The following is a 461,373-nucleotide window of genomic DNA, read 5'->3' as shown; positions in this document are numbered from 1 at the left end:
GATCGTCTAGATTGGTTTTGGTTACCCTTATTAGTATTGTTCTTTGTACTACTTGAGCGTCTAGTATTTGAGTTCCTTGAATTACGAGAACTTTGCTGTTTCTTTTTTGGTGGAGTACTTGGTGCATTAGGGTCTGGTTCAAACCCTTCAACAATCTCCACAGGAATTTTTAAGCCAACTAACTTTTCAATATCGCGCAAATAACCACGCTCCTCTCCACTAACTAAGGACACAGCTTCACCACTAGCTCCTGCTCTACCTGTTCTTCCAATTCTGTGTACATAGTCTTCCGAAATATTAGGCAGTTCAAAATTCACCACATGTGGTAACAACGGTATATCCAAACCACGTGCAGCAATATCAGTAGCTACTAAAACACGTACCTTATTGCTTTTAAATCCAGCCAATGCTCTAGTTCGTGCTCCTTGGGTTTTATTTCCATGAATTGCTGCTGCTGAAATACCAGCACTAATCATTTTTTTACAAAGCTTGTTAGCTCCATGTTTGGTTCTTGTAAATACTAATACTTGCTTCCAATCTCCTTTAGAAATTAGCTTAATAATCAATCCTGTTTTTAAACCTTTTGCAACACGATACACTTTTTGTTCTATTGTATCAACAGTAGAATTTTCAGGTGTAGCTTCTACCAATACTGGATGGTGCAAAAAGTTGTTTGCCAAGTTTTTTATCTCTTTAGAGAATGTGGCAGAAAACAAAAGGTTCTGTCTTCTTGTTGGCATCAAACCAATAATTTTTTTAATATCTCTTAGAAATCCCATGTCTAGCATTCTATCTGCTTCATCTAAAACCAAAATTTCAATTTTAGCAAGCGATAATAACCCTTGACTTTGCAAATCTATAAGGCGTCCTGGAGTGGCAATGAGGATATCAACACCATTCCTAATGGTGGCTACTTGTGGTCGTTGGTTCACACCTCCAAAAATAACAGCCGAACGAATATCTAAAAACTCACTATACGCTTTTACATTGTTATGTACTTGTGCGGCCAATTCTCGTGTTGGTGTTAATACCAATGCACGAATTGGACGTTTACGCATTTGCTGTCCTTGAGACAACTTTTGAAGCATAGGCAAGGTAAAGCCTGCTGTTTTACCAGTTCCTGTTTGTGCAGATGCCAACACATCTTTACCTTCTAAAATTAAAGGAATTGCTTTTTGTTGGATTGGTGATGGTGTTGTATAGTCTTGTTTACTAACGGCTTTTAATAAGGCATCCGATAAGCCTAGGGAGTTAAATGACATATAAGTTGTTGTGCAAATGACATTCTTATTTATAGCGTCATTTTTTTATTAAAGTGCAAAGTTAATCTAATTTATGCCAACACCTTGATTTTGTGTAAAAATTAGTCGAACTTCGTCTAGAAGCAATGTTTAACAAAAGCTGTGGCAATAATTTAATTAAAATACCTTTTATGAAGAATTACCTAAAATTTTTAATAATTGTACTATTTATTAGTTGTAAAAATGATAAAAAAGACACTTCAAGCTTAGTTGAAGTTGACACAACTACTCTTGGGAATCATATTGAACAACTCGCTTCTGATGATTTTCTAGGAAGAAAACCTTTTACCCAAGGTGAAGTTAAAACAGTTAACTATTTAAAAGAGGAATTTGAAAAACTAGGGCTTTTACCAGGAAATGGCGAGAGCTTTTTTCAAGATGTCCCATTAGTAGAAATTACAGGAACGCCTTCTAAAACTATGGTGATTTCAGGAAAAAATACAAATATCAATTTAAATGCTTTAAAAGATTTTGTGGCTACCACGAATAAACCAGTGGAAAAAGTGAGCCTTGAAAATTCTGAGTTGGTTTTTGCAGGTTATGGTGTAGTAGCACCAGAATATGGTTGGAATGACTACGAAGGTGTTGACTGGAAAGGAAAAACTGCAGTCGTGTTAATAAATGATCCTGGGTTTAAATCTGCCGATTCTACCTTATTTAAAGGTAACGAAATGACGTATTATGGTCGTTGGACGTATAAATATGAAGAGGCTGCAAGACAAGGCGCTGATGGACTTATTATTATTCACGATACAGAACCCGCTTCATATGGCTGGAATGTTGTAGAGTCTGGTTGGAGTGGTGCTCGCTTAACTATTGAAAGTGATTTACCTCTGTTAAATGTAGAATCTTGGATTAGTGGTGAAAGTGCTCAAAAAATGTTTGATGCATCTACTATAAAAGGACAAGATTATAAAACTTTGGCTAGAAATAAAGATTTTAAACCTGTACCTCTGGGCTTAAATGTGTCGGTAAGTATTGAAAATAACATTAAAAAAGATATGTCTAAAAACGTCGTTGCCTTGATTCCTGGAACCGATAGAAAAGACGAAGTTATTATATACTCTGCACATTGGGATCATTTTGGTATTGGCAAAGCTATTGAAGGCGACTCTATTTATAATGGTGCTGTTGATAATGCTTCTGGAACTGCAGGTTTATTAGCCATTGCCGAAACTTTTAAAAAAGATAACCCTACAAAACGCTCTATTGCTTTTATTGCCGTAACTGCCGAAGAACAAGGCTTATTAGGCTCTGCGTTTTATGCCGAAAATCCTATTTTTGAACCTAAGAAAACTGTTGCTAATATTAATATTGATGCACTTGATAGTCCAGGAAAAATGAAGGATTTAACCATTACAGGTTATGGTCAATCTGAAATGGATGAGTATGCTGAAAAAGCTGCAACTGAACAAAACAGATATATTATTCCAGATCCTGAAGCCGAAAAAGGATATTTCTTTAGATCAGACCATTTTAATTTTGCCAAAATTGGTATTCCTGCCTTATATGCAAGTGGTGCCTATGAAGGCTTTGATAAAAGTATTGAAGACATAAAAAAGTACAATGACGACTATCGTGCTATTAAGTACCATCAACCTTCAGATGAATACAACGCTGAAACAACTAATTTAAGTGGTGTGCAATTAGATTTACAGTTATTTTTTAATGTAGGATTAAAACTCGCAAATGAAGATTATTTTCCTAAATGGTATGATGGCAGTGAGTTTAAAGCAGCTAGGAACTAGTTTAGGTGAATCTGTCTAATTTTTTCAGAAAGAAAATACGATAAGCCTATCGTGAATTTTTAATAGCTCTATACTATTAAACCAATTGTTTTAGAGTTTTTTCTTTTAAGAAATTAATTCGGATATTTTTATCCATTATTAATTTAAAACTTTATATCTTTGTATAAAATTAAGATTTAATTCATGTTTTCAAAAGCTTGTGAATACGGAATCAGAGCAACAATACATATTAGCCATCAGTCGCATAATGGCAATAGAGTATCATTAAAAGATATTGCAAAGGCCATAGATTCCCCAGTAGCATTTACAGCAAAAATACTTCAGTCGCTTGCTAAAAATAATGTTGTCACATCAACTAAAGGCTCAACTGGAGGCTATGAAATAATTGAAAATAATCTTAACAAAATTACATTACTTCATGTTGTAAAAGCTATTGATGGAGATAAAATATATAGTGGTTGTGGTTTGGGATTAAATACCTGTAACGCACATAAACCTTGCCCTATGCATGACCAGTTTAAAGCTATTAGAGATGAGTTAAAAATGATGCTAGAAACAACAAGCATAAAAGAATTAACCAATGGGTTACCGCAAGGCATGAGCTTTTTAAAGAGATAAAAATTTAATATAAAATCGGATAATTTTGTCCAATAAAAAATTTAAGCATTATGAATATTCAAAGACATCAAATAATTGGCGAATTAGTAGCACAAGATTATCGCGCAGCATCAGTATTTAAAAAGCATGAAATAGACTTTTGTTGCCATGGTAATAGAACCATTGACGATGCTTGTAAAAAGAAAAACATTGAGTCGCAACATGTTATTAATGACTTAAACAAAGCCGTTCAAACTACAAGCAATGAATCTATTGATTTTGCTTCTTGGCCTTTAGATTTATTAGTAGATTATATTGAAAAGAAACACCATCGTTACGTTGAAGAAAAAACGATAGAAATAAAACCTTACTTAGACAAAATATGTAGAGTTCATGGCAATCGTCATCCAGAGTTATTAAAAATTAATGAAGCATTTACAACGTCGGTTGGCGAATTAGCAAAGCACATGAAAAAAGAAGAATTAATTCTATTTCCTTTTGTAAGAAAGATGGTGAAATCAAATAGCAACAGTGCAGAGTTAAATATGCCTCATTTTGGCACAGTAGAAAATCCAATTAACATGATGATGGATGAGCATTCCACTGAAGGCGAACGTTTTAGAGAAATAGCCAAATTAAGCAACGATTACACACCCCCAATTGACGCTTGCAACACATATAAAGTAACATTTGCCCTTTTAGAGGAGTTTGAAAAAGATTTGCATTTACACATACACTTAGAAAATAATATTCTATTTCCAAAGGCAATTGCTAAAGAAAGAGAGTTTAGTTATGTATAAACCAATTAAGAGACACAAAGCATTGCAACCAGTAAGCCGAGAGCATCATTTTGGCTTACTCTTGTCTTGGAAAATACGACAAGGTTTTAAGTTAAATATTGAGGTAAAAAGAATAAAAGCCTATACTGATTGGTTTTGGACACATCATTTAGTACCTCATTTTAATTTTGAAGAACAATATATGTTCCCAATTTTAAGGAATAACCATAACCTTATTAAAAGAGCTATTAAAGAACATAATAGATTGCAACGTTTATTTACAGCTATAGATAAGATAGAACGAAACTTATGGTTAATCGAAGAAGAACTAGTAGCTCATATTAGATTTGAAGAAAGAATCTTGTTTAAAGAAATTCAAGGCAATGCTACAAAACAACAGTTAGAAATTATTGAACAAGAACATGAAAAAGTTATAACTGAAGAATGGCAAGACCAATTTTGGTTAAAAAACCTAAAACATCTTAACCAATAGACTTATCTCGCTTTTCTTGCTCATAAATCAACCATTTTAAGGCCTCTTCTCTATCTGAAAATATTTTTAAATTCCATTTTTCTTTTCTTGGTAATTTATCTAGCATCTGTGTTGTCATACTTGTTACTTTATTGTAAGCAACAACAGCCATAGCAGCTATTTCGTTAATAGTCGCTAAGTTTTTTTGCGCATTAAAATCGTAAGAATAAGAATGTTTTTTATTTACAAGTAAAGAAAAAGGTGCTTCTAAATTAAATCTTAAAACATCATGATAGTGGTCTATCATAACCTCATCCATTACAACACCTTCATTAATAATGACTTCGGCTATACTCTTTTGTAAAATTATTATTTTACCATACGGAAACTCTAATATTCTCATACCTGATTCTCAATAATAGAAATCCCTCTCTATGCATAAATATCTAAAAAAAACATTCTTAATCCAACTTAATAATTAAAAAAAATCAAATTAATTTATAAAAACCTCTTGTTCAAACATTAAAAGAAATGGGGCTTTTTGTAATTTTTAAAATTCAAATTTCAGTATCTTTGAAAGTAGTCCAATTTTTCTTACAGGCTCATTAAACTAATTATATAATGTAAAAATGAATAGAAAAGCAACTTACACAAATATTTCAGAGTATTTTCAAATTGCACTTGGTATTTTACTAGCAAGTGTGGGTTTAAAAGCATTTTTATTACCTAACGATTTTTTGGATGGAGGCGTTACTGGAACTGCTATTTTAGTTAATTCTCAATTTGAGAATTTAAATATTTCTACACTACTTGTATTAATTAACATTCCTTTTTTAATTCTTGCATATTATACCTTGTCTAAACGAATATTAATAAAGTCTGTTTTCAGTATCATTGGCTTAGCATTAGTTATTCATTTTGTTGAATTTAATACCATTACAGAAGATAAATTGCTTATCTCGATATTTGGAGGCTTGTTTGTTGGTTCTGGTATTGGTTTAACCGTTAAAAATGGTGCTGTGTTAGATGGCTCTGAAATTCTTGGTGTATTTTTAAATGATCGTTTTGGGTTTAGTATTGGTCAAATAATATTATACTTTAACATTATACTTTTTAGTATTACTGCTTTTGTGCTTTCGGTTGAAATTGCTATGTACTCTATTCTCACCTATATTGTTACTGCAAAAGTTATTGATTTGCTTATTGAAGGGTTTGAAGATTTTATTGGTGTTATGATTGTATCTAAACATCATAAAGAAATTAAATCGGCAATTATTAACGAACTAGGTGCTGGAATGACCATTTATAAAGGCGAAAAAGGGTATGGTAGCAGTGGTGAAATGTTAGAGTTTGACATCATCCATACCGTTATAAACAGAATAGATATTAGAAAAATGCATCGTGTTATTGATAAAGTAGATCCTAATGCTTTCTCAATAGAGTTTGACATCAACCATATAAAAGGTGGCGTTTTACGTCGTTATTTGGCAAAAAATAAAGGCAAACAACTCCCTAAAGAAATTCTTAATTACAATAAGAACAAACAATAATTGTAACATTTATACAATTAGTGGTACATATAATCATCAATCAAAAACCAATCAAATGCAATTTAAATCAACCTTTTTGTTATTAGTATTATGTTTACTATTCACTAATTGTAAAGAACAAAGTAATACTCAACCCGAAATTAAAGAAGACCAGGTTCATGGTCGTTTAGAAGTTTCAAATCATAATTCAGAAAAAAATGATCTTTATTATCTCTTGAAAGAAAAAGACAGTTTAATGTTCGAGCTGTCTTACAATCAGTTAAATACTAGTATTCTTGAAGAACTGGCAACCGATGATATTGAGTTTTACCATGACCAAGGAGGTGCTACTTATACAAAACAAGATTTTATTCATGGTATGAAAGGGCTTGGAAATTTATCATATAAAGCAAGAAGAGAATTAGTTAAAGGAAGTACTGAGGTATTTCCTATGTATAAAAATGGTGAGATTTATGCTGCCATTTTAAAAGGAGAACATGCATTTTATGCTAAAGAACCTAATGAAAAACCCGAATATTTAACTAGCACTGCTAAATACACTACACTTTGGATTTTAGTAAATGGTGAATGGAAAATGAGTCGAATTTACAGCTACGACCATCAAGCTCCAAACAATTAATATTCTTACAATTACCACGACATCAACAAGTTATTTTAATTGATTATATTAGTAAAGTACTTACTAATAAATCCCTCAAAAAGTGTTGTCAAAAAAAAGAACACTTAAAATAATTCTTTGGTCTGCAAGAATACTAGGCGCTTTAGTCATTATTTTTTTACTAATGATGACTATTGGCGAATTGTTTACAGACTCAAATATTACAGCTATAAGCACATCAGATGCTATAGCATTATTACTATTCCCTGGAACTATTATATTAGGTTTATTATTAGCTTTTAAGTGGAAAGGTCTTGGTGGATTAATAACAGTTGGAGGCATGATTTGCCTACACATAATAAGACCAGATTTAGCATCGAGTGTTTTAATAAGCGCCTTTGCAATTCCTGGGTTGCTATATATTATCTATTCGGTTTGGTCTAAAAACTAAAAAAACTCTCGATACTGTAACACTCTAAAGTCAAACGTATTAAAATTAGGGCTTTTTGCTTTTTGTGTTTTATACTGAGGTAACCTGCTAATAGAGATATTGGCTGCACCAGATCCTGACGTTAGTGATACTGTTTTTATAATGCGATTAGATTCTGAATCAAGTTCAGAATGACATAGTGAAAACTGATGAACTCTTGGAACTTCATTTGAAACCAACTCTAGTTTTAATCCATAAGTTTTTAAGTGCTTCCTAAAAAAATATTCAGGTCCGTTTTTGCTATTTCCTCCAGTAAACAATAGTGTGTCAATACTTTGATATTGTTTTAAGTAGCCAATAACATCTCTAAGTACAATGTTTTTCATACCTAAATCTGATGCGTCAATTTTGTCTCGTTCTGCGCTCTCAACAATATCACAAACACCTATTTGGTGCTGTATTAAAAATTGCTTTCGTTCCTCAATAGCTTCTTGTGAATTATCAAAACGTAATCCAAGATTATGGATTTTATCAATGAACAACCATAAGGAATTATAATAACTTCCGTAGCAAAAATCGACATCCTTCTCTAATAGAGCTCCTGTTGAAAAACGTGGAGGCGGCAAGGTGCCAACAATTAATTTAGTTGTATCTTGCTGAATAAAAGGTTGATATGGATGCTTATGAAAAAACATAATGTTTTGAATTCGGCATTAAAAATAGTATTTTTAAAGAACTAACATTAAACAGTTACTCATGGGAAAAGGCGATAAGAAATCTAAACGTGGAAAAATAGCAAGAGGAACTTATGGTGTAAGGCGTCCTCGTAAAAAAACAAAAGCTTACAAAGCAGTAGAAGTTAAAGAAAAAAAAGAAACAACCAAAAAAGCAACTACTAAACCAAAAGCAGAACCAAAGAGTAAAGCTGCTACTAAAAAGAAAGCTGCAACTAAAAGAGATGATAAAAAATAAGCGAGAGAAATCTCGCTTTTTTATTTACCTGATAAAAATTAACTCAGTATCTGTGGACATTGCTTCACTATATCCATAACCTTCGTAGTTAAAGCCTTTAATATCGTCAATGGTATTTGCATTTGTATCAATAATATAACGTGTCATATAACCTCTTGCTAACTTTGCAAACGTCATGATTGTTTTGTACTCACCTTTTTTTAAATCTTTAAAATTAGCTGTTATTACAGGTACTTTTAACACCTTTGTATCAATTGCTTTAAAATACTCATTGCTTGCTAAGTTTAAAAATAATTCGCCATCTTCAAGTTCATCATTTAAAGTTTTAGTAATTTTTTGTTTCCAAAACTCATACAAGTTTTTGTTCTTACCTACTGGAAATTTCGTTCCCATTTCTAAACGATAAGGCTGCATTAAATCTAGAGGTTTTAATAAACCATAAAGCCCAGATATGATTCTGATAGTATCTTGTACTTTTTCTAATTTATCTTTAGGTATTGAATAAGCGTCTAACCCACGATACACATCGCCTGAAAATGCATACACTGCTTGTCTAGCATTGTCTTGGTTAAATGGTAATTGCCATTCTTGATTACGTTCATAATTTAACTGTCCTAAATTATCAGAAATTTTCATAAGCTTTGATAAACTCTTAGCAGACTTCTTTTTAAGCAGTTTATTTAATCGTTCTGCTTCTTTTAAAAAGCAATTTTCTGATGCTTTATTAGTTGGTAATTTGCTTTCAAAATTTAATGATTTTGCAGGAGAAAGAACTAATTTCATTGTCTATGGTTTTAGTTTCTCAAATTTAAGAGTAACTAAAATGAAATGAAATAAATTTTAGAAGTAATTATATATAGAATTATAAATTATCTTGATGCTTTGCATAAGATTGCCACTTTTCAATGCATTGTTGCATGTCTTCTGGCATTTCAGTTGTAAAACTCATCCATTTTCCAGTTTCTGGATGTTCAAACCCAAGTGTTTTTGCGTGTAGCGCTTGCCTTGGCAACACTTTAAAACAATTATCTACAAACTGTTTGTATTTAGTAAACGTTGTTCCTTTTAATATTTTTTCGCCACCGTAACGTTCGTCATTAAACAAGGTATGTCCTATATGCTTCATATGTACACGTATTTGATGCGTACGTCCAGTTTCTAATTTACAAGATACTAAGGTAACATAGCCAAAACGCTCTAATACTTTGTAATGGGTTACAGCTGGTTTTCCTTTATCTTCATCATCATCTAAAAAAACGGTGTTTTGCAATCTGTTTTTAGGATGACGACCAATATTACCTTCAATAGTACCTTCGTCCTCTTCAACATTTCCCCAAACCAAAGCAATGTATTCTCTTTCACTTGTTTTTTCAGCAAACTGATTTGACAAGTGGTTCATAGCATTTTCCGTTTTTGCTACTACTAGAAGTCCGCTAGTATCTTTATCAATTCTATGCACCAATCCTGGTCTATCGCTAGAGTTATTAGGCAAATTATCAAAATGAAACGTCAATGCATTAATTAAGGTGCCTGAATAATTTCCATGTCCAGGATGCACAACCATTCCTGCTGGTTTATTTACTACTAGAAGGTGCTCGTCTTCATATACAATATCTATTGGTATATCTTCAGGAACTAATAAGTTCTCATAAGGTGGATGCTCAAAAAGCACTTTTATTTCATCAAAGGGCTTTACCTTATAGTTAGATTTTACAGGCACTCCATTAACACGAATACTACCATCTTTAGCAGCTGCCTGCACCTTATTTCTGGTAGCGTTTTCAATAAAGTTCATTAAATATTTATCGATTCGTAGAGGTTGTTGTCCTTTTTCAACCGTAAATGAATAATGCTCGTAAAGTTCAGGGTTTTCTTCTGGGAAATTATTGGGTTCCATGGAGGTATTATTGTTTTCCATTTCCTAGTACCAAGTCAATTTTTGTAGTCTTTTCAAGCATGGTTCCAGGATTTATTTTTTCACCATTATACCTAATTTCAATTACTTGATCTAAACCAATATCATTAACTCTAGTAATTTTTCCTACCTCAAAACCTAACGCTTCTAATGCAGGTTTTGCTTGTCTAAACGTACGTCTAATAATATTAGGCACACCAACTTTTTTATATCCTGATGGGTTTAACGTTAAGTAAATTTTTCGATTTTCTTTCACTAACGAACCTGCAGCTGGTTGTTGATCAATAACCGAGTATTTAGGGTAATTAGGGTTGTAATTAGCAGAATCTTGAACAACCATGTCTAGATCGTTATCGTCAATTTCTATCTTAACAACATCTAAAGTTTTTCCTTTTAATTCAGGCACTTCAACAAAATCACCATGATTCGTTGAATATTTTAAATACCTAAGTGTAAAAAAACCAATAACAATTATAGCAATAATTGCTAATCCTAATTGCTTTAAAAATTCTTTACTAGACAAAAATTTAATAATGCTCATATTGCTCAAAAATATTTAGCAAAACTACACAATTTTATAGTTCTACAGTGTAAGGGATAAACTTTTAGTTGTTAGATATACGTATATTAAAACAAAAAGGTTTTACGTTACATGAATAAATGATATTTTTACAAACGGTCAAAATAACAATTTATTGAACCCTAATACTTTTATTTAATGAGAAAACATATTGCGATTATTATGGGAGGGTATTCAAGCGAATATGAAATCTCATTAAAAAGTGGAAATGTTGTTTATGAAACGCTAGATAGTGAAAAGTACAACCTATATCGCATTCATATTTTTAAACATAAATGGGTTTATGTAGATGATAATGATGCCGAGTTTCAAGTAAACAAACATGATTTTTCTATTATAAAAGACAAAAAAAAAGTTACTTTCGACTGTGTCTTTAATGCCATACATGGTTCTCCAGGTGAAGATGGCTTTATGCAAGCCTATTTTGAGTTATTGGGTATTCCACAAACCAGTTGTAATATGTATCAAGCTGCTTTAACATTTAACAAACGTGATTGTTTAAGTGTGCTGAAACCCTATGGTATTAAAACTGCTGAATCGTATTACGTTAATCTTGGTGATGCTATAGATGAAGATGCTATTATTAATAAAGTTGGCTTACCATGTTTTGTAAAAGCCAATAAAGCTGGAAGTAGTTTTGGAATTACCAAAGTGTACAAAAGACAAGACTTACAAAATGCCATTGATGTAGCCTTTGCTGAAGATGATGAAATTATTATTGAGTCGTTTTTAGACGGTGTCGAAGTTTCGGTTGGTGTTATTAAATATAAAGGAGAAGTAACAGTGTTGCCCATTACCGAAATAGTAAGCAACAATGATTTTTTTGATTACAAAGCCAAATACTTAGGCGAATCTCAAGAAATAACGCCTGCTAGAATTAGCGATGAAATGACTAAAAAAGTGCAAACTGTTGCAAAGCAAGTATATAACATTTTAAAAATGAATGGTTTTACCAGAAGTGAATACATTTTTAAAGATGGTGAGCCACATTTACTAGAAGTAAACACAGTGCCTGGATTAACCAGAGCAAGTATTTTACCTCAGCAAGCAAATGCGGCTCATATTTCATTGGAAATGTTATTTGATAATGCAATTCAGGAAGCTTTGAAATAGTACTTATTCCTATTATTCTTATATTTGATAAAATATATGATTATATACTATGCTGTATAACATCAAAATTTAAGAAAATGAAAGTTAAAACCCCAGATTTTAAGTTTTTCATCTTTAACCTAATCCTTGTATTAATTCTTAATGCATGTAATAAAGAGGTGAAATCGCTGTCTTTAAATTATTTAAATAATCCAAAGATAGGTGATGTATATTTTGTTGATTATGGAGAAAACAATTTTTCTTCTATAAAGATTACTACTATCAATAATGATAGTATTTCATTTGTTCATAGTGAAAGCATTATTAATCCCGCTCGTTTTGTGGATGAATCTGTTTCATATATGAAGAATATAAGAGTAAAAGAAACTAATAATTCACGTTTTTACAAAGATTCTATTGTTAAATATTCAAGAAAAGACATTTTACAGCAATTTGATAATCAGAAAATTTACAACGTAGTAAGAGTATTGTCTGAGAACTAAAACTATGAAACGAGCCATTTTTCCAGGATCTTTTGATCCAATAACCTTAGGACATTATGATATCATAAAAAGAGGTATTACGCTGTTTGATGAAATTATAGTCGCTATTGGAGTCAATGCTAATAAAAAGTATATGTTTTCTCTTGAAGAACGCAAAAAATTTATAGAAGACACCTTTGCAGATGAACCAAGAGTAAAAGTAATGACTTACAAAGGCCTAACTGTTGATTTTTGTAAGGAAATAGGTGTTGAATTTATTTTAAGAGGCTTACGCAATCCTGCCGATTTTGAGTTTGAAAAAGCCATTGCGCACACCAACAGAGATTTAGCTCCTATTGAAACTGTATTTTTACTGACTTCGGCTGACACCTCATACATAGCATCTTCTATTGTTAGAGATGTAATAAGAAATAATGGTGATTACACCAAACTTGTCCCAGATAGTGTACGTGTAAAATAAAAAGATTATGTATATAAAAATGACGAGTTTACCAGTAAGCGATCCAATTAAAGCACATAATTTCTATACTGAAATTATAGGCCTTAAGTCACATACATTTATGCCTGAAGCTCAGTTGGCTATTGTAACATCTAATGATTGCAAAACAACCATTCTTTTAGAACCCAAAGGCGATGGTTTTTATCACACTTTTCAGAAAACAGCTTATGATCAAGGACTTCCAATTGTTATTTTAGGGAGTGAAAATGTTCAGGCAGATTATGAAAGATTAATTGATTTGGGTGTTAATTTTAAACAAAAGCCTACAAAAACAGATTGGGGTATTGTGGCAATGTTTGAAGATACTTTCGGAAATTATATTCAAATTCATCAAGATTAAATGCATTCTTTTAACATTAACTTTTTAGACCATGTTGCTATTCGTGTCAAAGACATGGAGCTGTCCATTAAATGGTACTCAAGAGTTTTAGGTTTAAAAAAATATCAATTAGAAAAATGGGGTGAGTTTCCTGTATTTATGCTTTCGGGAAAAAGTGGCATTGCAATATTTCCAGCCAATTTAGAACACGAAAAATTAAATCTAGAATCTAGACATGTGAAGATAGACCATTTTGCATTTAATGTGTCTAATGAAGATTTTACTAAAGCACAAAAGCATTTTAAGTCGTTAGGTGAAACATATGATTTTCAGGACCATATATATTTTCATTCTATTTACCTTAAAGACCCTGATAATCATACAGTAGAATTAACAACGCTGCTAGTTGATGAAGATAGCTTCTATAAATAATTTACAAATTATATTCTCCTAAGCCTTTGGTAAACGATTCAGGATTTTCGGCTAAATGATAACGAGGATCATCAATAGCTTCAACAATTACATCTCTAAACAAGGGACTCGATTTATAAAGCAACACTTTACAATCTTCACTAAGATGTTTTAGTTTAATTGATTTACCAGCATCTTTATATTTATTCACCAAATTAAAAATGGCTTCAATAGCTGAATGATCACTAACACGCGATTCTACAAAGTCTATTTCAACCTTATCTGGATCATTTTTAACATCAAATTTTTCATTGAATGCAGTAATGCTTCCAAAGAATAATGGACCCCAAATTTCGTAAACTTTAGTACCATCATCTTTCATACGCTTACGCGCACGAATACGTTTAGCGTTTTCCCATGAGAACACTAATGCACTTACAATAACGCCAGAAATAACAGCGATAGCCAAGTCGAAAACAACGGTTAAACCAGAGACTAGAATCAGTACAAACAAATCTGTTCGAGGTATTTTATTCATAATTCTAAAACTTGACCATGCAAACGTGCCTATAACTACCATAAACATCACTCCAACTAATGCTGCAATTGGTACTTGTTCAATCAATCCTGAAGCAAATAATATAAAGGCTAATAAAGCTAACGCTGCAACAATACCAGATAAGCGTCCACGACCTCCTCCTTTAATATTAATAATAGATTGACCAATCATAGCACAACCTCCCATTCCGCCAAAGAAACCAGTAACGATATTAGCACCTCCTTGGGCTAAACATTCTCTATTTGAGTTTCCTCTTGTTTCTGTTAAGTCATCTATTAAATTGAGTGTCATTAAAGACTCTATTAAACCTATAGCTGCAAGAATTAGAGCGTAAGGACCAATAAATTTAATGGTCTCCCAAGTAAATGGTACTTTGCTGAAAATATCTGTTTGAAACTGTGGTAAACCACCTTTTAAACCTTCTCCTCCTCCATCACGAATAAAACTTCCAACAGTAGCTACATCTAAATTTCCAAAAATAACAATAGCAGATACTACTAAAATAGCGATTAATGCTTCAGGTAGTTTTTTGGTTAGCTTTGGTAGGCCAAACATTATAAACATAGTTACACCTATTAACCCAAACATTATCCAAAATGAAATATTTGTTGATAAACTATTAAACAATTCGCTAAACCAGCCAATTATATTTCCCCAAAATGGGGTTTCTTGAGATACTAGTCTTGGGAACATTTTTAATTGTGCTAGAAAAATCACAATAGCTAATCCATTAACAAATCCCATCATTACAGGATGCGGAATTAACCTCACAAACTTCCCTAGCTTAAAAACACCTGCTAACATTTGTATAATACCCATTAAAATAACAGTAGCGAATAAATAGTATAAACCTAATTGTTCTCCTTCGGCTCCCATAGCGTTTCCTTTTGCCACTAAGGTTACCATAACTACTGCTAATGCACCAGTTGCACCACTAATCATTCCTGGTCGTCCTCCAAAAATTGACGTAATTAAACCAATCATAAACGCTGCATACAAACCAACAAGAGGATCTACACCAGCAACAAAGGCAAATGCTACAGCTTCAGGCACCAAAGCCAAAGCCACAGTTAATCCACTTAAAATATCATTCTTTGCATTGGCTGTACGTTTTCTAATAAACTCAGTCATAATGGGTTGTTTTTAAGAAGCGGCAAAAATACGGTTAATATTAGTTCTTGCAAGTTTGTTGAGCTAATAAAATATTTTTATAACTATATAAAAAATCAAATTAATAACCATATTATAGATGGTTCTACAAATTGCTTTTGTAAGAAAAAGCTACTAACTTTGCTTAACTTCTAATATTAAACAATTAAAATAGTTTATATTATTATTTTGTACACATTTATGAAAAACATCCAGATATTGCTTATAATAATTTTGTCTTCTAATTTAGCTGAAGCACAATTTATAAAGGAAAAATCAATTAATGCCCAAATTGGATATGGAATAAGTTCACCATACTATAGTGTCGGTGAAATTGTTGATGGTGGTCTTTTTTTACAAGGTGAATACGTCTTAAGAATTTCTTCTTGGTTTGAACTTAAACCATATGCTGGTTTAATTTTGACAAGTTCTAATGGAAAAGATCTTAATGACAATCCAACAGATGAAAAAGCCGAATCTAATGCTTTGCTAATAGGTGGAAAAATAAGAGTTAGAGCACCTATTCGTTGGGCTGCACCTTATGTTGAAATTGGGATAGGAGCATCAATAGGAAAGTTTGAGACTTTTACTGCCTTCACTAATATCAATAAAAGTGGATTTATTTATCATATCCCTTTCTCTTTTGGATTGGAATTAGGACGTAACAATAATGTTGATTTGGGTTTTGCCTATTACTTTCAACATACAGTTGATCAGTATGTTGGAGCTCTTGCTGTTGGAATTTCTATACCCTTAAAAAATTAAATAAGAGTTCAACTCAGTCTGTGCTAATATAAAAAACAACATCTCTTACATCAATTCCCTAATATTAGCATAGCTATTTTCCAGTGCTTTAGTTTGCTTCTTTTTACCTAGCCACTTTACTTTGGTAATACCTTCTTTTGTTTCTGGTGTTAGTTTTCCATCATAAGAAGTTTTCATTTCAAACCAATGTGTAATTTTTATTTTATAACGTCCATTGCGCTTAAAAATATGATAGGTTATCTCTAAGGGCTTTGTTATAGTAAGGCCTTTTACTCCTGTTTCTTCTTCGACTTCACGAATAGCACCTTCTCCAATAGATTCTTTGTTTTCTACTCGTCCTTTAGGTAAATCCCATTTATTATTTCTATAAATAAATAGTACTTTTCCTTTATCATTAATTACTTTACCTCCTCCAGCTATAACATTAGGAAACTTTTTAAGAAACTTTTGTAAAAGCTTGTCTTTATTTTTGTGATATAAATAAACGCCTTTATTGTTTCCTCTTTTAAGGTCTCTAACCACCTTAGGTAAATCTACATACTTTAAAGGGTAAGTTTTGTAAAGCTTATCCTCTGATATTTCAGACGTTAAAATGATTGGTTTGTCGTTGACAAAAACTTTATACATTGTGTATATAAGGTTAGGTTGGTAAAAATATTAATTTTTAATTCAAAGTACAGCTTCATCAAAAAAATATTTTTATTCAATATATTTTCATTCCTTAGAATTAAATTAATGTGTAGTTTTGTAGCTATGATTGCTAATAAAAATACTGCTAAAAAAACCGCTGAAGTTTTACTGCAAATTAACGCTATTAAACTTAGTCCAAACAAGCCTTTTACTTGGGCTTCAGGTTGGAAATCGCCAATTTATTGTGATAACAGAATAGTACTGTCATATCCGCCTATTAGAAATTATATTCGTGAAAAAATGGCGAAACATATAGAAAAACAATACGGAAGACCAGATGTAATTGCTGGTGTAGCTACTGGAGCTATTGGTATTGGCGCCTTAGTTGCCGAATATTTAGGGCTACCTTTTGTATATGTGCGTCCTGAAGCAAAAAAGCATGGTCGCCAAAACCAAATTGAGGGTTATATTGAAAAAGGACAAAATGTTGTTGTGGTTGAGGACTTAATTAGTACTGGAAAAAGTAGCTTAAATGCTGTGAAGGCACTAAAAGATGCCGAAGTTATCGTAAAAGGAATGGTTGCAATTTTTTCGTATGGATTTGATATTGCAAATGAAAATTTTGAAAAAGAACATGTAACACTTCACACACTTAGTAATTACGAAAACTTATTAGAACAAGCTCTTGACACAAATTATATTAATAAGAAAGAATTAGAAACTTTGTCACGCTGGAATGCAAATCCTAGTGAATGGAACGCTAATTGATATATTCTTATAAAACACCTTATGAATTTAGAATCACCTAAAGTAACTGTAAATAAATCGGCTCAAGACGTATTTGATTTTTTGATAAACGTTGAAAATTTTGAAAAACTAATGCCTGAAAACATCAGCAAGTTTGAAGTTTTAGACGAAGGCAAATTTTTGTTTGCTTTAAAAGGCATGCCTGAAATTGTTTTAAAACAAAAGGAAGCCATTTCCCCAAATAAAATTGTTTTAGGAGCTGCTGGTGGTAAATTAGATTTTTCGTTAGTTGGCGATATAAATGAAACTTCGGGTGAGCAGAGCGAAATTCAATTAAGCTTCACTGGAGATTTTAATCCAATGATGGCTATGATGATTAAAGGTCCTATCACAAAATTCATTGAAACTTTAGCAACAAACATTCCAAACGCTATTTAATACAAGAGTTGTATTTCCTTTAACTTGAATTCTTTTATAATATTATCTTCAAGTAGTATTTGCAAAGCTCCATTGGTATTTACTCCTTGAATAAATCCTGAAAAAAGGTTTCCTTCTATATCTTTAAAAGTAGATGGCTTAAGTCTCCTAAAAAGTAATGACTCGTAGGCTCTTTTTATAAAATCATGCTTACCTTGTTCTAGCTTTTCAAAGTAATATTTTAAATGTTCAACAATACGTACTAGCAACTCTTCAACATCAAACAAAGTACCTGTTAAATTTTTTAATGATGATGCCATTGGCAAATTTTTAAATTGTGTTTGATTAACATTGAGTCCAATACCAATGATAGTTCCCTCAATATCTTGGTGTTTTATGACATTTTCTATTAAAATACCACATATTTTTTTTTGTTCTGACAAAATGTCGTTAGGCCATTTAACCGCCAATTTTGGTACCTGAAATAATTGTAGAGTCTTTATAATCGCTAACGAAGTTACCATACTTATGTAAAACTGATCATCAATAGAAACACAGCAATTACGTTTAAAAACACTACAAGTAAGGTTTTTTCCTTTTTCAGAATTCCAAACCGAGCCTATTTGGCCACGACCTTTTACTTGATGTTTAGCAATAGCAACAGTAAAATCCTCTAAAACTTTTTTAGAGGCTAATTCGCGTAAATACGAATTTGTAGAGTCAATGGCACTAAGTTTGATTATATGCATTTTAACTAGAAAATTTAAATTATAATTTTCTTAAGATTTTTAGGGTTATAAAGACCTAAAAAAATAATAACTTTGCACAAATTAAAACAAATTAATGACGAAAGAAAATAGTAATGCAGACCAATTAATATCTGTTATATTAAATGGCATTGAAGATGTAAAAGGACAAAACATTAATATTTTAGATTTAAGAGATATAGAAAACACCGTTTGCGATTATTTTATTATTTGCGAAGGATCTTCAAACACACAAGTTAACGCCATCGTTAACTCCGTTCAAAAAAAGGTTAGTAAAGAAACAAAAGATAAACCTTGGCACATCGAAGGTAGCGATAATGCCGAATGGGTTTTAATGGATTATGTAAATGTGGTTGTACATGTTTTTCAAAAGCACATTAGAGAATATTACGATATAGAAAGCCTTTGGGGAGACGCAAAAACAACCAAAATAGAAACTAGTTACTAAAAAAATACACATGTCAAAAGATAATAAGTTAAATAATAAAAAGCCTAAATTCAGTCCTTATTGGATTTATGGAATCATTATAGTAATATTCCTTGGAATTCAAGTATTATCAGGTGGAATGGGTTCTGCATCAGGTACAGCTACAACACAAGATAAATTTTTTGAATATTTAGAAAATGGTGATGTTGAAAAGCTTGTGATTATAAATAGAATTCAAGCTAGAGTATATTTAACTGCCGAAGCTGCTGCTAGTACTGAGCATAAAAAAACTGTAAAACCACAGTTGTTACCAATTTCAGAAAAAGCACCTAATTACCAATTTCAATTGGGAGATCTTCAAAATTTTGAAGATAAAATTGACGAAATTAAAGCTGAAAACGCTGAATTCAATACAGTAATAGACTATAAAATTGAGGAAAACCTTTGGGGAGATTTCCTTCTTACATTATTACCATTTATTCTTATTATTGGTGTTTGGATTTTCATTATGCGTCGTATGTCATCTGGTGGCGGCGGCGGTGCTGGAGGTCAAATTTTTAATATCGGAAAATCTAAAGCTAAATTATTCGATCAGAACACCGAAGTAAAAACTTCCTTTAAAGATGTTGCAGGTTTAGAAGGTGCAAAAGAAGAAGTTCAAGAAATTGTAGATTTCCTAAAAAATCCAGAAAAATACACCTCTTTAGGGGGAAAAATACCAAAAGGCGCCTTGTTAGTAGGACCTCCAGGAACTGGTAAAACCTTATTAGCAAAAGCCGTAGCTGGAGAAGCTAAAGTACCTTTCTTTTCACTTTCTGGATCAGATTTTGTAGAGATGTTTGTTGGTGTTGGAGCTTCTAGAGTTCGTGATTTATTTAAACAAGCCAAAGAGAAATCTCCTGCCATTATTTTTATTGATGAAATAGATGCTATTGGTCGTGCAAGAGGGAAAGCTAATTTTTCAGGTTCTAATGATGAGCGTGAAAACACACTTAATCAATTACTAACCGAAATGGATGGTTTTGGCACAAATACCAATGTTATTGTATTAGCTGCAACTAACAGAGCCGATGTCTTAGACAAAGCTTTAATGCGTGCTGGACGTTTTGATAGACAAATTTTTGTGGATCTTCCTGATGTTCGCGAACGTAAAGAAATTTTTGAAGTACACTTAAAGCCTCTTAAAAAAGCAAAAGATTTAAATACAGATTTCTTGTCAAAACAAACTCCTGGATTCTCTGGAGCAGATATTGCCAATGTATGTAATGAAGCTGCTTTAATTGCCGCAAGAAAAGGCAAAAAACATGTTGAAAAACAAGACTTTTTAGATGCTGTTGATAGAATTGTTGGTGGACTAGAAAAGAAAAACAAAATTATCACTCCTGAAGAGAAAAAAGCAGTTGCATATCACGAAGCTGGTCATGCAACGATTAGTTGGTTATTAGAGCATGCTGCACCTTTAGTAAAGGTTACAATAGTACCTAGAGGACGTTCGTTAGGAGCTGCTTGGTACTTACCTGAAGAAAGATTAATTGTTCGTCCAGAACAAATGTTAGACGAAATGTGTGCTGCACTTGGTGGTAGAGCTGCGGAGAAAGTTGTTTTCGATAAAATTTCAACTGGTGCTTTAAGTGATCTTGAAAAAGTAACAAAGCAAGCCAGAGCTATGGTAACTATTTACGGCTTAAGTGACAAAGTTGGAAATATTACGTACTATGATTCTTCTGGTCAAAACGAATATGGTTTTACAAAACCATACAGTGAGCAAACTGCTGAGTTAATTGACAAAGAAATATCTGATATTATTGAAGAACAATACCAACGTGCTATTAAAATACTAGAAGAAAATAAAGATAAATTAACGCTATTAGCAGAAGAGCTCTTGGAAAAAGAAGTTATTTTTAAAGATAATCTTGAACTTATTTTTGGAAAAAGCCCATTTGTTAAACACGATGAAGATATTACCGAGGAGGAATAGAATAGTTACAAAAAACTTAAATAACCAAATGTTTGCTTTAGATTTTATATATTTGATAAAACTAGGACTTAACTGGTTAATAGCAAAAAACCCTAAATGAGCCTATTTCGAAAAATCTTCGGCCCTAAATCTAGCGACTCTCAAGAAAGCATTCAAAATGATGAGAGAAGCAAGTATATGCCTGATATTAAACTTCCTATAGACGAACGCTTTACCATTAATTTTAAAGCCAATGGAGGTAAATTTCTATACTGTGAAGATTTTGATGAAGTAGATAATAATTTAGCACTCATTTTAGAAGAAAATAACTGGAAAGATGAAAAAGTTATGCTAATCGATGAAAGGTTAGCAGATAAATTTGAAAAATTCAATTTAAAAATCAGCAAAAATGCTGCCGATTGTGCTTACTTTTTAACCACATGCGAGTATTTAATTTCTAACGATGGCTCACTATTAATTTCATCAAATCAAATAGCGGAAAAGAAACTAAAAGAGTTACCATCAAACTTTGTTATTTTTGCAACTACAAGTCAATTTGTAGAAACTATTAGTGAAGGTTTAAGAGGTATTAAAGACAAGAATCGTAAAAAAATACCTACCAATATTACCACTATCAAACATTTTAAAGCTAGTGAAGATAACAACTTTTTAAGCTATGGTAGTAGTTCAAAAAACTTATATTTGCTCCTATTAGAAGATTTATAATTTTTCATTGTGAAAGAACTAATTGTTAGAGCAATTTCAGGCGTTTTATATGCAGCACTTTTTTTAGCTTCACTACAATCACAACACTTTTTAATTGGTTTGTTTTTTGTGTTTGGACTTATTTGCATTGCCGAATTCAATAAGCTTATTAACCAAAAAGGGATTAGCTCTTATGTGATTTTTATTATTTCTTATTTAGCTTTTTCTTATTGGCAGTTGGTATTAGATAGTAACGAAGGCTTCAATGAAGCCATTCAGATTCTACATGTCCTTACCATATTTGTAATGTTGTTTTTAATAAAAGATTTGTTTTCAAAAAAAACATTGCCACTTTTTATTACCAACAAGTATATCAATACCACATTTTACTTATCTAGTGCCTTTATTTTTATTATTTTAATTGGTAATTACTATGATAATTTTAATCCCAACATATTATTAGGAGCCTTTATTTTAGTTTGGGTAAACGATTCGTTTGCTTATTTGGTTGGTAAAAACTTTGGTAAGCAAAAGCTATTTTCTAGTATTTCACCTAAAAAAACAGTTGAGGGTTTTTTAGGAGGTTTACTTTTTGCGTGTATAAGTAGTTATTTTATTGCAAAATACACCAACACATTAGGTTCTACCGAATGGTTAATATTAGCTATAATTGTAAGTGTTTTTGGAACTTTAGGAGATTTAATAGAGTCAAAATACAAACGACAAGCAGGTGTAAAAGATAGTGGCGTGATAATGCCAGGACACGGCGGATTGCTAGATCGTTTAGATAGTATTATTTTTGCAGCACCATTTATTTATTTATTCTTAAGAATTCTAACATATGTTTCATAAAGAAGGCCATAAAATCATCATTATTACTACAGCAATTATTGTAACTGCAACGATACTAGCTGATGAGTTTATAACTATTTTGTGGTTACGAATGTTATTGCAAATAGCTTTTTTAATATGTTTCGTTCTCATTTTACAATTTTTTAGAAACCCAAAACGTCAAACACAATTAAATGACAATAATGTAGTGTCTCCAGTTGATGGTAAAGTAGTTGTAATTGAAGAAGTTGAAGAACCTGAATTTTTTAAAGACAAACGCATACAAGTAAGTGTGTTTATGTCTCCAATAAATGTGCATGTAACACGTTATCCAATTGGTGGTAAAGTTGTATATAGTAAATATCATCCTGGGAAATATTTGGTAGCATGGCACCCCAAATCTAGTACCGAAAACGAACGAACAACCGTAGTGGTAGAAAATAAAGTTTTTGGAAATGTATTGTTTAGGCAAATTGCTGGAGCATTAGCAAAACGCATTGTAAACTATGCAAATAAAAACGACAAAGTTACCCAAGGTAAAGATCAAGGATTCATTAAATTTGGATCTAGAGTTGATGTATTTTTACCTTTAGATGCAAATATTAAAGTGAAACTTAACCAAAAAGTTCGCGGAGGCGAAAGTATAATTGCACATAAGTAATGACTTCGGAAGAGTTAGACATAAAATTTAGAGAAGCTGTTGATAGAATCAATGCGCATAAAGAACCTTTCCCTGCAGATACTTTACTTAAACTTTATGCTTATTACAAAAAAGCAACTAATGATTATGGCAGACCTAAAAGCCGTGAACCATTAATTAATGCCTTTAAAACCAATGCATTATTTCAAGCTGAAGACATAAGCCAAGATACAGCCAAACAGCATTATATCGAGTTAGTTAATAACTATTTTTTATATCGAAAGTAACTTATGGCGTACAATGTAAAATCTATACGAGCATTTATTGGCGCGAAAAACTATAACGAATCAAGGAATTTCTATTTAGATTTAGGTTTTGAAGAAATAAAATAATAACCTCACCTAAAATGTCTTACTTTAAACTAGGTAATTTTGGGTTTTATTTACAAAACGCTTATGTAAAAGATTGGGTTGATAACTCCATGTTATTTTTAGAAGTTGGTAACTTACAACAACATTTAGATATGATAATAAGCTTACATCTTGATAAAAAACAAAAAAATGTAAGAGTAACCAATATACATTACAACGATTGGGGAAATGAATTTTTTATGCATGATCTCCCTCAGGTGGGCTATGACATATTGGTAAGTTTAAGAAGTAAGCTTCCTTGATCTCATAAGAAAAAAAACCGAACTTCGTTTAACGACAGATATAATTAATTAAAACAAAACATTATACAACATTTGAAAATGACAAAAAAGTTACTAATAATAATTTTGGGAATTCTCTTTCATTCTTGTCAAGAGAGAGAAAAATCGAATTCGGTTGCTCAAACAGCTGAAAAAAAGAAATGGGATGTTGAAAAATTAAACAATAGAGCTATTCAACATCTTGATACTAATAAATGGGACATAAAGCTATTTAATCAAGACATTGAAACATATAATAAGTATTCTGAAATTTTCCAGAGTTATCCTTTAAACAAATCACCTTTTCCAGTAGCTGAATATGACTACTCTGTATCCAGTATTCCGTTTTCAATTGAAATGGACTCAACAGTTTTTAAAGGTGTTAGAATTGGAGAATATGAAAACCCTGAAAGCGAAAAAATAATCAATAAACTAACCTTACTGATTTTAACAAATGACAAGGGTGCAGAAGAAACTACATTGGTTGATTCTCGAAATTATCCCTATTTGACAGCACAAGGAATATTTAAAGTAATAAATAATGAATTTGATTGGGTATTTTCTGCAAGTCCAGATGGATTTTCTACTTTGCTTCTTAATATGAAACTTTTTGATTTAAGATTTGGAGAAACTATCATAATTTATCCCCAAACAGACAAATCGTTCCTATATGAACAAATAAAAGATTCACCGAATAATTATGGGGATTTTAAAGACTTCAAGAAATCAATAATGAATAATCCAAAAGTGAAGAAACAACTGATGTCCGAAAAAAATATTAAATAAAAACGTTGTACAACAATGGCTAGTTCTCGCTTATAAAATCCTAATTCTCTAATCTGTCATTCCGCACTTTTAACACCCAATTCACTAAATTAAACAATAAGATTTATTTAAAAGATTGCCACGTCATAAACTCCTCGCAATGACAAGATTAATTCAAACTAGCTAAACTCGCTTTAATCGTTTCAATTTTTGCCAAAGCATCTGCCTCTTTTTTCTTTTCGCTAGCTACTACTTGCTCTGGTGCATTGTTTACAAAACGCTCGTTAGCTAGTTTCTTTTGTACCGATTTCAAAAAGCCTTCAGTGTAGTTTAACTCTTCTGTGAGCTTTGCTATTTCAGCTTCCACATCAATACTCCCTTGCATTGGCACAAAATACTCGTTAGATTTTACTCTAAAAGTTAAAGCTCCATCAATAGCAGTATCAGTATAATTTAAGTTAGAGACATTACCTAGTTTTTTAATAACTACATCAAATCCATTAGGAGCATTTTCGTTATTTAAAACCGATAATTCAATAGCATCTTTAAAGACAATATTTTTTTGCTTTCTAATGGTACGAATTCCTGAAATAACTTCCGATGCAAAATCAAATGCTTTAATAATAGTTTTATCTATTTTTCTACTTTCAGGCCATTTAGCAACTATTAAAGCTTCTTCAGGTGAACGTTTAGCAATATGTTGCCAAATCTCTTCCGTTAGGAAAGGCATAAATGGATGTAATATTTTTAAGTTATTTTCTAAAATAGTAATTACAGCATCAAACGTTGTTTTATCTATTGGTTGCTGATAAGCTGGCTTAACCATCTCTAACAACCACGAACAGAAGTCGTTCCAGATAAGCTTATAAGTTTCCATCAACGCATCACTTAAGCGGTATTTGCTAAAATGATCTTCAATAACTGCTAAGGTTTCTTGGAATTTATTTTCGTACCAATCAATAGCTATTTTAGCATATTCTGGTTGCTCGATGTTGGCTACTTCCCAACCATTTATTAATCTAAAGGCATTCCATATTTTGTTAGCAAAGGCTTTTCCTTGCTGACATTTTTCTTCATCAAATAACAAATCGTTTCCAGCACCTGAACTTAATAATAGCATTCCTGCCCTTACACCATCGGCTCCGTAAGTTTCTATTAACTTTAAGGCATCTGGCGAGTTTCCTAACTGCTTAGACATTTTTCGTCCTTGCTTGTCACGTACTATTCCTGTAAAATATACATTATTGAAAGGCTTTTCATTTTTATACTCATAGCCAGAAATAATCATACGTGCTACCCAAAAGAAAATAATGTCTGGTCCAGTAACCAAATCGTTTGTTGGATAATAGTATGCTATATCTTTATTCTCTGGATGTCTAATACCATCAAACACACTTATTGGCCATAACCAAGATGAGAACCATGTATCAACCACATCTGATTCTTGAGTTAAATCACCAACAGTTAACGCTGTGCTTTGAGTTTTTTCTTTTGCTTTTGTAAGTGCCTCATCAATTGATTTCGCTACAACAAAATCTTCAATACCATCGCCATAATAATACGCTGGAATTTGTTGTCCCCAAAGTAATTGACGAGAAATATTCCAATCACGAATATTGGTCATCCAATGTCTGTAGGTGTTTTCTATTTTCTTTGGAAAAAACTTAATATCTCCTGTTTCTAAAACAGCTGAAATTGCAGGTTTTACTAAATCTTCCATTTTTAAAAACCATTGGTCGCTTAAACGTGGTTCTATAATGGCTTTTGTACGCTCAGAAATACCTACTCTATTATTATAATCTTCAACTTTAGTTAAGCAACCTAAGATTTCTAGTTCTTTAACAATCTCCTTTCTTGCTTCAAAACGGTTTTTCCCCTCATAATGTAATCCAAAGCTATTAAGCGTCGCATCGTCATTAAAAATATCTATAACATCTAGGTTGTGCTTATCACCTATCTCTTTATCATTTACATCATGCGCTGGCGTAATTTTTAAACAACCAGTACCAAACTCCATATCTACATAATCGTCTTCAATTATTGGAATTTCTCTATTACAAATAGGTACAATTACCTTTTTACCTTTTAAGTGTATATATCTTTCATCATTTGGATTGATACAAATTGCTGTATCACCTAAAATAGTCTCAGGACGTGTCGTTGCAATAGTGACAACCTCGTTAGAGTCTTTTATTTTATATGCAACGTGGTATAATTTTCCTTGTTTATCGATATACTCAACTTCTTCGTCAGATAGGGTTGTTTTAGCTTCAGGATCCCAGTTTACCATTCGGTAACCACGATAAATTAAGCCTTTGTTATATAAGTCCACAAAAACATTAATAACCGCTTCGCTCATATCCTCATCCATCGTAAACTTTGTACGACCCCAATCACAAGAACATCCCAACTTTTTAAGCTGCTCTAAAATTACACCTCCATACTCGTGTGTCCAGTCCCAGGCATGTTTTAAAAATTCGTCTCGAGACAAATCATTTTTATCTATTCCTTGCTCCTTAAGTTTTGCAACAACCTTTGCTTCAGTAGCAATAGATGCGTGGTCTGTTCCAGGAACCCAACATGCATTTTTTCCTAACAAGCGTGCACGACGAATTAATACATCTTGCAACGTATTATTTAGCATATGTCCCATATGCAATACGCCTGTAACATTAGGTGGAGGAATGACTATAGTATATGGTTCTCTTTCATCTGGTTCTGAATGAAAATAGTTGTGTTTCATCCAGTAATCGTACCACTTGTTTTCTACATTATTTGCATCATATTGTGATGGAATAGACATACTTTGGAATAGTTTTTGAATAATAATGTGCAAAAGTAGGTATATTTTGTTTTCTGCGAAATTAATTGACTTAATAATATCCTTAACTATGTGTTGAATGCATAATCAAGAATGTATTACGTCTAATATTTTTGTAGATTGCTAAAAATGTATGTATGTTTACAATGATTTAAAAACTAAAATGATGAAAAAATTAGTAATCTTATTATTCGTTGGAATGATTGGTTTTGCAGTATCTGCTCAAGATAAAGTTGCAAAAATCAAGTTTAAAACTGAAACTATTGACTACGGTACAATTGAAAAAGGTGCTAATGGTGTTCGCGTATTTGAATTTACAAATACTGGTGAAGCTCCCTTAATTATAACTAAAGTTAAATCTAGCTGTGGTTGTACTGTTCCTTCTTGGCCAAAAGAACCTATTATGGCTGGACAAACTGGTGAAATTACAGTAAAGTATGACACTAATAGAGTAATGCCTATTAGAAAAACCATTACTGTTACATCTAACGCTGAGACTCCTACAGTTGCTTTAAAAATTAAAGGAAATGTAATAGACCCAAAGTAAAAGCAGTGTCTTAGAAAAGAACAGTAAAAGTGTTTTAGAACAATAAGAACGTTATACCCAACATACAAAAATCCTCCAATAGGAGGATTTTTTTTTAGAACATACTTTCTAACTGAAAACTAAACTTCATTTGCACTCCATTTCTATCTATTATCATCCTTACTCGTTTACCATCTGGACCGTAAAATAATTGTATAACTTCTTGGATAGAATACAAATGAACATCTTTATTATTAACACTTAATATAATATCATCAAGTCTTAATCCTGCTTTTTCAGCTGGAGAACCTTTTCTTAACTCTACAATAGCCAATGAAGGCGCTAGTACATATTTGTATGATTTAGAAAGATTAATAATATTTCCTCCTGCACTATTATTAGTTGTTCCATAAGGCATTTTAGCTTGTTTTTTATCTAATTCTTTAACAACTCTCATACCACTATGTTCAAGAGAAATACCACTTTTATTATAATAAAACGGTTCTTTAAAGCTGCTGTTTTTTCGTAAAGTAATTTTCTTATTAGAGTAATCAAAAATCACATTAAAGCGTTTTAAAATTTCGCCTCCTAAGCTTCCATTTCTTTCTTTGAATTTTTTTGCAAAAGCAATTGAAGTAGAATCAGGAAAAGCAGTATTCACAGACTCAAGAGTAAAACTTCCAATTGAAAATCTACTAATTTTTGAGCGTTTACCATAAACACTACCACTTAATCCTCTACCTAAGAAGTCATCAAAATACCTTGTAGGCACATTAATATTGTGTTCTTTATCTTTAAACAACCAAAGTGCATCACTTCCACCACTATCTATTAAAAGCTTTACAGGTACACTTTTTTCATTATCTCTTATAGCAACACTTCCATTTATAAATGGTTTTTTTGTGGAAAAATCTAGATTGAAAGTCTCACATTTTTTACATTTTTTGGGTTGATAAAAATCAGGATCGTGCAATACTATTTGCTTTTTTGAGTAGTTTATTTCTACTACAAAGTCTTTTAATAAATCATATCCAATGATGCCATGAATAGGTATTCCTAACTGAGGTGTAAAATTTAAAGAAGGATCAAAAATTGTAAAAACATCCTGCTCAATATTTACAGCATCTCCTATTTTAAATATGTTATCACTAGATTTAAGAGCTTGAACTGTATCTCCCTCACCTAAGCCTCTTAAAAAAAATTCCTCAGTACGGTTAATTTTAAGCTCATCTGAAACATTCACAAAATTGAAAATTATGGCTTTACTAACTCCAGTATCTAAAAGGAATGATAATGGCACACCATTAACTTCAACAGGAATAACAATTAAATTATTTATTAATTTAAAACTAATTTTATCCTTCTCACTATTTTGTAAAGTATATTTACTTTGTGTGTAAGCAGACAAACTCAATACAAATAGTATTAAAAAAACTAAACATCTCTTTTTCATGCAATTAATTATAGACTATTTCAATTTACAAATCTTTTTTAGAAATGCTATCTAAAGCTTTACTTTTTAAATAAACTTTAAGATTATTTTTTGCAACTTTGCAGTTCTATTAAAAATTACAAGATGCCAAATATATCAAACAAAGGAAAAGCGATGCCACAATCACCAATAAGAAAATTGGTGCCATTTGCTGAAAACGCATATAAACAAGGAAAAACAGTTTACCACTTAAATATTGGTCAACCAGATATAAAAACACCTCAAATAGCCTTAGATGCTGTTAAAGTACATTCATTAGATATTTTGGCATACACGCGCTCTGAAGGATCTGAAGGCTACAGAACCAAAATAGCAGATTATTATGCTAAAAATGATATACATGTAAAACATGATGACATTATAGTAACTACTGGAGGCAGCGAGGCTTTACTATTTGCTTTTGGAAGCATTATGGATACTGATGATGAAATCATAATCCCTGAGCCTTTTTATGCCAATTACAATGGTTTTTCAATAGCTTCGGGAGTAAATGTAGTTCCTGTAATTTCAAAAATTGAAGATAATTTTGCTTTACCTCCAATTGAAGAATTTGAAAAACTCATTACACCAAAAACCAAAGCCATATTAATTTGCAACCCTGGAAACCCAACAGGTTATTTATACTCAAAAGAGGAAATTAAAAAACTGGCTACTATAGTTAAAAAGCATGATTTATTCTTAATAGCTGATGAAGTTTATCGAGAATTTGCCTATGATGGTGCAACGCACTACTCTATTATGCAGGAAGATGGTTTAGAACAACATGCCATTATGATTGACTCCGTTTCTAAAAGGTACAGTATGTGTGGCGCTAGAATAGGCTGCTTAGTATCAAAAAACAAAGACGTTATTCAAACAGCATTAAAATTTGCACAAGCTCGATTATCTCCTCCTACTTTAGCACAAATTGCCAGTGAGGCTGCTTTACAAACACCTCAAAGTTATTTTGATGAAGTCATTGACGAATATGTTGATAGACGAAATACTCTTATTGAAGAGCTACAAAAAATTGAAGGCGTAAAAGTTGCCAAACCTAAAGGTGCTTTTTACTGCATTGCAGAATTACCAATTAATGATGCCGATGTATTTGCACAATGGCTTTTAGAAAAGTTTGATATTAATGATGAAACAGTTATGGTTGCTCCAGCTGCTGGGTTTTATTCTACTCCAGGAGTTGGTTTAAATCAAATAAGAATCGCTTACGTTTTAAATAAAGAAAGTTTAATTAAAGCTGTAAATATTATTAAAGAAGCCTTAAAAGTGTATAAAGACTAGTGAATATTCAACAAAACATATCACTAAAATCTTACAATACTTTTGGAATAGATGTTTCGGCAAAGCATTTTGCATCAGTTAATACTATAAATGAACTCCAGAATATTTTAAAACTAAAAGGCTATCCCAATAAATTTATTTTAGGCGGAGGAAGCAATATGCTGCTCACCAAAAATATAGAGTCGCTAGTGCTTCATATAAACCTAAAAGGAATTAAAACAGTCTCTAAAACTGACTCAACCGTTTCTGTAGAAGCTAATGCTGGAGAAAATTGGCATAAATTTGTCCTTTGGTGTATTGATAATAATTATGGTGGTGTAGAAAACTTGTCTTTAATACCTGGAAATGTTGGCACTGCTCCCATACAAAACATTGGTGCTTACGGTGTAGAGCTTAAAGATGTTTTTCAATCATGTGAGGTGCTAGATATACATTCTGGGGAAATAAGAACATTTACAAAAGAAGATTGTCAATTTGATTATAGAAATTCTGTTTTTAAAAACGATCTTAAAGGGCAATATATAATTTTAAGTGTAACCTTTAAACTTTCTACTCAACATCATAACATTAAAACTGAATACGGTGCTATAAAAAATGAATTAGAACGTAATAATATCACTAAACCAACTATTAAAGATGTTTCTAATGCTGTTATTGCGATTAGATCATCAAAGCTTCCTGACCCTAGTAAAATTGGAAATAGTGGTAGCTTTTTTAAAAATCCAATCATTTCAAAAAAACAGTTCGATTTATTAAAGCAAAACTTCCCTAACATACCAAATTATAATGTTTCAAATAAATTGGTTAAAGTGCCAGCTGGATGGCTAATTGAACATGCTGGGTTTAAAGGAAAAACATTTGATAATTATGGTGTACATAAAAATCAAGCTTTGGTTTTGGTAAACTACGGTAATGCTAAAGGGACAGATATTTTAAATTTATCTAAACTAATACAAAAGACCATAAAACGTATTTTTAATATTAATTTAGAAGCTGAAGTAAATATTTTTTAACATTTTACGTTACACTAATTAGAAATTTTAAACCTCTTTAACACCAAAATTTAAAACAAATACTAACTATCTTGATTTTTATTAAATTTATAGTTAGGTATTATGACCTAACAAAACATTTTAATTTCATGTAAAAAATATACACCTAACTTGGTTTCATTAATAGAGCAACATATTGTTAGCCTTCTTAAAGAAGGAGATAAAAGAGCCATTCCGATAATTTACGAGAATTATTCTGGAGCGTTACTAGGTGTCATCCAAAAAATAATAAAGGATGAGGCTATGGCTCAAGATGTTCTACAAGAAACATTTATTAAAGTTTGGAGATATTCACAAAAATATGACGAAAAAAAAGCCAAATTATTTACTTGGTTATATCGCATTGCACGAAATACAGCAATCGACAAATTACGAAGTCATAATTTAAAATTTGAAAAGGAAATCCAAATTGCCGATTCAAACGTATATAAAATATCAACAGCTGAGTTAAATCAAGACACATTAGATTTACAAAAGCATGTTGCAACATTGGACGAGAAGTACCAAGAAGTGTTAAAAGCCTTGTTTTTTGAAGGCATGACACAACAGGAAGCTAGCGATGAATTAGACATTCCTCTTGGAACGATAAAGTCCAGATTAAAAATTGGATTAAGAGAATTAAAAAAAATCTATAATCCATAAAAATTACAGTCATGGATAAAAAAGTACAAAAGTTTTTAGATTCTGGTTTACTAGACAAGTACTTAATTGGAGCTACTACAGCTTCAGAAACTGTAGCAGTTGAGTCATTTATGCTAAAACATCCAGAGGTACAAGAGGAGTATAATTTGTTGCAAGACCAGCTAGAATTAGCTGCAAAAGCTCAAGTTGTTAGACCTCCTTCTTATACACTAGATGTTATTTTAGATGCCATAAACGAAAAACCTGTAATACACTTACAGTCTAAACGAAAAATATCATATTGGTGGAGTATTGCAGCAAGCATTATAGCTTTAGTTTTTGCTGGAACATCTTATACACTTTATACTAATAACCAGAAACTTGCTAACGAAAACAACACTATTGTTGAAGAAATTTTCGATTTAAGAGACGATATTCAACAAAACAATAGTAAGCTTGATGATGTTATGAGACAATTCATGAGATTAAATAATCCTGAAACAGAAAAGTATGTTTTAAGAGGAAATAATAGAGCCAAAGACCTAAAAACTGTAGCATATATTAATCCAATTGAAAAATCTTCGTTGATCGATGTTGTATCTCTTCCTGAAATATCTGAAGAGCAATCTTACCAATTATGGGCGCAAATGCAAGACAAAATGGTAAATTTAGGAATACTCGATATAGAAAATAGAAAACTTAAATCGGTTCCGTATATTGAAGACGCCTTAAGTTTAAACATTACAATCGAACCAAAAGGTGGCAATAATAATGCTTCTTTAGAAAATTCGGTTGCCGAAATTTCTTTAAAAAAGAAAGACAAATAACACAGCACGCTTAGTTATAAAAAAGAGCCTTTAAATTTAAAGTCTCTTTTTTTATTTAATTATTTTCAGTTGCTATCGCATACTTCCATGCTAGAGTACCAATAATGGCTCCAACTATTGGAGCTACAATAAATAGCCAAAGTTGTTGTAAAGCCATTCCTCCTGCAAAAATTGCTGGGCCCAAACTTCTCGCTGGATTAACTGAAGTCCCTGTTATTGGAATAGCAACCATATGTATTAAAACCAAAGTTAAACCTATGGCTAATCCAGCCATAGTAACGTTGCCTAATTTAGACGTAACCGCATGAATTACTATTAAGAAAATAGCTGTAAAAACAAGTTCAGCTATAAATGCTGCTTGCATAGAATAGTTTCCAAGATATCCTTCTCCCCAACCGTTAGAACCATAAGCCCATTCTCCTGCAACAAATCCTGATTGTCCGTTTAGCAACGTTGATAATACTAAAATAGCTAACACTGCTCCAATACTTTGTCCAATAACATAACCTACTGTATCCTTAACTGATAATTTACCAGCTGCTAACATACCTATTGAAATTGCAGGATTGATATGACAACCAGATATAGGACCGATAGTATAAGCCATAACAACCACAGCCAAACCAAAAGCTAGTGAAATTCCCAATAGCCCAAGTCCAGATACAGCACCAACTGTTCCTCCTGCAATTGCTGCGGCACCACAGCCAAATAGTGTAAGGCAAAACGTTCCAAATAATTCTGAAATATTTTTTTTCATAATAGTTTATTTAATTAGTTAGACATTAATAAATATAAGCAATTAATAATAAGGTGTTTATATTTTTAATCTATGATACACAAATACTAAAACACGGTTTACTATAATAATTTACTAGAATGAATTATCTTTGCATAAATTTTTAGTATATGAAACTTCTTATTATCACATTAGTCTTATTAGCTGTAGCTGTAGCTGGAATTGCCATTAAACTATGGGCAAAAAAGGATGGGGAATTTGCTGGAACTTGTGCTAGCCAAAATCCTATGTTAAACAAAGATGGGCAAGCTTGTGGTTTTTGTGGAAAAACCCCAGATCAATTTAAAAGCTGTAATGAACCTCAGCACTCATAAGCTCTAATGATTGTATTAAATGCATTATTTTACACATTTATTACAGTTGTAATTATTCAACTACTTTATTACAGTATTTTTTCACAGTTTATTCTTCTAAATCATTATCCACAAAAACAAAAAAACATAGCCGTTTCTGTACTTGTTTGTGCAAAAAATGAGGCAAAAAACTTAAAAGAATTTATTCCGCTAATATTAGATCAAGATTATCCATCGTTTGAATTGGTTTTAATTAACGATTGCTCTAATGACGAAACCTTAGCGGTCATGAAATCGTTTCAAGCTACAAATAATAACATTAAGATTGTAGATGTAAAGCCTATTGAAGCCTTTTGGGGAAATAAAAAATATGCCTTAACACTTGGTATAAAGGCATCATCAAACAATTTTCTCCTTTTTACAGATGCCGACTGTAAACCACTATCTAAAAACTGGATTAAAGAAATGAGTAGTCATTTTACCAACAAAAAAAGAATCGTGTTGGGTTATGGTGCTTATAGAAAAGGTAAAGGTTTTTTAAATAAACTCATTCGCTTCGAAACACTTCTAACTGCTATTCAATGCTTCTCCTATGCAAAAATTGGAATGCCATATATGGCTGTTGGCAGAAATCTAGCATACAGAAAAGAAACCTTTTTTGAAGCTCGTGGCTTTATGAATCATATGAATGTTCGCTCTGGTGACGATGATTTGTTTGTAAACCAAATTGCAGATGCAACAAACACAACTATATGTATTTCTAAAGACAGCTTTACTGAATCTATTCCTAAACATTCATTATCGGAATGGATTACCCAAAAAAAACGACATGTTTCTACTGCCAAATATTACAAACTAAAACACAAACTAATTTTAGGATTGTTTTATGTCTCCCAAATTCTCTTTTGGATTTTAAGCTTAATCCTTCTTATGGCTTTATTTAACTGGAAAATTGTTTTAGGATTAATTCTTGTACGATTTATTGTACAATATATTATTATAGGAATGTCTGCTAAAAAACTAAACGAAAAAGATCTTTTAATTTTCCTTCCTGTTGTTGAATTGTTTTTAATTGTCTCACAAATGGCTATCTTTATATCTAATAATACTTCAAAACACAATCGTTGGAAATAAAAGATGCCATTAAAAAAGCAAAAGAAAACAATCAAATAGCTTTCAATTTTCTGTTAGACACCTTTTGGAATGATGTTTACGGTTTTTTACTTAAACGAACTCAAAACGAAAATGATGCTGAAGATATTACCATACAAACCTTCTCTAGAGCTTTTGACAAAATAGACACTTATAAAGAAAAATATAAGTTTAAAACATGGCTTATCACTATCGCAAAAAATATTCATGTTGATTTTTTAAGAGTGAAAAAGAAATCTATTTCAAATGAAAGAAGTGATGACCACGACGAACGTGTTAAAGGCATTGTTGACGAAACACCAACCATAGAAGACACTATTATTACAGAGCAAAATTTAGCAAAATTATTACGCGATATAAAAAAGTTAAAACCTCATTATCAAGAAGTAATAAACTTACGTTACTTTCAAGAACTTAGTTATTTAGAAATCTCTAACATTCTTAATGAACCAATGAGTAATGTTAAAGTTAAGCTACTAAGAGCAAAAAAGCTCCTTGCAGAAATTATTCTAAAAAAGAAATGACAATTAATCTTAAAAAGCTTGGTCCAGGTTTGTTGTTTGCAGGTGCAGCCATTGGTGTATCACATTTGGTACAATCAACAAGAGCTGGAGCCGACTTTGGATTAGGCTTGCTTTGGGCTTTATTATTAGTAAATCTTTTTAAATATCCTTTCTTTCAATTCGGTCCAAGATATGCATCAGCTACTGGCGAAAGCTTATTAGATGGTTACAAAAAAATGGGCAATGGTATCTTAATAACCTACTATGTATTAACTTTTGGAACAATGTTCGCTATTCAAACAGCTGTAACTATTGTTTCAGCAGGTTTAGCATCGTCGTTATTTGGAAATTTGGGTTTCAATGCCGAATTAGCTGTTAAAATTTGGACAGTCATTATTTTAGCAATATGTCTTGTGCTTCTAATAATAGGTAAATACAAACTACTTGACGGTTTAATAAAAATTATAATAATCACGCTATCAATTAGTACCATTGCTGCAGTAGTAGTTGCTCTAGTTAGTAACGATACTCCTATTTCAATGGCCCAAGTGTTACCAAAAGAAACTTTAGAAATAGGCTTTTTAATTGCTTTTATGGGCTGGATGCCAGCACCTTTAGATATTTCGATATGGCACTCATTATGGGCTGTTGAAAAAAGAAAGGAAGACAAAGAATTTAATGCTAAATCTGCTTTATTTGACTTTAACGTTGGGTATATTAGCACTATAATTTTAGGAATCGGATTTGTCCTTTTAGGATGCTTAGTAATGTTTAATAGTGGCGAAACATTTAGTGGTGCTGCTAGCGAATTTTCTAATCAATTAATAGAAATGTACACAACTAGCTTAGGTAATTGGGCTTACATTATTATTGGTATTGCTGCATTTACCACCATGTTTAGTACTACACTTACAACACTAGACGCTTCACCAAGAGCTATGCATAGAACTACGCAGTTACTATTTAATAAAACATTTAAAAATGGATTTTTATATTGGATTTTCACCTTAGCCATTGGTACCATAATTATATTTTTTGCTTTCGCTTCCGAAATGGGGTTGCTTGTAAAAATAGCTACGGTTCTTTCGTTTTTAACAGCACCATTCTATGCTATTATAAACTATAAGTTAATTAGTAGTAAGCATACTCCTGAAAAGGCAAGACCATCTTTAAAAATGCATATTTTAAGCTGGTTAGGAATAATTTTTTTAATAGGATTTAGCATTTATTATCTAACCACTTTATAGCCTATTTTTAATTCTATACTTTGTATCTTTGCAGTCATTATTATAAAACGTATGAGTACCGAATCAATTACAACCAAGCGTGAACCAAAACCTAAATGGCTTAGAGTTAAACTGCCTACAGGTAAAAAATATACCGAGTTAAGAGGACTGGTTGATAAATATAAGCTAAATACTATTTGCACCTCTGGAAGTTGCCCAAACATGGGCGAATGTTGGGGAGAAGGAACCGCAACCTTTATGATTCTTGGTAACATTTGCACACGTTCGTGTGGCTTTTGTGGTGTAAAAACTGGAAGACCTGAATCAGTAGATTGGGACGAACCAGAAAAAGTAGCACGTTCTATAAAAATAATGAATATCAAACATGCGGTTTTAACGAGTGTTGATAGAGACGATTTAAAAGACATGGGAAGCATAATGTGGGCTGAAACCGTAAAAGCAGTAAGACGTATGAATCCTGAAACCACAATGGAAACTTTAATTCCTGATTTTCAAGGTATTGAACAGCATTTAGATAGAGTTTTAGAAGTCGCTCCCGAAGTTATTTCTCATAACATGGAAACTGTACGTCGTTTAACAAGAGAGGTTCGTATTCAAGCAAAATACGACAGAAGCTTGGAAGTTTTAAAATATTTAAAAGACAACGGTCAACGCAGAACTAAAACTGGTATCATGCTTGGTTTAGGTGAAGAACGAGAAGAAGTTATTGAAACGCTTCACGAACTTAAAGACGCTAAGGTAGATGTGGTTACCATTGGGCAATATTTACAGCCAAGTAAAAAGCACTTACCTGTACAACGCTTTGTTACACCAGACCAATTCCAAGAATATAAGGAAATTGGACTTAATCTTGGATTTCGTCATGTGGAAAGCAGCGCTTTAGTAAGATCTTCATATAAAGCTCAAAAACATATTAATTAAATATGATTAATGTTGCCATAAACGGATTTGGTAGAATTGGCAGACGTGTATTTAGACTTCTACTTAATAATCCAAACATTAGAGTTGTTGCTATAAACGATTTAGCAGATAGTAAAACTCTTAGCCATCTGTTAAAGTATGATAGTATTCATGGTGTTTTATCAAATACCATTTCGTTTGATGACAAGCATATAATTATAGATAGCTATAAAGTAAACATCCAAAATAAAAAGCATCCAAAATCAATTAACTGGAAACCGTACAATGTAGATGTTGTTATTGAAGCTTCAGGAAAATTTAAAACTACTGAAGATTTAATGCACCATATTCATAATGGTGCATCAAAAGTAATACTATCTGTACCTCCAACTGATGACTCTATAAATACAATTGTTTTAGGAGTAAACGATTATATAATAAACAAAAAAGATGTAATAGTTTCTAATGCTTCATGTACAACTAATAATGCCGCACCTATGATAGATATTATCAATAATCTATGTGGTATAAAACAAGCATACATAACTACCATTCACTCCTACACCACCGATCAGAGTTTACACGATCAACCCCATCGCGATTTAAGGCGCGCTAGAGCTGCAGGTCAATCTATTGTACCAACCACTACTGGAGCTGCCAAAGCATTAACTAAAATATTTCCTGAATTATCTGATGTTATAGGAGGTTGTGGCATTAGAGTTCCTGTTGCAAATGGTTCACTCACAGATATTACTTTTAATGTAAAACAAAATGTAACCGTAAACGAAGTAAATAACGCTTTTAAAGAAGCTTCCAAAAATAAGTACAAAGGTATTTTAGAATATACCAACGATCCTATTGTATCAATTGATATTGTAGGAAATACACATTCTTGTATTTTCGACTCTCAAATGACTTCCGTTATAGGGAATATGGTTAAAATTATTGGCTGGTACGATAACGAAACAGGTTATTCGAGTAGAATTATTGATTTAATTTCTAAATTAGAAGAAATATAATTTATCGACCAAATGCACATTTTTTAAAAAAAAATGCATTTTATCGAATAAAATGTTATATTTGTCGATAAAACGATCTAAAAATGTCCCAAATCAAATATTACATATTTGTTTTTTTAGTCTTACTAACCACTAATTTTTACCCTCAAGATTCCATTGAGAACGATGTTGCTTTAGACAAAAATAAAATCGACTTTTTTATTAGTGAAGCAGATAAAGAAACACAACTTTCTAATTACTATAATGCAGTTACTACACTTGAAAAAGCATTATTAATTGCTGAGAAAATAGAAAGTGACAAGGATCAAGGTATTATACTCTCTAAAATTGCAAACCTACAGTACAACCTAGAGAAATACCAAGAAGCAAATTACACGATTATTAAAGCAATGAATATTCAAAGCAGGATAGACGATAGAGTTAATCTTGCTGTATCTCGATATACCTGTGGTATTATTTATTTAGCACAAGAAGATTTTACTAACGCTTTAGATTATTTAAAATCTGCAAAAGCTATTTTTGAGGAAGAAGGCATTAACGAACTTGTAGCAAAAGTAACCTTAAATGAAGCTAAAGCCTATATAGCTCAAAATAACTTAACTGAAGCCAATGCATTAGTAGATAAGGCAATTATCTTATCTAAAAAATACAATTTACCTGTAACCCAAAGTTCTGCGCTTATTAAAAGTGCTATTATAGCCTGTAAAGAACAAAAATATAATCGCGCATTAAATCAAGCAAAAGAAGGTGTAAACATTGCAAAAAGCAGCGAAAACATCGATGTTATAAATGAAGGATACAAAGTATTAAGTACTATTTACGAAGAAACTGGCAACTACCAATTAGCTAATCAAAATTTAAATCTATATATAAAACTAAGCGACTCTATAGCAAACATTAAAAAAGAGCACTTAATTGCCGAAAAAGAAATTATTGATGCAGATAAAGATACTTTAATTCAAACACAAGCCGAAGAGATTAAAGCAAAAAACGAATCGGATAGTTTAAATAGATTAACTACAATTTTAAGCGTTGGTTTAATAACCATACTCTCTTTACTTACACTATCCTTATACAAGAACAACAATATTAGATTAAAAACTAATAACATGTTGTATCGAAAAAATGAAGAATTATTAACCGAAAAAGAAAGAGCAGAAATTGCTGCAAAAACAAAAACAAACTTCCTGTCAACAGTAACACATGAGTTAAGAACACCGCTGTATGCAGTTACTGGTTTAACAAACATGTTACTAGAGGAAGACCCAAAACCAGAGCAATTACAACACTTAAAATCACTAAAATTCTCTGGAGATTACTTACTAACCTTTATTAATGATATTCTCCAGATAAATAAAATTGAAGCCAATAAAGTAGAACTTGATCCTGAAATTTTCAACCTTAAAAATAAAGTTGAAAACGTCATCGCTGCATTAAATAATTCTGCTTTAGATAATAATGTGTATATACATTTTGAGTATGATAAAAAGCTTCCAGAAATATTTAATGGCGATCAACTAAAAATATCTCAAATACTTATTAACCTCATTGGTAATTCTATAAAATTCACTAAAGATGGCGACATATGGGTGCGAGTTACTCAATTAAGTTTAAAAAATAAAAAACACACCATCCGACTTGAAGTTGAAGACAACGGAATTGGGATTACAAAAGAAAAGCAAGAAAGTATGTTTGAAAGCTTCTCACAAGGCTCTGTTCAAATTAATAGAAAATATGGCGGAACTGGTTTAGGGCTTTCAATTGTAAAAGGTTTAGTTAAAATTTTAAAAGGTAAAATTTATTTAAAAAGTGAATTGGGGAAAGGAACTAGCTTTTTTGTAGAACTACCTTTAAAAGAAAGTCAAGAAGTGACTGAAGTAAATAAAAAAGATTACGCAAATGATTTAAATAACTTAGATTTAGAAAACGTGAGAATTTTAGTAGTAGAAGACAACAAAATTAACCAAATGATCACTAAAAAAATCTTAAATAAGATGAACTTAACTTGTGATTTGGTGGACAACGGTGAAGATGCTGTTGAAAAAGTAAAAGAAGTGGAATACGATGTCGTATTAATGGACATACATATGCCTGGAATTAGTGGTTTAGAAGCTACTAAACAAATACGTGCTTTCGACAAAGAGCTTACAATTTTTGCACTTACAGCGGTAACGCTTGAAGATAAAATGCATGAGTTTGAAGAAGCTGGATTTGACGATATTATCTCGAAACCTTTTAAACAAGAAGACTTTGAGAAAAAACTATATGATGCGCTAAAAGAAAATCAAACATCAACTACAACTTAATTACTACTAATCAAATAATTTAAAATTAAACTATTAAATTTTTCGCTTTCAAAAACTTGCGCTTCTATAGGTAAATAATAAAGCTTGTGCATATCTATCTTACCTGACAATCTTGTAAAATCTTTTTCGGTAGTTAAAATAAGTTGCTTCTTTTTTAAATCTTTAATTTCTGCATCAGTAAACATATGATGATCTTTAAAATTAAGATGCTCAAATCTATAGCCTTCTTCTTCTAAGAAATTTACAAGTGGTGTCGCATTGGCAATCCCTGTAACAAGTGTAAAGGCTGTAGCTTTTAACTCACTTAAATTAACTTTCTTTTTATTTGAGAAAATATATTCAGAATAATTAATAGTACTAAAAAATACCTCTTGATAAGATTTAGGGTTTAATCGATTTTTAATTCTATTTCGTTCTTCTAAAGAAATACCTTTATCACATTTAGTAACCACAATAATATCTGCTCTTTTAGCTCCACTAATTGGTTCACGCAAATCGCCTGTTGGCAAAGTTATATCGTCAACATATAATTTATTACAAGGTGTCAATAATACATTTAAACCTGCTTTAACTTTTCTATGTTGAAATGCATCATCTAGCAAAATAACATCAGGCTTTTTTAAACTTTGTAGTTTTAAAACACCTTGTTGTCTGTTAGCATCAACAGCTATAGTAACCTCCTTAAATTTATGATGAAGTTGGTATGGCTCATCTCCTATAGTTTGCGCAGTAGATAAATTATTTGCAATTTGAAAACCCTTAGTAGAACGCTTATAACCTCTGCTTAAAGTAGCAATACTATATTCTCTTTTTAACAATCGTATTAAATATTCAATCATTGGTGTTTTGCCTGTACCACCAACACTTAAATTACCTACACAAATAATTGGAAAATTGTAACTTTTAGATTTAAAAACACCTTTATTGTAAAAAATATTACGCAACCAAGTTATTCCATAATAAATTGGAACAATGGGAAATAATATTTTTCTTAAGATTTTCACAGTAAAAAAATCGAAAATAGTTATAAAGTATGCCAAGATAGCAATTATATCATTTAAGATTGCACAAGACCTTTTTAAAAACAATAGAACTCTACTTGTGAATGTAATTATTTATCTTTGAATCTAAACATAATTTTTTATGATTGTACAAGACGTTATTAATCACTTAGAAGAGTTAGCACCATTATCATATGCTGAAGATTTTGACAATGTTGGTTTATTAGTTGGCAATAAAAACAATAAAGTTTCTGGTGTGCTGGTAACATTAGATACTCTTGAAGCTGTTGTAGATGAAGCTATCGAAAAAAAATGTAACCTAATTGTTAGCTTTCATCCTATTATTTTTAAAGGGTTAAAAACATTTACAGGCAAATCGTACGTTGAAAGAGTTGTAATGAAAGCCATTAAACATGATATTTCAATTTTTGCAATCCATACAGCGCTTGATAATGCCTTACAAGGTGTAAACGATAAAATTTGTGAACAACTAGAACTTGTAAATAGAGAGATACTAATTCCACAAGTAGGTACCATAAAAAAATTAACCACCTACATTCCTATCGAAAAATCTAAAAAACTAAGAGAAGCTTTGTTTAGTGCAGGAGCTGGAGCCATAGGTAACTATAACAATTGTAGTTTTAATGTTAATGGTACTGGAACTTTTAACGGAAATGAACACTCAAATCCTACTATTGGTACAAAAGGAGTAACTCAATATGAGAAAGAGGTTAAACTCACGGTTACTTTTCAAAAACACTTAGAGTCAAAAATATTACAAGCCTTATTTAAAAATCATCCTTACGAAGAAGTAGCATACGAGGTAACAACCCTCGAAAATAAAAATCAACATATTGGCATAGGAATGATTGGTGAATTAAAAAAAGAGATGGGTGAAACTTCCTTTTTAGAACATTTAAAATCTAAAATGCAAACAAAATGCATACGTCACTCTGCTTTATTAGATAAGCCTATTAAAAAAGTAGCTGTTTTAGGTGGTTCAGGAAGTTTTGCTATTAATGCAGCCAAAGCCTCTGGTGCTGATGCTTTTGTAACAGCCGATTTAAAGTATCACGATTTTTTTACTGCCGAAAACGGCATATTATTAACAGATATTGGGCACTATGAAAGCGAACAATACACAAAAAATCTTTTAGTAGCGTATCTTACAAAAAAAATCCCTAATTTTGCAATCATTTTATCAAACACAAATACCAATCCTGTAAAGTATTTATAAGCATGGCTAAAAAGAAAGAAGTTACTGTAGAAGAACGATTAAGAGCACTATATGATTTACAATTAATTGATTCTCGCGTTGACGAAATTAGAAATGTTAGAGGAGAACTTCCGTTAGAAGTACGTGATTTAGAAGACGAAGTTGAAGGATTAAAAACAAGACTTCAAAAATTAGACGATAGTCTTGTAGATTTAGATGAACAAATTAAGTCTAAAAAGAACTTAATTGAAGAAGCTAAAGCACTTATTAAAAAGTACTCTGAACAACAAAAAAATGTTAGAAATAACAGAGAATACAACTCTTTAACTAAAGAAACTGAATTTCAAGAATTAGAAATTCAATTAGCTGAAAAGCATATTAAAGAATTTAACGCTCAAATTGAGCAGAAAAAAGAAGTTATAGACGAAACTAAATCTCGTTTAAAAGAAAGAGAAACTCATTTAAAACACAAAAAAGGTGAATTAAATGCCATTCTTTCTGAAACTGAAAAAGAAGAACAAGCTTTATTAAAGAAAAGTGAAGAGTACAAAACTTCAATTGAAGAAAGATTAGTAAATGCCTATTCTAGAATTCGAAAAAATGTAAAAAACGGATTAGCTGTTGTGCCAATTGAAAGAGGTGCTTCAGGTGGTTCTTTCTTTACCATTCCACCTCAAGTGCAAGCCGAAATTGCTTCTCGTAAAAAAATTATTACCGACGAGCATAGCGGTCGTATTTTAGTAGATGAAGCTTTAGCTAATGAGCAAAAAGAAAAAATGGAAAAACTATTTGCTAAGCTATAATTTTAGTGTAAAATATTCTTAAAAGCCTTTAACAAATTGTTAAAGGCTTTTTATTTTGTAATAATTTTGTTTGCTTCACGACACATTAAAGAAAATATATAGATGAGAACCTTATTATTACTCTCCATTGCTTTACTATTTAGCTGCCAAAACAATAATGCACAACAAAAAACAGTAAAAAAATCCAATAAAAGTAAAATTGAACAAGGATTAATGACAGCCAATCCTGTTGAAGTACCAATGGAGAATGGACTTGCTAGAGCGTACTTTGCCAGTGGTTGCTTTTGGTGTGTTGAAGCCATTTATGAAAGTGTAAAAGGTGTAAAAGAATCTATTTCTGGTTATTCAGGCGGTCACACACTTAACCCAACATATGAGCTTAGCAATACAGGCAGAACTGGTCATGCTGAAGCTGTAGAGGTTATTTATAATCCAAAAGTTGTAAGTTTTGCTACCTTAGTAGATGTTTATTTTGGTTCACAAAATGTTACTCAAGTAAATGGACAAGGTCCAGATATTGGTTCACAGTATCGCTCTATTATTTTCTACCAAAATGAAAAACAAAAGCAAATAATATTAAAGAAAAAAGAGGCCTTATCAAAAAAACTCAATAAACGAATAGCTGCCGAAATCATGCCATTTCAAAAATTTTGGATTGGTGAAGATTATCATCAAGATTATGAGCGACTAAATCCAGATAGTCCATACATACGACGCATTTCAATTCCGAGGTTAAATCGTTTTAAACAAAAATTCCCTCACTTACTAAAAGAAAATCATTAATATTGGCTTTCTTCTAAAAAACGATAAGATAACGTAACGAACTTCAAAAAAATCACAACAAATCTTCTAATGCTGGCTGCAAATGGTGATAGGTAAACTGAAATCCTAAGTTTTCAATTTTTTGAGAGCTTACGCGTTGACTTTCTAACACTATAGCACTCATATCTCCTAATAACAATTTTAAAACGAAACTTGGTACTTTAGGCAATACTATAGGTCTTTTAATAGTCTTCCCAATAACCTTTACAAGCTCTCGTTGCTTTACAGGGTTAGGTGCTACACCGTTAAAAACACCTTGTAAATTGTGCTCTACAACATATAAAAATAGATGTGCAAGGTCTTTAATATGTATCCATGATTGCCACTGACTTCCTTTTCCTAGAGCAGTTCCAACAAAGTTTTTTATTGGCCTAACTAATTTTGGAAGCGCGCCACCATCATTTGAAAGTACAATGCCAATTCTAATAAGTGATGTATTAATATTTAGGTTTTCGAATTGCAAAGCAGCTGCTTCCCATTGAGTGGTTACCTCGGTTAAAAACCCTGTTCCAAAGTCATTAAAAGTTTCTTCATAGTAATTGATATTAGAATCAGGGTAAATACCAATAGCACTTGCAGATACCAATTGCTTTACAGGAAATTGGTGCTCTTGGATGGTACTATATAATAGGTTTAATGATTTTAAACGACTGCTTAAAATTTCCTTTTTATAACTCTCAGTCCAACGTTTAGCAATATACGCACCAGCTAGGTTTATAATGACTTCAACACCTTCAAAGCAAGAAATATCAATTTCATTATTTTCAGGATTCCAGTAAAACCCTTTGTAATTAAGCTTGCTCTGTAGCTTGTTCTTACTCGTAGAAAGATAATTAATAGCAATATTTTTTGCTTGACATTGCTTTACAATTTCTTGTCCAACCAATCCTGTAGCTCCTGTAATTAAAACCCTCTTCATGTTACAAAGTTAAACAATAGAAAGGGCAACAGGGTTGTTATTAAGGCAGGTTTAACAGTCTATAAGAAACATTTAGTAAATTATTTGGTTGCTCTTAACATATGACGCTTGCCTGGAGGTCCATCTAATCGTTCAACTGTAAAGCCTAATTTTTTCATGTCGCGTTTTACTTGTCCTATAGATGCATACGTTACTAAAACACCTTTTGGTTTTAAAGCATTATACATTTTTTGAAACATCGCTTTTGTCCAAAGTTCTGGTTGTACGCGTGCACCAAAAGCATCAAAATATATCAAGTCAAACTGTTCCACATCATTAATATCCGAGAAGAATTGTTGCCTTTTAGTTAATCGAAATGTATTAGTAATAGCACTAGGCACCTCCCAATCAACTGCATGTAGTTTTGCAAATAAATCACTTTTGCTTTTATCTATTTCTTGAACATAATTTAGCTGCAAAATTTCGGTATCAGCTACAGGATAGGCTTCTACACCTAAATAATCAATATGTATGTTTAAACGTTCTGCTTGAATTACAGTAAGAAACGCATTAAGCCCTGTACCAAACCCAATCTCAAGAATAGATAAATTAGTAACTTTAGGATATAACTGAAAAAAATGAAGCAAACCACTTTTTATAAATACGTGGTTTGCTTCGTTTATTGCACCATGTTTAGAATGGTATTGTTCGTTCCAATCTTCAATCTGGATGGTTTTAGAGCCATCTGAAGTTGTGATTATTTTACGTTTCAATTTACTTAATTAATAACTTCTTAATTCTTGGTATTGGTCCAACACACTTCACTTCGTGGCAGGAAATACATGCATTAATGGCTTTGTTATAATTAGTGGTTAAATCAGCATTTGAAGATTCAAAAACAGCTTTTTGAGCTTCCAAAAATAGTTTTGAAAAAGATTCGAAACTGCCATCTCTATCACTTGGGTCGGTTAACACCGCTGAGTGAATGTTCATGAATTTTTTTGGAAAACTATTATTAAACTTTCCATCAATAATTTGCTGTTTAATACTTTCGTTATAGGCATACATTTCATTCATAAGCTGTGCCATTTCGGAAGTTTCAACCATTACCAATTCTTTCTTTTCTTCAGGTTCTTCAGGAGGCTTTTTACATCCAAAAGCAACTAAAACAAAGAGGTATAGTATATTTTTAAAACGCATACTTATTGCTTCAATAGAACACCATCTGCTTCAAAAGCATAAGTTACTTCAGGCTCAGTAATTGCTTCTACCTCTTCTTTGCTTTTACCAGCATCTTCTGCATAATGGCGTAGTTCTTCAACAGAAGTTTCAGTAACATAAGCTTTACCATTAATAACAACATCGCCTTCAGCATTTAAAGGCATAAAGAAACCATAGTCTTTAAAACGTACCATAATTTCATCGTCATTACCAAGGTCTAACTTCATCCAGCAACCCTTTTTAGAACAAACTTCATTAATAGATGCAGATACTTTAGTTTGAATTGTATCTCCAACTTTTAACGTTTTGTATTTTTCTGCCATTTGTTGTGCAGAAATAGCATCATCAGCTTTTATTTCATCACCAAATGACGCATAAGCTATATCTTCAGTTTCAGTTTCTGTTTCCGTTGCAGTCATAGTTTCTGATGACTTTTCGTTTTTACAAGAAAAAACTAAAGAAATCATCAATAAAAGAGCAAAATATTTTTTCATAATTGTAGGGTTTGGTATAGTTTTTAATGAAGGCAAATATACTATATTTAAGTGAATTATGTGTTTTTTGTAAGAATGAATTTGTTTACTTTTGCACCCAAATATGTAACACAAATGTCTGATCAATTAAATTATAATATGGAAGTAATCAAAGTTGAAAAAAGCAGAATTAACGATGTAGATTTTAACAATTTAAGTTTTGGAAAGATTTTTTCGGATCACATGTTGATTTGCACATACAAAAATGGTGCTTGGAATGCTCCAAAAATTGTGCCTTATCAGTCACTTACTTTAGACCCTTCCACTAAAATATTTCACTATGGTCAAGCCATTTTTGAAGGCTTAAAAGCATATAAAGATTCTAATAATGATGTGTTTTTATTTAGACCTGATGAAAACTGTAAACGTTTAAATATTTCGGCTAAACGTATGGCAATCCCTGAATTGCCTGAAGCTTATTTTATGGATGGCTTAAAAGCGTTATTACAAGTTGATAAAGACTGGATACCAACCCAAGATGGAAGTTCGTTGTATGTTAGACCATTTATTTTTGCCTCAGGAAGAGGATTTCATGCATCACCTTCAGATGAATATACATTCATTATTGCCACTGCACCTTCTGGACCATATTTTTCAGGAAAAGTAACCGTTTTAATTGAAGAGCATTATTCTCGTTCTGCAAATGGTGGTGTTGGATATGCTAAAGCTGCTGGAAATTATGCTGGACAATTTTACCCAACGCAATTAGCTGTTGAAAAAGGATATAATCAAGTTATTTGGACAGACGACAATACACATGAGTATATTGAAGAAGCTGGAGCAATGAACATCTTTATAAGAATTAATGACACATTAATTACAAGCCCAACAAGCGATAGAATTTTAGATGGTGTAACCAGAAAAAGTATTATAGATATTGCTAAAAGTGAAGGCATTCCTGTGGACGTTAGAAAAATAACTGTTAGCGAGGTAATTGAAGCTGCCAATAATGGCACTCTAAAAGAAATATTTGGTGCAGGAACTGCTGCAGTTGTATCGCCAATTTCTGGTTTTGGTTTTAAAAACAAAGACTATATATTGCCAGAGCTTGAAAATCCTTACGCGAATAAATTAAAAAAACGCATTACAGATATACAAACCAATAAAGCTGAAGATGCTTTTGGCTGGAGAGTTAAAGTTTAAAAAAAAGAGAAGCAATTGCTTCTCTTTTTTTTATTTCTCTAATATCTCTTTAATGTTAGGCTTAAAGTAATTTGGTCCTTTTAATACTTTTCCATCTTCCCTGTAAATTGGCTCACCATCTTCACCCAATTTGCTCATGTTACTACGTTGAATTTCGTTAAAAACTTCCTCTATTTTATGTTGCATTCCATGTTCTATAATAGTACCACACAAAATATACAACATATCGCCAAGTGCATCTGCCACCTCAACCAAATCATTATCATTTGCTGCGTCTAAATATTCTTCATTTTCTTCTCTCATTAACTTATAACGCAGCATATTTTTTTCTTGTCCAAGGTCTGCTTTTGGCGTTTCCAAATAACCAATTTTAAAAGCTTTATGAAAGTCTTTTACCGCTTCAATTTTATTCTTCATCAAAATTTAATTTTAATTTCCGCTAAAGCGGAAAACTCATCCTTATTATTTTCTTAATTTCGCATAAAAATATAAAAATATGTTCAGCAAAGGACAGATCATTTTCGGAATATTATTCGCCATTACATTTATTATTGTGCTTGTTTATGCTTACCGAAAAGATATTAAATTACATAAGCGCTACTTTAAAGGTAGCTCATGGGTTTTATTAGCATTTATTGCTTTTTTATTGATGATTGTAGCTATTAAATTTTTATTTACTGATTGATTTATTTAGTTAATGATTTAATTAATTGCATTTTTAAAAATCAGTATCTTTACGTAATCTACTAAAGCAAGAATCATGAAAACAGCAAAAATCACCTTCATCATTTTATTGATTTTTATTATAGGTTCTTGCGGTTATATTGCAGTACAGCCAAATTCTTACGACATACAAAGGTCAAGAGTTATTAAAGCGCCTGCCGAATTACTATTTAATCAAATAAATGATTTTAAAAATTGGGAACCTTGGTCTCCTTGGATTGAAAAAGAACCTGATTTACAAATAACGTATCCACAACAAACCACTGGTGTTGGAGGCTCGTATTCGTGGATTGGAAAAGATGGTCCAGGCGCTATGAAAACTTTAGCGGTTAATGAATACGACTCGATTTCTCAAGAAATGCAGTTTGGTAGTTTTCCTCCTTCAAATGTATATTGGAAATTTGACAAGGTAGATGAAGGCACCAAAGTAACTTGGGGAATGAAAGCGGACGAAGTTCCTTTTATTTTAAAATTCTTTGCTGTTATAAATGGTGGTATGGATAAAATGATAGGTCCAGATTACGATCGAGGTTTAGAAAAACTTGATAGTTTAACTATAGACAATATGAGCAAATTTGAAGTCACTATTAATGGTATTAAAGAATATGGAGGTGGTTTCTATTTATACAAAACTACAAATGCTAATAACAATAATATTAGTGCTACCATGGCGCAACAATATGGTAGTATTGGTGTGTTTATGGCAAAAAACAACATTGTCATGAATGGGATGCCACTTACGGTTTATCAAGATATGAATATAAAAGATGGCACAGTTATTATGAGCAATGGGATTCCTGTTAGCGAAAAAATAAACATTACAGATAATAGTGGAGTGCTTTGTGGATATATTCCAAAAACAAAAGTTCTAAAAACGACTTTAAAAGGAAACTACACCAACTTATCTAAAGCTTGGGCAGAAAGCATGAAATATCTTGACGAAACCAATTTAGAGCAAAGCGATATTAAACCTTTTGAAATTTACACCAACGACCCTGGAGATTTTCCAAATCCTGCCGATTGGATTACCGAAATTTACATTCCAATAAAAGAATAAATGAAACAACTCTTACTCGTATTTATTGGTGGTGGATTTGGTAGCACATTACGCTACATTATTGGAAAGTATATGAATTCTACCGAAACAGGAATTCCTTGGGGAACTTTTACCGCAAACATACTAGGAAGTTTACTTATTGGAATTATTCTTGGTTTGGCTGCTAAAAATGATGCTTTGTCTTCAAATCAAACATTACTCTTAGCTACTGGCTTTTGTGGTGGATTTACCACATTTTCAACGTTTGCCTATGAAAATCATGTGTTTTTAAAAGCTGGTGATTTTACAAGTTTTGCATTTTACACAATTGGAAGTTTCGTTGTTGGTTTTTTAGCGGTTTTCTTAGGGTTGTTTCTCGTGAAAAGCTTTTAATCTTTCGCATAGTTTTTTACGCCTGCTTCAATTTTTATTGGTAAATAATTGACGCGTGGTACTATTGGACAAGAATACTTTTCATTGTAAACACAATAAGGATTATAGGCTGAATTAAAATCAATTTCTATACTATCGCTTTCAGGAATTCGTAAATCTATATAGCGTCCTCCTCCATAAGTACTTTCTCCATTGGTTGCATCTAAAAAAGGCAAAAATAAATAATCTTCAAAACCTTCAGTTTGCATATTTTCTTCACCTTGATATATGTTTAGGCTGTATGTTTTATCACTTATTTTAAAAGTAACTATCCCATAAACACGCTCTTTCGACACACGATCTGTAGTCGTTTTCATATTAAAAAATTTAGTGTCTGGTGTTCGCTTTAATTCTGCCTTAACTAAAAACGTAGAATCATACTTAAAAAAATCTAAACTTTCAAAGTTCTCTCTATCTCTATCAGAAAGAGGAGAGGTTGAGGCGTCTTTAAACAATGCGTTTTGCTCTTTTTGAAACTTTGTTTCTCCAAGTATAGGTTTTTTTTGTTGCGAACAACCAACTATTATTACTACTATCAACAACCAACTAAATCTTTTCATGTTTAATTTTTCTGTTGTAAAAATACAACTTAAGAATATTTTACATAGTTTTGAAGAACTAAAAACAAAAACATGAGAGTCATTGTTAATATTTATCTTCAGAAAACCACTTATTTAGTTAGTGGTCGGACGTTATATATATTGCAATGATATAAATATAAAATATTACAATGTATAAAAGTCCGACTTCGCAGTCGGACTTTTTACTTTTAACAATCAATCATAATATGAAAACATTATTCAACAATTATTTAAATACGTTTAGAGGACTTTCTCGAGAAGTTTGGTGGTTAGCTTTAATTACGCTTATTAATAGAGCTGGAACCATGGTAGTTCCTTTTTTGTCGCTATATCTAAACAAAGATCTTGGTTTTAGTTTGGTAAACATAGGTTGGATATTAAGTATTTATGGGTTAGGTGCTACAGTTGGTTCTTTGATTGGTGGAAAACTAGCTGATAAAATCGGTTTTTACCGCGTTATGGTTTTTAGTTTGTTTGGGACAGGAATCATGTTTATTCTCCTACAATACTTAACTACATTACTAACTTTTAGTTTAGGAATTTTTGTAGTAATGGTTGTTGCTGATTCCTTTAGACCAGCAATGTTTGTTGCTATGAGTGCTTATAGTAAACCAGAAAATAAAACTAGAAGTGTAACGCTTATTCGGTTAGCAATTAATCTTGGTTTTTCGGCAGGACCTGCGGTTGGAGGCATAATAATTACTACTATTGGCTATTCAGGTTTGTTTTGGATTGATGGTATTACTTGTATTTTGGCTACTCTACTATTGATTAATGTTTTACATCCTAAAAAAGCCAAACAATTAGATAATGTTACAAACGAAAACCCAAAGAGCATCTTGAAAGATAAACCTTTTTGGTTATTCTTTATTGCTATGACTCTTTTTGGTATCATATTTCTGCAATATTTTTCAACAATGCCATTATACTATAAGGACATTCACTTTCTAAGCGAACTTGAAATTGGTTTACTGCTGGGAATGAATGGTCTTATTATATTTATTTTAGAAATGCCATTAATTAAATGGTTGGAAAATGCTACTTACTCAAAAGTAGCACTCATGGTGTTTGGATCTCTATTAGTTGGAGGAAGCTTCATAGTATTAATTATAACTAATTGGGTAGGTGTTCTAATTCTTGGAATGTTACTTATGACAATTGGCGAAATGATAGTCTTTCCGTTTTCAAATGCCTTCGTAATGGAACGAGGAAAACGCGGGAAACTAGGTGAGTATATGGCATTATATACGGTTTCATTTTCTATTTCTCATGTATTTGGTCATAATGCTGGAATGAGAATGGTTGATAAATTAGGATATGATTTTACATGGATTATCATCTCTATACTCTCTATTATTTGTGTTATCACCTTAGTATTTTTAAAAAAGTCGTTAATCTCTGAAAAACTAAAAAAATGAACTTAAACCAAATAACCATTCCATCTTTAGATGTAGAAAAAGCAACATCCTTTTATAAAACTCTAGGATTAAAGCTTATTGTTAATGCCTTACCACGTTATGTCCGATTTGAATGTCCTGATGGAGATAGTACATTTTCAATTCATAAAGTCAACTCATTACCTAAAGAAAATGGCATCACTATTTATTTTGAAGATAAAAATTTAGATGAACTTGTTTCTAATTTAAAACAAAAAGGAATTACCTTTATAAGCGCTCCAGAATATAAAACTTGGCTATGGCGTGAAGCGCATTTAAGCGACCCTGATGGCAACCATATCATTTTATATCATGCTGGCAAAAACAGAAAAAATCCACCTTGGAGAATTAATTAATTTTCAATACAAAATTGCTTTGCAATTTCACTCGAACTGACAAACCATTAGAATGTCACATCGATTGATTTTAAAAAGAAAATTTTATTGAGATGTTATATAACTATTATTAAATGAAAAGTATCTTTTTTATTATCTCTATTACAATTGTAATGTTTAGTTGCAAGAATGAACCCAAACAACCAGAAGAAAAAACAGAAATAAAAAAAACAAAAGTACTTCCTAAACTTGAACCCAACAGGTACAATGTTGCTTTTTTAATAATGGATGGTACTTACAACACAGAACTTACAGCGCCTTTTGATATTTTTCAACACACTATTTTTAGAGAAGGTATTAAAGCTATGAATGTATTTACTGTAGCTAATACAGATGAGGCTATTACGACTTTTGAAGGCATGAGAATTCTTCCAGATTTTAACTATTTAATCGATGAATTACCATTGATTGATATATTGGTTGTACCAAGTGCCGAAAACCATTTAGGCAAAGATCTTGAAGACCAAGCCATGATTAACTTTGTAAAGCAAGTAGATAAAGAAGCAAAATTTATCACGTCGCATTGCGACGGTGCTTTTGTGTTGGCAAAAGCTGGATTATTAAATAACAAAGTTTCTACAACCTTCCCAAGCGATATTGATAAAATGCGAGACATGTTTCCAAATCTAGACATTCGTAAAGAGGTGCTTTTTGTACATGACGGAAAATATATTACGTCGGCTGGAGGTGCTAAAAGCTTTGAAGCTGCTTTGTACTTATGCGAATTTCTTTATGGAAAAAAAGTCGCTCAACAACTAGCTGGAGGATTAGTAATTGATTGGAATGTAGATAATGTTCCGCATTTAGTTATCGATCAACCTTAAATGTGTTAAAAATTTTATCTAATTGTAAAAGAAACCCATAATTCCTTATTTTTAGATTTCATTTTCAAACCAACCAAATGAAACAAACAAAATTCGTTTTTGCCATAATGTTTGCTATACTTATGGTAAGTCCTACATTAGCTCAAGATTACTTTTTTAAAGACAAAGCTCCTTTTGATGCTTCAATCCCAACACCTGAAGAATTTTTGGGTTACCCAATTGGAAAACAACATACACGACACGATCAAATTGTGGCTTATTTCTACAAACTAGCCGAAGTATCCAATCGTGCCAAAATAGAAGTTTATGGATACACGCATGAAAGACGTAAGCTAGTTATGTTACATGTTTCTACTCCTGAAAACCTTAACAACTTAGAATCAATAAAATCTGAACACTTAAAATTTGTTGACCCTAATCAGTCGCCAACAAATTATAATGATGTTCCTGTGTTTATTCAGTTAGGTTATAACGTTCATGGCAATGAGCCTTCAAGTTCTGAAGCTGCTTTACTTACTGCTTATACTTTAGTGGCTTCAAATAATCCTGAAATAACCAATTACTTAAATAATTCTGTCATTTTTATCGACCCAACTATTAATCCAGATGGAAGAGATAGACATACACAATGGGCGAATCAATTTCAAGCAAAACAATTAGTGTCTGATGGTACAGATGCTGAGCATAACGAAGCATGGCCAAGAGGAAGAACCAACCATTATTGGTTTGATTTAAACAGAGACTGGCTATTGGCTGTGCATCCAGAAAGTCAAGGGAAACTAAAATGGTATCATCAATGGTATCCGAATGTAGTGACCGATTTCCATGAAATGGGAACCAATAGCAATCACTTTTTTGAGCCTATGAAACCTATTGGCTCTCAAGACCCAATCATGCCAAAAGAAAATTATGAAGACCTAAACAATATGTTCGCACCTTATTTTGCTAGTGCCTTAGATGAAATAGGGTCATTTTACTACACTAAAGAATCTTTTGATGGCACATATCCAGGCTATGGAAGTTCGTATCCAGATTTACAAGGTGGATTAGCATTATTATTTGAACAAGCAAGTTCTAGAGGTCATGTGCAAGATACCGATTATGGAAAAATGACCTTTGCTTTCACTATTAGAAACCAATATGTTTCTGGCTTTGCAACCATAAAAGCAGCAGTCGAAAATAAAGCGTATTTGAGAGAATATCAGCAAAAATTCTTTAAATCTGCAATGACAAAAAAAGCACCAACAGGATTTGCAGTATATGAGTTTGGTGATGCTTATGATATGAATAGAAATAAAGCGTTCGTTGATTATTTATTAAAGCATAAAATCAAGGTTTATAAAAATGGAGATAAATACACCGTGCCATTAAAACAACCTCAACACAGAATGGTACAAACCATGTTTGAAACTTACAACAAATACAGAGACAGCGTTTTTTATGATGCTTCAGCTTGGAGTGTTGCCAACTTTTACAACATGAAATACCGTGGGTTGAAAAACGTTAATTTGGGCACTGAAGTAACCCCAGAAAACAACACAGTAACAGTTGCTAAAGTACAACCAGCTGATTACGCTTACATTATTGATTATGATGATTACAATGCGCCTGCTGCTTTATATTATATGCAATCTAAAGGGTTAACAGTCGCTTCAGCATTCAAACCTTTTTCAATTAAAACCAATAATGGGAACAAAAGTTTCAATTACGGAACACTTTTAGTTCCTGTAAGTAAACAAAAGAAATCCGGTCAGGAAGTGTATAAAATTATTTCTGAAGCACAATCAAAATATAATGTACCAATGTACACAACCAACAGTGGTTATAGTTTAACTGGAATTGATTTAGGGAGCAACAATTTTAGAGCTCTTAAAAAACCAAAAGCTGCCATATTAATTGGTGATGGCGTTAGTAGCTATGAAGCTGGAGAAGTTTGGCATTTGCTAGACACACGTGTACATATGCCAATAACTAAAATTCAAATGAGAAGTTTTAGAGGTGCAAATCTAGATAAGTACAATACCTTAGTTATGGTATCTGGAAGTTATAGCGCATTAGATTCTATTCAAAGGCAAAAACTAAAAGATTGGACATCTAAAGGAAATACACTTGTTACCATTGCTGGAGGCTCGAAATGGGTGATTGATAAGAAACTGGTAAAAGAAGAACTCACCAAAAAACCTAAACCAAAAAAAGATGAAAAACCAAAAGCAGTTGAAAGAAAACCTTATGTTGATGCAGGAGAAAATATTGGTAGAGAACGATTAGGTGGTGCTATTTTTGAAGTTGATTTAGACCTTACACATCCTTTAGGGTTTGGTTATAGAAACAATAAACTTCCTGTGTACAAAAACAACAATGTGTTTATTGCACCTAGTAAAAGCCAATACAGCACTGTCGCCAAATACACAAAAAATCCACATATAGATGGGTATATTTCTGATACTAACTTAAACACCTACTTAAAACCTTCTGCGTCATTAATTGTTAGTCCATTAGGACGTGGACGCGTGGTAATGTTTGCCGACAACCCTAATTTTAGAGGCGCTTGGTATGGCACTAATAAATTATTTTTAAACGCATTATTCCTTGGTAATAGAATATCTGTTCCAACTGAAAGAAATTAATACATAAAACATGAAGAAATTAATCATTTTACTAGCTTTAACCTTCTTTTTTCAAGGATTCGCTCAAGACAACTATAAAGGTGAAGGTCCTTTTTCGCAACTCATAATTAGAGGTGTCATGCTTATTAATGGTGATGGTTCACCACCTCGTGGTCCAATGGATATTGTTGTCGAAAACAATAAAATTGTAAATATGCAAATTGTTGGGTATCCAGGAGTTGAAATTAACGAAGCTGGAAGACCTAAACTAAAAAACGGTGGAAAAGAATTAGATGCCAATGGTATGTATTTACTACCTGGTTTTGTAGATATGCATGGCCATATTGGTGGTGGTGCTCAAGGCGCTAATCCTGAATACGTCTTTAAGCTTTGGATGGCTCACGGTATCACAACAGTTAGACAACCTAGTGGACGTAATGCTATTGAACTAAAGCGCCAAAGTGCTGCCAACGAAATTGTAGCGCCTAGAATTTTCGAATATAGAGGCTTTGGCTCAGGAAGTAAAAAACCAATAAGCACACCTGAAATGGCTAGAGAATGGGTACGTCAAAATGCAAAAAATGGTGCTGATGGCATCAAATTTTTTGGTGCAGAACCAGATATCATGGCTGCTGCCATTGAGGAAAATAAAAAATTAGGGTTACGCTCTACTGCACATCATGCACAACTAAGTGTTGCTAGATGGAACGTATTGCATTCTGCTAGAGCTGGAATGACATCAATGGAGCATTGGTATGGTTTACCGGAAGCATTATTTAATGATAGAACTGTGCAAAATTATCCTTTGGATTATAATTATCAAAACGAACAACATCGTTTTGAAGAAGCTGGAAAATTATGGCAACAAGCCGCTGAACCATATTCTGAACACTGGAATAATGTCATGAATGAATTGTTAGAATTAGATTTTACTCTTGATCCAACATTCAACATCTATGAAGCCAGTAGAGACTTACAACGTGCTCGTCGAGCTGAATGGCATGAAACTTATACTTTACCCTCACTTTGGAAGTTTTATGAACCTAGCAAAATAAGTCACGGTAGTTATTGGCATTATTGGGGAACAGAGCAAGAAGTTACGTGGAAAAAGAACTACCAATTATGGATGACCTTTGTAAATGAATACAAAAACAGAGGTGGACGTGTCACCGTTGGTACAGACTCTGGTTTTATTTATCAATTGTATGGTTTTGCTTATCCTCGTGAATTAGAACTATTGCGCGAAGCAGGTTTTCATCCTTTAGAAGTGATAAGAGCAGCAACATTAAATGGTGCTGAGGCTTTAGGCTGGGACGATAAAATTGGTTCTGTTCAAATTGGTAAACTTGCTGACTTTGTAATTATTGAAGAAAATCCGTTAGTAAACCTAAAAGTCCTTTACGGTACTGGAGCAATAAAACTTACTGAAGATAATGAGGTTGTTAGAGTTGGTGGTGTAAAATACACTATAAAAGATGGTATTATTTATGACGCTAAAAGACTTTTATTTGATGTAAAAGCTATGGTTGATGCTGAAAAAGCGAAAATAGGTTGGACATTAAAGCAACCTGGTGTTAAAAATTAATAGGTCGTTTTATTGGGTTATTTTCAATCACATCAGATAAAACTATTTGCGTTTTTGTTTCACCATAAGTTATAAGTTGATCTATAAATTGTTCTAAATGTTGTTGGTTTCGCAAAACAACCTCTAAAACAATATTTTCGTTACCAGTAATTCTAAAACAATTAACAACTTCATCAAACGATTTTACCTTTTCTAGAAATGGTTTTAGGCGTCCCATAAAAGCTCTTAAAGTGATGATGGCTTTTAGTTGGTGTCCAGTTTCTTTATATGATAATTTAGCATAATAACCGTTTATAACACCTGCATCTTCCATTTTCCTGATTCGCTCTGCTACAGCTGGCGATGAAACACCTACTTTTTTAGCAATATCAGTATTAGACTGTCGGGAATTTTCTTGCAAACACTTTAATATGTTCCAATTAAGCAAATCTAACTTCATTTTTTAAATTTTATATCATAAATATATTAATATTTAAAGTAAAATCAATATTTTACCTTAACTTTTAAATACAACATATTTACTTTTCAAAGTAATTTTGAGTAATTGCTAAGAAAATGACATACACTACACCATCACATTTATCTAATTCGCCTATTTACACTAAGGCATTGGAAATCTTTTCGTTAACACGAAAAATATCTAATTATTTAAATTATGATTTATCTAATTTAAAAACTGATGGTACCGAAAATGAACATGTTTATTTTTCTGGTGATATTGTTCAGCAATCTGAGTTATTAGGTCCTGAAATAATTAAAGCTGAAATTGAACATTACAGAGATAGAAAACAAAAACATGCCGAAAGCGTTGAGCGTTTAACCAAAATGCTCTATAAAAACTGTAAGCGCTTAGAAAAATGTAATAGTAATGGAAAAGATTTCCTACCTATACTAAGAAGAGAATTGAAAATGTTCAGGAAGCTTCAACGTAATTGGATGTTGACGCTTTAATTAACTGCAAACTTTACAATCTTCTTTATCTTTTACTTCACCAACTAAATGTCCTTTTTGATTCATTTTAAAATCGCAGCATTCCATATATCCTTGTGCAACTAATTTTCTAGCGCGTTGAATTCTAGATTTAGCAGTAGGTATTGGTAATTTTAATTGACTGGCTACCTCAGCTTGCTTCTTACCTTTAACATCTGCTAGAAATAAAGGGTCACGATACTTTTTAGGAAGTCGTTTTATGATGCCATACAAACAATCTGTTTCGTCATGCATTTGAAGCTTTTCCTCAATTTGAATACTATATTCTTTAAGTTCTGTGCTTAACTTATTGGTTTTAAAGTAGTCCAACATGGTATTTCTAGCTATTGTAAAAACCCAAGATTTAAGCTTTTTATCATCTTTAAGGGAATCTATTTTTGTATGGATTTTAATAAACGTATCCTGCAAAACATCATTAACTACTTCTTCATTTTTTATCCTTGATAAAAGAAATAGTTTAATATCTTGATGATATGTTTCCCAAACTTGATTCGTATTCATAAGTTAAGATGAGCGCTGATAAAACTACCAACGCTCATATAAATTAAGATTTAACAATTACAACCACTACAGTTACAAGATTCGCACGTACAGTTTTTACATTCTCCGTTAGTGCAGCTATCGCAAGTACAAGTACATTCGCTATTTTTCATGACTATTGTTTTTATATTACACCTATAAGACGACGTATTAATAAAAAAGATGCATTTAATAGTAACTTTTTTAATGAGATTCCAAAGCAAGTTCGGAATAAGAGATTCACTGAGATGCTTCGACTTCGCTCTGCATAAGCGATTCACACACTTTTTGAAAAGACAAAAAGCGGTTCTCTGCTTACATATTTCTACGATACTGTCCTCCTACTTCAAACAGTGCATTGGTTATTTGACCAAGAGAACACACTTTACAAACTTCCATTAATGATTCAAATATATTCTCATTGTTGATTGCCTTTACTTGCAACTCCTTAAGAAGCTCCTTTGTATCATTTGTTTTATGCAAATTCTCAAGTGTTTTTATTTGAAATTGCTTCTCTTCTTCTGTAGCTCTAATAACTTCAGCTGGCAATACCGTTGGAGATCCTTTTGAACTTAAAAACGTATTGACACCAATAATTGGAAAATCGCCATTATGCTTTAAAGTTTCATAATACAAACTTTCTTCTTGTATTTTACTACGTTGATACATAGTCTCCATAGCTCCAAGAACACCTCCTCTTTCAGTTATTCTATCGAACTCCGATAAAACAGCTTCCTCAACCAAATCGGTTAATTCTTCAATAATGAATGATCCTTGAATTGGGTTTTCATTTTTGGCTAATCCTAATTCTTTATTAATGATTAATTGAATTGCCATGGCACGACGAACACTTTCTTCAGTCGGTGTAGTAATGGCTTCATCATAAGCATTGGTATGCAACGAATTACAATTATCGTAAATAGCATATAAGGCTTGTAATGTGGTACGAATATCATTAAAGTCAATTTCTTGAGCATGTAAGCTACGTCCAGATGTTTGAATATGATACTTAAGCATTTGAGCTCTCGCATTTGCTCCATATTTATGCTTCATGGCTTTAGCCCAAATTTTTCGTGCTACACGGCCAATAACTGCATATTCTGGGTCGATACCATTAGAGAAAAAGAACGATAGGTTTGGACCAAATTTATTGATATCCATGCCTCTTGACAGATAATACTCCACATAAGTAAATCCATTAGATAGTGTTAATGCCAATTGCGTAATAGGATTCGCTCCAGCTTCAGCAATATGATACCCAGAAATAGATACTGAATAGAAGTTACGTACATTATTTTCAATAAAATACTCTTGTACATCTCCCATTAATCGCAATGCAAATTCTGTTGAAAAAATACACGTGTTTTGTGCTTGATCTTCTTTTAAAATATCTGCCTGAACCGTTCCTCTAACTTGAGAAATCGTTTTTACTTTAATCCTTTGATATACCTCATCAGGCAGCACTTGGTCACCAGTGACACCTAACAACATCAAACCTAATCCGTTGTTCCCTTCTGGTAAGTCCCCATTATATTTTGGACGTTCTTTCCCTTTATAAATCTTAGCAATTTTTGCTTCTACTTCTTTATCTAAACCATGTTCTTTAATATAGAGCTCACATTGCTGGTCGATGGCTGCATTCATAAAAAAGCCTAATAACATTGGAGCTGGACCATTAATGGTCATACTCACAGAGGTCATAACATCTGCTAAGTTAAAGCCAGAATATAGTTTTTTAGCATCATCTAAACAACAAATAGAAACTCCTGCATTTCCAATTTTACCGTAAATATCAGGACGTAAATCGGGGTCGTTTCCGTATAATGTCACACTATCAAAAGCTGTGGATAAACGCTTTGCTGGTAAACCTGCGCTCACGTAATGGAAACGTCTGTTGGTACGCTCTGGACCACCTTCTCCAGCAAACATTCTAGCAGGGTCTTCTCCTGTTCTTTTAAAAGGATACAATCCTGATGCATATGGAAATTCTCCTGGTACATTTTCTTGCAAACACCATCTTAAAATATCTCCCCAAGCTTGGTATTTTGGCAATGCTACTTTAGGTATTTGAGTGTGTGATAAAGACTCTGTATGGGTTTTAATTTTTATTTCTTTATCTCTTACTTTAAAAGAGTAAATAGGGTTTTTGTATTTATTTACTTTATCATCCCAACCAGTTATCACTTCCCAATTATAAGGGTCTAAATTTAGTTTTACTCGGTCGAATTCTCCAACCAACATTTTAATAAAATCTTTGTTCTCGACTGCGCTCGAACTGACAGATTTACTATCGATTCCTGATTTATCTAATTCAGGTTTACTTCCAATAACAGATTCAATAGTCTTATAAATTCCGTAGAGTTTTTGAGCAACTTCAACTTGCTCTGTTGCTCTACTATCATAAGCACGATTATTCTCTGCTATTTCTGATAAATAACGTGTTCTATTTGGTGGAATAACAAATATCTTTTCACTCATTTCTTTTGAAATCTCAAACGTTGAGTTCAAATCTGCTCCAGCTTTTTCAACCAATTTATCCATAACCGCTTTGTAAAGCGTGTTCATTCCTGGGTCATTGAACTGTGAAGCAATCGTACCAAATACTGGCAACTCTTCTTGAGGAATATCCCAAAGATTATTGTTGCGCATATATTGCTTCTTAACGTCTCGTAAGGCATCTAAAGAGCCTCGCTTATCAAATTTGTTAATTGCCACTAAATCTGCAAAGTCAAGCATATCAATTTTTTCCAATTGTGTTGCTGCTCCAAATTCAGGCGTCATTACATATAATGATACATCAGAATGTTCAATAATTTCAGTATCAGATTGTCCGATTCCTGAGGTTTCAAGGATTATCAAATCATATTCAGCAGTTTTTAAAACTTCAACTGCTTCATTAACATGTTTTGATAATGCTAAATTAGATTGACGTGTAGCCAAACTTCGCATATATACTCTAGGAGAATTAATAGAGTTCATGCGAATTCTATCTCCTAAAAGTGCGCCTCCTGTTTTACGTTTTGAAGGATCAACTGAGATTAAGCCTACTGTTTTCTCAGGAAAATCAATTAAAAAACGACGTACCAATTCATCTACTAACGATGATTTTCCTGCGCCTCCCGTTCCAGTAATTCCTAAAACAGAAGCCTCTTTTCCCGTTTTCTCCAAAGGAGAAAAGCTTTCTTCGAAAACCTCATGCTTATTCTCAGCGAAAGAAATTAATCTAGCAATTGTATTTACATCTTTATCTTTTAGAGATTCTTTAATTCCCTTCCCTTTGGGAAGGGTTAGGGATGGGCTTTCGTAATCAGATTGTTTAACCAAATCATTAATCATACCCTGAAGTCCAAGTTCTCTACCATCATCTGGTGAGTAAATACGAGTAATACCATAATCCATCAAGTCTTTAATCTCTGAAGGCAGTATCACTCCACCACCACCTCCAAAAATCTTGATGTGCTCTGCTCCTCTTTCTTTAAGCAAATCATACATATACTTAAAGTATTCATTGTGTCCTCCTTGATACGATGTCATAGCAATGGCATTTGCATCTTCTTGGATAGCAGTGTTAACCACTTCCTCCACACTTCTGTCATGTCCTAAATGAATCACTTCAACGCCTGTTGCTTGAATAATTCTTCGCATGATATTGATAGATGCATCGTGACCATCAAACAAGGATGCTGCTGTTACTATTCGTACTTTATGTTTTGGTTTATAAGGTGCTATTTGTTGCATTCGTAATTATGTCTTTTTTCGAGTTGCAAATTTACGGAATATTGAAAAAATTCTCACTAATATTAAGAATATTATAAGTTTCTATAAATCATAGATATCACCTCGTTTCGCAAATTTAAATCCAAGATTCATAATACTATCTTTTAATCGATGTGAATCTTTTATCGTTGGATTTGAATGATTAAAGTGAATAAAATGAATCTTGTTTTTCGTTTCTAAATCTTCATTTTCAAACAAGGTTGTCGTTTGAGTGGTAAAAGGATGCGGAATTTTACTCATATCTCTGTCTAACTCTCCATCTCTAAAAAATGACGCATCAACAAAAGCATAATCTACTTTTTTTACCTCTTCAATAATATTGCGTTCCCATTTTTCCCATTTGTCTATGTCTGGAATAAACAATGCTTTTTTGTGTTGCCCTTCAATGATATAACCAACCGTTTCAGAGTATTCATCACGATGTGGTACTAAAAAAGGTGTCACTTTTAAATTATTGTTTAATGATACCACCGAATCATGCTGAATAGGTTTTATATCAATATTTTTAAAAGCTAATAACTGGCTCCAAGGACCACTTGTCTCTAAATATTGTTTCATTCTTGGCATGGCATATACTGGCACTTTGTTGGCTCCTAAGGCTTCAAAACCTAAATACATTAGTCCAGTATAATGACCTATATGTGCATGTGTTAAAAACACGCCATCGATAATATTACTATTATCTAAATGGTCGGTTTTAAGAATTTGTGTTTGCTGCGTGAAATCAGGTGTGGCATCAAAAATATACTTTTTGTTATCGTTTAAATCAACCAAACCCAAGCATGATACGAGTTTTTTAGACTCTGCTCCATCATAAAACGATTTGCAACAATCGTTGTCACAATTAATATGAGGATAGCCTGCATCTTGTGCTATACCAAGTACAGTAATATACTGCTTAGGTTTTTTAATTTCAATGACTGTCTCAGTAATCACTTTAGTTTCTTTCTTAGAATTACAATTGAATAATCCCAAAAAACATATTAGGCATAAAATTTGAATAGTTCTCATCTGTAAAATTTATCTTTGTTAAAGATAGAAAACCTTAAACTATGTTGAAACGAATAATTGCCCTAATCCTAATTTTAAATGTAACTGCTTGTGCTGAATTACAACAAGTCGTCAACCAAATGCCACAAGGAGGTTTGGGGAATGCTGAAATTGCTTCTGGTTTGCGTCAAGCTCTTGACTTTGGAATTGACAAACAAGTAAGTAAACTAACAGCTGAGGATGGCTTTTTTAAAAATGAATTGGTAAAGATTTTACTTCCAGAAGAATTACAAAAAGTTGATAAAGCATTACGTGATATTGGTTTAAGCAACCTAGCAGACGAAGGTTTAAAAATACTAAACAGGGCTGCTGAAGATGCTGTAAAAGAAGCCACACCTATTTTTGTAAGTGCCGTTAAAGAGATCACCTTTGCTGATGCCAAAAACATATTACTTGGTGCAGATAATGCAGCTACACAATATTTAACCGAAAAAACCAAAACTGCTTTATATGATAAATTTAACCCTGTAATTAAAAACTCGTTTAGTAAAGTTGGTGCTGACCAAATTTGGGAGAATTTAATTAACAAATATAACTCCATTCCGTTTACTAATAATGTAAATCCTGATTTAACCGATTATGTTACTGGTGAAGCTTTAAAAGGCGTTTATACTATGATTGCTGTTGAAGAAAAAGAAATACGCAATAAAGTATCATCAAGAACAACCGATTTATTGAAACGTGTGTTTGCTTTGCAGGATTAGGTGTTAGGTGTTAGGTGTTAGGTGTTAGGTGTTAGGAAGCTACTGCTTTTTGTATAGTCCATCAAAAGCAACTGTAATATCTTTGTCGTTGGTAATGGTTTCCCAATATTGTCGTACGGTTCCATCGTCGTTTTTGGTCCAAGTTACGCGATGGAAAAACGATTCTCCGTTTTGGTTTTTGGCAACATCGGTTTTTAAAATCATTTGGTTCCCAACTCTATTTCCTTTTAAATGCAAGCTTCCGCCTTGATTATCAATCCATATTTGCTCCCATTGCTGTTTTGCTGCATTGTAGAAATTATTACTTGTCCCTGTAAAACCTGCTGTAGCACTAGTCCAATTTTCACGTAATACACAGTTGTCTTGAACTTTTTCAATAACATTAGTTCCTGCTGCAGTTCCGTTAGGGTTAGTAACCGTCCAACTACCAACCCAAAAGTCAAATTCGGCATGTTTGTCGGTACAACAATTACAACTATTATTATTGGTTTGAGAGTTTACAGTTATTGTCATGAAACAGATAACTAATAATGTGAACAAGGGTTTCATTTGATTAAGTCTATTGATTGCCTTTTAAAGATATTAAATCATAATTAATCTAAATCTAATATTAACATAACATTAGAAGCCTTAGAAAGATGCATCTTTGCTTTAAGTAACTTTATAAAGTTATCTTCACTCATAAATTAGTTAGTTAGTATTTTATTTGTAAGAAACCGATTTCTTTAAAAGGAATCGGTTTAGTCTTTTAAATAAAGCCTTTAACACTCCTTTTCTTTTTAAGAAAAATACTGTATATTTAGTTACTTGATTTTTAACACAATGAATAGAAACAACATTCTTAAAGATCATCAAAAAAAACTTAGCAAGCGTTACAAACAACTTGTTGAGCAAGCTTATAATTTACGCCAAACAGACTCTGCTTTGAGTGATATTTCAGAATATAAAGCGCTCAAGCTTTTAAATAAACTAAATCGGTTAAAATACCTTTCTAGAGAACAAGCTGAAACAACAATTTAAATGAGTTCAGCCATTTGCTGTTGCAATTCTAAGGCTTTATTGGCTGCTGCTTTAGCAAAATTGTTATCATTTGATGCATAAATAATTCCTCGAGACGAATTAATTAATAACCCAATATTTTTATTCATTCCATATTTACAAACCTCTTGTAAATTTCCACCTTGTGCTCCAACTCCAGGAACTAATAAAAAACTATTTGGAATAATTTGTCTAATATCAGCTAAATATTCTGCTTTTGTAGCACCAACTACGTACATTAAATTCTCAGAATTTTGCCAAGACTTAGAAGTTTTTAAAACTTGTTTGTATAATTCTATTCCATCTACAGTTTTTGTCTGAAAATCAAAAGCACCTTGATTAGAGGTCAATGCTAATAAAATGGTATGCTTATCCTCAAAAGTCAAAAAAGGTTCTACGGAATCTTTTCCCATATAAGGTGCTACAGTCACACTATCAAAGCCTAAATCCTCAAAAAATGCTTTGGCATACATAGTACTTGTATTACCAATATCACCACGCTTCGCATCAGCAATGGTAAAAATTTCTGGATGATTTTTATTTAGATACTTTATTGTTTTCTCTAATGCTTGCCAACCTTTAATTCCGTAAGCTTCATAAAACGCAGTATTAGGTTTGTAAGCTACACATAAGTGATGTGTGGCATCAATAATAGCTTTATTAAAAGCAAAAATTGGGTCGTCTTCTTTTAATAAATACTGAGGAATTTTATTTAAATCAACATCTAATCCTATACAGAGAAAGGATTTCTTTTTTTTGATTTCAGCAATTAGTTGTTCTGTAGTCATGTTATTAAAAAAGCCTCAAAAAGAGGCTTGAAATTTATATCACATCATCACTAGCCTTCAACATCTCAGTGTTTTCAGCTAACATTAATTCGTCTATTATTTTTTGAATGTCACCATTAATGATATTGGACAAATCATACAAGGTTAACCCTATTCTATGGTCGGTCACTCGTCCTTGCGGATAATTATAGGTTCTAATTTTTGCACTTCTATCACCTGATGACACCATACTCTTTCGCTTCTCGGAATCTGCCGCTTGCTTCTTAGCCAATTCCATTTCATATAAACGTGAACGTAAAACTTTTAAAGCTTTCTCAAGATTTTTGTGTGATGATTTTTGGTCTTGACAACTCACGATCATTCCTGTTGGTTCGTGATGTAATTTAATTGCCGAATACGTTGTATTAACAGATTGTCCTCCAGGACCTGTTGATGTAGTACGCTCAATTCGCACTTCGCTCATGTCTAATTCCACATCAAATTCTTCGGCTTCTGGAAGCACCATTACAGTAGCGGCAGAGGTATGCACCCTACCTTGAGTCTCTGTTTGAGGCACACGTTGTACACGATGTACACCAGCTTCAAACTTCATAGTTCCATAGACATCTTCACCAGACACTTCAAAGATTATCTCCTTAAACCCTCCTGAAGTTCCTTCGCTTAAACTTACAACATCTACCTTCCACCCTTTATCGCTACAGTATTTTGAGTACATTCTATATAAATCTCCAGCAAAAATACTAGCCTCGTCTCCTCCAGTTCCAGCGCGTACCTCAACGACTACGTTTTTGGCATCATCTGGATCTTTTGGAATTAGTAAAAATTTAATTTCTTCTTCTAAAGCAGGTAATTCAGCTTTTGCTTCTTCTAATTGCATTTTAGCCATTTCAACCATTTCGGCATCACTACCATCAGCAATTATTTCTTCAGCTTCGGCAATATTATCTGTTAAAGATTTATAAACTTCTCCTTTATCAACAATCTTCTTAAGGTCTTTATATTCTTTATTTAGCTTTATATATCGTTTCTGATCTGAAATAATATCTGGTTGGATAATTAAATCACTTACTTCATCAAAACGCTGTTTTACTATTTGAATCTTTTCTAACATCTACTCTCTTAAATTGTGTCGCAAAAATACGATAATTTATGAATTCTCAATGAAGTAAAATCTTCATAGTAAACACGAAATATTTATTTGCATTAGTCGTTTATTAAAGTATATGCAGCAGTTAATGTCCATAATGGCTTTTTATAGATCGTATGTTTTATGGTCTTTTTTTATTAATATTATTATTACAGCTGTTAATCCTGATATATTTGCTGCTATAGTCACAAAATTACTGTTAACTTTTTTTCTATGGTATCTTGTAAATGAAACTTCTACTAAGCGTAAACTAATATTTTACAAAAACCTTGGAATATCTACATTCAAACTATTTTCAGTATTATTTTTTGTTGATGTTTTAATAACCATTACCTTTCTACTCCTTATTAAAGAATTTATATGATTCTTGAAATAGATAATGTAGAGCTTAACTACAATTCTAAACGTATTTTAAATGGTATATACTTAAAAGCTGAAACTGGTAAAGTTGTTGGTATTCTTGGCAGTAATGGCTGTGGTAAAACATCATTACTTAATATTATTTTTGGGAATATTCAACCAAAATACAAGTTAGTAAGAATTGACAATAAACCCATTTTAAAACCACTTTACTTAACAAAACTTGTAAAGTACTTACCCCAACATTTATTCTTACCCAAATTAAAACTCATCAACATTTTTAAACTTTTTTATGTGAGCTGGCAAGACTTTATACTAGAATTTCCGGCTTTTGAAAAATATAAAAAAACTAAAGTCAATAAATTATCTGGTGGTGAACAACGTATTGTTGAAATATACCTAGTTTTAAAAAGTAATAGTAACATTGTATTATTAGACGAACCTTTTTCACATTTGGCACCTTTACAAGTTGACAGCATTAAGAAAATTATTATACATGAAAAAAGATATAAAGCTATCATTATAACAGACCACATGTACTCTCATATTATCGAAACCTCTGATGATATTTACTTAATAAAAAATGGTTGTTCAAAAAAAATAAATAACATAAATGAGCTTAAAGACTATGAATATTTAAGCCAAGGTAGCTTAACTTAATTCTTAACCAAGAAAATTGTATTTTGCTACTACATAACTAACTAATGCGAAACAAAACATTAAAACAGTTCGGACTTATTTTAGGTCCTTTGTTATTTACTTTTACATTGCTTTTCTTTAAACCTGAAGATTTATCTCCAGAAGGCATAGCTGTTTTAGCCACTACGCTTTGGGTTGCTGTTTGGTGGATTCTAGAAGTGGTACCAATTGCAGTTACAGCAATGCTTCCTATTATTTTATTTCCAATAACTGGAGCTATGGAGTTAAGCACAACAACTGCTGCCTTTGGACATAAATATGTGTTTCTCTACATTGGTGGTTTTACACTTGCCATTGCCATTGAAAAATGGAATTTACACAAGCGTATTGCTCTTACAGTTATAAATCTTATAGGCACAAGTGTGAGTAAAATCATTCTCGGTTTTATGGTCGCAACAGCGTTTTTAAGTATGTGGATATCTAACACAGCAACATCGGTTATGATGTTACCTATTGGAATGGCAATAATACTACAGTTAAAAGATAAACCTGACACCAAAGAAGATGAAAACAAAGTTTTTGGAAAAGCTTTAATGCTTGCTATTGCTTATAGTGCTTCCATTGGTGGCATTGCAACTTTAATTGGAACACCTCCAAATTTGATTTTTGCAGGAATATTAGAAGAACAATACAACATTGAAATGACTTTCTCCAAATGGATTGTTTATGGTTTGCCAATTTCTATAATACTACTATTTATTTGCTGGAAGTACCTAACAAATATTGCCTTTACATTTGCACAAAAAGATTTTCCTGGAGGTAAAGCTGAAATAAGAAGACTACTCAATAACTTAGGGAAAATTAGTTATGAAGAGAAAACTGTTTTGGTTGTTTTTGGAGCTACTGCTTTTTTATGGATTACTCGCTCATTTCTCATTTCAAAACTTATTCCTGCCATTGATGACACCATTATTGCTATGGTAAGTGCAACTATTTTGTTTGTGCTTCCAACTAAAAATAGGAAAGAGAAAAAGATTATTAATTGGGAAAGTGCTGTAAAATTACCTTGGGGAATTTTATTGCTTTTTGGTGGTGGACTAGCATTAGCCGAAGGTTTTAAAACAAGCGGATTAGCCCAATGGATTGGAGCACAAATAACCCAATTTGATAACTTACCATTATTTGCATTGTTATTTGTATTAGTTCTAGCAGTTAACTTCCTAACAGAAATTACCTCTAACTTAGCAACCACAGCTATGTTGCTTCCAGTAATTGCACCAATTGCCTTAGTTTTAGATGTCCATCCTTTTACATTGATGGTCGGAATAACTGTTGCAGCTTCTTGTGCGTTTATGTTGCCAGTAGCCACACCTCCAAATGCAATTGTATTTGGCTCTGGCTATTTAAAAATTCCAGATATGATGAGAACAGGCATATTAATGAACGTAATAAGCGTGGTATTAATCACGCTTATTACGTATTACTTATTGCCTTTGCTTTGGGATTTTGATCCTAATGTATTTCCTGAAGCTCTAAAGAAAAGTTAGACCTATCCACATTTAGAGGAACCACAATCTTTACAAGTCAAACAACCTTCTTGGTAAATTAAGCTAGTAGAATTGCAATTGGTACAGGTTTGCCCTTTAGCTTGTGTACCATCTTCCACATAACGTTTTAAAGCTCTAACCACACCATTTTTCCATGTGTTGATAGATTCGCTATCTAGCTGTAAACTATTGATTAAATCTACAATCTTATCAATTGGCATTCCATGACGCAAGGTACTTGAGATCAGTTTGGCATAGTTCCAATATTCTGGATTGAATTTATGCGACAAGCCTTCAATAGTGGTTTTGTAACCTCTTTTATTTTGATATTGAAAATCGTAACGCGATGTTCCGTCTTCGTTTCTGTTTTTAATAATCAAGCCACTGTTTGCCCAACGCGGTATTAAAATGCCATCTTCATCATCAGCCAAACCAGTAAATACTTCGTAAGGTTTTCCATCAATCAACCCAATAAAGGCTATCCACTTTTCTTTATTATTTTGAAAACGAACTACATCTGCCTCCAACACTTGCGGACGTTTGGTTGGAAATGCTGTTAGCATTTCCTGAGCATCATCTTCTGATTTTTTTTCATCGTTAGAAATTAATACACCTGAACGTGAACCATCTCTATAAACAGTAACTCCTTTACAACCAGCTTCCCAAGCTTCTAAATACAATTTACCTACTAATTCTTCAGTAGCATTGTTAGGTAAATTAATAGTAACACTAATGGAATGATCTACCCATTTTTGTACAGCACCTTGCATACTAACTTTGCTCATCCAATCTACATCATTGGAAGTTGCTTTGTAGTATGGTGATTTTTTTACTATTTTATCGAGTTCTTCCTGAGTGTAATTCTTATCGGTAGCTATGCCGTTTACTTCCATCCATTGCTTGAATCTGTGATGAAACACCACATATTCTTCCCAAGAATCTCCAACCTCATCTACAAAATCCACACGTACATTTTTATCGTTAGGATTAACTTTTCTTCTACGCTTGTAAACTGGCATAAATACAGGCTCAATTCCAGAAGACGTTTGCGTCATTAAACTGGTTGTTCCTGTTGGTGCAATCGTTAACAAAGCAATGTTTCTACGACCATGTTCCAACATTTCGTAATACAACTTATCATCAGCCTCTTTTAAACGCTGGATAAACGGATTGTTTTTTTCGCGTTCTGCATCAAATATAGCGAAAGCACCTCTATCTTTTGCTGTGTAAACAGACGCTCTATATGCTTCAATTCCTAAAGTTTTATGCACTTCAACAGAAAAATCATTACCTTCTTTGCTTCCGTATTTTATTCCTAAAGCAGCCAGCATATCACCTTCAGCAGTAATACCAATTCCTGTTCTGCGTCCTTCGTTGGCTTTGGTTTTAATATTTAGCCACAGATTTCTTTCAGTAGCTTTAACTTCTTTTAATTCTGGGTCAGCATCTATTTTAGCAATAATAGCATCAATTTTTTCCAACTCTAAATCGATAATATCATCCATGATGCGTTGCGCTACATGAATATGTTTTTTAAACAACTCGAAATTAAATGTGGCTTTGTCTGTAAAAGGATTTTCAACATAAGAAAATAAATTCATCGCCAATAAACGACAAGAATCGTAAGGACATAACGGAATTTCGCCACATGGATTGGTTGATACTGTTTTGTAACCTAAATCTGCATAACAATCTGGAACAGATTCGTTAATAATGGTATCCCAAAATAGAATTCCAGGTTCGGCTGATTTCCATGCATTATGAACAATTTTTTTCCAAAGTTTATTGGCTTCAATCGTTTTTGAAAACTTAGGATTACTACTGAAAATTGGATATTTCTGTGTGTATGTTGAGCTGGTTTTTACAGCTTTCATAAATTCATCATCAATTCTAACAGACACATTGGCTCCTGTGACTTTACCTTGCTCTAGTTTAGCATCTATAAAATCTTCAGAATCTGGATGGTTAATAGACACCGATAACATAAGCGCTCCTCGACGACCATCTTGCGCCACTTCACGCGTAGAGTTTGAATAGCGTTCCATAAAAGGAACTATTCCTGTAGATGTTAAAGCAGAGTTTTTAACTGGAGAACCTTTTGGACGAATGTGTGATAAATCGTGACCAACACCTCCACGACGTTTCATAAGTTGTACCTGTTCTTGGTCAATCTTCATGATACCTCCATAAGAATCGGAATTACCTTCATTACCAATTACAAAACAGTTTGAAAGTGATGCTATTTGATAAGGGTTGCCAATACCTGCCATCGGACTTCCTTGTGGTACAATGTATTTAAAATCCTTGATTAAGTCGAAAATAGCATCTTCAGATAAGGGATTTGGGTAACGCAACTCAATTCTTGCAATTTCTTTTGCAATACGCCTGTGCATATCGTTAGGAGTGAGTTCGTATAAATTGCCTTCAGAATCTTTTAAGGCATACTTATTTATCCAAACACGAGCAGCTAAATCATCGCCATTAAAATATTTAACAGAAGCTTCAAAAGCATCTTCTTGGGAATAAGTTTTAGGTTTTACAATAGGTTGGGTTTGTATTTGCATGTTGTTGGATTAATTTAAATGTTTTACATTCTATCTTGATAGTTGTAAAGAACGTAAAAAATTTAAACTTGAAACATGATTTAAATCATAAAGTTTACAGGTTTTTTTGATAAGAAATTGAAAATCAGGTATTTAAAATTTATCAACAAAAAAAAGTTAACAAATATTAATAATATTATTATGAGTTAAAAATTTACTAAAACACCTATACCTAACAGTTGTTTCCACTGAACTTTAGCTCCTTTTTCGATGGTTTCCTCTGGCATATCTTCATCAACTACCGCTGTTTTTACATCGTTATCATACTTAAGATGTGAACCCATTGTAGCACGAACATGGTCGTTTACTTTAAACTTAAAATTAATCTCCCAATCAACATCTACATTTCCAAAGTCATTAAGGTAATCGGTGTATAAGCTCACTAAGTTTCTAACTGAAATATTATTCATTAAAATATTCTCATAAGAGCTCGTCATTAAGATTCCAACTTCTTTTCTAGAGTTTTCACCATCCGTCAATTTATTCCCCAAGGCATCATATGTTGCAGGTGTAACACCAAAAGAACCTGCATCGGCTAAATTTTGATCTAAAACGAAAGTAGATTTTAAAGTTAAAGGTGATAAATATGCATTAAACTCTTCTATATGCTCCCCATAAACCGTTCCCACGCCCAAAAACATATAAGCAGGTGCCATAAATTTTGAAATTGGACTTGAATCACTATTCGAATAATTGTACCCATTAGTAAATTGCGTAGCAAAACTAAAATTGGCTGAATAATACCAATTTGATTTTGTGTCCTGCCTAAATCCAAAACGTGATTTTAACTCAAGAATATCATCCGTTTTTCTTAAACTTTGATTTTGCTGCTTGTTAACACCATAGCGCACTACAGCTCTATTTTCCCAAACCAAATGATCTTTCTTGTAATTTCTTTGCGCTTCTAAACCAAGCAAACCAGAGATTGAATTAGAACCACCCGAATTCCAATTAACAAAAGCCACTTCACTTATATCTAGGCTAGCTGTATTTACCTCTTTCCAATGAGTCGTTACAAAATCTTCTGGATAGAGCGTTAAATCTAAATTTTGCTGAGCTTTTAAAAAAGTTACACAAAAAAATATTGCAATTGTGGTGAATTGAAATTTTAAAATTTTAGTCATTTTTAGAAGTCGTTTTATTAGCTATAGTTAAAAACGCCAAATTCGCTTTTTATTGTAAGTTTTTTTGAATTACTCTCTTCAACCCTTCCAATTAGCTGAGCATTAACATTAAACGATTTAGAAATAGCAATTATATCGTTAGCTATTTCAGGAGATACATACAACTCCATTCGGTGGCCACAGTTAAAAACTTGATACATCTCCTTCCAATCTGTTTTAGATTGCTCTTGAATTAATTTGAACAATGGAGGAATAGAAAACATGTTATCCTTTATAATATGAAGATTTTCAACAAAATGCAGAATTTTAGTTTGTGCTCCACCACTACAATGCACCATTCCATGCACACTATTACTATTATATTTAGATAAAATAGATTTTATAATTGGAGCATAAGTTCTTGTTGGTGATAACACTAACTTTCCAGCATCAATAGGTGCGTCCACAACATCATCGGTTAGCTTAACATTACCAGAATATACTAGCTCTTTTGGTACTGAAGCATCAAAACTTTCAGGGTATTTTTTTGCTAGATAATTATGAAACACATCATGTCGTGCAGATGTTAACCCATTACTTCCCATACCTCCATTATACTCTTTTTCGTATGTAGCTTGACCAAAGCTTTCTAAGCCAATAATTACATCACCTGCTTTAATATTTGCATTATCGATAACATCTTTACGTCTCATTCTAGCTGTTACAGTTGAGTCAACAATAATAGTTCTTACTAAATCACCAACATCAGCAGTTTCACCTCCTGTAGAATGAATAGTGACTCCAAATTCCTTTAATTCGGTTATCAACTCTTCTGTTCCATTAATGATTGCTGAGATAACTTCACCAGGAATAAGGTTTTTGTTTCGTCCTATTGTTGATGATAACATTATATTATCAGCAGCTCCAACACATAAAAGATCATCAATATTCATAATTAATGCATCTTGAGCTATACCTTTCCAAACAGAAACATCGCCTGTTTCCTTCCAATACATATAAGCTAAAGAGCTTTTTGTTCCTGCACCATCTGCATGCATTATTAAACAGTAATCATCGTCGTTTGTTAAATAATCAGGAACTATTTTACAAAAAGCTTTAGGAAACAAACCTTTATCAATATTCTTAATAGCATTATGCACATCCTCTTTGGAAGCAGAAACACCTCTTTGCGCATACCTTTTACTAACCTCGTTACTCATTTTGGAATGTTGTTTTTTGATGCTGCAAAAATAGCAAAGTATTTAGTTTTTTGAGTGAATTATTGGGTTAGAATTAATTACAGTTGGTTCGTTTTTATTAACATTTCTTCTTTTACCACGTTTTCCGAAATAAAAATTTAAACCAATTGCAGCTCTCCAGAAAGCATCATCTGATGCTCCATATATCCTGCCATCTAGTTCATCGGTAAACATCATATTATATTCTGCGAATAGTTTTACTCCAACAGATGGACTTATAAGTACTTCAAATCCCGCACCTCCTTGAGTTTTTGTATCGGTAGTTACAAAATAATTTGACGCATTAACACCTCCTCCAGCATATACAAAGGGTGAAAATATATTCTTTGAAAAAGGGATAATTTCTAAGTTTACATCAAAAGACATAAAGCCTTCATTAAACACATCTTTAAAAGCTAAGTTATATTTATTGTAACCAATATTAATATTTACATATGGTCCCAAAAAACGTTTATAAGCAACATGCATATTCACTTCAAAGAGCGCTTCTGGATAATCTGCATTAGCTATTGCTGCACCAAAAGCTACTGATAATGCATTAGTTCCTCTAACTTCAGAATTATATCCTTTATTTAAAGTTTTTATTTTAGTGCTTTTTGCTTTTTCTTGTCCATAGCTGATATTATAGAAAAATAATAAAGAAAGAAAGAGACAAAAAACGCTAAACAAATTAGTTTTCGTTATCACTTAAGCAATCGCTTTAAAAAGTAAGTTACTTCAAAATGTAACATTTAAGGCAACGCAATATAATAAAAGCTTACTAACTAAAGTAGTAAAAGTGAATATTGGATATATAACAAAAAAAGCTTTAATTAATACCAATGGTATTAATTAAAGCTTTTAAACACTCTTAATTAAAGCAAGACTATGATGATAAATTTCTATCGTCAACCAACACAACAGAACTATCCTGAGATACTTTTTCTTTAGTGTCAACTTTGTCGTCTTGAGAAAACAAGAGGGTTGCGACCATAAGCGCCGCAACACTTAGTAGTAACTTCTTCATTTTAAAAATAATAGATTAATAGCAATACAAATTTAATGAAAATAAGCCACTCTTTTTAAGCTGTTGAAACACAAACGTAGGAATACTCTGTTAATTTCGATAAATTGTAGAATAATTAGCTGAACTACTCAATATTAATATAAAAAACTAAAAAAGTACGTAATTATACGTAGTCAATAATTTTTATGTTTTCAACATATTGTAATAAAAAAGCCTCAATTATGAGGCTTTTTTATCTATTAGCAAAATGGAGATTACTTTGTAAAAAGCAACTCTCTATACTTTGTTAATGGCCAAAGCTCGTCGTCTATTAACAACTCTAGCTTATCAGAGTGATAACGTATTTCGTCAAAACAAGGCTTCACTTTAGTACAGTATGTTTCTGCTCTTTTTTCTGAATCTTCAATAACATTTGCTTTTTTACGTTCATTAGTCATTTTTGTTACACCAGAGTTGATAGCTTCAATACGTGTAGAAATATCTTGTATTAACTCTAACTGCTCTTTAGCATACTTTTTAAAGTCTTTGCCATATATCTCTTTAAGACCTCTAACGTTTTCAATTAAAATGTTTTGATATCTAACAGCTGTTGGTATAACATGGTTTCTGGCAATATCACCTAAAACCCGACCTTCGATTTGAATTCTTAAAGCATATTCTTCAACTTCAATTTCGTAACGCGCTTCAATCTCAGTTTTATTCATCACATTCATTCCTTCAAATAAACTAATTGCTTTTTTAGATATTTTAGCTTTTAAAGCTTCTGGTGTTGTTTTATTATTACTTAACCCTCTTTTCTCAGCCTCTTTTTGCCACTCATCACTATAACCATTTCCTTCAAAAAGAATGTTTTTAGAAGTCTTTATATATTCACGCAATACATTAAAAATGGCATCATCTTTTTTCATGTCCTTTTTATCAATCAAAGCATCAACTTCTGCTTTAAAATCTATTAATTGCTTTGCCATGATTGTATTTAAAACTGTCATAGGGTTTGCACAGTTTGCAGTAGAGCCGACAGCTCTAAACTCAAACTTATTACCTGTAAAAGCGAAAGGAGATGTTCTATTTCTATCTGTATTATCTAAAAGAATTTCAGGGATTTTACCAACTACATTTAATTTTAAATCTGTTTTTTCCTCTGGTGAAAGCTTTCCTTTTGTAACTCCTTCTAGATCATTCAGAACTTTAGTTAATTGTTCTCCTATAAATACCGAAATGATTGCAGGAGGCGCTTCGTTTGCACCTAAACGATGATCATTACTAGCACTCGCAATTGAAGCCCTTATTAATTCCTCATATTCATGAACAGCTTTAATAGTGTTTACAAAAAATGTTAAGAATTGTAAGTTGCTCATTGGTGTTTTTCCAGGACTTAATAAGTTAACACCAGTATCTGTACTTAAACTCCAGTTATTATGTTTTCCAGAACCATTAACTCCTGCAAATGGTTTTTCATGAAATAATACTTTAAAATTATGGCGTTCAGCAATTTTATCCATAACATCCATAAGCAATGAGTTATGATCTACCGCTAAATTAGCTTCGTCATAAATTGGCGCTAATTCAAATTGATTAGGAGCTACCTCGTTATGTCTTGTTTTAACAGGAATTCCCAACAGCATACATTCAGTTTCAAGATCACGCATAAACGACATAGCACGGTTTGGAATAGTTCCAAAATAATGATCGTCTAACTGCTGTCCTTTTGCTGGAGAGTGTCCTAATAATGTTCTTCCTGTTAATGTTATATCTGGTCTAGAAACCGCTAAAGCACTATCTATTAAAAAGTACTCTTGTTCCCAACCTAAAGATGCATTAACCTTTTTTACATTTTTATCGAAATATTTTGCCACTGAAACAGCTGCATTATCCACAGCTTGTAATGCTCTTAACAAAGGCGTCTTATAATCTAACGCTTCACCTGTATAAGACACAAATACTGTAGGAATACACAGTGTTGTTTCATAAATAAATGCTGGTGATGTTGGATCCCAAGCTGTATAACCACGTGCCTCAAAAGTATTTCTTATACCTCCATGTGGAAATGAAGACGCATCAGGTTCTTGTTGCACCAACTGTCCACCACCAAATTTCTCAATAGCTAAACCATTACCAATAGTCTCAAAAAAGGCATCATGTTTTTCGGCAGTTGCCCCTGTTAAAGGTTGAAACCAGTGTGTATAGTGCGTTACTCCTTTAGAGATTGCCCATTCTTTCATTCCTGTTGAAATATGGTCTGCCACTCCTCTGTCTATTTTAGAGCCGTTTTGCACAGCATCCATAACACTTTTATAAGCTTCTTTTGTAAGGTACTGTCGCATTGTAGCCTCATTAAAAACATTAGAACCAAAAATTGATGAACGACGTTCTTTTTCTTCAATCTTCAAGGGCTTTCTAGTAAGGGTTTCTTTTACTGCGTGAAATCTTAGCGTTGACATTTTAATTATTTTGTATGAATTAGTTAAAATTAAAGGGCAAATTTATAAAAAAAGAACAAGACAAGACAGCATACCCTCAAAAAATTAGGGCTAATTATGAACAATAACTATTGTTTTGGTTAATAACCCCTAAAATTATTGGGTAAATACTAGAAAAATAAACATTCCGTAACCTAAAAGGAGTACAAATCCGTTAGACCTACTAATTTGGTGTTGTTTTGGAATTAAGATTAGTGGAATTAAAACAGCAGAGAATGCTATCATCCAAAAAATATCTCTGGTAAGAATTTGTGGCTCTGTAATTGGAATTGTTTTTATCATAGATGTAAGCCCAAGTACTGAACCTATATTAAAAATATTAGAGCCAATTAAATTCCCCAAAGAAATTGCCTTTTCTTTTTTAGCAGCTGCAATAACCGAAGCAGCTAACTCTGGCACACTTGTTCCAATTGCAATTACCGACACAGATATAACAGCTTCACTTACACCAAAAATACTCGCCATATTTATTGCTCCATCTACCAACCACTCGGAGCCAAAATATAGAGCAGCTCCACCAATGAGCAACCAAAGCGTGATTTTAAAATAAGAGACGATTGCTAAAGTTTCATCAACCTCCTCAACTGCAGTATCCTTTTTTGCTTGTCTTAATAAAATATACAAGAATGCTATAAGAGCAAAAAACAATAGTAATCCTTCCCAAAAAATTAATTGATTGTCATTATATAAGCAATAGTACAATGCAATAGAGAACAACATCATGGATGGCCAATTCAACTTGTAGAATGTTTTATCTACCGCTATACTACCTACAATAGCTGTAATACCTAAAACTAAGCCAATATTTGCTATATTGGAACCAACCACATTATTAATAGCTATAGCTGGCGATCCAGACAGTGCTGCATTAAGACTCACTAGCAGTTCAGGTGCTGACGTTGCAAACGATACAACCGTCATACCAATAACAAACTTAGATATACTTAGTTTAAACGAAAGTGCTACAGATGCTCTAACCAGAAACTCACCTCCAATGACAAGCAACATAAACCCAAGAATAACCCAAACAAAGCTCATTAACAAAATTTTTGCGAAGATAATAAGATTTCTTTCTTAGTAGTATTTTCTTCTATTTTTCTTAAAACATCACAATAAAAACTAAATTTTTCGTTAAATAACTATAATTACAGTTGTATAACTATAAAAATAGTTATATGTTTGAATCAAATAAAAGGAAAATTTCTAAATAATGCAGAAACTCACAAACAAAGAAGAAGAAATTATGCAGGTACTTTGGAAGCTTGAAAAAGCTTTTGTAAAAGATATTCTTGCAGAAATAACTAACGACAAACCTCATTACAACACCTTATCAACCATTGTTAGAAATTTAGAAGACAAAGGTTATGTTGATCATATTGCTTATGGTAAAACGCATCAATATTTTCCCATCATTAAAAAGGAGGATTACAGAAAACGTTTCTTTAACACTGCTATTGATAACTATTTTAATAGTTCTTATAAGAATGTTGTTTCCTTTTTTGCTAAAGAAGAAAAAATAAGTGTGGAGGAGCTAAAAGAGATTATTAATTTGATAGAAAACAAGAAGTAATTATGGAATATCTTATAAAAGTAAGTGCTATTTTAATAGTATTCTATGCATGCTATAAACTACTATTAAATCGCGAGACATTTTTTGAGTCAAATAGATCCTTCTTATTGTTAGGCTTAATAACTGCTTTCATTTTGCCTTTAATAACAATATCTAAATACATTATGGTAGAGCCTGTAATAATTAAAAGTAACAATGTTTACAACGAATTAATATCGGAAGCTACAACGACAGAAAATACAATACCAATAACAACGATACTATCGTATTTATATTTAGCTGGAGTCACATTTTTTTTAGGAAGATTTCTTTTACAATTTAGTTCATTAATAATACTCTTATTAAAAAGCACAAAACAGCGTGTTGCTTCTTACATTTATGTAATAACCAAAAACGCCATATCTCCTTTTTCATTTTTTAATTGGATTGTTTTTAACCCTAATCAATTTGATAATACTGAGTTAAAACAAATTATTACACATGAAAAGGTACACGCCAAACAGCTACATTCTATAGATATTTTATTATCAGAATTAACAGGGATTATTCTTTGGTTCAACCCTTTGGTTTGGCTTTACAAGAAGGATTTAAAACAAAATTTAGAGTTTATTGCAGACAAAAATGCGCAAGCAAACACCAATTGTAAAAAAAGCTATCAACATTTATTACTTAAAACAAGCGTGCCAAACTACCAAGTGGCACTTACAAATAATTTTTATAATTCATCAATCAAAAAACGAATTGTTATGTTACACAAAAACAAATCACACAAAAGAAACCAGTTAAAATTTTTATTAGTACTACCAGCTTTGGTTTTATTTTTAATGAGTTTTAATACTAAAGAAATTTATATTCAAGCTGAAACGCAAGAAAAAGAACCTTCAGCAATATCACAAAAGGCAGAAACTATTGCATCCACAAGTAGCAATACAAAAACTTTAATGACTAACAACAAACCTGTAGCTACAAAAACCACTAATAAAATAGTAAAAACTAATTCGCTAATAACCCAAGACATTGTTGCTTATTTTATTGAAAGTACATTTACTGATGCTGATTTAGACAACTTAGTAACAAAGCTTAAAAAGCATGGTGTTACATTAAAAATAAAAGGCGTAAATCGAGATAGCGACAACAAAATTACTTCTATAAAAATTGAAGCTAAATCTGATAATTCTAATGCTAATTTTTCAATAAGTAATGATTCAGCTATAAAAACAGTTAAAATTACCTACAACGCAAATGACGATTCCATTTCTATAGGAAATTCTTATAACTTACTACATAGCGACAACCATACGTTTACTAAAATAAAGAAAACTGGAAAAGGAAGTAATACTTTTGCATATAGTGTTCATGATGAACATGAGAGTAAACACGAAATAATTGAAAGCGATAATACAATTATTATTAAAAATGGAAATAAAGTAAGTGAATTAAAAAAAGGTAATAAAGACGAAAATGTTTTTGTAATCTCAGGAAGTAAAGGAAAAAAATATGAAATTATTCATGCCGATACAGTTAAGTCAAGTAGAGGTTCTTATAAGTTAAAAGGAAATGTTATTATTGAATCTAAAGGTAAAGGAGAAGGTAAAAGCATATTTGTTACATCTGGAAATGATAATAAAATAATTGAATTAAAAGAAAAAAAGGGTGACAACGGAGATGTTATGTTCATTAAAAAAGAGGAAGACGGTAATATCATCAAAGAAAGGATGAAAATAGAAAGTAAAAACATCTCATTTAAATCTGACGATGGAAAAGTTTATAAGATACAATCTACTGGAAATGGCAATAGTAATATTTGGATAAACAAAGGCGATAGTAAAGGCAAAACAATTACCAAAATAGGAAAAAATGGAGGTACGATGTTTTTTACTAGTGATAGTAAGAAAAAGCCTTTAGTAGTTGTTGACGATAAAGTTGTTAAATACAAAATACTGGAAGATATTGATCCAGACTCAATAGAATCCATGACTGTATTAAAAGGCAGTTCTGCCAAAGAAAAATACGGTAAAAAAGGTAAAGACGGTGTTATAGAAATAACATTAAAGAAAAGTAAAAACTAACTTTTTAGTCAAAGTTTTGAATAAAAAAGGTGCTCAATTAATGAGCACCTTTTTTGTTAGTAGATACCTCAAAAAAAAGACGAAAGTGTAAAAAAAGGGCATATTTAGACTTTTTTTTGCCTACAGATTTTAAAAAGCTCTCAAAAAGCTTCTTCAAATATTACATATTAAAACAATTGCAACTTATTATAACTACATATCATAACTATCATCAAGACAATAGTAGTAATAATGCAATAGTAATCATAAATATACTTACTAATTTAAAGTTAATTATATCATTTTTTAATCATCTGTTTGGCAATACGATTAGCAAACTTTTATATTCGAAAAACAAAAGAAAAACGAGTTAGAATTTTAATCAATCATCAAAACAAAAAAAACATGATAACACTTGCTAAATTTATAATTGCAATCGTCATTGCAATTATCTACTAAAAAAAGAAGCAACAAAAGTAGAACTTAGTCTAGAATAAGTTTTACTACTTTTGCTTTAGATTCTTAAAAAATGAAAAAGCAAGTTTTTAAAATTTTAGCCAAAATAAACAAGGTAGTATTACCAAGTTTTACTAAAAAACAATTAGATATTTCGAAAGCAAGTAAATTACAACTTGCAATCATTGGTTGGAGAGCGTTTATAACTTTAAGAGCATTAGATTAATACTCTAAAACCGATTTTACATTGTATTCTTTTAATTTGTCTTTACCTTTTAAAAAGCTAAGCTGCATAATAAAATTACATTGCACTATCTTGCCTCCCAATTTTTCAACCAATTTACAAACAGCTTGAGCTGTTCCGCCAGTTGCAAGCACGTCATCGTGAATAAGAATTCTTTCGTCTTTTTTAATAGCGTCTATATGTATTTCAACTGCATCTTCTCCATATTCTAATGCATAGGATTGTGACAATGTTTTATATGGCAATTTACCAGGTTTTCTAACAGGAATAAAACCAGCATCAAGCTTTTGAGCGAGTAACGTTGCAAAGAAAAAGCCTCGAGATTCTATACCAATTACTTTATCAATTTTTTGATCTCCAATTAGTTTTAGCAACTCTTCTAGACACATCTCTACACCTCTTGGGCTTTGCAATAATGGTGCAATGTCTTTAAACAAAATTCCATCTTTTGGAAAATTAGGAATATCTCTAATAAAGTCTTCAATTCTATTCATAGGTGAAAAGTAATTAAATTTATACTTAATTTTGTGATTGTAACAAAATAAAATATATTTGCACCCACAAAAATGGCCTCGTAGCATAACTGAATAGTGCACTTGATTACGGCTCAAGAGGTTGCAGGTTTGAATCCTGCCGAGGTCACAACAATAAAAAAGCTTTCAAGAAATTGAAAGCTTTTTTATTGTTGCATTTGCACCTTTTAATAAATTTAGAGCTTTATATATCTTACTTTTTCAAAACCAGTTCTAGTATCAAAACCCATCTAATTAAATATACTCTTTAGAGAGCCTCTATAAACAGACTACACCTTTTAAGACTCAAAATTTTCAAGAACAATGTTCTTAACTTTCTTACTTAGCGATGCTATAGCATTATAGCTTGTATGCTCAAGAACAATAACCACTAAATCATCTTCTGGGTATTGGGTAAGACCAGTACTAAATCCATTCCATTTCCCATGGTGATAGATGGATTTTTCATCGTTAGTATTTATTCTAAACCCAAAACCGTAAGGAACTTCTCGTCCGTGAATTGTTTCTCCTTTAGAATACATTAAATCTAAAGACGCTTTAGAAAGTAATTTTCCATTATTTAGACCATATGTCCATTTAAATAAATCTTCACTAGTAGCATATACGTTTTTATCTCCAACAATGGCGTCATTTACTGTACCACCAATTTTTAGATGCCTCCAACCTCTATACAATCTATATCCTATTAATTGATTTTCTTTGACATTATCATTCTCAAAACTATATACAAACGAGTCTTTCATTTCGAGCGGATCGAAAATATTCTTTTTTACAAAATCACTAAAACTAACACCAGAAACCTCCTCAACAATTGATGCTAACACCATGTAGCCAGTATTAGAATAATCAAAATTTCTCCCTGGCTTAAAATACCTCAATACATCACTATTTTCTAACAATGTCATCATCTCACTATTGGTAGGAGCTTTATCTTTTTTCCATTTATGTTCTGCAACCCAAAAATATTTTGGCAATCCAGCTGTATGATTTAATAGGTTTTTAATGGTCACGCCTTGATAAGGGAAATTTGGAAAATAACAGTTTACAGTATCAGTAAGCTTAATTTGATTTCGCTCTTGCAATAACATAATTGCTGCTGCTGTAAATTGTTTACTTACTGAAGCCAATTGAAAAACCGAAGTTTTATTTAACATCTTTTTCTTTCTAAAATCCGCGTAACCAATTTGATTATCATACAGAATTTTTCCGTTTTTTGCCACTAGTAATGCTCCGTGAAAATCGTGCCTCTTGTTGATGTGCTTTAAAAGCGAATCTAATTTATTGGTGACCTTTTTAGTATCAACTGCATCGTGATACTCAACTAAAATAGAGGTATTATTTTTGACTAGTTTTTTGTTTTCTACAGCTTCTGGTTCTTTATTCTTAGGAGCATTAGATTTTATACTTAACATAAAAGCACTCACAATAACTAATAGAAATAGGGCTATTTTACTACTATATTTTTTCAAAAGTTATGCTAGGTTTTAAAAACGCAAATTAGCAATCAAACTTAAATTTTCAAAATACTTAGCTTTTATTAACTTTATTTTTAGATTTAATAAAACTATTATTCTAGGTAACAATTATTACCACCTATAATGATATATAGCTGTATCTTTGCATAAACACACAATTATAATAATGAAGGTTACTTTAAATATACAAAACTTAAAATGCGGTGGTTGTGCAAACACCATTACAACTAGATTAAGTACACTTGATACTATTGACAATGTATTAGTAAGTAATGAAAACGACACTGTTACTTTTAATTATAAAGAAGATAAAGATTTAACTAAAGCTACAGATTTACTTTCTAAACTAGGCTACCCAATTGCAGGCGAAAATAATCCGTTGACAAAAAAAGCGAAATCGTTTGTAAGCTGTGCTGTTGGCAGAATGAATAACTAAACTATTTCGGCACTTAAACCTGCATTAAGCAGCATTGAGCAACGTGGTTCCAAATCATCATATTCACCAGTTCTTACTGTACATTTACCTTTATAATGAACAATGATTGCGCATTGTTCTGCTTGTTCAGGCGTGTGTTCACAAACATCAACAAGCGTATCTATTACATGGTCGAAGGTATTAACATCATCATTAAATAATACGATCTCATTTTGTTTAGCTTCTTCTTCTTTTATTGAAGTTTTTTCTAATATTTTTTCTTTTATACTCATCGAGTAATTTTTATACTAATTTATAAATTTTAGTGATACCCAATTATTTCTTTCTAAACTTTCTTCAAGTTTTAGCCCATATTTAGAACACTCTTCTTCAATTATTGGAATATCATGCTTGTAAAATCCACTTAAAAATAATTGTCCGTTTTTATGCAAACAAGTTGCGTAAACATGCATGTCGGCTAATAATATATTTCTATTAATATTAGCTATTATCACATCGTAGGTTTTGTTTTTTAAAAGGCTTGCATCGCCTTCAAACACCGAAATATGTTTACTATTATTTCGTTCAATATTTTCTAAACTATTTAAGTAACACCAGTTATCGATATCGATGGCATCAATTTTTGTAGCTCCTTTCATTTCGGCTAAAATCGCTAAAACGCCTGTACCACAACCCATATCTAACACAGATTTATTGGTGAAATCATTTTTTAGAATATGCTGAATCATCATATGTGTAGTTTCGTGATGCCCAGTTCCAAAACTCATCTTAGGTTCTATGACGATATCATACTTCGTTTTTGGATTATCATGAAAAGGTGCTCTTACTGTGCACACATCATCAACAACTATTGGTTTAAAATTCTTTTCCCATTCTTCATTCCAATTGGTTTGTTCTATGTCTTCGAATGTGTAACTAATTTTAAACTCATGGGATTTTAAAATATAAACGTTATCTAAAATCGCCTCGTTCCAATCGTCTTTTTGAATATAGGCTGTAACGCCTTTTTCAGTTTCCACAAAACTCTCAAAACCTGCGTAGCCTAATTCGGCAATCAAAATTTCTACACCTTGATTTGTAGGCTCTACAGTAAAATAATAACCTATATAAATTGTGTTAGACATATTAAAAAGCATTGACAATTTTAAAGAAATCTTCAGCATTAAGCGATGCGCCTCCAATTAAACCACCATCTACATCTGGTTTGGAGAATATGTCTTTGGCATTGTTAGGTTTTACACTTCCGCCATATAAAATAGACACATTGTTTGCTATGTCGATTCCATATGCATCTTCTTCTATAGTCTTTCTTATAAAAGCGTGCATTTCTTGAGCCTGTTCAGGTGTGGCAGTTTCACCTGTACCTATTGCCCAAACGGGTTCGTAAGCTAACACTATACTTTTCCAAGCATCATCAGGAAGATGAAACAAAGCGTTTTTAATTTGTGTTTCAACCACTTTTTTATGGTTATGAGATTTTCTATCTGCTAGTTCTTCTCCAAAACAAAAAATGACTCTCATATTGTTTTTTAGAGCAGTATCCACTTTTTTAGCAAGATCTTCATCTGTTTCGTTAAAATATGCACGACGCTCGCTATGTCCTAAAATAACTGTTTTTACACCAACACTCTCCAGCATACTAGCACTTACTTCTCCAGTAAAAGCTCCATTGTCTGCAAAATGCATGTTTTGTGCTATGACTTCAATATCAAATCCTCTTAGTGCTTCATAAGCATGGTATAAATTAACAAATGTTGGTGCGACCATTACCTCTGCATGCGACGTTTTTGTTTGCCTCTTTAAATTGGATATTAGTGCTTCTGTTTCTGGTAAATCATTGTTCATTTTCCAATTTCCTGCTACTATTTGAGTTCTCATTTTCTTGTATTTTTGTTACTGCAATTTAACTTTTGGGTCTAACCACGTATAAATTATATCTACCAAAATATTTATTACAATAAACATTAAGGCAATTATTAGTACCGAACCCATAATTACTGGTAAATCCAGAGTATTTAATGAATTTACAATTTCTTTCCCCAAGCCATTCCAGCCAAAAATATACTCTACAAAAACAGCTCCTGCCAACATGGATGCAAACCATCCTGAAATAGCTGTTACCACTGGATTTAATGCGTTTTTAATAGCATGGTTTTTAATAACTTGAAATTCACTTAATCCTTTTGATCTCGCTGTACGAATATAATCTTGGTTCATTACCTCTAGTAGTGAATTCCTCATTAATTGTATGACTACTGCTAATGGACGAATACCTAATACAATAGCTGGAAGGATTAAGTTTTTCCATTGGATGGTATTTTTTTCTCCAAAATCATCTAATTCATAGAGACTTCCTGTCATTTCTAAATTGGTATATTCATGCAATAAAAACCCAAAGAACCATGCAAATAATATGGCACTAAAAAACGAAGGCACACTCATACCTAAGGTACTTGCTATTTGAATACATTTATCTAACCAAGTGTCTTTAAACTGAGCTGAAACCACTCCTAATAGCAATCCTAAAATCATGGCTATTATAATAGCTGAAACTGCTAACACAAACGTATTAGGAAGTGTTTCACCTAGCACTTGACTTACTTTTTTTCCTTGTTTGGTAAACGATTCTCTTAAATAAGGGTACTTTAAAACAGTTGTTGTATTACCAATTGTAAATAGTTTGCTAACCGAGTATTTATTATCTCTTAAATACGTGTAATCGTCTTCGTTATTTGAATGAAAAGAAACAGGAGACAGATCGTTTAAATAATATAAATACTGAGTCGCAATGGGTTTATCAAAACCATACTTAGCCTTTACAATGGCCAACTGTTCACTATCTTCATTTTGACCCAACATCATTTGGGCTGGATCTCCTGGAAGCACATTAAATAAAAAGAAAATAACCGTGACTACTCCAAATAGTGTAAGTAAGGCGTAAAATGCTTTATTTAAAAAATAATTTAGCAAATATTAAAGTTTAAGGTCATCTATATCGTTCCAATGTACTTTTTGCAAAACCGTACCTTTGCTTAATTCAAGTACACCAGGGTTAGCACGAACTACTGTTTTTAATGCTTTTTCGTCACATAAATAAAAATCGAAATCATAATTATAATCGGCTTTTATTCGTTCTTTAGCTTCTGGTCCTGAAGCTGTTAACCCTATTACTTTATAACCTTTACTAGCAGCTTCTTTAGCTTTGTCCATAATAGCTGCAAGCCCTTCTTTTTCAGCTGAGTCTAAGCTGTAAGATACAATCATGATAAGCTTATCTTCGGCCAACATTTCTTGAGTCACATCTTCACTATCGGTTTCTATAGAAAAGTCTAAGATTGGTGGTTGATAGCCTTCTTTAATAATCTTAGTTTCAACTCCAACATATTCACCATCAACACTTGGGTACGATCCATTTGTTACAAACTCCTTTTCTTCGCCATTGACATTAAATGTCCATGTAAATTCCTGAATAGCTTTTGGTGCATCTTCAGGCATCGTCATGTTTTCAATAAGGTTATCACCTATTTTATAAGCTCTAAAATCTACCGAAGGTAAATGCATTAATACATGATATCCAAACCATAAACACCAAATAAAACTTACTAAAGCAATAACAGTAGTTGGCAATTTTGTAAACACAGGTTTTACATGTTTTACCCCAAAGAAAAGTATCAGTATGAACACCAATAAAATAACATCTTTAGTAAAACTTTCCCAAGGTGTTAATTTTAAAGCATCACCAAAACAACCACAGTCTTTTACCTTATCAAAATAAGCTGAATAAAAAGTTAAGAACGTAAAGAACACTATCATTCCAAATAAACTCCAGACTGTGAATTTAGGCTTATAACCTATGAGTAAAAACACACCTAGCACTACCTCAAAAACAACTACAATAACTGAAATTCCCAAAGCATAAGGCTCTAAAAAAGGAATGTTTAACACATCTGTACTAAAGTATTCCTGTAATTTATATGAAAATCCTAAAGGATCATTTAGTTTAATTAATCCTGAAATAATGAATAAAACGCCAACTAGAATTCTAGATATTGCAACTAATATTTTCATAGGTCATAGTTTTTAATGGGTAAATCACTTTTGTTCGGAAATATGAATTAAGGCAAAAATAGCATAGTTTATCATATCTTGATAATTAGCATCAATACCTTCACTCACAATGGTTTTTCCTGAGTTATCTTCTATTTGTTTTACTCTTAATAATTTTTGTAAAATTAAATCGGTTAACGAGCTTACACGCATATCTCTCCAAGCTTCACCATAATCGTGGTTTTTATCTTGCATGAGTTGTTTAGTTATAGCTACTTGCTTGTCATAAAGTTTTGTAGCTTCATCTACAGATAAATCTGGCTGTTCTACTACACCTTTTTCCAACTGTATTAAAGCCATAATACAATAGTTAATAATTCCAATAAACTCGCTTACTTCACCTTCATCTACCTTTTGAACGTCATTTTGCTGCAACCCTCTAATGCGTTGTGCTTTAATAAATATTTGATCGGTTAAAGAAGGAAGTCTTAAAATCCTCCAAGCACTTCCGTAATCTTTCATTTTATTCACAAACAGCTCTCTACAAGTAGATATCACCTCGTCATATTGTTTTGAAGTATTTTGCATAAAGTCAATTGAATTTTGCGTAAATTTCGCTTAAATTTAGAACTATTCAAAGTTTATTTTAAAACTGTAAATCCAAAACCCAGAATACTCGATAAATGACCATTAATTGCAGAGGAACACTTATTGATTTATCAACACCAAAGGTCATGGGGATTTTAAATGTCACACCAGATTCTTTTTACGATGGTGGACGCCACAAAAATGATGCTTCTATTTTAAATCAAGTAGAATCAATGCTAAATGATGGTGCAACCTTTATTGATGTTGGCGCATATAGTTCTCGTCCTGGAGCAGATCATGTTAGTGAAACTGAAGAATTAAAGCGCATTATTCCAATAGTTAAATTACTTGTTGCAAAATTCCCAGACATCAACCTATCGATTGATACTTTTAGAAGTCAAATTGCTAAAGAGTGCATAGAAACTGGAGCAGCTATTATTAATGACATTTCTGCTGGGAAACTAGACCATAAAATGATTGAAACTGTTGGCGAATTAGGAGTTCCATATATCATGATGCACATGAAAGGCGCACCACAAACCATGCAACAGCATACGGATTATAACGACTTAATTAAAGACATTATTTATTATTTTTCTGAAAGAATTGCCGAAGCGAGAGCTTATAAAATACATGATATTATTATAGATCCTGGATTTGGTTTTTCTAAAACATTAGAGCAAAATTATGCGTTATTAAATAAACTCGAATTACTAAACATGTTAGAGCAACCAATACTTGTTGGTGTGAGTAGAAAATCCATGATTTATAAATTATTAAACACCAATCCAAACGAAGCCTTAAATGGTACAACATCGTTAAACACTATAGCCTTACTAAAAGGTGCAAATATATTACGTGTACACGATGTTAAAGAAGCTGTGGAATGTGTAAAGCTTACAAATCAATTTAATTAATACAGACTTATTACTATAATAAATGAAAAAAATAATAACTCTAGTTTTTGCATTTTGTTTATTCACTTCATGCAATAAGCGTGTTGTGCAACTACCAGAAACCACCAATAAAGACATCACTGAAGTTGTTGACGTATCTCCTGTATATATGTTCTATGATGAAGAAACAGATAGTGTAGAGTTTAACCGAAGAAACATGATTAGTGCTACTAATTGGTTGGTAAATATTGATAAACGCTTAACACTCAAACAAATTTTACCTCACTTACAGTACTTACAAGAAAAACGACAAGGCGATAAAAAGCATAGTTTTCAAAACTACTTTACATGCAACAATACAGACTTGAAAAACCTGTCTTTTATTGAGTTTACGGATGTTAATTATTTTAAAAGTCTAAATACTAAAATTAACAATGATTCTGAAATTTATATAAGAGTATATGAAAATGGAATAATCAGTCCTTTTCATGACATGCGTAAGGGATACGATTCTATAGCTTCTTTAAATGATTATTTTGAAACACATTCTGAAAAAAAACTAGTATTAACCTTTGATGAAAATCTTACAATTCAAGGATACATTAATATAAAATCTCAAATACTTTCATTAGATCAATTACCCATTGTTATATCTAATGATGAATTCATCTACAATTAAGTATATTTATTAAAATTTAAAACACCACCTAAATTTGGAAATATTTGACGATTTATTAAAATTCACTGTTCTAGATGTTATCGATATTATATTAGTAGCACTCCTACTCTACTATGTTTACAAGCTCATTAAAGGAACCGTTGCCATTAATATATTTGTTGGCATTGTTATTATTTACCTCATCTTTTTATTGGTTGATGCACTGCAAATGAAAATGCTTACCAAAATTCTTGGTGGCTTTATGAGTGTAGGTTTAATTGCTTTAATTGTGGTATTTCAACCAGAAATAAGGAAATTTTTACTTATGATTGGCTCAACCAATATTGGCTCAAAAAGTGGTTTAACAAAACGTTTAAATTTTTTAAGAACTCAAGTTATTCATGAAACAGAAGCAGAAACTGTTGTAGCAGCTTGTGTGAAAATGGGAAGCTCAAAAACTGGTGCTTTAATTGTTTTAGAACGCAACAATAATCTTGACTTTTTAGTATCAACAGGTGACGAAATGAATATTAAAGTGACACAGCCTATTTTAGAAAGCATCTTCTTTAAAAATAGCCCTTTACACGATGGCGCCATTATTATTGCGAATAATATTATTAAAGCCACACGTGTGATCCTTCCTGTAAATAACGAAAAAAACATTCCTGAACGTTTTGGTTTAAGGCATCGTGCTGCTATTGGTATTACCGAAAAAACAGATGCACTTGCAGTTGTAGTTTCGGAAGAAACTGGACAAATATCTTATATAAAAAATGGAGAGTTTATCATGTATAAGAATTCTGAAGAATTGATTGATAAAATTAAGGAAGATTTATCCTAATTTAAATTATCTTTTTTAGGCCACTTCCTCTTGCAAAAACTGCACTTCGTATAAGTTGCGGTAATAACCATCTTGCTTTTTCAAAAGTTCATCATGCGTGCCTTGTTCTACAATTTCACCTGCATCTAATACAATAATATTATTTGCTTTTTTAACGGTTGCTAAACGGTGAGCAATTACAATAGAGGTTCTGCCTTCAGTAACTTTATCGGTCGCTTCTTGCATTAATTGTTCGGAATACGAATCGACAGACGATGTAGCTTCATCTAAAATTAAAATACTCGGATTAGCAACATATGCTCTTAAAAAAGAAATTAATTGTCGTTGACCAGAAGACAGCATCACACCACGTTCCTTTACATTGTAATGATACCCATTTGGCAAACTCATAATAAAATCGTGGATCCCGATTTGTTTAGCAGCTTGTACAACATCTTTTTCAGTAATACTTGGGTCATTAAGAGTAATATTACTTAATATAGTATTAGCAAATAAGAATACATCTTGCAATACAACAGCTACTTGCTTTCTTAGAGAATTTAAGGTTACATTCTTTATGTTAGTCCCATCAATTAAAATATCTCCAGAATTAATTTTATAAAAACGATTTAGCAAATTAATGATTGTTGATTTTCCAGCACCAGTAGCTCCAACTATTGCCACCATATCTCCTGCTTTTACATCAAATGAAATACCTTTGAGGACTTCTTCGTTTTCAACATAAGAGAAGTGTACCTCTTTAAACGCAATATCTCCTTTAAAATGTGAGACAACAATGTCTCCTGAATCGTCAATATTAGAGGTTGTATCCAATACTTTAAAAACTCTGTCGGCCGCCACCATTCCCATTTGTAGGGTGTTAAACTTATTTGCTATTTGGTTTAAAGGACGAAACATCATAGGAATCATCATAATAAACGCAGTTAAATCTCCCAAAGATGTTGTTTGTTGCAGCACCACATTTAAGCCACCAAACCAAACCACTAAACCTAATGTGAGAGATGACAATAATTCGGCTATTGGAAAGAAAATAGAGTTATACCAAACTGTTTTTAACCAGCCTTTTTTATGTCGCTCATTTATAAGCTTAAAGTTTTTATATTCAATATCTTCGCGTGCAAATAATTGCAAAATTTTCATTCCAGTGACACGTTCTTGTACAAACGAGTTTAAATTAGATACTTCGTTACGCACTTCTTCAAAGGCCTTTTTCATATACTTCTGAAAAATTTTGGTAGCAATTAACACAAATGGTAACGTACAAAATACAATAATACTTAAACGCCAATTCATCATAGCCATCATTACACCTACAAACAGCATTTTTAAAATATCGCTAAAAATCATAAAAAGTCCTTGTCCAAAAATATCGGCGATACGCTCCATATCAGTTACTGCTCTAGTAATTAAAACACCAACTGAAGAGTTATCGTAATATTTCATTTTAAAGTTTAAAATATGCTTAAAAAGCTTTACACGAACATCTCTAACCACCGATTGCCCTAGCCAACCTGCATAATAAATAAACAGTAAATTACACGATACTTCCAAAATAAGAAGTACCAACATAGTTATGATATAAGGTAAAAATCCTTCCAATTGTTGACTTGTAATGTTTTCATCTATGGCTAATTGTAGCACTTTTGGTCGTAAAGCACCAAAAACAGCTAATCCAATAACCGTTAGTAAAGACAATACAAATACCCAACGATAAGGTTTTATATAAAACAACAACCTCTTAAAGAGTTTAGTATCAAAAACGTTTTCTTTCTTTTTTGTCATTTGTTTTTTAAAATATGATTTGGGTACTCAATATTAGTTAAATATAAAGCATGTCCTGGAACTGATGCTCCTGCTTTAGTTCTATCTTTTGATTTAATGATATCATGAAATTGTGCTATGTTAATTTTGCCTAAGCCAACATCAATCATAGTTCCTGCAATGGCTCTTACCATATTTCGTAAAAACCTATTGGCTGTAATAGAAAAAGTAAGCGTATTATTATTCTCTTCCCATTTTGCTTCCATAATATCGCAATTGTATGTTTTAACATCTGTATTACTTCTCGAAAAGCATTTAAAGTTTTCGTATTCTAATAACACTTTACAAGCTTCATTCATGGCTTCAATGTCCAAAGGAAGGTTAAAATTATAAGAATAATTATAATCAAATACATTTTTAGTCAACGAGATTCTATAAATATAGCTTCTACTTAAAGCATCAAATCGCGCATGAGCTTCTTTTGGAACCTCGAAAATGGTATGAATAGCAATGTCTTTAGGTAAAAAGGAATTCAGCTTATACATAAAATTTTCTTGCGAAAAACCACTATTAGTGTCAAAATGCGCAAACATTTGTTTAGCATGTACTCCAGCATCTGTTCGTCCAGCTCCAACAATATTAATAGGCTCTCTTAATAAAGTTGATAATGCTTTTTCTAATACCTCTTGAACTGACACAGCATTGGGTTGATTTTGCCAACCATGGTAAGCTTTTCCGTTATAAGAAAGTTCTATAAAATACCTCAATCTATTTTGATACTTTTGTTAACAAGAAACAAAGATAGTTAGATTTGTGACTTAAGTTTTATGATTAACATTTTATAATGAAATAAGCCAATAATCAATACCTATACATGAAGAAAATTCTTTTACTCTCAGATACGCATAGTTATATTGGAGATGACATATTAAAACACGTTATAAATGTTGATGAAGTTTGGCATGCTGGTGATATTGGTGATTTAAAGGTTACTGATGCCATAAAAAAGCTAAAACCCTTACGTGCTGTATATGGCAACATTGACAGTCATGACCTTAGAACTGAATTTCCAGAAAACAATAGGTTTAATTGTGAGGGCTTAGATGTATGGATAACGCACATTGGAGGTTATCCAAAAAGATACTGTCCTAGAATAAAAGATGAAATAACTTCTAACACTCCAGACTTATTCATTTGTGGCCACTCGCATATTTTAAAAGTGATACCTGATAAAAAATTAAATTTATTACATATGAATCCAGGCGCTATAGGCAAACACGGTTTTCATAACGTAAGAACCATGTTGCGATTTGAAATCGACAACAAAAAAATTCAAAACCTAGAAGTGATAGAATATAAGCGGTAAAAAAAAGAATCCAGACAATGTTTAACTTGTCTGGATTCACGCACTAATACTACTAAGATGATAGGTTTATCTTAACCGATCTACAGATTTTACAAGCTCTTCATCCTTTTTAATGGCTTTATTGGCTAAAACCAAAAATACGATAGAAAAAATTGGTAGAAGAATCCCAATACCTTTCTCAGAAACCATAGCTTCTCCAGATAAATTTAGTGATCGATACACAAATAATCCTAGTAAAATAAAGTTTAATATGATGTTAAGTCGCCCCATAACAAATTGAGACTTCCTATTTTTAAACATAAATATGGCAATTAAAGATAACAAGGCCGAACCACAAAACAAACCTAAGTATAGCATATCATCTTTTGCAAAAAATGATACATCATTGTTAGTTGTCCACAAATCAAACACAAAAATCAATCCCACCGAAATTCCAGCAGCAATTAAAAGATATATCGTTTGAATTCGTTGAAGCATTATTTTCAAAAATTGAAGCACAAAAATAGTAGTTTCTTTTTAAAACAAATACAAATTATTAAAAATAAAGTTGTATAATTGCAATATAATTGCGCAACATACTGTACTGCACAATATTAAATCTTCAAAAAATTCATACAAATTTTTCCCTCGATTTCTTAACGAAAACCCTGGAACAATTTAATTTCTAAAAAAACAATTTATTTAATTCAACAATGTTTGAAATTTCACAATTAAAAGAAAAAAAGCTTCCTGAGTTACAGGAAATAGCTAAGACTTTGAACATCTCTAAGTATCGTTCATTAAAAAAACTTGATTTAGTATATCAAATTTTAGATCATCAAGCTGCAAACCCTATTCCTGCTCCAACACAACCAAAAGGTGACAAAGAGCAGCAAAAACCTCAAAGAAAAAAAAGAGAGCGCGTGCAACGTAAAAACGACAACTCTCAAAAACAAATGGATTTTTCTGATAAAAAATCAGATAACCCTAAAGACAATCAAAAAAAGGAAGACACTACTAAAAAAGAAGAAGCTCCTAAAAAAACTGATTCATCAAATAAAGAATCTCAAAAAAGAGGACACCAAAACCGTCCTCAAAGAGATTTAAAAGATCAAAATAAGAATCAAAATAGAAATCAGAACAAAGGGCACCAACAAAATAAACCTAGCCAAAATCAAGGAAATAACGGAAACAAAGACAACCGTAATCGTTATCGCGAACCTGATTTTGAATTTGATGCTATTATTGAAAGTGAAGGCGTATTAGATGTAATGCAAGATGGATATGGTTTCTTACGTTCATCAGACTATAATTATTTATCATCTCCAGATGATATTTATGTATCGCAATCGCAAATACGTTTATTCGGTTTAAAAAAAGGAGATACCGTTTTAGGAAATGTTAGACCTCCAAAAGAAGGCGAAAAATACTTCCCTTTAATCAAGGTCAATAAAATTAATGGACTCGATCCTCAAGTTGTAAGAGATCGCGTATCTTTTGAGCATCTTACACCACTTTTTCCACAAGAAAAATTTAACATAGCTGAAAAACAAAGTACTATTTCTACTAGAATAATGGATTTGTTCTCACCAATTGGAAAAGGACAACGTGGTATGATTGTATCTCAACCTAAAACTGGTAAAACCATGTTGCTTAAAGATGTAGCCAATGCCATTGCTGCAAACCACCCAGAAGTTTATCAAATGATTTTATTAATTGATGAAAGACCTGAAGAAGTAACAGACATGCAACGTAATGTAAGAGGTGAAGTAATAGCCTCTACTTTTGATAAAGAAGCTAATGAGCACGTTAAAATTGCAAATATTGTACTAGAAAAAGCTAAAAGATTAGTGGAATGTGGTTATGATGTTGTTGTTCTATTAGATTCTATTACACGTTTAGCAAGAGCTTACAATACAGTACAACCTGCTTCTGGAAAAATATTAAGTGGTGGTGTTGATGCTAATGCACTACACAAACCAAAACGTTTCTTTGGTGCTGCTCGTAATATTGAAAATGGAGGCTCACTTACCATTATTGCTACAGCCTTAACTGAAACTGGATCTAAAATGGACGAAGTGATTTTTGAAGAATTTAAAGGAACTGGTAACATGGAATTACAATTAGATAGAAAAATATCTAATAGACGTATTTTCCCAGCAATTGACTTAACATCTTCAAGCACGCGTAGAGACGATTTACTACTAGACGACAACACCATTCAAAGAATGTGGGTAATGCGTAAATACCTTGCAGATATGAACCCTGTTGAAGCAATGGAGTTTATAAACGATCGTTTTAAGCAAACAAGAAACAATGAAGAATTTTTAATTTCTATGAATAGTTAGAGATTAATAATTTAGTCTTTATTATTAATACAATAAGCCTTAGTTTTAAACTAAGGCTTATTTATTATTTTTTGAAAATAAAAAAGCTTCTCAAATTGAGAAGCTTTTTTAATATATATCTAATAGTTTTTTTTTCTATAAAGAAGCTACATGCTTAGCTAATCCAGATTTTAAATTAGCAGCTTTATTATTATGAATAATATTTCTTTTTGCTAATCTATCAATCATAGATACTACTGTAGGAAACAACTTCTCAGCATCCTTCTTCTTATCCATATCACGTAACTTCTTAATAGCATTACGTGTGGTTTTATGCTGATACTTATTTCTTAAGCGTTTCGCTTCGTTACTTCTAATTCTTTTTAACGCTGACTTATGATTTGCCATTTTGCTTTTTTTTTAAATCGTTGTAGCCCGTAGGGGAATCGAACCCCTCTTACCAGGATGAAAACCTGGCGTCCTAGCCGATAGACGAACGGGCCATTTAATTTGAGTTTAAATTAACTCTAAATTGTTTTCAAATAACATACAATGTTTCCATTGCGGATGCAAAAATACAACTATTTTTAAATGTTGCAACTACTTACTAATTTTTTTTAAAAAAAAATTACTTAATAGGCTTTTGCAAATAAAACTCTTTGTTTTGATGGGTTTCCTGAGTAAACACATTTACCTTCCTCTACTGTGTTGTCAATAGGAATACATCTAATAGTTGCTTTGGTTAATTCTTTAATCTTATTTTCAGTTTCTGAAGTACCATCCCAATGTGCCAAAATAAATCCTGCTTTGTTTTCTAAAACAGTTTTAAACTCATCAAAAGTATCTACTTTAGTAATATGAGCATCTCTAAAGTCTAATGCTTTTTTAAAGAGAGTTTCTTGAATTTCAGTCATCAGTTGTTCTACAGTGTCTGTTAATGTATCCAACGATACAATTTCTTTTGTAAGTGTATCTCTTCTAGCCAATTCAACAGTACCATTCTCTAAATCTTTAGGCCCAATGGCTATTCTTAAAGGCACACCTTGTAATTCATGCTGAGCAAATTTAGCTCCTGGTCTAAAAGTAGTTCTATTATCAAATTTAACAGAAACACCTTTTCCTCTTAAGTCTGACATTATCGTATTTGCAACATGAGTGATTTTTTCTAATTGCTCATCATTTCTATATATTGGAACAATTACCACCTGGTTAGGCGCTAAGCTCGGAGGCAGCACCAAACCTTTATCATCACTATGTGTCATAATTAAAGCTCCCACTAAACGGGTTGAAACTCCCCAAGATGTTGCCCAAACGTAATCTTGTTTACCTTCCTTGTTGGTGAATTTCACATCAAAAGCTTTAGCAAAATTTTGCCCCAAAAAATGCGATGTTCCAGCCTGTAAAGCTTTTCCGTCCTGCATTAATGCTTCAATACACATGGTTTCTTCAGCTCCAGCAAAACGCTCACTCTCTGTCTTTAACCCCTGAATTACTGGAATTGCCATGAAATTTTCAGCGAAATTAGCATAGACGTTGTTTATTAATTTCGTTTCTTCCCAAGCTTCTGCTTTAGTTGCGTGAGCTGTATGACCTTCTTGCCATAAAAACTCCGCAGTTCTTAAAAATAGTCGTGTACGCATTTCCCAACGCACCACATTTGCCCATTGGTTTACTAAAATAGGTAAATCTCTATATGATTGAATCCATCCTTTATAAGTATTCCAAATAATAGCTTCACTTGTAGGTCTTACAACTAGTTCTTCTTCAAGTTTTGCTTCTGGATCTACTCTAAGTTTACCCTCATTATCAGGATCATTTTGCAATCTATAATGTGTAACGACTGCACATTCTTTAGCAAACCCTTCGGCATTTTTCTCTTCGGCTTCAAACAAGCTTTTAGGCACAAAAAGTGGGAAATAAGCATTTTGATGTCCTGTTTCTTTGAACATTCTATCTAATTCTGCTTGCATTTTTTCCCAAATTGCATAACCATATGGCTTTATTACCATACATCCTCTAACTGCCGAGTTTTCAGCTAAATCGGCTTTTACAACCAATTCGTTATACCATTTTGAATAGTCTTCACTCCTATTCGTGAGATTTTTACTCATATATCTTAATTTGGCACAAAAATTGTGACTATGTTAAATAAAAAAATAGTTCGACAAAACTAACTATTTTTGTTATGTTCAACAATTTAATTTAAAGAGATATGAAATTATATAACTACTTAAATTCGAAATTACCCATAATTGGAGCATTTAGCTTATTAGTTGGACTAACTTCCTGTGGATCTTACCAATATGCAAGTTATGATGCAGATGGTATTTATGGCGAACCCGAACAACATGTTGAACATACAGTTGAATACCAAGACAATAAAGTTGAAACAAATACCGATAATTCAGCTTATTATAAAAACTACTTCAAGGAAAAAGCAGCTGAGTTAGACAATATGAATGACGATATAATCTTCACAGATATTGATGCTTATCAAGGTTCATACAATGTTGAAAACGACTCCTTAGAATATCAAGAAAATTACGCTGGTTGGGGTTACAGTGACAATATAACTGTAAATATCTACAACAGAGCTCCTTTATATAGTTCTTTTTGGTATTCTAACTACGGAGGTTGGTACAACAATTGGGATTTTGGCTTTAGTTATTATGATTATTGGTACTCACCATTTTATGTAGGCTGGAACAGACCTTACTGGCACTCTTATTACGGTTACTATGGCTATCCTTACTACTATGGTTACCCATATGGCTACAACAATTATTATTACGGAAATAGAAGCAGAAGAACTTACGCATACAATGCTAGCAGAAGAGGCTCCGTTTATTCAAACAATAATGTTAGCGGTATTACTAGACGTAGTGCCATTACAAATAGACGTAGCTCTATAAACAGCAGAGCCACAAACTTAAGAAATAATGCTACTAGAAGTAGTAGTTCTAGAGTAAACACAACAAGATCAAGTAGATCTAGAGTCAATTCACAATCAAGACCTACAAGAAGTTCTCGTGTTGGAAATAGCTCAAGTACAAGATCAAGGTCAGCAACAACTAGATCTAGCAGGTCTTCTACTTCAAGATCATCTAATAACAGCACTAGAAGATCTAATAATGTTAGCAGTAGCACTAGATCCTCTAATAGGAGTTCCACAAGAAGTAGTGGAAGAAGCAATTCATCTAGAAGAAATAATTAATAAAGATTGAAAAAGAAAAATATTAGTATGAAAAAGTTATTATTACTATTCATAGGTGTACTACCTATGTCTGCTATTTACGCTCAAGACATTTCGGATGCTGTTCGATATTCGTCTGATAATATTGAAGGAACTGCGAGATTTAAAGCCATGAGCGGTGCGTTTGGCGCTTTAGGAGGCGATATGTCTGCTGTAAGTTTAAACCCTGCTGGTTCAGCTATTTTTAATTTTAGCCACACTTCACTATCAGTTTCAAGCTATAATGGTGAAAATGCAACGACTTATTTTAATGGCGCGAACACTAATTCAACATCCGATTTCGATTTTAATCAAGCAGGTGCTGCTTTTGTATTTAATAATCGAAACAATAATAATCCTTGGAGAAAATTTGTTTTAGGATTTGCTTATGAAAAGACAAACAGTTTTGATGATGACTTTTTTGCTTCTGGAACAAGCTCTACATCTATTGATAGCTACTTTTTAGCAAATGCCCAAGGTATTAGATTAGATGAAATAGTTGCTTTGCCTGGAGAAACCATTTCTGAAGCATACAGTGATTTAGGAGCTACTTATGGTTTTGCAAATCAACAAGCTTTTTTAGGTTATGAAGCCTATATATTAGAACCAGATACAGATGATGACGATAACACACTTTACTTTTCTAATATTGCTCCAGGAAGTTTTAATCAAGAATATTCTTATGCAGCAGCTGGATATAATGGAAAATTTAGCATAAATATCGCAGCTCAGTATGATGACAATATATATTTAGGTTTAAACCTCAACTCACATTTTATAAATTACGACCGTTCTACTTTCCTATTTGAAGAAAACTCTAATGTTGGATCGTTGGTTACTGAAGTTGATTTTGAAAATAACCTTTCTACCATTGGTAACGGATTTTCTTTTCAATTAGGTGGCATTGCAAAACTTTCTAACGATGTTAGAGTAGGTCTTTCTTACGATTCTCCTACATGGTACACAATAAGTGAAGAAACTACGCAATATGTAGCTTCTGTTAGAGATGATGGAGGACCAACAACTGCCATTATAGACCCTCAAGTTATTAATGTATATCCAGATTACAAACTGCAAACACCAGCAAAAATCACAGGTAGTATTGCTCTAATTTTAAATAAACAAGGACTTATAAGCTTTGATTATTCAAGAAAAGATTATGGAAGCACAAAATTTAAACCTGAATCTGATACGTATTTTGCTTCACAGAACGCAAGTATTTCAAACAACTTAAAAGCAGCTAATACTTATAGAATTGGCGGTGAATTAAGGGAAGATAATTTTAGCTTTAGAGCTGGTTATAGATTAGAACAAAGTCCTTACAATGACACTTCTTTCTATGGAGATTTAAAAGGTTATTCACTAGGTATTGGTTATAATTTTGGAGGCACCAAATTAGATTTGGCCTACGAAAATTCTAAAAGAGACATCAATTATCAATTATATAGTGTTGGATTGACAAATGCTGCGAGAATTAATAGAGAAAATTCAAACTTTACGTTATCGTTAAGCATGAATCTATAGTACAATTATTTTAACAATTAAAGGCGCCATAGATATTATTTTATGGCGTTTTTTTATCTCTTAAGTGAAAAATGCGCACTATATTCCTTTTCAGCACCACTACTTGGCTCAATGTATTTTACTGTAAACCAATAATCTGCCGCTGGAAGATTATAACCTTTAAACGTACCATTCCAACCATTACCATTAGGACTTAATTGCTTGAGAAGTTTACCATACCTATCAAAAATAAATATTTGTGCATTTAGTTGTGCATCAATTCCAGTAATATTCCAAGTATCGTTATAACCATCACCATTAGGTGTAAAGAATTTTGGATAATCCATAACTGTTACAGTATCACTGGCAAATCCACAGCCGTTTTTGTCTCTAACAGTTATTAAATGTTCTCCTAAAGATACATTTTCAAAAATATTATCGTCTTGCCATAGACCGTTGTCCAAACTATATTCATAATTTCCATTTCCTAAAGCCTCTACCTCAATAATATGATTATTAGCAAATGCTTGAGACGTTACCGTTGTGGTTATAACTGGTGGTTCGCTTTCAAAAACTATTGTATTGGCAATACGTTGGCAATTTGTAGTTGTGTTAGTTACTGTAACACTATAATCCCCTGATTGAGCTGCTAAATAACTTGAATTAATAGCTCCTGGTATAATTGCATTGTTTAAACGCCATTCAAAAGAGTAATTTACAGTAGATAACCCTGTGTCTATTAATGGTAATCCTACAATTTCGGTTCCATTGGTATTTACACAAATCACATAACTATCATCTAACGTAAAATCAGAATTTGACAAAACATTCAAAGTTATGTCAGTCAAAGCAATACAGCCAGTATTAATATCGGTAACTTTAATAAATAAAAGTCTCGATTCACTCATATATGCGGTTGCTGGATCAATAGGGATATTATTGTTTACATCACCATCGGATTCAAAATATTGAACTACTAAGTTTGGATTACCTCCTTTAATCTCATCATCCTTAGATCTAAGATTAAAAAGGGCCTCCCCATTAAATACGCTACATTCAATTAAAGGTGTAGGTCGTACTACTATAACTTCTGGAAATACCTCAACACACACTTGTTCTGTATATTCACATCCAAAATCATCCACAACTCTATAAGTATAGCAATGAGTGCCAGCTGTTGTAGGTTGAACAGTAATTGTATTACCAACTGTATTTGTTATTGAAGGAGGGGCTGCATCCCAGCCCTGAGTTGGATAAGAAGGTGTAAATGCATAATCTGATGCTAACAACGATTCATCAAAATTTAAAGACCAACTAAAAATAGTGCCATCGTCAACAGCTATATGATCAATAATCTCTAAAGTCCACTGTCCATCTATAGGCGTTCCTACAAAGTTATTAAAATCTCCAACTGGCAAATAGGTCCCTGAATCTACAGTTAAAGCTGTAGTTGGCATACCTGATTGTACCAGTGGACCATTTTCTAATATAACTGCCCCAGACATTGAAAAACAATATTCCCATCCTTGTCCTGGTCCAGTACCATCTGTTACGATAGGGTTTCCTAGTTGCAAACCTATTTGACTTCCTCCTGCTTCACCGTACAACAACACTCTTTGCCCATTAGGGCTTATAGCTGTGATCTCCAAATCACCTATATAGGTATGCTCCATAACAATACAAATACTCTCTAATTGCGCAACATCTGTTAAATTTTGAGATTGAAAACAATTTAAGTCCAAGGTTGATGTAAAGGTCACTCCTTGTACATCTCCAAGCGCTGTCTCTTCGCCACCATTAGCACAATCAGCTATTTGCGTCACTGGTGTTACCACACCGCTAATAGTTGTAGATTCCCCTAAACATAAAGTATCATCAGCAGCTTCAGTTCCGGTAAAATCTGGTGTTGATGACACATATACAAACATAGATTCTTTATTTGTACTTGTACAACCTTGCGGGTTAACATCTGTTATAACAAGGCTCACTTCAAAAATACCTTCATCGTTAAATGCATAATTAGTAGAAAAAGTATCATTTATTAAAGCACCTGTGAATGATGTTCCATCTCCTATAAATAATTCATATGATGCTCCTACTCCACTAACAGAAAACACACCGCTTCCATTAAACGTTACTTGATCTCCCTGGCATATTCTTACAATACCATCTGGATCTGGAGCTGGTACTGTAGCATCGATGCTTGCTGTTATTGTTTGACAGGGCTGAAAACATGATATTTCTGCTTCCCAACCTGCGCTTGTATTGATAGCATCACTAACAAATTCTATAGTTAAACAACCACTTGGATTAGGCATTGTAGATGCTATAGCAGCAGTTACTAATCCAGGGCTTGTTGCACTAAATGTTCCTATGACATCAAAAGTTGTATCAGGACCATTGTAAATGGTCATAAAATCGGCATTTGCTTCTAAATTAAAAGATGCAAAATTTAATTGTGCCTGTGATCCTACTACATCTGGGCAAATTGTATGCGTAATAGTTTCGTTATTTGCGTAGTTACCTGTACTACCTCCAGAATCGTAAAAAGTTCCTGAACATGTAACTGTAGTAATACCATCTGTCATGTCCACTACTTGAGCAAATACTGATAATGAACAAAAAATAGAACATAGAAAAAGTAACTTTTTCATCATGAGGGAAACTTAATTTTGGTGTTGGGACTTAATTATAATATAATAATTTGTGTTATCTACCCTAAATACTTGGGTTTGTTTTGCATAAAAATCAAAACTGTATTTAAGCGGGTTAAATGTGGCCTTATCAAATAACTCTCTTTTTAAAGAGCTGTTGTATTTATTAAATAATGGCACTTGCGATAACAACTTATAATCTTTTTTAAAACTAGATAAATCTACTATTTTAACTCTATTTCTAAGAATATTCTTAATACTTTTTAAACGCTGTGGGTTATCTAAAATATTCATTTTCAAATGCTCTCCGTAAACTTCAGTTAGCATGTCTTTCTCAGCTCCATTTAGAGGTGTTTTTATATTCTCATTAAAAACTATGGTTTTAGACCCTGACTGTGCATTAACGGTTAAAGTTAAACTAGATATAAATAAAATGTAGAAAAAAAGTAATGTTTTACGCATTTACTCGTCAATTTTAATAGATGATGAAAAAGTAAGCAATATTTGATAAATAAAACGTTCTAACCGTCGAAATTATTACATATTTCGTCCAGAATTAATACTTTGTTAATTCAATAGTTAAAATTTAGGAAATGCTTACCTTTGTGCCCTGTTTAATTTGTTTTAGATAACAGTAATTATGAAAATAGAAAGAGAAATTGAAGATTTTGATTCATTAGGAGATAATCATGTTGGAACCTCTTCAAACACACCTTTAAGAGCTGATGCTTTTAAATTAACGAAAGAAGAAAAAATTGATATCATCAAAGATGATGTTAGACACATTATGGAAACCCTTGGTCTTGACCTTACAGATGATAGCCTTCAAGGAACACCAAATCGTGTGGCAAAAATGTTTGTTTCAGAAATTTTTGGTGGTTTAGATCCCCAAAAAAAGCCTAATGCATCTACATTTGAAAATAAGTACAAATACGGCGAAATGCTTGTTGAAAAAAACATTACTGTCTATTCAACTTGTGAGCATCATCTATTACCTATAGTTGGTAAAGCTCATGTTGCCTATATTTCTAACGGAACCGTTGTTGGTTTATCTAAAATGAATAGAATTGTAGATTATTTTGCTAAGCGACCACAAGTACAGGAGCGTTTAACCATTCAAATAGTTGAAGAACTTCAAAAAGTATTAAATACTAAAGATGTAGCCTGTGTTATAGACGCAAAACATTTATGTGTAAACTCAAGAGGAATAAGAGACACTGAGAGTAGCACTGTTACAAGTGAATTTGGGGGTAAGTTTAAAGAGAAAGAAACCAAAAGAGAATTTCTAGATTATATTAAGTTAGACACTCAGTTTTAATATCGCTCAAGATCAACCAAATCCTATCTAATCAACATGCAGCTTTATAAAAATCAAGAATTAAAAATTTATAACTCATTAACGAGTAAAAAAGAAGTTTTCAACCCCATAAACGAAGGACACGTAGGCATGTATGTATGTGGCCCAACGGTATATAGCAACGTGCATTTAGGAAATGTACGAACCTTTATGTCGTTTGATATGATATTCCGCTATTTAAAGCATTTAGGATATAAAGTTCGCTATGTTAGAAATATTACTGATGCAGGTCACCTTACTGATGATGCAGATTCTGGTGAAGATAAAATTGCAAAAAAAGCACGTTTAGAACAAATAGAACCAATGGAAGTAGTACAAATGTACACCATCGATTTTCATAATATTCTAAACAAATTTAATTTTCTACCTCCAAGTATTGAACCCACAGCTACAGGACATATTATTGAGCAAATTGAGATTATAAAAGAAATTCTTGATAAAGGTTTTGCGTATGAAGTTAATGGGTCAGTATATTTTGATGTACATAAGTTTAACGAAAGTCATGAATACGGTAAATTAAGTGGTCGTAATCTTGAAGACTTAGTACATAACAGTAGAGCACTTGATGGACAATCTGACAAAAAAAATCCGCAAGACTTTGCTCTCTGGAAAAAAGCAGAACCACAACACATAATGCGTTGGCCTTCACCTTGGAGTGATGGTTTCCCAGGTTGGCATCTTGAATGTACAGCCATGAGTACTAAATATTTAGGCGAACAATTTGATATTCATGGAGGTGGTATGGATTTAAAATTCCCTCACCACGAATGTGAAATTGCTCAAGCAGAAGCTTGCAACAACCAAAGTCCAGTAAATGTTTGGATGCATGCCAATATGCTAAAAATGAATGGACAAAAAATGGCTAAAAGTACAGGAAACTCAATTAACCCTGGTGAATTACTTTCTGGAGATAATGACATTTTAAGTAAAGCATACAGCCCAAGTGCAATTCGTTTTTTTATGATGCAATCCTCTTACAGAAGTATTCTTGACTTAACTGATGATGGATTGTTAGCAGCTGAAAAAGCCTACAGAAAGCTTATGGAAGCTATAAATTCACTTCCAAATTTAAAAGTATCAAACAACAGTACAACCGATTTTGATGTTGCATCATGGAAACAGCAATGTTATGATGCTATGAACGATGATTTTAACACACCTATTTTAATAGCTGAGCTTTTTAGCGCAATAAAATTTATTAATCAGATAAAAGATGGAAAAGCTACTATTTCTCAAGAAGATTTTAATACTTTAACCAATACATTACATGTTTTTGTATTTGATGTTCTTGGGTTACTCAATATTACTGAAAACAATGATAGTGGTTCCGATAAATTATCAGACACCGTTCAACTTCTTATAAACATGAGAGCTGAAGCTAGAGCTAATAAAGATTTTGCTTTATCAGATAAAATTAGAGATGAATTAGCAGCAATAGGTATTCAATTAAAAGATGGTAAAGACGGAACAACGTTTTCGACTAATTAATCATGCTAAAAAAAATCCTCATTGTGCCGTTTGTTTTTTTAGTTAGAATCTATCAAACTGTAATATCCCCTTTAACCCCAGCCACTTGTAGATATCAACCTACTTGCTCGCATTACACAGTTGAAGCCTTAAAAAAACATGGATTGTTTTATGGAGGTAAATTAGCCATTAAAAGAATTTTTAGTTGTCATCCTTGGGGAGGAAGCGGTTATGACCCTGTTCCTGAAAAGGATGACAATTAAAAATTGCCCACGCACCAGCTCGCATATTCACTAAAATGTACACCGTACATTTTCTCTTTCGCTCTGTAGCCTTGGGAAGGAAGCGGTTACGACCCTGTTCCTGAGAAAGTTGATAAAAAAATAATATCTACACTTTATTACGCATTAAATATTTCATTTCATTTGCATATATTTACCTATCAAACTTTGATTAATATATGCACGCACTACAGATTGTCTGGGATCCTGCCTCAGAAGGTATAAATATATTTGGTGATTTTAAAATACATTATTATAGTTTAATGTGGATGGCAGCCTTTATTTTAGGCTGGTACATCATGAAAAAAATCTACAAACACGAAAACCAAACTGAAGAGAAATTAGACTCCCTTTTCATCTATTCTGTATTAGGGATTATGATTGGTGCACGTGTTGGTCATGTGGTATTCTATCAATCTGAACTTATTTTTGAAGATCCTTTAAGTATCTTTTTACCGTTTAAATTTGCTGGAGGATTTGAGTTTACTGGGTTTCGTGGCTTAGCAAGTCATGGTGCTGCAATTGGTATGATTATATCCATGTACTTGTATAATAAAAAAATACTTAAAAAGTCTGTTATCTGGATATTAGACCGTGTAGTTGTTCCTGTTGCGTTAGGAGCTATTTTTGTAAGAGTTGGAAATTTTTTTAATTCTGAAATGATTGGAAAACCTGCTGATGAAACCCTTCCTTGGGCCATTGTGTTTAAAAAATTAGACAATGTCGCTAGACACCCAGGACAGCTTTATGAAGCTTTTGGATATATATTTGTATTTCTAACTTTATGGATATTCTACTGGAAAACGAAAAAAAGCAACCAAACAGGCTTTCTTTTTGGCTTATTCCTAGTAATGCTTTGGACGGTACGTATTATCGTTGAATATTTTAAAGAACCACAAAGCGGCGAAGATTTAGCAGCTTTCTTTGGAAATGTACTAAATAACGGTCAACTATTAAGTATTCCTTTTATACTAATTGGGCTATATTTTATGTTTTTATATAAACCTAAAGTAAATAAAGCATGAAGTTAAATAAGTTAACTAAATCCTTAATTGTATTAGCATTAAGCTCCTTATTATTACTAATCGTCTCATGTAAAGAAGACAAAAAAATAATTACACCTACCAAAGTGACCTTTAAAAAAGAAGGTGAATTAAGTTTAATTAAAGCCGAAAACGATTCGGTAATTGCAATGTTTGATATTGAAATTGCAGATAATGAATATGAAACTCAAACTGGTTTAATGAATCGTAAATCGATGAAAGATAGCAACGCAATGCTATTTATTTTTCCAGATATGCAAATGCGAGCTTTTTACATGAAAAACACATTAATCCCCTTAGATATTATTTACCTAGATAACAATAAAACTATTGTAAGTATTCAGGAAAATGCAAAACCACTAGATGAATCTTCATTACCTTCTGGCTCTCCTGCTCAATATGTCCTTGAAATTAATGGTGGTTTATCACAAAAATTAAATATTCAAGTTGGTGATAAAATGACCTTTTTGAAATTAGATTAAAATCTAACTCATATAAACTAAAAAGCCTTTCTATTACAAAAGGCTTTTTAGTTATATTATATAATACTAAAAGAAATTATTTCTTCTCTTTATTTTCTTTTTTTATAGTGTCAAACATCACTGGAGTTGCAATAAATACCGATGAATAAGTACCAACAATAACACCAACCATTAAAGCAAATAATAAGTCCCTTAAAGACTCAGCCCCAAAAACAAACATTGCTAATAATACGACTAAGGTAGTTAAAGAGGTATTTAACGTTCTACTCAATGTACTATTTAATGACGTATTAACAGTTTTTTCAAAATCCCAGCTTGTATGCTCATTTAAGAATTCTCTAATTCTATCAAACACTACCACAGTATCATTTAACGAATACCCTATTACTGTTAAGATGGCGGCAATAAACGCTTGGTCAATTTCCATACTAAATGGCATAAAACGCCAAGTAATAGAATAAATTCCTAGTACAATTAACACGTCATGGAATACAGCAGCTACTGCTCCTAAAGAGAATTGCCATTTTTTGAAACGTAACAAGATATATAAGAATACTACTATTAACGAGCCTAGAATAGCCCAAATAGATGATTTTTTGATATCATCAGCAATGGTTGGACTAACTTTCCCAGAATACATAATACCAACATTATTATCACTATCAGCAAAATCGTTATAATTAAGTCCATCAGGTAAGAAAGACACTAATGACTCGTATAATTTACTTTTTACTTCTGCATCAACTTCTGTTGAGTTTTCGTTAATTTTATATTTTGTAGAAATTTTTAATTGATTAGCACTTCCAATAGTTTTCACCTCTGCACTACCAAATGTAGCAACCACAGCATCTTTTACTTCTTCAGTATTTACATCTTGTGCAAAACGAACCGTATAGGTTCTTCCTCCAACAAAATCAATACCTTCATCTAATCCTGTAGTGAATAAGGATGCTAAGCCAGCAATAATAATAACCCCAGAAATAACATATGACATTTTACGTTTCTTTAAGAAATTAATATTAATGTTTCTAAATAATCCTTTAGTAAGTTTTGTAGAAAAATCTAATTTTCCTCCTTTATTTACATACCAATCAATTAATAATCTAGTAATAAATATGGCTGTAAATAAAGACGTAACAATACCTATTAATAATGTAGTAGCAAAGCCTTTAATAGGTCCCGTACCAAATACAAATAAGATTAATGCTGTTAAACCTGTTGTAATGTTGGCATCTAAAATTGATGATAAAGCATTACTAAATCCATCTTTAATAGCTTCTTTTTGCCCCTTACCTTTAACAAGTTCTTCTCTTACACGCTCGTAAATAAGTACGTTTGCATCTACTGCAATACCTATAGTTAATACGATACCCGCAATTCCTGGAAGCGTTAATACAGCTCCTAGACCAGCTAAAATACCAAACACTAAAACAATATTTAGTAATAACGCAATATCTGAAAAGATACCTGACTTACCATAATAGAAAATCATCCAGATTAACACTAATGCTAAAGCAATCATAAACGATTTCATTCCACTATCAATAGCTTCTTGACCTAATGATGGCCCTACAGTTTCAGCTTGAACAATCTCAGCTGAAGCTGGTAGTTTACCTGCTCTTAAAACATTTGCTAAATCGATCGCTTCATTTAAAGTAAATGACCCTGAAATTTCAGAGTTTCCACCAGAAATTGGTCCTGTCGTAACTCCAGGAGCAGAATACACAATGTTATCTAAAACAATAGCTATCTGGCTTCTTTGGTTAAACGCTCTTCCTGTCATTTCTTCCCAAGTCTTAGATCCACTCGCATTCATTTGCATGCTTACAGTAGGCTGACCTGTTGGTGAATAAGATTGACGAGCATCTACAACAACAGCTCCACTTAATTCAGGTGCATTTTCTCTATTTCCTTTTAAAGCATAAAGCTCTACAAACTCACTATTTTTAGGCTGTATTCCCCAAACAAACTCTGCATAACGTTGTTCAACAGGCAATAATGCTCTAACTTCTCTTTTATTTAAATATTCTAATACTGTTTCTTTGTCTTTAGCTTCAAACATAGCTAATACAGGCAAACCTGTTTGACCTGGTGCTCTAATTAAATCAAATAATGGCCCTAAGGTTGCAACTTCTGTAGAATCTGTAGAAGTTTCTCCTAATAAATCATCAATTGTACTTTCTTCTTCATCTTGCGATTCAACTTCATCTGTTTGGGGCTTCGCATCAACTAAATCTTTTAAGACTTCGTTTGCTTGATTTAAAAATCCTCCCAATTCTTCAGCTTTATAAACATCCCAGAATTCTAATTGTGCTGTCGTTGTAATTAACTCAGTAGCACGTTCTTTATCTTTAACTCCTGGTAATTCTACCAAAATACGTCCAGAATTTCCTAAACGTTGAATGTTTGGTTGTGTTACACCAAATTGGTCGATACGTTTACGTAATACCTCAAATGCTGATACAATAGATTCATCAACCTTGTTTCTTAATATAGGTTTCACTTCATCGTCTGTCATGTTAAACGTGATTTCGTCACTTAAATCACGGTTTGCAAAAATATCTGGAGATGCTAATTTAGTATCGCCTTTAATTGCATCAAACGCCACAAAGAAGTCTTCTAAATAAGTATTCTGGCTATTTTTTTGTAGTTCTTCAGCATCATTTAATGCTTTATTAAATACAGGATCTTTACTCTTGTTTGCAAGTCCTTTTAAGATGTCGTCAACTTGAATTTGAAGAATAACACTTATACCTCCTTTAAGGTCTAAACCAAGGTTCATTGCTTTTTCTTTAACCTCGGTATAAGTATATTGTGCAACACCAATGTTAAATACTTCTAAGTTATTTAGCGAATCTAAATACCTTGTTTCTTCTAAACTTCTTTTAGCATCGTATTCAACTTCTGTTTCAGCAATCTTACTTATTGCTGCTTCCTTTGCATTGCTTTCAATTTGGTTGGCTTTAAAAGTAAATGATAACTGATAAATACTTACCAAACCAAATAAAAGTGCAAATAATTTTACTAATCCTTTGTTTTGCATTATTAAATTGTTTTTTGGTCAAACTATTCCTGATTTTCAGAAGGAGCAAATATAATTTTTACTCGTAATTTGACAATTAATATTTGGGTTTATATTGTTTATTAAAAAAAGCTTTCCGATCATATACAAAAAGCATGTATTATTTGTGCAATTAAAAATTTCGAACTCAATAATTGACTTTAAATCTTGAAGTGACAGGAAATACTTAGTCTAAATTAATGTATTATCCTAAAATATAAGGTCCAGCCCTAACCTCTGGAATTTTATGAGAGTTACAACTAAATACAAATCTATTTTGGTTATAGAACTTGTAGGTTGTTGTTTCATTTTGTTTATGATAGGCGAAAGTACTCGATACTTTGTTAGCAAAAGAATTGGTTTCTAAATTTTGCTTATAATCTCCCTTAGAAGATGATGAAGTACCAATACCTCGAATATTCAAATCATTATCAGAAACTGTTTCAATTTCATATACATCAAAATTAAACGAAGTCTTAGACTCTTCTGTAGGTACTCGTGAAGAATGTTCTTCATTAAGAGAAATCTTACCAGAATTCAATAAAATTTGCTCTATGTCTGAAACTTTAGAAATACTGTGATAAGTAATATTAAACCCATCATTATCAAACCTGGTAACTTTAATATTAGAAACACCTACTGCTTCCAACTGACTTTTTATACCTGAAATAGCGTCTTCTACCTCATCGTAATTTATAGTATTGTTTGTAAAGTACAATACTATTTCCTGATTAGGCTTAGATATATGTTGTTGAGTTACAACTCCGCTTAAAAAAGCCAGAATTACAACAAAACCAATTATATACCATTTTTTATTCATGCGCCAAATATATGATTTACCTAAAGATTTGACAATATAATTGAGATTTTTATACAAAAAAAAAGAATGTTACCGATGGAAATAAAAATATGTCCGACGAAATAAAAATTCTAAGAATCTAATCGAAAATTTTTATCATTTTAACTATTTTTATTGCTGCTTACTTTTTACAAAGTAAAATTTAAGCGACCTAATGCTTATTAACTGTAAATTAATTACATTGAACCTCTTTTAAAATTAAACTAACAACCTATGGCGCATTTAACAGATATTGAAATCGCTCAAGCAAACGATATTAATCACATTAAAAACATTGCAAAAAAATTAGATATTTCGGAAGATGACTTAGACCTTTATGGCAAGTATAAAGCGAAACTTCCTTTACATCTTATTGACGAGAATAAAATTAAAACCAATAATTTAGTATTGGTTACAGCAATTACACCAACTCCTGCTGGAGAAGGAAAAACAACAGTTTCTATTGGCTTAACAGAAGGGTTAAATAAAGTAGGAAAGCAAGCTACTGTTGTTTTGCGCGAACCCTCACTTGGTCCTGTTTTTGGAATAAAAGGAGGTGCTGCTGGTGGTGGTTACTCGCAAGTAGTGCCAATGGAAGATATAAATTTGCATTTTACTGGAGATTTTAATGCCGTTGAAAAAGCTAATAATTTGTTATCTGCTTTAATTGATAATAATATACAAAGTAAAACGCAAAACTTAAACATCGACCCTCGTACTATTTTGTGGAAACGCGTTATAGATATGAACGATCGTGCATTACGCCAAATTACTATTGGCCTTGGGGGAACGGCGAATGGTATCCCTCGTGAAGATGGGTTTAACATTACACCTGCATCAGAAGTTATGGCAATTTTATGTATGGCTACCGATTTTGAAGACTTAAAGAAACGTTTAGGAGATATTTTTATTGGATTTACCTTTGACAGAAAACCAATCTTTGCCAGAGATTTAAAAGCCGAAAATGCGATGGCAATTTTACTAAAAGAAGCTATTAAACCTAACTTAGTTCAAACCTTAGAAGAAAACCCTGCGATTATTCATGGTGGCCCTTTTGCCAATATTGCACAAGGAACCAATACAATTATTGCGACTAAAATGGGATTATCACTATCTAATTATGTAGTGACCGAAGCTGGTTTTGGAGCAGATTTAGGTGCAGAAAAATTCTTAAACATTAAATCGGCTTACGCTGGTTTAAACCCAAAGTGTGTTGTTTTAGTTGCTACTGTTAGAGCATTGCGTCATCATGGAGGAGCACAAAAAGAAGATTATAATACGCCTAACCTAGATGCTGTAAAAGACGGATTCAAAAATCTAGAAAAACATATTGAAAATATTAGAAAATATAATATTGAGCCAGTAGTTGCTATCAATGCTTTTGTATCAGACTCGGAAAAAGAAATTGATTACATTAAAACAACTTGTGAAAGTTTAGGTGTTCAAGCTGTATTATCTGAAGGTTGGGAAAAAGGAGGCGAAGGAACAAAAGACCTTGCCAATGCAGTGATAAATGTAGTTGAAAATAAAGCCACACAGTATAAGCCTTTATACGACTGGAAAAGCCCAGTAAAGGAAAAAATTGAAACTATAGCTAAAGAAATATATGGCGCTGATGGCGTGATTTATGATAAAAAAGCCGAATTAAACCTACGCAGAATTGATCGTTTAGGCTTTAATGATTTTGCAATTTGTATGGCAAAAACCCAGAAATCTTTTTCAGACGACGATAAGCTTATTGGAAGGCCAACTGGCTTTAAAGTAACCGTTCGCGAAATAGAAATTGCTGCTGGTGCACAATTTATTATTCCTATTCTTGGTAAAATGATGCGTATGCCTGGGTTACCAGCTATTCCTGCATCTGAAGGCATGACCATTGACAAAGAAGGTGTAATTTCAGGACTATCATAAAATGCACAAAATAAGAGAAGCTAAACCAGAGGAATATTCTCAATTGGGAAAATTAATGGTATTAGTTTACTCACAATTAAAAGGGTTTCCAAAACAAGATGAAATTCCTAGTTACTATCATGTACTTAAAAATGTAGGTGAGTTTACAAAACAACCAAAAGTTAAACTGTTTGTTGCAATTTCTAAGCAAGGGAAGGTTGATGGAGGTTTAGTGTATTTTGGTGACATAAGTTATTATGGCGCTGGAGGAAAAGCAACCGCTAACCAAAAAGCTGCAGCTTTTAGATTATTAGCCATAAATCCGGAAACAAGAGGAAAAGGCTTAGGTAAATTACTAATTAATACTTGTATCAATCAAGCAAAAAAAGAAGGTCACAAACATCTTGTTATACACTCAACCAAATCCATGATGCTAGCTTGGAAAATGTATGAACGTATGGGGTTTAGTCGATTCTCAGAAATAGATTTTGAGCAAGACAATGTTTCTGTTTATGGGTCTAGATTTGAAATATAAATAAAAAACCAGCCAAAAGGCTGGTTTTTTATTAAAGTAATTTCTTTTTAGTTTTTAATTTCAGGTTGCGTCATTTCTTCGTAACCTTCTGGTACAACCATACTAAATTTATCAGCAGCAACTGCATTTTTATTGATTTTAGTTACTTCACTTGTAATAGTTATATTCATGCCCATTTGCGACATATTAACCGTTAAATACATAGGAAATCCTTTAAGTTCTTTACTAAAAGCAGATGTTTGTTGAGAATATGCATTGATAGCTTCAGTGGTATATAGTTCCATTTCCATTGTTTGTCCTTGTACTTCGGCTGTTAAAAAGTATTGCTGACACTTATATCCTAATATTGTCTTGGTTTTATCTCCTTTTTTTACAGTAACTTTACTTGGATCTACTTGCGAATCATTAACAGAGCCTTTCATATATTTTTTCCCCAACATTGGGTTATCCATATATGTAATCATTTCTCCTGATTCACCATCTGCAACAACTACAACATCACCTGTCATTGAGCTAGAAACTTCTGTTCTAGATTTTTCGCCTTTAAAATAGGTAGTTGTTTTAGTATCACCCATCATTGAAATCTGTGCATTCATTTGCTCATTATCACTTGTCATTTTTTGAGTTATCACAAGCATTCCTTCATTTATTTTACTTTGAGAAAACCCTGCAAAACTTAATGTAAGTGCAACTACTAATACTAGTATTTTTTTCATATTTAATTTTTTATTAATAAAAAAGATTGTTTCACAAATGTATGAAACAATCTTTTCAATATTCTACTTTTAATATACTATTATATGTCTAACAAGCTGTTAGTCTTTTTAACACCTTCTGCACTTTCTTGCATATGCTCTTTTTCAGCGTCGCTTAAATCTATTTCGACGATTTTTTCAATACCGTTTTTTCCTAAAATTACTGGCACACCTATACATAAATCACTTAATCCATATTCACCATCTAACAATGTTGAGCAAGGAAACATTTTTTGTTGGTCACAAGCGATGGCTTGTACTAAACCAGACACTGCAGCTCCTGGTGCATACCAAGCAGATGTTCCTAATAATTTGGTAAGTGTTGCGCCTCCAACTTTAGTATCTTCTTTTACTTGATCTAAACGTTCGGCAGATAAGAATTCTGTTACTTTTACGCTATTTCTAGTTGCGTGAGCGGTTAATGGCACCATACCTTTATCGCTATGACCTCCAATTACCATTCCGTCAACATCGCTAATAGGAGCTCCTAATGCTTCAGCTAATCTATATTTAAAACGAGCTGAGTCTAAAGCACCTCCCATTCCAATAATTCTATGTTTTGGTAAGCCAGTTGCTTTATGAGCTAAATATGTCATTGTATCCATTGGGTTGCTCACAACTATTAAAATAGTGTTTGGAGAATGCTCAATTAAACTAGAAGCTACTGTTTTTACAATACCTGCGTTAATACCTATTAATTCTTCGCGAGTCATTCCTGGTTTACGAGGAATGCCTGAAGTAATTACACAAATATCACTATTGGCTGTTTTTGAATAATCTCCTGTAGTTCCTGTTATTTTTGTATCGAACCCATTTAATGAAGCTGTTTGCATTAAGTCCATTGCTTTTCCTTCGGCATACCCTTCTTTAATGTCTAATAAAACGACTTCTGATGCAAAATTTTTAATAGCTATATATTCGGCACAACTAGCACCTACAGCTCCTGCTCCTACTACTGTTACTTTCATTTTTTCTTTTCTTAATTTTAAGTTTGTATTGTGTTGTTTTAAAGACTGCAAAATTACGAATAAATATGCTGTAAATAAAAAAGCACCCAAATTAAATAAGGTGCCTTTAAAATAAAAAAACTTTTTTTAGAACGAAAAGTTGATTCCTAATGAGGCACTGTCAAACTCAGCAAAAGTATAATCGGCATTTAGTGCAAAGAAGCCTAACTTCAAATTAGCTCCTAAGCTTGTTCTTACACCTTTTACATCTTGCTTAATTGAAAAAGGGTCTACTATTTCATCAGCAAACACAACTCCATTGGAAACTCTATAAGTTCCTAACAAGTTGGTTGTCGATTTTCCGCTTACATATCCTAAACCTCCATAAAAATTTATCATCTTTAACTTAGTTCCTACAACTAGCTGATATAGCATCGTGTTTACAATAGTTTCTATTTGTTGATTTTCACCATCTACAATTCCTGTGTCTGTAAAATCGTAACTCCCGTTTAAACGCGTATAAGCTACCACTCCTGAAACAGCTACTGGAAAAACTTTTTCAGCTGGTAACCACCTAGTAAACTCCTGTTGTATGCCTACACCATATAAACCAATATTAGCATCTTCGATATTTACTTTAGGAAAAAATCTTCCTTTAATTTCTGTTCCTTTAAAAGGTGAAAAACTAGCTTGTAAATATGCCGTTGGTATTAAGCTTATATTTGTAGCTCCAATACCTGTTGGCAAAGTAACTTCTACTTCTTGCTCTCCAAAAATAGGATCGTTATACGTTACAAATACCGAAACATCTGGGTCGTTATGACCTAAAGATGTTGCTACTGTTTTTGAAGGACTATTATCTGAAAACCTTATGTTTTCATAGTCTGACACATTCATTGTAAATGATTTCTTTTCATCTTTAATAAATGAGCCATTTGCAAGTATTGAAAATTCTAATTTAAAACGTTTGGATGTGGTTGCTTTATTAAACCACCCATTGTTAATCCCGAAAGCTAATCCTTCGGAAGATGGAGCGATATAATAGGTTGTAAATGTTTTAGCGTCTTTAACACCAGCTGCTAAAAGCTCATCTATATTTTCTTGTGCATTTAATAAAAACATTGTCATAAATAACAATGCAAAAAGTGATAGGTTTTTCATAATTATAATACATTTGGGTTTCTAAAATTTCACTCTTAAACTTACATTAGGAGTTATTTTTAATGATAGGTTATCTATTTGAATTGTTTTATTAGAGTTATTTGGATCTACTTTGTAATACCTATTAATAGTATTTTTTTGATTTGTAAGATTAATAATTCCAGCTCTTAATATTGCAGGTGTTTTAGTGGATATATTAAAGTTATAGCTTAACGATACATCCAATCTCTTGAAACTTTCAAGGTTCTCATTATTAGGTGTATCGTAATTAACAAAGGTGTTATTTCTATCTTGTACTGTTTCATTACCCTCAACAGGCCTAGTAAAAGGTTGTCCTGAACGCCAAATACCACCGATTGATAGCTTTAAATTTTCTAACACGTTATAGTTTACTGCCATAGAAACGGAGTGTCTTATATCGGCATTATTTGGGAATACCATTGGTGTAAAGTTTTCAAACTTATAATCATTAATACTGTACGTATAACTTACCCATGCACTATAATTGTTAGTTGTTTTATTAGCTAAAAACTCAATGCCCTTTACTTTATAATTTCCTGTAGCACTTAGGTATTGAAAATTATTGTAAAAACCTTGATTACTTGCTGTAATACCTTCTACCTTTTTATAAAATCCTGTAACATCAATATTCAAATTATTTTCACTGTACTCTACTCCAAAAGACCCTTGTTTACTAGTTGAAATTGGTATGCTTTGCTCGTTAGCTAAAATCCAGCGTCTATTTTCTACGCCTAAAAAGTCATCTTGAAAATCTACTATTTGCGTAGCAGACTGATTTTTAAATTCACCTTCTAATTTTAAAGCCAAACCTTTCCCTACTTTTTGTCTAATATTAATTCTAGGCTCTACTATAAGCTTACTGAATTTTTGAAAGTAATTAAGGCGTACTCCCACTCTAGCATAAGTGCTTCCTTTATGATATTCAGCTTCAGTATATAAAGCATGGTTTAACAATACATCTTTCTTAGTTCTTTCATATGAAGGTGCTGTTACAGTTGTTTCATTTAAAATACCAGTTTCATTAAATTGATAGCCATTTAGCAAGGTTAAATAATTATTTACTTTATAAAATGAGTTTAGTTTTAATCCTGTTTCCAATACTTCATTTGCTTGAGTTAAAAGCTGATCAGTTTCAACTCTAAAATCGGATGCATCAACATTATATTGCGAGTAATAACTAACTAAATTAGTTGAAAAATTATTAGACCATTGTGCATTCCAATTACCTCCAAACCCTAAGTTATCTTGAGACAAACTACTTTCTTTTGTGTTGGTTTTGTTAAAATTATCTGTAATACTTTCAGAATAATCTAATTCATTTTTTATACCAATAAAATTTGCTCTAAAGGAATGCTTATCGTTTAAATCAAATAACAACTTAGCTGTATAATCGTAAAACACAAAATTGGAAGAAGTATCACTGTTTTCAATAGTTTCTGAATTAGTATTAATATCGCTATCTTGAAAACTTCTATCAAAATAGTTTTCATATGTTAGGGTACTAAATGCATCAGTAAAAGATCGCCTACCAGAAACATGCAACTCTAATTGCTTTGTAATAGGGATTTCCAAAAAAGCGTCGCCACTTATTAAATTTATACCTGCGCCTCCAGAAAATTTCTTCGTCAAATTATCATTGGTAAACATGCTTATTGTACTTGATACGCCATCGCTATACTGACTACTAGTACCATTTTTAGTAACAATAACTTTGCTTGTTACATTCGGATTATAGGCTGAAATTAACCCAAAAAAATGTCCTGAGTGATACATTTTTATATGATCCCATAACATTAAATTTTGATCATTTGTTCCTCCTCTTACATTAATATTTGCTATACTCTCATTAGTACTTTCGATGCCTGGTAATGCTTGTATGGATTGTAACACATCTGGTTCGGTAAGCCCTGGAAGAATCCCAAATTTTTTAGTATTCAACACAGTACTTCCATCAATATTTTTTTGTAATCCGGTTGTTAAAAACTTGGTTATTAATATTTGGTTTAACTCTAAGTTAGCTTCTTCCAACAGAATTGTACTACATGAATTATCTTTTGCAAATAAGTCTTTCGCGGAGAATTCTTGAGATTTATATCCCAAATAAGAAATTAGAATACGTGCATTAGCTGAAACATTTTCTAAATTAAAACTGCCATTTTCGTTAGCAATTGTTCCTTTGTCTGTGTTTAATACAACTATTGAAGCTCCAAAAAGTGCATCGTTATTTGAATTTCCAGTTACAATACCACAAATAGAAATTGTTTTATTTAATATAGATACCGTAATGTATCTATCATTTAAGAGTTCAAAATTTAATAGCGTATTCTTATTTAGGTAACTTATAATTTCGGTAATGGTTAGTGAATTGCTTGGTGCTTCAATGAAAATATTTTTCACATCATTAACTGAGTAAGAAAACTTAACATTATAGTTTTTCTCAACAATGTTCATGATTTGAGATAAGGCTTTTTTTTCTTGAATTTGTCCGTAACCCAAAAAGCTAGTTAATAACAATACATAAATTACAAGCCTACTTTGTTCCATCATAATTATAAAACGTCACGTTATTTCTATCTATTTCATAACTCAATTTTAATGGTACTGTTACAGATTGTAATGCTATATTTTTATCGTTGTGTGTAAATGTTCCTGTGAAAAGTTTAGCAGTATCTACATCATTATCTATCGTTATTTTTATTTGATATTGTCTTTCAAGCTCTTGAATAACTTGAGACAAAGGCACTTCGGTAAAACTAGACTCAGAATCTATCCACGAAGGTGATAATTTGTTAAAATCTTCAATCTCTTTTATGTCTCCATTAATTATTCTAAACGTTTTTCCTTTTGAAAGCTTCACCTTAGTGTTATTATAAGTTACACCAACTAAACCTTCGTAACATTGTACCTCAAAATAATTATCTCTCTCTTTTACATTAAATTGTGTTCCTAACACTTGTACCGAACCAACATCGGTATGTACTGTAAATTTTTGTCCTTTACTCACTTTAAAAAAGGCTTCACCATCAAGCTCTAAATCTCGAGAAGTTTTCCATTTCTTTTTATTGTAATGTAATGTTGAAGCTGCATTTAAAATGACTTCAGATTCATCAGGAAGACTAAATGTTTTTGTTTGTGCTAAATCTGTATTAATTGATACATTATTATTGAAAAATACAAAATAAGATACACTCAGCATAAGTATAACTATTGCAGCTACTCTATAAATAGTTTGAAAGTTTAGTTTTCTAACTTTTACTTCTTTTTTAACAGCATGTTTGTTCTTAAAATCTAGTAATGCTTGTTCTACATCAATTTTAGGTGCTTGCATAAACGAGCTATAGTGAGCTATTTTTTTTAGTGTATCAAAGTCTTCAGATTGTTTTAAATCTTCAACTTCCTTCTCAGAAAGCTCGTTATTAAACCATTTTAATATGTTTTTTTCTTCTTTCATTTTTAACACGTACAACTTTAAGACAACTATATTTTAATTTACCCTACCTTGTTATATATTTTCTATTTTTTCTCTTAATATTTTTAAGGCTCCTGACATTCTTTTCTCTACTGCTTTCTGTGAAATATCAAGCATTTCAGCAATTTCTCTATATTTTTTTCCTTCAATCCTATTTAACAAAAAAACTTCACGCTGCACATCAGTTAATATAGAAATAGCTTTTTGCAACTTTTGTTTAAACTCCTCTTCTTCAAGTAAATATTCTGGATTTTGGTTATTAGTATCTACATAAGGAACAGTTTTAGCATACTCCATAACAACCTTATTATGCTTAACTGTATTTAAAAATAAATTATTAACTGTAGTGAATAAATATGTTTTTGCTTTATTGAAATCTATCTTAGAGCAATTTTCCCATATCTTAGTGAATGCTTCTTGTACTAAATCTAAAGCACTCATTTTATCACCGCATTTATAAAAAGCAAAATTGCTGGCAGATTGGGCGTGTTCTAAATAAAAAGCATTAAAGTATGTTTCTTTACATAATTTTGGTTTCTCTTCATTCATAAGTTATAGTTCATTTAAAAACACATAATTTCCACACAAAAGTAGGGTAATTTAATTTTCTGTTGTCATATATCTGTACAAAGTAAAATTATTAGTTTAATTAAAAAAAACAAACTTAGGTAGGGTAAATTTAAACGAAGGTGTCTTACTTATACAAAGGCGAAAAATCGCTATGAAAAAGAAAAAAGCAAATTTCTAAACATTAAAAAGATTATGAAAAATTTAAAACTTATCACCGCTATTATGTTAACCTCATTATTATCTTTTACATCTTGCCAAGATGAAATAGATAATGAGAATGGACAAAACCCAAATACCAACAGTGCCAACTCAAGAACTGCTAAAAATTTAGAGCGTTCTTCAATGCACGATGGTTCTTTTGATGATTTCTTAGATGGCGTTTCTTGCTCATCTGTATTGCTTCCAGTAACAGCAACTGTTAATGGAACTCAAGTTACTATACTAAATCAAATAGATTATCAACAAGTCTTAAATATTTTTGGAGAGTTTAATGACGATGATGATACAGTTGTTTTTCAATTTCCAATTACAGTACAATTAAGTAACTATACTACAATAGTTGTGTCTAATCAAACTGAGTATAACGCATTAATTGATGCTTGTGAAGAAGCCGAAAACGAAGCTGAAGACGCTATTTCGTGCTTAGATATTAATTTCCCAATCACCATTTTGACATATAGTTTAAATTTCGAACAAACAGGAAGTATAGTACTTGAAAGCGAGCAAGAATTATATACTTATATGGATAATTTTGAAAGCGGAGAACTATTTGCTGTTAGCTATCCAATTACTGCAACATTAAGTGATGACACTGAAATAACTATTAATAGTGATATTGACTTACAATCCAGCATTAATGATTGTTTAGATCAAGAAGAATTAGAAGAAGAAGCTGAAGAAGAGGCTGAAGCTTTAGAAGATTTCTTAGTGGAAACAAACTTTAAAGTACAATCTTTCATAAACTCTGGAGTTGAAACCGCAAACGATTATGTAGAATACACCATAGACTTCGCAAACGATTTAACAGTTGAAGCAACAAATGTTGTTAATGTAGCGATAGAAAATGTTGAAGGTACTTACCAAGTAACCTCAGAAACTGAAGTGTTTTTAAACCTAACCTTTACAGGCAACACAACTTTTAACTTGTTAAACCACACATGGAAAGTTACCAGCTTTAACAGCACTAGTGTTTCATTAAAAAGCACAACTGATGCTGCTGTTATATTAATTCTTAACAAAATTTAATATACATAACACTATAACTTAGTTAATTTGGTTTAATTAATTTTTAATAATGCTGCTGTTAATATTAACAGCAGCTCATTTACAAAAAATATAGAATGAAAAAAATAGCACATATCTTTTTTTCAGGTTTAATAATGATTATCCTCTCTTGTTCTAGTGAGGGCGTAAATCAAGAAAACCCTGTAAATAATACAATAGAAAATAAAAAAACCACTGGCAGTTCTTCAAACGACTTATTGTCTGATGATACTTTTACAAGTATAATTATCGAGCTTGTTTATGTGGAAAATTATAAACCAACGCAAAGTGCTATAAATAATTTTAGATCTTTTTTAGAAGCAAGAATTAATAAACCAAATGGTATAACTATTGAAATAAGAGCAATTTCATCTCATGGAACTGCTCCTTATTCAATCGAAGACATTATTAACATTGAAGACGAAAACAGAACAAAATTTAACACCAATAACCAAATTGCTGTATGGGTATTTTTTGCTGATGGTTCTTCAGCAAGCAATACAAATAATGGAGTTGTTTTAGGTACTGCCTATAGAAATACATCGTTTGTAATTTATGAGGAAACTATTCAAGATTTAAGTGGTAACGCATTACAACCTAGTACAAGTATATTAGAAGCCACAGTCATTACACACGAGTTTGGGCACATACTAGGATTAACAAATCTTGGAGCTACACTACAAAGCAACCATGAAGATACTCAACATCCAAAACACTGTAATGTAGAAAGTTGCTTAATGTATTGGTCTGCAGAAACAGATAGTGGTTTAAGCAATTTAATTGGAGTAAGCAGTGCACCTGAATTAGATGCTCAATGTATTGCTGATTTACAAGCAAATGGAGGAAAGTAATAATTAAAAACATGAGAAAGATGAAAACAGAATTTATAACATTAACACTTTTATTAGGTGTCCTATTTACAATAAATGCACAAAGCGACAGAAACAATACTGGTTTAAAATTAGGATATAACTTGGCTGCTGTTAGTCTAGATGGCGAATCAGAAACAGGTCAAAGGCATGCGTTTCACTTAGGTTTTTACACCGAAACTTTTGCTAGTGAAGATTTCTCTATTCAACTAGAGTTATTATACTCTCAACAAGGTTATGAGATAAATGATAATGGCGGGACTTTCACTCAAAAGTTAGATTATATAAACCTACCTATAATGCTTAAGCTATATCCAAACACAAATTTCTTTTTCGAAGCAGGACCTCAAATAGGTTTAGCTGTTTCACACAATGAAACATTTGATGATAGCTTTAATTTATTTGATACTTCAAAAGAGCTTAACCCAAGTAATTTTGATTGGGGAGTTAATTTTGGAGGTGGCTTTAAAACAGATTCAGGAGTTTCCCTTGGAGTCAGGTATCATTTAGGTCTTGGAGACGTATATGACGAAGGGAAACCAAAAAATAGAATATGGCATTTCTCTATTGGATTTGATTTTTAATTTATTTTTTGCCCCAAATATTGAAAGCGTAAGATATTATCTCACGCTTTCTTCTTGTTTATAATATTGGTTATTATGTTATATTATCTAAAACTAAAAGCTATTCCAGCAGATAGTGTGTTATATTGTTGTAAAGTATAATCAGCAAATATTTTAAAAAATGCTAAATTTAATCTAGCTCCTAATGTTCCTCTAACACCGGTTGATTCAAAATTTAAATTTATTGGGTTGGTCACCGAGTCATTATATGTCCCAACAACATTACCACTTCCATCTTCTACATCATATTCTAAATCGTAAGTTCCTTTTAATTTTATAGATGATTTTCCACCATTATATCCAAGACTTCCATAAAGGGTTATTATTTTAAAGTCTAAAGATCCTATAGCTTGAACTGTCCAGGTTTTCATTTCGAAAGCAGCTTCTCCATTGGTAACGGTAACATCATCTGAAGGATCTTCGTCTTCAATAGCATATGATACATCCATGTTTGTAAATGCTCCAAGTATAGACAAACTTAAAGGCAATTTATCTATTGGTCCTAAATATTGCGTGATATCATGCTGTAATCCTAAACCTATTAAATTAGCTTCAACCGAATCATCAAAATTAAGTTTTGGAACGTAACGTAGTTTTAAGTCTGTTTTAGTAGGGAGTCCTATTCCTAATTGCACCATAGGTGCTGGCACTGCATTTATTGGTAAATCTTTGGTAATTCCTCCTGGCATTTCAAAACTCGCAACATTATAGGTGCCATCACCATTATCTATCTCAACATCTACAGTTGTTTCATAATCATTATCACTCATTATAGTTGGAAGGGATGTTTCTCCATTAGGCAATGTTAAATAATTATAATCACTAGGTATAAAGGCAAATAGCTTATCTGCATCTGGCACATATGAAGCATTTGCACTAATCGTTAAATCGAATCCTAGGGTTTTATGAACTTTACCTGTAGTAGCCCAACTACCATTCATGCTATACATTAATCCTTTCATAACTGGATTTATATAGCTTTCGGTTAGTTTACTAGCATCTTCAGAGGCTAATAGTAAGCTCTCAAGCTCTTGTGAATGTACTGATTGCATCGCTACAAAAAGCGACAATAAGAGGGTTAACTTTTTCATAGTATGATAAATTTGGGTTAAGTAAGTTTTTAAAAACTTATTTTATTATACATCTTTATTATTTATATCTATTTCTTTAATACTTTTAATACAGTTGTTTTCTTATCAGCTGTTATTTTAGTAAAATAAAATCCTCTTCTTAACTTTTCAAAATTTAGCTTGATTTCTTTAGAATTTTGAATTTGTTCACTACTAATTAGCTGTCCATTAACATTTATTATATCAACATTAACTAAAGAATATTCTTTCTTGAAATCAACCAAAAAATCTCCATTGGTTGGATTGGGATAACCAATAATGCTATTTTCAAACTCATTTTTGATAATTGACAAAGGAGCTGTGGATTGCACCAAACTATTAAGCATATTACCAACTAATTCAGGAGACTTGTCAAGGCGCAACCAATCTTGATCACTAGTTGTAATCACATCTCCATTAGAAGAAGAATCATCGTGATAACTAAAACCCACGAACATTCCTGAATATTCAAGAAATTTTTCAATTTTAGTTGAAGTAGTTGCCCCAACAGATCCATATGAAAATCCATTAAAAGAAGTCACACTATTAGGTGTGGTAGATAGCTCACCCGAAACAATAACTGTAACAGAATTAAAAATTGATGATGTCCATGAAAAATCTTCACCAATATGATCCATTATTGACTCAAAATTGACTGAACCTGCTATAGTTGGTAAATATTCTGCTTGAATATATACTGGTCCTCCAGCTGATATAAAATCTTTTACTGTCTGTAATTGTGTTGCACTTAATGTTTGCGTCCCTGAAGCTACAATAAGAACATCCGTAGCACTCAAATTAGATAAAGCATTTAAAGTATTTTGAGGGACAATCGTTGGACTATAACCCATCCCAACTGCTTTATCATACCATACTTGATCCATAGTATGGGCAACAGATTCCTGACTATTAATAATTGTAATATTTTGCGCTTCTATATTAAATGATAAGGATATAAACACTGCAATAAAAACTAAACAAACTTTTTTCATAAAAAGGCTTTTTAGGTTATTAATGAACAACAAACATAAGTAATATATTTCAAAAAACAACACTTAATCGTAAAAAAATAACACTTAATCGATTTACTTGTGTTTTTTTTACATAAAAAAAGCAGCAATACTATTTTAATTAATAGTATTGCTGCTTTTAAAAAACATGCTGAATTTCTATGCGTCTATATTAGCATAAATAGCATTCTTTTCAATAAATTCTCTACGTGGCGGTACATCATCTCCCATTAACATAGAGAAAATACGGTCTGCTTCAATACCATTATCAATTTGTACTAAACGCATCGTTCTAAATTCAGGATTCATAGTTGTATCCCAAAGTTGTTCAGCGTTCATTTCTCCAAGACCTTTGTAACGTTGAATTTTTGAGTTTTCGCCAAATTCAGCAACAATATCATCACGCTCTTTATCACTCCAAGCATATTGCTTTTTTGCTCCTTTTTTAACTAAATATAAAGGTGGTGTTGCAATATATATATGACCATTTTCAATTAACTCCTTCATATAACGGAAGAAGAACGTTAAAATTAATGTGGCAATATGGCTACCATCAATATCGGCATCACACATAATTACTATTTTATGGTAACGCAATTTTGAAAGATTAAGGGCTTTACTGTCTTCTTCTGTTCCAATTGTAACACCAAGTGCTGTAAATATATTTTTAATCTCTTCGTTTTCAAAAACTTTATGCGACATGGCTTTTTCAACATTCAAAATCTTACCACGTAATGGTAAAATAGCCTGAAACGCTCTATCACGACCTTGTTTTGCCGTTCCACCTGCCGAATCTCCCTCAACAAGGAACACTTCACATTTTGCAGGGTCTTGTTCTGAACAATCACTTAATTTTCCTGGTAAACCACCAATACTCATGACTGTTTTACGCTGTACCATTTCACGTGCTTTTTGAGCAGCGTGACGTGCTTGAGCAGCAAGAATTACTTTTTGAACAATAATTTTAGCATCATCTGGGTGTTCTTCTAGATAATCGGTCAGCATTTCAGAAACTGCTTGACTCACTGAAGCAGAAACCTCTCTGTTACCTAACTTGGTTTTTGTTTGCCCTTCAAATTGTGGCTCTTGAACTTTAACAGACACAATTGCTGTTAAGCCTTCACGGAAATCGTCTCCAGAAATATCAAACTTTAACTTATCTAGCATTCCTGATTCATCAGCATACTTCTTTAGAGTATGAGTCAAACCACGTCTAAATCCAGTTAAATGGGTACCTCCTTCGTGTGTATTAATATTATTTACATACGAATGTAAATTCTCTGCATAAGACGTATTATACACCATGGCTACCTCAACAGGAACTCCGTTTTTTTCTCCTTCAAAAGCAATAACATCTTTCATTAAAGGCTCACGATTACTATCTAGAAACTTAATAAATTCTTTTAGTCCTTCTTCAGAATGAAATGTTTCTCCTTCAAATTCCCCATCTTCCTTTTTTGTACGTTTATCAACTAGATGAATCGTAATCCCTTTATTTAAATACGCTAATTCTCGTAATCTGCTTGCAAGCGTATCATAGCTATACTCGAGTGTCTGAGTAAAAATTTGAGGATCTGGTTTAAATGTAACTATAGTACCGCGTTTATCAGTATCACCAATCGGTTTTACAGGATATAATGCTTTACCACGCTCGTATTCTTGTTCATATACTTTACCACCTCTATGGACAGTCGCCTTTAGATGTTCAGACAAAGCGTTAACACAACTTACACCCACACCATGCAGACCACCAGATACTTTATAAGAATCTTTATCAAACTTACCTCCAGCTCCAATCTTAGTCATTACTACTTCAAGTGCAGAAACACCTTCCTTTTTATGAAGATCAACTGGAATACCACGACCATCATCTTCAGTCGTTATAGAATTATCTTCGTTGATGATTACCGTAATGTTATTACAGTGACCAGCTAATGCCTCATCAATAGAGTTATCTACAACTTCGTAAACTAAGTGATGTAAACCTCTTGTCCCTACATCGCCAATATACATGGATGGACGCATACGCACATGCTCCATTCCTTCCAGGGCCTGAATACTATCAGCTGAATAATTGTGTTTATTAAACTCTTCTTTTTCTTGACTCATATTATAATTTAATATTGTTAATTACGTTTATTTGTTCCGAAAAAAAGGACACTAAAAAGCATCCTTCTGAATACATACAAATATACAATTATTAAACCTCATTTTTAGGGTTTTTATTGCATTTATCATATAATTATTAACATTTGTTAATTACACAAAAGTGTCTTAAATCGACTAAAAAGCATCTTAAAATGGATTGGTGTGATTTTTAGACCTATGAACAAAAAGAAAAAATATAATCGTCGCTCTAAACTGGTTTTTTCACTTTTACAAATTATATTTAAAGTGAAATTTTAGCTAATTTCAGGATACTTAAAGCAGACTTATACCTGAGCCTTTTTCTTCAGGAAATATTATTTTTCCGAAGTCCAGTTTTACACCTTTTGCTGTATCGTTTTTTAATAACATTGCTCCATCGGCATCTATATAATCTAAAAGTGGTGCAATTTGAGCTAGATTAGAGATGCCAACAGTAGATTCTGCCATACAACCAGCCATCACTTTTAAATTAAGTGCTCTGGCTTTCTCAATCATTTTTAATGCTGGTGTTATGCCTCCACATTTCATAAGCTTTATGTTAATACCATGAAATCCTTCGGCACATTGTTCTACGTCTTCTAAACGTTGGCAACTTTCATCTGCCATTAAAGGCAAAATACAATCTCTTTTCAAGCGTTTCATGCCTTCCCAATCTTCTGCTTTTAGTGGCTGTTCTATGAATTCTACACCTAGTTTCTTTAGCTGAATAGCATTAAACAAGGTTTCTTCCACAGTCCAAGCACAGTTAGCATCAATTCTAAATACAGCATCAGTTATTTTTCTAAGTTCTGAGACAATTTCCACATCATGCTCAGTCCCAAGTTTAATTTTATAAATTGGCCATGGTGTTTCTAAAATTTTTTGTTTCATTACCTCAATAGAATCAATTCCAATGGTGTAATCGCTTAATGGCGCTGTCTTAGTATCATCACAAAAATAGCTTCTTGTGGTTTTGTCTTGAGATTTAGCGTAATAATCCCAATAAGCACAATTAATAGCGCATAACGTAAAATAATCGTCTTTTAAATTTGGTTCAAGATATTCCCATAAATCGTTTGGATGCATCCCAAAAGCATTTTCAATAACAGCTCTTGATTTTACGACAGATTGCTCTATCATTTTAAGTGTTATATTATAAAAAGCGTATGGAATAGCTTCGCCATAACCTGTTGTTACACCATCAGACACAGATACAATAACTGTGTCTTGATGAGTTCTTGTAAACCTAGAAATTGTGAATGGATGCTTTAAAAAAAGCTTATACAGTTGTGATTGAAGGGTTAGTTTCATGACATCAAATATAATTTATTTAAGCAAAAAGAGGTTGGCAAAATTTGCCAACCTCTTTAAATAACTAATTAACCAACCAAATTAGTTATTCTAATATGCGTCGTCATGCACTTTTGCCACTGCTCTACCAGATGGGTCGTTCATGTTTTTAAATGCTTCGTCCCATTCTAATGCAATTTTTGTGCTACAAGCGACGCTTGGTTCTTGCGGTACACTTAATGCTGCTGCATCACTTGGAAAATGTGATTCAAAAATAGTGCGATAATAGTACTCTTCTTTGCTTTGTGGTGTTTGTATTGGAAATCTAAAATGTGCGTTTTCCAATTGCTCATCTGTTACTTCTTGCTCTACTACTTCTTTTAAAGTATCAATCCAACTGTAACCAACACCATCGCTAAACTGTTCTTTTTGTCTCCAGGCTACAGATTCTGGCAACATATCTTCAAATGCTTTTCTAATGACCCATTTTTCCATACGTTCACCATTTATAATTTTATCTTGGGGGTTAATGCGCATAGCAACATCTATAAATTCTTTATCTAAAAATGGTACACGTCCTTCAATTCCCCAGGCCGCCAAACTCTTATTTGCTCTAAGACAATCGTACATATGCAGCTTACTCAATTTTCTAACGGTTTCTTCATGAAATTCTTTAGCGTTTGGTGCCTTATGAAAGTAAAGATAACCTCCAAATAATTCGTCTGCTCCTTCACCTGATAATACCATTTTTATTCCCATAGATTTAATAACTCTTGCCATTAAATACATTGGCGTACTCGCTCTTACAGTAGTAATATCATAGGTTTCTAATTGATAGATTACATCTTTAATAGCATCTAAACCTTCTTGTATAGTAAACTTTATTTCATGATGAACTGTTCCAATATGGTCTGCCACTTTTTTGGCTGCTTTTAAATCTGGTGAACCTTTCAATCCTACCGAAAAACTATGCAATTGTGGCCACCAAGCTTGCTCTTTATCATCTGCTTCTATACGTCGCTCAGCATATTTTTTTGCAATAGCTGAAGTAATTGAAGAATCTAATCCTCCAGACAATAACACCCCATAAGGCACATCACTCATTAACTGCCTATGTACTGCATCTTCTAGCGCTTGACGCACTTCTGCTATTTCTGTTTTATTGTCTTTTACCGCATCATAATCTTCCCAATCGCGTTTGTACCATTGTACAAACTCACCATCTTTACTACTCATATAATGACCTGGAGGAAACAGTTCAATTTTTGTACATACACCCTCTAAGGCTTTCAGCTCAGATGCGACATAAAAAGTTCCTTGCTTGTCCCAACCAATGTACAAAGGAATAATTCCCATATGGTCTCGTGCTATGAAATATTCATCTCTTTTAACATCATAAATGGCGAATCCAAAAATGCCGTTCATTTCGTCAATAAAATCGAAACCTTTTTCTTTATATAAAGCTAAAATAACTTCACAATCACTTTCAGTTTGAAAGCTATAGTCCGGAAACTGCTTACGTAGTTGACGATGATTATATATTTCACCATTGGCAGCAAGAACGAGTTTTTTATCCTCACTAAACAAAGGTTGCTTTCCTGAAGCTGGATCCACAATTGCCAAACGTTCATGAGCTAAAATAGCTTTATCATCACTGTAAATACCACTCCAATCTGGTCCACGGTGACGAATGGTCTTAGCCATTTCTAGAATTTGAGGTCTTAATTTTTCTGATTTTTTTTTTAAGTCGAAGGCACATACAATACCACACATAATTCAATCCTTTAATTATTATAGTACAAATGTGCAAATAACATATTAAATTATAAACATATTTACAAATAATAATTACAATATGAAACTTATTTCTATAAATTTATACATTATTAAAACCATAATCAGTAAAATTTACACTTTAGATTTATGATTTGTAAAGTTTTAACAAAACCTTGCAAATTTTATATTTTGTATTCAATATTTTGAAAATTCAAAAACATTAAAAATTTAATATGAAAAAATTAAGGATTACACTCGTATTATTAGTAGTAGCAACTGTTACATTTGCTCAACAAAGCCCAAGAAAACAAGCAACAGGAAATATTGGCGCTGTAGCTGTTGAGGTCGATTATGGTGCGCCAAGCGTTAGAGACAGAGTAATTTGGGGAGAATTAGTTCCTTACGGAAAAGTATGGAGAGCGGGAGCAAATGAAAATACTACAATTTCATTTGACAAGGACGTAACTGTTGGTGATCAAAAAGTTCCAGCTGGCAAGTATGGATTGTTCTTTATTCCAAATGAAGGAGAACAATGGATTATTGTATTTAGCAAGAAGAACGATGCATGGGGATCTAACGGATACAGCAAAGAAAATGATTTAATCCGTTTAAAGGTTAACCCTAAGAAAGGTGATAAAAGTGTTGAACAAATGGCTTTTCATGTCGGTAAAAAAGGAGTACAATTTGCTTGGGAAAAAGTAACCATTTTTATTCCTATTAATTAATATTTAGTTTTTAAATAATTTATTAAAGCCTCAACGTTATGAGGTTTTTTTATAAAAATCTTTGCTGACTTGTTAAGTTTAACAAAACCTTTCGACTCATAAACAATAAATTCAATATTTTTAAATCACTAATTAAACAAAACTAATCATGAAAAAATCATCATTAATCACAACTATTGCTTTTGCATTTATTATGTTATTAACAACAAATATAAATGCTCAAAAATTTCCTGATCTAGATAAAAGCCCTATGGATGCGGCTTCACATCCTAACGATTACAAAGTATCAAATAAAGTTGCTAAAATTGTTTACGGTCGCCCACAGTTAAATGGTCGTTCACTAGATAAACTTGCTCCTAACGGAAAACAATGGCGTTTAGGTGCTAACGAAGCTGCAGAAATATCTTTTTATAAGGATGTAACCTTCGGAGGTCAAAAAATTAAAGCTGGAACTTATACTATGTCTGCAATTCCAGGTAAAACAGAATGGACATTAATTTTAAGTTCAGACCTTAATGTTTGGGGAAGTTATTTTTACAACGAAGCAAATGACGTTGCAAGAATTAAAGCTAAAGCTACTATGGCTGACGAATCGCTAGAAGCTTTCTCTATTGTATTTGACAAAGATGGAACAATGCACATGGGATGGGACAAGGTTAGAGTATCTGTTCCTATGATGTAGAAACATTACATAAATAACACTAAAAAACCCAGACATTTAATCTGGGTTTTTTATTATGGTATATTTAAGTATTTATGTGTTTGTAATGACACTTTCCACTTTGGGTGTTTCATTACATAATCTACAATTAAAGGAATAACCTTATCACGCTTACTCCATTCTGGCTGTAAATACAATATACAGTCTTCATTTACTTTTGCAGCCTGCTCTTCGGCAAATCTAAAATCGTCTTTGTTATAAACAATTACTTTAAGTTCATTTGCTTTTTCATACACCTCTTTGGTTGGAAGTTTCATCTTTTTTGGTGACAAGCAAATCCAATCCCACGTTCCTGTTAACTCATAAGCTCCAGAAGTTTCAATATGCACCATTGCACCTTTAGCTTTTAAGCCTTCAGTTAAATTGGTCATATTCCAAGTTAGTGGTTCGCCTCCTGTAACCACCACAGTATCACTATATTTGGTAGCGTTTTCAATAATACTAGCTGTTTTTGTTGGAGGGTGTAAATTGGCATTCCAGCTTTCTTTTACATCGCACCAATGGCAACCAACATCACAGCCACCAATTCTAACAAAATAAGCAGCAGTACCTTTGTGATATCCTTCTCCCTGAATCGTGTAAAACTCTTCCATTAACGGAAGCATTTCACCTTTACTTACAAGTTCTAAAATTTCTTTGTTCATCGTGCGCAAAGATAGTTTAGAGTTTCTAGTTTAGACCCAAAACTTAAAAGTTTTTTTATTTTGGTTTGACTAAGATTACTTATTTTTATGAAAATTTTACAGACCATGACTCGAAAAGAAGAATTCTTTAATCATATAGCTGAAGGTAACACGTTTAAAGGTGATTACATCACACTTGGTTCGGCAATATTGGATGAAGAAACTATAAAAAATGCTTATGTAAAAGTTCCTTTAAAAACTATGAACAGACATGGGTTAATTGCTGGAGCTACAGGAACTGGTAAAACAAAAACGTTGCAAGTATTGGCTGAGAATTTAAGTGAGAAAGGAATTCCTGTATTACTAATGGATATCAAAGGCGACCTTAGTGGATTAGCACAACCTAGTCCTGGACATCCAAAAATTGACGAGCGTCACGAAAAAATAGGCTTGCCCTTTGAGCCTAAGTCCTTCCCTGTTGAAATCATGTCGTTATCAGAACAAGATGGTGTGCGCTTAAGAGCTACTGTAAGTGAGTTTGGACCTGTGTTAATCTCAAGAATTTTAGACGTTTCTGAAACTCAAGCTGGAATTATTTCGGTGATTTTTAAATACTGTGATGATAATAAACTCCCTCTACTAGATTTAAAAGATTTTAAGAAAATACTTCAGTACGCCACTAACGAAGGCAAAAAAGAATTTGAAGAAGCCTACGGACGAATTTCAACAGCTTCAACTGGTGCTATTCTACGCCGTATTGTCGAGTTAGAACAACAAGGTGGCGATTTATTTTTTGGTGAAAAAAGCTTTGAGGTTGAAGACCTTGTAAGAACCACTAGAGATGGTCGTGGCTATATTAATATTATTCGATTAACAGATATTCAAGATAGACCTAAGTTGTTTTCAACATTCATGTTAAGCTTACTTGCTGAAATTTATGAAACGTTTCCTGAGCAAGGTGATTCTGGAAGACCAGAACTTATTATGTTTATTGACGAAGCCCATTTAATTTTTAATGAAGCTTCAAAAGCCTTACTTAACCAAATAGAAAGCATTGTAAAGCTTATTAGAAGTAAAGGTATTGGCTTATATTTTGTAACTCAAAATCCAACAGATGTCCCTGAAGCAGTATTGAGTCAACTAGGATTGAAAGTACAACATGCATTACGTGCCTTTACTGCTAAAGACAGAAAAGCCATAAAACTCACTGCACAAAATTACCCAGACACCGACTATTATGATACTGCAGAAGTATTAACATCTCTAGGTATTGGTGAAGCGTTAGTGTCTGCTCTAGATGAAAAAGGTCGCCCAACACCTTTGGCAGCAACAATGATGCGAGCTCCAATGAGCAGAATGGATATTTTAACTCAAAAAGAGTTAAACCAATTACTGGATGAATCTAAACTTGCTTTGAAGTATAATGAAGAAATAGATCGTGAAAGCGCTTATGAGTTACTAAACGAAAAAATAAAGAAAGCTCAAGAATTAAAGAAAAAAGAAGAAGAACGTTTAGCATTAGAAGAAGAACGTGAAAAACTTGAAAAAGAAAAAGAATCTAAATCCAGAAGACGTTCGTCCTCTAGATACCAACGCCAGAATCCTGTCGTTAAAGTATTAACTAGTGCTACATTTATACGTGCAGTATTTGGAGTACTTAAAAAAGCAATGAAATAAGCTCTTTATGAGCATGCACTAATTTTTATTGACTTAAAATAATTTAAAACCACCTATACAATAACATATGAAATACTCAATTTTAGCCTTAATCCTATCAATTACCTTATTAACATCTTGTAACAAAGAGCAAGACCCTTTCAAAGTTTCACCTAATAATATTGGCAACCTCAACGACTCAACACATGTTAAAGATTTAAAAATGGTGTTTTCAAACGACTCTATTGTTACCGCAGATACTAATAGTGAGTTTAGTGGTAACACCAACGATATTCATATTTATGAAAAAGGAGGCAAACAGTTATTAGTGTTATCTCCAGCCAAATCAAAAGATTCTACCTCTACAATAAAAACGATTAGAATTATAGATGAACGCTACAAAACTTCTAAAGGTTTAAACATTAATAGTACTTTTAAATCGATTAGAGATAATTATAAAATTTCCAGTATTCAAAACACTTTAATGGATGTTATTGTTTCAGTAAATGGCATTAATGCATATTTTACTATTGATAAGAGAGAGTTGCCACCCGAAATGCGATTAGACATGAATTTAGAGATTGAAGCCATTCATATTCCTGACGATGCAAAAATTAAGAACTTTTTTATTCAGTGGTTTTAAAATGAAAAAATACACCCTACAAAAATCACCTTTTATTGTTCCTACTGATGATGGTAAACTTATCGAGGAACATTTTGGAAATGCAATAAACAATAACCCAGAATTAAGTATTGCACACATGGTCGCTCCTGCTGGCTGGAGCGAACCTTTTCAAACACCTGAATTTGATGAATACACCTATATCATTAAAGGCAAAAAGCAATTTATTATTGATGGTGAAACCATTGTATTAGAAGCTGGACAATCCATAAAGATTAATAAAAATGTTCGTGTACAGTATTCAAACCCATTTACTGAACCATGTGAGTATCTGGCAATCTGCTCACCTGCATTTTCTATAGACAAGGTTAATAGAGAAGGCTAAGTTTAATTTTTATGGAAAAATATATCATAAAACTTGTTGGTACTTATCTTAACATTTTAAGTTATGTGTCACCAGATTATGCGGCCAATAAAGCACTCCATTTATTTTCAAAACCACGTAAAGGAAAGTTAACATCAAAACACGATGCTTTTTTAAATACTGCAAAAAAAGAGTTTTTACGGTATGACGATTTAAGAATTGCCACCTACCATTGGAAAGGAGATAAAGCAACCATTCTCTTAGTGCATGGCTGGGAAAGTAATTCTGCTCGCTGGAAACGAAAAATAGACACTTTTGTAGAAGAAGGCTTTAATGTCATTGCCTTAGATGCGCCAGCTCATGGTGCTTCAGGTAGCAAGTTTTTTAATGCACTGCTCTATGCTGAGTTTATTAATGTTGTCTCAAAAAAACACCAACCTCAAATCGTTATTGGACATTCTGTTGGTGGTATGGCTTTGGTGTTTTATCAACAAAAATATCAATTAGATTCCATTCAAAAAATGGTGTTGCTTGGAGCGCCTTCAGAATTTGAAGGCGTCTTAAAAAATTACATCAACCTTTTGGGTTATAATAAAAACATTGAAAAAGGTTTAAACAGGGTAATCATCAATCGTTTTGGAGCAGCTCCTACAGAATTTTCTACATCCAAATTTGCTAAAGACATAAGTGCTAAAGGACTTATTATTCATGACATGAAAGATCCTATTATTCCTTTTTCTGATGCAAAACTTATCAAATTAAACCTTAGAAATAGCAGGTTAATTTCCACAAAAGGCTTAGGACATTCACTTAATAACACCAAGGTTACCAAAAGCATTGTTGACTTTATAAAAAGCTAATAATTATACTATTTTTGCCTTATGGAAGAAAAACTAACACGACTCAACAAGTATTTAAGTGAAGCTGGCTATTGCTCTCGTAGAGCAGCCGATAAACTTATTGAAGAAGGACGTGTAACTATTAATGGTACTGTTCCTGAAATGGGAACTAAAGTTTCCGAAAATGACGTGGTGGCTGTTGATGGTGAAATCGTTAAAAACAAAGAAGTTAAGCGCACCTATTTAGCTTTTAACAAACCTGTTGGCATTGTTTGTACAACAGATACAAGCGTTGAAAAAGATAATATCATTGACTATATTAATTATCACAAACGTATTTTTCCAATTGGACGGTTAGATAAACCAAGTGAAGGATTAATTCTGTTAACTGATGATGGAGACATTGTCAATAAAATTCTAAGGGCTAGCAACAATCACGAAAAGGAATATGTAGTGACTGTTGACAAACCCATCTCACAAACTTTTGTAAAAAGAATGTCTGGTGGCATTTATTTGGAAGATTTAGATCAAACCACAAAAAAGTGTAAGGTCAAGAAAATCAATTCACATACGTTCAGCATTATTTTAACCCAAGGATTAAATAGACAAATACGTAGAATGTGCGAATATTTAAATTATGAAGTTACCAAATTACAGCGCACAAGAATTATGAATATTCCTTTAGACGTTCCTGTTGGAAGCTACAGAGAGTTAACATCAAACGAATTAAAAACGCTTAACGAATTACTAAGTGATTCAACAAAAATTCACAAATCTCACATACAAAACACGAATAAATTTTCTTCAAATCGAAGGAATCGTAAGCACTAGAATAACTAATAGAACTATTTATCTATTGTGAACATAAATTGTATGCAACAAAAAATGTAAATTTACGCTATAAACGAAATCAATGATACAAATTTCACCTTTTCACTTGGCAATCCCTGTATGGAATTTAGACACTTGCAGAACATTTTACAGAGATACGCTTGGTTGCGTTGAAGGACGCAGTAGCGACCATTGGGTAGATTTTGATTTTTTTGGACATCAGCTGGTGATTCATTACAAAGAAAAATTTACAGATGATCTACACACCAATCCTGTAGATGGAAAGAATGTTCCCGTACCTCATTTTGGGGTGGTACTTCCTTGGGATACGTTTCAAACCTTTGCTGAATCATTAAAAACTAAAGGCATCGAATTTATTATTGAACCTTATATTAGGTTTGAAGGTCTAGTTGGTGAACAAGCCACTATGTTTTTTTTAGATCCTTCAGGAAATGCTTTAGAGTTTAAAGCCTTTAAAGACATGAGTCAACTATTTGCTAAATAATTAATCCTTACCATGAAAAAAATCATCTTCCTTTTAGTCGCTTTTTGTTTCAGTTTTACTTCTTATAGTCAACGTGTTTACACAGATTATGGTGCTATTGATATTCAAAAATATGAGTTTCATATTTCTGTAAATGACAATAATAATGACATGCAAGGAGCATCTAAAGTCAACCTCATCGCTACCTCAAATTTAGAGCGCTTTAAATTAGACTTAGAAAATACCGATGAGACAGATAAAGGAATGATGGTAACCTCAGTTTCTGAAAATGGAAATCCTGTAAAATTTGAACATCAAAACAACGTACTTACCATTTTTAGCAATGTAACTTCTGGTGAGCAAAAAACATTCACTATTACATATCATGGAGTTCCAAAAGATGGCTTGGTAATTTCTAAAAACAAATATGGCGACCGTACTTTTTTTGGCGATAATTGGCCAAATAGAGCACATCAATGGCTACCAACAGTCGATCATCCTTCAGACAAGGCTTTGGTAGAATGGCATGTAACAGCTCCTTCACATTATCAAGTTGTTGGAAATGGAACCCAAGTTGAAGAAACCGATTTAGATAATCAAAACACCTATTATGTTTGGAAAACAGATGTACCCATTCCTACCAAAGTAATGGTAATTGGTATTGCGCGTTTTGCAGTACAGCATATAGGCGAAACCAATAATATTCCTATTTCTTCTTGGGTATATCCACAAAATAAGGACGCTGGTTTCTACGATTATGCTATGGGAAAAGACATTCTAAACTTCTTTATAGAACATGTTGGTCCTTATCCTTATTCAAAATTGGCGAACGTACAGTCTAAAACACGTTTTGGTGGTATGGAAAATGCGAGTAATATTTTCTATTTTGAAAACTCGGTGAGTGGTGAGCGTAAAATTGAAAACCTCATCGCACATGAAATTGCACACCAATGGTTTGGAAATTCAGCATCAGAAAGCGATTGGACTCATGTTTGGTTAAGTGAAGGATTTGCAACTTATTTTACCAACTTATATGTTGAAAAAATGAAAGGCAGAGATGCTTTTTTAGAATTAGTTCATGAAAATCGTGATGCAATTATTAAGTTTTCCAAGACACAATTAACACCTGTGTTAGATTCCAATACAAAAAGTTTAATGCGACTGCTCAATACCAACTCCTATCAAAAAGGTGGCTGGATACTACATATGTTACGTAAAAAAGTAGGTGATGTTCCTTTTTGGAATAGCATAAGAGCTTACTACAAAAAGTATGCTTTAAAAAATGCATCGAGTGACGATTTAAAAAATGTGTTTGAAGACGTTACCAAACAAGAATTAGACGCCTTTTTTGAGCAATGGTTAGAACAACCTGGACACCCAATTTTAAAAACTTCTTGGAAATCGAACAACAAAACACTAACATTTAACATTGAGCAAACCCAAAAAACTGATGTAGTCTTTGCGTTTCCAATAGAGTTAAAACTTGTGTATGAAGACGACTCTTCGGAAGTAGTGACTTTATCTGTAAAAGATAAAAAGGCTACAGCCAAATTAGATGTAAAAGGAAAAGTTAAAGAGGTGGTTATTGACCCAAATTCTTGGTTGTTGTTTGAAAGTGAAAACTAAAGTTTTTGTTTTTTTAGTTCCCTATTATTTATTGTAACAATTGAGTGTCCACTTGCACGATACCAATGATAATGCCCTTTTGGAAGAGTTTCAAGCAAATCGGCAAAACCTTGATTTATATCAATATGCTCATATAGAATTGTTATTAGTTTTTGTACTTTAAACCGTAATTCTATTTTTTCTTTATTATCTTCTTTTAATGGATAAATTTCATCAAATTGATACTCTCTTTCACTATTAGAAAGTTTAATTCTAAAAGCAACTGCTCCACTGTCTAAAAATCTATAATTATCACACTCTTTATCATCACTACATTTCTTAATAGTTTCTATTCCATTTTCTTTTAGTCTAGACATTACTTTTTCTACAACTTTTTCATCTAGTGGTGTTTTACCCATAATTTCTTTAGACTCAACTCTCCATAAACTTCTCCATGTTCTGTTTAGCCAACTTGTTCGATTTTTTCCTTTCGTTATCTTAGTTATGATATTTCCAGAATATTCACCACTTTCATATTCAATAAGTTCTATAATTTGAGGATAATTTATAACCGAAATCTCATAAACCCTTTTTATCTTTTCTTGACTATACACAAAAAAGGGAATTATTAATAAAAGTAATAGAAAAAGACGATTCTTCATTTTTTAGATTATTTCTTACAAATTTAAAACCATCTTACTTAGTTAAAAACACAAAATGAGCAAACAAGTATTCTCAATTAGGAAAAGATATTTTTACTTATACCTCCAACTCGTTAAATCGGCTCCAGCTGGCGCACTTTCAGCAATACGCTTCATAATTTTAGGAACGTACATACCATTATAACGCAATCTAGATATGGCATTAGGATTTTCATGATCACCATTCCAACAGTGTTCTGCTCTGTCGCCATAATCTACTTCTCCAGCATAATAAGGGTCTGTAGTGCTTTCAAGAAAGTCTTCCATTAAATACACGGCATTGTTAAGATAATAGTTATCCATATCACCACAGTAAATATGTATTTTCCCTTTAAGCTTCTCTCCTACTTTATCCCAATCGCGTTCTAAAATATGTCGTAAATCGTAATTCTCTTTCCAGTATTCGGCAACTTCATGGTTAATGTCGCCTGTGACCTTATCCCAGAGTCTTACAGGATACCCATCGTCACCTTGAGGTGAATAGGTAGCTTCCCAAATATCGTATTGTCCACCAGAACGTGTTTTATCTCCCAACACCAATTCCAGATGATTTGACTCTCTAACCGTAGAACTTATATTTCCTAAATAATCTCTACTTCCTGGAACCTCTACTTTTTTATGTTTACCACCAACAAAATACGCATTTTCATCCTCATAAATATTAGTCAAGCAATAGGCTGCAAAATCAATTGGGTCAGGACATGCTGCAAAACATCCGTTATACTCATCAGGGTATTTTACTTGAACTGCTAAGGCTTCCCAACCTCCTGTAGAACCTCCATACAAAAATCGCGACCAACCTTCACCTTGACCTCTAAACATTTTCTCAATATATGGGATTAACTCATACGTCAATGCATCCCCATAAGGTCCTTGGTTAGCAGAATTCACTGCATACGAATCATCATAATATGGTGTTGGATGCTGAATTTCAATAATCAAGAAACGTGGAAAATCTGGTTCGTTCCAACGCTTATAAAAATCGTAAGCTTCCTGCTGCTGAATAATATTATAACCTTCTACTCCAAATCTTTCAGAATATACAGGTTCTAGGTTTTCATCAGGTGGCGTGGTTCTAAATCCTCCAAAATCTGATGGGAAATGACCTTGAAATACCATAAGCGGATACTTGGCTTCAGGATGTTCATCAAACCCTTTTGGCAATAACACATGAGCTCCTAAATACATATCGCGTCCCCAAAACTCGGATAGTAAGTCTGATTTCATGGTAATATGCTTAATCCATTCGGTATCTTCTGGAGGTACAATTTCTGGAATGACATTATCCATAATTATTTCAAAGTCTTTAAGTCCATTTTCAGTAACCTCAACCTGAATTGGTGTGCTATATAAATTTCCTGGTGAGCGATTCCACTGTTGTCCTTCGCCATTATCCATTGGTAATTTTACAGTATGTCCTGTGGATAAATTAAACGTTTCATATGTATGTAACACTGCCTGCGCATAATAGGTTCCAGGTGCCATATCGCCTAAACTTTGATATGGAAACCCTGAAATAGTTTCGTCAAACACTACTTTTTCGTTAGGTGCTAAACCATCTACATTCATTCCAAAAATGGGCTGCGCATTAAGCCCTTCACTTACTTGAAAACGCGGTTCACGTTCATTATTATCAGCAAACACTAAGAGTAATCTCCCATCGAGAGGTTGATTGTTAGCATCGTTAGAAAACGACACACTTACTGCTACAGAGTTGGTTTTTTTAGTAGTTGATTCACAATTGAAAACAAGAAAACATAATGATAGGGACAGGATTTTAAATAGTCTCATAGGAACACCTTTTTAATTTGTAAAAAAGGTACTCATTTTTTTGATAGAAAAAAATACTGAACAGACTTTTCAACTGCACTCAGGGTGATAGTTACTTTTTACTACGCATTTCTCTTGCTAGCAAGGTGTTTTTAAGAAGCATTGCAATAGTCATTGGTCCAACACCTCCAGGAACTGGTGTAATGTAACTTGCTTTTTTGCTCACACTTTCAAAATCTACATCACCTGCAAGTCTGTAACCTCTTTTTTTCATGTCGTCTGGAACACGTGTAATACCTACATCAATGATAACCACACCATCTTTAACCATATCTCCTGTTAAAAACTCTGAAATACCAATGGCAGCCACAATAATATCAGCACCACGAGTAAAATCAGCAAGATTTTGTGTACGACTGTGTACAACAGTAACTGTTGCATTTCCAGCTTTACGCTTTTGGCTCATTAAAATACTCATAGGGCGACCAACAATGTGGCTACGTCCCATAACAACCACGTTCTTTCCAGAGGTTTCAACATTGTAACGCTCCAGTAATTCTAAAACCCCAAATGGTGTTGCTGGTAAAAAAGATGGTAAATCTAAAGTCATTCTACCTACGTTTGTTGGATGAAATCCATCAACATCTTTATCTGGGTCAACAGCCATTAATACTTTTTGCTCGTCAATATGTTTTGGCAAAGGTAATTGTACAATGAATCCATCAATGTCATCATTGTTATTTAAATTATCGATATGATTTAATAATTCTTCCTCGGTAGTTTCTTCTGGCAAATCAATTAATGTAGAATCGAATCCTATACGCTCACAAGCTTTAACTTTAGCTCCAACATAAGTCATACTAGCACCATCAGTTCCAACTAACACAGCTGCAAGATGTGGTACTTTTTCGCCATTAGATTTCATTGCTGCTACTTGTTCAGCGATTTCATCTTTAATATCGTTACTAACTTTTCTTCCGTCTAGAATTGTCATGTTGTGCTATTTTAAGTTAAATATTATCTTGGCATATTTTTCATCATTTGCATCATTTTTCTTCCGCCACCACCTTGCATCATTTTCATCATCTTACTCATTTGGTTGAATTGCTTTAACAACTGATTTACTTCTTGTACTGATGTTCCAGAACCTTTAGCAACACGTTTTTTTCTACTAGCATTTAAAATGGATGGTGTAGAACGCTCTTCTGGTGTCATTGAATGTATAATAGCTTCAATACCCTTAAAGGCATCATCCTCAATATCAACATCTTTCATCATTTTTCCAGCACCAGGAATCATTCCCATTAAATCCTTCATGCTTCCCATTTTCTTTACTTGCTGGATTTGCTTTAGGAAATCATCAAAACCAAATTGGTTCTTGGCTATTTTCTTTTGAAGTTTACGCGCTTCTTCTTCATCGAATTGTTCTTGTGCACGCTCTACTAACGATACCACGTCTCCCATTCCAAGAATACGCTCCGCCATACGAGAAGGATAGAATACATCAATAGCATCCATCTTCTCTCCTGTCCCAATAAACTTGATAGGTTTATTTACAACCGACTTGATTGATATAGCAGCTCCACCACGTGTATCACCATCAAGTTTTGTTAAGATAACACCTTCAAAATTTAATACATCGTTAAAGGCTTTTGCTGTATTTACAGCATCCTGACCTGTCATTGAATCTACAACAAAAAGAGTTTCCTGAGGTTGTACAGCTTTATGAATGTTAGAGATTTCGGTCATCATAGCCTCATCTACAGCTAAACGACCAGCGGTATCTATAATTACTACGTTAAACCCGTTAGCCTTTGCATGGGCTACACCAGCTTGAGCAATAGCTACAGGATTATTATTACCTCTATCGCTAAAAACCTCAACATTAATTTGCTCACCAACAACATGCAATTGATCGATTGCTGCTGGACGATATACATCACACGCTACCAATAACGGACGTTTCGTTTTTTTGTTCTTTAAGTAGTTAGCAAGCTTTCCTGAAAATGTTGTTTTACCAGAACCCTGTAAACCAGACATTAAAATCACTGAAGGTGTTCCTGAAAGATTAATCCCTGCGGCATCGCCACCCATTAATTCGGTTAGCTCGTCCTTAACGATTTTAACCATTAATTGCCCTGGCTGTAATGTTGTTAATACATTTTGACCTAAAGCTTTTTCTTTTACCCTATTGGTAAACTCTTTAGCAATTTTAAAGTTAACATCGGCATCTAAAAGCGCTCTTCTTACTTCTTTTAAAGTTTCAGCTACATTTACTTCGGTGATACTTCCATGACCTTTTAAGACGTGGAGTGCTTTATCTAACTTATCGCTTAAATTATTAAACATATTCTACTTCTAATTTTGAGAAATGCAAATTTAATAATTTGAAGCGTATAATAGAAGTTATAACATCATAAAAAAGGGTTGCAATTAAATTGCAACCCTTTTTGTTTAACCAATAACTAAAAACAACTAAAGCTTTTTTGAAAGCTCGTATATTATTATGTCTTTACAGACATTCTCTTTCTATAATTAATTCTACATTATCATTAACAAGTACCATACGTTCTGCACCACATTCAACAACCACCCAATCTTTGTTGAAAGGCTCGAAAGGACTTGCTATTTGACTAATGCTTATTACTACACCTGTTCCTGTTCCTGCACTAGTTGACCATGTACCAACAGTTTCATTTCCTGAGGCATCTTTGATAACTAAGTTTTGATTTGCGTTGAAATAGAAATCGTAACCATTAAAATCGTTACTACTATTAATTGTAACTGGTATCCAATGACAATTCTCTTCTACTAAATATGAATCTACCATCTCTTCTGTACAGTCATCACTACAATCCTCTACATAAAGTACAGCGAAGAAAATTTCGTATCTATTTGTTCCTGCCAAAGTCACTCTAACCCAAATAGGTTGTTGATTGTTTGTGTTTGTATATTCTGATGGTAAAGCATTTACATTATCGTGCGCATCTGCTTCACTTAAATGGAATGTAATTTCTACATCATCATTTGGACATTCATCATAAACATCATTTAAATTAAATGTTGCTATTCCGTCAAACTCAACACTATCATCACAAATAACTACATCTTTATTCTCGAAACAGTCAAATGGACTATCGCATTCTTTTTCAAAGACTATATAATAATCATCACGAATTACTTTAATTCTATCATCATCACATTCATAAATTTTCCAATAACCAGATAAGTCATTATATGGTACAGGTAATTCTAAAATTAATTTAATACCATAATCTGTTAGAGCTACTTCCCAAGTCCCTGAAACTTCAATATTGTTTTCTCTATCTACTACCATTACACTACCGTCGTCACTAAACATAAAGTTAGGATATTGTGTATTACTAAATACATTTGTACCAGCAAACCATGAGCAGTCTATTAAATTTCTTTTTATTTCTTGTGCAGTACAATCTGGTTCATCTTCGCAACGTTGCTTTAATACCATTGTAGTATCATTTGCGCCAGCTGTATCTCCTTCTCTTAAAAGTTCAAATCTATCATCGTCACATTCTTTTATTAACCACTCGCCGCTTAAATCTTCATCAAAAGCATTTAATTCTGTAATATTTAGAACAACGCCATTGTCTGTTTCTCTAGTATTCCATTCTCCATACACAGTCATTGATCCATCTGGATTAAGAATTTTTAAAGAATTATTTTCCATAAAAACAAGGTGGTAAGGTCTTAAATGATCGTCGCTATTATATGTAAATATTTTCCAATAACATTCCATTAAATCTTCATCTACTTCTTCCTTATCACAATCTTCATATTCATTACACATATCATCTGCCTCATTTATAATGTTTCCTAACTCTTCATTATTAAAAACTTCGACTATTTCACCATTAGCAAAAATCATTTTCACAGGAAAGTTTAAGCTTGCCAAAATAGCTTCATCTGCATCGTCTATTCTTTCCATGAATTGATATAATTCTCTATCATTCTCTATAACAACAGTTTCAATCACTTGAAAATCTGTATTGTAAATCGAGAATGAAATTGGATATTTAAAGTCCACACATTCAATAACCTCTTCTGTATCGCATCTATCTATAAAGTCTTCTAGCTGATCCATATTCTCAATAACCACTTCTGTATGGTCATTTAAAATAATCGTAATTGGAAAGATAAATTCTAAAGTGTCATCATCATCATTAAATTCATCAAAAACATCCTCAATATAATCTAGGTCTTCTTCAGTTTCAATAGTAATTGTTATACCGTTCACGACAATAGTCACTGGTAAATTCACCGACAAGCAATTAGCATTGTCCATAATATCGTCAGTAGTTCCATTATTAGAAGATGTAGATTTCATTAATCCAGCCAAGGTAGATTGTGGAGCTATAACTTGGTCTTCGTTAGGTTGCGTAATCTGGATTACTTCTTCTTGACACGAAGAAAAAGTTAAAAGGGCAAAAAAGGCTAATAATAGCGTGTAGTTTAGTTTCGTTTTCATAATGTAGGTTTTCGTTTTATACATTTTTCTTATAAAACAACTAAACTTTAAAAACTCCTACCCTCATATTTCTTTTTTTTTATTTTTACCACACCAAGATATTTTAATGAGTAAAGATATAAGTGACAATATTTGCAACGAACGATTGTTTTCAAGCCTTTTTGAAAAGCATTCAAAAAACCTACACGATTTTTTGTACTATAAATTTGGTGAGCATTTTAATCCGAAAGACAAAGTACAAGAAGCCTTTATTAAATTATGGGAACATTGTGGTAAAGTAACTCCTAGCAAAGCTAAGTCCTTTTTATTTACGGTTGCCAATAATTTAATGCTTAATGAAGCTTCACATCAAAAAGTAGTTTTAAAGTATCAAAAAACAAAGCCTAAAACGCATACCAATGAAACTCCCGAATTTATTTTAGAAGGAAATGAGTACATGGATAAACTGCAAAAGGCAATTGCAAATTTAAGTGAAGCCCAACGAACTGCTTTTTTACTTAATAGAATTGAAGGCAAAAAACATAGAGAAATTGCTGTGCTTTTAGATATTTCTCAAAAGGCTGTTGAAAAACGAATTTATGGTGCACTAAAAAAATTAAGAGAAGATATTAAAGAAATTTAAAAAGAGGTAGGAGTTTTTTAAAGTAGATTGTTATATAGGTGTAATTAATATTATGGAACGCGAAGAATTAATAAAGAAATGGTTAAATAATGAGTTAAATCCTCAGGAACTTGAAGCTTTTAAAAAGCTTAAAGATTATAAGGAATTGACAACTCTTTCAAACAATCTAACTCGATTTAAAGCTCCTGAATACAATGTTCAGGAAGGGCTTAATACTGTCTTGCAAAATATTAACACCTCTAAAAAAGAATCCAAAACACATTGGTTACGTCCAGTTTTAAGAATTGCTGCGATATTTGCAATTTCTTTCTCTGTGTATTATTACACAACAACTTTAGACACCAATATTAACACGCTTGCAGCTCAAAAAACTACTATTGAATTGCCAGATGCCTCGAATGTTTCACTAAACGCTAAATCTCATTTAGTCTATAATAAGAGTCGTTGGGATAAACATCGTGATGTGACTTTAGAAGGTGAAGCATTTTTTAAAGTGGCCAAAGGATCTACTTTTAATGTAAAAACAAAACACGGTATCGTTACCGTTTTAGGAACAGAATTTAACGTTAAGCAACGCGACGATTATTTTGAAGTAATTTGTTACGAAGGTTCCGTTAAAGTAACTCATAATAGTGACATTGTAATACTTAAACCTGGAAATAGCTTTTTAAAAATTGATGGGAAATTAATTGCTAAAGAAAAAGAAACATCGTTATATCCTTCGTGGATTAATAATGAAAGCTACTTTAAAAGTATGCCTTTCGAGTACGTAATTCGTGAATTCGAAAGGCAATACAATGTGTCTATAAACCCTCAAAACATAGATTTAAAACAATTATTTACTGGAAGTTTTAGCCATAACAATTTAGAAGTGGCATTAAAAGAAATAACGCTACCTTTAGATGTAACTTATAATTTTAAAAACAAATCCACCATAGAATTAACACGTGACTAGAACAACATTACGTTTTCTATACATTGTTTTACTTTTCTTTAGTTTTTTGACGGTTTCTGCTCAAACAAATAAAGAAACAATTCCTCTTATTGATTTTTTAAAGCAAATTGAAAAACAACATAATGTTTCTTTTACATATGCTGATGCCAATGTAAAAAATACAACAATAGCAAAACTATCTACAGAATTATCACTTAAAGATCTTTTAAATTATATTTCTAAACATACAAATCTATACTTTGAAACTTTAAATGATAAAATTCTAATTATTAAAAAAGAAGAAGATAAAAAGGAGTTAAAATCATTTAAAACACAATACTTAGAACAAGTTGTAATAAGTAACTACTTAACTAAAGGCATCTCTCTGAGCAACGATGGTTCTACGAACATTAAACCAGAATCATTTGGGATATTACCAGGACTTATCGAACCAGATGTGTTACAGACGGTACAGTCACTTCCTGGAGTTATTAGCGTAGATGAACGGGTTTCCAACGTTAATATTCGTGGAGGCACTCATGACCAAAATTTAATGCTTTGGGATGGTATTAAAATGTATCAATCTGGTCACTTTTTTGGTTTAATTTCTGCATTTAATCCTTATTTAACAGAAACTGTTAGTGTCTCAAAAAATGGTACAAGTGCTATGTATGGTGATGGTGTATCTAGCGTTATTGATATGCAATCGTCTAACACCATTAGTGAAAAATCAATTGGTGGTGGAGGTTTTAACTTTATAAATGGTGATGCTTATGCAAAAGTACCGTTGAGTAAAAAAATGGAGATACAACTTTCGGCAAGACGCTCTCTTACAGATTTAATTGCTACACCAACTTATGATCAATACTTTAAACGTATTTTTCAAGATACAGACCTTACCAACAATCAAAACAACAATTCTGTATCAAAAGATGAACGTTTTTATTTTTATGATGCTACTGTAAAATTTTTGTACGATCTCTCTAAAAAGGACAAGATAAGAGCTAACTTTTTAAACGTCTTCAATAACCTTAACTACAACGAGCAATCTAGAGTAAATAATGTAGATGAAGAGTTAAACAGCAGTATTACACAAAGTAATATTGCAGCTTCAGTTGATTATACTAGAGACTGGAACTCTCAATTTACTACTTCTATTCAAGCCTATGCTTCAAAATATAATTTAGATGCCACCAATTTTGATGTCTTAAATAACCAACGACTCATACAAGAAAATCAAGTATATGATAATGGCATTAAAACACAAATAAATTATCAGTTTAATGATAATTTGAAATTGAAAAGTGGTTATCAATTTTCAGAGGTTGGTGTTAGTAATTTAGAAGATGTTAATAACCCTGTTTTTAGAAGCTATATTAAAGAAGTTATTCGAACGCATTCAATATTTAGTGAGCTGGATTTTTCATCAAATTCTAAAGGCACATTGTTGAAATTTGGAGTTAGAGGCAACTATTTTGAAAAATTCTCTAAAACACGTTTTGAACCTCGATTTAGTTTTAATCAACGGTTTTTAAGCAACTTTAGATTTGAACTTCTTGGAGAATTAAAAAGTCAAACAACATCACAAATTATTGACTTACAAAATGATTTTTTAGGTATCGAAAAAAGACGTTGGGTACTAGCAAACAACAATGATATTCCAATAATTGAAAGCAAGCAAATTTCTACTGGAGTAAGGTTTAATAAAGACAGATGGTTATTAAGTGTTGATGCCTTTATTAAAAAAGTAGATGGCATTAATACAAGAAGTCAAGGGTTTCAAAATCAATTTCAATTTGTAAATACTATAGGAAATTATCAAATTAAAGGTTTAGATTTTTTAATTAACAAACAATTTGATAGAACTAGTATTTGGTTTAGTTATTCGTATAGTAAAAATGACTATATGTTTAAAGACCTTAACCTTGGCAATACATTTCCAAATAATGTAGATATAACACACGCATTAACTTTTGCAGGCACATACAGCACAAACAAATTTAAGTTTGCTTTAGGCTTTAATTGGAGAACAGGCAAGCCTTATACTATACCAGACACTACAAACCCAAATACCAACAATACTATAAACTATGCGTCTCCAAATAGCAGTAATATTGAGGACTATTTAAGAACTGATTTTTCAACAACTTATACCTTTAAGGTTGCTAATAATACTAATGCGATTGCTGGTTTTTCAATATGGAACCTACTCAACAAAGAAAACATTATCAATACCTACTATATCATTGATAGTGACGACAATATATCAAAAATAGAAAATTCATCACTTGGCATCACTCCAAACTTTAGTTTTAGGATACACTTTTTGTAATTTGAAAATCATTTAAAATAAACTACCTTAGCTTAGCCTTCTAATTTATTCTATTTAACTACTGCTTTTAATTAATTTAATAAAAGTCTCTTGGCATGAATTCTAAAACCAACACACTTAAGCACCAGTTTTTAATCATTTTTATTTCTTTTATTTTTTCTTCAACCTCTGTCTTTTCCCAAGGGTTTGAAGGATACTATCGCACACCAACTATACATGAAAACACTGTTATATTTGCAGCTGAAGGCGATTTATGGAGCGTTCCATTAAACGGCGGACTTGCTCAAAGACTAACCACTCATGCCGAAGAAGAATTTAACCCAGCCATTTCTCCTGACGGAAAAACCATTGCGTTCTCTGCTAGTTATGAAGGCCCCGTTGAAGTATATACCATGCCAATTACAGGTGGATTACCAATGCGATGGACTTACGAAAGTGATGCTTCCCTTGTTAATATGTGGACACCAAATGGCGAAATTGTTTACGACACAAGAGCTTTTGCTACCTTACCAGACAGACAGTTGGTAACTATTAATACACAAACCAAAGAGAAACAAAGAGTACCTTTACATCAAGCTAGTGAAGCAACTTATAATCCATCAGGAAATACGGTGTTTTTTGTTCGTCCTTCATATCATGGTAATGTAACTAAGCGTTATAAAGGTGGAACTGCAAGACAAATATGGAAATTTACCAATGGAAGTAAAGAAGCTATAAAATTAACCACCGATTATACTGGTGGAAGTCATCATCCAATGTGGTATAACAATCGTGTCTATTTTATTACAGATAGAGATGGTACCATGAATATTTGGTCCATGGACGAAAATGGTAGCGACTTAAAACAACACACTAGGCATGAAGGTTTTGATGTCCGCTATGCTAAACAACACAATGGCAATATTGTTTACCAATTAGGCGCAGATATTTGGCACTATAATGTTGCTTCTAATGCAACCAAAAAAGTTAATATTAGACTTCAATCAGATCTTGATCAACTTCACGAAAAATGGGTTGAAAATCCATCTAGTTACATTACCTCTGTTTTTCCTGATAAGAAAGGAGAACGTATTGTTATTACTGCTAGAGGTCGTGCTTTTATTGCTCCAGTAAAATCAGGTAGATTTGTAGAATTTACACATCAAAAAGATGTACGTTACCGAGACGCTATATTTTCTTCCGATAGTAAAAACATCTACACCTTATCGGATGAAAGTGGTGAATTTGAGTTTATAAAAATAGATGCGCATGGAAAAGATAAACCGCAACACATTACAAAAGATGGCAACGTATTAAGATTTGCAGGAATGCCTTCTCCAGACGGCAAATGGATGGCTTATAATGATTTAGAAAATAACCTGTTTATACTAAATCTTGCCAATGGTAGAAGTAAAAAAATATCAACAAATGAAGAAGGTATTTACGATTTCTCTTGGTCACCAGATAGTAAATGGTTAGCATTTACACAATCTGCCAATAATACTATGGCACAAATTTTAGTACATGGTTTAGATGCCAATGACACTTTCCCAATAACAACAGACAGAGCTAATAGTTTAAACCCTAAATGGAGTCTAGATGGAAAGTTTATTTACTTTATTTCTGATAGAAATTTTAGAACACTAGTTGGATCACCTTGGGGACCACGACAACCAGAACCTTATTTTGATATTAGTGAGAAAATATATCATATTGCTTTACAAAAAGGCACTCGATCACCTTTTAGAGAGCATGATGAGTTAATTTTGGAATCATCAAAAGAAGAAGAATCTAAAGAACCTGTGTCTATTAAAATTGATAAAAATGGTATTATACAACGCATTGAAGAAGTTCCAGTTCCTCCAGGGAACTATAGAAATTTGGAAGTAAACAACAAGGCCTTATACTTTTTATCAAGCTCAACTGGTGCCAATTCACAAACAAATTTAGCAGTGGTAAAAATTGGAAACGACAATGTAAAAGTTAATACCATAACAGAACGTATAAGAAACTATCAATTAACAGGAAATGGGAAAAAATTGCTCATTAGAAAAGGAAGTAGCTTCTATATGGTAAATGCTGGCACTGAAAAAATAGGAGATTTAAATAGTGGTAAGATTGATTTAAGTGGTTGGAAATTTGCCATTACGCCTTTAGAAGATTGGAAGCAAATTTTTACTGATGCGTGGCGTATGGAGCGTGATTATTTTTACGATAAAAATATGCATGGCGTTGATTGGAAAAAAATGCATGACAAGTACTACCCTTTAATAAATCGTGTTACTACTAGAAATGAATTATCAGATCTTATTGGTCGCTTTGTTGGGGAACTTTCTGCTTTACACACAAGTGTTAGAGGTGGAGATACTCGAAACGATAGCTCGAATATTCCTGTAGCAAATTTAGGCGCTCGCTTTAGTAGAAACACTGATGGATATCGTATCGATTATATTTATAAGGCCGATCCAGATTATCCAGACACAAAATCTCCACTAGATGATCCTTATTTAGATGTAAGAGTTGGAGATATTATTACACATATTAATGGTAAACCATCATTAGAATCGATAGACATTGGTGAACTCATTAGAAATCAAATTGGCAAACAAGTAAAGCTTAGTATCAGAAGAGAAAACAATAGTAAGGATGTAATTGTGAAGCCTATTGGAAGCATGTACAGTTTACGCTATAAAGATTGGGAGTACTCTAGGCGATTAATTACTGAAAAAGAAAGCAATAACAACATTGGTTATGTGCATTTACAAGCCATGGGAAGTAACGATATTAATCAATGGTATAGAGAGTTTTATCCTGTTTTTGACAGACCAGGATTAATTATTGATGTTCGCCATAATAGAGGTGGAAATATAGAAAGTTTTATACTTGAAAAACTATTACGTAAAGCTTGGATGTATTGGAAATCTCGTTCAGGAAAGCCTTACTGGAATATGCAATATGCCTTTAGAGGTCACATTGTTATTTTGGTAGATGAAAACACCGCATCAGATGGCGAAGCTTTTGCTGACGGATTTAAAAAACTCGGATTGGGAACAGCAATAGGCATGCGTACTTGGGGAGGCGAAATTTGGTTAAGTAGTGTTAATAGATTAACTGATAATGGATTAGCAAGAGCACCTATGATGGGGGTTTATGGTGACAATGGAGAGTGGTTAATTGAAGGACATGGCTTTGTCCCAGATATTGAAGTAGATAATCTACCTCACGCTACTTTTAATGGTAAAGATGCGCAATTAGAAGCAGCAATAAAGCACCTAAAAGAATTGATTGCTAAAGACCCGAGAGAGGTACCTCCGGTTCCTCCTTATCCTAATAAATCTTTTAAAAATGATTAGTTAAAAAAAGTAAAATAAACATACTAGTAACTCATAAAATTTGTACATTTATTTTATGTTTTTTACAAAACGTATCACATCTCTTTTTTTAAGTTTTTCACTTATAGCTTGTTGTATTACCTTTCAAGCTAACACTGTATTTACAAAAGCAAATACTGTAAATACTTCTTGGGTAATTACTAACCTTAAGCAATCTTTAAGTGAGAATACCTATCGAATCAACTTAAAAGAAGTTCATGGAATTTTTAAAAACAATTTCTCTATTTTCAATTTTAAATGTTGTTTGAAGCATCATGATATGTTATGTGATGTTGAATATAAAAAAACCACATATTTACACTTACCATTACAACTAAAATCCATTAAAATTTTACAAAAACAATCCAATCTAAAGGCAGATACTTTCATAGGTTAATTACACTTTAACTTTATTCAATCTACACCAAATTCTTGGAGGTAGATATTATATCATCTTATAAAATAACCTATGCAAAAATTTAAACGTTTTTTGCGCTTATTCCTATTTTTACTTCTAATTGGAATGGCTTCAATATTACCTATACCAATAGTTTACTACGGCAAAGACAATTTACCAAAAAACTTGACTGAGCTAGTCGAAAAAAACACAGATGACGATGATAACGAAGATATTAAGAAACTTTTTTAGAAGGCATCATTCTTTGGCTTTACAAGAAAAAACTGCTACTTTCGTTTACCTATACTGAAATTTTATGGCAAAGAAAAAAACTAAGCAAGTTTTTAAAATAGTATTAATAACCGCATCCATATCCTCACTATTCTTTGTTCCATGGTTATTAGTAAAAGCATGGATACTACCGCTACCAGATACAGTTCAAGAACAATTAGATCAAGCTATTGGTTATGGATTTGAAGGAATGATTGTTTATGTAGATCAAGCTGACCAACCTCCTCAATACTTTGCTTCAGGTTGGCATAATAGAGAATCTAAAATACCTGCAAAACCTAAAGCACTATTTAAGATTGCAAGTATTAGTAAATTATATGATGCTATAGCGGTTACCAAATTGGTAAATGATGGACGCCTATCTCTAGATAAAACAATTGCTGATTATTTACCAGAACTTACAGGAAGAATCGAAAACGCTGAAAAAATTACTTTAAGGTTGATGATACAGCATAGAAGTGGTATTCCTAATTTTACCGATGCTCCTAATTTTTGGGCAGCACCAACAGAAACCTATGAAGAAGGTCTTGCTTTGATTCTGGATAAGCCTGCTAATTTTGAACCTAATGAAGATTATGAATATTGCAACACGAATTATCTTTTAATTAATAAGATAATGGATGATGTACTGGGTTATGACAATTTTAAATTCATTCAAAACGAGATTTTAAAACCGTTACATCTTAACAATACCTTTGGTTCGCTTAATGAAGTGAATATTGATGATGTAATGAGTGGTTATCATGTAGGGCATCCCTCTGATTTAAAAACTGACGAACATGGTATGCTAGCCACAGCGGAAGACGTGGGTACTTTTTTAAGAGCTTTAAACGATGGATCCCTATTCAAACCTGGAGAACAAGAAATATACAATTCCATTTACGAGTACGAGCATGCAGGTTGGGTTCCAGGATACCAAAGTTTTGCTAAATATTATAAGGATCTTGATGCTGTTATTATTGCGTTTTATAATACAACTGACCCTAAACTGTACAATTGGAATTTATCAGAAATTATTAATAATAGAATTGCTAAAATTCTGAAAAGGCAAAAAAGTTTATAAAACCCTTTTTTACAACATAAAACTACATACGTTCAGGCACATTAATACCAAGTAAAGCAAACGCATTTTTAATGGTATTGGCTACCGTTTTAGATAATTGTACCCTAAACACTTTCTCGCTTTGATTCTCAGTACCTAAAATTGATACATTTTGGTAAAACGAATTGAACTCCTTAACCAAATCGTACGTATAATTAGCAATTAATGCAGGACTATGGTTTTGAGCTGCATTCTCTATAACCTCTGGAAATAACTGTAACTGTTTAACAAGTTCTTTTTCTTTTTCATGGAGCAACATATCTTCTGCTCTAAAAGTGGCATTTGTATCAAAGTCCGCTTTACGTAATATAGCTTGTATTCTAGCATAGGTGTATTGAATAAAAGGTCCTGTATTTCCTTGAAAATCTACCGATTCTTTTGGGTCAAACAAAATGCGTTTTTTAGGATCTACCTTTAAAATAAAATACTTTAAAGCACCTAGGCCTATAGTATTGTAAATATCTTGTTTTTCTTCTTCAGTGTAACCATCGAGCTTTCCTAAATCCTGAGATAATTCTTTGGCTGTATTAGCCATTTCAACAATTAAATCGTCAGCATCAACAACGGTACCTTCTCTACTCTTCATTTTACCGCTTGGTAAATCTACCATACCATAGCTTAAATGATACAGGTTTTTAGCCCAATCAAACCCAAGTTTTTTAAGTATTAAAAACAAGACTTTAAAGTGATAATCTTGCTCATTACCAACAGTATAAACCATGCCTCCAACATCTGGATAATCCTTAATACGTTGTATAGCTGTACCTATATCCTGTGTCATATATACTGCCGTACCATCTGCTCTCAATACTATTTTTTCATCTAAACCATCTTCGGTTAAATCACACCAAACAGAGCCATCTTCTTTTTTATAAAATACACCACTTTTTAATCCTTCGGCAATGAATTCTTTACCTAATAAATAAGTGTCGCTCTCGTAATAATAACAGTCAAAATCTACACCTAAGTTTTTGTATGTTTCTTCAAAACCATCATACACCCAACCATTCATCATTTTCCATAAAGCAACAACCTCTTCATCTCCTGCTTCCCATTGACGTAGCATGTCTTGTGCTTCTAACAAAATTGGTGCTTCTTTCTTTGCAGTCTCTTCCGTTTTTCCTTCTGAAATTAAATTGGATATCTCTTTTTTATATTCTTGGTCAAACTTCACATAATAATTCCCAACTAGCTTATCTCCTTTTAACTCTGTACTCTCAGGTGTTTCACCTTTACCGTAACGCTTCCAGGCCAACATACTTTTACAAATATGTATCCCTCTATCGTTAATAATTTGGGTTTTATATACTTTATGTCCAGCGGCTTTTAAAACTTCGGCAACACTATATCCTAATAAGTTATTTCTAATATGTCCTAAGTGTAAAGGCTTGTTTGTATTAGGCGAAGAATACTCAACCATAATAGACTCTTTGGTTTGAGGCTTATATCCATAGGTAGAATTATCCTTTATGTTGTTAAAAAAATTCAAATAAAACACATCATCAATAACAAGATTCAAAAAGCCTTTTACTACATTAAACGTCTTTACCTCAGCTACATTTTCTACTAAATAATTACCAAGGTCTTCTCCTAATTGGACTGGATTCATCTTAACGATACGCAACATTGGAAAAGTCACTATCGTTATATCACCTTCAAAATCTTTTCGGGTGGCCTGAAATTCAACGGTTTCTATGTTAGCATGATATAAAGATTGGAATGCCTCTTTAATATGATGAGATAAAGTCTCTTGAATTGTCATTATTACTAAATTTTAAGCTACAAAGATAAAACTTTTACTAAGCTATATAGTATATTTTAAAGTTTTATGCTGAGTGCAAAAACCCTAAAGTAATTATCAAAACTTACTCTATATGTGATTTTAAAAATAAGCGTAACATGCTAATTCATAATATTTTACGCTTTATCGAAAAAATGATAATTAAATAAATGCATTTCATCGATAAGAGTGTAGTTTTTCCAATTTTTTTACCGTTGGTCGATAGCAACTTTTTTTTCAAAAAAATATTGTTCCTTTTATCTAATTTATTTGCTTTAAAACGCAGAAATTAGGGTTTTCTATCTGTTTTGTCAACTTTTGTTAAGCTATTAATTTCGGTCCCCAACGATGATAACAACTACTTTTAGTTATAAAGCAAATAGTTTGCTTACTAGTATATACTTAATTTTCCTTTCCCTCAAGGTGAGTTTAGGTAATACATTAGTTGTTTCACCTAAAACCTTTTATAGTTTATGAAACAGTTAATTACCTTAACTGCATTTTTATTTACTATATTCTCTAGTTTATCTCAAACTAAAGAACAGGATAGTCTTGTCATGCAATTTGCATTTCAAAAGTTAGACTCTACTAAGGTTGATACTTCTATAGAGTTAATAAAGTCTTTCTACAACTCTAACGATTATCAAAAAGCATTAGGATATATTGCGCAAACCGAAAAATTATCAACATCGTTGCAATATCATAAAGCAACAGCCGAAATTAAATACTATAAAGCACTTATTTACTCTCAAAAAGACGACTACTACAATGCGCTCGATAATTACAATGCATCGTTACGTTTGTTTAATCAATTACAAGATTCACTTGGTATTGCTAAGGTGAATAACAGCTTAGGGCTTATTGAAATTAAAAGAGGAAATTATGGCAAAGGGTTACGTTACTCATTATCTGCTATCGATATTTTTGAAAGCAAGAACTTAAGACGCGAGTTAAGTTCGGCTTATAACAATTTATCTGAAGCTTATTTTAATACCAATCAGGTAGATAAATCATTGGAATTTAACATTAAAGCTTTAGAGATTAGAGAACAACTTCGTGATAGTTCTGGTATAAAGGCATCAACTAAAAACATAGCCATATTATATTCTATGCGCAAGGAGCATAGAAAAGCCATTGAGTATTACGAAAAATTATTAGGCTATTTAGATCCATTGAATGAAAACGACCAAGCCATACGAGGTGATGTGTTACCAAGAATTGGTGATCAATATTTACAATTTAATGATTTTCAAAAAGCAGCCTCATATCTATTAGAAGGTTTAAAACTAAACCGAAATGAAAACAATAAAGCAGGAATTTTAAAATCGCTAAACAGTTTAGCTAACTTAAACTTTAAACAAGGAAAAACAAGATTAGCCGAAATACAGTTAAACGAAGCCTACTCACTTACTAGACAAGTAAATGATAATGAAGAGCTTTTAAAAAACTATAAGTTAAGAGTAGCAATAGATTCAACAAACGGTAATTTTAGAAGTGCTTTTAAATGGCAAGCCGATTACCACAATTTAAAAAATAAGCTTGACGAAGAAAAAGCCACACCTTTTGTTTTTGAAGAAGAACCAATAGGTATTAATCAACCTACAAATACAACTATTGATGACGAATCCATTTATCCTGTTGACACTAAAAAAACTAAGCAGTTAAAACTAATAGCATATGCTTTAGGTGGTGCTTTTCTTTTAGTATTAATTGCATTAATAGTAATGTTTTTAAACAGTCGAAGCAAAAAAGCTGAGTTAGTAGAGTTAGAACAGACTAACAAACAATATAAACTTCAAAACGATTCTATTTTAGAGCAAACACGCCATCTTGAAGAAATGAATCAGGTAAAAGACCGATTGTTTTCTATAGTATCACATGATTTAAAAGATTCTATTACAGGTGTTAAAGCCTTTTTAGACTTATTAAAAGAAGACAGTATAAGTCAGGAAGAGTTTGATGAGTTAATTCCTGAGTTAAGTGAAAATGCCGATAATGCCTCAGCCCTATTAATGAATTTATTAAACTGGTCGAAATCGCAAATGCAAAATTTGGAGCCTAAGCCAGAGCTTTTTAACATACAAGAAGTGTTTGCAGATAAAATGAATTTAATAGAGAAAAAAGTAGAACAAAAACAAATTATTTTACTTGACGAGTCTATAAAAGATTTTGTCTATGCTGACAGAAGTATGATAGAGATTGTAATACAAAACTTATTGGCTAATGCGGTTAAGTTTTCAAGAGTTGGTGATGTAATTACTGTTTCTAACAGAGAACGCAACGGTAATGTACTTATTTGTATTGAAGATACAGGTGTTGGAATCTCAAAAGAAAACCAAGAAAAGTTATTTAAAAATAGTGGTTTCACAACACGTGGAACTGGCCATGAAAAAGGTACAGGTTTAGGGCTATCTATTTGTAAGCAAATGGTTGAATTAAACTATGGTAAAATTTGGGTTGAAAGTGAGCCAAACCTTGGAAGTAAGTTCTTTGTAGAGTTACCAAAAGCCAAACCTATTTCTTAGAATTTATTCGTTTTTCTTTTTCCCATACATTTTAAAGTAAAGAAATGCTGCTATTCCTCCAACAAAAGAGAACAGTGCCAACATCCAAAACACATGTTGATGTCCTTTAATTCCTGGAGAATTATCTAAAAGGTAGCCATATGTTGGACCAGCAAAAATATCTGGAGTAAAGCCAATAAGTGATATTATACCTACAGCTGTTCCTGTAAGCACTAATGGAATTTTTCCTCTTTGCATAACGGCAAAATAAAGTGAGCGAATACCATACACACCAGCTGCCACAATAAATATTGAAACAAAAAATAAGGTGCTTACAGATTCTTGCACATAACCAAAGGCAAACATTAATGAACCAAAGAAAGCTATTATAAAGCTCAATAAGAGTAATAGCGTTATTTTAGATCTATCTGCTACAATTCCTATCAAAACGCCAACAACTGGGCGAATGTAAAGTAAAAACGTGCCTACTTGAGCAGATTCTACTGGGTTATACATCATAACATCTGTGGCATATTGCGAGAATACATCTGTAATTTTATATCCTACATAACCACACATAATAATAATCATTAGTAACCACACTGATGGTAAGCGTAATACTTCTTTAACTTGTTTCCATTTTATTTGATCTAAAACTATTTTCTTTTCTGTGTCTTTATCTAGTCTTAAGAAAAACCACACCAAAATCCCAACAAGAATTACAATGCTCGAACTAACAATTATGACCTGTTTAAAAGCCACTCTACTTTCAATTAATGTTGCTTTTGCAATTTCTGAAGTAAGAAATAAAGAAAAAATAATTACCCCTAAAGTTCCAAATAAAGCACCCACTAATCCGCGGCCTCCATCCAAAAAACCAAAAGCTTTCCCTTGAGAATTTGTCCCTCCCCAAACCCTTGTGGCTTTAATCATTGGCGCCCAGAACAAAAATATGGTCGTAAAACCCCAATAACCATAAAGAATCTTTAACACATTATAACTTGGAAAAGTAGCATAAACAAATCCTCCTAAAGCTGTCATCCACAATGCAATCGCTATTAATTTTCTAGGTTGAAATTTATCTGCCAAAGGTCCTCCAAATGGATAGGATAACATAGCAACAATACCATATACAGAATAACAAAGACCAAGTTCTAAATTACTTAATTCGAAAACTTCAAGTACGGTTGGTCTAAAAACACGTGCTAGTACAAAAGGAAGGATAAATACCGATTCTCCTGCTAAAATAATAAGTAAAAGATAATACCAAGGTGCTTTTGTTTGACTCATTAAACTACTCGTTTTTGCTTTAGTAGTTCAATATACTGCTTTAATTAATAAACTTGACAATTAATACGCTTTTGGCAAGAACACCTCTGCCATCATACAGCGCGCACTTCCACCACCACAAGCTTCAATAATACTAAGTGAGCTTGATAAAATTTCGATGTGTGTTTCTAATCTTGCTACTTGAGAGGTTGTTAATATATCGTAAGCTGCTTGACTCATAATTAGGTAGCGCTTATTATTTTGCCCTCTAACTTCTAACATGTTTCCTGCAAAATTAGCAACCTGCGCTTCCGTAATATCTATAATTTCTTTACCATCTTCTTTTAAGTGTTTAATTACATTTTTACGTTCTTTAGCATCATCAATACTTGATAAACAAATTACAGCAAAGGTTTCTCCCAAACACATCATAACGTTTGTATGGTAAATAGGTGTTCGTTTACCATTAACGGTTTGGTTAGCTGTAAAAATTATTGGTGTAAACTCGAAGTCTTCACAAAATTCAATAAATAGCTCTTCACTGGCGCGTTGTGATAAAGCACAATATGCCTTTCTATTCACTCGATCTAACAATAAAGCACCTGTGCCTTCTAGAAATAAGTCTTCATCTTCAGCTGCTCTATAATCCATTATATGATTTATAAGAAAGCCTTCATCTTCCAACTTAAACAACACGTCTTCCCTACGTTCTGCTCGTCTGTTTTCTGCAAACATAGGATACAACCCAACTACACCATTTTCGTGAAACGAAACCCAGTTATTTGGAAAATGTGCATCAGGAGTGTCTAATCCATCATTAGCCTCAAATACAATAACATTTATACCCACATTTCGTAACTTTTCAACAAACGTATCAAATTCTTTTTCAGCTTTTAGTTGCAAAACTAACTGTGTAACATCATGTATCTCTTTTTGATAATGATTGTTAATAGCTGTTTGCTCGTTAGCCCTAATGTTTGTAGGACGTACCATTAAAATAGTATTGGTTATTTGTTGCATTTATCTATTTTTAGAGTATTAAAATCATACTTTTAATTTAATTTTTTGAACTTACTTCAAAATTAAATACTTAAAATCAACACTTTGAGAATAAATATTTTTTTGCAAAAAGCCTACCTTTTTTGTAGGAAAAACATTATTATTGCAAATATTAAAATAACTTTAAAAACCAAATTTAATGAAAAAAAAGAATCTACTTTTTATTTGCATGTTATTAGTGTCCTTATCATTTACAAGCTGTGGTGTAATGTTTGGAGGAAGCAAATACAATGCTAAAATTGTTGCAAAAGATTTACCTAATGCATCTATTTATGTTAATGGGGAAAAAGTTGGAAATGGCGTTGTAACTAATTCGTATTACAGAAACAGGCCTTTAGAGGTTGAAATACAACAAGAAGGCTGTGAAGATTACAAAAAAACATACCATAAAACTTTTAGAACAGGGAACTTTATTTTAAGTGCCATTAGTTGGGGAATTATTGGTATAGGTGTTGACCTAGGAACTGGAGCATCATATAAACCAGATCATAAAGGGGAAGCTTCTATTACTAAAGAAAGTGATAAAAATTATACATTTACAATAGAACACCCAAAGTGTACCAAAGAGTAAAAGATAAATTTAAAAGCCGCTTTTTATTTAAAGCGGCTTTTTTACTAATAACAACAAAATTAAAAAATCCCTAACCTCACTCTTGGAGTCCCTATTTTAATTCTTGTGTTAATAGCATTACGTCTTGGATAACTATTGTAATAGTGATTATTATTGTAGCCATAATAATAAAATGACACATGGTGGTGATAATAATCGCTATGGTGGCAATGTGTGCCGCAATGTGCATAATGTTCGGCATAAGCATCTCTTTTTCCTTTTATATAAGCTCTGTAAGCTTTTCTATCTCGTTTTTTTAAATCTTCTTCATATTGTTTTTGATTTTCCCAAAATTCAGCTGATTCTTTTTCGGTTTTAGCTTTAAGTTCCTGTTCAAACTTTGCATCTTCTTTTGCACGTTGTTCATAATACGATAGTTTTTCTTCCTTGGTTTGCTTGTCTCTTTCTTGAGCAAATGAGCTACCTAAGCTACACATTGCTACTAACATTAATATTTTAAACTTTCTCATAATTTCAATTCTAATTAATTAAATATATTTTTGTTTACATACTTAAGACAATTAAAAACTAAATTACCCTACTTTTTAATTAATAGGGCTAAATAATGCTATCAAAATATTGCTCTTAATCGTGTTAATTATCACTCAATCTTGCAGCGATGATGATTGTAACGAATTATGCTTTTCTTCACTCGCAACTTTTGATTTTTAATTAGTAGATAAAATAACAGGTAACAATTTGTTTACTAACGGTAACATTTTATTCAAATTTCAACTGAAGAAATCTTTCAGCTATTTGTAAATGCTAAAAGATTACATAAAAACTACTGTGCATATATCGAGTATAAAGAAACACGTATTGAAACCACCGAATATAAATGGAACAAAAACAGTGGTGTCTGTAAACTTATTATTGAATAAAAAGCTATTTAAATTAACATTGATGTTATTACTTCTGATTAATTAACCTATAAATTAGGATTGCTGTACGCTTTGTTAAGTCTTCAATAGTATTCAAATTAACCGTTTCCTGTGGTGTATGTGCACCATTTCCCATAGTACCTAAACCATCTAAACAATCTACATACTTCGCAACAAACGATACATCGGCAGCACCTCGACGTCCTGGATCATAGGCTTCTACTTCTCCCTGTCCTAAATCGATACTCACCTCGTTAAAAATATCTAAAAGCTTATGATTTCCTTCAGTTGGTCCCATTGCAGGATAACTATCAATAAACGTAATCTCAGCAGATGTTTGCGGTAAATTGTTGTTCACTATCTCATTCATTTTAGCTCGAGCGTTTTCTTTTTGTTCTTCCGAAATAAAACGTAATCCTCCTTCAACCACAGCAGTTTGAGCAACTACATTGGTTTTTCCAAAAATATTTCCTTTACTCTGTTCGCTATCAAATTCCATTAACGTTCCTCCTAAAAGAATTCCTGGATTAAAGGTTAAATACTCTTCGCCTTTAACTTTATTATAAAACTCATTAAGAATTCGAGACATTTCAAAAACAGCACCAGCACCAACATTTTCTCTAAAAATACCAGAAGAATGTGCACGCTTGCCTTTAACCTCAACCTTCCAGCCTGAGGAACCACGTCTTGCTACAGTAGCATAATTAAATCCAGTTGAAGTTTCAAAACCTAAGGCTATATCACTGCGTTTTGCTGCTTCAATTAAATGATGTCTGCTAATGCTTATGGGCTTTCCAGAAGCTTCTTCATCACCTGTAAAAGCCGCTATAATTTGAGCATTATTTAACAATTCGTTTTCGTGTAATGCTTTTAATGCATAAAGTATAATAACATCTCCACCTTTCATATCGTTACCTCCTGGAGCATGTGCAATACTATCGTTAACCATTTTAAATTCTTGGAAAGGACTATTCTCCTCAAAAACGGTATCTAAATGACCAATGAGTAATAATTTCTTTCCTTTGTTTCCAGATGTTTCAGCAAACAAATGCCCTGAACGATTAACCTCAGACATATCGTACCAAGAACTTTTAAATCCAATTTCCTCAAATGCCTCTCCAAATACTTCACCAACCTTTTTTACGCCTTTGTGATTCATGGTGCCACTATTAATATTTACTATATCTTTTAAAAACGCAATAGCTTCAGTATTGTTAGCTTCAATTGTTTTTAAAATCTTTTTTTCCTTTCTAGAAAGTTTTTGTGCAAAGGAAACTTGTGTGCTTACTAAAAATATTAGCACCAAGTATTTAAAGAAGGTTTTCATTGGTTACGTTTTTTATTATTTATTCTTTAAAATTTTAGTTAATGTATTAGTAACTGCATCTAAAACCACAAAAGCTGTTTCACCCATTTTGTTTCCTTTATTATCTAGTAAAGGGTTTACTTCTACAAACTCCATACAAATTACTTTCTTGCTTTCAATAATTTTATTTATAATTTTAATAATTTCAAATTCATCAAAACCTTTAGAAACTGGTGTTCCTGTGCCATAAGAAATAAGGTCACAATCCATACTATCTACATCAAATGATATATAAATCATATCACAATCTTTCAACTTGTCTAAAGCCTCATCTACACATACTTCTAAACCTCTATGCCTCACTTCATGAACCATATAATTTCTTAGGCTAAGCTTTTTTATTTGGTTATCTTCGGGTTCTTCGGTATCTCTGACTCCAAAATACACAAGGTCTTCCGGTTTAAGTTTTGGACCTTTAATTCCCATATTTTTCATATTATCCCAATAATGGATAGAGCTTTCGGATACTTTATTAATTCTGCTTTCAAAATTATCTTCTCCTATTGCAGCTGCTAATGGCATACCGTGAATATTACCAGAAGGCGATGTATAAGGTGAGTGCATATCTGCATGAGCGTCAATCCAAACAACTCCAAGTCTTTTATTAGGAAATGCTTTTTTAATACCACTAATAGTTCCTAAAGCAGACGAGTGATCACCAGAGATTACTAGAGGAAACGATTGCTCATTTAAGCTATTGCTTACTGCAGTACATACCCTCTCACATTGATAAGACACATGTTCTATTCGTTTGGAATATGCATTCTTTACTTTGTTGTAAATAGATTCGTTTTCGGTTTCAACATCTACAAAATCGTATTTAGTAAAATAATCATTATTAGCATTAATCGCTGCTATTTCAATGGCATCAATCCCCATATCTGAACCTCGTGTTCCTGCTCCAATATCTGATCTGTTTTTTATTATTTTTATTTGATTCATCAGTTTAATTTATTCCTTAATTACACAAATATAAAAAACCTCATAGAGAGTTCTATGAGGTTTTTAGTTGTTTATTTTTATTAAAATTTTAGCGTTTGCTCATTGGCACAAACGATCTGTGAGTTTCACCAATATATAATTGTCTTGGTCGTCCAATTGGTTCCTTACGTAAACGCATTTCGCGCCATTGAGCAATCCAACCTGGTAAACGTCCTAATGCAAACATTACTGTAAACATATCGGTAGGTATCCCCATTGCTCTATAAATAATACCTGAATAGAAATCTACATTAGGATAAAGTTTTCTATCTACAAAGTACGAATCTTCTAAGGCTTCTTTTTCCAAACCTTTAGCAATATCAAGAATTGGGTCTTCAACACCAAGATCTCCCAAAACTTCATCTGCCGATGTCTTAATTATCTTTGCTCGAGGGTCAAAGTTCTTGTAAACTCTATGACCAAAGCCCATTAAACGAAACGAATCATTTTTATCTTTGGCCTTTGCCATATATTTTTTAGTATCGCCACCATCTTCTTTTATAGCCTCTAACATTTCAAGAACTGCTTGATTAGCTCCTCCATGAAGTGGTCCCCATAAAGCAGATATACCAGCTGATAATGAAGCAAATAATCCTGCGTGTGATGAACCAACGATTCTTACTGTTGATGTGGAGCAGTTTTGCTCGTGATCGGCATGTAGTATTAATAACTTATCTAAAGCATCAACAATAACTTTATTTTGAACATACTCTTGGTTAGGCTGCTTAAACATCATTTTTAAGACATTTTCAACATAACCTAAATTATTATCTCCGTAATCTAAAGGAAGTCCATGCTTTTTACGTAATGTCCATGCTACTAGTACAGGAAACTTTCCTAGGATTTTAACAACAGAATTATACATGTCCTCTTCAGAATCTACATTTACAGAAGAAGGGTTAAATGCCGTTAAAGCACTAGTAAGTGATGATAATACTCCCATTGGATGGGCAGATTTTGGAAAGGCATCTACAATTTTACGCACATCATCATCTACAACAGACTGTTTCTTTATATCTGCGTGAAACTTATCATGTTGCTCTTTTGTTGGTAATTCTCCAAAAATTAAAAGATAAGCGACTTCTAAAAAGTCTGCTTTCTCTGCAAGTTCTTCAATAGAATAGCCTCTATATCTTAAAATTCCTTTTTCTCCATCTAAGAAGGTGATACCACTTTCACACGATCCTGTGTTTTTATATCCAGGGTCTATGGTAATAACCCCTCCTGTTGAGCTCCTTAATGCTTTTACATCTATTGCAACTTCATTTTCAGTTCCTGTAACTATTGGGAATTCGTATTTTTGACCGTTAACCTCTAACGTAGCATTATTTGACATATTTCTTTTAAAATTTTATTATGATTTCTTTGTTTAAAACAGTTCTACGAAAATACGAAATATATCAGGATTTTTAAAGTACAAAGACTATAGAATTATTGATAACGGTATCAGAAAAATTAATAAAAAAAAGTCCATTATTTATGTAAACAATGGACTTAAAAAGCGTCTATTATAGTTTAGTTTTTATTTAACTTTAAATGCACCTTCTCCAGGAAAAAAGGCTGTGCTGCCTAATGCCTCTTCAATTCTAAGTAATTGATTATATTTTGCCATTCGGTCACTTCTAGATGCAGACCCCGTTTTTATTTGCCCTGTATTTAACGCTACTGCTAAATCGGCAATTGTATTATCTTCTGTTTCACCAGAACGATGAGACATTACAGACGTATAGCCAGCATTGTGCGCCATATTAACTGCTGCAATAGTTTCGGTTAAGGTACCTATTTGATTAACTTTTATTAAAATAGAGTTTGCTATTCCATTGGAAATTCCTTTTGATAAACGATCGACATTTGTTACAAATAAATCATCACCAACCAACTGTACTTTGTCACCAACTTTTTCGGTTAATGTTTTCCATCCATCCCAATCGTTTTCATCCATTCCATCTTCTATTGATATAATTGGATATCTATTACATAACTCTTCTAAGTACTCAGCTTGTTCTTGTGATGTTCTAACGACACCTTTATCGCCTTCAAATATTGTGTAATCGTATTTACCATCTTTATAAAATTCGGCTGCAGCACAATCTAGAGCAATCATAATATCATTTCCTAAATTGTATCCTGCATTTTCAACAGCTTTTGCAATAGTTTCAATAGCATCTTCTGTGCCATCTAAAGTAGGAGCAAAACCTCCTTCATCACCAACGGCTGTGCTTAAATTTCTATCATGCAACACCTTTTTTAAGTGGTGAAAAATCTCAGATCCCATTTGCAATGCTTCAGAAAAATTTTTAGCTTTTACAGGCATAATCATAAACTCTTGAAAAGCAATTGGAGCATCACTATGCGAACCTCCATTAATAATGTTCATCATTGGCACTGGAAGTGTATTTGCTGAAACTCCACCAATATAACGGTATAATGGCATTCCCAATTCATTAGCGGCTGCTTTTGCCACAGCTAATGACACTCCTAAAATAGCATTTGCGCCTAATTTTGCTTTGTTTGGTGTACCATCTAAATCGTTCATGGTTTGATCGATTAGATTTTGTTCAAACACTGAAGTCCCTAATAGCTCTTGCCCAATTACAGTATTAACATTTTCAACAGCTTTTAAAACTCCTTTTCCCATATAATCTTTACCTCCATCACGAAGTTCGACAGCTTCATGTTCTCCTGTTGATGCCCCTGAAGGCACTGCTGCTCTTCCTTGAATACCATTTTCGGTAATTACATCTACTTCAACTGTTGGGTTTCCTCTTGAATCAAAAATTTGTCGTGCGTGAATATCAATTATTATACTCATTATATTTTATTTATGTTGCTTTAATTAGGTTTCAAATTTACAAAATTGTAGTGTTAAACATTTAGTTAAACACGCATAATTGTCACTATTTTAACTGTACTTTTTGGTAAATAAAAGAGGCAATGTTTTCACATTGCCTTACAATTATTTAGATTTTATATTATTGATAAACTGATCGAATAAGTACATAGAATCGTGTGGTCCTGGACTTGCTTCAGGATGGTATTGTACTGAAAAACAATTTTTATTTTTCATAGCCAAACCTGCAACCGTATTATCATTTAAATGTACATGGGTTACTTTTAAATCTGCATTAGCTTCTGCTTCTTCTCTATTGACAGCAAAACCATGATTTTGAGATGTGATTTCACCTTTTCCTGTTTCAAGGTTCTTTACTGGATGATTTATTCCTCTATGACCATTATGCATTTTATATGTAGAAATACCATTGGCTAATGCAATTACTTGGTGTCCTAGACAAATACCAAATAGTGGTAGGTCTCTCTTAATAATTTCTTTAGCTAAGTTTTGCGCTTCAAACAATGGCTCAGGATCACCTGGTCCATTACTTAAAAAATAACCATCCGGTTTAAATGCTTCTAATTCTTCAAAAGTTGCATTATATGGGAACACCTTTATATAAGCATCTCTTTTAGCAAAGTTTCGTAAAATGTTCTTTTTAATTCCAATGTCAAGTGCTGCAATTTTATAAGTGGCATTTTCATCACCAAAATAATAAGGTTCTTTAGTTGAAACTTTTGAGGCTAACTCTAATCCTTCCATATCTGGTTGCTCTGCAAGTTGTTTCTTTAAACCTTCAATATTGTCTATATCAGTTGAGATTACCGCATTCATTGCGCCATTATCTCTAATATAGCTTACTAATGCTCTTGTATCTACATCAGAAATAGCAAACAAATTATTTTCATCGAAGAACGCTTCTAAAGAACCACTAGAATCATCACGTGAATACACATAGCTGAAATTTTTACAAATTAAACCAGCTATTTTTATCGAGTTTGATTCTACTTCATCATCATTTACACCATAATTACCAATATGTGCATTGGTGGTTACCATTAATTGCCCAAAATATGAAGGATCTGTAAAGATTTCTTGATACCCTGTCATTCCAGTATTGAAGCAAACTTCTCCAAAGGCAGTACCTTCTTTATTTGCTACAGATTTACCATGAAATATGGTGCCATCTGCTAATAAAATAATTGCTTTTCTAAGTTTATTGTATTTCATATATAATTAAAAAAAGGTTTCGCAAAATTGTATAAAAAAAGGATAAACTAAAAAAGTTTATCCTCTATTTTATTAAAGCTTATTAACATTTATTCTTCTTCGTTAGTTGCTTTAGTTTCTTCGACAGCTGGAGCAGAAGCTACGGCTTTTTTACCACCTCTTCTACTACGTCTTGTTGTCTTTTTCTTTTCTTTACCTGCATTATAAATTTCGTTATAATCTACAAGTTCAATCATTGCCATATCAGCATTATCACCTAAACGATTACCAAGTTTAATAATTCTTGTGTATCCTCCTGGACGATCACCAACTTTAGCAGCTACTTCTCTAAACAATTCAGCTACAGCTTCTTTTTGTCTTAAGCGTGACATAACAATACGTCTGTTATGTGTTGTATCTTCCTTTGATTTTGTAATCATTGGTTCAACAAACTGCTTTAAAGCTTTTGCTTTAGCTACTGTTGTGTTAATGCGCTTGTGCTCTATTAAAGAACAAGCCATATTTGCCAACATTGCTTTTCTATGCGCTGTTTGCCTTCCTAAGTGATTGAATTTTTTTCCGTGTCTCATGACATTTGTTTTATCATCTTGCTACCGAATCCAGACAGTAATACGGCTGGAGAGCAAAATATGATTAATTAATCTTTATCTAGTTTATATTTGCTTAAATCCATTCCGAAGCTAAGTCCTTTAACGTTAACAAGCTCTTCAAGCTCTGTTAAAGATTTCTTACCAAAATTACGGAATTTCATTAGGTCATTTTTATTGAATGATACTAAGTCTCCTAATGTATCAACTTCTGCAGCTTTTAAACAGTTAAGTGCACGTACAGATAAATCCATATCGATTAACTTAGTTTTAAGTAACTGTCTCATGTGAAGAGATTCTTCATCATAAGTTTCAGTCTGTGCAATTTCATCAGCTTCTAATGTAATACGCTCATCAGAGAATAACATGAAGTGGTGAATTAATATTTTAGCTGCTTCTGTTAAAGCATCTTGTGGGTTTATTGAACCATCTGTATCGATTTCGAAAACTAATTTTTCGTAATCTGTTTTTTGTTCTACACGAAAGTTCTCAACACTATACTTAACATTTTTTATTGGAGTATAAATAGAATCTGTAAAGATGGTTCCCATTGGCGCTGTAGCTTTTTTGTTTTCTTCAGCTGGTACATATCCTCTCCCTTTTTCTATAGTAATTTCCATATTGATGCTTACTTTAGGGTCTAAGTTACAGATTACTAAATCTGAATTTAATACTTGGAATCCTGAGATAAACTTTTGGAAATCACCTGCAGTTATTTGTTCTTGTCCTGAGATTGAAATTGATACTGATTCGTTATCGATTTCATCTATTTGACGCTTAAAACGTACTTGTTTTAAGTTAAGAATCATTTCTGTTACATCTTCTACTACACCTGCAATTGTAGAGAACTCATGCTCTACGCCTTCTATTCTAACCGATGTAATTGCAAATCCTTCTAAAGAAGATAATAATACTCTTCTTAAAGCATTTCCTACTGTTAATCCATAACCAGGTTCTAAAGGTCTAAATTCGAATTTACCTTCAGAATCGGTTGAATCGATCATGATTACTTTATCGGGCTTTTGAAAATTTAATATTGCCATTTTTTTTCTTCGTTTTAATTGTTATTTGGTTGCGCGGTCTAAAAGTTTGAAGAAGTACTTATAAACCCTTTGGCCAAATACCAATATGATTAATTTATTATTTAGAATATAATTCGACGATGAATTGCTCGTTGATGTTTTCTGGAATTTGAATTCTCTCTGGAACTGAAACAAATGTTCCTGATTTAGTATCGTTATTCCATGTAATCCATTCGTAAACACTTGATGATGCATTTAATGCATTATCAATAGCTTCTAAAGATTTAGATTTTTCTCTAACAGCTACTACATCTCCAGCTTTTAATTGATAAGAAGGAATGTTTACGATATTACCATTTACAGTAACGTGTCTATGAGAAACCAATTGTCTTGCTCCTCTTCTAGAACGAGATAATCCCATTCTAAACACTACGTTATCTAATCTAGATTCACATAACTGTAACAATACCTCACCTGTAATTCCAGGAGCTGCTGTTGCCTTTTTAAACATGTTTCTAAATTGACGCTCTAAAATACCGTAAGTGTATTTTGCTTTTTGCTTCTCCATTAATTGGATTGCATATTCAGATTTTTTTCCACGTCTTCTATTGTTTCCGTGTTGACCTGGAGGGTAATTTCTTTTTTCAAAAGATTTATCTTCTCCAAAAATAGCTTCTCCGAATTTACGTGCTATTTTAGTTTTAGGACCAGTATATCTTGCCATTTTTAATTTGTTATGAGAGTGATTATGAATTAAGGTCTTAATCTTATCCTTCGATAATCGTAGATCTCTCCGTTGATACTTGTTTTTTTAATTTCTATTTTAAAGAATCTGAAATAATCAGATTAAACTCTTCTACGCTTTGGAGGTCTGCATCCATTGTGAGGTGTTGGAGTAACATCGATAATTTCGGTTACTTCAATACCACCATTATGAATAGATCTAATAGCAGATTCTCTACCATTACCTGGACCTTTAACATACACCTTTACTTTCTTTAAACCAGCTTCTTTAGCTACGTTTAAAGCATCTTCAGCTGCTAATTGTGCAGCATAAGGAGTATTTTTTTTAGATCCTCTAAATCCCATTTTACCAGCTGATGACCATGCAATAACGTCACCTTTTTTGTTGGTAAGAGAAATGATAATGTTGTTAAAAGAAGCCGTAATATGTGCTTCTCCAGTAGCTTCTACTATAACTTTACGTTTTTTAGTGCTTGACTTTGCCATTTCCTACTTATTATTTAGTTACTTTTTTCTTGTTAGCAACTGTTTTTCTTCTACCTTTTCTTGTTCTAGAGTTGTTCTTAGTGCGTTGCCCTCTTAAAGGAAGACCAGCTCTATGACGAATACCTCTGTAACATCCAATATCCATTAATCGCTTAATGTTTAATTGCGTTTCAGAACGTAACTCTCCTTCAATTTTAAAAGTCCCAACAGCCTCACGAATGTTACTGATTTCATCGTCAGTCCAATCTGATACTTTTGTACTTTCATCTACTTTAGCAGTAGCTAATATTTCTTTTGCTCTACTTCTACCTACTCCGTAGATATAAGTTAAAGAGATTACACCTCTTTTGTGTTTTGGTATGTCTACACCTGCAATTCTAGCCATAATTAACCTTGTCTTTGTTTGAATCTAGGATTCTTTTTGTTGATTACGTAAAGTCTTCCTTTTCTGCGTACGATTTTACAATCTGCGCTTCTTTTTTTAACTGATGCTCTTACTTTCATCGTATTAGTATCTATAAGTTATGCGAGCCTTAGTTAAATCGTAAGGGCTCATTTCTAATTTCACTTTGTCTCCTGGTAATAGTTTTATATAATGCATACGCATTTTACCAGAAATATGTGCTGTCACAATGTGACCGTTTTCTAATTCCACACGAAACATAGCATTTGATAATGCTTCTATTATTGTTCCGTCTTGCTCTATTGCTGCTTGTTTTGCCATTGTTATATATTAAGCTGTCGCTTTTCTATTTTTACCTGTCTTCATCAAGCCATCATAGTGTTTATTCAACAAGTATGAATTAACTTGTTGCATCGTATCGATTGCAACTCCAACCATAATTAATAGTGATGTTCCACCAAAAAATAATGCCCATCCTTGTTGTACATTCATTAGCTTTACAATAAATGCAGGGAACACCGCAATTAATGCTAAGAATATAGAACCTGGTAATGTTATTTGCGACATTATTTTGTCTAGGTATTCTGATGTTTCAGTTCCTGGACGAATTCCTGGAATAAAACCACCACTACGTTTTAAATCATCAGCCATTTTATTTGTTGGTACTGTAATTGCCGTATAGAAATACGTAAATATGATAATTAATAATGCAAATACAATATTGTACCATAATCCAAAAATATCTGAGAACTGTGCTTGTAACCATTGTCCAACATTAGAATCTTTCATAAAATCCATTCCTCCAATTAATCCAGGTACAAACATAATGGCTTGCGCAAAAATAATTGGCATTACTCCTGATGCATTTAATTTTAACGGAATATATTGTCTAGATCCAAATACGTTTTTCTCATAACCACCAGATTGCGTGCGTCTAGCATATTGAACAGCAATTTTACGTACTGCCATCACCAACATAACCGATGCTAAAATTATTACAAACCAAATTACTAATTCAATAAGAATCATAATTAATCCTCCATTAGATTCAGTAACTCTTGCTGCATATTCTTGAATGAATGATTGAGGTAATGTAGCAATAATACCTACCATAATTAATATTGAGATACCGTTACCAATTCCCTTATCAGTAATTTTTTCACCTAGCCACATTGCAAAAATACAACCTGTTACTAAAATTACTATTGATGAGAAATAGAATAATCCTCCTTGACCTAATAAAAATGCTTCTTGTGGAATTCCTAATGATGGTAAACTTACTAAATAACCAGGTGCTTGAACCATACATATTGCAATGGTTAACCAACGCGTTATTTGCGTAATTTTCTTTTGACCACTAGCACCTTCTTTTTGTAGTTTTTGTAAATAAGGAATTGCTATTCCCATTAACTGTACAACAATAGAAGCTGAGATATAAGGCATAATACCTAAAGCAAAAACTGATGCGTTTGCAAAAGCACCACCTGTAAAGGCATTAAGTAAACCTAAAAGTCCACTATCTGTGTTATCACCTAAAACACCTAACTTACTAGCGTCAATACCAGGAAGAACAACTTGTGCTCCAAAACGATAAACTAAAAGCATTCCTATAGTAAGAATGATTCTGTCTTTTAGTTCCGTTATTTTCCAAACATTTTTTAAAGTCTCTATTAATTTCATTGTTGTTGGGTCTTATTATAAAGTTACAGCTTCTCCTCCAGCAGCTTCAATAGCAGCTTTTGCTGAAGCAGTAAATTTATGAGCAGATACTTTTAATTTAGCTTTTAGTTCGCCTCTTCCTAAAATTTTAACTAGGTCGTTTTTACCAGCTAAACGGAATGCCAATATTGTATCTAAATCTACTGTATCTTTTATTTTCTTATCGTCAACCATTTGTTGTAAAGTATCTAGGTTGATACCTTGATATTCTTTACGATTAATGTTAGTAAAACCAAACTTTGGTACACGTCTTTGAAGTGGCATTTGCCCACCTTCAAAACCTAATTTTCTAGAATAACCAGAACGAGATTTTGCTCCTTTATGACCTCTTGTTGCTGTGCCACCTTTTCCAGAACCTTGACCGCGACCAACGCGTTTAGCATTATTGTTAACTGAACCTTCTGCAGGTTTTAAATTACTTAAATCCATTTCAGTTTATATTTTTAAGCTTCTTCTACAGAAACTAAATGTTTAACTTTATTAACCATACCAAGGATATTTGGTGTGGCATCGTGTTCTACAGTTTGACCAATCTTTTTAAGACCTAAAGCTTCTAATGTTAACTTTTGTCTTTTAGTACGATTGATCGCACTTTTTTGTTTTGTTACTTTAATTTTTGCCATGATATCCTTAATTATCCGTTAAAAACTTTTTCTAAAGAAATTCCTCTATTCTTAGCAATAGTTCTAGCATCTCTTAATTGTAATAAAGCATCAAATGTTGCTTTTACTACATTATGAGGGTTTGAAGAACCTTGAGATTTAGATAATACATCATGAACTCCTACTGCTTCTAAAACTGTACGTACAGCTCCACCAGCAATAACTCCAGTACCAGGTGCTGCAGGAATAATATTTACTCTTGCTCCACCAAATTTACCTTTTTGTTCGTGAGGTAATGTTCCTTTAATAATAGGAATTCTAACTAAGTTTTTCTTAGCATCTTCAACGGCTTTTGCAATTGCACTAGCAACGTCTTTAGATTTTCCTAAACCGTGTCCTACAACACCTGCTTCGTCACCAACTACTACGATTGCTGAAAAACCAAATGCTCTACCACCTTTAGTTACTTTTGTAACTCTTTGTACACCAACTAAACGATCTTTAAGATCTAATCCACTTGGTTTTACTAACTCTGCGCTTTTGTATTTCTGATACATAATTTCTTAGAATTTAAGTCCTGCTTCTCTAGCTCCTTCGGCTAATGATTTTACTCTACCATGGTATAAATACCCACCTCTATCAAAAGAGATTGTTTCTACACCAGCTTTTAAAGCTTTTTCAGCAATACTTTTACCTACTAAAGCAGCACGTTCTGTTTTTGTTCCTTTTGCAGAACTAATATCTTTATCTCTTGAAGATGCAGCTGCAACAGTTTTACCAGTTACGTCATCAACTATTTGAGCATAAATTTCTTTATTACTTCTAAAAACAGATAATCTTGGTCTAGCTTCTGTACCAGAAACAACCTTACGGATTCTGTTTTTTATTCTTTGTCTTCTATCTTTTTTTGATAATGCCATAACTAATTTTTTAAGCTGATTTACCTGCTTTTCTTCTTAATTCTTCACCAACAAACTTGATACCTTTTCCTTTGTAAGGTTCTGGCTTTCTAAATCCGCGAATTTTCGCAGCTACTTGTCCAACTAGTTGTTTATCGTGAGATGTTAATTTAACGATAGGGTTTTTCCCTTTTTCTGAAATTGTTTCAACCTTGATCTCTGGAGCAACGTCTAATACAATGTTATGAGAAAAACCTAAAGCTAAATCTAGTTTTTGACCTTGATTACTTGCTCTATATCCTACTCCAACTAACTCTAATTCTTTAGTCCATCCTTTAGATACACCTTCAATCATATTATGCATTAATGATCTGTATAGACCATGTTTTGCTTTTTGATCTTTAGAATCAGAAGAACGTGTTACTAACACATTTCCATCTTCAACTTTAATTCCAACAGAATCAAAATTTTGAGTTAATTCTCCTAATTTACCTTTAACAGTCACGACATTTTCTTTAATATCAACTGTTACGCCTTCTGGAATGGCTACTGGATTATTTCCTATTCTTGACATTTCTTTTCGGCTTTTAAATTAGTATACGTAACAAAGTACTTCTCCACCAACGTTTTCTCTTTGTGCTTGTTTACCTGTCATTACTCCATGAGAAGTAGAAACAATGGCAATTCCAAGACCATTAAGAATACGTGGCAACTCTTTTGAGCTTGCGTACTTACGTAAACCTGGTTTACTTATTCTTTGGATTTTCTTAATTACAGGTTCTTTTGTATCCTTTGTGTACTTAAGGGCTATTTTAATAGTGCCTTGTACAGTAGAATCGTCGAACTTATAACTTAAAATGTATCCTTGATCGAATAATATTTTAGTCATTTCTTTTTTCAAATTAGATGCTGGTATTTCTACCACTCTGTGGTTGGCAGCTACCGCATTTCTAATTCTTGTTAAATAATCCGCTACTGGATCTGTATACATAATTTATTAATTTGCGATTATGGTTTTTAACTTTAGTTAAACCTTTAATCAATTTATAATTTTACCAACTTGCTTTTTTAACTCCTGGAATTAACCCTTTGTTAGCCATTTCTCTAAACATAACACGAGAAATTCCAAATGTTCTCATATAACCTTTAGGTCTTCCTGTTAATTTACATCTGTTATGCATGCGAATTGGAGATGCATTTTTTGGTAACTTTTGTAATGCTTCATAATCTCCAGCTTCTTTTAAAGCTTTGCGTTTAGCTGCATATTTAGCTACTGTTTTTGCTCTTTTTACCTCGCGGGCTTTCATTGATTCTTTAGCCATAACTTAGTTCTTTTTAAAAGGTAATCCTAGTTCTGTTAATAATGATTTTGCTTCTTTATCGGTTTCAGCAGTTGTTACAAATGTAATATCCATACCTGAAATTTTGTTTACCTTATCGATATCTATTTCAGGGAATATAATTTGTTCGGTAATTCCTAAATTGTAATTACCTCTACCATCAAATCCGTTAGCTTTTATACCGTTAAAGTCTCTTACACGTGGTAATGATGACGTTACTAAACGGTCTAAAAACTCATACATTTGCTCACCTCTTAAAGTAACTTTTACACCAATTGGCATACCTTTACGTAGCTTGAATGATGCAACATCCTTTTTAGAAATGGTTGCTACTGCTTTTTGTCCAGATATTTTTGTAATTTCATCAATAGCATAATCTATTAACTTTTTATCTGCAACTGCTCCACCAACTCCTCTAGATATAACTATCTTAGTTAGCTTAGGCACTTGCATTACATTTTTATACCCGAATTCTTCTGTAAGAGCAGACATTACTTTGTCTTTGTACTCTTGTTTTAATCTTGGAATATAAGCCATAACCATTAAATTACTTCATTAGATTTTTTAGCAAATCTTACTTTCTTATCGCCTTCCATTCTGTATCCAACTCTTGTTGCTTCACCATTAGATGTTAATAATGATAGGTTAGATATTTGAATAGATGCTTCTTTTTCTACGATTCCTCCTTGAGGATTTTGAGCATTAGGTTTCATATGCTTTTTAATCATATTTACACCTTCTACTATCGCTTTATTCTTATCGGTTAATACCTTAAGTACTTTCCCTTCTGATCCTTTATGATCTCCAGCAATTACTTTTACTGTATCTCCTGATTTTATTTTAAGCTTTCCCATTGTAATATTTTACATTAAAGCACCTCTGGTGCTAATGATACAATTTTCATGAATTGTTTATCACGAAGTTCTCTTGCAACTGGTCCAAAAACACGTGTTCCTCTCATTTCTCCCGTAGGATTTAAAAGGACACATGCATTATCGTCGAAACGAATGTATGAGCCATCTGGTCTTCTAACTTCTTTTACAGTACGCACAACAACTGCTGTTGACACTGCTCCTTTCTTAATGTTTCCATTAGGAGTAGCATCTTTAACAGTAACAACTATTTTGTCACCAACAGAAGCGTATCTTCTTTTTGTACCACCTAGAACACGTATTGTTAATACTTCTTTTGCCCCAGTGTTATCAGCTACTTTTAATCTTGATTCTTGTTGTACCATAATTACTTCGCTCTTTCAATTATTTCTACTAATCTCCAACACTTAGATTTACTTAAAGGTCTTGTTTCCATGATCCTTACCGTATCTCCTTCGTTACAGTCGTTTTGTTCGTCGTGTGCAACGTATTTTTTCGTTTTCAATACGAACTTTCCATACATAGGGTGTTTTACTTTTTTAACTTCAGAAACCACGATTGATTTCATCATTTTGTTACTAGTAACAACTCCTATACGTTCTTTTCTTAAATTTCTTTTTTCCATCTTTAAGCCGAATACAATTATTGTACTTCTCTTTTAGTTAACTCTGTTGCCAATCTTGCTACGTTACGTCTTACTGTACGCAATTGGATTGGGTTTTCAAGAGGAGATATAGCATGAGCCAATTTTAGGTCAGTATAACTCTTTTTAGTTTCACTAAGTTTTTCTTGTAACTCAGCAGTAGATAGTTCTTTAATTTCTGATTGTTTCATAATATCAATAAATTAAGCTTCGTAATCTCTAGCGATAATAAACTTAGTTTTAACTGGAAGTTTTTGTGCTGCTAAACGTAATGCTTCTTTTGCAACGTCTAATGGCACACCTCCAACTTCAAATAAAACTCTTCCTGGTTTAACAACAGCTGCCCAATATTCAACGGCACCTTTACCTTTACCCATACGTACTTCAAGAGGCTTCTTTGTAATAGGCTTGTCTGGAAATATTTTAATCCATAACTGCCCTTCTCTTTTCATGTAACGTGTAGCGGCAATACGTGCTGCTTCAATTTGACGAGAAGTAATAAACTTCGAGTCTAACGATTTTATACCAAACATTCCGTATGAAAGCATATGACCTCTTCCAGAGTTTCCTTTCATGCGGCCTTTTTGCTGCTTACGAAATTTTGTTCTTTTTGGTTGTAACATTTTTCTTTAGTTTAAAAAATTACTTTCTACGACGTTGATTTCCTTTGTTTCCACCACGTCCACCTTTTCCTTGCTTCTTAGATAAACCAACAAGCGGAGAAAGTTCTCTTTTACCATATACTTCGCCTTTCATGATCCATACTTTAATACCCAATCTACCATAAGTAGTATGAGCTTCTACTAAAGCATAATCTATATCGGCTCTAAATGTTGATAAAGGAATTCTTCCATCTTTGTAGTGTTCACTACGTGCCATTTCGGCACCATTTAAACGACCGCTAATTTGAATTTTAATGCCTTCAGCGTTCATACGCATTGCAGCAGCGATAGCCATTTTTATTGCACGTTTGTATGAAATACGGTTTTCAATTTGACGAGCAACACTTGACGCTACTAAATAAGCATCTAATTCTGGACGTTTAATTTCAAAGATGTTCAATTGAACTTCTTTACCTGTAATCTTTTTAAGTTCTTCTTTTAACTTGTCTACCTCTTGTCCGCCTTTACCGATAATAATACCTGGTCTAGCAGTAGTGATAGTAACGGTTACAAGTTTAAGAGTTCTTTCGATGATTACTCTCGACACACTAGCTTTTGATAAACGCGCATAAACATACTTTCTGATTTTATCATCTTCAGCAAGTTTATCTCCGTAATCATTTCCTCCATACCAGTTAGATTCCCATCCTCTGATAATTCCAAGGCGATTTCCTATTGGATTTGTCTTTTGTCCCATTTATTAATTGCTTTGTGTGTTATTATTAGCTCCAAGCACGAGTGTTACGTGGTTAGATCTTTTTCTAATTCTGTGTGCACGACCTTGAGGTGCTGGACGCAATCTTTTTAACATAGATCCCCCATCAACTCTAATCTCTTTTACAAATAATTCAGCTTCTTCAACATCAGCATCTTCGTTTTTAGCTTGCCAGTTTGCAACTGCAGACAATAACAATTTTTCTAAACGTCTTGATGCTTCTTTTTGACTGAATCTTAAAATATTAAGTGCTTTTTCAACCTTTTCACCTCTTACTAAATCGGCTACTAAGCGCATTTTTCTTGGTGACGTAGGACAGTTATTAAGCTTTGCAAAAGCAACTTGCTTTTTCTCAGCTTTAATAGCGTCTGCCATTTGTTTTTTACGACTTCCCATAGCTCTTATTTTTTACCTTTATTTTTAGCACCTGCATGACCTCTAAATGATCTTGTTGGTGAAAATTCTCCTAATTTATGACCTACCATGTTTTCAGTAACATATACTGGAACAAATTGTTTGCCATTGTGCACTGCAATTGTTTGTCCAACAAAATCTGGAGTAATCATACTTGCTCTTGACCAAGTTTTGATAACCGATTTTTTGTTAGCTTCAATATTTGCAGCTACTTTCTTTTCTAATTTATAATGAACGTAAGGTCCTTTTTTTAATGATCTTGCCATGTCTTATTATTTCTTTCTACGTTCTACAATATATTTATTACTCGCTTTTGTTTTAGAACGTGTTCTATAACCTTTAGCCGGAATACCGTTTCTAGAACGTGGATGACCACCAGAAGACTTACCTTCACCACCACCCATTGGATGATCAACAGGGTTCATTACTACTGGTCTTGTTCTTGGACGACGTCCTAACCATCTAGATCTACCTGCTTTACCAGATACTAGTAATTGATGATCTGAATTAGATACAACACCAATCGTTGCCATACAGTTTGCAAGAATTAACCTTGTTTCTCCTGATGGTAACTTTACTGTTGCAAATTTTCCATCTCTTGCCATTAATTGAGCAAAAGCTCCAGCACTACGAGCCATAACAGCTCCTTGACCTGGACGTAACTCTATACATGAAATGATTGTTCCTAAAGGTATTTCTCTTAATGGCATTGCGTTTCCAATTTCTGGAGCAACTCCACTTTCACCAGACACAATGTTTTGCCCTACTTGAAGTCCGTTTTGAGCAATAACATAACGTTTTTCACCATCTTGATAATTCAATAATGCGATAAACGCAGTTCTGTTTGGATCGTATTCAATAGACGCAACCTGTGCTGGAATCCCTGCTTTGTTACGTTTAAAATCGATAATACGATACCTTTTCTTATGACCTCCACCTTTGTAGCGCATGGTCATTTTTCCTTGACTGTTTCTACCACCTGAACGTTTTTTCGGAGCTAATAAACTTTTCTCCGGCTTATCAGTAGTAATGGCGTCAAATCCATTTACCACTCTAAATCGCTGTCCTGGTGTGATTGGTTTTAATTTTCTTACTGACATTTTTTTTGTCTAATTACATATTAGCGTATAAATCAATCGTCTCACCTTCCGCCAGTTGTACAATTGCTTTTTTAACAGCATTTGTTTTACCATGTTGAACACCAGTTTTTGTGAACTTAGTTTTTCTATCTGGACGGACATTTATAGTACGAACTTTTTCAACAGAAACACCATAAACAGCTTCCACTGCTTTTTTGATTTCTACCTTGTTCGCCTTTTTGTTCACTTGAAAAGTGTAGCGGTTATTTAATTCGCTATCGTTTGTTGCCTTTTCTGTGATTATCGGTTTAATTAAGATACTCATGGTTTTCTTATTTACTTAAATTCGATTCAATTCCTTCTAAAGAGCTTTCTAAAAGCACTACTTGACTTGCATTTAAAATCTTGTAAGTACTTAATTCTGAGCTATTTATAACTTCAGACCCTTTTAAATTGCGTGACGACAAATATACATTATTATTTGACGCACCCAACACAAACAAAGATTTTTTGTTTTCTAGGTCTAAAGCCTTTAATACTGCTGTGAAGTTTTTAGTTTTAGGAGCATCAAAATTGAAGTCTTCTAAAACTGTAATTGCTTTCTCTCCAGCTTTAATTGATAAGGCTGATTTACGAGCTAAACGCTTCACATTTTTGTTTAATTTGAAACTATAGTTTCTTGGTCTTGGACCAAACATACGTCCACCACCTTTAAAAATACCAGACTTGATACTACCAGCTCTTGCTGTACCTGTACCTTTCTGCTTTTTAATTTTACGTGTACTTCCAGTGATTTCTGCTCTTTCTTTTGCCTTATGTGTTCCTTGACGTTGGTTTGCAAGATATTGCTTAACATCTAAGTAAACAGCATGATTATTAGGCTCTATAGCAAACACATTTTTTGAAAGGTCAACCTTTCTTCCTGTGTCTTTTCCGTTTATATCTAAAACTGCTACCTTCATTACTTCTGAATTGTTACATAAGCGTTTTTGTGTCCAGGAACGCATCCTTTTACAACAAGTAGATTTTTATCTGCAACTACTTTTAAAACTCTTAAATTTTGAACTTTAACTTTCTCTCCTCCCATTCGTCCTGCCATTTTCATTCCTTTGAAAACGCGTGCAGGATATGAAGCAGCTCCAATAGACCCTGGTGCTCTTAAACGGTTATGTTGACCGTGAGTAGCTTGACCTACACCACCAAAACCGTGTCTTTTAACAACACCTTGAAATCCTTTTCCTTTTGATGTTCCAGCAACATCAACAAATTCGCCTTCAGCGAAGTGCTCTACAGTGATTGTATCACCTAATTTGTACTCCTCATCAAAACCTTGAAATTCCGCGACTTTTCTTTTAACAGAAGCACCAGCTTTTTTAGCATGACCTAATTCAGCTTTAGTAGCACTTTTCTCTGTCTTGTCATCGAAACCAAGTTGAAGGGCTTCATAGCCGTCAACTTCCTCAGTTCTGACTTGGGTAACAACGCATGGTCCAGCTTCGATTACTGTACAAGGAATATTCTTCCCGTTTTCATCAAAGATGCTGGTCATTCCGATTTTTTTTCCAATTAACCCAGACATATTTATTAATTTAATTATTACTATTTGTTATTTAAAATTCAAGGCCGAAAATACATTCGACCTTGAATTGTATTTTTACCGTTTTTCCTTTGCTCGCAGCTCAGGACATGTATTGAAAGCAAAGCTTTCAATGTATTATCACACTTTGATCTCTACTTCAACTCCACTTGGCAATTCAAGTTTCATTAAGGCATCAATTGTTTTTGAAGACGAGCTATAGATATCTAATAATCTCTTGTAAGAGCTTAATTGAAATTGCTCTCTCGACTTCTTGTTCACGTGAGGTGAACGCAATACAGTGAAAATCTTTTTATGAGTTGGCAATGGAATTGGTCCCGTTACTACAGCTCCAGTACTTTTTACTGTTTTAACAATCTTATCAGCAGATTTATCTACTAAATTGTGATCGTATGATTTTAATTTTATTCTAATTTTTTGACTCATTTTCTTAAAATTTAAGCTTCAACTCCTTTTGCTGCTTTAATCACTTCTTCAGATATGTTCGAAGGTGTTTCAGCGTAATGTGAAAATTCCATAGTAGATGTTGCTCTACCAGACGATAGTGTACGTAACGATGTTACATAACCAAACATTTCTGATAATGGCACATTTGCCTTAACAACTTTAGATCCTGCTCTATCACCCATGTCATTAACTTGACCACGACGACGGTTAAGGTCTCCTACAATATCTCCCATGTTTTCTTCAGGAGTTAACACTTCTAATTTCATGATTGGCTCCATAATTACAGCTCCAGCAGCTTTTGCAGCAGCTTTAAACCCTAACTTAGCAGCTAATTCGAACGATAATTGATCCGAATCCACATCGTGATAAGAACCATCCTTTAAAGTCACCTTTAAAGCATCTATTTCGTATCCAGCTAATGGACCATTAATCATTGCTTGTTTAAATCCTTTTTCTACTGAAGGGATAAATTCTTTAGGAACGTTACCGCCTTTAATTACAGATTCAAACTCTAATCCTGATTTACCTTCTTCAGCTGGCTCAATTGTAAACACAATATCTGCGAATTTACCACGACCACCTGATTGTTTCTTGTAAACCTCTCTATGATCTGCTGATCTTGTAATAGCTTCTTTATACTCAACTTGAGGTTGACCCTCGTTAACTTCAACTTTGAATTCACGCTTTAAACGATCAACAATAATATCTAAGTGAAGCTCTCCCATTCCAGAAATAATTGTCTGTCCTGATGCTTCATCTGTTCTAACTGTAAATGTTGGATCTTCTTCAGCTAATTTACCTAAAGCCATACCTAATTTATCTACATCAGCTTTAGTTTTAGGCTCTACTGCGATACCAATTACTGGATCTGGGAAGTCCATAGATTCTAAAACAATTGGGTGCTTTTCATCAGAAAGTGTATCACCTGTTTTAATATCTTTAAATCCTACAGCTGCTCCAATATCTCCTGCTTCGATATAATCGATAGCATTTTGTTTGTTAGAGTGCATTTGATAGATACGAGAAATACGTTCTTTTTTACCTGAACGATTGTTCAACACGTACGATCCTGCATCTAAGCGACCAGAATAAGCACGGAAAAATGCTAAACGACCTACAAAAGGATCGGTTGCAATTTTAAATGCTAATGCAGCAAATGGTGCCTTAGCATCTGGCTTACGTGTTTCTTCTTCGCCTGAATCAGGGTTTGTACCTACAATATTATCTCTATCTAAAGGTGATGGCAAATATCGACATACAGCATCTAACAAGAACTGTACCCCTTTATTTTTAAATGCAGAACCGCACACCATTGGGATAATTGCCATATCCATTACAGCTGCTCTAAGTGCTGCATGCACTTCTTCTTCTGTAATAGAATCTTCATCTTCCATGAACTTTTCTAATAAGTTCTCATCATACGTAGCTACCTCTTCTATTAATAATGCTCTATATTTTTTAGCTTCTTCTTTTAATTCTTCAGGAATTTCAACAACATCAAAAGTAGATCCGTAGTTATCTTCATGCCATATGATAGCTCTGTTCTTAACTAAATCTACAATACCTTTAAAGTCTGCTTCATCACCAATATTCAATACAATTGGCACTGCGTTAGACTTTAACATATCTTTTACTTGTTGACAAACACCTAAAAAGTTAGATCCTTGACGATCCATTTTGTTAACAAAACCAATACGTGGCACTTTATAATTATCAGCTAACCTCCAGTTAGTTTCAGATTGTGGCTCTACACCATCAACTGCACTAAACAAGAACACTAAACCATCTAATACTCGTAACGAACGATTTACTTCAACCGTAAAGTCAACGTGACCTGGAGTATCAATAATATTGAAGTGATATCCTTTTGTTTCTGGAGTTGGTTCAGAGTTTTCTAGTGGAAAATTCCAAGTACAAGTAGTTGCAGCCGAAGTAATTGTAATACCTCTTTCTGCTTCTTGTTCCATCCAGTCCATTGTTGAAGCTCCATCATGAACTTCTCCAATTTTATGAGATACTCCTGTATAAAAAAGAACACGCTCTGTTGTAGTAGTTTTTCCTGCATCAATATGCGCAGCAATACCTATATTTCTTGTATATTTTAAATCTCTTGCCATGTCTTAAAATCTAAAGTGTGAGAATGCTTTATTTGCTTCTGCCATTTTATGAGTATCAACTCTTTTCTTAACGGCTGCTCCTTCTTCTTTAGCTGCAGCTAAAATTTCTGCTGCTAATTTTTGAGCCATAGATTTTTCGTTTCTCTTTCTAGAAAAGCTAATTAGCCATTTCATAGCTGTAGAAACCTTTCTGTCTGGACGAATTTGCATAGGAATTTGAAATGTTGCTCCACCAACTCTACGACTACGTACTTCTACGTGAGGCATAACGTTTGATAATGCGTCTTTCCAAGTTTCTAAGGCAGTTTTCTCTTCGTCTGTTTTCTTTTCTTCTACGATATCGATTGCATCGTAGAAAATTTTAAAAGCTACTGACTTTTTACCGTCCCACATCATCATGTTAACAAAACGTGTTACTAACTGATCGTTAAAACGCGGATCTGGTAAAATAGGTCTTTTTTTCGCTGCTCTTTTTCTCATGTCTTCTTCTTAAAGTTTAAATTACTTTTTAGGGCGTTTAGCTCCATACTTAGATCTACGTTGCGTTCTACCTTCTACACCTGCTGTGTCTAAAGCACCACGTACAATGTGATATCTAACTCCTGGTAAATCTTTTACCCTTCCACCTCTAACTAATACTATCGAGTGCTCTTGTAAATTGTGTCCTTCTCCTGGAATGTATGCATTTACCTCATTACCATTTGTTAACCTTACCCTTGCAACTTTACGCATTGCTGAGTTAGGTTTTTTTGGTGTTGTTGTGTAAACACGCGTACAAACTCCACGTCTTTGAGGACAAGAATTTAAAGCAGCCGATTTACTCTTCTTAGTTATTTTGGCTCTTCCTTTTCTTACTAATTGTGAAATTGTTGGCATATATTTCTATATAAATTTATTAAACCCTCTCTTTAGAGGGCTGCAAAGGTAGAAATTAATATGAATAATTCAAATCTTAAATAATTAATTTTCAATCTTCAGTAAAAATAAATTTTAGCTTCACATTATTTGAAAGTAATTTCCGTTAGTTTTATACACAAATTTTAAGTTTGAAAAAAACACGACTCTTTATTATATATTTAATTTATAGTGCGTTTCCAGTTTATAGCCTGCAATCGCAAAACCTTAACTTGGTTGTTCATGGAAGCTCTAATAACGAAACCAAAACCATAGACTCTCTTGGTTATAAAAAATTATTCCAAAATTTTATTTTGTTAGAAAGCGAAGTTACCTTATTAAAAAGCAAGCTTGAGGAAATTGGATATATTGATATTAAACAAATTGAAATAAAAAAAGCAAACGACTCTACCTACAATACTAAGTTGCGTTTAGGCAACAAATACAACACCATATATATATATTACGATGAAGCTATTATTTCTAAAGATGTTTTAGAGCTCTTAACAGAAACTATTTTCGAATCTTATTTTACAGTAAATATTAAAAATGTTAGGTCTATTTTATCAAACATTAATTTACAATTAACAGATAAAGGCTATCCGTTTTCTAGTGTAATGCTAAGTGCACTAAAAAAAAGAGCAGACAACAGAAGCTTGGAAGCCAATTTGATTGTCAACCTAAATACTGAAAGAACTATTGATAAAATAATAGTTAAAGGTTATGAAAATTTTCCTAAATCTTATTTAAAGCATTACCTAAAGCTCAATTCTAAAAAAATCTTAAACATCAACTCTTTAAGAAAGAAGACTAATGCGTTAAGTTCTTTGTCTTTTGCTAATTTAACTAGAGAACCCGAAGTATTGTTTACACAAGATTCTTCATCAGTTTACTTATATATTGAAAAAAGAAAAAGCAACACTTTTGATGGCTTTCTAGGTTTTGGAACAAACAAAACTAATAGCAAACTGGAATTTGACGGTTATTTAAATTTATCGCTTAATAACAATTTAAATTACGGCGAATCTTTTAACCTAATTTACAAAAGCGATGAAAACGAACAAAAAACTTTTAATGCTAATGTTAATGCCCCGTATATATTTAATACACCTATTGGTGTCGAGCTGGATCTTAATATTTTTAAAAAAGACTCAACATTTACAACAATTAACCAATCAGGTAGTTTATTTTACCAAATAAACAATCAACAAACAATATATGCTGGAATAGAGTCAGTGAAATCTAATAACTTAACCCAAGCCAATACATCTCTAAACATAGACGATTATAATTCTACTTTTTACAACGTACGCTACCAACTACTCAAGCCCTTTTACAATAATTTAATGTTTACAAGTAGCTTTAATTTAGATATTAAATTAGGTTTTGGCAATAGAAACCATAAAGAAATCAACGTTAAGCAAACACAATACCAAGTAAACACTTACAAACTTTTTAAGCTTAATAGTAAAAATTATATTTTTTTTAGGATTAATTTAAGAGGTATTGATTCCGACAATTACTTTACAAATGAGCTACTACGCTTTGGAGGGATTAATAGTATTAGAGGCTTTGAAGAAAACAGCCTTCTTGCAACATTATATAGCTTTGCCAACTTTGAATATAGATACCATTTAAGTCAATCCATATATGTACACACAATAACTGATGGTGCGTATCTTAGAAATAATCAAGAAAACACAACTAATTCTCTATATGGATTTGGATTTGGAATTGGCCTTTTAACAAAAGCCGGATTATTGAAATTAAACTACGCAAACGGAAAAACTAAAGGTCAAAAAGCTAGTTTTTCAAACTCAAAAATTCACATTAGTCTAAGTGCTAAATTCTAACTTAATCGCATTTTTCTTAATTTTTTAACAAATTAAATTGAAATTTTAGTACATAATAATTGTTTTATTAACTTTTTATTATGATTTTTGGCAATGACTAATTCAAATAAATTATAAAATGAAAACAAAGTTTAGTGGAATTTTAACGCTATTTCTAGCGTTTGTTGTGCAAATATCCTTTGCACAAGAAAAAACAATTTCGGGAACGGTTTCGGATGAATCTGGAATGCCTCTTCCTGGGGTTAACATTATTGTAAAAGGCACAACTAATGGAACACAAACAGATTTTGATGGTAACTATACCATTAATGCCAGTGCTGGTGATGTTCTAACCTTTACCTATGTAGGTCTTAAAACTGTTGAGCAAACAGTAGGATCTTCAAACACCATAAATGTAACAATGCAGGAAGATGCTGCATTATTAGATGAGGTGGTTGTTACAGCCTTAGGTATTAAAAGAGAGAAGAAATCTCTTGGTTATGCACAACAATCTGTAAAAGGGGAAGACCTTGTTAAAGGTAAAGATACTAATGTTGCCAATGCCTTAGCTGGTAAAATTGCTGGTGTGCAAATTATTGGTAACAACAGTACAACATTTGGAGCTTCTTATATTCGTTTAAGAGGTGAGGATGACTTACTATATGTTGTTAACGGTGTACCTGTATATGCTATTAGTGATATTAACCCAGAGGACATTGCAGATATTTCTGTACTTAAAGGTGGTTCTGCAACAGCATTATACGGACCTCCTGGTAGAAATGGTGCTGTAGTTATTACATTAAAAACAGCAGAAGCTGGTGCAGCTACATTTACAATTGACCAATCGGTTACTGTAAACCAAGTAACTAACATGCCAGAATATCAAAACGAATATGGTGGTGGTTATAGCCAAACATTCAACACGTTTACTTATGATCCAGCTCAAGACCCTGTTGAATGGGCTGCTTTTGATGGACAACCTTATCCAGATTTTTGGGCAGATGAAAGTTGGGGACCTAAATTAGATGGTACTTTAGTTCGCCACTGGGATAGTTGGATTCCTGGAACACCAGAATTTGGTGAGTTAAGAGCTTGGTCGCCTTCTAAAAACGATGTAAAAACATTCTTTGAAGACGCCATTACAACTAATACAACCTTGTCTTTTGCAAAGGCTGGGGATGATTACAATATAAGATCATCAATTGCTTATGTTGAAAATAACGGTCTTGTACCTAACTCATTCAATAAGCAGGTTCGTTTTTCATCAAATGCTTCGTATAAACTATCTGAGAAGTTCGAGTTTTTTGCTAACGTAAATATTGAAGACAGAAACATGCTTAACAATCCTGATCAAGGATATGGTAACTTAGGATCTAACTTTAACCAATGGTGGCAAAGACAATTGGACTTTAAACGTTTAAGACGTTATGAGCGTAATGGACAAGTTGCTTCTTGGAACATTCGTGGTCCTAGAGATGCGCGTCCTTTATACTGGGATATGCCATATTTTCAATCTTATGAAAATGATAAAAACTATGCAAAAAATGCTTACTTTGGTAAGGCTGGAGGTACTTATTCGTTTAATGACAATTTTAGCCTAACAGCTGAAATTAGAAAAACATTTAACCAATATAGACAAGACGATCGTGGAACTACAAAAAGTTTGTTAGACCCTGCATTTTATAACGAACAATTTTGGCAAAACGAAAGAACAGATTATTTTGCGATGGCAGCGTATCAAGATACTTTTATGAATGGAGACTTAGATGTTACTGCTAATATTGGTGCAGAAAAAGTAATTATAGACTATAGAAGGTTATTTGCTAGTACAGCTGGGAATATAACCATTCCTGAGTTTTATAATCTAGCAGCTTCTCGTGATCCACTTACTGCTTCTGCAACTACTTCCTCGCAAAAAAGAGATGGAATTTTTGCTAAAGGATCTGCTGGGTACAAAAAAATGCTATATTTAGACGCATCTTATAGAATAGACTGGAATTCTAAAGCAGCAGCAAACGATAACAGAGTAGAAACTTTTGGAGCTTCTTTAAGTTTCTTAGCTCATGAATCTTTAATCCCTAAAAATGATGTGTTAACATTTGCTAAATTTAGAGCAGGGTATGCTGAAGCACCTTTCTTTCCGGATTTACCATACCAAACGTCATCAGTATATACTACTGGTACATTATACCAAGGTTATGGACGTTTAAATGTTGACTCTAATGAAGCTAACCCAAACCTTAGAGGTGGTGTAAGAGAAGAATTAGAATTTGGTGCTGAATTAAGGTTTTTTAACAACAAATTAAATGTTAACTTATCTTATTTTGATAGAAAAGACAAAGATTTACCTGTACCAATCGCTTTAGATGGAGCTACTGGCTATACAACAACAAGAGTTAATTCAGGTAAACAATCAGCTAATGGTTTTGAAATAGACCTAAGTGGTAATGTGATTGAGAATGACCAATTTACATGGAACTTGGCATTGAACTTTGCTACGCTTAATAGATATGTTGACTTTATCTACGATGGCATCACTACAAGAGAATTGAGCACCTATACCTCAAACATGAAACTTATGGAAATTGTTGGCGAAGAATGGGGTACTTTAATTGGTAGAGGTTTTGCTACTGGTCCTAATGGTGAAATACTATATTCAGCTGCAAGTGGTGGACGTTATTTCTACAGTCGTAAAACAAACAAAAACTTAGGAAATGTATTACCTGACTTTACTGGTGGTTTAACATCTACTCTAAGTTATAAAAACTTTGACTTAAGTTTAGGCTTTGACTTCCAAAAAGGTGGTAAGTACTATTCTAGAACAGAACGTTATATGGATCACTCAGGTTTATCAGCAAAAACAGCTGGTCTTAACGACAAAGGCAACCCAAAAAGAGATCCTGTAGCTAATGGTGGTGGTGTGCATATCGTTGGTTTACTAGAAACAGGAACAGATGCTAATGGGGATCCTATCTCAGACGGTACTGTAGTTGATACTTATGTTGAAGCACAAGATTTATATAACTTAGGCAACTTAGGTAACATTTACGAAAACAACCTTCATGATGCTACCTATATTAAACTAAGAACCGTAAGATTGAACTATAACTTTGATAAAGATTTTGTAAGTAAATTTGGTTTATCTGCAGCATCTTTTAGTGTATTTGGAAATAATGTCTGGTTGATTGATTCTGATATGAATTGGGTAGATCCTTCAGAGCTTGAAAAAAGAGGAGGTTATAACTGGGCAGAAGCTGGAACTCTTCCACAGACAAGATCTATTGGAGCGAACCTTAAATTAACATTCTAAAAAATTGAAAAATGAATAAATTAATTAAAAATATTGCATTATTACTATGCATTTCCGTATTCATTAGTTCATGTGAAACTATTGATTATGATGATACAAACCAAAACCCTAACGGACCGACATCGCCTGTAACATCACAGCTATTTACGTCTGCATTAACATGGGTGCCTGTTATTACTATAGATGAAGTGTCTATCTTGTATATGCAACATATTACTCAAGGTCAATATCCTGGGTCATCAAGATATGAAACGCTTACATCAAGCTATGATGGTTGGTACACAGGACCAATAATGAACTTAAATGAGGTTATTAAAATTAACGAAGGCCCTGATGCAGGTGCTGCTTTAACATATGGTGCTACAGAAAACCAATTAGCATCGGCTAAAATTTTAAGAGCATACTATTTACAGTATATGACTGACAGTTGGGGATACTTACCTTGGTCTGAGGCATTCCAAGGGGTTGCTAACTCAAGAGTTGCTTTCGATTCTCAAGAAACTTTATACAATTATATGTTTGCTGAAGTTGATGCGGCCTTAGCCATGATTTCTAATGCCGCTGGTCCAACTGGAGACTTTATGTTTGGAGGAGATATGGACAAGTGGGCTGCTCTTGGTAATAACTTAAAAGCAACCATGGCATTAAGAATTTCTGATGTTAACCCTTCATTAGCTAAAACGAAGTTTGAACAAGCTGCGGCTTCTGGAATGTTAATTTTGGATAACGCAGATAACTTAGAGTATAACTATGGAACTGATGCTACAAGTAACAGTCCTTGGTATGATAACTTTGAAACGCGTGAAGATTACATCCTTTCGGTAACAATGGTGGAGAACCTAAGGTCTAACCTAGATCCGAGATTGTTTGAAATGGCTGAAGAAGCTAGAGATAGTGTTCACCCTTCACCAAATTTCCCTGGTGGTATTGATGCTGGATATGTTGGTGCTCCTAATGGAGCCGTAAATGGTAATGTTCCAGACTATTCGTTTATCACAAGTGATATTATTTATGAACACGATTTCCCATCTCCAATATATACTGCCGCTCAAATGAGATTTGCTTTATCTGAAGCTGCTCTTAAAGGTTGGACAGTTACAGGAGATGCAGCAACTCATTATGCTGCAGGAATTCAGGCATCCATGGACTATTGGGGTGTTGATCCTGCTGACGCTACAGCTTATATTGCTGCACATCCTTACACAGGAATTGCAGATATTGCTTATGAAAAGTGGGTGGCACTTTACTTAAATGGACCTGAAGCATGGGCTGAATGGAGAAGATTAGATGCGCCTTATTTGCCACCATCTCCTTTTGCTGCTGTTCAAGAAATTCCAAAAAGAGATGCGTATGATCCTTCTGTAGAAGACAATAATGCTGCTAACTATGCCGCAATGGTTGCTGCACAAGGACCAGATAACATTTACACAAAACTTTGGTGGGATGTAAACTAGTTTAACAAAACAACTTACTTTGTTTTATATAAAAAGGCTCAACTTTAAAGTTGAGCCTTTTCTATTTAATTAAAATACAAAACAAATAATAGTTGTTAAGCATTGCAAAAAGCATATGTTAAGCTTAGGATTTTTAACTACAGAACGTTAAAATGCTAAAATAAACTTAATAATAATTGCTTTTTTAACTTTTTATTGTGATTTTTGGCATAGACTAATTCAAATAAAATTTAAAATGAAAACAAAGTTTAGTGGAATTTTAACGCTATTGCTGGCGTTTGTTGTGCAATTAACTTTTGCACAAGGAAAAACGATTTCAGGAACAGTTTCGGATCAATCTGGAATGCCTCTTCCTGGAGTTAACATTATTGTAAAAAACACTACCAATGGTACTCAAACAGATTTTGATGGTAATTATAGCATTACCGCAAATGTTGGAGACATATTAGTTTTTTCCTACGTAGGCTTAAAAACTCTTGAGCGTACTGTGGGAACTTCTAATACAATCAATGTTACTATGGAAGAAGATGCTTCAGTACTAGAAGAAGTTGTTGTTGTTGGTTACAGCACTTTTAGAAAATCTGAAGTAACTGGATCCACTGTAAAATTAGGAAGTGAAAAGTTAACTGATGTAGTTGTAGCACCTAGTGTTGATCAAGCTCTACAAGGTAAAGTTGCAGGTCTTACTGTAAGCAGTAATTCAGGAACACCTGGTTCAACATCACAAATAAGAATTCGTGGTATTAGTTCTATTACTGCCGGTAACGAACCTTTATATGTAATAGATGGAGTGCCTATGTCTAACGGAAATATTAATACTTCGGGAGCTACATCATTCTTTTCAAATTTAGCTGCCTTTGACAGTAACAATATTGAATCTATAACCGTATTAAAGGATGCATCTGCTACTGCTCAATATGGAGCTAGGGGTTCAAATGGTGTAATACTTATTACAACAAAAAGCGGTAAACAAGGAAAAACAAAATTTACTTTTAGTTCTTCTTATGGTGTTCAAAATGATGCCGTAGATGGTCCAGAACCATTAACAGCAGCGCATCGTTTAGAACTAGCATCAGAAGCATACTTCAACGATGGTTTCTTTGCTACTAAAGCTGATGCAGAAGCCTACCTTTTAGGTACAAGTACATATTCGTCATGGGATGCAGCAGGAAGACCTGAAGGAAATTGGAAAGAAGTAATTAAAAACAAAGATGCTGTAGTAGAAAATTATAGTCTTTCAGCATCAGGTGGTAATGAAAACAGTTCTTTTTATACTCAACTAGGGTATACAAGTCAAGAAGGTACTGTAATAGGTTCTTCATTTGAACGTATAAATGGTGCTATAAATTTTTCTACAAATCTAACAGATAATTTAAAGTTAACATCTAATAATCAAGCTGCTTATACTTATCAAGATGCTTTCTTAGAGAGAAGTGCATACTTTGAAGGCGCTAGATCTGCTCCATTTTTCTTATCTCCTTTATATCAACCATACAACGATGATGGCACATTTAATGAGTTTGGAGGGTCTTTACCAAACCCATTATATATTACAAAATATAATATAAATGATAATAGATTAGCTCGTATCGTATCAGACAGTCAATTATCTTGGGATTTAGGAAATGGATTATCTTTAAGTTCAAAGTTTAATGTAAACTATCAAGTATATAACAGTCGTTCATATTCTAATAGAAATTATGGATATGGTGCTGCAACTAGTGGTGATGCGGGACAGTACACTAGAAATACAGTAGATTACACATTCCAAAACCAGTTAAATTATTCATTTGATCTTGGTGAAAATCATTCATTTGATGCCATGCTTTTACAAGAATACTCTTCTAACAGGAGATATTTTCTTGGAGCTTATGGAGAAAATTTTGCAGATGATGGCTTATTTAATTTAGATTCAACTGGTAACCCTATTTCTATAAATTCAAACTATACAGACTTCTATCTGGGAGCTTATTTAGGAACGCTTCACTATAGTGGGTTTGATGGAAAATATGTTTTAGACCTAAGTTATAGATACGAAGGTAACTCAAGATTCCATCCAGATGAAAGATGGGGTAGTTTCTGGTCTGTAGGTGGTGCATGGAATTTACACAAAGAAAACTTTATTAGTGACGTAAATTGGATTAACAACTTAAAATTTAGAGCGTCATATGGAGTTACAGGTAATGCCAATATAGGTCTTAACCAATACCAGTCATTATTCTCTTACGGAGTTGACTATAATGGGCAAGGAGCACAGGTTGTAAATACTTTTGGAAACAACAAATTAACCTGGGAAAAGTCTAATACCCTTGATTTAGGTATCGATTTTGGTCTCCTTGACGGTTCTATTTCTGGTTCTGTTAGTTATTTTAACAGAAAGTCTTCAGATTTATTATTAAATGTTCCGCTATCCCTCACCACTGGTTTTTCTAGTCAAGTACAAAACATTGGAGAGCTAACCAACAAAGGTTTTGAAGTTGAATTAAACGTTGATGTAGTAAGATCTGAAAATTTCAACCTATCTATTGGAGGAAACATTGGTACTGTTGATAATGAAGTGACTAAATTACCTTTAGATCCTAACGGAATTGAAAGAACGATAACTACAACCATAACAAGAATAGAAACAGGTCATTCAGTAAGAGCTTGGTACATGCCAACTTGGGCGGGCGTTAATCCAACCACTGGTTTAGAAGAGTATTATATTAATGGTGTTGATGGTGCGACAACAACTGACTTTAATCAAGCAGAAGCTGCTTGGCAAGGAGATAACGCAGTACCAACATTAACAGCTGGTCTAAATCTCCATGTTGACTATAAAGGCTTCTATTTAGATGCAAATGGTTATTACGCTGGAGGACATAAAATATATGAAGGGTGGCATAGATACACTAATCAAACAAATGCATATCCAATTTTTGCATTTCAAGGATTACAATCTTTATTAGATAGATGGCAACAACCAGGAGACATTGCTAGAAATGGAAAATTTACTAGTGCTTTTACTCCTTGGCAAAGACACTCAAAATATTTATACGATGGAGAGTTTATGAGATTAAGAAGTCTTACTATTGGATATGACTTTAAAGACAAGTTAGAATCTATAGGGCTTACAAATGCTCAAGTTTACTTAAGAGGAAACAACTTACTTACTTGGGTAAAGGATGACAATTTAAAATATGACCCTGAAGTAGATCTTGGAGGTCAAACGGGGTTAGAAACGCCTCCAATCAAATCAATCTCATTTGGATTAACTTTAAACTTTTAAGCTATGAATAAAGTATTTAAACTTACAACTATAATGGCATTAAGCATTCTTTTGTTTAATAGCTGTGGAACAGACGATATAGAGCCTACTCTGGCTCAAGACAAACCTGTTGAAGGAAGTATTACTAGTGTTGGAAACCTTTTTAGTATATTAAAAGGAGCCCACAGTCAATTAACATCAGGAGGATATTATGGTCAAGCAATGATTATAACAAATGAAGTAAGATCAGATAATTGCTTCTCCAATGGTTATTCAGGAAGGTATTCAACGCAAGCTGAGTATGCGTATAATGAAAATACTGGGTATATATGGGATAATGCGTATCAAGTTATCGCTAATGCTAACATTATCATAAATCAGCCTTTGGATGGTTTATCTGGAGATCTTGATCATGGAGAACATATACAAGGTCAAGCTTTAGGTTTGAGAGCTTTAGGTCATTTTGATTTATTAAGAAGCTTTGGGCAACAACATACAACTGGTGGTAATTTAGGTGTTCCTATTATTACAGAATTTAAAGATGAAAGTAATTTATTCCCGGCAAGAAATACCGTTGATGAAGTTAAAGCAGCAATTTATGCTGATTTAGAAGCAGCATATTCAATGATGGACACATCTTATGATAGTAAATTATATTTTTCAAAGTATGCAGCAAAAGCTTTAGAATCTAGAGTTGCAATTTATTTTGGAGATTGGATTAGAGCTAGAGATGCAGCCAAAGAAGTTATAGACTCAAACATATACACTATTGCTAGTGCTGGTAGTTTTGTTTCAAATTGGACTATAGATCAAGCTCCAAACTCAATTTTTGAACTTGAAAATAGTGCATCGGATAATGCTGGAATAGGCGGTTTAGCTTATATTTATCGTTGGCCTACTTTTCCTGCAACTGGATACGGTGATGTACAAGTAGTTGATGATGTTTATGCTTTTTTTGAAGCTGGAGATGTACGTAGAGATATATTAGGTTACCAACTTGAAGCTACTGGAGCAACTCCTAGCCTTCGTAACATGGGGAAATATCCTGATACTGTTACATATACAGACAACATCCCTTTAATTAGAATTGAAGAAGTTGTTTTAAACTATGCTGAAGCTTTATTTGAAATTAACAATGCAGATCCTGAAGCTTTAACACAACTAAATTCTATAACTTCAAATCGAGGGGCTACTCCACATGTGTCAGTAACCAAGCAAATTATTCTTGATGAAAGAAGAAAAGAATTAATGTTTGAAGGATTTAGATTTGATGACTTAGTAAGAACAGGACAAAGTATTGATGTATTAGGATCTAATCAGAACTTAATACAAACATTAACTTATCCAAACAATTTGTTTGCATATCCTGTTCCTAAGGCTGAAATAGATGCTAACTCTAATATGGTTCAAAACACAGGGTACTAATAATACAAAAGCATTAATTATTTATTTATTTAAATAAAAAATAAGACCGCTACAAATGTAGCGGTCTTATTTTTTATTTTAACTACTTTTGTCTTTATGGAAAAACAAACCAAAATTTTTGGAATAAGAGCCGTAATAGAAGCTATACATTCTGGCGAAACTATAGATAAAGTATTTGTTCAAAAAGGGTTAAAAGGAGAACTGTTTTTAGAATTAGATAAACTACTTAGAAAGCATGATGCTATTAACACCTCTTATGTCCCAGTTGAAAAGCTAAATAGACTTTCTAATAAAAACCATCAAGGGGTTGTTGCACATATATCTCCTATTGAATTTCACGATTTAGAAAACTTAGTTCTTGATACAATTGAATCTGGAAAAACACCTTTATTCTTACTATTAGATCAAATTAGTGATGTTAGAAATTTTGGTGCCATTATTAGAACTGCAGAGTGTACTGGAGTAAACGGAATAATTATTCAAAAAAAAGGTGGAGCTCCAGTAAATGGCGACACTATTAAAACTAGTGCAGGGGCTGTTTTTAAAGTTCCTATTTGTAAAGTAGATCACATTAAAGATGCTATGTTTTTTTTGCAAGCATCAGGTATTAAAGTGATAGCAGCAACTGAAAAAACAGACAATACGCTTTACGATCTATCTTTTAAAGAACCTTGTGCTTTAATTATGGGGTCTGAAGGAAGAGGCATAAATCCTTCTGTTCTTAAACTAGCTGATGATAGAGCTAAATTACCAATGTATGGCGATATAGGCTCACTTAATGTATCGGTTGCTTGTGGTGCTTTTTTGTATGAAATTGTAAGACAACGTCTTTAATCATCATTGTTTCTTCTACGTCTAATATGATAGGTTATTTTTAACCTAGGTCTCTCCTGCTCTACTACTTCAGATTCTTCTGGTAAATTTTCAATAAAGTTACCATTTTCATCAAAATGTTTTAAAAAAGGATCATCATCTTCATTGTAATGAGGTTCTTCCCAAGCATATTTTTGAGGTTTAGCAATAGATTTTCTAAAAAACAAAGAAAAAAACAAGCCCACTACTAATCCTGAAAGATGACCTTCCCACGACATTTGCTCTTTTATTGGAAACACATACCATATCATAGAACCATACAGAAATACAACTAATAATGACAATGCAATGAGTCTAAAATGTTTTGCAAAAATACCTTTAAAGAGAATAAAACTCATTAATACATATATTAATCCGCTTGCTCCAATATGATACGATGGTCTCGCAATACTCCAAGTTAGTAAGCCAGAAAATATAATGCCATAACCAATAACTTTCCAAGAAATTTCTCTGTAGAAATAAAACAATGCCATAGACAACACAAAAAGCGGAATCGTGTTATGGTATAAATGTTCCATACTTCCGTGAATAAAAGGACTAAATACAACACCTTTTAAACCGCTTAATGTTCTTGGGTACACTCCAAAATCATTAAATCTAAAACCAAATCTAACCTCAGCCCAAAAAACTAACCAAATAAACATAACAAAGGCTATTGGGTAACCAATAACTCCTGTGGTATATTTAAATTGCTCTTGATTGTTCATGGTTTATTTTAGTCGTATATAATCAAATAACTAACCAAAGCTGCTTATTATGAAACTTTGTCATTAAAATAATAAATAATTGGTTTAATTTTACAATATGAATGAACCATTAGCAGAACGATTACGACCAAAAACCTTAGAAGATTATATTAGCCAATCTCATTTAATTGGTCCTAATGGCTCATTAACAACTTCTATAAAACAGGGTGTTATTCCTTCAATTATACTTTGGGGCCCTCCTGGAATTGGTAAAACTACACTAGCACATATTATCGCCAATGAATCAAAGCGCCCTTTTTACACCTTAAGTGCAATAAACTCGGGTGTTAAAGATGTACGTGAAGTTATCGATAAAGCAAAGCAAAGCGGAGGGTTATTCACTACTAAAAATCCGATTTTATTTATTGATGAAATACACCGTTTTAGTAAATCACAACAAGATTCATTATTACAAGCAGTAGAAAAAGGCTGGGTGACCTTAATTGGTGCAACGACTGAAAACCCAAGTTTTGAAGTTATTCCTGCTCTATTATCACGCTGTCAAGTATATATTTTAAATTCTTTCGACAAAAACGATTTAGAAACACTTTTAAAGCGTGCTATAGAAAAAGATGACATTCTATCCCAAAAGAACATAATTCTCGACGAAACGGATGCCTTATTACGTCTTTCAGGAGGAGATGCAAGAAAATTACTAAACATTTTCGAATTGATTGTTAGTTCTTATGACTCGGAAGAGATTATCATTACGAATGATGCTGTTTTAAACAAAGTACAAAGCAACACTGTTAGATATGACAAAACTGGTGAACAACATTACGATATTATTTCTGCCTTTATAAAATCTATTCGTGGTAGTGACCCTAATGCTGCTGTATATTGGTTAGCGAGAATGATTGAAGGTGGTGAAGACGTGAAGTTTATCGCAAGACGTTTATTGATTCTCGCAAGTGAAGATATTGGTAATGCCAACCCAACTGCTTTAGTTATTGCCAATAGTACATTTCAAGCAGTATCAACAATTGGCTATCCTGAATCGAGAATTATTTTAAGTCAGTGTGCTACGTATTTAGCTTGTTCAGCCAAAAGTAATGCGTCTTATAAAGCAATTAATGATGCACAGCAATTAGTAAGAAGTACTGGAGACTTAAGTGTCCCTCTTTCTATTAGAAATGCACCAACTAAACTTATGAAAGAGTTAGGATATGGTGATGATTACCAATATGCTCATAACCATGACAAAAATTTTGCCCTTCATGAATTTTTACCTGATGATATATCTGGCACTAAACTTTATGATCCTGGAAACAATGCCCGAGAAAATGGTTTACGTGAGTTTTTAAAATCTCGTTGGAAAGATAAATACGGTTATTAAAATTTAATATTTAGTGTTTCTAAAGTAGGTTTGCTTCCATCATTTTTAGATAAATACCAAAACCCACCTTCTTTATAAACCAAAGCATTCGTATCCTTAACTAAAAACACATCAGTTTTACTGGTTTCAAGTAGAATCATTACAACTTTAGGCGTTTTATCTACCAATTGATAACCATAACTAACTTTTTGAGCATATAATACGTTCTCATCTGATTTTTCAGTAACCTTTTTTACATCATTTTTATTTTCAATTGGCTGTTCAACGACCTCTTCTTTAAGCTTTTCTATTACTGCTGATTCTTTTTTTTCCTTCAAGGTGTTAATCTCTTCTTTAAGCTTTTCTATTTCTTCAATTGAAGATTCATGAGTTCCATTGGTCGTTGCTCTAGATAAGATAGTTTCATTAGGTTTGTATGAGTATTTTACACTTTCAAAATCTTCAAAAGCACCACGAAGTGCTAAGGTATAAGCCGTTTTATATTGTTTTTCTCTAGTTGAGCCAATTTTTGTGGTAAAAATAATATCACCGTCACAATTTTTTAATTGTACTTTAAGCTTTGTAACAAACATTCCTTTTTCTTTAAGCACATCACTTCTTAGACCTAGACATCTATTTTTAATTAAATCTTCTGGAAAATCACCATCTTCCATAATAGCTTCGAAACCATATTTATTAAATAAAAATTTTGATAACGAGTTAAGTTGGTACTTATCTTTTTCATTTACAAAATCGTATTTATAAGGTACTATTACATACTTATAGTCGTTAAGATTTTTTTGCGCTATTGTTGAAGTAATACAGCTTAAAATTAAAGCTATAGCTAATATTTTTTTCATCTCTATTTTGATTAATCAATTGCGTAAAGATACATTTTGTAATTATAAAAACTGTTTAAGCTCTATAAGGTTATCAATATGTTTTATCGTTCCATTTAGTTTTTCTTTATGGTAGTTAAAACAAATAGCCTCTAACCCAACGTCTAGTGCTCCTTGTACATCTGCCTCAAGGTTATCTCCAATCATGATGCTATTACTAGTACTAGCTTTTGCAATGTTTAATGCATGATTAAAAATTTTAGGGTTCGGCTTTTTTACGCCTACCATTTCAGAATTAGTAACGGTTTTAAAATAGTGATCAATATTTGCATTATTTAGCTTACCATGTTGCACCTCTTTAAACCCATTGGTAATAATATGTAATTGGTATTTTGATTTTAGATATTCTAGTATTTCAATAGCATCGTCAAATAGGTGATTAAATGTGCATAAATGTGTAATATAATCTTCAGACAGTTTGTAAATCATACTTGGTTTTACTGTAATATTTAATTCTGTAAATGCATCATGTAATCTTCCGAAGCGTAATTTTGACTTTTCAATTTTTTCTTCTCTATATAGCTTCCAATAATGAAAGTTTATTGGTTCATAAACTTCTAAAAACTCTTTTAAATTAGTATCTATACCATTTATTTGAAAAATTTTTTTAAAAGTTAAACCTGAGTTTTTATCAAAATCCCAAAGGGTATGATCTAAATCAAAAAAGACATGTGAGATATTATTAATTTTCATTTTCTGAGTTTAAAACCATTGCAAATAATTCTTTAAATCCGTTCCATCTTGGATCATCACTAAAAGAATAATTATGAAATATTGGCGTAAAGGTACCATTCACTTTTTTAATTTCATGCATTACCTTTTCTAAGGCTTGTTTTTTATCTAAAAAAGAGATGTGCTTTAAAAGCACAAAGTCCATTAAATGAAATGGATGCACCATTAAAGGCGTTTGTATTTCGTAATCTAAATCGTAAAACAAAAAAGGTGTACAAGATCCAGCTCTAAAACCAACATTGTTTATGTAGCCCATAGTGTAGTCTTCCTTTATTTCTAACTCAATTAAATTACGATATGCAGTAGGTAAATTTAGTTTAGAAAAAGAATTTCTAGAAGCCTTCAATGACGTATTTATTGTGGACTCCATGTTTTCTTTTTCTGTTTTTAATATGTCGAAATCTTCTAAAGCAAAATATGAGGCTTTTAGTCCAACCTCACAATAATCTGCAACCGATTTAATTAAAGAGACAAACTGTTTTTTATTAATACTAATATTTTTATCGTAGGTAGTATAATCACCAATTAAAAAGAATACTAAAAACTTACTTGTACTATGCTTTTGCATGTTTGTAATCCATTTAAACGTATTATATGGATCTCTTTTAAAGCGCAATAAAACCAAATAACGCTGATATAATTGCCTAAATTTAAGTCTAAAAATATCATTTAATGTTCCTCCAATGGTTCGCATTAAGCCTTTTTGCTTAAAATAATAAGCCATTGGTACATCTATAACTGGCTTTACTTTATATTTTCTATTTTTAAATTGGTAATCAGGAAATCTTTCTTGAAGTGCCTCTTTAAATTTGTAAGCCCAAATATCTACTACAGGCTGATGTAAAAAATCATGCTTTAACGCTAAACTATCTTTAGCTGTAAAACGTCCATACTCATCTTTTACATGTGGCAAATATTCTTCATAACGACTTAATAAATAAAATGATGCTGCAAAAATATCGAATGGCATATCGCTTTTATCACCATTGTAAAAAAAACATTTAGTGTTTTCCCAATCATGTATATGGATGTCAATATCAGAAAGTCCTTGCTCAAATAATATTTGATTGCTTTTAATATAAAACTCATTACCAAGCTGTTGCTGAGAATACGACAACTTTAAACTATCATGCGCAATAAACTCTTCAATTGTTGTCGTGAACGACACAGGAATACCTAAAATGCGTGTACATATTTGTTTAAATATATAATTTAATCTTGGCGTTATTTTATGAGTGTAAACTAATAGCATTACAAGATATTTTCATCTGCAAAGCTAAAGTATGCTTTTTCAGTTATAATTAAATGGTCTAAGACTTTAATATCTAAGCTTTTTGAAGCTGTACTCAATTTTGCTGTTAACTGCTTGTCTGCTGCACTTGGTTTTAACGTTCCAGAAGGATGATTATGTGCCAGAATAATGCCAGTAGCTCCAACTTCTAAAGCTATTTTTAGTGCTAGCCTAACATCAACCAAGGTTCCTGTAATTCCTCCTTTACTCAACTGATTTTTTTGAATCACTTTGTTGGAATTGTTTAAATACACAATCCAGAATTCTTCATGTGGCAACTCTCCAATAATGGGTTGCATTAATTCAAAAACCGAAACGCTTGAGGTGATTTTTTTCTTGTTTAGTGCCTCCTCGCCTCTTCGTCGCCTTCCTAATTCTAAAGCAGCCACAATAGTTATGGCCTTAGCTTCACCAATGCCTTTAAACTCCATAAGCTGCTTAATAGATAGCTTTCCTAATTCGCTTAAGTTATTATCGACACTTGATAAAATTCGCTGACATAATTTAACGGCACTTTCTTCTCTGTTTCCAGAACCTATTAAAATAGCAACCAATTCTGCATCACTTAAAGCAGCTTTGCCTTTATCGCGAAGTTTTTCTCTTGGTTGGTCATCTTGACTCCAGTTTTTAATAGAAAAAGAAGATGTTTTTTCTGGCATTCAGTAAATATAAATATTGTAAATTTCAGAAGCAATAAAATCTTATTACATGAAATCTTTATTTGATACTGAAACTTACCAAGAAATTATTGATAGAATTGAAAAATTAAACGAAAATTCTACACCTAATTGGGGAGAGATGTCTGTTGGACAAATGCTTACACACTGCCAAAAACCTTTAGAAGTTGCTAACGGAACATTACAATTAAATACTAAAATTGGCTTTTTTAAAAAGTTAGTGATGAAATTCTTTAAACCACTAATGTATAATGATAAAAGTTGGCAAAAAAACTTAGGAACTGTTCAAGAATTTAAAATTACAGAGCCTAAAACATTTCAAGAAGAAAAAGAAAAGTTGATTAAGATCATTACTGCATTTTCAAATAAAAAAGACACAAATAACTGGCCTGAGCACCCCTTTTTTGGAACTTTTAATACCGAACAATGGGGTAAAATGCAGTACAAGCATCTTAATCATCATCTAACTCAATTTGGTGTATAACTTATGAGCAAATACCCCCCACCACATCATTTAGATCATGATAAAAACAACATGATTGAAGTTATTAAAGCTTATCCTTTGGCAACTGTAATTTCTGTACACAATAATGAGCCTTTAGTAACTCACATGCCTTTAATATATAGAGATATAGATGGTAAACTAATTGGACATATTGATATTTACAATCCACAAACTAAATTAATGCGTGATGATAACGAGGTTACTATTATATTTTCTGGTCCGCAATGTTATATTTCACCAAGTATTTACACTACAACACAATTACCGACTTGGAACTACATAAAATTGCATTTAAAAGGAAGTGTAAAAGCCATTGAAAGTAAAGATGCTTTAAAGGAATCACTCATCATTATGACTGAATTTTTGGAGCAACCAGACCAAAACTATGTGCTTGATGCTGATAATCCAAGAATGGATGCAAATTTAGATTATATAAAAATGTTTGAAATTACTATTACCAATTGGGAAGGTAAGTTTAAACTATCTCAAGACAAAAATAAGCGAGATATTGAAGCTGCAAAGCAAGAATTAATTAGAGCCAATCAACATAATATAGAACCTTTTTTAAACAAGGTATTTTAAAAATCGTAAAAGACAAAGTATGAAACTAGGAGCATTTTCGGTGAGTTTAACCGTTAAAGATATAAAATTATCAAAGTTGTTTTATGAGCAACTTGGGTTTAAAGAATTTGGAGGAGACATTGAACAAAACTGGATTATTATGAAAAATGATACTACAACTATAGGGTTATTTGAAGGTATGTTTGACCAAAATATACTAACCTTTAATCCAGGATGGGATGGTAATGCCAACCCGTTAAAATCATTTACAGATGTTAGAGATATACAAAAAGAGCTTAAAAGTAAAGGTTTTACTATGATTACAGAAGCTGATGAAACAACAACTGGACCAGCCAGTTTTGTTATTGTAGATCCAGATGGCAACCCTATTTTGGTGGATCAGCATGTTTGATTATTTTGTTGTTTAAATAAAACCCTTACAGCTTAATGAATTTGAAAGTTTACATTAGTATCAAAGTAAGATTAATTAATTAACTAAATATTTCTAAAAAAACAACTAAATTGTACCTCATAGACATTTGTATAAAAGCGTTACTAAAGCTCTAATACGTTGTAATTAATATATCCTAATGATGAAATTTTCAGTCTTCCATTTATTTTTTTTGATTACTTTCATAAACTCTTGTTCTCAATCAACTGAACAAAAAACTCTTAATGGTAGTGTTGCTTCAGCACATCCTTTAGCAACTCAAGCTGGTTTAGATGTTTTAGAAAATGGAGGCAACGCTTTTGACGCAGCCATTGCAGTAGCTTCAACATTGAACGTTGTTGAGCCTATGATGTCTGGAATTGGTGGATATGGTACTATCTTGATTTATGATTCAGACAATAAAATAATAAGATATTTAAATCCAAGTGGTAGATTTCCAGCAAAGACTAATACAGATTTAATGCGAGAACCCACTCCAAATTATATGCAAAATAGAACTGGACCTAAAGCTATTTCCACTCCAGGAAATTTAAATGCTTGGGCAGATATGCATAAAAAATATGGTGTTTTGGAATGGAATAAATTGTTTAACTCGGCCATTAATTATGCTGACAATGGTTTTAAAATAAGTTCAAATACAGCTAGATGGATTAAGCTCTCCTATCCTGACTTTAAAGACTATCCAAAATCATTTTATGGTAAAAATGGACATCCACTTAAAAAAGGAGAAGTACTTATTCAATCAGACTTGGCCAATACTTTTAAATTAATTTCAAGAGAAGGAACAACACCGTTTTATCATGGCGATATTGCTAAAGCCATAGATGAACAAATGAATAAAGCTGGTAGCTTTCTTTCTATTGAAGACTTAAATAGTAATGAAGCCGAGTGGTGGGAACCTCTAAAATACAATTATAGAGGTTATGATGTTTACACTGCATCATTACCTGCAAACTCTTTTCCTGCTTTATTTAACTTGGGAGTAATGGAGCAATTCTCTTCAAAAGATTTAAAACACAACTCTGTTGATTATCTTCATCGCTTTGCTGAAATAACCAAAGAATCGTACAAAGCACGATTAAAATATTCGTTTGATCCTGAAGTCAAGAAAGCACCTATTGACAGTCTTCTTTCTAAAAGTTTTTTAAAAAATATAGCAGAATCAATAAATATGGAGAACGCAAAAGACTTTGTTGCACCTTTTTCAAATGAAAGCAAAAACACAACGCATTTTGTTGTTACAGATAAATGGGGAAATATTGTTAGTGCAACACAAACTTTGGGGAATCTATTTGGCAGTCGTATTATGGTTGAAGGAACAGGAATATGGTTAAATAATTCTATGGCTTATTCAACTTTTGAACCCAAAGGAAATCCTATGGATGCTTTTCCAGGAAGGCATAAATTATCAGGAGATGCGCCAGTAATCATACTTAAAGATGGAAAACCTTATGCTGCCTTGGGTTCTCCTGGAGGACATACTATAACTCAAAATGTTCCACAAATAGTTTTTAACCTTATTGATTTTAAAATGTCTATGCAAGAAGCTATTGATGCTCCAAAAGCTGCTTTTATTGAGCCAAATTCTATAAGAGTCGATAATGGTATTCTTGATTCTGTTATTAATACTTTAAAAAATAGAGGGCATGAAATAAAAAAAGGAAGCATTGGTAATGCCACTGGAATTAAACTCATTTATGATGAAGAAGGAAATATTGTATCGTTTGATGTAGGCATAGATAGTCGTGGTGAAGGCAGAAAAGCTATTGTTGACCACTAACCTATCAAGGCTTTCACTTCCTCAAAATCCAATCCTCCATAATTTCCAGAACTCATTAAAAGCAGTGCTTTGTTATCGAAGTTTTGTGAGAATAGGAATTGCTTAAAATTATCAGGAGTGGTGTAAATAATTAAGTCGTCTCGCTGAAAAGCATTAGCAATTTGCTTTTGTTTTACAGCTTTTAGCTTTTTTATTTCAACAGCATGAGGCGAATAAAACACCACAGCGACATCTGCAGTATCTAAAGTACCTTTGTACTCTTTTAAAAATTCAGCATTCAAACTGCTATAGGTATGCAATTCCAAACAAGCAACCACTACTCTATCTTGATATTGCTCTTTAACTGCCTTAGTAGTCGCTTTTACTTTACTTGGCGAATGGGCAAAATCTTTAAAAACAACACTATTATTACTTTCAGCTATCTTTTCTAAACGCTTACTCGCTCCTTTAAACGTAGCAATAGCTTCGTAAAAATCGTCTTCATCAATTCCCATGTGCTGGCAAATCCATTTTGCTCCAGCAAGATTATTCAAATTATGCTTTCCAAATACTTCAATTGGCAAAGATCCTTCTGGAGTTTCTAATAATGTTTCTCCGTTGTCAACTATATATTCTGGTGTGTGATAAGGCAATTTTCTTATCGTGTTGTTAGAAGCTTCAACTACTAGCTTTACTTCTGCATCTTCAGCATTATAATTAATACTTCCTCCTTTTATAATACTATCTACAAAAATACTGAACTGCTCTACATAATTTTCATACGTTGGAAACACATTTATATGATCCCAAGCAATTCCGCTTAATAATGCAATATTTGGCTTGTATAAATGAAATTTTGGTCGTCTATCTATTGGTGAGCTCAAATACTCATCACCTTCCAGTACAATAAAATCGTTGTCTTCAGTCAATTTTACCATGACATCAAAACCTTCTAATTGTGCGCCAACCATATAATCAACATCTCGATCATGATAATGCATTACGTGCAAAATCATGGATGTAATAGTAGTTTTGCCATGACTCCCACCAATGACTACACGGGTTTTGTTTTTAGATTGCTCGTACAAAAACTCAGGATAACTATAAATTTTTAATTGTAACTCTTGAGCTTTTAATAGCTCAGGATTATCTGCTTTAGCATGCATTCCTAAAACGATAGCGTCTAAATTTTGAGTGATTTTTTCTGGAAACCAACCAAATTGTTCTGGTAATAGCCCTTTAGCTTCTAATCGCGATTTTGAAGGGTCATGAATTGTATCATCGCTACCTGTAATGTTGTAGCCTTTATTGTGAAGCGCTATAGCTAAATTGTGCATTGCAGCTCCACCAATAGCAATAAAATGTACGTTCATAATGTGTTATTCAACAGCAACAAATGTCACTAATAGAAACCCAAATTCCAAATTCTAAAGAGAAAGTATTTTCTCTTTCTCTTCTATAGCTTGCTTAAAATCTGATCTAATTTCGAGAGCCTTATTAACCCACTTTAAAGCGTCAGTTTTATTGTTTTTATTTTTATGAATTTGAGCTAATCTAAAATATGCCCATTCTATTGGCACACCATCTTTGGCTGTATAATTTTCAATGTATTTTTTTAAGCAACGTGCTCCTTTATCCAATTCAATATTATAATCGGCACTTACTTTTCCTATTTGGTAATGCAAATGATTTTTATTGTGTTTTTCGTAAGCTTCTTCAATAGTTGCAATTACTTTAGCTGGTTTCTTTTCGGTTTCATATAAGTTAGTTAGTTTCTCGTAACACGTTAATGAACCTCCTATTTCAATAGCCTTTCTATAATAAGTTTCTGCAAGTTTTGGCTCGTCATCATATTCATAAATATAACCCTTTGCCAAATAGCCATCTACTTTCGAGAGCTGTTCTAACTCTTCAGCGTATTTAAGAGACTTTTTTTTACTCCCTCCAATTATACCAGGTAATTGCATATATAATTCAACCAGAGCCCAACGTGCATCAATATGTTCTGGATCTAATTCGGCCGCTCGTAAAAAAGCAGCTTTCACATCACCAATAATTCCTAAAGCTTTAAATTTATTAACTTCAAGAGCTTTCATGCCCAAAGCACCTCCATATTTATACTGATAATTTGCGTTGTCATCTTTGGTTTCAACCAGTTTCTTGTATTGTACAATAGCATCATCCCATTTTTTTTGATGACCATAAGCATCACCCAAAAGTTCAATGGCTTTTAAATTACTAGGGTTTTTATCTACAAAAGCACTGGCAAGTTGTTCAGCCTTTATAAACTGCTTTTGTTTAAATAGCTGATTAATCTCAATGACAGTCGCTTGTGAGAAACCAAATAATGGAAATAATAAAAACAAAAACTTTTTCATCTATATATTTGTCGATAAAGCAAAAATAAACTTTCCCTCTGAATTGAAAAAAGGTAACTTTACTCACTCAACGAAGTATTTTACTCATTTCGTATTTTTTGGAACACATTTTGAATGTAACATTGTGAAAAATCAATAACATGAATAAGACTATTGCCATCATTATAATTTTACTATTTGCTAACCTTAGCCATTCACAAAACAACTATGATGACTTATGGAAAGAGGTTGAGAAATATGAAGTGGAAGGTTTACCAAAATCTGCCCTGAAAGTCGTTGAAACCATAAGCAATAAAACAGACAAAGAGGATAATAATGTTCAACGCATTAAAGCACTTTTGTTTAAAAGTAAGTTTATACTTATTCTTGAAGAAGATGCACAATTAAGCATTATCAACGATTTTAAAGCTCAGATTTCTAAAAGTGAGTTTTCAACAAAAAACATCTTAGAAAGTTTATTAGCTAATCTCTATTGGCAGTATTTTCAGCAAAACAGATGGCAATTTTATAACAGAACAAAAACTTCTAAAAAAGCAAGTCCAGAAGACTTTAGAACTTGGGATTTACAAACCTTATTTGATGAGATTAGCTTGCATTACCAAAATTCATTAGAGCAACAATTATTGTTGCAGCTAGAAGATTTAAAAAACTATGATAAGCTATTAATTCTTCAAGAAGATTCAAAAACCTACAGACCAACACTCTTTGACTTTTTGGCTCATAATGCTTTGGAGTTTTATACCACTCACGAAAATAGCATCACCAAACCTGCTTACAAGTTTGAAATTGACAACGAGCAATTTTTAAATGATGCTAAAAGTTTTTCACTATTGAGCATCACCTCTAAAGATAGTACGTCTTTACAGTTACAAGCCTTAAAATTGTATCAGAAACTAACTAAGTTTCATTTAAAAGACGAGTCGCCTTACGCATTGGCTGATGTTGACATCAATCGTTTATTGTATGTGAAGCAACATGCTACTTTTAGTGATATTGATTCTAAATTGTTAGAAACCTTAAAAGCTGAAAGTAACCGCTTAAAATCACATGAAATGTCTGCTTTATATGATTTTGAAATAGCTTCAATCTATTTTGAACAAGGCAATACGTATGAGCCAACAACAAATGAAACACATCGTTGGAAACTCAAAAAAGCAATTGAAATAGGTGATGCTGTCATCAATAAATTCCCTAAAAGCAAAGGTGCTGAAAAGTGCCAAATTTTAAAGCAGCAAATTCTACAAAAGTCATTACAAATTACTGCTGAAAGTCATTTACCAATTAACAAAAACTCTAGATTACTAATTCGCTATAAGAATCATGACCATTTAAATTTTAAAGTCTATGGTATTAGCAAAAATCAGCTTGAAAAATTAAATAGAACTTATAGAAAAGAAGAACAACTCGCATTCATTAAAAAACTAAAGGTCAATAAAAAATGGCAAAGTAGGTTAAAAAACGAAGGTGATTACCAAACACACACCACCGAAGTTGTTTTACCAGACCTCAACAATGGTTATTATGTAGTGTTTGCATCACCTGAAAGTGACAAAGAGAATACATTCGCATTTGCTAGTGTACAAGTAACTAATTTGGCTATTGTTGATAAAAGTGATGCGAATCATCATATCTACCAAGTCATTAATAGAAATAACGGTCAACCTATTGCCAATGCCAAAATGACGCTAACCTATCGTAGAGGCAATAATACAGAACAAACCGAACATAAAACGACTAACTCCAAAGGAGAAATTAACATCACAAAAGTTAAAAACCGTTATTGGCAATTAGACATTGCTGTTAGCACAAAAAATGACAAAGCCTATTTCGACAATTTTTATGTAAATAATCGTGGGAATATTAGTGAAAAAGAAGCAGAATTTAGAGCTTTTTTATTTACTGACAGAAGTATTTACAGACCTGGACAAACCGTCTATTTTAAAGGTATTGCCATGAAAACCGAGGATCACAAATCTGAAGTTTTAGAAAAGGAAGCTGTCATTGCAACGCTTTTTGATGTTAATAACGAAATCATATCACAACACAAACTAACAACAAATGAATTTGGTTCAGTATCTGGAGAATTTATATTGCCTAATAATGGTTTAAATGGTCAGTTTAGAATTGAATTATACTCAGTTGAAAAAAACAGATTTAGAAATAACACATACATATCTGTCGAAGAATACAAACGTCCTAAATTTGAAACTACTTTCAATCCAGTTACTGAAACTTTTAAAATAAACGATTCTGTCACTGTAAAAGGAAATGCATTAGCTTATGCTGGAAGCAACATTACTGATGCTAAAGTGGTGTATCGTGTGCATAGAAAAGTACAGTATCCACGATGGTATTTTTGGTATCGTCCTTGGTTTAATAGCGAACCTCAGGAAATTGCTCATGGCGAAAGTCTCACCAATGAGAAAGGCGAATTTGAAATCACCTTTAAAGCATTACCAGACCAAAGCGTTGATGCATCTAGCTTGCCAATTTTCAATTATGAAATCACTGCTGACGTCACCGATTTAAATGGCGAAACCAGAAGCGCAACTACGATTGTTAATGTTGGTTATCATGCCTTGACAGCCAATGTTTCGGTTGATGCTAAACTGGACAAAATTCAAAAAGACCACAAACTAACCATTGACACCAAAAACCTTAATGGTGAATTTATTCCTGCAAAGGGAGTTATAAAAATATTCAAATTAATTCCTGCCAAATCGCCCTTGAGGGCGCGTCCATGGAAGGCTCCAGACTACCAAATGCTCTCTGAAAGTGAGTTCAAACAACTGTTTCCTCATGATGCTTATGCCAATGAAGATGATAGCAACCAATGGAAAAAAGGCAAGCTTGTTTTTGAAAAACCGTTTGACACCAAACAATCTAAAGAACTCGCTTTAGGCAATATTAAAAAGTGGGAATCTGGACAATATATTATTGTTTTGGAAACCAAAGACAAATTTGGTCAAGAAGTGAAAGACCAGATTAAAACAACCTTATATAGTGGTAAAGACAAACAAGTTGCAGACAACCATCTATTTACTGTTACTACAGACAAAACAAACTATAATATTGGTGACACAGCAGAATTAACCTTTGGGTCTGCTGCAAACATTACAATAACGGTTGACATTGAAAAAGATCATAAAGTTATTAAGACAGAAGTTATTCGCATTAACAAAAATAAAAAAAGCATTTGTATTCCTGTCGATAAAAATGATGTAGGTGGTTTTGTAGTGCATTATAGTTTTGCTGCTTTTAACAGTTTTAAAAGTGGCATGGTAAACATTAGTGTGCCTTATCCTAAAACCGATTTGGATATTGAAACGCTAACCTTTAGAGACAAGCTACAACCAGGAACTGATGAAACTTGGAGTTTTAAAATTAAAGGCCCTAAAGGCGATAAAGTCGCTGCCGAATTATTAGCAAGTATGTATGATGCCTCTTTAGATAAATTTAGACAACATCAATGGAACTTTAATCCTATTCAAAATCCAATATATAGAAGTTTCTCCAATAGAAATGCTAGACAAGGTTTTGGAAACGTAAACTTTAGAATACAGCAAGACAGAACTGCTTATCATCAATTTAAAACGCAACAATATGACCAATTAAATTGGTTTGGGTTTTCTTTTGGTCATAATAATTTAGTTAGAGCTTTAAGTAGGAAAGTAACAGGAGTTCAAGTTTTAGAAGAAGAAATTGAAGAAGTTGCTTTCATGAAAGTAAATGATGATAATGAAAAATTAGATGAGGTTGTAGTTTCAAGCGGAGAAAAATTAATGAAAAAAGTTGAGCCTAACTCTAATTATCCTAAACCACCAAGTCTAGAAACTTTAAAAGATAAATCTGATTTTGGAACCATTAAAATCCGAACAAACCTTCAAGAAACTGCCTTTTTCTTTCCGCATTTACAAACAGATGCTGAAGGCAATGTCACCTTTAGTTTTACCACACCAGAAGCCTTAACCAAATGGAAATTGCAACTAGTGGCACATACCAAAACGTTAGAAAGTGCAGTCACACAACTAGAAACAGTAACACAAAAAGAATTAATGGTCATACCTAATGCACCACGCTTTTTACGTGAAGGCGACCAAATTACTATTAGTACTAAAATTGCAAATCTTACTGAGAAACAACTAACTGGACAGGCTAAGTTGGAATTGACAGACGCCATTTCTGGTAAAGATATTACAAACAAATTGGTGTCTGAGGCTCTCGAAGACACCAATATTACACAAAGCTTTTCTATTGACGCCAAAGGCAACTCACAAGTCTCTTGGCAATTGGACATTCCATACACAGTACAAGCAGTGCAATACAAAGTCATAGCAAAAGCTGGTGATTTTAGTGATGGTGAACAAAATGCACTTCCAGTGTTAAGTAACAGACTATTAGTGACTGAAACCTTACCAATGTGGATTAGAAGTAACGAAATCAGAACATTCTCTCTAGATAAGCTAAAAACCAACATCTCAACAACTTTAAAGCACCATAAGTTAACGCTTGAAATGACAAGCAATCCTGCTTGGTACGCTGTACAAGCCTTGCCTTACCTAATGGAATATCCTTATGAGTGTAATGAGCAAACATTCTCGCGCTATTATGCCAATGCTCTAGCAAGTCATATTGCGAATAGCAATCCGAGAATTCAGGAGGTATTTAATCAATGGGCATCTCAAGATGCATTAATTAGTAATCTTGAAAAGAATGAAGAACTTAAATCTATTTTAATTCAAGAAACGCCTTGGTTACGTGATGCTCAAAGCGAAACCGAACAGAAAAAACGTATTGCTCTGCTATTCGACCTCAACAAAATGAATAACAAATTGCAATCGGCTTTACGAAAGTTGCAAAATAATCAAATGGCTTCTGGTGCTTGGGCTTGGTTTAATGGTGGTTATGAAAACAGATATATCACGCAGCACATCATTTCTGGTTTTGGGCACTTAAAACAACTAAATGTCATTCTGAACGAAAGTGAAGAATCTAACATGATTCAAAAAGCAATCCAATATTTAGATTCAGAATTCGTAAAAGAATACAAAGACATCACCAAATACAATAAAGATGTCGATCTCAGCAAAGACCATTTAAGTTATACACAATTGCATTATTTGTATATGCGAAGTTTCTTTAGTGATATTGAGAAATCAAAAGAAGTGGAAGACATCACAGCGTATTACCATTCTCAAATAAAGAAATATTGGTTATCGCGTTCATTGTATGCAAAAGGACTGATGGCCTTAGTGGTCAATAGAATGGATGATAACAAGACTTCAGCAAAAATTTTAAAATCCTTAAAAGAAAACAGCCTCACTTCAAACGAATTAGGCATGTATTGGAAAGAAAACACCAATTCATGGTATTGGTATCAAGCGCCAATTGAAACGCAAGCACTAATGATTGAAGTATTCTCCGAAGTTGGTAATGTCATTCAGAGCGAAGCGAAGAATCTTGAAACCATTGACAACCTAAAAATCTGGCTCCTTAAAAACAAACAAACCAACCAATGGAAAACCACCAAAGCTACTACCGAAGCGGTTTATGCCTTATTGCTTCAAGGAAGCGATTGGTTAAGCGTTACAGATATGGTTGATGTGGTTTTGGGTGGACAAAACATTAATCCATCAAAGCTTGAAAATGTAAAAGTAGAAGCTGGAACAGGTTATTATAAAGCATCTTGGAATGGTAATGAAGTGACACCAAAAATGGCAGACGTAAAACTTACCAAAAAAGGTGATGGTATTGCTTGGGGAAGTTTGTATTGGCAGTATTTTGAGGATTTAGATAAGATTACTTCAGCTGAAACGCCTTTAAAATTGAATAAAAAACTCTTCCTAAAAACCAATACAGACAAAGGTGAAGAAATTACCGAAATAACGTCTGACACGAAATTACAAGTTGGAGATTTGGTAAGGGTTCGTATTGAGTTACGAAGCGACAGAAACATGGAGTTCATTCACATGAAAGATATGCGAGCTTCAGGATTGGAACCTATAAATGTGCTGTCTCAATACAAATGGCAAGATGGATTGGGTTATTATGAAAGTACCAAAGATGCAAGCACTAATTTCTTTTTTGACTATTTACCAAAAGGCGTGTATGTATTTGAATATGATTTACGCGTGAACAATGCTGGAAACATGAGTAATGGTATTACAACCATACAAAGTATGTATGCTCCAGAATTTAGTAGTCATAGTGAAGGTGTGAGGATTTCAGTGGGCAGTAATCAGTAATCAGTTAGTAGTATTTTAAGTTTGTCACTTTGAGTGATTCCGAAAAAATGAGGAATTGTATCGAGAAGTGAAGCAATCTGTTAGTTATTATTAATAGTAGATTACCACGTCACTACGTTCCTCGTAATGACAAAACACAACCTCTCTTACCTATTAAACGGACGTTCGTTAATCCAATTAAAACCACGATTAGTAAGGATAAAGTTGTCTTTGGTTAGTATTCTTCCGCTACCTTTTATAGAATCATTTTTAAATACAGTTTCAAAACTAAACTTATTGTTTTCCTTTGTATAAGTAATAATAAATGAATCGGTTGAATCTGAATAACTCGTAAATTTCAGTTCTGATGCCAGCGTATCAATCTCTGATTTAAAAAACAGTCTCGACTTATCAATATTATAAATTTGAGCACTTCCTTTTCTTTCTAAAATTATATATCGCCATCGCTCATAATTATTCACATCTGTTGAAATTGTATCTCCATTTTTTTCAAAATGGGTAATCTTTATTAAGCCATATAGATCCGGTTTTTGGGCTTTAGAGCCATACATTTTTTGTGATTTTGTTAAGTTAATAAAACCAAATATTGTAACATAACCTAAAACCAGTCCTTTTATAATTCTTGAAACTAATCGTAAGGATTTATTACCTTCTTTTGCAGGTTGTTTTATCACAGATAAACTAACCGGATTGCTAGTAAAAAAGAAAGTACATAGCTTTTTAAAATCTTTTAACAACAAAAATAAGGTCATTAAAACCAAGTGGGTTGATAATAGCTTCACTGGAACATCATAAAAGTAATTTACTGCCATCACATTAGCAGTTGTCATTAAAGTGATAATCAATCCAAAGGTTAAAGTTCTTCTAAACAATAATAGCACAGCAGCAACTTCGGCGATTCCCATAAATAAATTATAGCCTTTCGAAAACCCTAAAAATGTCCAAGCTAATCCCATTGGAGACGAGTCACCATAAGGTTCTATAAGTCTGTAAAATGCTGGTTCTGGAAATTGTAGTTTAATTACTTTTACCAATCCGTAATTTATTAGCATTAATCCTACATAAAAACGCATTGCCACTGTAAGCCAATAATACAGTTTAGTATAATTAATACGATTTCTATCTAATAGAGACCATATAATTGTACCAAAAATAGCAGTTATAAATATGGTAAAAACTAATACATAATCATAAGTTGTATCTCCGCTTCCATTAGTAAAAGTGGTTATCTCGTAAGATAGATTTAATATGTTTTTCCCAACCCAAGGAATGAACTTATGTAATAGTTGAGTTGGATATTTCATTAAAACGCCCCAAAATGGATAGGCTCCATTATTTTGAAAAACAATATAAAGTATAAAATAAAGAAAGCTGAATCTAAAGCCTAAACGTTCTAGTACAGACCATTTAGAAGTACTTACTGAAATGTTACTCATGGTTAATTAGTTAGTTTACTAGCTCAAGATACTAGAAACTACAAAAATAAAAAACTGTTTAACAGCTAGTTAACAAGAAGCATATTATTGTTTAGGAGGAAATCCTTTCAATACTTTTTCGACAATAGCCTTGATACGAGCCTCTTTTTGTTCAGGAGATGCATTTGGGTTGTATCCCGACTCGCTTACAGCTTGCCAAAACAAACCAATACCATTTTCATCATGAAAATCGAACACTATTTGTCTGCTCAATTTAGGTTGTCCAATCGGTAAGCCAATAGAAATACCTCCACCAACATTACGTCCAGACCCACCAACTCCAACACCTACAGAGTTTCTTTGATTATTCTGAAATTCGGAACTTGTGATATCTATAAAGAAGTCTGGGTTATCAGATAGTGTCAAGCCTTTAAGTAGTAAAGTTTCATCTAAAGCATCCAATAATCGTTTGGTATCAAACTCCGTTAATCCTGTATCGATATCAGAATAGTAGTTATACGTTTTGTATTTAGTGAAATCTGTTTGCTTTTCATAATCGTAATTCACATAAATGGATGCACAAGATGTAACAACAATTAAAGTAAGTAGGGCTAATATCTTTTTCATCAACTAAAATTTTACTAAAGTTAATCAAAAATTATTCCTTTTTATCAACCGAACGTGTTAAAGCTGATGAAATAATTCCTGTTGGAATTGCCACAATACCCAAACCTATCATTAATATGAAAAACGTAAACACTTTGCCTCCAACGGTAATTGGATACACATCACCATAACCAACTGTTGTCAATGTAATTATTGCCCACCATAAACTATCAAAAATTGACGTGAAATGCTCTGGTTGCGCTTCGTTTTCGAAATAGTAAATACCTACTGCCGAAAAGTAAATAAGCATTAATGTGATAAATATAAATAGCAATATTTCTTCTTTTGCAGATTTTATAGCTCTTACAAAATGGTTCATTGCCCTGTTATAGCGAACCAATTTTAAAATTCTAAATAATCGTAAAAAACGTAAGGCTCTTAAGGAACGTAAATCAACTCCAAACGATAAGTAAAAAGGTAAAATAGCAATAAGATCAATGAGTCCAAAAAAGCTAAAAATAAACCTTGGCTTACTATCTGCGACATAAATTCTTAAAACATATTCTATAGTAAAAACGACAACACAGAAAATTTCTATAACTCTTAGAACTGCTTGTGTTTGAGGTTGTAAATTTGGTAAAGTTTCAACCGAAAAAGTAATTAATGAGAGTAAAATAAGTGCTTGAATGAAAAAAGCAAACCATCTGCTTAGTTTATTGTCATTAAATTCTACAAAACTCTTTATGAATGCTCTCATAGCAACAAATTTAAGAATTTAACATTTGCCACAATTTGTCTTTAAGTTGTGTTATTCCTTCCTGTGCTACAGGAGAAATAAACATATAATCTATTGGTAAATTATTGTCTAACTCTTGTTTTAATTCAGCTTTTAACTCCTCGTCTAGCATATCGCTTTTAGAAATGGCAATAAAGCGTTCTTTATCTAACATTTCTGGGTTGTAACGTCGTAATTCATCAAGTAAAATATCGTATTGCTTATGTATATCGTCAGCATCAGCTGGAATCATAAACAACAAAATGGAATTACGCTCAATATGCCTTAAAAAGTAATGTCCAAGACCTTTTCCTTCGGCAGCACCTTCGATAATTCCTGGAATATCTGCCATCACAAAACTCTGATAATCTCTATATTCAACAATACCTAAATTTGGTTTTAGCGTTGTAAACTCGTAATCAGCAATTTTTGGTTTTGCAGAAGTAATCACTGAAAGTAAGGTAGATTTTCCAGCATTAGGAAATCCAACCAAACCAACATCAGCTAAAAGCTTTAACTCAATAGTAACACGTTTTTCTTCTAATGGAATTCCAGGTTGGGCATATCGTGGTGTTTGGTTTGTTGAGCTTTTAAAATGCCAATTACCTCGTCCGCCCATACCTCCTTCACATAAAATTTTTTCTTCGTTATGCTCCGTTATTTCAAAAAGAATATCATTGGTTTCGGTATCTCTTACAACCGTTCCTAGTGGTACATCTACAAACACATCTTCTCCATCGGCTCCTGTACTTCTACTTTTACTCCCATGACCTCCATGTCCTGCTTTAAAGTGCTTTTTAAATTTTAGGTGATATAAGGTCCATAGGTTTTCGTTTCCTCTAATAATAACATGACCACCACGTCCTCCGTCACCACCATCAGGCCCTCCTTTTGTAATATATTTTTCGCGATGAAGATGCACAGAACCTTTGCCTCCGTTTCCGGAAGAAGCAAAGATTTTTACATAATCAACAAAATTGCCCTCTGTCATGTCTTTATATTAAGATTCCTGCATTAGCAGGAATCAAATTAATTAATTTTATTAAAAAAGTGAAACCCTATTTACAGTGCATCCACCACTTTGTTTAAACGCTCTGTTATTTCTTGAATGCTTCCTACACCATCTACTCCAAAGTATTTATTTTGAGCAGAATAATAGTTTTTTAAAACTGCTGTTTTACTATAATATTCTGCAATTCTGTTTCTAATAATACTTTCGTCAGCATCATCTGCTCTACCACTTGTTTTACCTCTTTCTAACAGTCTTTTTACTAATACCTCATCATCAACCTCTAAAGCTATCATGGCATTAATGTTAGAGTCTTTATCTTCCATTAACTCATCAAGTGCTTTTGCTTGTGCTTCTGTACGTGGAAACCCATCAAAAATAAAACCGTTAGCATCCGAGTTCTTCTCTACTTCGGCATTTAGCATTTTAATAGTGACCTCGTCTGGGACTAATTGTCCTTTATCCATATACGATTTAGCTAGAGTTCCTAATGCAGTTTCGTTTTTAATATTGTATCTAAAAACATCTCCTGTTGAAATGTGAACTAAATTATATGTTTCTTTTAAAAATTCAGCTTGGGTACCTTTTCCTGCGCCTGGAGGCCCAAATAATACTAGGTTTGTCATGTGTTGCGTGGTCTTTATTTGGTAAACTTCTGGTATATCTCTACCTAGTCCATCGTAGTCTAATCCGTATCCTACTATGAATTTATTAGGAATTTCTATACCTATATAATGTAATTTATAATCTTTTTTATAAGCTTCTGGTTTGTAAAACAATGTAGCGATTAACAATGATTTTACATTTTCATTTTTAAAAATTCTGTGGACTTCCTCAAGCGTGTTTCCTGTATCAATAATATCTTCAAGAATTACTACAGTTCGACCTGTTAAGTCTTGTGTTAATCCAATAAGGCGCTGAATGTCTTCGGTAGATTTTACGCCTTCATAGGACGCTAATTTTATAAAAGTAACTTCACAAGGTTTTGGATACTTTTTTACAAAATCACTCACAAACATAAACGAGCCATTTAAAATCCCTACAAACACAGGAATCTCATCACCTAAATCTGCTAAAACTTCGTCTACCATTTTTGAAACTGCTTCATCAATTTCTTGTTCAGAAATAAATGGTTTGAAGTATTTGTTATGAAGCTTTATCACCTTAATAAATTTTGAAAGAGGCAAAGATAATCAATTGATTAAGTTTAAACGATATTTTGATTTATGTTTTTAGAAAATGGTTCAATATTAAAATGTATTTTTGCAATGCTAAATGCAAAAACAAGGCAATAGTTTAAAATGAATTATTTTTCTTCTCAATTTAAATTAGGTATTTTAGGTGGTGGCCAACTTGGTAAAATGCTACTTAACGATACTCGAAAATTCGATATTCATACTTGTGTTTTAGACCCTAGTAATGAAGCTCCTTGTAAAATTGCTTGTAACGAATTTGTACAAGGCGATTTAATGGATTTTGATACTGTGTATCAATTTGGAAAGAATGTAGATGTACTAACTATTGAAATTGAAAATGTTAACGTTAATGCACTCGAAAAATTAGAAAAAGAAGGTATTAAAGTATATCCTACGTCTAAAACCTTACGAACTATTCAAAACAAGGCAAAACAAAAACTATTTTATGTAGATAATAACTTGCCCACTGCTCCTTTTTCAAGATTTGCCTATAAAGACGAAATACTAACAGCTATCGAGCACCAAACCCTCGAGTTCCCTTTTGTTTGGAAAAGTGCACAGTTTGGATATGATGGTAAAGGCGTAAAAGTAGTGAAATCCCATTCTGATCTTGAAGAATTGCCAAATGTAGAATGCATTACAGAAACATTAATTCCTTTTAAAAACGAACTCTCTGTCATTGTTGCAAGAAATGCTGATGGAAAGGTAAAAATATATCCAGTAGTTGAAATGGAATTTCATCCAGAGGCTAACCAAGTAGAATATGTTATTTGTCCTGCAAGAATTTCAAAAGAAGTGGCTTTAAAAGCAGAATTGATTGCTTTAAAAGCTTCAGCAGCTTTTAAGCACGTAGGTTTATTGGCCGTAGAAATGTTTCAAACTGAAGACGATGACATTTTAATAAACGAAGTAGCTCCTAGGCCTCATAATTCAGGACACCATACTATTGAAGCTAGTTATACCTCGCAATTTGAACAACACATAAGAGCTGTATTAAATCTACCTCTAGGAAAAACCGACAGTAAAGTTGGAGGCATTATGGTAAACTTAGTTGGAGCAGAAGATTATACTGGAAATGTTGTCTATAAAAATATTGAGTCTATCATGGCTATGGATGGCGTAACACCTCATATTTATGGCAAAAAACAGACGCGTCCATTTAGAAAAATGGGTCATGTAACCATTGTACATGAAAACATAAATGAAGCACGAAGAATAGCTGAAGAAGTTAAAAAGAAAATAAAAGTAATAAGCGAATAATATGGCACAAGTAGGAATAATTATGGGAAGCAATAGCGACCTTCCTGTTATGCAAGAGGCGATCGATGTTTTAAAAGGATTTGATATTGAGGTTGAAGTTGATATTGTTTCAGCACATCGTACGCCTGAAAAAATGTTTGATTATGGTAAAAATGCCCACACTAGAGGCATAAAAGTAATTATTGCGGGTGCGGGTGGTGCTGCTCACTTACCTGGAATGATTGCGTCATTATCACCATTACCTGTTATTGGTGTTCCTGTAAAATCTCGAAATTCTATAGATGGCTGGGATTCTGTACTATCAATTTTACAAATGCCTGGAGGCGTTCCTGTAGCAACAGTAGCACTAGATGGCGCTAAAAATGCTGGTATTTTAGCTGCTCAAATTATTGGTACTTCGGATACATGTGTACTAGACAAAGTAATTGTTTTTAAGGAAGGTTTAAAAGCCAAAGTAATAGAAGCAGCAAAGTCTATAAAATAGTAAAACCCCGAGGGAATCGAGGTTTTACAATTGCTATTAATCAACTATTTTTTAAGAGCCTAAAAATAGACTCTATGAAAAAATATCGGCGAAAGTAACATTTTTCTAAAATATGGCTAATTAAAAACTGTTAATATTAGTTAAATCAATAGTTCATAGAGAAAAGTATTACCTTTAATGATTGCCTTTTTTGAATAAATCACAACTATTATAAATAATTCCTTACAATAAAAAATGAACGTTTTAAATCAACCATTTAACACTCCATATAATACAGCTCCTTTCTCAAAAATTAAGGTTGAAGATTTTCTACCTGCTTTTAAAATTGCCATTGAAAAAGCCAGAAAAGAAATTGACGCAATTGTAAAAAATGCAAAACATCCTACTTTCAAAAACACCATTGAGGCTTTAGAATTTTCAGGTCAAGAATTAGATAGGATTTCGAGTATTTTTTTCAACTTAAATTCTGCTGAAACTAATGATGAGATTCAAAAAATCGCACAAGAAGTATCACCATTATTATCTGAATTTAGTAACGATATCACGTTAAATGAAAATCTATTTAAGCGCATAAAAACCGTTTACGACTCTAAACCAGAAAACCTAACCCAAGAACAAAAAACACTTCTTGATAAACGCTATAAAAGTTTTTCTAGAAATGGCGCCAATCTTCCTGATGACAAAAAAGAACAATTAAGAGCTATTGATAAAGAATTAAGTCAATTAAAATTAAAGTTTGGTGAAAATGTATTAGCAGAAACTAATAAGTTTGAAATGCTTCTTACTAATAAAAATGATTTATCTGGACTACCTGAAGGTGCTAAAGAAGCAGCAAAACAACTAGCCGAAAGTAAAGACAAAGAAGGTTGGTTAATCACGTTAGATTATCCAAGTTACATACCTTTTATGACGTATGCCGATAATAGAGAATTACGCAAAAAACTATCATTGGCTTTTGGCAGTAAAGGGTTTAAAAATGATGAATTTGACAATCAAGACATCGTAATTAAAATTGCTAATCTTAGGTTTAAACGTGCACAACTATTAGGCTACAAAACTCATGCGCATTTTGTATTGGAAGAACGTATGGCTAAAACACCAGAAAAAGTTAAGAGTTTTTTAAACGAATTATTGGAAAAAGCCAAACCTGCAGCAGAGCGCGAATTTAAAAACCTAGAAAATTTTGCAAAAGATTTAGATAATATTGACCAACTCCATAAATGGGATTCAGCATACTATTCTGAAAAACTGAAGCAAAAACTGTTTGATTTAGATGATGAAAAACTAAAACCCTATTTCAAATTAGAAAATGTGATTGAAGGAGCATTTAAGGTTGCAGAAAAATTATTTGGATTAAGATTTGAAGAAATTAATGACAAAGATGCAATAGATTATATTGACAAATATCATGAAGATGTTTTAACTTATAAAGTTACTGATGATGGAGGACTAACAGCCATTTTTTATGCCGATTTTTTTCCAAGATCAGGAAAGCGCAATGGTGCGTGGATGACATCATACAAACCTCAATATGTCCAAAATAGTCATAATCATCGTCCACATGTGTCTATTGTTTGCAACTTTACAAAACCAACAAAGAGTAAACCATCACTCCTGACCTTTAATGAAGTGACAACCTTGTTTCACGAGTTTGGTCATGCACTTCATGGTATGCTAGCCAATACAACCTACCCGAGTTTATCAGGAACATCGGTGTATTGGGATTTTGTAGAATTACCAAGTCAGGTCATGGAAAATTGGTGTTACGAAAAAGAAGCTCTAGAGTTGTTTGCAAAGCATTACGAAACCAATGAAGTAATTCCAATGGAATTGGTAAACAAAATAAAAGAATCGGCAACCTTTCATGAAGGCATGCAAACACTTCGTCAAATAAGCTTTGGCTTATTAGACATGAGTTGGCACGGACAAGATCCTTCGAATATAAAAGATGTGAAAGCACAAGAAATAAAAGCATTTGGAGACACACAGTTGTATCCTAATGTACCAGAAAATTGTATGAGTACTGCTTTTGCACATATTTTTCAAGGTGGCTACTCATCAGGATATTACAGTTATAAATGGGCTGAAGTGTTGGATGCTGATGCCTTTGAGTATTTTAAAGAAAAAGGCATTTTCAACAAAACAGTTGCTAACAAATTTAAAGAGTTTGTATTATCTCAAGGCGGCACCGAAGACCCAATGGTATTATATAAACGTTTTCGTGGACAAGAACCAAAACCAGAAGCCTTATTAAAACGTGCTGGGTTGTTGAAATAAAGATCGTAATAAATCAAATCTATAACCAATAACCTTAAACTTATCATAAATCTATTACAAGTCAACATTTTCTTTTATTTTTGAACTAGAAAATTAATAGCCTTTTATGTCAGGTCACGAAATAAATCCAAATAAGTGGATAGATTTATATTCCGATTATCTTTTTAACTACACCATTACAAGAGTAAAGGATAGAGAAACTGCACAAGATTTAGTTCAAGAAACCTTTTTTGCAGGCTTAAAATCTATGAAAAACTTTAAAGGTGAAGCCAGTGAACGTACTTGGTTAATTTCTATTTTAAAGCGAAAAATAATTGATTACTATAGAAAAATAAACTCTAAAAAAGGAAAAGCCGAAGTACGAATGAATCTAAATTTTGATGCTGAAGATGATGGTGATTGGCTTGAGCAACGCGTTGCAGATCCTTTTGACAAAACAGCAGAAAACAATTTAGAAAATACCGAACTTGGTTTGGCTATTCACAATTGCATTGGTAAATTGCCATCAAAACAAGCCGAAGTTTTTAAAATGAAAACATTATTAGATTATGACACCGAAACTATTTGTAATGAACTTGGAATTACTGCGTCTAATCTTTGGGTAATAATACATAGAGCTAGAACATCTTTAGCCTCTTGTATGGAAAAAAATTGGTTTTAATATAAAGAAATGAGTAAAGGTTTTAAATTATTTATGTCATGTAAAGAAGCGGTTAATACTTGCGACAAAGCACAGTATGGAGAAGTTACGCTATTGGACAAGATAAAACATACTATTCATCTTTTTTATTGTAAAACTTGTCAAAAATATTCGGCAAACAATAAAAAACTAACCGAATTGGTTAACAAGCCCGAAGTAGATTGCTTGAAAAAATCTGAAAAAGAGCAGCTTCAATATAATTTTAAAAAAGAGCTAGAAAATCATCAGTAATTAATTGTCGTTAAAATAGCCCAAAGTATTGGGATACCTTCTACCCAAAAACCACTATAATATTTCTTTTGATTTATACTACTAAATACTAAATACAGTAGCAATAACACACTTATTTTTCCAAGAATAATTGTTTTATTAACGTAAAACTCATCTTTAAAAAATTCAATTAAAAACATTATAACTATTAATAATACACCAATTATTTTAGTTCTTGCTACGCCAATTCGTTGCGGAATAGTTGATAATTTAATACTGTCATACCTCATGTCTCTAATTTCAAAAGGCAACATAGCAATAATAACATATAAATAACGCTGAATGGATTCAATCAACATATCATTGTTATATACATAGTTTTCATTTAACAAAGGAATAATAACGGTTGTAGCCATCCATACAAATGCAATGACGTAAATTTTCAATCCACTTATTGCACGTAAATTTCCAGCTTCGACCAAAAATTTCTTAGGTAGAAAAGGAATAGCATACAAAAATGTAATAACACCCAATCCCAAAAAGTAAAAGATAGTTTCAGCTTTTAATTTGAAGGTATAATAAATTAAACCTATAAAACACAAAAATGAAAAAACCTGAATCACCTTTAACCAACTTGCTAAACTTCTATGATGAAACTTTGCTAGTCCAAAATACTTCACAAAATTATAGCCAGTAATGGTCGCAAAAAAAACAAAATATACAAAGTCTAAATCGGCTCCTACATTAAAATTTAAAAGTGTTACCCAAACTAATCCACATACTGCCAAAGCCACGTGAATACTACTATTAATGTAAAAATCTAAAAAACGTTTTAACACTTGCATAATACAAATTTAGGTAAACTGTTAATAATGCCTTAAAATGGTTAAAAACTTTCAATATTAGCGTGTTAAAACCACATTTATTTCCTTAATTTTGCCCTTCTAAACTCAACCTTATTTAGTATGAATACAGATTTATTTGCACTACGCCATATTGGCCCTAGAGCTAGTGATTATGAAGCTATGCTTAACATTATTGGAGCATCATCAATAGACCAACTTATATCTGAGACGCTTCCAGATAATATAAAGCTTCAAAAACCTCTTAGTTTAGATCCTGCAATGAGTGAACAGGAATATTTGCAGCACATACACGATATGGCTTCAAAAAACAACGTGTTTAAATCATATATTGGTTTAGGATATAATCCTTCAAACTTACCAGCTGTAATTCAACGCAACATCCTTGAAAATCCAGGATGGTACACAGCTTATACACCTTATCAAGCTGAAATTGCACAAGGTCGTTTAGAAGCGCTTTTAAATTTCCAAACTATGGTGACTGATCTTACTGGAATGGAAATAGCAAATGCATCGCTTTTAGACGAAAGCACTGCCGCAGCAGAAGCTATGGCATTGCTATTTGCAGTAAGGGAACGTCAACAAAAAAAAGATAATATTGTTAAGTTTTTTGTAGATGATCAAATTTTACCACAAACATTATCCTTGTTGCAAACACGTTCAAATCCTCTAGGAATTGAGTTGGTTGTAGGGAACGTAAATGAGTTTGATTATTCAACAAATTATTTTGCTGCCATTATTCAATATCCCGGAAAAGATGGACAAATACACAATATCAAATCGTTTATAGCAAAAGCTAACGATTCAAACATAAAAGTAGCAGTAGCTGCTGATATTTTAAGCTTAGTTAAATTAGAAGCACCTGGGAAATTTGGAGCAGATGTGGTTGTTGGAACCACCCAACGTTTTGGAATCCCAATGGGTTATGGAGGTCCTCATGCTGCTTATTTTGCTACTAAAGAAGACTATAAACGTAACATTCCTGGAAGAATTATTGGTGTTACTAAAGACACCAATGGAAATCGTGCGCTTCGAATGGCTCTTCAAACACGTGAACAACACATAAAACGTGATAAAGCAACATCTAACATTTGTACAGCTCAAGTATTATTAGCTGTCATGGCTGGAATGTACGCAGTCTATCATGGTCCAAAAGGACTACAATATATTGCTAATAAAGTTCATAATACTACATGTAACCTTGACAAGGCTCTACAAAACTTAGGGTTTGTTCAAGAAAATTCTGCATATTTTGATACTCTAAAAATAAAAGCTAATGCTGATAAGGTAAAAGCTATTGCTGAAGCTAAAGGTGTAAACTTTTATTATGCTGATGCTGATACTATAACCATTTCATTAAATGAAACTACAACGCTTTCAGACGTCAACACCATTATTTCAATTTTTGCTGAAGTTGCAGGTAAATTAACTGATGGATTAGTATCTATTGCTGAATCAAATAACATATTACAACCCGTAAAAAGAACCTCAGAATTTTTAGAAAATGAAGTATTCAATACCTATCATTCTGAAACTGATTTAATGCGTTATATTAAATCACTAGAGCGCAAAGACTTATCTTTAAATCACTCTATGATTTCGTTAGGCTCATGTACAATGAAGCTTAATGCAGCTGCTGAAATGCTGCCTTTAAGTTGGTCTAATTGGGGAAATATTCATCCTTTTGCACCTCTAAATCAAGTTGAAGGATATTTAACGGTTCTTAAAAAACTAGAAGATCAGTTAACCGAAATAACTGGTTTTGCAGCAACCTCTTTACAACCAAATTCTGGAGCTCAAGGTGAATATGCTGGACTAATGGTTATTAAAGCATATCATGAATCTAGAGGTGACCATCATAGAAATATTTGCTTAATTCCATCATCTGCTCATGGTACAAATCCTGCAAGTGCAGTTATGGCTGGAATGAAAGTAGTTGTAACCAAATCAACTGAAGAAGGAAATATAGACGTTGATGATTTACGTGAAAAAGCTGAATTACATAAAGATAATTTATCAGCATTAATGGTAACCTATCCTTCTACACATGGTGTATATGAATCTGCTATTAAAGAAATCACTCAAATAATTCATGACAATGGTGGTCAAGTGTATATGGATGGTGCTAACATGAACGCGCAAGTCGGCTTAACCAATCCAGGAAATATTGGAGCAGACGTGTGTCATTTAAACCTTCACAAAACCTTTGCTATTCCACATGGTGGTGGTGGCCCAGGAGTTGGCCCTATTTGCGTTGCTGAACAATTGGTACCATTTTTACCAGGAAATCCTGTGATAAAAGTTGGAGGAGAAAATGCTATTACAGCTATTTCTGCAGCACCATATGGTTCTGCATTAGCGTGCTTAATTTCTTATGGTTATATATGCATGTTAGGCGCTGAAGGACTTACTGAATCGACAAAGATTGCCATTTTAAATGCAAACTACCTAAAACAACGATTAGAAGGTCATTTTGACACCTTATACTCTGGTGAAAAAGGACGTGCAGCACATGAAATGATTGTTGATTGTCGCGCTTTTAAAGCTCACGGAATTGAAGTTAGTGATATTGCAAAACGTTTAATGGATTATGGGTTCCATGCACCAACTGTATCGTTTCCAGTAGCAGGAACGTTGATGATTGAGCCAACTGAGAGTGAAAGTAAAGAAGAAATAGATCGTTTTTGTGATGCCATGATTTCTATTAGAAAAGAGATTGAAAATGCAGAAAAAGACAATGCTAATAATGTGCTAAAGAATGCACCTCATACTATGGAAATGCTAACTGCTGATACTTGGGATTTACCTTATAGCAGAACAGAAGCAGCGTTTCCATTGGATTATGTAAAAGACAATAAATTCTGGCCAAGTGTAAGACGTGTTGACGATGCTTATGGTGATAGAAATTTAATCTGTACATGTGCTCCAATTGAAGAGTTTATGGAAGCATAAGCTCTGTTGAACATCGTAAAATAAATTAAAACCTTTTTTGCCTTTAAGTTATTGCTATTATATTCGTTATTTTAGCAGTATTAAAGGCAAAACTTTTTATATATGAATATTAAAATTACTGGTGTTGGGAGCTATATTCCTCAAATAGTTGAAAAAAATACAGACTTTCACCAACACGAATTCCTTAATATAGATGGCTCTACAATCGAGCATCCAAATGAAGTTATTGTAGAAAAATTTAAAGACATAACAGGCATTGTTGAACGTCGTTATGCAAAAGACCATTTAACATCTTCGGATCTTGGTTTTTTTGCAGCCGAAAAAGCTATTGAAGATGCTAATATAGATAGAGAAGAACTTGATTATATTATTGTTGCACATAATTTTGGCGATGTTAAAGCTAACGCTATACAAAGTGATATTTTACCTTGTTTAGCTTCTCGAGTAAAACATAGCTTGCGTATTAAAAACCCTAAATGTGTTGCATACGACATTTTATTTGGTTGTCCAGGTTGGATTGAGGGAGTTATTCAAGCCCAAGCTTTTATAAAAGCTGGAATGGCAAAAAAATGTTTAGTTATTGGTTCTGAAACTCTATCAAGAGTGGTTGACAAGCACGATAGAGACTCTATGATTTATTCTGATGGCGCTGGAGCTACTATTATTGAAGCCACAAATGATGAGGGTGGTATTCTTTCACATGAAACAGCATCATTTACTTATGATGAGGCTTATTATTTATTTTTTGGCAGCTCAAACAAACAAGATCTTTGTAGAGACACTAGATATATAAAAATGCATGGTCGTAAGATTTACGAATTTGCACTAAACAATGTACCACAAGCTATGAAAACTTGTTTAGATAAAAGTGGTGTTAATATTAAAGATGTAAAAAAAGTGCTTATCCACCAAGCCAACGAAAAAATGGATGAAGCTATAATCAAACGCTTCTACAGACTTTATAAAACACCTGTTCCAGAGGGCATTATGCCAATGAGCATACATAAACTAGGCAATAGCTCGGTAGCCACTGTACCTACATTATATGATTTAATTGTTAAGAATAAATTAGATAATCACCAGATAAACAAAGGCGATGTTATTATATTTGCAAGTGTTGGTGCAGGAATGCACATCAACGCAATTGTATATAAATATTAATAATGTACGAAGGTAAGTTTCCTCATAAGAGATACAAACACACGCTAGATTTTTTAAAGGAACATGTTCCTACGTCCTCAAGCATACTTGACCTTGGTGTAGAAAATCCGTTTACAAAAGTAATGCTGGATCATGGTTACAAGGTTCAAAACACCAAAGGAGAAGATATTGATATTGACAATACAAATATTGAAAACTCAACTGCCGAAGTGGTAACTGCGTTTGAAATTTTTGAACATTTATTATCTCCCTTTACTGTTTTAAAAAGCGTTAAAGCAAATAAACTAGTAGCAAGTGTCCCTTTAAAATTATGGTTTGCTTCAGCATATAGAAGTAAAACCGATAAATGGGACAGACATTATCACGAATTTGAAGATTGGCAATTTGATTGGTTATTAGAAAAAGCTGGGTGGGAAATTAAAGATAGAAAGAAATGGACTAATCCAACAAAAAAGATTGGTTTTCGCCCAATTTTAAGATGGTTTACGCCTCGTTATTATATTGTATATGCCGAAAGAAAATAATGGATTTCTACATTATAATACCTGCTCACAATGAAGAGAACACCATTGGTCTTACTCTAGAATCATTAGTTAACCAAACCTTATTACCTAAACATTTAGTTGTTGTTAATGACAATTCATCAGACAATACAAATAATATCATATCAGCGTTTACAGAAAAGTATAATTGGATTTCCTTAATTAATATAACATCCTCAAATGAACATATTCCAGGAGCCAAAGTAATTAATGCCTTTTACAAAGGTTTAGAAATTCTCGATGAGAATTATGATGTTATTTGTAAATATGACGCAGATATCATTTTTCCAAAAAACTATTTAGAGTCCATAGCTAAACTGTTTAAAAGGAATACCAAAATTGGAATTGCTGGAGGTATTCCATTTGTTAATAAAAAAAATACATGGGTTTTTGAAACTGTGGCCTCAAAAAATCATGTTAGAGGACCAATTAAGTCCTATAGAAAAAAATGTTTTATTGATATTGGAGGTTTAAAAAAATCTGTTGGTTGGGACTCAATAGATGTATTACTAGCTCAATATTATGGTTGGAAAGTTAAAACCAATAAAGATTTACATGTAAAACATTTAAAACCAACTGGCAAAACTTACTCCAAACACACAAAGTACTTAAGAGGCGAAGCTTTATATAAAATGCGTTTTGGATTTATTTTAACCTTAATAGCATCAATTAAAAGTGCACTTAAAAAAAGAAGTTTTTCTTATTTTTTTAATTCAATGATTGGATTTTTTAAAGCTAAAAAAGAAAATCAATCTTTCATTGTTAACGAAGATCAAGGTAGATTTATAAGACATTTACATTGGACGAATATTCGAAAAAAAGTTTTTTAAAATATTTGCAAATATTATTTTCAAGATTATATTTGCTCCCAGTTACGCCGATATAGCTCAGCTGGCTAGAGCAGCTGATTTGTAATCAGCAGGTCGTGGGTTCGAGTCCCTCTATCGGCTCAAAAAAAGACACTTTTTTAAGTGTCTTTTTTATTTAATCGTTTTTATATACCATGCCATCTTTCATTACAAATGTAACATTTCGCATTGCCTTAATATTTTTTGTTGGGCTACCATCAACAGCTATAATATCAGCTAAAAATTCTTTTTTAAGCTGCCCTAAACCATCCAAATGGAATACCCTGGCATTTAATGACGTTGCAGATTGTAACACCTTAATTGGAGACATTCCGTATTGAACCATCAACTCTAGTTCTCGATAATTTTCTCCATGTGTGAAGACACCAACATCACCACCAAAAACAATATCAATCCCTGAGTCTAATGCTAATTTGAATGATTTTCTCTTTTGAACTATTCTAGCTGGTTCTGGGTCATGTCCTTTTCTCCATCCATTATATTGCATAATTGCATCTCCTGCCGCTATTGTTGGGCAAAAACCTACATTATATTCTTTCATGAGTTTAAAAATTTCAAACGTACCTCCATCTCCATGCTCAATAGTTTCCACACCACCAAGTATTGCTCTACGCATACCCTCAGGTGTACTAGCATGAGCTACCACATAACTTCCAGCGCTTTCAGCAACTTCAACCATCATTTTAATTTCATCTAAAGTAAATGTTGGTTGTGAAACCGCTCCTAGTTTCCACCTATAATCAGCGTAGATTTTTATGAAGTCAGCACCATTACCTAATTGCCTACGCACAGTTCTTATTACATCATTTCCGTTAGCTTCTTCAGCTCCAAGAGGCACTTTTACACCATCGTGAAATCCTTTAGGACCATAAGCCCCTGTTGCAACAATAGCTGGACCAGCAACCAAAAGTCTTGGGCCAATAATAATACCTTCATCTATTGCTTTTTTTATATAAACATCACTATAACCAGCTCCTTCAGCTCCTAAATCTCGCATTGTAGTTATTCCAGCCAATAACGAATTTTTTACATGGTTGACTGCTCTAATAGATCTCTCAACTGGTGACTCCTTTAAAACTTGATCATTCCAAGTTGTTTCATTATATGGATGTAATAAGACATGTGAGTGACCTTCAATTAATCCAGGCATTAAGGTTTTTCCTTTTAGGTTAATTTCTTTAGTGCCCTTTGGAATTTTAAGGTTATTCAAAGTTCCTACTTGAGTAATTTTATTTCCATCTACCAAGACAGCCCAATCTTCATGAATTTGATAACCATCAAAAACTCGATCTGGCTTCAATAATGTTTGAGAAATTGTTATGGATGTTATGAATATAAAAAATATTGTAATTAATGTTCTCATAGTTAATTTATTTTACTTTAAACAATCAGAGCAGCCGATTTCTTGTGCAATAATCTCAGGGTTATAAACTTCATTGCCTTTAATAACAAAATTGATATTCCTTGTATTCTTTATATCCTCTAAAGGATTGCTATTAAGCAACACTAAATCTGATATTTTACCAATTTCAATAGTTCCATAATCTGATTCTTTTTTTAGAAAGTGAGCTCCATTATAGGCTGAGTTTTGCAATGTTTCTAAATTAGAAATACCTGTACTGACCATCCCTTCCAATTCTTTATGCAATGAAATTCCTGGATATGTGTAAGAATTAAAAGCACCACTATCTGAACCAGTAAGTAATTTCACATTAGCATCACTCAACGATTTTGCTAAAGATTTGAAGAACGTATTTAACTCTTTTCGGTTTTGTCGAGCTTCTTCTGATGAGTTTAGTGCACCTTTAATCCTGCCTTGATACGTTTCAATGATACCAGGTGGCATTAGCTTTAAATAGGCATCGTTTTCATGATTAACCTCATCTAAATAACTTAACACATTGCCTATATGCAATGTTGGAACCACATATGTGTTGTTGTTTTTTAAAGCATCGAATGTGTTTTTAGCAGTAGAATCTTGATAGGTTTCTATTAATTTCCCCATAGACGACCAAAATCCATACTCTCTATTTTTAATAGCTTCGGTTATTTGTACTTCCTCAGAAGAACATCCTTTTAAAACATAGTATAAATGCTCAATAGCACCAATTCCTGAGTCTAAAGTTTCATCTAATGTCACCGTAAAAGGCATGTGACCTGAAGTAATCATTCCTCTTTTGGTAGCTTCTTGAATTGTTTTCAAATAGAGTTCACCAGAAATTCTACTATCGTAAAGTTTTACGAAATCGACATTCAATGCTTGCAATGAATCTAATGCAACTGAAATATCTTTTTCTGTATCAACAACCAAAGAACCAGCCCAAGTTGCATTGTTACCATCAATTTTTGGTCCAGCAGAAAAGATTGTTGGTCCAACAAGTTGCTTATCTTGAATTTGTTGTTTCCATTCCATTACTGAAGATGTTAAATCTCCTCCAGCATCTCTAACGGTTGTAATCCCATTCATAATAAAGAGTTTTAAAAAATCTTTATTGGCCTGAATCAAACTATCTCCTCCTCTAAAATGTACATGGTTATCCCAAAATCCTGGAAGAATATACTTATCAGTTGCATCTATAATAATTTCAGACTTATACGATATATTTTCTTCTGGTTTTGAAAGATTTACAATCCTTTCATCATTGATAAAAATAGTTTGTTTGCTAATGTTACCAGTAACAATATCAATAACATTCCCATTTTCAATTACTAGATCATAAGCTATCTGTTCTTCTTTCTTACAGCTAAAGAACAAGATTAATAAGAATATAGTTCCAACAAATTTTTTCATCTTATTTAAGTTTTAAAAAGAATTAACAACCAATACACCTTTATTTTGAAATTTATTCATGTTTGGCAAAGTTATAGTTGCTTCTTCTAAGGTAATGGTTTTTTCAATTAGCTTTTCAGGGTGTAATTTACCTTCTACAATCATCTTTAGCATTTCAGGATATTTATGAGCTTGCATTCCGTGACTCCCAATTATTTCCAATTCATCTGCTAAAACTCTATCCATTGGAATGTTTGGATGTTTATGATTTCCCGTCATTAACCCAACTTGAATATGCCTTCCTCTTTTTTTAAGTGACGCAATAGAATTTAAACATGTAATCTCACTACCTAAAGCATCCACAGACACTTGAGCACCTCCTTTGGTAATGTCTTTTATAGCTTCTACAACATTATTGTTGGTGGCATTCACGATAGATTGCGCTCCAAGTTGCTTTGCTAACGCTAAAGTTTTGTTGTTAATATCAATCGCTGTGACTTGCGCTCCAAGTGCATTGGCTATCATAATTGCAGATAAGCCAACACCTCCACAACCATGAATGGCTACATGCTGTCCTTCGGATACTTTTCCTTGAGCAACAATGGCTCTAAAAGCTGTAATAAATCGGCAACCTAAAGTTGCAGCAGTCACATCGTTTATGTCTTCAGGAAGTTTTACCAAATTAGTATCAGCATAATCTAAAGCCACAAACTCAGCAAACGAGCCATGATGTGTAAAACCAGGTTGAGATTGATGGTCACATACTTGCTGATTTCCAGATTTGCATTCACCACAAGTGCCACAACCAGCCACAAATGGTATAGTAACTCTATCTCCTATTTTAAAATTCTTGATATCTTTCCCAACTTCAACGATTGTTCCAGCTAATTCATGTCCTGGAACATGAGGTAACACAATATCTTGATCATGTCCCATCCAACCATGCCAATCACTTCTACACAATCCTGTAGCATTTACTTTTACAACCACGCCATCAACTTTTGGAGTTGGGTCAGGTATATTTTGAATAGTTATTGGTCCTTGAAATTTTTCAAAAACAGCTGCTCTCATAGTTTACAACAATAGAACAACTAAGGTAATAAAGTTTAATAGTTTAGCAACGTTTTAATTTTTACTTTTACTTTTTCTGTAGAAGGAATCATGGTCTGTTCCAACATAGAATTTAAAGGAATTGCAGGCATGTTCTCGCTACCAATGGTCATTACAGGAGCATCTAAATATTGAAAACATTGTTCTTGAATTTTTCCAGCCAAGGCCAATGCAAAACTGTTATTACTTGGTTCTTCAGTGACCACTAAACATTTTCCAGTTTTTTTAACTGAATTCATGATTGTATTTTCATCTAATGGAAATAACGTACGTAAATCAATAATTTCAATTTGGTGTCTCATATCTAATTCACCAGACGCATTATAAGCCCAATGCACTCCCATTCCGTAAGTGACAATAGTTAAAGTTTCTACATCTTCTTGTTTCCAAATTTCTTGCAACACCCAAGCTTTACCTAGTGGTAAAACATAGTCTTCGCTTGGCTCAACAGACGTTGCGGTTAAGGTTCCTGGAACTTTTGACCAATACAAGCCTTTGTGCTCTAAAATCACTACAGGATTTGGGTCATAGTAAGCGGCTTTCATCAAGCCTTTTAAATCGGCTCCATTGCTTGGATACACGATTTTGATACCTCGTATGTTGGTAATAACACTTTCCACCGAACTTGAATGATAAGGCCCTCCACTTCCATAAGCTCCAATTGGCACACGTAGAATCATACTCACTGGCCATTTACCATTTGAGAGGTAACAACTTCTGCTTACTTCTGTAAATAATTGATTGAGTCCAGGCCAAATATAGTCAGCAAATTGTACCTCAACAATTGGCTTTAAACCAACAGCACTCATGCCCACGGTGGAGCCAACAATAAAGGCTTCTTGAATAGGTGTATTAAACACTCTGTCATCTCCAAATTTTTGTGCTAATGTTGCGGCCTCACGAAATACGCCTCCAAGTCTTCCACCTACATCTTGACCATATAACAAGCACTCTTTGTGTTTTCGCATGAGTTCTTCTACGGCAAACAAGGCACAATCAACCATGACTACTTTGTCTGCGCCTTCTGGTTCGCGTATTCCTACTTCTTCAGTGATTGGTGTTGGCACAAAATCATTAGTGAATAAATCTTCTGGTTTTGGGTCTTCGGCCTTTATAGCTCTCTTAAAATCTTCTTCTACTTTCGCTTTCGCTGAACTTTCTATTTCTTCTATGTCATCTGAAGAAAATCCATTATCTAATAATTGTTGTTTTAATACTGGATAAGGGTCACGTGAACGTGCTTCGTCTAAATCGTCTCGATACCATTCCATTCTAACTCCTGACGTATGATGATTCAACAACGGAACTTTAGCATGCACTAAAAATGGCCTACGTTCTTCACGTATAGTTTTGATTACTTTTTTAAGAACTTCATAACTTTCTATAAAGTTAGCACCATCAATAGAAATAGCATCTAAACCATGAAAGCCTTGAGCATATTCAAACGCATTTTGTGATCTAGTTTCAACGGCATTTGCAGAAATATCCCAACCGTTATCTTGTACTAAATATAAAATTGGCATTTGCTTTAAAGCTGCCATTTGGAAAGCTTCTGCTATTTCGCCTTCAGTAACTGAGGCGTCACCGAGACTACAAACAGTTATTGGATTTTCATTAGATTCTTCACTAGCGTTCAGAATGGCATTTTTCAAGTTTTGTTTTTCAAGATACTGCATTCCCATAGCAACTCCAGTTGCTGGAATGGCTTGCATACCAGTTGCAGACGATTGATGCGGAATTTTAGGTTTGTCTGCATCTTTTAAACTTGGATGACAGTAGTAACTTCTACCTCCTGAAAAAGGATCATCGCGCTTAGCCATTAACTGCAACATCAAATCGTAAGGTTGCATTCCAAACGATAATAACATGGCATCATCTCTATAGTAAGGAAACGCATAATCTTGTGGTAATAACTGCAATCCTAGTGCAATTTGTATGGCTTCGTGTCCACGAGAAGTTGCATGCACATATTTTGAAACTTGCTTAAAATTTTCTTCATACAATTCAGTCATTGACTTGGCTGTACAAAACTTTGAAAATGCTTTTTTTAATATTTTTTTATTCATATCTATTTTACACGAAAGTGGAAATCTTTTTAAAACTTTTAAGCTTCAATGTGGATTCCGCATCACACTTCGACTGCGCTCAGTGGGACAATGCGGAATGACAAAATACATTAAGCCAATTCTTTTTCAATTTTAACCATCCAGTTAAAAGTATCCTTAATCTTTCCTGTTTTAATTCCGTTTAAAGTTTCATTTACATCCAAGCCAACAGGACTTTCATCTGACACATGAATCGTTTCATCACCAAATCCAATTTCTTGTATATAAGCAATACCAACTGCAGTTCCAGTTCCAAAGGACTCTTCAAGTGTGCCTTTTTTAGATGCCTCACTTATTTCATCAATTGTGATGGGTCTTTCTATTACTTCATATCCTTTATCTCTTAACAAGTCAATGACACTCATTCTGGTGATACCATCTAAAATTGCTCCATCACGTTTAGGTGTTATAAATTTTCCATCAATTTTGAAGAAAATATTCATGGTTCCAACTTCCTGAATATATTTATGCTCCGCTGCATCTAACCATAATACTTGATCGTAACCTTTTGCTTTTGCTAATTCTGTTGGACGAATCGCAGCTGCATAATTTCCTGCAGCCTTGGCTTCTCCTGTACCTCCTTCTGCGGCACGAATGTATTTTGTTTCGGCATATAGCTTTATTCTTTTAGTAAAGAATGGCCCTGAAGGTGATGCAATGATGATAAATTTAAAACTTGTTGCTGCTCGCATGCCAATAAAAGGTTCGTCTGCATACATGAATGGTCTTAAATATAAAGCACTTCCTTCTTGTGGTGGAATCCAAGATTGCTCAACAGCCACTAATTGCTTTAATCCTTCCACGAACAAATCTTCTGGAAAGTGTGGCATTCCCATTCTATCTGCACTTAAGTTTAGTCTTTTTGCATTTTTTTGTGGTCTAAACAACATAGGTATCCCTTCAGAATCAACTGTTGCTTTCATACCTTCAAAAATGGCTTGACCATAATGTAATGCCATAGCTGCTGGATGGGTTGGGATTAAATGCAATGGTTCTACTCTTGGGTTATTCCATTGTCCATTTTCATAATCACAAATAAACATATGATCGGTAAAGGTTCTTCCTAATGGAATATTATTAAAATCTAATTCTTCAACTTTTGATTTTTCTACTCTTTTTATTGGAATGTTGTGTTTCATGTTTATATCTTTTTGTTAGTTCGAGTGAAATCGCTTTTTGCAATTTTGTATCGAGAACTTTTTTAAATGGCTTCTCGATACAATTTGTTCATACTTCACAAATCACTCGAAGTGACAATTACTATATTTTTCTGTTTATATCAAATTGTTCTAAATAATCGGCTACACGACGTACAAAACTTCCTCCTAAATAACCATCGACCACTCTATGGTCAAACGACAAGGACAAATACATCATGCTTCTAATAGCTATTTCGTCACCTTTTTCGGTTTCTATAACTTCTGGTCGCTTTTTAATAATTCCCATCGCTAAAATGGCCACTTCTGGTTGATTTATTATAGGTGTTCCCATAACGCTACCAAAGGTTCCAACATTTGAAATAGTGAATGTACTTCCTTTAATATCTTCTGGATCTAACTTATTATCCCTTGCTTTTGCTGATAATTTATTAACATTAGCTGCCAGATCTTTTAAACTTTTTTTGTCAGCATCTTTAACCACTGGAACAATTAAATTTCCGCTTGGTAATGCTGTAGCCATTCCTATATTGATATGTTCTTTCACAATGATATTTTCACCATCAACAGATACATTAATCATTGGAAAATCTTTAACTGCTTTTGCAACAGCCTCAACAAATAATGGTGTGAACGTTAACTTACAATTATACTTTTCCTGGAAGGCTGTTTTATTTGCATTTCGCCATTGAACCAAATCTGTTAAATCGCCTTCAACATAAGCCGTTACGTGAGGTGATGTGTGTTTTGAATACACCATTCTGTCCGCAATCATTTGGCGCATCCTATCCATTTTCACAATCTTTCCTGTGCCTTTATCTAAGTTAAGTTGAGGAATACGATACGCCGTTAGGTCTTGTGCTACACTTGGTTGCACAAATTTATATGGTCGACCATCTTTTATATATTGAAAGACATCGCTTTTTCGTAAACGCCCATCGTTTCCAGTTGCTGGAATTCGCGCCAATTCTTCAAAACTAATATGATGTTCTTTGGCTATTGAAATAATTAATGGCGAAAAGAAGGTATTGTTGTTTTGTGTTGCAGCTACTAATTGTTTTGGTTTCTTAGCTGCAGATTTAGCTACCTGTTTCTCAACTTTTGATTCTACTTTCTTATCAGTTATTTTAGGCTGTATTGCTTTTCCATCTGTTTTAATGATAGCAATGGTATCACCTATTTTTATAACCTCATTAGCTTTGAATAAAATTTCTTCAACTACACCTGACACTGTTGAAGGTACTTCAGAATCAACTTTATCTGTAGCGACCTCTAAAAGCATTTCATCTTGTTCAATGGCATCACCAACATTTTTGAACCAAGTTATAATGGCTGCTTCGGTGATACTTTCTCCCAGTTTGGGCATTTTAAATTCAAATCTTGACATTATATGAACTAATGTTTGTTAGTTTTTAAAACTTATTTCTTCATGAAATCTCTAAGAGTGTCATAAACACCTTCTTGTATTTTCATGTTCTCAGGAACTTCACGTAAGGGCTCAACTTCTTTTAGACTTTCATGACATTCCTGTGGTAATTGCTGATACAATGTTGTGCCTTTGGTTTTCCAGTCAATCATTTCGTCTGTCACTTGCTTTACAACTTTTGCTGGATTTCCAACCACTAAACTTCGCTTCGGAATAATGGTTTCTGCTTTAACAAATGCCATGGCTCCAACAATACATTCGTCACCAATTACGGCATCATCCATAATCACAGTATTCATTCCTACCAAAACATTTCTACCAATATTAGCTCCATGAATAATGGCTCCATGACCTATATGAGCACTTTCTTTAAGTGTGATAGACTTACCAGGAAACATATGTACAGTGCAATTTTCTTGTACGTTCACTCCATCTTCTATAATGATTTGTCCCCAATCTCCACGAATGGCAGCTCCAGGACCTATGTAACAGTTTTTGCCAATAATGACATTGCCAGTAACGGCAGCCAAAGGATGCACGAAACTACTTTTGTGAACTACTGGGATATATCCTTTAAATTCGTAAATCATTTTTTTTCTTTCTGTCATTGCGAGGAATGAAATGACGTGGCAATCTCATTCAACAGATTCCTTCACTCCGTTCGGAATAACACTTTCATTTATATTTTTTCAATGTTTCTTTAGTAAAATCACTTAATACTAATCGGCCACTAATCTTTGCACGTTGAATTAGCAATTGACCCCAATCTTCAGTGCCTCGCCAAAACATAGTTTTCATATCACTCATAGCTTTTGGGTTATAATTGCAAAGGTTTTCAGCAAAAATTGTTACTGCTTCGTCCAATTCATCAGTAGTTTCAAATACTTGTGTATATAATCCTTTTTCTTTCGCCCAATGCGCTGAGTAAAAACTATTTGCATCAATAGCAATTTGTGACATTGCACTTAACCCTAACTTTCGTTGCACAGCTGGACCAACTACAAAGGGACCAATGCCAACATTTAATTCACTTAATTTTATAGCAGCAAACTTTGTTGCCATACAATAGTCAGTAGCAGAAGCTAAACCTACTCCTCCTCCAACAGTTTTACCTTGAATGCGTCCAACTATAAACTTTGAGCATTTTCGCATAGCGTTAATCACATTAGCAAAACCTGAGAAAAACTCTTTTCCGGTATCTTCATCATTAATAGCTACTAATTCTTCAAAACTTGCACCAGCACAAAAAGTTCTGTCTCCTCCACTTTTTAAAACAATAACCTTGATGTTACTGTCTTCTCCAGCTGTTTTTATAGTCCTAGCTAATTCTGCCAATAGGCTTGAAGGCAAGGAGTTATGTGAAGGATGAAAAAATTCAATGTATCCTACTCCGTTTTTTATATGTTGTTTTACGTATGGTTCGTTCATATTTTATCTAATCTTTATTATTCTATATTAAATTAATCCGAACTGTTCAAAGTGATGGTTCAAATGTTTTCTTTCTAATAAATACCATTCGTATCTATTCATATCTCCAAAAACCATATTTTTTAATACAGCTTCTGGGTTCTCTTTAAAAAAAGTTTTATAAGCCTCTCTTGCCTCAGTAAACCTTAGCTTTGCCTTTTCCAAGTTATCATATCTTAACTTTTCTAATGTATCCTTTTCTAATAATGGGAAGTTTGTATTATGAGGGAACTTATCATAATTATATAAGCTTGCATGTACCTTTTCTAGAATTTTCTCTGGAGTTGACACCTCAAAATCTTGAATCTCTCCAGAAGCAATTCTATACGTATATTCCAAATGTTCTATCATATGTTGTGGTGTCATGATTCCCCATTTTGGTTTCGCATCTTCAGTTAACTTTGAGAGACATTCTTGGATTTTATCATCAGTCATCTCCACAAAAACATCTTGTTTCTTCTGAACCATTGTTAGTACAGTTGCCACAGCTACTAATTCATCATCAGCATCAAAAACCTCAGCAAACCACTTTACAATTCCGCTTGGATGTTCAGCGCCATTCACATCTCTATCAATTTTCTGCTTACACGTTAATCGCACATAAATAGTGTCATTATGATAAAGTGGTCTAAGGAATCTACATTCTTCCAATCCATAATTAGCAGACACAGGACCTTTGTTAGGATATACAAACAATCCAGCTGCAGCTGCTAGAATGAAATAGCCATGAGCAGTTCGTTTTTCAAATATACTTCCATCTAACGATGTAATATCTGTATGTGCATAAAAGTGATCCCAAGTAAGATTTGAGAAATTTATTATATCTGAATCTGTTAATGTACGCTTATGAGTTTTCATTGACATTCCAAGTTGAATGTCTTCCCAATGATATTTAAAAGGATGTTGTTCTGCTTCTTTATAAGCACCTCCTGGCTGATAAATACCTGTGATTTCAGTCAAGGTTGTCGGGCTTCCTTGAATAGCTGTACGTTGTAAATAGTGTTTTACACCTCGCATGCCACCCATTTCTTCACCACCTCCAGCTCGTCCAGGACCACCATGAACCAAATTTGGCAAAGGCGAACCATGACCTGTACTCTCTTTAGCGTTTTCTCTGTTCAGAACTAAAATACGACCATGATGACTTGCTGCATTGACAACATACTCTTTAGCAATGTTATCGTTATTCGTAATGATTGAAGACACCAAAGAACCTTTTCCCATTTGAGATAAGGCAACAGCTTCTTCTAGTGTTTTATAAGGCATTATAGTACTTACTGGACCAAAGGCTTCACGTTCGTGAACCGCTAAATTATCAAATGGATGATCTTCTCTTAATAAAATAGGACTGATAAACGCTCCTTTTTCAGCATCTGCTCCAATAGTTTCAATCTTATCGAGATTTCCATAGACGATTTTAGCCTTTTTGGCAATATCAGAAACACTATTACGAACTTCCTCAACTTGTTCTTTACTAATTAATGAACCCATTCTAACTTCTTTGAGTCTTGGGTCGCCAATAGTAACTTTATCAAGTGCTTTACCCAGTTCAATCTGAACATCTTCAACCAAGTTCTCAGGAACAATGATACGACGAATCGCAGTACACTTTTGTCCTGCTTTGACTGTCATTTCTTTTCTAACTTCTTTAATAAAAATATCGAATTCAGGTGTTCCAGGGACGGCATCTTCACCCAAAATAGACGCATTTAAAGAATCGGCTTCCATAGTAAAAGGCACAGCCTCTTGAATGATTCTAGGATGCGCTTTTAATAATCTTCCTGTTGCTGCTGAGCCAGTAAATGTTACAACATCTTGAGACTCTACTGTATCTAAAATTGTTTTAACTGTTCCGTTGATAATTTGTAAAGCGCCTTCTGGTAAAATTCCTGAAACGATGATTTCTCTAGCTACAGCTTCCGCTAAATATGACGATGAAGGTGCAGGTAATACGACAGCAGGAACACCAGCCATCCAATTAACAGCACATTTTTCTAACATTCCCCAAACTGGGAAATTGAAAGCGTTAATATGTACAGCAACTCCTTTTTTAGGCACCATAATATGATGCGCCATAAAGCGTCCACCACGAGATAAATCTATTGGATCACCCTCTACATGATACGACTGATTCGGAAATAATTTTCGTAAGGATGCATTAGCAAACAAGTTTCCAAAACCACCTTCAATATCTATCCAACTATCTACTTTGGTCGCTCCTGTTCTATAACTTAACTCGTAAAAGGTATCTTTCTTTTTAGTAAGGTACAATGCTAATTTTTTAATCATATTGCCGCGCTCCTGAAAGGTCATTTTACGCAAAGCTTCACCTTTATCTCTACCATATTGTAGAGCATCAGCCACGTTTAGGCCTTCAACAGCAGAATTTGCAATAAGTTCTCCAGTAATTGCATCGAATACAGGAATCCCTTTATCTATTCCTTCTAACCATTGTCCTGTAATGTAATGTTGTATTTTTTTCATATTTAAAGTTGAGACCTCTCGACTGTGCTCGAGGTGACATTAATTATAAGTTTACATTTTCAATGATACAAGCATAACCTTGACCTACACCAATACACATGGTTACTAAAGCATATTGTTTTTGTTGCTCATGAAGCTCTAAAGCTGCTGAATATGCTATTCTTGTTCCTGTAACTCCTAGAGGATGACCTATCGCAATGGATCCACCATTTGGATTTAATCTAGGATCATCATCTGCTAAACCCCAAGCTCTTGTGCAAGCTAAAGTTTGAGCAGCAAAAGCTTCGTTCAATTCAATAATGTCCATATCATTCATGGTTAAGCCAACTTTTGCTAAGGCTTTGTTTGAGGCTTCTACTGGACCTATTCCCATTATTCTTGGTTCAACACCAACTACAGCTGAACTTACAATTCGCGCTAACGGTTTTAGATTATATTTTTTTACAGCATCTGCTGATGCAATGATTGTTGCTGCTGCTCCATCATTCAATCCAGATGAATTTCCAGCTGTGACACTTCCTCCTTCTGCTTTAAAAGCACCTCTTAATTTTGCTAAAACTTCCAAACTAGTATTAGGCTTTACAAACTCATCCTTTGAAAATAGGATTGGATCTTTTTTACGTTGTGGAATTTCAACCTTTACAATTTCTTTAGCTAAACGATCATTTTCTTGTGCTTTCGAAGCCTTTATTTGGCTCCAATAGGCAAATTTATCTTGGTCTTCACGAGAGATGTTATATTTCTCTACCAAATTTTCAGCTGTATTTCCCATAGCATCTGTTCCATACATTTTTTGCATTTTTGGATTGATAAATCGCCATCCAAAACTGGAATCATACATTTTAGAATCGTTACCAAATGCACTCGATGGTTTTGCAATTACGTAAGGACCACGTGTCATATTCTCTACTCCTCCTGCTATAAACACATCTCCATCGCCCGCTTTAATTGCACGATTGGCATGAATAATTGCAGACAAACCTGAACTACATAAGCGATTGACTGTTTCACCTGGAACTGTAAAAGGCAAACCTGCTAATAAAGATGCCATTCTCGCAACGTTACGATTGTCTTCTCCTGCTTGATTAGCACAACCCATGATAACATCATCATAAGCTTCTTTTGGAATGTTAGGATTTCGTTTTACAACTTCTTTAATCACTAATGCTGCTAAATCGTCTGTGCGAACAGCAGATAATGTTCCTTTATAATTTCCTATTGGTGTTCTAATTCCGTCTATTATATATGCTTGTTTCATATTTTAACCCTTCCGTTCTTCGGACACCTTCCCTTTTTAAGGGAAGGAATTATTTTGTTAATATTTTTATTCTTCAGTCCATTCTTTTTGAGTGCGATAGACAACACCTTTAAAAAGAGCTACTAGTTCATCGCCTCGTTTGACTTCAATTATATTAAAGCCTAATTTATTATTTACTTTTTCTATTACTGATTCTGCTACCAAATAATCACCTTCATTTAATGCTTCAATATGATTAATACTCGTTTCTATTGACACAGCATATTTACCATGCGTATTTGCCGCAAAACCAAAAGCGGTATCTGCCAAAGCGTAACTAATTGCACCATGTGCTTTATACATACTGTTGAGCATTTCTTTCCTAACTGTCATTGCTACTTTACAACGACCTATTTCACATTCTAAAACCTCAATTCCTATCCATTGACTGAATGCATCTTGTGACAACATTTTATGTGGAATTTGTTCTCCTTTCATATTCTAATTATTTGTCACTTCGAGTGGTTTTTGATAAAAAATTGTATCGAGAAGTGTTCGCTTGTTCTCGATACGCTTCGCACTCGAACTGACGCTAAAAAAACGTTCTTTGTTCTCTATTCATTTTACGTAATAATGGACTGCAACGATATCTATCTTCATGATATTCGTCGTACAACTCATCCATTGTTGACACACACCAATCAATTCCTTTGTCATCTGCCCAAGCCAATAATCCTTTTGGATAATTAACTCCTTTAGTCATTGCGTTATCTATATCTTCCGCTGATGCAATATTTAAAAATAGTGCGTCTGCTGCTTCGTTAATGAGCATGACTAGTACTCTATTGAAAATTTGTTCTTTTAGAGACTCTTCGACTGCGCTCAGAGTGACATCTGAGTTTTCAATTTTCTTTCCATTTTCATCATAATAATAATAACCTTTACCTGATTTTCGACCTAAATAGCCTGCCTCTGCAAAACGTTTTTGTGTAAAAGCTGGCTTATATCTTGGGTCGAAATAGAAAGCAGTAAATACGGTTTCAGTGACTGTGTAATTGACATCGTTTCCAATAAAATCCATCAACTCAAATGGTCCCATTCTGAATCCACCTAAAGTTTTCAAACTCCAATCAATAGTTGCAAAATCGGCAATCCCTTCTTCATAAATTCTCAACGATTCTCCATAAAATGGTCGTGCCACGCGATTGACTATAAATCCAGGCGTATCCTTAGCTACAGCAACAACCTTCTTCCAATCTGAAATGATTTGAACAGATTTCTCTAGCGTTTCTTTCGATGTTTGAATTGCTGGAATCACCTCAACTAATTTCATTAATGGTGCTGGATTGAAAAAATGAATTCCAATGCATCGCTCTGGGTTTTTCAATGAGGATGCAATGGATGCTATTGATAAACTTGATGTATTAGATGCAATGATACAATCGTTAGACACATAAGTTTCTAATTCTGAAAATACTTTTTTCTTAATGTCAAGATTTTCAACAATGGCTTCGATTGTTAAGTCAGCATCAGATAAGTCTTTCAAACTATCTACATATTCAATATTACTTTGAATTCTGCTTTTCTCGGTTTCATCAATTCGTCCTTTTTCAATCAGTCTATTTAATATTTTATCTAATGCAACTTTAGCTTTGTCCAATGCCGCTTGATTTGTATCGTATAATTTCACCTTACAACCAGAAGTTGCAGCAACTTGTGCGATACCACTTCCCATTGTTCCAGAACCAATAATTCCTACATTCATATTTTTTTATTTTGATGAGACCCTTCGACTGCGCTCAGGGTGACATTCAATTAAAATGGTAGATTGCTTACATCTACATTTCCGCCAGAAATAATTATTCCGACGTCTTTATTTTTAAACTGTTCTTTTTCTTTTAATAGTGCTGCAAATGCAACTGCACTTGAAGGCTCAATAATTATTTTCATGCGTTCCCAAATCAATTTCATCGCTTCAATAATTTCTTCTTCTTCTACCAAAATAATGCGCTCTACATCATTCATGATAATTGGGAAATTTCTATCGCCTAAAAACGTGCGTAAACCATCTGCAATCGTATTGGTGGTTTTATTAAATTCTATCTTACCACTTTTCATAGAACGATAGGCATCATCAGCATTTTTTGGTTCGCCTCCAATAACTTTACATTTATCAGAAAAGTATTTTGCGGCTAAAGCAGTTCCAGCAATGAGTCCGCCACCACCAACAGGAGTAAAAATATAATCTAATTGTGGTCGCTCTTCCAATAATTCAATAGTAGCAGTTCCTTGACCATGAATCACATCATCGTCATTTGAAGGATGAATAAAGGTTGCTCCTGTTTCTTGCTTTACTTTTTCAGCCATTTGCTCACGTGCAATTGGTGTGGATTCACTTTCAATAATATGCCCTTTATAACCTTTTACAGCATTCTTTTTTACTTGAGGTGCATTTTCAGGCATTACTATGTAAGCCTCAATACCAATTTTATTTGCTGCCAATGACAAAGCTTGAGCGAAATTACCAGAGGAATGAGTGACGACACCTTTGTTTCTGTCTTCTTCAGACAAATTTAAAATGGCATTTGCTGCTCCACGCATTTTAAAAGCTCCCATTTTTTGAAAATTCTCGCACTTAAAAAATACATTACATCCTGCTATCTCATTTATTAATTGTGACGATAAGACAGCTGTTTTGTGAATGTATGGTTTCACGCGGTTGTGTACTTGTATGAGGAATTCTTTGTTCATTTTACAGACCCTTTGACTGCGCTCAGGGTGACATTTGATTTATTTTCCTTTAAAATTTGGCGTTCTCTTTTCTATAAATGCTGCTACTCCTTCTGCATAATCTTCAGTTCCAGCAGCTTCAATTTGATGTTTTGATTCTAGTGCTAATTGCTCTTCTAAAGAATTAGTCAACGATTGATTAAACGTTTTCTTAATTAACCCTAATGCCTTGGTTGGCATATTGGCTAATTTCAGAGCAATTCTATGCGTGGTTTCTTCAAACTCTTCGGAAGGAACAAACTTATAAATCATACCTAAGCGTTCAGCTTCTTCAGCACTTATTTTGTTTCCTAACATAGCTAAGGCTGTGGCTTTTTGAAATCCAATTAATCGTGGTAAAAAGAATGTCCCAGCACTATCTGGAATTAATCCTATAAGGCTAAAGGCTTGTATGAAATGTGCTTTTTGATTTGCCACTACTATATCGCAGGCCAAAGCTATATTGGCTCCAGCTCCAGCAGCAACACCATTAACAGCTGCTATGATTGGTTTTTCAATATTTCGAATTCTTAAAATGATTGGATTGTAGTGCTCTTCTAAGATTTTTTTAAAGCCAGGATTCAATTCTGGTGACGTTACTTCCTTTAAGTCTTGCCCAGCACAAAATGCTTTTCCACTTCCAGTTAAAACAATTGCTCTCACCTCATCATCTTTTTCACAAACCTCCAAGGTGTCTTGGAGTGTCAATGCCATTTCACGGTTGAAACTATTAAACACTTCTGGTCTGTTGAGTGTTATAAATGCTATTTTGTTTTCAATTTTTAATAGAATTGAATTGTTGCTCATACCTTATTTAACTTTCTTTTATATGTTCTCGATACAAAATTCTTTTGTTGAAGAATTTCACTCGAACTGACATACAGTTTCTAATCTTAACTCTTGATGAGATTCTGAAACAAGTTCAGAATGACAACAAGTTGTCATTTTAAACATTTAAAATAATCAAAAGGTTCATGACAGTCTTCACATTGAAACAATGCTTTACAGGCTGTTGAACCAAATTGACTTACTAATTTTGTGTTTTGTGAACCACAATTGGTACACTTCACTATTTTTTTATTTCCTAGTAATGCTTCTTTGTCAGCATCCGCTTCCAAAGGTGGCGCAATACCATATTCTTCCAATGCATTTCTGCCTTCTTCAGAAATCCAGTCGGTTGTCCAAGCTGGGGTTAATACCAAATCAATATTTACGTTGTAGCCTTCTTTTTGAAAGGCTGCTGTAATATCATCAGCAATTACATCCATGGCAGGACAGCCACTATATGTTGGCGTTATTTTAATCAACACTATATCATCAACAAGCTTTGCATAACGAACCACTCCCATATCTAAAATCGTTAGCACAGGTATTTCTGGATCAGATACTTTATCTAGAATAGGAATTAATTCGGTATCAATGTCAGCATGTTCAATCATTAGCTTATTCATTTATTACCAAGACATATTTGGATATGCTCTTTGCATATATTGTAATTCGGTTAAAATATATCCCATATGTTCTGTATGCACACCCTGTTTTCCTCCTTTTTGGAAATATTTTAAGTCAGGAACTTCTAGAGTTGCTTCATTCAACACCTCAGATATATGCTTATAATATTGCTCTTTAAGTTTAGATGTGTCAACTCCAACACCTTCATTAATCATTTCTTTATCTGCTTCTGTTTGATGGAACAATTCATCTGTATATGTCCAAAGATCGTTTATGGCATTTTGAATACGAGCATGACTTTCTTCTGTTCCATCTCCTAGACGTTTAATCCAATCAGAAGAAAAACGTACATGATACGACACTTCTTTTATGGATTTTTTAGCAATTGCTGCTAATGTTTCATCTTTACTGTTTTGTAGCTCAGTCAAGAACATATAATGATAGACATCAAACAAAAACTGACGTGCTATAACATATCCAAAATCTGTATTAGGTTGCTCTACTAATAATACACTAACATACTCTCGTTCTGGTCGCATCATTGCTATGGTATCTTCATCGCGATTATCTCCAGCAACTTTTGCAGCATATTGATAATAGCTTCTAACTTGCCCAAATAAATCCAAAGAAATATTAGTCAAAGCGATATCTGTTTCCAATGAAGGTCCATGACCACATAACTCACCTAGACGCTGTCCAAGTATTAAACTATTGTCTGCAATCCCTAATAAGTAATTATATAAATTAGTATTCATAATTTACATGTGTTTAATTTCGTCTGGTAAATCGTAAAATGTTGGGTGACGATATACTTTATCTTGAGCTGGCTCGAATAATTCGGCATTATGCTCAGGATTTGAAGCCGTTATATTTTTAGATTCGACTACCCAAATACTTACACCTTCGTTTCTTCTTGTATAAACATCACGTGCATTTTCCAAAGCCATTTCAGCATCTGCTGCATGAAGACTTCCAAAATGACGATGTTCTAATCCGTTTTTACTTCTTACGAAGACTTCCCAAAGAGGCCATTCTTTTTTCATATCTAAACTGCCTTATTTAATTTTTTATCTTGTTGTTTTTCAGCATAAACAATTGCTGCATCACGAACCCATTCTCCATTTTCCCAAGCAGATACTCTTGCTTTCATTCGTTCTTTATTACAAGGACCATGGCCTTTTACTACTTGCCAAAACTCATCCCAATCTATTTCTCCAAAATCGTATCCTTGTTTTTCTTCATTCCATTTTAACTCTGGATCTGGAATTGTTAATCCAATTAACTCAGCTTGAGGCACCGTTTGATCCACAAACTGCTGTCGTAACTCATCATTTGTTTTTCGTTTAAGCTTCCATTTCATTGATTGCGCTGTATTAGGTGATTCATCATCTTTTGGTCCAAACATCATTAAAGATGGCCACCACCAACGATTTAACGCATCTTGTGCCATTGCCTTTTGTTCTGGTGTTCCTTGAGCTAATTTTAAAGTAATTTCGTAACCCTGACGTTGATGAAAACTTTCTTCTTTACAAATACGAACCATAGCTCTAGCATAAGGACCAAACGATGTTCCGCAAAGTGCTACTTGATTTATAATAGCTGCACCATCAACCAACCAACCAATTGCTCCAATATCTGCCCAAGTCACTGCTGGATAATTAAAAATGCTTGAGTATTTTGCTTTACCAGAATGCAATTGTTGAAACATTTCATCTCTTGTGATCCCTAATGTTTCTGTTGCGCTATATAGGTATAAACCATGACCACCTTCATCTTGTACTTTAGCTAACAAAGCTACTTTACGACGTAATGATGGCGCTCTTGATATCCAATTTCCTTCTGGTAGCATTCCAACAATTTCGGAATGAGCATGCTGAGACATTTGTCTAATATGTGTTTTACGATACTTTTCAGGCATCCAATCTTTAGGTTCAATTTTTTCGTCACGTGCAATACGTGCTTCAAATTCTTCCTCTAAACTTTTAATTTGTGCTTCGCTCATAATTTATACATCAAAATCTACGACTACTTTTTCTGTTACAGGCACTGCTTGACAACTCAATACAAAGTTCTGTGCCACTTCTTTTTCTTCAAGTGCATAATTCACTTTCATTTTTACTTCACCTTCCAACACTTTACATTTACACGTACTACAAACACCACCCTTACAAGCAAATGGTAAATCTGCTCCAGCTGAGAGTGCCCCATCTAGAATGTTATCAAAATCGTCATCCATTACAAAATGGAATTCTTTACCACCATCAATGATGGTTACTTTAGTACCATCAGCTTTTTCATCAAGCACTTCAGCAATGTGCTTGTTTTCTTCTTCTGAACTTCCCGAAAAGAATAGTTCATAATGAATTTTTTCCTTATCCAGTCCAGCTGCTTGTAATTCGTCTCTAATCAAGAAAATCATATCCTGAGGCCCACATATAAATACATGATTAGTATCTGGAATATCAATAAATGTTTTTGTTAAAACTGCTAGTTTTTCTTTATCAAAACGACCATTTAAAAATGGAATATCTCGTTTTTCTTTGGTTAAAAAATAAAATACTTGAAAACGTCCAAAAAACTGATTCTTAAGCTGCTCTAACTCTTCCTTAAAGATAATTGATTTTACCATTCGATTCAAGTAGAATAACTTGAACGTACTTTTTGGTTCTAATAGTAAATGTGTTTTTATGATAGAGAGCATTGGTGTAATACCACTTCCTGCTGCAAATGCTACATAATTATTTGACGCCTGTTTATTTACTTCAACATAAAACTCGCCATGTGGAGGCATTACTTGAAGTTCATCTCCTTTTTTTAATTCATTGAAAGCATAATTAGAAAACACACCATTGCGAATGGTTTTAACTGCTACTTTCCATTGATTATCTATTGGACTTGTGTACAACGAATAATTGCGACGAATATCCTCGCCATTAATTTCTTTTCGAAGTGTTAAATGTTGACCTTGTTTAAACTTAAACTTTTCTTTTAAGCTTTCAGGAATATCAAAAGTTATAACAACTGTATCCTTTGTTTCCTTGTATATATCTGCAACTTTTATATTATAAAAATCTGCCATATTGTAATTAAATATTAAACTAACACTTGTTAGTTTTAGTTACAAATTTACAAAATAAAATGATAACTATTTGTTAATTCCGTTAATGAGAACCAAACTTAATTCGGTTGTAAATTTTCCAATATCCAAGTCTTCTTTTTTTGGCAACCAAATATAAAGTGAACGTAAGGTAGAAAGCATTGAAAATAGCATTACTTCAGGGTTACCATTAATTAGCTCATTATCTTGAATACCCTTTTCTATAATACTCCTAAAATCATTCTCATAATTTTTTCGAAGTTTTAAGTAATACTCTAATTCTGCTTCCAGATGCATCCAATCACTATTTAAAGATGACATCTCAAATTGATTTTTAGACGTTATATTGACATGTAAAGCTACAATTTGCTTCAATTTATCTATACTGCTATCATTTGAGTTTTTTATAATCTTCATTTGCTCGGTAAATTGTTCCGCTAGAGAAATTATAATCTCTGAAAGGATTTCTTGTTTAGATTTAATATGGTTGTATAAGCTTGCAGCTTTAATTCCCATTGCTTTAGCAATGTCGCGCATTGTTACAGCACTAAATCCTTTTTTTTGGAATAATATTGCTGATGTTTGAATGATTTGGTCTTTACGTGTGTCGTACTTCAAAAGTTATAATTTTGTAAAATAAATTATGATGGAATATACTGAAAAACTGTAACACAAGTTACATGTTAGTCTTTTAAAAATTCTGTTATTTGCAAAAAATATTACTCATGGGAATTTTTGACTTTTTATTTAAAAACAAAAGAAAGATGATTGAAGAATTTATGTCGAAAGACGCAATAGTATTAGATGTTAGAACAAACGCAGAATATTCTATAGGTGCAATACCAAATTCAAAGAATATACCATTACAAACTCTTAATAATCATATAGCAAATATTAAAAAGCTTAATAAACCTGTTATTACTTGTTGTGCAAGTGGTATGAGATCAGGAACTGCAGCTAACATTTTGAACCGAAACGGTATCGAAGCTATTAATGGAGGTGGTTGGCAAAGGTTGAGTCAGATTTTGTGAACTAACTTATAAATGAGTAACTTAGCTAGCAACCTTCAATATTTATTCAAATGGAACTTAATAGAAGAGAATGGCTAAGAACTACTGCTTTAGCTGGTGGATTTACACTTTTAAATGGTTTTACATCACTAAAACCATTAACAGAAGAAGAAAAACTAAAATTCAACCCTCGTAAACTTAGCAACCCTATTAGATTAAGTTCTAATGAAAATCCTTATGGCCCATCACAACGTGTTAGGAATGCTGTAAAGAATGCTTTTAATGATGGTTGTAGATATCCATACGAATACGCTGATGAGTTAGCAGAAATGCTAGCTATTAAACATAGAGTAAGTAGGGATTCTATTATTATTACTGGAGGCTCTACTGAAGGATTAAAAATTGCAGGCATTACATTTACTATTAATGGAGGTGAAATCATTGCAGCTAAGCCTACTTTTTTGGCTATGATGCAATATGCCGAAATGTGGGGAGCCAATATTAATTGGGTTCCAGTTGATAAGAATATGGGTTATGATCTTCAAGAAATTGAAAAACGGATTACCAATAAAACCAAAATGGTGTTTCTATGTAATCCGAATAATCCAACCTCAACGTTATTACCAGCTGATGCGCTTGTAGATTTTTTGCATCACAGTAAGCAAGAAAACCATAGTGTTTAGTGATGAGGCTTATTATGAATATATAGACAACCCTAATTACCCTTCTATGGTTGATTTGGTAAACAAAGGTGAAAACGTTGTGGTTTCGAAAACATTTTCTAAAGTTTTCGGAATGGCTGGAATGCGTATTGGCTACTTAATAGCCAAACCAGAATTAGCCCAAACTATTAGACGCAATGTCGTTGCCATGAGCAATGTGTATGCTATTGAAGGTGCTAAAGAAGCTTTAAAAGACGATGAGTTTTTTAAATTTTCTTTAGAAAAAACTAGAGAAGCAAAACAACTTATATATTCTACCTTGGATCATTTGGAGTTGCCTTATGTAAAATCTAGTACAAACTTTATCTTCTTTAAGTCAGGAAGACATATAAATACCCTAGGTAAACAAATGTTGGATAAAGGTGTTATGATTGGTCGCGCATTTCCTCCTTTTTATGATTGGTGTAGAATAAGCACTGGAACTTTGGAAGAAGTAAACACATTTAACAATGCTCTTATTTCGGTGTATTCTTAAACAAAAAGAAGCATTAGATCTTTTCGTAAACGAATGTCAACTAATGCTTCAAATATTTGATTAATAGCAGTGTAAATGTAACCTTATTAGCACAACATGGTTATGTTTTTCGACTATTTTAATAGAATACTAGACGAACGGAAATAATATGCATATTTTTTCGATTAAATCACTAAAACAGTAAGAAAACGAATAAGAGGTTACAGATTTTATCTAATCAACATATTATTCTTTAAAACAAAAGAAACGCTACATCTTCTTGCAAGCAAGCCTCAGTAGCGTTTCAAATATATTGATTAATAGCAGTGTAAATGTAGTTTTTAAAATGGAACAAAAAAGTGTTTTTCGACTAGTGTAAGATTAAACTAGATTAACTGAAAACTTGCGCCTATTTTTTCGATTAAGTAAAAATCCTAATTACATAGCACAAAAAAAAGCATCAGTTAAATTTTGTATAAACAAAACTCCCTGACGCCTTTTAAAAATTGATTAATAGCATATCGAATATATAGCTTTTAATTAATTGAATTTATTTTTTTCGATAAGAAGTAGTTAAAAAAGATGAAGAGTCTTGAGGTATTGTGTTTAAAAATAGTGCAAAATATATTTAAACAACTTAACTGTCTCAGCTAATGATAATTATATTAAATAAACCAAAATTTATATGACAATGCCCTTTATATAAAGCTGCGCCTTTTTCTCTTCTAAGTTTTTTAGGAACTTAAGATGCTCTTGAGATTTTGGATTGAAGGGTTTATGTTGTAAGCCTTTTTGAACAAATTCAACTTCCTCCATAGTTATTGAAGCATCTTTTGAAATCCAGACTCCTTGAAATCTATCCCAAATATAATTTACAGCCATATTGTTTGGATGTATCATATCTTCAGCATAAAAACGATAATCGCGCAACTCATCCATCATAATTTCATACGAAGGAAAATAATGCACGTTATTTCTTGGTTTAACCACTTGATGAATAGCCGCAATTAAATGTGCTTTACTTTGCGTATTTTCAATAAAACCATCTTTTAAGTGACGTACTGGAGATAATGTAAACAGAATAGATGCTTTCTTATTGACACTTCTGATAAGTGTGATAATTGATTGTAACGATTCTGTAATTTTGACAATGGAAAGTAATTCTTTTAAGAATTTTTTTTGTGGCACTTTATGGCAATTAGCCACGATAGCATCTGTTTCAATATGTCTATACACCCAAGCTGTTCCTAAAGTTACAATAATGTGCGTTGACTTGTTTACTTGATTATGTGTTAACTTAATTTGTTTATTTAAACTAGCCTGTAATTCTTCTTTTGAATACGAACTTAATTTAGAATGTGCATCATAGCAGTGCCATTGCTCGTTATGAAAAAAGATATCGCTTTCAGTATATTCTTTGTCGTTTATTGCATTAGTGATTAGCCTTTCTATTGCTAAAGGCTGAAATAAAATACCGAATGGATTTTGAAAATTTTGAAACTTAAAATAATCTAACTTTTTCCCAATATTTTCTACAAAACACGAACCCAATAACAACACGTTAGAGTTATAATCTATTTGATTATGTTGCTGTGGTTTTAGAGGTATTGTTGTTTGTAGCTTCATTGTGGATTTTCTGCATCACACTTCGACTGCACTCAGTAGGACAGTGCGGAATGAAAGTTTTATTCAATATAATTTTCTGATTTTTCTAAAGCTTCTTTAATTCCATCAGGATTCTTCCCTCCTGCAGTTGCAAAGAAAGGCTGCCCTCCTCCTCCTCCTTGAATGTATTTACCAAGTTCTCTTACTACTTGTCCAGCATTAAGGTTTTTCTCAGCAACTAGCTCTTTTGAGATATAGCAAGACAACAATGCTTTTCCATCATTTTCAGCAGCGAATAGCAAAAATAAGTTATTGTATTCGCTTCCTAATTCAAAACACAAATCTTTCATTCCTGAGGCATCTAAATCCAATTGTTTCGCTAAAAATTGAATTCCATTAATCTCAGTCATTTCATTTTTTAAATCACCTTTTATGTTTTTTGCCTTGTCTTTTAATAAGGTTTCAATTTGCTTTTTTAATTCGTTGTTCTCGTCTTTTAAATCAGCAACAGCTTTCACAGGGTCTTTAGCATTATTAAGCAAATCTCTAATTTCAAAATAAGCTCTGTTTGTATCAAAATAAAAGTCTTTCACTGCATCGCTTGTAATAGCTTCAATACGCCTAATCCCTGATGCAATAGCACTTTCTGATCTAATTTTGAAATGCCAAATATCTGCTGTGTTTTTTACATGTGTACCACCGCACAACTCCATTGATTGTCCAAAGCGAATGGTACGAACAGTATCACCATATTTTTCACCAAATAAAGCCATTGCGCCATTTGCAATTGCTTGTTCCATAGGTACATTTCTGTTTTCCTCTAGAGGTAATTTTCCATCTATACGTGCATTTACAAAATTTTCAACATCTCGTAATTGCTCCGTAGTCAATTTAGAAAAATGTGAAAAATCAAATCGTAAATACTTAGAATGCACTGCACTACCTTTTTGCTCTACATGATCTCCTAAAACTTCTCTTAAAGCTTGGTGTAATAAGTGTGTAGCAGTATGATTAGCCTCAGTTCTTTGGCGTTGTTTTGCATCGACTACAGCTTTAAAGGTTTCAGTTAAATGGTCTGGTAAGTTTTTAGCAAAATGAATAATTACATTGTTTTCCTTTTTGGTGTCTAAAATATAAACCACGTCTCCATGTGTATCTTTTAAATAGCCTTTATCACCTACTTGACCTCCTCCTTCAGCATAAAAAGGTGTTAAATTGAAGACCAGCTGATACATGTCGCCATCTTTTTTAGAGGTCACTTTTCGGTATCGTGTAATTTTCACATTTGCTTCTAAGGCATCATAACCTATAAATTCCTGCTCAGCATCATCTACTAGAATCGTCCAATCGTCTGTTGACATCTCGCTAGCAGCACGTGATCTATTTTTTTGTTTTTGTAGTTCTGCGTTAAACCCTTCTTCATCCAATTTCAATCCCTTTTCAGAAAGAATTAGAGCTGTTAAGTCTATTGGAAAACCATAAGTATCATACAATTCAAAAGCTTTTTCGCCTGAAACTGTATCACCTTTAGTTTGCTCAACAATTCCGTTCAATAATACTAAGCCCTGATCTAATGTTCTTAAAAACGATGCTTCTTCTTCCTTTATCACATTTTCGATAAGTTGCTTTTGAGATTTTAATTCTGGAAATGCTTTTCCCATTTTTTTACTTAACACATCAACTAATCTGTAAATAAATGGTTCTTTTTTATTTAAAAATGTAAATCCGTAACGTACTGCACGTCGTAAAATGCGTCTTATTACATAACCTGCTCCAGTATTACTAGGTAATTGACCATCTGCAATAGAAAAAGCTACTGCGCGAACATGATCTGAAATAACACGAATTGCTATATCTACTTCATTATTTTTTCCGTAGTTTTTATCTGTAATGGTTTCAATTTCACGAATTATAGGTGTAAATACATCTGTATCGTAATTAGATTTTACATCTTGTAATACCATACACAAGCGTTCAAATCCCATTCCTGTATCGATATGTTTTGCAGGTAAGTTTTCAAGAGATCCGTTAGCTTTTCGGTTATACTGCATAAATACCAAGTTCCAAATCTCCACAACTTGGGGATGGTCCATATTTACTAAAGACTTCCCTTCTACCTTTGCTTTTTCTTCATCCGTACGAATATCTACATGTATTTCGCTACAAGGACCACAAGGACCTTGTTCTCCCATTTCCCAGAAATTATCTTTCTTATTTCCCATTAAGATGCGATCTTCTGGAATAATTTCTTTCCAAAAATTATATGCTTCTTGATCCATTGGAATGCCATCTTCATCATTGCCTTCGAAAACGGTTACATATAGAATATCTTTGTTAACACCATAAACTTCTGTTAAAAGCTCCCAAGCCCAAGCAATAGCTTCTTTTTTAAAATAATCTCCAAAACTCCAGTTTCCAAGCATTTCAAAAAGTGTGTGATGATAGGTATCGTAACCCACTTCTTCTAAATCATTATGTTTCCCAGAAACTCGCAAACATTTTTGCGTATCAGCTATTCGGTTATTTTTTGGTTGTGCATTTCCTAAAAAATATTCTTTAAAAGGCGCCATTCCAGAGTTAACAAACATAAGCGTAGGATCGTTTTTTACAACCATTGGTGCAGAAGGCACGATACTATGTTTTTTGCTTTCAAAAAAATCTAAAAATTTCTGGCGTATGTCTTGAGACTTCATATCTAGTTGTTAATAACCTGTTCTATGTAAATTGCTGTAACTATGAAACAATTTTTATATTTGTTGTTCGTTCTATTTAATCCTGCAAAAATAGAATATTTTAAGATATGTCTAAAGTAAAATATTATTACGATTCTGAAACGCTTTCCTATAGGAAAGTAGTACGAAAAAAACGTACTACTGTTAAGTACGTTTTTATGTTCTTGTTAGCTTCTGCGCTTTTTGGTTTTATGTTTGTGTTTTTTGCTAGCTATTATTTTGAATCGCCTAAAGAAAAAGCACTTGCAAGGGAGCTTCAAAACATGCAGTTACAGTACGAATTATTGAACAAGAAAATGGATGAAGCTGAATCTGTTTTAGCTAATGTTGAAGAGCGCGACAATGCCATTTATAGACTTTATTTTGAAGCCAACCCAATACCAAATGAACAAAGGCGACAAGGTTTTGGTGGAATTAATAGATATAAACAATTTGAAGGTTTTGACAATTCTAAACTAATAATTGAAGCCAATAAACGATTAGATATTATTCAAAAACAAATTGTAGTACAATCAAAATCTTTAGATGAAATTGCTGTTTTAGCAGAGGATAAAGAAAAGTTTTTAGCTACAATTCCTGCTATTCAACCTGTAAATAATGAAGAATTAACCAGAATGGCTTCGGGTTATGGCTATAGAACCGATCCTTTTACTAAGGTTAGAAAATTTCATTATGGAATGGATTTCACAGCACCAAGAGGCACACCTATTTATGCTTCAGGTGATGGTGTAATTATACGTGCTGATGCTGGAGCCACAGGATATGGCAAACATATTAGAATTGACCATGGCTTTGGTTATGAAAGTTTATATGCACATCTTTACAAGTACAACGTTAAGAGAAATCAAAAAGTGAAGCGTGGCGACCTTATTGGTTTTGTTGGTAGTACTGGACGCTCGGAAGCACCACATTTACATTACGAAATTTTTAAGGATGGAGTGAGAATAAATCCAATAAATTTCTATTATGGTAATTTATCGGCAAAAGAATTTAGTGAGTTATTAGCAAAAGCATCTCTAGAAAATCAATCTCTCGACTAATGCATATAGAGCTACCAGAAAAACGATATTATGGTATTGGCGAAGTCGCCAAGGCTTTTGGTGTTAACACCTCACTAATTCGTTTTTGGGAAAAAGAATTCGATATTCTAAAGCCTAAAAAAAATGCGAAAGGCAATAGGAAATTCACACCTGAAGACATTAAAAACCTTAAGTTTATTTATCACTTAGTTAAGGAACGTGGTTTCACTCTTGAAGGCGCCAAAATTCACTTAAAAGAAGAAAAAAAGCAGTCTTTAAATAATTTTGAGATTATCAACAAATTAGAAGCTATAAAAAGCCAGCTTATCAAATTAAAAAACAATCTATAACATTTTTAGTGTTTATGTTTAGTGCATCATCATTCTAAAACTTCCTCTGCGACCTCCTTGTTTAGCTTGTGGTCCCATGCTATTAAATTTCCAACTAAAGCTTAACATAAAATAGCGTTTTAATACTGTACTTTGTGAATCTTGTATATAGTTGGCTGTTGCTATACGACGCGCATTGGTATTTTGATTTAACAAATCGTATGCCTTTAAAGTAATGGCTCCTTGGTCTTTTAATATTGAATATGCCAAGGTAGCATTCCAAAACCATGCACTTTTTTGAAAACCAGGAGCTACATTAGGATTGTAATTATACCTAATATCGTTTCGCCACTCTAGCTTTTTGGGAACCATAGTTGCTGTACGTATTCCAATGGAGTGCTGAAGAAAATCTTCATCATCAAACGCTACTAAATCAAACTTTCTTCTTGTAAATGACAAGTTATAGCTTGGTATAAATTGCATAACGTTCTTCCAATCGAAAGTAAGCTCTAATGATGGTGTTAATGCGTTAATTTTTGAAGCATACTGCTCACCGTTATTGAAGTTAATATTTTTATTCGTGTTTGCTGATAAAGCTACTCTGTACTTAAACGTTTTAACAGTATCAATTTTTACAGATTTACTATAACTTACTCTAGAATTAAGATTATAACCTCCATTAACATTTGCAAAGGTTGTACTTCTTACAAAGTTATCATCGATAGTTGTTTTAGAAACTACTTCGTTATTTCTAAAATTAGCACTTATGTTTCCAAAGACCCCTGTTCCCTTTTGAAAATCAAAAGAATTAAAGCTTGCATATACGCGATGATTATTTGTAGGTTCTAATTCTGGGTTACCCTCTACCTTATTCAAAGGATCTGATACATCCTCGAATGGCTGTAACTGTGTTAAATTTGGTGGATTATTACTCAAATTATATCCAAAATGCACAGACGATTTTCTGCTAAATCGATATCGAAAATTAGAACGAATTTCTAAAGCTTCAAAATCACGTGACAATTTTGGAAGACTTGGTCTTAAAAAATCTTCATTCTCTAGCTTTCTAAAAACATAACGTGCCTCTAAGCTTGTAAATAGCTTATCCTTTCTGTGGCTAACTCTTACAGAAGGTGTGTTTGCATTGTCTTTATATTCAAAATCAGTACTTAAAGCAGTATTTAAAATGGTGTAATCTTGATCTATATCATCAAAATCGTAAGTACTTATTTTGTTTTCGCGTTTATTGTTATTTATTCTATATCCAATATCAGCATACCATTCTTTACCTCTTAACGGCAACCTATAGTTAACACTTGCCGAAAGTCCTGTTGTGGTTCTATCGCCTTCAGCAAATTGATTTCTTATGGTCTCCGATGGGTTTGTGCCATATGTATTTAAAACAGAATTTAAATAATCATCTGTTTCGGTAGTATTATAATCGTTATCTAAACTCAATCTTAAAAAAGCACCATTACTACCAAACTTTTTTGTTATATCGAGTTCATTACTAAAATCTTTCCCAACCGTTTCTATAAATGATGAAGAGCTAGACTCGTTTATTAATACATTAGCCTCATCATGCGAGGATTCATCTTGTGAAAACTCCCTTTTGTTTCTAGTAGCATTAAAAGACGGTTCTATATCTATTCTTAAAGTAGAATCAACTTCAATTTCAAACTCTAAATTAGCACTATGACTGTTCCCTTCATTATAAGATCTTGAGTTGGAGCTTGTAAAATATCTTCTATCTGGTAGGATGTTTTCTCTGTCGGTAGTCGTTTCATTTTCCGAATTACTCCCAGAATAAAAATAATCGGCAGATATGTCTAACTTATCGCTAACCTCATCAGCATAATTGATACCATAATTTTGTGATGTAGTAATGCCTTGACCTCCACCAAAGCCACGACCACCAATGTTAAAACTTCCTCCGCTATTAAAAGAAACGTTGCCTCCGCTACCAAACATTCTGTAAATTTCGCCAAAACTAAACCCTGGCGAATTAGTATTATTACCTCCTGCCAATGCGCTGATACGCTGCTCGTTATCAAACACATTAAGCATACCAGCAAATTCATAACGTTTATCAGTTCCTGCTCCGCCAGATACTCTACCAAAAACACCCTTGTTTTTATCTTCTTTAATGGTTAGGTTAATGGTTTTGTTTTCACCATCAGCTTCTTCTCCAGTAAATGCTTGTGCTTTTGATTTAGTATCTGTGATTTGAACTTTGCTTATAAGTTCTTTGGTTAAATTTCGTGTGGTAATTGTTGGGTCGTTACCAAAAAAAGGTTTACCATTAACTAAAATTTTATTTACTTCTTTACCATTTACTGTAATCTTTCCAGCTTCGTCAACTTCAACTCCAGGTAGTTGCTTTAATAAATCTTCAACATTAGCATCCTTTTTTGTTTTAAAAGAATTTACATTAAACTCTAAAGTATCCTTTTTAACAGTAATAGGTGCACGAGAGGTAATTACGACTTCATCTAACGCATTGGAGTCTGTCTGTAATTTTATTGTTTCTAAATTTATTTCATCTTTACCTAATACAACAGCTTGCTTATGTGTTTGATAGCCAACATAAGAAATAAGTAGATTAATATTTTTATCGAAAGCTTTTCCTTCTAATGTAAATTTACCATTCTTATCACTAATAGTATAAGTTACTAAGGTACTGTCTTTAATTCTCTCTAAATAAACTGTTGCGGATTCTAAAGGTGTGTTTTCGGATTCTGTAACAACAGCCCCAGAGATTTTAAACTCTATAGATTGTGAATAAGATGTAAAAGCGCAAAAAATGGCTAGTACAAAAAATAATTGCTTCATGAGTAATAAAGTTGGTAATTGGTTTTATCAAACTAAAGTATATTAATTAACGTATGAATTTTCTTAAAGAAACTATAATTTTATCTTAAAGTTTATTTCTTACGCATATATACACTTACAGGAACTCCGTGAAAATCAAAATGTTCTCTTAACTTATTTTCAAGAAAACGCTTGTAAGGCTCTTTTACGTATTGTGGTAAATTACAGAAAAATGCAAATTGTGGTTGTGGTGTAGGCAACTGCATTATATACTTGATTTTTACAAATTTGCCTTTATAAGCTGGTGGAGGATAGTTCTCTATTATTGGCAATAACACATCATTTAACACACTAGTTTTAATGCGTTTAGTTCTGTTTTTATAAACCTCAACAGCCGTTTCTATAGCTTTATAAATACGTTGTTTTGTTAAGGCCGAAATAAACACGATTGGCACATCGGTAAATGGCTCTATTTGTTGACGAATGTATTTCTCAAAATCTTTAGTGGTTTTGTTATCTTTTTCAACTAAATCCCATTTATTAACTAATATTACGATTCCTTTTCTGTTACGCTCTGCTAACCAAAAAATATTTTGCACTTGACCATCAAAACCTCTTGTGGCATCAAAAACTAATAAACAAACATCTGCATGTTCAATAGCTCTAACACTTCGCATAACCGAGTAGAATTCTAAATCTTCTTTTACTTTAGATTTTTTTCTAATTCCAGCGGTATCAACTAGATTAAACTCAAATCCAAATCGGTTGTATTTAGTATCGATTGAATCTCTTGTGGTTCCTGCAATATCTGTTACAATGTATCTATCTTCACCAATTAAGGCATTAATGAATGATGACTTTCCAGCATTAGGGCGACCAACAACGGCAAAACGCGGCAATTCGTTTTCTTGTACTTCTTCTTGCTCTGGCAAAGCTTCTACTAAAGCATCTAATAAATCTCCTGTACCACTACCATTAATACTTGCTATAGTAAAATAATCCCCAAGACCTAACGAATAAAACTCTACTGCATCTTCAGCTCGTTTAGCATTATCAACTTTATTTACCACTAAAAAAACTGGTTTTTCAACTTTTCGTAACAAGGTTGCAACATCTTCGTCCATTCCTGTAACACCAGACTCTACATCTACCATAAAAATGATAGCATCGGCTTCATCAATTGCTAACTCAACTTGTTTATCGATTTCTGCTTCAAAAATATCGTCACTACCTTTTACATAGCCACCTGTGTCTATTAATGAAAACTCTTTTCCATTCCAGTCACTTTTACCATAATGCCTATCTCTTGTCACGCCACTTACTGCATCAACAATAGCTTCTCGTCGTTGTATTAAACGATTAAAGAAAGTTGACTTCCCAACATTTGGACGTCCTACAATTGCAACTATATTTCCCATATTTTAAAATATTGTGCAAAGGTAGTGTTTCCTTATTTAAGAAAAAACTGTAAATTCAGCAGATAATTTAAATAGCAATGTCTATAAACAATGACATAGTTTTACGTCCAAGGTTTAAAATTGAACTTAGTAAGAACAATCAAGAGGTATTAAAAGCTTTTGAAGAAGCAAAAAACACTCAAAAGAATTTTATTATATCGAGAGTTGATGACCATGTATTTATAAAAATTCCGAAGGCTGACCAGCATTTCTGGTCGCCACAATTGCATCTAGAAATTATGGGAGTTGACAAAAACTCATGTCAGTTATTTGGTTTGTTTGGTCCAAATCCAACTGTTTGGACAATGTTTATGTTTTTTCATTTTATAGTTGCAGGCTTATTTCTTGGTTTTGGTATATGGGCTTACACCAACTGGACGTTAAAAACCGATTTTGCTATACAGTTGTTTGTTGCTATTTTTATGATAGTATTATGGATTGCTTTATACTTTGTAGGACGTTTGGGTAAAGCTACTGGACGAGACCAAATGGTATTACTACATAACTTTATGAATGGTTTACTCTACGGAAAATAAGTTTATTGTTGAAACGTGAAATCAGTAAAAAAATCTTCAAAAGCCCACCATGCAGCAACGTATGCGTATTTTGGTTTTCCTAGTGTATTACCATTAGTTCCAAGACCTAGTACATTGTACTTAACACCATTGAGGTCTTGAAGCACGTAAGGAAACTCACTTTCGTCTAATATTTGATAAGTATTAAAATCATCTACTTCAAAAGCACTAATAACTTTAAGAGTTTCGTTTCCGTAAACAATGTAGTTATGTTGCCTAAGTGTAATATCGTATCTGCTTTGGTTGGCAAAATCCTGATACTGAAAGATGTTAACGTTATCATCTTCATCTAAAACACCATATACAAACTCTCTATCGTCAGGCAAATTGGTATTCCTTAAACTATTTTTACTAGCTTTTGAAGTAGTGCTTATTCGACCATTGGAAGGCACTATGGTTTTTAATACCTTTGCGTCGGGGAAATAATTTTTCACTGTTTCCCATTTAGTTTCAACTACAGCTAAAGTATTTAATCGCTGATTAATACGTTTTCCTTTAATACCTCTTATTAGCATTTGAGACCAAAGGGTTTCAGTTTCTTCATCCCAAGGTACCATGTTGTTCTTGTATAGATAACCAGAGGCTCGAAGTGTTTTTGTTCTTGTATAGGCTATAGCACTTTTAGTTAATGGGCAATAGGTAAAAGCATATTTTTGAGATTGGTAGGTATCATTAATAATTTCGGTAGCAAAGGTATGTGGATATGGATATACTCTCACCTCATCTCCAAAACTCATCACGCCTACACGTTCATTATCTAGTAAGTTGGTATTTGCAACAGTGGTATATTCTGGATTATCACCTAAAGGATACATTGCAAACGACCCTGAAATATCATCCTTATTAACTAACCATTCATTTTCTTCAGCAATTTGCTCAACATTAGTATTGTCCTTTGAGCAAGCCATAACTACTATAAAAATTAAGAATAGGGTTAGTTTTTTCATAGACACACTTTAGAATGTAGTCGTTACAATAAAAGCAAACTTACATTAAATAAGTTTTTTACTTCTGATTATACCCAAAACGCTTTAACTGGTTTTGATTGCTACGCCAGTTTTTATTCACCTTTACGTATAATTCAAGATGTATTTTCTTATTGAAAAATTTCTCTAGATCTTTTCTAGCTTCTACACCAACGCGTTTTAAAGCAGAGCCTTTATGGCCAATAATAATGCCTTTTTGCGTTTCGCGTTCTACCATAATTACAGAGCGCATTCTAATAATGTCTTCTTCTTCGTGAAATTCTTCGGTATCAACCTCAACAGCATACGGAATTTCTTTTTTGTAATGCATTAGTATTTTCTCCCTGATTTTTTCGTTTACAAAAAATCGTTCTGGTTTATCAGTTAATTGATCTTTAGGATAAAATGGTGGAGATTCTGGTAACAGCTCAATAATTCTGTTAAACACTTCTTTTACATTAAATCCTTCTAAAGCTGAAATAGGAAAAAACTCAGCATTTGGCACTTTGCTCTGCCATAAAGCCGCTTGCTCCTCAAGTTGTTCTTGATTAGAGCTATCTATTTTATTCAATAGTAATAATACTGGAATTTTAGAATTGGTAATTTTATTAAAAAAGGCTTCATCTTTAAGCTCTTTCTCACCTATTTCGACCATATAAACCAACACATCGGCATCCTCAAAAGCTGACTTTACAAAACCCATCATCGATTCTTGCAGCTCGTATGCAGGTTTAATTATTCCTGGTGTATCAGATAATACCACTTGAAAATCATCACCATTCACAATTCCCAAAATACGATGCCTTGTAGTTTGCGCTTTTGAGGTGATAATAGATAACTTTTCACCAACAAAAGCGTTCATTAAGGTGGATTTTCCAACATTTGGATTTCCAATAATATTTACAAAACCTGCTTTATGCATACTATAAATTTAATTGCAAAGTTACAACCTTGAATTGTTTATTGCTTTCAATAACCAAAAATTTTAAACTATATTTGAAAAGAACATTTAAAAGCATCTTAAGCTTATTATAAAAATTTTAAATATTGTAATTTACAAACACTAAAACCAACCAACATGACATCACGATTTTCTCAGTTTCTTTTAATCGCAATCGCTCTTATTTTTTTTAGTTCTTGTTCTGACAAAAATAAAGAGTCTGCTACCATAATTATTCATGGTGGAACTATATACACCGTAGATTCAACTCAAGCAACTGTTGAAGCTGTAGCAGTCAAAGACAATAAAATACTATTTGCAGGAAGCCTAGAAGACGCGGAAGGTTTCAAAAGCGAACAAACTGAAATTATAGATCTAGAAGGAAAAACAATGACTCCAGGTTTGATTGAGGGTCATGGACATTTTATGGGATTAGGTTATAATGAGCTTGAGCTAGATCTTATGTATACCAATAGTTATCAAGAAATTATTGATGCGGTAGCCGAACGTGTTAAAACCGCAAAACCTGGTGAATGGATTACTGGAAGAGGTTGGCATCAAAGTAAATGGGATAGCATGCCAGAATACACTGTTAAAGGATTTCAAACGCACCACAGACTAAGTGAAGTGTCTCCTGATAATCCAGTGTATTTAAGACATGCTAGTGGTCATGCTGGCTTTGCTAATGAAAAAGCTATGGAAATTGCTGGGTTAATTGCATTATCTGCAGATGGTGTTAAAAACTATGAAATTGAAGGCGGTGAAGTTATTGTTGATCAAGCTGGTAGACCAACAGGGATTTTCAGTGAACGTGCAGGAGGTTTAATTGGTAAACACATCCCTGCTAACACACCAGAATCCAATAACCAAGCTTTTAATTTAGCTATTGAAGCTTGTTACAAAAATGGTATTACAGGTTTCCATGATGCTGGAATTGGAAGAGGTACTATAGCCCTATACGATCGTATGAAAGCTGAAGGCAATATGAACATTAGAATCTATGCAATGCTTACTGGTAATGATGAAGAACTTCTTAATGAATGGTATGAAAAAGGGCCACATATTGATCCTGATCATAGATTTACTATTCGATCCATAAAATTAAATTGTGATGGCGCATTAGGAAATCGAGGTGCTTGGCTATTAGAGTCTTATACAGATAGACCAGGTCATTTTGGACTTGAAACGCTTCCAATGGAAATGGTGGATAAAACAGCACGAAATGGGCTTCGAAATGGATTTCAGGTATGCTCACATGCCATAGGCGATCGTGCCAATAGAGAAATATTAGATCGTTATGAAGCAGCACTAACTGAATTATCTATGCTTGGTACAGATCACCGATTTAGAATAGAACACGCGCAACACTTGCATCCTGATGATATCCCAAGATTTGCAGAATTACAAGTAATTCCAGCAATGCAAGCAGTACATATGTCGTCTGACAGACCTTGGGCAATAGATCGTTTAGGGGAAAAACGTATTAAAGAAGGTGCTTATATGTGGCAAGATTTATTACAAAGCGGTATCCCAATTGTTAATGGTACAGATGTTCCTGTAGAGCCTTTAAATCCTATTGCTAGTTTTTATGCTAGTGTAAGTCGTAAAACACTAAAAGGCACTCCTGAAGGAGGTTACGAACCAGAGCAAAAAATGACCAGAGAACAAGCATTAAGGTCTTATACTTTAGATGCCGCTTATGGTGCTTTTGAAGAAGATATAAAAGGTTCTATTAGTGTTGGTAAGCTTGCCGATTTCACCATTTACAATCAGGATTTAATGACAGTAGATGAAGATAAAATTCTTAACACCGAAGTTGTTATGACCATTTTTGATGGTAAAGTGGTGTATGAAAAGGAGGATTAATTCATAAATCGATAAACTCAAAGTTTAATTAGATGGTAAAGTGGTTCATCTCTCATAAACCACTTTGCCATTTACAATGGTTTTTAAAATCTGACCATTTAATAGTTGGTTGGGATTTGTATTACCAATATTTAAAACATCTGTATCCATAAAGGTTAAGTCTGCCCATTTCCCTTTTTCAATGGTTCCTGTTAAATGTTCTTGTTTAGATGCATAGGCTGCCCAAATAGTGTAAGCTCTTAAGGTTTCCTCTGGTGTAAACGCTTGTTCTGGAAACCATTGTTTATCATCATCTCTTTTTTGTTTTGTGATAGCGCAATACGCACCATAAAAAAAGCTTGGATCTGTTCCTGAGTAGTCTGCGTTAAAAATAACTGTTGCATTATTTTTGCGTAATGTTCTCCATGCATAGCCTCCTTTTGCACGTTCTTCACCAACTCTATCAATTGCCCAAGGCATATCCTCGACAGCATGCCCAGGTTCCATAGAAGCTATGATGTTTAATTCACCAAATCGTTTAAAGTCATCTGGATGTACTATTTGTGCGTGCTCTATACGATGTCGCAACTCTTTTGATTTTGGATTATCTTTAAAGTAATTTTCATAAAAATCAAGAACATCTCTATTGCCTTTATCGCCTATAGCATGAATAGCTAACTGAAATCCAGCATCCATTGCTTGAGTGATTATATCTGAGTGAAACCCATAATCTGTACTACTCACTCCCTTATGTCCAGGCTTATCTGAATAATCTTCAATAAAATTAGCACCTCTCGAGCCTAAAGACCCATCGTAATAAGCCTTAAATGTTTTTACCTGTAAAAATGAGGCGTCATTATTTGTAGGCCCTTTTGCTATCCACTCATTTACCAAATCAATATTGTGCATTCTCGCTGCCACAAATGCTTGAATCCTGATTGGTAATTTGTTTTTTGAGTGTAAATCTTCATAAACCTCCATATGTTCACCTAACACGCCAGCGTGATGTGCAGTAGTAAATCCTAAACTTTGTAGCTCATCTAATCCATATTTCATAATACGAGATTTTTGCTCAAAAGTTCGCTCTGGAACTTTGTCATTTAATAAATTCTTAGCATGATTTAATAATACATACTTTAAATTGCCTTGATTATCTTTAAGAATTTCTCCACCGTCAGTTGCTTTAGTTTTTTTAGTGATTCCAGCTTTTTCAAAAGCCAATGCATTTCCCATTGCTCCAAACCCTCTTAAACCGTTTAACACTACTGGATGATTTGGCACTTTTTTACTCAGTTCATTCATATCTGGATATTCATTAGCAAAAATAGCTTCATCCCAACCAGAGCCAATAATCCATTCACCTTCGGGAACATCCTGAGAACGTTTGTAAATGGCGTCAATAATTTCTTGGGCAGATAAATCAATTAAATTTACATCTTCATTCTTTTCTCCTATTTCTTGCACATGACCGTGAGACTCTATAAGTCCAGGAACTATAAAAGCATTTTTAGCATCAATAACCTCAGTATTTTCTCCAATATAGTTTTGCACATCTTTGGTTGTTCCAACAAATTGAATTAATCCATTTTTTATAGCAATAGCTTCAGCGTCTGGTTGCCAAACACTATTTTTAATCGATGCATTTTGTGCAGGAGTTCCATCGAGTGAAGGATCATCCCAACTCAAAGTATAAACCCTTGCATTAGTGACAACAACATCTGCAATTTCTTTTTTATGATTAGAACTGCACGACACAATTAAAACAGTAATGATTATTAATATTCTTTTCATAATTACATTCTTATTAACTTCTAGATTTATGTAAGCCTCTATCGTACATCACAATACTTCCAGCAACAGATACATTTAGGCTTAACTCCGATTTAAACTTTACCAAATGATGTGATTTTTCAATAGCTTTCTTTGATAAACCATGATCTTCCGCTCCTAATAAATACACACAACGCCTTGGGTGATGAAAGCTTTCTAAGCTTACCGCTTCTTCAGTAAGTTCTACACCAACTAACCTAGCTCCTTTTGGCAAATGGTTGTAAAAATCTTCAAACGTGTCATAATGAAAATATGGCATTGCTTTTACAGCATTATGTGTATCGCAAGCTTGTTTTGCATACCTATTACCAATAGTAAAAATAAAACTAGCTCCTAAGTTTTGAGCAGACCTCCAAAGGACACCAAGATTTTCCGGTGTTTTACCATTTTGGATACCAATGCCAAAATATTCGTTTTCAAAATTATCTATCATAAGTTGACAAAAATAAAAATTATTTAACCTTATTAATGTATTTGTTATCTTCGATAATATTAAAGTTAAAACTAACCTATTACCAACCAATATAAAATGAAAGTATATCTCAAACTTTTTTTACTCATATTTATAATTACAATCAGTTCTTGTGGTACAACTCACAAACTAAAAAAAGATTTTAAGAACCATCAAAATGATTCAGAATTCTTTAAAGGTTTTGTTTTGTATAATCCTGAAACCAAAACACAAATCATTAACCATAATGGAAGTAAGTTTTTTACACCTGCCTCTAATACAAAACTATATACGTTCTATTCGGCCTATAAAACTTTAGGAGATTCTCTAATTGGTCTTGAGTATTACAAAAACTATGACACCCTTTATATTAAAGGTACTGCAGACCCTTCATTTTTATATGAATTTGAAGGCTCTAAAACCATCCCTTTTTTAAAAGAGCATGATGGTCCAATAGTTATATTGGATGAATCTTTAGACGACAATCGTTTTGGGAATGGATGGTCATGGGAGGATTATCAATACTATTATATGCCCGAAAGAAGCTTATTCCCAATGTATGGCAATGTGTTTACTTATGCTATGAAAGGAGATTCTATTGCAGCGCATCCTTCTTTTTTTAAAAAAAACATTACTGTTTTGGATTCAATAGATATGAATAGAGAGTTTGAAGAAAACCAATTTTATTTAGAGCGGTTAGATTCTACTTTAAATTACATTCCTTTTAAAACGTCCACAAAAATAGTTGCTGAATTGTTAAGCGATACCTTACAAAAACCTGTACATGTAATGTCTAAGAAAAGCGATTTAGATTTTAAACCTTTTTATAGTATTGCGGTAGATTCAGTTTACAAACAAATGCTTGTGGTGAGTGACAATTTTATTGCTGAACAATTAATGCTACAAGTTGCAAAAAAGGTTAATGACACTTACAATGCTGAAGATGGTATTGAATATATTCTTGAGAATCACTTACAAAACTTACCTCAAAAACCTGTTTGGAGAGATGGGTCTGGCTTATCTGTTTACAATTTATTTTCACCCGAAGACACTGTACATTTATTAACAAAAATGTATCAGGAAATTCCTTTAGATAAACTACTAAGTTACTTTCCTGTTGGAGGAGAAAATGGCACCTTACGAAACTGGTATGGAGGAAAAGAGAAGCCTTATGTATATGCTAAATCTGGAACCCTATCTAATACTTATTGTTTAAGTGGTTATATCATTACAAAAAAAGGAACACCCTTAATTTTTAGTTATATGAATAACAACTTTAATCAGTCAAATTCTAACATTAGAAAACAAATACAAGACCATCTATCAAAGATCTATGAAAAATATTAAGCAAAAATTTATTGGAATACTAACTTGCTGTTTAATTTCTTCTACTGTTTGGTCACAGCATCAAATTGATAACACTAAAATCGTAAAGGTTCTTTCTTTTAATATTCTTCACGGAAAAACCATGAAAGGTGATTTTAATTTAGATATTATTGCCAAAGTCATTATAGATGCGAATCCTGATTTTGTGGCACTTCAAGAAGTAGATTACAAAACCAATCGTGCGAAAAAGTATGATTTAGTAACCGAATTAGGTTGGCGAACAAAAATGGCTCCTATTTATGGCAGAGCCATGTATTATGATGGTGGTGAATATGGTGAGGGTGTATTATCTAAACACACTTTTTTGAGTACACGAAATGTATCTTTACCTTATATTCCTGGTGATGAGCCTCGTGCTGCTTTAGAAATTACAACGGTGTTACCTTCAAAAGACACCATCTCTTTTATTGGGACGCATTTAGATCATTTAAAGCTAGAGACCAATAAAATTATGCAAGCTAAAGAAATTAACAAAGTGTTTTCAAGTAACAAATACCCAACCATTTTAGCTGGCGACTTAAATGCTGAACCTAATAGTAATACGATGAATATTCTTGAGAGTTTTTGGACAGTTTCCTATGATAAGAACAATCCTCAACCAACCTTTTCTTCCGAAAATCCTACTAAAAAAATTGATTATGTATTATTCTATCCAAAACATCGATGGAAAGTACTTAAAAGAGAGACTATTTGTGACGCCATTGCCTCAGACCATTGTGCTTATTTAGTTACACTTCAACTTCTGGATTAATAATTTTTTATTTTAACACATCGTTATAAAATAAAAATGGCAAAATCGCTCAACTTTATGTAAATTGACCATTGATTTAACCATAATATCATGGCTACTCGAAATTACGAAGGCAAAAAATTTAACATTAATGACATCGACAAAATTGTGGATGCGCTAACTGTTGAAGAAGCTTTGCAAATAGACATTAACAACAAGCCGTTTACAGTTTCTATGCGAACACCTGGCAATGATATTGAGCTTGTTCGTGGGTTACTGCATGCAGAAGGTGTTATAAATAACGTAAATTTCACCCCTGAAATATCACTTAAAAAAGAGAATAGCAATGGTATTGTGACTATTGTTAATGTTAATATTCCAGAAAAAGAGTTAGGCAAAGGCTATACTAATAGTAGAAGTTTACTTTCTGTTTCCTCATGTGGTATTTGTGGAAAAACCGAACTTAGCGACTTAACATTTATAGGTAAAACCATTAATGATAAACATAAAATTGATATTGGACTCATTCATAACTTATTCAATAAAATGAATACTGTTCAACATAACTTCAAGGAATCTGGTGGTACACATGCAGCTGCTGCATTTACACTAAACGGAAAACTACTATGTGCAATGGAAGATATTGGTCGCCATAATGCTGTGGACAAAATAGTAGGAAAACTAATTAATGAAGAAGAATTAAGTGAGGCTAAAATCATGACGGTTAGCGGTCGTATTTCCTACGAAATTGTTATTAAGTGTTTTAAAGCACAAACACCTTTTTTGGCTGCTGTTTCTGCACCTTCATCATTAGCAGTCGATTATGCTAAAGAACTGGGAATAACCTTGTTTGCCTTTTGTAGAGATGAAAGAGCCACTTGTTATTCCAATCCACAACGAACTAAAATACAATCAACCAATACAAAAGCGAGTTAAAAATATATGTCAGATAATTTAAGTGAATTATTAGGAAGAAAAGGACTCAAAGACAACCTCTTTGATAAACTTGGAAAATTAGCAAAACCTGAAGGTACACCAAATAACGAAGCCATGGCTAAATTAGCCGATGAGTTTCTAATTGGTAAAGCCAATACCTTTGGAACGGCTAGTTTTTATGATTTTTTAAAACCTGAAAACAAAGGCAAAAAAGTATATGTGTGTAACGGAACTGCTTGCGTTTGTGCTGGTACTCAAGAAAAAGTAATCAATTCGTTAAAGAGTAAGTTTGATGCTGAAGAAATTGGACATATGACTTGTCTAGGTCGTTGCCATGAAAATTCTGCGTTTCATTATGATGGGAAAAATTATTCTGGTGATGCCATTTCCAATTTAAATAGCATAATTGATTCTGACTCCAATTTAAATCAAGACACCTACAATATAAAAGCCAGTGGCAAACAAATTCTAACCGCTCCTTTTAGTAATATTACTGATTACTATCAACCATTTTTAGAAGCGCTTCAAAAAGACTCTGCTGATGTATTGGAGGAAATAAAAACTTCAAATGTTCGTGGTCGTGGTGGTGCAGGTTTCCCAATGGGATTAAAATTACAATTCTGCCGAAACGTAGAAAACGAAACAAAATTTATCATATGTAATGCTGATGAAGGTGACCCAGGAGCGTATTCAGATAGATATTTATTAGAACACCAACCACATTCGGTGTTGTTCGGAATGTTGATTTCTGGATATGTAACTCATGCAAAATATGGTATACTATACATTCGTGCTGAATATCCAGAAGCTGTTAAAATAGTTCAAGACGCTATTGATGAATTAAAAACAAACAATTTAATTGGTGAAAATATCAACAGTTCAGATTTTAGTTTCGATTTTAAAATCATTCAAGCTCAGGGTTCTTACATCTGCGGTGAAGAAACGGCCCTAATAAATTCTATTGAAGGCCAACGTCCTGAAGTAAGAGTTCGTCCTCCTTTTCCAGCACAAAAAGGACTATTCAACAAACCAACAACGGTTAATAATGTAGAGACATTAGCTGCTTTACATTATATCATTTCAAATGGTGGAGAAGCTTGGAAAGCCATTGGTACAGAACGTTCTTCAGGCACAAAATTAGTCTCTTTAGACAGTTTCTTTAACAATCCAGGTATGTATGAAGTTGAAATGGGAACACCACTATCTTATGTAATTAATGAGCTTGGTGGTGGTTTTAAATCTGATGTGAAAGCTGTTCAAATTGGTGGTCCACTTGGTGGTTTAGTCCCAGTTTCAAAAATTGAGGATTTAACTGTTGATTTTGAATCCTTTTCAAAAAATGGATTCCTTCTAGGTCATGCATCGGTTGTTTCTGTTCCTTCCGATTATCCAATTATGAAATTCATTGAACATCTTTTCGATTTTGCAGCTTATGAAAGCTGCGGGAAATGTTTCCCTTGCAGATTAGGAACAAAACGAGGTCAAGAATTAGCCGAAAAAGCATTGACCTCAGATTATAAAATAGACAAAAAACTATTTACCGATTTGTTAACCACTTTAGAGCAAGGTTCATTATGTGCGCATGGTGGTGGAATTCCGTTACCAGTTCGTAATGCCTTACAGTATTTTGATGATGAATTAAGACAATATTTCAACTAGACGATTATGAATAAAATAGCATATATAGACAACAAAGCATTTGAAATTAAGGAAGGTGAAACCATGCTTTCATTTATTCGTCGTTACAAGGAAAAAAACTTAGTTCCTACGCTATGCGACGCACCAAATTTAGACCCTTTTGGCTCCTGTAGAGTATGTAGTGTTGAAGTGGCTTTAGAAGCAAATGGATCAGTAAAAACAATGGCATCTTGTCATACTCCTGTTACTGAAGGACAATATATTTACACAAGCACAGAGGCTGTAAAAGCACTCAGAAAAAATATTGTAGAATTGGTTTTAACCGATCATCCATTAGATTGTTTAACCTGTGAAGTCAATGGAAACTGTGAATTACAAACAGTTGCTGCACAAGTTGGAATTCGCGATGTTCGTTATCCTGAAGGTGATAATCACCTATACAGAATGAAAGATTTGAGTCATCCTTATATGACGTCTGATCTATCAAAATGCATCAACTGCTATCGCTGTGTAAGAGCTTGTGATGAAGTTCAGGGTGAGTTTATATTAAGTATGTCTGGTAGAGGTTTTGATTCTAAAATTATTAAAGGGCTAGACGATTCATTTATGGATTCAGATTGTGTAAGTTGTGGTGCTTGTTCGCAAGCATGCCCAACGTCTGCAATTTCTGATGTATTCCAATCAAAAGCTATTCAAGCAACAGATACAACAAGAACCATTTGCACCTATTGTGGTGTTGGATGTAACCTAGAGGTATCTACAAGTAATGGTGAAATATTAAGTATTCAAGCACCTTACGATGCCGAAGTAAATCAGGGTCATACCTGTTTAAAAGGTCGTTATGCCTTTAAATTCTATGACCATCCTGAACGATTAAATTCCCCTATGATTAAACGAAATGGTGAATTTGAAAAAGTGACTTGGGACGAAGTTTACGATTATATAGCTAACAAATTAACTGGATTTAAAGAAGAATTTGGCCCAGACTCAATGGCTGGAATATCGTCCTCTCGTTGTACTAACGAAGAAAATTATTTAATGCAGAAATTCTACAGAGCTGTCATTAATACCAATAATATTGATGGTTGTGCTCGTGTGTGTCACTCACCTACTGCCTTAGGTATGCAACGTACTTATGGCACAGGAGCTGCAACCAATTCAATTGACGATTTAAAAGACACCAATTGCATCATGGTTATTGGTGCCAATCCAACAGATGCACATCCAGTAACTGGAGCAAAACTGAAGCAGTTTGCCATGAAGTCAGATAATGTATCGATTGTGTTAGACCCAAGACGTACAGAATTAGCTCGATATGCTACACACCACATAGCTTTAAGACCAGGAACTAATGTAGCTGTACTCAACATGATGATGTACTACATTGTTTCAGAAGGTTTGGTTGATGAAACCTTTATTGAAAATAGAACTGAAGGATTTGAAGACTTTAAAAAGGAATTACTTTCTATTGACTTAGACCATATTGAACAAATTTCTGGTGTTACCAGAGATGAAGTTCGAGCTGCTGCAATGGCTTATGCTACTGCGCCAAATGCAATGTCATTCCATGGGTTAGGAGTTACCGAACATTCACAAGGAACATTCACAGTGATGCAAATTGCAGATTTAGCGCTAATGACTGGAAATATAGGTCGTCGTGGTGTTGGTGTAAATCCATTACGTGGTCAAAACAATGTACAAGGCTCTGCAGATATGGGAGTTCAACCTCATCAAGGAGCAGGATACTTGGATGTGACCAATGACGAAGTCAATAAAAAATACAACGAGTTTTATGGTGTTGAAGTACCAAAACATATAGGTTATAAAATTCCGGAAATGTTTGATGCTGCACTTGAAGGTAAACTAAAATCTATTTGGATTATCGGTGAAGATGTGGTGCAAACAGACCCTAATACTCAAAAAGTCATCAAAGCCCTTGAAGCAACCGATTTAGTGATTGTACAAGAATTATTTATGACTGAAACTGCCAAGTATGCCGATGTGATTTTACCAGGAGCGTCGTTCCTTGAAAAGTCAGGAACCTTTACAAATGGTGAACGTCGTGTGCAAGCAGTTAGACAAGTAGTTGAGCCTATTCCTGGAACAAAACCAGATGGACAAATTATTGTGGATATTATGAACCGAATGGGCTATAATCAACCTGATTATACTCCTGATGGTATGCTGGAAGAAATTTCTCAAATTGTACCTTTCTTTGCAGGAATCAAATGGGAACGATTAGGCATCAATGGTTTACAATGGCCAGTTGCTGCAGATGGCACTGACACTAAAATTTTACACACTACTGAATTTAAACGTGGTAAAGGTAAGTTTGAATTCAATGCTTGGGAAGAAACTGTTGAGTTAACTGAACACGCTAAAGACTATCCATATATATTAACGACCAATCGTGAATTGGAACATTACAATTGTGGAGCAATGACGCGTAGAACTGCCAATGAGCAAATCCTTCAAGATGATTATTTAATGATTCATCCAAATGATGCCAAAACACATTTAATTAATGATGGTGAATATGTTTGTTTAGAATCTCCAAGAGGTAAGGTTGATGTTAAAGCTCGAATAACCGACGAAGTAAAACAAGGTATTTTAAGTACTACGTTTCATTTCCCCGAAATAATGATTAACAACATTACTGGCGATGTTCATGACAGTGAAGCTATGTGTCCTGAATATAAAGTAGTTGCTGTTCGTATTAGGAAAAGTAAAGGAAAATACAAAAAAGAACTTGTGTAATAAACAAAGCCTCATTTTTCGATGAGGCTTTACTTGCTAAATAATCAATTTTAATTAATTCCACTCACTTCCAAATAGCTTAAAAAAGAAGCGTGCGAAAGGAAATCTAAAGTTGTTTAATGATTTTTTGTAAACTTTTTTGTTATAATTCTATCTTCTGTAAATACTTTTATAAAATACTGTCCTTGTGCCAATTCAAATATTGGAAAAGAATACATATTACTAAACTCATTTTGGTGAACTTTATGGTATCTTACTATTTGGCCTAGTTGATTAATAATTGAATATGCTTTAATACTTTCTGAAGATTTTTGCAACTTAACCGTCATGTAAGACCCTTTTGATGGATTAGGGTACAAAACCGCATCTTTAGACAACTCCAAATCATCCAAACCAGCTGTTTGGTCAACTACCACAAATTGTCCCATCATTCCTGCTAATGCATCCTCGTGTTTTAGCATATGGCAATGGTACATGTAAGGAATGGTATCATCAAAATGATCTTTAAATTTGGTAATTATTCTTGCTGTTGCGCCTGATGGTACCATGAAAGTATCTTTTCGTCCTTGTAAATATAGAGGTGGAGGACTACCATTAATATCTAAAATATAAAACTGAACATCATGTATATGAAATGGATGTGCAATAGCTGAAAAATTCTCTAAAGTCCAAATCTCTGTATTATTTAAAGGTACAGTCACATTAATCACATTCATATCCATAGTAACCCCATTTATAGAAAAATCTCCATTTAGTTGTTGAGAACCAGAAGTTAAAGGAGCAAACCTAAATGATCTTGTTTCGTCAGCAGTCACCTCAGCCAAAGGCACATCATTTACCAACGTTGAAGGAATTGTTGTTATTGGACTTGCTGTTTGCGCAACCACATCCATCTGCAACACATTAAAATCGGCACCATTTAAAGGATTCGGGTTATAACCATCTAATGGTTTTGAAGGTGAGTTTCCAGGGTACGTAGCTCCATAGTTACCATTTGTCAATTCAGAAGCATAACTCATCAAGTGAATTGTTTGCCCTTGAAGACCAGAAAAATCAACTAATATTTCGGCTCTAGCTCCTGGAGATAATGGTAATCTTGTTAATGCCAAAGGAGTGTTAACTAAACCTCCATCTGTTCCAATAAGATGAAACGTTCTATTTGCGGTTAATCCAAAATTAAAGGTTCGTTGAGAAGACCCATTTAAAAGTCTTAAACGCACTACTTGTGCTGGCACATCTAATTGACCATTCATAGTTGCATTGACCATTAATGCGGTGTCGTCATTCACATCACTTTTAATTTGATAGGAATCATCAAATGACTTAGTTTGTACAGCCAAAGGAAAATCATCAACTCCATAGCTTCTAGGTAAATTTAAAGCAGTTTCTTCAGTATCTTTAACAATAATAAATCCTGAAATACCTTTACTAACATGTTCGTCTGTATGATTTAAAAGGTGTGGATGGTACCAATAAGTTCCTGCTTTATCCATAACCTCAAATTGAGGATTCCAAGTTTGACCAGCACCAATTACTGTATGAGGACCCCCATCATTTGCTGCAGATACATGCATACCATGCCAATGTATCGTGGTGTCTTCTCCTAAATTATTGGTGATATTTATATTCATGTTATCACCGTTATTCATTATAAGTGTTGGTCCTAAAACAGATCCATTAGCTCCCATTGTAGAAGTATTTTGACCAGGAAAAAATTGAAACGTTCCTGTTTGAAGCGTTAAATTCACATTGGTAGATTCAATTGTACCTGGAATTGTTATAGGATTCTGTGACACCATAACAAAAGAAGTGAGACTCATAATGCAGATTAGTAATCGTGATTTCATAGGCAAAAAAGGCAAATTAATAGAAGACTAAATAGTCTTGTATTGCGAATTTATACTATACTTACTTATAACCAACAAAAAATTAGATTAAATGTAAACTTTTATTGTTGATTTGTTAAAATCTTAAAAACAATAATCATTTTATAATTTTTTCAACACTTCCGCATTTTAACATAGCATCTCCAAAATATGGATTTCTTATCTCGTTACTTAAACTTAACCAATAAGCACCTTTATCATCATCGGCCATAGGACAGAATTGTGAATATACTGCTTGGTTTATACCAAACAACTCTACGGTTTTAGTAATATTTGAGGATAATGGTTTGAAATATTTACGTTGAGATGCAATATCGGTTTCTTCTGAAAGTGAATTTGCAGCAGTTTTAATATTGTTTAAGAGTTCCATCCATTGCATATGAGCGCTATTATCTACTAAAAGTGTCATATCCACATTATCTAAGTTGTCGAGTACTATTTTTGCTTGTTTTCCTGTATTGGAAGCATCATCACTCACCAAATAATCTTTTAATACAAGATAACTTTCTACTACTGTTTTAAGCTGTTCTTGAAATGTTGTTGACACTTTGAGTCTCTCTATCGTTTTAGAAGAATCTTCATCATTCAATATTACGCGGTTCATCATGGATTGTTTTCCATTAAGTTGTGCAGCAGCATCTATTGTAAATGTCCCATTAGAAACGATTTCTTCGCCTTCTTCCAATCCGTTTAACACTTTATAGTTTTCACCAACTGCATTGCTAAGTGCTATTTCTCTTAGCTCGAACACTGGTGATTCATTTGGCACCTTTACATATACTATAGAACGTTCCCCAGTCCATAAAACAGCCGATTTTGGTATACTTAACACAACCTCTTTATCGTTAGATTTTAAATTGGTAGTAGCAGAAATTAACATCCCAGGTTTCAAGGTTTCTGTTGGGTTATTAAGTGTTGCCCTTACTGGAATTGTTCTGGTTTTGTCATTAAATGTTGGACTTATATAATCAATTTTCCCTTCAATGTTTTTATCTGGAAAAGCATTTACGGTAATTAAAATAGTCTGACCAAGACTTAAGCTTTTTACATCTTGTTCATATGCATCTAATTGCGCCCAAACAGTATTTAAATTCGTCACTTTGAACAATGGTGTACCTTCTTTAACATGATTACCTTCTTCAACAAAAATTGCCTCAATATACCCTTTAGTATTGGCATACATTTTAAAGTTGGTTATTACTTTCTTAGTTTGTTCAAGCCTCTCTATTTGTTGCTCAGAAATTTTCCAAAACTTCAACTTGTTTCTTACCGCTTTGTACAATTCTGGTTGTTCATTTTTAATATCCATAGCTTCAATTAGCTCATTTTGAGCAGTCACTAATTCTGGAGAATAAATAGATGCTATAACATCACCATGGTTAACAAATTCACCTTTACTTTTAAAATTTAACACCTCTATTCTCCCACCAAAATGAGCTGTTTGAATAGCGCTCGATTTATCATTGGTTTGAATTTTACCTGACAAGGTTAATTGATTAGCTGATGACTCTCCTACTCCAATAGTTGTTGTTTCTATATTCGCCAATGCCATTGCGTTCTCAGTCATTTTAAACTGATTGACTTCTAATCCATCAGTATTAGCTTCAGCAGGTATTAAATCCATACCGCATATTGGGCAATCACCAGATTCTGGTTTCATGACTTGCGGATGCATTGAGCATGTCCACATTGTATTACCTTCTGAAACCTCATCGTGATTATGTGATGCCTCTTTATTTATTGAGCCGCCAAATAGTAGCCAGCCCAAAATTAGACCAACAGCTAATATTCCTAAATAGATTACATATTTTTTCATAGTATTATATTTTAATATTTTTTAATTTTAATGCGTTTGCTATTACTGAAACAGAACTAAAACTCATAGCTAAAGCTGCTATCATTGGCGAGAGCAGTATTCCAAAGAATGGAAACAAAACACCCGCTGCAATTGGCACTCCTAATGTGTTATAAATAAGAGCAAAAAACAGATTTTGCTTGATGTTTTTCATTACAGCCTTACTTAAATTTTTGGCTTTTACAATTCCGTTTAAATCGCCTTTTACTAATGTTATCATTGCACTTTCAATGGCTACATCTGTTCCTGTTCCCATAGCAATACCTACGTCACTTTTAGCCAATGCTGGAGCATCGTTAATGCCATCACCTGCCATAGCAACCACTTTTCCGTTTTCTTGTAGTTTTTCTACTTCTTTTAGTTTGTCTTGTGGTAACATACTGGCTTTAAAATCTGCCAGATTTAACTTAGATGCGACTGCTTGTGCTGTATTGTGGTTATCGCCTGTAAGCATAATCACATCAATACCTTTTTCTTGAAGTTCCTTAATCGCTTTGGCACTTGTTTCTTTTATTTTATCGCCAATAACTACATAACCGACTATTATTTTATCTATGGCTAAATACGAAACAGTTTTTCCTTGTTTTTGATACCTTTTAGCTTCTTCTTTTATTGTAGGTGTAATTTCTGCTTTGGCATATTCCATCATTTTAGGATTACCCAATGCTACATTTTTGCTATCAATTTTGGCTTCAACACCTTTTCCGGTAACAGCACTAAAATCTTCGGACTTTAGTATTTCAGCATTATGCTCTTTTCCATATTTAACGGTAGCTTCTGCTAAAGGGTGTTCACTATTTGTGTTTAGTGAAACGATGTATTGTAACACTTCTTTTTCACTTAAAGCATCGCTAAAAGCACCTACGGCTTCAACTGTTGGCTTACCTTGGGTAATGGTTCCCGTTTTGTCAACTATTAATGTATCAACCTTGTTCATTTTTTCAAGAGCTTCGGCATTTTTAATCAATACACCATTTTGAGCACCTTTACCCACTCCAACCATTACTGACATTGGTGTTGCCAAACCTAATGCACAAGGACATGCAATGATTAAAACTGCAATTGCATTGACCAAGGCATAGACGTAAGCTGGTTCTGGTCCCCAAATAGACCATACAATAAATGTGATAACCGAAATGATTACTACAACTGGAACAAAATAACCCGAAACTTTGTCTGCTAAATTTTGAATAGGTGCACGACTTCTACTGGCATCATTTACCATATGAATGATTTGTGATAATAAAGTATCACTTCCTACCTTTTCAGCTTTCATTAAAAAGGATTGATTCCCGTTAATTGTTCCGCTACTTACTCTATCATCTACAGCTTTGTTTACAGGAATAGGTTCACCAGTAATCATTGATTCGTCAATACTGGTATCGCCTTCTGTAATGACACCATCTACAGGAATTTTATCGCCTGGTTTTACTTTTAGAATATCGTTGAGTTCTATTTCGTCAATACTGACTTCAACCTCTTCGTTATCCACAATTTTTATGGCTTTATTTGGTGCTAACTTTAGCAGTTCCTTTACTGCCGAATTGGTTTTACTATGCGCACGAGCTTCTAACAATTGCCCTAACAACACTAATGTTAAAATGACCGTTGCAGCCTCGAAATATACATGAACAGCGCCTAATTCGGTTTTAAATTGTTCAGGAAAGATATCAGTAAAAAACATACCAAAAACACTAAACAACCACGACACACCTGCACCAACACCAATAAGGGTGAACATATTGAGATTCCACGTTTTGATACTTCTGTAAGCTCGTTCAAAAAATATCCAAGTGGCATAAAACACTACTGGAATAGATAATACAAACTGAATCCAGTTCCAATATTTCTGTTCCATTATGTCGTATAATGGATTATTGGTTAGCATTTCACTCATTGCAATTAAAAAAATTGGTAAGGTGAATGCTGTAGCTATCCAAAATTTCTTTAATAATTTTTTATAAGCCTTTTCTTCTTCTGAAAGTTCAGGTTGCATTGGCACTAAATTCATTTCACAGATTGGACAGGAACCTGCTTCGTCTTTTACAATTTCTGGATGCATAGGACAGGTCCATTGCTCCTTTGAAATTGCTGATAAATTTTGTTCTTCAACCAAATCCATTCCGCAGACAGGACAATCACCAGATTTGTCGTAAGTTTTCTCACCCTCGCAATGCATAGGACAATAAAATGTGCCTGTGCCTTTTCCTTTTGGTTTCTGTTTTTTATCTTGATTAGATTCTGGGCGTTGACCTGCTTTGTAAATGGTGTAAGTATCCCCATCTTTTTTTAAGGTTTCTTGAAACGTCTCAAAAGGAATGATAGTTTCCATATCAATAACTGCTTCGGCTTTTTCTAAATTAACAGTAACCTCTACAACACCATCAACTTTAGCAAGTGTTTTTTCTACGTGCGACCTACAACCGTTACACGTCATCCCGTTGATAGGATATTTACGTGTTTTTATACCATCAGATTTGAAAGGATGTATATGATACTTACTTTTCTTTTCTTGAACCGCCTGTTCAAATTTTTCAATTTCAATATGTTGACCCATTTCAATCTTGGCTGTTTTATTTTCAAAATCAATAGCCACATCAACTACACCTTGAACTTCCGACAATGCATTCTTTACAGTTCTTAAACAACCTTTGCAAGTCATTCCTTGTATTTGATATTTGTGTTTCATTTTCTTAAATTTATAATTAACCCATAAAACTAATTCATAAAGCAATTTTTAGTTTTCCTAATTATGATTAATACTTATACAATTTTGTCTAACCCTTTTCTATTATGATTATGTAAATTTTTATAATCTGACATTGTCATTCCTGTTACCTGTTTAAACTGTTTTGCTAGATGGCTACTATTTTTATAATTAAGGCTGTAAGCTATTTCAGAAAAATTACACTGATTCAATTGGATGTGTTCTTTAGCTTTTTCTATTTTCAAGTTGATAAAATACTTTTCAAGTGTAATACCTTCAGATTTACTGAAGGTTTTACTCAAAAATGAATAGTTTTTGCCTAAATCATCTGCAAGTTTAGAAAGAATACCTTCGGTATCACCTTTATCTATTTGTTGTATGAGGGCTATTTTAATTTTTTCAACTAATGCTTTGGAAGAGTCTTTAATAAGCTCAAAACCTAAATCATTTAACTGTCTCTCTAGTTTTACATAATCATTGTTTTGAGTTTCTTTTACAACTATTTTACCAAGTTGAATAGACTCCACTTCAAAGCCCTCCTGAACTAATAGGGCTAAAACTGTTTTTTTACAGCGGCTACAAACCATATTTTTTATATATAAAACACTATTCATAATGCTTATTTAGTCAAATATTCCATTTTAGCTTTTGCGACAAATGCCTCTTTAACACCTTTAATTTCCATGAGCTGAAATTTTATTTTTTGCAACTGGAGGTTTAATATTTTATCATAATCTAAAATCCCTGTTTCATAAGCTTTTAAGTCCACATCTATTGCTATTTGTGTTTCAACTGTATTTTTTTGTGCAGCGACTACATTTAAAATAGCATTATCTAATTCTAGACTACTGGTTTGAAGCGCCATTTCTAGTTGCTTTTTTTGGGTTTCTTTTTTTGAATGAAGTGACTCTTGCTTAATTTTAACTTGAGCTGATTTAGACGTGTATTTTTTAGTAAAAATTGGAATAGACAAAGCTATTTTGGGCATCACAATATCTTTTCCGTTGTCGTTTAGCTTTAAATCTTGACGCTCTTCAACCAAAATATAATCTAACCCAAAGGATAATGTTGGACGTTTTTCCTTATCAATTAAATCGTTCTCCGCTTGATAAACCTTATTATAAATTTCAATTTTAGACAAACTAGGATGGCTATTAATTGTTACTTCTTCCATCATAATATCTAAAACACTTAAGCTATCAACAATTACTATTTGCGTATTTATATCTTGTTGTAATAACCTATTAAAATTTTTATTTAACGCTTCTATTTCGTTAAGGTTTTTAAAGATGTTACTATGCAATTCATTTTTTTGAACTTTTATTTTTAGCACATCGCTCATCGTTGCTTTATTGTTTTCTAAAGCCGACAATGCCATATTTTCATAGGTGGTCAAAATTTGCTTATTATCCTTAAGTATCTTCTCTATTTTATATTTTTGATACAACTCATAATACAACGTCTTTACTTGAAATAACAATTCTCTTTCAGCTAAGTTAGCGTCAAACTGTTTGGTTTCCGAAATAGCTTCTGCATAAGATTTTTCAGCATTAAAAGTTCCAAACCAAGGTAACCGCTGTTCTATTCCAAATTTAATTATTTGGGCCCCTACTCTAGTTTCAGGTGTTGACACAAATGGACCAACACTTACATAAGTATCTTCTAAATTCCCTGTTTCATTTACTTTTTCTTGAAACAATACATACTCTAGATGTTTCTCTTGTATTTCAGAACTATTAGCCTTGGCTATATTTAGATAATCTTGAAGTCTTTGAGCGCTACAAATGTTAAAGATTAATAATGTAAAACCGATTGTATAACTATATTTTATTTTCATTTTAAATTTGTTTTAGTGATATTTCTTTACTCCAACTGTATAATACTGGAACAACAAACAATGTAATTAAAGCAATAAGCATTCCTCCAAAACTTGGAATAGCCATAGGGATCATAATATCGCTACCTCGTCCTGTCGAGGTTAGTATTGGTAACAATGCTAAAAGTGTTGTTGCTGTGGTCATTAAGCATGGTCTAATTCGTTTTTCTCCTGCCTCAATAACAGAGGCTCTTATGTCTGCTTTTGACTTTGGTGCATTTTTATTAAAAGTTTGTGTTAAATACGTTGCCATGACCACACCATCGTCTGTTGCAATGCCAAATAAGGCAATAAACCCAACCCAAACAGCAACACTTAAGTTTATTGGATTCATCTGAAATAACTCTCTAAGATTAAAGCCAAAAAGGTCAATATTTAAAAACCAAGATTCTCCATACAACCAAATCATAATAAAACCGCCTGAAAATGCCACTGCAATACCTGTAAATACCATTAACGATGTAGCTACTGACCTAAATTGAAAATACAGTATTAAAAAGATGATAATCAATGCCAAAGGCACTACTACTGACAGTGTTTTTTCTGCCCTTAATTGGTTTTCGTAAGCACCTGTAAATTGATAGTTAATACCTTTTGGAACTATCAATTCTTCACGTTCTATAGCTCCTTGTATTGCTTTTTGAGCATTCTCTACTACTGTTACTTCTGCTTGTCCATCTAGTTTATCAAACAGCACGTAGCCTACTAAAAAAGTGTCCTCACTTTTTATTACTTGTGGTCCTTGCTCATACTTTATATCAACCAACTCTTTTAACGGAATAGGATTTCCTTTAGACGTTGGCACATAAATATTTCCTAAGTCTTCAGGACTGTCTCGTTGTTCTCTTGGATAACGTACACGAACTCCATAACGCTCTCTTCCCTCGACCGTTTGAGTTAATACTTTTCCACCAACTGCCACTTCTAAAACCGATTGCACTTCATCAATAGAAATACCATAACGTGCAATTTTTTTTCTATCAATATCAATTAACAAATAAGGTTTTCCAACAATTCTATCTGCAAATACCGCTTCTTTTTTAACACCTTCAACTTGTTTTAAAATGTTTTCAAGTTGCAATCCAAAGCTTTCTATTTGTCTTAAGTCTTGTCCTTTAACTTTGATTCCCATTGGTGCTCTCATACCAGTTTGTAGCATCACCAAGCGCGTTTCTATAGGCTGTAATTTTGGAGCAGAAGTCACTCCAGGTAATTTAGTGACATTAACAATCTCTTTCCATATATCGTCAGCAGATTTAATATGTGATCGCCAGTTACGATAGTATTCACCATCTTCATCAACAATTAAATTATTAGTTTCGATTTTGGTTCCAGAAGCCACGAAAGTTCCAGACATCGTTTCGAACAATCCATCCTCATTGACTTTAAATGTCTCACGCTTGCCTTCATCATTCAGTTTATATTCTGGTTTATAGATAATAACATTTTCGTACATGGATAATGGCGCAGGGTCGAGTGCGCTTTCAACTCGACCAGCTTTACCAACAACCGTTTTGATTTCAGGAATAGTAGCCACAGCCATATCTAACTGTTGTAACACACGTTTATTTTCTTCAACGCCTGAATGTGGCAAAGAGGTTGGCATCAACAAGAAAGATCCTTCATTTAATGAAGGCATAAATTCTTTTCCAGTATTGTTCCATATATTAATTCCAAAAAACACAATTAAAGCAGGAATACTTAAAAAGAGTAATTTATTTGCTAAAGCCCAAGTTAAAATGCGCACATAATATTGTCTAAACACAGTAAAAACACCTAACAAACCAAAGCAGATGATACCAACAAAAATAATGTTAGACACCAAACTATAATCGACACCTAAAGGACGCCAATACACACTTAAAAGCATCACAATAGCAATAGCTGAGATTACAATATTGATAATATTAGCTTGTTTATAGGATAAAGTTTGGTTTGATTTTAAGAAGTTAACCACTGCAAATGCAATGAGAATAACTCCTAATGTATAACCACTGAAGACAGTAAAAATTCCGAATAAAGCTAAAGCAGCATTTAACGCAAGTCCAATGTTTTTCTTAGGTGATTTCCAACCAAATAACCATGCTGCAAAAGGTGGAATTAAAAACAACGCGACTATTACAGAGGCGACTAAAGCCATGGTTTTTGTTGCTGCTAAAGGTCTAAATAGTTTTCCTTCGGCTCCAATCATTGTAAAGACAGGAATAAAACTTATAATCGTGGTCATTACTGCTGTAAGAATCGCTCCAGAAACCTCTTTTGTTGCTATAAAAACGACTTCATTAACTGGAGTTTTCGATTCGTCATCATCAATATGCCTGATAATATTTTCGGAGAGAATTACACCAACATCTACCATCGTTCCAATAGCAATGGCAATACCTGAAAGCGCTACAATATTAGCATCTACTCCAAAAAACTTCATACCTATAAATACCATGAGTACAGCTACAGGTAACAATCCAGAAATTAACACTGAAGCTCTTAAATTAAATACCATCACAATAATGACTAGAATGGTAATAAGAATTTCTAGGGTGAGTGCTTCGTCAAGTGTATTGAGTGTTTCTTGAATCAATTCGGTCCTATCATAAAAAGGCACGATGGTCAATTGCGATGTGCGGCCGTCTTTTAGTACTTTAGATGGCAAGCCTTTACTAATTTCTACAATCTGCTTCTTCACCTTAGTAATAACTTCCATTGGATTGGCACCATAACGTGCTACAACGACGCCACCAACAACTTCGGCTCCTTCTTTATCCAGAATACCTCTTCTCTCCGCTGGACCAAGTGATACTTTTGAGACATCTTTAATAAAAATTGGCACATTGTTTTCTGAAGTCACTACAGCATTCTCTATATCGCTAATAGATTTTACGTAACCCAAACCTCGAACTAAGTATTCAGCTCTATTAATTTCGATAGTTTTAGCACCAATATCTTTATTAGTATCTCTAACGGCATTAACTACTTGCTGTAACGATATATCATATTCTTTTAAAACATTAGGATTTACGTCTATTTGATATTCTTGAACATACCCTCCAATTGATGCTACTTCAGACACTCCTGATGCTGATGATAATCCATATTTTACATAATAATCCTGAACACTTCTTAACTCATGCAAATCCCAACCTCCTGTAACGTTTCCTTGTTCGTCGCGACCTTCTAAGGTGTACCAAAATATTTGTCCTAAACCTGTTGCATCTGGTCCTAAAGCTGGTTGCACATTACTTGGCAGCAATCCTGCAGGCAAAGAATTTAATTTTTCCAGAATTCTACTTCTGCTCCAATAAAACTCTACATCTTCTTCAAAAATGATATAGATACTTGAAAAACCAAACATGGAGGAACTGCGAATAGTTTTCACACCTGGAATTCCGAGTAAAGAGGTTGTTAAAGGATAACTTATTTGATCTTCAATATCTTGTGGTGAACGCCCTTCCCATTTGGTAAATACTATTTGTTGATTTTCACCAATATCAGGAATAGCATCAACTGCCACAGGGTTTCTAGGAAAAAATCCTGTATCCCAATTAAATGGTGCATTGGTGATTCCCCATCCAATACAAAGCACTAGAAGAAGTACTGAAACTAATTTGTTTTCTATTAAAAATTTGATGCTTTTATTTAGCATACGTCATTGATTTAATTGTTTAGACTACTTTATTTCTATAATAAATGCGAATAACAAAACATACCATATTAGCATATTACTAAATGGTATATTTCTCTAAAACTTTAAATCAAATTAAATAAACTTCGTCAAGTATATATATATCCTTGACTATGAGAGGAGGTGAATAATCTTTAAATTGAATGGTTTCTTTTGCAACACTCTCAAAAAGATTGATGTAACTAAAAACAAAAGTGCTTACAAATATTTTTTGCTGCAAATCTAACTTAGTAAAGTCAAGTTTTAAATCGTCTTGTCCTTTGACTAGTTCTTGCTCTTCGCTACAACAATTCTTCTTTATTACTGAACAATCTTTGCTTGAAGAATTTTGCATTTCCATACCACAAGATTTTACTTCTCTAAACAAAGAAGTATCAACAAGTGTATCGCCACAATAATGCTTACTTATGGTAAAGGACATTGTAGAAAGTAGTACTACAAATGCCATAGCAATAGATAATATTTTATGGAGCATAGATTTCATTGCAGTAACAAAGATACAAAAAATAACATATTACTTGTCTTTTTAGCAATAAGTTAACACACCTAAAAGTGTATGTTTTTTTTATAATTATATGTTGACTATTGACAAAAAGTTAAAATATTTCTGTAATTATTGACACATCAGTTTCTGATTTTTAATGTCTAAAAAATACAATTTGATCTATTTTAAGAATCATACTTTTGTATTTTTTAATTAAAAACACATTTTTAATTAAAAAAAATATTAATTCAGTTTTACACTTAAGAATATGTTAAAAAATTATTCTATATAGTAAAGCTTTTTCAAAATTCCTATCTTAGGATGCTCCATATTAACATTTAGATTCAACCATAATTTTCAGAAATATCTTTCTTGAAAACACGTTGATTTTATCAATACAAACTAAATATAAAGTATATATGAAACGAAGAGACTTTATTCAATATGCAGGATTAGGGACTGGTGCATTAATGGTGCCTTCTCTACTCATGGGAAGTAACATTCCTGCCGAGGCATTGCTTAATCCTGGTTTGGATGTAACCACAAAAAAATTATTAGCTGATGTGGCTTTAAACACAGCAAAATCTGCTGGCGCGACTTATGCTGATGCAAGAATTGGCAGATATTTAAACCAATTTGTATTTACACGCGAAAACAAAGTACAAAACGTACAAAATACCGAGTCATTTGGAATAGGAATACGTGTTATTGCTAATGGAACTTGGGGTTTTGCCTCAACCAACAATGTTACTGAAGATGGCATTAAAAAAGCCACCATGCAAGCCGTAGCTATTGCAAAAGCAAATTCTAAAATCCAAAAAGATCCTGTAAAATTAGCGCCTGTGCAATCGCACGGAGAAGTATCTTGGAAAACACCAATAAAAAAAGATTTTAAAAATGTTCCTGTATCTGAAAAAGTAGATTTGCTTTTAAGTGCAAATGCTGCAGCAATGGAAAACGGAGCAAATTTTGTAAACTCTGCATTGTTTATGGTTAATGAGCAAAAGTATTTTGCCTCAACCGAAGGTTCATATATTGACCAAGATGTACATAGAATTTGGCCAACGTTTGGAGTAACTGCTATTGATCGTTCAGCTGGTAAATTTAAATCACGTTCAGCTTTAAGTGCGCCTATGGGATTAGGTTATGAATACATGGATGGATTAGACTCTGAAAAAATTGAAGGCCCAGCTGGTTTAATTGGTTATAGAAATAGTTACGATATTATAGAGGATGCAACAGCCGCTGCAAAACAAGCTAAAGAAATGCTCAACGCCAAATCTGTAGATGCTGGTAAATACGATTTAGTTCTAGACCCTAATCACCTTGGTTTAACTATTCACGAATCTGTTGGTCATCCTCTTGAATTAGATCGTGTATTGGGTTATGAGGCTAACTATGCTGGAACAAGTTTTGCAACTTTAGATAAATGGAAATCTGGAGACTTTAAATATGGAAGCGATATTGTAAATCTTGTTGCAGACAAAACTCAGGTGGGCTCTTTAGGTGCTGTAGGTTATGATGACGAAGGTGTAAAAACCAAAAAGTGGGATTTAGTTCGTAATGGTATATTAAAAAACTATCAAGCCATTCGTGACCAAGTGCATATGATTGATCAAAACGAGTCTCATGGTTGTTGTTATGCACAAAGCTGGAATGATGTACAATTCCAACGTATGCCTAACGTATCGTTAGAACCAGGAAAAGAAAAGTATAACATCCACGATATGATAAAAGATGTTGAAAAAGGCATTTATATTGCTGGAAGAGGATCGTATTCAATAGATCAACAACGTTATAATTTCCAATTTGGCGGAACCGTGTTCTACGAGATTAAAAATGGAAAAATTGAAGGCATGCTAAACGATGTGGCTTACCAATCTAACACTCAAGAATTTTGGAATTCATGTGTTAAAATTTGTGATAAAGATGACTACCGCATTTTTGGGTCATTCTTCGATGGTAAAGGCCAACCTTCTCAGGTTAGCGCTGTATCTCATGGTAGTTCTACTACTAGGTTTAAAGATGTGAATGTAATTAACACTGGTCGAACTATTTAATAACTTATTTTACTAAAAGAGAATACTATGGCAATATATACAAAAGAAGAAGCACGCAGAATTATGGAAAAAGCCTTAAGCTTTTCTACTGCTGATGCTTGTGAAATAAATATGAACGGAAATGAAAGTGGCAATATTCGTTATGCGAGAAATACGGTATCAACCTCTGGTCACCGTTCTAACCAAACACTTGTTGTTCAATCTAATTTTGGTCAAAAATCAGGTGTAGCAACTATAGACGAGTTTGATGATGCATCCTTGAAGAAAGTTGTAGAACGATCGGAAGAATTAGCTAAACTGGCTCCTGAAAATCCAGAGTTTATGCCTCCTTTAGGACCACAAGCTTACGATGATTCTATTACATACAGTGAAGCAACGGCTAGCATTACACCTGAATATCGCGCTGAAGTGGCAGCCAGTAGCATTAACCCTGCTGCTGCAAAAGATGTAACCTCAGCTGGATTTTTAAATGATTCTTCAGGATTTTCTGCGATGTTAAACTCTAACGGTTTATTTGCTTATAATAAATCTACCAATGTTAATTTTACGGTAACAATGCGAACCAACGATGGCACTGGTTCTGGTTGGGTAACAAGAGACTTTAACGATGTAAGTAAGTTTGATGCTGTTGAGGCTTCAAATGTCGCAATAGATAAAGCGATAATGTCAAGAGAAGCAAAAGCAATTGAGCCTGGAAAATATACTGTTATTTTAGAGCCAGCGGCTTCTATTGGATTATTACAAAACATGTTTGGATCTATTAATGCACGTACAGCCGATGAAGGACGAAGTTTTATGTCTAAAGAAGGTGGTGGCACAAAATTAGGCGAAAAAATTGTTGACGAACGTATTAATGTATGGTCAGACCCATTGCATCCAGATGTACCAACTCCAACATGGAATGGTCAAGGGCAACCACTAAAAAAAATGAAGTGGATTGAAAATGGAGTGGTTAAAAATTTAGCTTATAGTCGCTATTGGGCAAAGCAAAAAGGTGTTGATCCAGTTCCTTTTCCACCTAATGCAATTATGGATGGTGGCAACGCATCACTTGAAGATTTAATAAAAAGTACTCGAAAAGGCATTTTAGTTACCAGACTTTGGTACATTAGAGGTGTTGACCCTCAAACCTTACTATATACTGGTTTAACACGCGATGGAACGTTTTACATTGAAAATGGACGCATTAAACACCCTGTTAAAAACTTCAGGTTTAATGAGAGTCCGATTATTATGTTAAACAATTTAGAAGAATTAGGACAGCAAGTTCGTATTAACGGAAACTTAATTCCTTATATGAAAGTGAGAGATTTTACTTTTACTAGTTTATCTGACGCTGTATAAAACAAAATTTTAATATATAACTGGTTGAAATGGATTATCGTTTCAACCAGTTTTTTTTAATAATAAGTTATTGAGCAATACTTTCTTTTTTACACGATTACAATATGAATCTGGCGATTGGGATGTCGATCAGCGAATGCCTTCAAATGTACTGAATTCGTTAGTGGAATACACAACATTGAAAGTGGATACGCAGGAGAAGATTATTCCACTAAGCAGTGATGAAATTTTTCAATGTCCATTTTGTTATTTGTCTGGACATAAGCTTGTTCAGTTTACAAAAAAAGAAAGAGAGAATTTCAAAAAATATGTCAATAACGGAGGTTTTGTTTTTGTAGATGATTGCAATCATGACATTGACGGTTTGTTTGCAAAATCTTTTGAGCGTCAAATGGAGGTTATTTTTGGCGCAGATGGATTAAAAAAAATCCCTAATAATCACGAAATCTATAATATATTTTTTGAGTTTGAAAATGGACCACCAACAACCTCGCAAGAGTTAAATGGTTGGGGAGATGACTTAGTTCACGAATATTTAAAAGCTATAGAAATAAATGGGCGAATAGGTGTTTTGTACAGCAACAAAGATTATGGTTGCGAATGGGATTACGATTTTAGGAATAAACGATGGTATAAAAACGATAATACACGTTTTGCAGTAAACATAGTTATGTATGCGCTAACATCATAAATATTAAATAAGAAAAGAATACAGAATACATGAAAGAATTAGCAAGTATTGAGAAAGAAGTTAATGGCTTAACTCAAAAGCTTAAAAATTTAAAAAAAGAGATTGGTAAAGTCATCGTTGGACAAGAAGAAACGGTTGACCAATTACTAATCACATTTCTGGCTGGAGGTCATGCGCTGTTAGAAGGTGTTCCTGGGTTAGCAAAAACCTTAATGATTAGAACCCTTGCACAAGCAATTGATTTAAAGTTTAAACGCATCCAATTCACCCCAGATTTAATGCCATCGGACATTATAGGCACCGAAATTCTTGAAGAAGACCATAGCACAGGAAAAAAATTCTTTAAATTTAATAAAGGACCTATTTTTGCTAACATTGTTTTAGCAGATGAAATAAATAGAACACCGCCAAAAACACAAGCAGCACTATTAGAGGCGATGCAAGAATTTGAGGTGACCTATTCTGGTAACACATACAAACTAGATAGACCGTTTTTTATTCTTGCAACACAAAATCCAATTGAACAATCTGGAACCTTTCCGCTTCCTGAAGCACAACAAGACCGCTTTCTGTTTTATATAAAAATTGGATACCCAGAAGCAACTGAAGAAACAAATATTCTAAAAAATACCACAGGTGTAAAGAAAGAAACATTACGCGAAGTAATAAGTGGTGAGGACATCTTAAGACTGCAACATTTGGTTCGTGAAGTGCCAATAAGTGACGATTTAATAGAGTTTGTTAGCAAGGTCGTTCGTGCTACTAGACCAGAAACTACTTCTATTAATTACGTAAAAGAATGGGTTAATTGGGGTGCTGGTCCAAGAGCAGGACAAGCCATGATTTTAACTGCCAAAGCACGTGCATTATTACAAGGTCGCTTATCGGTAACACTTGATGATTTAGAACAGGTTGCCATACCAGTTTTAAGACATAGAATTATTGTAAACTTTAGAGCCGAAGCTGAAGGTATCACATCTGATAAGGTTACTAATGAAATTTTAAAAGCAACAATTCCAACATTAAAAAAATAATGAAACAAGATTATCACGATTTATTAAAACCCGAAATTATAAAAACCGTATCTGGTTTGGCTTTAATAGCTCGTGTCATTGTTGATGGTTATTTATCTGGCGTCAATCATAGTCGTCGTGTTGGTCCAGGAATGGAGTTTAGCCAATTTAGAAGCTACCAACCAGGAGATGATTTAAGGCTACTCGATTGGAAAATGCTAGCACGATCAGGAAGATATTACATAAAGCAATCTGAAATAGAAACTAATATTGCAGTCAAGTTTATTTTAGATTCTAGCAACTCGATGCTACATGAAGAAGACGGATTATCTAAAATGGATTATGTAAGGGTTCTTGTAGCTTCAATGGCCTATTTAAGCCAGAATCAAGGAGATGCCGTTGGATTATTTGCACTTAATGATAAACAACTTCATAGTGTTTATCCCAAAGTACAAAAACAACATTTTAACCGATTGCTTCATGAATTAATAAACATTGAAAATCATGGTAAATGGCCTGAAAACGATACAGAATCCAGAAAACTACATGATCGCACACATAAAGAATTAATTTTCTTTATCACTGACATGTATGAAAATAATGAAGAGCTAACACGCTTTGTTAAAAAATTAAAAACTCTTAAAAACGAAGTGGTTGTACTTCATATTATGGGAGCTCATGAATTGGACTTTGACTATAAAGGCAATGTTACGTTTGAAGATTTAGAAACAGGAACCAAATTAAAAGTAAACACTGCCGAAGCTAAAAAAATATATTTACAGTCGTTATACAAAATGATTAAAAACACCAAAGACTTTTTATTGGTCAATAATATAGGGTATCACTTATTTAGACTGGACGAACCAATTGGAGAAGCGTTGCAGTTATTTTTAAAAAAGCGTAATAATTTAGTGTGATATGTTTTTTTTGAATCCTACATATTTATGGGCTTTACTCGGACTTTTAATTCCTGTAGCAATTCACTTATGGAGTAAAAAAGAAGGAAAAACCATTAAAATTGGCAGTATCCAATTGCTAAGTGAAGTTGACTCAAAACAAAACAGTAGCATCCAATTGAATGAATTATTGTTGTTATTTATTCGTTTACTATTAATCGCTCTTGTTATTTTAATTATAGCGCAGCCACAAATAAAAAAAGATTTTAAAAACACAAAACTCACTTATTTAGTAGAGCCTTCCTTACTTAATAATAAGTCAATTACTAATATATTAGATACCATTACCACTAATACCCCAATTAAACTGCTTCAAAGTGGCTTTCCAGAATTAAATCTTAGCAACATACCTAATGAGGGTGTAACAACACCAAATTATTGGCAATTAACTCAAGAAATAGATGATTTGCATTCTGATAGCATTATTGTATTCACCAACGGATTATTAAAAGGTTTAAAAGGGAAACGTCCAGAAGTTAATGCAAATGTTGAATGGATTATTTTTAAAGATGGAGAAACATCAGAACGTGTTGTAAAAGCTTTAGAAAAAGATAACAAAATTGAGTTAATTACTTCAATTAGCAACTCGTTAAATACCTCTTTTAAAAAAGAAACACTACCAATAAACAGCAACAAGATTGAATTCAACAAAGCCAAAGACAGTATTAAAATTAACAATGAATGGCTGCTCCTTAAAACCATCAAACCACTTAATATCTTAATTTTTAACGACAAGGGTTTTGATAAAGAAACAAGGTTTATTAATGCTGCTTTTAAAGCAATCTCAAAATACACAAATACACCCATAGAAGTAACAATAGAAGAAGATGCCACAAATATTGAGTTTAGTAATTTTAATTGTGTTGTTTGGTTGAGCAATCAAAAACCAGTTCTTGTTTCAGGAAAATTATTGGCTTATAAACCCAACAAATTTGCACAAACCTTAATCGTGGAAAGTGAAACTAAAAACTTGTTTTATTTAACCAAAACTTTAGATTCAGAAAATATAATTAATGAACGTTTAGTTGAGCAATTAATTACAATGCTAGATTTTCATTCAGATGTAACCAAAACTGTTCTAGAACATGATAAAAGAATTATTGCCAAAGAAGAATTACAGCCCATTTTTAAAGACCTTGAAACCAAAAAAAGTTATGCAGGTGTTTTAGATATTTCAAAATGGTTATGGTTACTTTTAGCTGGCTTGCTTATATTAGAAAGAATTGTAGCAAACTATAAAAAACAATGAATACCAAAGGCAAAGACATATTAATTAAATTCACGAAGCAATGGCAGTTACTGCTTGGCTTAGAAGTGTTTTTGTATGCTTTAGGCATTTCAACGTGTATGTACTTTCTAAGTCAGAATATTCTGTTATCACTTATTTTGTTTGTGCTAGTGGGCATAATAGCCTCGGTTATTATCAAACCTTGGAAACCAGATATAAAATCTTCAAGTAGCTTTTTAGACAATCAAATAGATTTGTTAGAATACAGTACTGGACTACTGTTGCAACCTTGGGATAGGCATTCTAGTTTAGCTAAGCTTCAGCAGTTAAAGGTTTCAAAAAAGGTAAAAGAAGCAGTCAAAGAAATACAGCCACCACATCATTTAAAACGTACGAGTATTATTGCTGTTTCCCTTATTGGACTAGGTTTTGTTTTAAATCAGTTAAATCGTGTAGATTATTTTAAAAAATCGCCTATTCCAAATACAACTGTTAATCCAATTATTTTCAAGGCTAATGATTCAATAAGCAACCTAGGTGAAGCCCCAAAAATTGTAGAACAATGGGTAACCATAGGTTATCCAAAATACACTAATATTCCTACACAGAGAGTCTCAAAAATGAACATTAAAGCCCTAGAAGGCTCACAATTAAATTGGGAGTTGAAATTTGACAATCAAATTGACAATGTGATGATGCAAAGCATGGAAAATAACTATCCTATGCGTTTAAATAATGCATCATACATTTGGGATACTACGTTAACAAACTCAGGTTTCTACAATTTTAAGTTTGAAGATGTACAAGGCAACTCGTATACATCCGATCTTTATGCAATTGAAGCGTTTAAAGACGCTGCTCCAACCATAAAGCTTCAAGGTTTAAATCAATTCACCTCATTTAATTATGATAACAATAAAATAGTTGAGTTTAAAACAACTATTAATGATGATTTTGGTGTGGCAGACGCCTATATTATTGCCACTGTGAGCAAAGGTTCAGGTGAATCAGTTAAGTTTCGAGAGGAAAAACTAAATTTTGACAATTCTTTAAAAAAGGGAACTAAAAATACGACGCTATCTAAAAAAATAGATTTAGATAATATGAACATGGAGCCTGGAGATGAGCTTTATTTTTACGTAGAAACTCAAGATTTTAAAACACCCAAGCCAAATATTGCCAGAAGCGAAACCTATTTTGCTGTTATTAGAGATACAACGTCGTATGAGTTTAGTGTTGAAGGTACTCTTGGAGTCGATAGAATGCCAGATTATTTTAGAAGCCAGCGACAGCTAATAATAGATACTGAAAAGCTTATAAAAAACAGAAAAATACTCTCGAAAAAAGATTTCAATTTTACGAGTAACGAACTAGGGTTCGATCAAAAATCGTTACGATTAAAATATGGCGCATTTATGGGAGAAGAATCAGAAATTGCCATTGTAAACCAAGAAAATGCCGAAGTGGCTCAACACGAATTAGAACAGGATCCTAATGATCCTTTAGCAGGTTACAAACACGATCATGATAGCGAAAATGAGCATAATTTAGTTGAAGACAAAACAACTAAAAAAGATGAAGACAATCCGCTTGAAGCATACATGCATAATCATGACGACCCAGAAAAAGCCACATTATTTGAAGAATCCTTAAGAACAAAACTCAAAAAAGCTTTAAACGAAATGTGGGATGCCGAATTATATTTACGCTTGTATGAACCAGAGAAATCTTTACCATTTCAGTATAAAGCACTTAAGTACATTCAGGAGATAAAAAATTCGGCTAGAGTCTATGTGCATCGTATTGGGTTTGATCCACCTCCAATAAAAGAAGACAAACGTTTAACAGGAAAATTAGAAGCGGTAAAAAGTTATAGAAAAAATGAAACCATAGCTCAGGAGGAAGCATTTCCGTTTATGCGACAAGCCATCTTAACATTAGAGGTTTTTAAAACAAGTGACGCTCTTTTTACAGATGAAACTACTGCTATTTTTGAGAATGCAGGAAACGAACTATCAACCTTAGCTGTAGAGTTTCCAGGCAAGTACTTAAACACTTTACAACAGTTACGATGGATCATCGATGGCTCACAAAGAAACGCACAAACTTATATTGAGGTGCAAAGAGGGTTGCTTATGGCAATTCCAAAACCAAATGACAATCCGTCAAAAACAGCAGCATCTGTTAATGAAATTAATCAATTATTACTAAAGGAATTGGATATTCATGATAAATAGTGTTTCTTTTATTAATAATGAATGGCTTTGGCAAATTATAGGTGTTACACTTATTGTTTGGCTTGTGTTTATTTGGAAAGAACGTGTAAAGCTTAAAAAAAGACGCTTTTACATTAACTCAACAATATCGTTGTTAGCATTAGCATCATTAGCTTTAATTGCCTTAAAACCAACCATAGAAAACTCTGGCAAATCTTTTAAAGCTGTAATACTTACAAGTGGTTTTATGGACACACAACTTGACAGTCTTAAAAAAGCTTATAAAAAATTAAAGGTTTACAATTATGAAGAAAATCAAACTTTAATTCCGCAAAATGAAATTCCAGAAACGGCATTTATACTTGGTAACGGTTTACAGCACTACGATTTATGGCAACTAGACTCTGTAAACACTATTTATATTGGAGGCAATACACCAAAAGGAATAAGTAAATTTAATTACGTTGCTAATAAAACCGTTAGGAATGACATGCTCTTTAACGGTAAATACAACCAGCCAACCAAAGGTCATAAATTACTTTTGGAAGACTCTGCTGGCAGAGTTTTAGATTCCATAACACTTACTAATGAAACCTCTCAAGAATTTCAATTATCAACTACTTTAAAGGTAGAAGGAACATTTGTGTATCAGTTAGTTGAAAAAGATTCTGTAGATAATGTTATAAAAAAAGAACCTTTACCATTAACAGTAAAAGAGCAACAACTTTTAAATATTCTAATCATAAATGCTACGCCATCTTTTGAAACCAAATACTTAAAAAATTATTTAGCTGAAGCTGGACACAATGTATTAGTTAGAAGCAGGTTAACAAAAGACCGTTATAAATATGAGTATTTTAATATGGATAATAAGCCTACCGTTAGATTTACTCAAGAACAATTAAAACCGTTTGATGTTGTTATTATTGATGTGCTATCTATAAATGGGTTGACCAAAAATGAAAGAAATGCATTTGAAGCTTCAATAAAAGAATATGGATTGGGTATGTTTATTCAATCAGAAGTTAGCCTTTTTAACTCTCGAAGTCGCTGGTATTCATTTAATTTCATTTCCAATAGCAAGAATAATGCTTCTTTAGAAATTAGTCCAAAAAATACAATTTCTAAATATCCTTTTGTATTTAAAAATGATATAGCTATTGAATCCATTTTAAATGATAATTCTAATATTGTATCAGGGTACAAACGTCTTGGAATAGGTAGAATCGGCACGAGTGTACTTCAAAACACATATGAGTTACAACTAAAGGGAGAAATTGATGTTTATAAACAACTTTGGGCTAAAACAATTGAAAGCATTAGTAAAAAAGAGACGCCAAGTATAGAGTGGAATTCTAAATCAAAGTTAGCCTATATTAATGAACCTTTTAGCTTTGAATTAAGAACAACCAATAACAATCCTCTTATAGAAACAACAAGCTATCAAATTCCTATTAAAAGAAGTATTGATATAAAAGATTTATGGACAGGAATTACTTATCCAAAAAACGAAGGATGGAACACCCTTAAAACACAACAAGATACCACAAAGGTGTTTCAGTATTATGCTATTAATAATTCACAATGGCAAACTTTAAAAGCTGTAAGTACAATTACATCTAACAAAAAACATTTTAGAACTAATAAATTAAATACAGTAAAAAGCAATACAGCAAATAGCACTATAAACCCTTTATGGTTTTTTATGGTTTTTGTTTTAAGTATTGGCTATTTATGGTTGGAACCAAAAATGTGACTACACATAATAAAACCTCAAATTTTAGGAAACTTTAATTTTAGAAAGAACCAACTTAGTTCTAAATATTTTCAGACTAATTAACGATAAAATAATTGAGTATAATAGTAAGCTCCATTAGAATCTTTAACAGCTGCAATACCAATATAAACAAAATCACCTTCAATATTGGCTTTATGTCCAGGGCTGTTTAACCAAGCATCCACAACTGTTTTTCCATTTGCATAACCAAATGCCACATTTTCTCCTGCTGTAATTGCTTGGACTTGATCTTGAAGTTCTAAAAATCGTTTAGCGAAATTATCATGACTTATTTTACCTTGATTAATCATATAATGTGTATGACCTTTTGCTATATTATCGGCGTCTGAATTTCTAATTAACTCTTGTTTTCCAATACTTTTTCGGTGTAAATTGACTAATTCGAGTATTTCTTGAGTTATGGTTAAGGATATTTCATTTGCTTCATTTTCGAAAGAGTCTAAATCATTTTCTTTTGAACAAGACACAACCATCAGACTTACAACTACATAACAGAATATAATTACTTTTTTCATGCTTTTTTTTGGGGTTTAACTCTTTTATATACGTGATAATTCTAAAATCAGATGTCATTAAATTCATAAAATTTCATCTAAAATACTACTCTATAAAGTTTATCCTAAACAGTTTCTATTTTCAAATCATTAAGAGAATAATTACTTTATTTTGAAAGCAATACAAAATTGACTTGTGTAAATTTTAAAGCATAAAAAAAGCCTCACATTTCTATGAAGCTTACTTTGTAGAGCGTACAGAAAAAATGTCAAACCAATTATTAATTTCTGAATTGAAGAAATTTGATTCAACATTATAGCTTTTAATACTTAAAAGGTCTCTTTGTAAATTTTAGCTATTCTTACCTATGATGTAAGTATAAAAATTGATGAGTGTTTTTAGCTAAATTCACTCAGCCTTTTTCTAAATGAAGTAGGAGTCATTCCCTTAACTTTTTTAAACGAATTATAAAAAGATACTCTATTATTAAATCCAGATTCAAACGCCACCGAAGAGATGCTGAGCTCTGGTTCTTCCTCAAGAAGTCGAATAGCCTCTCTTATGCGATAACTATTAATAAATTCAAAGAATGAAGCTTCAAAATGTTCATTAATTACTTGAGACATGTGATTTCTAGAAACATTTAATGTATCTGCCAGATCATTTAAGCGCAATTCGTAATCTAAATAAGGTTTTTTAGAATCCATTAAATCTAAAAGGTTAGATTTAATATCATTTGAAAAAGACTTAGACAATCCAGTTCTTTGATATTTTACAAAAGGAATTACCTTTTGGATTTCTTTCCCATTAAATATATTTTGATATTGATAACCAAAGTATAAAGTCATTGAAATAAAAACTGTCATTATATATGAAATAAAATAATCCATTTCATTTGTAATCACTTCAAAATAAACAAGACCGTAATACACAAAATATCCTATAACGAAAACTCCAAAAACTAAGTGAATAGCTTTGAGCCATAAAACTAAATCATCATCTTTTCTTAAATCCTTGAGAATATTGTTATAAGAAACAATAATGTATGTCAACATCACAAAGCATAAAACCCATGGCATTTTTGGGATTATGGTAATTTTAAAAGAATCTATATTGTTTGCCTCAAATTCAATAATCTTTTGTTGATATGTCAAGGCATAATAATTCCAAAATGATATAAGGAAAATAATTAATGGAATAAAATGTAAAATATCGATCAGCAATAATTTTTTTTTAGTCAAGGACTTAACATAAATGTAAAATAAAGGACCATAAAGGGTCATGGGTAATAAACTGGTATAGTTTAATTGCACTAATAAAAACTCACTAAATCTCGACCAAAACAAAACACTATAAAACATTTGATAAGAAAAAGTAAACAAAATTAGCGATAACCATAAATTAGGGCTATAATTCATTTTAAACAGAAAATATACTCCTGCAGAAAATGAAATAATGGAAAATATTAAAATAATATATTCAGATACTGTCATTTTTTATTACACATTTATTTAATATAAAATTTTGATGTAATTACATAGCAAACATTAATACAAAAGCTTTTTAGTTATTTAAACGTTAATTAGAGAGCTTTAGCTTTTATGTAACTTACCTATAAAATCCCTTCAAAATAAAAAAGTTAAAGTTTAATAGTGAAAGAATTTGAAAAAAAATAAAGTTGCAAGCATCATTAAAAATTAATTAGCAAACCATAATTGTATTGAAATCAAACACGGATCACCCTTTAGCCCTATTTCTTAACTCTACAAAAAAGTAATATAAGAATAGGCTTAACATATGATGTGTATAATAAAATAAAAGAATTGTTAATTAATATTATAAAACTTGGTTTTTTATTATTTTGCAAAAGAAATTTATTATTACCTGTTTAAAGAGCTATGAAATATTTGAGCATATTTGAGATTATTATTTTAATGGTAGCTTTGCAAGGTTTTATTTTAGCAATACTAATTATACGAATAAAAAAAAGAAATCAAGCAGCTAATACGTTTTTAGCACTTTTTTTGTTTTTGATTTCCTTTACAATGATAGGACGCCTGTTTAGAGAAATTAATTTTTTAAAAATGTATCCTAATTTTTTGGCGCTTCCAAATGCTATCATTTTTCTTTATGGATCCTTAATGTATATTTATTGAATAAAATGTTATCTAACTAATTGATATCTTACTTATACATAATAGGAATAGCTCAAGGTTTTCTCCTTAGTTTTAATTTTTTTGAAAAAGGCAGAAGAAGTAATCAGTATAGATGGTTAGGAGGTTTGATTCTTATAGCTACAATAATGATTATTGGCTCTTGGCTAGGATATAAGAATATCCAAGATAAATACAATGGTTTATTTTTACTTGCTTCAGGTTCATTTTTTTTAATGGGACCTTTATTATATTTATTTATCAAATCCAGTTTAGAAGAAACTGAAACTCTTACAAGAACATTCAATAAGGTTATTCATTTTGTTCCTACATTACTATTTTTCTTTCTAATTATTTTCTTTACCAAACTCCAAAATGAAGAGGTTACCAAGGAAGTTTTTAGCTCAGATTATGAGTTAGAAATAAATAATGCTAATATAATTCTACCATTAATTAAATTGTTTCATTTATTAGTTTATACAGTTTTATCTATAAAGTTAATGGTCAAAAATAAAAATAGTAACACATGGTTATTAACATCTTTTATCGCAAGCTATCTAGTGATTCAACTTATTGTCTGGATATTATTAGCTTTAACTATTTTATTTGATCATAGATTATTTCAATTAGCAGATTTTTTAATCGGAATTGTTATTGTTTTGGCAATTTATATTTTAGGATATTTAAGTATTAAGCAATCCGATATACTGCCTGAAACTATTAACAAAGTAATTAAGAAACGTTACAAGACTACTGGGCTATCGAAAAAAGAGAGTGCGCAGTATTATAATTATCTGATTGCATATTTGAAAAAAAACGAGCCATTTCTAAATCCAGATATAAACCTGAAACAATTGGCCTTTGAAATTGGTGTTTCTGGTCATCAGCTTTCACAAATAATCAATGAAAACTCAAGTTATAATTTTTCAGGACTTATTAATCAGTATAGAGTTAATAAGTTCAAAATACTACTTAAGCAACCGAAGTTTAAGGATTATACACTTCTAGCTATTGCTTTTGAAGCTGGTTTTAATAACAAGAATAGTTTCAATAACGCATTTAAAAAAGAAACTGGTATGACGCCTTCTCAATTTAGGAAGGAAATTTTTTCTTCGTAATTCGTCATCAATTATCATTTCGGGCGATTGAACATTTAATTTAATAGATTTTTGTTCAAATTAAATGACAATCATGAAAAGAATAACAAAAATTTTATTTCTTCTTGCTATAGGCACAAATTTAGTTCTAAATGCTCAATCTATTAACAAAATTGAAAATGCCATGAAGCTTTACCAAAATGAACAGTGGCAGGAAGCAGCTGTAGCATTTTCAACAATCATTGAAGACAATATTTATAATGGGGAATACTATTATAATTTAGCACACTGTTTTTATAAACTTAAAGATTATGATAAGGCTATTAAGAATTATAAATTAAGCCTAGATACAGGATATAATTATGGCAATTGCATTAAACATATTGCAATGTGTTATGCTGAATCCGGTGATCTTAAAAACACTTCTATATGGATAAATAGAGGTCTAAAAACCCCCAAAAGTTTATCTATTACTAATGTAGTTTCAGATTCTGCGTTCAAAGAGTTTAGAAAAACCGACAGCTATAAATCCATTTACTCTCAAGATTCAACTTTTAACAGAGAAGAAAAATGGAAAACCGATATTAAATTCTTAAAACATCGATTTGAAGTTAAGCATTATGATATATTTAATACAGTTAAGAGTAAAGAGTGGAATTCTGATTTTAATCTGCTTCTAGAATCTGTTAATCAAAAGACTGATGCAGAAATTTTAGTAAGTCTAATGAAAATTACTACTAAAATTGGTGATGGACATACATTTATTAGACCTCCTTTGTCGGGTAAATTCAAATTACACTTTTATCCTTTCAAGTTATATATGTTTGAAAAAGGATTGTATGTAACACAAACTTCCAGTATATATAAAGACGCTTTAGGATTAAGGTTAACACATATTAATAGTATGTCAATAAAAGAAGTTTTAGAAAAAATAAAGGATGTCATTTCTGTTGATAACGAGATTGGTTTATTCGAAAGATTAGATTTCAACCTTATGTTCTCTGAAGTATTGCATGTATTAAATATCACCAGCAACCCTAAGTCCTCTTTTTTTACTTTTCAAAAAGAAGATGGTAGCAAAATAACAATTGATGTAAATGCAGATGAATTTAATCCTGCAATTTTAACAGAAAAATTAGAATCGCACAAAACTAAGATTCCTTTATACCAACAAAATGAAAATGATTTTTTTTGGTCAAAAGAATTGAACGACTTTAATGCTATGTATGTAAAAATAAATATCAATTTGTCAACACCACAACAAAGTATTAAACAATTTTATGATAAAGTTTTTGATAGTATTTCAAAGCAAAACATAAAACATTTAATTATTGATTTACGTCATTGTCCAGGTGGAAATTCTTTTAATAATAAGACTTTAATCAAGCATATAATTGCCAATAAAACATTAGATAAAGAAAACGGGATATTTACCATTATTGGTAGACGAACTTTTTCTGCTGCAATGAATTTAAGCACTGATTTAGAAACATGGACAAATACTAAGTTCATTGGAGAACCAACCGGTTCAAAACCAAATTTTATTGGTGAAACTAATTTTGTCACATTACCCAACACTGGTATACAGTTAAGTATTTCTGATGCATATTGGCAACAAAGTGTGTCATGGGATAAAAGAAATTGGATTGCTCCTCATATTTACGTGCAAAATAATTTTAACGATTTTAAAAATGGAAACGATAATATATTAAACACTATAAAAACCATTGTTATGGAAAAAATGCAAATTGACTAAGATGTGGATTGTTAATATTAATAATATAATATGCACAAAGTAATTAAACTAAAAAAGTGGTTTTCGTCTTATAATATGAGCTATCAACACTTTTTAAGTACTCTTTGGAGATTTACCTTTCAATTTCTTTGAAAATAAAACTTAGAAAATAAAACTTAAAGGAAGATATATTTGAACATGTAATGCCTTACAAACATTTACAAGAATATTATAAGAGTTAACTTTTTGATATGGTGGAGATAAATAGCAATATCTCTAACAAAGTTTTATTTCACCTAATTGAGTTAGTTTGAAAACAATATTGTTATTTAATAATTTGCTTTACTAGCACTAGGTATTAAGTAACCATAAATTTACATAATTAGCCAACCGATATACAGAGATAGATATAGGAATTTTTCTGGCACATTAACGGCTTAGTATTAATAACCTCATATAGAATCTATTATCATCGAAAATAATTTTTTGATAAATAGATTTTAAAAAAATGTGTTAACATATGTGATACCCTACAAAGATTTACAAATAGATTAAGGAAATGACAGTAATTTGTATTTGCAAATAAATATTATCTATTATGAAAGGACTTTTCACATTTTTTTTCTCGCCTTTAATAGTTTTCGGATTTTTAATTAAAGTTGATTTTCAAAACTCTTTAAAGATTGAGCCTGACAGTTTTATGAATGTAAGTATTCAAGATGAATTAACAACCGAACATAACGAAGATTTATTCGATTTTTGGATAGGTAATTGGGAGGTTACTTGGAGTGAAGCAAATAATAAAATGGGTAAAGGGATTAATGTGATTGAAAAAGAGTTGGACGGCAAAATCATTAAAGAGAACTTTCAAATTACTGGCGGAAAAAATAAGGGTTTTAAGGGGGTGAGCGTATCAGTATTGAATCAACAAACCGGAATTTGGAACCAAGCTTGGGTCGATAATGCTGGCAGTTATTTGAGTTTTACCCAAGATAGAGATGAATTTGGTAATTTAATTTTTGTTACTAACAAAGTAGAAAAAGATTCTTTGAGTATCGTATCTCGCATGGTCTTTAAAGATGTTAAAACCAATTCTTTTACATGGGATTGGGAAGGAAGTGTTGATGGTGGTAAAACCTGGAAATTAAATTGGCGTATTAATTACTCTCGAATTAATAATGATATTTCTAATCCATCATTGACTGATTTTAGCGAAATGATTGGCACATGTAATTGTAAATCAAAACGCATGGGAAATGATGGAAAATGGCTAGAAGCTATTGATGCTACTTGGACATTCAAATATATTATGAATGGAAAAGGGGTGCAAGATGATTTTTTATTGGCTAATGGTTTAAGCGGTGGTAGTATAAGACAGTATAATGAAAAAGAGAAATCTTGGTATGTTCATTATTATGCATCAGACTCTCCTTCTCCTACTCTTCAATCATGGAAAGGAAAAAAGACTGAAGATGGAAACATAGTTTTATATAGTCCTCAAAAATCATCTAGTGGAGAAGATGGGTTTTTAAAACTTTCATTTTATGACATCTCAAAAAAAGGCTATAAATGGAAAGGAGAATGGGTTAATAAAGATGAAAGTAAAACAAATCCTTTTTGGATGATTGAATGTGTTAAATAGTCTTTAAGAAGAAATACAAAACCGTTATAAACAGTGATAAATTGGATTTAGGTATATTAAGATATAAAATTAGAATGAATACATTAAGTTATTTAAAAATTGCTGCTCAATGTTTTTGTTGCTATTTCTCAATTGCATACACCTTTGGTCAGACCTCCCATAGTGTATTAAATAGTCTTATCCATGCTAATAGCTATGAACTAACACTTGATAGCAATGGAGATCTTGGGGGAAACGGGTTTAACTTTATAAAAGAAAAAACCCAGAGTGTTCAATTTGTTAACTTAGGAGAACAACATCAAAATAAAGAAATTCCAATTATTGCAACGTCAATTTTTAAGTATTTAAACAAGCTAAAAGGGTTCAACTATGTTGCTTTAGAACAAGACCCTTTAATAGCTAGGCTTTCTTCTCAGGAACCATATAAAGGAGATAGAAAGAGAATATATGAATTAGCGAAAAAATATTTGCATGGATTTACATTTTATTCTGATCAAGATTTGAATTTGGTAGCTGATGTTGGTAGCTTATCCAAAGGAAAGGGAAATGCCATTTGGGGAGCAGATCCTACCATAGGAATGTCTCACTATTTGGACGAGCTACTCAAATTAAAACCTTCAAAAGAAGCAGAAAACATATTAATCCAATTAAAAAATAAGGCAAACCTATATGAAAACAAAAGGGGAAGAAACTTTGAAAGCTTCATGTCAGGTAAAGAAAATGTGGATATAAATAAAAAAACGTTAGAAAAATTAAAGCAATCATATAGACTAACAGAAGGCTCCTATACAAATTTTCTGATAAATAATCTTATAGTTGGAAATAGAGTAAAATGGAATTATCATTTTAAGAATCATTATATGCATAGTTATGAGAGAGAAGAGTTTATGAAATCTAGGTTCATTCAAGAATACAATACTGCTTATAAGCTTGATAATAAATTACCAAAAGTAATGACAAAGTTTGGTATATATCATAGCTATTCAGGCATGAGTGAGAATAATGTGCTTACATTTGGTAATTTCTTACACGAATTTGCTAAATCGAATGGAATGGATTCATTCACTTTGGCTATGTATGTAAATAGTGATAAAAATGGGTATAGTAGATTAGAAAAATGGGCTCCCTATATGGTTCCGTTTATTAATTCTGTATCAAAAGAAAAAATTGTGATTATTGATGTTTTGCCTTTAAGGGAATATTATGTAAAAGGAACCCTATCAAATGATTTAAAAAAACTTGGTTTAAATAATAGAGACATTTTAAATTTTAAAAGACATTTATTTGGTGTAGATGCTATACTTTTAATAGGAAATGGAACTTTAGCCACATCATTCCAAACAGGAATTAAAATTGAATGATTCTTTAAAATGTATTTGTTAGAAATATGCAAACAAAAGTAGTAATATGAATAAATCATACGACAGTCTAGGCAGATACATGAAAATAAAATTAATAGTTTCTATTCTTTTGACAATACTTAGTTTTAGTAGTTATAGTCAAACCGAAACCGCTATAGGAGTTCGTAATGCACAAGCTATGGCTTATAATTCAGATGAGTCCAAAATATATCTTTTTGGAGGTGCAAATCATGAAAAAGTAATGAATGATTTATGGTGTTTTGAAAAGGATGAATGGATTCAAATTGATTTAAATAATAAACCAGAGCCAAGAACTTTTTCAAATTTAGTGTATGACTCAAAAAATGAAAGGTTAATACTATTTGGTGGAAATAAAGTTTTATTTGGTGATGGATCTAATTCAAATACGCTTCTTAATGATACTTGGGAATTCAAAAATGGTCAATGGAAAAAACTAACCACAAAAGGAACACCTCAACCTAGAGCAGAAGCTGCTATGGTCTATGATGAAATAAGAAACAGAGTTGTTTTGTTTGGAGGTTATACCTTTCAAGATAAAAGCTATAAAAAGTTGAATGATACTTGGGAGTTTTACGAAAATGAGTGGCATTTAATAACTAATGATGGACCTTCAGCTCGGAATGGAGCAGCAATGATTTTTGATATAAAAAATAAGGTTTCTATCTTATTTGGCGGTAGTACAATTGATAGACAATATGGTAAGACTAAAGGTGAAACTTGGTCTTGGAATGGTAAAAAATGGAGGAAATTTAAAATAAGCAAAACTATTGGGATTTTTAACGCAGCTATGGTTTATGAAACAAACAAAAAAGAAATCCTCAGGTTTGGTGGTTGGAATGGTAAAACTAGGATTAATGAAACATGGGTTTTTAGAAATAAGAAATGGAATAAACTGAATACAAAGAATAGCCCAGAATCTAGAAATCATAGTTTTATGGTTTATGATGAGCAAAACAAAAGAACAATTTTATTCGGTGGACATGATGGGGATTTTGTATATGGTGATATTTGGGAGTTTAAAGATTATAAATGGAAAAAAATTAAGAACACAAAACCACAAAAAAGAATTGAAAATAATCACTAATCTTTTTCAAACAATTTATTCAAGTATTATCGAAAAAACAGGAATATGATTATCAGAAACTAAATGCTAAATTTTAACTTAATTGTTTTAATTTAAAATGATAAATCAAACATATATATTATGAAAAATTATATTAAAAACAAAAATCACCTAACAGTTATCTTAATTCTCATTTTATTTATTACTAATAGTTGTAACACTAGTAATACTAAAATTGAAGAATTATCAGAAAATGATTTAAAGGATATTGAACAATTGGAAAACGATTATGTCAGAGCCTGGTTTGATGATGATCAACAAAATGCTGTGTTAAATGTCTTTGAAGATAATGTAGCATTTATTCCGCATCATGGTGATAAACCTGTAGTTGGTATTGAGAATCTGAGAAACTTCTTTTGGCCGGATGGAATTGGAGGAATTGTAAATAGTTTTAATCATTACCCTGATAAAATAGAAGGGAACAATCAAGTAGCTTGGGTAAGGGGTAGATTTGATATTAAATATTCATGGATAATTGATAAGGATACAACCACCACAGTTAATGAAGGTAATTATGTGTTTGTTGCAAGAAAACGAGAAGATAATCAATGGAAAATAGCAACTTTTATATTTAATGATCCTGTTGCTCAAATTAAGAATTAGAGACATCGTATTTATCATTGAAAATCATTAAAGCTAATTTATACTAAGCATTAGTGCTAATTAAACAAGACATTTTCAGGAAAATATAATAAACTAAAAGCACAAATTGAAGAAAAAACAAAACAACTTATAAACTTACTCTCTAAAAAGTCGAACCACCAAAAACTCTTTAAAATTGCTAATAACCCTTGTGATTTCTATGCATCTTTAAACTATAATGACAAGCGTGCATTCCAAAATATAGTATTCCCTGAGGGTTTTAAATATTCATTGAAAAATAAGGAATGTCGAACCAATAAATACTTGAATTAGAAAAATTTATCAATCTATTTAACCGTAATAATTAACTAGCTAATATTTCAAAATAATTTTTATTTCATTAAAAGTAGGTTTATAATCAAAATTGTCTATTTATATCTAAATATAAGATTAATTTAATGTTTTAGTCATAAATATAATTAGCAAAAAGGCTCAACTTTAAAGTTGAGCCTTTTTATATAAATAAAGTAAGTTGTTTTGCTATACTAATTTACATCCCACCAAAGTTTCGTGTAAATATCATCTATTCCTTGAGCGGCAACAACAGCAGCATAGTTAACAGCATTGTTATCCTCTACAGAAGGGTCATACGCATCTCTTTTTGGAATTTCTTGAACAGCAGCAAAAGGAGATGGTGGCAAATAAGGCGCATCTAATCTTCTCCATTCAGCCCATGCTTCAGGTCCATTTAAGTAAAGTGCCACCCACTTTTCATAAGCAATATCTGCAATTCCTGTGTAAGGATGTGCAGCAATATAAGCTGTAGCGTCAGCAGGGTCAACACCCCAATAGTCCATGGAAGCTTGAATTCCAGCAGCATAATGAGTTGCTGCATCTCCTGTAACTGTCCAGCCTTTAAGAGCAGCTTCTGATAAAGCAAATCTCATTTGAGCAGCAGTATATATTGGAGATGGGAAATCGTGTTCATAAATAATATCACTTGTGATAAATGAATAGTCAGGAACATTACCATTAACCGCTCCATTAGGAGCACCAACATATCCAGCATCAATACCTCCTGGGAAGTTTGGTGAAGGGTGAACACTATCTCTAGCTTCTTCAGCCATTTCAAACAATCTTGGATCTAAGTTTGATCTTAGGTTTTCCACCATTGTTACTGATAAGATATAATCTTCACGCGTTTCAAAGTTATCATACCAAGGACTATTACTTTCAGCATCAGTTCCATAGTTATACTCTAAGTTATCTGCGTTATCCATCACTATCATTCCAGAAGCTGCAGCTTGCTCAAATTTTGTTTTAGCTAACGATGGATTAACATCAGAAATTCTTAATGCCATGGTTGCTTTTAAGTTATTACCAAAAGCTGCCCACTTGTCCATATCTCCTCCAAACATAAAGTCTCCAGTTGGACCAGTGTCACTAGAAATCATAGCTAATGCCGCATCAACTTCAGCAAACATAAAGTTATATAAACTTTCTTGAGAATCGAAAGCTGGACTGGTATTTTCAATCCCTTGGAATGCTTCAGTCCAAGGTAAATAACCCCAACGATCAGTCATATACTGTAAATAAAAAGCTCTTAAAAGCTTAGCCGATGCTAATTGGTTTTCTGTAGCACCATATGCTAAAGCTCCAGCAGGAGCCTCTTCATTGATATTGATAATCTCATTCAAGTTCATCATAGGCCCTGTGTACCAAGCGTCATAACTTGCCGTAAGCGTTTCATATCTTGATGACCCAGGATACTGTCCTTGGGTGATATGTTGCATGTACAAAATTGCTTTTTCATCTACCATGATTCTATCCATCCAAGTTAATGCAGATGCAAATAACTGTGATGTTACTGGCGATGTAGGTCCGTTAGGACTTTCGTTTGTATTACCGTAATCAATAGTTTCACACGAACTAATGAATATGGAAATGCACATTAATAATGCAATATTTTTAATTAATTTATTCATTTTTCAATTTTTTTAGAATGTTAATTTAAGGTTCGCTCCAATAGATCGTGTAATTGGTAATTGTCCAGCTTCAGCCCAGTTATAATTTGTACCAGCAGGACCTCTTTTTTCAATCTCTGATGGATCCACCCATTTCATGTCAGCATCAATCAACCATACATTATTTGCAAAAACACTAAAAGACGCCGCTGACATACCAAACTTGCTTACAAAATCCTTATCAAAATTGTAGTTCAGTCTTACAGTTCTTAACTTGATGTAAGTTGCATCATGAAGGTTGTTCTCATAAATATTACCTAGGTTACCCAAGTTATACAGGTCTTGTGCTTCCACATAAGTATCAACTACTGTCCCATCTGAGATTGGATCTCCGTTGGCATCTGTACCAGTTTCCAGCAATCCAACAATGTGAACACCACCACCATTAGCTACAGGATCCCTTTTTGGGTTGCCTTTGTCGTTAAGACCAGCCGTTTTTGCTGATAAACCTGAGTGATCCATATAACGTTCTGTTCTAGAATAGTACTTACCACCTTTTTGGAAGTCAAAGCCTAAACTTAAGTCAAAGTTTTTATAACTCATCGTAGATGTTAGACCACCTGTAAAGTCTGGCAAGATATTCCCCAGTTCTTTGTTTGTTTTACGACTGTAGAAATAACGTCCACCACTTGCTGCTGAATATAATATTTCACCATTAGGACCAGTAGCAAAACCTCTACCTATTAAAGTACCCCATTCTTTACCTACAATTTCCATAAGTTTCATGTTTGAGGTATAGGTGCTCATTTCTCTTGAATTGATGTCTCCGTAGATTTTGTCAACATATCTATTAAGCGTAGCGAAGTTCAATGCCAAGTTCCATGTAAATTGGTCATTCTCAATCACGTTACCGCTTAGGTCAATTTCAAAACCATTAGCCGACTGTTGTCCAGAGTTAATAGTTGTTGTGGTATAACCAGTAGAACCATCTATATCAATATCTACAGGTAAATCTTTGTCTAATCTATCAAAGTAAGATAAGTTAACATTTAATTTGTTGTTAAAGAATCTTAATTCGGCACCAAACTCAAATTCTTCTCTTACACCACCTCTAAGATCTGGATTTGCTTGGTGATCAGGAACATCCAAACGACCATATCCTTGATATAAAGCATCAGTATCATAAACTTGTGAGGTTAAGTACGGATTAAGTGGAAAGTAAGGTGCTTCAGCATACCCTGCTCTAAATTTAGCAAATGTCAACACATCGTTTTTAGGGATTAAAGATTCATGAGCTAAGAAACTTAAAGAAGCTCCAAAAGTTTCAACTCTATTATCGTTTGCTGCTGCTGTAGAGTTCCAATCTATTCTATAAGACCCATCTAAATATAACATTTTTTTGTAGCCCACAGATCCTTTAGCAAAAATTCCATCTCTTTTTTGGGATTCTTGAGTGTTTTCTGCAGTAAGTGGATCACGAGATCCTGCCAAGTTATAAAACTCAGGGATGGATAAGTTTCCATTGGTAGTAGCGTACAATTGTCTATAGTCTATAATTATTTTTTCTGCACCAATATTAGCGGTCACATCTAAATCTCCATTCATAAAAGTATCACTATAGTTTGCCATAGCAAAATAATCTGTTCTTTCGTTTTGCCAGAAATCTTCGTCATAAAATGCTGGATCTAATAAACTTTTTGTGGTACTACGATCGTCTTGTCTGTACTGGTTAAATGTTTTTCTAATCTCAGCAGTCAAACTAATATTGTCATTGAACGTATAGATCCCACCTGCTTTACCAAAGTAAGCGTTCTTGGCAAAATTTCTATCGTTTTCATATGAATGAAAATATGGCATGTCCCAGTATAAAGGACGTGCATCTCTAGGACCACGAATATTCCAAGAAGCTATTTGACCATTACGCTCATAACGTCTTAAACGTTTAAAATCTAATTGTCTTTGCCACCATTGGTTAAAATTGGATCCTAAGTTGGAATACCCTTGATCTGGGTTGTTCAGCATATTTCTGTCCTCAATGTTTACATTCGCAAAGAATTCAAATTTATCAGACATTTTATACGAAGCATTTGATGAAAAACGAACTTGCTTGTTATAAGAATTCGGTACGATACCGTTAGCTTCCACATAAGCAACCGATGATCTTATGTTATAATCTTCCCCTGCTTTAGCAAAAGATAAGGTTGTATTGGTGGTAACGGCATCTTCATAGAACGTTTTGATATCGTTTTTAGAAGGAGACCAAGGTCTTAATTCACCAAACTCTGGGGTTCCAGGAACCCAACTATCCCAGTGACGCACTAAAGTACCATCTAATCTAGGTCCCCAACTTTCATCTGCCCAGAAATCTGGATAAAGCTGTCCGTCAAAAGAAGCCCATTCAACAGGGTCTTGAGCTGGATCATAAGTAAATGTATTGAACGTTTGACTATAACCACCACCATATTCGTTTTGGTAATCAGGTAAGTTGGTTACTTGGTTTACAGTTACAGCTTGATCAATCGTAAACGTAGCAGCTCCAGCTTCGGCAGTTTTTAACGTAATAACTACAGCACCATTTCTACCAGGAGGTCCATACAATGCTGTCGCAGAACCACCTTTAAGTACAGAAACATCTGCAATGTCTTCTGGGTTGATGTCGTTAATAGCATATACAGGCACACCGTTAACAACGTATAATAAATCTGTTTCACCTCTTAAACGAATTACAGAAGGGTTAAAGGTTGTACTACTTTGGCCAACAATCTGCACACCAGCAATTTTACCTGCTATGGCATTGGCAACATTCGTGTCTTTACCTTTAACAAGGTCTTCCCCTTTTACAGATTGTTGTGCATAACCAAGAGATTTCTTTTCTCTTTTAATACCTAAGGCTGTTACAACTACTTCATCTAATAATGCAGCATCTTCCTGCATCGTTACATTGATAGTGTTAGAAGACCCTACTGTTTGCTCAACAGTTTTAAGACCTACATAGGTAAAAGTTAGGACATCACCAGCACTGGCATTAATGGTATAGTTACCATCAAAATCTGTTTGTGTTCCATTAGTTGTACCTTTTACAATAATGTTAACCCCAGGAAGAGGCATTCCAGATTCATCTGAAACCGTTCCCGAAATTGTTTTTTCTTGTGCTATCACTGAACTGACCATGAAAATCGACAGAAACAGCAACATGTAGTAGTTTTTTACTTTCATATATAAAAATTTTAGTTAGTTAAAATTCCAATCCATGAAAAGGGAAACAGAAAAATCACAATAATGACCAATCCCGTTAGTTATTACTTGAAATAAGTTTATTAGATTTTTATACTAATTACTTACTATAACCAACCTGTACTCTTCTCCTAATTGGGTATTTTAAGGATGAATTAAAGACATTATATGACACTATTTTTTCTATTGATAACATTGAGTTATTAATTGATATTTAGCAACTATTATTTGATATAAAGAAAAGAGTGATGCTTATCAAGCATTTTTATAGTATGGTAAGAGTATGTAATAATTTGATATCCATGCTTAATTTATTGATAAATACAATCTTAAGGAAGGTATTGGGGTTCTTTACAAATTTCTTTTTGGGGTTACTTAATAATCAATGGGGCTTATAAAGCATTTAATCCTTAAAAATATTTACAATTCTTGATGGTAATTCTTGTGTAATCTCACTACTATTTGATCTATTGTATTGAGCTTTAGTATTGAAAACTATTACTAAATCTTTCTCAGGTACTACAGTAATATTTTGACCATAAGCTCCAAGTGCCGAATAAGCATTATTAAGTCTTGTATCGCTTGGGTTTTCCCAAAGCCACCACATATAACCATAACCATAATCATAATTAGATTCTTTCATCACTGGAACACTTTCTTGCATTTCTTTAGCTGTTGTCCTAGTTTTTACCATTTCATCAACCCATATTTTAGGAATGACTTGTTTATCTCTCCATTTACCTTTATTAAGCATTAAAAGTCCCACCCTAGCTAAATCTCTCGTAGAAAACCACATAGGGTAGGCTAAATATTTTGATTTTGTTGTATCTCCAACCTTTTGATGTCTTGATCTATTCCAATCCTGCATATTTAATGGCAAAACCAATTGTTCTTGTACAGCGTCATAGATATTCTTACCCGTTTGATTTTCGAAAATAAAACCCGCTGTATTAAAGTCCCAATTATTATACAGCCATCTAGTTCCTGGTTTAATGGTTCCTCTTTTCTTTAAATATTTCACCCAAGTTCCAGCGTTACTAGCAGGAAGATAAATTCCTGATCTAGCAGAAATCAAATCTTCAATGGTTGCTTCCTTTTCTATTGGTAACAATGGGTTTATATCATCAATTTTTAAATCTTTGATTGACATTCCTAAATCAATTTGCCCACTTAATACGTACTTACCATAAAGCATAGACAAGATACTTTTTCTACAGGAGGCTATATAATTAGTTTGTTCAACATCTCCATATTGAAAGATAATCTTTCCTTTATGTACTACTAAAAGACTTGTTATTTTAGTACTATCTGTTAAAAACCTATGAAGATCCATACTCTTTTCAATATTCCAACCTTCTGCTGCAGCTTGTTGATTATATTCCCATTCATTTCCTGGGAAGGTTTGAGCTAACAAAACTAATTTACAAGTAAAGAATATAAAAAGTGTTATAAAATATTTTCTTTGCATAATTAAAATTTAAATTAAAAGCCTCATCCCTACGAACGAGGCTTTAAAAGTAAAATCGAATTCTAAGCATATTAGTAAACCAAAGTACTAACCATCAAAAAGAACTTCAACTAATATCACTCTAAATCCATTCAATTTCACACTTTAACAATAAAATTAAACATTAACTGGAATGGTCTGTTATCATATACCATTTACCGTTTATCTTTTTTGTGGTTACCGAAAACCATCCCCTTAAAAGCTGTTCTCTATTTTCAAACTTTAAATTGAATCTACCTGTAACAAAATAAAGGTTGTCTGATAATTTTCTAATATTCACATTATCATAATGTAACTTCCCCATTCTTCCTTTAGGGAAATACCGCTTATAATCGCTTATAATATTATCGTAACCAAACGTTACACCTCCAGTTGAAATTGTTTGGATTTGATCTCCATTACTAGCATATGCCTTCATATAACATTCAATATCATCATTATTCCAGCAATCCTCTTGCTTCTTGAAGTTTTTATTAATCTCAGCAACATTAATATCATCTAAATGCTCAGCAATTACTTGATCTAATTCATAAATATACTTTTGCATAAGTTGATATTGATCATCATTATTTATTTGAATAGCAATACCATATTGATTGTTTTTTGAGTATTCTACTTGAGATACGTGTCCAGGAAAAAATCCAGAATGTCCATAGCGAACATCACCTCCTTTGTCCCAAATAAAAGAACCAAGACCATAGCCACTGTAATAAGGTTGTCCACTACGCATATGAACAGGTGTACGCATTTTATTTTTAATGTCTTCACTTAAGTAATCACTCTCATGAATATACTTTATTAGTTTTGCTAACTCTATTGTGTTAGTAACATAACCGCCACCAGCCCATTCAAAAGAAGGGTTTAATGTTAAATCTCCATTTTCATCTAAGATTTTTTTAGGTACTTGAAAAGGGTTTTGTCTTCCTACATATCCTTGTGCCAAATTTGCCAACTTTAGTTTGTCAGATGGGTTTGTATTCTTTAAATCCAACGGTTTTATAATAGCTTCATCTATTAAATCATACATCGTTTTTGAAGTAACCTTTTCTACAATTATACCTAATAAGATAAAATTGGTATCTGAATAACTCCACCCTCTTCCAGCTGGATGCACAGCTTCTTTGTTTGAGATATACTTGATACATTCTATTGGTGTTCTATGTTTTAATGGGTTTTCCTTTAACTCATTTAAAAATTCTGGCTGAAAAACATGTCTTGGTAAACCACTTGTGTGATTTAAAAGATGAACAATTTTTATGTCTGAACTATTTGGAAAAGAATTGAACCAATCTGTCTCCCCAAGGTATTTTGATGCTTTGTCCTCAAAATGAATCTTACCCAATTCAATTTGTTTTAGAATAACAAGATTAAAAAAGAGTTTACCTACACTTCCAGCCAGCATTCTTGTGTCTGGTTGCATTTTTTTATTCTTTTCTATATCACTATACCCTGATGCTATATTTATTTGATGTTCATCATCAAAAATAACAGAGCACGTTATTCCTGAAATACCTTCTTGTTTAGAAATATCATCTAGCTTTTCTTGTAAACTTTCCTGAAGCTTTGAATAAACATCTTGTGAATAAGTATTAAAACTTAAAGCGCAAAGTGCAATTACTGTAATATATTTTTTCATCTTATTAAAGTTAAAAACTACCATATTTCTACAATTTCTTTTCTTCTCATTTTACTTCCAACTGGAATATTAAAAGCTTTAAAGAAAGGTTCAAAATTTGAAAGCGCTCCATTTGCTCTATAAAACCCTGGTGAATGTGTGTCCGTTTTTACTTGGTTTTCTAGAGTTTCATCTCTAAATTTAATTCGCCACATTTTTGCATAAGCTATAAAAAATCGTTGCTCGTCTGAAAGTCCATTAATTACTTTTCTACCATTTTTTGCTTGATTTATCTTCATGGCTTCGTAAGCAATAGCTAGGCCTCCCAAGTCTCCTATATTTTCACCAAGTGTTAACTTTCCATTTATTGAAATTGAATCTAAAACTTTATACTCATTATACTGTTCTTCTATTTTTTTTGCTTTTGCTTCAAACTTTTCTCTGTCCTCTTTTGTCCACCATGATTTTAAGTTACCATCAGCATCATAAAGGCTTCCATTATCGTCAAACCCATGAGAAATTTCATGACCTATTACGACTCCTGCTGAACCGTAGTTTGTAGCGTCATCTGCATTATAGTCAAAGAAAGGAGGGTTTAAAATACCTGCCGGGAAAACAATTTCGTTTCTAGTTGAAGAATAATATGCATTTACAGTTGGTGGAGTCATGCCCCAGTCATTAGGATCAATGGGTTCTCCAACCTTATTAATTTCCCTTAAAATGTCATGCTCTGTAAGCCTAACAACATTGCCAAAATAATCGTTTCTTTCTATATTAACTGTTGAATAATCTAACCATTCGTCAGGATACCCTACTTTAACCTCCATTTTTTTCAACTTATATCTTGCTTGCTCTTTAGTTTGATTTGACATCCAAGAGTATTGCCCAATACGCTGATGAAGTGCTTGTTTTAAGTTACTAATTAACCCAATCATTTTATCCTTATTTTTTTTAGGAAAATATTTTTCAACATAGAGCTTTCCTAAGGGCTGTCCTAAACTCCCATTAACAGCCGCTTGTGCAACTTGCCATCTTGGTAATTGCTCCTGGGTACCTTGTAGTGTTTTTCCATAAAATTCAAAGCTTCTGTCACGAATTTCTTTATTTAATAAACCAGTAAAATTTCTAATAACTTTCCATTGCATATATTTTTTCCAATCTTCTATTGAAAAATCATTAAGCATGCGATCAAACATTGCCAAAAATTCTGGTTGTGATACTAGCACGTAGTCAACTTTCTTTTTAATTCCTACTTTTTTAAAATACCTTTCCCAATCTATATTAAAAGTGAGCTGATTGAGTTCTGTTAAACTCTTTTTATTGTAACTTCTTTCAGAGTCCCTACCTTGAACAGGAGTTCTATGAATTCTTGCCAATAAGGTTTCCATTTCAAAAACTTTTTCAGCAGCTTCTTTCTCTTTTCCAGGATGTAGCTGAGTTAATTTGTACATATCTTCAATTAAATCAAGATACCTTTTTCGGAACTCCTTATATTGATTATTATCCTCTAAGTAATAAGCTCTATTACCTAGACTCAATCCTGCTTGATTAATCCTTAAGGCATATATAGTACTGTTTTTTGCATCAACAGTGGTGTAAACATTCATGGGTGCAGATACTCCTTGCAAATAAAATTCTCCTGTTAGATCTAAAAAATCTTGTACCGTAGAAATTTCATTTATACTATTAAAATAATCTTCTAAAGGTTTAACACCTAAGTTTTCAATGGTTAAAGTATCCATAGCACTTAAGTACAAATCGGCTACTAGCTGTTTTGTCGAGCCCTTTTTGTAGCTCATTTTACTTTTTGAGAGTCCCTCAAAAATTCCTTTTATACGATCTTGGTTTTCAAAATATACTTCGTGAAAACTTCCCCAAGAACCATAAGCTGCAGGGATTTCTGTTTTATCCATCCATTCGCCATTCACGTAGGTATAAAAGTCATTTTGTATTTGGGCTTTATCTTGAGCAAGTACTACGGTTGCATATACTCCTAATAAAACAAATAAGTAAAATTGTTTTTTCATAATTACTGTTTTTAAAAATTATAACCCAATGTAACCCCCAAATTAGGCAAGAAACGAATACCTCCTAAATCTAACTTCACATCGCTATCTAAACTTAAGGTTCCTATACCTACAATGACTCCTAAGGTAACATGAGAGTTAAAAATCCATTGATATCCTGTTGTAACCCCAAAAGAAGATATATTAGTTTTTATACTATCATCATTTTTATCATCAAGATTTAAATATGTATAGTGAGGCCCAATATGCCAACCTTCCATTAAAGCCTTATTGGATGAAAAGTAATATCTTCCTTCTACATAATACCCTAAGCCTGTTGATTTTGAATCATTGTTATTAACCCGAGTTGGTATATCTGAATACCCAAATTGACCTAAAATTGAGAATTGCTTTGAAATAGAACGTTCATACTGAACACCAAAATTTCCAAAAAGCACACCAGCTTTAGCAATATTTTCTTGCGCTACTAACTTTGATGTAGCCAGAATAATTACAGACATTAGAATTATTTTTCTCATAACATTGATTGATTTTTTTTGATTGAATTTTTCTCTTTTATTTAATTATTTTTCCTTCAGATGTTTTTGAAACAATCCACCATTTGCCATCACTCAGTTTTAATAAGTTAATATGATCTGTCCAAACAACTAAACCTTCTAAAGTCACTTTAGCTAAACAATATGCTGAATTATTAAACACCTTTGCTTCTAGTATTTCAGAATTGATTTTTAACTTAGACCAATCAGCATTAAAAAACTTAAACATCCCTTCTCTATTTACTTGAAAAAAAGCATTGTTTCTCCATGGGTCAGACCAACTTAAGTGGAAGTTTTGATGAAAAACCTCTTTAAGTATTTCTGGGCTGCCAGCTTTATAACCTTTAAAATAAGTTTGTACTGTAGAAATTACTTGTTTTTCAGACTCATTATTTTGTGCTTTGGAAGTTGTAAATGACATGCAACAAATAACAACACATAATACTTGCAATTTTTTCTTTATCATAATTGAATAATTTGGACTGCAATATGTTAATTAGAGAAATGAAAAAATTGTAAAAAAGAGACATCCTCTGTTAAACTAATGTGAAATAAAAACAGCAACTACTTTTTTGGAGATATTGCCAATTTACGCCACATTTTCTCCAATAAACCTTGTCCCATATAATTCAGGCATATTTTATTTAAAAAGTATATGAGTACAATTAACAACAGCATGCATACTTGTACTTGCCCAGGTGATAAAAGATTGTATTGTCCAAATCCAATAGAAAAAAACAAAATACTTGCTGTTACGCTTTGCAAGATATAACTGGAAAGGGATGTTTTACCTAAAACTGTTAATGGTTTTAAAACACTTTTACCAAAACCATACTGACATGCAAGAACAATCGCCGATAACAAAAGTAAAGACGTACTAAATTGATCTATATACATAAGTAGGTTATACCCTAAAGTTTCTTTAAATGTACTGGAAACAAAACCAAGGTCAAAAACCGCTATTACAATTTTATATACTATTGTAAAAGATAAAATCTTCTTGTATAAATGTTTATTGGTAAAGTTTGATAAAAATTTAGTTTTTGACACATACAAACCAAAAACATAACAAGCCATAACTGGAGGGAAATAAAAATTCCTTACCCACGGCATTTGCCTAATAGACAAATAGTACCTTACCCTAAACCAACACTGCTCCAAAAAATTACCTTTTTGAAACAATAGTATTTTTTCATTCACATCTATTTGCAGACTACTTGTGTAAGTTCCCCTTGACACCCAACCATAATGCTGTAATATCATTAAAACAAAAGAATAAAGTGCTATAGCGACCCCTAAAAACAAGAAAAACGATTGCTTTTTCACAAACCTTAAAAGCAAGGTTCCTATTAAACCAAATAGGGCATAATCCAATAAAATGTCACCGTGAAAAAGTAATACAATATGAAACAAGCCAATAAAAGAAAGTACTACATTACGTCTTAACAAAAAACCGAAGTTTTGCCACTTATTCCATTGCATTCCCATTCCCAAACCAAACAAAAAAGCGAAAATGGTGGCTGTTCTTCCTCCAATAATATCATCCTTAATAAAATTCAACATATTTGAATACCAATACAAACTAGGAGCAAAAACTTCTGACAACCTTTCTGTTGGGTATGCAAAATAGACTATGTTCACCATAAAAATGCCACAAATGGCAAATCCACGAATGGCATCTAGCTCAAAATATCTTTTAGATGATTGTGTCATTCATTATTTTTTGGAATACATTAAATACTTAAAAGTTCTTATTAACTTTTTTGAGTTAACCTTAAACTTTTAGCATTGAAAAATCTTCATGTATTGCGACACAAGATGCGAATTAGTAGTTTCAAAAAATTGTAAAAAATGGACAGTTTAAAATACCCTCTTATACTGCTAGATTTGAATATATTTGAGATTCGTTATATAATAAAATGCGTTTTACAAACCAACTCCAAGAATTCCATTTAAAATGTTCTGGTCTTGTTCGGCTGCACTTTCTTTCTTTGTTATCGTTAAAATATTCTCTTTAACTTTAGCCTGTAATGCAATTTGGTTTAAATACTGTTCCAAAGGAATTTTATTAACACCATTTACATATTTATCAAAAAAATCTGATTGACTTTCACCATTTAATTTTGCTAGCTCCTCTTGAATTTCCACAAGGGTGTAATTGGCATCTGTACCACCATATTTTTGGTATAAAAACCGCATTAAGTCGTCTAGACTTTTTTCATTTTCGGAATTATTGCGTATTAAAATATCCTGAGACATACCCACAAACATACCTCCAGCATAAATTAATCCCCAATGATCATGTTTTTCTTCACCATTTGTCATTGACAGCTTACCCACACCTTCATCTTCGGCATATTTTTTATAGAAAAAGTCACTAAAAAAATTAAGACTTGATTCATCATTTAGATAATCAACAGCGCGGAGTGCTTTTAGTGCATAGTAGTTGGTAAAACCTTCTTTTAACCATTCTGTTTCATTATTTTCAGGGAAAAATGATCTCCCATTCCAGAGATGAAAAAACTCATGAGCAAAGAAAAATCTAGAAATGGTTTCAGACAGTTGCCCACCATCTTTACCAACCAAAACACTAATGTGGTTACCTATAGCTTCTCCATCTGTATTTTCACTAGAGCTCATCACTACAATAGACTTATTGAATGGATTGTCTTTTGGTGGTTTTGGTAAGCCTCCCATGAGTTTTATATAATAATCTAAAACACCTTCTGCCAAGCTTTGAAACTCTTGCTTCTTATCTATAACGCCTTCATCACCTAATGCGAAAATTAATTCAAAATCGTCTCTTTTTACATTAATCTCTTCATGCGTTCCAGCAAAAATCATGGCATTTGCCAAGTTTGAATATGTGACTGCCTGAAATGAATGTGCATTGTTATTCTTTTTGTGCCAGGGAGCTGTAACTTGCCATTTTTCTGGCAGATTAAAATCAACATTAATGTTTTGCCATTCATCACCATTAAATATTAGTAATGCTCTTGTGGTGTAAAACACCCCTAAATCGGTAGTATAAGCAGCGCCGTCAATACCACCACTCCATTTATAATTCTCGTGATCTAAATGTACACTATAGGATAGTTTTACCTTTTGGTCATTTGCCGAATGGATTCTCCATTGTACATCGGTAAGTTCATCAACATTCAATAATTTACCTTTTTTATCTGTTACTTTTAAATTATGCACAAATGTGGTCCATCTGTTTTCTAATTGATTAGCTCCTAAACCCATATATAGCAAACTATCCTTTGGCACAAAAGCTACTTCCACATCAGCAATTTTAGGATTAGAATCTCTTATGGTTATTGTGTATGAAATCTCATCAACGTTTTTTTCACTTTTTGGCTTATCAGAACAACTGTAAACCATAACAATAAGTAACATTAATAATAATTGGTGTATTCTATTTCTATTCATAATATGCTTATTCTTCTGTTTTTAAATCCAGTTTTGCATTAATTTCTTTTGGTATTATCAAACCTTCTGGATACTCTGAAGCTAGATAATCTATCATTATAGGCTTTATGCTATCCAATACTTCTTTAAATAAATCATGAGAGCCGTATTCAACTTTTAACATTTTTGGTTTGTTAAAATAAGCCGCAATGTCATAGGCGTTTTCAGGAGGTGTTCTCGCATCTTGGCTACCATAAATTAAAAGAATGGGAATATTACTTTTAAAATCTTCAGCTAAACTGTTTGCCAATTCTTTATTTGGAATCAGATCGCATGCAGAGAAAATCACATTATTGAGTGCATCTTCCAAGATGGTTTCAAACTTTTGTGTGTTTACCAAATCCCTTCTTTCTTTAGTGGCTCCAGAAGCACAATCTGTTAACACAGCCATTAAATTCTCCTGTTGATTTACTCGAATATTTATAGCCTTTTTTGCTAACCAAGTATAATTACCTTGATCCATTTGAAGGTAGTGAACTGGTAACGCTCTATAACCCTTTCTTCCTAACTCTAAAGCAGTGATAAGTTGTAGGTCGTATTTTCCTAATACAATATCAACCTGCTTATTCGTTTCAGGGTGTAAAACCTCAACCTTTATAGGATTAGATTCTAATAATGTTAATTGTTTTTTTACAAGATCTTTAAATGATGATATTTGATGATTTAAGTTTTTATCTTGTGATACCAAATCAGAAAGTTGATTTAGAATTTTATCTGCATTAACAGGTAACTTTACCGTATGAGTTAAGCCCTCTGGACTATCTAGTAGTATTCTGTCAACATTATATGGGTATTGTTTAGTGTAAACTAGTGCATGATGCGAACCAAAGCTTCCACCAAAAAGCATGATTTTATTATAGCCTAAAGTCTTTCTGATATCGTCTATATCATATACCATAGAAATGACATTGTACCCAGACAAATCCCTGTTTTTTTCCTGCCAATAGTTACTACAATTTTGAATATAACTTCGATAGTTTTCAGCAAACAAGTCAAAACTTAAAGGCTCATCTAAAGGTAAACTATAATTACTAGGACATAATAGATTTGGATTAGACAGTCCGTTACCTCTTTGTTCTAAAACAACAACATCACTTCTAGATGAAAATTCGTATAATAAAGGTGCAATATCCTTAATCTCCTCTAATACCGAAGGATTATCTCCAGGACCACCTGCTAGGACAAAAATTGGTGGTAAAGGATTTTTAGCTGTTGTTTTTATTCTAAAAAAAGGGACTTGAATACTTTTTGATAGACTATCTTCTCTATTCTCTTTAAGGTTTACATATCCCAATTCACCATTAAAAGATTTCCCTTGATAGGTTTTATATTCTACCAACTCTGTTTTATAGGCATCCTGTTGTTTCTCTTTTTCAACATCTTTACAACCAAAGGCAAAAGTTAAAACTACTAATAATACTTTTATTTTTTTTCGTTTCATTTTTACTATTAAAACTTCTTTACGAGCTTATTAAATGAAATATAGCTTTTGATTTTTTTAATTACCTATCTCTTCTAAAAGCCAAATAAATCCTTCTAATAAATATTTATCTTCTGGAAGTTCATGGCCAATTTTTAATTGCTTTAAATAAAATAATACTTTGCTACTTTTTAAATAGCTTTCAATATTTACATTATCATACAATAAATTCTTTGTTTTATCTAAAGTGCCAATTATGGAAGCAACTTTTTTTAACTTCTTACCCTTAATTGAGTAGTTTTTAACTTTAAAAGGTCTTCCTGAAACGGAAAATATACCAGTAAATATATTAGCGTATTTTGCACCTAAATAATAGCTTAAACCACCTCCTTGCGAAAATCCAAACAAATACGTTCTATTTTCATCTATCAAAAAATCTTCTTTAACTTGATAGTACGATTTCATAATTATATTTTCTGCTCTATCATTAAACTCCAAGAAAAACTATTTCTACCTACTACTTCACTTCCGTGTGGAATAATAATGATATATTTTTTTAACAGATCAATACTTTTAATTAAATCTAAATACGTTTCAGGCGATTCTCCATAACCATGTATGAAAATTAATAGTGGATATTTTGTTTTGGGATCGAAATTTTCTGGCCTAATAATCTTAATCTCTCGTTTCTTTTTATTATAAAAATCAATTTCCGTCCGCTCTTTCTCTATTAATTCTAAAAAAGCCTTTTCTTTTAGGAGATTTATAAAATCTTTATCTTCACTAAAACCATAAATTCCCTTTTGAAAAGCCACATTTGCCAATTGAAGTGTTTTTGTTTTAGAATTTGCCAATGCATAACTACAACTAGCATTGTAAAAATCGTTTTTATCATTACTCTTTAATGCTACCTTTTCAAATAGTATTCCGGCCTTTAAAAACTTTTTTGATGAATAATAAAAAAACGCACTATCTCTTATTGCATCGATATCTTCTTGAGCTCGCAATGTTACAGAAGCGAATAAAATGAATCCTATAAAAAATAATTTTTTAAACATTTTAGCTATATTCTAAATATTAAGCAAATTTCCAAGAGTTCTAATTCGAGATTTGACATTCCATTGATTTGCCAATTTTTGGTTTAATTATTTTCTTTTATTAACCTAACACTTAAAGCTGTTTTTTGACTATTAGTGCCCATTACTGCTTTTTTATTATATTTTGGTGTTCCTCCTCCATCACCATGATCTTCCCTAAAATAGCAATACCAAGCATAAATTTTATAATGCTCGTTAGATGTCCAGATACCAGCTCCTTTTCCAAATTGGTAAACATTTTCAACTTCTACATACCTAGATCCGGCTAATTTTACGTTAAAATTTGACTCTCCACCCACTCTTAATGCATTGTATGCTTTTCTACTTTCATTCCCTCCGTAAACATTTAACAGCTTTAAAAAATCTTCTTTAGTTGGTAACCTCCACCCTGATGGTACTGCCTTTTTTGCTGCTTCCCAATCATATAAATAGCCATATTCTGACACATTACTTTGGTTATTATCTGGAGCCCAACAACCTTTTTCTACTTTGAAAGCTAAGTTTTCAGCTAACCAAGTTTGATCACCAATACGCACAGTTTTATATGTTTTTCCGTCCCTTGAATCAGTATATGAACCTATCTTTTGAGCTACAGTTATTTCAAAAAAACTAACTGATATTACTACTATTAAAATTAACTTTTTCATTTTCCTTATTTTAAATCTTAATCCCAAACAAATTTCCAAGAGCCATCATCTTGACGTTTCCAAACCGAATGAAACACGCCTTTGCTCTCCACATCGTTTCCTATGGAATCTTGATAGGTAAATGTATAGTAGCCATAGGTATAGCCAAAATCGCCAGAAGCTGACACCTCAACATAATCTGGTTTCCAAGCCAAACCTTTTGATACTTGAGGTTCCATAAATTTAGTGATGGCTTCTTTTCCTTTTATAAGTTGGTTACCTCGCATTAAAACAGCATTATCCGCTGCATACGCTACAAAAGCCTTATTCATACCTTGCTCTTTTGCCATTTTAGCAAAAGCCGCTTCGGTGTCTATAATTTCTTGTTTCCATTGTTCAATGGCTTTTTCACTTGTGCTACTTGTACAAGAAACCAATAATAGGGTTCCTACAAAAGCATAGATAATTTGTTTCATCTCTTAATAATTATTGTTTTTAATGATCTGGATCCCATTGCGGTTTAATTTCATTGCCTTCAGCATCAAAAGTTTTTACACTTTGTAATTCAATGTTGTTTTTATATTGGTATGTAAAACGTGCTATATCAAAATCCTGATTGTTAACCAAGTTTCCTTTACTATCCAAGTATTGACGCACTGTTAACCTTCCGTTCTCATCAAAATGAAGTTCTTCGGTTGCATAACCACTCCAGCCATTAGCTATTTCACCATTTAAATCATAAAAAGATGATCGTACTGGTCTGTTTTGGTCATCAAATTCCACGCGCAGTTCATGCACCTGGTTTTCTCCAAAACCAATTGGTTTTTCGTCTTTATCAAAGTAGTTGCTAGAAACTAAATGTTTCCCATCAGAAGTATATGTTGATTTTAAAATACCTAAACCACTTCTAGAATTGGTAGGTTGGTCAAGAGTATCTTTTAAAACTCTTCCTAATTGATTTCCATACGCATCAAACTGGTATATAATTTTATGCACGCCCCAATTTGAATTTTGGGGATTGTTATTTTCATCAATAAAAATGGCAACTTCTTCAGAAAAATACGCTGATGGTTTATAAATAATTTTAGCAAGGTTTGTCATGCCTTTTATTGGGTTACCATCCATATCAAAATTTGCCCATTCAATAAAGCGTCCCTTATCATCGTATTTTATTTCGGTAGTTATAACCCCTGAATCATCTGGTGTGGGTTGTTTTCCGTCTATACCAAGATTGGTCATTTCTGTAAGCATATCATTTTCATCAAAGGAAAATCTAGTTATCATGTATTGAAATTCTGGTCTGTTTCTTACCAACTCTTCTTTTAAATTGTACCTAGACTCAATAATATCTCCATTTGGCGCAATTTCCCATTTATAACTTGCTATTCCAAAATCGTTTTCAATAGGTTTTCCGTTTAGGTCATAGAAGGTCAACGACTTTCTTTCTCCTTTGTCATTTAAAGTAATTCTGGTTTCGTAAACATCCCCAGACACTAAAGTTCTATGTCCATATTCATTATAAAATGTGCGAATTTCCAAGCTATCCTGATAGCTGATTTTTATTTTTGGAGCTCTCACAAAACGATCATTGAATGTTATTAACTCATCATTAAGTACATATCGGCTTTCAATTAATCTTCCTTGTTCATCGTAATCAAACTCAAAATGCTTTACATTATTAGCTTCGCTTTTGGTTACATAATTAGCACCTTTAATATCTGAATACGGTGTTTCCCTAAACACAATACTCATAGCGTATTTAGTAGTTACTTGGGCTTCCTCGCTGTTTTTAGTTGAATCATTTTTTTCTTTTGAAACGCAGCTGTTTAAAACTAGTAATCCAATAATTGCTAGAGATAATGACTTCATACTTCTTACCATATATATTATTGATTTCATATTAATTCTCATTTAAATGTGTTTTTTACTTAAACTCATTAAGATTAAATTTCGTCACATACAAATCTAAGCCACCATCAAATTGTTTTGGGTTTGGCGAGTTTCTTGTTGACGTTAAAAACATATATTTATAATCTGGTGATAACCATGGGCTACCATCAACGCCCTCACTATTATATTTTTTACCTAAATTTTTGGCTTTCGTCCATTGTCCATTATCATTAAAACTGATAAAAAGATCTGTTACCCCAAATCCATTAGAATCATCTTTTCTGGCAAAAATCATGAACGACTCATCTGGAGCAACCCAAGCATCAGATTCCAACAAATTGGAATTGATAGTGTTTGGTAGTTTTATGGCTTCCTCGTACTTTCCATTTTTAAATTTTGCCACATAAATATCGTAACTGGACGCTCTTGATGGTCTAGAAAAATAAAGGTTACCACTATTGGTTGTCATTGGGTAAGCTTCTGGTGCTTTGGAATTTATTGTTTCAGGAAGTTTTTCTGGTTTAGACCATTGATTATCTTTTTGTTTACTTCGCCAAATGTCACCATCATCGCCAACATAATAAAGGTATTTACCGTTACTTTGTATATGTACATCGGCACTGTTATATAATTGCTTACCAAACATTGCTTTTTTAGGCTTTAAAAATTTACCATTTTTAAATTGGCTTTGTATAATATTAGACTCAGACCAATCGGAAGAACTAATCGTGTAATACAAGGTTTCTGTTCGTAGATTAAAACTTGTATTGTATTCTATTTTATTGGTTGAAATTAGGTTGGGCTCTAATCTTACAGCTCCTTTTGAAAAATCCAGACGATTTAAATATGAATTTAGGAACCCTTTTTTTGATACAACAGTATTTGAATTTTGTGAACTTACATTTATTATAAAAAACATCAAAAGTGCTATTGAAATTTGCAATGCTATAAAAATTTGCAGTTTGTTTTTTACTATTTTATTCATGATTCTTGTATTTAATAATTCCAAAATTGTAACCCAACAAACCCATTTTGCAACATGAATACATTGAGATAAATAATTGAAAAGCATATTAATGAATATGGAATTTTTAACCAGAGAGAGAGACTTTTATTACGATGTTTAACAACCTCTTTTATATATATTAATGACACCAATGGAAAAACCATACTTAGTATAAAAAAGAGAATTGTTTTTAAGTTCATTTCTCCCAAAGCAATTAAGTCAAAAGGCCCTGAAGGGATACCAATAAATATCATTAAGGCTAATGATAATGTTGCTATGCTAATGGTTGTATTTATGACAGAAAATTTAAACCTTCTTTTTATTGTTTTAATAAGGCTTATAATTAATATAACCAACGTAGCTATTGCTAATATTGGAATGCTTGCAAAAAGAGAAATGTGTTTAAAATAATGAATGAACGCTGATTTTTTCTTAAAATACACTGTGGCTGTTCCTGTATCCCAAACAAGAACTTGTTCATTATTTTCGTCATACATAAGCCCAAGCGAACTCATGTTCCTTTGCTTTTCAAATCTTTTATCTACACGATTAAGTGAAATTAGCTTTTCAGTTGAATTTTCAAAAACCTTGTACTTACGTTGCTTTAAGCCACCGTCAAAACACACCGTATCACTTTCAACTTTTAAGTTTCCAGCATAACGTATTTGATCAAAAAACAATAACATTTCATTACGAGACGTTACAGCTTCATAAAACCCTTCAAAAGGCTTTGCTATTTCGGAAGATTGATAGTTACGAGTGGTTTCTATTTTATAATCTTTAAAAAGAAAAGCTGTTAGTAATCTTCTTATTTGAGGAATACCAAAGCTACAGTTAGTTGCCAAATAGTAACCAACGCCAACCTCTCTATTATATAGAAAGAATGAGGTGTTCCACGCATTTCCATGATGACCAAAAAGTTGTACTTCTCTTAGCCCAGGTTTATTACCTAATCCATACCTACCGTCTAAACCTAATTTGGCATCATAACTCGTTTCACCATTTTCCATTCGGTCAATAGATGCTTTACCCACAATTAAGCTATTGTTTTCATTAGCCGATAAATAAAAATTAAGATACTTCAACATATCTTTAGAGGATGTAATAACAAATGATGCTGGGCGCTGCATGAAATTTGCCCCTACTTTCCCATTTTGAAAGAAGGGTACATTTTTTTGATTTTTAAAATCATAACCGTAAGGAATAGCTATGTTGGGATATTTAGCTGTTGGATTAGTCAACTTTGTCTCATTCATTTCTAAAGGATCAAGAATGCTTTGTTTGACATAAGCTTCAAAAGGCATTCCCGTAATTTTTTCAATGATATATCCAGCAAGTGTGTAATTTAAATTGGAATACGAAAACATAGTCCCTGGTTTCCAACGACTATGCAAAGCATTTGGGTAGGTATTTAACAACTCTTTTAATGTAAGGTATTCATCATCTTCCCCAATAAAATTATTATACCTTGTATCATCAAAACCAGTTGTATGTTCCAATACCATTTCAAGGGTTATTGGGTTAGTATCTTTCCAAGGGTTTTTATAATTAATCTCTGGAATAATATCTTTAATAGGTGTTGTTAACTTAACTTTTCCCTCTTCTACTAATGTCATAATGCTTAAAGCAATAAAGTTTTTACTTGTAGAAGCTATAAACATCAATGAGTTTTTGGTCATTGGGATATTATTTTCAATATCTGCCATACCAAAACCTCCCGACCAATAGAGTGAATCCTTTTTATTAATAATTGCCAGTGATATACCTGGAATATCTTCTTTTTCTATAATGGAAAGAATTGAATCCTTAACCTTATTAAATGTTAATTCCTGACTAAAGGAATAAGAGAACACTAATAAAAAAACCGTTAATATTGTATGCTGTTTAATCATTTGTTTTTATTGGTGTTATTATAAATCCTCTATCTGACAATTGAGCAATCAATCCGCATTCAAACCTTAAATGGCTTAGACCAACTGCAATAAAACAATTATTCTTCATTATCTTTTCTGGAATCACCTGCATCCATTTATTGTTTCTATCGGTAAGCATGAGGTGATTTTGACATTCGGTATCTAAATTATAGGTGAATTCTTGATTTCTATACGTTTCACTATCCTCACATTTACCTGTTATTATATTATTACGCAATAAATTAATAAGACTTTTCAAGCGCTTTTTATGTACTTTACGCGGCATACCTGCTACATCCTTGTTGATGATTTCGAGCTGTTCTTTAACAGTTTCCAACCCAAAGGTTTCTACATTGTTACGCTGTGCTATAGAACCGATATATTCATCAAGTGTTAAGTTTGAGTCATCGTCCATACGTGCTGCACAAACTTTAATATTATAAACCCTGGCCAATGTTACATAAAGTTCTGTAGGTGTTAACTTGTCAAAATTTACAGGACCCTTTTTGAGCAACTCTTGCGCATAAATTAAATCGTCTTGGCTTAAGTATTTTTTCCAGTTGGTTGTTGTTGTTCTAACATTGATAATATCCTCTGAATTTTGACCAGGAATTTTTAAACTTTCTAGTATTACAATACTTGATTCTTGAAGTTTACTTTTTGGAACTTCCAAAGTATCAAAGAAGGATTTACTAAATGCATGGTGAGTTCCTAACAGATAAGAAACATTATTACTTTCTGGGTGTGTGACTTCAAAAAAAATGGATTTATAATCATTCTCATCAAGCAAATGCTGTGAATTTAATTGACAACAAAACACAATTATTAAGAAGGCACTTATGCAATAGTTTTTTAAATATAAATTCATTTTGTTTCTTTTGATAATGAAATCACTCGAATACTAGAAATCATTTATTTAATCTTTAATTATTTTAATTGTTTTCTTTTTTCCTTGAGCATTTACTTCTAAAAAGTATAACCCTGATTGTAATGACAAAACATCTAACTTTCCTTTTTTTGCATTTATAGTCATAGATAAAACCTCTTTACCTACAACATTTGTAAGCTTTACGCTTTCTATGATTTTTTTAGACTCAAATTGAATGGATTCGCTTGCCGGATTTGGAAAAAAATTAAACTTAACATCTTCAAAATCTGTTGTACTTAATAAATGTGGCTGAACTTGCACATTGTCTAAGGCAAAGAGTAATGTCCCTTGATCTGTCCCCTTTTGTAAAAAAATCTTCAGCCTGTTATAGTTTGTATATTGTGGTCCTATTTGATCCATATCAGCCACTCCTACATTTGCTGTAAACCACTCATTCCAAGCATTTAAAGTAATGTTATTCATTTCTATTCTACTGCTAGTCCCAATAGCATCATTATAAAGCCAAACCGTTGCGGGCGATATAAAGGGGGAGGCTATGTTTATTTGAAAAGTAATGACGCCATTATGAGATTGGTTAACAGGGTTTACTTTGAGTGTAATGGCATCGTTGCCTGTAGCCGCACTTTGATAACGTATTTCACTAATATTAGCTGATGGATTAAGGTATGGTTCAAAATTTGATTTTAGTTCAACCGAAAACAAATTGGTGTCGTAATCAAAATAGTCATTAACAGTTCCTGACTCAAAGTCAATATCTGTTTGAGCTATTGAGTTTAGTGATAATATAAAGCTTAAAAATAGAATAGTAGTTTTTTTCATGATTAATATGTATGTTGTTTTTGTGTTATTAGTTTAAGTGATTAAACTTAATTACTTGTAATTATATGATTTCACTTGATTACTTCATTCCCTTCTAAATCAAAGTTTTTAATTTCGATTAATTGTTCGTTTTCATCATACTTAAGTTTTATTGATGCTACACCGTCTTCATTCCTGTTTTTAAGTTTACCATCAAGGCCGTAAAATCTTACTTCTATAACCAAACGAGCTTTGTTTCTTATTAATTCTATTCGAGCAACGCCATTATCATTCAAAGACGGAATACCAGCAGAATTAAAATATCGTTGATCTATAAGAAACCCATAATTATCATAAATGCTTCTAGAAAAAACATTGTTGTCGGAATCTGGTGTTACAAGGTCACCCTCAGCATCATATTTAACTACCCCAGTATTATAACCATTAGCATCATGCTCATATATTTCGGTACAAAAGCCATAATTACCTTTCATTACCTCAAATGGTTCAACATTTTTTGGGTTGCCGTTTGTATCTACCCAAGTGATTTGCTTTTCATCGAGTGAACTAACATCCCATTTTGTATAAACACCTGCAACTTTGCGTTTTTCACTGTTTATTCTATTGCCTTTATCATCTATATTCCACGTTTCCCATCTCAACCCACGTTCATCGAAAATCATTTTTACTCTTCCGAAATCAAGAAAATTATTAAATCGTCTGGACTTACCATCTTTACCCGTTCTTTCTTCTATAACTTCTTTACCATCTTCGCTTACTTGCCAATTCATTACCCATACGCCTCTGGAATCCTCAACTCTATTGCCACTTAAATCTTTATAAATCATTGACTTTTTGTATCCTTTGTCATCTAGTTCAATTTCCTCTACAGCTACTTTCCAATAATTAAGCATAGGCTTTCCTTGCTCATCTAGGTAAGACCTGATAATTTTATTGTCTTCATATTTAAAAGTTAATCTGGCAGCTCCAGCTATGGCTCCAAAACGATTGTAACCACCTCTTGTTAACTTATTTCTAAACCAATATTCAATTTTTGAAACCCTACCATTTTCTTCCTTGAATATTCTGAAATGAGCACCAAACCCAACTTTGTCTGAGCCAACTGGATAACGTCCCATTAAACTACCGTAAGGTGATGCTCTAAACACCATATGCCTATAATAATCTACATTCTCTTGAGCGTTTATAATGCTATTACTATTGATTATAAAAGTGAAAAAAAATAAAATTCTTAAATACATATTTTTAATTATTTCTTGGTCTTAGATTGATTTGGTTGTTTCCAAGAGGTTGCTTAAACAATTCCTCGAATTTTTTAAGAGCTTTACTTTTAAGGTTTTCTGGCATTTCTTTACCCTCTACGGTAAACTTTTCAGTACTTATTGAAATTGTTGCTTCCCTAAGTGACTTTTTAATCCCTGCTTCTTTCATTAATGTTTCAAGGTAAAAAGCAAATTGCATTTGAGGGTCATTCATATCTGGTTGCCTTTGTTTCCATGCTGTCTCTTTAGCTTCTATATCATTATATTCTTGAATTACCCGTTCACCATACTTTATCAAATCATCTACAACCGCTTTTTTCCCGTCAACTCCTAAATAATAAGAACCATCTGCTCTTTTTATTGATACAATTTCTTTGCCATCCATTATGGTTTTATAATATCGTTCTCCTTTGATTGTAGATTCAATCCAATCTGCAAAAAGACTAACATTAGGATAGTAATTTCTAACACCATAACGTCCTTGCTGTTGCCTGTTTTCTACTACTTCAAAAGAACTCACACCAGCAAGCACCAATGTGCCATTTTCTTTTATATAAGCAGGACCACCACTATCTCCAGGGCCTGGGGTTCCTTCTAGTTTGGTTGCTTTTCCACTAGTAGGTGAGTCGAAAACAAAAGAAATGAAATGATCTTTTAAACTATCTAGGGTGTTTGTTGCTGCTCTAATTTTTTTATCTTTGTTAGTAGGTCCTGTCTTTCCGTTTCCTACATCGCCATTTCCTGCTAAATATAGTATGCTTCCAATTTCAGGGGACTTTTTAATATATTTTACAGGTGCTACTCCACTTACTGGTTGATTAAGTTTAATAAGCCCTAAATCTTTCTTTTTAAAGAGGTCGTCTGTAGGCTTTTGCGGATATAATACTATTTTCTCTACCTTGTATTCGGTTCCATTAATTGTAACAATGCTTCCGGGTTTTTGATCGTCTGCTATATGACGAGCAGTAAGGACCCATTGTTTATCAATTAAGGTGCCATTACCATCCTCGAATACAGCAAGAGATTCAAAGCCCTTTTTGCCATAATTGATATATTCTTCATCACTAATATCATGCCTTGTCACAATAAATGCGTTACACATAACAAATACTATTCCTATAAAAAACAAATGTTTTGATTTCATACTAAATGCCCCTTTTAAGTCTTTATCCTTTCAACCAAGCGTTTCTTATTTTAACTTGTTTATCTGTTGGGTTATCAACTGGTCTAATTACATCCTCTTCATCAAAAACAGGAGTCGTAGTAGCATCAATGATAATCTCCTTACCATCCCTTTCTAATTTTACTTCAATTTTAGTACCTGGCTGCCATTTAGACACTTGTTCTACAAATATTTTTTCGGCATTTCCTAATGTGATTTCTTGTCCGTTTATTTCTCTAAAAATATCATTTGGCAAAGCCCCTTGGGCTGTCCAAAATGCATTACGCTTCACCCATTCATTAAACCTTATTACTTTATTATCTTGGTCTAAACTCACCATTGGAGGTCCTTGTCCACCTCGAGTTAGGATATAATTACCAGGTATTTTCTCTTTAACAATGTTTAACCCAACTTTTTGTAATATTTGGTTATAATTTATTGGCGTAGTCCCTATAACATGGTTGTTAAAGAATGTACCGACAGATGGGTAAGTCATCGTCACTATTTCATCAATAATTTTATCATCATCAAAAGGTTTATTTTTACCATACTTAATTGATAGCTCTTTCATGAGTGATAACACACTTCTGTTACCATTACTTCCCTCTCTTATTAAAATATCAAGGCACATTCCTATTAAGGCTCCTTTTTGATAAACATTGCCATAGTTTCTGGCATAAGGTTCATCAATAACATTTTCACTCATTTTGGTAAAACTCATTGTATCATCATAATATCCTCTTGAACTTTTGATAACTGAGTTAATTCTATCGTATAATTCTTCATTAGAAATTAAACCTTCCTTTACTTGAAAATGGTTCGCAAAGTATTCTGTGAGCCCTTCATACATCCATAAATGTTTGGAAAAAGTTGGTTTGTTATAATCGAAATAATGTACATCTTCAGAATGTACGCTTAAAGGTGTTACAATATGAAAAAATTCATGAGACACGACATCAGTTAAAAAATCTGCTAAATCTTTTTTTGATCTATTTTCCTGGGTCACTACTACAGTTGACGTATGATGCTCTAAAGCACCAGTAACACGAATAGGCTTATCTATTAAATAAAGAAAAATGTCGTAACGAGTTGTAGAATTCAAGTTCCCTAAATATGCTTTTTGTGCTTCCATCATTTTGTATATGGTTTCTTTTATCTCTGAAGCATGATGTTTTTTATTGGGTGAAAACAAACTCAATACAATTTTAATATCTCCAACCATAAACTCTTCCACATCTAAATCGCCATACATCATTGGGTTATCTGTAATATCAAAATACCTTGTTGCGTGATAATAGGAGGTCTTTGAATTGCCATCTGCATTTACTTTTTCACCCCTGGATTCTAGTGCTGAACTCCTTACAAATGATGTTGGTGCACTTACAGCCAAATCATATTGATTGTTTTTTAGTGAATCAAAATAACCAATAAACCCATGAAGATTTAATACGTAATTATTAGGTTCTATGTTGGTTCCTCCAGGTGGAAAAATTTTTGGCTCTCCGGTTTCATCAACATCATCAAACGTATCGTTAACTTCATACACTATTTTATCAAGATTACTAGCACTTTCTATTTCCCAACTACTTGGGTCTATTTTTGTAAATGAAAGCTCGTTCCCATTATAATCCAGTGCTTTAAAATTTTCTATATAGGTTCCAAAATCCTTTATTTCATAAGATCCTGGGATAGCCCTAGGAATTCTATAAACTACTTTATCTTGAGTAAATTTGCCTGGATTAATAATTACTGGCACCTTGTCATCAGTCATTCTTGCTACATTAATTTCACAAGAAATTGGTATGCTTGAAGCCAAATTATTGTTAAGGTTTTTGGAAGATTTACAGCTTACAAAACTCACTATTACAGTAAGTAGAAAAAGTTTTTTTAATAATGATTTGTTCATGTTTTTTTGATTGATTTACTTATTCTTTTAATGATTAAGATTTAATTTCATTTATCATTTTTGTTGCATTGTCATTTTGTGGATTTAATTCTAAAGACTTATTGTAATGTTCAATTGCTTTTTCTTTTTGATTATTCTTATAATAGGCCTCTCCTAAACTATCGTGCATATTCCAAGAATCTGGATACAAACTAGCTCCTAATTCAAAAATAAAAACGGCGTTCTCTGTTTTATTTTGGGCTATATAATCATACCCTTGCATAATAAAGAACATCTCATTGTAATCATAAGTGTCTGGTTTTAAATCTATAACAACTTCATTCCACCATTTTTTAGTCGCTTTTCTTCCTTTAGTATTTAGATTATAATGTATAGCGTTTGTAATAAAGGTTTTAAACTTATGTCCATTTACAATCATACTTCTCTTATCCAATACTTTTGTCCATTCTGGTTCATTTGGCTCATCAAATATTTCATGCAGTTCAGTATTTGCTCCAAAATAAATGATAGCATCAACTTGACGTTCATATTTTAAACCTCCGTACCTTGGTTGATTTCGTTCATCTCCAATTTTTGTCCCCTTAATTTTAGTAACAAATGGTTTTTTAAAGTCTATCCCTTCTAAAGGTTTGTCATAATAATTAATTATGGAAACCTTCTTCCCCTCGTCCATCATCCTTGTTTCAAGAAATGAAACAATATTTAAATACATTGGTCTTGGATTATCACGTTTAAAATGGTCAGCTCCCATTATTAACAAAGCGCTTCTCCCTCTATCAATAACTTCATCCCAGACCAAAGTACCGTAATAACGATCGCGTCTACTCATCATAATACGCCAATCTTTAGAATTTTTAATTTTACTCCAATCAATAGGTGAATCACCTCCCAAAACCCGAATTTTCTTTTCTTTTGGAAGTGCTTTATTTACATCTCGCACTTTTTTTAAAAACTTTTGAATAGAAGAGTTTTGATAAGCATGTACTATTGAATGTGTACCATCTCTCCAAACTTTTTTGAGTTCTTCCATAGACACATCACCTCCATAAATGTATTCATCTAAAAGATCTTGATGTAACGGATTCCCCAATTCTATTACAATATCATTTACTTTATCAATAAAAGGCTTGTATGATAGAAGGTCTAAATAAAAATCTTGGACTTCTTCAACATTATGCCTTTCACCCATGGCAACAATAGATGTAGAATCGAAGGCTTTAACAACCGCTTGCAAGGCATCTTGAGGAACTAAAGGTTTATAATCTTTGGTTACAGGCTCTTCCTTTAATGTGGCACTCTCTTGGATTACCATAGCTTGTTGAGCAATTACCATTGTCGTTGAAAAAAACAACATGGTAATTGTAAATAATAAACTTGATTTTTTCTTTTTAGTATTCATTTTATCCTATTTAAATTCTTGACCTAACCATGTCATATTATCTGGCTTTATAAATAGTGCTTCAACCTTACCTCTTTTATTCTCCATAACCCATTGAAGTGCTATACGCTGGTCTCCGTCACAATGAAGCCATAACTCTATACCTTTTGGGTTTTGATCTTCAACCCACCTGTAGCCATAAATCTTTAAGTTTGGCCATTCGTTTTTTATTCTGACCAGTTCATCCCAAGTAGGATCATTCATGTCCATTAACCCATTTTTGGCCGCATTGTTATTAAAGATGTTTAACATTTTATTTTTATCTGCTTCTAAAATAGCTATCGCCCAATCTTTCATAGCTTTTTCAATAGGAATGCTATCATTTAAAGCAGATATATTTGTAAGTGTTATTTTCTTTTTTGGCGATTGCTTTTTTTGAGATGCTATTCCAAGTGCTTGTTCAACTCCATTTTTTATATCGGACATTTTATTTAAATCAGGAACTCCAATATTATTCAAGACAATTAGGGTAACATCTTCTTTTCTATTAATATAGATCATATTAGTATAGCTTGGAAGCGACCCATAAACCTCTATTGTTTGATCTTCTCCATATAGATATGATAAACTTGTATCATTTAAAAAAGCAGTCCCTTTTAAAGCCTTCGACAGCTTTACTAAATCCTGCAAAGAAGCGTAAGCTCCACCTGAGGCATATCTTGATTTGTAGTCTGTTTTATCTAACTTCCATTTGCCATTATCTTTATTGTAGCCATTTATACTATTTCCTTCCTGTAAAAAGTAGCCGCTATTATTCATTTTTAGAGGGTCAAAAATATATTTGGCGTAAGCTTGGTCTAAATTTAATCCTGTCACTTCTTCCACGACAGCTCCTAACAACCAATAGTTTAAGTTACTATACTCATAGTTAGACCCTGGTTGAAAAGACAATTCCATATCAGGTATAGTATCTAAAAACGCTCCTGCAAAGCCCTTATCATCAAGCTTTAAACTATTGGTAAGATTATCACCGTTCAATTCCCGAGGTAGGCCAGATGACATTTTTAGTAAGTTTTCAAGTGTTAACACCTTTCCATAAGATGGTTGGAAATTTTCCCTATAATTTGAAATCGTAGAATTTAAATTCAATTTACCTTCTTCTACTAACTTAACAACCGTTATTTCAGTAAAAAGCTTTGTTAAAGAAGCTAAATAATTTCTTGAATCACCCTCGATAGCATTTAATGCTCCATCTGAGCTTATTAACTTGTCATTATACAAAACTTCATTACCATTTTCGACATATACCAAACCGTTAAACTCTGTTTGGCTCGAAATATCTGAAAGCAATTTTTGAACCTTCTCCTCAGAGGATGAGCAATTAGTGAAGAAAATAACAATAGATAAAAGAAGTACAACTCGTCTCAAAACATTATGAATTAAAAATTAATCCATAAAATTAGACTGCTTAGTGGTCATAGAATTGTAAAAAAGAGACAGTAAAAGTTAAACTATGTTAATACTACGCTTATTAGAAATTTAAGAAGAAGAATTATTTTCTAATTTATTAAGCAAAATATTTTTTGATTGTTATTTCTAACGGTACTTTAAATTATCCCTATTTCGATTTAAATAGAAAATTCTTTTTTAATGAATGCGACAAAGTCGCCCAATCAGTTATAAGATAAGAAATTAAAAAAATAAGAAGAAAAATTTAGTTATGTTAGTGCAAGAAAATATTGGTCTGTACAGTTCTATCTATATCAAAATAGTTTTTAGGTGTCATTCCTGTGAATTCCTTTACTTCCTTAATAAAATGTGCTTGATCATAAAAACCGTTATCAAATGCTATCGAGGATAACTTTAAATCTTTTTTATTCTTAGGGATTTTTAAAGCATTAAACATCCTTACTATACGACAGTATTTTTTTGGGGTTAAGCCTAACTTTGATAAAAACTTACGTTCTACTGTTTTTTTTGACACATTACATTTCTCTGCCAACATATCAACATTAACATTCCCTTTGTTTAAAATAATGTTTTGAATAAAAAAGTTAAAAACATGATCCACCTCTTTATTATTACTATTGAGCTTCTTCAGAAAAAAATCTTCAATAAATTTTACTTGTTCCAACTCGTCACTTGTGTTAAATAGTTGCTCTTCTAGAACAAGTATCTCCTTACCAAAAATATCTTCTGGAAGCAAAGATTCATTAATGGTTTTATTGATATCTGTTTTAGTAAAAGGATATAGTCCATAAGGTTTAAACCTAACAGACAATAAAACATCTCCTTCTAAACCAACTAATTGAGGCTCTGTTTTTAGTCCACATAAATGTGACTTAATCTTACATATTTTTTTTTTGCTATGCTTTGCCGTTCTCTCAACAGAGTTTGAAGTAAAAGCCAATTCTATTGTATTATCAGGGACAACTAATATTTTTTTGTCACCATTACCTAAATACTTATTAAAGTCATCTCTCCAAACACAATCTATGTACTTGTTCAAACCATTTTTAACCTGATACTCTTTATAGTCACTCATTAATTGCACATTTATTATTAGAAATAACTGTTATACTAAAGACTGAAATATATATGTATTGTTACTAAATAAAATGTTAATTTTTCATATTGTTTTCTTAAAATTAAAACTATCATCCTCTTTTTTTATGTAAAAAAACCACCGCATCAACATGCGGTGGTTTTTATTCCTAACTAGATTAAACTGTTATTAGTTTCCGTAACCCGGATTTTGTTCCATATTAGAGTTGGCATCTATTTCCGCTTGAGGAATTGGCCATGCTAATCTATGATCGCCATAAGGGATTGTTGACGCAAAGTTTTGCTGAAGGGATGTCTTTTCAATATCCTGACCTGTTCTAACCAAATCATCAAATCTATGTCCTTCAAACATTAATTCCTTTCTTCTTTCGTTTAAAATGTTTTCTTTAGTAGCTGTTAAATAAGGTGTAGCTCCCCTGTTAGATGTAATTAGGTTTAACTGCGTTAAGGCATCTCCACCAGTTTCAAATAATGCTTCCGCATAGTTTAAAATAACTTCTTCATACCTAATGATAACAACATTATCATAACCTTGATTACTAGGGAACTTCCCAATATTTCTCAACATTACACCTTCATAGCCTAAAATACCACCTCTAACATCTCCGGGTTCAAAAATAGCATCTACTCCGTCAATAACCTGAATATCACCATAACTTCCACCACCTGTGGTTCTATAAATATTTCCTAAACTGCTAATGTTTAAATTATCAGACGTATTAAATGCTAATTCAAAGATAGAATTGTTATTACCCTTGCTAGCCCAAGAACCCACATAATTAGCTGCCGACATTATTGAATATAAGTTAGAATTGATCACTTCCTCAGCGGCATCAACCACTCTAGGCCAATCACCAAAATAAGTTGCCACTCTAGATTCCAATGCTTTAGCGGTATATTTTGACATAAACTCTTTTGAGCTGTCAAAATAGTTATCATCCATTAAACTAAAAGCTGTTTCTAAATCTGCATAAATATCTGCTTTGTTTTCAGAAATTGTATTTCTAGCTGGAAAAAGATTATCTCCTTTAAATTCTTTTACATAAGGTATTCCCAATGTTCCACCAACATGTTGTTGTCCATACTGCTTCAAAACATCAAAATGTGCCAAAGCTCTCACTGCATAAGCTTGTCCTTGAATGTGTAGACCATAATCTGTATCACCCTCTAACGAAGCAACATCAGTCCCAATAATAATATTGGCGGCTGCAATAGCTTGGTAAGCATCATCAAACATAAACCCTGTGTTAGGTGTATAGGCAAAAGATGCCTCTGTCGTAAAACGTCCTGAATTACCATTTGAAAAACAGTTGTCTGTACGTACCTCATTGTTTATAATAAAATCTCTACCATAGTAGCCAGAAGCTGTCATTTCGTTATAGGCTCCTTTTATGATACCATATAAATCTTCTACACTAGTAATACTCCCTTCTACAGATTTATTTTGTTCTAAAGAGGGTTCTAAATCCTCTGTGTTACACGATATTAGCCCAATAAAGGCAAGTGTTGTAAATAATATATATACTTTTTTCATAATTTTTTAAAATTTAACGTTAAGTCCAAAAATGAATGATTTTACTGGTGGTGTTGTTAGTCCTATCACACCGCCGGCATCAACTTCGGGATCGTACTTAAGGTTTTCATCTTTAACCCATGTAAGGATGTTTGTACCTCTCACGAATACACGAGCACCATCTAAACCAACAGCATCTAATACAGGTGCTTTAAAATCATACCCTATTGTTAGGTTTTTAAGCCTGAAATAATCCCCTTCATATAGAAACTTAGAACTTGCTTGCCAAGGTGTAGCAGCTGTGGCTTCAAATCTTCCAAAACGCTTTCCAGTATCTCCTGGTTGTTGCCATCTGTCTAATACGGCATCAACTCCTTGATAGTATAATGTAGAAAAGTAATTTGTTCCATTGGTATAACGATGCCAATCTTCATATACTTTATGTCCACCTGCAAAATATCCGTTGGCATCCAAAAAGAACCCTTTATAGTCAACATGAATGTTCATACCTGCTGTTAATTCAGGAATGGCACTTCCTCCTTGAAAAGCTCTTTCTGCTATGTTCCAATTATTTGTAGTCGCGCCATCTTTACCATTCAAGTAATAAAGTTCGTCACCATTTGCTGGATCTACTCCTGCCCACTTTCGCATATGCCATCCCCAAACTGGTTGACCTTCTTCGGTTCTGGTTCTTGAGCCTCCACTGATATTAATGGTTTCTCCATTACCGTCTTTGGCCAATTCCAACACCTCATTTTTAGTGGTTGCCATATTTCCTCCAATAGATAAGTTAAAATCTTTTGAACGGACAATATCAATATTCAATTCTACTTCAAATCCTTTATTTTCCATTCTACCGATGTTTCTTGTCTGCTCATCAAATCCAGTTGTGAACGACAATGGCACATCTAGCAATAGATTCTTGGATTCTCGTTTGTAATACCCTGCTGTACCAGAAACAATATTGTTAAATAAGCCAAAATCAATACCAACATCTAAAGTATGTGAAGTTTCCCACGACAAATTATCATTACCAAAAACATCAGGATTAATGGCACCTTGACCTGCATAACTTCCTTCAAAACCAAACTGTGCTTGATACTGATTTAGACTTATATTAGCATTACCCGTCACACCAAAGGACCCTCTAAGTTTTAAATTATTAATCACCTCAGAATTTTCCAAGAGGCTCTCCTTATGTAAGTTCCATGCAGCACCTACAGACCAAAAGTTACCCCATCGATTAGCTGAAGAAAAACGAGAGTTCCCCTCTCTTGTAAAAGTCCCATCAATGACATACTTTCCATTATATCCCGAATAATGTATAATACCTACATAACGCGCCAAAGCCCAATCTTCAAAGCTAGAAAAAGCAGAAGTCGGATTACCCGCCGAAGCTAAATTTGTTAAACCGTCTGTAGCAAAAGAATCCCCATCAGCATCTAAATAGTAGTTTCTGTTTTTTTGAAATTCTTGCACAGCTGTAAAGTCAATACTATGATCATCGTTAATGTTCCAAGTGTAATCTAACGTATTTTGAAATACATAAGTCACTATATTATTATGTGCTTGCCAACCATAACCACTTGTATCTCCATCGCCATCTCCTCTTACCCTGTTTCTATAACGCTTATAATTATATACTTGGTAATCAATGTTAGCTCTAGAAGTTAACTTTAAACCATCTATTGGTGTATCCCACTCAAAAGAGTTGTTACTGATAATTCTTGTAAACTTCGAATCATCAATATCCTCTTGAGCTATCCATAGCGGATTTGGAACTGTACCTGATACATTTATGGTTCCATCCTCATTGTATGCTGGTTCTATAGCTGGTTGAAAATACTTTGCTGCTCTAGGCGATGAAAAATAAGCACTCGCCTCTAACAACCCATCTTGATAGGTATGTGACGCACTATTTCTAGTTGAAAACCTTATATTATCGCTTAGCTTTTGACTAAAATTGATAGTACCGGTCATTCTGTTAAACTCAGAGCCAATTACTGTTGCTTCTTGGTCAAAATACCCAAAAGATGTATAGAAATTATAGTTTTCATTACCTCCTCTAGCACTTAAGTTATATTCCTGTATTGGTGCATCTTCATTTGTAATTAAATCAGCCCAATTTGTTTCTTGTCTTCCATTAGCATTCCATACAGCATAATCGGTTCCAAAAAAATTTGGGTTAGCCTCATAAAAAGCTTTAGCACCTGCTTGGTCATTAAAACCAAAACCTGCACCATAAGTATTTATTAATGCCTCATAAAATAGCATTTCTCTTTGCGCTCCCGTCAATACTGTTGGACCGTCTGTAGCATCATTACCAAAACCATAAGAAGAGCTAAAATTAAATGTAGTTTTACCTTTTTTTCCCGATTTGGTCGTAATTACAATAACTCCATTAGCACCACGTGCACCATATGCTGCAGTTGCAGAAGCATCTTTTAACACTGTAATACTCTCAATATTATTACTATTGATACTTGCCAAAGCAGATAGAGAAGATCCTGAACTAGTAGCCGATACATTATCGTTGTTCATTGGTACACCATCAATAACATATAATGGTTCGTTACCGGCTGTAATAGAACTCACACCTCTAATACGAATATCTGTAGTTGAACCCGGAGTACCAGAGTCCCCATTAAATACTAAACCAGCAACTTTACCCTGTAGTACTTGGTCAACTGTTGATACAGGAACCAACTCAATTTCCTCAGCATCTACTTGAACAGTTGAACTTGTTAGCTCAGTCCTTGATTGGGATCCATATCCCATAACAACTACTTCTTCAAGCTCATTGGACATTGCTAGCACAACATTAATGACATTAGATGCTCCAACTGTTTTTTCAACTGTTGTCATTCCAACGTAACTAAATTGGAGTACATCTCCAACACTTGCTGTAATGGTGTAATTACCATCAAAGTCTGATTGAGCTCCTGTTGTTGTACCTTTGATAATAATATTTGCTCCAGGGAGTGGCATTCCAGTATCATCTGAAACATTCCCTGAAATTGTTTTTCCTTGTGCCACCGTCATTGCTATATTAAATAGCAATAATAATGACAGCATAAAGCAATTCTTTAACTTCATAAATTTTTAGTTTAATGTTATTTTATTATTTTTTGGATTAGGCAATTTAAAAAGGTAGGCAGCATATAAATATTAAGAAGACTAATTCAAATATCTATTCATCAAAAAAATGAAAGCAAAGTTTAGTGAAACTCCACTAAAATTGAAGTGCTGCCCTACCTCTGTTAAAAATTGCTACGTAAAAAAAGTGAATTAACTTGTTTGATTAGATTGATTGATAAATACACAGTAAAGAATGATAAATAAATGGATTTTTGGGATATTTATTAAAATTTGCTACTGCTTGATTTCTAGATCATGCAGAACATTTTTCTTGTACTTTTTACTTAAACTAAAAGATGTATTATCATTCATAACAATACTAAAATCTCCCATCCCTTCACTAACAACTTCTTTTATCTCATTTAGATTGATAATACTTGACCTATTAACTCTCAAGAAATTGCTTGGGTCAAGCTTTAAATACAAGTCTCCCATAGAACTAATCCTATGAACATACTTTGCGTTTTTAAGTGTGTAAATCTCAGCATAATATGATGAGCACTTGATAAACTTTATTTCATGTGTTTTTATAAAAAAATATTTGTTTTTTTCTTTAACAACTATCTTACTTAAGTAATTAGATGTATAAACATCATTTAACTTTTTCATATTAATATTTATCTCGTTAATGCTTTTTTAAATTTTAAATTGGTTAACTAACTACTTTATGAAACGTACTTTACTATTTAGTTTTTTAATTGTTTTTAAATTCATAAAAATCTCTTTGAGAGTTTCTTCTTAAAAAACTATTATTTGCCAAATCAATATCTGCTGTTAATTCGTCTTTATTCAAGGTCACTGCAATTACCTTTTTATAAAAGAAAAATAGCATTGTAATTATTTTTTTAATAAACGTTTCAAACAAAAATATTAGTAGTACACGTTTGTAAATTGTAAAAAACAGACAGCAGCTTGTATTTAACAAATAATTATAAATTATAAGTTGTTTGTATCAAAAAACAACTTATTCATATCATTTTTGTAGTTTTGAATCATTACCTCAAAATGAATATATTTTTGAAATTTGAATTAAAAAAATACGTGAGAGATTTGTGTTTTTGCTTGTTTAATTAAAAAAAGGTGTGATTTACAAATAAAATTCAGTTGTGTTAAAACCACAAATACAACTTGGTAAAAACTAATTAAAAAGCCATTCCAAATAAAAAATATCTATTCAAATTTTTAATTAAGATCCTCAGGAATGGCTTATAAAGAAATCCATCAATTCAAAAGAGTTAGCTGTAAGAAAGTAGCATTACTTTACATCTAACTTATGTATTAGTTAAAAATGCCATTCAATTAAATTATATTTATTTAATCGACTGTAAAATTTCTAAAATCACCAACCTTAAAAAAACAGTCTAGAATGGCATTTAAGACTAAATAATACTATTCAAAACACTAAAATAGCACCTATAAATACTTTATGATTGTAAAAAAGAGACAGTCATTATGTTTTAACATTTATTTAAATTACTACTTGTTTTGTTGCCTTGCTCTATTTAACTCTTCTTGAATTCCAGTTCTCCTTCTGTTTTGTGCTCTAACAGTTTGTTTACCAAATCTCCAAGTAAAAGAAAAAGTGGCGAACCTATTATCTCTATAACTATGGAATTTATCTTTTAACCCTCCAAAGTTCGTCGATCCTACAGGGTATTGATTCCAGAAAATATCGTTGATATTCAATCTAAATATCCCCTTACCATCCCAAACAGTTTTTTGAGCTCCTAGAGAAACCGATGACAAGTGTTCGATTTTTGTAATACTTGTATAATGTGGCAAAAGATTAAATGTTCCTAACTGAATTCTAAAGTTGTTTCCCAAGTTAATTGAGTGGCTCGAATTTATCGTGACAACAGGAGTAGATCTGTTTAATTGTGACCCAGATACTAATCCTTCGTAAATATTATATGATGCATTTAAATTGATATTAGACTGGATCCATGATGCTAATTTAAAAGGAGCACTAAAGGTAAGTGCAAAACTATTAAGACTCTCAATATTTATTGGTTTGACGACTATAGATTGCTCCTCACCATCTTGAAGGATTCCTGCATTTAAATTATCAATTGTATAACCATAACTAAAAGCAAAATAGTATTTATTATTCAACGTATAGTTAATTTCACTCAACCAAGTAAATTGAGGCTTTAGAAAAGGATTTCCAACTCTAAATGAATTTGTATCTACAAAAAATCTAAATGGATTTAATTGCCCATAACTTGGCCTATCTATACGCCTACTTAAAGAAACTCCTAAAACATTGTTCTCATTTAATGAGTAGTTAAATGTAGCTGATGGAAAAAGCTCAAAATATTGATTGTCGAATGTGTCATTTGTCGTCACTTGGTTTCCGCTTATTACAGAGTATTCACCTCTTAAACCTATTTGGGCATTGTACTTCTCTTTATTAATTGAATAAGTAGCATACAATCCATAAATTGCTTCATCATATATAAACCTATTGCTTAACTGATTATTTTGGGTTGTATTTCCATCAACAGTATTAAAATATAAAAGATCATTATCTGTTTTAACCCAAGTGTTTTTCCAACCTGCTTCAAACTTATTTTTATTAGAAATTGGCAATTCATAATCTAAAGAAAAGCCATATAAATCGAGATACCCTTCAACATCACCTTCAAGCAAATCTGCATTAGAAACTTCTCCTTCTGGGGTAAAGAATGACGAATTATAACTTTGATCTGAGCTGTTATTATATTTAGCCAAATCAAAATCAAAATCTAAAACACTTTTATTTTCAAATTCATGCCTAATATTAAAGTTAGTCATTAATTGCCTCCACTTACTATCTGTATCTGTATCCGTAAGTTGATTGGATATCAAATCTCCATTACCATCATACTGCTTAATTTTATTTATAGCTTTTGAACCACTATTGTTTATAACACTTGATAACACTATTCCATAAGAAGTCTTTTTGTTTGGTTGGAAATCTACACCAAATCTCGGAGAGTGAACCTCTATTGGAAGATCGAACAAACTTTTTAACTTATAAGATGAAATTATATCGTCATCTTCATCTAGAAATGCTCTATCAATATCAATCTTCATCCATTGTGTTCTCTTAGCAAGTGAATATTGACCATATACATTAAACTTTTCTCCTCTATGATTAATATTAATACTATTTTCCCACCTAAAATGTCTTCCATATCCAGGTGTTAAGGTTAAATTACCATTAGTGCCAAAAAGTTTTCCTTTTTTGGTTACAATATTTACAATTCCTGCATTTCCTTGAGCCTCATATTTTGCTGAAGGGTTTGTAATGATTTCAATTTTCTCGATATTAGATGAGGGCATACTTCTTAATAGATTAGCTAATTCATCTCCTTGTAACCTTAAATCTTTACCATCCATAAAGACCCTTACACCATTTCTTCCACTTAAAGACATGTTTCCATCTTGGTCAACAATAATACCAGGTGATTTTTCCAATATCTCAAGAGTTGAATTACCTAAACTTACAGTACTACCTTCCACATTAACAATAAGCTTATCCTGTTGTCTTTGTATTAAAGGTTTTTGTGCTGTAACTACAACATTATTTAGTTGTTCAGCTAATGGTTTTAAAACAATATCCCCAAAATCAATAGATTTATTAAAATTCTTTTCAAATTGTTGAAACCCTAGAAATGACACCTTTAACAAATAACTCTTCTCCCTTTGTAATTTTATTTCAAATTTTCCTACATCATCACTTATAACACCTTTAACCAAAGTTGAATCATTCGTATTAAATATTGCGATATTGGCAAAAGATATTGGTTTGTTTTCATTATCAAGCACAGAACCTTTAACAGATATTTGCGCCAACATACTTTGTGCAAACAAGAAAACAATAATCATTGAAACATTTTTCATAAAAAAGTGCAATTTTTAGAATGGGCATGATAAAAACAATTACAAACAACCCAAACGATAGTTATTAAAAGTCAAAAATATTTCGAAAAAATGAGCAAAAATTGTATAAAAGAGACTTGTTGAAAAACTTCTTTTAAAAAAATCAATGGGTATATATCAAAAAATAAAACCCATTGAAACAATATCAATGGGTTAGTTTTATCTAAAACACTCTCTTAAAGTGTAATCGTATATTGTTTAAGTTATTGCTTTGGTTTTAACCTACCAGGAGTATAAGGAGCTTTTGCAATTTTTAGTTTTTTCTCCAATTGTTTAATATCGATTTCATACAGTTGAGACACTATTTTTTTAATAGGTTCAAATTCTTCCTTAGCGATGTTGTAACTATCTAAATGTGTTTTAGTAGGTGCTGCTGTTGAATATTTTTGACCATAGACTATGTTTCCTACCCTAGAGGCTGGTCCAGGTGGCTGATCTATATCTAATCTTCTTTTATTGGAATCGCCATACAACATGGTACTTACCTCGTCTATTTTTTTCTCAATTTTAACAACTTCAGTCATTAATATTTCATAAGACTCATTAGAACGTCTGATAGCCTCTCTTATGTAGCGCATTTTATTATTGATATCGGATAATTTTGCGCCACATTCTGAAATTTCTGCCATTAGTGCCTCCACCTTTTGTTGGAATGCCACTTTTTCATCCCTGTTTTTAGAAGGCATTAAAGTATTATCTAATGCTCTTATATTAAACTTTGTTGTAGCGGTTAAACTGGTCATTGTATTACCATCAAACAAATGCATTTCTATTGTATAGGTTCCAGGAGCGACAAGGGATCCTTCCCTTGTGGCCGAAAACGGATTATAAAAAGAAGGCGTACTTAAATCTATAGGCGTTTGTTGTTCATGTCTTAAATCCCAATGAAAACGTTGTAAACCTTTGCTAGGCGTTCTAACAAATTTCTTTACAATAACTCCGTTAGAATTTTTTATTGTAAAAACCAATTGATGGGTAATTTCTTCGTTTTCAGCTTTAAGCTGTTCATAATTAGGATAAGGGGTGTCTTTTAGCTCTTTAATTAACTTTTTTTCTTTTTTCTTTCGTTCACCTTCCAATGATGTATATTCATCCTTATAATAGTAAGTTATCAATGCTTCAGGACCAAGATTATCTGCGGTATAAAAATTATCTCCCTGAAATGCTTTTCCAGGAAGCCCTAAAGGCAAGCTTTTTTCCCACATCAATGCTTCACGAATAGGGTAAATAATATTTTCTTTAGGTTCCGTGTTTTCTATATTTCTTAAAGATGAATAATCATCGAGCACATAAAACCCTCTTCCAAAAGTACCAAGAACTAAATCATTTTCCCTTTCTTGAATGGCAATATCACGAACAGCAATTGTTGGCAATCCGTTTTTAAATTGTTTCCAGCGTTTTCCTGTGTTTGGAGAAAAGAAAACCCCGAATTCCGTTCCGCAAAAAATCAAATCTGCGTCAACATGGTCTTCTTCTATGGCATAAACACTACCTCTATTAGGTAAATTTCCACTAATGTTTGTCCAAGTTTTACCTTTGTCGTTAGATTTGAATAAGTAAGGTTTAAAATCGCCATATTTATGATGATTAAAAGCTGCATAAATAACATTAACGTTGTGTCTTGACAAGTAAACATTGTTTACATACGATTGCTTTGGAGCTCCTGGGATGTTATCAATTTTTCTCCAAGATTGCCCTCCATTTTCTGTTATATGTATAAGTCCATCATCTGTACCTATAGCCAACATATTGTCATTGATTGGAGATTCTGATAAAGCTACAATCGTTCCATAAGGAGAGACACCGTCATTTTTAGAAACAGCATTAATACTAACCACTCTATCATAAACCTTGAGCGCATTTCTATCTAATTGCCTAGTTAAATCATCACTGATTACTTGCCAACTGTTGCCATAATCATCAGATTTGAACACTTTGTTGGCGGCGAAGTACAATCTGCCATTTTTATGTTTACTAACCGCTAGTGGAGCATCCCAATTCCAACGGTAGGCGTTTTCATTTTTTCTTTCACTAGGCTGAATACTTACCTCTTCTCCGCTTTTCTTATCGAACCTTACTAAACTACCATATTGAGATTGTGCATAAACAATGTTTGGGTTATTAGGATCTACCTGCGATTCAAAACCGTCTCCTCCGTGAGTAATAAACCAATCAAAATTGGTTATTCCATGATCGGTAAGCACCCTTGATGGGCCTCCAATACTAAAGTTATCTTGCGTTCCTCCATAAATGTTATAAAATGGTTTGTCGTTATCTAAAGCTACTTTATAAAATTGGGTAACAGGTAAGTTTTCCTTAAAATCCCAATTGGCAGCTGCATCAAAAGTTTCATAAACCCCTCCATCGCAACCTACCAACCAGTGCTTATTGTTGTTTGGGTTAATCCACATGGCGTGGTTATCAATATGCTTATAATCTTCTCCCACAATGATAAATGTCCTTCCACCATCGTGACTCACTCTCATCCAGTTGTTCATGGCATACACTGTATTCTCATCTACTGGGTCTGCAAATATTTCTTGGTAGTAATTTCCGCTAGTGACATAATTCCCTCTTCTTTCCCAACTAGCACCTCTATTGGTAGATCTATAAAAACCACCTCTTCCATTTGCTGCTTCAACAATAGCATAAATAATCTCTGGATTTGCTGATGAAATACTCAAACCTATCCTTCCAAGTTCCTCATTAGGTAAACCTTTGTGTATTTTAGTCCAAGTTTCGCCACCATCTGTGCTTTTGTGCATCCCTGATTCTGGACCACCTCCAACATAGGTGTAAACATGCCTCCTTCTTTGTAATGTGGAAGCATATAGCACATCTGGATTCCTAGGATCCATCACAACATCATTAACTCCTGTGTGTTCATCAATAATCAAAACAGCTTTCCAGTTTTTTCCTCCATCTACAGACTTATACAAACCTCTGTCTCCTCCCTTACTCCATAGAGGTCCAATCGCTGCTACAAAAATAATATCAGAGTTTTCTGGGTGCACAATAATCTTACCTATGTGCTCAGACATTTTTAATCCCATATGTTGCCAACTTTGACCACCATCAATAGATTTGTAAATACCATCTCCATACGAAACGGAACGTTGGTTGTTATTCTCTCCAGTTCCTACCCAAATGACATTTGAATTGTTGGGATCCATGGTGACACAGCCTATTGAATATGAGCCTTCATTATCAAAAATTGGGTTATAGGTGAGTCCCGAATTAGTGGTTTTCCAAACACCTCCTGAAGCAGACGCTACATAATACTCACTAATATTATTTGGGTTTACTGCAATGTCTGAAATTCTTCCAGAAGTTAAAGCAGGTCCAACATTTCTCCATTTTAAACCATCGATATTAATTTTATCTAAAGCTTGATTGTTTATGCTTTTCTTTTTTTGTGCCGTTGCAAGTTGAACAAAACATGTGGCAAATACTAGTGCAAATAGAAAAATTGTTTTTTTCATCAAAAAGGATAATTAAGGTTAGTACTCTTTTAATTTTAAACTCGCAAAGTATTTAAAAATTACCTTTTGAAATTGTATAAAAGAGACATGATCTTAAAAATGTTTTATGCAATTTTTAATTAAACCCATATGCTGGAGGTGATATATTATTTAATCTTAAGTATAGGACTGCTTTAGCTCTATGGTTTGTTATATGATCTCTCATAAACAAAAAAGATTGCCATTTGGTTAGTGGAAATCTACCATGCCTTTTACCTGTTTTCTGTAATTCATTATCAGTCATGTTTTTTAATGTGCTTATAACAGTATCGAAAGCATTTTCTAAATCTAGAATAATTTCTTCCTTTGTCATTTTTGAAGCATTTTTTTCATTTCCCATATAATCTTCCCCTAAAATGAATCGGCTATTCATAGACAACATACTGTTTGAAATGTGCACCATTTGTTGAGCAAAACTTATTACTGTACTAGTAGGTCTATAATTGTAAGTTGACTCTGGCATTGCCTTAGCTACTACAATGGTTCTTGTTTTTGCAAGCTTCCAAACCTCTATTTGATGTTTTGAAAAGTTAAATTTTTCTTGCCCTACACTTATCGAAGTAAACAACAGTGTAGCTGAGTAAATTATAAATACTAATATATTCTTCATTTCTTTATAGTTTCATTATTTAAATTATATTTTATTCTTCAGTCAAATCGGGTACAAAAGCCTCCATTACCGCTTCCACTATCCTGCCCAAACTCAACTGATACCTGTTTGCAAAAACAAAAAATGTCAGACCATCATCAGAAAACCGTGTAATGTTGGCAACAAAACCATACATCATTCCGTAGTGATATTGCTCCTTATGACCTTTATAAGGTTCAATTCGCCAACCTAAACCATACCCTATTTTACTACCATTATTGAGTACTCCTGGTGTCCAAAGTTTTTCCAATGCTTCTGTTGACAAAATACTATTACCATATAAAGCCGCATCCCATTTGGCCATATCAGCTATTGTTGAAGACAAACCTCCTGCTCCTAAAGTAGAACTAGGCTCAGATGGACGCCTATTTTCTATTCGACTTTTAGTTCGCGAATACCCCGAGGCCCTATTATTTATAATTTCTGTCGGATCAAACAATCCTGTTCGAGCCATTTGTAATGGTTCTAAAATCTTTTCACTCAAACAAGCTAAAAAAGATTTGTTCGTTACGCGTTCAATTATCATTGAAAGCAAATAGTAACCTGTGTTACAATACCTAAATTTTTCACCTGGCTTAAAATCCAATGGCTTTGAATTGGCTACTTTTATGATATCCATTGGAGTTCGCCTATTATCATAATATTGATAGCCAGCGATAGCTTCATAATCTGGGATCCCTGAAGTATGGTTTAAAAGCTGTTTTATGGTTACACCATACCATTCCCCAGGTATTTCCGTAACATATTTTGAAATGGGGTCGTCAAGGCTAAGCTTGTTCTCTTCTTCCAACATCACTATAAGTGCTGCTGTAAATTGCTTGCTTATGGAACCTATTTCAAAAACAGTAGAATCGATCACGGGAACCTTATGCTCCAAACTGGCCATACCTAAAGACTTGGTATAGATTAGCTCCCCTTTGTAAGAGGCTGCAACCAACAACCCCGGAATTTGGTCTTTTTTCATCCGCTCTTCCAAAAATGTTTCCAAGGCATTGATCCTTTTTTGGTCTATTTGTGCGTTTAATTGTATCGCTATAATTGAAATAGCTATACACATAATTACTCTTTTCATTAACAATTATTTAAATTAAAGTCGAAATGTACCTGAAAATGATAACTTTAAATTGTAAAAAAAAGACAAGAATAAAGTCACTTATTTAAACATATTATCGTAAGAAGTTTATTAATTATACATCCATAATATTTTAAATTCTAAAAATCTATAATTTTACGGTTGTCTATAAAAAAGATACAATTGTGTTTGTAATGGGTAATTTTGAAATTTTAAAAAGAACGTTTTGAAAAAGAAAAAAAAGAGTAAAATACTGAATACAAGATATGTTCTTGCGGTTAAAGATTTAGCAAAATCGGCTAATTATTACAAAAACCAGCTCGGTTTTGTTTCATTACGTGTAACAAATGGTTGGCATTTCCTTAAGAGAGGGAAATTTATTGTAATGCTTGGTGAATGCCAAGACGATAAATCTGCTTTTGAAACCAAAAACCACTCTTATTTTGCTTATATAAATGTTAGAAATATAGATGATTTATATGAGGAATATCTATCAAACAATGTGGAGATTTTAGGTGAAATAACGAACAAACCTTGGGGACAAAGAGAATTTGCAATTCGAACCATTGATGGACATCGAATTATGTTTGGACAAGAAATACAAATAAATTGAACAATAAAGGTTTTAACATTTAGTTAGAACAAATAATATTTATAAGAGTGTGACTTCTATGAAATATAAAGCATACCTACTAGCAAAATAAATACGACGTTAAAAAAAAGACCCAAATACAATGTGTACTTGAGTCTTGTTTAGTAGCGGGAACTGGACTCGAACCAGTGACCTTCGGGTTATGAGCCCGACGAGCTACCTACTGCTCTATCCCGCGATATTGGACTGCAAATATACAACCCTTTTCTATTTTAACAAGCATAAAATAAAAAAAAAGCTACTCCAAATTATGAAATAGCTTTTTCATCAAAAAAATAATTATAATACAAATTACTTAATCGGTTCCTGCTAATGCAGAATTTTTTCTTTCTCCAATATTAGCAAACTCAAAATGTATTCCGTCTGGGAGCATTTCTCCTAAACTGGCGAAGTCTCCTTTTAGATCATTATTGTTAATCATTAATATCTTTAGATTATCTAAACTCGCTAAACTTGTTGGAACCATTCCGTAAAGTAAATTATCCGACAGCATGATTTCTTCTAAGTTAGATAAATTACCTAAGCTTGAAGGAATTGGTCCAAATAAACTATTATCAAAAAGGCTTAATTTTTCTAAATTAACTAAGTTCTTTACTGTTTTAGGAATTCCACCTGTTAAGTTATTACTACTTAAAGACAACTCTTTTAAATTAGTTAAATTACCTATTTCGTTTGGTATGTTCCCTGATAAGTTATTACTAAAAATTTCTATCTTTTCTAGTTGAGACAACGCTCCAATGGTTCTTGGTATAGAACCTTCGAGTTTATTCATAAACAACTCTAAAGATTCTAGTGATGTTAGATCTCCTATTACATTTGGCAATCTTCCCTCAAGTGCATTAAATGCAATATTAAGAGATTTTAATTGCTTTAAATTACCTATTGATTCTGGGATTACACCAGAAATTTCATTTCTAAATAAATTTAGTTTTTGTAAGTGCTCTAAATCGCCTAATTGAGAAGGCAAAGTTCCTTTAAGGTTATTAAAGCTTAAATCAAGAGCTATTACCTTATTATCTTTAACAACTACACCATGCCAGGTATTTATTGGACTTGTTAAATCCCAAGTTACTGTCCAATTATCACCATTAGTAGCATTACAAATGGCTATTAAGGCATTTTTTTCTTTGTTAGAAACATTTGCAAAAGATAATGCTGAAACGAAGCATAACAAAAATGTTAGTTTTAAGGTTTTCATAAGTAGTAGATTTTAATTGAGGGCATTAATCTACAACGAATATAAATCTAACTAGACAAACTACCAACTATATTCGATGAAATACATAAGCGTAGTCATTAACTTACTTTTAAGAGTGTGTTTTATCGGATTTCTACCTTATTGCTCAATATTTAAGGGCTTCAAATTGAATTATGGTATTATTGCTAACACATATTTTTAGCCTAATAGGATTGCAGCATACTTCACAATCTTCAATATAAGACTGAGTATTTTCGGAAACATCTACTAGCATAGATATAGATTCCCAGCAATATGGGCATTGAAAAAATTGCTCTTTCACTTTAAAAAATTAAAACTCTAAATTGAGTAATTCACCACTTAATTGCAGTACCAAAAGTTCAGCTAACTTAGCATCGTATTTTGCTTGATTTCTGCTTAACTCAGCATTTAAAAGATTTAATTGTGCTTGTCTAAACTCTATGGAAGTTACTTGTCCTAATTTGAATTTTTCTTGAGTACGATCAAAGTTGTTTTTTGAGGTTACAATATTTTCTTCTTGAACATTAAAAATAGCTAGCTTATTTTGATAATCGTCCCAAGCATTTTCGAAATTACGCTCTATATTAACTATAATTTGTTCTTTTTGAAGCTGTTGATTTTCTAAGTTAATTTTTGCATTCTTAACACGCGTCATAGTGCCTCCACCATCAAACAAATTCCAACTTAAATTAAGCCCTCCTGAAAGCCCTGTATTGGTTGACGTTTCTAAAAAAGAAGCTGCATTATTATTATTTTTATTCCAACCATAAGAACCTGTTAAACCCAGTTTTGGAAGAAAATCAGATTTCCATGATTTAATATCATATTCGTTAATAATAAGGTTTTTATTAACCTGTAATAACGCTACATTATTTTCTCTCACCTTACTTATTAAATCAGCTTTATTAATACTTAAAACAAAGTTTATTAAGGTATCTACTTCAAAATTATTAGTAGCCGTATTTCCTAAAATAACATTTAAATCGCGTTTAGCATTTCTTAATTGCTGTTTAATATTAATGTAGTTTATACTATCATTATTAATGTCAACTTGAGCATTTAAAACATCTAATTTAGTGCTTTGTCCATAATCAAATTGGTACTCAGCGCGTTTCAAACGGTCTTTAGAAATTGTAAAGGTTTGCTCAACAGCTTCTATATTTTGTGACAATTCTGCCACATTGTAATAAACTGTAAACAATTGAAGTATTGTATTTTCAATAGTTTCTCTAGCCTCAAGCTCTGTAAGTTGTTTTTCTTCTTTAAGTCGCTTGTAATTATAATGTCTTCCTAAACCATCAAAAAGCGTATAATTTAAATTTACAGACGCATTATATCTTGAACTTTCAGCTCCATTTAAGTTGGTAACATTTCCATTTGAAAATATGGCCTCTGTATTATCTAAACTATAAGTAGCTCCGCTATTAGCTGTAAGTGTAGGTAAAAACCCAGAGTTTAGAATATTAGTATTATTCTCAGCAATCTCAACAGTATTGTTTGCTATTTTAATGCCATAATTATTTTCTAGAGCTAAGCTTACTGCTTCTTGTCTTGATAGTACTTTTTGTGCCTGGACATGAACTGAAAAGGCAAGTAAAATAAAAAGCATCAAATATTTAAAATTCTTTTTCTTCATTTTGTTCTTTTATAGCACGTTCTACTTCTTCTTTAGTTACTTTTTTTCCTGTGGCCAACCACTTCAAATTTTTCTTAATATCATTGCTAAACGACAAAAATAATGGCAAAACCAATAATGTTAAAATTGTTGCATAACCAATTCCAAACGAAATAGATATAGCCATTGGTTTTAAAAATTGTGCTTGCCTACTTTTTTCTAAAAGTAAAGGCGCTAAACCAGCAATAGTAGTAAGTGACGTTAAGAAAATAGCTCTAAAACGTGATTTACCAGCTTCTGATAAAGCAATATCAAAAGACATTCCTTCTTTTAAATTATTATTAAATTTCCCTATTAAAACAAGCCCATCGTTAACCATAATACCTATTAGTGCAATAATACCCAATAAGGATAATATATTAACAGGGAAACCTAACAGCCAATGTCCCCAAGCTACTGCTGTTAAACTAAAAGGTATTAACAAGATTAGTAAAATAGGCTGACTATAACTTCTAAATGTGAACGCTATCACAACATAAATAAGTAATAAAATTGGTATGCCTGCACTTGCTAATGAATTAGATAATTTACTAGCCTCTCTGTTTTGTCCTTCAAAAGACGCTGAAATCGTAGGATACTTAGATTTTAATTGCGGAATAAAATTAGCTTTAATATCATCCAAAATATCTGTGCTACTTGTGCTTGGGTCTTTTAAATCTGCAGACACCTGTATTTCACGTTGACCTTCTAAATGATTAATTGCCACATCACCTCTAGCTATACTATAGTTAGCAATATCTTTTAGGTTAACACGCTCACCTGAAGGTGTAAGAATACGCATGTCGTCTAAATCATTAATAGAGTTTCTATTTGGTGCATCGTAACGTACCCAAACCCTAATTTCGTCTTGTCCACGCTGAAAACGTTGCGCTTGTGCTCCAAAGAATCCTGCACGAACTTGACTCATAACGGTTCTTAAATCCAACCCAAGTAAATAGGCACTTTCTTTTAACTCTAAACGAATTTCTTTAATACCTGCTGGGTCATTATCTTCAACATCTTTTAACAACGGATTAGATTCTAGGTACTGCTTCATTTCAATTTTTGAAGCCTTAAGCTCATCAATATTATTACTTAACAGCGACACTGAAATAGGACTACCTCCAAAGTTTCCTCCTGAACCATAAATGAGTCGTTCAGTACCAATAACTGGTCCAACTAATTCTCTTAGTCTATTAGACACCATAGATGATACAATCTCATCAGGGCGCTCTTCTCCTGGCAACATATTAATAGTTAAAGTTGCATTAGAACTACCATTTATGCTTAGGATAGTATTTTCGAACAACTGCTTGCTTGTTCCTTTTAAGTACTTTTCGGTGAGTTCTTCATTAACAATAAACGATTTTTCTTCAATCATTGAAATAATTGAATCCGTGATTTTTACATTCGTTCCATTTGGCATTCCTAATTGTATAGACACAGTATCACTGGCAATTCTTGGAAAGAACGTGACACCAATTACACCACCACCAACAGATCCTAGAGTAAGTATTAGCAGTGCTACAAACACACCTAAGGATAACATTCTAAATTGAAGCACAAACCCTAAAACTGGTGTATAAACCTTATCTCTTAAAAAAGCCATAAAACTATCGCCATATTTGTTTATGCCACGCATTTTGGCAAAAAACTGCTTTAGTTTTGAAGGATTTTCTTCTTCAACTTGTGGTTTAAGTGCTTTAGAATGTGCTAAATGCGCAGGCAAAATAATGAGTGCTTCAATTAAAGAAACTGCAAGTGTTAGAATAACGATAACCGAAACTTCTCCAAAAAATTCACCAATACGACTATCTAAAAACAGAAATAAAGAAAAAGCTAAAACAGTTGTTATAATAGCTGATACGACTGGCGGAATCACTTCCATCGTACCATCAATTGCTGCTTGAACAGGTGTTTTTCCTTTTTCGTAATGCTGGTAGATATTTTCTGCAATTACAATACCATCATCCACCAAAATACCTATAACGATTATCATTCCAAAAAGTGATAATACATTGATGGTAACATCAAATTGACCAGCAAAAATAAACATCCCTAAAAAAGATATTGGCAATCCAAATGCTACCCAGAATGCTAAACGAGTATTTAAAAATAACGATAGAAACACCAATACTAGAACCATTCCAACTATGGCATTTTCCGTTAATAGTTGTGTACGTTGGTTTAGTGTTATTGACATGTCTCTAACCACATCCAAACGCACATTATTATGCTTTTGATTATAACTTACAATGTATTCTTTAACCTTATCTGCCGAACTAACTAAGTCTTCATTATTTGTACTGGTTACAGTGACATTTACTGAAAGTTTTTCATTGAAATATGTCGCATTGGGAGATTCAGAAAAACGATCTCTTACTATGGCAACATCTTTTAGCCTAACTACTTTGCCATCATTTGATGCTTTAACTATAATGTTTGATAGTTCGTCGCCATAATACTGTTTGTTATTGGCTCTAATTAAGTACTCTTCAACATCTGTTTTGATGTTTCCTCCTGTAACTAAAATGTTAGAAGCACTTACAGCTTGCGCTACATCATTAAAGGTGAGATTATAAGCCAGTAAGCTCGTTTCATTTACAGCAATTTCAATTTCCTCAGCAGGATAACCAGATACTTGTATTTGAGAAATACCATCGATTGTTCGTAATTCATTTTCAACCTCACGAGCCAACTGTTTTAATGTTGCCAAAGGAATGTTTTCGCCACTTAATGCAAACGATATGGTTTGCCTTACTTCTTCTTGCTTTGAAACAACCAGAGGCTCCATTCCTGTTGGAAAAGAAGGTACTCTATCAACTGCATTTTTAACTTCAAGCAACATGAAGTCTAAGTTTTCTCCTTTTTCTATTTCAACAGTAATGCTACCACTGTTTTCACGAGACACCGAAGTTACTCTATCAACGCCTTTTAATCCTTTTAAATTATCTTCTATTTGCAGCACAATCCCTTCTTCTATTTCTTGTGGAGATGCTCCAGGATAAGTGATGTTAATATTAATTATTTTAGATTCTACCAAAGGAAAAAAGGAAGATCTTAAAGAGAGTAGTCCTATAATACCGAAGGCAAAAAATGCAATAATAAACACATTTACCGCAACATGATATCTAATAAAATATGCTATTATTTTTCTCATTGCTTGGTAGAAGATTTAGCATCGTTGGCTTTAGGCTCAAAAGGTTTTACTAACATTCCAGCGTAAGCTCCTGGAACTGTTTTCTTTAGAATAATGGTTCCATTTGGCACATCTTTTAACACTACTTTAGTGTCTGAAAAATGTACTGGTTTTGCTGAAATTACATCCAATAAGCTATCTTTAACCACAAAAATTTGTTGGTCATCCAGTAATAAGTTCCTATCAATTTCTATAGCATTTTCAATGGCTTTTACATTTAGGTTTGCTTCTAGGTACATACCTTCTTTTAAGTTTTCATGAGCAACCTCAATAAAAGCAGTTATGGTTTGTGTATTTGCATCAATACTACCATTTACCCTAGACACTTTTCCTATATAGCTTTCGGTTTTATCTAAGTTTGTTAAGTCAACACTTTCACCAACTTTTAAAATATTAGCAAAAGATTTACTTATAGCCACTTCCATTTCATAGACATTAGGATTAATAAACTCACCTAACTTTTGTCCATTTCTAATTAACGTGCCTTCAGTTACTAAAGCCTCCGTTAAAACACCACTAAAAGGTGCTATAATACTGTACTTAGACAAACGTTGTTCTAAGTTTTTTACATTGTAATAGCTTGAAACAATACCTCGCCCTGTAATAAAATAGTTTTCTTTATCTGAATTCATTTTAGGAAGCTCAGGTGTACTTTTACTTAAATCAAAGCTTTTTAAATAAGTATCCCATTTAGAAAATACTTCTGGAAAATCTAAACGCAAATCTGGCATTATGGCTGCAATGTCATTATATAGATTACTTTTTGCAGATTGTACACTTGCGTAATGCTCTGAAGCATCGACTTTAATTAATACTTCTCCTCTTCTGTATGATTGCCCTGGTTTGAACAGCTTATTACTACCGCGAAATATACCTTGTACCTCGGAGTACAATTCTACTCTTTGCTTTGCAGTTAAGTTTCCATTGGCTGGAAGTACAATGGAAATAGTAGTATTTTGAACAGTATCAATAAAAACCGTTTTTACCACCTTTGGAGCAACAGGTCTTGGCTTGTTTTTATTGGCAATAAGTTTTTTTGCAAATAAAATGGAGCCTATAATTAGTACAACTCCAATAATGGAAAGTATTATATTTCGCATTTAGATAACTTTGATGATTATTCGTGCAAAATTATCCATTAGTAAATGAGCATAAGTTAAAAAAAACTTAAATATTTAACTAAGAAATTTTTTCTATTTCTTCATGTACGTTTTCCCAATCTAGCATTAAAACCTCTAGTCTCTTCTTTTTATTTTGATAGTCATCAAAAAAGTTAGCATCAGCCACTGTAGCATCATAATTGGTTTGAAGCTCCACATCTATTTCCTTAATTTTTTTCTCTAGATCGCTTATCTCTGACTCTACTTTACTAAGCTTATTATTTAAGGATTTTAACTTTTTTTGATCTTGGTACGATTGCTTATTATCTGCTTTTACTTCAATATTTTTTATTACTTCTCGCTTTTCGGCTTCTCTTAAATTTTCAAGATTACGTTGTTCTAAAAAGAAATCGATATCACCTAAATACTCTGTTATTTTTTGATTTTTAAACTCATACACCTTGTTGGTTAATCCTCTTAAAAAATCTCTATCGTGAGACACTAAAATTAAAGTGCCTTGAAACTTTTTGAGTGCTTCTTTAAGAACGTTTTTAGATTTAATATCTAAATGGTTTGTAGGCTCATCCATTACTAAAACGTTTAAAGGCTGTAGTAATAATTTAGCCAAAGCCAGACGGTTACGCTCACCTCCTGACAACACTTTTACGTATTTATCAACCTCTTCACCTCTAAATAAAAAGGCGCCTAAAATATCTCTAACCTTACTTCGGTTAGATTCGTTAGCAGCATCAATCATGGTGTCTAAAACGGTTTTATTACCGTCTAAATATTCTGCTTGGTTTTGAGCAAAATATCCTATTTGTACATTGTGCCCAAGTTTTAAATGGCCTCCAAATTCAATTTCACCTACAATAATTTTTGCTAATGTCGATTTACCTTGACCATTTTGTCCCACGAATGCAATTTTACTATCGCGATCTACCATCATGCCAACATCTTTTAGCACTTGTAAATTACCGTAATGTTTTTCAATATGTTCCATTTCAACAACTACCTTTCCAGGTATTATAGATACAGGAAAGTTAAGCGTCATCACACTATTATCATCTTCATCAACTTCAATGCGATCTATTTTATCCAGCTTTTTAATTAGCGACTGTGCCATTGATGCCTTAGATGCTTTAGCTCGGAATTTCTCAATGAGTTTTTCGGTTTGCTCTATTTGTTTTTGTTGATTTTTTTGTGATGCCAATTGCTGCGTTCTCAACTCCTCTCTTAACACTAAGTATTCTGAATACGGTTTTGGATAGTCGTAAATTCTACCTAAAGAAATCTCAATGGTTCTATTGGTAACATTATCTAAAAACATTTTATCGTGAGACACAATAACTACAGCTCCCGAATAATTTTTTAAAAACGTTTCCAGCCAAATAATAGATTCAATATCAAGGTGATTGGTAGGTTCATCAAGCAATAAAATATCATTGTTTTGAAGTAACAATTTTGCCAGTTCAATTCGCATTCGCCAACCTCCAGAGAAGGTGTCGGTAAGCTTCCCAAAATCGTCACGTTTAAAACCTAAGCCCTGTAATACTTTTTCGGTTTCTCCTTGATAGTTATAACCTCCCAAAATTTCGTATTGGTGTTGCTTATCATTTAAATCTATCATTAACTGATGGTAACCATCGCTTTCATAGTCGGTTCTTTCGGCTAATTGTGTATTTATAGTTTCAATATCTGCTTCAATTTCTTTTATTTCGGTAAAAGCCTCATAAGCTTCTTCTAAAATAGTTCTGCCGTAAACAAAATCTATATCTTGTTTTAAAAAACCTATTTTTAGAGCTTTCTCGGTTGCTACTTGACCCGAATCATATTCCATTTCATTTGCTAAAATCTTTAATAAGGTAGATTTTCCAGCACCATTTTTTCCAATTAGTCCTACGCGATCACCTCCTTTTAACCTAAAAGAAATATCTTGAAATAAATACTCACCTTGAAATGAGATAGAAAGCTTATGAATATTTAGCATTTTGTTACAAAAGTTACAGTTAAAACTTAAATAAAGTTTAATTTTGTGGTCAATTTTGGTGCAAAAATAACATAATTAAACATGCTAAGAAAAGGAAATAAATTATACAGTATTTTAACTGGTGCTTGCCCTAAGTGTCATAACGAAAGTATGTACATTAACAAGAATGCTTATGTGCTGTCTCAGACCTTAAAAATGCATGAAAAATGTTCTAGTTGTGGCACAAAATACAAGATTGAACCTTCGTTTTTTTATGGCTCTATGTATGTGAGTTATGCTGTTGGTATTGCCTTTGCAGTGGCTGCTTTTATTATCTCTTATGTCTTACTAGGCTCTAGTGCACTAACTGCATTTATAGCTATAATAGGTACCATGATTGTTTTTTTACCTGTTATTTTAAGACTTTCTAGAAATATTTGGATTAACCTATTTATACATTTCGACAAGCAATTATCCGATAAAAACGTTTAATTGTTAAATCTGGAAATATTTATTTCAGAATCAACTTCAATTCCATTTTCAATATATTCAAATAGCTGTTTAGCTACATAAGGCGCAATCATGACGCCTCTTGTTCCTAGGCCATTTAGAACGAATAGATGTTTATTTGTGTCGTGTTGTCCTACTAGTGGTCTTCTATCTATTACTGTTGGTCGCATTCCTGCAACTTGATTAACTACCTCGAAATCACAATTTATAAATGCTTTAAGTTTCTCTAGTAGTTCGTTCTTTGCAGTTTCCGTAATATTGTTTGTTTTATCTTCCCATTCGTAAGTTGCTCCAACAATATAGTTATCATTTTGTAACGGAATTAAAAATGCTCCAGATTTAAGCACAAAATCTATGTTGAGCTTTGGCGCATTGATGGTTAACAGTTCGCCTTTTGTACCTTTAAGTGGTAGATGATTAAAAAACGGATTTTGTTTTAATCCAAACCCTTCAGCAAACACAATATGCTTTGCTTCAATATTATTGTAATTTACTATGTCTTGATTACTAGAAACTGCATTATAATCAAAGGGATTTTCAATTAATTGATGATTATTTCGCAACTCATTTTTAAACGCATTGATTAAAGCTGTTGTATCTATTCTACCTGTATGAAGCACTTTTCCAAAGCCAAAATCATTTTTAATAGAAGTGTTTTTTATGTGATGAATTTCTGGTTTTATGTATTCTGAAAGTCCAGCTTTATCGCTCGCTAAAAACCAATTATTCTGTTCTTCTATTGAAGCAAATAAACGATATACAGGAATTTTATAATCAAGCTGAACATCTAATTGCTTTTCTAAGGCTTTATATCTGGGTAAGGCTAATTCTAGTTGCTCTTTTGATTTCCAAACTGGCGTAAAACGTTTTAAAACCACTGGATTATATAAGCCTCCTGCAACCATTGATGATTTTTGCGAACCATCATCAACCACCACAAAAGTCTTGTTATGCTGCATCAATACATCACAAAACATAATGCCTGCCAAACCCGAACCAACAACTATATAATCTACGTTTTTCATTACAGGCAAAAGTAAGACAAAAAAGATTCCCACTTTTGTAGGAATATAAAAAAACGCTCACAAATTAACTTGTGAGCGTTTTAAGTTTTATAAGACACTACAGTTAGTAGGTCCACATATCTTGTTCGAAATCTCGAATACGTTCTTTTATTCTATCCGATTCTAATAACTGCATTAATGCATTATCGGTAATATACTCTGTAATAGCTCTATTACCTTGTACGTTCTTTTCTCTAAAAATATAACCGTTAAAACGTCTAGAGTTTAGGAGATGATCGAACGATATTGGTATCGCTGAGTTTTTACCATTAAAGGCTTTAGCATGGTGTAACACATCGCGCGCATCTGGGAAAAACACCCAAAATAATGGCACTAAATCTGGTTCGTCTTCGTCAATAAAATTAACATCAGGAACCACTGGTGCAATACCTAATAAACGGTATTTTAATTCACCTAAACGCTTATCGAAGTAGTACATACCTTTAATATGATACTCTTTAACATCGGCTGCACTAATTTCTCTTTTACTAATGTATTCAGGAGAAATTGTTTCACCAGCATTAAATTGCTCTATACCTAGCTCTGTTGTATCCACAAGCACCATAGACGCTTCAATATCTTTTAAGGTACGCTTGGTCGTGAAATACGAATCGTCGTAAATATTTTCGATATCTCCATTTTTAACGCTACGCATTAATACATCGAATAATGAACGCCTGTCTTTACCAATGTTATTGGTATCTATAGGATAATACATCGGAAAATTAATACGTTCATCAAGAACTACTTTTTCCCAAATCATAGTTGCGTATAATATGTCTCTGTCATCAACATAGCCATACTCTAATGGCTTATCATTATCCATTAATATCTGTGCATCTGTTTTTACGCCTATTTCTTCAGGGCTTTTTGCGTTTAGAATATTTGCTTGCGCAAATGCACTATTAGCAATAACAACACATGCAACGGTTAATACAAAACTTTTTAAATTCATCTTATTAATTATTTAATTTGGGACTCAATGTTCCTTTTTCTAGTTTGTTAATTCTACAAATACAGGAGACACTTTTTTAAGTTTATAACTTGAATTTCCACGTATTTCAGCATCAATATCAAATATTTGAACTCCTGATCCTCGTTTTGCCTTTTTTAAGGCTTGTTTAGCTCTACTATCCAATTTATTTCCTTTTACAGCAATTGTAGGCTGTCCAGGTACTTTAAAACTAAATGACTTAATCACCAATGGTAATTCGAAATCGAAATCTTCTAATTTTGCACCAATGGTAGATATTTCAAGATTACCACGTTGCATTTTTACAGTACCATCCTCACCTCTTACAGTACCAGTTGGTCTCGGTATATCTTTAATTCTAAATTTAGCATTGTCAGTTACTGTTTCTTCTCCTAGTGTACCTGTAACATTAATGGTTACTTCTCTACCTTGTACTCTAGTAACGTCCATTACATATTTACCTACTCCATTTGTTTTAGAAAGTCCTTCTCCTCTAGCAACTACTTTATTGTCAGCAATTCCTGCAAACGAAATAGTCATTGGGTTTTTAACACCACGATATACCACATTCATTTTATCAGCTGAAATGGTTGCTGCATTTGGCTTAGCTACAGTAGCGAAAGATTGATTCACATCTACTTCAGTTTCTTCTCCGTTTTCTAAGAAAATTAACTTCCCAGTAATTTTATGTTCTCCAGGTCTTCCTGTACCAACTTTTAATTTTACTTTACCATCTTCAATAGAATATTCGTTAGCATTTAATGCACGACCATCTAATGCTAATTCTACTCTATTTGGCTTAGTAGATGCATCTTTACGACCTAATACAATTTGCCCATCAAATTGTTCACCGTTAAAGTAAGCTGATTTAGATGTTTCTAACAATGTTGTATAATTCGTCATAGACACCTCACTAGATAAGGTTCCTGTAAACATAGCGCCTAATACCTCTGATTGAGTTGTCTTAATATCTGACTGCATTTGTGTCATCTTTGTTAAGGATGCTACTAATGGGAATCCTTTATAGTGATAATCTAACCAATCTAAGACATTGCCATCATTATTTGTTACTGGGTCTGTAGAAAATTTATTTTTTACATCTTTAGCAATTTCAGTAAATCTAGGATCGTCTCCTAAAACCTCAAGCACTTTGTCTCTAAATGTTGTAATTTGATTTAAAAATTCTTCTCCTTCTGGTTTTAACTTATCGCCCTTAAAGAAATTCTGGTCTAGGTAATCACCTTTATCCATAATCTCGTAGTCTGAAGGATCATCAACAGTTGCTGTCATGTTTCCTTTTAGAGTTTCAAGATATAAGTTAAAGTCGTTTGCCAAGGTTGAGATTTGATCAGCTTTTTCTTTTAATGGTTGATACTTCTCAGGTTGCTCACTAGCCTTTGTAGCCAATTCGCCCATAAACGCTGAGTTACGTTCGGTTGCTGCTTGGTTCGACTCAGTTAAACGTTCGTTCATTAAACCGAATGCCGACAGCACTTCTTTTGACATATTTAATGCTAACATCGCGATGAAGATTAAATACATCAAGTTTATCATTTTCTGCCTTGCAGATAATTTTCCTCCTGCCATAACTAATTAGTTCTTGCTATTAATGGATTAATTCTAATTAGTTTTTGTTCATTGCAGATAACATACCTCCATACACACCATTTAATGATGATAGGTTTGATGCTAATGATTGCATTTGCTCTTTTAACTTAGCAGCATTTTCAATAGATTCTTGGTTTATTGATGCTTGCTTGTTTACGCTCTCTAATTGTACTTTATATAAGCTGTTTAACGACTCCATTTGTGCAGCAGCTAACGACATTTCTTCACTATACTTTTTAGTTGCAGAAATACCATCAACAGTTGGTGCCATATTTTTAGCAGCTCCTTCGAAGTTTTTAATACTATCACCTAAACTAGCCATTAGTTCGCCATCAATTTTTGCGTCTTTTAATAAATCATCTAATTTCTTAGATAATAATCCTTCGGCATCTTTAGGGCTTTCTTTTTTCTTGTCCTTTGCTTGTCCACCTTGTAATTCAGGGTAAACTAAAGACCAATCTAAATCGTCATCAACAGGTTCGAATGCTGAAATTGCAAAGATAATTGCTTCGGTTACAAGACCAATGGTTAACATAACGTTACCTGTTAGTGGTCCTATTTCGAAATGAATAATTTTGAAAAGTGCTCCAACGATTACGATTGATGCTCCTAATCCGTAGGCCATATTCATGAACCTTTTACTTGCTTTTGATTGTGCCATAATATTTGTTTTTAGTTAAGTTTGGTTTAATTTTTTTAATTTATCTTCTTCTTTTTGAGGCATTTTTTGTGACTTCAGTTCCCATGTAGTCTTGTACTGTACGGAAACCTATGTAGCTTCTTGCTGAATCGGCATACTCATAATCTCTTGAACTTACTTGTAGGAAGTAAGCAACATCTTTCCAAGAACCACCTCTAACAACTTTACGTTCGTTTTCGGTATCGTTAACACTTGGGTTTACTGTTGAAGAATATTCGTATGATGCTGGGTCGTAAGAGGACATTACCCACTCTGATACGTTACCAGCCATATTGTATAAGTTATAATCGTTAGGTTCGAATGCATCAGCTTCTACTGTATATAAAGCTTGATCGGCTGCATAATCACCTCGCAATGGTTTAAAGTTTGCCATGAAACAACCTCGGTCATTAATTGCGTAAGGACCTCCCCATGGGAATGTTGCTCCTTGAAGACCACCTCTTGCTGCGTATTCCCACTCAGCTTCTGATGGTAATCTAAATCTATTTACGTGTTGCTTTCCTCTTTCTTTTTGGTATGCGTTTTTGTTTAATGTTCGCCATTGACAAAATGCTTGTGCTTGTTTCCAGGTAACTCCAACTACAGGATAATCGCTATAGGCATCATGCCAGAAATAATCGTTGTGCATTGGCTCGTTATAAGAATACGCAAAATCACGAATCCAAACTGTAGTGTCTGGATACACTTCAATTTCTTCTTGCTCAATAACATCACTACGACTTAACTCACGGTATTTTGCCGCAGTTTGAATATCCATAGTTGTGTATTGAAACTTAAATTGTTTTACATCCCAAGTACGTTGTCCATTATATGATTCTTCTAATGGCAAATACATATTGTCCATTACCTCAGCATATAATTCGTCTGGATACTCACTGGTATCGAATATTAAATCGATATCTGTATTTAGTTTTCTTATTTCTCCTTCGTAGTTTTCGAACATATACTTTTCGTAAGGAGTCATCTCTTCCTCTGGCTTAACATCTTTATAAGCAAATTCGCCTATATCTCCATTACCTGGTTCTTTTCCTTCAAGATCTGCCATTTCAGCAAGATTGGTTCTAATAGTTGAATCTCTAACCCATTCTACAAATTGACGATATTCGCTATTTGTAACTTCGGTTTCATCCATATAGAATGCTCTTACTGTAACTGTTTTAGTAGGTGCATCTTTTACTCCTGCTAAATCATCGTCAGACTTACCCATAATAAAAGCACCTCCTGGAATTAAACTCATTCCATAAGGTTTTTCAGGGTGCCATTTTTTTCCTTTAACGCCAACTAATTCACCTTTATCTCCGGTTCCACAACTAGTAAGTAAGGCTAAGGCTACTGTTAATGTTAATAACTTCTTAATACACATAAATTCGAGGTTAATTAATGATCTTAAATATTTTAAGGGTGTAAACATATTTATATATTTCCAAAAAAACAACTTTTTAAGCAAAAAAAATGCATTTTATCTAAAAAAAATGCATTTCGTCGATGAATTTTGGTCGTTTAATCGACTTTTAGACGCTATTTTTTTTATATGCTTTGTACCATCTTTCAGGTACTATTCCTTTACAAGCATCTACGTAATCATCATGCATGCAAGGTAATAACGTATGACGTTTTAATTTATTATTAAGGTTTGATAAAAAAGGTATTTCAATCCACCAACGTCCTGTTTGGTTGCTTTTATAAAATATAAGTTGCTGTTCATCGACTAATACGGTGAATTTTTGGTATTTATCCTCCAGAGTAAAGTCATCGTCTTGCACTCTACAATTTACACCCTCGATAAAATACCATATTATTTGAGCTATTAGCATAGATGTAGCTTCATCGTCTTTTGAGGCTTTATATTCATATATTCCAAATGAAGACACCTTATTACTTATGCCTGCATACCTTGATATGGCACAGATTTCTTTTCCATCAAATCCGTTTGGTGAGTGTTTTTGCTTTGTACTCACTTCGGCCGAACGAATGCTTTTCAAATCCATACTCACAATATTAGCATCACGCATAACAGGTTCAACTAATGTTATATTATTTGAAACTTCTCCAAGCCTGTACGCTTCAAAATAGAGTTTGTCCATTAAATCTATTTCTTCTTGTGCGTTGAAGTAAGTTTGATAACCAAGTGTAGAGTAATTAAATAAGTTATATGGCTGCTCTAAAATAATTTTTCCTAAGAATGAGTTATTCTTAATTGGTTTTGATGAGTCTCCTAAGTCAAAATTACTGTCTACATTAACAATATTAACCATAGGTAAGTGATTATCGTAAGCACGATAATTAGCATAGGTTAAATCTTGACTCCCTCCTAATATAATAGGTATTACATTATTATCTAATAAAGTGATGATGGTTTCTTGCAGTGCAAAATAGGTGTCTGCAACTGTTTCTCCTTTTAAAATATCACCTAAATCGGCTACTGTATAATGCCAGTTTCCAGGAAATAGTGAGTATAAGGATTTTCTGATTTCACTTAATTGAAATTCTTCTCCTATATAATTAACATCATTACGATTTTCTAGCACACCAACAATTGCCATTTTAACATTAGTTAAATCTGGTATGCCATGTTGTTTGGAGTGGATTTTTAATTTTCTTCCTAAGACTTGGTTTGAAAGTAATTCGTTGTGTGCTAAAACTAAGTCTTGAACTGGAGAAAGAAAATTTAAATCCATGTATTATTTCTTTTTGGTGGTTGTCTTTTTTCGTGGTTTTTTCTTAGGTGCATTTTTTTCAATAATATCTTGCACCTCTTCAAGTGTAAATTTAGAAACATCTATCGTTTTAGGCAATTCTATTTTTAGTTTTCCTTTTATAATATTGTGTCTTCCCCAACGCGCTTTTTCTACACGAATACCTTCTTCTTCCCAATGGTGAATTAATTTATCTTTTTCCTTTTGAATTTTGTCTTCAATTAATTCTACAATATCATTATCAGATAAGTTATCCCAATCGTATTTTTTGTTCACATTAATAAACATGTTGTTCCATTTAATAAATGGTCCAAAACGTCCTTTACCCTTTTGAACTGGCAATTCTTTATACATATATATAGGAGCATCTGCCTTTTCCTTTTCTTTTATTAATTGTATTGCGTCATCTAACTCAACAGATAATGGGTCAACTCCTTTAGGTAAAGAGACGAACTTTTTACCAAATTTCACATAAGGTCCAAAACGACCATTATTTACTTCGACAGTCTCATTTTTATATTCTCCCAATGTTTTTGGAAGCTGGAACAAATCCATTGCTTCTTCATAAGTAATGGTTGTTAATTGTTGGTCGGGAGATAAACTTGCAAACAATGGCTTGTCTTCATCGTCAACTGTTCCAACTTGCACCATTGGTCCAAACTTACCTAAACGCACACTTACTTGACGCCCAGTTTTAGGATCTGTACCTAACACACGTTCGCCAGATTCACGTTCGGCATTTTGCTGTACATCTTCTACTTGCGGATGAAAGTCTTTATAGAACTCTTTCATCATCGCAGTCCAATCTTCTTTTCCATCTGCTATATCATCAAATTGATTTTCAACTTTAGCAGTAAAGTTATAATCTAAAATGTGTTCAAAATGATTCACTAAAAAGTCAGTCACTATCATTCCTATATCTGTAGGAACTAGTTTTCCTTTATCTGAACCCACTTTTTCAGTCAATTGTTTTTCTGAAACATTTTTCGCTTCTAAAACTAGCTGTACGTAATTACGTGGTTCGCCTTCAACTGTACCTTTTTCAACATATTTTCTATTTTGAATAGTTGAAATGGTTGGCGCATATGTGGATGGACGACCAATACCAAGCTCTTCTAACTTCTTTACCAACGCTGCTTCGGTATATCTTGCTGGAGGACGCGTATAACGTTCAGTAGCAGTAATGTATTTATTTAAAAGTGTTTCATTAATTTTTAACGCAGGTAGCATACCTTCTTGTTCAACATCTTCGTCATCTGTTCCTTCTAAATATACTTTTAAAAATCCGTCGAAGGTAATTACTTCTCCGTTTGCAGAGAACAATGTATTATGCGTTGATGCAGAAATTTTTACATTGGTTCTCTCTAATTGAGCTTCGCTCATTTGTGATGCGATAGCGCGTTTCCAAATTAAATCATAAAGACGTGCTTGATCTCTTTCAGCATTTGCTGTATGTTGCGCAAAATTTGTTGGTCTAATAGCCTCATGGGCTTCTTGTGCTCCTTTTGCTTTGCCTTTATAATTTCTAGGCTTACTGTATTTAACGCCAAAAGCATTTTCAATTTCAGCCTGAGCGCCTTTTCTTGCTTCGTCTGATAGATTAACACTATCGGTTCTCATATACGTAATTAATCCTGCTTCATACAAACGTTGTGCATTACTCATGGTTCTACTAACCGAAAAGCCTAACTTTCTTGCGGCTTCCTGCTGTAATGTAGATGTGGTAAAAGGAGCTGCAGGTGATTTTTTTGCAGGCTTTTTTTGTAAATCTGCTACATTAAAGTCTGCATTTATATTGTCTTCTAAAAATTGTTGGGCTTCTGCTTTAGTTGAAAAGTTTTTAGGTAGTTTTGCTTTAAATGTTTGCCCTTCTTCGTTAGAAAATTCAGCATCAATTCTATAAGATGCCACAGGTGTAAAATCTTGAATCTCTCTTTCGCGTTCTACAATTAATCTTACTGAAACTGATTGTACACGACCTGCAGATAAACCCCCTTTAACTTTTCTCCAGAGTACTGGCGATAATTCATAACCAACAATTCTATCAAGCACACGACGCGCTTGTTGCGCATCAACTAAATTATAGTCAATACCTCTAGGGTTCTCTATAGCTTTTTGAATAGCAGCCTTAGTAATTTCATGAAAAACAATTCGCTTTATTTTTTTTTGATCTAACCCTAAATTTTCAGCTAGATGCCAAGCAATGGCTTCTCCTTCGCGATCTTCATCACTTGCTAACCAAACAATTTCGGCTTTTTTAGCTAGATCCTTTAGCTTTTTAACAACCGCTTTTTTATCGGTTGACACTTTGTATTTAGGTTTAAAATCACCTTCAACATCTACGCCTAATTCTTTTGAAGGTAAATCTGCAATATGCCCAAAACTGGACTCTACTTTAAAATCTTTACCTAGAAATTTTTCAATTGTTTTTGCTTTAGCAGGTGACTCTACAATCACTAAATTCTTCGCCATTATTCATTTTTTTAGAGGTACAAATGTAGATGATTTTTTTTATTTGCAAATTTTACTTTGCGTTTTGGCATAAAAAAACCCTGTTTGACTCAGGGTTTTAAAACATTATTTAAACACTTTTATTCTGTCCCAATTTTCATTATTTCACTATCATCTTCAAAACCTACAACATCGCGATATACAAAATATACTGGAAGAAAATAAATAGACATTGTAAACAGTACACCTACAAAACAAGCAATCATGCCTAACATTCCTAAAATCCCTGTAATAAAAATCAGTCCAAAGGTTATCAACCATTTTTTAGTACCTATATTAAAACTCAACTTGACAATTTCTGTTTCAGTCAATTCTGGGTTGTTAGAAAATACTACTGCAAAAAAAGATAAGGGTACAAAAACATATATATAAGGTATAAAAAACAGTAATTGAGCAATGGTAGCTATTAAAGCATACATAATACCTAACATAAATATCTTACTAATATAACCTTCGCTGAAATAATAAAACAAATCGTCTTTTTGCAATTCATTTAAATCTACTTGTTTTACAATCCTGTAAAATCCAGCAAGCAAGCCGATTGAAACCGAGCTAATAATAATAGCTTGAGGTAATGAATAAAGTGCATTGCTAGTATAATATGAATAGAAATTAAAATCTTCATACCAAGTCATAGAATATGGATCTGGAGACAAACCTATAGTTGTAAATAAAAAAGAAAGCACTCCAATAAATACCGCAAGAACTATAACCATTAAAAACCCTTTTAGCCAAACCTCTTTAAACATATTAATAGAAGAATCTAGTATGCGCCCAAAATCTAGATGTTGAGCATTCTGTATTTTCGATAGTATTTCTAAGTAGTTCATGTTGATTAATTTGGTTTACTTTCAAAAGTAAATAATCTTATTTATTAAATTTAACACTCTGCCACTTTGTCATAAAATATAAATTAATTGTATCTTTGCACACTTATTGACCATCACAGGTTTCAAGTACATTATGGAGAAGATTATAGACGAAAAAAAACAAGGACAATCTTTAGTTTTAGAACAAGATAAAAACAACAAACGAAAACTTTTTATTGAAAGTTACGGTTGTGCTATGAATTTTAGCGATAGCGAAATCGTGGCATCCATCTTAGCCAACGAAGGATTCAATACCACACAAGAACTCGAGGAAGCCGATTTAGTTTTAGTGAACACCTGCTCTATTAGAGACAAAGCTGAACAAACGATAAGAAAGCGTTTAGAGAAATATAATAAGGTAAAGAAAAAGGTAAATCCTAAAATGAAAGTTGGTGTTCTAGGTTGTATGGCCGAACGCTTAAAGAGCAAATTTCTTGAGGAAGAAAAAATTGTTGACTTAGTGGTTGGTCCTGATGCTTACAAAGATTTACCTAATTTACTTGCCGAAGTCGATGAAGGCAGAGATGCTATTAACGTTATTTTATCAAAAGAAGAAACTTATGGCGATATTTCGCCAGTAAGATTACAAAGTAATGGTGTAACCGCTTTTGTCTCTATTACGCGTGGATGCGATAACATGTGTACGTTTTGTGTAGTACCTTTTACCAGAGGTCGCGAACGCAGTAGAAATCCGCAAAGTATTATAGAAGAAGTTAACGATTTGTGGAGCAAGGGCTTTAAAGAAATCACTTTACTTGGTCAAAATGTTGATAGTTACTTATGGTATGGTGGTGGTTTGAAAAAAGATTTTGACAAAGCCACTGATTTACAAAAAGCCACAGCTGTAGATTTTGCAAAGTTATTAGATATGTGCGCGCAAGCACAACAAAAAATGCGGATTCGCTTTTCAACATCAAACCCTCAAGACATGACATTGGATGTTGTAAGATCAATGGCGAAACACAAGAATATTTGTAATTACATACATCTTCCTGTACAAAGTGGAAGCGACCGAATATTAAAAGAAATGAATCGTCAACACACTCGCAAAGAGTACATCAAATTAATTGACGATATCAAAGAAATTATTCCTGACTGCACTATTTCTCACGACTTAATCACAGGGTTCCCAACCGAGACTGAAGAAGACCATAAAGATACCCTCAGCTTAATGGAGCATGTAAAATACTCGTTTGGATATATGTTTGCTTACTCTGAGCGTCCTGGAACTATGGCTGCCAGAAAATTGGAAGACGATATTCCAGAGGACATTAAAAAAAGACGATTGGCCGAAGTGGTTGCCTTGCAACAAGAACATAGCAGAATCAGAACCGAAGAATACCTAAACAAAACCGTTGAAGTTTTAATCGAAAAAGAATCTAAAAAATCTGCTGAACATTGGTCAGGAAGAACAGAGCATAACTCTGTTGCTGTATTCCCTAAAGGGCATTATAAAGTTGGTGATTTTGTTAATGTAAACGTAAATGATTGCACAAGCGCAACCCTTATTGGTGAAGCTATAGGTTATTCTGAAAATAATTAAATATGGAATCAGTTCAAGCTATAAAACAACGATTTGGAATCATAGGAAATGATCCTGCACTTAATCGTGCTGTAGAAAAAGCCATTCAAGTAGCTCCAACAGATATCTCGGTTTTGGTAACTGGTGAATCTGGAGTTGGTAAAGAAAGTATTCCAAAAATTATACATCAACTTTCTCATAGAAAACATGGAAAATATATTGCTGTAAACTGTGGTGCTATACCTGAAGGCACTATAGACAGTGAACTTTTTGGTCATGAAAAAGGTGCTTTTACAGGAGCTACACAAACACGATCTGGTTACTTTGAAGTAGCTGATGGTGGCACAATTTTCTTGGATGAAGTTGGCGAACTACCATTAACCACTCAAGTACGTTTATTGCGTGTTTTAGAAAATGGCGAATTTATTAAAGTAGGTTCTAGTAAAGTACAAAAAACCAATGTTCGCATCGTTGCTGCTACAAATGTAAATATGTTTGAAGCTATTCAAAAAGAAAAGTTTAGAGAAGACTTATACTATCGTTTAAGCACTGTTGAAATTCACCTTCCAGCACTTAGAAAACGTAAAGACGACATACACTTATTGTTCAGGAAATTTGCCAGTGATTTTGCCATAAAGTATAAAATGCCAACTATTAGATTAGCTGACGAAGCCATTGCATTACTTTTAAAATATCGTTGGAGTGGAAATATTAGGCAACTACGAAATGTGGCTGAACAAATCTCGGTTTTAGAACATAATAGAACTATTACGCCTGATACGCTACGTCAATATCTACCTGATGCTGGACAAAATTTACCTGCGGTGATAAGCCATACAAAATCAGATTCTGATTTTAGTAACGAACGTGAAATACTCTACAAAGTATTATTCGACATGAAAAGTGATTTAAACGATTTGAAAAAACTCACTATGGAGTTAATGCAAAAAGGTAATACACAAGATGTACAAAAAGACAATCAAGGATTGATTCAAAAAATATATGGCAATGAAGATGAAGCTGAAGAAGAGTTAGAAGTATTATCTTTACCTGAAGACAATTCGCAATCGGTTGAAATCCCTAACAATGCATCAGATAAATATCATTTTGCAGAAGAAATTGAAGAAGAAGAAACCTTATCGCTTCACGATAAAGAATTAGAATTAATTAAAAAATCGTTAGAACGTCACAACGGAAAACGTAAATTAGCAGCAGCCGAACTTGGTATAAGCGAACGTACTTTGTATAGAAAAATCAAACAATACGATCTATAATTGGTAGCTGAGGCTCTCGAAGCTACCTTAATATATAAAAATGTGACCTCGAGAGCCTCAGTCACCAAGGTTTAAAAAAAGTTTATGAAAGCAGTAGAAATATTTATGATTCGTAAATCGTTTGCTAGAAATAGTTCAGAAAAAATTAGACAAGAAGCCGAAGATTTAATAAATGATAAACATTATAAAGGTTATAGACTAATAAACGTTGATTTTGATGTAGCCGACAATGCAGGTTATATTTATGCGTTTATAACCATGAAACGACCAAACACCTATTAACTGTCACTCTAAAAAAAGTGAAGAATTTTTATGCAAAAAATAAAACACATACTTCTAATTTTAGTTTTAATAACAACACAAAGCTGTTGGAAATATTCATTTACAGGTTTAGGAGATGTAAAAGCAGAAACATTTCAGGTTAATTATTTTCAAAATAACGCACCTTTAATCGAACCTGGATTAGAACGAGATTTTAAAATTGCACTCGAAGAGCTAGTGCTAAACCAAACAAAATTAGATCTTGTAAAATCAAATGCCGATATTATTTACGAAGGTGAAATTGTAGAATACCGCATCTCTCCTACTACAGCAACAGCTAATAATACAGCTGCTCAAAACCGTTTAACTATTGGTGTAAAAGTGCACTTTTATAATAAAAATGACCCTGACACTGAGTTTGATCAGCGATTTTCGTTTTTCTACGATTATCCTGGAAGCGCTCAATTAGTTGGAAGTCAAAAAACAACTGCTCACGAAGAAATTTTTGAGCGTATTACTCAAGACATAGTAAATGCATCGTTAGCAAACTGGTAGCTTATGAATACTTCTAATTTCACATATTTGTTACAAAACCCAAAACATATTTCTGTTAGTCAGGTAAGTGATGTTAGAACCATTATTGATGAGTATCCATACTTCCAACCAGCAAGAGCAATTTACCTTAAAGGCTTAAAAGACCTAGAGAGTTTTAAATACAATCAAGAATTAAAAACTACAGCAGCATATACTACCGATAGAAGTATTTTATTTGATTTTATAACTTCGGATGAATTTCAGCAAAACCAAATATCGGAGCATATCAAAAAAAATATTGCACATTTAAAGAATATTGAAGTAAACGATGTTGAAGATATTTCGGTTAACAAAAGTGTGATTATTGATGATGCTTTAAAGCAACATATTAAAGATACCGAGCCAACCATTCGTCCTGATCTATTTGAAGCAAAACAAGAATTTTTTCCTCAAGAGAACATCATACAAGTTGATAGCTTAAATATTAAAAAGACTCCTGAAGAAGTACTTGAAGTTGGCAAGCCATTAGAGTTTAATAAAAGTGAAGTACACTCTTTTAGTGAATGGTTAAAAATAACAAGTTTTAAACCAATTATTAGAGAGGAAGGAAACCTTAAAAGCAATTTTAAACCAGAAGAAGACACAAAGGCCAAAAAATTTGAACTTATTGATAGATTCATCGCTACTAGCCCAAAAATTCGGCCTGTAAAAAAAGATACACCTGTTCAAAACTTGGCGCAATCCAGAATGATACAACCTGAAGCTTTAATGACAGAAACTTTAGCACGTATTTATGTAGAGCAAAAAAACTATGATAAGGCTATTCAATCTTATAAAATTTTAAGTTTGAAATATCCAGAAAAAAGTGGTTTCTTTGCAGACCAAATTCAAGCAATAAAAGAAATACAAGAACAAAACAATAAATAATAATGAGCACGTTTTCAATATTTTTAATCCTTATCGTTATCGTAGCGTTCCTATTAGTAGTAGTAGTAATGGTACAAAACCCAAAAGGTGGTGGATTATCATCTTCATTTGGTGGTGGTGGCACTCAGCAATTAGGTGGTGTTAAAAAAACATCAGACTTTTTAGATAAAAGCACTTGGGCTTTAGCAACTTTATTAATTGCTTTAATACTGCTATCTAATGTAGCAATTAGTGATGGTGGGACAACTACAGAGTCTAAAGCTTTAGATCAAGATGCTACAACATCCCAGCCTCTTCCTACAACCACACCAGTTGAAACTCCTGCTAACCCAGTAAGTAACGACTCAGCACAATAACAGTTGTGTGATGAAACAACAAAAAATGCCAACTATTAAAGTTGGCATTTTTTGTTTCTGAAAGTTTGTCAGTCTAATTTCATTGGCACAATTTTAGAATAACGCTTTAGCGTTAATTTTAATTATTAATCTAAAAACTACAAAAGAATGGCTTTAAACATTAAACCATTAGCAGATAGAGTTCTTATAGAACCAATGGAAGCTGAAACTAAAACAGCTTCGGGAATCATTATTCCAGACAATGCAAAAGAAAAACCACAAAAAGGGAATGTTGTTGCTGTTGGCACAGGAACTAAAGACGAGCCTTTAACTGTTAAAGTTGGAGACACTGTACTTTATGGAAAGTACGGTGGCACAGAACTTAAACTAGAAGGTAAAGATTATTTAATAATGCGAGAAAGCGATATTCTAGCAATTGTATAATTATAAAAAACTAAATAAAAATGGCAAAAGATATAAAATTTGATGTTGATGCACGCGATGGCTTAAAACGTGGGGTTGACGCATTAGCTAACGCAGTAAAAGTAACTTTAGGACCTAAAGGACGTAACGTAATTATTAGTAGAAGTTTTGGAGCACCTCAAGTAACTAAAGATGGTGTTTCAGTAGCGAAAGAAGTTGAGCTAGAAGACGAATTAGAAAACATGGGAGCTCAAATGGTAAAAGAAGTTGCTTCTAAAACTAATGATTTAGCTGGTGATGGAACTACAACTGCTACAGTTTTAGCACAAGCAATTGTAAAAGAAGGTTTAAAAAACGTTGCAGCTGGAGCAAATCCTATGGATTTAAAGCGCGGGATTGACAAAGCAGTAAAAGCTATTACTTCTGACCTAGAAAAGCAAGCAAAAAAAGTTGGTAGTTCCTCTGATAAAATTAAGCAAGTTGCTGCAATTTCTGCTAACAACGATAACACTATTGGCGATTTAATTGCTAAGGCTTTTGGTAAAGTTGGCAAAGAAGGTGTCATTACTGTTGAAGAAGCAAAAGGTATGGAGACCTATGTTGATGTTGTTGAAGGAATGCAATTTGATAGAGGATATTTATCTCCTTATTTTGTAACTGATGCAGATAAAATGATTGCAGATCTTGAAAATCCATACATCTTATTATTTGATAAGAAAATTGCTAATCTTCAAGAAATTCTTCCAATTTTAGAGCCTGTGGCACAATCTGGTCGTCCTTTATTAATTATTGCTGAAGATGTAGAAGGACAAGCCTTAGCAACTTTAGTTGTAAACAAATTACGTGGCGGACTTAAAATTGCAGCTGTAAAAGCTCCTGGATTTGGAGATCGTCGTAAAGCCATGCTAGAAGACATTGCTATCTTAACTGGAGGCGTTGTTATCTCTGAAGAAAGAGGATTTTCACTTGAAAATGCAGACTTAAGTATGTTAGGTACTGCTGAAACCGTAACTATTGACAAAGACAATACTACTATTGTAAACGGTTCTGGCAAAGCTGCAGATATTAAAGCAAGAGTAAATCAAATTAAGGCACAAATTGAAACAACAACCAGCGATTACGACAAAGAAAAGCTTCAAGAACGCTTAGCGAAGTTAGCCGGTGGTGTTGCTGTACTTTATGTTGGCGCTGCAAGTGAAGTAGAGATGAAAGAAAAGAAAGATCGTGTTGACGATGCTTTACATGCCACAAGAGCCGCTGTAGAAGAAGGTATTGTTGCTGGTGGTGGTGTTGCTTTAGTAAGAGCTAAGAAAACTTTAGAAAAAATTACTACTGATAATTTAGACGAAACAACTGGTGTGCAAATCGTTAATAAGGCTATTGAGTCACCTTTACGTACAATCGTAGAAAACGCAGGTGGTGAAGGATCAGTAGTTATTAATAAAGTGCTAGAAGGTAAAAAAGACTTTGGTTACGATGCTAAAAACGAAGTATATGTTGATATGCTTAAAGAGGGAATTATAGACCCTAAAAAAGTAACACGTATTGCTTTAGAAAATGCGGCCTCGGTAGCTGGAATGATTCTAACTACAGAATGTGCTTTAATAGACATTAAAGAAGATGCGCCTGCTTCAATGCCACCTATGGGTGGTGGCGGAATGCCAGGAATGATGTAAGGCATCTAATAAATAACAAAAAAAACGCTTCAAGTATTTGAAGCGTTTTTTTATTTTAAAATAATATGTATCTAACTATTATTCTTCGTCCTTTTCAACTTTCTTTAAATCCATTTTACAAACAGGACATTTTCCTTCTTCATCATATGTTTTTCCATCTTCACAATCCATTGGGCATTGATACACACTGTCGTTCATAGCCATATCTGCTTTATCAGCAGCGTGGTCTTCTTGCATTTCGGTCTCTTCGTTATGTTCTTTCTTTTCTCCTTTGCAAGACACTAAAACTGTGCTTGCACTTAGCATTAATGCTAAGACTAATATTACTTTTTTCATTGTTATTTAATTTTTGGTTTTTGTTTCGTTTTCGTGATCTTTTTTCACATCCTCATCTCTATATTTACAGCAAGGATGCACACTGTTATATGCTTCGTCTGTAGCCTTAAGCTCTTTTGTATCATGACCAACTGCTACAATATTTTTTATAATAGTATCTAAATCTGTTTTTCGCTCGTCGAAAATTAACTTGAGCTCGTGAGTTTTTACATCCCAAACTGCCGATTTAACACCTTTAGTTTTTATACTCGCTTTTTCAATGCGTTCTTTACACATTAAACAAACACCATCTACCTCAAGCGATGCCTTTGCGTTTTTGTTTTGTGCAAATGATGTTACACCAAATAGCATCATTGATAATAATAATACTTTTTTCATATTTTAATTTATTTTTAATCTTAAACCTGCATAATAATTACTTCCAAAAATTGGACCATAAACAAATGTAGTATCAAAACTACTACTAAACGGATCATTGGCAGCAATTATTGGATTATCTTGTTTTAAATTGGTTATATTTTCTCCACCCAAATATACTTCAAATTTTTCAGAGAAGACTTTAGTTACCTGTACATTAAGTGTTGCTATTGACTTTGAATACTTTGGCAGCTGGTACTGAATAGGATTATTTTGTGTTGATGAAAAACGTTGCTTGCTTAATCTATTAAAAGTAGCATCAAATTTCCATCGTGAATTATTTTTAACCTTAGTTACAAACGATGCATTTGCAAAAAACCGATGCTTTGGCGTTAATGGTTTTTCGAGTTTCCCTGAATTGTATTGGGTTTTTACATCGTAATATTTATATGCCAATCTAATATCTAGGCCTTCCAATACATTGTAATTAAACTCCGCTTGAAAACTATTAGCGTAACTATCTCCTTTTAAATTATAAAAACTAACCTCCTGAGAGTTTTCATAATCTACTACGACCTGATTTTTAAAATCAGTTCTATAAAAATCAAACGTTATATCTGCCTTTTGTCCAAATAGATTAAACCCTTGTAGGTAAGACACACCATAATTCCAAGCAATTTCAGGAGTTAAACCATAAATCTCACCATCAGTATCGACTAGATTAATAGTTCTAGAGGTTGCAAACATTTTTTGGTTTTCAGCAAAAATATTAGCACTTCGTTTGCCTTTGCCAAAGGATGCTCTAAACGCCGATTTTTCCCAAGGCGTATATCTTAAATGTACACGAGGCGTTATAAATGTTCCCAGTAAATTACTATGATCTATTCGTATTCCTACTGTGAGGTTTAAAGCTTCTAAATTGTCGTAAGCATATTCAAAAAACGCACCCACTGAGTTTTCATTTCTCGCATAACTATCAGCATCAACATCTTCATCATAAATATCATTAGCATAACTAATCCCTGTTTTTACTACATGCCTAGAATCACTAATAATAGAGTTATATACCACGTTTGCATAAAATCTATTGTGTTCTATATCGTACTCGTTTAATCCGAAATACGACTCTTGTTTATGGTTACTATAAGCCAACTGCATTCCTAGTTTTTGATAAGGAATTTCTGGGTTTACATAACCAAACTTTCCAGACACATCAATTCGCCTTGTATCAATTTCACTTCCCCAAGCATTAGTTGTTAACTTATCGGTTTCAGAATTAAAATTGACTTGTCCAGATTGTTTTTCATCATCTAGATATCTAACATTTAAAAAACTCACAAAGCCTTTTTCATTATCTATATACTGCCAACGATTCATCACATTTATTTGGTGATATAAAGGCATATCTAAAAAACCATCATCGTTTACATCATGTTTTTTATTATGAGTATTTCCATGAAGATATAATCCTGTTGACCATTTATCACTAACTTTAGTATTTAAGTGTGTATTGAGTTCTACTCGCTCACTTCCAGCAGCAAAAAGATTGACAAATAGTTTATCGTCTGTTAAAGGTTTTTTAAGTTCAGCATTAATTTGTCCAACAATGCTTTCAAAACCGTTAACGACACTTCCTGCTCCTTTGGCTATTTGAATACTTTCCACCCAAGTACCTGGAATAAAACTTAAGCCATAGGCTTGAGACGCGCCTCGTATTGAAGGTACGTTTTCGGTTGTGATTAAAATATATGGGTTTGTTAACCCTAGCATTTTAATTTGTCGAGTACCAGATACAGCATCGGCGAAATTTACGTCAATAGATGGATTGGTTTCAAAGCTTTCAGACAGGTTACAACATGCGGCTTTTAACAATTCGTCACTACTAACGTTAATTACGTTTTGCGATGCTAAATAAGATGTAGCTGTTGCTTTATTTCTTCCTTTAACAGTAATTTCGTCTAAATTTGCTGCTGGTTTTAACCAATGTTTTAACCTTTTGTTACTTGTAACAGTAACTGTATCTGTAGTAAAACCAACATAACTAATTACTAATTTTTGGTACTCTTTTTTATATGGAATACTAAATGCTCCATCAATACCTGTAACATCACCAACGGTCGTATTTAACCAATATACATTGGCCCCTGATAACGGTATTTGCTCATTTTTTTCGTTTGCTTCTAAAATCACACCTTTAAGTTCTTCTTGAGAAAATATTAGTATAGGCAATAGAAACAGTATATATAAAATACGTTTCAAAAATTTATTTTTTAACAGTTTAGATTTTGAGTTTTTGCATTGTTTTTAATGCACTAAAATATTATCATGAATATGACAATTATCTATTAAAAAATATCAAATTATAAATACTTGATTTATAGTTTGCATATCTATAATCAAGTTTGGTGGTGAGTAGTTTTTATAAGGAATTATCTGTTTTGATAATCCTCTAAAAAAGTTGTTATATGAATAAATAAATGAGGTAATGAAAATCTGGTGTTCAAAATCGTAATCATCAAAGGTTTTTACAATCAGTTCATTTTGACCTTCAATAACTGTGATTTCATCTTTGCAGCAAGGTTTTTTTGTAACGTTATTGCCTGCAACAACTTCACAACAATCTTCAGCATCAGTAAAAATAGCCACATCAATTAAAGCATCGCCACAAAAGTGTTTTTCAACCTTGAATGATATAGTTGAGCACAGCACAATAAGTGCTAAACCAATTGAAAAAACTTTATGAAATATTTTTTTAATCTTCATAACCGTAAGCAAAGATATAAAAACCTAAATACAAGTTCTGATTTTCATAAAACATTAACGTCTTATTTTATTGTAATAAAACGCTGGTAATAGTACCACTAAAATTAAAGGTTGAATTAAAAACCTGCGAATATTAAAAAATAAGTAATAATCTTCCTGATTTGGGTTTATAACAAAATATAAAAATGCAGCTAATAGAAAAACATAGGCAAATACATAGATTAAAATCGCAAATTCAATAACGCTTTTATCTTTAAAAATAGCATATAGAATACCTAACGAAACAACGGTATTTAACACATACCTAAATGTTGTAAAAAGGGTGAGTTTTAAAGTCTCTCTGCGAGGTGAATCAATATATAAATAGTCATTTTCAAAAAATTGTAAATAAGGATCGTAAAACAAAAAATCTTCAAAATATCTTATTAAAGCTAACAGCATTATTAAGCCAAAAACAACTATGTATTTAACCCACTTATGCATCTTGCTTCTTTAAAGTAGCAAAACGATTAACCCAAACCATCCAAAGTAAAAACACCATACCATAAATAATTAATGGAAAAATAATGTTATGCAAAATATCGCGTCGCCAAGGATAATGAAACAATCCTATAGAAAGGATTACTATTCTAAATAAATTAACCGCATAAATCAATACACTTCCTGCCAATAAATAAATAATTGTTGGTTGTAATCGTCCTGCAAATGCTATTACAAACGATACAAACAGAATAATAACACTAATGGAATTACACCCCTCAATAACCCTAGCTACATACTTACCATTAATAATTAATTTCATAGAAGGCTCGTCAGTATGTGCTTCAACTGAAGTGTCATACCCAAAGGAATCCAATAATGACTCACTTTGCTTTGCAGTGAGATTTGTAATATAATCTGGATAATATATTGAGCTATCCGAATAATCCAAATACAACTTGTAAGCAACAGATAAAACAGCATACACTAACACAAACGTTAGGATAAATTTTATAACCGACTTATATTTAGCAAAAAGTGCTTGCAAATTGATTTGATTTTTAAATACTTTTACAAAAAATTATAACATGGAACTAAAGGCTCTCGAACCAAAAATAACCGAAATTGTTTCAAACACCAATGAAACTATTGAAAATCGGCTGTACAGCATCTGTAAGTTGTTGGAATCTAATATTAATTACTACAATTGGGTTGGGTTTTATTTTAAAAATGGCGACAAAGAAGAGTTAAAACTTGGACCTTATGTTGGTGAGCCAACAGACCATACAATCATTCCGTTTGGGAAAGGTATTTGCGGTCAAGTAGCTGTGAGTAACCAAAATTTTGTAGTGCCAGACGTTGCTGCTCAAGATAATTATATTGCCTGTAGCATTACTGTGAAAGCCGAAATAGTGATTCCTATTTTTGTGAATGGTGAAAATATTGGACAAATAGATATAGACTCTAATACTCCTGACCCATTTACCGAAGCCGATGAGCGCCTTTTAGAGTTTGTGTGTGCTAAAGTATCAGAGATACTTTAACAAATCCCAATCTCTAAATTTCAAATTCCAAAAAAACACGTTTTTCAAATTTCAAAGAATTTGGGTATTGATTTTTGGAATTTAATAATGTTGTTAACAACTTCCCTATTTAGTTAAAAAAACAACTCATTTTCAATAGCATCTTCGCATTCATTTTTGCTTTTAATTGCTACTTTTGCATTCGTAAACAACCCTTTCAATGCTATGCATTGAAAAACCTTAAAACTGTCATTCCCGTGAAGATGGGAATCAAACACAACACACTAAAATGAGCGACAACAAAACCATTAAATCTGCACTTATTTCCGTTTTTAGCAAAGACGGTTTAGCACCAATTGTAAAAAAACTAAACGAGCAAGGAGTCACTATTTATTCTACCGGTGGCACTCAAAAATTCATTAACGATTTGGGTATCGACGTCGTTCCTGCCGAAGATATTACCTCATATCCTTCTATTCTAGGAGGTCGTGTAAAAACCTTGCATCCAAAAATATTTGGTGGCATTTTAAATCGTCAAGACAATGCTCAAGACGTTGCAGAATTAGTAGAGTTTGATATTCCGCAAATTGATTGTGTGATTGTAGATTTATACCCTTTTGAAAAAACAGTAGCTTCAGGAGCAAGCAATCAGGATATCATTGAAAAAATTGACATTGGTGGCATTTCATTAATTCGTGCTGCTGCCAAAAATTATAACGACGTTATTTGTGTCTCTTCAGTAGATGATTACCAAGAATTTTTGGATCTGATTTCAGAAAACAATGGTTCAACCACTGAAGCAGATAGAAAACGTTTTGCAGCAAAATCATTTAATGTGTCGTCGCATTATGATTCTGCCATTTTCAATTACTTCAATAAAAACCACGAAATCGCGACATTAAAGATTAGTGAAACCAAAGGTCAAGTGTTGCGTTATGGTGAAAATCCGCATCAAAAAGGATTTTTCTTTGGTGATTTTGAAGCGATGTTCGATAAACTTCACGGCAAAGAATTAAGCTATAACAACCTTTTGGATGTTGATGCTGCCGTAAATTTAATGAACGAATTTAAAGGAGAAGCGCCAACGTTTGCTATTTTAAAACACAACAACGCTTGTGGTTTAGCTCAAAGAGATACCATTCACCAAGCATATGTTGATGCTTTAGCTGGAGACCCTGTGTCGGCTTTTGGAGGCATTTTAATCAGCAACTCAGAAATTGATACTGATACAGCTAACGAAATTCATAAACTATTTTGTGAAGTAGTGATTGCACCTTCATTTTCGGTTGAAGCTTTAGACATTCTTAAAGGGAAAAAGAATAGGATTCTTTTAGTTCAAAAAGATGTTGAGTTACCACAAACAACAGTAAGAACCTGTTTAAATGGTGCTTTAGTACAAGAAAGAGATAACATTACAGATTCACGCGATATACTTTCAACAGCTACAAATAATTCTCCTTCTGAAAGTGAACTTGAAGATTTACTATTTGCTTCAAAATTATGTAAGCATACAAAGTCTAACACTATTGTGCTTGCAAAAAACAAGCAGTTATGTGCAAGTGGCACAGGACAAACAAGTCGTGTAGATGCTTTAAATCAAGCAATCCACAAAGCACAATCGTTTAATTTCGATTTAAAAGGTGCTGTGATGGCAAGTGATGCATTTTTTCCATTTCCTGATTGTGTAGAAATTGCAAACAAGGCAGGAATTACTGCTGTAATTCAACCTGGAGGCTCTATAAAGGATCAATTAAGCATTGACTATTGCAATGAAAATAATATGGCAATGGTTATGACAGGAACTAGACATTTTAAGCACTAGGTTTTAGAAAAAAATAAAGTCGCTTTTTAGAAGTCTGTTTGCCAATTTGTAACGTATATTTTTAGTACATTTACAATCAAGCAGAATTTAATATTAACGACCCTCAGATAATTTACAGTAGCATATGGGATTTTTTGATTTCTTAACCGAAGAAATAGCCATAGATTTAGGAACAGCAAACACACTTATAATTCATAACGACAAAGTAGTTGTAGATAGTCCATCAATAGTCGCCAGAGACCGCATTTCAGGAAAAATAATAGCCGTTGGTAAAGAAGCCAACTTAATGCAAGGAAAAACACACGAAAACATTAAAACCATTAGACCTTTAAAAGATGGTGTTATTGCCGATTTTGATGCTAGTGAGCAAATGATAAGTATGTTTATTAAAAACATTCCTGCGTTAAAAAAGAAATTGTTCTCGCCTGCATTACGTATGGTGGTTTGTATTCCTTCAGGAATTACCGAAGTAGAAATGCGCGCTGTAAAAGAATCATGTGAACGTGTTAATGGTAAAGAAGTCTATTTAATACACGAGCCAATGGCTGCAGCTATTGGTATTGGTGTCGATATTATGCAACCCAAAGGAAACATGATTGTTGATATAGGTGGTGGTACCACCGAAATTGCTGTGATTGCTTTAGGAGGTATTGTTTGTGACAAGTCGGTAAAAGTTGCTGGTGATGTATTTACAAACGACATCATTTACTACATGCGTACACAACATAACCTGTATGTTGGTGATAGGACTGCTGAAAAAATTAAAATACAAATAGGTGCTGCTACTGAAGATCTAGAATTACCTCCAGAAGAAATGAGTGTTCAAGGGCGTGATTTACTAACAGGAAAACCTAAGCAGGTTAATATTTCTTACAGAGAAATAGCCAAAGCACTAGATAAATCTATTTTACGTGTGGAAGATTCAGTTATGGAAACACTATCTCAAACACCACCAGAATTAGCAGCAGATATTTACAATACAGGAATTTATCTTGCTGGTGGAGGATCGATGCTTAGAGGTTTAGACAAACGTTTATCTCAAAAAACCGATTTACCTGTCTATATTGCTGAAGATCCGTTAAGAGCAGTGGTTCGCGGAACTGGAATTGTGCTTAAAAACCTTCCTAAGTTTAAAAGCGTATTGATTAAATAGAGCATAACTCATGCAACAGATTATTAATTTTATCATTAGAAACAAAACATTTCTTTTGTTCTTGTTGCTGTTTTCACTGTCGTTATTTTTTACGTTTCAATCGCACTCCTACCATAGAAGTAAATTTATTAACTCTGCCAACTTTTTAACTGGTGGTGTTTACGAATCTGTAAATAACATAAGTGGTTATTTTGGTTTAAAAAAGGAGAACGAAATACTACTTGAGGAAAATAACCGACTCAAATCTATTTTAATGAATACTGAAACTGGTACATTAAGAGAGTCTTACATAGATTCGTCATCCACCGATAGAAAGTACAAATATACTCCAGCTCAGGTTTTCAAAAACAGTTACTCACTCACTAACAATTACTTAACCATCAACAAAGGAAAAAAAGACAGCATTAAAGTAGAATTTGGCGTAATTACCTCAAAAGGTATCGTGGGTGTTATAGATAAAGTTTCTAAAAACTACGGAAGAGTACGATCTATTTTAAACGCAAGTACTAAAGTAAATGCGCAATTAAAAAAATCTAATCATTTTGGAACTTTAATGTGGAATGGTAAATCGCCTTACATTGTACAATTAACCGATTTACCCAAGCAAGCAACATTTGTAGCTGGAGACACCATTATAACTGGTGGTTTATCAACCATTTTTCCTAAGGGTATTCCAATAGGAACCATAGCCTCTTTTAATTTAGATGAAACTGAAAACTACTTTGAAATTGATGTTGCCTTATTTAATGATATGACAGACATTGGTCATGTGTATATTATTGAGAATTTAGATGCTGAAGAAATATCAAACTTAAACAACCTAAATGAATAATGCTATAACCACAAATATAGTACGCTTTATAGCATTGGTTTTGGTTCAAGCATTAGTGCTTAATCATATAAATTTTTTAGGTTATATAAATCCGTATGTCTATATATTGTTTATTATGCTATTTCCTATTAAAAACAACAGACTATTATTTATTTTCCTAGCCTTTTTATTGGGTTTAAGTGTTGATTTATTTTCAGATTCTGGAGGTATTCATTCAGCTGCTAGTGTTACAATTGCCTACATACGTCCTGTACTTTTAAAATTTTCATTTGGTGCAATTTACGAACACCAAACTATTAAATTCAGTAATACCGAATTTGGGCAAAGACTTACCTATTTTTTAATTATCATTCTTATACATCATTTCATTTTATTTAGCTTAGAAATTTTTAACAGCTCAAAAATAATTTTAATCTTAAAAAAGTCGTTATTCTCTAGTATCTTTACTTTGATACTTTGTTTATTAATAACCATTTTATTTAGCAGAAAATCTAAATGAGAAAACTGTTACTATTATCTATAATTGTTTTAGTAGGACTTACTTTTATTGCTAGACTATTTTATTTACAAGTCTATACAAGTAAAACCTATGACTTTAAAGATGATAATGCTATTAGAAAAGTATTTTATTATCCTAAAAGAGGATATGTTTATGATAGAAATGGCAAACTATTAGTTGCCAACCAACCATCGTATGATGTTATGGTCATTCCAAGAGAAGTTGAGTCTTTAGACACTTTAGAGTTTTGTTCTTTATTAAAAATTACTAAAGAAGATTTTATAAAGAAATACGACCGAGCTTACACGTATTCACCAAGATTACCATCACCTTTTGTTCCTCAATTATCTAAAAAGGATTATGCTGTTCTTCAAGAAAAGATGTGGAAATACAAAGGGTTTTATATTCAAAAACGTTCACTAAGAGATTATCAAACTACCATTGGTGCCAATGTGTTAGGTTATATTGCCGAAGTCAATCAAGGAGAAATCGATAAGGATCCATACTACCAAATGGGTGACCTTATTGGAAAACAAGGTATTGAAACATCATACGAAAAAGAATTACGTGGCGAAAAGGGTATAAAGTATATTCAAAAAGATAGGTTTAATAGAGACATTGGTCCTTTCCAAGATGGAAAAGAAGATATTATACCAACGCCAGGAAAAGATATAACGGTATCTATTGATGCCGAATTACAGGCATATGGTGAGCTATTAATGCAAAATAAAGTTGGAGGTATTGTTGCCATTGAGCCTAGTAGTGGCGAAATTTTAAGCTTAGTGTCTGCACCATCCTACAATCCCAATTTATTGGTTGGGCGCGAACGTTCACGTAATTACACGAAACTTTACAACGACTCTATCCACTTACCTTTAATCGACAAAGGCTTATTAAGAATGCACGAACCAGGATCTCCTTTTAAAGCTTTAGTAGCACTTACTGCGCTTCAAGAAAATGTGGTTGACGAAAGGTTTACAGTTAGATGTACTGGAGCTTATAACTATGGTGGCAGAAGATCTATGGGTTGTCATTGCGGAACAGGCACCAGAAATATTTTTAATGGTATTTCAGAATCTTGCAACTCTTATTTTGCTACGTTATACAGAAAAACTATTGACAAATATGATGATGCTTCTCATGCTATGGATGTTTGGAGTAGTCATATAAAAAGTTTTGGATTAGGAGATTATTTAGGGTACGATCTCACTATTGGAAAAAAAGGAAACATTCCAGATGGTGCCTATTATGATAGAATGTACCCAGATTTTAGATGGCGTGCCACTACAAACATATCAAACTCTATTGGACAAGGCGAAGTTTTAGTAACACCTATACAATTAGCCAACATGATGGCTGCCATTGCCAATAGAGGCTACTATTACACACCACACATTATTAAATCTATAGAAGGACAGCCTATTGATAAAAAATATACCACTAAACACGAAACAACTATAGATAAGCAACATTTTGAACCTGTAATACAAGGGTTGTTTGATGTTTACGATAAACCTGATGGAACAGCACATTTTTTGCAAGTGCCAGACATTGAGATTTGTGGAAAAACTGGTACTGCCGAAAATTTCACGATTATTGATGGTGTAAAAACACAATTAACCGACCACTCCATATTTGTGGCATTTGCACCAAAAGAGAATCCTAAAATTGCTTTAGCCATCCTAGTTGAAAATGGCTATTTTGGCGCTCGTTTTGCAGGACGAATTGCTAGCTTAATGATTGAAAAATACCTTAAAGGCAACATTACACGTACCGATTTAGAACGATGGGTAATGAGTTATACCTTAGAGCATGAATATGACAAACCTACTTCTGGAAAACCATTTAAAATAAATGCAAATTCAGGGTTAATGACAGTGGAAGAATATGAACGTCGAAAGAAAGCTGAAAACGACATAACCCAAACCGACTTACAATGAGTTTAAATAGAACTCGAAATTTTAAATTCGACTGGATAACGATTATTCTCTTCTTGCTTCTAGTTGGATTTGGATGGCTAAATATTGTGTCTGCGTCATCTTCCGGAGAGATAACTTCATATCTAGATATGAGCCAGCCTTACGGCAAACAAATGGTTTTTATTTTATTTACTTTTGTTTTAATAATTCTAGTATTAAGCATAGAAGCTAAGTTTTTTGAACGTTTTGCCAGCATTATTTACCTAGTTTCAATGCTGTCCTTAATTGGGCTTTTTCTATTTGGTAAAACTGTAAATGGTGCAACCTCATGGTATGGTATTGGTGGCTTTACTATACAGCCTAGTGAGTTTGCTAAATTTGCCACAGCCTTAGCTGTTGCTAAATACATAAGTGATTTACAAACAAATATTAAAAACGTTAAAGACCAATTAAAAACGGCCTTAATTATCTTTGTTCCTGCGTTTTTAATTTTACTACAAAATGATGCAGGGAGTACTATTGTTTATGCTGCGTTCTTTTTTGTATTTTACCGCGAAGGCATTCCGCAAATATATTTACTATTGCTTTTAAGTATTATTTTATTATCTGTTTCTGCATTAAAGTTTTCGGTATTAATTACTGCAATTATAATTGCCGTTTTAATTTTTGGGCATCACTTTTTCTTAAAAAAGAAAAGAGGGAATATTCTACAACCAATATTCATTACGGTGGCTTGTATTATTTTTAGTTTGGGTGTTCATCTTTTTTACAATAACATCTTACAGTCACATCAACAAGATAGAATTAGTCTATGGCTACGTTTAGAAAAAGATCCTGAAAAATTGGAACAAATGAAACGTACCATTTTATACAATTTAAATGAATCTGAAAAGGCTATAAGCTCTGGTGGTGTTACTGGAAAAGGATTTATGGAAGGCACACGTACTATTGGGAAATTTGTACCTGAACAGCATACCGATTATATTTTTAGCACAGTGGGTGAAGAATGGGGGTTTTTAGGAAGCAGTTTTGTCGTTATTTTATTTGTATTACTTCTCATTAGAATTTTACATCTCGCTGAGTTACAAAAGTCGCAATTTAGTCGCATTTATGGGTATAGCGTTGCGTCAATATTATTTCTACATTTTATGATAAACATAGGTATGGTTATGGGACTCATTCCAACCATAGGGATTCCATTACCTTTTTTTAGTTATGGAGGCTCTGGTCTTTGGGGTTTTACAATATTACTTTTTGTGTTTATCAAATTAGATTCAAATAGAATTAATGAGTGGTAATTAACTTGCCATTTCCCTTAATGCTGCTACAAATACATCTAATTCTTTAGTTGTAGTAAATACATTGGGTGTAATTCTACATCCTTTAACATTGGCATAATCAATAGCAACAGTAAATACTTTGTATTCATCCATTAAACGTTTTGCTAATTCGGATGGTTTTATAGATTTAATTCCAACGTTAGCAATACCACAAGCTCTCCTAGAATCATTAGGTGTGTTAACGACAATATCTTTGTAATCTCTAACTTTTGAGGTCCAATATTCCTGTAAATAACGCAATCGTTCTTCTTTACGATCCGCTCCAAGCATATTGTAATAATCAATAGCATTTTCAATACTTAAATCATGATACACTGGATGCGTTCCTGTATGGTTAAGTTTTACAATATTTCCAGGCTCTTTATTGTGATCTGCAAAGATTGGCCAAAGCGTATCAATATGTTCATCTTTAACATATAACATTCCTGTACCAAGCGGAACTGCTAACCATTTATGCAAGCTCGAACCGTAATAATCGCACTCTAAATCTTCAATATTAAATTTAAAATGTCCTACGCAATGTGCGCCATCAACCATTACTTGCACACCTTTTCGATGAGCCATCTGGCAAATCTTTTTAATAGGTAGAATATGTCCTGTAATATTTATCATATGGCATACCATAAGTAACTTGGTCTTGGGCGTAATAGCATTAGCATAGAGCTCTACTATTTCTTCATCAGATTTTGGATGATTAGGTATAGAAACAACTTTATTAACAGTGTCATATCGTCTTGACACTTGTTCAAACATAATTTTCATAGCACCATAATCTTGATCTGCATAGACTGCTTCATCGCCTTCTTTCCAATCTAAACCTTTAATAACCATGTCTAAAGATTCTGTGGTATTTCTAGTAATAATTACATTTTTAGCTGTACTACCAAGTAAATTTGCCAACTTTTCTGCCATACGCTTTTTGTTATCCCATTGTTCAGTTCGCATATAATAAGATCCTTGATAATTTACCCTATTAATGTGCTCATGAAGTGCATTAAGTGTAGGTGTGGGAATAATATTGTAATAACCACTCTCTAAGTTTATATATTCTGGTTTTAGCTTATAATCACCTCTAACTTTTAACCAAAAATCTTCATTTGATGATAACTCTGCAGCAGATGCAGAGGATGCTTCTTCAAGACAGGAATGTAAAACACTTCCATACAAAGGTGTTGCTAATGTAGCTAGCGAAATTTTTTTAAGGAAATCTCTTTTTTTCATTGTGGTTGATATTTCCTTAAAGATACTTAAAAACTAAAATGATTTGTCAAAGTATATTTATAAATTAGCTCTCACCAATTTTAATCAAGGATAAAAGCTATGTTTACTTTTTTAAAAAAAACTACCCAATTTGCATTTCTAACCATACTTATATCTTCATGTAACGAAACTAAAACAATCACAAATCCTGAACCAAATATTACCTCAGTGGACATTGCTATTATTAACGGTAAAGTTTTAGATGGTACTGACAAAGAAGCTTACAAAGCCAATATCTATATAAATAATGACACCATTGCTTACATAGGAAATCTAACAAATCCTGAAGTAAACATTGGAAAAACTATTGATGCCAAAGGCAAATTTGTAAGTCCTGGATTTATTGATTTACATGCACATGGTAATCCTCTAAAAACGCCAGATTTTGAGAATTTTTTAGCAATGGGAGTCACCACTATTGTTTTGGGACAAGATGGTTCTAGTGTTAGTACTAAAGACTTAAAACCCTATTTAGACGACGTTGACAAACAAAATTTAGGTGTTAATATAATTGAATTTGTAGGTCATGGCACTTTGCGAAGACTTTCTGGAATTGGCAATAAAATAGACATTACATCTACTGAACTAGACAGCTTAAAAAATCTTTTACAAGAACAACTAAAATACACTTATGGTCTTTCTACAGGTTTGGAATACACACCTGGATTATTTGCCAAAGAAAGTGAACTAATTGCCTTAGCTAAAGTAGTAGGTGAACAAGACAAAATAATTATGAGCCACATGCGCAATGAAGATGATGAAGCAGTAATCAAATCCATTAAAGAGTTAGCGGCTCAAGGCGAGTACGCTCGTGTGCATATTGCGCATTTAAAATCGGTTTATGGAAAAGGGAAAGAACGCGCTCATCAAATTTTAGATACTATTAAACACATAAGAGACTCAGGTGTAAAACTTACTGCCGATTTGTACCCTTATATGGCAAGTTATACGGGAATATCTATTGTGTTTCCAGATTGGTCTAAAACCCCTCAACAATTTGAGGTAGCAAAACGTGAGCGAAGAGAAGAACTTGAAAGTTTTATTAGAAATAAAGTAAACTTACGTAATGGTCCCGAAGCAACTTTATTGGGTTCTGCTCCTTATACAGGAAAAACTTTGGCCAAAGCAGCAAAAGAACAAAACAAACCTTTTGAAAAGTTTTTAATTGAAGATGTTGGCCCTCAAGGGTCTTCTGGTGCGTATTTTGTTATGGATAAAGAACTACAAGAAACATTATTACAAGATGATTTAGTTGGTATTTGTTCTGATGGAAGCAAAACAGGACACCATCCTCGTGGTCATGGAACGTTTGCTAAAATTATAGAAACGTATGTGGTTAAAGATAGTCTATTAACTCTTGAGAAAGCTGTACAAAAAATGACTGGGTATGCTGCTGATATCTTACATTTAAAAGACCGAGGGCTTTTAAAAAAAGGCTATAAAGCTGATATCGTTATTTTCGACCCAAAAAATGTAAAAGCACCTGCCAATTATGTGAATCCGCACCAACTGTCTAAAGGATTTGAAAAGGTTTTAGTAAACGGAAAATTGGTAAGGGATAATGAAAATTTAGCAACTGAATTAAGTGGTAAAGTTTTACTCCCTAATTAATTATTAAATAATTTTCATTGTTTAATATATACAGAAGTTAGATTATCTGTTTCGTTTGGTCCAATAATCATTTCAGCTATTTCGTTCATTGGAGTAACAGTAGTTAACTGCTTGCCTTGTATAGCATATCTTGATCTAAGATTTCCAAAATCAACTATTATAATATCATCTTCTTGAGTCCAATCAAATACTGTTGAATCTATCTCATAACACGCAAAATATCCGCTAGCAGTTATGCTAAATGTATAACCACTATTTAGAATACCAGTGCCATCTTCATTAAAAATTAAAATTGTATTTCGCCAACAATCACTTTCATCAAATAAATCGTTTGAATAAATGTCATCATTATTGAAATCATACTCATGTTCTAGTTTCAAAGATATAAGCTTCCAATTTCCAATAATCGTATTTGTATCCTCATCAAGATTATTAGTTGAACAACTTAATGAAAGAATAATTAATAGTACAGAAAGAGGTGATCTAAAAAATTTCATATACAATGTTTAAATAAAAAACAATTATTTCTTCAACTCCAACTTTTCTGCAAAATAATCACAAAAATCTTTCATAGTTGCTGTCATTTTTTCGTCTTGCGTAGCACGATTAAAGGTATCGCTCATCGCTACTAAGGTCTGATGAAAAAACTGTTTCATTTCATCAACAGGCATATCCTTGGTCCACAAATCAATACGAAGTGTTTCTTTGGCTTTGTTATCCCAAACCGAGAGCAACATGGCTTTTGCTTCTTCGTTGCTAATGCCTCCATCTTGTGCTGTCCAAGAGAGTTTTTCAGGGATTCTGTTCTCATCCAATTCTACATTTAACTCAATTTTTGATGTATGTGTATTTGCCATTATTTACGTGGTTTGTATTTTGCGTTATTAAAAATGTCTTCGGCACTCATGTTTAAAATTTCTTTTAGTGAAGCATCACTTCTGTCGGCATACGCTCTTACTATTTGCCAACCTATATATTGTCCTAATCGTCCTGGAGACTCGCCATCCAATTCTAAATTAAACTTTGAAAATGGTGCTGGATTAATAAATCTTGAAGGCAATTTACTATCGGTACTAAACAGCATTTCGTTTTCTACAAAATGCTGCCAAATGTTTTCTTCGTTAATCGTTGCCCAATCTAATTGATCTTTGGTATAACCAATTTTTATTTCGTCAGGTGTATCTGGTAACATTACATCTTTAAAGTAAAGCGTCTTTCCAAAATAAATCATTTCGTCTAATAACGTTTTTCGCTGTGGTTGAAAAATATAATTTTCGGCATAGCTAAAAGCTAAATCTGGAACTATTTGGTCTTTATCCATATTCAACTTAATGTAATCGTATATATCGTAATAAAAATCATGACTTGCACCTAAATACGTATCTAAAGCAATAAGTGCTATAGAGTCTGTTACAATCACTTTATTTCTGTAATCAACATCACTAGTAACAGTAATTATTCTTGGCGTTCTAAACTCTTTAAAGTAGTATTTTAAATGTTGATAAAAACTATAAATATCATCTTCAGTATCTTTAAAATCACCATGAATTTTATCAACCTCATTGTTTAATTGTTGTTGTAACGTATCGTTAATTCTATTAATCCAAACCGAATCATTATAGCGCTTAGAAAACATAAAAGGATATGCTTGCTTTAATTCTGGTAATGAAGTCTCGTTAGCATTAGCAAATAATCTATCAAACCTTTCAATGGTTACATCTACATCAATAGCAGCTATTTCTTTTTTAAGTTTCGACTCACTATTACATGACATAAAAACACTTGCAATAAGTAAAATACTATAGAATCTATTCATAAGACTTTAGGATATTAAACTAAAACGACATTAATTTTTATTAATTATTGTATTGGTTTATTTTTGTTCGACAAAGGTACTATTCTTTATACAAAAAACCTTAGCAAATGAACACTGAAAAAGTAGCACAACATATTGTACAATGGCTTAAAAATTATGCTGAAAATGCAAAAGTTAACGGGTTTGTTATAGGTATCTCTGGTGGTATTGATTCTGCCGTAACCTCAACGCTTTGTGCAGAAACTGGTTTGAAGGTTTTGTGTGTTGAAATGCCTATACACCAAGCTCAAAGTCATGTAAGCAGGGGACAAGAACACATTGTGCAATTAAAGCAACGATATCAAAACGTAACAGATATTAAAGTTGATTTAACACCTGTTTTTGAAGAGTTTAAAACCGAAGTATCACTTAATGGAGACCAAGCCACTGTAGATATGGCATTAGCAAACACGAGAGCTAGATTACGAATGACGACGCTTTACTATCATGCTGGTTTGTTAGGTTTATTAGTAGCTGGAACAGGAAATAAAGTGGAAGATTTTGGAGTTGGGTTCTACACAAAATATGGTGATGGTGGTGTAGATTTAAGTCCGATTGCCGATTTAGTAAAATCTGAAGTCTATCAATTAGGAGACTATTTAAAGGTTCCTGAGTCTATTATGAAAGCTGCTCCAAGTGATGGTTTATTTGGTGATGCCAGAAATGACGAAGACCAAATTGGTGCTAATTATGATGAATTAGAATGGGCAATGAAAATGAATAGTGAAGGAAGAACTGTTGATGATTTTAAAGGACGAAACAAAGAGGTGTTTACAATTTTTAAACGCTATAATACCGCTAATAAGCATAAAATGATTCCTATTCCTATATGCGAAATCCCACAAAACTTAAGGTAGTTGAGCGAAAAATAGTATTAAAAATGAAGTGTTTACAGCTTTTTTTTTGTAACTTTATAATTCTCCATCTATACTGTTAAAATAACTTTGCTTAAGTTTGTGTTCCCTAATTACTAATTTATAAAAACGCTAATCATGATTAAGGTATTGGTTGCAGATCATCATCCTATCATTAGAACTGGCTTAAAAATGCTTTTTGATAGTTCGAAAGATATCCAAGTAGTAGGCAGTGTTACTACTGGAAAAGAATTATTTGATTTTGTTGGAAACCACGATGTAGATGTGGTTCTTTCTGAAATTGACTTACCAGAGCTTAATGGAATTACAGCTCTAAGAACATTAAAAAAAGAGTATAGTGACGTAAAAGTTATTATGTTCAGTATTCATCCAGAAGAAATTTATGCTGTTAGCACCATTAAAGCTGGTGCTTCTGGGTACTTAACTAAAACAGTAAGTACACAAACCATTAAAGATGCTATTTTAAAAGTATATAATGGTGGTATTTACATTAGTAATAATCTAGCGCAACGTTTGGCTTTTGACGAACGTGGTAATAAACCAAGCAAGCTTTACAAGAAATTATCGACTCGCGAGGTTGAAGTTTTAAAACTTTTATCCTCTGGAAGACGTAATAAAGAGATTGCTTTAGAGCTAGATATTAACGAAAAAACGGTAAGTACTTACAAAGCAAGGTTAATGAAAAAACTAAATGTTACTAATTTAGTTGATTTAGTTAATCAAGCTAGGCATCTGGAATTGGGTTAAAGTACGCGATTTAATTTTCTGGAAAGTAACATTTTTAAGTTAGAGTAATTCATAACATCTTCTAAAATTGTTTTAGAACTTGAAGGATTCTCTATGGTTTCGTGTTTAAAGTCAGTTACTTTCTTATCTATTAAATAACAACGTAGGCTTAAAATAGTTTCGCTTACTAATTGCCCAACACTATGTGTTTTAGATTTTGGGAAAATATTTTTACGTTCCCAGTCATGTAAATTATAGCGTTCGTCATTCATTAAAATATGCGTGATTTCGTTGGCTATATGTGGTTCTACTTTATTTACAAAACTTTCTAAAGCAAAATCAGGATCCTGATTTAAAGTATCAATAAGCACATAATACAATTCTCTAAAATTTTCATTAGAGAATTCCATCTCATCTTCTTGTAAGTCTAAATAAATCTTTTCAAATACCTTAGCTTCATGAACTACTGGCTCTAACTCTAAATCGCCTTGTTTATTTTCTTTTAAAACCAAGTCTTCAAACTGCTCTGTTTTATTTCCATACAGAAGTAATGCTTCAATAATTTTACGTTCTAATTCATACTGAATATCAACTTTTTTTCTAGGTGCTGATGATTTAACAACCTCAAATGCTTTTTGTTCTTTTTTATACGTTTTATTAGCTTCCTGGAGCTCTTTTTTTCCCATTTGAGCCAAAGTGCTAAAAAGCACATCTTCACTAATATCCATAATTCTCGCACATTCCTGTACGTAAATTTCTTTTTGAATACGGTCAGGTATTTTAGAAATACTGGTTACCATATCTCTAATCAATGCTGCTTTCTTAACTGGGTCGTTCTGCACCTCTTCCATCAATAAAGATGCTTTATAAGCAATAAAATCTTTAGCGTTGGTTTTAAGATATTCCGCTAGCTCTTCGTAGCTGTGTTTTTTTGCAAAACTATCTGGGTCTTCGCCATCTGGAAAGGTACACACCTTAACATTCATGCCTTGCTCCAGAATTAAATCTATTCCTCTTAACGAAGCTCTAATACCTGCAGCATCACCATCAAATAAAACCGTAATGTTTTTTGTAAGACGGTTAATCAACCGTATTTGTTCTGGCGTTAATGCAGTTCCTGACGATGACACTACATTAGTAATACCCTTTTGGTAAAATTGAATAACATCAGTATAACCCTCTACCAAATAACAATTATCTTCTTTAGCAATACTTTGCTTTGCATAATAAATACCATACAACACTTTACTCTTATGGTAAATATCACTTTCTGGTGAGTTTAAGTATTTTGCTGCTTTTTTATTAGTGCCTAAAATTCGACCACCAAAACCCAATACACGACCAGACATACTGTGTATTGGAAACATGACACGTCCTTTAAATCGGTCGAATTGTTTTTCACCTTTTACAATGGTTAGTCCTGTTTTTTCTAAATATTTAAGCTGATAGCCTTTTTTTATGGCCTCGTCGGTAAAGGCTTGCCATTCATCTAACGCATAACCAAGTTGAAATTTTTTAATAATCTCATCGGTAAAACCACGCTCCTTAAAGTAGCTTAGACCAATAGATTTACCAAAATCTGTTTTATGCATAATATTTTGAAAGTAAGTATTTGCAAATTCACTTACCAAATACATACTTTCTCGTTCGCTTGCTTCTTCCTTTTGCTCGTTGGTTTGTTCGGTTTCATCTATTTCAATATTATACTTTTTTGCCAAATATTTAATGGCTTCAGGATAAGTAAAATGTTCGTGCTCCATTAAAAAAGACACTACGGTACCGCCTTTTCCACTCGAAAAATCTTTCCAAATTTGTTTTACAGGAGATACCATAAAACTTGGTGAACGCTCTTCACTAAAAGGGCTTAAGCCCTTGAAATTACTTCCAGATTTTTTTAGATTCACAAAATCACCAATAACCTCCTCTACACGAGCAGTTTCAAACACTTTATCAATGGTGGATTTTGATATCATCTTAGCGAAATAAACAAGATTGTAAATGTAATATAATACAACTGTTTTTTAAAACCTTAGATTTTTAATTTATAAACAAAAAAAGGATTCAGATGACTATTTCTAAACCCTTTTAATAAAAACAAGTAAGCAATAACTCTTTTATTAATCCATATCGAATCTCACACCAAGCGAGATATTATTTTGTTTTACTGCTTGGTCTTTAAATATTGGCGACAAATCGTACTTAACATATAATGCAGTATCGTCAAAAGCAATGTAACCACTTAAACCATACACAAGGCTAGTTGCATTAAAACTTTTTTTCATTTTGTCCTTTACTTTTTCGCCATCTACTGAGTATTTTAATTTCTGTCTTGTACCAATATTAAATCCTGCATAACCACCAATTCCTATTTTAAATTGATTTCGAGTAGTATATCTAAAATAATTTTCTCTATCGATACGTCTTGAAGGTCCAAATTCAAAATGCACAGGAAATACCAAATTCGTAATGGATAGTTTTGATTTTTTTAATTCTGTTGAGAATTCTTCTAATGCAGTTTCCTCTCCATTTTGAACAAAGTACCTATTGTCTTTTGGTTTTAATCCGTTTATTTGAAACGAGTAACCATACTTAATTCTTAAAAAATTTGAGTTTTGAAACACTCGAGTTTTCCAAGCCCAACCTATTTCGAAGAAGCGAGATCCTCCAATTTTGTAGGGTGTATCATCAAAGTTTTCTCCTTCAACAATAGCATTGTTTAAACCAAAAGCTAAAACCAAATCGCTAGAAGTACGCCTGTCATATCTTCTTGGTTTGTCGTGGCGTCTTTTACCAAAATAAATAAAATCGTCGCTATTGTCATCGCCACTTCCTATTCTAAATATTAAACCGTCGTTGTCTTCTAATGGTTCTTTAGACAAGTAGCCATTTCGTTTTAACAACTCTATTTTGTTATCGATAATGGCTATTCGGTTTTCAATATTTAATGCGTGCTTTTCGGCTGCTTCTTTTTTTAGACGTTCTGCTTCAGCTTGGGTAATATCTCCTCTGTCCAAGCGTTGATTAATCGCTTCTACTTTACTTTTTAATGCTTCTCGTTCTTCTTCTTCAACTGTTTTTTTGAACTTTATAAGCATTTCCATGCTTTCCTCTTTTGTAGCTTTTTCTTGAGCATACATTAGTTGCACACTAAAGCTTAGTATAAACACTAAAAGGTATTTAGTAATTGTTTTCATAACTGTTCGTTTTTTATTGATTTGATTTATGTTTAATTGATGATTTTACCCTTCCGTCTTTAATTTCTTTTGACTTGAAATTAAATCCACCTTCCCTTAACAAGGGAAGGATTATTTTGTTAATTATTTCTTTCGGCTACGACTGTTTTTACTTCGTTATATCCCGTTTTTAACATTTCAAAGACGCGTGCTCTAAACGATTGTACCTCTATCTCATCTTCGACACTTAATAACAAAGCATTTGCGTCTATAGTTTTAGAATTTTCGTTGTACAATCTTTTAAAGGCAATGTCTCTTTGTGCAGTACTTAGTAAAGCATCTATTTCAGCGTCTGTTACTTCTTTCGTTTTTTGCATGGTTTGAATTTGAGCTACTACTTCTTGTGCTTTTTGTTCTTCAAGACTTAATATTGCTTTAGGTGCTTCTTTTTGAGGCTGCTGTATGTTATCTGCTATAATTTCTTTTTCGGTTCTATTAGGCACTAACTTATGTTGCTCTTTTTTTATCTTTTGTTGTGTCACAGATTGCTGTTTCGTTTTTGCCTTATTATCAGGCTTATTTTGAGTGTTATTTGTTGTGATAATTTCTGCTTCGTTAAAAGATGGTGTGTTTACATCAGCTTTAATACCATTTTTAGAATCTATTCCTTTAATAGCCTCCTTAGTCTCGGTATCTACAATTATAGGTTCTATCCTATTGACAGTATCCTTATTGAACATATTGGCAATTAGCAAAACACCTATAATACTTGCGGCTATACCCAAATACCAAAAACCTTTTCGGTTTTTTCTTGGTGCTTCGGCATCAAGCCGTTTACTTAGCTTTTGCCATGAATCAGCACTTGGTTGTATGGTACGCTGCTCCATAGTATCTTTCATCTGTTCTTCATATTTCATTGGTGCCATAATTAATTGTGTTTTGTTTTGTTAGTTGTTGTTGTAAAAGCTGTCGTGCTTTAAATAACTGCGATTTAGAAGTCCCTTCGCTTATGCCTAGCATGGTTGCTATTTCACTGTGTTTATACCCTTCAATGGCATACATTACAAACACCATTCTATACCCTTCAGGAAGCTTATCTATGAGCTGTTGTATTTCGGCAACGTCCATATTGGTTTTAATGTTATTGGTAGCTGTTTCTGGAAATACAACATCATCTGTACTAAATTCCAGTTGTTTTTTTGAGCGCAAAAACGAAATGGCTTCGTTGACCATAATGCGTCGTATCCAACCTTCAAAACTGCCTGTGCCATTAAAACTTTTCAACTTTGTAAAGACTTTAAAAAACCCGTTGAGCATAACCTCCTCGGCATGATGCACATCGTTTATATAATAGCGACACACACTTAGCATTTTTGGCGCATGCCATTGGTACAACATGTGTTGAGCCTCACGACTGTGTTGTCGTGCTTTTTTTATAAGCTGTGCTTCGTTTTTATGCAGTTGAATGACTTTCAATGGATCCTTCATTTAATCTTCTATCTATATAGACGCAATACTAATGCCAATGGTTGTATGTGATTAAAAATAATTTTTAAAAGCGCAATTTAAAGAAACTATTCGCAGCTGTAAAACATTGATTTTGTGAGAAAAATCATTAAATTTGTTGGTGAATGATATAAAAATTGAAACGTTGCATATCATCATAATCTATACAATCAAATAAATGACAATAAAAGAAGCAATTTTAAAAGTATTGGAGGACAATAAAGGATCATTTACCTATTTGGAAGTTCTTAAAATGATTGACACAAAAGGTTATATTGATTGGACAAATGCAAAAACTCCTTCCGATACAATTGGTGCTCAATTAGGTCATTTTATAAGACAAAATGATTCTAGAGTAAAAAGGGTAAAAGGTAAAAAAGGTTTTGAATATTACTTATCAAAGTATGAAGATGAATTAAATCTATCTGAAGTTGTTGCTAAAGAATCTACTTCAAAAAAAGAAACATCGAAAAAATACCAAGAAAGAGATTTACATAAACTTTTAAGTAGTTATTTAAAGAGTCAAAATATTAATTCGAAAACAATATTTCACGAAAAATCATCAAATAGTAAAGACGACCATCAGAAATGGATTCATCCTGATATGATAGGTATAAACTTTCTAAATTTGAAAAATAAATCAAGTAATGCACTGTTAAAAGTTATAAATAAAGCTGATGCCTTTGACTTAATTTCATACGAATTAAAAAGAGAGATAAAATCAGATTACGAATTAAAAAAATGCTTTTTCCAAGCAGTATCGAATTCAAGTTGGGCGAATTATGGGTATTTGGTAGCATTTGAAATAAGTAGGAATTTAATGGATGAAATGGAACGTCTGAATCAATCTTTTGGGATTGGAATAATTGAATTAAGTGGAAATCCTTATGAAAGCAAGGTGTTGTTTCAGCCAAAATTTAAAGAGCTTGATTTTAAGACAATGGATAAATTGTGTGAGATAAATACGGAATTTGAAAAGTTCATTAGTCAAACAGAAACTATGCTAATTGCTCCTGAAAAATATGTAAAAGGAACAAGAAAAGAATTTGAAGAATTCTGCGATGATTATTTTAAGGCAGATTCGGAAATTGAAAAATATTGTAAAACCAAGAATATACCATACGAAGAAGAAAAAAACTGTGTAGAATAAAGTGCACAAGATCCATAGCTACTAAGTGCTACTAACACAAAAGGTTAAACGAAACCTCATTATAAAATTAAAGATTTCTTTTGTGAAGCATCTATACTAAAAGATTTCTCGTCTCTCACTTCGACTGTGCTCAGTATATTGCATTCTTCACTCTGTCGAAATGACACTCACTTGATTCTATAAATTCTTTGGTATATTATTTCTTCCTATCAATCACATAATTCACCATGAGTTCAAGTGAATTTTTATAAGGAGACTCTGGATAGTCTTGCAGTATTTGCAATGCCTCGTTTTGAAATGCTTTCATTTTAGTGACTGCATAGTCCAATCCTCCATTATTTTTTACAAAAGCAATCACTTCTTTAACGCGTTTTTGATCCTTGTTATGATTTTTTATGGAATTGATTAACCAATCATGGTCTTTTTTTGAGCAGTTGTTTAACACATGAATTAACGGTAAGGTCATTTTTTGCTCCTTAATATCAATTCCTGTGGGTTTACCTATTTTAGTATCGCCATAATCAAACAAGTCGTCCTTAATTTGAAATGCCATCCCTATAAGTTCGCCAAACTTATGCATCGTGTTAACCTCTGGGGAGTTTGGTTTTACCGACGCAGCTCCTAAACTACAGCAGGCTGCAATAAGGGTTGCCGTTTTTTGGCGAATGATTTCGTAATACACCTCTTCGGTGATATCCAGCTTTCGTGCTTTTTCTATTTGCAGGAGTTCGCCTTCGCTCATCTCACGAACCGCTACTGAAATAATTTTCAATAAATCAAAATCATTATTATCTATAGAAAGCAATAATCCTTTCGACAGTAAATAATCGCCAATTAACACAGCAATTTTGTTTTTCCAAAGCGCATTAATTGAAAAGAATCCGCGACGACGATTACTATCGTCCACCACATCGTCATGTACCAAAGTTGCTGTGTGAATTAATTCGATTACAGAAGCACCTCGATAGGTACGTTCGCAAACCTCACCATTATTAAGCATTTTAGAAACCAGAAACACAAACATTGGTCGCATTTGCTTTCCTTTTCTATTGACTATGTAGTGTGTAATCCTATTAAGCAGAGCCACTTTACTAGACATAGATAATCGGAACTTTTGCTCAAACAGTTCCATTTCATAATCTATAGGTTGCTTTATTTGCTCTACTATTTTCATTAACTGGATTAAAGATACATTTTAGCCAAATATAATCAAGATTTATTTGCTAATTGACCACAAGCCGCATCAATATCCTTCCCTCTGGAGCGCCTAACTGTTACTGTAATATTATTGCGCTCTAACATAGACACATACATATTAATAGCTTCGTTATCTGCTTGTTGAAATTCGCCATTATCAATAGGGTTGTATTCAATCAAATTGACTTTACTAGGTGCAAATTTGCAGAATTTTATCAATGCATCGACGTCTTGCTTAGTGTCATTAACACCTTTCCAAACTACATACTCATAAGTAATTCGGTTTTTGGTTTTAGCATACCAATATTCTAACGCTTCTCTTAAATCGGCTAATGGGAATGTTTTATTAAAAGGCATAATTGACGTACGAACTGAATCTCTAGCAGAATGTAGTGATACAGCCAGTTTAAATTTCACTTCGTCATCTGCCATTTTTTTAATCATTTTTGGCACTCCTGAAGTAGATACCACAATACGCTTAGGCGACATCCCTAATCCTTCTGATGATGTAATTTTATCAATAGCTTTAAGCACGTTATTATAATTCATGAGTGGTTCTCCCATTCCCATAAATACAATGTTCGATAATGGTCTGTTATGATATAACCTGCTCTCTTTATCAATAGCTACCACTTGATCGAAAATTTCGTCTGGATTTAAATTTCGCATGCGCTTTAAACGTGCAGTTGCACAAAATTTACAATCTAAACTACAACCCACTTGAGAGGATACACAAGCTGTTGTTCTATTTTTAGCAGGTATTAAAACTGACTCAACAATTAATCCGTCGTGCAGTTTCACAGCATTTTTAATAGTACCATCGCTACTTCGCTGCATACTATCAACTTTAACATGATTAATTACAAAGTTAGCTTCCAACATGTCTCTGGTTTGCTTTGAAATATTGGTCATATCTTCAAAGTTATGAACCGATTTTTGCCAAAGCCATTCATAGACTTGATTTCCTCTAAAGGCTTTATCGCCTTGTTCTACAAAAAATGCTCGAAGTTCTTCTTTTGTTAACCTTCGTATGTCTTTTTTAGTATGTGTCATTAGAGACAAAAAAGCCTCGAAAAACGAGGCTCATTTTAAATTTATATGATTAACATGGCATCGCCATAACTGTAAAATTTGTAACCTTCTTTAATAGCTTCGTCGTAAGCACGTTTTACAAAATCGTGACCTGCAAATGCAGAAACCATCATTAACAATGTCGACTTTGGCGTATGAAAATTAGTAACCATACAATTAGCAATACTAAAGTCGTAAGGAGGGAATATAAACTTATTAGTCCATCCAGTAAATTCATTTAATGTACCGCTTGATGACACAGAACTTTCAACAGCTCTCATTACTGTAGTACCTACAGCACAGATGCGTCTTTTTTCTTTTAACGCTGAATTTATAGTATCGGTAGCAATTTTATTAATTGAAATTTCTTCGCTATCCATTTTATGTTTAGACAAATCTTCAACCTCAACAGGGTTAAACGTTCCTAAACCTACATGTAATGTTACTTCAGCAAAATTAACTCCTTTAATTTCTAAACGCTTTAATAAGTGTTTTGAGAAGTGTAATCCAGCAGTAGGCGCTGCCACAGCACCTTCATTTTTTGCATAAATAGTTTGGTAACGATCCTCATCTTCTGGTTCAACTTCTCTTTTTATATATTTTGGAAGTGGTGTTTGACCAAGCTCGGTTAATTTTCTTCTAAATTCACCATAAGAACCGTCGTAAAGAAAACGCAACGTTCTACCTCTAGAGGTTGTATTATCTATAACCTCGGCTACCAATGTTTCGTCTTCTCCAAAATATAGCTTATTACCGATACGTATTTTTCTGGCAGGATCTACTAACACATCCCAAAGACGTTGTTCAGGGTTTAGTTCTCTTAATAAAAACACCTCTATCCTTGCACCTGTTTTTTCTTTGTTACCAAATAATCTAGCAGGAAATACTTTGGTGTTATTTAAAATCATCACATCATCTTCCTCAAAATAATCGATTAAATCTTTAAATAGTTTGTGTTCTATTGTTTGATCTTTGCGATTTAATACCATTAATCGTGCTTCGTCACGATGTTCTGAAGGGTATTCTGCAAGTAATTCTTCTGGAAGATCGAAGTTAAAATGTGATAATTTCATATAAGTGTTTATTTTTTTGAAAGTTGCAAATATACAATCTCAATATAGGCGTTGTCAAGTATTTGAACGGTTATTTTATAAATTGGAGAACTTAAAACCAATATTCTGTAAATCGTTCCAAAAATCTGGATACGATTTGGACACTACATCAGCTTCCAAAATATTAAAATCTACCTTAAGTGCTAATGGCGCAAAAGCCATAGCCATTCTATGATCATGATATGTTTTTACATAAACATTATTTGTAAAAGGATTGATTTTGGAGATGGTAAGCGAATTGTTTGTAATGGACACTTCCGTTCCAAATTTTTCTATTTCGTTTTTTAGAGCAACTAACCTATCGGTTTCTTTTATTTTTAAGGTATGTAAGCCTGTTAAATGACACGCAATTCCTAACCCTAGACAAGTAACTGTAATGGTTTGTGCAATATCTGGAGCATTTGACAGATTGTACTTAAAATCGCCTACTTGATTACTTGTTTTTGTAAGTGTAATTGAAGTTTCTTGATATGTTGTTTCTACTCCAAATTGTTTATAAATAGTACTTAAAACAGCATCTCCTTGCAAGCTATTTTTTTTGTACGATGATAACGTAATTTTAGTTCCTAAAGTACTTAAAGCTACAATGCTGTAAAAATAGGATGCCGATGACCAATCGGATTCAACCACCAAGGTTTTGGGTTCTGGGTTGTGGGTCTTTGGCTTAATTATAATTACATTATCTCTAAAAGATGTCTCAACACCTATTTGCTCTAACAAGTTAAGCGTCATTTGTATATATGGCACAGAAGTAATTTTACCCTCTAAATTTAGCGCTAATCCTTTTTCTAGTTTAGGAGCAACAAGCAGTAATGCTGAAATATATTGACTGCTTACATTAGCAGCTAAAGTTACTTTATACTTGCTTAATGTTTTTCCTTGTATGCTTAGAGGAGGAAACCCTTCGTTTTTTAAATACGAAATATCTGCACCCAAATCTTTAAGGGCATCGACAAGAATTTTAATTGGTCGTTCATGCATTCTAGCCGAGCCTGTTAATACGACTTCTCTATCTTGTTGTAACGAAAAGTAGGCAGTAAGAAATCGCATTGCAGTGCCTGCATGATGAATATCAATTGTGCTAGAAGTACTCTTTAATGCTTTTTGCATTAGTATTGAATCATCAGAATTAGACACATTCAATATTTTTATACTTGGGTAAAGCGCTTGTAACAGCAATAAACGATTTGACTCACTTTTAGAGCCAGTGATTTTAATTGAAGATTCTTTTGCTATTGAAGACTTTTTTAGGCTAATATTCATAATAACAACTCGTTTTAGAGCTTTACAAAGTTACTTTAACTTTTCGTTATTATGGTGCCTATCGTGATCTCTTTTTGTTTTTAAATCTAATTTTTTATCGAACGCTTCTTGAAGATTTACACCTGTTTGATTTGCCAAACAAAGTACTACAAACATAACATCTGCCAACTCTTCACCTAAATCTTTGGTTTTATCGCTTTCTTTTTCGCTTTGCTCACCATAACGTCTAGCAATAATGCGTGCCACTTCACCAACCTCTTCGGTAAGTTGTGCCATATTGGTTAACTCGTTAAAATAACGAACACCGTGAGTTTTAATCCAATTATCTACTTCCTTTTGTGCGTTTTGGATGTTCATGATTACATTTTTTTAAGGATAATTTGTTCGTTTTCTTTATCAATAATTTGTTTAAATAAGTCTTTTATAGTGCTATAATATTCTGCTGAAATTATTGGTTGATTTATAGCAAAATCAACCAATACTTGAATAGTACTCCCGTTTCTTGATATAATATACTTAAAACTTCCAATATTTTCAGGCAAAGTAAACGCTACTGATTCTGGCATGGACTCTACATCATATCCTTCTGGCAAGCTTATATTTATACGGTATTTCTTTTCTGATGGGTAACCAAAATCAATTGGATATTCTCTTTGCTCTAATTTAAACGGATTTTCTTTCTCTGCTAAGAAAAACAAAGGGGTTATAAATATTTGACCTCCAAGATTGTCTAATTGATTTTCTAAATTAAAACTATATGATTCCATCACTGGTTTAGATAGGTCTTTGTCATTCTTTACTTGAAAATCAGAAACTACAAGGTCAGTAAAACTATTTTCTAAATCTTCTAAATATTGATCTTTGTTCATATTAACATAGTTCTCTCTATATAACATTGCATCATGATTTGTAACAACCTTTCTATATGAGCCTTCAATATCTCCATTAGCATTTAATTTTACCATCATTGATATAGTGCTTTTTGATGCTTGCTCTGGATATAAATTTATTAAACTTGAACTTCCATCTTCTCTAACTAGTCTCCCTTCCCAATTAAGAGCTCTAAATGGTAATATATCTGGAGAGCTAAACTTATCAGTAGCATCTAATAATATCACACCATTTTCTCCTTCCACACCAGCTACCACATAATTATAGCCATTTAAGGTTGGAAACAAAGGGATACCATTACTTCTTGTACTTATTAAAACTGGGTTTGCATTTAATCCTGCATACTTAAGCATCGATGTTAGCATCAAATTAATTTCGGCTACATTTCCTGTTTGTTCTTTGTAAGCTTTTCTTACTCCTTGATCAACATGTTTTCCATAATATCCATTCCATTTAACTTTAGATTTAACAAAATTATAAATATTATATACTCTATTGTCTAAGCTTGAGTTAGCACTAATAATTGCGTCAATATCATCCTTGTAATACCCTGTTTTTTTCAGTTCAGCTCCAAAGTAATCGCTTCTATAAATAGTATTCACAACATCATCCCAAGTTAAAGAGTAATTCTTAAATATTGAGTTTGGTCGGCGATACTGGGCTAATTCAAATAAAAAAGAAGTTCTGTAATTGTTTATATTGTTAACATATTTCTCATTTTTCATTGAAGGTATATTGTTGGCTAAAATGAGGTATCTTGTTTCCTTAAAATCTAGTTCGCTTTCTCTTCTTTCAGTTGCAATTACTCCTGTTGTTTCTCTCCAGACGTACTGTATTTTCCTATTACTTGTAGTTTGAGTTAATTCTAAAGGATGATACCCTTTTTGAAATCTATTATAAATAAAGTACTCTGGAATATTAATTTTTACTTCGGCCTTTTTAATTGGTATATCATACTGCAAATCAACCCTTTTTATATTCCAAAAAGGAGATCTAATTGTATATTGATATTCAATTACACTACCCTCTTTAACATTTGGCATTGTTAAGCTTACTTTGTTTCTATATTTATTTAAATCTTCTTCAAAAATACCATTGTTCTTTAGCTTTGTTTTTTCTATTTTCCCTCCAGTAAGATTATAAGTAGCTCCTTTAATATCAACCATTTCTTCTTCCTCATTCTCTCCAGACTTCAATAATAAACGACTATGTGTTCCCCAACCCAGTCCACTTTTGGAATTGATTTTTATTCGTTGATGAATTTTTGTAACTACTACCCAGCCATCGCTTGCATTATAATCAAAATTTGTTTTTCTATTCTTGTATAAAATAACGGCATCGTCTTCAGAATCTATTGGTGTAGAAAAATCTTCTTTTGATATTTTCCCATAATTGTAATTTTGAGATTTGACTGAGAAACATATCACTAGAAATAATAAAGAGAATAGTTTTTTCATTTTAGCTGATACTTTATTGATTGTTTTTATATTTTTTTTAATACAATTTTTTCATTTTCTTTTTCAATCATTTGCTTAAAATATTCTTTTAATGCTTCATAATAAGAAGCTGAAATAACAGCTTCATTAATTTCTGATTCTACTACTAATTGGATTTTAGCATTGTTTTCTGCAATTTCGTACTTAAATGTCCCTAAATTATCTGGTAATTTAATCATTTTTGGTTTCGGCATTGATTCTACTAAATATTCTTGAGGGATATTGATGTTTACCATAAATTTATCTAAATACGGATATCCGAAATCAACAGGAAAATCTCTTTTCTCTAGCTTAAAAGGGTTTTCCATAGTTGATAAAAAAAATAGTGGTGAAATATACATTTCATCTCCAATAACATCAGCTTGACTTTCCAAAACAAAGTTATAAGTCTCCATTATAGGCTTAGAGAGGTCCAAGTCATTCTTTACCTCAAAATTTGAAACTAACATACCATTATAATCGTTTTCCAAATCATCTAAGAATTGCTCTTTATTGGTTTCTATATAAGATTCTCTATAACCCATAGCTCTATAGGCAGTCTTTAAAGTTCTTATAGTACCCCTAATATTTCCATTTACATCAAACTCTACCATCATTGAAACCGTTTTTTTTGATTTTTCTTTAGGGTATAGATTAATTAAAGCAGAGCTTCCATTTTCTCTTATAATCCTACCTTCCCAATTTAATGTTCTAAAAGGCAATATATTTGGTGAACTATACTTACCCGTTGCGTCCAATAATATGACCCCCTTTTGGAACTTCTACACAAGAAATAACATAGTTATAGCCTTCCCTAGTTGGGAATAAGGGAATTCCATTTTGTCTTGTACTCACTAAAACAGGATTTGAGTTAACACCTGCATATCGTAACATAGATGTTAACATTAAGTTTATCTCTGCAACATTACCAACTTGATCGTTATATGCTTTTCTCACGCCTTTATTAGTGTACTTACTATAATACCCATTCCATTTAACTTGAGTTTTTACATAATTATAGATTAGTCCAATTATTTCCTGAGGATTAGAATTATTTGCTAAAAGCTTATCTATGTCATCTTTATAATAGTTAGATTTTTCAAGTTCGCGACCAAAATCCTCACTTTCATAAATGGTCTTAACAACATCTTCCCAAGTAGTAGAGTAATATTCCATAGAAGTATTTGGAAACTGAGTATAAGACAACTCATACTTTACAGATGAACGATAATTATTTATGTTATTAACAAACGGCTCGCTTTTTAATGCAGGAATGTTGGACAAATTATATTTCCAGATATGCTTAGTGAATTCAACTCTTGAGGTACTATAACTTGATGTTTTATTACTAGCAATTCCTGCTTTAGGTCGTATCTTAGTTGTAAATTCAATTTTATCTTGACTAGTTTCTTGTTCAGGCACAATATTTAAAAATCCCTTAGCATTTAACTTAAATTTATAATATTCTGGTGCCTCAAACCTTGCTTCAATTTTTTTAACTGGAATATCATGTTGAAACACAAATTCATCTACATTAGTTGCAAATGGAGACACAATTTTATACTTGTATTCTATAATCGACCCAATTTTAATATTGGGCATGGTAAATTTCACTTCATCTCTAAATTTGGATATTTCAGTATCAAAAATCGCATCTTTTTTAAGCTTATCCTCTTCTATTTTATTGTTAACTAAATTATAGGTATATGCTTTTAAGCCAGTTACCTTTTCTTTTATTCCTCCATTTTTATAAGCTAAAACCGAATTTGTTGCATATGAAAACCCTTCTTGGTTATAAATTTTTAACCTTTCATGAATATCAGTTACTAAAACAAACCCATCATCTTTCCTATACTCAAAATGAGTTTTTCTATACTTATACAAATAGGTTGCATTTGCAGATGAATCTAGAGGGTTAAACTTTTCTTGCAATTCATCTTTCGATACTTTACCAAATTTATAGTCTTGAGAATATGTGGTTATGTTAATGCTTAAAAACAATAGCAATATAATTTCTTTCATTTTCTTTATTTTTTAACTAGTATTAATTTAGCGCTATCACTTTTAGATACATTTCTGTAAAATGCTCTAAAATCTGAGTAATCTTCTTTTGGAAATTCACCATCATTTAGAGTAAATTCTCTTTTGTAAATTAATGTGGTTTCTCCATTAATCTTTAAACTCATTTTATAATTCCCAAATTTGGTTTCAATAATCTTATCATTTGGTATTGATTCTACTTTATAGCCTTTAGGTATAGAAATTTTTACTTCATCAAAATCTTTAAACCCTCTTCTTATTACAAGTGGTAACTTTCTATTTCTATATCTATCTGGGATATATGTATTTCGATTCAATACATTAAGGTTAAGTAACATTTTGTCTTCTACAATATTCAAATAATTTGACGCACTAAAAGAGATGATTTCTTTAAATTTGATTTGTTCCTTATCATTTATAATTTCCATTTTGCTAATGGAAATATTATTTATATAACTCCACCTTTCTTTATAATGTTTCTCCAAATCTCTTTCCTCCAAGCTTTCTAAGTAATATTTATCATCGTATTGTATGCCTTCTGAAAGAACAGTAGCGTCTATCTTAATGTTTCCATTAGAATCGATATTGCATTCACCGCTAATGGTTTGCCTATTTTCTCCAATATTATACTTTTTTGTACGCTTTATTTCTCCTCCTTCTGGTGATACTACTAAAACATTCCTATTATCTGTAAAAGATCCTATGAAGCCAAAAGGTGATTTTTGGCTAGTACACTCTAGCCATATATTTTCATCATTTTCTAAAGGTATATTTAGAATAACATGATTTCCTTGCATTATTGCAAAATTCTCATCGAAACTCTGCTGAGAACTCCCAGAGTGGACTAATGCATAGTTTGCTTTAACTCCAACTGCTTCCAATAAAGCCATAGTATAATTAGTTAGCCCCTTACAATCTCCATAGCCTAACCTGTCTACATCTGATGCATTAAAAGGCTTCCATCCTCCAATACCTACCTGTACGCTTATATATCTAGTTTTATCTTGAACATATTGATAGATTTTTCTTGCTTTAGCAATATCATCGCTTTCGTTCTGTACTAGTTTTTTAACATGTGCTATTGTACTTGTAGGCAAATCGTTAACATCCTTTAGCAAACGTTGATAAATCCAATCACCCAACTCATTCCAGTTTTCAGCTTTTGCTGGTACACCTTCATAATAGAATTCGTTTGAAGCAAATAAAATTTTAGGAATAATGTTCTCTAATGGTGAACTGTGCGATTCTGGTTTAATAGCATTAATACTATTGGTTTTATAATTAATTATTCCTGAAGATTCTTCTCTTATCAAACCAATATTTTCTGTGTTTTTCTCTTGAACTCTAATATTTAGATTTGATGCATAATTTAATGTATAAGAACTTTTTTCTACGCTTAAAAAATAACTATTAATTGGCAAGTACCGAGGTAAGTATCCTGTAGTACCGTTTACAGTTTCACTAATATACTCAACAGTATAAGGATATGCAATAGGTGTATAATCTAGATATTTTACCCTACTATCAGAGTATAAAGTCTGTACATCAACATCACTAACATCTTTAAAATCATTCTTCTTTATCTTTTTAATTTCTTTTCCAAATCTATCATAAACAATAGCCCTTATATCTCTGATTTTAGAATTATTATCGTAGCGTTCATATGCACGAATACTTTTATTTCCCTCTTTATTAAGCACAGTAATTATACGCTTAGTATTTACAATCATCTTATTTACTGAGCTTAAATCTACAGTAACATCATAACTTCTAATTACCGCATTTGCACTTTTTTTAAGCTCTTCTGGAATTTCAGTCACAGCAAGCGAATTGTTCTGCGACAGAACATTAAAGGTAGTAAACACCAAAAAAACGCCTACTATATTTTTATAATTCATATAAGTAGATTTAATAAAAAACTAATTTTGTAGTCTTAGGGGACTTATCAAATGACAACTGCAATGTGATGCTAATATATAATTTTTTTTAATTTTTGAAGTATAAATCCTACTAAAAATATAGTTAAAATCCAAGCTTATTGATGCTTTTACCCTTTTTGTTTGGTGTCAATAATTATGGTTACAGGTCCATCGTTAATTAATTCTACTTTCATATCGGCTCCAAACTCACCAGTTTGCACTCTTTTACCTAAATCGCTTTCAAGTTGTGATACAAACTGTTCGTATAATGGAATAGCCACATCTGGTTTTGCTGCTTTAATGTAACTTGGTCTGTTACCCTTTTTTGTGTTTGCGTGTAGTGTAAATTGGCTTACTACAATAGCATCGCCATTAATATCTAAGATAGATTTATTCATAACACCTTGGTCATCTCCAAAAACTCTTAGATTAGCAATTTTATTACTTAACCATGTAATATCTTCTTGAGTATCTTCATTAATAATTCCAAGTAATATTAATAAGCCATCATTAATGGATGCCACTTTTACTCTACCAGTAGTGACACTTGCTTTAGTAACGCGTTGTATTACTGCTTTCATTTATTCCTTGCCAAAATTATCGGTTCTAAAATGTTCGTCTTCACCTTCTAGAATTTGTAGATAGCTTCTGTATCTTGAATACGCTATTTCATCATTATCCAATGCTTCCTTAACAGCACAATTTGGTTCATGAATATGTAAACAATTATTAAACTTACAATGTTGTTTTAATTCGAAAAATTCAGGAAAATAGTCACCAACTTCTTCCTTATCCATATCTACAACTCCAAAACCTTTTATCCCTGGTGTATCAATTATTTTAGCATCAAAGCTTAAGTCAAACATTTCGGCAAAGGTAGTAGTATGTTGTCCTTGCTGGTGTTGTTCAGAAATTTCTTTAGTTTTTAAATCCAATCCAGGTTCAATGGCATTAATTAATGTAGATTTTCCAACTCCAGAATGGCCAGTAAACATGCTCACCTTATCCTTCATTAACACTTTAACCTTGTCTATGTTTTTGCCTGTTTTAGCCGAAATACCTATGCACTCATACCCTATTTTTCTATATAATGCTGCTAAATATTTTACTTCTAAAAGCGTTTCCTCGTCATAGGTGTCAATTTTATTGAATAATAACACCGCTTTTATTGAATATGCTTCTGCGGTTATTAAAAACCTATCTATAAAAGTTGTAAAGGTTGGTGGATTGTTAATGGTCACTAATAGGAACACTTGATCAATGTTACTCGCAATAATGTGTGTTTGCTTTGATAGGTTTACCGATTTTCTAACAATATAATTTTTTCGATCCTGAATACGGTTTATAACACCTGTTTCTTGGTTGTTTTTGGTTTCTAACTCAAACTCCACATAATCACCAACGGCAATTGGGTTAGTACTTTTTATGCCTTTTAAACGAAATTTCCCCTTAATTCTACATTCATAAAATTTTCCATTAAGGGTTTTAACGGTGTACCAACTTCCTGTAGATTTATAAACGAGTCCTGTCATTAATTAAATTAAACTGAATTACAAAGTAACAATTTTATATAAAGAAAGTCTTATCTTAGAATCATATAAATTAAAAATATTAAAAAATGAAAAAAATTCCAGTATTAATAGCTCTTTTATTTTTTGTTTGCATCGAAATTAATGCACAAGTAGAGTATAAAGTAATTACTAGTGTAGAGTCTATTGTTCCTGCTGGCTTAGGTAGATCTAGGCTGATTTCTACAGAAGAAGATAGAGATTATAAAGAATTTACGTCTGAGCAAACAGAAGATGATAACACTAGAAACAAATCTAAAAGAAAAGATATTCGTGTTAAAGATTTTGAAGAAACTAAACTTTTAAACTTTTTTAACCTTGGAGGCATCCGTTTTCAAAATATTGCTGCTAACGATGCTGTAATTTCTTCTAAAATCAATTCTATGATTAGTGAAGGTTGGGAATTAGCTTTTGTTACAAGTGCTGTTGAAAGCGACTCAGGTAAAGGTGATGGCAATGGTATTTTTATAACCAGATATATTTTTAAAAGAACTAATTAAAAAAGGCGCCATTGGCACCTTTTTTATTATTGTTGTTTAAATATCTTTTCTTGATGATTAATCGATTCTTGGTGAATGGCTTTAAACATTCTCAATACAAACTCTTCACTTAATTTATGTTGCTCACCTTCTAATATCATTTTACCTAAAATCTCGTTCCATCGTTTAGATTGTAATACTGCTACGTTATTCGCTTTTTTAAGATTACCTATGGCATCTGATACTTTCATACGCTTACCTAACACCTCTATTAATTGATGGTCTATTACATCTATTTGAGTACGCAACGTGTTAATGCTATTTTTAAATTCAGCTTCAGCAGAGGTTTCTTTTCTAATCTTCAAATCTTCCATATACTGAATCAAATCAGAAGGCGTAATTTGCTGTGCAGCATCACTCCAAGCTTTATCTGGATTGTGATGTGTTTCTACCATTAATCCATCAAAATTTAAATCCAACCCTGTCTGGCATAAATCGAAAATAATATCACGTCTTCCTGCAATATGCGAAGGGTCTAATATTAATGGTAAATCTGGGAATTTATTTTGTAAATCGATTGGTAATTGCCACTCTGGATTATTACGGTATCTCGTTTTTTCATAAGTTGAAAACCCTCTGTGAATCACCCCTAAATTCTTAACATCAGCGGTGTAAAAACGCTCTACAGCACCTAGCCAAAGTGCTAAATCTGGATTTACAGGATTTTTAATTAATACAGGTTTATCTGTTCCTTTAAGTGCTTCGGCAATTTCTTGTACGATAAACGGACTAACCGTAGATCTCGCTCCAATCCATAAAATATCAATATCATGTTGTAACGCTAAATCTACATGGTTTGCATTAGCAACTTCGGTAGCAGTAAGTAATCCTGTTTCTTCTTTAGCCTTTTGCATCCATTTTAAGCCTAAAGCACCTACACCTTCAAAATTACCTGGACGCGTTCTGGGCTTCCAAATTCCTGCACGCAAAACAGTAGCATCACTATCTTTTAGTTGATGTGCTATAGTTAATACTTGTTCTTCGGTTTCGGCACTACATGGTCCAGCAATTACTAATGGATGATCTAACCCAAAATTATCTAACCATGTTCTAAGTTCTTTTTTGTTTTCCATAACTTGTTTTTATGCAATTCCGTTAAGAATTTGTTTTATGTAATTCGTATTTTTCATTTCGTTGTAAATAGCTTCAAAATCATCGCGCTGCATTAATTCTTTAAATTGCGTTAGATTATTGATGTATTCTTCTAAGGTTTCAATGACATTGGTTTTATTTTGTTCGAAAATTGGTGTCCACATTTCTGGTGAACTTTTAGCTAGTCGAACAGTTGACTCAAATCCACTGCCTGCCATATCGAAAATATCACGTTCATTTTTTTCCTTATCAATAACTGTTTTCCCCAGCATAAATGAACTAATATGTGATAAATGCGACATATAAGCTATATGTTTATCATGTGCTTTTGGCTTCATATAACGCATGCGCATCCCAATATCTGAAAATAGTTTTAACGCTTTTTCCTGAAGCTTAAAAGCAGTTTCTTCCACTTCACAAATAATATTGGTCTTTCCATTATACAATCCCAAAATAGCTGCATTTGGACCAGAAAACTCCGTCCCAGCTATTGGATGCATTGCTAAAAAATTTCTACGCTTAGGATGATTTTCTACAGCTGAACAAATATCTTCTTTAGTTGAGCCAACATCCACAATTAAGGTGTCATCAGACACCATATCTAACAACTTCGGCAATTCTTTAACCGTTACGTCTACAGGAATAGCCACAATAACCAAATCGGCATTTTTAATATCTTCAATAGTTGCTTTGCGGTCTATAATACCATTCTCTAAAGCAATATCTAAATGCTCATCACTCTTATCGATTCCATAAATAGTGGTTGTTGCATCTAAATTCTTAATATCTAATGCTAAACTTCCGCCTATTAATCCAACTCCTATGATATATATGTTTTTCATAATACTCTAGTTATTGCTTCTTGTATATCTTCAGTTGATGCGCATAAAGAAAATCGAATGTAACCTTCTCCCTGACTTCCAAAAATGGTTCCTGGAGCTACAAATAAGTGATTGTTTTTTAATAACACATCTATAAATTCTTCTGCCTTTGTGTAGGGCGGTAACTTTGCCCAAACAAATAATCCCGAAGCATTCTTATCATAAGTACAGTTTAAAGCCTCGGCCAATTTCCATACCAATGCTCGACGTTGTTCATACACACTATTTAAGCTTAAATACCATAATTTTGAGCAACGTAACGCTTCAATAGCTCCTTTTTGGATTCCATAAAACATACCAGAATCCATATTACTTTTTACTTTTAAAATGTTATTGATATGCTTACCATCACCTAACACCATTCCTACACGCCATCCAGCCATATTAAAGGTTTTACTCAAAGAATTTAATTCAATGCACACCTCTTTTGCACCGTTGACTTTTAAAATACTTCTTGGAGCATCGGTTAAAATAAAGCTGTATGGGTTATCATTTACTAGCAGTATATTATTTCTTTTTGCAAAATCTACTAACTCTTCAAATACCTTATAATTAGCTTGCGCACCTGTTGGCATATGCGGATAACTTATCCACATTAGCTTAACTTTACTTAAATCCTGCTTTTCTAAAGCCATGATATCAGGCATCCAATTATTGGCTTCATCCAACTCATAAAGTATAGGTTTAGCACCTAATAATTTGGTAACCGATTGATAGGTTGGATATCCAGGATTAGGAATTAATACCTCATCGCCTTCATTAAGATAAGCCATAGAAATATGCATAATACCTTCCTTACTTCCCATGAGAGGTAAAATCTCGGTCATTGGACTTAAATGCACCTGAAACTGTTCGCGGTAAAATTCTGCCATGGCTTCCCGTAATTCAGGCAAACCTTGATAGCTTTGATATTTATGAGCATTTGCATCTTGCAATCCTTCAATCAATGCAGTTACTACTTTTTGTGGTGGCTGCAAATCTGGACTTCCAATGCCTAAATTAATAATTGGTTTCCCTGCTGCTTTTAGCATGCTTACTTCTCGCAATTTTTTGGAGAAATAGTATTCTTCAACTGTATGCAATCTCTTGGCTCCTTCAATCATAACTTTGCATTTGTATATTCTCCAAGCACTTTAAAGTCTTGTGCCATAATATTCATAATTGATTTCGCTTTTGTGTAATCTTCATATTCATCAAAAGTAACATCCACAAAAAATGCATACTTCCAAGGTGTTTCTATTTTAGGTAAAGACTGTATTTTAGTTAAATTTAATTTACAATCACTCATTACATTTAAAATAGTTGCTAAACTACCTCGTTTATGGTCTAACTCAAACTTCAAAGATGCTTTATTTATTTGATTTTCAGGTATTTCAGAATTTGTGCGCTTTACAATAACAAATCGGGTTTCGTTGTGCTTTATGGTTTGAATGCTCTTAGCTAAAATTTCAACTTCAAAAATATCGGCTGCCATTTCGGTGGCGATAGCTCCAATATTTCTTAATTGACCCTTTTGAATACGCTGTGCAACTTCGGCTGTATCTTTATCTTCAACCAATTTAATATGAGGATGCTTCTTAAAAAATTCTTTACACTGTAGCAAAGCCATTGGATGCGAATATACCTCAGTGATATCATTAATAGATTGTCCAGAAAGTGCCATTAAATTATGTTGAATATCTAAATATTGCTCTCCTACTATATGTAAATTTTGACCATCAATTAAGGCATAATTTGGAATAATAGAGCCTGCAATTGAGTTTTCTATTGCCATAATAGCTGCATCACACTTTTTAGTAATTAAGTTGTTTACAACCTCATCAAAAGTTAAGCATTCCATAACCGACACACCATTATTAAAATATTGTTGTGACACAATATAATGGTTCGATCCTTTTACTCCTTGTATGGCTACTGATTTAATCATATATAAAAAAAGTCCCGATTTTCATCGAGACTTACATTTAAATTTATATCTATAAATTACACATATAACGTCTCGTTTCTTTTGCTAAAAAAGAAATAAAACCAGTTATAATATGCAAAGTTTGATGTCATTATATCCTAATTGATTGGGCTAAAGTAACTATTATTTTCAAAAATCAAAATACTAAAGCATTTTTTTAGGTGTTTTACCTAAAATAAAGTTTATTTAATGTTTATTTTTGATTAAATATTTTTTGCATGTCAATAAAAGTAGAGCAACTCACAAAGATTTACGGAACCCAAAAAGCACTTAATAATGTAAGTTTTGAAGTTAAAAAACCTGAAGTGGTTGGATTTTTAGGACCTAATGGTGCTGGAAAATCGACCATGATGAAAATATTAACCACCTACATTGATGCTACTATAGGAGCTGCCAAGGTTAATGATTTTGATGTGACTACCGAAACCAAAAAAGTACAGCAAAGTGTTGGGTATTTGCCAGAACACAACCCTTTGTACTTAGACATGTATGTAAAAGAATATTTAGCGTTTAATGCAAAAATATACAATGTCTCTAAAGAGAGAATTGCGGAAGTTATAGAGCTTACTGGCTTAACACCTGAAGCACATAAAACCATTGGACAGCTTTCTAAAGGGTATCGTCAACGTGTTGGATTAGCAAATGCCTTATTGCACAATCCTGATGTATTGATTCTTGATGAACCAACCACAGGATTAGACCCAAACCAATTGGCAGATATTAGAAACCTTATAAAAACCATTGGTAAAGAAAAAACCGTGTTTTTATCGACTCATATTATGCAAGAGGTTGAAGCTATGTGCGATCGTGTGATTATTATAAATAAAGGTGAAATTGTTGCTGATAAAACCTTAAAAGAACTTAGAGAAGGCTCGCAACAAGTGATTGTTGTGGCTTTTGATTATAGAGTTGAAGAAGCTTTTTTAAAGAGTATGCCTAAAGTTGTTAAAATTGAAAATCTTTATGATTTTATGTATGAAATAACCTTTGATTCTACTGAAGATATGCGCTCTTACGTATTTGATTTTGCACATGATAACGATTTAAAAATTCTACAATTAAACCAAAAAAGTGCGAGTTTGGAGAGTTTATTTAGGGAGTTGACGAGTTAACTAACTCAAAATATAGTTTCACTCATTATAGTTTTTCGATAAATCAATGAGTAATTATCTTGGCATAGTATTCAACAATCTTTAAATGAAAAAATCTTTACTTTTAATATTATTTCTACTCAGTGTTGTCCTGCATAGTCAATCTAAAGAATATTCTGGAATTGTTAGAGATATTAGTAAAACACCTCTTCCTGGTGTTAGAGTAACTATTAAAGGAACTCAAATAAACACTGAAACTAATTTCGATGGCTATTTCAAAATAACTATCCCTAATTCTTTAGATATTTTAACTTTTTCAGCGATTGGAATGCAAAATTTAGATTATAAAGTTGGAATCAATAAAAATATTGAAATACTGCTTGAAGAGTTTTCTACTGAAACTAAATTCTTGGATATAGGACTTATCTACGATTCGCCTAATTCAATCTTTGGTGCTTCAATGAGTAATGGTATTGATATTCAACCATTAGCACATTTTGAAGAATTAAGAACAGATTTTTTATATAAATTAAGTGGTCAAACTAATTTTAAAAATGATTATACTTTTAAAACAAATCTCTCACTAAATTATCCAAATCGACACTTAAACATAGCTTCAATTGAGTTTTCTCAAAAAAACTTATACTCTAAACATTTATTTTACAGAGACCTCAGCCTTATTGGTTCTACTTATTTAAGATTTAGCAATATAGCTTTAGTATTAAAAATTGGTCATCAAAAATTCAACAAACAAAATAACTTTGGAACATCAATTGGGCTCCAAAAAATTCATCCAAATATTTATTATGGATTTCAATTTGGTTATTACTCAGACTATTTTAATTATTTAGGTTTTATAAAAGGGTTTTTACTTGAAGATAAAGTAGGTTTCAATATTGTTTATGAAAAAATAAACAACTTTGAATTTTTTAATTTTGGATTGTCATTCATCTTTGTCAAAAGTTCAACAAATGATATTATATTAACTAATTGATTTCAGTACTGAAAATTTACGACATTTCATAAATGCCGTAAAAATGTCGTTCAAATACCGTTATCAAAAACCATTTAATTTTTTAATTTTAAAGAAACATTTATTTAAATGAAATCATTAGGAGAAAAAATTAAAGAGGCTCGAAAAACAAAGCAATTAACCCAAGAAGAATTATCTGAACTAAGCAAAGTTAATCTTAGAACGATACAACGTATTGAAAACGACGAGAACACTCCTCGTGGTCAAACATTAAATCTTATTTGTAATGCTTTAGAACTAGATGTTATCACGTTTAAACTTCAAAATAGCTCTAGCAAACAAACTTCAATCGCTAGTTTAATAATTAATGGGGGTTTTCTTGTTCTTTTAAATATTGCTCTAATGGAGATTTTTGGTTATTCAACTTTAGATACAGGAGCAAACTTAAACAGCAAGATTTGTGCTTTTCTTTTAAGCTTTTTACTTCCGTTTTTTATTGTTTACAAGACTCAAAAAATGAATAATATTGAGCGCCTCTTGAAATTTGGTAGTGGATTTATATTTTATATTCTTGCAGCGTTTTTTATGAGAGGGTTTTTAACCGGTTTACAAGTTGGGTTATTTTCAGGTTTGTTTCCTTGCCTAATAATCGCCTTAAGTGTCCTTTACTATGGAAACCATTTAATTAAGACTTCTAATTAAAAATAAGCTGACCAATATAAGGTGTTTCCACATCTACTATTGGAGGTTGATTTACCGAAATTAAATTCCCTGTACCATTTAAAATCCCTGTAAGAGATATTTGCGGATTTACAATCATATCGTTGCTGCCTCTATGAAATACATCCACATTTTGAGCGACTAAGTTCTCGCCTTCAAAACGTCCAGCGCCTGCATAAAAACCTACAAACAAATTATTGACATTTCCAGAGATATAAAATGATGAAATATTGTTGGACACAACTGTTAATTTATCATTGTTTACTTGCAATCTAAAATCACCAACGGTAAAACTTCCAGGAGCATTAAAATCTTCAGAAATGAGTGTTAAGTCGGGATAGGTTAATATCCCGTTTGATGATATTTCGTATTGCGAAGAGTTTCTAATTTCTTTAATATTTGGTGCAGTAACATATACTTTGGTAATACCATAGCTCCTTACGTAATTACAACCGTTATTATCTGTTAGTTGCAACTCATTCCCAACCACTATTGCTTCAACATCATTTAAAAGGTTTTTTCCTGTTTCTACGATTACTTCGTAATCTAAACCTTCTTTTATAATTAATTCAATATCACGATTCACCAAGATGTTTTCAAAAGGGTTTACAACAATTTCTTGTTGCACAAGGTGCCCTTCGGTTTGAAAACAATCGGAAGCATCTTCGCTGTTGCAAGCAAAAACGAACATTAAACTTAGTGTGTATATTATTTTTTTCATATTTACTTTCCTTGTAAAAGGAAATCTTATAACCCTTCCGTCTTTATTCCGTTTTTTCGGAATAAACCCACCTTCCCTAAATTAGGAAAGGAGTTTTTTTTATGTTCTTTGGTCTTCATCCTTCCAACTTTATAATCGAATTCCAATTCCTAGTTCAACAGCTTCAGCCTTTGCAGCATGCGATTTTAAGGTAACTGCAACAAACCACTTATCTCCAAAATAGCGTTTTGCACCTATACGTTGATACACTCTACCTTCAAAATCGTGAGGATAATAAGCATAATATCCAAGTTGTGTTTCAATGGATAATTTATTAATAAACAACTCATGACCAACAAACACTCCTAAGCGCTTATAGTCTGTATCTGGGTCAATATTTCTATTTGGAAAGGCAATAGATTCATAATAAATTAGCTCCTTTAAAAACCTAGAAAAAAAAGCATCTACTCCAAATTGGATGGCACTTTTTCTGTTCAAACGTTTATCTACATAAGCAGAGACAATATAAAAAGGAAACTGACCGCTTCCAAGCACATCACTTTCATTGACGCCACTTCTAAAAACAACATTGTATTTTATTGGCTGTGTAAATTTTGTATCGTCACTTAAATCGTATTGATATTCTGGGTCTTCATCATCAAAATTATAAGTAATTCCAGCACTTAGAGTTAATGAATTAATGCTTGTATTTGGTGCTTTTACATTGGCGTTAGAATAATGAATAAGCGATAAACCAGCTTGAAATCCGAAATTATCAAAAATACGTTCCTTTTTATAGTTAATCATCGCATAGGTACTACTCATTAACTTAGTTCCAAAGGCTATGTTTTTGTGATTTGTTTCTTTATCATAAGGATTGGTCGTATAGGCTAACCCTTGACCGATTCGAACCATTAAATTCCGATTTAGAAAATAGAAATTGTAATGACCATAAAGCGCATAATTATTACCGAGCACCTCATTTTTTAAATTTTGATAACTGAATGATACTCCATAATCTGGGTAATTATAGCGTTGTTCCCAAGTATTGAACCCAAATGTTTTTTTATTCCAACTGATGATGACACCTTCTGGATGTCCTGTAATTAGATGAAGAATATCATCGTTATGAAGTGCAATATTTCCTTTAAAATAGTTGACGTCAATACTGGAAAAAGTAGATGTTTTTTTCTCTTGAGAAAAGCTAAAAATTGAAAAACCAACAAAAAGTAGAAACAGTTTTGCTCTCATAATTGTCAGTAAATATAGGTAAATAAATACTCGCTAGGTGTTTTAATGAATTTTGTCAATTCGAGTGAATTTTACGATTGAAAAAGAGTAAAAATTTGTATCGAGAATAAAACTTTTAGTTTGTTAATTAGTTCTCGATACGATTTTTCGTTCCTCAAAATCACTCGAACTGACATTGATATTGTTTTTAGATTTAAATACACCACAAATTAATAAAAACCCTAAAACACTTGCGAAGCAATGCTTTTTATGTTGTCACTTTTCCCCATAGAATAATAATGCAATACAGGAATTCCAGCTTTTTTAAGTTCTTTAGATTGCTTAATACACCATTCAATCCCTATTTGCTTTACTTGTGTATTATCTTTGCATTTAACTACTTCAATAATAAGTTCTTCTGGTAAATCTACATGGAACCTATGTGGAATTAAATTAAGTTGCTTCTTGGTTGAGATAGGTTTTAATCCTGGAATAATTGGGACTGTAATATTTTCTTTTCTACATTTTTCAACAAAGTCGAAATACTTTTGATTATCGAAAAACATTTGTGTAACAATATACTCAGCACCATTTCTTATCTTTTTTTTCAAGAAATGAATATCACTATCTAAACTTGGCGCTTCCATGTGTTTTTCAGGGTAAGCTGCCACACCGACACAAAAATTTGTCGCTGAAGAATTAAGTAATTCTTCATCTAAATAATTACCTCGATTTAATTCTTGAATTTGAGTTACTAGTTCACTAGCATAATTATGCCCTTCTTTTTCTGCTTTAAAATACGTTTCTGTTTTCACTGCATCTCCGCGCAAAGCCATGACATTATCAATGCCCAAAAAATCTAAGTCGATTAAAAAGTTCTCTGTGTCTTCTTTGGTAAAACCTCCACACAAAATATGTGGAATCGCATCTACTGAATATTTATTCTGAATTGCAGCGCAAATACCAACCGTTCCAGGGCGTTTTTTTACCACTTGTTTTTTTAGTAAACCATTCTCAAGTTCTTTGTAAACATATTCCTCACGATGGTAAGTCACATCAATAAATGGTGGATTAAATTCCATTAAAGGGTCAATATTATTAAATATAGATTGAATGTGTTGCCCTTTTAAAGGTGGTAATATCTCGAATGAAAACTGTGTGTTTCCATTTGCTTTCTTTAAATGCTCTGTTACTTTCATGTTTTTAATCTGCTATGTTGGGGTTCAACCATTTCTTTGCTTCTTCTGTAGAAATGCCTCTACGCCTTGCATAATTCTTTACTTGGTCTTCGGTTATTTTTCCTAAGCCAAAATATCGAACTTCAGGATTTCCAAAATAATAACCACTTACACTAGCTGCTGGCCACATTGCCAAACTATCTGTGAGCTCAACACCAATGTTTTCTTTTACATTTAACAGTTTCCAAATTGTCTGTTTTTCTAAATGATCTGGACAAGCTGGATATCCTGGAGCAGGACGAATACCTTTATAATGCTCTTTAATCAACTCTTCATTAGATAAATTTTCATTTGATGCATAACTCCAATATTTTGTTCTTACTTCTTTATGTAAATATTCTGCGAAAGCTTCTGCTAAACGATCAGCCAATGCTTTTATCATAATGGCATTATAATCGTCATGATTTTCTTCAAACTCTTTGGCAAGTTTTTCAGTTCCAAAACCAGTCGATACACAAAATGCGCCTATATAGTCTTGTTTACCAGATTCTTTTGGAGCTATAAAATCTGCTAAAGCAATGTTTGGCTTTCCTTCTGCTTTTCTTGATTGTTGACGAAGGGTTAGGAATGTAGATTCAATATTTCCAAATTTATTGTATAATTCTACATCATCATCATTAATTGTGTTGGCTGGAAACAATCCAAAAACAGCTTTAGCTTTAAGTAGCTTTTCATCAAATATTCGTTTCAACAACTCTTGCGCATCTTTGAATAATTCTAACGCTTGATTTCCAACTACCTCATCTTTTAAAATTTGAGGATACTTGCCATGTAAATCCCAACTTCTGAAAAATGGAGACCAATCAATATAATCTTCTAATAATGTAATGTTGAAATCTTCAAGAATTTGAATTCCTAATTGCTTTGGCTCTACTATTTCAGTTGAATTCCAATCGATTTTGAATTTATTTTTTTGCGCCTCTTCGATAGATAAGAATTCCTTTTTTCTTCCTCTTTTCAAAAATTGCTCACGGAACTTATCATATTCTTCCCTAATCTGTTCTTTGTATATATTATTATCCTTTTGAAGTAAGTTTCCAACAACAGTTACAGCTCTAGAGGCATCATTAATGTGTACTACTGTATCACTATAATTCGGAGCAATTTTAACAGAAGTATGAGCCCTTGACGTGGTAGCTCCTCCAATAATTAATGGAATATTTAGATTTTTCTTTTCCATTTCTTTGGAAACATAGGCCATCTCATCAAGTGAAGGTGTGATTAGTCCGCTTAAACCAATAATATCTACTTTCTCTTTGATAGCTGTTTCAATGATTTTTTCTGGTGGTACCATGACGCCTAAATCGACTATTTCATAGTTATTACAACCCAATACAACACTCACTATATTTTTGCCAATATCATGCACATCGCCTTTTACAGTTGCCATTAAAATCTTACCAGAAAATTCTTGTTTACCGTCTTTTTCAGCCTCAATAAATGGTTGCAAATAAGCGACTGCTTTTTTCATGACACGAGCAGATTTTACTACTTGAGGTAAGAACATTTTTCCGCTTCCGAACAAATCTCCAACGACATTCATTCCAATCATTAAATGACCTTCGATGACTTCAATCGGTTTCTCTGAAACTAAACGCGCTTCTTCTACATCTTCAATGATAAAAGCATCAATTCCTTTTACTAATGCATGAGTAATCCTGTCTTGTAAAGCATCATTTCTCCACTCTAAAATTTGCTCTGTGGTTTCTTTTTTCTGACCTTTTACAGTTTCTGCAAAATCTAACAATCGTTCAGTCGCATCATCACGTCTGTCAAACAATACATCTTCAACACACTCTAATAATTCTTTATCAATTTCATCATAAACCTCTAACATTGTCGGATTGACAATTCCTAGATTCATACCATTTTTTATAGCATGAAATAAGAATGATGAATGCATAGCTTCACGAACGGTATTATTACCTCTAAAAGAGAATGACACATTACTCACTCCTCCAGATACATTTGCATAAGGTAAGTTTTCTCGAATCCATCTTGTAGCATAGAAAAAATCCAGCGCGTTTTTGCGATGCTCTTCCATTCCTGTTGCTACTGGAAAAATATTAGGATCGAAAATAATATCTTGCGGCGGAAACTTGACAACATTAACCAATATGTTATAAGAGCGTTCACAAATTTCAATTCTTCGTTCATAAGTATCTGCTTGTCCTTCTTCATCAAAAGCCATCACAATCACAGCAGCTCCATAACGCTTTACTAGTTTTGCCTGACGAATAAATTCTGCTTCTCCTTCTTTTAAACTAATAGAATTCACGACGCATTTCCCTTGCACTACTTGAAGTCCTGCTTCAATGATTTCCCATTTGGAACTGTCTATCATAATTGGGATTCGAGCAATATCAGGTTCGGAAGCAATAAGGTTTAAAAACGTGGTCATGGCATCAACACCATCTAGCATGCCTTCATCCATGTTTACATCTAGAATTTGAGCACCTCCTTCTACCTGATGCCTTGCAACATCTAAGGCTTCATTATATTTTTCTTCTTTTATTAAGCGTAGAAACTTTCTAGATCCTGTAACATTGGTACGTTCTCCCACATTTATGAAGTTACTTTCTGGAGTAACCACAAGAGGCTCTAATCCTGATAAGGTTAAATATTTTAATTTTATCTCACTCATTATACGTTCAATGTAATTTCTCTTGGTTTATAATTTCTAGCTACTTCTTCAATAGCCTTAATGTGCGCTGGACTTGTACCACAGCAACCACCTATAATATTTATTAATCCATCTTGAAGATAGTCTTCAATAAGCTGCTGCATTTGTTCTGGAGTTTGGTCGTATTCACCAAAAGCGTTTGGCAATCCAGCATTAGGATGCGCAGAAGTATGAAAATCTGTTGTATTTGATAAACGCTGTAAATATGGCTTTAACTGTTCTGCACCAAGCGCACAATTAAATCCAACACTTAATAGTGGCACATGAGAAATTGATGCCAAAAAAGCTTCGACAGTTTGTCCAGATAAGGTTCTACCAGACGCATCAGTAATGGTTCCAGAAACCATGATTGGTATATCAATTTGTCGTTCTTCCTTAACCTCTTCAATGGCAAATAATGCAGCTTTAGCGTTAAGTGTATCAAAAATAGTCTCCACCAAAAGCACATCTACTCCTCCATCAATTAAAGCTTCTACTTGTTCTTTATAAGCGACTCTTAACTCTTCAAAAGTAATAGCGCGATATTCAGGTCTGTTTACATCTGGAGACAGACTTGCAGTTCTGTTTGTTGGACCAATACTTCCTGCTACAAATCTAGGTTTATTAGGGTTTTTGATAGTAAATTCTTCAGCAATTTTTTTTGCAATTTTAGCTGACTCATAGTTGAGTTCATACACCAAATGTTCCATGTTATAATCTGCCATAGCAATTGAAGTTCCAGAAAAGGTATTGGTTTCAACAATATCTGCTCCAGCTTCAAAATACTTTCTATGAACATCTGCAATCGCCTGTGGTTGTGTAATGGACAACAAATCGTTATTTCCTTTTAAAGGCGAAGGATACTCTTTAAAACGCCCTCCACGAAAATCTTCTTCTGTGAAATTATACTGTTGCAGCATGGTTCCCATGGCACCATCTAGGACTAAGATTCGCTTTTCTATTTCTTTTTTTATGTCACTCATTATTTTAATGCCTGATTTAAATCGTTAATAATATCTTCTACATTCTCTAATCCAACAGATACACGTACCAATCCATCAGTAATACTTACTTCAAGCCTATCTGTCCTACTTAATTTGCTATGTGTGGTTGAAGCTGGATGCGTCACAATAGTCCGTGTATCTCCTAAGTTTGCTGATAGTGAACACATCTTAATCGTATTTAAAAAGTTACGTCCTGATTCAATACCTCCTTTTATTTCAAACGCCACAATACTACCTCCTTGACTCATCTGCTTTTTTGCTATATGGTATTGCGGATGCGATTTTAAAAATGGATATTTAACCCAATTCACTTTATCGTGACTTTCAAGAAACTGAGCAACTTTTAAAGCGTTTTCACAGTGTCTATCGACACGTACAGCCAAGGTTTCTAAACTTTTAGATAATGTCCAGGCGTTGAATGGTGATAATGCAGGCCCTGTATTTCTTGAAAACAAATAAATGTCTCTAATTAAATCGACTTTCCCTACTGCTACGCCACCTAATACGCGACCTTGCCCATCCATTAATTTTGTGGCTGAGTGTATCACAATATCTGCTCCAAATTTTATAGGCTGTTGTAAATAAGGTGTTGCAAAACAATTATCTATTACTAAAATTAAGTTATGCTTTTTAGCAATATTTCCTAAAAACTCCAAATCTAAAATATCTACTGCTGGGTTGGTTGGTGATTCAGCATATAGTATTTTAGTGTTTGGAGTTATAAGACTTTCTAATGTATTAATTTCATCAACTTTAAAATAGCTTGTGGTAATATTCCATTTTGGAAAATATTTGGTAAACAATGTATGTGTAGAACCAAATACAGATTGTGCAGATACGATGTGATCTCCGCTTTCCAAAAGTGCTGCCAATGTAGAGTACACTGCTGCCATTCCTGTAGCAAAAGCGCATCCATCTTCAGCTCCTTCCATTTTACATACTTTATCTACAAACTCAGAGGTGTTAGGGTTTGAGAACCTACTGTAGATATTTCGCTGTTTTTCTTCTGCAAAAGACGCTCGCATATCTTCGGCGTTTTCAAACACAAAACTTGATGACAAGTATAAAGGACTTGAATGCTCTAAAAATTGCGATCGTTCTATTTGTGTTCTAATAGATAGTGTTTCTTTACCGTAGTTACTCATAGCTTTACTTAATAGTTTTTTCTACTAATCTTAAAATATCTCCAAATACACCTCGTGCTGTAACCTGTGCTCCTGCTCCTGCTCCTTGAATTACTAATGGCTGTTCTCCATAAGATTCTGTATATATCTCGAATATTGAATCTGAACCCTTTAGAGCTCCTAATGGTGAACTTTGAGGAACTGAAACTAATTTAACATCTAACTTTGCTCCGTTTTCACCTGCTAAGTTTCCATGTAAATCCCCAATGTATCGTAATACATGATTTGGTTTTTGCTGTTCTTTAATTGATTGATATTCGCTATTCATCTTTTCAAAAGAATTTAAAAACTCTGAGGCTTCAATAGTTCGTAATGATTCCGGAATAAGGTTTTGAATTTTCACATCTTCAATTTCGTTTTGTAAGTCTAATTCGCGTGCTAGAATCAACAGTTTTCTAGCCACATCGTTTCCACATAAATCTTCTCTTGGATCTGGTTCAGTAAATCCTTTATCAACTGCTTCCTGAAGTACTTCAGAAAATGGTCGTTCTTCATTAGAAAAATTGTTAAACAAATAACTTAATGACCCTGAAAACACACCCCTTATTCGAGTAATATTTTCACCTGACAAGTGTAATAGCTTAATGGTATCGATAAGTGGTAAACCTGCGCCAACATTGGTTTCGTATAAATAACGTTTTTGATGTTTTGCTAAGTGCTCTCTAAGTTTATGATAAAATTCTAACTCAATAGTATTTGCTATTTTGTTAGAAGACACTAAATCGAATCCATGATCTACTAGCTTCGTGTATTGTTGTACAAACTCTTTACTAGAAGTATTATCGACAGCTATTAAATTTTCTAAATGGTTGTCATTAGCGTAAGCAATTATTTCTCCTATTGTATAATCCTTTCCTTTGGCTTCCAACTCTTGTTTCCAGTTACTATTTACACTTCTAGAATTAAGCAACACACTTTTGGAGTTAGCTATTGCAAAAATATTGAGTTTAACACCTTTACGTTTTTCTATGTCACTTGCTGAAGATATTATTTGATTAATTAATGTACCACCAACCAATCCATGACCAAAAATGGCTAGATTTATTTTTTTAGAGACACCAAAAATTTCACCATGAATAGCATTTAGAGCTTTATGTAATTGGTTATTTCTAACTACCAAACTCACATTCTTACCTGTAACTGTATTGTTAAATAGTAATGGTACAACTTGGTTTTTTATTAATGCATTAAATGGTTTATGAAATGTACTTAAGTCCTGGCCAATTATTGATATTACCGAAACATTGTCAATAATCTCAATCTTATTTACATCTTTTGAATAAAAGTCGTTTTCGAACTCTCTTTCTAAAGCAATAACGGCTTTTGAAGCTTTATTAGCATCTATTACTAAACCTATACCTCTTTCGGAAGAACCTTGAGAAATGATACTTACACTAATATTATAATAACTCAAGGCTCTAAAAATTCTAGCATCAACTCCAGCCTTCCCTAATAAACCACGACCTTCTAAGTTTATTAAAGCTACATTATCTATAACCGAAAGTGATTTAATCCCTTTTGAATTTGTTCGGGAAGTAATTAATGTCCCTTTATCATCTGGGTTAAACGTGTTTAAAATTCTAAGAGAAATATTCTTTTCTATTAAAGGAATTATGGTTTTAGCGTGTAAAATGGTTGTTCCAAAATTTGCTAATTCATTAGCTTCACTAAAAGATAATTCATCTATTTTTTTTGCATCTGGCACTAAATCAGGATTGGCAGTATAAATGCCATTTACATGCGTATAGTTTTGTAACTCTTCGGCATCTAAATAATTAGCTAATAAAGAAGCTGTATAATTACTACCATTTCTTCCCAAAGTGGTAGTTTCATTTTTTACATTAGAAGCTATAAATCCTGTAATAATGTTAACTGTGTTCCCATTATATTTTTCAAAATGCCTTAAAACATTTTCTTTAGACAGTTTCATTAGTGGTTGTGCTTCACCAAAATTTTCATCTGTTTTAATGAGTGTTCTTGCATCAGTGGCCTTGGCATTAATACCTCGCTCTTTTAATAAGGTTTCCAATAATTTAATTGATAAAAGTTCTCCTTGGGCTAAAAGTTCATCTCTTGTTTTGTTGCTATAATCTTTTAACAAATTAACCCCTTCTAACAGTTTATCTAAAGTTGAAAATTCTTTCGAAAAATTTATGTTAGTTGCGATGCTAGATTGGTATTCTTTAAAAGCTTCTAACTGTTCTTTATAAGTTTGATTTTTAACAGCTTTATTTAGAATTGCCTCAAGCTCATCGGTGGCATTTCCTCTTGCAGATACAACTACTGCTATATGCTCTCCTTGTTTTACTTTATTTTCAATTATGGATACAACCTTTTCTAAACCCTTACCATTTGCTAAAGATTTTCCTCCAAATTTTAATACTTTCATTTGTTTTTCTTTTGAATCTGGTTTAAAGATTCTTTTTATTATTTTTTCCAATTGCTTATACTCAATTAAAAAGGCATCATGACCGTGTACCGAATTAATTTCGTTGTAAGTGACATTAGGATGTGTTAAAGCCAACTGCTTATGTGTGTCTCTATTCTCTTCAGCAGTAAAAAACATATCAGAATCAACACCTATAATGTGAATTTTAGCTTCGATAGTGTCCAATACTTTAAAATTATCTTCTCTGCCTTTTGTAACATCTATGGTTTTTAATAATTGATTCATCAATTTGTAAGCAGAGAGTTGGAATCGCTCTTGCAATTTATTTCCATGATGTAGCAACCAACTTTCTACATTAAAAATTTCCAATGCTTCATTTTTAGAACGTTGGAATCGTTCTTTAAATGATTCTGGCGTCCTGTAGCATAACATAGCGTGCATCCTAGCATCATGAACCGGATTAGTTGAGTTTAATAAAAATTGTTCTTGAATCTGACAGTTTGCAATTAGCCAATCGGTAGATTTCCAATCGGTTGCAACTGGAATTAAATACTCAGTTATTTTTGGGTTAAGAACTGCCATTTCCCAAGCTATTCCACCTCCTAATGAACCTCCTATAATTGCAAATAGCCTATCTATTTTTAAAAGCTTTAATCCTTTTAAAAAAATATTTGCAATATCTCTAGCTTCAAAGTCTTTATAACTATCTATAACAAAACCGTCGTAACCATTTCCTGGTATGTTAAAAGATAAAACAGAGTACGTATTTGTATCTATAGCTTTTTCTTCACCAATTAAATCTTTCCACCAACCATTTTCTCCTGCAACATTACTATTACCTGTTAAAGCATGATTTACTAATACTACAGGCGCACTACCAAGTGACTTACCAAATACCTCGTATGAAAGTTTTATATCACTTTTATAACCTGCACTTGTAACATAGCTTGCTATTTCCAAAAATTTTAATGCACTCATTGGTCTGGTTTAATGTTAAAAAAGAACAGGCACACTCAATAAATAAGCATACCTGTTCAAGAGAACTAAACTAAAATTTTGGATGGTTCTTTTATAAGTTTAAAAGCTGCTTTTAAGTCAGCCTTTAAATCTTCAATATTTTCTATTCCAACTGACAGCCTAATGAGATCTTTAGTAACACCTGTAGCTTCTTGAGCTTCGTCATTTAACTGCTGGTGTGTTGTACTTGCAGGATGAATTATTAAAGATTTAGTATCACCAATGTTTGCTAATAAAGAAAATAGTTCAGTCTTATCTGCAATTGTTTTAGCTGCCTCATAACCACCATGAACTCCAAAGGTTACAATACCACTTTGTCCATTTGGTAAATACTTTCTTGTTAAATCTTTATACTTACTAGTTTCTAAACCTGGATAGTTTACCCAATTAACTTCTGGTTGTTCCTGCAACCATTTGGCAAGATTTAAAGCATTACTACTATGCTTTTTTATACGCAACTCTAGAGTTTCTAATCCTTGAATGATTTGAAAGGCGTTAAACGGACTTAACGCTCCTCCATAATCACGAAGTCCTTCTATTCTAACTTTAGCAATAAAAGCAGCAGCCTCTAAAGCTTCGCTGTAGACCAAACCATGATAACCAGCTGATGGTTCTGTAAATTCAGGAAACTTACCATTGCTCCAATCAAATGTTCCAGCATCTATAATAACACCTCCAAGCGCTGTTCCGTTTCCATTTATATACTTAGTCAACGAATGTATAACGATGTTAGCTCCATACTCTATAGGATTTAATAAATAAGGCGTTGCTACTGTATTATCAACAATTAATGGCACTTTATATGCTCTTGCCTCTTTAGAAATAGCCTCAATATCCAGTACATCTAATTTAGGGTTTCCAAGAGACTCAATAAAAAATGCTCTCGTGTTTTCCTGAGCTGCTTTATTAAAGTTTTCAGGATTAGAAGGGTTGACAAATGTGGTTGTAATACCATGTCTTGGTAAAGTGACACTTAACAAATTGTAAGTTCCACCATACAAACTGCTTGAAGCTACAATATGGTCACCTGCTTTTAAAAGCGTTAGTAAAGATGTAGCAATTGCAGATGTTCCCGAAGCAGTTACAACTGCTGCAATTCCACCTTCTAAAGCTGCCAAACGTTGCTCTAAAATGTCGTTTGTTGGATTGTTGATTCGCGTGTAAATGTTTCCTGGTTCTGCTAATGCAAATAAATTAGCAGCATGGTCTGAATCATTAAAAACATACGCTGTTGATTGATAAATAGGAACTGCTCTTGTTCCTCCATTTTGACTAACATCGTGTCCTGCGTGCAACGCTTTTGTTGCAAATTTTTGTGTACTCATCTTTCTAATTTTTGAGTTAATAAATAATTAAACCAAAAAGTCAAATAAGCTTCATTTTGAAGCGTACTTAATAGAAAAATGTTATAAGAAATTACGTAATTACAGATGAGTAATTACGTTTGAGTTATCTATCCAAATCCACGATAAATGAATCGCTTTTTTAGGTAGAATTTAGCACCTTCTTTATTACTAAAGGGTTGCTAAGGTTTCACAGGGTCTATTCCCTCCACCTTTCTTGATAACATTTCAGTAAGTTTTTGAACTTTGTGAGCGCAAATATTCAGAAAGAATTATTTAATAACCAAATTTTTTTCGGTAAAGTTTAAAATAATTTATTTTTTGCTTTAAATTTTTCTCTAATTATTAAATCTACCGATTTATTTTCTATTTTACTTTCAAGCCACGATATAACATCTAAATACAAAAAGGCACGACTTTCGTATGGATGATCTTCATAAGTTTTTAATTTTCTATGAAGTTTTATAAACTCTCTTCTAATTTGATGCGGATAAATATCACCTAAAACTCTTAAGAATTTTATCATTTCCTTTTGCACTTCATACAAGTCTTCCATACGTATTAAAAACTTATATGTACTTCTAATTAAGGCATCCAAATTGTAGTCTAGTCCAGCTTCATAATGTGCTACTAAATTTAAAACTCGTGAAAAACACAATAAATCTTCTCGCATGGAAAGCGATTTATTACTAATAATTTTATCTAAAAATTCAATGCACTTTCTGTTTTCACCAATTCCAAAATACAAACTAGCAATCTTGTAATAAAACACCATTATGTGATGCTCATCAATCCTAGTTCTGTGCTCTTTAATTCCAGTTAACACCTCATCAACCAAAGGCAAACCCTCTTTAAAGGTACCTTCCATGAAATGCAAATTAAACTTATTAGAATACACATATAAAAAAGTTAAGCTTTGCACATTATCGTCCTTAGGAAACCATTTTTCCTGTGTTATATCCTCCAATTTATTTAAGGCTTCTTTGAATTTTTTATGATGTCTAATAAAAAACAGTGCTTCTAACAAGTACTGATTTCCTCTTAAGAAAAACACTGGATTTAGCTTCATCATCTCTGGCTGTTCGTAAAATAAATCTACCCATTTCCTTGAATATTTATAACATGACAAAAAATCTTGCACTAAAAAACTGTACCATAAATACGACTGATACAACCACAGTTTTTCCCTAAAACCAAGTTCTTTAATGTCGTATTTAGGCAATCTTGCGTTAAAATATTTTGTAACACGTTTATATTCTTCGTCATTTTTTACATAGCCTGTTTTAAGAAACAATCCATAAAGTTGTAACGATAAATTAGAGAGTTTACTCGCTAACAAATTCTGTCTATTTAGCTCCTTTGCCTGAATAGTCAACTCATCAGCGCGATTACTGATACTTCGTGTTATGTATTGAGATTCAATAATTTTTTCGAGTTCAAGAACCTCGTATGCAATGTTTTTTTCTTCGTAATTTAAAGCTAAAGTTTTTGCCTTATCAAGAATTTTTAAACTTTGTTTATAAAGTCCTTTGTGATACAAAATAGTCGCAAAATCCAATTGTTCACGAATCTGAACTCTAATATTTTGATGAAGCGGATTAAGCCTTAAGCTTACTAATATTTGTTTATAGAGATGCGCTTTTAAGTTTGAAAGTTGTTGTTTTTTAACAATACCCTTTTTTAAAATGACCTGTTCATCATAATCATCCATCTTATCTAAAAGGTTAAATAATAGTAGGAATTTTGAATCTTCATTTACACCCAAACGACCAACATAAAGCTTAAACTGTCTTTTCTCTGATTTTGACAGCGACTTTACAAGTACAAATAGATTATCTTTTTGCTCTTTAGTCATAGTGTAATTTATTTATTTAAATAGCTGTTTTTTAGTGTTTTAAACACAATAATACTTGCTTTAACATCGTAATTAAATGATAGTCAAATAATACTTTGAATAATCCAAAATATAAATTCGTATTACAATACGGAAATATATTTTTAAGAAATGTCGAATTCTCAAGTACAAATTTTTGATACAACCCTCAGAGATGGCGAACAAGTTCCAGGCTGTAAATTAAATACTGAACAAAAAGTAGTGATTGCAGAGCAGCTAGATTTTTTAGGTGTTGATATAATAGAAGCTGGCTTTCCAGTATCAAGTCCAGGTGATTTTAAATCGGTTGAAGAAATTTCAAAAACTGTAAAAAATGCAACAGTTTGCGGTTTAACTCGTTCAGTTGAAAATGATATAAAAGTCGCCGCTGAAGCCTTGAAATATGCAAAAAAACCAAGAATACATACTGGAATTGGTACATCTGACTCTCATATCATTCACAAATTTAAAAGCAACAGAGAAGACATCATTCAACGCGCCTATGCAGCTGTAAGTTATGCAAAATCGTTTGTCGAAGATGTTGAGTTTTACGCTGAAGATGCAGGACGTACAGACAATGATTATTTAGCTCGTGTTTGCGAAGCAGCTATAAAAGCAGGTGCAACCGTATTAAATATTCCTGATACAACAGGCTACTGCTTACCACATGAATATGGTGCAAAAATCAAATACTTAAAAGAGAATGTAAAAGGCATTGAAAAAGCGATTTTGTCTTGTCACTGTCATAACGATTTAGGTTTAGCGACTGCAAATTCCATTGAAGGTGTTATTAATGGTGCACGTCAAATTGAATGTACCATAAATGGTATTGGAGAACGTGCAGGGAACACAGCTTTAGAAGAAGTTGTGATGATTTTAAAACAACATCCTTACCTTAATTTAGATACTAATATTCAAACGGAAATGCTTTATGGCATCAGTCAATTAGTATCAGATAGTATGGGAATTTACACACAACCAAACAAAGCTATCGTTGGTGCTAATGCTTTTGCACATAGCTCTGGCATCCATCAAGATGGTGTGATTAAAAATCGTGAAACCTATGAAATTATTGACCCTAAAGAAGTTGGTGTAACAGAATCTGCCATTGTATTGACTGCTAGAAGTGGTCGTGCAGCTTTAGCATATAGAGCAAAAAATGTTGGTTATGAACTAACCAAGTTACAATTGGATGAAGTATATGCAAATTTCTTAACCTTTGCAGATAAAAAGAAAGAAATCAATGATAACGATATTCATCAAATTATAGAAACCAGTAAGGTTTACCAACAAATAATTTCAACTTGAGCCTATAATAGGCTTTTGGTAGATTTATAACAGGGCAAATTTATTTACAGCTTGAAAGCTAAATGATAATTGATTATTAATAAATGACAACTAAAAAAACATTATTCGATAAAGTTTGGGATGCTCATGTCGTCGAATCGGCTCAAAATGGGCCGCAAATTTTATATATAGACAAACATTTAATACATGAAGTCACAAGTCCCCAAGCGTTCAACGAATTAGAAGCTCGCGGAATTCCTATTTATAGACCAAATAAAATTGTGGCCACTGCAGACCATAATACACCAACCTTAAATCAGGATTTATCTATTAAGGACAAATTATCAAGAAAGCAACTCGAACAGCTTTCAGAAAACTGCAAAAAAAACGGAATTACACTTTACGAACTTGGCCATAAATATAATGGTATTGTACATGTGATGGCTCCAGAATTAGGTATCACTCAACCAGGAATGACCATGGTTTGTGGCGACAGTCACACCTCAACACATGGCGCTTTTGGGACTATAGCCTTTGGCATTGGAACCAGTCAAGTAGCACAAGTTTTTGCCAGTCAATGTTTACTGCTTACAAAACCAAAAAGTTTAAGAGTTACAGTTAATGGTAGGCTTAAAAATGGTGTATTACCTAAGGATGTAATTTTATATATCATTTCAAAGCTAGGCACTAATTCAGGCACAGGGTACTTTTGCGAATATGCAGGCGATGTTTTTGAAAACATGAGTATGGAAGGCCGAATGACTGTTTGTAATATGAGTATTGAAATGGGAGCTCGTGGTGGAATGATAGCTCCTGATGAAACCACTTTCGAATATGTAAAAGGTCGAGAATTCTCACCGAAAGGTGAAGCATTTGACAAAAAAGTAGCCTATTGGAAAACCTTACCGACTGATGAAGATGCTGTTTTTGATAAGGAATATTACTTTGATGCGGCAGACATTGAGCCAATGGTAACTTACGGAACCAATCCTGGAATGGGAATTAAAATTTCTGAAACCATTCCTGTTGACGACAATGCATCCTTTAAAAAATCATTGGAATACATGAATTTTGAAGCTGGTGAATCACTAATTGATAAGCCAATCAATTATGTGTTTATTGGCAGTTGTACCAACTCCAGAATTGAAGATTTTAGAGTGGCTGCTAACTTTATAAAAGGAAAACAAAAAGCTGATAATGTCACAGCTTGGTTAGTACCTGGAAGTAAACAAGTAGAAGCTCAAATAATTAATGAAGGCTTAAAAGACATTTTTGAAGATGCTGGATTTGAATTACGCCAACCAGGTTGTTCAGCTTGTTTAGCCATGAACGATGATAAAATTCCGCAAGGCGAATATTGTGTGTCAACATCCAATAGAAATTTTGAAGGACGACAAGGACAAGGTTCAAGAACCATTTTAGCAAGCCCTTTAGTTGCTGCTGCTACAGCAGTTGCTGGAAAAATTGTAGATGTTACAAAAGATATAGAAACTTTAGAATTGGCTTAATATGGAAAAATTCACAACACTTACATCGAGAGCTATTCCATTAGCCATTGAAAATGTAGATACAGACCAAATCATTCCTGCACGCTTTTTAAAAGCGACTGACAAGCAAGGGTTTGGAGACAATATGTTTAGAGATTGGCGATTTGATAAACACGGAAACATTAATAAGGATTTTAGTTTAAACAATCCTAAATATTCAGGAAGCATTTTAGTTGCTGGAGATAATTTTGGATGTGGTTCAAGCCGCGAACATGCAGCTTGGGCTTTAGTTGGTTATGGATTTAAAGTTATTGTGTCCAGCTTTTTTGCTGATATTTTTAAAGGTAATGCCTTAAATAATGGTTTACTTCCTGTTCAAATTTCTGAAGGCTTTTTAAAGATATTATTAGAAACGGTTGAAGCAAAACCAGAAACACAAATTGTGGTTGATTTGAAAAATCAAACCATTTCTATCTCAAATTCTGATGTTTCAGAAGCCTTTAATATAGATGCTTACAAAAAAACATGTATGATAAATGGTTATGATGATATAGACTATTTATTGAGCAAGAAAGAACAAATTGAAACTTTTGAAGCTGAACATTTCTGATAATTGCGTTAGCGATTGCAGTGACATCCTTTTTGTTGTCAGTTCGAGTTTGCAAAGCAAGTATCGAGAACAAACAAAAAGATAAAACGGAAAGCGCGACCTGAAGTGCAAACGAAAGGTAACGCCAAAAAAAGAACAAAAAATTAAATAATAGAAAGTAGGATAAGATTCCTGCTTTCGCAGGAAATACTATGAGACTTAATATTGCTGTTTTACCAGGAGATGGAATTGGACCAGAGGTTACCAATCAAGCTATTAAAGCTTTGAAAGCTATCGCTATGGAGTTTGACCATACCTTTACTTTTACCTATGCTCCTGTTGGTGCCATCGCCATTGATCAAACTGGAAATCCATTGCCAGAAGAAACATTAGATGTATGTGAAACCACAGATGCTATTTTATTTGGAGCTATTGGCGACCCAAAATATGATAACGACCCTTCTGCAAAAGTACGCCCAGAACAAGGCTTATTGCGTTTACGTAAGTCATTAGGACTTTATGCAAACATTCGCCCTGTAAAAGCCTATGATACGCTTATTGACAAATCACCTTTGAAAAAACATATTATTAAAGGCACAGATATAAGCATCTATCGTGAACTCACTGGAGGTATTTATTTTGGAAAAAAACATTTAAGCGACGATGGTAATGTGGCATCCGATTTATGCGAATATTCTCGTGAAGAAATTGAACGTATTGCGCATTTAGCTTTTAAAGCGGCACAATCCAGAAAACATAAAGTAACTTTAGTTGATAAAGCCAATGTATTAGAAAGTTCTCGTTTATGGCGAAAAGTGGTCACTGAAGTTGCGACAAACTATAAAGATGTAGAATTAGATTTCTTATTTGTTGATAATGCTGCGATGCAAATGATATTAAACCCAAAACAGTTTGATGTGATTTTAACCGAAAATATGTTTGGTGATATTATTAGCGATGAGGCTAGTGTTATTGGAGGCTCTATTGGTTTATTGGCTTCGGCATCTGTAGGAGATAAGTATGCGATGTTCGAGCCTATTCATGGCTCATTTCCACAAGCTAAAGGCAAAGGTATTGCCAATCCAATTGCGTCTATTTTATCTGCTGCGATGTTATTAGACCATTTTAATTTACACACAGAAGCTAACCTAATACGAATAGCTGTAGAAAAATCATTAAAATTACATATTACAACACAAGACATTAACACGAAACATGATAACGTGACTACAGAAAAAGTAGGCGATTTTATTGAAGATTATATTTTACATCCTAACGATTCTAACCTTAATTTTACGAACATACATTTAGGGCAATCAACCATCATATAAAGTAAATTCTTTATATTAAAAAAGCACCTCAATGAGGTGCTTTTTCAATTTTACAGGATCATTTATTATCCTTTATTACTTTTTAGCCTATCAATTTCTTTTCGATACCCTTCCTCTTGTCCTAATTTGAATTTTTTTGAAATCTCAATTCCTGATTCATAAGCCTCTATGGCTTCGTCTATTTGATCAGTTTTTTCATATAACTGAGCTAAACTATTCAATATCATTGGATATTCCGGATATGCTTCTGAAGCTCTTTTAAGTACTGTGATAGCGCCTAAATTGTTTTCTTCTTCCAAAAATTTTGCATATACCTCTAAGTAATCTTCTGCTGGTCTTCTTGTATTTTTACCATACTTATCTATTAAACGCTGTTCACTATTTAGAAATGTTTCTTCACTAAAGTTTTCCTCTAAAGCTTCAGAATGTAGATCGGTAAAAATAGATTTCAACCCATGATAATTCAACAATAACCGAGCATCCATATGGCCTTCATCTCCAACTTCTTCATGTTTCCAATGAAGATTTTTAAGATTGTTTTGTTTTATAACATCGACATAGCTTATTAATTCCTGTCGCATTCCCCAGCCATCACCTCCACCAATTCCAAAATATATGGACTTATCTAAGCTAGGGTTTGATTTAAAAAATTCTTTAGCCTTTACTGTCATTTCTTCTTTATTCCACCATAAAGCAGGTGATTGTACAATATAGGCATCAAAAATGTCTGGTTTCTCCATAAGTGTATATATACTAAACAACCCTCCAAACGAATGACCTTCTAAAATACAATAGGGATGTGTTCTAAAATTTGTTTCTACATAAGGAATCAATTCATTTTCTAAAAAATCAAGAAATATAGGAGCTCCTCCACTTTGTGGTATTCCTGAGGTACCAGTTCCACCATAAACATTTTGTCCAGCATTTGAAGGGGTCAAATCTCTCGCTCTATCTAAACTTTCAACAGCAACAATGATCATTGGAGGGATAATTCCTGATTCTGTTAAAAGCTCTACTGTACCAACTTGATGTTTGATATTTTGAAGTCCATCCAGAAGATATAGAACAGGGTAATCATTTGTGTTATTGTTATACGATTTTGGCAACGATATGATAATTGGACGGTCTTCCTGCAAAATTTCAGATTTTAAAATATGCTGCGTTCCCAACCCTAAAAGCTGATTATTCTCTGTAAGCTCCTTTTTTTGTATCATTTGGGCAGTTACACCTAAATGAAAAAAAATAATAAAAAGTGCTGTAATTGAAATTCTTAGTAGTTTCATTTTGTTGATTTTAAATAATACCTCTACAAGTCTATAAATAGAGCTGTATTTTTTGTGTTTGTGTTTCTTTTTTTGTGCTCTTAGTTAAGCACTTCTCTTAAAAGACGAATCATAAAAATCAATGTTACAAAACCTAGTATTTTTTATTCTGGGAATTTATTAGTGATCTCTTTTAAGCACAAATTACCCATACTGCCAATATGTGTGTGCTGTTTATTAGTCTCTGGCTGATAAGTTCCAGCTTGTACTTGTGCGCCAATATGTTGATAAGCTTCACGAAATGACAAACCCTCAACCACTAAATTGTTAATGCTATCTACCGTAAATAGATACTGGTATTTTTCATCGTTTAAATCTATATCTTTTACAATGACTTGTTGTATGGCATAATTAAAGATGTCTAATATATCTTTTACATCTTCAAAGGCATTAATAATATTCTCTTTCAGCAATTGAAAATCCCTGTGATAACCACTTGGCAAATTATTGGTAACCAATAACATTTCGGTATGTAAAGCTTGAATTTTATTACACTTCCCTCTAATGAGTTCAAATACGTCAGGATTTTTTTTATGTGGCATAATGCTACTTCCTGTCGTGAGCGCGTCTGGAAAGCTTATAAATCCAAAATTCTGACTCATATACAAACAAATATCCATAGCAAATCTTCCTAAGGTATTGCACAAACCACCTAAAGCGCTGGCAATAGCACGTTCGTTTTTCCCTCTGCCCAGTTGTGCTGCAACCACGTTATATTTCAGGGTAGAAAAACCTAGTTCTTTCGTCGTAAATTCTCTGTCAATAGGAAAGGAGCTGCCATATCCTGCTGCTGAGCCCAATGGGTTTTGATCCACTATTTTTGAGACTGCCTGTAGCATATACACATCATCAATCAGCACTTCGGCATATGCCGAAAACCACAATCCAAAAGACGATGGCATAGCGACTTGCAAATGCGTATAGCCTGGAAGGAGTTTGTCTTTATACATTTCAGCCAATTTTAATAGCGTATCAAACAAAGTCTTCACCTTTGCATTTACTTGGAATAAATTCTCTTTATAATACAATTGAAGTGCCACCAGAACCTGATCGTTTCTGGAACGTGCTGTATGAATTTTTTTTCCAACCTCACCTAAAGTCTTGGTTAATTCAAATTCAATTTTAGAATGCACATCTTCAAATTGATCTTCAATAGTAAATGTTCCGTTTTTGATTTGAGCTCCTAATTCATTTAACCCGTTATCAAGTTGTTGTAATTCTTCATCAGACAATATTCCTATTGATTTCAACATTTTGGCATGTGCTAATGATGCTTGCACATCGTATTTAGCAATATGCAAATCGATGTCTCTGTCGTTACCAACAGTAAATTGTTCTATTTTTTTGTCTATGCTGATGCCTTTATCCCAGAGTTTCATAATATAAATTTTAATTCTTAAAATTTAGAACCAAGAGGCAAGACTGCTTCGCTATCAGAACCTAGACTCCTTACTCATTTGAGGGAGTTCAAAGTCTTGGTTCTTGTCTCTTGATTCTTTTATCTTTTTTACAATACTTTTTCTATCAATTTAATATACAAATCAATACCTTCTTCAATCTCGTGTAAATAAATAAATTCATCTGCAGAGTGTGAACGTGTGCTGTCTCCAGGACCTAATTTTAATGAAGGACAAGTTAAACAAGCTTGGTCTGATAGTGTTGGTGAACCATAGGTTTTACGTCCTAAAGCTATTCCTGCTTTAACTAAGGAATGCGCTGCTGAAATTGACGACGAATTGAGCCTTAAACTACGTGGTTCAATGGTCGAACATGGCGATTCTGCTTTTAAGATATCAGCTATTTCCTCATTGGTATATTTATCGTTTACTCTTACATCAATAACCAAGTCCGCTTCAGAAGGAATTGCATTGTGCTGTTGTCCTGCACTAATTTGCGTTACAGTCATTTTTACTTCACCTAAAGTATCAGAGTTTTTTTTAAACCTATAATTTTTAAACCATTCTAATACCGAAATCGTGTTGTAAATCGCATTATCATTATTTGGATGTGCAGCATGACCTGGTGTACCTTTTACCTTAGCATCAAAAACCACTAACCCTTTTTCTGCAATAGCTAAATCCATCAAGGTTGGTTCTCCTACAATAGCTACATCAATTTTTGGAATTATAGTCAACATGCTATTTAAACCATTCTCCCCACTGCTTTCTTCTTCAGCTGACGCTACAAAAACTAAGTTGTACTTTAAGTCTTCTACATTAAAGAAATAGGTAAACGTTGCCAATAAAGACACTAAGCATCCTCCAGCATCATTGCTTCCCAAACCATACAGTTTGTCATTTTCAACAACAGCTTTAAAAGGGTCTTTGGTATAAGCTTTATTTGGCTTTACAGTATCGTGATGAGAATTTAAAAGCAAAGTTGGTTTGCCTTCATTGAAATATTTATTTACAGCCCAAACATTGTTTTTAGTTCTGTTAAAAGGAATAGAAGCCTCCTTAAACCAAGTTTCAATTAAAACAGCAGTGTTTTCTTCTTCAGAAGAAAAAGAAGATGTTTCTATCAAATTCTTGAGTAGCTCAATTGCTTTTATGGTTAATTCTTCTTGCGTACTCATTATTTTTTAATGTTTGTGAATTTAGAATTTATCTCAAATAACATCTCTGTTTTTCCCACGCATACTTTAGCAACTTCATTATTTATGGCATGAAAACAGTTGTTAAGCTTAGGCAACATACCATCTGTAATAACTCCCTTATGAATCAGATCTTGATAGGTTAACGTGTTGATGGTTTCAATAAGTGAGTTGTCATCATTAGCATCTTGTAAAACCCCTTTTTTTTCAAAACAATAGTAAAGCTCTACATTAAAATCTTTAGCTAAACTAATGGCTAATTCTGATGCAATCGTATCTGCATTTGTGTTTAATAATTGACCTTTTTTGTCATGTGTTAAAGCACAAAACACTGGAGTTATATTATGATTTACCAATAATTTTACAACATCAGGATTTACATCTACAATATCACCAACAAAACCAAAATCAACATCTTTAACAGGACGTTTTTCAGACACAATCGTATTTCCATCAGCACCAGAAAACCCAATAGCATTACAGTTATTACGCTGTAATTTAGCGACAATTTGTTTGTTTATTTTACCTGCATATACCATTGTTGCAATGTCTAAGGTGGTTTCATCAGTTATACGTCTACCATTGGTCATTTTTACTTCAACTCCCATTTTATTTGCCAGTTTGGTTGCTTCTTTTCCGCCACCATGCACTAAAATTTTTGGAGTATTAATCTTAGAAAACTGCTCAAGAAAACCATACAACTCTTCCTCGTTGTCAATGATATTCCCTCCTATCTTTACAACTTTTAGTGTTTTCACGATGATAAATTTTCTAATATGTTTTTTAATACAATTTGTGCTGAAAAGGTTCTGTTATTTGCTTGCTGAATGACTACAGCATTTTCACCATCTAATACAGCATCTTCAACCACAACATTTCTTCTTACAGGCAAGCAATGCATAAATTTGGCATTCCCCAATTTTTCTTTTGTCATCATCCAATTTTCATCTTGACATAAAATTTTTCCATAGTCTTTATAGCTACTCCAGTTTTTTACATACACAAAATCTGCATCTTTTAAGGCTTCATTTTGATTGTAATTTATTGAAGTGTTTTTGGTTATTTCAGGATTTAACTCATATCCCTTTGGGTGAGTAATACTAAAATCAACATCCAATTCATGCATCATCGTTACAAACGAATTTGGCACTGCTTGCGGCAATGCTTTAGGATGTGGCGCCCAAGACAATACAACTTTAGGACGTTCTTTTAATTTCAATTCTTCAATGGTAATAGCATCTGCCAATGCTTGCAATGGATGTGCTGTTGCACTTTCCATACTTATAATTGGCACTGTGGCATATTTTACAAAACTGTTAATTATATATTCTGATTCATCTTTTTGCTTATCTGTTAAACTCGGAAATGCTCTTATAGCCATAATATCAGCATATTGCGAAATCACTTGTGCTGCTTCTTTAATATGTTCGGCAGTGTTAGCATTCATAATGCTTCCATCTTCAAACTCCAATTGCCAAGCTTCGTTTACATTTAAAACCATGACGTCCATTCCTAAATTTTTCGCCGCTTTTTCTGTACTTAATCGTGTTCTTAAACTCGAATTAAAAAACAGCATCACCAAGGTTTTATGCTTCCCTAAATGGTGAAATCGAAAAGGGCTTTGCTTTAATTGAATGGCTTCTTCAATAGTTTTTGAAACATTTTCAATGTCATCTATATTTATATATTTATTCATTTTAGTTCTTGTTTTAAAGCGTCAATAAAAACATCTATGTGTACTTTTTTAATAGTTAAAGGCGGTAAAATTCTTAATAAATTAGGATTGTTTGAGCTTCCTGTAAACATTTGATGTTTATGGATTAACGCATTTCTAAGCTGAACAACTGGAAAATCAAATTCTAAACCTAACATTAAACCTCTTC

At 32.8% G+C, this 461,373-nt stretch carries 412 protein-coding genes, 4 tRNA genes, 2 pseudogenes and 1 riboswitch (2 of these 419 running past the window's edge); of the genes and pseudogenes, 167 read left to right on the top strand and 251 right to left on the bottom strand.

From position 1 onward, the window contains the following. Positions 1-1,262, bottom strand: partial view of a DEAD/DEAH box helicase gene (locus E5167_RS05280; protein WP_136841755.1) — the 5' portion only. 43 nt of this gene lie to the left of the window's left edge; only the first 1,262 of its 1,305 coding nucleotides appear in the window; its start codon is at positions 1,260-1,262; its stop codon lies off the left edge, out of view. 170 nt (positions 1,263-1,432) lie between these two features. Between E5167_RS05280 and E5167_RS05275 the strand changes: the two genes are divergently transcribed. The 4 genes from E5167_RS05275 (at position 1,433) to E5167_RS05260 (ending at position 4,918) form a co-directional block, all read left to right on the top strand. Further along, the gene (locus tag E5167_RS05275) at positions 1,433-3,049 is read left to right on the top strand and encodes a M28 family metallopeptidase (RefSeq protein WP_136841753.1); all 1,617 of its coding nucleotides are present in this window, start codon (positions 1,433-1,435) and stop codon (positions 3,047-3,049) included. Between the two features lie 183 nt (positions 3,050-3,232). Further along, positions 3,233-3,667, top strand: coding sequence for an RrF2 family transcriptional regulator (locus E5167_RS05270; RefSeq protein ID WP_136841750.1), 435 nt, complete (start codon positions 3,233-3,235; stop codon positions 3,665-3,667). Between the two features lie 50 nt (positions 3,668-3,717). Next, positions 3,718-4,446, top strand: coding sequence for an iron-sulfur cluster repair di-iron protein (ric, locus tag E5167_RS05265; RefSeq protein ID WP_136841748.1), 729 nt, complete (start codon positions 3,718-3,720; stop codon positions 4,444-4,446). Continuing rightward, positions 4,439-4,918 carry a hemerythrin domain-containing protein gene (locus E5167_RS05260; protein WP_136841746.1) on the top strand — a complete coding sequence of 160 codons (480 nt, stop codon included), beginning with the start codon at positions 4,439-4,441 and terminating at the stop codon, positions 4,916-4,918. The genes ric and E5167_RS05260 overlap by 8 nt, the downstream gene beginning before the upstream one ends. Here the strand turns inward: E5167_RS05260 and E5167_RS05255 are convergent. Continuing rightward, positions 4,908-5,300: a DUF7793 family protein gene (locus E5167_RS05255; protein WP_136841743.1), complete on the bottom strand. Its 393-nt coding sequence runs from the start codon at positions 5,298-5,300 to the stop codon at positions 4,908-4,910. The genes E5167_RS05260 and E5167_RS05255 overlap by 11 nt on opposite strands. A 226-nt stretch (positions 5,301-5,526) precedes the next feature. Between E5167_RS05255 and E5167_RS05250 the strand changes: the two genes are divergently transcribed. The 3 genes from E5167_RS05250 (at position 5,527) to E5167_RS05240 (ending at position 7,496) form a co-directional block, all read left to right on the top strand. Beyond that, positions 5,527-6,447 (top strand): YitT family protein, encoded by a 921-nt coding sequence (locus E5167_RS05250; RefSeq protein WP_136841741.1) that lies wholly within the window; start codon positions 5,527-5,529, stop codon positions 6,445-6,447. 55 nt (positions 6,448-6,502) lie between these two features. After that, positions 6,503-7,066 carry a nuclear transport factor 2 family protein gene (locus tag E5167_RS05245; protein WP_136841739.1) on the top strand — a complete coding sequence of 188 codons (564 nt, stop codon included), beginning with the start codon at positions 6,503-6,505 and terminating at the stop codon, positions 7,064-7,066. 82 nt (positions 7,067-7,148) lie between these two features. Further along, positions 7,149-7,496, top strand: a complete 348-nt coding sequence (locus tag E5167_RS05240; RefSeq protein WP_136841737.1) for a DUF7670 domain-containing protein — start codon at positions 7,149-7,151, stop codon at positions 7,494-7,496. Here the strand turns inward: E5167_RS05240 and E5167_RS05235 are convergent. Then, positions 7,493-8,170 carry a uracil-DNA glycosylase family protein gene (locus tag E5167_RS05235; protein ID WP_136841735.1) on the bottom strand — a complete coding sequence of 226 codons (678 nt, stop codon included), beginning with the start codon at positions 8,168-8,170 and terminating at the stop codon, positions 7,493-7,495. The two genes, E5167_RS05240 and E5167_RS05235, sit on opposite strands and share 4 nt — an antisense overlap. A gap of 61 nt (positions 8,171-8,231) precedes the next feature. On the opposite strand from E5167_RS05235, the pseudogene E5167_RS15530 reads away from it, so the two are divergent. Then, a pseudogene (locus E5167_RS15530) lies at positions 8,232-8,316 on the top strand (30S ribosomal protein THX); the annotation flags it as partial. 155 nt (positions 8,317-8,471) lie between these two features. Here the strand turns inward: E5167_RS15530 and yaaA are convergent. The 3 genes from yaaA to E5167_RS05215 form a co-directional block, all read right to left on the bottom strand. Continuing rightward, positions 8,472-9,230 (bottom strand): peroxide stress protein YaaA, encoded by a 759-nt coding sequence (yaaA, locus tag E5167_RS05225; RefSeq protein WP_136841730.1) that lies wholly within the window; start codon positions 9,228-9,230, stop codon positions 8,472-8,474. A gap of 79 nt (positions 9,231-9,309) precedes the next feature. Next, a complete protein-coding gene (locus E5167_RS05220; protein WP_239021947.1) occupies positions 9,310-10,365 on the bottom strand; it encodes an RluA family pseudouridine synthase in 1,056 nt (351 codons plus the stop codon). Then, on the bottom strand, positions 10,352-10,903 hold the full coding sequence (locus tag E5167_RS05215) for a PASTA domain-containing protein (protein WP_136841725.1): 552 nt from the start codon (positions 10,901-10,903) through the stop codon (positions 10,352-10,354). Before E5167_RS05215 ends, E5167_RS05220 begins: the two co-directional genes overlap by 14 nt. 177 nt (positions 10,904-11,080) lie before the next feature. Here E5167_RS05215 and E5167_RS05210 point away from each other — a divergent pair, with 177 nt between their 5' ends. From E5167_RS05210 to E5167_RS05190, 5 genes are all read left to right on the top strand, one after another. Beyond that, positions 11,081-12,055 (top strand): D-alanine--D-alanine ligase, encoded by a 975-nt coding sequence (locus E5167_RS05210; protein ID WP_136841722.1) that lies wholly within the window; start codon positions 11,081-11,083, stop codon positions 12,053-12,055. 77 nt (positions 12,056-12,132) lie between these two features. Then, entirely contained in the window at positions 12,133-12,537 is a 405-nt protein-coding gene (locus tag E5167_RS05205; RefSeq protein WP_136841719.1) for a hypothetical protein, read from the top strand. Between the two features lie 4 nt (positions 12,538-12,541). Beyond that, positions 12,542-12,997: a pantetheine-phosphate adenylyltransferase gene (gene coaD / locus E5167_RS05200; RefSeq protein ID WP_136841717.1), complete on the top strand. Its 456-nt coding sequence runs from the start codon at positions 12,542-12,544 to the stop codon at positions 12,995-12,997. A 7-nt stretch (positions 12,998-13,004) separates the two neighbouring features. After that, the gene (locus E5167_RS05195) at positions 13,005-13,376 is read left to right on the top strand and encodes a VOC family protein (protein ID WP_136841715.1); all 372 of its coding nucleotides are present in this window, start codon (positions 13,005-13,007) and stop codon (positions 13,374-13,376) included. Then, a complete protein-coding gene (locus E5167_RS05190) occupies positions 13,377-13,787 on the top strand; it encodes a VOC family protein (RefSeq protein WP_136841713.1) in 411 nt (136 codons plus the stop codon). It abuts the gene before it with no gap. Position 13,788: 1 nt separating this feature from the next. On the opposite strand, the gene E5167_RS05185 is transcribed toward E5167_RS05190, so the two are convergent. Further along, positions 13,789-15,456, bottom strand: coding sequence for a SulP family inorganic anion transporter (locus tag E5167_RS05185; RefSeq protein WP_136841711.1), 1,668 nt, complete (start codon positions 15,454-15,456; stop codon positions 13,789-13,791). A 237-nt stretch (positions 15,457-15,693) separates the two neighbouring features. Here E5167_RS05185 and E5167_RS05180 point away from each other — a divergent pair, with 237 nt between their 5' ends. Next, positions 15,694-16,239, top strand: a complete 546-nt coding sequence (locus E5167_RS05180) for a hypothetical protein (protein ID WP_239021946.1) — start codon at positions 15,694-15,696, stop codon at positions 16,237-16,239. Positions 16,240-16,284: 45 nt separating this feature from the next. Here the strand turns inward: E5167_RS05180 and E5167_RS05175 are convergent, their stop codons facing one another. Beyond that, positions 16,285-16,866: an NUDIX hydrolase gene (locus E5167_RS05175; protein WP_136841706.1), complete on the bottom strand. Its 582-nt coding sequence runs from the start codon at positions 16,864-16,866 to the stop codon at positions 16,285-16,287. A gap of 126 nt (positions 16,867-16,992) precedes the next feature. Here E5167_RS05175 and pyrE point away from each other — a divergent pair, with 126 nt between their 5' ends. Both pyrE and E5167_RS05165 read left to right on the top strand, forming a co-directional pair. Next, complete coding sequence (pyrE, locus tag E5167_RS05170) at positions 16,993-17,637, top strand: orotate phosphoribosyltransferase (RefSeq protein WP_136841895.1); 645 nt, start codon at positions 16,993-16,995, stop codon at positions 17,635-17,637. 21 nt (positions 17,638-17,658) lie between these two features. Then, entirely contained in the window at positions 17,659-18,054 is a 396-nt protein-coding gene (locus E5167_RS05165; protein WP_136841704.1) for an SRPBCC family protein, read from the top strand. On the opposite strand, the gene E5167_RS05160 is transcribed toward E5167_RS05165, so the two are convergent. Continuing rightward, positions 18,051-18,782 carry a biotin--[acetyl-CoA-carboxylase] ligase gene (locus tag E5167_RS05160; protein WP_136841702.1) on the bottom strand — a complete coding sequence of 244 codons (732 nt, stop codon included), beginning with the start codon at positions 18,780-18,782 and terminating at the stop codon, positions 18,051-18,053. The genes E5167_RS05165 and E5167_RS05160 overlap by 4 nt on opposite strands. A gap of 94 nt (positions 18,783-18,876) precedes the next feature. Here E5167_RS05160 and rsfS point away from each other — a divergent pair, with 94 nt between their 5' ends. The 8 genes from rsfS to E5167_RS05120 all read left to right on the top strand — a co-directional run bounded on the left by rsfS (position 18,877) and on the right by E5167_RS05120 (position 24,837). Next, entirely contained in the window at positions 18,877-19,248 is a 372-nt protein-coding gene (rsfS, locus tag E5167_RS05155) for a ribosome silencing factor (RefSeq protein WP_136841700.1), read from the top strand. Positions 19,249-19,258: 10 nt separating this feature from the next. Then, on the top strand, positions 19,259-21,205 hold the full coding sequence (gene ftsH / locus E5167_RS05150) for an ATP-dependent zinc metalloprotease FtsH (protein ID WP_136841698.1): 1,947 nt from the start codon (positions 19,259-19,261) through the stop codon (positions 21,203-21,205). A gap of 96 nt (positions 21,206-21,301) precedes the next feature. Next, positions 21,302-21,910: an LUD domain-containing protein gene (locus E5167_RS05145; RefSeq protein WP_136841697.1), complete on the top strand. Its 609-nt coding sequence runs from the start codon at positions 21,302-21,304 to the stop codon at positions 21,908-21,910. Between the two features lie 9 nt (positions 21,911-21,919). After that, positions 21,920-22,741 carry a phosphatidate cytidylyltransferase gene (locus E5167_RS05140; protein WP_136841695.1) on the top strand — a complete coding sequence of 274 codons (822 nt, stop codon included), beginning with the start codon at positions 21,920-21,922 and terminating at the stop codon, positions 22,739-22,741. Further along, positions 22,731-23,381 (top strand): phosphatidylserine decarboxylase family protein, encoded by a 651-nt coding sequence (locus E5167_RS05135; RefSeq protein ID WP_136841693.1) that lies wholly within the window; start codon positions 22,731-22,733, stop codon positions 23,379-23,381. The genes E5167_RS05140 and E5167_RS05135 overlap by 11 nt, the downstream gene beginning before the upstream one ends. Beyond that, a complete protein-coding gene (locus E5167_RS05130) occupies positions 23,381-23,647 on the top strand; it encodes an acyl-CoA-binding protein (protein WP_136841691.1) in 267 nt (88 codons plus the stop codon). The genes E5167_RS05135 and E5167_RS05130 overlap by 1 nt, the downstream gene beginning before the upstream one ends. A 119-nt stretch (positions 23,648-23,766) precedes the next feature. Then, positions 23,767-24,033: a VOC family protein gene (locus E5167_RS05125; RefSeq protein ID WP_317130366.1), complete on the top strand. Its 267-nt coding sequence runs from the start codon at positions 23,767-23,769 to the stop codon at positions 24,031-24,033. Positions 24,034-24,111: 78 nt separating this feature from the next. Beyond that, positions 24,112-24,837, top strand: coding sequence for a hypothetical protein (locus E5167_RS05120; RefSeq protein ID WP_136841689.1), 726 nt, complete (start codon positions 24,112-24,114; stop codon positions 24,835-24,837). Positions 24,838-24,985: 148 nt separating this feature from the next. On the opposite strand, the gene E5167_RS05115 is transcribed toward E5167_RS05120, so the two are convergent. Further along, the gene (locus E5167_RS05115; RefSeq protein ID WP_136841687.1) at positions 24,986-27,619 is read right to left on the bottom strand and encodes a valine--tRNA ligase; all 2,634 of its coding nucleotides are present in this window, start codon (positions 27,617-27,619) and stop codon (positions 24,986-24,988) included. Between the two features lie 184 nt (positions 27,620-27,803). Here E5167_RS05115 and E5167_RS05110 point away from each other — a divergent pair, with 184 nt between their 5' ends. After that, positions 27,804-28,184 carry a DUF1573 domain-containing protein gene (locus E5167_RS05110; RefSeq protein ID WP_169301376.1) on the top strand — a complete coding sequence of 127 codons (381 nt, stop codon included), beginning with the start codon at positions 27,804-27,806 and terminating at the stop codon, positions 28,182-28,184. Between the two features lie 94 nt (positions 28,185-28,278). Here the strand turns inward: E5167_RS05110 and E5167_RS05105 are convergent, their stop codons facing one another. Then, entirely contained in the window at positions 28,279-29,616 is a 1,338-nt protein-coding gene (locus E5167_RS05105; RefSeq protein ID WP_136841685.1) for a PDZ domain-containing protein, read from the bottom strand. Positions 29,617-29,739: 123 nt separating this feature from the next. Here E5167_RS05105 and E5167_RS05100 point away from each other — a divergent pair, with 123 nt between their 5' ends. From E5167_RS05100 to E5167_RS05085, 4 genes are all read left to right on the top strand, one after another. Further along, positions 29,740-30,930 carry a pyridoxal phosphate-dependent aminotransferase gene (locus E5167_RS05100; protein WP_136841683.1) on the top strand — a complete coding sequence of 397 codons (1,191 nt, stop codon included), beginning with the start codon at positions 29,740-29,742 and terminating at the stop codon, positions 30,928-30,930. Beyond that, a complete protein-coding gene (murB, locus tag E5167_RS05095; protein ID WP_136841681.1) occupies positions 30,930-31,943 on the top strand; it encodes a UDP-N-acetylmuramate dehydrogenase in 1,014 nt (337 codons plus the stop codon). Before E5167_RS05100 ends, murB begins: the two co-directional genes overlap by 1 nt. 150 nt (positions 31,944-32,093) lie before the next feature. Beyond that, on the top strand, positions 32,094-32,624 hold the full coding sequence (locus E5167_RS05090) for an RNA polymerase sigma factor (RefSeq protein ID WP_136841679.1): 531 nt from the start codon (positions 32,094-32,096) through the stop codon (positions 32,622-32,624). A gap of 11 nt (positions 32,625-32,635) precedes the next feature. Continuing rightward, complete coding sequence (locus E5167_RS05085) at positions 32,636-33,430, top strand: anti-sigma factor (RefSeq protein WP_136841677.1); 795 nt, start codon at positions 32,636-32,638, stop codon at positions 33,428-33,430. Between the two features lie 55 nt (positions 33,431-33,485). Here E5167_RS05085 and E5167_RS05080 read toward each other — a convergent pair whose 3' ends face one another. Then, a complete protein-coding gene (locus E5167_RS05080) occupies positions 33,486-34,187 on the bottom strand; it encodes an MIP family channel protein (RefSeq protein WP_136841675.1) in 702 nt (233 codons plus the stop codon). Positions 34,188-34,336: 149 nt separating this feature from the next. On the opposite strand from E5167_RS05080, the gene E5167_RS05075 reads away from it, so the two are divergent. The 7 genes from E5167_RS05075 (at position 34,337) to E5167_RS05045 (ending at position 41,646) form a co-directional block, all read left to right on the top strand. Beyond that, entirely contained in the window at positions 34,337-34,540 is a 204-nt protein-coding gene (locus tag E5167_RS05075; RefSeq protein ID WP_136841673.1) for a membrane or secreted protein, read from the top strand. A gap of 6 nt (positions 34,541-34,546) precedes the next feature. Further along, the gene (locus E5167_RS05070) at positions 34,547-35,653 is read left to right on the top strand and encodes a glycosyltransferase (protein ID WP_136841671.1); all 1,107 of its coding nucleotides are present in this window, start codon (positions 34,547-34,549) and stop codon (positions 35,651-35,653) included. Beyond that, entirely contained in the window at positions 35,644-36,195 is a 552-nt protein-coding gene (locus tag E5167_RS05065) for an RNA polymerase sigma factor (RefSeq protein WP_136841669.1), read from the top strand. Before E5167_RS05070 ends, E5167_RS05065 begins: the two co-directional genes overlap by 10 nt. After that, positions 36,192-37,421, top strand: coding sequence for an Nramp family divalent metal transporter (locus E5167_RS05060; protein ID WP_136841667.1), 1,230 nt, complete (start codon positions 36,192-36,194; stop codon positions 37,419-37,421). Before E5167_RS05065 ends, E5167_RS05060 begins: the two co-directional genes overlap by 4 nt. 51 nt (positions 37,422-37,472) lie before the next feature. After that, on the top strand, positions 37,473-38,342 hold the full coding sequence (lipA, locus tag E5167_RS05055; protein WP_136841665.1) for a lipoyl synthase: 870 nt from the start codon (positions 37,473-37,475) through the stop codon (positions 38,340-38,342). A 2-nt stretch (positions 38,343-38,344) separates the two neighbouring features. Next, positions 38,345-39,340, top strand: coding sequence for a type I glyceraldehyde-3-phosphate dehydrogenase (gap, locus tag E5167_RS05050; protein WP_136841663.1), 996 nt, complete (start codon positions 38,345-38,347; stop codon positions 39,338-39,340). A gap of 83 nt (positions 39,341-39,423) precedes the next feature. Continuing rightward, positions 39,424-41,646 (top strand): ATP-binding protein, encoded by a 2,223-nt coding sequence (locus E5167_RS05045; protein WP_136841661.1) that lies wholly within the window; start codon positions 39,424-39,426, stop codon positions 41,644-41,646. Here E5167_RS05045 and lpxK read toward each other — a convergent pair. Then, positions 41,643-42,650, bottom strand: coding sequence for a tetraacyldisaccharide 4'-kinase (gene lpxK / locus E5167_RS05040; RefSeq protein WP_136841659.1), 1,008 nt, complete (start codon positions 42,648-42,650; stop codon positions 41,643-41,645). The two genes, E5167_RS05045 and lpxK, sit on opposite strands and share 4 nt — an antisense overlap. A 139-nt stretch (positions 42,651-42,789) precedes the next feature. On the opposite strand from lpxK, the gene E5167_RS05035 reads away from it, so the two are divergent. The 3 genes from E5167_RS05035 (at position 42,790) to msrA (ending at position 45,449) form a co-directional block, all read left to right on the top strand. Next, positions 42,790-43,884 (top strand): Nif3-like dinuclear metal center hexameric protein, encoded by a 1,095-nt coding sequence (locus E5167_RS05035; protein WP_136841658.1) that lies wholly within the window; start codon positions 42,790-42,792, stop codon positions 43,882-43,884. Between the two features lie 2 nt (positions 43,885-43,886). Next, positions 43,887-44,666 carry a zinc ribbon domain-containing protein gene (locus E5167_RS05030; protein ID WP_136841657.1) on the top strand — a complete coding sequence of 260 codons (780 nt, stop codon included), beginning with the start codon at positions 43,887-43,889 and terminating at the stop codon, positions 44,664-44,666. A 102-nt stretch (positions 44,667-44,768) separates the two neighbouring features. Next, on the top strand, positions 44,769-45,449 hold the full coding sequence (gene msrA, locus E5167_RS05025) for a peptide-methionine (S)-S-oxide reductase MsrA (RefSeq protein ID WP_136841655.1): 681 nt from the start codon (positions 44,769-44,771) through the stop codon (positions 45,447-45,449). Between the two features lie 52 nt (positions 45,450-45,501). On the opposite strand, the gene E5167_RS05020 is transcribed toward msrA, so the two are convergent. The 4 genes from E5167_RS05020 to E5167_RS05005 all read right to left on the bottom strand — a co-directional run bounded on the left by E5167_RS05020 (position 45,502) and on the right by E5167_RS05005 (position 48,101). Further along, positions 45,502-46,407, bottom strand: coding sequence for a TIGR01777 family oxidoreductase (locus tag E5167_RS05020; RefSeq protein WP_136841653.1), 906 nt, complete (start codon positions 46,405-46,407; stop codon positions 45,502-45,504). A gap of 80 nt (positions 46,408-46,487) precedes the next feature. Next, a complete protein-coding gene (gene mnmD, locus E5167_RS05015; RefSeq protein WP_136841652.1) occupies positions 46,488-47,159 on the bottom strand; it encodes a tRNA (5-methylaminomethyl-2-thiouridine)(34)-methyltransferase MnmD in 672 nt (223 codons plus the stop codon). A gap of 1 nt (position 47,160) precedes the next feature. After that, complete coding sequence (locus E5167_RS05010; protein WP_136841650.1) at positions 47,161-47,586, bottom strand: hypothetical protein; 426 nt, start codon at positions 47,584-47,586, stop codon at positions 47,161-47,163. 2 nt (positions 47,587-47,588) lie between these two features. After that, a complete protein-coding gene (locus E5167_RS05005; RefSeq protein ID WP_136841648.1) occupies positions 47,589-48,101 on the bottom strand; it encodes a DUF4920 domain-containing protein in 513 nt (170 codons plus the stop codon). A gap of 114 nt (positions 48,102-48,215) precedes the next feature. Between E5167_RS05005 and E5167_RS05000 the strand changes: the two genes are divergently transcribed. Then, on the top strand, positions 48,216-49,283 hold the full coding sequence (locus E5167_RS05000) for a branched-chain amino acid aminotransferase (protein ID WP_136841646.1): 1,068 nt from the start codon (positions 48,216-48,218) through the stop codon (positions 49,281-49,283). A gap of 30 nt (positions 49,284-49,313) precedes the next feature. On the opposite strand, the gene E5167_RS04995 is transcribed toward E5167_RS05000, so the two are convergent. Then, positions 49,314-49,700 carry a pyrophosphohydrolase domain-containing protein gene (locus E5167_RS04995; protein WP_136841645.1) on the bottom strand — a complete coding sequence of 129 codons (387 nt, stop codon included), beginning with the start codon at positions 49,698-49,700 and terminating at the stop codon, positions 49,314-49,316. A gap of 343 nt (positions 49,701-50,043) precedes the next feature. Here E5167_RS04995 and E5167_RS04985 point away from each other — a divergent pair, with 343 nt between their 5' ends. Further along, positions 50,044-51,063, top strand: a complete 1,020-nt coding sequence (locus tag E5167_RS04985) for an SRPBCC family protein (RefSeq protein WP_136841641.1) — start codon at positions 50,044-50,046, stop codon at positions 51,061-51,063. Continuing rightward, complete coding sequence (gene crcB / locus E5167_RS04980) at positions 51,064-51,435, top strand: fluoride efflux transporter CrcB (protein ID WP_136841640.1); 372 nt, start codon at positions 51,064-51,066, stop codon at positions 51,433-51,435. It begins immediately after the preceding gene. On the opposite strand, the gene E5167_RS04975 is transcribed toward crcB, so the two are convergent. Next, the gene (locus E5167_RS04975) at positions 51,432-52,034 is read right to left on the bottom strand and encodes a DUF1684 domain-containing protein (protein WP_136841638.1); all 603 of its coding nucleotides are present in this window, start codon (positions 52,032-52,034) and stop codon (positions 51,432-51,434) included. The two genes, crcB and E5167_RS04975, sit on opposite strands and share 4 nt — an antisense overlap. Before the next feature lie 227 nt (positions 52,035-52,261). On the opposite strand from E5167_RS04975, the gene E5167_RS04970 reads away from it, so the two are divergent. The 5 genes from E5167_RS04970 to E5167_RS04950 all read left to right on the top strand — a co-directional run bounded on the left by E5167_RS04970 (position 52,262) and on the right by E5167_RS04950 (position 58,901). Beyond that, positions 52,262-53,473, top strand: coding sequence for an MDR family MFS transporter (locus E5167_RS04970; protein WP_136841636.1), 1,212 nt, complete (start codon positions 52,262-52,264; stop codon positions 53,471-53,473). Continuing rightward, the gene (locus tag E5167_RS04965; RefSeq protein ID WP_136841634.1) at positions 53,470-53,847 is read left to right on the top strand and encodes a VOC family protein; all 378 of its coding nucleotides are present in this window, start codon (positions 53,470-53,472) and stop codon (positions 53,845-53,847) included. Before E5167_RS04970 ends, E5167_RS04965 begins: the two co-directional genes overlap by 4 nt. A gap of 113 nt (positions 53,848-53,960) precedes the next feature. Next, positions 53,961-54,710: a DJ-1/PfpI family protein gene (locus E5167_RS04960; RefSeq protein WP_136841632.1), complete on the top strand. Its 750-nt coding sequence runs from the start codon at positions 53,961-53,963 to the stop codon at positions 54,708-54,710. Positions 54,711-54,787: 77 nt separating this feature from the next. After that, on the top strand, positions 54,788-57,337 hold the full coding sequence (locus E5167_RS04955) for a M14 family zinc carboxypeptidase (protein WP_136841630.1): 2,550 nt from the start codon (positions 54,788-54,790) through the stop codon (positions 57,335-57,337). 10 nt (positions 57,338-57,347) lie between these two features. Further along, positions 57,348-58,901 (top strand): amidohydrolase family protein, encoded by a 1,554-nt coding sequence (locus tag E5167_RS04950; protein WP_136841628.1) that lies wholly within the window; start codon positions 57,348-57,350, stop codon positions 58,899-58,901. Here the strand turns inward: E5167_RS04950 and E5167_RS04945 are convergent. Next, complete coding sequence (locus E5167_RS04945) at positions 58,891-59,340, bottom strand: Lrp/AsnC family transcriptional regulator (RefSeq protein WP_136841626.1); 450 nt, start codon at positions 59,338-59,340, stop codon at positions 58,891-58,893. The genes E5167_RS04950 and E5167_RS04945 overlap by 11 nt on opposite strands. 116 nt (positions 59,341-59,456) lie before the next feature. On the opposite strand from E5167_RS04945, the gene E5167_RS04940 reads away from it, so the two are divergent. Next, positions 59,457-59,852, top strand: coding sequence for a hypothetical protein (locus E5167_RS04940; RefSeq protein WP_136841624.1), 396 nt, complete (start codon positions 59,457-59,459; stop codon positions 59,850-59,852). Here the strand turns inward: E5167_RS04940 and E5167_RS04935 are convergent, their stop codons facing one another. The 3 genes from E5167_RS04935 to E5167_RS04925 all read right to left on the bottom strand — a co-directional run bounded on the left by E5167_RS04935 (position 59,853) and on the right by E5167_RS04925 (position 65,198). After that, positions 59,853-60,392, bottom strand: coding sequence for a sigma-70 family RNA polymerase sigma factor (locus E5167_RS04935; RefSeq protein ID WP_136841621.1), 540 nt, complete (start codon positions 60,390-60,392; stop codon positions 59,853-59,855). It lies immediately after the preceding gene. Positions 60,393-60,725: 333 nt separating this feature from the next. After that, complete coding sequence (locus tag E5167_RS04930) at positions 60,726-64,148, bottom strand: methylmalonyl-CoA mutase family protein (RefSeq protein ID WP_136841620.1); 3,423 nt, start codon at positions 64,146-64,148, stop codon at positions 60,726-60,728. Positions 64,149-64,229: 81 nt separating this feature from the next. Further along, a complete protein-coding gene (locus E5167_RS04925; protein WP_136841618.1) occupies positions 64,230-65,198 on the bottom strand; it encodes an MBL fold metallo-hydrolase in 969 nt (322 codons plus the stop codon). 41 nt (positions 65,199-65,239) lie between these two features. Here E5167_RS04925 and E5167_RS04920 point away from each other — a divergent pair, with 41 nt between their 5' ends. Beyond that, complete coding sequence (locus E5167_RS04920; RefSeq protein ID WP_136841617.1) at positions 65,240-65,941, top strand: DUF4197 domain-containing protein; 702 nt, start codon at positions 65,240-65,242, stop codon at positions 65,939-65,941. A 39-nt stretch (positions 65,942-65,980) separates the two neighbouring features. On the opposite strand, the gene E5167_RS04915 is transcribed toward E5167_RS04920, so the two are convergent. Next, positions 65,981-66,454: a hypothetical protein gene (locus tag E5167_RS04915; RefSeq protein WP_239021945.1), complete on the bottom strand. Its 474-nt coding sequence runs from the start codon at positions 66,452-66,454 to the stop codon at positions 65,981-65,983. A 309-nt stretch (positions 66,455-66,763) separates the two neighbouring features. Here E5167_RS04915 and E5167_RS04910 point away from each other — a divergent pair, with 309 nt between their 5' ends. Further along, on the top strand, positions 66,764-66,961 hold the full coding sequence (locus tag E5167_RS04910; RefSeq protein WP_136841613.1) for a Lacal_2735 family protein: 198 nt from the start codon (positions 66,764-66,766) through the stop codon (positions 66,959-66,961). Here E5167_RS04910 and pyrF read toward each other — a convergent pair. Both pyrF and prfA read right to left on the bottom strand, forming a co-directional pair. After that, the gene (gene pyrF, locus E5167_RS04905; protein ID WP_136841611.1) at positions 66,958-67,767 is read right to left on the bottom strand and encodes an orotidine-5'-phosphate decarboxylase; all 810 of its coding nucleotides are present in this window, start codon (positions 67,765-67,767) and stop codon (positions 66,958-66,960) included. The two genes, E5167_RS04910 and pyrF, sit on opposite strands and share 4 nt — an antisense overlap. A 34-nt stretch (positions 67,768-67,801) precedes the next feature. Continuing rightward, positions 67,802-68,878 (bottom strand): peptide chain release factor 1, encoded by a 1,077-nt coding sequence (gene prfA / locus E5167_RS04900; protein WP_136841609.1) that lies wholly within the window; start codon positions 68,876-68,878, stop codon positions 67,802-67,804. Positions 68,879-69,274: 396 nt separating this feature from the next. On the opposite strand from prfA, the gene E5167_RS04890 reads away from it, so the two are divergent. Together E5167_RS04890 and E5167_RS04885 are read left to right on the top strand one after the other, a co-directional pair. Next, a complete protein-coding gene (locus E5167_RS04890) occupies positions 69,275-69,934 on the top strand; it encodes an ATP-binding cassette domain-containing protein (RefSeq protein ID WP_136841606.1) in 660 nt (219 codons plus the stop codon). A 44-nt stretch (positions 69,935-69,978) separates the two neighbouring features. Continuing rightward, positions 69,979-71,460, top strand: a complete 1,482-nt coding sequence (locus E5167_RS04885) for an SLC13 family permease (RefSeq protein WP_136841604.1) — start codon at positions 69,979-69,981, stop codon at positions 71,458-71,460. 2 nt (positions 71,461-71,462) lie between these two features. Here E5167_RS04885 and E5167_RS04880 read toward each other — a convergent pair whose 3' ends face one another. From E5167_RS04880 to E5167_RS04855, 7 genes are all read right to left on the bottom strand, one after another. Beyond that, positions 71,463-74,024, bottom strand: a complete 2,562-nt coding sequence (locus tag E5167_RS04880) for an adenosylcobalamin-dependent ribonucleoside-diphosphate reductase (RefSeq protein ID WP_136841602.1) — start codon at positions 74,022-74,024, stop codon at positions 71,463-71,465. A gap of 185 nt (positions 74,025-74,209) precedes the next feature. Next, on the bottom strand, positions 74,210-75,187 hold the full coding sequence (locus E5167_RS04875) for a DUF3078 domain-containing protein (protein WP_136841600.1): 978 nt from the start codon (positions 75,185-75,187) through the stop codon (positions 74,210-74,212). A 17-nt stretch (positions 75,188-75,204) separates the two neighbouring features. Next, entirely contained in the window at positions 75,205-76,386 is a 1,182-nt protein-coding gene (locus E5167_RS04870) for an AIR synthase related protein (protein ID WP_136841598.1), read from the bottom strand. A gap of 42 nt (positions 76,387-76,428) precedes the next feature. Further along, a complete protein-coding gene (locus tag E5167_RS04865; RefSeq protein WP_239021944.1) occupies positions 76,429-77,094 on the bottom strand; it encodes a Curli production assembly/transport component CsgG in 666 nt (221 codons plus the stop codon). Between the two features lie 196 nt (positions 77,095-77,290). After that, a complete protein-coding gene (locus tag E5167_RS15370; protein WP_169301375.1) occupies positions 77,291-77,431 on the bottom strand; it encodes a hypothetical protein in 141 nt (46 codons plus the stop codon). A 254-nt stretch (positions 77,432-77,685) separates the two neighbouring features. Next, positions 77,686-79,872: a glutamine synthetase III family protein gene (locus tag E5167_RS04860; protein WP_136841596.1), complete on the bottom strand. Its 2,187-nt coding sequence runs from the start codon at positions 79,870-79,872 to the stop codon at positions 77,686-77,688. A gap of 135 nt (positions 79,873-80,007) precedes the next feature. Then, positions 80,008-80,949, bottom strand: a complete 942-nt coding sequence (locus E5167_RS04855; protein WP_136841594.1) for a calcium/sodium antiporter — start codon at positions 80,947-80,949, stop codon at positions 80,008-80,010. A 172-nt stretch (positions 80,950-81,121) separates the two neighbouring features. Between E5167_RS04855 and E5167_RS04850 the strand changes: the two genes are divergently transcribed. The 3 genes from E5167_RS04850 to E5167_RS04840 all read left to right on the top strand — a co-directional run bounded on the left by E5167_RS04850 (position 81,122) and on the right by E5167_RS04840 (position 84,211). After that, positions 81,122-81,481, top strand: coding sequence for a BlaI/MecI/CopY family transcriptional regulator (locus E5167_RS04850; RefSeq protein WP_136841592.1), 360 nt, complete (start codon positions 81,122-81,124; stop codon positions 81,479-81,481). A gap of 2 nt (positions 81,482-81,483) precedes the next feature. Continuing rightward, positions 81,484-83,550 (top strand): M56 family metallopeptidase, encoded by a 2,067-nt coding sequence (locus E5167_RS04845; protein WP_136841590.1) that lies wholly within the window; start codon positions 81,484-81,486, stop codon positions 83,548-83,550. A 508-nt stretch (positions 83,551-84,058) separates the two neighbouring features. Then, a complete protein-coding gene (locus tag E5167_RS04840) occupies positions 84,059-84,211 on the top strand; it encodes an SsrA-binding protein (RefSeq protein WP_136841588.1) in 153 nt (50 codons plus the stop codon). On the opposite strand, the gene E5167_RS04835 is transcribed toward E5167_RS04840, so the two are convergent. Next, on the bottom strand, positions 84,208-84,723 hold the full coding sequence (locus E5167_RS04835) for an adenine phosphoribosyltransferase (protein WP_136841586.1): 516 nt from the start codon (positions 84,721-84,723) through the stop codon (positions 84,208-84,210). The two genes, E5167_RS04840 and E5167_RS04835, sit on opposite strands and share 4 nt — an antisense overlap. Positions 84,724-84,797: 74 nt before the next feature. Between E5167_RS04835 and E5167_RS04830 the strand changes: the two genes are divergently transcribed. Then, positions 84,798-84,871 (top strand) — tRNA-Arg (locus tag E5167_RS04830). 169 nt (positions 84,872-85,040) lie between these two features. On the opposite strand, the gene E5167_RS04825 is transcribed toward E5167_RS04830, so the two are convergent. Further along, on the bottom strand, positions 85,041-86,231 hold the full coding sequence (locus E5167_RS04825; RefSeq protein WP_239021943.1) for a serine hydrolase domain-containing protein: 1,191 nt from the start codon (positions 86,229-86,231) through the stop codon (positions 85,041-85,043). Between the two features lie 172 nt (positions 86,232-86,403). On the opposite strand from E5167_RS04825, the gene E5167_RS04820 reads away from it, so the two are divergent. Beyond that, positions 86,404-86,673 (top strand): heavy-metal-associated domain-containing protein, encoded by a 270-nt coding sequence (locus E5167_RS04820; protein WP_136841584.1) that lies wholly within the window; start codon positions 86,404-86,406, stop codon positions 86,671-86,673. Here the strand turns inward: E5167_RS04820 and E5167_RS04815 are convergent. From E5167_RS04815 to E5167_RS04790, 6 genes are read right to left on the bottom strand one after another with little or no spacing between them, the layout of a single operon-like run. Then, the gene (locus E5167_RS04815) at positions 86,670-86,945 is read right to left on the bottom strand and encodes an ATP-dependent Clp protease adaptor ClpS (RefSeq protein ID WP_136841582.1); all 276 of its coding nucleotides are present in this window, start codon (positions 86,943-86,945) and stop codon (positions 86,670-86,672) included. The genes E5167_RS04820 and E5167_RS04815 overlap by 4 nt on opposite strands. A gap of 15 nt (positions 86,946-86,960) precedes the next feature. Further along, positions 86,961-87,797 carry a 50S ribosomal protein L11 methyltransferase gene (gene prmA, locus E5167_RS04810; RefSeq protein WP_136841580.1) on the bottom strand — a complete coding sequence of 279 codons (837 nt, stop codon included), beginning with the start codon at positions 87,795-87,797 and terminating at the stop codon, positions 86,961-86,963. A gap of 1 nt (position 87,798) precedes the next feature. Continuing rightward, positions 87,799-88,551 (bottom strand): triose-phosphate isomerase, encoded by a 753-nt coding sequence (gene tpiA / locus E5167_RS04805; RefSeq protein ID WP_136841578.1) that lies wholly within the window; start codon positions 88,549-88,551, stop codon positions 87,799-87,801. Positions 88,552-88,566: 15 nt separating this feature from the next. Then, the gene (locus E5167_RS04800; protein ID WP_136841576.1) at positions 88,567-89,643 is read right to left on the bottom strand and encodes an ABC transporter permease; all 1,077 of its coding nucleotides are present in this window, start codon (positions 89,641-89,643) and stop codon (positions 88,567-88,569) included. Between the two features lie 3 nt (positions 89,644-89,646). After that, positions 89,647-90,741: a BT_3928 family protein gene (locus E5167_RS04795; protein ID WP_136841574.1), complete on the bottom strand. Its 1,095-nt coding sequence runs from the start codon at positions 90,739-90,741 to the stop codon at positions 89,647-89,649. Between the two features lie 24 nt (positions 90,742-90,765). Continuing rightward, the gene (locus tag E5167_RS04790) at positions 90,766-91,308 is read right to left on the bottom strand and encodes a DUF1599 domain-containing protein (RefSeq protein ID WP_136841572.1); all 543 of its coding nucleotides are present in this window, start codon (positions 91,306-91,308) and stop codon (positions 90,766-90,768) included. 95 nt (positions 91,309-91,403) lie between these two features. On the opposite strand from E5167_RS04790, the gene folP reads away from it, so the two are divergent. The 3 genes from folP to E5167_RS04775 are packed head-to-tail and all read left to right on the top strand — an operon-like array spanning position 91,404 to position 93,703. Beyond that, positions 91,404-92,225, top strand: coding sequence for a dihydropteroate synthase (gene folP, locus E5167_RS04785; RefSeq protein WP_136841570.1), 822 nt, complete (start codon positions 91,404-91,406; stop codon positions 92,223-92,225). 22 nt (positions 92,226-92,247) lie between these two features. Further along, positions 92,248-92,883 carry a hypothetical protein gene (locus E5167_RS04780; RefSeq protein WP_136841568.1) on the top strand — a complete coding sequence of 212 codons (636 nt, stop codon included), beginning with the start codon at positions 92,248-92,250 and terminating at the stop codon, positions 92,881-92,883. Between the two features lie 34 nt (positions 92,884-92,917). Next, on the top strand, positions 92,918-93,703 hold the full coding sequence (locus E5167_RS04775; RefSeq protein WP_136841566.1) for a diadenylate cyclase: 786 nt from the start codon (positions 92,918-92,920) through the stop codon (positions 93,701-93,703). Between the two features lie 15 nt (positions 93,704-93,718). Here E5167_RS04775 and E5167_RS04770 read toward each other — a convergent pair whose 3' ends face one another. Continuing rightward, positions 93,719-95,485, bottom strand: coding sequence for an ABC transporter ATP-binding protein (locus tag E5167_RS04770; protein WP_136841563.1), 1,767 nt, complete (start codon positions 95,483-95,485; stop codon positions 93,719-93,721). Then, positions 95,482-96,231: a tRNA pseudouridine(38-40) synthase TruA gene (gene truA / locus E5167_RS04765; protein WP_136841562.1), complete on the bottom strand. Its 750-nt coding sequence runs from the start codon at positions 96,229-96,231 to the stop codon at positions 95,482-95,484. The genes E5167_RS04770 and truA overlap by 4 nt, the downstream gene beginning before the upstream one ends. A 107-nt stretch (positions 96,232-96,338) precedes the next feature. On the opposite strand from truA, the gene E5167_RS04760 reads away from it, so the two are divergent. Next, a complete protein-coding gene (locus E5167_RS04760; RefSeq protein WP_136841560.1) occupies positions 96,339-96,830 on the top strand; it encodes a metallophosphoesterase family protein in 492 nt (163 codons plus the stop codon). Between the two features lie 66 nt (positions 96,831-96,896). On the opposite strand, the gene E5167_RS04755 is transcribed toward E5167_RS04760, so the two are convergent. Next, positions 96,897-97,307 (bottom strand): DUF4293 domain-containing protein, encoded by a 411-nt coding sequence (locus E5167_RS04755; RefSeq protein ID WP_136841558.1) that lies wholly within the window; start codon positions 97,305-97,307, stop codon positions 96,897-96,899. Between the two features lie 215 nt (positions 97,308-97,522). On the opposite strand from E5167_RS04755, the gene rho reads away from it, so the two are divergent. Continuing rightward, the gene (rho, locus tag E5167_RS04750) at positions 97,523-99,157 is read left to right on the top strand and encodes a transcription termination factor Rho (protein WP_136841556.1); all 1,635 of its coding nucleotides are present in this window, start codon (positions 97,523-97,525) and stop codon (positions 99,155-99,157) included. A gap of 135 nt (positions 99,158-99,292) precedes the next feature. Here the strand turns inward: rho and rpsT are convergent, their stop codons facing one another. From rpsT to proS, 3 genes are all read right to left on the bottom strand, one after another. Next, positions 99,293-99,544, bottom strand: coding sequence for a 30S ribosomal protein S20 (gene rpsT, locus E5167_RS04745; RefSeq protein ID WP_136841554.1), 252 nt, complete (start codon positions 99,542-99,544; stop codon positions 99,293-99,295). A 23-nt stretch (positions 99,545-99,567) separates the two neighbouring features. Then, positions 99,568-99,639, bottom strand: a tRNA-Glu gene (locus E5167_RS04740). 129 nt (positions 99,640-99,768) lie between these two features. Beyond that, positions 99,769-101,247 (bottom strand): proline--tRNA ligase, encoded by a 1,479-nt coding sequence (proS, locus tag E5167_RS04735; RefSeq protein WP_136841552.1) that lies wholly within the window; start codon positions 101,245-101,247, stop codon positions 99,769-99,771. Between the two features lie 101 nt (positions 101,248-101,348). Between proS and E5167_RS04730 the strand changes: the two genes are divergently transcribed. Continuing rightward, positions 101,349-102,350, top strand: a complete 1,002-nt coding sequence (locus E5167_RS04730) for a hypothetical protein (protein ID WP_136841550.1) — start codon at positions 101,349-101,351, stop codon at positions 102,348-102,350. Between the two features lie 27 nt (positions 102,351-102,377). Beyond that, a complete protein-coding gene (locus E5167_RS04725) occupies positions 102,378-103,892 on the top strand; it encodes an OmpP1/FadL family transporter (protein ID WP_136841548.1) in 1,515 nt (504 codons plus the stop codon). A gap of 53 nt (positions 103,893-103,945) precedes the next feature. Here the strand turns inward: E5167_RS04725 and E5167_RS15520 are convergent, their stop codons facing one another. Both E5167_RS15520 and E5167_RS04715 read right to left on the bottom strand, forming a co-directional pair. After that, positions 103,946-106,525 carry a T9SS type B sorting domain-containing protein gene (locus E5167_RS15520; protein WP_239021942.1) on the bottom strand — a complete coding sequence of 860 codons (2,580 nt, stop codon included), beginning with the start codon at positions 106,523-106,525 and terminating at the stop codon, positions 103,946-103,948. 12 nt (positions 106,526-106,537) lie between these two features. Further along, the gene (locus tag E5167_RS04715; protein WP_136841546.1) at positions 106,538-106,987 is read right to left on the bottom strand and encodes a hypothetical protein; all 450 of its coding nucleotides are present in this window, start codon (positions 106,985-106,987) and stop codon (positions 106,538-106,540) included. Between the two features lie 178 nt (positions 106,988-107,165). Between E5167_RS04715 and folE the strand changes: the two genes are divergently transcribed. From folE to E5167_RS04690, 5 genes are all read left to right on the top strand, one after another. After that, the gene (folE, locus tag E5167_RS04710) at positions 107,166-107,843 is read left to right on the top strand and encodes a GTP cyclohydrolase I FolE (protein WP_136841545.1); all 678 of its coding nucleotides are present in this window, start codon (positions 107,166-107,168) and stop codon (positions 107,841-107,843) included. Positions 107,844-107,879: 36 nt separating this feature from the next. Beyond that, positions 107,880-109,370: a cysteine--tRNA ligase gene (gene cysS, locus E5167_RS04705; RefSeq protein ID WP_136841543.1), complete on the top strand. Its 1,491-nt coding sequence runs from the start codon at positions 107,880-107,882 to the stop codon at positions 109,368-109,370. A 2-nt stretch (positions 109,371-109,372) separates the two neighbouring features. Next, on the top strand, positions 109,373-109,612 hold the full coding sequence (yidD, locus tag E5167_RS04700) for a membrane protein insertion efficiency factor YidD (RefSeq protein WP_136841540.1): 240 nt from the start codon (positions 109,373-109,375) through the stop codon (positions 109,610-109,612). A 197-nt stretch (positions 109,613-109,809) separates the two neighbouring features. Next, positions 109,810-110,655 carry a prolipoprotein diacylglyceryl transferase gene (gene lgt, locus E5167_RS04695; protein ID WP_136841538.1) on the top strand — a complete coding sequence of 282 codons (846 nt, stop codon included), beginning with the start codon at positions 109,810-109,812 and terminating at the stop codon, positions 110,653-110,655. Next, positions 110,652-111,155 (top strand): DUF192 domain-containing protein, encoded by a 504-nt coding sequence (locus tag E5167_RS04690; RefSeq protein WP_136841536.1) that lies wholly within the window; start codon positions 110,652-110,654, stop codon positions 111,153-111,155. Before lgt ends, E5167_RS04690 begins: the two co-directional genes overlap by 4 nt. A gap of 76 nt (positions 111,156-111,231) precedes the next feature. Here E5167_RS04690 and secDF read toward each other — a convergent pair whose 3' ends face one another. Continuing rightward, positions 111,232-114,198 carry a protein translocase subunit SecDF gene (secDF, locus tag E5167_RS04685; protein WP_136841534.1) on the bottom strand — a complete coding sequence of 989 codons (2,967 nt, stop codon included), beginning with the start codon at positions 114,196-114,198 and terminating at the stop codon, positions 111,232-111,234. 223 nt (positions 114,199-114,421) lie between these two features. After that, a complete protein-coding gene (locus tag E5167_RS04680; RefSeq protein WP_136841532.1) occupies positions 114,422-115,036 on the bottom strand; it encodes a hypothetical protein in 615 nt (204 codons plus the stop codon). 252 nt (positions 115,037-115,288) lie between these two features. Between E5167_RS04680 and E5167_RS04675 the strand changes: the two genes are divergently transcribed. Both E5167_RS04675 and E5167_RS04670 read left to right on the top strand, forming a co-directional pair. Then, entirely contained in the window at positions 115,289-116,965 is a 1,677-nt protein-coding gene (locus tag E5167_RS04675) for a formate--tetrahydrofolate ligase (RefSeq protein ID WP_136841530.1), read from the top strand. A gap of 1 nt (position 116,966) precedes the next feature. After that, a complete protein-coding gene (locus tag E5167_RS04670) occupies positions 116,967-117,479 on the top strand; it encodes a GNAT family N-acetyltransferase (RefSeq protein WP_136841528.1) in 513 nt (170 codons plus the stop codon). Positions 117,480-117,526: 47 nt separating this feature from the next. Here the strand turns inward: E5167_RS04670 and E5167_RS04665 are convergent, their stop codons facing one another. From E5167_RS04665 to E5167_RS04640, 6 genes are all read right to left on the bottom strand, one after another. Continuing rightward, complete coding sequence (locus tag E5167_RS04665; RefSeq protein ID WP_136841526.1) at positions 117,527-118,195, bottom strand: hypothetical protein; 669 nt, start codon at positions 118,193-118,195, stop codon at positions 117,527-117,529. Between the two features lie 80 nt (positions 118,196-118,275). Further along, positions 118,276-119,202, bottom strand: coding sequence for a malate dehydrogenase (gene mdh / locus E5167_RS04660; RefSeq protein ID WP_136841524.1), 927 nt, complete (start codon positions 119,200-119,202; stop codon positions 118,276-118,278). 126 nt (positions 119,203-119,328) lie between these two features. Further along, on the bottom strand, positions 119,329-120,342 hold the full coding sequence (locus E5167_RS04655; protein ID WP_136841522.1) for a DUF6588 family protein: 1,014 nt from the start codon (positions 120,340-120,342) through the stop codon (positions 119,329-119,331). Positions 120,343-120,363: 21 nt separating this feature from the next. Then, entirely contained in the window at positions 120,364-122,910 is a 2,547-nt protein-coding gene (locus E5167_RS04650) for a TonB-dependent receptor domain-containing protein (protein ID WP_136841520.1), read from the bottom strand. Next, the gene (locus E5167_RS04645; RefSeq protein ID WP_136841518.1) at positions 122,894-123,814 is read right to left on the bottom strand and encodes a FecR family protein; all 921 of its coding nucleotides are present in this window, start codon (positions 123,812-123,814) and stop codon (positions 122,894-122,896) included. The genes E5167_RS04650 and E5167_RS04645 overlap by 17 nt, the downstream gene beginning before the upstream one ends. A 51-nt stretch (positions 123,815-123,865) precedes the next feature. After that, the gene (locus E5167_RS04640) at positions 123,866-124,381 is read right to left on the bottom strand and encodes an RNA polymerase sigma factor (RefSeq protein ID WP_136841516.1); all 516 of its coding nucleotides are present in this window, start codon (positions 124,379-124,381) and stop codon (positions 123,866-123,868) included. Positions 124,382-124,594: 213 nt separating this feature from the next. Here E5167_RS04640 and E5167_RS04635 point away from each other — a divergent pair, with 213 nt between their 5' ends. The 3 genes from E5167_RS04635 to E5167_RS04625 all read left to right on the top strand — a co-directional run bounded on the left by E5167_RS04635 (position 124,595) and on the right by E5167_RS04625 (position 127,118). Then, the gene (locus tag E5167_RS04635; protein WP_136841514.1) at positions 124,595-125,647 is read left to right on the top strand and encodes a hypothetical protein; all 1,053 of its coding nucleotides are present in this window, start codon (positions 124,595-124,597) and stop codon (positions 125,645-125,647) included. Between the two features lie 95 nt (positions 125,648-125,742). Beyond that, a complete protein-coding gene (locus E5167_RS04630; RefSeq protein WP_136841512.1) occupies positions 125,743-126,516 on the top strand; it encodes a membrane metalloprotease in 774 nt (257 codons plus the stop codon). Between the two features lie 20 nt (positions 126,517-126,536). Continuing rightward, complete coding sequence (locus E5167_RS04625; protein ID WP_136841510.1) at positions 126,537-127,118, top strand: porin family protein; 582 nt, start codon at positions 126,537-126,539, stop codon at positions 127,116-127,118. 83 nt (positions 127,119-127,201) lie between these two features. Here E5167_RS04625 and E5167_RS04620 read toward each other — a convergent pair whose 3' ends face one another. The 5 genes from E5167_RS04620 to asnB all read right to left on the bottom strand — a co-directional run bounded on the left by E5167_RS04620 (position 127,202) and on the right by asnB (position 134,466). Further along, positions 127,202-128,248: a DUF6588 family protein gene (locus E5167_RS04620; RefSeq protein WP_136841508.1), complete on the bottom strand. Its 1,047-nt coding sequence runs from the start codon at positions 128,246-128,248 to the stop codon at positions 127,202-127,204. A 68-nt stretch (positions 128,249-128,316) separates the two neighbouring features. Beyond that, a complete protein-coding gene (locus E5167_RS04615) occupies positions 128,317-129,258 on the bottom strand; it encodes a T9SS type A sorting domain-containing protein (RefSeq protein WP_136841507.1) in 942 nt (313 codons plus the stop codon). A gap of 177 nt (positions 129,259-129,435) precedes the next feature. After that, complete coding sequence (gene gyrB, locus E5167_RS04610) at positions 129,436-131,385, bottom strand: DNA topoisomerase (ATP-hydrolyzing) subunit B (protein WP_136841505.1); 1,950 nt, start codon at positions 131,383-131,385, stop codon at positions 129,436-129,438. Between the two features lie 312 nt (positions 131,386-131,697). Further along, positions 131,698-132,714 (bottom strand): dipeptide epimerase, encoded by a 1,017-nt coding sequence (locus E5167_RS04605; protein ID WP_136841503.1) that lies wholly within the window; start codon positions 132,712-132,714, stop codon positions 131,698-131,700. A gap of 90 nt (positions 132,715-132,804) precedes the next feature. Next, positions 132,805-134,466 (bottom strand): asparagine synthase B, encoded by a 1,662-nt coding sequence (gene asnB / locus E5167_RS04600; RefSeq protein ID WP_136841501.1) that lies wholly within the window; start codon positions 134,464-134,466, stop codon positions 132,805-132,807. A 236-nt stretch (positions 134,467-134,702) separates the two neighbouring features. Between asnB and E5167_RS04595 the strand changes: the two genes are divergently transcribed. Together E5167_RS04595 and E5167_RS04590 are read left to right on the top strand one after the other, a co-directional pair. Further along, positions 134,703-135,194, top strand: coding sequence for a DUF2911 domain-containing protein (locus E5167_RS04595; RefSeq protein WP_136841499.1), 492 nt, complete (start codon positions 134,703-134,705; stop codon positions 135,192-135,194). Positions 135,195-135,342: 148 nt separating this feature from the next. After that, on the top strand, positions 135,343-135,876 hold the full coding sequence (locus E5167_RS04590) for a DUF2911 domain-containing protein (RefSeq protein WP_136841497.1): 534 nt from the start codon (positions 135,343-135,345) through the stop codon (positions 135,874-135,876). A gap of 53 nt (positions 135,877-135,929) precedes the next feature. Here the strand turns inward: E5167_RS04590 and E5167_RS04585 are convergent, their stop codons facing one another. After that, complete coding sequence (locus tag E5167_RS04585) at positions 135,930-136,559, bottom strand: 7-carboxy-7-deazaguanine synthase QueE (RefSeq protein WP_136841495.1); 630 nt, start codon at positions 136,557-136,559, stop codon at positions 135,930-135,932. A 105-nt stretch (positions 136,560-136,664) separates the two neighbouring features. On the opposite strand from E5167_RS04585, the gene E5167_RS04580 reads away from it, so the two are divergent. From E5167_RS04580 to E5167_RS04550, 7 genes are all read left to right on the top strand, one after another. Further along, positions 136,665-138,215, top strand: coding sequence for a helicase HerA-like domain-containing protein (locus E5167_RS04580; protein ID WP_136841887.1), 1,551 nt, complete (start codon positions 136,665-136,667; stop codon positions 138,213-138,215). A 67-nt stretch (positions 138,216-138,282) separates the two neighbouring features. Further along, complete coding sequence (locus E5167_RS04575; RefSeq protein ID WP_136841493.1) at positions 138,283-138,837, top strand: hypothetical protein; 555 nt, start codon at positions 138,283-138,285, stop codon at positions 138,835-138,837. Between the two features lies 1 nt (position 138,838). After that, a complete protein-coding gene (locus tag E5167_RS04570) occupies positions 138,839-139,201 on the top strand; it encodes a cupin domain-containing protein (RefSeq protein ID WP_136841491.1) in 363 nt (120 codons plus the stop codon). Between the two features lie 11 nt (positions 139,202-139,212). Next, entirely contained in the window at positions 139,213-140,040 is an 828-nt protein-coding gene (locus tag E5167_RS04565) for an alpha/beta hydrolase (protein WP_136841489.1), read from the top strand. Positions 140,041-140,061: 21 nt separating this feature from the next. Then, positions 140,062-140,850, top strand: a complete 789-nt coding sequence (gene rluF / locus E5167_RS04560) for a 23S rRNA pseudouridine(2604) synthase RluF (RefSeq protein ID WP_136841487.1) — start codon at positions 140,062-140,064, stop codon at positions 140,848-140,850. Between the two features lie 82 nt (positions 140,851-140,932). Further along, positions 140,933-141,355, top strand: a complete 423-nt coding sequence (locus E5167_RS04555) for a VOC family protein (RefSeq protein ID WP_136841485.1) — start codon at positions 140,933-140,935, stop codon at positions 141,353-141,355. Positions 141,356-141,367: 12 nt separating this feature from the next. After that, positions 141,368-142,960: a M1 family metallopeptidase gene (locus E5167_RS04550; RefSeq protein ID WP_136841483.1), complete on the top strand. Its 1,593-nt coding sequence runs from the start codon at positions 141,368-141,370 to the stop codon at positions 142,958-142,960. Here the strand turns inward: E5167_RS04550 and E5167_RS04545 are convergent. The 5 genes from E5167_RS04545 to E5167_RS04525 all read right to left on the bottom strand — a co-directional run bounded on the left by E5167_RS04545 (position 142,957) and on the right by E5167_RS04525 (position 149,914). Beyond that, positions 142,957-143,601 carry a hypothetical protein gene (locus E5167_RS04545; protein ID WP_136841481.1) on the bottom strand — a complete coding sequence of 215 codons (645 nt, stop codon included), beginning with the start codon at positions 143,599-143,601 and terminating at the stop codon, positions 142,957-142,959. The genes E5167_RS04550 and E5167_RS04545 overlap by 4 nt on opposite strands. Positions 143,602-143,694: 93 nt before the next feature. Then, on the bottom strand, positions 143,695-145,431 hold the full coding sequence (locus tag E5167_RS04540) for an alpha/beta hydrolase-fold protein (RefSeq protein WP_136841479.1): 1,737 nt from the start codon (positions 145,429-145,431) through the stop codon (positions 143,695-143,697). A 91-nt stretch (positions 145,432-145,522) separates the two neighbouring features. Continuing rightward, positions 145,523-146,404 (bottom strand): bifunctional methylenetetrahydrofolate dehydrogenase/methenyltetrahydrofolate cyclohydrolase FolD, encoded by an 882-nt coding sequence (gene folD / locus E5167_RS04535; RefSeq protein ID WP_136841478.1) that lies wholly within the window; start codon positions 146,402-146,404, stop codon positions 145,523-145,525. A 23-nt stretch (positions 146,405-146,427) separates the two neighbouring features. Then, positions 146,428-147,759: a signal recognition particle protein gene (gene ffh / locus E5167_RS04530; protein ID WP_136841476.1), complete on the bottom strand. Its 1,332-nt coding sequence runs from the start codon at positions 147,757-147,759 to the stop codon at positions 146,428-146,430. A gap of 163 nt (positions 147,760-147,922) precedes the next feature. Then, positions 147,923-149,914, bottom strand: a complete 1,992-nt coding sequence (locus E5167_RS04525) for a hypothetical protein (RefSeq protein ID WP_136841474.1) — start codon at positions 149,912-149,914, stop codon at positions 147,923-147,925. A 106-nt stretch (positions 149,915-150,020) separates the two neighbouring features. On the opposite strand from E5167_RS04525, the gene E5167_RS04520 reads away from it, so the two are divergent. From E5167_RS04520 to E5167_RS04500, 6 genes are all read left to right on the top strand, one after another. Further along, the gene (locus E5167_RS04520; RefSeq protein ID WP_136841472.1) at positions 150,021-150,536 is read left to right on the top strand and encodes an RNA polymerase sigma factor; all 516 of its coding nucleotides are present in this window, start codon (positions 150,021-150,023) and stop codon (positions 150,534-150,536) included. Between the two features lie 52 nt (positions 150,537-150,588). Then, positions 150,589-151,491: a FecR family protein gene (locus E5167_RS04515; protein ID WP_136841470.1), complete on the top strand. Its 903-nt coding sequence runs from the start codon at positions 150,589-150,591 to the stop codon at positions 151,489-151,491. After that, entirely contained in the window at positions 151,484-153,802 is a 2,319-nt protein-coding gene (locus tag E5167_RS04510; RefSeq protein ID WP_169301374.1) for a TonB-dependent receptor plug domain-containing protein, read from the top strand. The genes E5167_RS04515 and E5167_RS04510 overlap by 8 nt, the downstream gene beginning before the upstream one ends. A gap of 95 nt (positions 153,803-153,897) precedes the next feature. After that, positions 153,898-157,134: a S41 family peptidase gene (locus E5167_RS04505; protein ID WP_136841468.1), complete on the top strand. Its 3,237-nt coding sequence runs from the start codon at positions 153,898-153,900 to the stop codon at positions 157,132-157,134. Positions 157,135-157,675: 541 nt separating this feature from the next. Beyond that, positions 157,676-157,801 carry a hypothetical protein gene (locus E5167_RS15555; protein WP_262709575.1) on the top strand — a complete coding sequence of 42 codons (126 nt, stop codon included), beginning with the start codon at positions 157,676-157,678 and terminating at the stop codon, positions 157,799-157,801. A gap of 64 nt (positions 157,802-157,865) precedes the next feature. Continuing rightward, positions 157,866-158,903 carry a serine hydrolase domain-containing protein gene (locus tag E5167_RS04500; RefSeq protein ID WP_136841466.1) on the top strand — a complete coding sequence of 346 codons (1,038 nt, stop codon included), beginning with the start codon at positions 157,866-157,868 and terminating at the stop codon, positions 158,901-158,903. Positions 158,904-158,925: 22 nt separating this feature from the next. Here E5167_RS04500 and argS read toward each other — a convergent pair whose 3' ends face one another. After that, the gene (gene argS, locus E5167_RS04495; protein ID WP_136841464.1) at positions 158,926-160,704 is read right to left on the bottom strand and encodes an arginine--tRNA ligase; all 1,779 of its coding nucleotides are present in this window, start codon (positions 160,702-160,704) and stop codon (positions 158,926-158,928) included. Positions 160,705-161,195: 491 nt separating this feature from the next. Between argS and E5167_RS04490 the strand changes: the two genes are divergently transcribed. Further along, positions 161,196-163,247: a tetratricopeptide repeat-containing sensor histidine kinase gene (locus E5167_RS04490; protein ID WP_136841463.1), complete on the top strand. Its 2,052-nt coding sequence runs from the start codon at positions 161,196-161,198 to the stop codon at positions 163,245-163,247. A 3-nt stretch (positions 163,248-163,250) separates the two neighbouring features. Here the strand turns inward: E5167_RS04490 and E5167_RS04485 are convergent, their stop codons facing one another. Together E5167_RS04485 and ctlX are read right to left on the bottom strand one after the other, a co-directional pair. After that, positions 163,251-164,516 carry an MFS transporter gene (locus tag E5167_RS04485; RefSeq protein ID WP_136841461.1) on the bottom strand — a complete coding sequence of 422 codons (1,266 nt, stop codon included), beginning with the start codon at positions 164,514-164,516 and terminating at the stop codon, positions 163,251-163,253. 60 nt (positions 164,517-164,576) lie between these two features. Beyond that, complete coding sequence (gene ctlX / locus E5167_RS04480; RefSeq protein WP_136841459.1) at positions 164,577-165,515, bottom strand: citrulline utilization hydrolase CtlX; 939 nt, start codon at positions 165,513-165,515, stop codon at positions 164,577-164,579. A 178-nt stretch (positions 165,516-165,693) separates the two neighbouring features. Here ctlX and E5167_RS04475 point away from each other — a divergent pair, with 178 nt between their 5' ends. Then, on the top strand, positions 165,694-166,125 hold the full coding sequence (locus E5167_RS04475; protein WP_136841457.1) for a hypothetical protein: 432 nt from the start codon (positions 165,694-165,696) through the stop codon (positions 166,123-166,125). A gap of 59 nt (positions 166,126-166,184) precedes the next feature. On the opposite strand, the gene E5167_RS04470 is transcribed toward E5167_RS04475, so the two are convergent. The 38 genes from E5167_RS04470 to rpsL all read right to left on the bottom strand — a co-directional run bounded on the left by E5167_RS04470 (position 166,185) and on the right by rpsL (position 190,679). Then, the gene (locus E5167_RS04470; protein ID WP_136841455.1) at positions 166,185-166,634 is read right to left on the bottom strand and encodes a hypothetical protein; all 450 of its coding nucleotides are present in this window, start codon (positions 166,632-166,634) and stop codon (positions 166,185-166,187) included. 439 nt (positions 166,635-167,073) lie between these two features. Next, the gene (locus E5167_RS04465; protein WP_136841453.1) at positions 167,074-168,372 is read right to left on the bottom strand and encodes a M20/M25/M40 family metallo-hydrolase; all 1,299 of its coding nucleotides are present in this window, start codon (positions 168,370-168,372) and stop codon (positions 167,074-167,076) included. Positions 168,373-168,387: 15 nt separating this feature from the next. Next, complete coding sequence (gene rocF, locus E5167_RS04460) at positions 168,388-169,353, bottom strand: arginase (protein WP_239021941.1); 966 nt, start codon at positions 169,351-169,353, stop codon at positions 168,388-168,390. Between the two features lie 88 nt (positions 169,354-169,441). Further along, positions 169,442-170,728 carry a citrate synthase gene (locus E5167_RS04455; protein WP_136841449.1) on the bottom strand — a complete coding sequence of 429 codons (1,287 nt, stop codon included), beginning with the start codon at positions 170,726-170,728 and terminating at the stop codon, positions 169,442-169,444. A 186-nt stretch (positions 170,729-170,914) separates the two neighbouring features. Beyond that, positions 170,915-172,204: a phosphopyruvate hydratase gene (gene eno, locus E5167_RS04450; RefSeq protein ID WP_136841448.1), complete on the bottom strand. Its 1,290-nt coding sequence runs from the start codon at positions 172,202-172,204 to the stop codon at positions 170,915-170,917. Positions 172,205-172,348: 144 nt separating this feature from the next. Next, entirely contained in the window at positions 172,349-173,455 is a 1,107-nt protein-coding gene (gene carA / locus E5167_RS04445; RefSeq protein WP_136841446.1) for a glutamine-hydrolyzing carbamoyl-phosphate synthase small subunit, read from the bottom strand. Between the two features lie 89 nt (positions 173,456-173,544). Continuing rightward, positions 173,545-174,024, bottom strand: a complete 480-nt coding sequence (gene rplQ, locus E5167_RS04440; RefSeq protein ID WP_136841444.1) for a 50S ribosomal protein L17 — start codon at positions 174,022-174,024, stop codon at positions 173,545-173,547. A gap of 68 nt (positions 174,025-174,092) precedes the next feature. After that, a complete protein-coding gene (locus E5167_RS04435; RefSeq protein WP_136841442.1) occupies positions 174,093-175,085 on the bottom strand; it encodes a DNA-directed RNA polymerase subunit alpha in 993 nt (330 codons plus the stop codon). A gap of 97 nt (positions 175,086-175,182) precedes the next feature. After that, positions 175,183-175,788 carry a 30S ribosomal protein S4 gene (gene rpsD, locus E5167_RS04430; RefSeq protein WP_136841440.1) on the bottom strand — a complete coding sequence of 202 codons (606 nt, stop codon included), beginning with the start codon at positions 175,786-175,788 and terminating at the stop codon, positions 175,183-175,185. Between the two features lie 122 nt (positions 175,789-175,910). Then, positions 175,911-176,294, bottom strand: a complete 384-nt coding sequence (gene rpsK, locus E5167_RS04425) for a 30S ribosomal protein S11 (RefSeq protein WP_136841438.1) — start codon at positions 176,292-176,294, stop codon at positions 175,911-175,913. Positions 176,295-176,304: 10 nt separating this feature from the next. Beyond that, positions 176,305-176,679, bottom strand: coding sequence for a 30S ribosomal protein S13 (rpsM, locus tag E5167_RS04420; RefSeq protein WP_136841436.1), 375 nt, complete (start codon positions 176,677-176,679; stop codon positions 176,305-176,307). A gap of 2 nt (positions 176,680-176,681) precedes the next feature. After that, positions 176,682-176,798 (bottom strand): type B 50S ribosomal protein L36, encoded by a 117-nt coding sequence (ykgO, locus tag E5167_RS04415; protein WP_013305171.1) that lies wholly within the window; start codon positions 176,796-176,798, stop codon positions 176,682-176,684. 4 nt (positions 176,799-176,802) lie between these two features. After that, complete coding sequence (gene infA, locus E5167_RS04410; protein WP_007094967.1) at positions 176,803-177,018, bottom strand: translation initiation factor IF-1; 216 nt, start codon at positions 177,016-177,018, stop codon at positions 176,803-176,805. A gap of 9 nt (positions 177,019-177,027) precedes the next feature. Beyond that, a complete protein-coding gene (gene secY, locus E5167_RS04405) occupies positions 177,028-178,377 on the bottom strand; it encodes a preprotein translocase subunit SecY (RefSeq protein WP_136841434.1) in 1,350 nt (449 codons plus the stop codon). A gap of 15 nt (positions 178,378-178,392) precedes the next feature. After that, complete coding sequence (rplO, locus tag E5167_RS04400; protein WP_136841432.1) at positions 178,393-178,845, bottom strand: 50S ribosomal protein L15; 453 nt, start codon at positions 178,843-178,845, stop codon at positions 178,393-178,395. Positions 178,846-178,859: 14 nt separating this feature from the next. Continuing rightward, positions 178,860-179,039, bottom strand: a complete 180-nt coding sequence (gene rpmD / locus E5167_RS04395; RefSeq protein WP_136841430.1) for a 50S ribosomal protein L30 — start codon at positions 179,037-179,039, stop codon at positions 178,860-178,862. Positions 179,040-179,050: 11 nt separating this feature from the next. Continuing rightward, complete coding sequence (rpsE, locus tag E5167_RS04390) at positions 179,051-179,575, bottom strand: 30S ribosomal protein S5 (RefSeq protein WP_136841428.1); 525 nt, start codon at positions 179,573-179,575, stop codon at positions 179,051-179,053. A gap of 6 nt (positions 179,576-179,581) precedes the next feature. Next, complete coding sequence (gene rplR / locus E5167_RS04385; protein WP_136841427.1) at positions 179,582-179,938, bottom strand: 50S ribosomal protein L18; 357 nt, start codon at positions 179,936-179,938, stop codon at positions 179,582-179,584. Positions 179,939-179,948: 10 nt separating this feature from the next. Continuing rightward, positions 179,949-180,491 carry a 50S ribosomal protein L6 gene (rplF, locus tag E5167_RS04380; RefSeq protein WP_136841425.1) on the bottom strand — a complete coding sequence of 181 codons (543 nt, stop codon included), beginning with the start codon at positions 180,489-180,491 and terminating at the stop codon, positions 179,949-179,951. Between the two features lie 18 nt (positions 180,492-180,509). Further along, positions 180,510-180,908, bottom strand: coding sequence for a 30S ribosomal protein S8 (gene rpsH / locus E5167_RS04375; protein WP_136841423.1), 399 nt, complete (start codon positions 180,906-180,908; stop codon positions 180,510-180,512). A 61-nt stretch (positions 180,909-180,969) separates the two neighbouring features. After that, positions 180,970-181,239 carry a 30S ribosomal protein S14 gene (rpsN, locus tag E5167_RS04370; protein ID WP_136841421.1) on the bottom strand — a complete coding sequence of 90 codons (270 nt, stop codon included), beginning with the start codon at positions 181,237-181,239 and terminating at the stop codon, positions 180,970-180,972. A 3-nt stretch (positions 181,240-181,242) separates the two neighbouring features. After that, complete coding sequence (rplE, locus tag E5167_RS04365; RefSeq protein ID WP_136841420.1) at positions 181,243-181,794, bottom strand: 50S ribosomal protein L5; 552 nt, start codon at positions 181,792-181,794, stop codon at positions 181,243-181,245. A 5-nt stretch (positions 181,795-181,799) separates the two neighbouring features. Then, on the bottom strand, positions 181,800-182,111 hold the full coding sequence (gene rplX, locus E5167_RS04360; RefSeq protein WP_136841418.1) for a 50S ribosomal protein L24: 312 nt from the start codon (positions 182,109-182,111) through the stop codon (positions 181,800-181,802). Between the two features lie 14 nt (positions 182,112-182,125). Beyond that, entirely contained in the window at positions 182,126-182,494 is a 369-nt protein-coding gene (gene rplN / locus E5167_RS04355; RefSeq protein ID WP_117933755.1) for a 50S ribosomal protein L14, read from the bottom strand. A gap of 2 nt (positions 182,495-182,496) precedes the next feature. Continuing rightward, positions 182,497-182,754: a 30S ribosomal protein S17 gene (gene rpsQ / locus E5167_RS04350; RefSeq protein WP_136841416.1), complete on the bottom strand. Its 258-nt coding sequence runs from the start codon at positions 182,752-182,754 to the stop codon at positions 182,497-182,499. 17 nt (positions 182,755-182,771) lie between these two features. Next, a complete protein-coding gene (rpmC, locus tag E5167_RS04345; RefSeq protein ID WP_136841414.1) occupies positions 182,772-182,963 on the bottom strand; it encodes a 50S ribosomal protein L29 in 192 nt (63 codons plus the stop codon). Positions 182,964-182,975: 12 nt separating this feature from the next. Further along, the gene (rplP, locus tag E5167_RS04340) at positions 182,976-183,395 is read right to left on the bottom strand and encodes a 50S ribosomal protein L16 (RefSeq protein ID WP_136841412.1); all 420 of its coding nucleotides are present in this window, start codon (positions 183,393-183,395) and stop codon (positions 182,976-182,978) included. Between the two features lie 19 nt (positions 183,396-183,414). Then, complete coding sequence (gene rpsC, locus E5167_RS04335; protein WP_136841410.1) at positions 183,415-184,131, bottom strand: 30S ribosomal protein S3; 717 nt, start codon at positions 184,129-184,131, stop codon at positions 183,415-183,417. Between the two features lie 3 nt (positions 184,132-184,134). Then, complete coding sequence (gene rplV, locus E5167_RS04330; protein ID WP_136841408.1) at positions 184,135-184,545, bottom strand: 50S ribosomal protein L22; 411 nt, start codon at positions 184,543-184,545, stop codon at positions 184,135-184,137. Positions 184,546-184,550: 5 nt separating this feature from the next. Beyond that, a complete protein-coding gene (gene rpsS, locus E5167_RS04325; RefSeq protein WP_136841406.1) occupies positions 184,551-184,829 on the bottom strand; it encodes a 30S ribosomal protein S19 in 279 nt (92 codons plus the stop codon). 6 nt (positions 184,830-184,835) lie between these two features. Beyond that, complete coding sequence (gene rplB, locus E5167_RS04320; RefSeq protein WP_136841404.1) at positions 184,836-185,663, bottom strand: 50S ribosomal protein L2; 828 nt, start codon at positions 185,661-185,663, stop codon at positions 184,836-184,838. Positions 185,664-185,676: 13 nt separating this feature from the next. Next, positions 185,677-185,967 carry a 50S ribosomal protein L23 gene (rplW, locus tag E5167_RS04315; RefSeq protein ID WP_136841402.1) on the bottom strand — a complete coding sequence of 97 codons (291 nt, stop codon included), beginning with the start codon at positions 185,965-185,967 and terminating at the stop codon, positions 185,677-185,679. 7 nt (positions 185,968-185,974) lie between these two features. Beyond that, entirely contained in the window at positions 185,975-186,604 is a 630-nt protein-coding gene (gene rplD / locus E5167_RS04310) for a 50S ribosomal protein L4 (RefSeq protein ID WP_136841400.1), read from the bottom strand. After that, on the bottom strand, positions 186,604-187,221 hold the full coding sequence (gene rplC, locus E5167_RS04305) for a 50S ribosomal protein L3 (protein ID WP_136841397.1): 618 nt from the start codon (positions 187,219-187,221) through the stop codon (positions 186,604-186,606). Before rplC ends, rplD begins: the two co-directional genes overlap by 1 nt. A gap of 138 nt (positions 187,222-187,359) precedes the next feature. Then, a complete protein-coding gene (rpsJ, locus tag E5167_RS04300; protein ID WP_007650482.1) occupies positions 187,360-187,665 on the bottom strand; it encodes a 30S ribosomal protein S10 in 306 nt (101 codons plus the stop codon). Positions 187,666-187,676: 11 nt separating this feature from the next. Further along, positions 187,677-189,803, bottom strand: coding sequence for an elongation factor G (gene fusA, locus E5167_RS04295; protein WP_136841395.1), 2,127 nt, complete (start codon positions 189,801-189,803; stop codon positions 187,677-187,679). Between the two features lie 3 nt (positions 189,804-189,806). Then, positions 189,807-190,283 (bottom strand): 30S ribosomal protein S7, encoded by a 477-nt coding sequence (gene rpsG, locus E5167_RS04290; RefSeq protein WP_136841393.1) that lies wholly within the window; start codon positions 190,281-190,283, stop codon positions 189,807-189,809. A gap of 21 nt (positions 190,284-190,304) precedes the next feature. Next, complete coding sequence (gene rpsL, locus E5167_RS04285) at positions 190,305-190,679, bottom strand: 30S ribosomal protein S12 (protein WP_044399731.1); 375 nt, start codon at positions 190,677-190,679, stop codon at positions 190,305-190,307. A gap of 170 nt (positions 190,680-190,849) precedes the next feature. Between rpsL and E5167_RS04280 the strand changes: the two genes are divergently transcribed. The 6 genes from E5167_RS04280 (at position 190,850) to rlmB (ending at position 202,799) form a co-directional block, all read left to right on the top strand. After that, complete coding sequence (locus tag E5167_RS04280; protein WP_136841390.1) at positions 190,850-192,550, top strand: BamA/TamA family outer membrane protein; 1,701 nt, start codon at positions 190,850-190,852, stop codon at positions 192,548-192,550. A 118-nt stretch (positions 192,551-192,668) separates the two neighbouring features. Continuing rightward, positions 192,669-195,839, top strand: a complete 3,171-nt coding sequence (locus E5167_RS04275) for a SusC/RagA family TonB-linked outer membrane protein (protein WP_136841388.1) — start codon at positions 192,669-192,671, stop codon at positions 195,837-195,839. 11 nt (positions 195,840-195,850) lie between these two features. Beyond that, entirely contained in the window at positions 195,851-197,293 is a 1,443-nt protein-coding gene (locus tag E5167_RS04270) for a SusD/RagB family nutrient-binding outer membrane lipoprotein (RefSeq protein WP_136841387.1), read from the top strand. A 235-nt stretch (positions 197,294-197,528) separates the two neighbouring features. Then, entirely contained in the window at positions 197,529-200,561 is a 3,033-nt protein-coding gene (locus tag E5167_RS04265; protein WP_169301373.1) for a SusC/RagA family TonB-linked outer membrane protein, read from the top strand. A 3-nt stretch (positions 200,562-200,564) separates the two neighbouring features. Next, positions 200,565-201,965: a RagB/SusD family nutrient uptake outer membrane protein gene (locus tag E5167_RS04260; RefSeq protein ID WP_136841385.1), complete on the top strand. Its 1,401-nt coding sequence runs from the start codon at positions 200,565-200,567 to the stop codon at positions 201,963-201,965. A 96-nt stretch (positions 201,966-202,061) separates the two neighbouring features. Beyond that, positions 202,062-202,799, top strand: a complete 738-nt coding sequence (gene rlmB, locus E5167_RS04255; protein ID WP_136841383.1) for a 23S rRNA (guanosine(2251)-2'-O)-methyltransferase RlmB — start codon at positions 202,062-202,064, stop codon at positions 202,797-202,799. Here rlmB and E5167_RS04250 read toward each other — a convergent pair. Continuing rightward, positions 202,796-203,545 carry a rhomboid family intramembrane serine protease gene (locus tag E5167_RS04250; protein ID WP_136841381.1) on the bottom strand — a complete coding sequence of 250 codons (750 nt, stop codon included), beginning with the start codon at positions 203,543-203,545 and terminating at the stop codon, positions 202,796-202,798. The two genes, rlmB and E5167_RS04250, sit on opposite strands and share 4 nt — an antisense overlap. Before the next feature lie 97 nt (positions 203,546-203,642). Here E5167_RS04250 and E5167_RS04245 point away from each other — a divergent pair, with 97 nt between their 5' ends. Beyond that, a complete protein-coding gene (locus E5167_RS04245) occupies positions 203,643-204,920 on the top strand; it encodes a replication-associated recombination protein A (protein WP_136841379.1) in 1,278 nt (425 codons plus the stop codon). On the opposite strand, the gene E5167_RS04240 is transcribed toward E5167_RS04245, so the two are convergent. From E5167_RS04240 to radC, 4 genes are read right to left on the bottom strand one after another with little or no spacing between them, the layout of a single operon-like run. Then, positions 204,917-205,759: a hypothetical protein gene (locus tag E5167_RS04240; protein WP_136841378.1), complete on the bottom strand. Its 843-nt coding sequence runs from the start codon at positions 205,757-205,759 to the stop codon at positions 204,917-204,919. The genes E5167_RS04245 and E5167_RS04240 overlap by 4 nt on opposite strands. A 42-nt stretch (positions 205,760-205,801) precedes the next feature. After that, complete coding sequence (locus tag E5167_RS04235) at positions 205,802-206,491, bottom strand: YjjG family noncanonical pyrimidine nucleotidase (protein ID WP_136841375.1); 690 nt, start codon at positions 206,489-206,491, stop codon at positions 205,802-205,804. Next, positions 206,481-207,782, bottom strand: coding sequence for a polysaccharide deacetylase family protein (locus tag E5167_RS04230; RefSeq protein ID WP_136841373.1), 1,302 nt, complete (start codon positions 207,780-207,782; stop codon positions 206,481-206,483). Before E5167_RS04230 ends, E5167_RS04235 begins: the two co-directional genes overlap by 11 nt. Beyond that, on the bottom strand, positions 207,782-208,480 hold the full coding sequence (gene radC, locus E5167_RS04225) for a RadC family protein (RefSeq protein WP_136841371.1): 699 nt from the start codon (positions 208,478-208,480) through the stop codon (positions 207,782-207,784). Before radC ends, E5167_RS04230 begins: the two co-directional genes overlap by 1 nt. Before the next feature lie 49 nt (positions 208,481-208,529). On the opposite strand from radC, the gene E5167_RS04220 reads away from it, so the two are divergent. The 4 genes from E5167_RS04220 (at position 208,530) to ggt (ending at position 211,795) form a co-directional block, all read left to right on the top strand. After that, complete coding sequence (locus E5167_RS04220; RefSeq protein ID WP_136841369.1) at positions 208,530-208,982, top strand: DUF1569 domain-containing protein; 453 nt, start codon at positions 208,530-208,532, stop codon at positions 208,980-208,982. A gap of 3 nt (positions 208,983-208,985) precedes the next feature. Then, complete coding sequence (locus E5167_RS04215; protein WP_136841367.1) at positions 208,986-209,585, top strand: FMN-binding negative transcriptional regulator; 600 nt, start codon at positions 208,986-208,988, stop codon at positions 209,583-209,585. 19 nt (positions 209,586-209,604) lie between these two features. After that, entirely contained in the window at positions 209,605-209,976 is a 372-nt protein-coding gene (locus E5167_RS04210) for a VOC family protein (protein ID WP_136841365.1), read from the top strand. A gap of 211 nt (positions 209,977-210,187) precedes the next feature. Continuing rightward, entirely contained in the window at positions 210,188-211,795 is a 1,608-nt protein-coding gene (ggt, locus tag E5167_RS04205) for a gamma-glutamyltransferase (RefSeq protein WP_169301372.1), read from the top strand. Here the strand turns inward: ggt and E5167_RS04200 are convergent. After that, entirely contained in the window at positions 211,792-213,147 is a 1,356-nt protein-coding gene (locus E5167_RS04200; protein WP_136841361.1) for a UDP-N-acetylmuramate--L-alanine ligase, read from the bottom strand. The genes ggt and E5167_RS04200 overlap by 4 nt on opposite strands. 54 nt (positions 213,148-213,201) lie before the next feature. Continuing rightward, positions 213,202-214,152, bottom strand: coding sequence for a tetratricopeptide repeat protein (locus E5167_RS04195; RefSeq protein ID WP_136841359.1), 951 nt, complete (start codon positions 214,150-214,152; stop codon positions 213,202-213,204). A 140-nt stretch (positions 214,153-214,292) separates the two neighbouring features. On the opposite strand from E5167_RS04195, the gene E5167_RS04190 reads away from it, so the two are divergent. After that, positions 214,293-220,397: an alpha-2-macroglobulin family protein gene (locus E5167_RS04190; RefSeq protein ID WP_136841357.1), complete on the top strand. Its 6,105-nt coding sequence runs from the start codon at positions 214,293-214,295 to the stop codon at positions 220,395-220,397. A 146-nt stretch (positions 220,398-220,543) separates the two neighbouring features. Here the strand turns inward: E5167_RS04190 and E5167_RS04185 are convergent, their stop codons facing one another. From E5167_RS04185 to E5167_RS04165, 5 genes are all read right to left on the bottom strand, one after another. Further along, positions 220,544-221,833, bottom strand: coding sequence for a hypothetical protein (locus E5167_RS04185; protein WP_136841355.1), 1,290 nt, complete (start codon positions 221,831-221,833; stop codon positions 220,544-220,546). A gap of 84 nt (positions 221,834-221,917) precedes the next feature. Next, positions 221,918-222,439, bottom strand: a complete 522-nt coding sequence (locus E5167_RS04180; protein ID WP_136841353.1) for a DUF4136 domain-containing protein — start codon at positions 222,437-222,439, stop codon at positions 221,918-221,920. Positions 222,440-222,470: 31 nt separating this feature from the next. Continuing rightward, on the bottom strand, positions 222,471-223,175 hold the full coding sequence (locus E5167_RS04175) for an ion transporter (RefSeq protein WP_136841351.1): 705 nt from the start codon (positions 223,173-223,175) through the stop codon (positions 222,471-222,473). Between the two features lie 10 nt (positions 223,176-223,185). Beyond that, a complete protein-coding gene (obgE, locus tag E5167_RS04170; RefSeq protein WP_136841349.1) occupies positions 223,186-224,184 on the bottom strand; it encodes a GTPase ObgE in 999 nt (332 codons plus the stop codon). Between the two features lie 71 nt (positions 224,185-224,255). Further along, complete coding sequence (locus E5167_RS04165; RefSeq protein ID WP_136841347.1) at positions 224,256-225,365, bottom strand: adenylate kinase; 1,110 nt, start codon at positions 225,363-225,365, stop codon at positions 224,256-224,258. 138 nt (positions 225,366-225,503) lie between these two features. On the opposite strand from E5167_RS04165, the gene E5167_RS04160 reads away from it, so the two are divergent. The 5 genes from E5167_RS04160 (at position 225,504) to E5167_RS04140 (ending at position 230,350) form a co-directional block, all read left to right on the top strand. Next, positions 225,504-226,658, top strand: coding sequence for a 5-(carboxyamino)imidazole ribonucleotide synthase (locus tag E5167_RS04160; protein ID WP_136841345.1), 1,155 nt, complete (start codon positions 225,504-225,506; stop codon positions 226,656-226,658). A gap of 1 nt (position 226,659) precedes the next feature. Further along, positions 226,660-227,142, top strand: a complete 483-nt coding sequence (gene purE / locus E5167_RS04155; RefSeq protein ID WP_136841343.1) for a 5-(carboxyamino)imidazole ribonucleotide mutase — start codon at positions 226,660-226,662, stop codon at positions 227,140-227,142. A 234-nt stretch (positions 227,143-227,376) separates the two neighbouring features. Beyond that, a complete protein-coding gene (locus E5167_RS04150) occupies positions 227,377-229,419 on the top strand; it encodes a M3 family metallopeptidase (RefSeq protein ID WP_136841341.1) in 2,043 nt (680 codons plus the stop codon). A 106-nt stretch (positions 229,420-229,525) separates the two neighbouring features. After that, on the top strand, positions 229,526-230,080 hold the full coding sequence (locus tag E5167_RS04145) for a sigma-70 family RNA polymerase sigma factor (protein ID WP_136841339.1): 555 nt from the start codon (positions 229,526-229,528) through the stop codon (positions 230,078-230,080). 9 nt (positions 230,081-230,089) lie between these two features. Next, on the top strand, positions 230,090-230,350 hold the full coding sequence (locus tag E5167_RS04140; RefSeq protein ID WP_136841337.1) for a glycine dehydrogenase: 261 nt from the start codon (positions 230,090-230,092) through the stop codon (positions 230,348-230,350). On the opposite strand, the gene E5167_RS04135 is transcribed toward E5167_RS04140, so the two are convergent. Then, entirely contained in the window at positions 230,344-231,174 is an 831-nt protein-coding gene (locus E5167_RS04135; RefSeq protein WP_136841336.1) for a UbiA prenyltransferase family protein, read from the bottom strand. The genes E5167_RS04140 and E5167_RS04135 overlap by 7 nt on opposite strands. Before the next feature lie 120 nt (positions 231,175-231,294). Here E5167_RS04135 and gcvP point away from each other — a divergent pair, with 120 nt between their 5' ends. From gcvP to E5167_RS04110, 5 genes are all read left to right on the top strand, one after another. Further along, positions 231,295-234,144, top strand: coding sequence for an aminomethyl-transferring glycine dehydrogenase (gene gcvP / locus E5167_RS04130; RefSeq protein ID WP_136841334.1), 2,850 nt, complete (start codon positions 231,295-231,297; stop codon positions 234,142-234,144). 102 nt (positions 234,145-234,246) lie between these two features. Next, positions 234,247-235,305, top strand: a complete 1,059-nt coding sequence (locus E5167_RS04125) for a 3-oxoacyl-ACP synthase III family protein (protein WP_136841332.1) — start codon at positions 234,247-234,249, stop codon at positions 235,303-235,305. A 2-nt stretch (positions 235,306-235,307) separates the two neighbouring features. Next, a complete protein-coding gene (locus E5167_RS04120; protein ID WP_136841330.1) occupies positions 235,308-235,829 on the top strand; it encodes a methyltransferase domain-containing protein in 522 nt (173 codons plus the stop codon). Beyond that, positions 235,829-236,677, top strand: coding sequence for a glycosyltransferase (locus E5167_RS04115; RefSeq protein ID WP_136841328.1), 849 nt, complete (start codon positions 235,829-235,831; stop codon positions 236,675-236,677). The genes E5167_RS04120 and E5167_RS04115 overlap by 1 nt, the downstream gene beginning before the upstream one ends. 46 nt (positions 236,678-236,723) lie before the next feature. After that, a tRNA-Thr gene (locus E5167_RS04110) sits at positions 236,724-236,797 on the top strand. Between the two features lie 34 nt (positions 236,798-236,831). On the opposite strand, the gene E5167_RS04105 is transcribed toward E5167_RS04110, so the two are convergent. The 20 genes from E5167_RS04105 to E5167_RS04010 form a co-directional block, all read right to left on the bottom strand. After that, positions 236,832-238,079, bottom strand: a complete 1,248-nt coding sequence (locus E5167_RS04105; protein ID WP_136841327.1) for a metal-dependent hydrolase family protein — start codon at positions 238,077-238,079, stop codon at positions 236,832-236,834. A 12-nt stretch (positions 238,080-238,091) separates the two neighbouring features. Then, entirely contained in the window at positions 238,092-239,507 is a 1,416-nt protein-coding gene (locus E5167_RS04100) for an amidohydrolase family protein (protein ID WP_136841326.1), read from the bottom strand. 12 nt (positions 239,508-239,519) lie between these two features. Then, positions 239,520-240,557 carry a zinc-dependent alcohol dehydrogenase family protein gene (locus E5167_RS04095; RefSeq protein WP_136841324.1) on the bottom strand — a complete coding sequence of 346 codons (1,038 nt, stop codon included), beginning with the start codon at positions 240,555-240,557 and terminating at the stop codon, positions 239,520-239,522. Between the two features lie 35 nt (positions 240,558-240,592). Then, a complete protein-coding gene (locus E5167_RS04090; RefSeq protein ID WP_211242130.1) occupies positions 240,593-242,662 on the bottom strand; it encodes an alpha-ketoacid dehydrogenase subunit alpha/beta in 2,070 nt (689 codons plus the stop codon). A gap of 110 nt (positions 242,663-242,772) precedes the next feature. Then, entirely contained in the window at positions 242,773-243,840 is a 1,068-nt protein-coding gene (locus tag E5167_RS04085; protein WP_136841321.1) for a branched-chain amino acid aminotransferase, read from the bottom strand. Positions 243,841-243,961: 121 nt separating this feature from the next. Next, positions 243,962-245,245, bottom strand: coding sequence for a dihydrolipoamide acetyltransferase family protein (locus tag E5167_RS04080; protein ID WP_136841319.1), 1,284 nt, complete (start codon positions 245,243-245,245; stop codon positions 243,962-243,964). A 32-nt stretch (positions 245,246-245,277) separates the two neighbouring features. Next, positions 245,278-245,874, bottom strand: coding sequence for an acyltransferase (locus E5167_RS04075; protein WP_136841881.1), 597 nt, complete (start codon positions 245,872-245,874; stop codon positions 245,278-245,280). 85 nt (positions 245,875-245,959) lie between these two features. Then, positions 245,960-246,712, bottom strand: coding sequence for an enoyl-CoA hydratase/isomerase family protein (locus E5167_RS04070; protein WP_136841317.1), 753 nt, complete (start codon positions 246,710-246,712; stop codon positions 245,960-245,962). 27 nt (positions 246,713-246,739) lie between these two features. Continuing rightward, complete coding sequence (paaZ, locus tag E5167_RS04065; protein ID WP_136841316.1) at positions 246,740-249,235, bottom strand: phenylacetic acid degradation bifunctional protein PaaZ; 2,496 nt, start codon at positions 249,233-249,235, stop codon at positions 246,740-246,742. A 43-nt stretch (positions 249,236-249,278) separates the two neighbouring features. After that, positions 249,279-250,493, bottom strand: a complete 1,215-nt coding sequence (gene pcaF, locus E5167_RS04060; protein WP_136841314.1) for a 3-oxoadipyl-CoA thiolase — start codon at positions 250,491-250,493, stop codon at positions 249,279-249,281. A 66-nt stretch (positions 250,494-250,559) separates the two neighbouring features. Further along, positions 250,560-250,970 carry a PaaI family thioesterase gene (locus E5167_RS04055; protein WP_136841312.1) on the bottom strand — a complete coding sequence of 137 codons (411 nt, stop codon included), beginning with the start codon at positions 250,968-250,970 and terminating at the stop codon, positions 250,560-250,562. Positions 250,971-251,064: 94 nt separating this feature from the next. Then, on the bottom strand, positions 251,065-252,237 hold the full coding sequence (locus E5167_RS04050) for a 3-hydroxyacyl-CoA dehydrogenase NAD-binding domain-containing protein (RefSeq protein ID WP_136841310.1): 1,173 nt from the start codon (positions 252,235-252,237) through the stop codon (positions 251,065-251,067). Between the two features lie 50 nt (positions 252,238-252,287). Then, a complete protein-coding gene (locus E5167_RS04045; protein WP_136841309.1) occupies positions 252,288-253,223 on the bottom strand; it encodes a pyridoxal-phosphate dependent enzyme in 936 nt (311 codons plus the stop codon). Positions 253,224-253,262: 39 nt separating this feature from the next. Then, positions 253,263-254,048: an enoyl-CoA hydratase-related protein gene (locus tag E5167_RS04040; protein WP_136841307.1), complete on the bottom strand. Its 786-nt coding sequence runs from the start codon at positions 254,046-254,048 to the stop codon at positions 253,263-253,265. A 134-nt stretch (positions 254,049-254,182) separates the two neighbouring features. After that, positions 254,183-254,692 carry a 1,2-phenylacetyl-CoA epoxidase subunit PaaD gene (paaD, locus tag E5167_RS04035; RefSeq protein WP_239021940.1) on the bottom strand — a complete coding sequence of 170 codons (510 nt, stop codon included), beginning with the start codon at positions 254,690-254,692 and terminating at the stop codon, positions 254,183-254,185. Positions 254,693-254,695: 3 nt separating this feature from the next. Further along, positions 254,696-255,448, bottom strand: coding sequence for a 1,2-phenylacetyl-CoA epoxidase subunit PaaC (gene paaC / locus E5167_RS04030; RefSeq protein ID WP_136841306.1), 753 nt, complete (start codon positions 255,446-255,448; stop codon positions 254,696-254,698). Positions 255,449-255,451: 3 nt separating this feature from the next. Beyond that, positions 255,452-255,736, bottom strand: coding sequence for a 1,2-phenylacetyl-CoA epoxidase subunit PaaB (gene paaB, locus E5167_RS04025; protein ID WP_136841305.1), 285 nt, complete (start codon positions 255,734-255,736; stop codon positions 255,452-255,454). A gap of 2 nt (positions 255,737-255,738) precedes the next feature. After that, positions 255,739-256,695: a 1,2-phenylacetyl-CoA epoxidase subunit PaaA gene (gene paaA, locus E5167_RS04020; protein ID WP_136841303.1), complete on the bottom strand. Its 957-nt coding sequence runs from the start codon at positions 256,693-256,695 to the stop codon at positions 255,739-255,741. A 3-nt stretch (positions 256,696-256,698) separates the two neighbouring features. Further along, complete coding sequence (gene paaE, locus E5167_RS04015; protein ID WP_136841301.1) at positions 256,699-257,772, bottom strand: 1,2-phenylacetyl-CoA epoxidase subunit PaaE; 1,074 nt, start codon at positions 257,770-257,772, stop codon at positions 256,699-256,701. Positions 257,773-257,838: 66 nt separating this feature from the next. Continuing rightward, entirely contained in the window at positions 257,839-258,408 is a 570-nt protein-coding gene (locus E5167_RS04010) for a TetR/AcrR family transcriptional regulator (RefSeq protein ID WP_136841299.1), read from the bottom strand. 107 nt (positions 258,409-258,515) lie between these two features. On the opposite strand from E5167_RS04010, the gene E5167_RS04005 reads away from it, so the two are divergent. Together E5167_RS04005 and E5167_RS15600 are read left to right on the top strand one after the other, a co-directional pair. Continuing rightward, the gene (locus tag E5167_RS04005) at positions 258,516-258,821 is read left to right on the top strand and encodes a rhodanese-like domain-containing protein (protein WP_136841297.1); all 306 of its coding nucleotides are present in this window, start codon (positions 258,516-258,518) and stop codon (positions 258,819-258,821) included. Between the two features lie 50 nt (positions 258,822-258,871). Next, positions 258,872-259,997, top strand: a pseudogene (locus tag E5167_RS15600) (pyridoxal phosphate-dependent aminotransferase). 660 nt (positions 259,998-260,657) lie between these two features. Here E5167_RS15600 and E5167_RS03995 read toward each other — a convergent pair. After that, positions 260,658-261,602 (bottom strand): GSCFA domain-containing protein, encoded by a 945-nt coding sequence (locus E5167_RS03995; protein ID WP_136841296.1) that lies wholly within the window; start codon positions 261,600-261,602, stop codon positions 260,658-260,660. A gap of 59 nt (positions 261,603-261,661) precedes the next feature. Continuing rightward, positions 261,662-264,274, bottom strand: coding sequence for an alanine--tRNA ligase (gene alaS, locus E5167_RS03990; RefSeq protein WP_136841294.1), 2,613 nt, complete (start codon positions 264,272-264,274; stop codon positions 261,662-261,664). Positions 264,275-264,381: 107 nt separating this feature from the next. Here alaS and E5167_RS03985 point away from each other — a divergent pair, with 107 nt between their 5' ends. Further along, a complete protein-coding gene (locus E5167_RS03985; RefSeq protein WP_136841292.1) occupies positions 264,382-265,353 on the top strand; it encodes a M23 family metallopeptidase in 972 nt (323 codons plus the stop codon). Further along, positions 265,353-265,682 carry a MerR family transcriptional regulator gene (locus E5167_RS03980; protein WP_136841291.1) on the top strand — a complete coding sequence of 110 codons (330 nt, stop codon included), beginning with the start codon at positions 265,353-265,355 and terminating at the stop codon, positions 265,680-265,682. The genes E5167_RS03985 and E5167_RS03980 overlap by 1 nt, the downstream gene beginning before the upstream one ends. Positions 265,683-265,700: 18 nt before the next feature. Here the strand turns inward: E5167_RS03980 and E5167_RS03975 are convergent, their stop codons facing one another. After that, positions 265,701-268,493: a TonB-dependent receptor gene (locus E5167_RS03975; protein WP_136841289.1), complete on the bottom strand. Its 2,793-nt coding sequence runs from the start codon at positions 268,491-268,493 to the stop codon at positions 265,701-265,703. 92 nt (positions 268,494-268,585) lie between these two features. Beyond that, on the bottom strand, positions 268,586-269,890 hold the full coding sequence (gene der / locus E5167_RS03970) for a ribosome biogenesis GTPase Der (RefSeq protein ID WP_136841287.1): 1,305 nt from the start codon (positions 269,888-269,890) through the stop codon (positions 268,586-268,588). Positions 269,891-269,967: 77 nt separating this feature from the next. Between der and E5167_RS03965 the strand changes: the two genes are divergently transcribed. After that, positions 269,968-270,465 carry a GTP-binding protein gene (locus tag E5167_RS03965; protein ID WP_136841285.1) on the top strand — a complete coding sequence of 166 codons (498 nt, stop codon included), beginning with the start codon at positions 269,968-269,970 and terminating at the stop codon, positions 270,463-270,465. Positions 270,466-270,467: 2 nt separating this feature from the next. Here the strand turns inward: E5167_RS03965 and E5167_RS03960 are convergent, their stop codons facing one another. After that, a complete protein-coding gene (locus E5167_RS03960) occupies positions 270,468-271,451 on the bottom strand; it encodes a DUF3179 domain-containing (seleno)protein (protein ID WP_136841283.1) in 984 nt (327 codons plus the stop codon). A gap of 58 nt (positions 271,452-271,509) precedes the next feature. Continuing rightward, positions 271,510-272,391 (bottom strand): GTPase Era, encoded by an 882-nt coding sequence (gene era, locus E5167_RS03955; protein ID WP_136841281.1) that lies wholly within the window; start codon positions 272,389-272,391, stop codon positions 271,510-271,512. A gap of 156 nt (positions 272,392-272,547) precedes the next feature. Between era and E5167_RS03950 the strand changes: the two genes are divergently transcribed. Continuing rightward, complete coding sequence (locus tag E5167_RS03950; protein ID WP_136841279.1) at positions 272,548-274,275, top strand: amidohydrolase; 1,728 nt, start codon at positions 272,548-272,550, stop codon at positions 274,273-274,275. A gap of 45 nt (positions 274,276-274,320) precedes the next feature. Here the strand turns inward: E5167_RS03950 and E5167_RS03945 are convergent, their stop codons facing one another. Together E5167_RS03945 and E5167_RS03940 are read right to left on the bottom strand one after the other, a co-directional pair. Then, positions 274,321-276,045, bottom strand: a complete 1,725-nt coding sequence (locus E5167_RS03945; RefSeq protein WP_136841277.1) for an amidohydrolase — start codon at positions 276,043-276,045, stop codon at positions 274,321-274,323. Between the two features lie 13 nt (positions 276,046-276,058). Next, positions 276,059-276,517 (bottom strand): RNA methyltransferase, encoded by a 459-nt coding sequence (locus E5167_RS03940; protein WP_136841275.1) that lies wholly within the window; start codon positions 276,515-276,517, stop codon positions 276,059-276,061. A 96-nt stretch (positions 276,518-276,613) separates the two neighbouring features. On the opposite strand from E5167_RS03940, the gene E5167_RS03935 reads away from it, so the two are divergent. The 5 genes from E5167_RS03935 (at position 276,614) to fdhF (ending at position 283,982) form a co-directional block, all read left to right on the top strand. Continuing rightward, positions 276,614-277,882, top strand: a complete 1,269-nt coding sequence (locus E5167_RS03935) for a D-alanyl-D-alanine carboxypeptidase (protein ID WP_136841273.1) — start codon at positions 276,614-276,616, stop codon at positions 277,880-277,882. Continuing rightward, on the top strand, positions 277,869-278,672 hold the full coding sequence (locus E5167_RS03930) for an endonuclease/exonuclease/phosphatase family protein (protein ID WP_136841271.1): 804 nt from the start codon (positions 277,869-277,871) through the stop codon (positions 278,670-278,672). The genes E5167_RS03935 and E5167_RS03930 overlap by 14 nt, the downstream gene beginning before the upstream one ends. Before the next feature lie 90 nt (positions 278,673-278,762). Further along, complete coding sequence (gene fdhD, locus E5167_RS03925) at positions 278,763-279,587, top strand: formate dehydrogenase accessory sulfurtransferase FdhD (RefSeq protein WP_136841269.1); 825 nt, start codon at positions 278,763-278,765, stop codon at positions 279,585-279,587. Between the two features lie 6 nt (positions 279,588-279,593). Then, positions 279,594-281,246 carry an NADH-ubiquinone oxidoreductase-F iron-sulfur binding region domain-containing protein gene (locus E5167_RS03920; protein WP_136841267.1) on the top strand — a complete coding sequence of 551 codons (1,653 nt, stop codon included), beginning with the start codon at positions 279,594-279,596 and terminating at the stop codon, positions 281,244-281,246. A gap of 6 nt (positions 281,247-281,252) precedes the next feature. Then, positions 281,253-283,982 carry a formate dehydrogenase subunit alpha gene (gene fdhF / locus E5167_RS03915; protein WP_136841265.1) on the top strand — a complete coding sequence of 910 codons (2,730 nt, stop codon included), beginning with the start codon at positions 281,253-281,255 and terminating at the stop codon, positions 283,980-283,982. Between the two features lie 116 nt (positions 283,983-284,098). Here the strand turns inward: fdhF and E5167_RS03910 are convergent, their stop codons facing one another. The 7 genes from E5167_RS03910 to E5167_RS03880 all read right to left on the bottom strand — a co-directional run bounded on the left by E5167_RS03910 (position 284,099) and on the right by E5167_RS03880 (position 296,469). Continuing rightward, on the bottom strand, positions 284,099-285,802 hold the full coding sequence (locus E5167_RS03910; protein ID WP_169301371.1) for a multicopper oxidase domain-containing protein: 1,704 nt from the start codon (positions 285,800-285,802) through the stop codon (positions 284,099-284,101). Between the two features lie 163 nt (positions 285,803-285,965). Further along, entirely contained in the window at positions 285,966-287,684 is a 1,719-nt protein-coding gene (locus E5167_RS03905; protein WP_136841262.1) for an efflux RND transporter periplasmic adaptor subunit, read from the bottom strand. A 4-nt stretch (positions 287,685-287,688) separates the two neighbouring features. Beyond that, positions 287,689-290,412, bottom strand: coding sequence for a heavy metal translocating P-type ATPase (locus tag E5167_RS03900; RefSeq protein ID WP_136841260.1), 2,724 nt, complete (start codon positions 290,410-290,412; stop codon positions 287,689-287,691). 74 nt (positions 290,413-290,486) lie between these two features. Continuing rightward, complete coding sequence (locus E5167_RS03895) at positions 290,487-291,044, bottom strand: helix-turn-helix domain-containing protein (RefSeq protein ID WP_136841258.1); 558 nt, start codon at positions 291,042-291,044, stop codon at positions 290,487-290,489. Between the two features lie 5 nt (positions 291,045-291,049). Beyond that, a complete protein-coding gene (locus E5167_RS03890) occupies positions 291,050-292,267 on the bottom strand; it encodes a TolC family protein (protein WP_136841256.1) in 1,218 nt (405 codons plus the stop codon). A gap of 1 nt (position 292,268) precedes the next feature. Further along, complete coding sequence (locus E5167_RS03885; RefSeq protein ID WP_136841254.1) at positions 292,269-295,946, bottom strand: efflux RND transporter permease subunit; 3,678 nt, start codon at positions 295,944-295,946, stop codon at positions 292,269-292,271. Positions 295,947-296,055: 109 nt separating this feature from the next. Next, entirely contained in the window at positions 296,056-296,469 is a 414-nt protein-coding gene (locus E5167_RS03880) for an HYC_CC_PP family protein (RefSeq protein ID WP_136841252.1), read from the bottom strand. A gap of 419 nt (positions 296,470-296,888) precedes the next feature. Between E5167_RS03880 and E5167_RS03875 the strand changes: the two genes are divergently transcribed. The 8 genes from E5167_RS03875 to E5167_RS03840 all read left to right on the top strand — a co-directional run bounded on the left by E5167_RS03875 (position 296,889) and on the right by E5167_RS03840 (position 307,733). Next, positions 296,889-298,529: a TldD/PmbA family protein gene (locus tag E5167_RS03875; protein ID WP_136841250.1), complete on the top strand. Its 1,641-nt coding sequence runs from the start codon at positions 296,889-296,891 to the stop codon at positions 298,527-298,529. Between the two features lie 27 nt (positions 298,530-298,556). Then, positions 298,557-299,873, top strand: a complete 1,317-nt coding sequence (locus tag E5167_RS03870; protein WP_136841248.1) for a TldD/PmbA family protein — start codon at positions 298,557-298,559, stop codon at positions 299,871-299,873. Positions 299,874-299,943: 70 nt separating this feature from the next. Further along, a complete protein-coding gene (locus E5167_RS03865; RefSeq protein WP_136841246.1) occupies positions 299,944-300,564 on the top strand; it encodes a DUF4159 domain-containing protein in 621 nt (206 codons plus the stop codon). Positions 300,565-300,593: 29 nt separating this feature from the next. Continuing rightward, positions 300,594-301,598, top strand: coding sequence for an AAA family ATPase (locus tag E5167_RS03860; RefSeq protein WP_136841243.1), 1,005 nt, complete (start codon positions 300,594-300,596; stop codon positions 301,596-301,598). Then, entirely contained in the window at positions 301,598-302,494 is an 897-nt protein-coding gene (locus E5167_RS03855; protein ID WP_136841241.1) for a DUF58 domain-containing protein, read from the top strand. Before E5167_RS03860 ends, E5167_RS03855 begins: the two co-directional genes overlap by 1 nt. A gap of 1 nt (position 302,495) precedes the next feature. Further along, positions 302,496-303,782: a BatA domain-containing protein gene (locus E5167_RS03850; protein ID WP_136841239.1), complete on the top strand. Its 1,287-nt coding sequence runs from the start codon at positions 302,496-302,498 to the stop codon at positions 303,780-303,782. Further along, complete coding sequence (locus tag E5167_RS03845) at positions 303,779-305,998, top strand: tryptophan-rich sensory protein (protein WP_136841237.1); 2,220 nt, start codon at positions 303,779-303,781, stop codon at positions 305,996-305,998. Before E5167_RS03850 ends, E5167_RS03845 begins: the two co-directional genes overlap by 4 nt. Further along, positions 305,988-307,733: a hypothetical protein gene (locus E5167_RS03840; protein WP_136841235.1), complete on the top strand. Its 1,746-nt coding sequence runs from the start codon at positions 305,988-305,990 to the stop codon at positions 307,731-307,733. The genes E5167_RS03845 and E5167_RS03840 overlap by 11 nt, the downstream gene beginning before the upstream one ends. An 80-nt stretch (positions 307,734-307,813) precedes the next feature. Here E5167_RS03840 and E5167_RS03835 read toward each other — a convergent pair whose 3' ends face one another. Beyond that, positions 307,814-308,290 carry a CAP domain-containing protein gene (locus E5167_RS03835; RefSeq protein ID WP_136841233.1) on the bottom strand — a complete coding sequence of 159 codons (477 nt, stop codon included), beginning with the start codon at positions 308,288-308,290 and terminating at the stop codon, positions 307,814-307,816. Positions 308,291-308,668: 378 nt separating this feature from the next. Beyond that, the gene (locus E5167_RS03830; RefSeq protein ID WP_136841231.1) at positions 308,669-309,763 is read right to left on the bottom strand and encodes an AraC family transcriptional regulator; all 1,095 of its coding nucleotides are present in this window, start codon (positions 309,761-309,763) and stop codon (positions 308,669-308,671) included. Positions 309,764-310,572: 809 nt separating this feature from the next. On the opposite strand from E5167_RS03830, the gene E5167_RS03825 reads away from it, so the two are divergent. The 6 genes from E5167_RS03825 (at position 310,573) to E5167_RS03800 (ending at position 318,005) form a co-directional block, all read left to right on the top strand. Continuing rightward, the gene (locus E5167_RS03825) at positions 310,573-311,541 is read left to right on the top strand and encodes a helix-turn-helix domain-containing protein (RefSeq protein WP_136841229.1); all 969 of its coding nucleotides are present in this window, start codon (positions 310,573-310,575) and stop codon (positions 311,539-311,541) included. 73 nt (positions 311,542-311,614) lie between these two features. Beyond that, positions 311,615-313,276: a S41 family peptidase gene (locus tag E5167_RS03820; RefSeq protein ID WP_169301370.1), complete on the top strand. Its 1,662-nt coding sequence runs from the start codon at positions 311,615-311,617 to the stop codon at positions 313,274-313,276. A gap of 577 nt (positions 313,277-313,853) precedes the next feature. Next, positions 313,854-314,897 (top strand): hypothetical protein, encoded by a 1,044-nt coding sequence (locus E5167_RS03815; RefSeq protein ID WP_136841225.1) that lies wholly within the window; start codon positions 313,854-313,856, stop codon positions 314,895-314,897. Positions 314,898-314,938: 41 nt separating this feature from the next. Continuing rightward, complete coding sequence (locus tag E5167_RS03810) at positions 314,939-316,258, top strand: hypothetical protein (RefSeq protein WP_136841221.1); 1,320 nt, start codon at positions 314,939-314,941, stop codon at positions 316,256-316,258. A 46-nt stretch (positions 316,259-316,304) separates the two neighbouring features. Continuing rightward, complete coding sequence (locus tag E5167_RS03805; RefSeq protein WP_136841219.1) at positions 316,305-317,363, top strand: Kelch repeat-containing protein; 1,059 nt, start codon at positions 316,305-316,307, stop codon at positions 317,361-317,363. 120 nt (positions 317,364-317,483) lie between these two features. Further along, on the top strand, positions 317,484-318,005 hold the full coding sequence (locus E5167_RS03800) for a YybH family protein (RefSeq protein ID WP_136841217.1): 522 nt from the start codon (positions 317,484-317,486) through the stop codon (positions 318,003-318,005). A gap of 524 nt (positions 318,006-318,529) precedes the next feature. Here E5167_RS03800 and E5167_RS03795 read toward each other — a convergent pair. The 33 genes from E5167_RS03795 to E5167_RS03640 form a co-directional block, all read right to left on the bottom strand. Then, complete coding sequence (locus E5167_RS03795) at positions 318,530-319,969, bottom strand: SusD/RagB family nutrient-binding outer membrane lipoprotein (RefSeq protein ID WP_136841215.1); 1,440 nt, start codon at positions 319,967-319,969, stop codon at positions 318,530-318,532. Positions 319,970-319,981: 12 nt separating this feature from the next. Further along, positions 319,982-323,164 (bottom strand): SusC/RagA family TonB-linked outer membrane protein, encoded by a 3,183-nt coding sequence (locus E5167_RS03790; protein ID WP_136841213.1) that lies wholly within the window; start codon positions 323,162-323,164, stop codon positions 319,982-319,984. 421 nt (positions 323,165-323,585) lie between these two features. Next, complete coding sequence (locus E5167_RS03785; protein ID WP_136841211.1) at positions 323,586-324,650, bottom strand: serine hydrolase domain-containing protein; 1,065 nt, start codon at positions 324,648-324,650, stop codon at positions 323,586-323,588. A 163-nt stretch (positions 324,651-324,813) separates the two neighbouring features. Continuing rightward, on the bottom strand, positions 324,814-326,325 hold the full coding sequence (locus tag E5167_RS03780) for a serine hydrolase domain-containing protein (RefSeq protein WP_169301369.1): 1,512 nt from the start codon (positions 326,323-326,325) through the stop codon (positions 324,814-324,816). A gap of 17 nt (positions 326,326-326,342) precedes the next feature. After that, the gene (locus tag E5167_RS03775; RefSeq protein WP_136841207.1) at positions 326,343-328,331 is read right to left on the bottom strand and encodes a M13 family metallopeptidase; all 1,989 of its coding nucleotides are present in this window, start codon (positions 328,329-328,331) and stop codon (positions 326,343-326,345) included. A gap of 11 nt (positions 328,332-328,342) precedes the next feature. Beyond that, positions 328,343-328,849 carry a DUF3575 domain-containing protein gene (locus tag E5167_RS03770; protein ID WP_136841205.1) on the bottom strand — a complete coding sequence of 169 codons (507 nt, stop codon included), beginning with the start codon at positions 328,847-328,849 and terminating at the stop codon, positions 328,343-328,345. A 37-nt stretch (positions 328,850-328,886) separates the two neighbouring features. Next, positions 328,887-329,333 (bottom strand): nuclear transport factor 2 family protein, encoded by a 447-nt coding sequence (locus E5167_RS03765; protein ID WP_136841203.1) that lies wholly within the window; start codon positions 329,331-329,333, stop codon positions 328,887-328,889. Between the two features lie 98 nt (positions 329,334-329,431). Continuing rightward, positions 329,432-330,580 carry a DUF418 domain-containing protein gene (locus E5167_RS03760; RefSeq protein WP_136841201.1) on the bottom strand — a complete coding sequence of 383 codons (1,149 nt, stop codon included), beginning with the start codon at positions 330,578-330,580 and terminating at the stop codon, positions 329,432-329,434. A 213-nt stretch (positions 330,581-330,793) separates the two neighbouring features. Further along, on the bottom strand, positions 330,794-332,299 hold the full coding sequence (locus tag E5167_RS03755) for a M61 family metallopeptidase (protein WP_136841199.1): 1,506 nt from the start codon (positions 332,297-332,299) through the stop codon (positions 330,794-330,796). 7 nt (positions 332,300-332,306) lie between these two features. Then, positions 332,307-333,779 carry an alpha/beta fold hydrolase gene (locus tag E5167_RS03750; RefSeq protein ID WP_136841197.1) on the bottom strand — a complete coding sequence of 491 codons (1,473 nt, stop codon included), beginning with the start codon at positions 333,777-333,779 and terminating at the stop codon, positions 332,307-332,309. Positions 333,780-333,836: 57 nt separating this feature from the next. Continuing rightward, a complete protein-coding gene (locus tag E5167_RS03745; protein ID WP_136841195.1) occupies positions 333,837-334,223 on the bottom strand; it encodes a hypothetical protein in 387 nt (128 codons plus the stop codon). 2 nt (positions 334,224-334,225) lie between these two features. Next, on the bottom strand, positions 334,226-334,816 hold the full coding sequence (locus E5167_RS03740; RefSeq protein WP_136841193.1) for an alpha/beta hydrolase: 591 nt from the start codon (positions 334,814-334,816) through the stop codon (positions 334,226-334,228). Between the two features lie 83 nt (positions 334,817-334,899). Beyond that, positions 334,900-335,502, bottom strand: a complete 603-nt coding sequence (locus E5167_RS03735; RefSeq protein ID WP_136841191.1) for an FISUMP domain-containing protein — start codon at positions 335,500-335,502, stop codon at positions 334,900-334,902. Positions 335,503-335,519: 17 nt separating this feature from the next. Next, positions 335,520-335,957: a YybH family protein gene (locus tag E5167_RS03730; protein ID WP_136841189.1), complete on the bottom strand. Its 438-nt coding sequence runs from the start codon at positions 335,955-335,957 to the stop codon at positions 335,520-335,522. 19 nt (positions 335,958-335,976) lie between these two features. Next, positions 335,977-337,380 (bottom strand): hypothetical protein, encoded by a 1,404-nt coding sequence (locus E5167_RS03725; protein WP_136841186.1) that lies wholly within the window; start codon positions 337,378-337,380, stop codon positions 335,977-335,979. Between the two features lie 25 nt (positions 337,381-337,405). Next, complete coding sequence (locus tag E5167_RS03720; RefSeq protein ID WP_136841184.1) at positions 337,406-338,356, bottom strand: hypothetical protein; 951 nt, start codon at positions 338,354-338,356, stop codon at positions 337,406-337,408. An 11-nt stretch (positions 338,357-338,367) separates the two neighbouring features. Continuing rightward, on the bottom strand, positions 338,368-340,269 hold the full coding sequence (locus tag E5167_RS03715) for a serine hydrolase domain-containing protein (protein WP_136841182.1): 1,902 nt from the start codon (positions 340,267-340,269) through the stop codon (positions 338,368-338,370). After that, on the bottom strand, positions 340,262-341,080 hold the full coding sequence (locus E5167_RS03710; RefSeq protein WP_211242129.1) for a TraB/GumN family protein: 819 nt from the start codon (positions 341,078-341,080) through the stop codon (positions 340,262-340,264). The genes E5167_RS03715 and E5167_RS03710 overlap by 8 nt, the downstream gene beginning before the upstream one ends. A gap of 126 nt (positions 341,081-341,206) precedes the next feature. Then, on the bottom strand, positions 341,207-341,998 hold the full coding sequence (locus tag E5167_RS03705; RefSeq protein ID WP_136841179.1) for a T9SS type A sorting domain-containing protein: 792 nt from the start codon (positions 341,996-341,998) through the stop codon (positions 341,207-341,209). Positions 341,999-342,069: 71 nt separating this feature from the next. Then, positions 342,070-343,239: a hypothetical protein gene (locus E5167_RS03700; RefSeq protein WP_136841177.1), complete on the bottom strand. Its 1,170-nt coding sequence runs from the start codon at positions 343,237-343,239 to the stop codon at positions 342,070-342,072. A 4-nt stretch (positions 343,240-343,243) separates the two neighbouring features. Beyond that, positions 343,244-344,404, bottom strand: coding sequence for a S1 family peptidase (locus tag E5167_RS03695; protein WP_136841175.1), 1,161 nt, complete (start codon positions 344,402-344,404; stop codon positions 343,244-343,246). Positions 344,405-344,426: 22 nt separating this feature from the next. Then, entirely contained in the window at positions 344,427-346,328 is a 1,902-nt protein-coding gene (locus E5167_RS03690) for a M61 family metallopeptidase (RefSeq protein ID WP_136841173.1), read from the bottom strand. Positions 346,329-346,362: 34 nt separating this feature from the next. After that, positions 346,363-347,727, bottom strand: a complete 1,365-nt coding sequence (locus E5167_RS03685; RefSeq protein WP_136841171.1) for a tetratricopeptide repeat protein — start codon at positions 347,725-347,727, stop codon at positions 346,363-346,365. Positions 347,728-347,733: 6 nt separating this feature from the next. Further along, positions 347,734-349,134 (bottom strand): serine hydrolase domain-containing protein, encoded by a 1,401-nt coding sequence (locus tag E5167_RS03680; RefSeq protein ID WP_169301368.1) that lies wholly within the window; start codon positions 349,132-349,134, stop codon positions 347,734-347,736. A 295-nt stretch (positions 349,135-349,429) separates the two neighbouring features. Then, positions 349,430-350,251: a helix-turn-helix transcriptional regulator gene (locus E5167_RS03675; RefSeq protein WP_136841167.1), complete on the bottom strand. Its 822-nt coding sequence runs from the start codon at positions 350,249-350,251 to the stop codon at positions 349,430-349,432. A 189-nt stretch (positions 350,252-350,440) separates the two neighbouring features. Continuing rightward, positions 350,441-351,805, bottom strand: a complete 1,365-nt coding sequence (locus E5167_RS03670) for a RagB/SusD family nutrient uptake outer membrane protein (RefSeq protein WP_136841165.1) — start codon at positions 351,803-351,805, stop codon at positions 350,441-350,443. Between the two features lie 6 nt (positions 351,806-351,811). Continuing rightward, positions 351,812-354,880, bottom strand: a complete 3,069-nt coding sequence (locus E5167_RS03665; protein ID WP_136841163.1) for a SusC/RagA family TonB-linked outer membrane protein — start codon at positions 354,878-354,880, stop codon at positions 351,812-351,814. A gap of 276 nt (positions 354,881-355,156) precedes the next feature. Then, a complete protein-coding gene (locus E5167_RS03660) occupies positions 355,157-355,531 on the bottom strand; it encodes a LytR/AlgR family response regulator transcription factor (protein WP_136841161.1) in 375 nt (124 codons plus the stop codon). A gap of 85 nt (positions 355,532-355,616) precedes the next feature. Next, positions 355,617-355,754 carry a hypothetical protein gene (locus tag E5167_RS15365; RefSeq protein ID WP_169301367.1) on the bottom strand — a complete coding sequence of 46 codons (138 nt, stop codon included), beginning with the start codon at positions 355,752-355,754 and terminating at the stop codon, positions 355,617-355,619. A gap of 644 nt (positions 355,755-356,398) precedes the next feature. Then, positions 356,399-358,807 carry a TonB-dependent receptor domain-containing protein gene (locus tag E5167_RS03655; RefSeq protein ID WP_136841159.1) on the bottom strand — a complete coding sequence of 803 codons (2,409 nt, stop codon included), beginning with the start codon at positions 358,805-358,807 and terminating at the stop codon, positions 356,399-356,401. A 242-nt stretch (positions 358,808-359,049) separates the two neighbouring features. Continuing rightward, positions 359,050-362,328, bottom strand: a complete 3,279-nt coding sequence (locus E5167_RS03650; RefSeq protein ID WP_136841157.1) for a sialidase family protein — start codon at positions 362,326-362,328, stop codon at positions 359,050-359,052. 115 nt (positions 362,329-362,443) lie between these two features. Then, complete coding sequence (locus E5167_RS03645) at positions 362,444-362,977, bottom strand: DinB family protein (protein ID WP_136841155.1); 534 nt, start codon at positions 362,975-362,977, stop codon at positions 362,444-362,446. Between the two features lie 31 nt (positions 362,978-363,008). After that, a complete protein-coding gene (locus E5167_RS03640) occupies positions 363,009-364,073 on the bottom strand; it encodes a serine hydrolase domain-containing protein (protein WP_262709577.1) in 1,065 nt (354 codons plus the stop codon). Positions 364,074-364,314: 241 nt separating this feature from the next. Here E5167_RS03640 and E5167_RS03635 point away from each other — a divergent pair, with 241 nt between their 5' ends. Then, on the top strand, positions 364,315-364,701 hold the full coding sequence (locus tag E5167_RS03635) for a VOC family protein (RefSeq protein ID WP_136841151.1): 387 nt from the start codon (positions 364,315-364,317) through the stop codon (positions 364,699-364,701). Between the two features lie 144 nt (positions 364,702-364,845). On the opposite strand, the gene E5167_RS03630 is transcribed toward E5167_RS03635, so the two are convergent. The 7 genes from E5167_RS03630 to E5167_RS03600 all read right to left on the bottom strand — a co-directional run bounded on the left by E5167_RS03630 (position 364,846) and on the right by E5167_RS03600 (position 373,902). Further along, positions 364,846-364,918, bottom strand: a tRNA-Met gene (locus E5167_RS03630). A gap of 117 nt (positions 364,919-365,035) precedes the next feature. After that, positions 365,036-365,938: a leucine-rich repeat domain-containing protein gene (locus E5167_RS03625; RefSeq protein WP_136841149.1), complete on the bottom strand. Its 903-nt coding sequence runs from the start codon at positions 365,936-365,938 to the stop codon at positions 365,036-365,038. A gap of 145 nt (positions 365,939-366,083) precedes the next feature. Continuing rightward, entirely contained in the window at positions 366,084-366,212 is a 129-nt protein-coding gene (locus tag E5167_RS03620) for a CPXCG motif-containing cysteine-rich protein (protein ID WP_394347688.1), read from the bottom strand. A gap of 57 nt (positions 366,213-366,269) precedes the next feature. Continuing rightward, complete coding sequence (locus E5167_RS03615; RefSeq protein WP_136841144.1) at positions 366,270-367,595, bottom strand: TolC family protein; 1,326 nt, start codon at positions 367,593-367,595, stop codon at positions 366,270-366,272. Further along, positions 367,576-370,773 (bottom strand): efflux RND transporter permease subunit, encoded by a 3,198-nt coding sequence (locus E5167_RS03610; RefSeq protein ID WP_136841142.1) that lies wholly within the window; start codon positions 370,771-370,773, stop codon positions 367,576-367,578. Before E5167_RS03610 ends, E5167_RS03615 begins: the two co-directional genes overlap by 20 nt. Beyond that, a complete protein-coding gene (locus tag E5167_RS03605; RefSeq protein ID WP_136841141.1) occupies positions 370,770-371,912 on the bottom strand; it encodes an efflux RND transporter periplasmic adaptor subunit in 1,143 nt (380 codons plus the stop codon). The genes E5167_RS03610 and E5167_RS03605 overlap by 4 nt, the downstream gene beginning before the upstream one ends. A gap of 79 nt (positions 371,913-371,991) precedes the next feature. Then, positions 371,992-373,902 carry an ABC-F family ATP-binding cassette domain-containing protein gene (locus E5167_RS03600; protein ID WP_136841139.1) on the bottom strand — a complete coding sequence of 637 codons (1,911 nt, stop codon included), beginning with the start codon at positions 373,900-373,902 and terminating at the stop codon, positions 371,992-371,994. Between the two features lie 81 nt (positions 373,903-373,983). On the opposite strand from E5167_RS03600, the gene E5167_RS03595 reads away from it, so the two are divergent. Continuing rightward, on the top strand, positions 373,984-374,373 hold the full coding sequence (locus tag E5167_RS03595) for a DUF983 domain-containing protein (protein WP_136841137.1): 390 nt from the start codon (positions 373,984-373,986) through the stop codon (positions 374,371-374,373). Here the strand turns inward: E5167_RS03595 and E5167_RS03590 are convergent. The 8 genes from E5167_RS03590 to E5167_RS03555 form a co-directional block, all read right to left on the bottom strand. Then, positions 374,370-375,416, bottom strand: coding sequence for an NAD(P)/FAD-dependent oxidoreductase (locus tag E5167_RS03590; protein WP_136841135.1), 1,047 nt, complete (start codon positions 375,414-375,416; stop codon positions 374,370-374,372). The genes E5167_RS03595 and E5167_RS03590 overlap by 4 nt on opposite strands. A 103-nt stretch (positions 375,417-375,519) precedes the next feature. Further along, positions 375,520-376,410, bottom strand: a complete 891-nt coding sequence (porN, locus tag E5167_RS03585; RefSeq protein WP_136841133.1) for a type IX secretion system ring subunit PorN/GldN — start codon at positions 376,408-376,410, stop codon at positions 375,520-375,522. 39 nt (positions 376,411-376,449) lie between these two features. Next, positions 376,450-378,015, bottom strand: coding sequence for a type IX secretion system motor protein PorM/GldM (gene porM, locus E5167_RS03580; RefSeq protein ID WP_136841131.1), 1,566 nt, complete (start codon positions 378,013-378,015; stop codon positions 376,450-376,452). A gap of 37 nt (positions 378,016-378,052) precedes the next feature. Further along, on the bottom strand, positions 378,053-378,697 hold the full coding sequence (porL, locus tag E5167_RS03575; RefSeq protein WP_136841128.1) for a type IX secretion system motor protein PorL/GldL: 645 nt from the start codon (positions 378,695-378,697) through the stop codon (positions 378,053-378,055). A gap of 40 nt (positions 378,698-378,737) precedes the next feature. Then, positions 378,738-380,093, bottom strand: a complete 1,356-nt coding sequence (porK, locus tag E5167_RS03570; RefSeq protein ID WP_449421244.1) for a type IX secretion system lipoprotein PorK/GldK — start codon at positions 380,091-380,093, stop codon at positions 378,738-378,740. A 154-nt stretch (positions 380,094-380,247) separates the two neighbouring features. Then, complete coding sequence (locus tag E5167_RS03565) at positions 380,248-381,414, bottom strand: formimidoylglutamase (RefSeq protein WP_136841124.1); 1,167 nt, start codon at positions 381,412-381,414, stop codon at positions 380,248-380,250. A gap of 3 nt (positions 381,415-381,417) precedes the next feature. Then, positions 381,418-383,904, bottom strand: a complete 2,487-nt coding sequence (gene topA, locus E5167_RS03560; RefSeq protein ID WP_136841122.1) for a type I DNA topoisomerase — start codon at positions 383,902-383,904, stop codon at positions 381,418-381,420. Between the two features lie 119 nt (positions 383,905-384,023). Further along, positions 384,024-384,773, bottom strand: coding sequence for a hypothetical protein (locus tag E5167_RS03555; RefSeq protein WP_136841121.1), 750 nt, complete (start codon positions 384,771-384,773; stop codon positions 384,024-384,026). A 133-nt stretch (positions 384,774-384,906) separates the two neighbouring features. On the opposite strand from E5167_RS03555, the gene miaB reads away from it, so the two are divergent. The 8 genes from miaB to groL all read left to right on the top strand — a co-directional run bounded on the left by miaB (position 384,907) and on the right by groL (position 391,764). Then, entirely contained in the window at positions 384,907-386,355 is a 1,449-nt protein-coding gene (gene miaB, locus E5167_RS03550; protein WP_136841120.1) for a tRNA (N6-isopentenyl adenosine(37)-C2)-methylthiotransferase MiaB, read from the top strand. 2 nt (positions 386,356-386,357) lie between these two features. After that, a complete protein-coding gene (locus E5167_RS03545; RefSeq protein WP_136841119.1) occupies positions 386,358-387,608 on the top strand; it encodes a sigma-54 interaction domain-containing protein in 1,251 nt (416 codons plus the stop codon). An 84-nt stretch (positions 387,609-387,692) separates the two neighbouring features. After that, positions 387,693-387,890, top strand: a complete 198-nt coding sequence (locus tag E5167_RS03540) for a hypothetical protein (protein WP_136841118.1) — start codon at positions 387,693-387,695, stop codon at positions 387,888-387,890. A 30-nt stretch (positions 387,891-387,920) separates the two neighbouring features. Continuing rightward, complete coding sequence (lptE, locus tag E5167_RS03535; protein WP_136841117.1) at positions 387,921-388,424, top strand: LPS assembly lipoprotein LptE; 504 nt, start codon at positions 387,921-387,923, stop codon at positions 388,422-388,424. A 3-nt stretch (positions 388,425-388,427) separates the two neighbouring features. Then, a complete protein-coding gene (locus E5167_RS03530) occupies positions 388,428-389,330 on the top strand; it encodes a hypothetical protein (RefSeq protein WP_136841116.1) in 903 nt (300 codons plus the stop codon). Between the two features lie 2 nt (positions 389,331-389,332). Further along, entirely contained in the window at positions 389,333-389,686 is a 354-nt protein-coding gene (gene secG, locus E5167_RS03525) for a preprotein translocase subunit SecG (protein WP_136841115.1), read from the top strand. Between the two features lie 147 nt (positions 389,687-389,833). Next, positions 389,834-390,109, top strand: coding sequence for a co-chaperone GroES (gene groES, locus E5167_RS03520; RefSeq protein WP_136841114.1), 276 nt, complete (start codon positions 389,834-389,836; stop codon positions 390,107-390,109). 20 nt (positions 390,110-390,129) lie between these two features. After that, on the top strand, positions 390,130-391,764 hold the full coding sequence (gene groL, locus E5167_RS03515) for a chaperonin GroEL (protein ID WP_136841113.1): 1,635 nt from the start codon (positions 390,130-390,132) through the stop codon (positions 391,762-391,764). A gap of 78 nt (positions 391,765-391,842) precedes the next feature. On the opposite strand, the gene E5167_RS03510 is transcribed toward groL, so the two are convergent. The 6 genes from E5167_RS03510 to xrtF form a co-directional block, all read right to left on the bottom strand. Beyond that, complete coding sequence (locus tag E5167_RS03510) at positions 391,843-392,100, bottom strand: heavy metal-binding domain-containing protein (protein WP_136841112.1); 258 nt, start codon at positions 392,098-392,100, stop codon at positions 391,843-391,845. Between the two features lie 6 nt (positions 392,101-392,106). Next, the gene (locus tag E5167_RS03505; protein WP_136841111.1) at positions 392,107-392,478 is read right to left on the bottom strand and encodes a heavy-metal-associated domain-containing protein; all 372 of its coding nucleotides are present in this window, start codon (positions 392,476-392,478) and stop codon (positions 392,107-392,109) included. A gap of 3 nt (positions 392,479-392,481) precedes the next feature. Next, on the bottom strand, positions 392,482-394,716 hold the full coding sequence (locus tag E5167_RS03500) for a TonB-dependent receptor (RefSeq protein WP_136841109.1): 2,235 nt from the start codon (positions 394,714-394,716) through the stop codon (positions 392,482-392,484). 96 nt (positions 394,717-394,812) lie between these two features. Next, a complete protein-coding gene (locus E5167_RS03495; RefSeq protein WP_136841108.1) occupies positions 394,813-395,220 on the bottom strand; it encodes an HYC_CC_PP family protein in 408 nt (135 codons plus the stop codon). A 54-nt stretch (positions 395,221-395,274) separates the two neighbouring features. Further along, complete coding sequence (locus E5167_RS03490; protein ID WP_136841106.1) at positions 395,275-395,703, bottom strand: exosortase F system-associated membrane protein; 429 nt, start codon at positions 395,701-395,703, stop codon at positions 395,275-395,277. Beyond that, positions 395,696-396,247 (bottom strand): exosortase family protein XrtF, encoded by a 552-nt coding sequence (gene xrtF / locus E5167_RS03485; RefSeq protein ID WP_136841104.1) that lies wholly within the window; start codon positions 396,245-396,247, stop codon positions 395,696-395,698. The genes E5167_RS03490 and xrtF overlap by 8 nt, the downstream gene beginning before the upstream one ends. 40 nt (positions 396,248-396,287) lie before the next feature. Here xrtF and E5167_RS03480 point away from each other — a divergent pair, with 40 nt between their 5' ends. From E5167_RS03480 to rodA, 7 genes are all read left to right on the top strand, one after another. Beyond that, the gene (locus E5167_RS03480) at positions 396,288-396,743 is read left to right on the top strand and encodes a GAF domain-containing protein (RefSeq protein WP_136841102.1); all 456 of its coding nucleotides are present in this window, start codon (positions 396,288-396,290) and stop codon (positions 396,741-396,743) included. Between the two features lie 268 nt (positions 396,744-397,011). Continuing rightward, the gene (gene purH / locus E5167_RS03475) at positions 397,012-398,544 is read left to right on the top strand and encodes a bifunctional phosphoribosylaminoimidazolecarboxamide formyltransferase/IMP cyclohydrolase (protein ID WP_136841100.1); all 1,533 of its coding nucleotides are present in this window, start codon (positions 397,012-397,014) and stop codon (positions 398,542-398,544) included. Positions 398,545-398,668: 124 nt separating this feature from the next. Continuing rightward, positions 398,669-399,697 carry a rod shape-determining protein gene (locus E5167_RS03470; protein ID WP_136841098.1) on the top strand — a complete coding sequence of 343 codons (1,029 nt, stop codon included), beginning with the start codon at positions 398,669-398,671 and terminating at the stop codon, positions 399,695-399,697. A gap of 10 nt (positions 399,698-399,707) precedes the next feature. Continuing rightward, positions 399,708-400,529: a rod shape-determining protein MreC gene (gene mreC, locus E5167_RS03465; protein ID WP_136841096.1), complete on the top strand. Its 822-nt coding sequence runs from the start codon at positions 399,708-399,710 to the stop codon at positions 400,527-400,529. Then, entirely contained in the window at positions 400,522-401,028 is a 507-nt protein-coding gene (locus tag E5167_RS03460; RefSeq protein WP_136841094.1) for a rod shape-determining protein MreD, read from the top strand. Before mreC ends, E5167_RS03460 begins: the two co-directional genes overlap by 8 nt. Then, entirely contained in the window at positions 401,025-402,968 is a 1,944-nt protein-coding gene (gene mrdA / locus E5167_RS03455) for a penicillin-binding protein 2 (protein WP_136841092.1), read from the top strand. Before E5167_RS03460 ends, mrdA begins: the two co-directional genes overlap by 4 nt. Beyond that, the gene (gene rodA, locus E5167_RS03450; RefSeq protein ID WP_136841090.1) at positions 402,965-404,245 is read left to right on the top strand and encodes a rod shape-determining protein RodA; all 1,281 of its coding nucleotides are present in this window, start codon (positions 402,965-402,967) and stop codon (positions 404,243-404,245) included. The genes mrdA and rodA overlap by 4 nt, the downstream gene beginning before the upstream one ends. On the opposite strand, the gene E5167_RS03445 is transcribed toward rodA, so the two are convergent. Further along, positions 404,246-405,508, bottom strand: a complete 1,263-nt coding sequence (locus tag E5167_RS03445; protein WP_136841088.1) for an aminotransferase class V-fold PLP-dependent enzyme — start codon at positions 405,506-405,508, stop codon at positions 404,246-404,248. Positions 405,509-405,607: 99 nt separating this feature from the next. Between E5167_RS03445 and E5167_RS03440 the strand changes: the two genes are divergently transcribed. Further along, on the top strand, positions 405,608-407,158 hold the full coding sequence (locus E5167_RS03440) for an N-acyl-D-amino-acid deacylase family protein (RefSeq protein WP_136841086.1): 1,551 nt from the start codon (positions 405,608-405,610) through the stop codon (positions 407,156-407,158). Positions 407,159-407,172: 14 nt separating this feature from the next. Here E5167_RS03440 and E5167_RS03435 read toward each other — a convergent pair whose 3' ends face one another. Genes E5167_RS03435 through gldB form a run of 3 tightly spaced genes read right to left on the bottom strand, consistent with a single transcriptional unit; the run spans position 407,173 to position 408,974 of the window. After that, on the bottom strand, positions 407,173-407,655 hold the full coding sequence (locus E5167_RS03435) for a DUF5004 domain-containing protein (protein WP_136841084.1): 483 nt from the start codon (positions 407,653-407,655) through the stop codon (positions 407,173-407,175). Positions 407,656-407,679: 24 nt separating this feature from the next. After that, complete coding sequence (gldC, locus tag E5167_RS03430) at positions 407,680-408,015, bottom strand: gliding motility protein GldC (RefSeq protein WP_136841082.1); 336 nt, start codon at positions 408,013-408,015, stop codon at positions 407,680-407,682. Next, positions 408,015-408,974 (bottom strand): gliding motility lipoprotein GldB, encoded by a 960-nt coding sequence (gene gldB, locus E5167_RS03425; RefSeq protein ID WP_136841080.1) that lies wholly within the window; start codon positions 408,972-408,974, stop codon positions 408,015-408,017. The genes gldC and gldB overlap by 1 nt, the downstream gene beginning before the upstream one ends. A 107-nt stretch (positions 408,975-409,081) precedes the next feature. Here gldB and nadE point away from each other — a divergent pair, with 107 nt between their 5' ends. Both nadE and E5167_RS03415 read left to right on the top strand, forming a co-directional pair. Then, positions 409,082-409,870: an NAD(+) synthase gene (gene nadE / locus E5167_RS03420; protein WP_136841078.1), complete on the top strand. Its 789-nt coding sequence runs from the start codon at positions 409,082-409,084 to the stop codon at positions 409,868-409,870. Positions 409,871-410,005: 135 nt separating this feature from the next. Further along, the gene (locus E5167_RS03415; RefSeq protein WP_136841076.1) at positions 410,006-410,635 is read left to right on the top strand and encodes a response regulator; all 630 of its coding nucleotides are present in this window, start codon (positions 410,006-410,008) and stop codon (positions 410,633-410,635) included. Here the strand turns inward: E5167_RS03415 and dnaG are convergent. From dnaG to E5167_RS03395, 4 genes are all read right to left on the bottom strand, one after another. After that, positions 410,632-412,587, bottom strand: coding sequence for a DNA primase (dnaG, locus tag E5167_RS03410; protein WP_136841074.1), 1,956 nt, complete (start codon positions 412,585-412,587; stop codon positions 410,632-410,634). The two genes, E5167_RS03415 and dnaG, sit on opposite strands and share 4 nt — an antisense overlap. A 144-nt stretch (positions 412,588-412,731) precedes the next feature. Then, positions 412,732-413,808 (bottom strand): hypothetical protein, encoded by a 1,077-nt coding sequence (locus tag E5167_RS03405; RefSeq protein ID WP_136841072.1) that lies wholly within the window; start codon positions 413,806-413,808, stop codon positions 412,732-412,734. A 119-nt stretch (positions 413,809-413,927) separates the two neighbouring features. Beyond that, positions 413,928-414,704 (bottom strand): hypothetical protein, encoded by a 777-nt coding sequence (locus tag E5167_RS03400; RefSeq protein WP_136841070.1) that lies wholly within the window; start codon positions 414,702-414,704, stop codon positions 413,928-413,930. Further along, the gene (locus E5167_RS03395) at positions 414,694-415,275 is read right to left on the bottom strand and encodes an RNA polymerase sigma factor (protein ID WP_239021937.1); all 582 of its coding nucleotides are present in this window, start codon (positions 415,273-415,275) and stop codon (positions 414,694-414,696) included. The genes E5167_RS03400 and E5167_RS03395 overlap by 11 nt, the downstream gene beginning before the upstream one ends. A gap of 196 nt (positions 415,276-415,471) precedes the next feature. Between E5167_RS03395 and E5167_RS03390 the strand changes: the two genes are divergently transcribed. Continuing rightward, the gene (locus E5167_RS03390) at positions 415,472-416,443 is read left to right on the top strand and encodes an HTH domain-containing protein (protein ID WP_136841068.1); all 972 of its coding nucleotides are present in this window, start codon (positions 415,472-415,474) and stop codon (positions 416,441-416,443) included. Positions 416,444-416,639: 196 nt separating this feature from the next. Here the strand turns inward: E5167_RS03390 and E5167_RS03385 are convergent, their stop codons facing one another. The 11 genes from E5167_RS03385 to rsgA all read right to left on the bottom strand — a co-directional run bounded on the left by E5167_RS03385 (position 416,640) and on the right by rsgA (position 428,943). Continuing rightward, positions 416,640-417,617, bottom strand: a complete 978-nt coding sequence (locus E5167_RS03385; RefSeq protein WP_136841066.1) for a polyprenyl synthetase family protein — start codon at positions 417,615-417,617, stop codon at positions 416,640-416,642. A 35-nt stretch (positions 417,618-417,652) separates the two neighbouring features. Next, positions 417,653-418,693: a 23S rRNA (adenine(2503)-C(2))-methyltransferase RlmN gene (gene rlmN, locus E5167_RS03380; RefSeq protein WP_136841064.1), complete on the bottom strand. Its 1,041-nt coding sequence runs from the start codon at positions 418,691-418,693 to the stop codon at positions 417,653-417,655. Between the two features lie 41 nt (positions 418,694-418,734). After that, positions 418,735-419,784: a tRNA preQ1(34) S-adenosylmethionine ribosyltransferase-isomerase QueA gene (queA, locus tag E5167_RS03375; RefSeq protein ID WP_136841062.1), complete on the bottom strand. Its 1,050-nt coding sequence runs from the start codon at positions 419,782-419,784 to the stop codon at positions 418,735-418,737. A gap of 75 nt (positions 419,785-419,859) precedes the next feature. After that, positions 419,860-421,086, bottom strand: coding sequence for a 3-phosphoshikimate 1-carboxyvinyltransferase (locus tag E5167_RS03370; RefSeq protein ID WP_136841060.1), 1,227 nt, complete (start codon positions 421,084-421,086; stop codon positions 419,860-419,862). A 30-nt stretch (positions 421,087-421,116) separates the two neighbouring features. Beyond that, the gene (locus E5167_RS03365; protein ID WP_136841058.1) at positions 421,117-421,443 is read right to left on the bottom strand and encodes a nucleotide pyrophosphohydrolase; all 327 of its coding nucleotides are present in this window, start codon (positions 421,441-421,443) and stop codon (positions 421,117-421,119) included. 2 nt (positions 421,444-421,445) lie between these two features. Continuing rightward, complete coding sequence (locus tag E5167_RS03360) at positions 421,446-423,434, bottom strand: DUF3857 domain-containing protein (RefSeq protein ID WP_136841056.1); 1,989 nt, start codon at positions 423,432-423,434, stop codon at positions 421,446-421,448. 26 nt (positions 423,435-423,460) lie between these two features. Next, positions 423,461-424,210, bottom strand: coding sequence for a hypothetical protein (locus E5167_RS15505; RefSeq protein WP_239021936.1), 750 nt, complete (start codon positions 424,208-424,210; stop codon positions 423,461-423,463). Beyond that, the gene (locus tag E5167_RS15500; RefSeq protein WP_239021935.1) at positions 424,194-425,474 is read right to left on the bottom strand and encodes a DUF3857 domain-containing protein; all 1,281 of its coding nucleotides are present in this window, start codon (positions 425,472-425,474) and stop codon (positions 424,194-424,196) included. Before E5167_RS15500 ends, E5167_RS15505 begins: the two co-directional genes overlap by 17 nt. Positions 425,475-425,479: 5 nt before the next feature. Beyond that, a complete protein-coding gene (locus tag E5167_RS03350) occupies positions 425,480-427,390 on the bottom strand; it encodes a DUF3857 domain-containing protein (protein ID WP_136841054.1) in 1,911 nt (636 codons plus the stop codon). Between the two features lie 149 nt (positions 427,391-427,539). Further along, positions 427,540-427,992: a D-aminoacyl-tRNA deacylase gene (gene dtd, locus E5167_RS03345; protein WP_136841052.1), complete on the bottom strand. Its 453-nt coding sequence runs from the start codon at positions 427,990-427,992 to the stop codon at positions 427,540-427,542. Beyond that, positions 427,993-428,943: a ribosome small subunit-dependent GTPase A gene (gene rsgA / locus E5167_RS03340; protein ID WP_136841050.1), complete on the bottom strand. Its 951-nt coding sequence runs from the start codon at positions 428,941-428,943 to the stop codon at positions 427,993-427,995. It abuts the gene before it with no gap. 86 nt (positions 428,944-429,029) lie between these two features. On the opposite strand from rsgA, the gene E5167_RS03335 reads away from it, so the two are divergent. Then, positions 429,030-429,479, top strand: coding sequence for a hypothetical protein (locus tag E5167_RS03335; RefSeq protein WP_136841048.1), 450 nt, complete (start codon positions 429,030-429,032; stop codon positions 429,477-429,479). A 26-nt stretch (positions 429,480-429,505) separates the two neighbouring features. Here the strand turns inward: E5167_RS03335 and E5167_RS03330 are convergent, their stop codons facing one another. The 4 genes from E5167_RS03330 to E5167_RS03315 are packed head-to-tail and all read right to left on the bottom strand — an operon-like array spanning position 429,506 to position 433,418. After that, positions 429,506-430,591 (bottom strand): bifunctional 3-deoxy-7-phosphoheptulonate synthase/chorismate mutase type II, encoded by a 1,086-nt coding sequence (locus E5167_RS03330; RefSeq protein WP_136841047.1) that lies wholly within the window; start codon positions 430,589-430,591, stop codon positions 429,506-429,508. 9 nt (positions 430,592-430,600) lie between these two features. Next, a complete protein-coding gene (locus E5167_RS03325; protein WP_136841045.1) occupies positions 430,601-431,452 on the bottom strand; it encodes a prephenate dehydrogenase in 852 nt (283 codons plus the stop codon). Next, a complete protein-coding gene (locus E5167_RS03320) occupies positions 431,449-432,594 on the bottom strand; it encodes a pyridoxal phosphate-dependent aminotransferase (protein ID WP_136841043.1) in 1,146 nt (381 codons plus the stop codon). Before E5167_RS03320 ends, E5167_RS03325 begins: the two co-directional genes overlap by 4 nt. Continuing rightward, a complete protein-coding gene (locus E5167_RS03315) occupies positions 432,591-433,418 on the bottom strand; it encodes a prephenate dehydratase (protein ID WP_136841041.1) in 828 nt (275 codons plus the stop codon). The genes E5167_RS03320 and E5167_RS03315 overlap by 4 nt, the downstream gene beginning before the upstream one ends. 257 nt (positions 433,419-433,675) lie before the next feature. Here E5167_RS03315 and gldA point away from each other — a divergent pair, with 257 nt between their 5' ends. From gldA to E5167_RS03300, 3 genes are all read left to right on the top strand, one after another. Continuing rightward, the gene (gene gldA / locus E5167_RS03310) at positions 433,676-434,569 is read left to right on the top strand and encodes a gliding motility-associated ABC transporter ATP-binding subunit GldA (protein ID WP_136841039.1); all 894 of its coding nucleotides are present in this window, start codon (positions 433,676-433,678) and stop codon (positions 434,567-434,569) included. Between the two features lie 85 nt (positions 434,570-434,654). Next, the gene (locus E5167_RS03305) at positions 434,655-435,542 is read left to right on the top strand and encodes a carboxypeptidase-like regulatory domain-containing protein (RefSeq protein WP_136841037.1); all 888 of its coding nucleotides are present in this window, start codon (positions 434,655-434,657) and stop codon (positions 435,540-435,542) included. Between the two features lie 108 nt (positions 435,543-435,650). Further along, a complete protein-coding gene (locus E5167_RS03300; RefSeq protein WP_136841035.1) occupies positions 435,651-436,223 on the top strand; it encodes a helix-turn-helix domain-containing protein in 573 nt (190 codons plus the stop codon). Here E5167_RS03300 and E5167_RS03295 read toward each other — a convergent pair. The 9 genes from E5167_RS03295 to E5167_RS03255 form a co-directional block, all read right to left on the bottom strand. After that, entirely contained in the window at positions 436,216-436,962 is a 747-nt protein-coding gene (locus E5167_RS03295; RefSeq protein ID WP_136841033.1) for a head GIN domain-containing protein, read from the bottom strand. The genes E5167_RS03300 and E5167_RS03295 overlap by 8 nt on opposite strands. Before the next feature lie 129 nt (positions 436,963-437,091). Further along, positions 437,092-438,192, bottom strand: coding sequence for an acyloxyacyl hydrolase (locus E5167_RS03290; protein WP_136841031.1), 1,101 nt, complete (start codon positions 438,190-438,192; stop codon positions 437,092-437,094). A 221-nt stretch (positions 438,193-438,413) separates the two neighbouring features. Further along, positions 438,414-439,370, bottom strand: coding sequence for a methylenetetrahydrofolate reductase [NAD(P)H] (gene metF, locus E5167_RS03285; protein ID WP_136841029.1), 957 nt, complete (start codon positions 439,368-439,370; stop codon positions 438,414-438,416). 4 nt (positions 439,371-439,374) lie between these two features. Then, the gene (gene metH / locus E5167_RS03280; protein ID WP_136841027.1) at positions 439,375-442,053 is read right to left on the bottom strand and encodes a methionine synthase; all 2,679 of its coding nucleotides are present in this window, start codon (positions 442,051-442,053) and stop codon (positions 439,375-439,377) included. After that, complete coding sequence (locus E5167_RS03275; RefSeq protein WP_136841026.1) at positions 442,053-443,054, bottom strand: homocysteine S-methyltransferase family protein; 1,002 nt, start codon at positions 443,052-443,054, stop codon at positions 442,053-442,055. The genes metH and E5167_RS03275 overlap by 1 nt, the downstream gene beginning before the upstream one ends. After that, on the bottom strand, positions 443,054-444,220 hold the full coding sequence (locus E5167_RS03270; RefSeq protein ID WP_136841024.1) for a trans-sulfuration enzyme family protein: 1,167 nt from the start codon (positions 444,218-444,220) through the stop codon (positions 443,054-443,056). The genes E5167_RS03275 and E5167_RS03270 overlap by 1 nt, the downstream gene beginning before the upstream one ends. Positions 444,221-444,224: 4 nt before the next feature. Beyond that, positions 444,225-447,626 carry a bifunctional aspartate kinase/homoserine dehydrogenase I gene (gene thrA / locus E5167_RS03265; protein WP_136841022.1) on the bottom strand — a complete coding sequence of 1,134 codons (3,402 nt, stop codon included), beginning with the start codon at positions 447,624-447,626 and terminating at the stop codon, positions 444,225-444,227. A 65-nt stretch (positions 447,627-447,691) separates the two neighbouring features. Beyond that, positions 447,692-448,990 carry an O-acetylhomoserine aminocarboxypropyltransferase/cysteine synthase family protein gene (locus tag E5167_RS03260; protein WP_136841020.1) on the bottom strand — a complete coding sequence of 433 codons (1,299 nt, stop codon included), beginning with the start codon at positions 448,988-448,990 and terminating at the stop codon, positions 447,692-447,694. Positions 448,991-449,111: 121 nt separating this feature from the next. After that, positions 449,112-449,235: riboswitch (SAM riboswitch) on the bottom strand. 77 nt (positions 449,236-449,312) lie between these two features. Then, entirely contained in the window at positions 449,313-450,863 is a 1,551-nt protein-coding gene (locus E5167_RS03255; protein WP_136841018.1) for a hypothetical protein, read from the bottom strand. Positions 450,864-451,013: 150 nt separating this feature from the next. Between E5167_RS03255 and E5167_RS03250 the strand changes: the two genes are divergently transcribed. The 4 genes from E5167_RS03250 (at position 451,014) to leuB (ending at position 455,575) form a co-directional block, all read left to right on the top strand. Next, a complete protein-coding gene (locus E5167_RS03250; protein WP_136841015.1) occupies positions 451,014-452,189 on the top strand; it encodes a 2-isopropylmalate synthase in 1,176 nt (391 codons plus the stop codon). An 83-nt stretch (positions 452,190-452,272) separates the two neighbouring features. Beyond that, positions 452,273-453,676 carry a 3-isopropylmalate dehydratase large subunit gene (leuC, locus tag E5167_RS03245; RefSeq protein ID WP_136841013.1) on the top strand — a complete coding sequence of 468 codons (1,404 nt, stop codon included), beginning with the start codon at positions 452,273-452,275 and terminating at the stop codon, positions 453,674-453,676. A gap of 1 nt (position 453,677) precedes the next feature. Continuing rightward, positions 453,678-454,265, top strand: a complete 588-nt coding sequence (gene leuD, locus E5167_RS03240; protein WP_136841012.1) for a 3-isopropylmalate dehydratase small subunit — start codon at positions 453,678-453,680, stop codon at positions 454,263-454,265. A gap of 191 nt (positions 454,266-454,456) precedes the next feature. Next, on the top strand, positions 454,457-455,575 hold the full coding sequence (leuB, locus tag E5167_RS03235; RefSeq protein WP_136841010.1) for a 3-isopropylmalate dehydrogenase: 1,119 nt from the start codon (positions 454,457-454,459) through the stop codon (positions 455,573-455,575). A 65-nt stretch (positions 455,576-455,640) separates the two neighbouring features. Here the strand turns inward: leuB and E5167_RS03230 are convergent, their stop codons facing one another. The 6 genes from E5167_RS03230 to E5167_RS03205 all read right to left on the bottom strand — a co-directional run. Then, positions 455,641-456,858 (bottom strand): alpha/beta hydrolase-fold protein, encoded by a 1,218-nt coding sequence (locus E5167_RS03230; protein ID WP_136841009.1) that lies wholly within the window; start codon positions 456,856-456,858, stop codon positions 455,641-455,643. 143 nt (positions 456,859-457,001) lie between these two features. Further along, positions 457,002-458,276, bottom strand: coding sequence for an argininosuccinate lyase (gene argH / locus E5167_RS03225; RefSeq protein ID WP_136841007.1), 1,275 nt, complete (start codon positions 458,274-458,276; stop codon positions 457,002-457,004). 128 nt (positions 458,277-458,404) lie between these two features. Further along, positions 458,405-459,472 carry a M20 family metallo-hydrolase gene (locus E5167_RS03220; protein ID WP_136841005.1) on the bottom strand — a complete coding sequence of 356 codons (1,068 nt, stop codon included), beginning with the start codon at positions 459,470-459,472 and terminating at the stop codon, positions 458,405-458,407. After that, entirely contained in the window at positions 459,472-460,248 is a 777-nt protein-coding gene (gene argB / locus E5167_RS03215) for an acetylglutamate kinase (RefSeq protein ID WP_211242128.1), read from the bottom strand. The genes E5167_RS03220 and argB overlap by 1 nt, the downstream gene beginning before the upstream one ends. Further along, positions 460,245-461,186, bottom strand: coding sequence for a Rossmann-fold NAD(P)-binding domain-containing protein (locus E5167_RS03210; RefSeq protein ID WP_136841002.1), 942 nt, complete (start codon positions 461,184-461,186; stop codon positions 460,245-460,247). The genes argB and E5167_RS03210 overlap by 4 nt, the downstream gene beginning before the upstream one ends. Beyond that, positions 461,183-461,373 carry the final stretch of an aspartate aminotransferase family protein gene (locus E5167_RS03205; RefSeq protein ID WP_136841000.1) on the bottom strand. The gene runs 937 nt beyond the window's last position, so only the last 191 of its 1,128 coding nucleotides appear in the window; the start codon falls outside the window, past its right edge; the stop codon is at positions 461,183-461,185. Before E5167_RS03205 ends, E5167_RS03210 begins: the two co-directional genes overlap by 4 nt.

The sequence above is a fragment of the Pontimicrobium aquaticum genome (assembly GCF_005047595.1).
GTDB lineage: Bacteria > Bacteroidota > Bacteroidia > Flavobacteriales > Flavobacteriaceae > Pontimicrobium > Pontimicrobium aquaticum.
This window is presented reverse-complemented; position numbering and strand designations above follow the sequence as displayed.

Bases quoted from the DNA above. Each gene is read 5' to 3' on its own strand.
- E5167_RS05275 (WP_136841753.1), top strand. From the start codon at position 1,433: ATGAAGAATTACCTAAAATTTTTAATAATTGTACTATTTATTAGTTGT.
- E5167_RS05270 (WP_136841750.1), top strand. From the start codon at position 3,233: ATGTTTTCAAAAGCTTGTGAATACGGAATCAGAGCAACAATACATATT.
- ric (WP_136841748.1), top strand. From the start codon at position 3,718: ATGAATATTCAAAGACATCAAATAATTGGCGAATTAGTAGCACAAGAT.
- E5167_RS05260 (WP_136841746.1), top strand. From the start codon at position 4,439: ATGTATAAACCAATTAAGAGACACAAAGCATTGCAACCAGTAAGCCGA.
- E5167_RS05255 (WP_136841743.1), bottom strand. From the start codon at position 5,300: ATGAGAATATTAGAGTTTCCGTATGGTAAAATAATAATTTTACAAAAG.
- E5167_RS05250 (WP_136841741.1), top strand. From the start codon at position 5,527: ATGAATAGAAAAGCAACTTACACAAATATTTCAGAGTATTTTCAAATT.
- E5167_RS05245 (WP_136841739.1), top strand. From the start codon at position 6,503: ATGCAATTTAAATCAACCTTTTTGTTATTAGTATTATGTTTACTATTC.
- E5167_RS05235 (WP_136841735.1), bottom strand. From the start codon at position 8,170: ATGTTTTTTCATAAGCATCCATATCAACCTTTTATTCAGCAAGATACA.
- yaaA (WP_136841730.1), bottom strand. From the start codon at position 9,230: ATGAAATTAGTTCTTTCTCCTGCAAAATCATTAAATTTTGAAAGCAAA.
- E5167_RS05220 (WP_239021947.1), bottom strand. From the start codon at position 10,365: ATGGAAAACAATAATACCTCCATGGAACCCAATAATTTCCCAGAAGAA.
- E5167_RS05215 (WP_136841725.1), bottom strand. From the start codon at position 10,903: ATGAGCATTATTAAATTTTTGTCTAGTAAAGAATTTTTAAAGCAATTA.
- E5167_RS05210 (WP_136841722.1), top strand. From the start codon at position 11,081: ATGAGAAAACATATTGCGATTATTATGGGAGGGTATTCAAGCGAATAT.
- E5167_RS05205 (WP_136841719.1), top strand. From the start codon at position 12,133: ATGAAAGTTAAAACCCCAGATTTTAAGTTTTTCATCTTTAACCTAATC.
- coaD (WP_136841717.1), top strand. From the start codon at position 12,542: ATGAAACGAGCCATTTTTCCAGGATCTTTTGATCCAATAACCTTAGGA.
- E5167_RS05195 (WP_136841715.1), top strand. From the start codon at position 13,005: ATGTATATAAAAATGACGAGTTTACCAGTAAGCGATCCAATTAAAGCA.
- E5167_RS05190 (WP_136841713.1), top strand. From the start codon at position 13,377: ATGCATTCTTTTAACATTAACTTTTTAGACCATGTTGCTATTCGTGTC.
- E5167_RS05185 (WP_136841711.1), bottom strand. From the start codon at position 15,456: ATGACTGAGTTTATTAGAAAACGTACAGCCAATGCAAAGAATGATATT.
- E5167_RS05175 (WP_136841706.1), bottom strand. From the start codon at position 16,866: ATGTATAAAGTTTTTGTCAACGACAAACCAATCATTTTAACGTCTGAA.
- pyrE (WP_136841895.1), top strand. From the start codon at position 16,993: ATGATTGCTAATAAAAATACTGCTAAAAAAACCGCTGAAGTTTTACTG.
- E5167_RS05165 (WP_136841704.1), top strand. From the start codon at position 17,659: ATGAATTTAGAATCACCTAAAGTAACTGTAAATAAATCGGCTCAAGAC.
- E5167_RS05160 (WP_136841702.1), bottom strand. From the start codon at position 18,782: ATGCATATAATCAAACTTAGTGCCATTGACTCTACAAATTCGTATTTA.
- rsfS (WP_136841700.1), top strand. From the start codon at position 18,877: ATGACGAAAGAAAATAGTAATGCAGACCAATTAATATCTGTTATATTA.
- ftsH (WP_136841698.1), top strand. From the start codon at position 19,259: ATGTCAAAAGATAATAAGTTAAATAATAAAAAGCCTAAATTCAGTCCT.
- E5167_RS05145 (WP_136841697.1), top strand. From the start codon at position 21,302: ATGAGCCTATTTCGAAAAATCTTCGGCCCTAAATCTAGCGACTCTCAA.
- E5167_RS05135 (WP_136841693.1), top strand. From the start codon at position 22,731: ATGTTTCATAAAGAAGGCCATAAAATCATCATTATTACTACAGCAATT.
- E5167_RS05130 (WP_136841691.1), top strand. From the start codon at position 23,381: ATGACTTCGGAAGAGTTAGACATAAAATTTAGAGAAGCTGTTGATAGA.
- E5167_RS05125 (WP_317130366.1), top strand. From the start codon at position 23,767: ATGTCTTACTTTAAACTAGGTAATTTTGGGTTTTATTTACAAAACGCT.
- E5167_RS05120 (WP_136841689.1), top strand. From the start codon at position 24,112: ATGACAAAAAAGTTACTAATAATAATTTTGGGAATTCTCTTTCATTCT.
- E5167_RS05115 (WP_136841687.1), bottom strand. From the start codon at position 27,619: ATGTCTATTCCATCACAATATGATGCAAATAATGTAGAAAACAAGTGG.
- E5167_RS05110 (WP_169301376.1), top strand. From the start codon at position 27,804: ATGAAAAAATTAGTAATCTTATTATTCGTTGGAATGATTGGTTTTGCA.
- E5167_RS05105 (WP_136841685.1), bottom strand. From the start codon at position 29,616: ATGAAAAAGAGATGTTTAGTTTTTTTAATACTATTTGTATTGAGTTTG.
- E5167_RS05100 (WP_136841683.1), top strand. From the start codon at position 29,740: ATGCCAAATATATCAAACAAAGGAAAAGCGATGCCACAATCACCAATA.
- E5167_RS05085 (WP_136841677.1), top strand. From the start codon at position 32,636: ATGGATAAAAAAGTACAAAAGTTTTTAGATTCTGGTTTACTAGACAAG.
- E5167_RS05080 (WP_136841675.1), bottom strand. From the start codon at position 34,187: ATGAAAAAAAATATTTCAGAATTATTTGGAACGTTTTGCCTTACACTA.
- E5167_RS05075 (WP_136841673.1), top strand. From the start codon at position 34,337: ATGAAACTTCTTATTATCACATTAGTCTTATTAGCTGTAGCTGTAGCT.
- E5167_RS05070 (WP_136841671.1), top strand. From the start codon at position 34,547: ATGATTGTATTAAATGCATTATTTTACACATTTATTACAGTTGTAATT.
- E5167_RS05060 (WP_136841667.1), top strand. From the start codon at position 36,192: ATGACAATTAATCTTAAAAAGCTTGGTCCAGGTTTGTTGTTTGCAGGT.
- lipA (WP_136841665.1), top strand. From the start codon at position 37,473: ATGAGTACCGAATCAATTACAACCAAGCGTGAACCAAAACCTAAATGG.
- gap (WP_136841663.1), top strand. From the start codon at position 38,345: ATGATTAATGTTGCCATAAACGGATTTGGTAGAATTGGCAGACGTGTA.
- E5167_RS05045 (WP_136841661.1), top strand. From the start codon at position 39,424: ATGTCCCAAATCAAATATTACATATTTGTTTTTTTAGTCTTACTAACC.
- E5167_RS05035 (WP_136841658.1), top strand. From the start codon at position 42,790: ATGATTGTACAAGACGTTATTAATCACTTAGAAGAGTTAGCACCATTA.
- E5167_RS05030 (WP_136841657.1), top strand. From the start codon at position 43,887: ATGGCTAAAAAGAAAGAAGTTACTGTAGAAGAACGATTAAGAGCACTA.
- msrA (WP_136841655.1), top strand. From the start codon at position 44,769: ATGAGAACCTTATTATTACTCTCCATTGCTTTACTATTTAGCTGCCAA.
- E5167_RS05020 (WP_136841653.1), bottom strand. From the start codon at position 46,407: ATGAAGAGGGTTTTAATTACAGGAGCTACAGGATTGGTTGGACAAGAA.
- E5167_RS05010 (WP_136841650.1), bottom strand. From the start codon at position 47,586: ATGCGTTTTAAAAATATACTATACCTCTTTGTTTTAGTTGCTTTTGGA.
- E5167_RS05005 (WP_136841648.1), bottom strand. From the start codon at position 48,101: ATGAAAAAATATTTTGCTCTTTTATTGATGATTTCTTTAGTTTTTTCT.
- E5167_RS05000 (WP_136841646.1), top strand. From the start codon at position 48,216: ATGTCTGATCAATTAAATTATAATATGGAAGTAATCAAAGTTGAAAAA.
- E5167_RS04995 (WP_136841645.1), bottom strand. From the start codon at position 49,700: ATGAAGAATAAAATTGAAGCGGTAAAAGACTTTCATAAAGCTTTTAAA.
- E5167_RS04985 (WP_136841641.1), top strand. From the start codon at position 50,044: ATGAAAACAGCAAAAATCACCTTCATCATTTTATTGATTTTTATTATA.
- crcB (WP_136841640.1), top strand. From the start codon at position 51,064: ATGAAACAACTCTTACTCGTATTTATTGGTGGTGGATTTGGTAGCACA.
- E5167_RS04975 (WP_136841638.1), bottom strand. From the start codon at position 52,034: ATGAAAAGATTTAGTTGGTTGTTGATAGTAGTAATAATAGTTGGTTGT.
- E5167_RS04970 (WP_136841636.1), top strand. From the start codon at position 52,262: ATGAAAACATTATTCAACAATTATTTAAATACGTTTAGAGGACTTTCT.
- E5167_RS04965 (WP_136841634.1), top strand. From the start codon at position 53,470: ATGAACTTAAACCAAATAACCATTCCATCTTTAGATGTAGAAAAAGCA.
- E5167_RS04960 (WP_136841632.1), top strand. From the start codon at position 53,961: ATGAAAAGTATCTTTTTTATTATCTCTATTACAATTGTAATGTTTAGT.
- E5167_RS04955 (WP_136841630.1), top strand. From the start codon at position 54,788: ATGAAACAAACAAAATTCGTTTTTGCCATAATGTTTGCTATACTTATG.
- E5167_RS04950 (WP_136841628.1), top strand. From the start codon at position 57,348: ATGAAGAAATTAATCATTTTACTAGCTTTAACCTTCTTTTTTCAAGGA.
- E5167_RS04945 (WP_136841626.1), bottom strand. From the start codon at position 59,340: ATGAAGTTAGATTTGCTTAATTGGAACATATTAAAGTGTTTGCAAGAA.
- E5167_RS04940 (WP_136841624.1), top strand. From the start codon at position 59,457: ATGACATACACTACACCATCACATTTATCTAATTCGCCTATTTACACT.
- E5167_RS04935 (WP_136841621.1), bottom strand. From the start codon at position 60,392: ATGAATACGAATCAAGTTTGGGAAACATATCATCAAGATATTAAACTA.
- E5167_RS04930 (WP_136841620.1), bottom strand. From the start codon at position 64,148: ATGCAACAAATAGCACCTTATAAACCAAAACATAAAGTACGAATAGTA.
- E5167_RS04925 (WP_136841618.1), bottom strand. From the start codon at position 65,198: ATGAGAACTATTCAAATTTTATGCCTAATATGTTTTTTGGGATTATTC.
- E5167_RS04920 (WP_136841617.1), top strand. From the start codon at position 65,240: ATGTTGAAACGAATAATTGCCCTAATCCTAATTTTAAATGTAACTGCT.
- E5167_RS04915 (WP_239021945.1), bottom strand. From the start codon at position 66,454: ATGACAATAACTGTAAACTCTCAAACCAATAATAATAGTTGTAATTGT.
- E5167_RS04910 (WP_136841613.1), top strand. From the start codon at position 66,764: ATGAATAGAAACAACATTCTTAAAGATCATCAAAAAAAACTTAGCAAG.
- pyrF (WP_136841611.1), bottom strand. From the start codon at position 67,767: ATGACTACAGAACAACTAATTGCTGAAATCAAAAAAAAGAAATCCTTT.
- prfA (WP_136841609.1), bottom strand. From the start codon at position 68,878: ATGTTAGAAAAGATTCAAATAGTAAAACAGCGTTTTGATGAAGTAAGT.
- E5167_RS04890 (WP_136841606.1), top strand. From the start codon at position 69,275: ATGATTCTTGAAATAGATAATGTAGAGCTTAACTACAATTCTAAACGT.
- E5167_RS04885 (WP_136841604.1), top strand. From the start codon at position 69,979: ATGCGAAACAAAACATTAAAACAGTTCGGACTTATTTTAGGTCCTTTG.
- E5167_RS04880 (WP_136841602.1), bottom strand. From the start codon at position 74,024: ATGCAAATACAAACCCAACCTATTGTAAAACCTAAAACTTATTCCCAA.
- E5167_RS04875 (WP_136841600.1), bottom strand. From the start codon at position 75,187: ATGACTAAAATTTTAAAATTTCAATTCACCACAATTGCAATATTTTTT.
- E5167_RS04870 (WP_136841598.1), bottom strand. From the start codon at position 76,386: ATGAGTAACGAGGTTAGTAAAAGGTATGCGCAAAGAGGTGTTTCTGCT.
- E5167_RS15370 (WP_169301375.1), bottom strand. From the start codon at position 77,431: ATGAAGAAGTTACTACTAAGTGTTGCGGCGCTTATGGTCGCAACCCTC.
- E5167_RS04860 (WP_136841596.1), bottom strand. From the start codon at position 79,872: ATGTCAACGCTAAGATTTCACGCAGTAAAAGAAACCCTTACTAGAAAG.
- E5167_RS04855 (WP_136841594.1), bottom strand. From the start codon at position 80,949: ATGAGCTTTGTTTGGGTTATTCTTGGGTTTATGTTGCTTGTCATTGGA.
- E5167_RS04850 (WP_136841592.1), top strand. From the start codon at position 81,122: ATGCAGAAACTCACAAACAAAGAAGAAGAAATTATGCAGGTACTTTGG.
- E5167_RS04845 (WP_136841590.1), top strand. From the start codon at position 81,484: ATGGAATATCTTATAAAAGTAAGTGCTATTTTAATAGTATTCTATGCA.
- E5167_RS04840 (WP_136841588.1), top strand. From the start codon at position 84,059: ATGAAAAAGCAAGTTTTTAAAATTTTAGCCAAAATAAACAAGGTAGTA.
- E5167_RS04835 (WP_136841586.1), bottom strand. From the start codon at position 84,723: ATGAATAGAATTGAAGACTTTATTAGAGATATTCCTAATTTTCCAAAA.
- E5167_RS04820 (WP_136841584.1), top strand. From the start codon at position 86,404: ATGAAGGTTACTTTAAATATACAAAACTTAAAATGCGGTGGTTGTGCA.
- E5167_RS04815 (WP_136841582.1), bottom strand. From the start codon at position 86,945: ATGAGTATAAAAGAAAAAATATTAGAAAAAACTTCAATAAAAGAAGAA.
- prmA (WP_136841580.1), bottom strand. From the start codon at position 87,797: ATGTCTAACACAATTTATATAGGTTATTATTTTACTGTAGAGCCTACA.
- tpiA (WP_136841578.1), bottom strand. From the start codon at position 88,551: ATGAGAACTCAAATAGTAGCAGGAAATTGGAAAATGAACAATGATTTA.
- E5167_RS04795 (WP_136841574.1), bottom strand. From the start codon at position 90,741: ATGAAAATATTAGTTGCAATATCTAGAATTCTAGTTGGCGTTTTATTC.
- E5167_RS04790 (WP_136841572.1), bottom strand. From the start codon at position 91,308: ATGCAAAATACTTCAAAACAATATGACGAGGTGATATCTACTTGTAGA.
- folP (WP_136841570.1), top strand. From the start codon at position 91,404: ATGACCATTAATTGCAGAGGAACACTTATTGATTTATCAACACCAAAG.
- E5167_RS04780 (WP_136841568.1), top strand. From the start codon at position 92,248: ATGAAAAAAATAATAACTCTAGTTTTTGCATTTTGTTTATTCACTTCA.
- E5167_RS04770 (WP_136841563.1), bottom strand. From the start codon at position 95,485: ATGACAAAAAAGAAAGAAAACGTTTTTGATACTAAACTCTTTAAGAGG.
- E5167_RS04760 (WP_136841560.1), top strand. From the start codon at position 96,339: ATGAAGAAAATTCTTTTACTCTCAGATACGCATAGTTATATTGGAGAT.
- E5167_RS04755 (WP_136841558.1), bottom strand. From the start codon at position 97,307: ATGCTTCAACGAATTCAAACGATATATCTTTTAATTGCTGCTGGAATT.
- rho (WP_136841556.1), top strand. From the start codon at position 97,523: ATGTTTGAAATTTCACAATTAAAAGAAAAAAAGCTTCCTGAGTTACAG.
- rpsT (WP_136841554.1), bottom strand. From the start codon at position 99,544: ATGGCAAATCATAAGTCAGCGTTAAAAAGAATTAGAAGTAACGAAGCG.
- proS (WP_136841552.1), bottom strand. From the start codon at position 101,247: ATGAGTAAAAATCTCACGAATAGGAGTGAAGACTATTCAAAATGGTAT.
- E5167_RS04730 (WP_136841550.1), top strand. From the start codon at position 101,349: ATGAAATTATATAACTACTTAAATTCGAAATTACCCATAATTGGAGCA.
- E5167_RS04725 (WP_136841548.1), top strand. From the start codon at position 102,378: ATGAAAAAGTTATTATTACTATTCATAGGTGTACTACCTATGTCTGCT.
- E5167_RS15520 (WP_239021942.1), bottom strand. From the start codon at position 106,525: ATGAAAAAGTTACTTTTTCTATGTTCTATTTTTTGTTCATTATCAGTA.
- E5167_RS04715 (WP_136841546.1), bottom strand. From the start codon at position 106,987: ATGCGTAAAACATTACTTTTTTTCTACATTTTATTTATATCTAGTTTA.
- folE (WP_136841545.1), top strand. From the start codon at position 107,166: ATGAAAATAGAAAGAGAAATTGAAGATTTTGATTCATTAGGAGATAAT.
- cysS (WP_136841543.1), top strand. From the start codon at position 107,880: ATGCAGCTTTATAAAAATCAAGAATTAAAAATTTATAACTCATTAACG.
- yidD (WP_136841540.1), top strand. From the start codon at position 109,373: ATGCTAAAAAAAATCCTCATTGTGCCGTTTGTTTTTTTAGTTAGAATC.
- lgt (WP_136841538.1), top strand. From the start codon at position 109,810: ATGCACGCACTACAGATTGTCTGGGATCCTGCCTCAGAAGGTATAAAT.
- E5167_RS04690 (WP_136841536.1), top strand. From the start codon at position 110,652: ATGAAGTTAAATAAGTTAACTAAATCCTTAATTGTATTAGCATTAAGC.
- secDF (WP_136841534.1), bottom strand. From the start codon at position 114,198: ATGCAAAACAAAGGATTAGTAAAATTATTTGCACTTTTATTTGGTTTG.
- E5167_RS04680 (WP_136841532.1), bottom strand. From the start codon at position 115,036: ATGAATAAAAAATGGTATATAATTGGTTTTGTTGTAATTCTGGCTTTT.
- E5167_RS04675 (WP_136841530.1), top strand. From the start codon at position 115,289: ATGGCGCATTTAACAGATATTGAAATCGCTCAAGCAAACGATATTAAT.
- E5167_RS04670 (WP_136841528.1), top strand. From the start codon at position 116,967: ATGCACAAAATAAGAGAAGCTAAACCAGAGGAATATTCTCAATTGGGA.
- E5167_RS04665 (WP_136841526.1), bottom strand. From the start codon at position 118,195: ATGAAAAAAATACTAGTATTAGTAGTTGCACTTACATTAAGTTTTGCA.
- mdh (WP_136841524.1), bottom strand. From the start codon at position 119,202: ATGAAAGTAACAGTAGTAGGAGCAGGAGCTGTAGGTGCTAGTTGTGCC.
- E5167_RS04655 (WP_136841522.1), bottom strand. From the start codon at position 120,342: ATGAAAAACCTATCACTTTTTGCATTGTTATTTATGACAATGTTTTTA.
- E5167_RS04650 (WP_136841520.1), bottom strand. From the start codon at position 122,910: ATGATGGAACAAAGTAGGCTTGTAATTTATGTATTGTTATTAACTAGC.
- E5167_RS04645 (WP_136841518.1), bottom strand. From the start codon at position 123,814: ATGAAAGAAGAAAAAAACATATTAAAATGGTTTAATAACGAGCTTTCT.
- E5167_RS04640 (WP_136841516.1), bottom strand. From the start codon at position 124,381: ATGAATGAAGAGAAACCAAAATTATGTAAAGAAACATACTTTAATGCT.
- E5167_RS04635 (WP_136841514.1), top strand. From the start codon at position 124,595: ATGAAAAATTTAAAACTTATCACCGCTATTATGTTAACCTCATTATTA.
- E5167_RS04630 (WP_136841512.1), top strand. From the start codon at position 125,743: ATGAAAAAAATAGCACATATCTTTTTTTCAGGTTTAATAATGATTATC.
- E5167_RS04625 (WP_136841510.1), top strand. From the start codon at position 126,537: ATGAAAACAGAATTTATAACATTAACACTTTTATTAGGTGTCCTATTT.
- E5167_RS04620 (WP_136841508.1), bottom strand. From the start codon at position 128,248: ATGAAAAAGTTAACCCTCTTATTGTCGCTTTTTGTAGCGATGCAATCA.
- E5167_RS04615 (WP_136841507.1), bottom strand. From the start codon at position 129,258: ATGAAAAAAGTTTGTTTAGTTTTTATTGCAGTGTTTATATCCTTATCA.
- gyrB (WP_136841505.1), bottom strand. From the start codon at position 131,385: ATGAGTCAAGAAAAAGAAGAGTTTAATAAACACAATTATTCAGCTGAT.
- E5167_RS04605 (WP_136841503.1), bottom strand. From the start codon at position 132,714: ATGAAACTAACCCTTCAATCACAACTGTATAAGCTTTTTTTAAAGCAT.
- asnB (WP_136841501.1), bottom strand. From the start codon at position 134,466: ATGTGTGGTATTGTATGTGCCTTCGACTTAAAAAAAAAATCAGAAAAA.
- E5167_RS04595 (WP_136841499.1), top strand. From the start codon at position 134,703: ATGAAAAAATTAAGGATTACACTCGTATTATTAGTAGTAGCAACTGTT.
- E5167_RS04590 (WP_136841497.1), top strand. From the start codon at position 135,343: ATGAAAAAATCATCATTAATCACAACTATTGCTTTTGCATTTATTATG.
- E5167_RS04585 (WP_136841495.1), bottom strand. From the start codon at position 136,559: ATGAACAAAGAAATTTTAGAACTTGTAAGTAAAGGTGAAATGCTTCCG.
- E5167_RS04580 (WP_136841887.1), top strand. From the start codon at position 136,665: ATGACTCGAAAAGAAGAATTCTTTAATCATATAGCTGAAGGTAACACG.
- E5167_RS04575 (WP_136841493.1), top strand. From the start codon at position 138,283: ATGAAATACTCAATTTTAGCCTTAATCCTATCAATTACCTTATTAACA.
- E5167_RS04570 (WP_136841491.1), top strand. From the start codon at position 138,839: ATGAAAAAATACACCCTACAAAAATCACCTTTTATTGTTCCTACTGAT.
- E5167_RS04565 (WP_136841489.1), top strand. From the start codon at position 139,213: ATGGAAAAATATATCATAAAACTTGTTGGTACTTATCTTAACATTTTA.
- rluF (WP_136841487.1), top strand. From the start codon at position 140,062: ATGGAAGAAAAACTAACACGACTCAACAAGTATTTAAGTGAAGCTGGC.
- E5167_RS04555 (WP_136841485.1), top strand. From the start codon at position 140,933: ATGATACAAATTTCACCTTTTCACTTGGCAATCCCTGTATGGAATTTA.
- E5167_RS04550 (WP_136841483.1), top strand. From the start codon at position 141,368: ATGAAAAAAATCATCTTCCTTTTAGTCGCTTTTTGTTTCAGTTTTACT.
- E5167_RS04545 (WP_136841481.1), bottom strand. From the start codon at position 143,601: ATGAAGAATCGTCTTTTTCTATTACTTTTATTAATAATTCCCTTTTTT.
- E5167_RS04540 (WP_136841479.1), bottom strand. From the start codon at position 145,431: ATGAGACTATTTAAAATCCTGTCCCTATCATTATGTTTTCTTGTTTTC.
- folD (WP_136841478.1), bottom strand. From the start codon at position 146,404: ATGACAATTCTAGACGGAAGAAAAGTTAGTAACGATATTAAAGATGAA.
- ffh (WP_136841476.1), bottom strand. From the start codon at position 147,759: ATGTTTAATAATTTAAGCGATAAGTTAGATAAAGCACTCCACGTCTTA.
- E5167_RS04525 (WP_136841474.1), bottom strand. From the start codon at position 149,914: ATGAAAACGAAACTAAACTACACGCTATTATTAGCCTTTTTTGCCCTT.
- E5167_RS04520 (WP_136841472.1), top strand. From the start codon at position 150,021: ATGAGTAAAGATATAAGTGACAATATTTGCAACGAACGATTGTTTTCA.
- E5167_RS04515 (WP_136841470.1), top strand. From the start codon at position 150,589: ATGGAACGCGAAGAATTAATAAAGAAATGGTTAAATAATGAGTTAAAT.
- E5167_RS04505 (WP_136841468.1), top strand. From the start codon at position 153,898: ATGAATTCTAAAACCAACACACTTAAGCACCAGTTTTTAATCATTTTT.
- E5167_RS15555 (WP_262709575.1), top strand. From the start codon at position 157,676: ATGGCTTCAATATTACCTATACCAATAGTTTACTACGGCAAAGACAAT.
- E5167_RS04500 (WP_136841466.1), top strand. From the start codon at position 157,866: ATGGCAAAGAAAAAAACTAAGCAAGTTTTTAAAATAGTATTAATAACC.
- argS (WP_136841464.1), bottom strand. From the start codon at position 160,704: ATGACAATTCAAGAGACTTTATCTCATCATATTAAAGAGGCATTCCAA.
- E5167_RS04490 (WP_136841463.1), top strand. From the start codon at position 161,196: ATGAAACAGTTAATTACCTTAACTGCATTTTTATTTACTATATTCTCT.
- E5167_RS04485 (WP_136841461.1), bottom strand. From the start codon at position 164,516: ATGAGTCAAACAAAAGCACCTTGGTATTATCTTTTACTTATTATTTTA.
- ctlX (WP_136841459.1), bottom strand. From the start codon at position 165,515: ATGCAACAAATAACCAATACTATTTTAATGGTACGTCCTACAAACATT.
- E5167_RS04475 (WP_136841457.1), top strand. From the start codon at position 165,694: ATGAAAAAAAAGAATCTACTTTTTATTTGCATGTTATTAGTGTCCTTA.
- E5167_RS04470 (WP_136841455.1), bottom strand. From the start codon at position 166,634: ATGAGAAAGTTTAAAATATTAATGTTAGTAGCAATGTGTAGCTTAGGT.
- E5167_RS04465 (WP_136841453.1), bottom strand. From the start codon at position 168,372: ATGAAAACCTTCTTTAAATACTTGGTGCTAATATTTTTAGTAAGCACA.
- rocF (WP_239021941.1), bottom strand. From the start codon at position 169,353: ATGAATCAAATAAAAATAATAAAAAACAGATCAGATATTGGAGCAGGA.
- E5167_RS04455 (WP_136841449.1), bottom strand. From the start codon at position 170,728: ATGTCAAATAATGCTACGTTAGAGGTTAACGGTCAAAAATACGAATTC.
- eno (WP_136841448.1), bottom strand. From the start codon at position 172,204: ATGAGTATAATAATTGATATTCACGCACGACAAATTTTTGATTCAAGA.
- carA (WP_136841446.1), bottom strand. From the start codon at position 173,455: ATGAAATACAATAAACTTAGAAAAGCAATTATTTTATTAGCAGATGGC.
- rplQ (WP_136841444.1), bottom strand. From the start codon at position 174,024: ATGAGACACGGAAAAAAATTCAATCACTTAGGAAGGCAAACAGCGCAT.
- E5167_RS04435 (WP_136841442.1), bottom strand. From the start codon at position 175,085: ATGGCAATATTAAATTTTCAAAAGCCCGATAAAGTAATCATGATCGAT.
- rpsD (WP_136841440.1), bottom strand. From the start codon at position 175,788: ATGGCAAGATATACTGGTCCTAAAACTAAAATAGCACGTAAATTCGGA.
- rpsK (WP_136841438.1), bottom strand. From the start codon at position 176,294: ATGGCAAAGTCAAGCACTAAAAAACGTAAAGTTATAGTAGAAGCTACT.
- rpsM (WP_136841436.1), bottom strand. From the start codon at position 176,679: ATGGCTAGAATTGCAGGTGTAGACATACCAAAACACAAAAGAGGTGTA.
- ykgO (WP_013305171.1), bottom strand. From the start codon at position 176,798: ATGAAAGTAAGAGCATCAGTTAAAAAAAGAAGCGCAGATTGTAAAATC.
- infA (WP_007094967.1), bottom strand. From the start codon at position 177,018: ATGGCAAAACAAGCAGCAATAGAGCAAGACGGAACAATAATAGAAGCA.
- secY (WP_136841434.1), bottom strand. From the start codon at position 178,377: ATGAAATTAATAGAGACTTTAAAAAATGTTTGGAAAATAACGGAACTA.
- rplO (WP_136841432.1), bottom strand. From the start codon at position 178,845: ATGGATTTAAGTAATTTAAAACCTGCAGAAGGTTCAGTTAACAATAAT.
- rpmD (WP_136841430.1), bottom strand. From the start codon at position 179,039: ATGGCAAAAATTAAAGTAACAAAACAAAAAAGTGCGATCAATCGTACT.
- rpsE (WP_136841428.1), bottom strand. From the start codon at position 179,575: ATGTATCAGAAATACAAAAGCGCAGAGTTAGTAAAACCAAGTGGATTA.
- rplR (WP_136841427.1), bottom strand. From the start codon at position 179,938: ATGGCATTATCAAAAAAAGATAGAAGACAAAGAATAAAAAACAGAATC.
- rplF (WP_136841425.1), bottom strand. From the start codon at position 180,491: ATGTCAAGAATAGGAAATAATCCAGTAGCCATTCCAGAAGGCGTAACA.
- rpsH (WP_136841423.1), bottom strand. From the start codon at position 180,908: ATGTATACAGATCCAGTAGCGGATTATTTAACAAGAATTAGAAATGCG.
- rpsN (WP_136841421.1), bottom strand. From the start codon at position 181,239: ATGGCTAAAGAATCAATGAAAGCCCGCGAGGTAAAAAGAGCAAAAACA.
- rplE (WP_136841420.1), bottom strand. From the start codon at position 181,794: ATGGCTTATATTCCAAGATTAAAACAAGAGTACAAAGACAAAGTAATG.
- rplX (WP_136841418.1), bottom strand. From the start codon at position 182,111: ATGGGAAAGCTTAAAATAAAATCAGGAGATACAGTAAAAGTAATTGCT.
- rplN (WP_117933755.1), bottom strand. From the start codon at position 182,494: ATGGTACAACAAGAATCAAGATTAAAAGTAGCTGATAACACTGGGGCA.
- rpsQ (WP_136841416.1), bottom strand. From the start codon at position 182,754: ATGGAAAAAAGAAATTTAAGAAAAGAACGTATAGGAGTTGTTACTAGT.
- rpmC (WP_136841414.1), bottom strand. From the start codon at position 182,963: ATGAAACAATCAGAAATTAAAGAACTATCTACTGCTGAGTTACAAGAA.
- rplP (WP_136841412.1), bottom strand. From the start codon at position 183,395: ATGTTACAACCAAAAAGAACAAAATTTCGTAAGCAGCAAAAAGGCCGC.
- rpsC (WP_136841410.1), bottom strand. From the start codon at position 184,131: ATGGGACAAAAGACAAATCCAATAGGAAATCGCCTTGGAATTATCAGA.
- rplV (WP_136841408.1), bottom strand. From the start codon at position 184,545: ATGGGAAGTCGTAAAAAACAAATGGCAGACGCTATTAAAGCTGAGAAA.
- rpsS (WP_136841406.1), bottom strand. From the start codon at position 184,829: ATGGCAAGATCATTAAAAAAAGGACCTTACGTTCATTATAAATTAGAA.
- rplB (WP_136841404.1), bottom strand. From the start codon at position 185,663: ATGTCAGTAAGAAAATTAAAACCAATCACACCAGGACAGCGATTTAGA.
- rplW (WP_136841402.1), bottom strand. From the start codon at position 185,967: ATGAGTATCTTAATTAAACCGATAATCACAGAAAAGGCAACAAACGAT.
- rplD (WP_136841400.1), bottom strand. From the start codon at position 186,604: ATGAAGGTAGCAGTTTTAGATATAAACGGAAAAGACACAGGAAGAAAG.
- rplC (WP_136841397.1), bottom strand. From the start codon at position 187,221: ATGTCTGGGTTAATTGGAAAAAAAATCGGAATGACCAGCATCTTTGAT.
- rpsJ (WP_007650482.1), bottom strand. From the start codon at position 187,665: ATGAGTCAAAAAATTAGAATAAAATTAAAATCATACGATCACAATTTA.
- fusA (WP_136841395.1), bottom strand. From the start codon at position 189,803: ATGGCAAGAGATTTAAAATATACAAGAAATATAGGTATTGCTGCGCAT.
- rpsG (WP_136841393.1), bottom strand. From the start codon at position 190,283: ATGAGAAAAAGAGCAGCGAAAAAAAGACCTATTTTACCAGATCCGCGT.
- rpsL (WP_044399731.1), bottom strand. From the start codon at position 190,679: ATGCCAACAATTTCACAATTAGTAAGAAAAGGAAGAGCCAAAATAACT.
- E5167_RS04275 (WP_136841388.1), top strand. From the start codon at position 192,669: ATGAAAACAAAGTTTAGTGGAATTTTAACGCTATTTCTAGCGTTTGTT.
- E5167_RS04270 (WP_136841387.1), top strand. From the start codon at position 195,851: ATGAATAAATTAATTAAAAATATTGCATTATTACTATGCATTTCCGTA.
- E5167_RS04265 (WP_169301373.1), top strand. From the start codon at position 197,529: ATGAAAACAAAGTTTAGTGGAATTTTAACGCTATTGCTGGCGTTTGTT.
- E5167_RS04260 (WP_136841385.1), top strand. From the start codon at position 200,565: ATGAATAAAGTATTTAAACTTACAACTATAATGGCATTAAGCATTCTT.
- rlmB (WP_136841383.1), top strand. From the start codon at position 202,062: ATGGAAAAACAAACCAAAATTTTTGGAATAAGAGCCGTAATAGAAGCT.
- E5167_RS04250 (WP_136841381.1), bottom strand. From the start codon at position 203,545: ATGAACAATCAAGAGCAATTTAAATATACCACAGGAGTTATTGGTTAC.
- E5167_RS04245 (WP_136841379.1), top strand. From the start codon at position 203,643: ATGAATGAACCATTAGCAGAACGATTACGACCAAAAACCTTAGAAGAT.
- E5167_RS04240 (WP_136841378.1), bottom strand. From the start codon at position 205,759: ATGAAAAAAATATTAGCTATAGCTTTAATTTTAAGCTGTATTACTTCA.
- E5167_RS04235 (WP_136841375.1), bottom strand. From the start codon at position 206,491: ATGAAAATTAATAATATCTCACATGTCTTTTTTGATTTAGATCATACC.
- E5167_RS04230 (WP_136841373.1), bottom strand. From the start codon at position 207,782: ATGCTATTAGTTTACACTCATAAAATAACGCCAAGATTAAATTATATA.
- radC (WP_136841371.1), bottom strand. From the start codon at position 208,480: ATGCCAGAAAAAACATCTTCTTTTTCTATTAAAAACTGGAGTCAAGAT.
- E5167_RS04220 (WP_136841369.1), top strand. From the start codon at position 208,530: ATGAAATCTTTATTTGATACTGAAACTTACCAAGAAATTATTGATAGA.
- E5167_RS04215 (WP_136841367.1), top strand. From the start codon at position 208,986: ATGAGCAAATACCCCCCACCACATCATTTAGATCATGATAAAAACAAC.
- E5167_RS04210 (WP_136841365.1), top strand. From the start codon at position 209,605: ATGAAACTAGGAGCATTTTCGGTGAGTTTAACCGTTAAAGATATAAAA.
- E5167_RS04200 (WP_136841361.1), bottom strand. From the start codon at position 213,147: ATGAACGTACATTTTATTGCTATTGGTGGAGCTGCAATGCACAATTTA.
- E5167_RS04195 (WP_136841359.1), bottom strand. From the start codon at position 214,152: ATGAAAAAGTTTTTGTTTTTATTATTTCCATTATTTGGTTTCTCACAA.
- E5167_RS04190 (WP_136841357.1), top strand. From the start codon at position 214,293: ATGAATAAGACTATTGCCATCATTATAATTTTACTATTTGCTAACCTT.
- E5167_RS04185 (WP_136841355.1), bottom strand. From the start codon at position 221,833: ATGAGTAACATTTCAGTAAGTACTTCTAAATGGTCTGTACTAGAACGT.
- E5167_RS04180 (WP_136841353.1), bottom strand. From the start codon at position 222,439: ATGAAAAAGATATTAGCCCTACTTACTTTAATTGTTGTTACATCTTGT.
- E5167_RS04175 (WP_136841351.1), bottom strand. From the start codon at position 223,175: ATGAGAGCATTCATAAAGAGTTTTGTAGAATTTAATGACAATAAACTA.
- obgE (WP_136841349.1), bottom strand. From the start codon at position 224,184: ATGACAGAGGGCAATTTTGTTGATTATGTAAAAATCTTTGCTTCTTCC.
- E5167_RS04160 (WP_136841345.1), top strand. From the start codon at position 225,504: ATGAATTATTTTTCTTCTCAATTTAAATTAGGTATTTTAGGTGGTGGC.
- purE (WP_136841343.1), top strand. From the start codon at position 226,660: ATGGCACAAGTAGGAATAATTATGGGAAGCAATAGCGACCTTCCTGTT.
- E5167_RS04150 (WP_136841341.1), top strand. From the start codon at position 227,377: ATGAACGTTTTAAATCAACCATTTAACACTCCATATAATACAGCTCCT.
- E5167_RS04145 (WP_136841339.1), top strand. From the start codon at position 229,526: ATGTCAGGTCACGAAATAAATCCAAATAAGTGGATAGATTTATATTCC.
- E5167_RS04140 (WP_136841337.1), top strand. From the start codon at position 230,090: ATGAGTAAAGGTTTTAAATTATTTATGTCATGTAAAGAAGCGGTTAAT.
- E5167_RS04135 (WP_136841336.1), bottom strand. From the start codon at position 231,174: ATGCAAGTGTTAAAACGTTTTTTAGATTTTTACATTAATAGTAGTATT.
- gcvP (WP_136841334.1), top strand. From the start codon at position 231,295: ATGAATACAGATTTATTTGCACTACGCCATATTGGCCCTAGAGCTAGT.
- E5167_RS04125 (WP_136841332.1), top strand. From the start codon at position 234,247: ATGAATATTAAAATTACTGGTGTTGGGAGCTATATTCCTCAAATAGTT.
- E5167_RS04120 (WP_136841330.1), top strand. From the start codon at position 235,308: ATGTACGAAGGTAAGTTTCCTCATAAGAGATACAAACACACGCTAGAT.
- E5167_RS04115 (WP_136841328.1), top strand. From the start codon at position 235,829: ATGGATTTCTACATTATAATACCTGCTCACAATGAAGAGAACACCATT.
- E5167_RS04105 (WP_136841327.1), bottom strand. From the start codon at position 238,079: ATGAGAACATTAATTACAATATTTTTTATATTCATAACATCCATAACA.
- E5167_RS04100 (WP_136841326.1), bottom strand. From the start codon at position 239,507: ATGAAAAAATTTGTTGGAACTATATTCTTATTAATCTTGTTCTTTAGC.
- E5167_RS04095 (WP_136841324.1), bottom strand. From the start codon at position 240,557: ATGAGAGCAGCTGTTTTTGAAAAATTTCAAGGACCAATAACTATTCAA.
- E5167_RS04090 (WP_211242130.1), bottom strand. From the start codon at position 242,662: ATGAATAAAAAAATATTAAAAAAAGCATTTTCAAAGTTTTGTACAGCC.
- E5167_RS04085 (WP_136841321.1), bottom strand. From the start codon at position 243,840: ATGAAACACAACATTCCAATAAAAAGAGTAGAAAAATCAAAAGTTGAA.
- E5167_RS04080 (WP_136841319.1), bottom strand. From the start codon at position 245,245: ATGTCAAGATTTGAATTTAAAATGCCCAAACTGGGAGAAAGTATCACC.
- E5167_RS04075 (WP_136841881.1), bottom strand. From the start codon at position 245,874: ATGATTTACGAATTTAAAGGATATATCCCAGTAGTTCACAAAAGTAGT.
- E5167_RS04070 (WP_136841317.1), bottom strand. From the start codon at position 246,712: ATGAACGAACCATACGTAAAACAACATATAAAAAACGGAGTAGGATAC.
- paaZ (WP_136841316.1), bottom strand. From the start codon at position 249,235: ATGAAAAAAATACAACATTACATTACAGGACAATGGTTAGAAGGAATA.
- pcaF (WP_136841314.1), bottom strand. From the start codon at position 250,493: ATGAAACAAGCATATATAATAGACGGAATTAGAACACCAATAGGAAAT.
- E5167_RS04055 (WP_136841312.1), bottom strand. From the start codon at position 250,970: ATGAAAGGAGAACAAATTCCACATAAAATGTTGTCACAAGATGCATTC.
- E5167_RS04050 (WP_136841310.1), bottom strand. From the start codon at position 252,237: ATGAATGTAGGAATTATTGGTTCTGGAACAATGGGAAGTGGTATCGCA.
- E5167_RS04045 (WP_136841309.1), bottom strand. From the start codon at position 253,223: ATGAACAAAGAATTCCTCATACAAGTACACAACCGCGTGAAACCATAC.
- E5167_RS04040 (WP_136841307.1), bottom strand. From the start codon at position 254,048: ATGAGCAACAATTCAATTCTATTAAAAATTGAAAACAAAATAGCATTT.
- paaD (WP_239021940.1), bottom strand. From the start codon at position 254,692: ATGAATAAGCTAATGATTGAACATGCTGACATTGATACCGAATTAATT.
- paaC (WP_136841306.1), bottom strand. From the start codon at position 255,448: ATGAATACTAATTTATATAATTACTTATTAGGGATTGCAGACAATAGT.
- paaB (WP_136841305.1), bottom strand. From the start codon at position 255,736: ATGAAAAAAGAATGGCCTCTTTGGGAAGTCTTCGTAAGAAGTAAAAAC.
- paaA (WP_136841303.1), bottom strand. From the start codon at position 256,695: ATGAGCGAAGCACAAATTAAAAGTTTAGAGGAAGAATTTGAAGCACGT.
- paaE (WP_136841301.1), bottom strand. From the start codon at position 257,772: ATGGCAGATTTTTATAATATAAAAGTTGCAGATATATACAAGGAAACA.
- E5167_RS04005 (WP_136841297.1), top strand. From the start codon at position 258,516: ATGGGAATTTTTGACTTTTTATTTAAAAACAAAAGAAAGATGATTGAA.
- E5167_RS03995 (WP_136841296.1), bottom strand. From the start codon at position 261,602: ATGAAGCTACAAACAACAATACCTCTAAAACCACAGCAACATAATCAA.
- alaS (WP_136841294.1), bottom strand. From the start codon at position 264,274: ATGAAGTCTCAAGACATACGCCAGAAATTTTTAGATTTTTTTGAAAGC.
- E5167_RS03985 (WP_136841292.1), top strand. From the start codon at position 264,382: ATGTCTAAAGTAAAATATTATTACGATTCTGAAACGCTTTCCTATAGG.
- E5167_RS03980 (WP_136841291.1), top strand. From the start codon at position 265,353: ATGCATATAGAGCTACCAGAAAAACGATATTATGGTATTGGCGAAGTC.
- E5167_RS03975 (WP_136841289.1), bottom strand. From the start codon at position 268,493: ATGAAGCAATTATTTTTTGTACTAGCCATTTTTTGCGCTTTTACATCT.
- der (WP_136841287.1), bottom strand. From the start codon at position 269,890: ATGGGAAATATAGTTGCAATTGTAGGACGTCCAAATGTTGGGAAGTCA.
- E5167_RS03965 (WP_136841285.1), top strand. From the start codon at position 269,968: ATGTCTATAAACAATGACATAGTTTTACGTCCAAGGTTTAAAATTGAA.
- E5167_RS03960 (WP_136841283.1), bottom strand. From the start codon at position 271,451: ATGAAAAAACTAACCCTATTCTTAATTTTTATAGTAGTTATGGCTTGC.
- era (WP_136841281.1), bottom strand. From the start codon at position 272,391: ATGCATAAAGCAGGTTTTGTAAATATTATTGGAAATCCAAATGTTGGA.
- E5167_RS03950 (WP_136841279.1), top strand. From the start codon at position 272,548: ATGACATCACGATTTTCTCAGTTTCTTTTAATCGCAATCGCTCTTATT.
- E5167_RS03945 (WP_136841277.1), bottom strand. From the start codon at position 276,045: ATGAAAAGAATATTAATAATCATTACTGTTTTAATTGTGTCGTGCAGT.
- E5167_RS03940 (WP_136841275.1), bottom strand. From the start codon at position 276,517: ATGATAGATAATTTTGAAAACGAATATTTTGGCATTGGTATCCAAAAT.
- E5167_RS03935 (WP_136841273.1), top strand. From the start codon at position 276,614: ATGAAAGTATATCTCAAACTTTTTTTACTCATATTTATAATTACAATC.
- E5167_RS03930 (WP_136841271.1), top strand. From the start codon at position 277,869: ATGAAAAATATTAAGCAAAAATTTATTGGAATACTAACTTGCTGTTTA.
- fdhD (WP_136841269.1), top strand. From the start codon at position 278,763: ATGGCTACTCGAAATTACGAAGGCAAAAAATTTAACATTAATGACATC.
- E5167_RS03920 (WP_136841267.1), top strand. From the start codon at position 279,594: ATGTCAGATAATTTAAGTGAATTATTAGGAAGAAAAGGACTCAAAGAC.
- fdhF (WP_136841265.1), top strand. From the start codon at position 281,253: ATGAATAAAATAGCATATATAGACAACAAAGCATTTGAAATTAAGGAA.
- E5167_RS03910 (WP_169301371.1), bottom strand. From the start codon at position 285,802: ATGAGTCTCACTTCTTTTGTTATGGTGTCACAGAATCCTATAACAATT.
- E5167_RS03905 (WP_136841262.1), bottom strand. From the start codon at position 287,684: ATGAAAAAATATGTAATCTATTTAGGAATATTAGCTGTTGGTCTAATT.
- E5167_RS03900 (WP_136841260.1), bottom strand. From the start codon at position 290,412: ATGAAACACAAATATCAAATACAAGGAATGACTTGCAAAGGTTGTTTA.
- E5167_RS03895 (WP_136841258.1), bottom strand. From the start codon at position 291,044: ATGAATAGTGTTTTATATATAAAAAATATGGTTTGTAGCCGCTGTAAA.
- E5167_RS03890 (WP_136841256.1), bottom strand. From the start codon at position 292,267: ATGAAAATAAAATATAGTTATACAATCGGTTTTACATTATTAATCTTT.
- E5167_RS03885 (WP_136841254.1), bottom strand. From the start codon at position 295,946: ATGCTAAATAAAAGCATCAAATTTTTAATAGAAAACAAATTAGTTTCA.
- E5167_RS03880 (WP_136841252.1), bottom strand. From the start codon at position 296,469: ATGAAATCTATGCTCCATAAAATATTATCTATTGCTATGGCATTTGTA.
- E5167_RS03875 (WP_136841250.1), top strand. From the start codon at position 296,889: ATGAAACGAAGAGACTTTATTCAATATGCAGGATTAGGGACTGGTGCA.
- E5167_RS03870 (WP_136841248.1), top strand. From the start codon at position 298,557: ATGGCAATATATACAAAAGAAGAAGCACGCAGAATTATGGAAAAAGCC.
- E5167_RS03860 (WP_136841243.1), top strand. From the start codon at position 300,594: ATGAAAGAATTAGCAAGTATTGAGAAAGAAGTTAATGGCTTAACTCAA.
- E5167_RS03855 (WP_136841241.1), top strand. From the start codon at position 301,598: ATGAAACAAGATTATCACGATTTATTAAAACCCGAAATTATAAAAACC.
- E5167_RS03850 (WP_136841239.1), top strand. From the start codon at position 302,496: ATGTTTTTTTTGAATCCTACATATTTATGGGCTTTACTCGGACTTTTA.
- E5167_RS03845 (WP_136841237.1), top strand. From the start codon at position 303,779: ATGAATACCAAAGGCAAAGACATATTAATTAAATTCACGAAGCAATGG.
- E5167_RS03840 (WP_136841235.1), top strand. From the start codon at position 305,988: ATGATAAATAGTGTTTCTTTTATTAATAATGAATGGCTTTGGCAAATT.
- E5167_RS03835 (WP_136841233.1), bottom strand. From the start codon at position 308,290: ATGAAAAAAGTAATTATATTCTGTTATGTAGTTGTAAGTCTGATGGTT.
- E5167_RS03830 (WP_136841231.1), bottom strand. From the start codon at position 309,763: ATGACAGTATCTGAATATATTATTTTAATATTTTCCATTATTTCATTT.
- E5167_RS03825 (WP_136841229.1), top strand. From the start codon at position 310,573: ATGATTATTGGCTCTTGGCTAGGATATAAGAATATCCAAGATAAATAC.
- E5167_RS03820 (WP_169301370.1), top strand. From the start codon at position 311,615: ATGAAAAGAATAACAAAAATTTTATTTCTTCTTGCTATAGGCACAAAT.
- E5167_RS03815 (WP_136841225.1), top strand. From the start codon at position 313,854: ATGAAAGGACTTTTCACATTTTTTTTCTCGCCTTTAATAGTTTTCGGA.
- E5167_RS03805 (WP_136841219.1), top strand. From the start codon at position 316,305: ATGAATAAATCATACGACAGTCTAGGCAGATACATGAAAATAAAATTA.
- E5167_RS03800 (WP_136841217.1), top strand. From the start codon at position 317,484: ATGAAAAATTATATTAAAAACAAAAATCACCTAACAGTTATCTTAATT.
- E5167_RS03795 (WP_136841215.1), bottom strand. From the start codon at position 319,969: ATGAATAAATTAATTAAAAATATTGCATTATTAATGTGCATTTCCATA.
- E5167_RS03790 (WP_136841213.1), bottom strand. From the start codon at position 323,164: ATGAAAGTAAAAAACTACTACATGTTGCTGTTTCTGTCGATTTTCATG.
- E5167_RS03785 (WP_136841211.1), bottom strand. From the start codon at position 324,650: ATGCAAAGAAAATATTTTATAACACTTTTTATATTCTTTACTTGTAAA.
- E5167_RS03780 (WP_169301369.1), bottom strand. From the start codon at position 326,325: ATGAAAAAATATATTACAGTAATTGCACTTTGCGCTTTAAGTTTTAAT.
- E5167_RS03775 (WP_136841207.1), bottom strand. From the start codon at position 328,331: ATGAAAAAACAATTTTACTTATTTGTTTTATTAGGAGTATATGCAACC.
- E5167_RS03770 (WP_136841205.1), bottom strand. From the start codon at position 328,849: ATGAGAAAAATAATTCTAATGTCTGTAATTATTCTGGCTACATCAAAG.
- E5167_RS03765 (WP_136841203.1), bottom strand. From the start codon at position 329,333: ATGATAAAGAAAAAATTGCAAGTATTATGTGTTGTTATTTGTTGCATG.
- E5167_RS03760 (WP_136841201.1), bottom strand. From the start codon at position 330,580: ATGACACAATCATCTAAAAGATATTTTGAGCTAGATGCCATTCGTGGA.
- E5167_RS03755 (WP_136841199.1), bottom strand. From the start codon at position 332,299: ATGAATAGAAATAGAATACACCAATTATTATTAATGTTACTTATTGTT.
- E5167_RS03750 (WP_136841197.1), bottom strand. From the start codon at position 333,779: ATGAAACGAAAAAAAATAAAAGTATTATTAGTAGTTTTAACTTTTGCC.
- E5167_RS03745 (WP_136841195.1), bottom strand. From the start codon at position 334,223: ATGAAATCGTACTATCAAGTTAAAGAAGATTTTTTGATAGATGAAAAT.
- E5167_RS03740 (WP_136841193.1), bottom strand. From the start codon at position 334,816: ATGTTTAAAAAATTATTTTTTATAGGATTCATTTTATTCGCTTCTGTA.
- E5167_RS03735 (WP_136841191.1), bottom strand. From the start codon at position 335,502: ATGAAAAAGTTAATTTTAATAGTAGTAATATCAGTTAGTTTTTTTGAA.
- E5167_RS03730 (WP_136841189.1), bottom strand. From the start codon at position 335,957: ATGAAACAAATTATCTATGCTTTTGTAGGAACCCTATTATTGGTTTCT.
- E5167_RS03725 (WP_136841186.1), bottom strand. From the start codon at position 337,380: ATGAAATCAATAATATATATGGTAAGAAGTATGAAGTCATTATCTCTA.
- E5167_RS03720 (WP_136841184.1), bottom strand. From the start codon at position 338,356: ATGAATAAAATAGTAAAAAACAAACTGCAAATTTTTATAGCATTGCAA.
- E5167_RS03715 (WP_136841182.1), bottom strand. From the start codon at position 340,269: ATGATTAAACAGCATACAATATTAACGGTTTTTTTATTAGTGTTCTCT.
- E5167_RS03705 (WP_136841179.1), bottom strand. From the start codon at position 341,998: ATGAAAAAAACTACTATTCTATTTTTAAGCTTTATATTATCACTAAAC.
- E5167_RS03700 (WP_136841177.1), bottom strand. From the start codon at position 343,239: ATGTATTTAAGAATTTTATTTTTTTTCACTTTTATAATCAATAGTAAT.
- E5167_RS03695 (WP_136841175.1), bottom strand. From the start codon at position 344,404: ATGAAATCAAAACATTTGTTTTTTATAGGAATAGTATTTGTTATGTGT.
- E5167_RS03690 (WP_136841173.1), bottom strand. From the start codon at position 346,328: ATGAACAAATCATTATTAAAAAAACTTTTTCTACTTACTGTAATAGTG.
- E5167_RS03685 (WP_136841171.1), bottom strand. From the start codon at position 347,727: ATGAATACTAAAAAGAAAAAATCAAGTTTATTATTTACAATTACCATG.
- E5167_RS03675 (WP_136841167.1), bottom strand. From the start codon at position 350,251: ATGAGTGACTATAAAGAGTATCAGGTTAAAAATGGTTTGAACAAGTAC.
- E5167_RS03670 (WP_136841165.1), bottom strand. From the start codon at position 351,805: ATGAAAAAAGTATATATATTATTTACAACACTTGCCTTTATTGGGCTA.
- E5167_RS03665 (WP_136841163.1), bottom strand. From the start codon at position 354,880: ATGAAGTTAAAGAATTGCTTTATGCTGTCATTATTATTGCTATTTAAT.
- E5167_RS03660 (WP_136841161.1), bottom strand. From the start codon at position 355,531: ATGAAAAAGTTAAATGATGTTTATACATCTAATTACTTAAGTAAGATA.
- E5167_RS15365 (WP_169301367.1), bottom strand. From the start codon at position 355,754: ATGCTATTTTTCTTTTATAAAAAGGTAATTGCAGTGACCTTGAATAAA.
- E5167_RS03655 (WP_136841159.1), bottom strand. From the start codon at position 358,807: ATGAAAAATGTTTCAATGATTATTGTTTTCTTGTTTGCACAAAGTATG.
- E5167_RS03650 (WP_136841157.1), bottom strand. From the start codon at position 362,328: ATGAAAAAAACAATTTTTCTATTTGCACTAGTATTTGCCACATGTTTT.
- E5167_RS03645 (WP_136841155.1), bottom strand. From the start codon at position 362,977: ATGAAGAATATATTAGTATTTATAATTTACTCAGCTACACTGTTGTTT.
- E5167_RS03640 (WP_262709577.1), bottom strand. From the start codon at position 364,073: ATGTGTATAGCTATTTCAATTATAGCGATACAATTAAACGCACAAATA.
- E5167_RS03625 (WP_136841149.1), bottom strand. From the start codon at position 365,938: ATGAAAACCTTAAAACTAACATTTTTGTTATGCTTCGTTTCAGCATTA.
- E5167_RS03620 (WP_394347688.1), bottom strand. From the start codon at position 366,212: ATGCTAGTAGATGTTTCCGAAAATACTCAGTCTTATATTGAAGATTGT.
- E5167_RS03615 (WP_136841144.1), bottom strand. From the start codon at position 367,595: ATGAAGAAAAAGAATTTTAAATATTTGATGCTTTTTATTTTACTTGCC.
- E5167_RS03610 (WP_136841142.1), bottom strand. From the start codon at position 370,773: ATGAGAAAAATAATAGCATATTTTATTAGATATCATGTTGCGGTAAAT.
- E5167_RS03605 (WP_136841141.1), bottom strand. From the start codon at position 371,912: ATGCGAAATATAATACTTTCCATTATTGGAGTTGTACTAATTATAGGC.
- E5167_RS03600 (WP_136841139.1), bottom strand. From the start codon at position 373,902: ATGCTAAATATTCATAAGCTTTCTATCTCATTTCAAGGTGAGTATTTA.
- E5167_RS03595 (WP_136841137.1), top strand. From the start codon at position 373,984: ATGCTAAGAAAAGGAAATAAATTATACAGTATTTTAACTGGTGCTTGC.
- E5167_RS03590 (WP_136841135.1), bottom strand. From the start codon at position 375,416: ATGAAAAACGTAGATTATATAGTTGTTGGTTCGGGTTTGGCAGGCATT.
- porN (WP_136841133.1), bottom strand. From the start codon at position 376,410: ATGAATTTAAAAAGTTTTGTATTAACCGTTGCATGTGTTGTTATTGCT.
- porM (WP_136841131.1), bottom strand. From the start codon at position 378,015: ATGGCAGGAGGAAAATTATCTGCAAGGCAGAAAATGATAAACTTGATG.
- porL (WP_136841128.1), bottom strand. From the start codon at position 378,697: ATGGCACAATCAAAAGCAAGTAAAAGGTTCATGAATATGGCCTACGGA.
- E5167_RS03565 (WP_136841124.1), bottom strand. From the start codon at position 381,414: ATGGATTTAAATTTTCTTTCTCCAGTTCAAGACTTAGTTTTAGCACAC.
- topA (WP_136841122.1), bottom strand. From the start codon at position 383,904: ATGGCGAAGAATTTAGTGATTGTAGAGTCACCTGCTAAAGCAAAAACA.
- E5167_RS03555 (WP_136841121.1), bottom strand. From the start codon at position 384,773: ATGAACTACTTAGAAATACTATCGAAAATACAGAATGCTCAACATCTA.
- miaB (WP_136841120.1), top strand. From the start codon at position 384,907: ATGGAGAAGATTATAGACGAAAAAAAACAAGGACAATCTTTAGTTTTA.
- E5167_RS03545 (WP_136841119.1), top strand. From the start codon at position 386,358: ATGGAATCAGTTCAAGCTATAAAACAACGATTTGGAATCATAGGAAAT.
- E5167_RS03540 (WP_136841118.1), top strand. From the start codon at position 387,693: ATGAAAGCAGTAGAAATATTTATGATTCGTAAATCGTTTGCTAGAAAT.
- lptE (WP_136841117.1), top strand. From the start codon at position 387,921: ATGCAAAAAATAAAACACATACTTCTAATTTTAGTTTTAATAACAACA.
- E5167_RS03530 (WP_136841116.1), top strand. From the start codon at position 388,428: ATGAATACTTCTAATTTCACATATTTGTTACAAAACCCAAAACATATT.
- secG (WP_136841115.1), top strand. From the start codon at position 389,333: ATGAGCACGTTTTCAATATTTTTAATCCTTATCGTTATCGTAGCGTTC.
- groES (WP_136841114.1), top strand. From the start codon at position 389,834: ATGGCTTTAAACATTAAACCATTAGCAGATAGAGTTCTTATAGAACCA.
- groL (WP_136841113.1), top strand. From the start codon at position 390,130: ATGGCAAAAGATATAAAATTTGATGTTGATGCACGCGATGGCTTAAAA.
- E5167_RS03510 (WP_136841112.1), bottom strand. From the start codon at position 392,100: ATGAAAAAAGTAATATTAGTCTTAGCATTAATGCTAAGTGCAAGCACA.
- E5167_RS03505 (WP_136841111.1), bottom strand. From the start codon at position 392,478: ATGAAAAAAGTATTATTATTATCAATGATGCTATTTGGTGTAACATCA.
- E5167_RS03495 (WP_136841108.1), bottom strand. From the start codon at position 395,220: ATGAAGATTAAAAAAATATTTCATAAAGTTTTTTCAATTGGTTTAGCA.
- E5167_RS03490 (WP_136841106.1), bottom strand. From the start codon at position 395,703: ATGCATAAGTGGGTTAAATACATAGTTGTTTTTGGCTTAATAATGCTG.
- E5167_RS03480 (WP_136841102.1), top strand. From the start codon at position 396,288: ATGGAACTAAAGGCTCTCGAACCAAAAATAACCGAAATTGTTTCAAAC.
- purH (WP_136841100.1), top strand. From the start codon at position 397,012: ATGAGCGACAACAAAACCATTAAATCTGCACTTATTTCCGTTTTTAGC.
- E5167_RS03470 (WP_136841098.1), top strand. From the start codon at position 398,669: ATGGGATTTTTTGATTTCTTAACCGAAGAAATAGCCATAGATTTAGGA.
- mreC (WP_136841096.1), top strand. From the start codon at position 399,708: ATGCAACAGATTATTAATTTTATCATTAGAAACAAAACATTTCTTTTG.
- E5167_RS03460 (WP_136841094.1), top strand. From the start codon at position 400,522: ATGAATAATGCTATAACCACAAATATAGTACGCTTTATAGCATTGGTT.
- mrdA (WP_136841092.1), top strand. From the start codon at position 401,025: ATGAGAAAACTGTTACTATTATCTATAATTGTTTTAGTAGGACTTACT.
- rodA (WP_136841090.1), top strand. From the start codon at position 402,965: ATGAGTTTAAATAGAACTCGAAATTTTAAATTCGACTGGATAACGATT.
- E5167_RS03445 (WP_136841088.1), bottom strand. From the start codon at position 405,508: ATGAAAAAAAGAGATTTCCTTAAAAAAATTTCGCTAGCTACATTAGCA.
- E5167_RS03440 (WP_136841086.1), top strand. From the start codon at position 405,608: ATGTTTACTTTTTTAAAAAAAACTACCCAATTTGCATTTCTAACCATA.
- E5167_RS03435 (WP_136841084.1), bottom strand. From the start codon at position 407,655: ATGAAATTTTTTAGATCACCTCTTTCTGTACTATTAATTATTCTTTCA.
- gldC (WP_136841082.1), bottom strand. From the start codon at position 408,015: ATGGCAAATACACATACATCAAAAATTGAGTTAAATGTAGAATTGGAT.
- gldB (WP_136841080.1), bottom strand. From the start codon at position 408,974: ATGAATAGATTCTATAGTATTTTACTTATTGCAAGTGTTTTTATGTCA.
- nadE (WP_136841078.1), top strand. From the start codon at position 409,082: ATGAACACTGAAAAAGTAGCACAACATATTGTACAATGGCTTAAAAAT.
- E5167_RS03415 (WP_136841076.1), top strand. From the start codon at position 410,006: ATGATTAAGGTATTGGTTGCAGATCATCATCCTATCATTAGAACTGGC.
- dnaG (WP_136841074.1), bottom strand. From the start codon at position 412,587: ATGATATCAAAATCCACCATTGATAAAGTGTTTGAAACTGCTCGTGTA.
- E5167_RS03405 (WP_136841072.1), bottom strand. From the start codon at position 413,808: ATGAAAACAATTACTAAATACCTTTTAGTGTTTATACTAAGCTTTAGT.
- E5167_RS03400 (WP_136841070.1), bottom strand. From the start codon at position 414,704: ATGAAATATGAAGAACAGATGAAAGATACTATGGAGCAGCGTACCATA.
- E5167_RS03395 (WP_239021937.1), bottom strand. From the start codon at position 415,275: ATGAAGGATCCATTGAAAGTCATTCAACTGCATAAAAACGAAGCACAG.
- E5167_RS03390 (WP_136841068.1), top strand. From the start codon at position 415,472: ATGACAATAAAAGAAGCAATTTTAAAAGTATTGGAGGACAATAAAGGA.
- E5167_RS03385 (WP_136841066.1), bottom strand. From the start codon at position 417,617: ATGAAAATAGTAGAGCAAATAAAGCAACCTATAGATTATGAAATGGAA.
- rlmN (WP_136841064.1), bottom strand. From the start codon at position 418,693: ATGACACATACTAAAAAAGACATACGAAGGTTAACAAAAGAAGAACTT.
- queA (WP_136841062.1), bottom strand. From the start codon at position 419,784: ATGAAATTATCACATTTTAACTTCGATCTTCCAGAAGAATTACTTGCA.
- E5167_RS03370 (WP_136841060.1), bottom strand. From the start codon at position 421,086: ATGAATATTAGCCTAAAAAAGTCTTCAATAGCAAAAGAATCTTCAATT.
- E5167_RS03365 (WP_136841058.1), bottom strand. From the start codon at position 421,443: ATGAACATCCAAAACGCACAAAAGGAAGTAGATAATTGGATTAAAACT.
- E5167_RS03360 (WP_136841056.1), bottom strand. From the start codon at position 423,434: ATGAAAAAACTATTCTCTTTATTATTTCTAGTGATATGTTTCTCAGTC.
- E5167_RS15500 (WP_239021935.1), bottom strand. From the start codon at position 425,474: ATGAAAGAAATTATATTGCTATTGTTTTTAAGCATTAACATAACCACA.
- E5167_RS03350 (WP_136841054.1), bottom strand. From the start codon at position 427,390: ATGAATTATAAAAATATAGTAGGCGTTTTTTTGGTGTTTACTACCTTT.
- dtd (WP_136841052.1), bottom strand. From the start codon at position 427,992: ATGAAAGCAGTAATACAACGCGTTACTAAAGCAAGTGTCACTACTGGT.
- rsgA (WP_136841050.1), bottom strand. From the start codon at position 428,943: ATGACAGGACTCGTTTATAAATCTACAGGAAGTTGGTACACCGTTAAA.
- E5167_RS03335 (WP_136841048.1), top strand. From the start codon at position 429,030: ATGAAAAAAATTCCAGTATTAATAGCTCTTTTATTTTTTGTTTGCATC.
- E5167_RS03330 (WP_136841047.1), bottom strand. From the start codon at position 430,591: ATGGAAAACAAAAAAGAACTTAGAACATGGTTAGATAATTTTGGGTTA.
- E5167_RS03325 (WP_136841045.1), bottom strand. From the start codon at position 431,452: ATGAAAAACATATATATCATAGGAGTTGGATTAATAGGCGGAAGTTTA.
- E5167_RS03320 (WP_136841043.1), bottom strand. From the start codon at position 432,594: ATGATTGAAGGAGCCAAGAGATTGCATACAGTTGAAGAATACTATTTC.
- E5167_RS03315 (WP_136841041.1), bottom strand. From the start codon at position 433,418: ATGATTAAATCAGTAGCCATACAAGGAGTAAAAGGATCGAACCATTAT.
- gldA (WP_136841039.1), top strand. From the start codon at position 433,676: ATGTCAATAAAAGTAGAGCAACTCACAAAGATTTACGGAACCCAAAAA.
- E5167_RS03305 (WP_136841037.1), top strand. From the start codon at position 434,655: ATGAAAAAATCTTTACTTTTAATATTATTTCTACTCAGTGTTGTCCTG.
- E5167_RS03300 (WP_136841035.1), top strand. From the start codon at position 435,651: ATGAAATCATTAGGAGAAAAAATTAAAGAGGCTCGAAAAACAAAGCAA.
- E5167_RS03295 (WP_136841033.1), bottom strand. From the start codon at position 436,962: ATGAAAAAAATAATATACACACTAAGTTTAATGTTCGTTTTTGCTTGC.
- E5167_RS03290 (WP_136841031.1), bottom strand. From the start codon at position 438,192: ATGAGAGCAAAACTGTTTCTACTTTTTGTTGGTTTTTCAATTTTTAGC.
- metF (WP_136841029.1), bottom strand. From the start codon at position 439,370: ATGAAAGTAACAGAGCATTTAAAGAAAGCAAATGGAAACACACAGTTT.
- metH (WP_136841027.1), bottom strand. From the start codon at position 442,053: ATGAGTGAGATAAAATTAAAATATTTAACCTTATCAGGATTAGAGCCT.
- E5167_RS03275 (WP_136841026.1), bottom strand. From the start codon at position 443,054: ATGAGTGACATAAAAAAAGAAATAGAAAAGCGAATCTTAGTCCTAGAT.
- E5167_RS03270 (WP_136841024.1), bottom strand. From the start codon at position 444,220: ATGAGTAACTACGGTAAAGAAACACTATCTATTAGAACACAAATAGAA.
- thrA (WP_136841022.1), bottom strand. From the start codon at position 447,626: ATGAGTGCATTAAAATTTTTGGAAATAGCAAGCTATGTTACAAGTGCA.
- E5167_RS03260 (WP_136841020.1), bottom strand. From the start codon at position 448,990: ATGAGTACACAAAAATTTGCAACAAAAGCGTTGCACGCAGGACACGAT.
- E5167_RS03255 (WP_136841018.1), bottom strand. From the start codon at position 450,863: ATGACTAAAGAGCAAAAAGATAATCTATTTGTACTTGTAAAGTCGCTG.
- E5167_RS03250 (WP_136841015.1), top strand. From the start codon at position 451,014: ATGTCGAATTCTCAAGTACAAATTTTTGATACAACCCTCAGAGATGGC.
- leuC (WP_136841013.1), top strand. From the start codon at position 452,273: ATGACAACTAAAAAAACATTATTCGATAAAGTTTGGGATGCTCATGTC.
- leuD (WP_136841012.1), top strand. From the start codon at position 453,678: ATGGAAAAATTCACAACACTTACATCGAGAGCTATTCCATTAGCCATT.
- leuB (WP_136841010.1), top strand. From the start codon at position 454,457: ATGAGACTTAATATTGCTGTTTTACCAGGAGATGGAATTGGACCAGAG.
- E5167_RS03230 (WP_136841009.1), bottom strand. From the start codon at position 456,858: ATGAAACTACTAAGAATTTCAATTACAGCACTTTTTATTATTTTTTTT.
- argH (WP_136841007.1), bottom strand. From the start codon at position 458,276: ATGAAACTCTGGGATAAAGGCATCAGCATAGACAAAAAAATAGAACAA.
- E5167_RS03220 (WP_136841005.1), bottom strand. From the start codon at position 459,472: ATGAGTACGCAAGAAGAATTAACCATAAAAGCAATTGAGCTACTCAAG.
- E5167_RS03210 (WP_136841002.1), bottom strand. From the start codon at position 461,186: ATGAATAAATATATAAATATAGATGACATTGAAAATGTTTCAAAAACT.